Genomic DNA, 461,373 nt, shown 5'->3' on the forward strand with positions numbered 1-461,373 from the left:
GACATCTTAATTCTTCTACCACTTGATAAAGTATCGTCTAGCCATGTTATATCATGCGTCGTCGAGTAGTATCCATTTTCTCTAATAAAATGTTCAGCAAATACTAAATGTTGCTCACGATAGGCAAACAAATCTTCATATCCGAAAAACGTTAAAAAATTTGTATTACAATCAACAATCTCATCATCTTCTACTATAAATAATAAATCATTTTGAAAATCAAACATCGTTTGAAGCAGTTCCTGCTGCAAACTAACTTGCCTTACTAAAGAAAGTTGATACAAACTCTTATTCACTTCTTCTAACACTGCTTGCGGAGTTACAGGAGCTATTACAATATTACGTATTCCTAATGCAAGTACATCTGTAAATTCTTTTGTTATTTGTTGATCCCAAATGACAATGAATGTACTTTGCTGGGTATACATATTCTTAATATATTTTATTTGAGAATATTCTGTTACATACATAATTATAATGTGTGGTTTCGTTCTTTGAAATAATAGTTCGCCCTCTTCAAAACTATTTGCTATAAACATACATTTTGGATGGATATTTTCTATCGTTTGTTGGTGTTTACATCCATTTTCTATATAAAGGACATTTAACTGCAGATCTTGTAACACATTTTGGAAAACCGTATTCTCTAATAAAAAATGTAGTATGTTCATCACTAGTCTTCACTCACTTCATATATCTTGTTCTACTGAATTCCTCACAAACATTTTTAAAAGGCTGTTCTCCAATAAACTTTAATTTGTGAGAGATACATATTAACAAGCTAATTGAGAATGTTATCTTCCCTTTTCACTCTATAAATTCCTTTTTTAGTGTATGATTATAGGAATTATATCGTTTGTATGAATGCCCTAGCTTATTTCTTAAAACTTGACAATTAAAATAAAGATATTATATTCTTAAATTCGATAACTTACAAAATGTAAGTAATATACATTGCGTTTTCCTGATAATTTTATATACAATTTGGAGGATATATAATGACAAACGACAACTTTTTTAACGTTCTATATGAACGCACATCTACACGTGCATTCAACCCAAATAAAGAAATCTCATCTACAGAATTACATGAGATTTTAAAAGCCGCAGCACAAGCACCTTCCGCTTGGAACTTGCAACACTGGAAATTCCTTGTTTTTCAAGGTGAAGATGTACAAAAACGATTACACCCAATAGCCTATAACCAACAACAAATTCTTGATGCTTCTGCAGTAGTCGCTATTTTAGGTGATTTAGAAGCTTATAAAAATGTTGAGCCAGTATATGGTCCAATTGTAGAACAAGGATTTATGAAAGAAGAAGCAAAAGAACGCTTAGCTAAAAATATTGAATCTGCATATGCTCGTGAACAATTCCCAAGAGATGCTGCCTTTTCAAATGCATCTTTAGCAGCAATGCAACTTATGCTTGCAGCTAAAGCAACTGGTTGGGATACTTGTGCTATTGGTGGCTTCAATCCACAAGCACTGACAGACGAATTTAACGTTTCATCTCGTTACGTTCCAATTATGCTTATTACAATTGGTGAATCAACTTTAAAAGGCCATCCTGCACCTCGTATGAGCGTAGAGCAAGTGAGTGAGTGGGCAAAATAATAAAAAACGAAGGTAACTACATTGCCTTCGTTTTTTTATTTCTTGTCATACTTTTGTAATATTACTACAAATCATTCGACATTTATACTTATGGAAAAGTATATTCTATTCCCTTATCATAAATAAACGTGACGTTTTGTGTCGAATTTTGTTTAGGTATTGAAATATACCCGTGTGTTTTTGTTACAATTATGATACAATGATAACAAATAGATAACAAGAGAGGGATTTTCATTGAGTTCATACGGAAGCTTTATCGCACTTTTATGTTACATAGTAACTGTACTGCTTCTATATTTTATTGGTGATGCCGCAAACATCTCCATTTTACAATTCCCAAAAGAAGAAGCGTTCCAATTAGAATCAGAAAAACATACTGCACGATCCATTGTACCACTACTCCTAGCTCTTCCTGTATATATCATCGTTTTATATAAAAGTAAAAAAGTGTAAAGGCTACCCATTTCATTTATTTCGGTGGTTTTTACATTTTTTGTTATATTTCCCCTATTTTAAACATCATTCCATACTAAACACCCAGCTAGTCATTTAAAATGAGAAAATCCCCTAGAAAAAATTCCACTCTCTGTCCAGTCACTCACTACCGAACTTACATAGATTATAAGTGTGAAGGGGGTGATGAGGATTATGTTTGGATCATTTGGATGCTGTGATAACTTTAGAGACTGTCATCATCATGAAAGAGAGTGCAGACATCATGAGAAAGAGAAAGAGAAAGAAGTGGTTAGACCACAACAACCAGCTGTATGTAACGTACTTGCTAGCATTTCAGTTGGAACAGAGCTTTCTCTTTTAAGCATTAGAGGTAACGGCACTTTCAACAATGTAATTTTTGAAGGTTTCGCTAACGGTGTTGCTCTTTTCTCTGCTTTAGCTCGTAATAACAATGATAAAGATAACAATAAAGACGATAAGAACAATCAAAATCGAAATACTTTTACTGGTATTTTACGTGTATGCCCAACTGATATCGTTGCAATCGCTATCTAATTCTGTCTCTTATCCTCGATAGTAAGCAAATATGATTTACTTTTCTCATAGAAAAAACCTGAGACCGATTTCAAATCGACTCAGGTTTTTTTATTGATTATATGCTTTTAACTAGTTCAACAACTTCTTCAGCAGTTGACATCATTAATGCTTTTTCTGCTAATGTTTCCATTTCTGCTTTTGACAACTTGCTTAGTTGTGTTCTTGCAGGAAGAATAGATGTTGCACTCATACTGAACTCATCTAAACCTAATCCTAATAATAATGGGATAGCAAGTGAATCGCCTGCCATCTCACCACACATACCAGCCCATTTGCCTTCTTTATGAGCAGCATCGATAACCATTTTTACAAGACGTAAAATAGATGGGTTATATGGTTGGTATAAGTATGATACTTGTTCGTTCATACGGTCTGCAGCCATTGTGTATTGGATTAAATCATTTGTTCCGATAGAGAAGAAGTCAACTTCTTTCGCGAATTGATCTGCTATTACTGCTGAAGCTGGGATTTCAACCATCATACCAACTTCAATAGAATCAGAAACAGTTGTACCCGCTTCTACAAGTTTCGCTTTCTCTTCTAATAAAATTGCTTTTGCTTGACGGAACTCATCAAGAGTTGCAATCATTGGGAACATAATTTTTAAGTTACCGTATACGCTAGCACGAAGTAATGCACGAAGTTGTGTACGGAACACATCTTGCTCATCAAGACATAAGCGAATTGCACGGTATCCTAAGAATGGGTTCATTTCTTTTGGTAAATGTAAGTATGGAAGCTCTTTATCTCCACCGATGTCAAGTGTACGAACAACGACTGGTTGACCTTCTTTTACACCTTCAAGAACTGCTTTATACGCTTCGAACTGCTCTTCTTCTGTTGGAAGATTGTCACGACCCATGTATAAGAATTCTGTACGGTATAAGCCAACGCCTTCTCCGCCATTATCGATAATACCTTGTACATCATTTGGTGTTCCGATATTTGCAACAAGCTCAACATGATGTCCATCACTTGTTACAGTAGCTTGGTCTTTTAATTTTGCCCATTCAGTTTTTTGCTCTTCAAATTTCGCTTTCTTTTCTTCAAACGAACGAAGAGTTTCTTCTGATGGGTTTACAATTACTTCTCCATCTAAACCGTCAATGATAACGATATCGCCGTTTTGGATTTTCTCCATAACAACTTTCGTACCAACAACAGCTGGAATTTCCATAGAGCGAGCCATAATTGCAGAGTGAGATGTACGTCCACCGATATCAGTAGTGAAACCTTTTGCATACTTACGGTTTAACTGAGCTGTATCAGATGGTGTTAAATCTTCAGCAATAATGATTACCTCTTCAGAAATTGTACCAGGATTTGAGAAGTTAATCCCTAGTAAATGTGCAAGAACGCGTTTTGTTACGTCACGAATGTCCGCAGCACGTTCTTTCATATATTCGTTATCCATGTTTTCAAACATAGAAATAAACATTGATGCAACTTCATCCATTGCAAATTCAGCATTTACTTTTTCGCTATTTACTTTATCTTTTACTGGGTTTACTAGTTCTGGATCATTTAACACTAATAAATGTGCTTCAAAGATCGCAGCTTTGTCAGCACCTAGCTCAGCAAATGCGTGGTCCTTAATAGCTTCTAATTCAGTTTTTGCTTTCTCAAGCGCAGCGTCTAAGCGTGCAATTTCTGCAGCTTCGTTTGTAATTGATTTCTTTTCGATGTTAAATTCAGGATTTTCAAGTCTGAAAGCCTTTGCAATAGCAATCCCACTTGATGCAGCGATCCCTTGAATGTTAAGAGTCATTATTCTCCTAATCCTTCGTTTTTCATAGTTTCTTCGATAGCTGCTAGTGCTTGAGCTGCATCATCACCATTTGCAGTGATTTTAATTTCTGCGTTTTGTTGAATGCCTAAAGACATAACGCCCATGATTGATTTTAAGTTAACGTTCTTTCCGTTATACTCTAAGTTAATGTCAGAACCGAATTTGCTTGCAGTGTTTACAAGTAGAGTTGCTGGACGAGCATGAATTCCTGAGTCGCTAGTTACTTTAAAGATTTTTTCCATGATAATTTATCTCCTTTAAATTACAGTTTTTTTTAGTTGTATAGACGTGAGTACTACATCATCTATTGTATATAATAGGCGATGTTCGGTCAACCACATCGCCTATTATAATTATAAACATTTTGCGTCAAATTCCTACTGAATGTCAATAATAGCGGTTTCGCCCTTCTTAACATTTCCATCTTTTTTCAATTCGACTTGTTGCCCTTGTTGTAAGTTTGTAAATACAATTGGTGTAATGATAGATGGTGCATTTCCTTTTACAAATGCAAGATCTACTTTTAATAACGGTTGGCCTTGCTTCACTTTATCACCTTGTGCTACAAGTGCCTCGAATCCTTCACCATTTAATTTTACAGTATCAATACCAAAGTGGATTAAAATTTCTTTTCCACCTTCAGATTGAATACCAATCGCATGTTTTGTAGGGAATACATTGACAATTTCACCGTTAACTGGAGAAACTACTGTTCCTTCAGTTGGCTCAATTGCAAATCCGTCTCCCATCATTTTTCCTGAGAATACTTGGTCAGGTACTTCTGTAATTGGTAAGATTTTCCCTTCAATTGGTGATACAATTGTTTCATTTTCATCAACTTTTTGAGGAGTTTCTTCCACTTTTACAGGTTCTTCTTTTTCAACATGAGGTGTACGACCTGACATTATATCATGAATTTGTGATTTTAATGTGTCAGATTTCGGTCCGAAAATAGCTTGAATGTTATTTCCAACTTCAAGTACACCAGCTGCTCCAAGTTCTTTTAAGCGGTCTTTGTTTACATTCTTTTGTTCGTTAACTTGAACACGTAAACGAGTAATACAAGCATCTAAAGAAGCAATGTTTTCTTTACCACCAAGTGCCACTAATACTTCACGAGGAAGTTCGCCTGCTTCTGTTTTTCCTGCACCCTCATTTGCATTTGCCTCTTCACGACCAGGTGTTTTTAGATTCCATTTACGGATTGCAAAGCGGAATCCGAAGTAGTAAATAACTGCTAGTACAAGACCAACAATAATTACCCACCACCATGCTGTACGGCCTGGTAGTACACCGAATAATAAGAAGTCAATTAAACCACCAGAGAATGTCATACCAATTTTAACACCTAAAATTTGCATTGTCATAAATGATAGACCAGCAAATACAGCGTGAATTCCGAATAATACTGGCGCTACGAATAAGAATGAAAATTCAAGTGGCTCTGTAATACCTGTTAAGAAAGATGTTAATGCTGCAGAACCTAAAATACCTGCTGCTAATTTTTTATTTTCTGGACGTGCTTCATGGTACATTGCTAAAGCTGCTGCCGGAAGACCGAACATCATGAACGGATACTTACCAGTTGTAAATGTACCTGCTGTTAATTCTACACCGTCTTTCAACTGTGCCATAAAGATTTTTTGGTCACCACGGATTAATTCGCCAGCTGCATTTGTATACTGACCGAATTCGAACCAGAACGGTGAATAGAAAATGTGATGTAGTCCAAATGGAATTAATGAACGTTCAATTAAACCGAATATAAATGCTGCGATTGTTCTATTTGCATCAATCATTTGATGTGAGAACGTGTTTAAGCCACCTTGAATGTATGGCCAAACGAAGCACATGATAATACCTACTATTAAAGAGAATGTTGCAGTTGCGATCGGTACGAAACGCTTACCTGCAAAGAAACCTAAGTATGATGGTAATTCAATGTTGAAGTATTTATTATAGCAATATGCCGCTACTATACCGACGATAATACCACCAAATACCCCTGTTTGTAGCGTTGGAATACCTAATACGTTTGCATACGCTGGATCTGCAAATCCAATTTTTACTGGGTCTGCTCCAGAACTTGTTACTTTCACTAGCTTATCTACTTCTAAGAACACACTCATCGTTTTGTTCATAATTAAGTAGCCGACGAATGCTGCTAAACCAGCTACTCCATCTCCACCAGCTAAACCAATTGCTACCCCAACTGCGAATAATAATGCAAGGTTAGCGAAAATAATATCACCAGATTGTTCCATAATTTTTGCAACCATTACGAACCAATCTGCTTTTAAAGCAGGAATAACATTTGTTAACTGTGGATTTTGAAATGCATTACCAAATCCAAGTAAAATACCTGCCGCCGGTAAAATCGCTACTGGAAGCATTAACGCTTTTCCGACTTTTTGAAGAACACCAAAGATCTTCTTAAACATGGAAACCCTTCCTCTCTTATCTATATTGATACCTTCCGACAAACGCCAAAAAGACATGAGGAAAAAAAGATAGAACGATAGCTATACAAAGGGTAGTATATCCCTTTCTCTAGCTTACATTCCTTACTTTTCTCCACTCATGCCTGATCGAATCAGTAACACGTGTCAAAAATAGGTTTACGTATAAGTTCACTATAATTAAGGCAAACGTTTTCGTTACTCACCTTAATGTGTTTGTCGAAATTTGTATAACTTTGCAATAGTTATTATACATAACTATTGTAAGCGATTCAATCATTTTTTTTAACGTTTTCATTTTAGACAAAAATATATGACTTATTACACATGCTCTGCCTTTACTAAGCGTTGCAAGTGCATCGTTAAATAAATACTTTCAGCTTCATATACAGGTAGTTGCAACTCTTTTTGCATGACCTTGACTAGCTTCCAAGCTACGTTATAGCAAACTGGATACTCCGCCTTTAGTAACTCAGCAAAACTTTGCGATTCTTCTACTTTTTCTCCTTTTTTCACCCTCTCAATAGCATATTGAAGATGACGAATAAGGCGTAAATAATGAATGCTCTCTTGATCTAATGTAATTTGTAAGTTTGTCTCAATTAAAGATACAAGTTGTGCAATGAGACGGGAGTTTTGATTAACTGAAGATAAATCAGAATTTGTAAGCGAACTGTAAATGTGAAGTGCAATAAAACCAATTTCTCCTTCTGGCAATGTAATTTGCAAACGAGAATTTAAAAGTTCTACAACACCTTCCGCAATTTCATATTCCTCTGGATAGAGCATTTTTGTTTCAACTAAAAAAGGATTATCAATTGTAAGTCCTTGTTTTAACCTTTTAATTGCAAATGAAATATGATCTGTTAACGCAATATGAATATGTTCATTTAGTGGAGATTTCGCTTTTTCTTGAATGTATAGCATAATATCGTTCATCAATTCAATTAATTTTTCACTAACATGCGGCACTAATAATTTATATTGTTCACGATCACGTTCATTTTTTAAGACAAACATTTTTTCGATTTGTTCTTGCTCCAATACATCTTTCGCTTTTTTCCCAAATCCAATTCCTTTACCAATCACTACTACTTCCTCGTGTTCAGGATGGCTAGCAATGATGACATTATTATTTAAAACTTTTTTAATTTCTAGATAATTATTCATATAACACCACCCTCGTACTTAAATAGCCTACTTTTATGTTACAGAATATTCTTCTTTGTCGTCAATGTAAAACATCTGCCATTTAATAAAAATTCATTTTTTAGACATGTTTATATATGATGCGTATAATGTAAGAGCAACTGTACATAGAAAGGAGATAACAGCATGATTAAAATGTTTGTAAGTGATATCGATGGTACAATGATGCAACACGGAGGTCTTATTGATGAACAAGATGTTGCGGCACTACGCAGCCTCGCCGAGCAAAATGTTATTCTTTGCTTCGCTTCCGGAAGACTTGATAATGAAATTGCAGACTTAATGAAAGCTGTAAATACAAATTTTCATCGCATTAGTGTTAATGGTGTTTTTGTATATACACATGAAAATAAACAACTATTATCTGCAACTTTTGATTCCAGCATACTTCCCGATTTGTTAGCTATGACGAATAAAAATCCTTATTTCCGTTATGTAAGTGATGAGCATAATTATTACATTGAAGAGAAAACACCTTTTATTCAAGAACTTGAACAACAAGTAACTATGACTTCTGTTGAAGAACCAAACTTACTACAGAAGATTGATGATACAATTTTCCCAAATAAAATTTCTGTCGGTGGAACAAAGGAGAGCTTGCAACTCCTTCAGAAAAAAATTGATGAAAAATTCCACGGGAAAGTTAGTACTTTCATCTCAGCAGAACAATGTTTAGATGTAATGCCACCGAATGTTAGTAAAGGCTCTGCCATTTCTGTTTTATTAAATGAGTTTCAAATAAAACCTGAGGAAATTGCTTGTATAGGGGATTCTTACAATGATATTCCTATGTTTTCTTTAACTCCTCACAGTTTTGCTATGTCGCAAGCAGATGATGCAGTAAAAAAACACGCTCACTATGTAGTAAATCACGTCAAAGATGCTGTTAACCACGTAATTGCTCATAATAAAAATACGACTCATTCCTTATAAGGATGAGTCGTATTTTTATTTCTTTACATGTTATCCATTTTCATTTCCACTGTACTTCACAAACTGAAATATACTATTTGTTACGTGCGATATTCGTAATAAATTTATAACGATCTCCACGATAAATACATTTCACGTACTCTAGCGGTATCTCACCTTCTGAATATGACCATTGACGCATTACAAGTACAGGCGCCTTTTTAGGAATATGCAGATGTTCAGCTTCATTTTCCGTCGCAACAGAAGCTTCAATTGACTGAGTAGCGCTAACAAGTTTAAAGCCCAGTTTTTTCTCTAAATGTTCATATAAAGATTGTTGCAATATCTCTTCGTTAATATCTTTTACAAGAGCTGGCGACAAATATGTCGTCTCAAAAGCAATCGGTTCATCATCAGCTAAGCGAATACGCCTCACTTCATAAACCGATTCCCCCTCCTGTATTCTCAACCGGTCTGCTATTTTAGCAGTAGCTGGAACTAGGCGGAAACTAAGTAATTGACTACTTGGGTTCATTCCACGAGAAATCATATCTTCTGTGAATCCCGTCATTCCTTGCAATTTTTGTTCCACTTTCGGAAGTTGGACAAATGTTCCAATTCCACGCTTCCGATATAAATAGCCTTGTTCCACTAAATTATTAATCGCCTGTCTGATTGTCATACGACTCACTTCGAACTTATCACAAAGTTCATTCTCAGATGGGATTTTATCTCCCGGCTTCCATTCGCCGTCCTCAATTAGCTGTTTCACCCACTCTTGAATCTGATAATAGATCGGAAATGGTGAATACTTGTCGATGTTCATCAGCAATCGCCTCACTGCATAAAGATAGAGCTTCTTGATCTGCGATTACGGTTACATTCGGATGACGTTGTAAAACTGTTGCCGGACACTCTTCACTATATTCACCTTGCAATAATTCTTTAACAGCTTCTGCCTTTTTAGCTCCCATAGCTACAAGTAGAACTTGTTTCGCTTTCATAATGCTTCCAATTCCCATTGTAATCGCATGAGTTGGCACATCTTCTTCTTTTTCGAAGAAGCGAAGGTTTGCTTGGCGTGTAGATTCTGTTAATTCAACAATGTTCGTTGGAGAATTAAACGGTGTTCCTGGCTCGTTAAATCCGATGTGACCGTTTTCACCGATTCCAAGAATCTGTAGGTCAACTGGGTTAGCAGTTAGAATGCCCTCGTAACGTTTGCACTCTTCCTCTAAATCACTTGCCATCCCGTTTGGTACATAAGTTTGTTTAAATGGAAGATGATCAAACAACTGTTCTTGCATGAAATAGTGATAGCTGTTTTTATCTTCATGTGGTAAATTTACGTACTCATCTAAGTTTACAGTGGTTACACGGCTTGTATCAAGTTTATTTTTTCGCATTTCTGCATAAATACCTAATGGAGAGCTTCCTGTAGCCATTCCTAATGTTGGATTTTCTTTTGTTTTTACAACTTCTTCGATTAATTTATAACCTGCTTCTGCTAGTTCTTCTGGAGTTTTTACAACAAGAATATTCATTTAATTACTTCCCTTCCTTCATATGAATTCCTAAACGAACCGTATCATATACATGTAAATCTTCATTCATCACAACAAAGTCTGCATCTTTTCCTACCGATAATGCACCTTTATTATTTAATCCAAACTCTTCTGCTTGGTTAACTGATGTCATCAGTACTGCATCTTCGATTGAACAACCTGTAAATTCAATTACATTTCGGAAAGCTTGATCCATTTTTAGAATACTACCAGCTAACGTTCCATCTTCTAATCGAGCACTACCATCTTTTACATGTACTGGCTGTCCGCCAAGCTCATATAATCCATCTTCAAGACCTTTTGCGCGCATTGCGTCAGTAATAACACTTACTTTTTTCGGTCCTTTTAACTTATATGCTAATTTCACCATATCAGGGTGAATATGAATACCATCTGTAATTACTTCAACCATTACATCTGGATTTAATAACACATGACCAACAACTCCTGGCTCACGGTGATGTAATCCACGCATTTGATTGTATAAATGTGTCGCATGTGTAATCTTTCTATTTTTTAGTTGCGCATCAATTGCATCTGTATGCCCCATTGTGCCAACTACACCAGTTTCAGCAAGATATTGTTCAAACTCTAATGCTCCCTCTTCTTCTGGTGCATATGTTACTAATTTAATTAAATTCCCACTTGCTTCTTGCCATTGTTTAAATTGCTCAATATTTGCAGGAACGATATGTTCAAGTGGTTGTGCACCTGCACGTTTCTTTGAAACATAAGGTCCTTCTAAGTGAATATATTCGAAATGTGCTCCTTTTTCTTTTGCTTCTTTCGCAGCGGTTAGCGCTGCTTCAATTGCCTCTGGAGCTTGTGTCATTGTTGTTGGGAAGTAAGTTGTAACCCCTTCTTTTAACATTTCTTTACCTAGAGTTACTAACCCATCGCTATTTGCATCCATCGCATCAATATCGTATCCACCATGAATATGAACATCGATCATACCTGGAATTACAATCTTCCCTGTAGCATCAAAAACAGTTTCATTTTCTTGTGGTACATATTGAGCCATCAAACCAATTTCTTTAATGGTTTCTGCGTAACGGATAAATCCGTTTTCCACTATTTCTTGACCTGTGTAAATTTTGGCATTGATGACAATTTGCGTTTTCATTTTCATCGATCCTTTCCCATGAAATACCTACTTGTTATTATTACCTTATTCGCCTAGTTCCATCTTAATATATGCACGAGTAGTTGTCTATACATTCTAATGAAATTTCCTTTTTATTCAACAAAAAAGGAAATTTCTTACGTCCCTTATAATTATAATATATATTATTCATTTTTCCAAAAAGGGACAGTATCCACCTCTAATATAGAAATCACTTCAACAATGGCATTAACCCGCTAGACTCTAACATAACATGTTCACCATCTGTTTCTATTTCTACTGTACGTTTATTCGTTCTATATACCATTATACCGTGCCTTTTTAAGCGTTTTACTACACTTTGGTGAGGATGTCCATACGGATTACTACTCCCGTAAGACAGAATAGCAAACTGCGGCTCCACTTTTTTTATAAACGTTTCACTTGTTGAAGTATACGAGCCGTGATGCCCCACTTTTAAAACATCTGCATGTACATCAAATTGTTTTAATATTTCATGTTCTGTCCTTACATCCGCGTCACCCATTAATAAAAAATCCGCTTTTCCATATCGTACCTTTAAAACAATTGAGGATTCATTATTTTCATCTTTTGATTTCCCATTGTTTAATACCTGTATAGAAACATGTGGATCCAGCGGTATATATTGCCCTTCCTTTACTGAAACGAAAGGTATCCCTCTTTTTTTAATATTATTCCGATATGTATGATAAGTAAGAGAACTATATGTTTTTCCGCTATCTAATATAAGCGATACCGGCATTTGCTCTACAATTGGAATTAACCCCCCTATATGATCCATATCGGGATGCGTACTGACAATTACATCTAAATGATTAATCCCTTTCTCAATTAATTTCTGAATAATAACCTCTCCTGCTTCATAAGGTCCACCATCAATTAACATTGTTTGTCCGTTTGGCATTATGATAAGTGTTGCATCACCTTGCCCCACTTTTAAAAAGCTCACTTTCATTTTACTAAGATGTTGCCGATGCATATGTAAAGGAGACGTAGTATGAATGGACATCATATACCTTTTAGCTGATGCGCTATTTAAAGAAAAACATAATAAAACAGAAACTAATAGTAGAATAATCCGCATACCTCTCATAACTCGTCTCCTTTTTTCATTTAGTATGGCACTGTAAATAATTGATATACAAAAAAAGCTTAGCAAAATGCTAAGCTTTTATTTCGATATCTCTTGTAAGGAACCGAAGAATAAATCCGCTTCATTCATTTGTTCATTCTCTTCAGAAAGCGGCGGTAAATCATCTAATGTTTTCAATCCAAATGTGTCCAAAAATTCTTTTGTTGTTCCGTATAAAATAGGACGCCCTGGTCCTTCTGCTCTTCCCATTTCTTTTATAAGTAAATGTGAAACCAACGTTTGTAACGCCTTATCGGTTTTAACTCCTCTAATCTCTTCCATTTCAGTCCTTGTGATTGGTTGACGATATGCAACAATCGCTAACGTTTCGAGGGCAGCTTGTGAGAGTGAAGCAGCTGTTGGTGTATCTATTAATTTTTGATAATATGAAGCATGTTCTTTCTTTGTAGCAAAACGATATACTTTTGCATACTGTACAATTTGCAAACCACGGTTTGCACCTTCACATTCTTGTTGCATTTCTTCTAAAATATTAATTACTTCATTCATTTCAATTTCAAGAACTTTCGCTATTTGTTCTGGATAAATCCCTTCATCACCAGAAACAAATAAAAGGCCTTCAATAATTGACTTTTGTTCTTTCCTATCCATTTCACGAGCTCCTTCCTTCTATTTTCCCATAAAAATACACATCAAAAAACCGAATCACAATCAATGCGTTCGGTTCAATATTTTTTCTCTTGTTCCAAACGATACATTAAACCATAGCATGAAATAAAGTGTTTCTATCCCAATTTCACATACTTGCTCTATGCAGATTTATTAGAGCTTGATACGAAAATTTCATCAAAATTATGTTCTTGCTCAATTATGATTTGTTGATTTTTCATAAGTTCCAGAACTGCTAAAAATGTTACAACCATTATTTCACGTTCATCATCAACAAACAAATCATAAAAACTTTGGCGACCACCCTTTATTTTTAACTGCTTTAAAATATCAGTCATTCGCTGTTCAATTGGTATTTCTTGACGAGTAATACGTGTTGTTACAGGTTTCTTTGCCTTTTTACGGCGCATTAATTTTTGAAATGCCGCTAGCATATCATATAACGTAACATCAAGAGGCAAGTTTGTCTCTTCTTCTTGTTGCAACGATGTAAAGTCAATTGGTGGACGTGTATATAGCTGTGCTCTTTCTTGTTCTCTTTCTTTTAACTCAGTAGCAACTTGCTTATATTTCTTATATTCAATTAACCTCTCCATCAATTCTTGACGAGGATCATCTATAAAATCATCACCGTTATCAAGTACATCTTCTTCATGTTTCGGCAACAACATTTTACTTTTAATTTGTAATAACGTTGCGGCCATTACTAAATACTCACTTGCAACATCTAATTGAAGTTCTTTCATCGTATGCACATAAGATAAATATTGCTCTGTAATATCCGCTACAGGAATATTATATATATCAATTTCATAACGATGTATTAAATGTAACAATAGATCTAAAGGCCCTTCAAAAGCCTCTACTTTAAAATTATATTGCACAAAGCATCCCACCACATTTTTTCTATAACAACATAAGTATAGAGCATACTCATGTTCTATCCAACCTTTTTAAGAAATTTAATTAAAAATAGACCGATGCCTATGTCATCATGCCCACCACTTCATATGATAACAGTGTAGTAAGAACAATGTAGGAGGTCAAAAAACTATGGGTCACGTTGATTGTGGTTTTAGCGGTGGGTTCGCATTACTTGTTGTACTGTTTATTTTACTAATTATTGTAGGAGCAGCTTGCTTCTGCTAATATGAACAATAACGGCTAGGGGGAAATCTCCTAGTCGTTTATTGTTCATATTTCTATGATACACTTATATGTATAACCATTAGATAGGGGCGAGAAAACATGTATCCTACCGAATACATACAATTTTTAATTCATTTCCAAGGAGATTACGACTATTTTGAATGCCACGAAATACTAGAAGAGTACTGGAAGACAAAACCAAGAGGAAATCGTGACCATTACTTAGTGGGTCTCATTCAAATTGCAGTTTCTTTGTACCACCAAAGGCGTGCTAACTGGAATGGCTCCACAAAAATGATGAAAAGCGCAATCACAATTTTAGAAAAAAGCAGTGTGCCTTTACAACGTTTAGGAATTAATCAAGTACAACTTCTTTTCTTGCTCAATGAAAGATTGCAATCTATCCATAAAAAAGAACGTTTTGTACCTTTATTTTTACCCTTATCAGATCCATCGTTAGAGAAGCAGTGTATAGAGTTATGTCAAAAACAAAACCTCTCTTGGAAAGACTTGAATGCTATCCCAGGTGAATATATTATACACAAGCATACTTTGCGTGATCGCACAGAGGTCATTACTGAACGAAACGAACAATTACAAAAAAGAAAGCAGAGATAATAAACTACTTATCCCTGCTCTCACGAATGTATATTTTGTTCTAGCCCTTTACATTTTTCGCAAAAACTTGCTGTTTGCTCATTTCCGCAAATTGTAAACTCAAGAAATTTACTCTTTAACTCTTGAACCATCTTCGTTCCAATCCCCACATGACGATGAGACGGATTTACACTTAAATGCTGAATTTCTAATACTTGATTCTCTTTTTTTACAATCCCCATTATTCCAACAAAATCTTCATTTTGTTTCCACAAATACAATTGCCAATCATCTTTTGCTTCATATTCTTTCATTGTCAATTGTAATGTTTTTACATCTTTTTCAGTTGGCATAAACGAAAGAAGCCCCATTGCAATTTTTTCATAACTTTTTTTAAAACGAATTAACATAACCCTTATCCCTTCTTACAAAAGTTACAAACTAGTAATCCCCTCAATCACTCTTTTCATATCACATTCATTTTACAATATTTTCAACAGAGTGAGAAGAGTCTAAAACAACTTGATAATCATACAAAGCGAAAAGAAGAAAGTCAAATCTATGTTTCAGCACTATTCTTTTAATAAATAGAGTTAAAAAAATAAAATTTTATATGGAATGAAAAGAAACATATCATTCAACATCACTTCATTAATAGTTACCCTAAAACAGCACAATTCTAGCACAATTAATATAACAAAAAATATTTGTTGAAACATATAATGTATTGTATTCTATGTAATTTGTTAAAGGTTTGTTCTCACAAGCAATATATTTTAGCAACAATACTACTTGTATGATGCTGTTGAAGAAGTACTCAATCTCATTAAAAATAAAAAAGAGAGCAAAAGCTCTCTTTTTCCTTACCTTATTCTTCCCAAACTTTAACTTCTTTCATTACATCGCCTTGACGCATTTTTAATACTGTTTCAATACCGCTTGTTGCTTTACCAAATACAGTATGAACGCCATCTAAATGTGGCTGTGGCTCATGAACAACAAAGAATTGGCTACCGCCTGTGTTACGGCCAGCGTGAGCCATAGAAAGTGATCCTACAAGGTGTCTATGAGGGTTTCCATCAGTTTCACATGGAATAGAGTAACCTGGACCACCAGCACCTGTACCTGTTGGGTCTCCACCTTGGCTTACGAAGCCAGGAATAACACGGTGGAATGTAACACCGTCATAAAATCCTTGCTCTGCTAATTTTTTAAAGTTTTCTACTGTTTTTGGCGCTTCTTCTGGGAAAAATTCCAATTCGATTTTTTCACCGTTTTCCATTAATATGTATCCTAAAGTTTTCATATGTATATGTCTCCTTTCAACTATCTCAGCACTATATTACCACATTCATGACTAGAAACAAAAAGAATCCGACAATCTAGATACTTCTTTTTTGAAATGTGGAAAAAGCTAGGTGACAAATAAGAAATATATACTATAATAACTTTGTTGCCCGAAAATTTTAGAAAGAGAAAGGGAGCGGTTTTTCGTGAAAACGAAATTATTAGCTCTGCTATTAGCTGTAACGGTATTTATGATGCCAACAGCTTCATTTGCAGACATCATCGAGGGAGAATCAATTGTTACACTAGGAGAGAACTTATCCGAACAACAAAAACAAGATCTGTTAAAAGAAATGAAAGCACCGAAAGATGCTACAATTATTACTGTATCTAATGCGGAAGAACATAAATTTCTAGAAGGCATTGTTCCAAAAGCACAAATTGGTACGAGAGCAATTTCTTCTTCTATGATTACATACACAAAACCAGGATCTGGTCTTATTGTACGATCAAAGAACATTAACTGGGTAACAGATGCAATGTACACTAACGCTTTGATTACAGCAGGTGTAAAAGATGCAGAAATTCAAATTACTGCACCTTTTAAAGTTTCAGGAACTGCAGCTTTAACTGGATTAATGAAAGCATATGAAACAGCTTCCAATAAACCAATTCCGGAAGAAGTTAAAAAAGTAGCGAATGAAGAAATGGTACAAACAGCCCAGCTTGGTGATAAAATTGGTGAAGAAAAAGCAGTTCAACTTGTTGCAAAAATTAAAGAAGAAATTGCAAAAGAACAGCCAAAAACAACAGAAGATTTACGTTCATTAATAAAGAAAATTGCGGATCAACTCGGCATTACATTAACAGATGAACAGTTAGATAACTTAGTAGCGTTATTTGATAAAATGAAAAATCTTAATATCGATTGGAATCAAGTTGGTAGTCAATTAAACAAAGCAAAAGAACACGTTTCTGCCTTTTTAGGATCTGAAGAAGGACAAAGTTTTCTAGATAAAGTGAAAGATTTCTTCTCAAGTATCATTGATTTTGTTAAATCTTTATTCAAGTAAAAAAGAAGCCCGCCAGTGACGGGCTTCTTTTTTATACAAGTAACGGTAATTTCATAACAGCCTCTTCAACCGAACGCACTATATGATTTGCTTTCTCCTTTACATATGGATGGGCATGATGAAGAGTAAATGAATGCGGGGTTACTTCAAACATAGAAATATCATTGAAAGAATCTCCAATACAAGCAACTTCATTTGCTTCAATTTGCAAATGGTCCATTAGTCGCTTTAGAGCACTCCCCTTACTCACGCCTCTTGGCATAATATCAACATAGCGTTTACCTGATATAAAAACTTCCGCTTCGCCTTGAAACGTATCTCGTAGCTCTTGATCTAGCGTCACAATTTTCTCTTCTTCTCCAAAAACAAACAATTTTGCAGGGTGTACAGTCTTACCAAACTCTTCTTCTAACGCTTCAATTTCAGCGATATGCACGCCCATATACGCTTCAAAATTATGGTGATGCTCATTTTTCCTTTTTGTATATCGCTGCTCATTTGCACAAACAATATCCGCTAGTCCTTTTTTATGTATATATCGATATATTTCCTGGGCAACCGTATTTTCAAAACTCGATTCATGAAATAAATTCCCATCCGGAAGTAACATTGTTGCTCCATTTAAGCCAGTTGTGTAATACGGGAATGAAAACCTTTTTACAACTTCATCAATTCTGTGTGTAAAGCGGCCAGAGGCAAAACAAATATTTGTCCCTTTCTCAGCTAACCAACACAGCGCACGCTCATCTTCTTTTTGCATATGATTCACATCGTAAACGAGCGTGTCATCTAAATCACTTACAAATAATTTAATCATGTCCTCTTCCCCTTCCATACACAATATCTACTCTAAGTGTACACAAAAAATGTTTGATTTTTGTTAAAAAACAATAAATTTTTACTAAAAAAAAATAAACGGGTGTATAATCCCGTTTATTTTTGTCTTTTTACATTTTGAGGTCTTACAATACTTGGTCGTACTTTTAAACTAGACATTGTTGGACGGAGTAAAATTTTTGTTAATGCGCCCCAATCAAATGGTAAAAACGGCCATAAATAAGGTGTTTGTAAACTTTTTATAGACGTTAAAAATAAAATTAATATCGTCATACCAATTACAAATCCCATCTCATGGAAGAGACCTGTTAAAATAATAACAAACAATTTCCCAACCTTATTCCCTAATCCTAATTCATAACTCGGTGTTGCATATGCACCGATCATCGAAACCGCTACATACAAAATTACTTCTGGCACAAACAAACCTACATCAATTGCAATTTGACCAATTAATATAGCGGAAATCAATCCTGCTGCAGATGATAGCGGCGTTGGAGTATGAATGGCTGCCATCCTTAAAAACTCAAGTCCGACCTCTGCCATTAACACCTGTAATAAAATTGGTAAATGCGTCATCTTAGTCGGTCCAATAAAAGCAAGATTTGCTGGCAAAAGAGTTGGATCAAATACAAACACTAACCAAAATGGTAATAAAAATAACGAGAATATAACACCTAAAAAGCGCACCCAGCGTAAAAATGTACCGACAGCTGGATTTTGCCTAAACTCTTCTGCATGCTGTAAATGATGAAAATATGTTGTCGGTGTAATCATAGCACTTGGTGATGTGTCAACGAGTACTAACACATGTCCTTCTAGTAGATGATTTGCTGCTACATCTGGTCTTTCTGTGTATCGAATAAGCGGGAAGGGATTGTAACCTTGTTTCACTACAAATTCCTCTACCGTTTTATCCGCCATCGTAATCCCATCTACTTCAATGTTATTTAATTCTTGTTTTATAATCTTTACTAAATCTGGATTTGCAACATCTTGAACGTATGTAATACAAATATCCGTTTGCGATCTATCTCCTACTCGAACCATTTCATTTCGAAGTCGTGGATCTCGAATTCTCCTACGAATTAACGCTGTATTTACAACGATATTTTCAACAAATCCATCCCTCGCACCGCGTACTACCTTTTCGGTATCTGGTTCTGTCGGTGTTCGCCCTGGATAACTACGAACATCGATCGCGAACGCTTCCGTTTCACCTTCCACAAATATCACGATGAGTCCTGATAATACTTGGAGCATTACCTCATCCATCGTTTTCACTTTACTTACTTGTTGATGGATTAAACGATTCTCTAAAAGCTTCACTGTATCTTCTTCTACATCCCTTATCTCATTTGTATCCACAGCTTCTTCTAAAATAGGGATAATATAATTTGTATCACAAAGTCCGTTTACAAATAACACACCGATTTCTTTATTCAAAATTTGAAATTTACGAATGCCAACATCGTATGTAACACCTAGTCCAACTGTCTGCTTTAAATAATTTTCATTGTCACTTATGAAAGTTGATATAGGGATATCCACTTTTTTAGGCTTCGTCATAAAAACCACTCCTTTCCAAAATTAATTGAATCGCTTTTCTAGTAATAGGTGATCCCCTCTCCCATTCATCATTCCCACACATCTTACCAATGTCACCGACTCCAACGATGACAGGAACATTCAAGTCATCTAAACAATAAATTGTATCTCCGCTAATTCTGCCAATTTCACCATCTGGAAGTCCAAATTTATCAACACCGTATTCGGTTAAATTCCCGTTCCGATCTACACTTACATCTACACGTGCCCATTCCCAATGATGCGTATTAGACGCTACCGCTAAAATACCGAGCACATCAATTTGTTTATGGGTAGCTACATATTTTAAAGCCTTTTCACCAGATCCTTCTCCAATAAATCCACTGTCATCAAACATGACAAATACAGGGTCATATGGCGTTTGCATAATAAGCTCAACAACTTTTTTCCCTGTCAATTTGGTTGGATTACTTTGTGATGCTGAAATACACCTTCCCCCAAATTCCTTCGTTAAAAGCTCAATTGTCCGCTTTGCATATTCATCTCCATCTGTGACCAAAACAACCCTTCGTCTCATTTAATTTATCCTTTCGGTTTACATATAAGTGCTATAAAAAATGAAAACAATATCGCTGCGGAAATGCCCGCAGACGTTAAACTAAACATGCCAATACCAATTCCTAAATATCCATGTTTTTCTGCCGCATGCATTGCTCCGTGCAATAGTGAATGTCCAAAACTTGTAATAGGGACTGTTGCTCCAGCACCTGCAAACTTTATTAGTTTATCGTACAATCCAAATCCATCTAAAATTGCTCCGATGACTACAAAAGTTGCCATTAAATGTGCTGGTGTTAACTTTGCGAAATCTAACAATAGTTGCCCAATTACACAAATAGCTCCACCTACAAGAAATGCATATATAAAATCCACAATTCACTCTCCTTTAACTCTCTCAAATACGACACCATGTGCAATTGTTGGAATCGTTTCTTTCTGTTGCATCATTATCGGGCTTAATAATGCGCCAGTGGCAACGACAAAAATCCGTTGTAAATTCCCTTTTTGCATCTCGTGTAATAAATGGCCATATGTGACAACTGCTGAACAAGCGCAACCACTACCACCTGCAAACACTTCTTCTTGACTTGATTCATAAATCATTAATCCGCAATCATTGTATATATGTCCAAGATCGTAACCTTCCTCAAGTAAAAGTTGTTTTGCAATCGGCGTCCCAACAGCTGATAAATCACCCGTAACAATCAAATCATAGTCATCGGCACTTCTTCTTAAATCTTCAAAATGCTGTTGAATTGTATGAGCTGCTGCCGGAGCCATCGCTGCCCCCATATCCAAAGGATTTGTGATTCCTAAATCTTGCACTTTCCCGATTGTAGCCGCCGTAATTTTAATTGTGCTTTTTTCATTGCTAATTAATATAGATCCTGCACCAGTCACAGTTGAATTTGCTGTCCCTGGTTTTTGCCCACCGTACTCTGTTGGATAACGAAATTGTCTTTCAGCCGTTGCATTATGACTACTTACTGTAGCTAAGACACGATTTGCAAATCCACCGTCTATAAAAGCTGATCCAACTGCTAAAGTCTCCATAGACGTCGCACAGGCGCTAAACATTCCTAAAAAAGGAATGCCCCACTTACGCGCAACATAATTTGCGGTCGCTGTCTGATTTAATAAATCTCCGGCTAAAAAGAAATCAATTTGCGATGTTTTTATATTCCCTTTTTGCACTGCTTGTTGAATTGAGTCTGACATTAATCTTCGTTCGGCGAGCTCCCAATTTTCCTCTCCACAATGCAAGTCGTCATATGAAATATCAAAATCTTTTCCAAGAGGGCCCTCAGCTTCTTTAGGACCGACAGCAGTACCCGTTGCATTCACATATATATCATTTTGAAATACCCACGTTTGTTTTCCGGTCAACCTCATACTAGTCCTCCTTTAAGACATAAAAATTTTAAAGGTATACCTTATTAACCCAATGATATATGCACCAACAACCCCAAATACAATCACACTTCCTGCCAGTTTAAACATATTTGTAGCAATCCCTAGAACAATCCCTTCACTCTTATGTTCTAAGGCAGCGCTCGCCATAGAATTTGCAAATCCTGTCACCGGCACCGCTGATCCTGCTCCAGCAAATTGACCGATTTTATCATATACACCACATCCTGTTAAAATCGCGGATAATAAAACAAGCGTTGCAACAGTTGGGTTTCCTGCCTCTTGTTCACTGAAGTGAAAATAATGTATATAAAATTTCATCATTACTTCTCCAACTGTACAAATGAGTCCACCTACAAGAAATGCTTTGATACAATTTAGTAAATAGTTTTGCTTTGGATGATACTCCTTCACTTTATTTATGTAATCATCCTTCAATTTCTGACTTGTCATTTATATACTGCCTCCTACTTTACGAAATAAATCCAGTGAAACAACGAGCCTATTACTTTCCCAAGTACAAGAGCAACGAGTAAAACAATAATCTTCCCCTCTACACCTACTCGTTTCGCTAAAATAGGTAGAACATTTAACACCTCTGTTAATGCCGCAGCAAGCATTCCAATGAACGTGCCACAAAATATCCCTAATATAACGAGCCAATATTGCGACGTTTGAAATGTAATGTTTTTCAAACTGCACCAAGCCCCTGTTAAAGTACCTGCAATGACTGCCCACTCAAAATATTGAATATGCTTTCCACTTCTCGTTAATTGAGCTAAACGGGGGATTATACCAAGTACAGCTAAAAATGCGACATATCCGCTACCTACCGCTATCCCTCCAGCTAAACCAATTAAAATAACAAATCCAGACTCAATCATCGGCAAGTTGTTTCATATTATCCTTGTTTTCATTAACGATTACATACTGATCAAGTGACTGTTGGTATTGAAACATCTCAACTTCTAACGGACTCGGCTCTTCATTAATTCGTTTTTGAAATACATGATTAAAGAATAAAACCATCCCTAAGCCAAGACCTACAGAATAAGGAATTTGAAATAAAAGTGGCTGTGCATTAAATTCTCCAGTAATCATGTAATATAACCGTTGATGTACTTGTTGCATACTTACATCTTCATGGAAATAAATGATCGCAAGGGCCGCTCCAATGAAAAGTAACAGCCATACAAGCCCGAAAAAAACTGGATGCGCCTTCTTTTTTTCGTATATAATTTCAACAAGAGTTTGTCCAGAACCAAGTAAATTAATTTGTACATGAGATGCTTTCTGTTGAATAATCTCGATTACTTTCATAACATCAATTACAACATGCGTCTTATCATGCGCTGTTATTTTGTAAACTATCTCATTTTGTAACAACTCAACTACGGAAGAATCTCCGGCAAGTTGAGCAACATCGCCCAGCTTTACTTCATAAGTAGGAGAAACTTTTAAACGATTGCGCATTTTAATATAAATCGTTTGTTCCAAATTTCATTCACCCCTTCACTCTTCCTCGTAGTTGTAGTATGGTTATTGAATTTTTTTCTAATACAATTTTTTCATAAAAAAACATCTGCACCATTTTGGTACAGATGTTTTTTACTTATGCCTTTTTCTTAAATAAGTTTGCAATACTTAATGCAAGCCCTCCCCAAATGACTACTATTCCAATAACCATCATCATAATCGCTGATCCACTCATTATGAAACACCTCGATCTTTCCATTCTTTTTCAAGCTTAGCAGAATCCGAATGAATTTGTGCATCCCATTTTTTTAGGCCAATGATTATTGCAACTATGAGGAATGCTGCTGCTATCGACCAACCATACGTTACAACAAACTCAGTCGGATAATCTCCGTAGTTCTTTTTAATATTTTGGATTGTACCATCAATTAGCATATACCCTAACATAAGCGGAGTAATAACGAGTAAACTCACTCTCCAAAACGTTCCTAATTTAATATCAGATACAAAGTTTGCATGATTTTGATAAACTGGTAAGCGACGTAAAATGAGCCCTATCGTAACTACTTCCGCAAGTGCAATTGTAATTAATCCGAAATTATTAGCGAAATAGTCGACAACATCTAAGAACATAAGTCCACCACGTGTTGCAAAAACAAGAGAAACTAACACGAGAAGGGTTCCCATAATTCCAATAGTTTTTTCCCGACTTAAACTGAATTTTTCAGATACAGCGGCAAAGCATACTTCCGCGAGTGAAATAAGTGATGTAATTCCAGCAACCGTTAACGATAAGAAAAATAAAACACCAAACAACGGTGACATCGGCAATTCATTAATAATTTGTGGAAATACTACGAACGCAAGCCCAACGCCAGCACTTGCTACTTTATCAACCGGTACTCCCATATTATTTGCCATAAATCCAAGAGCTGCAAAGACCCCAATACCTGCTAATAATTCAAATCCTGAGTTTGCAAATCCAGTAATAAAGGCATTATTTGTTGTATCTGAGTTTTTCGGTAAATAACTAGAATACGTAATCATAATTCCAAATGCTAAAGATAAACTAAAGAATATTTGACCATAAGCAGCAAGCCATACTTTCCCATCAAAAATACGACTCCAATCTGGTTTAAAGAATGCATCTAGTCCTTGCATAGCACCTTCCATCGTCACTGCACGAACAACGATAATAAGGAACATAACAACTAATAAAGGAATAAATATACGGTTAACAACTTCGATTCCTTTTTTAACTCCTTTAAATGCAACGCCCAGCACAATAATCCAAACGAGAGCTAACGGAATTAATACTTCTGGTACAAGTCCTCCAAATTGTCCTGGCTTATCTGCAACATGTAAGTACTCTTTAAATAAAAATGATTGCGTGTCTTTTCCCCATGCTCCAGTAATTGCAAAGTATGTATACGATATAGACCAAGCAATAATCACTGCATAATATGTTGAAACGATAAATGTTACGCACATTTGCCACCATCCAATAAATTCGGCACGCGGGCTAATACGGAAAAATGTAAGTGGTGCCGAACCACGATGACGATGACCAAGGGCAAACTCAAACGCTAACAATGAAATACCAGTCGTTAATAATGCAAATAAGTACGGTAAAAAGAATGCTCCTCCTCCATTTTCATACGCTGTATAAGGAAAACGCCATATGTTTCCTAATCCAACGGCAGATCCGACCGCTGCGAAAATAAATCCAGCTCTCGTTCCCCATTGTTGCCTCGTTTCCATGTTTCCTTCCCCCTTTATGACAAGTTCATACTTGGATTATATTTTAAATTAACTAAATTATCAATAAATTCTGTTAATTTTTGCGAAAATTAACATCTCTCTCCTATTAACGGCATAAAAAAAATCGAATAGACAATTATTCGTCTATTCGATCTTTCATCTGTTTTAATATTTTCTTTTCAAGTCTTGAAACTTGTACTTGCGAAATGCCTATGCGCTCTGCTACTTCTGACTGTGTTTGATCTTTATAGTAACGCAAGTATACAATTAAGCGCTCTCGTTCATCTAGTTCTCTAATCGCTTCTTTTAAAGCAATTTTATCGAACCATTTCGTTTCAGATTGATCTGCAATTTGATCTAAAATAGTGATTGGATCTCCATCGTTTTCATATACAGTTTCATGTATAGATGAAGGGGCCCGGCTCGCTTCTTGTGCTAGAACAACTTCCTCTGGCGTTAGTTCTAGTGCCTCTGCCACTTCATTAATCGTTGGAGCCCTTCCGAACTCTTTCGAAAGCTCATCTCTCATCTTTCGAATTTTGTTTCCTGTTTCTTTTAAAGACCTACTAACTTTCACTGATCCATCATCACGTAAGAAACGTTGTATTTCACCAATAATCATTGGAACTGCATATGTTGAAAATTTCACGTCGAAAGATAAATCAAATTTATCTACCGATTTCAAGAGCCCAATACATCCAATTTGAAATAGGTCGTCTGGTTCGTATCCTCGATTAAGAAACCGCTGTACAACCGACCAAACGAGGCGCATATTACTTTGAACGATTGTATCTCTCGCTTGTTGATCTCCATCTTGACTTTTTTGAATTAACGCTTTTAGCTCGTGGTCCTTTAACTGAGGTTTCTTCTTCTCATTTTTGACCTCTATGTCCATAGGCTATTCTCCTTAATTGCATAGAGCGTTACTATTTGATAAGTATTTTGTCAAATGGATTGTTGTCCCGAAAGATTCGTTTGAAATAACTTCTACTTCATCCATAAAATTTTCCATGATAGTAAATCCCATTCCGGAACGCTCTAATTCAGGTTTAGTTGTAAAAAGGGGTTGTCTCGCTTCATCTAAGTTAAAGATTCCAATCCCTTCATCTCGAATCGTGAGTTTCACCATTGCTTCTTCCAAAATTACAGAAATATAAACAATACCTTCTGCATTTCCTTCGTATCCATGAATAATTGCATTTGTAACCGCTTCTGACACAACTGTTTTAATCTCCGTTAATTCTTCCATCGTTGGATCTAGTTGTGCAATGAAAGCCGCCACTGTAACGCGAGCGAATGATTCATTTTGACTTAATGCTGAAAATTGAAGGTTCATTTCATTTCTCATCTATGCCACCCCCAACGTCGCGAGCGCGTGCGCTTCACTTTCTTCTAAGCGAACGATTTTGAATAAGCCCGACATTTCAAATAAACGCTTAACAGGCGGTGAAATTGCACAAACAACCATTTCTCCACCTAATCCCTTTACGTGTTTATATCGGCCTAATATAACACCTAGACCAGAACTATCCATAAACGATAAGTTCTCTAGGCTCAAAACAATATGATGAACACCATGTGTCTCAATCATATCTGTTACTTTCGTTCGCAACTCTTCAGCCGTATGATGATCTAATTCACCCTCTAGTCTCACACATAGGACGTCACGTTTTACTTCTAATTGCATGGAAAGACTCACACGATTTCCTCCTTATGCTCAAACTTTACTTATTCACATACATAAAGATTTTCGTGATATAAAATAAGAATCCTTCCTGCTGACAAAAGAAGAACTATTTCGTCATAAAGTGAAACCTTTCAGCATTATTCACTTACATACGAATAGAAAAGCGGCAAAATATTTGCCGCTATTTTGATGTTGAAAACATCCCAAAACTTCTTTTAAATAACTCCCACCAGCTCGCTGCAGCAACATCTTCTTTTGCTATAATTGTTTGTTTTAATAAAACATCTTTATCTTTTTTAATAACAAGGGTGCCAAGCGCGTCACCTTTTTTAATCGGTGCTTTTACTTTCTTTTCAGCAATTACTTCTTGTTTTACCTTGTCCATATTCTCGCCCTTCTTCATAAGAAGAGAAACATTATCTGACGCAACTAAATCTACTTTTTCTTTTTTCCCTTTTCCTACTTGAACTGTCTTAATTTTTTCGCCACGCGTATACAATTTCTTTGTCATATATTGTCCAAATGCATAGTCAAGAAGCTTCGTCACTTGGTTGTTCCGTTCTTTTGATGTTGGTGCTCCCATGACAACTGAAATGACACGCATACCATTTTTTTCAGCCGATGCCGTTAAACAATATTTCGCTTCTGTCGTAAAACCTGTTTTTACTCCATCTACGCCAGGATAAAAACGTACTAGCTTATTCGTATTAACGAGCCAAAACTTTTTATCCGTATCTTCACGTAAATAATCTTCGTACTTACCTGTGTATTTACGAATAAGTGGATACTTCATCAATTCTCTCGCCATTATAGCCATATCATTTGCTGTCGAATAATGGTCTTTGGCTGGAAGACCTGTTGGGTTTTGAAAATGTGTATTTTTCAGCCCTAAATCTTTCGCCTTTTTGTTCATCATATTTACAAATCCTTCTTCTGAACCTGCGATATGCTCGGCTACTGCAACAGATGCGTCATTTCCAGATGCAATTGCAATACCCTTTAACATCTCATTTACAGTCATCTCTTCCCCAGGTTCTAAAAAGATTTGCGATCCACCCATTGAAGCTGCATGTTCGCTCGCTCTAACTTTATCGGTCAGTTTTAGTTTTCCTTTTTCAACTTGTTCCATAATTAAAAGCATTGTCATAATCTTTGTCATACTAGCAGGTGGTAATTTTTCATTTGGGTTTTTATCAAATAAAACTTTACCTGTATCTTGCTCAATTACGATTGCTGACGACGCTTGTTCCGCTAACTTCGGCGTTGTTTCTTCTGTTTTCTCCTGCTTCGTTTTCTCAGATTGCGCAAAACTCACTGAAGTTCCAGAAAGCAATAACATGAAACAAACAAGTATTCCAAAAACTCGCTTCATGACTAACCCTCCATTCTATATCAGACCTATTTTTTCCAATTTACCTTTTTTTAATACCAATTTTTTCTATTATTTTCAGTTGACAAATACATTCGTCCCCTATATTGTATTAAGTGTATTACACACAGTAGTACACTTAATACATATGAGGAAGGAGACATTGCTCTTGCATATTCAACTTGACCCAAGAAGCAACACTCCGATATGGGAACAAATTGTTCAAAATATAAAAGAACTCGTATTGAAAAACATGTTGGCTCCAAGTGATAAACTTCCTTCTGTACGCGAGCTCGCTTCTTTACTCGTTATAAATCCAAATACAGTGAGTAAAGCGTATCAAGAGTTAGAGCGACAAGGAATTATTGAAACGTTACGAGGAAAAGGAACATTTGTATCCCAATCGATTACCCCAACATTAGACGAAAGGAAAATCGCTATGGTTGAAAAGCAATTTCATCAATTACTATTAGAAGCCTCTTATCTTGGTATTACGAAAGATAAAATTCATGATTGGATAGATTCATACTATAAAGAGATTGGAGGGAATACGGATGTTGAAAGTGACAAGCTTGAAGAAAACAATTGATAATCAAACAATTTTAGACGATGTTTCTTTCACATTACAAAGAGCTAGTATCGTCGGATTACTTGGAAGAAATGGTGCGGGGAAAACAACTTTATTACGAACGATAGTCGGCATTTTAGACCCAGATGAGGGAACTGTTACATATGAGGATATCGACATTCATAAAAATCCTGAAACGAAACAAAAAATCGTATATGTTCCGGATTCTACTAACATACTGAACGGTTATACAGTAAAAGAAATCGTGAAGTTTTATAAAGCAGTTTATACCGCATTTGATGAACCATATTTCTACGAACTACTAGAACGTTTCAACTTACCAAACAAACGAATTCGTAGTTATTCAAAAGGAATGAAGGCACTGCTTGCCATCATTTTAGCTGTTGCTGCACAGGCAGAATATATTATTTTAGATGAACCGACAAATGGACTTGATCCTATCGTTAAAAGACAGATTTTACAGTTTCTCGTTGGAGAAGTTGCAGAAAAAGAGATTACCATTTTCATATCTACCCATCATTTAGATGAAGTTGAACAAATTGCAGATACAATCATTATGTTAAAAGGACATACTGTATCTTCTATTACATCGCTAGACGATGCAAAATCACAATTTGCTAAAATCCAAGTTGCTTATGAACGATCATTACCTCAAAAACTAGAAAACTTAAGCAATATTAAAATATTAAATCAAACAGGAAAAGTATATACAATCTTAATTGAGGGAAATGTAGCTACAACACTGGAAAAGTTTTATAAAGAGCAACCTATACTCATTGAAGAATTAACAATGTCACTTGAAGATGTCTTTGTTACGACACTGGAGGAGGATGGGTATGTTTCATAAAGCGTTGTGGATGTGGAATTGGAAGCGCGGGAAATATGCTGTGTTACTCTTCTTCTTTAGTTCGCTTTACTTGTTATCTTTTGGTTACTATAAAAGTGCTCAGAGACAACTTGCTGAGTATTACGAATTACAAGAAAAAGGTAAACAGTATTATTATTTTTATGCCTTTTCGCCAGGCGAAGGTAATAGTTTTTGGTTAACTGTTCTTATCATTGCTTTAGCCTGCTTATTGATAGGATGGGAACGTAGCAATCAATCTAATACACTACTTATGACGATGCCTTTTAAAAGAAAAGATGTCTTCTTATCTAAATGGGCTTTCGGTTCCTTTTGTATTGTGAGCTCGTTACTTATAAATTGGATTCTTATGTATGTTATTTATAGAACAACTATTCATTTTGATTATCAATCATTTATTCCATTTCATCGATACTTTCTTTATGCGATTGTTTCTTATGCAGCAGTATATACAACTGCACTATGCATCGGTACTTTTACTGGAAGCGTTGTTTCGCAGGTTGTTTTTTGTATTCCTTGGTTACTAATGGGGCTTACATTTATTCCACTAGTGTACACTTTTACGATAAATCACTTAGAAGCTACCGATACTAAAAATTATAAGTTAGATGAACAACTTTACGAAATTAATCAAAAAACAAATATAGTTGCACCAATATATAATTTCACGATTTATTACCATTATGATCCTGAATCACGTAAAAAAGAAAAGAACTCAACTACTTTAAGAGATCCAGAATCTTATCACTATTATTCAGCTAAATCGATGTTAGTCCCTATTTTTTATACAATAGTTTACTTACTACTTGGAACATATTTATATACACGATCACCAAATGAAAACACTCAAAAGATATTTATTTTCCAAAAACATTTACGAATATGGATATGGGGGACAACCATTTACTTTGCATTACTAGGTGGCTATAAACTAAATCAATTTAATTTCTTACTTAACTACTATATTTGTTTGTTTCTCGCTGGAATCATTACTTATGTTATATTATCACGCCTAACAAATTATAAAGTTTTTTAAAGGAGAGATCCTATGTTTCAAAAAGCACTATGGCTAAGAACATATCAACAAAGTAAATATGTTGTATGGTTATTTTGGCTCGTCAGCTTCTATACTTTGTCATATTACTACTATATGACTTCTATTCAACAGCAACAATTTCTAAATGACAATAAAAAGTGGAACTATGTATATCATTACAATTTTGATTTAACACTCATAAATCCCGTCACACTGTTAGGTAGTGTGCTTATCTTGCTAGCTTGTACGTTAATTGGATGGGAAAGACAAAATAACGCTAGCGACTTGTTATGGTCTATGCCTTTTAAACGTTCACACCTCTATATAACAAAGTGGTTGTTTGGAATCTGTAATATCGCCGCTGTTGTCATTTTAAACTGGGGACTATTTGCTATTATGAAAAAGTTGACTTTTCATAATAAATATCAAGTATTCTCCCCATTCCATAGTTATTTTATATACATGTTAATTGTATTAATCGCTATTTATACACTTGCCTTATGTATAGGAACAATCGCTGGAAATGTTATATCGCAAGGATTTCTCACTGCAGCTCTATTCATGTTCCCAGTGTTACTTCCAGCACTTATTTCAGGAGTCATTGCTGTTCACTCGAATGCCGACTTTCATGAGAACAATGGCAGTATACATGATATTATGGAAAACATACGTATTTCTAGTCCAACAGAAGATTTTAATATTCGCTTTGATTACAATCCTCAAAATGCTTATACCGATGAGGATGGAGTACGTCATAATGAACCAAACTTTACAAAGATTCCACCGGTAAAAACATTGATTGGACCTATTGCACATATCATTATTTTATTACCACTCGGTATATATTTATATGCCCGTTCAGTCAATGAGCGAAATGGTAACTACTTACTATATCCAAAACTACAAAAAATAGTTTTGACATGCGCAATTTTCTTTGTTGGAATCGCTGGAGGTTTAATACTAAGTCGCGCGCAGTCATTGTCCAGCTTTTACATCGGATTTTTAGTAACTAGTTTCATTACGTATTTCTTCCTACCTAAAATATTAAAATGGAAAGTCTCTTGGAATTTCAAATAAAATAACCTCCTTTAAAAGGAGGTTATTTCACATTTTCTCTCCTATCCCCATACACCATCTCTTCTTTCATCCCAAATCCATCACCATTTTGCACAATTTGCTCTGTCGGTGCAACTACACTTTCGGCAATTTTCCATTCCCCACGCTCTTTTACGAATACTTGTAGAAAATAGTTTATGCCATCTAATTGATATGCATTTTCTTTTTTCACATTATAGTGAATCGCAATGTAGTACACTTGAATGTTTTCTTTCCCTATTTTTGATACGTATTGCGATAGTCTCGGTATATAAAGTGCTGCTTTCTGAAAAGATAGTTGCTTCGCTTTAACAAGCGATGAACTTGTTACATTACGTAATGTGTCCCGATTACGAATATTATCGCTATGGTGGAATAATACTGCGTTTTGCATAGAACGAACCCATAATTTCGAATATAAAACTGTATTATCAGTTTCAATGTACTTCACTTCTTTTCGCACCACTTGGATAGGCGTATCTGCGTACGTGAATGTTTGAAAACAGAAAAAACTACCAAATAAAATGGTAAGTGCAGCAATATATTTCATAATCTTTCCTCCGATCTTTTAATTAAAGTATCGGAGTTTCAAAATATTTTTATTCAAAAGAAAAAGGATAGGAGTGCTTTCGCTTCCTATCCTCATTTATTATAATACGCGGCCAAATAGTTCTAAGACCATTTCTATTTCTTGGTCGCTCCAACCTTTAAATCTCTCTTTATAATATTCTTTACGCACAGCTTCAAGTTTTTCAGTTACTTCTCTTCCGTGCTCTGTAATTTCTAAGTACACGATTCGACGATCTGAATTAGAACGTTTTCTTTCTACTAATCCTTTTCGTACGAGACGATCTGTAACAGCTGTAATATGACTGGAGGTTACGTTTACTTCACTCGCAATTTGCGAAGCCATCTGTGGACTGTTTAAAAATAACGCACGTAATACAGAAAATTCATTATATGGCATATGTTCTGCAAAACGTGTATTAATATCATTTTGTAATAAACGTATCATTTTTCGAAATGATGCAGATAAATCTAAAATCAGCGTTTCTCTTTTTTCGTTCAATAGCCTCGTCCCTTTTTTATCATATTTACACATATTATAATCTATAAATACCTATGTTGTATATGCTTTCTTTCCTCAACATTCTCATTTATGTAACTTTTTTCATATAAATTTCTTTTTTGTTCACACATATACATATAAAAAGGATGGTGATGGAAAATGCAGGGTGGAATGAATCCTTATTTACACAACGTACGCACTGCTAATACTGGTAAAGAAGCTACTATTACTGTACAAGGAGAAGGTGTTGTAAAAGCAAAACCGAATGTTGTTATATTAACACTCGGCATTCGAACAGATGATAAAAATGTAAAGCAGGCTCAAGAAGAAAATGCAGTGCAATCCAAACAATTGCTGGATGCACTTAAACAGCTTGGTATTGCCGATAAAGATATAGAGACGATTTCTTATACAATTACTCCTCAATACGAATATGTAAATGATAAAGCATTGCTGCAAGGATACCGTGTAGAGCATTTGTATGAAATTACCGTTTTAAATGTACAAAAAGCTGGGGAAGTATATGATATAGCCGTTTCAAATGGCGCAAATGTAGCAAAAGGTTTACGTTTCCGAGTATCTCATCCAAATAAATATTATGAGCAAGCTCTCATTCAAGCTCTGCACCAGGCAGTAGAAAAAGCTCGTGCTATTGCGAGTACATATAATTTAAATATTAATCCCGTTCCCCTCTCATTCGTTGAAGAATCTGCCCAATTACCAAGGGAGGTTACGTCTTATGCTACTTTACATGCGCAAGCAGCCCCGCCCATTCAATCGGGAGAGTTAGAAATTATTTCAACAATACGGGCAATTTTTACGTATTTATAAATAATTTCATTTATAAGTAAACGTTATCATTTTCCTTGTTGTAAAAACATGATGTTCTGATATAATAAAGGACGGTGAGCTCTTACGAAAGAGATATCACGGGTGGGAGAGGGATATGAAAAAGAAGGTTTAACATGAAAGGAATACTTGAAAGAACATTTAAATTAGGTTTACACGAAACATCACCAAAACAAGAAGTTTTAGCTGGAGTTACGTCATTTTTCACGATCGTATATATTATGATTGTAAATGCGTCAATTTTATCTGATGCTGGCATTCCTCTTGAAGCTGGAATTTTAGCAACTGTTTTCAGCTCATTTGTCGGATGTCTACTCATGGCATTTTGGGCAAATGCACCTGCTATTCTTGTCCCTGGTATGGGTGTAAATGCATTCTTCACGTACACAGCTGTGCATACGCTTGGACTAACTTGGCAAGAAGCATTGGCTGCTGTCTTTATCTCTGGTATTATTTTTGCAATTGCCGCTTTTACACCAATCGCTCGCGTGCTATCAGTATCAATTCCAAAGTCATTAAAAGAAGCAATTACTGTCGGCATCGGATTATTTTTAGCGTTTATCGGATTGCAAAAAGGTGGTTTAGTCGTTTCGAACCCAAATACTGCTGTTGCAATGGGTAAATTAAGTAACCCTGTCGTTCTTGCGACCGTGCTTACTCTTATCGTTGCACTTGTACTATTTATTCGTAACGTACGTGGAAACTTTTTATGGACGATTGCAATAGGAACTGGTATTGCATGGCTATTTGGCCTTGTTGATACAAGTCAAATCGGAAATAGTTCATTCTCATTCGCTAATTACGGCGATGTGTTTGGAGCTATGTCATTTGGCAAACTTTCTTCCTTACCGTTTTGGATTGCAACATTCTCCTTAAGCATGGTGCTTATTTTTGAGAACATGGGACTTCTGCACGGTTTATTAGAAGATGACCGTAAATTCCCACGTGCTTACCAAGCCAATGCAATTTCAGCAATGACATGTGGTCTATTTGGCACAAGCCCTACCGTATCAACAGTAGAGAGTGCCGCAGGTATTACTGCAGGCGGAAAGACAGGTCTGACGTCTATCGTTACGGGGTTGTTATTCTTTGCATCATTGTTTGCACTTCCGTTTGTCAAACTAATTCCTGATAGTGCCATTGCACCAATCTTAATTATTATTGGCGGCCTGATGATTACAAGCATTCAGCAAATTCCTCTGAACGATTTTTCAGAAGGATTTCCAGCGTTCTTAATTATCGTCATGATCCCGCTCACATATAGTATCGCTGATGGCATTGCGTTCGGATTTATTGCTTATCCTATCTTAAAAGTTGCTCTTGGAAAGCGTAAAGAAGTCGCACCATCTATGTATATCATTACATGCTTATTCTTAGCTATGTTTGTATTACATGCCATTGGTTAAGAAAAAACACCGGGGAAATCCTCGGTGTTTTTTACTTAAACCATCCTTTTTTATAAAACCAGGCCATCATTCCGCCGCCAATTAATGCCATTAGAAGAAGACAAATAAAATAACTATATTGTCCACCAAGCTCTGGCATATGCGTAAAGTTCATTCCATATACTCCCGCAATAAATGTTAATGGCATGAAAATAGTCGAGAATACAGTTAATGTTTTCATAATGTTATTCATATGATGTGAGTTTAATGAAAAATAACTATCCCGAATATCCGCCGTTAACTCTCGACTTGCCTCAATCATTTCCGTAAGTTTAAGTAGATGATCATGTATATCTTTAAAATAAATCTCATGATCACTTATACCGTAAAAACGAGTGGAATTCAAAATACGATACAATAAATCACGCATTGGAATAATTGTACGTCTTAACTTAGATAAATCTGCCCTAATATCAAATACTTCTTCTAGCACGGCTCCTGCTGTCTCACCTGTTAAATTATCATCGATCGCATTTAAATGATCTTCAATGTAATATACAGGTGCGAAATAATCATCTACAATTTGATCAGTGATCGTATGTGCTACATGTAAAGGCCCTTTCTTAATCCGCCTCTTCTCACCAAGTGTTTTCCATACTCTTTCAATTGCATTATTATGAGAAAAATGGAAAGAAACAATATAGCGATCACTAACAAACAAATCAATTTCATGTGGTTCTAGCCCATCTTCTCCAAACGCGTGAAGAACTAAAAAGTTATATCCATCATAAAAATCAACTTTTGGCCTCTGTACATATTCTAGACAGTCTTCAATTGCAAGGGGATGGAACTTAAAATGGTCTTGCAGAATATATGTATACTCTTCTTTCGTTGGCTTATATAAATCTAGCCAATACCATACAATATGGTCTTTCTTTGTTTCTTCTAGAGAAACATCATATAATACTTCATCTGTTTTTGTTACTGCACAAATTCTAATCATAATTTCACCCATTATTATTATAAACAAAAAATAGTAAAAAAAGCCAAGGAGAAATCTCCTCAGCTTTTTTTTATTACTTCGTTACGATACCGTGTACTAAAGTTGGTGCATCTACGTGTTCTTTAGAGATCTTCATGTTCTCATAAATTTTCGCTTTTACATCTTCAACATTTTCGCGGTTTGCGTAAATTGTAACAAGGGATTCACCTTGCTTCACGCCATCGCCTACTTTTTTGCGCAGCATTAGACCAACTGCTAAATCAATTTCAGACTCTTTCGTTGCACGTCCTGCTCCTAAAAGCATTGCTGCTGTTCCGATTTCGTCTGCAACGATTTCTGATACATATCCGTCTTCTTTCGCTTCCACTTCAATTTTAAATTGTGCTTGTGGCAATTTAGAAGGGTCATCAACAACAGATGCGTCGCCGCCTTGCGCTGATAAGAACGTTTTAAATGATTCTAGCGCTTTTCCGTTGTTCATTACTTCAATTAGCTTTTTACGTGCATCTTCTAAAGATGAAGCTTGTCCAGCAAGGTACACCATTTGACTTCCAAGTGTTAAACATAGCTCTTCTAAATCTTTCGGCCCTTTACCTTGTAATGTATCAATTGCTTCTTGTACTTCTAATGCGTTACCGATAGCTTCACCGAGTGGTTGACTCATATCAGAAATAACTGCCATCGTATTACGACCAACGTTATTACCGATGCGTACCATTGCTTCTGCTAAACGTTTTGCATCTTCATCCGTTTTCATAAATGCACCTGCTCCAGTTTTTACATCAAGAACAATTGCATCTGCACCAGCAGCAATTTTTTTACTCATAATCGAACTTGCAATAAGCGGAATTGAGTTTACTGTTGCTGTTACATCACGAAGTGCATATAACTTTTTATCAGCAGGTGTTAAGTTACCACTTTGGCCGATAACAGCGATTTTATTTTCATTTACAAGACGCATGAATTCATCGTTTTCAATTTCCACATGGAATCCTGGAACTGCTTCTAATTTATCAATTGTACCACCAGTATGTCCTAAACCGCGTCCAGACATTTTCGCTACTGGTACACCTAAAGCAGCTACTAATGGACCTAATACAAGTGTCGTTGTATCACCAACACCACCTGTCGAATGCTTATCTACTTTTACACCTTCAATAGCTGATAAGTCGATTGTATCACCGCTATTTACCATTGCCATCGTTAAATCAGCACGCTCTTGATCGTTCATATCTTGGAAGAAAATTGCCATTGCAAGTGAACTTACTTGATAATCAGGAATATCACCATTTGTATATCCTTCAACAATAAAGTTAATTTCTTCTGTCGTTAATGCATGTCCGTCACGTTTTTTTGCAATTAGGTCCACCATTCTCATTGTGAAGTCACCCCTTCATTTGTTTTACGATTGCTTTTACTAATGCTAAGAAGTTAGCTTTAACACGTTCTGTCGTTTCAATTACTTCATCGTGGTGAAGTGGCTGATCTAAAATACCAGCTGCCATATTTGAAATACAAGAAATACCTAATACTTTCATACCAGCGTGACGCGCTACAATTACTTCAGGTACTGTTGACATACCAACTGCATCTCCGCCAAGTGTACGAAGCATACGAATTTCAGCAGGTGTTTCATATACAGGACCTGTCATTCCTACGTATACACCTTCTTGTACTTTAATATTTAAGTCTGCTGCAACTTGTTTCGCCATTTCGCGAAGTTCTACTGTATATGATGTAGACATATCAGGGAAACGTACGCCCATTTCAGAATCATTCGGTCCGATTAATGGATTCGTACCCATGAAGTTAATGTGGTCTGAAATTAACATAAGATCGCCTGGCTCAAATGATGTATTTACACCACCAGCTGCGTTTGTTACAACTACTGTTTCTACACCTAGTTCTTTCATAACACGAACTGGGAATGTTACTTTTTGCATGTCGTATCCTTCATAGAAGTGGAAACGTCCTTGCATTGCTACTACTGTTACACCTTGAAGTGTACCAAATACTAGTTGACCTGCATGGCCTTCTACAGTTGATACTGGGAATTCAGGGATTTCACTGTAAGGTACTGTTACTGCGTTCTCAATTTCATCTGCTAATACACCTAGTCCTGATCCAAGGATTAGTCCTACTTGTGGTGTCTCTTGAAATTTCTCTTTTAAGTATGAAGCTGATTTTGTAATAAGTTCACGATTCATTTGTTTATCCCCCTATTTCTTTAGCTCGTTTAAGAAGCTTGTTCCGTATTCTGGCATTTTCACACCGAAGTTTTCTGCTACTGTTGCACCAATATCAGCAAATGTTTGACGAAGTGGTAACTCTTGTCCGCCTTCTTTCATGCTTGGGCTATATGCTAATAATGGTACATATTCACGTGTATGGTCAGTACCAGGGTGAATTGGATCATTACCGTGGTCTGCTGTAATTAATAATAGATCATCTTCTTTTAGTTTTGCGAATACTTCTGGAAGACGTGCATCATATTCTTGCAGAGCTTCTCCGTATCCTTGTGGATCACGGCGGTGGCCGAATAATGCATCAAAGTCAACTAAGTTTAAGAAACTAAGACCTGTAAAGTCCATATTTAATGTATCTACAAGCTTATCCATTCCATCCATGTTAGACTTCGTACGAAGTGATTCCGTTACCCCTTCGCCATCATAAATATCAGAGATTTTACCGATAGCAATTACATCGTAGTCACTATCTTTTAATTCATTCATTACTGTACGGCCGAATGGTTTTAATGCATAGTCATGACGGTTTGGTGTACGTGTAAAGTTTCCAGGTTTACCAACGAATGGACGAGCAATAACACGACCTACCATGTACTTCTCATCTAATGTTAATTCACGTGCAATTTTACAGATTTTATATAACTCATCAAGTGGCACTACTTCTTCGTGTGCTGCAATTTGCAATACGCTATCAGCAGAAGTATAAACGATTAAAGAACCTGTTTCCATTTGCTCTTGACCAAGTTCATCAAGAATCTCAGTTCCAGAAGCTGGCTTATTACCGATAATTTTACGGCCTGTTTTTTCTTCTAATTCATCAAGTAATTCTTTCGGGAATCCTTCCGGGAACACTTGGAATGGTGTATCAATGTAAAGACCCATGATTTCCCAGTGACCTGTCATTGTATCTTTACCAGTAGATTTCTCTTGCATTTTTGTGTAATATCCAAGTGGTTTCTCTACTTTAGAGATACCTTTCATTTCACGAATGTTACCAAGACCTAATTTCACCATGTTAGGCATTTGTAAACCATTCATATGTTCAGCAATGTGACCAATTGTGTCAGATCCTAAATCACCAAATTGCTCAGCATCTGGTGCTTCACCGATTCCCACAGAGTCCATTACGACTAGGAATATACGTTTATATTTATTCATAACTGCGACCTCCTATAAGTTCAGTTCTACTTCTTGTAGTATGTTCAAAACGCTATAAAGTGAAACTGTTATCCATAAGAATTCTCATTGTCAAACAGTACTTCTTTAAACCATTCTCTAACCTATTTCGTTTTACTTGAAACGACTCAAAAACATTTCTAGTTTTTTCTAAGTCAGATGTCAGACATCTGATACTGATATCATAACATGTTTACGCTTTCTTTTTAATACATTTTCGTAGAATTTCTCATTTTCTTCACACTTCTATTGTAATCCATTCTGCAACGAAGTGCTAATTATTTTATGATTTATTTCTTCATAACAAAAATAAAAAGTAGCTCTAAAGAGCTACTTTTTATTTTACTTCTATCGTTTCTTCTTTATGTTCATGCAATTCGCCTTTTCTTACATGCACTTTCACTTTGTAAGAGCCGTTCTCTTTGAAAGTATGTTTCGTTTCATACTCTCCTTTATTTCCTTCTTTCGCTGGAATAAATTCGTGTTTTTCAACACCATCTTTCCAAATCTCTAGTTGTACTTCAGCACCAGTTAATGCTTCTTCTTTTTGCTTTAAATGAACTTTCATTGTAGATTCAGCATTTGCCTTTATGTCTCCAGCCATAAGATGGATCATTGTGTCACTTTTATGATCTCCATGTCCTGCACTGTGGTCACTATTTTCTTTTTTCGCATCTTCTACTTTCGCATTTCCTACAGCAACTTTATGTTCTGGCATAACGTGCATATCACGTGCATTTGTATGAGGAATAATATGATATACTCCGTCAGTTTCAAATGTTTTCTCTACTGCATAAACACCTTTTCCTTTATGCTTACCATCTAACATCTCGTGCTTCTCGTCGCCATCTTTCCAAATTTCAAACTTTACATCATCGGCATCGGTTACTCTTTCTTTTCCTTGTGTAACAAGTGCTTGTACTTCTGTTTTTTCACCAGGTTTAATTTCTTTCGGATTCGTTTGAATTGCTACGTTTACACTTTCAAGTTTCTTTTCTTTTTTCGGTTCTTCTTTGTTTGTATTACAGCCAGCCAACGCTAGCATCGCGATAAATAAAGTTATAATCAGTTTTTTCATCATCATTTCCTCCTTTATACTTTATTTAGTATAGAGGAAATACATTGTAATATTCCAGTCTTCTGCTGAAAACAATATACGAAATGTTTGTGAAGTTTCTGTGAAACGGTCTTCCTCTCTTAATCTATGAAAAAAAGAGCATAGTAACTATGCTCTTGGATGAAACTGTTTATATACATCTTTTAATCTAGTTTTTGAAACGTGCGTATAGATTTGCGTCGTTGAAATATCTGCATGTCCAAGCATTTCTTGTACAGCACGTAAATCTGCTCCATTTTCTAATAAGTGCGTAGCAAACGAATGACGCAACGTATGAGGTGTAAGCTCTTTTTCAATATTTGCTTCTTTCGCTAATCGTTTTAATATTTTCCAAAATCCTTGTCTTGATAATCGATTACCATGATGGTTTAAAAAGAGTGCATCTACTACTTTTTTCCCCATTAATTCTCTTCTTCCTTTTTCAATATACTTTTGAATCGCTTCCGTTGCTAAACTTCCTAGTGGAATAATTCTTTCTTTATTCCCTTTCCCTATGCAACGAACAAATCCCATCGTTAAATGTACATCTTCTAAATTGAGTGCAATCAATTCTGAAACACGAAGTCCTGTTGCATAAAGTAACTCTAGCATCGCCTTGTCACGAATCCCAAAAGCACTTGTCATTTTTGGTGTTTGAAGTAACGCCTCTACTTCATCAACTGATAATACTTTTGGCAATTTCCGTTCCCCTTGCGGCGTTTCAATATGTACGGATGGGTCGTGTTCTACCGCTCGTTCACGAAGTAAAAATTGGTGGAACGAACGAATTGATGCAATATGACGCGCCAATGTTTTCGAAGATTTTCCGTTTTCTTTTAAATACTGCAAAAAGTTAACAATGTGTAAACGGGTCACTTCATGAAAAGTTTTCGTCTGTTCCACATTTTGCAAATACTTTACGTAGCTTTTTAAATCCCGTTCATAAGATACTACTGTATTCTTTGCTAATCCTTTTTCGACAACCATATAATGAATAAAATCTTTTAATTGATCTTCCACTCTACACTACTCCCCATTTTCATAGAAAAACATCATTCTATTTACGAAAGCATCCTTTGCCGGTTCTTCATTCCCTGATACTTTTTCTACAGTCTCTTCTTTAGGTTTTTCATAACGATGATAGCTTTCATATTCTTCATTTATCCATAGTATAGCGAAATAAAACAAAATCGTACAACTTGTAAATAATAAAAATACTTTTATTCCATCAAAAGTTAATTTTAAAGCTCGGCGCATTGTAAATTCCTCCAAAATATAAGTTATTACAACATATGCCAAGCTTTCATCAATTTATACCTTATTCAAATAAAAAACCTCTTCCTAGATAAATAGGAAAAGGTTATTTTTCATCCGTTTCATTTTCTTGACAGTTTTTACAAATCCCATGGAATGTTAAACGATGATCTTTCACCTTAAAGCTCCAGTCTCGCTCTACTTTCCTTTCCACTTCACCAAGTAAATCTTCTTGTATTTCTTGTACAGCACCACATTGTGTACAAATCAAATGATGGTGGAAACGCTGCGCACCTTCTTGGCGTAAGTCATAGCGTGAAACACCGTCTCCAAAGTTAATCTTATCGACAACTTTTAACTCAGATAATAGTTCTAAAGTTCGGTAGACGGTTGCTAATCCGATCTCTGGCGACTTTTCTTTTACAAGGAGGTAAACATCTTCTGCGCTTAAATGATCTTCTTCATTTTCTAGCAGCACACGAACTGTTGCTTCACGTTGCGGTGTTAATTTGTAGCTCGCTGCATGTAATTGCTTCTTAATTCGTTCAATTCTTTCTTCCATTCGGTACTACTCCCTCCTCGCCACTCTTACACCATTATATCAGAAGAAGGGCTTCTGTCAAAAGAAAAACAATAAAAACAAATTGATAATTATTCTCAAAAAGTATTTATTTTTTATTAATAGCCTCAACAACTTCTTTCATTAAAACTGGTGATGCGTAAGCCTCCACACTAGAAGCAAGTGCTAACACCACTCCAATTACAAGAAAGAAGCATGTATACCGGATTAATAATGGTAACAGTGGCTCGGTTATTTTTCTAATAAATTGATGCCTAATCATCCGTAAAGAAAAACTTGCAGCAATGGTTGTCATAACGAGAAAGACTGGAATGATAATTAAATTTTGTGGCAAAACAGATACAAATGCTAATAATAGTCCATTCCATCCATGCTGACTTACTAAAAAACCAACTGTAAATCCAACAACAACTCCTTTTACAAATAATAAAATAAAAATAAGTGGTAATCCAACAATTGAAATCCCTAAAATCCAAATAAATCCGATGTATTTTAATTGCGAAAAGTAACTTTCTCGAAACATTTCGCCCGCAATGGCAAATTCTCCTTTAGAGACTTGTCCAAAAAAACGTTGTAAATAAAATGATAAATCTTGTTTTTGATTGATTTGTAAACTATTCACAAGAATGGCTCCGAATATTACTCCCATCAATAATAAAACAGCATTAAATATATATAATGAAGAGTTTTCCTGTATGTGAGACATTACACGGTCTTGCCAATTTTTTCGCCACATTTTTCTTCCCTCCGTTCACACTCTTATTAAAAATGTATGAAAGAAAGAAAAAAGTATGACGAATTAACATTGAAATTCCGCTCTACTTTGCTAAACTAAAAAGTAGAGAATAGGAGGGATTTCTCTTGAAACCATTATTATTAGATTTTCCAACATTATTTCAAACTGAACGCTTGCAAGTTCGTAAACCATTTCCAGGTGATGGTGCAGAAGTATATGAAGCAATCCAAGCTTCTCTAGAAGACTTAGTACCGTGGATACCAATTAACGCTGAAACAGAAGAGAGTGCTGAAGAAATTGTTCGCGAAGCTCACGGACAGTTTTTACTTCGTGAAACACTTGATTTTCACTTATACGATAAAGTATCTGGTACATTCATCGGAGCAATTACACTAAAGCCTGAAAACTGGGATATTCCAAAGTTTTCACTTCACTTCTGGCTACATAGTGCCTATACAAAACAAGGCTATATGACCGAAGCTGTTAAAGGTGCGATTCAGTTCGCCTTTGATAAACTAGGTGCTAGAAGAATTGAAATCCGTACTGATGCAACAAATATAAATGCATGTAGCTTAGCAGAACGTTTAGAATTCATTCTAGAAGGTACAATGGAAAATGATTTCCTAGCACCAGATGGTAGCTTACGTGATGCACGTGTATATGCAAAAATCAATTAAAAAACACTCGCCTTTGGCGAGTGTTTATTTTTGTAGTTGTAAATATTGTACTGCAAACATCGTCTTCGCATCATGAATACGAAGATCTTTCATAAGAGTAATCGCTTCTTCTAATGATACTTCCATTAATTCCACAAACTCATCTTCATCTAACTCAGCTTTATTTTCTTTTTTTGTCAAACCTGTCGCTTTATATACATATAAAATTTCATCTGCGAATCCTGGAGATGTATAGAAAGAAGTAATGAGCTCCATATTTTCACATACATATCCTGTTTCCTCTTCTAATTCACGAACTGCTGTTACCTCTGGTTTTTCACCAGGTTCTAACTTGCCGGCTGGAATTTCTATAATCGCCTTTTCAAGCGCTTTACGATACTGCTCAACAAGCACAATTTTCCCCTCATCCGTAATAGCAATAATCGCAACTGCACCAGGGTGATTTACAATTTCACGTTTACTCATTTCTCCATTTGGTAATACTACATCATCAACACGAACTTTTATAACTCTACCATCAAAAATCGGCTCAGTTTTTACTGTTCTCTCTGTAAGATTACTCATACTACTTCATCTCCCTGTTCTATTTCCTATTCTTTCTTCATACATTTTACCACATTGAAAGGAGCGTGATAGAAATGAAAGTTTATATTTTACCAAATCGCATCACGTTAGTCGGAAAAGCATGGCAAATTCGCCATAAGCTAAAACAATATAGCAAAGAGTATACAACTGTACAAGAGTGGATTACAGCAAATAAAGTGAAACATTAATCATGCCTTTACGGGCAGTTAATGCGAAGCGAAAAAGGAAACGTTTGTCAACCTCTTTTCCCTCTCGTACAATAAAGGTAAGGAGGTTGACCTATGAAAAAACGTCAATTAGGAAACTCAGATTTGTTTGTTACAGAAATGGGCCTTGGCTGTATGTCTCTCGGTACATCTGAAACAGAAGCTATGCGTATTATCGATGAAGCGATCGATTTAGGAATTAATTTTTTTGATACAGCAGATTTATATGATTACGGATTAAATGAAGAATTTGTTGGAAAAGCCTTGAAGGGGAAAAGAGACCAAATTGTTCTTTCAACGAAGGTTGGAAATCGTTGGACAGAAGAAAAAAATGGCTGGTCTTGGGATCCTTCTAAAGCTTACATAAAAACTGAAGTAAAGGAAAGTTTACGTAGACTTCAAACTGATTATATTGATCTTTACCAACTTCATGGCGGAACGAATGAAGACCCAATCGATGAAACAATTGAAGCTTTTGAAGAATTGAAAAAAGAAGGTATTATTCGCCATTACGGTATTTCTTCTATACGCCCAAATGTCGTTCGTGAGTATGCAAAACGCTCAAACATCGTTAGTGTACTAATGGAATATAGCCTTTTAAATCGTCGTCCAGAAGAATGGTTCCCCCTTCTGAATGAACACCAAATTAGTGTCATTGCTCGCGGGCCACTTGCAAAAGGAATTTTAACTGACAACAATGCAAGAAAAGTAGAAAGAGTAAAGGAAAAGGATTATCTCTCTTATTCTTACGATGAATTACATACAACTCTAGCGAGTGTAAAAGAAACGATTGGAGAAAGCTCTTTAACAGGAACAGCTATTCAATATTGCTTACATAATAAGACTGTTGCAGCTGTTATACCTGGTGCAAGCTCGCTTCAACAATTGCAGGAAAATATACGAGCTAGCCAACAGTTACCTTTAACTAAAGAAGAATACGTACAACTTCAAAAGATTGTTAAATATGACACATATGCTTTGCATCGTTAAAAATATCGAATTACCGATAAACAGAAGACTGTCTCCAGTATTAGGAGACAGTCTTTTTTATAACGTATCATATTTATCAGGATTCGTTCCTACATGTAAATCACGATTCAACGTGTTAATTTGACGTATCTCTTCTTCAGTTAGTGCAAAATCAAAAATAGTAAAGTTTTCTTTAATACGAGATGGTGTAACAGATTTAGGAATTGTAACAATCCCGCTTTGAATATCCCACCTTAATATAACTTGTGCAGGTGTTTTTTCATATTTGTTAGCAATAGCCTGAATGATTGGATGCTGGAATACTTCTCCGCCCCTCATTAACGGACTCCATGCTTCCATTTGAATTTGCTCATCTTGACAATAATTACGCAATTCAAATTGCGTCAACATCGGATGAAGTTCCACTTGGTTTACCATCGGCTTCACTTTGCAATTTGGTAATAATAGTTCTAAATGATGTTTATGAAAATTAGAAACACCAATCGCACGCACTTTACCTTCTTCATACAATTTCTCTAAAGCTCGGTACGTATCAACATACTTCCCTCTTACCGGCCAATGTATTAAATATAAATCTACATAGTCCATTTGTAATTTTTTTAAACTCTTTTCAAACGCCTCGAGTGTCTCTTCATATCCTTGATCGTCGTTCCATACTTTTGTTGTAATAAATATATCTTCTCTTGGAATTCCTGATTCAAGTATCGCCTCTCCGACACCGCTTTCATTTTCATACACAGTTGCTGTATCAATTGAACGGTATCCAACTTCTAACGCTGTTTTTACTGCTTGTTTTACTTCGTTGCCTTCTTTCGCTTTATATACGCCTAGACCAATCATCGGCATTTTCACGCCATTATGAAGTGTAGTTGTTGGAATATGCACAGTCGTCTCCCTTTCATTGTTACATTTTTTATAAGCCATAACTTTATTTCAACAAGATTCATCCAAAAAGTCAAAACATACGTACAGTTTACATAACACTTTTATATAGCTAAAAAATAACGTGAACTCATTCATTCACGTTATTTTCTCTCCATTCTTTCGCTTTTTCATCCACATTGCGCACAAACTCATTTTTCCCTTCCGTATATAACGTGCCATCATATGTATACTTTTCGGCTAATTCTTTCTTTAAGGTTGCATATGCCTCTGCTTCTTCACAATGAGCCATCATATAATCACGAAACGCTAAATGCCTTACTATCTCTGGATTTCCTTTTTCAAACACGTGTAAATGATACGAACGTTTTTCCTCAGTTCCATGAATAAAATATCGGCGTCTTGAAATACCATTTTCCCCTTTTACGATGTAACCAAGCTCTATAAATCGTTCATTCCACCCATCTACTCTTTCGATATTTTCTACTTCCATGATCATATCAATAATAGGTTTAGCTGCCAGTCCGGGCACTGACGTACTTCCAATATGATGCATTTTCACCGTTTCTGGCATCGCTGATTTTAATCTTTCAGCCTCCATTTGAAATTTTTCAATCCAATGGTTTTCATGCGGAACAACGACAATTTTTCTCATTCTAACTCCCCTTTTCTTACAAGCTCGTCAAAAAATGATCAGTGGTATTTCACTGATCATTTTTTTATTATTTAAAGTCTTTCCAAGTAAGGTTACTTTCACTTAGCAGTTCTTCAAATGATTTATTTTTTTCACGTTCTTTTTGTTCTTGGCGCTTTCTTTCCAGTTCAGCTGCCTCTTTTTCCTCTTCTCTCACTTGCAACTCTTTCTTCTTACTCTTTAATTGTTGCATGAGTGAATCATTTAATTGATCGCCTAATGTAAGTGTTTCTTTCTTTGGTTGATTCACTTGCGATTGTCTTTGCATTTGTCTTTGTTTCTTTTTCTTCATGCTACTCACCTTTTACTTTTTTCTCCATTATAGTAGATACACGATGAAATCGACAATAAAAAAGGGTCTTTACTCTATTATTCACTTTTTGTAAATATGTTAATTTTTCGAAAAGACTAAATTTTTATGTAGCTATAATCCTATGAATCTATTAAAATTATGTCGTATGATGTCAGATTATAAAAAAAAGGAGAATTATATTATGTGGAAAAAAATTATTCCTGCCGTTGCTGTTTTAAGCACTATTACTTTTTCAAGCGTATTTGCCGCTCCCCCATCTCAGAATCCAGCTGAACAAAACCGCTACATAGACGTACAAATGCTTGGTATTAATGATCTCCATGGACAACTAGATACTGTTAAAAAAATCAATAATAAAGAAGCTGGTGGCGCTGATTACTTAGCTACTTATTTAAAAGAACGTAAAAAACAAAACCCTAATACCCTTCTCGTACATGCTGGTGATATCGTCGGAGCTAGTCCACCAGTTTCAGCATTATTACAAGATGAACCGACGATTGAATTTTTAAATGACTTAAAATTTGATGTTGGTACAATCGGGAACCATGAATTTGATGAAGGCATTGATGAAATGAAACGCCTCATTTACGGTGGATATCATGAAAAAACAGGGAATTTCAAAGGGGCTAACTTCCCCTATGTAGCTGCTAACTTCTATAACAAATCAACTGGCCGCTTATTTTTACCACCATTTACTGTAAAAATGGTAGATGGTGTTCCTGTCGGATTCATTGGTGTTGTTACAACTGATACACCAAATGTTGTTATGCCTACGATGCTTAAAAATGTACAGATTACTGATGAAGTAGAAGCAATTAATAAATCAACACAACAATTAAAACGCCTCGGCGTTAAATCAATCGTCGTTCTTGCTCATGTCGGTGGAACAACCGATGAATCTGGGGTAACAAATGGCGACCTTACTCGAATTGCAAATGAAACAGACCCAGAAGTTGATGTTATTTTCGGTGGACATAGTCATACGTATGTAAATGGTACAGTAAATAATAAACTAATTGTCCAAGCAAATTCATACGGAACGGCTTTCTCAGACGTGGATGTAACAATTGATCGTAAAACAAAGGATATTGTAAAGAAAAAAGCTGAAGTTGTTACAACGTATCATGAAGGTGTAGAACCTGATAAACAAGTAAAGAAAAAACTAGATCAATATAAAGAAAAAATCGCACCACTTGTAAATGAAGTGGTCGGAAAATCTACAGCACCTATCGACCGTAAACAAAATGATGCTGGTGAGTCCACTCTTGGAAATTTAGTTGCCGATGCTCAGCGTCAAACGATGCAAACTCAAATCGCCCTCATGAATCCTGGTGGCATTCGTAATGACTTAGATGCTGGTGATATTACGTGGGGTGAGTTATACGGCATTCAACCTTTTGGAAATCAATTGATTAAAGTAGATTTAACAGGTCAAGACATTCGCGATATTTTAAATCAGCAATGGCAAAAAGGAACAACAAGAATGCTTCAAATTTCAGGTATTCAATATACGTGGGATGTAAATAAACCAAACGGTGAAAAAGTTACAAATATACGTTTAACAAACGGAGAAGAATTATCTCCATCTACAACGTATAGCGTAGTTGCAAATGCCTTCTTAGCTTCTGGCGGTGACGGATTCGTATCATTTAAAAATGGTAAAAATGCAGAAACTGGTCCAAACGACTTTGAAGCGTTAGTCGATTACGTAAAACAATTAAAAGAACCAATTCAGCCAGTTATTGATGGAAGAATTCAAAAAGTAAATTAAGTGTTTCTCTAATAATAAATTTCATTTTTCACGCCATAAAGGATTTGTACTGATCCTCTATTTTATACGTAATATACATCATAAAAAGGATACTCGTTCTTCCAATGAACATAGTATCCTTTTCTTTAGTTATCAAAATGTGATGTTTTATCAACTTCATATTGCTGTAAAAATTGTTGCAACGCCTCTTCTACAAGTTTAGACTTTTGAATTCCTTTCGATTCTGATATAAGGTCCAATCTTGCTAATATTTCTGTATTAATAGAAAAGGTTCGTCTCTTTTTCTCTGTACTCTTACTCATAATTGGTGCAATTACTTCGTCTCTTTTTCTTAGTAACTCATAAATGCTTTGTAATTGCTCGTAAATTAATAATTGATAATCTGTTTTCTCATATTGAAGGGCGGTCGCTTCTTGGAGTTGTAAGTGACGTGGTTCTTCTCCATCTCCTACAAAAATACGTTTCTTCTGCTCTCCATCATATTCATATCCAATCAATCTTAATTTCTTCGATAATGTATACGGGCTTATTTCAAGACGTTTTGCTATAATAGCGATGGATTCACGTCTATTTAAACCATCTATAATTTCTCCAATCGTCACAATTTCCCTCCTCCCGTGTTGAAATGACACTAGTATGGTATGTTACAATGATTTTCTAACAGTATATGCAAAATGAATAGCCTGTGCGATTCATACGATTTCACAAAAGGAGGTTTTCAATATGCTTTTTCGTAGCTACACCCCTCAGTTCTATAACGAAAACAAACAACTCATTCCTAATAGTATCGCTACGATAGAAAGCGTTATGATAAATAATCGAAAACAAACTCTCCTTATGCGTGGACAAAACGTAGAGCAACCTATTTTATTATGCTGTCACGGCGGACCTGGGATGGCACAAATCGGATTTATTCGCCATTTTCAAAAAGAATTAGAGAAGCAATTTATTGTTATTAATTGGGATCAGCGCGGGGCTGGTAAATCCTTTTCAATGAAAGATTTCGGAGCAAATTTCACAATCGAACAATTCGTTTCCGATGCAAAAGAAGTGATTCAATATGTACTTAAAAGGTTCAACAAACAAAAACTATTTCTCGCTGGTCATTCTTGGGGAAGTATTATTGGGCTTAACATAGCACATCAATATCCAAAGTATATCGAGGCTTACATCGGTATTGGGCAAATTGTACATATGAAACAAAATGAAGAATTGCTATATCAACATTTAATTCATTCTGCAAAAAAACATAATCATAAAAAAGCATTAGCTTCCCTTTTAAAATTAGGCAAACCACCATTTTTAGATACGAGACGTCTCATTATTCAAAGAAAGTGGCTTGGCACATTTGGAGGCGCAATCCAAAACGGATCTTCCTTTTCTTTCATACGAAAAGGTTTCTTTTCTCCTGAGTATACGCTATTAGATTGGTTCAAGTTTCTCGCAGGAAATTTAAAATCTGGCGTTTTATGGGAAGAAATGCTGACAATCGATTTCTTTTCTTCTATCTCAAGTTTATCTATTCCAGTTTATTTTTGTTCTGGTCGCTATGATTATCAAACTCCTTATGCACTCGTTCAGGAATATTGCGATATTATTGAAGCGCCTATAAAAAAGATGATTTGGTTCCCAAATTCAGCACATTCTCCTGATTTAGAAGAACCAGAATTATTCGCCAATTCTTTGCGATCAATTAAACAAGAGCTAGCTTTTCAGCATTAGTAACAAAAGGCTCTTTTACATTTCATAGAAAACATTTTATAATAATATGTCGCAAGTATGTATAAACATAGCAAAATGTTTCATATTTACTTGTCTTAACAGAATAAAAATTTAGGGAGATTACATTTATTATGAACGCTGTACTCGTCGCAGTAGCAATTATGCTATTGCTTAGTTTGTTACGTGTCCAGGTCATTGTCGCCATCATTGTTGGAGCTTTAACAGGCGGAATTATCGGCGGACTCGGTATTTCAGAAACGATTAACACTTTTACAACTGGTCTTGGAAACAGTGCTCCAATCGCTTTAAGTTATGCGATGCTTGGTGGTTTCGCTATTTCCCTTTCCAAAACAGGACTTCCAGATGCTATGATTCAAACTGCATTAAAATGGATTGGCAATGAACAAGACACGAAAAAACAAGTTTATTCTAAAATACTTATTTTATTCATTATTTTAACGATGGCTTGTTTCTCACAAAATGTGATTCCTGTTCACATTGCTTTCATCCCCATCTTAATTCCAGCACTTTTAAAAGTATTAAATGAGCTGAAAGTGGATCGCAGACTTGTCACATGTATTATTACATTTGGATTGATTACTCCTTATATGTGGATCCCTGCAGGATTCGGAAAAATTTATCATGACGTATTACAAACCAACGCTGCGCAAAGCGGCCTTACATTTGATGTCACACTTATTCCAAAAGCAATGACTATTCCAGCAATTGGTATGATTATTGGATTATGTGTAGCGGTATTCATTACGTACCGAAAACCTCGTACGTATGAAACAGAACAAATTCATACTACCGAAAATGAAATCGTTCCCTATACAAAACGTAGCATTACTTTCGGGTTATTATCTATCATTGCTACATTAACTGTTCAATTAACAACAGAATCAATGATTTTCGGTGCTTTAGCAGGTATTATCGTCTTATCAGTTAGTGGCAGTCTACCACTTAAAGAAGCAGATGCGATATTAACAAGCGGAATGCGTATGATGTCCTTTATTGGCTTTGTTATGATTGCTGCCGCTGGATTCGGCGCTGTCCTTCGAAAAACAGGACATGTTGAATCACTGGTGCAAACGAGTGCACATATAATTGGAAATAACAAACCACTCGCTGCATTTCTTATGCTCGTTATTGGACTTCTCGTTACGATGGGAATTGGTTCATCCTTTTCAACCATCCCTATCTTAACAACCATTTTTGTACCTCTTTGCATTCAGCTTGGATTTAGTCCAATGGCCACAATTGCAATTATCGGTACAGCCGGAGCACTAGGTGACGCAGGATCTCCAGCATCAGATAGTACCCTTGGACCAACATCCGGTTTAAATGCTGATGGTCAGCACCATCATATATGGGATACATGTGTACCCACTTTTCTACATTACAATATACCGTTACTTATATTTGGCTTTATTGCCGCAATTACATTATAAAAAGGTGCGTATAAAACGCACCTTTTACTTTTTTATTTTTCCTTTTAATTGTTGAAAAGCTACTTTTCCATTATCTTTGACATAGCTTTCAATTGCCGGTAGTGATGAGCCTATCCATTCACACTCTATGCTCCCATTCGGTCCAACAATTTTTAATTTATCTGGTATATGTATATTTAGAAATCTCGCTGACCGAATTAACTCAATAGCAATCTGATCACTTGAGGTTACAATTCCATCTATATACGGATTATTTTGCAATAATGTAATAAATTGTTTATTTGTATACCCTTGTACACATTCTTCTCGATAAGAGATTCCTTCATCCCAAACAGCGTCTAAAAACCCTGCTATATGATCTTCCATTTCTTCACTTTCTTCTCCCTCACCGAAATATGCAAGAAAGTGACACCCTTTCTCTTTTAATAAAGAAACAGCTCTCTGCCCACTTTCATAATAATTTGCATGTGATTGTTGCTCATCAATCACAACAAACGGAAATGGAATTTCTCCTATACTTTTAAAAACTGCCCTTGTCAAAATAACACCTGCAATGTTATTTTGCTTCAGCATATGTATGTATCTATCTTTATTCTCTATATTACAAATAATGATTTGATAGCCTTCTTTATATGCTATTTCCTCAATACAATGTAGCAAAGTGATGTTTGATGGGTTACATAAATTATCTACAAGTAATGCAATTATCGTTGAATTCTCTTTAAATAGTGGCTTCGCTGCACTGTTTGGCCTATAACGTAATTCTTCAATTGCTTCCTTTACTTGTTTTACTGTGTCCTCATGAACGTATCCTTTTTCATTAATAACTCGTGAAACGGTTGCGACTGAAACACCTGCCAATTTTGCAACATCACGTATAGTTGCCACATCGTCACCCCTTAATATGGTAATAGATTACAATTTTACGGTAACCTAAATTACACTATCCGTCAAGATTAATAACTCATATTTCTGAAAATTGTTACATCATTTGACTAAATGATACTCCAACTGAATTTCATGTAAAATTGGGATATTATCATATCCAATACGTGGAATTTCTTTCTTTATTTTTCGTGCCTCCTCTACCGCATTCACATATAAATTAGTCATTACAAAATTACGTTTTTGGTAAAATCGTAACGCATTCATATTATCATTTGTTGTAATAAGCCAAACCTGTCTGCACCGCTCTTCTTCTGCAACTTGTAATACACAATCTACAAGTTTCGTCCCTATTCCTTTTCTTTCTTCAAAGCTATCTAGCGATACAATTTCACACATATTTCCGGTCACTTCATACGTTATAATTCCGATTATTCTGTCATCTGAGAGCGCAACAAATCCTGGCAACTCTTCTAACTGATGTCCCTTACCACGTGAAACCATCAATGAACTTCCCCAGTTCTTACACATGAACATTCGGATTGTTTCTTTCATCGCTGGCGTAATTTTTTGTATATGCAGCATTTCCTATTTCTCCCCTTTTATATCATTGTGATACAATATAAGTGTATCACATGTAACGGTATTTGGAGGATGAGGTAAAGTATGAAACGTTTTTTTGCAGCATTGTTTACTATACTAGGTGCAATAACTGCCCTTGGGATTTTCTTTACAAATAAAGTGATGTACTTAAAGAAAAAAACAGAGGAAGAAGTACTCGAAAGAGAAACGAAAAAACATTTTCGTATAGAGGATTTTGATGCTCTTCATAAAGAAGAAATTCATATCCCTTCACAATTCGGATACGACCTTCACGGATATTACATTCCTGCTGGTCATTCCAATAAGTTTATGGTTTTTTGCCACGGTGTAACTGTAAATAAAATAAACTCTGTAAAATATGCAAACTTATTCTTAAAAAGGGGATATAATGTCCTCATTTACGATCATCGTCGTCATGGTAAAACTGGCGGAAAAACAACAAGCTATGGATACTATGAAAAGCATGATTTGAAATCCGTAGTTGACTGGCTAAAAAGCCGTTTTGGAACCAATATTACACTTGGTATTCATGGTGAATCTATGGGAGCTGCAACAATTCTTCAATACGCAGGACTTGTAGAAGATGGTGCTGATTTCTATATTGCAGATTGTCCTTTCTCTGATTTTCACGGACAATTACAGCACCGTTTAAAGGTTGAATTCCATTTACCAAAATGGCCTTTATTACCTTTAGCAAACGCATTTTTAAAAGTTCGTGACGGTTATACAATTCGTGAAGTTTCACCAATCGACTGTATAAAAAACATTAACAATCCCGTTCTCTTTATTCATAGTAAAGATGACGACTATATTTTAGCTGATATGACAAAAGCGTTATATGAAGCGAAAGAAAATAATAAGCAACTTTATATTGCAGAACACGGTGCACACGCTTGCTCTTATAACGAAAATAAAGAAGAGTACGAAGCAGCCATCGATCAATTTTTAAACACATATGTGAAAGAAACAAAAAACAGGCTTGCATAAGCCTGTTTTTTTATTGCGCTAAAACGTCTGTAACTTGTTCCATATTTTCAGAAATCCATTGCATTGCATCATCTAACGTTGGAAATTCTGTCGTTTGAAATGTTACTTCATCTTGAAGTAACCAAACATCCTTTGCCTCTTGCCCTACACCTGCAATGGACCAATGTAACAAACTATATGGATGATTATCATTCAAAAATGATGCCCACGTGCGCTCATTTGCAATGTTTCGTAATGTATGTAATTGTTTATCCATCTCTCGTCACCTTACTCTAGTCAGTTATGAAAACTATTATAACACTCTCTTCTTTCTCAAACAAAGTGCTCTTTTTTCCCCGCTATTTGCGGGCAGTAAAACTCCCACCTCAAAATTCGGCTGAAACAAAGAAGTTAGGTGGGAGATTAACTGCCCCTAAAAGCCCGATTGGTTCAACTAATAATTAGTGGGGGATGCCTCCCCCACTAATTAAAGTTTCACTTTATATTGCCAAGCACTTCCCTTGATTATATGATGAAATTAAGCGTTTGGGAAGGAGGGATAACGTTGGCAAAAGTACAAATTAAAGTAAATGATAATGGCTCTTTTCGCGTTACAGGGGACGTGGAATTAGTCGACTCACAAGGGAATGTATTCCCAGCAAAACCGGCATTTTCTTTATGCCGTTGTGGCTTATCAAAAAATATGCCTTATTGCGACGCTTCGCATAAAGGTAAATTCGAGTCCGTTGTTAGAGCACCAGAGGCAGAATAATTTTACATGTGACATGCACATTTTTTTGTGCATGTTTTTTCTTTTTAGCAACTCCGTTATATCCCTTCTCCTTACAACATTTCTAATACTTTTATTTCCATTCCAGCCTGCATATATTTTCACACAATTCTTCACATTCGAATATTTTTTACTAGCCTTTTATTTTTTTTGTGCTATAATTTGAGCAAACAGCATCCTTCGGGGTCGGGTGAAATTCCCAACCGGCGGTGATGAAGTGAAAACTTCTAAGTCCGTGACCCGTTTTCAACTCGAAAACGGTGGATCTAGTGAAACTCTAGGGCCGACAGTATAGTCTGGATGGGAGAAGGATATGTTTCTAGTTTTTTATATAGTGAATACACTTTTATTTCAGTATGCATATTTTTAAAGATTCATTTTGATTCTTTATATATGTTTAATTTTCTATACTTATTTTTTATACTGAAATAAAAAGAGACAACTAGCGTTTAAAAATTCGATATTTTGCTAGGTTTTTTCCTTATGCAGAAATATCAATTATCGTTAGGTTTCTTTCCTATGCTTTCGTATTCAAACTATATTTCTAGAAATCACGTCTCCCAAACCCCAAGGATATTAAATCCTTGGGGTTTTTTGATTTTTTTAGGAGAGGTGAAGAAAATGACAGATCAAGAATATATGAGGATTGCCCTGCTGTTAGCAGAAGGAACATCAGGACAAACAAGTCCAAATCCTATGGTTGGTGCTGTTGTTGTAAAAGATGGAAACATCGTTGGTATGGGGGCTCATTTACGAGCTGGTGAAGAACACGCAGAAGTTCATGCCCTTCAAATGGCTGGTCAGAACGCCAAAGACGCTACCGTTTATGTAACACTGGAACCGTGTAGCCACTTTGGAAAAACACCACCTTGTTGTGAATTGCTCATCGAAAAAGGAGTTAAGCGTGTTGTAATTGCTACTCTCGATTGTAATCCGCTCGTTTCTGGTAATGGAAAAAGAAGATTAGAGGAAGCTAGAATTGAAGTAACTACCGGTGTTCTTGAAGCAGAAGCAGTTTTATTAAATCGCTACTTTTTTCACTACATGAAAACGAAACGCCCTTTTGTAACAATAAAAACAGCGATGAGCTTAGATGGAAAAACAGCAACTGTAACTGGTGAAAGTAAGTGGATTACAGGTGAAGAAGCACGTGCTGATGTTCACCAATATCGCCATACACATGATGCAATTCTTGTTGGAGTAAATACAGTTATAGCTGATAACCCACATTTAACAACAAGAATTCCAAATGGTGGGAAACACCCTATTCGCGTTGTTTTAGATACCCATTTACGAACACCACCATCTTCTCATGTCATAACAGATGGTTTAGCACCGACATGGATTATTGTCGGTAAGGATGTAAAGAAAGAGAAGATATCTTCTTATGAATCTAAAAATATAGCTATATTCCAAATGGAAACGAAGCATATAGAAATTGAGGACCTTCTTTCCTTTCTTGGAGAAAAACAAATTCTTTCTCTATTCGTTGAAGGTGGCCAATCGATTCATGCAAGTTTCTTAAAAACAAACAATTTTAATGAAATTGTAACCTATATAAGCCCGAAATTAATTGGTGGGAAAGATGCTCCTACTTTATTTGGAGGAAATGGTTTTTCAAAATTACAAGATGCGCTTTCCTTGAAAATTCAAGAGATGAAACAAATTGGTGATGATATAAAAATTGTTGCGAATGCCCGAAACGAGGTGACGGAATGTTTACAGGAATTGTAGACGAATTAGGAACGATAGCAAACATGCAACAAAGCGGAGAAGCGATGAAATTAACGATTCATGCAAAGAAAATTTTATCAGATATTCACTTAGGTGATAGTATCGCGGTGAACGGTATTTGCTTAACTGTAACAAGCTTTACAACTAATTCATTTACAGTTGATGCAATGCCTGAAACGATGCAGTCGACATCACTTCGCATGCTTAAACCCCACTCTAAAGTAAATTTAGAGCGAGCAATGGCTGCAAACGGACGATTCGGTGGACATTTCGTTTCAGGACATATTGATGGCATCGGAACGATTTTAAATAAAAAACAACATTACAATGCCGTCTATTACAAAATAGCAATTTCTGATGAACTGCTGCGCTATTGTTTGCATAAAGGATCCATTGCTGTTGATGGAACGAGTTTAACGATATTTGATATAGACGAATCTTCCATAACGATTTCACTCATCCCGCACACAGTAAGCGAATCTGTCATTGGAGAAAAAAATGCCGGAGATATCGTAAACATTGAGTGTGACATGATTGGTAAATATATCGAACGCTTTATTACTAAACCTACAAAACGAGTAGGTTCAATGACTGAAAGCTTTTTACAAGAAAATGGATTTCTATAAGGGGGAAGCACAATGTTTCATCGTATTGAAGAAGCTCTAGAAGATTTAAAACAAGGTAAAGTCGTTATCGTATGTGATGATGAAAACCGAGAAAATGAAGGCGATTTTATTGCTTTAGCAGAGTACATTACACCAGAAACAATTAATTTTATGATTACACATGGCCGTGGTCTCGTTTGTGTACCGATTACAGCAGGGTACGCAGAACGTCTACAATTAGAACCAATGGTATCTCATAATACAGATTCACATCATACTGCGTTTACAGTGAGCATTGACCATGTTTCTACAACAACAGGGATTAGCGCTCACGAACGTGCAACTACGATACAAGAATTGTTAAACCCCGCATCAAAAGGCGCTGATTTCAATCGACCTGGACATATCTTTCCATTAATTGCGAAAGAAGGCGGTGTCCTGCGTCGTGCAGGTCATACAGAAGCTGCTGTTGATTTAGCGAAGCTATGCGGTGCCGAACCAGCTGGAGTTATTTGCGAGATTATAAATGAGGACGGCACGATGGCACGTGTAACTGATTTAATAGAATGCGCAAAACAATTTGATATAAAAATGATTACAATAGAAGATTTAATTGCTTACCGCCGCCATCATGAAACACTTGTGATGAGAGAGGTGGAAATTACATTACCTACAGATTTCGGTACTTTCCACGCAATTGGCTATTCTAACTCATTAGATACGAAAGAACATATCGCACTTGTAAAAGGTGATATTTCAATAGGTGAACCGGTACTTGTGCGTGTTCATTCTGAATGCTTAACAGGAGATGTATTCGGTTCACATCGCTGCGATTGCGGACCACAACTCCATGCAGCACTTGCTCAAATTGAGCGTGAAGGAAAAGGTGTTCTTCTTTATATGAGACAAGAAGGAAGAGGCATTGGGCTTCTTAATAAGCTTCGTGCTTATAAATTACAAGAAGAAGGATTCGATACTGTAGAAGCAAATGAAGAACTCGGCTTCCCTGCTGATCTTCGTGATTACGGTATCGGTGCACAAATATTAAAAGATTTAGGTTTACAAAGTTTACGATTATTAACGAATAACCCAAGAAAAATTGCTGGCTTACAAGGTTACGATTTAGAAGTAGTCGAGCGTGTACCGTTGCAAATGCCAGCAAAAGAAGAGAATAAATCGTATTTACAAACGAAAGTAAACAAATTAGGACACTTACTAAACTTATAATTAAAGGAGAGATTTATTATGGTATTCGAAGGTCATTTAGTTGGTACAGGATTAAAAGTTGGAGTTGTTGTTGGACGTTTTAACGAATTTATTACAAGTAAGTTACTTGGCGGCGCTTTAGACGGATTAAAGCGTCACGGTGTAGAAGAAAATGATATTGATGTTGCTTGGGTTCCTGGTGCATTTGAAATTCCTTTAATCGCTAAAAAGATGGCTAGTAGCGGAAAGTATGATGCGGTTATTACATTAGGTACTGTAATCCGAGGTGCTACAACTCACTACGATTACGTTTGTAATGAAGTAGCAAAAGGTGTTGCGTCTTTATCACTACAAATGGACATCCCAGTTATTTTCGGCGTATTAACGACAGAAACAATTGAACAAGCGATTGAACGCGCAGGTACGAAAGCTGGTAATAAAGGATATGAATCAGCTGTTGCTGCAATTGAAATGGCTCACTTATCAAAACAATGGGCATAAAAAAAGAGGCTGCGGCCTCTTTTTATTTTTTCACCTTTTTTTGTACATCTTTTATTAATTCATTCATCGTTTTTCCTTCTGTTTTTATATGAAGAGCTTGTGCTGTTCTCCATACATTCTCTCTTTTTTTCGCTTCTTCTATAATAATAATTTCTTTTCTAACTTCCTTTAAATCTTTTCCTTCCGTTTTCAATCCAAAATGTTCAGCTTTCGTTCGAAAGTGTTGTTCGATTCTTTGTTGCATCTCTTTTTGTTCAGGATTTTCAGCAGCCTTAACTGGATCAGAACTTATTGCTTTTATTAAAATTAAACAAGTCATAATCGCTAATATGTATTTGTACATGTAAAATCCTCCAACCCAATATAAATTACATATTTACTATGTACAACTAAGGCTTGGAAAATTCGTCCACAAAAATTCTTTTTTTCGTTCAAAAACCAATAGTAACAGGCGTCCGCAACTATTTATTACATTTTATTTACAAAAAAAGCAAACCCTTTTACAAGTTTGCTTTTTCATCTATCTTATAATGCACACTCTTCAATCTCAAATCCTAAATCTGCAATCATACCCCAGTCTGCAGTCGGCTCTTGTCCAGCTGTCGTTAAGTAGTCCCCGACAAAAATAGAATTTGCTGCAAATAAACCGATTGGCTGTACAGAACGTAAATTGATTTCACGTCCTCCTGAAATACGAATTTCTTTTGTTGGGTTTACAAAACGCATCATTGCCAGTACTTTTAAACATTCTACTGGCGTTAACTCTTTTTGCCCTTCAAGAGGTGTTCCCTTTACAGCAACAAGGAAATTACAAGGGATAGAATCTGCATCTATACGTTGTAATTCAAATGCAATTTCAGCACGCTCTTCAATTGTTTCTCCCATGCCAAAAATCGCTCCAGAGCATGGAGAAATGCCCGCTTGTTTCGCTTTTTGAACTGTATCAACACGATCATCATACGTATGAGTTGAACAAATACTATCGTAATTATTTTCATGTGTATTTAAGTTGTGGTTATAACGATGCACGCCCGCTTCCGCTAAACGTCCTGCTTGATCTTCATTTAAGAAACCTAAACAACAACAAATCTTCAAATCTGTCGTTTCACGAATTTCCTTAACTGCTCCAATTACGTGATTTACCTCTTTATCCGTCGGACGACGACCAGATGCTACAATACAATATGTACCTGCTTTACGGCGTATTGCTTCATGTGCCCCTTCTACAATCTTCTCCTGCGTTAACCATGCATATTTATCAATCGGCGCTTCTGAAATAATAGACTGTGAGCAATATCCACAATCTTCAGGACATAATCCAGATTTCGTATTAATAATCATATTCAATTTTACTTTCTTACCAAAGTGATGATGGCGAATAATGTAAGCTGCATTCATAATTTCTAAAACTTCTGTATCATCAGCTTCTAATATCGCTATCGCATCTTCTTTCGTAATCATCTTCTCTTCCACTACGTCGTATGCAATTTTTTTCCAATCCCTTTTTGTTTGTACTTGTTTCATTTCATCTCTTCCCCTCTTTTGTTATATGCATAAATAAAGCATGATACGTTGCCATTATCCCTTCATTTCCCGTGAAGTCTCTTTCGTATATGCGCAGCATCGCACGAAAGAGTGAGGGACTTTGACAATATGATCCTTCATTGCTATTAGTCGCTCCTACTTTTCGAATAGAATGCAGAAACTCCTTAACTTCTGTAAAACTCTCTATGTAACATGTTTCAGAAACATGCACATCCCCTGTTTCTATCTTGCATATATGAAGCAACTGATCTTTTGAATAAAAACGTTGACCAATCGATGTTTCATTTTTTATATTTCTTTCTTCTTTCGCACGTTGGAACGAAGTATGCAATTCTTGAAATGTTTCATGTCCAAACGTTGAAAAGAGTAATATCCCATCTATAGACAAATGATGAAATAAATTTCTTAACACTTGTTGTAAATTATTTAACCATTGAAATGTAGCATTTGAAATAATGACATCATATGATTCTTCTAATCGTAATCGCTCAATATCTTCACAGTGAAACGTTACATTTTTTACATTTTGTCTAGTTTGCGCAATCGCAATCATACTTTCAGCAAAATCAACTGCTGTAATATGTGCTTTCGGAAATAACTTTGATAATTGCTCTGTTACATACCCCGTCCCGCACCCCAGTTCTAAAATACGTATCGATGCCGTTTCACTATATCGTTCCTTTAAGATTGAAAGTAATGAATGTGCCATCTTTTTTTGTACATTTGCATATCGATCGTAAGATACGGCTGCCCCATTAAACCGTTTTTGTAGTAACGTTTTGTTGATCATGTCGTATCCCCTCTACAAATTGAATTATCTCATTTACACAATATTCAAAATTCGTTACACATAACGCATGCCCTGCTTCACTTACTACTTTCAGCTCGCTACTGCTATTCTCCGTCATACTACGTGCCGCAGACAATGGGCATATTACATCCTGTTCTCCGTGAATAAGTAGTATAGGTACTTTAATTTCTTTTAGTTCTTCTCTCATATCTGTTTCTATTAAATAATCCAAACCTAGTTGTAAAGACTGAATAGAATCACCTTTAAAACGGTCTACAATGTCTTCAAAGTTTTTATTCTCTTTTAGCTCATCTTTCGTAAACATATTTTCATAAAACCGCTTGAGCGTATCTTCTTTCCTTCTCGCCAAATTCCTTTTCAGCCGCTCTACATGCAAAGCATTCCATCCGTTACTGTAATCGCTCGTATTTGTAAATTTAGCAGTACCACCAATTAATACGATGCCTTTTGCCTTAATCTTTTTATAAGCTTCAACTGCTGCTAACGCTCCTAGTGACCATCCAACTAAAATTACGTTGTCATTATGCGCTACATCTATAATTCGTTCCGCAAATTCACTTCGTTCGTTCACATTACGCCAATCTATGCATTGAACAGAATATCCTTTAAAATACGGAAGTACTAAATCCCAAATATTCTCTTCCATTCCCCATCCGGGGATAAAAATAATCTTTAGCTCTTTCATACGAAAATCTCCTCTTCTTTCGCAATGTGAATAATTCGGTCAATAGCCCATTTTAAATCAGCTATTGTATGTTGCGATGTAACTGCAAAGCGAATTCGAGAACTATGAACCGGCACAGTTGGCGGACGAATTGCAATGGCCGCAATCCCTGCCTCTTGCAACCTTTTACTAAACCGTAAAGCATGTTCATTTGAACCGACTACAATCGGTACAATATGAGTTGAGCTATTCCCAATATCAAAACCAGCATCCCTTAATTTAGTTCTGAAGTATTCTCCATTTGCTATAAGGTTCTCTCTTCTTTCGTTATCTTCTTTTACAATTTCAATTGCTTTTTGCACCGCTCCTAACGTACTTGGTGGTAAAGCTGTAGTAAAAATAAAGCTTCTCATCATATTTTGTAAATACTCTATATAAATTTCATCACCTGTCAAATACGCACCATAACACCCTAAAGCCTTGCTAAACGTCCCCATATGTATATCAATTTTTTGAGCAAGATTTTTTTCTATATGCGATAACCCAGCTCCGCCGATTCCATATATTCCACTCGCATGTGCTTCATCGACTATAATGATTGCCCCGTATTTCTCTTTCAGCTGTACTAAATCTCTCAAATACGCAGTATCACCATCCATACTAAAAACGGTATCTGTTACGATTAATTTCCTTTTTTCAGGCGAAGCCATTTTCAACAACTTCTCTAAATGATCCAAATCATTATGACGATACCTTTTATGCTCTGCCCCGCTTAATATGATTCCATCAACAATACTTGCGTGATTTAACTTATCACTAAAAACAATATCGTGCCGAGAGGCTAAAGAAGATATGGCACCTATATTTGCCGTATATCCACTATTTACAATTAAAGCTCTTTCAGTACCTTTCCAGTCACATATGCTTCTCTCAACCTCTTCATATAATGGATGATTTCCTACAACAAGGCGGGAGGCAGTCGCTCCAGTTCCATATCTTTTTGTACAGGCAATAGCAGCTTCTTTTAACCTTTCATCTCCAGCTAACCCTAAATAATTATTTGACGCTAAATTTAACATCCTTTTTTTATCTCGAATAAGCCAAGTCTCTTCTGCCTTCTCTGTTACATGCAAATCACGATACTGCCCTTGCTCATGTAATTGTTGTAATTTAGATTGAAGGTGCGCCCGCCACGTTTGATTCATTTTGGATAAACTCCTCTAATTTTGAAATCATAATATGTTCTTTTGCAGCTTCTAATACTTCTTCTTTCGTAAACTCACCTGCAAAGAATGGCAATAATCCTAAAACTGGTACCCCGCTCAGCTCTTCAATCATCTCTTTATTTTCTTGCACTCTTTCCATTTCACATTCTTTGCAACCTGATAAAATGACACCCGCTATGGTTAAGCCATGCGCCTTTGCGTAAGCAATCGTTAACACTGTATGATTTACTGTTCCTAATGTAGGACGAGCTACTACAATAAGAGGCAACTGTAATTCTGTTGCAAAATCAATTACTAAAGCATCTTCTGTATATGGGACAGCAAGCCCACCTGCTCCTTCTACAAATAAGCTATTAAACTCTTTTAATAGTTCATTATAGTAATCAGTAATTTCTTTTAACTTTACTACTCTTCCAGCTCTTTTCATGGCAAGTCTCGGAGCAAGTGGTTCTTCAATAGAATAAGGGCAAATTTCATTTTCTTGTGTCGGTACACCTGATAGTACTTTTAACCTTGCCGCATCTCCCTCAGGGTTTGATGCAACATGCCCACTTTGCAACGGTTTATATACCCCTACGTTATATCCTAATTCTCTAAATACACCTGCCATAGCACCTGCAACTACTGTTTTTCCAACTTCAGTATCAGTTGCTGTTATGAAAAAACCACTCATTATTCTCCCTCCGTAACATCCGAGATTGCCTTGTATAAAATACGTAACATATCATCAATCTCTTCAAAAGTAGAAGCAAGTGGCGGCATAAATACAATCGTATTACCTAGCGGTCGTAAAATCATACCCAGCTCTCTTGAGCGTTTACATACTTGAACACCGACTCTTTCTGTCCAGTCAAAAGCTTCTTTCGTTTCCTTATTCTTCACAAGCTCAATACCAACCATTAATCCGCACTGACGAATATCACCTACATGTTTATACGCAAAGAGCTTTTCTAATTGCGCTGCCACATAATCCGTTTTACGTGCCACTTCTTCTATTAAATTTGTTTTTTCATATAGTTCTAGATTCGCGATTGCTACGGCACACCCTAACGGATTGCCTGTGTAGCTATGTCCATGGAAAAATGTTTTTTGTTCTTCATATTCTCCTAAGAAAGCATTATATATTTCATCTGTCGTTACCGTAACTGCAATTGGTAAATATCCACCTGTTAAACCTTTCCCAGCAGTTAAAATGTCTGGCGTCACATTTTCATGTTCACACGCAAACATTTTCCCTGTACGCCCAAATCCAGTCGCTACCTCATCTGTAATAAATAATACATTGTACTTTGTACATAAATCGCGCAGTCCTTTTAAATATCCTTTTGGCATTGTAATCATTCCGCCAGCACCTTGCATTAATGGCTCTACAATGATGGCAGCTACTTCTTCATGCTTTTCTTTCAACAATTCTTCCATTTCTTCTAAATGGCTTTTTACAATTTCCTCCTTATTATTTCCGTAAGGAGAACGATATGTATATGGATACGGCATTTTAATCGCATCAAATAAGAGCGAACTATACACTTGGTGAAACAAGTCTATTGCTCCTACTGAAACAGCTCCAATTGTATCACCGTGATATGCTTCTTTTAATGTAACGAATCTTTGTTTCTTTGGTTTCCCTTTATGCTGCCAATATTGGAAAGCCATCTTAATTGCAATTTCAACAGCGGTAGAACCTGAATCAGAGTAGAATACCTTCTTCAATCCATCTGGTACAACCTCAATAATTTTTTCTGCTAATAAAATAGATGGAACGTTAGCAAGTCCTAACATAGTAGAATGAGCAATTTTATTTAATTGCTCACGAATTGCTTCATCTAATTCCGGTACTTGATGTCCGTGAACATTTAACCATATAGATGAAACACCATCCCAATACTCATTACCATTTACATCGTATAGTTTTCTTCCCTCTCCACGTTCAATAATGACAGGATCTTCTTCTAAATAATCTTTCATTTGTGTAAATGGGTGCCATACATAAGCTTTATTTTTCTCTGCTAATTCTTCATATGTATAAGATGATTTTTCAATCGTTTTACTGTTTATTGTCACAATTGCCACCCCTAATGTTAACTTGTTTATAAATATAGTTAACATTAAATCCGAATGACTGTCAATTATTTTAAAATCAAATAGTTCTTAAAAAAGAACAACTTATCATACGATAAGTTGTTCTACTTTCCATGCTGTATCTTTCCAATTTCTAAAATAATTTCTTCATCTTTTTTTCCCTCTGTATCAATTCCAAGTTGCTTAGCGTGCTCAATTAATAAATCATGACGCTTCTCAAACCTAGCGGTATTCACTTCTTTCGTAACCTCTTCTTTTGTTTTCCCCTCAGTAGAAACTCCTAGTTTCTCTGCTGCTTTTTCCATTGATTTCTTCTCTTCTATTTCTTTTACTTTCTTCACTTCTGACTGTTGTATTTGCTTTTGTTTCAACTGCTCTGATTCAGCCGCAAAAGCTGTGTAAATTCCAGCACTTCCTCCAATAACTAATAAAGTGGTAAAAAGAATTATTTTTTTCTTCACTCTTTCCTCCCCCTTTCAAATTCATTATAACGTACATTTTTACAGCGTTAAAAACAATTCTCCTTTATTTCCCTAAAAAAATATTTAATATTTTTATTGACATGTAAGATGAAAATATGATAAAAATTTAACTAACATCATATGAATCGGCGTTGATAGGATTTAGTAGTATTTCGATTTCTGATTTCAGAGAGCTGGTGGTCGGTGCGAACCAGTACAGAGCGAATTATGAATTACCCCCTGGAGCTTCTTTTACGAAACGTAAGGAGTAGTGAAAGACGGTTATAGACCGTTATGTCTAAAGAGTGGTGGAACGAAACTGTTTCACAATTTAGGGTGGTACCGCGAATTTTTCGTCCCTGCATATATTGCAGGGGCGTTTTTATTTTATTAACGCATATCATACGACCCTTTATTTTGTGATACATTCATTTCACAAGCTAGGGTGGTACCGCGATTTCTTCGTCCCTGCATAATTATATGCAGGGGCGTTTTTTTATCCAATCATTTCCGCATCATATTGAGATATGGACAATTACCGGTAATTTGTCACAAAATTCTAAATTCTAGAAGGAAATAAACAATATTGGCGAATTTTATATAAAAAAGAGCTATTTTAGATTACTTAGGAGGGGAAAACAATGGTTTCAAAAATTGAATCTGTTCTTTTAACAATTTTTATCTTTTTCTGCATTGGCTTTAGTGTTATCAAATTAGAAGTTTCACCACACATCCCAATTTTATTTGGTATCGTTCTTTTATTAGCATTTGGATTCTTGAAGAGAATCTCTTGGTCTACTATGGAGAAAGGGATGATCAGTAGTATTTCAGCTGGTATTCCATCTATATTTATTTTCTTACTTGTAGGCGTATTAATTAGCGTTTGGATCGCAGCTGGAACTATTCCAACTTTAATGGTATACGGCTTCCAACTTGTATCTCCAAAAATTTTCGTTCCAACTGTTTTTGTTGTTTGTGCAATTGTTGGAACGAGTATCGGTAGTGCATTTACAACTGCTGCAACTGTAGGACTTGCCTTTATGGGAATGGGTACTGCCCTTGGATACGATCCAGCTCTTATTGCTGGTGCAATTATTTCTGGTGCATTCTTCGGAGATAAAATGTCTCCTTTATCTGATACAACAAACTTAGCGCCTGCTGTAACAGGTGTAGATTTATTTGAACATATTCGTAACATGCTTTGGACAACAGTGCCAGCTTTCATTATTGCATTTATCGCATTTTTCATTTTAGGAAGCGGATCTGGTGGAAACGTTGATTTCTCAGCATTTATTAACACATTAGAAAAAAATACATCAATTTCTATCGTTACACTGATTCCTATTTTATTACTGTTCCTATTCGCATTTAAAAAGGTACCCGCAGTTCCAACATTACTTGCAGGAATTGTGGTAGGAATTATTATTCTCTTTATTTTTAAACCTAGCACTTCTTTAGCTGATTTAATGAAAATTATGCAAGACGGTTACGTTTCTAAAACTGGTATCAAAGATATTGATAGCTTATTATCTCGCGGTGGCCTGCAAAGTATGATGATGTCGATTGCCCTTATTTTCCTAGCTCTTTGTATGGGAGGATTATTACAAGGAATGGGTATTATAGCGCAGCTGATGAATATTATCTCTAGCTTCGTAAAAAATAGCACACGCTTAATTATTTCTACTGCTTCAACTGCAATTGGTGTAAACTTCTTACTTGGTGAACAGTACTTATCAATTGTTTTAACAGGACAAGCATTTGCTAATAAATACGATGAAGTCGGTTTAGAACGTCGTAATTTATCACGAGTATTAGAAGATGCAGGTACAGTTATTAACCCGCTCGTACCATGGGGTGTAAGTGGCGTATTCTTAACAAACGTCCTTAGCGTTCCAACATTCGATTACCTTCCATACGCAATCTTCTGTTTAGCTTGTCCAGTCGTAACGATTATCGTCGGCTTTACTGGATTTGGCCTGTCATGGAAGAAAGAAAAAGCAGTACCAGTTTCATAATATAACAAAAAGGATTACCAAATCGGTAATCCTTTTTATATTTCTCGACTATCTATTCGCTTTCTTTCTTCTAAATAACAGAAGGAATCCCGCTCCAACAAACGCAAGACCAGCTCCAATTGTAGAAGCAATACTTGCACCTGTTTTTGGTAAATCACGTTCATCTTTTTCAGCTTCTTTATTTTCACTTACAGTTGTTGTTGTTTCTTTTGTATTTTGATCATCTGTTGTAGTTTGTCCAGATCCAGTATTGTTTCCATCTTGCTTTGGTTCATTACCATTATTACCTTCTTCTGTTGGTGGTGTTGGGTTTTCTCCATTACCTGTTGGCGGTGTCGTTGGATTTTCTCCACCACCTGTTGGCGGTGTCGTCGGATTTTCTCCATCACCTTTCGGCGGTGTCGTTGGATTTCCTTCACCAGTTTCTTTATCATCATTCTTCTTCGTTATATCAATTGCATATTTAGCAAATTCATTTTCAGATGGTCCAACATATGAAATCTTTCCATCTGCCTTTATATACTTTTGTGCATTTGGTGAAGAATCAAATGTTGTATTTAATTTATCTGCAACAATCGGTTTAAACGTCCAATTTTTATCTGCTTCCGGATTAATAACTGGTGTTTCTTGCATATACTTCACAATAATTTGACGTGTTTCATCTTGTGATTGGTATACAACTTCCCCTTTACTTACACCCGGGAACGTCTGGCTACTTCCACGATAGTTATTTGTAGCGACGATGAACTCTTGCTCGTCAGCTACTGGCTTACCTTCATATGTCATATTTATAATACGATTCGTATTTGCATTTACAACTTTTCCATCTTTATCGTATTTCGCCGGTTGTGTTACATCAATTTCGTATTTTAAGCCATCTAAAATATCAAAGTTATATGTAGGATAGCCTATATTTACTAATGGCTGTTCTTCTGTTTTCTTTGGATCAATTTGATTAAACTGACCTGCAGACATTTCAAGCCATTCTTTCACTTGTGCCCCATTTACTTTTACAGCATATAACGTATTTGGATACACGTATAAATCTGCAACGTTTTTAATCGCTAACGTTCCAGCTGGAATATCAGTATAATATGTTGCACCGTTTCGGCCACCTGCTTTAAATGGTGCACCTGCAGATAAAACTGGAATTCCTTTATATTTGCTATACTGTCCATTTTCAGCAAATAACTTTTCTACATACCACTTTTGTGCATTTGTCACAAGTTGTACAGAAGGATCATCTTGTACTAATGAAAAATAACTATTAATTGGTGCTTTCGTTTCACCTACAGCTGTATTTACATAGTCGATTGTCGCTTGATGATCGTCTTTAATTTCATTAACTAAATTTTGATCAGATTCTACTAATGGTTTTCCTTTACTATCAGCAATCGGACGAAGTTGCGGCTTCGATTGCTCTTTTTGTACTTCCCATGTTCCGTTTACCTTTTTCAATTGCATATCAATAATACCTAAGTTACTACCAAAAACACCAGGCATTACAACTGGAACACCATTAAATACATCCTTCACTTCAGTATGTGAATGTCCCATTAATACTGCATCTACGCCAGGAACTTGCGTTGCTAAATGATATGATGCATTTTCCATTTTATTCGCTTCTTTATATTCGCTCTTATCGACGCCTGAATGAGCCAATGCAACGATAATATCTGCACCCTCATCTTGCATTTTTTTCACCATTATTTTTGCTGTTGCGACGATGTCTTTCGCTTTTACTTTTCCTTCTAAGTTCGCTTTATCCCAGTTCATGATTTGTGGTGGAACAAATCCCATTACACCAATTTTCACTATTTGTTTTTGACCTGCTTCATCCACTACTTCTTTCTTTAAAATATGATATGGTTTAAAATAATTTTCATCGTTCTCTTCCTTATCATCATGGTCAACTTTATATACATTCGAGTTAATAACCGGGAAATCCGTTTTTTCAATCACCTTGTTTAAATAATCTAAACCGTAGTTAAATTCATGATTCCCAAGAGAGATGACGTCATACTTCATTAAATTCATTACACGATATAATGGATGTGTATAACTAGGATCCACAAGATTTTTCGGATCATTTATTTTATTCGCTACGTAATCCCCAAGCGGTGTCCCTTGTAATGCATCCCCATCATCAAATAGGACAGAGTTTTTCACTTCTTCACGTGCTTTATTAACGAGTGTTGCCGTTTGTACAAGACCTACTTTATTATCTGTTTTCGTTTGATAATAATCGTAATTCATTAAGTTAACGTGAATATCTGATGTTTCTAGAATTCGTAAGTTAACTGTACTCTCCCCAGTGTTATCATCTGCATGAGCTGTTGCTGGCATTACTTGCGGTGCCATTACACCAATCGCAAGAGTTGCTCCAGCTAGCATTTTTTTTGACTTTTTCACAAAAAATCCCCCTTATACAATTACCAGAAATAATGAAATGAATCCCTATCTGTCTCTAACCACATACCTTTTTTCTTCTATTAGAGACACAATTTTCATTTCACCCTGCGCTAACGAGTAGTCCCCTTAAACGCTCGATTGATGAAGACTAACAATTAATAGGAAATAAAGCTCCCACTAATTAAAATTTCACCTTATCTGACATTATCATATATAAAGTTCTTTCCTATCGTCAATATTTTTTGACAAACTTCAACAAATTTTCTGTAAAGTTATTATAAACTTTTCATAAACATATAATATGCCCTTACATTGCTAATACTGCTGAATATGATACAATTACCAATTACAAGGAGGATGAATTTATGAAAAAAGTCATCTTAACAATTGTTTGTCTCCTCCTTCTGATCATTTCTTATTCTTATTTTGAAAAGAACGACGAGACAAAACAAAATGAATCTGAAGAAAAAACAGAAAAAACATCTGCCCCAAATTGGATTGATAAGCAAACAAACGAATCTTTTTATCATCTTGTATTAGGTGATTCACTCGCTAAAGGATATGGATCGACACAAGGTGGATTTGCTGAATTAGCTTCTAAGCAAATAGAAGCACAAATTCATAAACCAATTACAGTAGAAAACCTTGGGGTAAACGGTCTTACAACAGATCGTCTCGCTAAAAAAGTTCAATCAGAAGATGTAAAGGAAAAAATTAGAGCAGCAAATATAATTACAATTAATATTGGAGGAAATAATTTATTTCGTTTAAATCGTGATGTTGGTGTTATAGATGGTATAAAAATGTTAAATAAAGAAAAAGCTCATTTTGAAGCGGATGTAAAAAATATTGTAAAGACAGTCCGAGATCAAAATCCGGATGCTTTACTCATTCTTTCTGAACTCTATAACCCGTTACAACTCGATGACTCCATCGCAAGTTATGCAGATATGTTTTTAGACGGCTGGAATGAATCCGTTTATTCCATTGCAAAAGTGAATCAACCATCTATCGTTTTGCCAATTCGTAAATTAATATCGAATGATAAAAAAGAATTGCTCTTTGACCAAGTACACCCAAATGATAAAGGCTATACGATTATTGCCGATTCATTTACAAAAAAAGTGTTGGCCTACAAATATTAAAATTCCCATGAAACAATTCTATTTTTATAACATGTCTTTTTTGTTACAATGATAGTGGAAGGGGGCCTTTATATGGAATCACGCGAGTGGGAACGTATTGTTGATCATCTTCTTTCGCTAGTGCCTCTTTTTTATCGCAAATTTATGCTTCCTGGAGAATTTTCTTCTCAAAGACATATGCCGCCATCACATACACAAGTATTACTGCTTTTGCATGAAAACGGCACATTAGCAGTTTCCGAAATCGGCAAGCGGCTAGCGATTTCACGGCCTAACATGACACCTCTATTAAACAAACTTATTCAAGAAGAACTAATAGAGCGTCATTATAGCGAAAAAGATCGACGGGTCATTTTAATTTCTCTAACAGCTGAAGGGAAATTATTAGTAAATCAGTATCAGCAATTCATTTTAGACAAACTAAAAGAAAATTTCCAAACATTATCTGAGGAAGAGCGCGAAAAGCTCATTCATTCTCTTCAAACCATTCAAAATTTAATTTTGAAAACAAACGTATAAAGCTGCTTCTAAATAGAAGCAGCTTTATGATTCGTAATAATTACCATAGTACACATTGGAATATGGCCATGTTGTTAAATATGGTTTTTTTTCCTGTGTAGGCTGTTGTTGTGGTAATTGTGGTATTTGCTGTAATTGTTGTTGCCGATATAATTCGTATTGTCTACTCGTATCATAAACCGGATAATAATTTACATATGGATATACTTGAGGTACGTAATAATAATACATTATCCTCTCCTCCTTTTTCTTAAACATATTCAAAGGAGAAAATGAATGTGACATTGTTTATAATTGTACAAGTGGTTCTCTCACTCGTTTCTTCCTTTTCTTCAAGCGTAACTTACGGTTCTTTTCGTATAAATAATGCACAACGAAATATGAAATGAGACCAAACACAACTCCTAAAATCGTCATTCCAATTAATACATACACTTCACTTTGTAATAAGCTCTTTAATATCGTAAAAATGTGACTTGAAAACAAGTCCGCTATCGTAAATGGTTCATGATGAATTTTCTGTACATGAAATGGATAAATCATTTTTCCTAGCGCATACGCAAGCGGAAATAAAAATACTGGGAGAAACGATATTTTCCCAATAATATTGCCAATAACTGCCGCAGGAAAAGATCCCTTTGCTAACCTGACGATTGGATAAAATATTACATATACGAGCGATGCCGTATAAATGACTAACATTTCTAAGCCGAATCCTATAGCAAACCCTAACGATACTTTCTTTGCGCCTTCTGGCGATCGAAGCAACTTATAATATTGAAACTTTAATATTCTCCATATCCGCTGAAAAAACGAATATGTTTTCTTAGTTGTTTTCACCCTCATCATCTCTTTAACTATATTTTTATATGTAGTATGTCCTTACACACTCTGAAAAACAAATTTAGTTTTCTCTTTTATTATAAATGATATCGAAATGGTTAACCAAATATACATCCGACATTTTAATATAAAAAAACCTCCCTTTTAGGAAGGCTCTTCTACATTTCTAAATAAACTCACTAATAATGCTTTTTGAGCATGCAATCGATTACCAGCTTGCTCAAAGACGATAGACTGTGGTCCATCTATAATTTCTCCTGTTACTTCTTCTTCACGATGGGCAGGTAAACAGTGTAAGAAACGATATGTTTGCTTCGCATGCTTAACAAGTTCTTTATTAATTTGGTAAGGTTGAAATAAAGAATATTTCGCTTCTTCTCCCTCTTGCCCCATGCTCATCCAAACGTCAGTATAAATGAAATCTGCTTCATTCACCGCTAATTCAGGATCATGCAAAACTTCAATTTCAGCTCCTGTTTCCTTGGCAATCGCTAACGCTTTTTTTACAATCTCTTCATTCGGTTCATATCCTACAGGCGTTGCAACAGTCATATGCATTCCGACTTTTGCACTCGCTAGCAACAATGAATGACATACATTATTTCCGTCACCTACGTAAGCCAATTTTATTCCTTTAAATGTATTTATTTCTTCATATATCGTCATGAGGTCTGCCAATGCTTGACAAGGATGATGATCATCCGTTAAACCGTTAATAACAGGAATACTCGATTCTTTTGCAAGCTCTTCTACATCCGCGTGTGAGAATGTACGTATCATGATCCCGTCAATATACTGCGATAATACTTTCGCAGTATCTGAAACGGTTTCTCCTCTTCCCATTTGCATCTCTTTCCCACTTAAAAACATACCATGTCCCCCGAGTTGTACCATTCCCGCTTCAAAAGATACACGAGTACGAGTTGAATGCTTATCAAAAATAAGCCCTAATATTTTGCCTTGTAATAAAGGCTCTTGCTTATTCTTTTTTAAATATATAGCGAACTCAATTAAAGAAATAATTTCTTCTTTCGTTAATTCTTCTAGTGTTAAAAGATCTTTCGTATTTAATTTCGGTACTTGTACAGTTGACATGAAACTTCCCCCTTATATGATTGATACGTTTTTTGTACAAACTACTTTTTTTATTATATATACTGCCTGTTCTAACTCTTCATTCGTGACAATGAGTGGCGGTAATAGTCTTATAACATTAGGGCCTGCTTGTAATACGAGAAGTCCTTCGTTTTCTAGTTGTTCTATAAAACTTGCAACTTCATGCTTACACTCAATCCCAATCATAAGCCCCTTACCACGTATATTTTGAATACATTCGACATGCTGTAATTCCTCTTGCAACTTCTCTAATACGTACTCGCCTTTTTCTTGTACTTCTTTTAAAAACGATGGTTTTTTACTCACTTGCAATACTTCTTTCGCTGCAGCCATCGCGATGTAATTCCCGCCAAAAGTTGAACCGTGTGATCCTGCAGTAAACGACGTTCCGAGCTCTTTCCCGCCAATCATCGCTCCGACAGGAATCCCATTCCCAAGTGCCTTTGCAACGGTAACGATATCAGGCTCTATTCCCACTTGTTCATAAGCGAATAGTGTTCCAGTTCTTCCTATCCCCGTTTGTACTTCGTCTATAATAAATAAGGAACCGAACTTATTACATAATGTTTCAATCTCTTTCAAAAAAGATAGATCAGCAGGTATTACTCCTCCCTCTCCTTGAACAACTTCTACCATTACCGCCGCAACTTCTTCATTCATTACTTCCTCTAATGCTTTAATATCGTTAAAAGGGATATGTAAAAAAGATGGAAGTAATGGACCAAATCCTTCTTTCACCTTATCTTGGCCCGTTGCACTCATCGTTCCAAATGTTCTACCGTGAAAAGACTGCTGGCATGTTACGACGAGAGATTTTCCAGTATGCTTACGTGCTAACTTTAAAGCTGCTTCATTTGCCTCTGCCCCACTATTACAGAAAAACACATAATCTAATGCTCTATTTTCTGTTAATAATGACGCAACTTCTTCTTGTAAGCTGTTTGTAAACAGGTTAGATATATGCCATATATCATCAAGTTGCTCTTGTACACCTTTGAGAACAGTAGAGTGACAATGTCCTAAATTACATACGCCAATTCCTGCTGTAAAATCTAAATATTGCTTACCTTTATTATCAATAACTTTCGTTCCAGTTCCCTTTACAAACTCAATAGTTCTTCTGCCATACGTTTGAAAAAGATGACTCGTCATGCAATACTCACACCTTTCGTTACCGTCGTTCCAATAAACTCTCCCGTAACCTCAGTAAAATCTTTTGTACCATTCACAATACTTATCTTTTGCACTCCCATTTTTAATGATGCTAGTGCCGCCTGTACTTTCGGAATCATCCCACCTGTAATAACACCTGTTTCTATAAAAGTTGCAATTTCAGATTCATCCGTTTCCTTTACCAAATTCCCTTCATGTAATATTCCATCTACATCCGTAATAAAAATAAGCTCTTTTGCCCCTAACGCGGCCGCAATCCCAGCTGCAGCATTGTCCGCATTTATGTTATAAATTTCATTACCATTTACCCCGATTGGAGCAATAACAGGAATATACCCCATATTTATTAATCCTTTTAATAAGGCTGTTTCTACATAACTTACTTCTCCCACATATCCTATCTCCTCGCTGACAGGTTGAACTTGAAGTAAATTACCGTCACACCCCGAACAACCTACAGCAAGTAAATTATGCTTTTGTAAATTCATTACGAGTTTTTTATTCGTACTTCCGCATAGCACCATTTGAACAACATCCATAACTTCTTTTGGTGTTACGCGTAATCCATCTCTTTTTTCTACGTTGATGTTACAATCTTTTAATTTGGCATCAATTTCTGGCCCACCACCATGAACAATCACTACTTTATACTTCTGTTGCAATTTCTTTATACAATCAAAAAACACAGCATTTAATTGATTCAACATACTACCGCCGCATTTCACTACAATATAATCGCTCATCTTCTCTCTCCTTATGTACGATAACAAGCATTTATTTTCACATATTCATAGCTTAAGTCACAGCCCCAAGCTGATCCTGTCTCTTCACCTAAGTGTAAGTACACATTAATGACTATTTCATCTTCTTGTAATCTCTCTTTCATTTCTTCTTCAGAAAATATTTGAGGCTCACTATTTTTTAATACCGATATAGATTGAAGAGTAATGTCAATTGTGTTCGGATTAATAGCTACTTCACTTTGTCCAATACTGCTAATAATTCGCCCCCAGTTTGGGTCTTCACCATGTATTGCTGTTTTCACAAGACTCGAACCGACTATTTGCTTTGCAATTTTTTTTGCCTCTTCATTCGTTTGAGCTCCTAGCACATTTACTTCTATTAACTTCTTAGCTCCTTCACCATCTTGCGCAATTTTTTTCGCTAAATCTTCACATACCTTCTGTAAAGCACATACGAAAGTTTCCCAATCTGTATGTTCCATATTTATCGGTCTTGTTTCTGATAATCCACTTGCCATAACGATGACCATATCATTCGTAGAAGTATCTCCATCTACCGTAATTTGATTAAATGTATGATTCGTAATTTGGGATAACACTGTTTGCAATACGTCATGCTCTATATGAGCATCTGTCGTAATAAAACTAAGCATCGTTGCCATATTCGGATGAATCATCCCTGAACCTTTTGCAACACCCGCAATCGCCACTTTCTTCCCATCAATAATCATTTCATAGCAAGTTTCTTTCGTTATAAGATCCGTCGTTAAAATTGCTTCAGAAAAACAATATGCTTCACTTTCTTCCTTCGTTGGTATAAGAGTTGCAACTCCCTTTCGGATTATATCCATCGGCAGTGGAACACCAATTACACCTGTTGAAGCTACTGCAACGTAATTTTCTTTCATCCCAAAATGTTCCGCCCCTAATGCGCGCATCTCGTATGCGTCTTGTAATCCTTTCATTCCAGTACAAGCATTTGCATTTCCACTATTGACGATAATAGCTTGTAATTTCCCTTCTGCCGTTATACTATCCTTCGTTACTTGCAAAGGAGCTGCTTGTATTTGATTCGTTGTATACACAGCGGCACATGATGCTGGTACATCACAAACGATGGCACCTAAATCCTTTTTCTCCTTTTTTAAACCATTTGCAGTACCAATTGCCGAAAAGCCTTTCGGCGTTACAATTGAACCATTTTCTAATTTTGTAATAGACGCTACTTTAATCATCATGTCCCCCTTATAGATAAAGCGGCATATGTTGTAAACCTGTTGTCTCTTCTAGTCCCGCTATTATGTTTGCATTTTGAATCGCTTGCCCAGCCGCGCCTTTCATCATATTGTCTATAACAGAAACGACCGTAACTCTTTCAGCTCTTTCATCGTAAGCTATGCCAATATCACAATAATTTGAGCCTCTCACTTCTTTTGGACTTGGAAATTTCCCTTGCGTACAAATTCGGATGAAAGGCGATTGTTCATACGTTTCTTCATACAATTTTTGAAGTTGCTTTATTTCCATCTTTTGTTTTACTTTTGCATAAAGTGTAATCATGATTCCTCGTGATATCGGTATTAAATGTGTGCTAAATGTAATTGGCTGTGATTCACTATTCCATTCTGTAAGCATTTGCTCAATCTCTGGAACGTGCTGATGCTCATTCACTTTATAAATGTGCAAGTTATCATATAGCTCAGGAAAATGAGTCATTGTTGTTGGTGTTTTACCTGCTCCTGATACCCCTGATTTCGCATCAATAATAATCGAATCTTCTTCAATCATGCCGCTACGTACTAACGGCGCTATCGCTAGCAATGTGGCTGTAGCAAAACATCCTGGGTTTGCAATTAAATTTGCCTTTTGAATCCCAGTCCTTTTCCATTCACTTAACCCATACACTGCTTTTCTAAGAATTTCTTCTTTCGCTGCTGGCCTTTTATACCACAGTTCATATGACGAAGGATCTATCATACGAAAGTCTCCAGATAGGTCAATTACTTTTAAACCTTCTGCTAATAACTTGGGAGTTAACTCCGCCGATACTCCTGCTGGGGTTGCTAGAAATACGAATTCTGCTTCTTTTCCTATCGTCTCCACATCAATTTCTTGTAACGTATGAAAAAGGACATTTCGAAGATGCGGATATACATTTGTTATACACTCACCAACTTGTGAAAAAGAATGGAGAGATGCTATCGAAAAATATGGATGTTGTTCTAATAAACGAATTAACTCAATGCCCCCATATCCAGTGGCTCCAATAATTGCGACTTTCATAAGTTCCTCCTCATATCGATTCTTTAAATTAAGTATGATTATAATATTGTATATTTATAGAGTCAATTAAATATTTATAAATTTTTAAATCTAAAAAAACTTAATTTTACTAGAAAAATAATATACTTAACCGAATTTTTATACAAAAACAGTGCATAGTAGTTTTTTTATTTCACTTCAAGTACAATAAAACAATACATACGTACATACAGGCGAGGAAAAATATGAACGAAAAATTAATTGAGAAAATGATTATAAAAAGTTTTCAGCAATATCAATGCAGTCCAATATCAAAAGAAGATCAGGAAATGCTAGTGAAACATATTCAAACGGTGACTCATTCAAATATTGAAATTGATTTATACGAGGAAATTGAGGATATTGTTTATGATTATGTAACTGGAAAACAATAAAAAATAGGAGATTTCCATATGGAAATCTCCTATTTTTTACTTAATGATTTACCTGCTACACGTTCAAATAAACCTGGGAATAAAGCATAAAGTTTCGGGCCAATTCCCATCCACTTCGGTAAGTTTACTTCACGTTTTTTCGTGTGTATCGACTTTACGATTTGTTCTGCTACGTATGTTGGTTTTAACATGTAACGTCCCATATTCTTTACATATGTACCAGATTGATCCGCTATTTCAAAAAAGTTTGTATCTATCGGACCTGGATTAATTGCTGTAACATAAATATCTGTATTCGCTAATTCCATGCGTAAACTATTCGTAAATCCTAATACGGCATGTTTCGTTGCTGCATAAGCACTCGATTTCGGAGTTGCAATTTTTCCAGCAAGTGAAGCAATATTAATAATATGTCCTTCATTCTTGTTTACCATATAAGGTAGTACCTCTTTCGTACATGCTACTAATCCAAATACATTTACTTGGAACATATCTTTTACTTCACCCATTGACGCATCTTCAAACGTTTTAAAAATACCAAATCCCGCATTGTTTACTAATATATCAATACGTCCCACTTCTTGTAATACCTTTGAAAAAACAGACTGTACTTCCATCTCTTCACTTACATCTAATACATAATAATAGCAAGGCGTATTATAAGTTTCTTTAATTTTGTCTACTAACGCTTGTAGTTTCTCTTCTGTTCGAGCCATTAATACTGGAGTCGCTCCCTGTGCTGCAACTTGCATTGCAACTTGCTCACCAATCCCACTAGAAGCACCTGTAATGACGATTACTTTATTTTGTAAACGTCCTGTCATTGCTGTCACCTACTTTGCATAATAAATCAATTGTTGCGATGACTCATCAATCATCACTTGTTGATTATATGCTAAATAGTCCAATTGTCCAACCGTTTCTGAAATAGTAAGTGGTAATTGTTCTTTATATAATACTGGAAATAATTTTACACATACTTCAAATGCTGTCATTGGTTTTTCCTTTAATAACTCAAGCACTTTAAAAGCACGTGTTTCTTGCTTTTGTAATCTCGTTTCAATAAGTTGTTTCACATTTAGAACATCTTCCCCATGCCCTGATAAAATGCGTGAAATATTCATTTCGCTTAAACGCTGTAATGTTTGATTATATTGTAGTAATGGGCGTGCCCGTTCTGTTTGCCCTTCATATGGTGGTTCTAGTATTGGATTCGAAGAAATATGACTAATGAGAGCATCTCCACCAATTAATATTCCATCAGATTCTCTATATAAAGAAATATGAGTAGAAGCATGACCTGGTGTTTCAAGCACTGTAAATCCAGGCAAAGAATTAATACGATCTCCTTCTCTCACAGTATGCGTTAACGATCTATTACAAGAATATTTAAGTGTCCTCGTCGTCAATAACGACTCGTCTTTCAAAAATGCTACTGGCACACCAAACTGTAAGGCCGTCTCTCTAAAAAATTCATGATACCGCTTTAAAAACTCTGGATTTTGTGTGATCCAAGGCTCATTCCAAGGATGTCCAATAATATTCGTCTTCTCAGAAAATATATTTAAAAGTCCACAATGATCTGCATGATGATGCGTAATGACTACTGTTTCAATATCTTCTATCGTATGTCCTAATGCACCTAATTGACTTTCTAACGCATTTCTTGCCTCTTCTGTATTCGTCCCTGTATCAATTAATGTTAATGTCTCCCCCTCAACTAAAAACACATTCACAGTTTCTACTGCAAATGGTACAGGAATCTCCATTCGGTGAATCGCCGTCATGCTTAGCCCCCCTGTCTCTTTCCGGTTCAAAAATGAATACTTCTTCAGTTTACAACTTCTATATATATTTGTCATTATTTTCAGATAAAAAGAGGTGTTTCCTATAAAAAAACGAATGTATGTACATTTATAAGAATTTCTAACCAAAATTAAAGGAGGAACATCATGTCTATTCAAAACATTTCCTTTCTCGGTGCAGGCTCTATTGCTGAAGCTATTATTGGTGGCTTGTTACATGCAAATGTTGTTAAAGGTGAACAAATTACTGTAAGTAATCGTTCTAACGAGACAAGATTACAAGAGCTACATAAAAAATACGGTGTCAAAGGTACTCATAATAAAAAAGAATTACTTACTGATGCAAATATTCTTTTTCTAGCAATGAAACCAAAGGATGTTGCAGAGGCGCTTACCCCTTTTAAAGAATACATAAATAATAACGTGCTTATTATTTCATTACTAGCAGGTGTTTCTACTCACTCAATTAGAAAACTACTTCAAAAAGACGTTCCAATTATTCGTGCAATGCCAAATACATCCGCAGCCATTTTAAAATCAGCTACCGCTATCTCCCCTTCGAAACATGCAACAGCGGAACATATTCGCACTGCAACATCTTTATTTGAAACAATTGGTCTCGTCTCTGTTGTAGAGGAAGAAGATATGCATGCTGTCACTGCATTATCCGGAAGTGGACCTGCTTATATTTATTACGTAGTGGAAGCTATGGAAGAAGCTGCAAAAAAAATTGGTTTAAAAGAAGATATTGCAAAATCACTTATTCTTCAAACGATGATTGGTGCTGCTGAAATGCTAAAAGCAAGTGACAAACACCCTTCTATTTTGCGAAAGGAAATTACTTCTCCTGGCGGAACTACCGAAGCAGGTATTGAAGTATTACAAGAACATAAATTTCAACAAGCACTTATTTCTTGTATTACACAGGCAACGGAACGATCACATAATCTTGGAAAAACATTAGAACAACTAACAAAAGAAAAATAGAAAAAGGAGCTCAAGTTTATTTGAGCTCCTTTTTCTATAATTACACTTAGTTATTGTTCTTCCCAAAAATCTCTTCTTGCAGGCGACGACCAGTCGGCGTTGCTGCAAGTCCACCTTCCGCTGTTTCACGAAGTGCTACTGGCATCGTTTGTCCGATTCTAAACATTGCCTCAATTACTTCATCACATGGAATTGTACTCGTTACACCAGCTAATGCTAAATCTGCTGAAATCATCGCATTTGCAGCTCCTGCTGCATTACGTTTTACACAAGGTACTTCTACAAGTCCTGCAACAGGATCACACACTAAACCAAGCATGTTCTTTAATGAAATTGCCATCGCTGTAGCTGCTTGATCTTGTGTTCCACCAGCCATCTCAACTGCAGCTGCAGCCGCCATTCCACTTGCTGAACCAACTTCAGCTTGGCATCCTCCTGCCGCACCAGAAATACAAGCGTTATTCGCAACAACCATACCGAAAGCTCCTGCTGTAAATAAGAATTCAATCATTTCTTCACGTGTAGGCTGCAATTTTTCTCTTAGCGCAAATAGTACACCTGGCACTGTTCCGGCAGACCCTGCTGTTGGTGTTGCACAAATAATTCCCATCGCTGCGTTTACTTCATTTGTTGCAACAGCTTTGCTTACTGCATCCAAAATCGTATCTCCAGATAAGCCTTTTCCACTCTTCATATACGCTTGAACTTTTACAGCATCTCCACCAGTTAAACCAGTTGGTGATTTCACGCCGCGAATACCACGTTCTACTGCTTGTTCCATCACGACTAAGTTCTTTTCCATACCAGCAATTACTTCTTCACGTGAAATACTTCTTGTTTCCATTTCACATTGAATCATAATTTCTGCGATTTTTACATTTTGTTCTTTAGCTTGCGCCACTAGTTCCGCTGCGTTCCGAAACATGGTGTGTCCCCCCTGCAATTAATCCATAATAGTTACTTGACAAATATTTTGTTGCGCTTTTATTTCTTCAATTACTTCATCTGCTAATAATTCATCTGTTTCAATAACCATAAGCGCTCTTCTTCCTTTTTCTTTACGAGAAACACTCATTGTACTAATGTTAATCTCGTTTGTAGCAAGGATTGAAGCTACTGCTGCAATAGCACCAAAGCGATCGTTATTTACAATAAGTAGTGCTGGACTTGTGCCTGATAATTGAAGATCGAATCCGTTTAATTCTACAACTTCAATTTTACCGCCACCAATTGAGCAAGCAACCACTTCAATTTCTTCTTCACCTTTATACAAACGAATTTTCGCTGTATTTGGGTGAGGTGCATTGGCATCTTCTTCAATGAATTCCACTTCAATTCCGCGCTCTTTTGCTATTTCTAGCGCCTCTGGAATACGTAAGTCATCTGTTTCAAATCCTAATATTCCACCGATTAGTGCTACATCCGTACCATGCCCTCGATACGTCTTTGCAAATGATCCATATAACGAAATGCTTACTCTTTCTGGTTCATGACGAAACAGCTGGCGAGCAACTTGCCCCATTCTTGCCGCGCCTGCTGTATGTGAACTTGATGGTCCAATCATAACTGGACCGATAATATCAAATACTGAGCGATACTTCATCATAACTCCCCCTAAACCTCTATGCAAAAATTTATTCTACTATTCTATTAACCTGCTACATCTGTCGCTTTTCCAGTTGTACCACGAATTTGTTCTGCTGTATGAATTGGATAATTTTCAAATAACAGTAATCCAATATAACCTGAAATAATACCAGTTATAATAATACATAAGAATCTTAGCATTATTTTCATTAAAAAATGATATAAGATAATCCACAATAAAGTCTGGTAGCAATCCAAAGTTTAACACAGAAGCCATTGCAAGGATAGCATAAACAAGCGATATCTTTCCTATTATAATTCTCATGTTACTCTCTCATGGTTTAGTCAACTTCACTTGTTACGATAATAACTAAAAAGCATGTGACTTATCATAAATTATAATCTGCCCTCATTATAGCTTGTTTTTTATAAAACGCTTACTTTTGTTGAATTTTAAAAGTTCTGAATAAAAGTCCATTCCTGCTATTTGTATCACTTGTATGTCATCTGACTTATATAACAGTTTTTCTAAATAATCATTATTTCGTATTTTTATCGTATATATTCAAACCATTCTAATTTTCTGTATCATCCAAGTATAAATATAAAATAATAACAGTTTTATTTTTAAATTTTTTTAGACATAAAAAAATGGTAACCTATCGTTACCATTTTTTACAAAATTATTATTTTTCTACTGGGAATGATTTCAAATCTGTCGCTATTTCTGTATTAGAAAACAACTCTCTTGCCTCTTTCAATAATTCCTTATATGTATCTCCTTGATAGCGAGAACTAATGTGAGTTAAGATTAATCGCTTCGCATTTGCCTGAAGTGCAATGCTCGCAGCTTGCTTAGATGTGGAATGAAAATAATCATGCGCTTGTTGCTCATCTTCTGCTGCGAAAGTCGCTTCATGGACAAGTACATCTGCATCTTGCGCAAGCTCCCTACTCGCTTCGCAATATCGCGTATCACCTAAGATAGTAATAATTCTTCCTTTTTGAGGTGGGCCGATAAACTCATTTCCATTTAATATCGTGCCATCCTCTAATTCAACTACTTCTCCATCCTTTAAACGTTTAAAGATTGGACCTGGTTTCACACCCATCTCAAGCAACTTATCAACTAAAAGAGCACCTTGTATATCTTTCTCTACAATACGATATCCAAAACATTCTATACCGTGTGACAATCTTTTCGTTTCTACATAAAATTCATTATCTTCAAATACGGTACCTTCTTCTGTTATCTCCACAACTTCAAGTGGATATTTCACATGTGTCGTACTTACCGATAATGCCACTTCAATAAATTGTTTAATTCCTTTCGGTCCATACACCGTTAAAGGCGTAGTTCCTCCTTGAAATGAACGGCTACCTAATAAACCAGGCAATCCAAAAATATGATCGCCATGTAAATGCGTAATAAATATTTTTTCAATGCGGCGCGGACGTACAGATGTATGTAATATTTGATGTTGCGTGGCCTCGCCACAATCAAATAACCAAGTTTGTCCTCGTTCTTCTAACAATTGTAAAGCAATTGCTGAAACGTTCCTTCCTTTTGAAGGAACACCTGCACCAGTTCCTAAAAATACAAATTCCACTTTCTTTCCTCCAGCTCTAAATATACTCTATCTCTCATCTTACGGAATGTTATTTCAAATGGCAAATTGAATTTACATAACCAATCATCTAGACAACTATATAACACGAACGTTATACTTAAAAAATTTAGCAATCGTTCGTGTTTTGTGTTAAAATGATTATACTACATTTTAAGGGAGCGTTTTATTATGAAAGAAGTATTTCGTTTACAAACTGATTTTTCATCTTCATTTGATCGCTGGGTAAGTTCTTTCGTGTCTGATCACCCAGCACAATTAGAATGGACAACTTTAAAGGAATTAATCCATGAATATACAACATCACATACAAATGATACGTTACCAGCATATATTTCTTCAGCTTTAACATATTACGCCCAACGCGTTTCAACTACAAACAGTTCAGAGATTGTTATTTTTGAAAACCCTACAATCTCGTAATCTATAATAAAAAAGCACTGGTTACAGTGCTTTTTTTATTTATACTTATTTAGCAAATGATTATATTCCGTCCAAAAGTCTGTATACATACTTTGATCAAACTCATCTAAAATTACCTTTTCACTTGATTTATTGAATAATTCTTTTGCTTGTAGCGCAAAAGAAACAATTTGTTTTCTATATTCATTTTCATTTACTTCTATATGAAGCCCTTCATAGTATATAGCCTCTTGATCAGTAGAAATAACTTTGACAAAATCCTTTAAAACCACATTTTCACCTATATGGTTTATAGTCCAATGAATTGAAATTGGGCATCCTAACATGAGCATAGTGCCACATCCGTGCAAAATAAGCCCCTCTTCATTTTCAATATCACAAATATATTCTTTATCTAAAGTTCGTAACAGAGCTAAAGCTGATTCACTTATTCCCCATTCCTCATCCATACCTGTCTGCGTAATAATCGTTCCAGCCACATTTAAATATATTTCTCCATGAGAACATAAATCTTCCTGCTCATTAAACAACCACTTTTGATTCTCAATATTTATAATAAAATTTTGTGGTACCATTACAAATTCCCCTCTTATAAAAATATTTATTTTCCACATTATTTATAATTAATATCATGCATTTCATCCCATATATCTATTATAAATCCATTTAATATTTTAAAAACACAGATAAAAAAGATATTGACACTACGATTTTACAGTGCTAACATTCAACATGTAATTGAATATGGTCTCTGTTAGGTGAGGCTCCTGTATAGAGAAACGCTGCTGCCCAAAAATGTCGAGAGACGCCAATGGGTCAACAGGAAAGGTCGGAATGAAGGCCTTTCTTAACGTAGCTGGTTTCAGTACCTATGCTATACAGTGCTAAAACTCAACGAGGGAGAGGTGCATATATTTTGTCACACACAAAAACTGTTTTTATTTATGTCTACTAACAGTCTTTGTTGTGGACTCTTTTAACTGCGAATTCAGACCTTTACTCGTTTTGAGTAAAGGTCTTTTTACGTATCTATGCACCTTACTATGAAACAAACATAGCATATTCAGAAACTACTAAATTGTACGGAGGTGAGGAACAGTTGGCAATTGATGATTCGGCCCAGATACCCATACGTTTTACATTCATATTTCATCATGTAGGTAGGAAAGAAACTGTTCCTCACCATTTCAAATAGTTAGGTAACAGATTGTTTCCTCCTTCATGACAGAGGAGGAACTACCAATGTTTAATTTACAAAGACAAGAAACAAAGCATGCTTATGAGCAAGATAGCATGAAAACAAATAACGAATTGTTAGTGGAGGTTGCAACACAAGATGTAAGCTCTGCATTAAAACTTTTAGAAACAACACAAGATGGATTATCTAAACAAGAAGCGTCTCGTAGACTTTCTTTATATGGTCCGAACGAAATAGCTCATAATAAAATGGCGCCGTGGTACATTCAATTTCTGTCGGCATTTAAAAATCCATTTATTTTCGTTTTATTAGCTCTTGGAGCACTCTCCTTTTTCACAGATGACATACAAGGAACAATTGTCGTATCTGCAATGGTACTACTTAGTGCAACGATTCGGTTTTCCCAAGAATTTCGTTCTCAAAAAGCTGCCGATAAGTTAAAAGCTATGGTTCGAACAACTGCGAGTGTATTTAGAATAAATGGATTTGTACATGAAATAAAAAATGTAACGAATTTAAATCGAAATTACACAACAGAAATTCCAATTGAGGAACTTGTACCTGGCGATATTATTTCCCTTTCAGCAGGTGATATCGTTCCAGCTGATGTGCGTATTGTATCCGCTAAAGATTTATTTGTTAATCAATCTTCTTTAACAGGGGAAGCACTTCCTGTAGAAAAATACGAACACTGCTACCATACAGAAAATAAGCATATCTTACCGAAAAACATGAAAAAAAATTACAATCCACTCGATATGGAAAACCTTTGTTTCATGGGAACAAATATTGTAAGTGGTAGCGCAAAAGCTGTTGTCATCTCAACAAGTACCGATACGTATTTCGGCTCTTTAGCAAATAAGGTAATCGGAAAGCGTGTAGAAACAAGCTTTGATAAAGGTGTAAACAAAGTAAGCTGGCTCTTAATTACATTCATGCTTATTATGGCGCCTATTGTCCTTCTCATTAATGGATTCACAAAAGGAGATTGGCAAGAAGCTTTCTTCTTCGCTATTGCAGTTGCTGTTGGTCTTACACCAGAAATGTTACCAATGATTGTAACTGCTAATTTAGCTAAAGGTGCCGTTAACATGTCTAAACAAAAAGTAATTGTAAAACAACTAAATTCTATTCAAAACTTAGGTGCTATGAACATTCTTTGTACAGATAAAACCGGAACTTTAACAGAAGATAAAGTTGTCCTTGTTCGTCACTTAGATCCTAGTGGAAATGAATGTAATCGCGTCTTGCAATTTGCCTATTTAAATAGTTTCTATCAAACTGGATTGAAAAACTTAATAGATAAAGCTGTTATTAAGCATACAGAGGAAAACAATACATTTGATCCATCAGCTTTTCAAAAGCTAGATGAAATTCCATTCGATTTCGCCCGCCGGCGTATGTCAGTCATCGTAAAGGATAGTTCAGGTGAACATACAATGGTTTGTAAAGGTGCCGTAGAAGAAATTTTATCAATTTGTAACTACACTGAAGTGGATAAAAAAATAGTTACACTCACTGAGGAAACACGCTCAAATGTCAAAAAACTAAGCGAGACATTGAATAGTGAAGGTATGCGGGTTATTGCTGTGGCTTATAAAAAAGATAGAAAAATAAATGATAAAGAGTACGCAGTAAAAGACGAAACTGATATGATTCTCGCTGGATATATCGGCTTTTTAGATCCACCGAAACCATCTGCAGCAGCTGCAATTCAAGCATTACAAAAGCATGGTGTACAAGTGAAAATTTTAACTGGCGATAACGAAATTGTTACAAGAAAGGTTTGTAAAGAAGTTGGATTAAATATCGGCGAACCCATCCTCGGTTACGAGATTGATTCTTTACCAGATAAAGCATTAGCAAAACTTGCTGAAGAAACGACTGTATTTGCGAAGCTAAATCCAATGCAAAAATCTCGCATTATACGCGCACTACAAGGAAATGGACACACTGTAGGTTATATGGGAGATGGCATTAACGATGCTGTAGCATTACGTGAAGCTGATGTCGGAATATCCGTTGATACTGCTACTGATATTGCAAAAGAAGCTTCCGATATTATTCTACTCGAAAAAAGTTTAACTATATTAGAAGCCGGGATTTTAGAAGGGCGTACTACATTCGGAAATATTTTAAAATATATTAAGATGACAGCTAGCTCTAACTTCGGTAATGTGTTTAGCGTGTTAGTAGCAAGTGCTTTCATTCCCTTTTTACCGATGCTTGCCATTCATCTTTTAATTCAAAACTTACTTTATGATATTTCACAACTTTCTATTCCATGGGACAAAATGGATAAAGAGTTTCTAGAAAAGCCACGAAAATGGGATACTGCAAACTTACGAAACTTCATTATTTGTATCGGCCCAATTAGTTCTATATTTGATATTATCACATACGTAGTCATGTGGAATGTATTTGGCGCAAATACACCGAGCGAACAATCATTATTCCAGTCCGGTTGGTTTGTCGTTGGATTGTTAACACAAACTTTAATTGTTCACATGATAAGAACACAGAAGATTCCATTTATTCAAAGCACTGCATCAACACCAGTCGTTTTATTAACTGCTCTTATTATGGCAATCGGGATTTATATTCCATTCTCACCACTTGGTGCAGCCGTTGGTTTACAAGCATTGCCACTTAGCTACTTCCCTTGGTTAGTAGGAATACTATTAGGCTACGCTGTCTTAACACAATTCCTGAAAAAGCTTTATATTAAAAAGTTTCATAGCTGGTTGTAAAAATAAGAATGAGTGGGTATCCCCCGCTCATTCTAAAAAACATAACAGATACTTATATATGGAGGTGACCATGATGGTATGGTACGACATTGTATTCAGATTAGTTATCGCAATTATTGTAGGTGCTTGCATCGGAATGGAAAGGCAATGGAGACACCGAATGGCCGGGCTGCGGACAAATGCTCTCGTATCACTTGGTGCCTGTATATTTGTTTTATTATCCGTCATGCTTGATCATGATGCTAGCCCATCCCGCATTGCTGCTCAAGTTGTTAGTGGTATTGGTTTTTTAGGGGGTGGCGTTATTATCCGCGATGGTTTTAGTATTAGAGGGCTAAATACGGCAGCTACTTTATGGTGTGCAGCTGCTGTCGGTACTCTTACAGGCGCCGGTTTCCTCGTTGCAGCTATATTAGGTGCAGCCGGCGTGTTACTAGCAAATATACTTCTTCGCCCAATTGCTCTTTTTATGAATAAAAAATCAAAAGAAGAATCACCTGAACAAACGAACTACTTACTTTCCCTTACTTGTTCAGAAGAAAATGAAGCACATATTCGTTTTTTACTTATGCATATGGTAAGTACAGAAGGGCTCAGTTTAAAAGAGTTGTATAGTGAAGATGTAGATTCTAATCAAAAAGTTTGTATACAGGCTACATTACATTGCAAGACAAATGCAGCTATCTTAATTGAAAAAATAGTAAGTAGAATGCTATTAGAATCTGGCGTTACTGGAGCTGGATGGAAGACTTCTTTAGATTTAGAAGCGAGTTAAATAGGAAAGGTGTCATGATATTTACTACTTCATAACACCTTCTACATAAACTTATTTTCTAACTTTTGTTGAAACGACTTCTCTTGCTTACGTAGTAGTTGACTACCTCGTTGTAAAAGCGGGGTTCCATACTTATCATTAATTTGATCAATGACAGCAAGTAGCGGTTCTTTTTTTGCATCCTCTTCAAATGAAAACAAATCTAATTGTTTCACCGATTCTGTCTTCCACTCTATTTCAGTAGCTGTAACACCTAGTAAACGCACGGAATCACCATCCCAATGTTGCTTCCATAAACGGGATGCTGCTTGAAAAATATCGCGTTCTTCCCAAATCGCATTTTTCAATTGCTTACTCCGTGTTACTGTTCGCCTATCATGGTATTTAATCATAATTTGAATATTATAGCTGACAAGGGTTCGCTTTTGTAACCTTTTACTCACTGACTTTGATAAACGTTCTAACATATCAAGTAATTCTTTCTCTTCATCCATATCCTTTGAAAAAGTCATCGAGTTACCGACGCTTTTATGCTGTCCCATTTGACTCGGATCCACTTCCCTATCATCCATACCTTTTGCACGCCTTTGCAAATCAACACCGTGCTTGCCAATTTTAGAGCGAATGATATGCTCGTCTCCCTTTGCCAACTGTTCAATTGTCTGTATATGAATATCATTTAATTTTTCAGCTGTTTTCTCACCAATTCCATGCATTGCTCTAACTGGACGTGGCCAAATCAGTTCTGGAATATCGCGTTTTCGAAGCACGGTAATACCAAGTGGTTTTTTCATATCTGAAGCGGTCTTTGCTAGAAATAGATTTGGAGCAATTCCGATACTACACGGAAGCTGCAACTCTGTTAATAGTGCCTGTTGAATCATCTTTGCTATTTCAAGAGGCGAACCAAGTGCGTAGCAATCTGTAATATCTAAATATCCTTCATCTATTGAGACTGGTTGTATCTTTTCTGTAAAACGAGAAAGGACTTGAAACATTTGAAATGAAGCTTCGCGATATAATGTGAAATTAGGACGCCTTACAACTAATTGCGGGCATAACCTTTTCGCTTCCCAAAGGGGCATCGTCGTACGTATTCCGTATTCTCTCGCCTCATAACTACATGTTATAATAATTCCTTTTCTCTCTTTTTCATTTCCAGCAACCGCTAATGGCTTTCCTTGTAATGATGGATCATGAGCAATTTCAACAGATGCGAAAAAGCAATTCATATCTACATGCAAAATTACACGACCATTTTTCGGATACATTTCTCGCATAGTACTCACCCCCCTAATCAGAACATTCGTTCTTTCATTATATCAAATTTTGCACAATAGTTATAATAATTACTTGTTCTTTTTTATAATCCATATAAAGAGGATACACATGTGAAAGAGGCTGATTATGATGAAATTAACTATATGTTCCTTGTAGTTATATTAATCATCATAATTAATTATTTACTCCTTCCAATTTTCAACATGAATACGTTTGGATTTTTCTCTCGTCTAATATTATATACTGCCATGATTTTTCTTGTATTGGCTTATACGCCTTGTAAAAATAATCGAATCAAAATAAAAAGCGTGTAAATCACAATTGATTTACACGCTTTTTCTATTCTATTACTTCGCTACTTCTTCAATAATTGCAACAACTAATTCTGCTGTTTTTGCTAACTCTTCAACAGGAATCTTCTCGTTTGTTGTATGAATTTCTTCATAACCAACTGCCAAGTTAACTGTTGGGATACCGTGTCCTGCAATTACGTTTGCATCACTTCCGCCACCACTTTGGTGAAGAGAAGGTGTACGACCAATTTTTTCAGCTGCACGTTTCGCAACTTCTACAACGTGATCGCCATCTGCAAATTTAAATCCTGGGTACATAACGTTTACTTCAACGTCTGCATGACCACCCATTTCTTTTGCAGTTGTTTCAAATGCTTCTTTCATTTTCGCAACTTGTGCTTCCATTTTCTCATTGATTAAAGAACGAGCTTCTGCAAAGATTTGTACATGATCGCAAACGATATTCGTTTGTGTACCACCTTCAAAACGTCCAATGTTTGCAGTCGTTTCAGAGTCAATGCGACCAAGTGGCATCTTCGCAATTGCTTTCGCTGCAATAGTAATTGCAGATACACCTTTCTCCGGTGCTACACCAGCGTGAGCTGTTTTCCCGCGAATAATTGCGTTCACTTTCGCTTGTGTTGGAGCTGCAACAACGATTTCACCAACTTTTCCATCGCTATCTAATGCGTAGCCATACTTCGCTGTAATACGCTCACGATCTAAAGCTTTTGCACCAACAAGACCTGATTCTTCTCCGACTGTAATAATAAATTCAATTTTACCGTGAGGGATATTTTTCTCTTTTAAAACACGGATTGCTTCGAACATTGATGCTAATCCAGCTTTATCATCCGCACCTAAAATTGTTGTACCATCTGATACGATATATCCATCTTTAATAGAAGGCTTAATTCCATTACCAGGAACTACTGTATCCATATGAGAAGTAAAGTAAATTGTATCAACACCATCTTTTGTTGCTGGTAAAGTACAAATTAAGTTACCTGCACCATGACCAGTTACAGCCATTGTGTCATCTTCAAATACTTCTACACCTAAATCTGTAAATTTCTTCGTTAATACTTTGCAGATTTCTGCTTCAAATTTCGTTTCAGAATCTACTTGTACTAATTCCATAAATTCATTTACTAAACGTTCTTGATTAATCATAAGACTGCGCCTCCTGCACTACCATTATGTATGTAACACTATTAATTATAACAGAATTTCGCAAAAGTTTCGAAATACAAGACAAAAAACAGATGGTTTACATGTCTAGATAACCATCTGCTTTCTATTACTCATTTAACAATACCCAGCGCATATGATCCTCCCACACGCCATTTACCATTAACATCTTCCTAGACACGCCTTCATATTGAAAGCCTATCTTCGTCACTACTTGTATAGATGCTAAATTACGAGGCATAATCGGAGCTTCTATACGATGTAACTGAAATCCCTCAAAAGCAACTTGAATTGCTTTTCTAAGCGCTTCTGTCGTATACCCTTTGTTTAACTCTGCTTTATCTAATTTATAACCGAGTACACAAGATTGATAAATGCCACGAACGATTAAATTAAATGAAATGCACCCAATTATTTTCGTATCATCACCTTTTTTAAAAATCCATAGTCTGATGATTTTCCCTTCTTCGAACTCTTTTCTATCCTTTTGCAACTTTTTCTTTTGATAATCTAGCGTAAAAAAATCATCCGGTCTATACTCTTCCCAAGCTTTTAAAAACTCACGATTTCTGTCGTAATATTGAAGAACTGTTTCAGCATACGACTCATCAATTTCCCTTAAATATAAACGATCTGTTTCGTATATTTTCATCATCGTATCTCCATTCTTCAGCTTGCCCAACTAAAAATTAACAATATACCCTTTTACTATATTCTCTACACACACTCAAATTTCCTGTTATATTTTGCAACCCCTTCCCGAATTTTGTCCTTACTCTCCCCTTGTCCATAATTTCATTTCTCGTTACAATGAAATTGTACTGATTTGCAAGGAGGTATAACGATGCATAAAAAAGCTCAAAAAATTATGGTTTATGTGATGCTAATTTCTATGCTTGTAACAACATTACTTGCTGGCGCGAGTATGTTTTGGTAAAAAGGGCGATGTGTTCGTCCTTTTTTTACTTTTTACACATGACAAAATAAACCATCTCGACATCGAGATGGTTTATTTTATATAAAACACAATCGCTACAATACTAAAGGAAAATGACATTACAAGTGCTATTACAAAACTTGTATATTGTTTCTGCTGAAATGCCCCGATAACAAAAGTGAGATTAAGTAATGCCATACATACAATCGCTACAAGATAAGAACATATATTAAAAGTTGCCAATATGAATGTAATAACAAATAGAAATCCCATAAAAAACTGCATATACGAAAGTTTTGGATTCAAGTACATATGAGCAACCCCTTTATCTAATTTTATCTTTCTATACTTTCATTAACGCACGGTTATGTACACATGTCAAGACAACTTATTACAATAGAAAAAGCCAACCTTTTCGTTGACTTCTTCATATGCAACGGCTCCTTTTTCTTTTGCCAATTGCTGAAATGATTTTTTCGATTTCACAATCCATACTTTCGTTCCAATTGGAATACGATCAAACAAATATTCCACATCGTTTTTCTTCATTCTTATACATCCTTGTGAAATATACTTTCCAATTGAACTCGGTTGGTTTGTTCCATGTATTCCATATTTACTTCCATCAGTTCCTCTTGCATTAAATCCAATCCACCTTGATCCAAGTGGATTTTTTGGCGATCCACCTGGAATATCCTTCGCAATATAATACGGATCCTTCGCTTTCATTACAACATCAAAAGTTCCTTCTGGAGTTAATTCATTCGTTTTTCCTGTCGCTACTGGAAAAACCTTTTGAATCTTTCCATCGTCAATGTAAGCTAATTTATTCGTTGCTTTATTTACAATAATAAAAGGATCTCCGGCACGTGGATTATCCCCAAGAGGCCAAATCGGCGATAAAGAAAGACATAATATGATAGAGAGAAGATACGGCATAGATAATTCCTACCTTCTATATAAGTTCTTTTATATTATCCTTTCCCTTAAAGCGACTTTTAATGAGTAAATATTGTTCCATTTCATACACAAGTTGAACAAGTTTCGCACGTATCTCAAATTCTTCGCGTGTAGCTGGCAATGGCATGTCTCTAAATAATTCCCTCATTTCTTGAAGCTGCCTTAAGGAAATAACTCCAGTACTCTCAGGGCTAATAGCATTACCAATGTTTTCAACAACATCTGCAATCATGTCAGCTTGTTCATACGTCCACGATAAAGAAGCTGCTAGTGGTATCATTCTCTCTAAAATTTCGAATTGTTGCATACGCATATTAAAATAACGATAGTAATAATCATCTTCTCGCATAAATGCATTCTCAAGTTTTTTAAACGATAAATCTCTTGCTTCATTTAACATATTCTCGGTTTCAATGAGTTCTGCTCCACTCCAACTACTTTCTCGATTTCGTAAATACACAACCATTTCAAACAAAATCGTTTTAAAATTACTCTCTATTTTATCCTGATACTCTTTTAGCTTATTTTCACTACTCGGCATATACATATTTACTAATAACGCCACGCTAATCCCTATCGTTAATATAGCAATTTCATTTCCAACTATAAGCCATGTAATTTGCTTCAATGAATATAGATGCATAACAATAACTGAACTCGTGACAATACCTTCTTGAATTTTAAGCATTACTGCAGTCGGAATAAATGTAAGTAACAATATGCTAATTGCAAGTGGTGTATAGCCGATCGTTTCAAAAATACAAAACGCGAATACCATTGATAATACACACGCTAGAAAACGATGTAACGACACTTGAAGCGATTTGCGCTTCGTATTTTGTACACATAAAATAACTAAAATACCTGCTGAACTATAAAATTCTAATCCTAATAACTGAGCAATAAAAACTGCCGCGCCTGTCCCAATTGCTGTTTTTACTGTACGGTATCCAATTTTGAACATATCATTGCTCCTATATGTATAAACGTATTTACAGCTAGTATAAAAAAAGGATGACACAATGTCATCCTTTTCTACTTATTATTCACATAACCTTTTCATATTACAATATTTTTTGTAAAAATTGTTGCGCACGTTCACTTTTCGGCGCTGCAAAAAATTCTTCTGGCGCACTATCTTCTACAAGCTTTCCTCCGTCCAAGAAAAGAACACGATCTGCCACTTCTTTTGCAAAGCCCATTTCATGTGTAACGATAGCCATCGTCATTCCAGTCGTAACTAACGATTTCATAACTTCTAACACTTCTTTCACCATCTCTGGATCTAGCGCCGATGTCGGTTCATCAAATAACATAACTTCCGGTTCCATAGCTAACGCTCTTGCAATTGCTACACGTTGCTTTTGTCCTCCCGAAAGACGATTCGGATACGTATCTTTTTTATCTACTAATCCAACCTTTTCTAAAAGTTTCTCAGCTTTCTTTTCAGCTTCTTGCTTCGTTACCCCTTTTACATTGATAGGAGCATACGTAATATTTTCTAATACAGTCATATGAGGAAATAAGTGAAAATGCTGAAAGACCATACCGACATTTTCACGAACATGCATAACATTCGTTTTCGGATTCGTTACTTCTTCCGTTCCAATCCAAATGTGACCATTCGTCGGTGCTTCTAACATATTCATACAACGTAAAAATGTTGATTTCCCTGATCCAGAAGGCCCTATAATTGCAACTACTTCCCCTTTTTCAATCGTTGTTGTGATTCCTTTTAATACTTCGTTTTTACCAAATGATTTATGAAGGTTTTCAATTTTAATCACTTTTCTTCATTCTCCCTTCAATTGCCTTCCCGACTAATGTAAGAATAATGACTAACATATAATAAATCAGTCCAACAAAAAGTAATGGTTCAAGATATTTAAACGTTTCACCGCCTACGATGTAAGCACGGCGCATTAAATCAGTCGCGCCTATTACTGTTACTACAGCTGATTCTTTCGTAAGTGTCGCAAATTCGTTCACAAGCGCTGGTAATATATTTTTTAATGCTTGAGGGAAAATAATATTTCTCATCATTTTTCCGTACGGTATCCCTAAAGCCATTGCTGCTTCTGTTTGTCCTTTATCAACTGCTTGAATACCAGCACGAATCACTTCTGACATGTATGCACCTGAATTTAAGCTAAATGCAAGTACAGCTGCTAAGAATGCTGGTATTTCATAACCAATTATTTGCGGGACGCCGAAATAAATAATCATTAATTGCAATACAAGTGGTGTACCACGAAAAATTGATGTATAAAAATCTGCTGCTATATTTAACGCTCGTATTCTAGCAATTTTACAAAGTGCTAATAATGTTCCTAAAATAAATCCTGCTAAAGCTGATACTGCTACAATTTTCAAAGTAACTTCTAAACCTTTTAGTATATACGGTATCGAAGGCGTAATCGCCGAGAAATCTAAATTCATACTGCTCATTCCCCTCACAGAAAAGTGAAAGGCAGCTTATTTTTCGCTGCCAAACCATTTCTTCACTAATTTATCCATTTCTCCATTTTCTTGCATTTTTTTAATTACTTTATTAAATTCAGCTGTTTTATCACTGTTTTTCGGAAGGGCAATTGCTGCTCCAACTTCTTCTGGTGCTTCTTTAATTTCAATTCCTTGTAAATCTTTCATTTTCTCTAAATAATTTTTAGCAACTGTGTCTTCTATAATTGCAGCGTCAAAACGACCAGCTTTAATTTCTTGTACGATTTCTGGTATACGGTCACGTCCCTCAACTTTGAAATCTACTTGTTTTTTAAATTCTGCTGCTTTCTCTTCTTGAATAGATCCTGTTTGTACTCCTACTTTTTTCCCTTTTAAATCCTCTACAGATTTAATGTTAGAATCCTTTTTAGAAACGACCATATTTTTCGCAACAAAATAAATATCTGTAAAATCAACATTATTTTTACGCTCTGCAGTTGGCGTCATGCCTGCCATTACGAAATCAACTTTTCCTGAACTAAGAGATGCTAATAAACCACCAAAATCCATATCTTTCACTTTCACTTCATACCCAAGTTCTTTTCCGATATATTTAGCAACATCAACATCAAAACCAATAATTTCATCACTTTTTGAAGCTTCCACGTATTCATATGGTTTATAATCTGCTGAAGTCCCCATTACGAGTACTTTCTTATTTCCTTTTGTTTCTTTCGATTCCCCATTACTACAAGCGCTGAATATACTTACAATTAAAATAAGTGCAAACGATATTGATAATAACTTCTTCATCTTTCTTCCCCCTAATAATGTATATTTAAAAGTTTAATAGAATATTTATTCGATGTTTGTATTGTATCAGCACTTTCATTTTTATGCAATATATAAAATAAAAATAAATAAAATTACAATACAAATGCTGTTTGTTATGTATAAAATTATGCATAAAACAACACAACTATGCATATCTCAGAAATTGAAATAATAAATAAAAAAAGGCGGTACATCCACTTGATTGTGGACGTACCGCCTTTTTTCTTATTTTTTATAGTTCTTCACAATTCTCTTCGAAATACGATTGTAGTTTCGCAATAACTTGCATCGGTTCATGTCCTTCAATTTCATGACGCTCTACCATCGTTACAATTTTTCCATCTTTTAATAAAGCAAATGATGGAGAAGAAGGTGGGTACCCTTCGAAATATTCACGCGCTCTTGCTGTCGCTTCTTTATCTTGACCTGCAAACACCGTTACAAGGTGGTTAGGACGTTTATCATAATGTACGGAATGCGCAGCAGCAGGACGAGCAATACCACCTGCACAACCACATACAGAGTTTACCATTACAAGTGTTGTTCCATTTCTTTTAAACGCTTCTTCTACCGCTTCCGGCGTCGTCAATTCTGTATATCCAGCAGAGACAATCTCTTCACGCGCTTGGCGAACAACATCATTCATAAAAAAGTTAAAATTAATCACTCTTTTCCCTCCTCTAAAACTACCTATTTGTATCTTACCAGTTAATGTTTATGAAATACAAGTAAGTTTACTTGTATTTCAGTATAGAAAAGGTGTTAGAGCACTTGCTCTAACACCTTTTCTTTAATGACCACGATGTTTTTGCTTTGCTTTTTGTACTTTAATTAAACGTCTTCTTTCTTTTTCAGCTTCTCGCTTCTCTTTAGACTGCACTTTCTTTTCTTGTTTATGCAATTCATAAGATAAACTAATCGCCTCTTGCGCCTTAGTAAAACGTTTAACATTTGTTTCTTTTGCTACTTGTCGTATGATACGCTTTATGTTTTTAGGACGCTGTTTTTCTTTAACTTCTACACCACATTTTGCAAAATGCTGAAAGTGCTCTAAAAGTGAACCATTCACAAACATAAGCACTTCTTCATCTGACGGTTCCGTTCCAAAAATATACCTCGCTCCATACAATTTCCCTTGTTCTTTGCATGTAATAATTCCAACAAAAAATTGACCATCATGATATACTGTCAACTCCATTGACAGCCCCTCCTTTAAAAAATTAGAAATACGGGACATCCCGGAGGGGAAGGTTACTGACATAAAATCATGCGTCTGGACTACCAACCAGAGCTGTGTTTTTGTATTTCTTTCACTATTATTATATCTTTTTTTCCATAATCTTCATATATTCAACAATCATTTTTTTATGCGATCCTACAATATAGTCAGGTAGTTCTGTTACTGAAAAGAATTTAAGCTGAACTGCTTCTTCTTTATTCATAACAAAATCCCCTTCGTATTCATCCGTATAATAGGCGGTTGTTACAGATTGAAATTCATCACCGTTTGCTAATTTTGTAAAGTAGTTCGCTCCAGAAAATACATTGATTAGTCGCAAGTTCTTCACTCTTATTCCTGTCTCTTCATATACTTCACGATAAGCTGTTTCTTCTGGTGATTCACTAAGCTCCATTAGCCCGCCAGGTAGCCCCCATTTTCCGTACGGCTCTGTCCGCTGCTGCAATAAAACATAACCATTTTCATTTATAACGAGTACAACAGCACCAACTAAAATTAAAGGGCGATGACCAACTATTTTTCGTAATTCTTCTACATATCCCACCGTATCGCCTCCTTTTTCGTTGTCCACACTATTGTATCATATGTACGAAACGACAAAATGCGTATATTTTTCATTTTTTTAACAAAATATTTATTTTATGTGATTCATCTACTGTAGCTAACATAATGGATTCAATTTCCGCACTCTTCTCTAAAAACTCTTTTGCCCACTCTTCTGTTTTTCCTATTAAAGCGAGAACGTCCTGCTGAATCCTTCCATCTTTCACTAAAATAAAAGAAACTGGAGACCTTCTCCCCGCCACTTTTAGATCACGCCGGGAAGCTGCTTCATATTCTGGATACTGAAATATAGAAACAACGCCACTCGCTTCCCATAATGCTAATTTAACCGTTTGAATATCGCTCACATTTCGCATGCGAAGTTCCGAAAATAAATATTCCGCCGTAATTCTCGCCTTTTTCAAATTGCTAAAATCAATGGAACCATTGTGTATAAGAACAATAGGTGCTGGCTCTAAAAAACGTCTCCATCTATCCCATTTCAACATTAAAATAGAGCTTACAATATGAAGTACAACTAGTATAAAAGTTGTAATCATTGAACCAAGTAATCCGACTTTTTCATCAGATAGTGCATTAGAAATATTCCCACCAAGCAATAATACTAATACAACATCTAAAAAGCGCAGCTGCGCGATGGATCTTTGCCCCATTGCTTTCGCAACTAATATTAAAAATATGTACGCTATTATAGCTCGAACAACCCATTCACCAATCGAAAGATGCCTTGCTCCTTCAAAAATATGCATATGCATCACTTTGCACTCCTTACATCCCAAACTGCTAGTCTGTTTTAGTTTGCAACGTTTATGAGCATATATGTAAAAAAGCTGGTTCGTTTAAAAACGAACCAGCTTTTTTTACTTAACTGAAAACATATATTTTTTATACGTTTTCCGTACCGATAGTATGAGCCCCATCATAATCATATTCGAGAATAAGGAACTTCCCCCGTACGATAAGAAAGGTAATGCAATACCTTTTACAGGCATTAATCCAACGATCATACCAATGTTTTGGAATATTTGAACCGTTAATATACCGATTGATCCAGCGCATAATAATGTACCAAATATATTATCAGCGGAATAACCAATAATAATTGTTCGATATAGTAGTAATAGGAACAAGAACACAACTAACGCCGCGACTATAAACCCACCTTCTTCGGCAATTGTAGCGAAAATAAAGTCAGTATGTTTCTCTGGGATATAGACGCTTCCTCCCCCAAACCCTTTACCTTCCATTCCTCCACTACCTACAGCTAAAATCGATTGCTGCGTTTGATAACCTTGATCTGCATTTTCAAATGGATTTAACCAACCTACAATACGCGACTGTTGGTGAGGTTTTAGTAAAGTAACTAAATTATTATAGAAAAAATCTTGATACTTAAAGAAAATAAATATTAAAGCAGATAGTATGGTCAACGGAATAACTGTACATAATGCTATCAATTTCTTTTGAATACCTGACATAAATAAAATACATGCAATAGCAGCAGCATATAAGAACACCATACCTGTATCCGGTTGACTATATACAACCGCCATAGGTGGCAGTGACACTAGCATAATTTTACCTACTAGCTTTAAATCTGTTTGGAATGTCCTTGCCATATACTGTGCATTATGTTTCACTGCTATACTCGCTACTACAAGTAGCAATGCAATTTTGAAAAACTCAGACGGCTGAATTTGTCCAAATACTGGGAAAACAAACCATCTTTTTGCACCTAATTTTTCAGGTGTAAAACCTGATGGTGGTAATACTTTCAAAAGAATAAGTGAAGCAAACCCGGCAATATAAAGCGGCCAAGATAATTTTTGTAACTGATCTAAATCAATGCTTGCAACAAGAAGTAACAATACAACCCCAATTATGTAGTTAACACCTTGTTTCATAGCAAAGTTTGCAGCTCCATACTGTCCCGTTTGCTGACTGCTATATATAGCAGCTATACTCGTCACACATAGTGCACACAAAATTAAAATTAATTTTACATCTAAACTTTTTAGAAACTCGGTACTTCTTTTCATGACATCCTCCTGAAACATTGTTACGGCAAAAATAAAAAACCAGGAGTCAACATTCTTCATGTTTTGACGACTGATTACACATTATCTATAAAACACTTATATAGAATAACTCTCTTTTTCATACAATACAATATATTATACTACAGTTTCATCAGTAAGATTTGCCAAAAAAATTATTCTTTTCTTATTTTATATCCATATACCATATATCAGCAATGTATTTTCGTAAATTCCTAATACATAATCGTTTATTGTAAGATTACTGGGAAAGGTATTTATACATATAGTAGGATGTAGATGAAGAAATAAGATGATAAAAAGCTCGCATAAGCGAGCTTTTTATTAATATACAGATGTATTATTTTCTGACATGTTTTCCAAAATTTCTTTAACACGTCCTAAGAACTTACCACAAATTAAACCATCAAGTACGCGGTGATCAAGTGATAAACATAAGTTAACCATGTCACGAGCACCGAACATACCGTTATCCATAATTACTGGGCGTTTTACAATTGATTCAACTTGTAAAATAGCCGCTTGTGGGTAATTAATAATACCCATAGATTGAACAGAACCGAATGATCCTGTGTTATTAATTGTAAATGTTCCACCTTGCATTTCGTCTGCTTTTAACGATTTCGTGCGTACTTTTCCTGCAAGTTCTGTAATTTCACGAGCGATACCTTTAATTGTTTTCTCGTCCGCTTGCTTAATTACTGGTACAAATAGTTCTTCCTCTGTTGCAACAGCGATAGAAAGGTTAATATCTTTCTTCTGAACAATTTTATCGCCAGCCCACATTGAATTAATTTGAGGATACTCTTTTAACGCTTGTGCCACTGCTTTTACGAAGAAAGCAAAGAACGTTAAGTTAAAGCCTTCACGCTTCTTAAAGTCACCTTTAATTGAGTTACGGTATGACACAAGGTTTGTCACATCTACTTCAATCATCATCCAAGCATGTGGTGCTTCATGTTTACTACGTAACATGTTTGCTGCGATTGCTTTACGCACACCTGTGACTGGAATTTCGATATCTCCAGGCATTGTAGGTACAGAAACTGGTTTCGCAGCTTCTACTTTTTGCGCTACTGGTGCTGCTTTTGGTGCTTGTGGGCGAGCTTCTACTACCGCCGCTACAGCTTCCTCTTTTTTCGCACCTGCTTGCGGAATATTTCCAGATTCCACTAGCTTTAAAATATCTTTACGAGTGATACGGCCATTTGCTCCCGTACCTCCTACTAAATCTAAATCAACGTTATGCTCACCCGCAAGTTTTAACACAGCTGGTGAAAAACGTGGCTTTCCATCAGTTGGTTGTTTTACTTTCGGTGCTTTTTCAGGCGTAATTGCTGCTGCCTTTGGTTCTTCTTTCGTTTTTTCCTCAACAGCTGTTGCTGCTACTTCGTCTGCGCCTTCTACTTGAATCACACAAACTACTTCACCTACAGCTAACGTATCACCTTCACCAGCTATTAACTCTTTCACAATACCAGTGAAAGAAGATGGTACTTCAGCATTTACTTTATCAGTCATTACTTCTGCAAGCGGATCATACTTGTTTACGTGATCGCCAACATTAACGAGCCATTTACTAATTGTGCCCTCTGTAACGCTCTCCCCGAGCTGAGGCATTGTAATATTTTCTACAGCCATGTATAGTCCCCCCGATTAAAATTCCGCAAGTTCACGCATTGCTTTTTCAACTTTATCTGGATTTACCATAAAGAATTTTTCCATTGTTGGTGCATATGGCATTGCTGGAACGTCTGGACCTGCAAGACGTGCGATTGGCGCATCTAGATCAAATAGACAGTTTTCAGCAATAATTGCTGCCACTTCACTCATAATGCTTCCTTCTTTATTGTCTTCTGTTACAAGAAGAACTTTACCTGTTTTAGAAGCCGCTTCAATGATTGCTTCTTTATCTAATGGATATACAGTACGTAAATCAAGAATGTGTGCAGAGATGCCATCTTGTGCTAACTTTTCAGCTGCTTGAAGAGCAAAATGAACACATAATCCGTACGTGATAACTGTAATATCATCACCTTCACGTTTTACATCTGCTTTTCCGATTGGTAATACGTAGTCATCCTCTGGCACTTCACCTTTAATTAAACGATATGCACGTTTATGTTCGAAGAATAATACTGGATCTTCATCACGAATGGCTGCTTTTAATAAGCCTTTTGCATCATATGGTGTAGAAGGGATAACGATTTTTAAACCTGGTTGGTTTGCAAACATCGCTTCTACAGATTGTGAATGATACAATGCACCGTGAACACCCCCACCAAATGGTGCACGGATTGTAACTGGACAAGTCCAATCATTATTAGAACGATAACGAATTTTTGCTGCCTCAGAAACAATTTGGTTTACTGCTGGCATGATGAAATCAGCAAACTGCATTTCAGCGATTGGACGCATACCATACATTGCTGCACCAATTGCTACCCCAGCAATTGCAGATTCTGCAAGCGGTGCATCAAGCGCACGATCTTCACCAAATTGATCATACAAACCGTGTGTCGCTTTAAATACGCCACCTTTTTTACCAACATCTTCTCCTAAAACGAATACTTTTTCATCGCGTTCCATTTCTTCGCGCATTGCTAATGTAATAGCATCAATATAAGACATTACAGCCATGAAACGTTCCCCCCTATTCTGCGTATACGTGCTTCAATGCATCTTCAGGTGCTGCATACGGAGCATTTTCTGCATATTCTGTTGCTTCATTTACGATATGCATAATTTCGTCTAACATTTGTTTTTCCGATTCCTCAGTTAACACACCAGCTTCTTTTAAATAAGCCGCGAATGTTATAATTGAATCTTTTTTCTTTGCTTCTTCTACTTCTTCTTTATCACGATAAACACGATCATCATCGTCACTAGAATGTGCTGTTAAACGATATGATACTGTTTCAATTAAAGTTGGGCCTTCACCACGACGACCGCGATCTGCTGCTTCTTTTACAGCTTTATATACTGCAAGCGGATCGTTTCCGTCTATTGTATATCCAGGCATACCATAACCAATTGCACGATCTGATACGTTTTTACATGCTAATTGTTTTTCAACCGGAATAGAGATTGCATATTTGTTATTTTCACACATAAAAATAACAGGTAGTTTGTGTACACCAGCAAAGTTTGCCCCTTCATGGAAGTCACCTTGGTTTGAAGAACCTTCTCCAAATGTAACGAACGTTACTAAATCTTTCTTCTCCATTTTTCCAGCTAGTGCAATACCAACTGCATGTGGTACTTGCGTTGTTACTGGAGATGAACCTGTAACAATACGATTTTTCTTTTGACCGAAGTGACCAGGCATTTGACGACCACCAGAGTTTGGATCTCCAGCTTTTGCGAAAGCAGACAACATAAGCTCTTTAGCTGTCATACCAAATGCTAGTACAACACCCATATCACGGTAGTATGGTAATGCATAATCTTTCTCTCTATCAAGAGCGAACGCCGCTCCAACTTGTGCAGCCTCTTGTCCTTGACAAGAAATTACGAATGGAATTTTTCCAGCACGGTTTAATAACCACATACGTTCGTCGATTTTACGTGCAAGTAACATCGTACGGAACATTTCTAATACTTGCTCATCACTTAAGCCAAGCTCTTCATGGCGCTTTTCTTTTACTTCTGCCATTTTTCATAACCTCCTAAATCCACATTTTTATGCGTGTAACGCTCTTCCATCTACAGCAAGTGCTGCTTCACCAATCGCCTCAGATAATGATGGATGCGGATGAATTGTATGTGCTACTTCCCAAGGTGTTGCATCAAGTACTCTTGCAAGACCAGCTTCAGAAATCATATCTGTTACATGTGGTCCAATCATATGAACACCAAGAATGTCATTTGTCTCTTCATCAACTACAAGTTTTACGAAACCATCTGATTCTCCGTATACAAGTGCTTTTCCGATTGCGCGGAATGAGAACTTACCTACTTTTAACTTATAGCCTTTTTCTTTCGCTTCTTGTTCTGTTAAACCGACAGAAGCAACTTCTGGACTGCTATATACGCATTTTGATACCATAGAGTAATCAATTGGTGTAACTTCTTTCCCTGCAATATGTTCTACTGCAGCAATCCCTTCATGAGAAGCAACGTGAGCAAGTTGCAAACCACCGATTACATCTCCAATTGCGTAAATATGCGATTCTTTCGTTTGATAAAACTCATTTGTTTGAATGTATCCTTTTTCCACAACGATATCTGTGTTCTCTAAGCCAATATTTTGTGTATTCGCTTGTCTTCCTACAGATACAAGCATTTTTTCAGCTTTAAATTCTTTATTCTCACCGTTATGTTCAGCTTGGATTGTTACTCCATTATCTTTTACCAATGTTTCTGGTAATACTTTTGCACCAGTTACCACTTTAATACCTTTTTTCTTGAATAGACGTTGCATTTCTTTTGAAACGTCCTGATCTTCTAGTGGTAATATCGTTTTCGCATACTCTAATACTGTAACTTCTACACCGAAGTCAGCAAGCATAGATGCCCACTCAATACCGATTACACCGCCACCAACGATAATAATCGAACTAGGAAGCGTTTCCATTTTTAGGGCATGATCTGAAGACATTACGTATTCTCCATCTAATTCTAAACCCGGTAATGAATTTGGACGAGAACCTGTTGCAACAAGTACATTTTTTGGAATTAACATTTCATTCTCTTCTCCACTTGCAAGTTCAACCGAAATTGTCCCTGGCATAGGAGAGAAAATAGACGGGCCAAGAATACGGCCAATACCTTCAAACACATCAATTTTACCTTGTTTCATTAAATGTTGAACGCCTTTATGAAGCTGCGTTACAATCTTCTCTTTACGTTCTTGTACTTTCGCAAAGTTTAGTTCTACATTGCTTGCGATAACTCCGAACTCCTCGCTTTTTTTAGCAGTTGCATATACTTCCGCACTACGTAAAAGAGCTTTACTAGGAATACATCCTTTGTGTAAACAAGTACCACCAAGATTTTCTTTTTCGACTAGTGCTGTTTTTAACCCTAATTGTGATGCACGAATTGCAGCAACATATCCACCAGTACCGCCGCCAACGATGACTAAATCATATTCTTTTGCCATTATCTCAACCCCTAGCTACCGTTTCTTTTTCACGTACAACGTATTCTTTTGGAGCTTCTTCTTCACGTAATACACGAAGTGCTCCTTCTGCTAACGCTTCTAACTCATCTTCGCCTGGATGTACGATAACATCTGCAATCCAGTCCACTCGTTCTTTAATTTCATCGACAAGAATTTTACTGTATGCCAGTCCACCAGTTAATACGATTGCATCGATTTTCCCGTGAAGTACAGCGCTAGCTCCGCCAATCTCTTTTGCAACTTGATATGCCATTGCTTTATAAATAAGAGTTGCTTCAGGATCACCTTTTTCAACCATTTGCTCTACTTTAATCGCATCATTTGTACCGATTAAACTTACAAGTCCACCTTGTCCGACAAGTTTTTTAATCATTTCATCACGGTAATACTCACCAGAGAAACACATTTCTACTAGTTGCCCTACTGGTACTGTACCAGCGCGCTCTGGACTAAATGGTCCTTCTCCGTTTAAACCGTTATTCACATCGATTACTCTTCCTTTTTTATGAGCACCAACTGTAATACCGCCACCCATATGTGTAACTAATAAATTTAAATCCTCGTATTTGTGATTTAACTGTTCAGCTACTTTACGAGCAACTGCTTTTTGATTTAATGCATGGAAGATACTTTTGCGTTCCATACCAGCAATGCCACTTATACGAGCAACCGGCTCCATCTCATCTACAACGACAGGATCTACAATGAATGCAGGAATGTTTAATCCAGAAGCAATTTCATATGCCAAAATGCCTCCAAGGTTTGAAGCGTGATGACCGCTAAAGCCATTTTTTAAATCTTCTAACATCGCATCGTTTACTGTATACGTACCGCCTTCGATTGGACGAAGTAATCCACCACGTCCACAAACAGCGTTTAATTTTGAAATGTTAATACCATGAGAATGTAGAACTTCTAAAATCGTTTCTTTTCGAAACTCATATTGGTCGATAATTCGCTTATATTTTCCAATCTGTTCTACGTCATGACGAATCGTTTCTTCTAGAACGGGTCTTTCATTATCAAAAACACCAATTTTTGTGGATGTACTACCTGGGTTAATAACAAGAATTCGATTTACAGACAATGTTGCTACCTCCACTAATAAATTCAAAAGGAAGTGGAAACCTCATAAGAGGTAACCACACCTTTTGTAAAAGTTATATATGAATGATTAGCGACGGCTAATAATATCGTGACCGTTGCGTAAGTAAGTGCTACGAGAATTTTTCAAGCTTGCAATGCGCTCTTCAGCTAGACGATCTGCCGCTACATAAGTTGCTATGCCATCGCGTTTTGAAATTTCGATTACTTTTGCAATCGTGTCATAAATAGACTCAACACGTTTTAGTGCACGTTCTCTATTGTATCCATATAATTCGTCTGCTACGTTAATTACGCCACCTGCATTAATTACATAATCTGGTGCGTATACAATACCCATTTCATGAATGATGTCACCGTGACGATCTTCTTTTAATTGGTTATTTGCAGAACCTGCGATTACTTTTGCTTTAAGTTGTGGAATAGTTTCATCATTAACTGTTGCGCCTAATGCACATGGTGCGTAAATATCGCATTCAACACCGTAAATTTCATTTGGTTCAACTGCTGATGCACCGAATTCTTCTACAGCACGTTGTACAGCTTCTTTATTAATATCTGTAACGATTAATTTTGCTCCTTCAGCGTGTAAATGTTTGCATAGGTGATATGCTACGTTACCAACGCCTTGAACAGCAATTACTTTTCCTTCTAAATTGTCAGTACCGAAAGCTTCTTTTGCAGCTGCTTTCATACCACGGTAAACACCGTATGCAGTTACTGGAGATGGGTTACCAGAAGAACCGAATGATGGTGAGATACCTGTTACAAAGTCAGTTTCTTCGTGGATAATATCCATATCATCTACTGTTGTACCAACATCTTCAGCTGTAATGTATCGTCCGTTTAGTCCTTGGATATAACGTCCTAGTGCACGGAACATTGCTTCGCTCTTATCTTTACGAGGATCACCGATAATTACTGTTTTCGCACCACCTAAGTTTAAACCAGCTGCTGCGTTTTTGTATGTCATCCCTTTTGCAAGACGCAATGCATCTTCAATCGCCGCTTCTTCAGAATCATATGTCCACATTCTTGTTCCACCAAGAGCCGGTCCAAGTGTTGTATCATGAATTGCAATAATTGCTTTTAAACCAGATTCTTTATCTTGACAAAATACTACTTGCTCATAATCATATTTTTCTAAGTATTCGAAGATTTCTAATGTCATTGTCGTTTCCCCCTAATGTTTTACCCTTTTTGGTTTATTTTGAAGCAGTCGCAACTGCCAATGCTAATGAATATACTTTTGTTTCTGCTGAATCAGCACGAGATGTTAAAACAATCGGTGCTTTTGCGCCAGCAATCATTGCTCCTACTTTTGCATCCGCAAAGTATACGAGTGATTTATATAGCACATTTCCAGCTTCAATCGTTGGGACGAGTAAAATGTCTGCCTTACCTGCTACATCACTTACTATGCCTTTATGCTCTGCTGCAATTTGTGATACTGCATTATCTAAAGCAAGTGGTCCATCAACGATACAATCTTTAATTTGTCCGCGGCGATTCATTTGTGTTAACATCGCTGCATCAATTGTCGCCTGCATCGCTGGATTCACAACTTCTACTGCTGCAATTGGTGCCACTTTTGGCAAGTCGATTCCTATTGCCCGGGCAACTTCTACAGTATTTTGTATAATAGCAGCTTTTTGTGTTACATCAGGTGCGATGTTCATCGCTGCATCTGTAACGAAAATAAGACGATCATAATTTGGAACTTCAAATGCTGCTACATGTGAAAGTACGCTACCTTTACGTAGGCCCCACTCTTTGTTTAACACAGCCTTCAAAATATTCGCTGTTGGGATGTTACCCTTCATAAGCACGTCTGCCTCACCATTTCTCACAGCTTTAACAGAAAGTTCTGCAGCCTCTGCATTAGACATTGCTGCAATCACTTCAACATGTTCTGAAGTTTGTAAACCATGTTCTTGTAGCATCCCCATTATTTTTTCTTGATTTCCATATAGACGAAATTGAGCTAGCTGTAATTTAATTGCTTTCGCTACAGCTTCAATTACTTCATGATCTTCAGCTACTGCTACAGCTACAGTTTTTTTAGGCTGTCCCGCTGCTTGATCAATTAAGTATTCTAACTTCATATTTTGTAATCAACCCTTTCCGTCGTCCCTCGTCTATTTATAAAGCAAATACCGTGCCAACTTTTAAAAGTGGTCTTACCAATAATGAAAACGCATTCAAAATGCAGTAAAATCAATACTTTGGAAAATAACAAAATATTCTGTCTTATTTTGTCGCTTTTTGTATACCATGCAATAAATTGCACGGTACGCAATTTATTGCATGCTATTTTTTGCATGGTCATACTTTTCTAGCTTATAATATAAATTTCGAACGGAAATTCCTAATGCTTTTGCAGTTTGTGTTTTATTCCCATCAAATCTCTCCAAATATTCATGAATAATATTCCCTTCAAACTCTGTTACTAAATGTTCAAGTGGCTTTTCTTCTAATTCAGGTAATAAATGAGATTGCTTTGACTCCACCTGCTCTTCATTATGTAATGGCGGTAAATGTTGTACATCAATATAGATCTCGTTATAATTCATAAAAATAATCGCTCGTCCTAAAATATTTTCAAGTTCTCTCACATTTCCTGGCCATTCGTATGATTGTAAATATAAAATAGCTGAATCAGTGAGCCCTTCTACATTACGACCATAATCTTGATTAATTTTTTGAATCAACCTGTCCGCAATTTTCGGTATATCTCCTTTACGTTGACGAAGAGATGGAATTTGAATTGGAATTTTATTTAATCGATAATATAAATCCTCCCTAAACTTCCCTTCTAGAATAGCCTTTTCTAAATTCACATGTGTCGCTGCAATTACTCGAACATTAATGGGTATCGCTTTCGTTCCACCAACTTTTACAATTTCTTTTTCCTGCAATACACGAAGGAGTTTCGCTTGTGTATTTGCAGATAACTCCCCTATTTCATCTAAAAAAATACTACCGTTATTCGCTTCCTCAAAGAACCCACGTTTCCCGCCTCTTTTCGCTCCAGAAAACGCCCCTTCCTCATAACCAAATAATTCACTTTCTAACAACGTCTCCGAAATGGCCGCACAGTTTACACGGACGAACTTATTATATTTTCGATTACTTCCATTATGGATTGCATGTGCAAACAATTCTTTACCAGTCCCAGATTCACCGCGTAACAGTACTGTTGCTGGTGTATTCGCTCCTAGCTTCGCCTGTTCGATAGCTGCCGTTGTTTCATCTGAATTTCCGACAATATCATCAAATGAATATTTTGCTTCTAATGTGCGAATAATTTGCCTTGCTCTATTCAATTCATTTGTTAACTTTTGAATTTCCGACACGTCACGGATAACACCGACGCTTCCCTTCAATATTCCATCCACAATAACTGGTGCTACGTTTACAATTACATCGCGCTTTTTTTGTCCAATCTTCATATGTATTCCGCGCACTGCACGACGCGTTCGAAGTACTTTCATATGCATACTTTCGCCTTCTACAATATCAGTTGTAGCAGGCTTCCCAATAATATCTTCTTCTGTTAAACCCGTTAATTTCGTATATGCCGGGTTAATGACTAAACCTCTTCCTTTTTCATCCACAACCGAAATCGCTTCTTCAGATGAGTTAATAATTGCCTCTAATAGTGTTTGAATTTCTTTTAAGTCTGTAACTTCTTCCGCTAAATCTACAACTTCTGTTATATCTTTAAAAATTGCAAATGCCCCTTGTACCTCTCCGCCCTCTTTTAATATCGGTATACGCGTTGTAATAATTTTCTTTCCATTCTCTAATGTTAGTTCATAATTTACTTCTATTTGTTTCGTACGTATAATGCGAAGTAATTTACTAGTGGGAATGACTTCTAAAATATATTTTCCTATCGCCTCTTCTTTTTTATATCCGATAATACGCTCTGCACTTTTATTAAAAAGACGAACTTGTCCCTCTCGATCAATTACGATCATGCCGTCATGCGTAGAATTTAAAATTAATTCTCCTTGTTGCGTTTGTTCCTCTAACCGCCCAATTAACCCTTCCTTCTCATGCGCTAATCCTGTAACAATTTTTGCAATATCACCTGGTATAAGAAGAGTGTCTTTTTTCTTTTTTTCCAATAAAACTTTATGTACATCATCTTCACCTGTCATATCAAATATTACATCGACATGCATAGAAAGAAATGGAGTTACACTTTCTCCAATTGCAATCCCATATTCCTTAGCAATTTGTAATCCTTTTGCCACCGGATTTATATCAATAATCCCTATAATTTGAAATATATTCGAACTTTGTAACAGATTCAGCAGTGCGCTCCCGCCTTCACCTGCACCAACAATTAATACTTTTTGTTTCATATATTACACTTCCTCTCGAAGTAGCTCTGCAAATTTTTTCACACCTTTATCTTACTCGTTCAGCAACCTCTTGACAAACCACCTTTCCATATAACATCATTAAAATATACGAAATAATCTGAAAAGGAGCGTTATGTATGCAGCGTTACGTTGCTCTACTATTAGCACTCATCCCTATTTCATTAGCTGTGTTTGGTATAAAGTTAATGAGAGATACTGTATTCGGGATTCTATTTCCACCAATCTCTATACTGTGGTTACAATTTTTAATCGGCGCTCTCTGCTTCGGGCTCGGGTTTTATATCTTTGGTGGCTTCGTCGTACACCGAGATCGCAAACGAAATAAAGTACAAGCTCGCTTCAGAAGATAGGAAGGCCCCACTATTTATAAATAAAAAAATGAGACCGTTACACGCGGTCTCATTTTTTTATCGGCAATAACGTTCTTGCCGTTTCAGGGTAATCAGTAATAATCGCCGATATATTCATATCAAAATATTTACGCATAAGCGTTTCTTCATTAATTGTATAAGGGCGAACCTCTACACCACTTTCCATCGTTAGTTCAGCAATAGCATCTTGAAGATAACGATAATTCGGATGTACTGCTGTAGCTCCCATTTTTTTCGCGTATGCCCACGGACTATGCAAACCTTCGCGATATAAAATAGCTGTTTGAATATCAGGAGCCATCATATGGCACCGTTTCATACTGTAGTGATTAAACGAAGAAAATATAACGCGATCCTCTAAACTAAATTTCCGTACAAGCGTTATTACTTCTTCCTCTAAACCTCTGTATGGAATTTTATTATTTTTAAGTTCAATATTAAGTAGCAAACTCGTTCGTTCAAGCCATTCTAATACCTCTTCTAAAAGTGGTATTTTGCAAAAACCTACTTTATCACTAAATTTATAACTTGCATCTAACTTACATAAATCCTCATATACATAATTCCGAACCGCACCTTTTCCATTTGTTGTCCGGTCCACTGTTTCATCATGAATGACGACAACTTTTCCATCTTTCGTTAATTGAACATCAAGTTCAATTCCATCCGCTCTAGAAGACTCAGCCGCTTCAAACGAAATCATTGTATTTTCTGGGTACGTTCCAGCCGCACCACGATGTGCAAATATAAGAGTCATCCTCACTCCCCCAATCTTATGCTATACTATACGAAAAAGGAGGTACTTCTATGAGACCATTACAAATTTCTCCAGATACTGCAGTCCGCTTATCAAAAGCACTAGGTGTTCCACTTGAACAACTCATGCATATGCCGCAGCACATTTTAATTCAAAAGCTAGTTGAATTAGAAAAACAAAATAAAGACGAAGAATAATACAGTCCTGTTTTGCAGGGCTTTTTATTTCCCTCCATTATACCATGGATACTTTCCCTACTAAAATTCTTCAATAGATGTACTTCGGTGCAATTTAGCCGTTCCTTCATCATTTAATAATGAATCATATCTTTTCTTTTTTGTTACAAGTCATAAAGAAAGTAGACTATTTATTTATAAGTCCCCATTGCATCCTTAAAACACGATAATACAAAACTAGAAAGCCTTTATATTATTTTTTATTGAACGTGCGGAGCATCCCCTGATTCGTATAGTTCTTTCGCCTTTTCCTCCCCGAATGTAGTTAAAATATAATGTTGCTCTTCTAACGCATCCATTGCTCTAGTTGCTTTACAAACGCTATCTTCTTGAGCATCCGAGAAATAATTGTGATCTTCTACAATTTTACTAAAATCTTTTTTCACCCATCTATCAGCAATTGCTAATAGCTCATTTTTCTTCGCAAAGCTACTCTTATTTATGATTTCTTTTAATTTTTTAGCATTATTTTGAACCATTGGGATAGAGCCCGATTTTCGTTCTGCCACCACTTTTTGATGAGTCATGTGATGCATCGCTGTAATGACTTCGCTTTCAGTAGAATTTTCAGTAACATACACATCAACAAAGACTCCATCTACCTCTCTACCTACTATCGTTTGGTCTTCTTTTTTGTCTATTTGAGCACTCACCTCTTTATCAGCTGGATTATCGGCAAGTTCTAACATTCCAAATGTAACTGCTACAGCAAGAACTCCCATAGCTGCTACTATTCCTAACCAAGTTAAAATTTTATTTTTCATTCCCCTTCTCCCTATCTATACCTATTTAATTACCTTATAAAAAACTCACTTATATGTAATATTACTAAAAATAGGTTTTATTTTCCATGGTATGAAATAATCTCTTTTTCTCAACAAAATAAAAAGACCAACGAATCATAAAATTCATTGGTCATTGAGTGAAAAGTTTATTGGTTTTAAAATTGATATTAAGTATAGATTTCAAGAATTTGTCGGCTTAGCTAAAGAGTAAACCCTTACTATCTTTACTCTCAGCTAGCTTTATGTTCAAGTCTCAGTTTATCCGCAACCATTGCGATAAACTCAGAGTTCGTAGGTTTTGCTTTTGACATGGATACTGTATAGCCAAATAAGGATGAAATAGAATCAATATTACCACGGCTCCACGCTACTTCAATCGCGTGACGAATTGCGCGCTCCACACGGCTTGCTGTGGTATTATATTTCTTTGCGATATCTGGATACAATACTTTCGTAATCGATCCTAATAATTCGATATCGTTGTATACCATGGAGATTGCTTCTCGTAAATACATATATCCTTTAATATGAGCGGGTACACCAATTTCATGAATGATACTCGTAATACTCGCATCTAAGTTTTTCGGTTTTCCATCTACTGTTGTTGCTGATCGGAATGATGGTAGTGGACGTTTAATCATAGCGTTTGCTTTACCACTCACTTGACGAATATGACTCGTTAAATTCTCCATATCAAATGGTTTTAATATGAAATATGAGGCACCTAAGTCAACTGCTTTTTTCGTCACATCTTCTTGCCCAAATGCTGTCAACATAATTACGCTAGGCTGTCTTAACCTTTCAATATGTCGCATTTTTTCCAATACAGCTAACCCATCTAAATGTGGCATAATAATGTCTAAAACGAGTACATCAGGTTGCTTATCTGTTAATAAGTTTAAACACTCTTGACCATTATAAGCAATACCGATTACTTCCATATCATCTTGAGCGGCTACATAGCTCTCTAACATTGATACTAGTTCTTTATTATCATCCACAAGACATACTTTAATTTTCTCCACAGCTTTTCCTCCCTTACCGAATCGATTCTCCGACATGTGTATCCTTCTAGGCTACATGAATTGTTCGACAATTGTGTGAAAATTCCCTTTTAAAGTTTCTTACTTTCCGATAAAATCACAAAAAAATATGTTTATCGTTCATTTATTCCCTTTCGCAACACATTCCATCATAGAAATACAACGAAACGTTCAACCCTTTTCTTTTATTTTACAACAAAAAACACCTCTTGCGGAGCTTTTACAAAATTTCAACGAATTTTTCAACAGAAAAAACGAGCTAATATGTATTAGCTCGCTTTTTTCTCTTGATCATAAATATTAATTCCAGCTTGATGTAACATCCATTCAATATGAACACCATATCCTGATGTTGGATCATTTACAAATACATGTGTAACAGCACCAATCACTTTTCCATTTTGTACAATTGGACTTCCACTCATTCCTTGTACGATACCGCCCGTTTTCGCTAATAGGCGCTTATCTGTTACTTTTATGACCATACCCTTTGTGGCTGGAAATTTTTGCTGCACTGTACTAACAACTTCAATATCAAACGCTTCTACTTTATCTTGATCAATAACTGTTAATATTTTTGCCGGCCCTTCTTTTACTTGATGAGATAATGCGATAGGCATTGCTTTATCCATTATACCGTTTTTCATATTTGTATTTAATTTTCCAAAAATACCATATGGACTATTAATTGTAATATTGCCAATCACTTCACGATCAGGTGAGAATCTTGCTAATTTCTCCCCTGGATTCCCATGACTACCTCTTTCAATTGATGTAACTGTCGAGCGCATAATTTGTCCATCTTCGACTTGAATCGGCTTTTTTGTATCATTATCAGAAATAACATGACCAAGCGCCCCGTATTTCATAGAATCCGGATGAACAAATGTCATTGTTCCAATTCCAGCTGCCGAATCACGAATATACAAGCCAATTCGATAAGACGACTCACCGTTGTCTTTTTGTGGCGTTAGTTTCGTGCGAATATATTTTCCATCTCTTAACAATACAAGATTAAGCGGTTCACCTGTTTCTCCACTATTATGAATAAACGGTGCTACATCACTCATTCTTTCAATTGTTTTACCATTAATTTCAGTAATCATATCTCCAATTTGTACACCTGCTGTTTCACCAGGAGATATTTTACCTTTTTCAGTTTGAATTAAATGATGGCCTACAACAAGTACACCTTTTGTATTTAATTTCACACCAATTGATTGTCCACCTGGAATCACCTTAAAATCTTTTAACACTTTCACATTTACTTTTTTCACTGGAAAACCAGCAAGCTGAAATACCATATCAGCTTCACCATTTTGATGAGAATTTACCATAAGTCCTTGTTTTTGTTCATTCGAACTCACTGTAAACACATGACGATTTGTGGATGAAGCTTTGAAAACTGGTAATGATGATATTTCTGATTGTTGTCCCTCAAAAACAACAAGTTGTTTCGGTGATGAAATAAACGTTCGAAGCGGTTTAAAACATCCAATAAAAACTAAAGAAACAAGGAGACAAAGACCTATTATTTTTCGAAATTTTTCTAATTTCAACTTGTTCACTCTCCTCGCTCCTACCCCACATTCAGCCTTTTGGCTTCACTTTTTAATCTCTCCTTGCAGTGCTTTATTTATAACCGGAAGAATTAAGAAATCGTCATTTGAGAAAAAAAGCTATCCATTACTGGATAGCCTCTGCTGTCTGTTTAAAATGATGCGCTTGCGTAAGTAATTCTTTCGCATGCTCTGTCGTTAAATCTGTAATTTCCACACCAGAAATCATTCGAGCTATTTCTGTTACTTTATCCTCCATAGTTAAAACAGTAACTGATGTAATTGTCCGATCATTCGCTACTTGTTTTCGAATAAATAAATGCGAATCCGCCATTGAAGCTACTTGAGGTAAGTGCGTAATACAAAGTACTTGCGAGTTTACTGATACTCGATAAATTTTTTCCGCAATAGCCTGTGCAACCCGGCCACTTACACCCGTATCCACTTCATCAAAAATAACAGATGCAACCCCTTGATGCTTAGAAAAAATGCTTTTTAAAGCTAAAATGATACGAGATAACTCTCCGCCAGAAGCAACCTTTGAAAGTGGTTTTAACGGCTCTCCTGGGTTCGTTGAAATATAAAATTCCACATGATCGTAACCATCCGCCGTAAGTCTTACCGGTGCACCTTCCACAAGGGGCTCTTCTGCATTTCCTTCTCTCTTCATAATTCTCACTTCAAATTTCGTTTTTTCCATATATAATTCTTTTAATTCCTGATGAATTGCATTTGTAAGATGTTCTGCAAGCTCATGACGCATATTACTTAACAACGTTGCTTCTTTCAGAATAACACTTTCTAATTCCTTCAACTGTTTCTTCGTCGTTTCAATATGAACGTCTTTATTTTCAATCGTAAAAATTTCCTGTTCAATTTTATCAGCATACGCTAAAATCTCTTCTACAGTATTTCCATATTTTCTCTTCAGCATACGAATTTCATTCAAACGTGTTTCGATTTCATCTAAACGATTTGGATCATATTCCATCATATCGAGCTTTTCTCTCAGTTGATATGCAACCTCTTCTAACAAGTAATAGCTATTTGCAATTGAATCATGATTCTCTTGATACATTTCATCTAAATGTGTAATACTTTCCATTTGTCCCATTGCGCTTCTTACATTATCTAATCCTTGTCCGTCAGCACTTAACGAACGATATGCATCACCTAATGCTTTATAAATCTTTTCAAAATTAGAAATTTGCAATCGTTCCTCAGTTAATTCATTTTCTTCATCCATCTTTAAATCAGCTTTGCGAATTTCTTCATGCTGAAATTGAATTAAATCTAAGCGATGTGCCATTTGTTGTTCATTTTCACTTAACGATTTTAATTGTTTTTTTAATTTTTCATAGTCAGCGTATACATTTTGATATATGTCTAGTTGTTTAACGATTCGATCCCCATCAAAGTGATCAAGCATAAACAGATGTCGTTCTTCATTCATTAAATCTTGCGTTTCATGCTGTCCATGAATATCAACAAGTGTTTTCCCAATTTCTTTTAATATGCTAAGTGTAACAAGCTTCCCATTTACACGACATACACTCTTCCCGTTCGCAGCAATATCACGCTTCAAAATAATCATGCCATCTTCTATTTCTATATCTAACTCTTCTGCCTTTTCAATACATGGATGCTTCTCATCTTCAACATAAAACAGCCCTTCAATCTCAGCCTTTTCTGTTCCATATCGAACAAACTCTGCTGACCCACGGCCACCTACAAGTAAACTAATTGCATCAATAATAATCGATTTTCCGGCCCCTGTTTCACCGCTTAAAACCGTTAAACCTTTTTGAAAAGAAATATTTAATGCTTCAATAATAGCAAAGTTTCTAATCGATAATTCCGATAACAATGCCCCATTCACCTCGTTATAAAATAATCCCTTACTAAAGGATTTTCTCAGTTCTTCATTCAAATAATCATGCTATATATTTGTATGTATATACTCTTCTAACCCGCTTCATTGTACCAAACATTTGTTTTACGGGTCAATCCATCTATTTTCTAACTTTATGCATACAAAATATTATATTACAATTAGAAAAATCATATTTTTAACCAATAAAAATATCTTGTTCACTTCCCACTTTACGATGGAAAGCAAACAAGATTTTTTGTTACAACATATTTAAGAAACGATCAGAGACAACACCTGTATCGTCAGGTGTACGGCAAATAATTAAGCAAGTATCATCACCACAGATGGTTCCGATGATCTCATCCCACTCTAAATGATCAATAAGTGCTCCAAGTGAATGAGCGTTACCAGGCAATGTTTTTAGCACAAGCATATGTCCTGCCGTGTCTAATTTTACAAATGAATCCACTAGATTTCGTTTTAATTTTTGTAACGGGTTAAATCGTTGATCGGCTGGCAAGCTATATTTATAGCGCCCATCATGTAATGGCACCTTCACTAAGTGCAGTTCTTTAATATCGCGCGATACTGTTGCTTGCGTTACATTAAATCCCTCATTACGTAAAATATCAACTAATTCATCTTGTGTTTCAATTTCTTTGTTTGCAATAATTTCCCTGATTTTAATATGGCGCTGACCTTTATTCATACATTTGCACCTCACACTATCTCTTACCATAGTTTAAACATTGGTATACTTCACTTATTTATGTTAACTTATAATTCGTTTCTTGTACACAATTGTTTTTACAATCATTATACAATTACAACAAAAAGAGGAACAACATATGTTATTCCCCTTTCCCTTTTTGTTTTAGAACGTCATGCGCTTCTGTAACAACTTGCTCTATAGAAATCGGAGAATGATTTTCGCCATTCTCACGTTCACCATGCCATTTCAGATGAATTAAAAATTCAATATTACCATCCCCACCCGTAATTGGTGAGAATGTTAAACCTTCCACATCATAGCCCTCTTTTAAAGCAAAATCGACAATCATTTCCACAACAGCTTCATGTACTTTTCTATCACGAACGATACCTTTTTTCCCAACTTGCTCTCTTCCAGCTTCAAACTGCGGTTTAATTAATGCTGCTACATCTCCGTTAGGCATAAGCATTGTTTTTAAAACCGGCAGTATAAGCTTTAATGATATAAATGAAACATCAATACTTGCAAATTGAGGTAAACCACGTTCTAAGTCTGCTGGTGTCACGTAACGGAAGTTTGTTCGTTCCATTACAACAACACGCTCATCTTGACGTAATTTCCACGCTAGTTGATTGTATCCTACATCTAATGCATAAGATAATTTCGCTCCATTTTGAAGTGCGCAATCTGTAAAGCCACCAGTTGATGAACCAATATCTATCATAACTTTATCTTGTAAATCAAGATGAAATGTCTCTAATGCCTTTTCAAGTTTATAACCACCACGACTTACATACGGCATAACTTGCCCCTTCACCGTAATCTCAGTATCTTGCGAGATTTTCTCTCCTGGCTTATCAAGTCTCATTTCATTTGCATATACGAGTCCGGCCATAACGGCGCGCTTTGCTTTCTCACGCGTTTCTATAAGTCCTCGCTCTACTAATAGTACATCTACTCTTTCTTTTTTTACGCTCATTTGTTACGCCCTTTTTTGTTTTGATGGAATCATTGTATGAATACGGTCTACAACAGCATCTGTCGTTAAACCAATTTCTTCTAATAATTTTGTTACACTTCCGTGCTCTATGAAGCGGTCTGGAATACCCATTCGTTCAACTAATGCACTATGGTAACCATTTTCAGATGCAAATTCAACTACTCCTGTTCCAAAACCACCGATTAAACAAGCTTCTTCAATCGTTAAAATCGGTATATTCTTTCCTAGAAGATCATGTAAATATGCTTCATCCATTGGTTTAATAAAGCGAGCATTCACTACTTTCACTGAAACTCCAGCTTTTTCAAGACGCTCAGCGGCTTCCATTGCCATTGGTATTGTCGTACCAAACGTTAAAATAGCTGCTTGTGTACCCTCTTTTAACGTCTCCCACGTACCGATTGGAATCGCCTTTAATTCTTCATCCATAGGAACGCCAAGTCCATTACCGCGCGCATAACGCAGTGCGATTGGTCCATCTTCATATTGCATTGCCGTATAAACTAAATGTTGCCCTTCATTTTCATCTTTCGGCATCATAAGCACCATATTTGGCAAGTGACGTAAGAATGAGATGTCAAATACACCTTGATGCGTTTCACCATCTGCTCCTACTAATCCCGAGCGATCTATTCCGATGAAAACATTTAAGTTTTGGCGGCATATATCATGAACAACTTGGTCATATGCTCTTTGTAAAAATGTCGAATAAATTGCTAAGAATGGCTTCATTCCTTGCGTTGCCATACCTGCTGCCATTGTTGTAGCATGCTGCTCTGCAATACCTACATCAATCATACGATCTGGGAATTCTTTTTGGAATTTCTCAAGTTTTGATCCAACAGGCATTGCAGGTGTAATTGCTACGATACGCTCATCCGCTCTCGCTAGCTTAAGTACTGTTTCACTAACAACAGCACTCCATGCTGGTGCAACTTCTTTCGGCTTAACGAAGTCACCTGATTCAATTTTATAAGGTCCTGTTCCATGCCAAGTTCCAATAACGTCACTCTCAGCCGGTTTATAACCTTTTCCTTTTTTCGTAATAACGTGAACAAGTACTGGACCTTTTGTTTTCTTTGCATATTGCAACGTTTCGAATAACTTTTCATAATCATGCCCATCGACTGGACCTAAATATGTAAAGCCTAACTCTTCGAAAAAGACACCAGATACTAGTAAATATTTAAGACTATCTTTTATTTTCTCTGCTGTCGCAGCCACTTTCCCACCAACTGCTGGGATTTTCTTTAATATATACTCTAATTCATCTTTTACCCAGTGATATTTTCCTGCTGTACGTAAACGACCGAGTACATTATGAAGCGCACCAACGTTTGGTGCAATCGACATTTCATTATCATTCAAAATAACAATCATGTCTGTTTTTTCATGTCCAATATGGTTCAATGCCTCTAAAGCCATTCCGCCTGTTAAAGCACCATCCCCAATAATTGGTATAACATATTCTTTCGTTTTCTTTAAATCACGTGCCAGAGCCATTCCCATTGCAGCCGATAACGACGTTGAGCTATGACCAGTTTCCCATACATCGTGCTCACTTTCGCAACGTTTCGGAAAACCACATAGACCTTGATATTGCCTTAATGTACCAAACTCTTTCGCGCGTCCAGTTAAAATTTTATGTACATAGGATTGATGTCCTACATCCCATAAAAATTTATCTTGCGGGCTATCAAATAATTTATGCAGAGCAATTGTGAGTTCTACTACACCTAAATTAGGTGCAATATGTCCACCTGTTTGAGAGAGCTCTTCAATTAAAAACTTACGAATATCCTCACTCAATCCCTCTAGTTCACTGATAGACATATCTTTCAAAAAACTAGGGTTTTGAATTTGCGTTAGATCCACATGGATCACTCACTTTCATTTCATAATCTGTCAACATGTCAAATATTATAAAAAACATTTACACAAAACAAGAAATTCTCTTTTCTATTTTTCGTCTTGTCCCGCTATTAACCAGTCTATTGCGCCTTAATCCTATTATAAACCATATTTCTTTAGGCGATGAAAAAAATAGCCGCTAACACGAAGTGATAACGGCAATGTAATCTACATATATTTTTGCCAATAACAAGAAAAGAAAAACCTTTTCCTACATTTATATCATAAAATGATGAATGACTCAACAAATGAAAACGCTGTTATATTAGTTATTACGTTTTGCAATCAAATCGCAAATAGATAGTAAATATTCATCTTGTAATTGCAAGGAGCTAATCGCACCTTTTGCTTCTGCAATTGTTTCTTCTAAAATATCCTTTGCTCTATCTACAGTAAACAACGTCGTATATGTGCTCTTTTCATTAGAAAGATCGCTACCAATCGGTTTTCCAATCTCTTCTTCGGTTCCTTCGACATCTAAAATATCATCTCGAATTTGGAAAGCTAGACCGATATATTTGGCAAACGTAAGCAACCTTTCTTCTTGCTCTTCTGTCGCATCAGAAAGTATCGCACCCGCAAGTACAGCAAATTCAAGCAGTTTTCCGGTCTTATGTTTATGGATGTACTCCAATTCATCAATCGTAAGGCGTTTCCCTTCAGCTTCCATATCTGCCACTTGTCCGCCAACCATTCCTTCTGGTCCTGCTGCTTTTGCAAGTTCAAGTACAAGTCTTACTTTTTTTTCGGCTGAAATTTCTTTTTGTTCATATGCCATAATAACTTGAAAAGCATACGTCAATAAGCCATCTCCTGCTAAAACTGCCATCGCTTCACCAAATACTTTGTGATTTGTGGGCTTTCCTCTTCTTAAATCATCATCATCCATACAAGGTAAATCGTCATGAACTAACGAATATGTATGAATCATTTCAAGAGCACAAGCTGCACCTACTCCAAGATTTCTTTCTTTCCCAAACGCTTGTAATGTTGCAAACAAAAGTAACGGGCGGAGACGTTTTCCACCCGCTTCCAAAGAATATGCCATCGCTTCACGAAGTACATTTGGACATTGTAATTCATTTGCATAGCTTACAAGTTTCTCTTCTACGAAAGTTTTACTTTCCTTCAAAAAAGTATCAAAAGCAATCGTCACTATGCTTCATCTCCTAAAGCAGTAAACGGTTCAAGCTCTCCATCTTCCCCAAGAATAACTGCCATTTGTTCTTGTACATTCTTCAACTTCTCATCACAAAGCTTAGATAATTCCATACCCTCTTTAAAATAAGAAATCGCTTCTTCTAAAGGTACGTCACCTTGTTCTAGCTTAGAAACAAGATGCTCAAGTTGCGAAATTGCCTCTTCAAAGCTTAATTTATTTTCCATTATTCAATTCACGCTCCTCTATGCCTGATACACTACAATCTAGTATTCCATCTTGTAATTGAACTGAAACAGCATCTCCAAGGCTTACATCTTTCACACTTTTTAACACTTGCTTCTCTTCATCATATACAAGCCCGTACCCTCTCATCATTACTTTAAGCGGACTTAACGCTTCAAGTTTTTGAGCAGCTCTTACAAAAGCAAATTCTTTCGTTTGAAGTAACGTTTGCATTTCACGTTGTAATTGCTTTTGCAACGTTTCAACAGCTACCTTCGTTTGCATAATTTTTTGAGATGGGTGGTGCTTCTCTAAATAAAATGAAAGTTGCTTTAACTGATTCACCTTTTTATCAATATAGCGCTCTTTCGCTAAAACAAGCTGTTCTAGCGCTCTATCTAATTGCTCTTCCTTTTGCTCATATACTTGTCTTGGATAACGGAACGCATACGATTTTTGCAACACTTGTAGTTTTTCTTCTTTTTTATGTACTAACTCTTTCATTGCTCTTTGCAATCTCAGAGTTCTTTGTAATACCTTTTCTTGTAACTCTATAATGTTAGGTGCTGCTAGCTCAGCTGCTGCAGTCGGTGTTGGCGCGCGTAAATCTGCAACAAAATCTGCGATTGTAAAATCCGTTTCATGGCCTACTGCCGAAATAATAGGAATTTCACTCTTAAAGATTGCTCTTGCAACCATTTCCTCATTGAAAGCCCATAATTCCTCAATAGAACCTCCACCACGACCAACGATTAGTACATCTATCTCTCCCATTTCATTCGCTGTACGAATCGCTTGTACAATCGAGGGAGCCGCTGACTCCCCTTGTACAAGTACCGGAAATACAATAACATTCCCAATTGGATAACGACGTTTAATCGTTGTTATAATATCACGAATCGCTGCTCCTGTTGGCGACGTAATTACACCTATTGTTTTAGCGTAAGGAGGAATTGTTTTTTTATAAACTTGAGAAAAAAGTCCTTCTTCTTCTAAACGAACTTTTAACTGTTCGTACGCTAAATGTAAATTTCCGACTCCGTCAGGCTGCATGTCTTGAATATAAATTTGATAAGAACCACTCGCCTCGTAAACAGAGATTTTCCCTTTCACGAGTACCTTCATCCCATTTTCAGGTTTGAATTTAATATTACGATTATGACCCGCAAACATAACCGCTGCGATTCTTGCATTTTCATCTTTCAATGTAAAATACATGTGGCCACGGCTATGATTTTTAAAGTTGGAAATTTCACCTTTTAACCAAACAGACTGCAAATGCGGATCATATTCTATTTTTGTTTTTATATAGCGTGTTAACGCTGTAACGGTTAAATATTGCTTCTCCATTTCTCTCTCCTCATAGCCGACTCAAATTATTTACAAACGACACCTTCACGTTTTGCAGATTCAACAGTATTATGAAGAAGCATTGTGATTGTCATTGGACCAACACCCTTTGGCACAGGTGTAATGTAACCCGCAACATCTAACACGTTGTCAAAGTCAACATCACCACAAAGTTTTCCTGTTTCTAAACGGTTAACACCAACGTCAATTACAACCGCTCCTTCTTTAATATAATCCGCTGTTATCATTTTAGGTCGTCCAACAGCTACGATTAAAATATCAGCTAACTTCGATAACTCTTTCATATTTTGCGTCTTAGAATGACAATATGTGACAGTTGCATTTTCATTTAAAAACAATTGCCCCACTGGTTTACCGACAATATTACTTCTTCCAATTACTACTACATGTTTTCCAGAAATATCAAGATTTGTTTCTTTTACTAATTCTACAATACCATGCGGTGTACATGGAAGGAATGTATCTTGTCCCGTCATCATACGTCCCACGCTGATTGGGTGAAATCCGTCTACATCCTTTTCTGGTGAAATTCTTTCAATGATAGCTTTTTCTTCAATATGTTTTGGTAAAGGTAATTGCACTAATATGCCATTAATACGGTCATCGCCATTTAAGCGATCGATTTCAGCAAGCAAACGTTCCTCAGTAATTGTTTCAGGAAGTTCAATTAGCTCTGAGTAAATCCCTACTTGTTCACAGCCTTTTTCTTTTCCTTTCACATAAGAACGAGATGCTGGATCTTCTCCAACTAAAATAACTGCTAATCCTGGTACAATACCTTGCTCTTTCAACTTCACAACTTCTTCTGTTAATTGTGCTCGTTTTTTCTCCGCAACTTCATTTCCTTTGATGATTACTGCTACCATTTTAAGATTCCCCCTTAAAGAATTTACAGTGTATCTTTTATATTAGATAAAACGCCGTTAATAAAACGACGAGATTCCTCATCCCCAAATGTTTTAGCAATTTCAATTGCTTCGTTAATTGTTACGTTGTGTGGAATTTCTTCCATGTATTTCATTTCATACACAGCTACACGTAAAATACTGCGATCAACAATACTAATACGCTCAAGCTTCCACTTTTTTAAGTTTTGACGAATCGCTTCATCAATTGCTTCTTTATTTTCTACAAAACCTACTACAAGTGACTCTAGAAACTCATTTGTTTCTTCGCCTTCATCTAGCGTGTTTTCCACTGCTACTTTCGGTTCTAATTCACCTGTAATATCCATTTGGTATAATGCTTGCATTGCTCTTTCTCTAGCCGTCCTACGTTTCATTGTAACTCTCCTTTATGCTTCAAGTCTTTCCTTATACTTTGTTATATTATTATAATTTATAAGCCGTCAATTCACTTACTCTTACAGTTTTCATTGATTTTCCAACCTTATAATACAATGATAATAACACAATTTATCGTTTCACACACGGGTTACAAGGCTGAAAAATAATAAAAAGATTAACTTCAAGTTCCATATCTTATCACAATGTACGTTTTTTGGAAAAACGACACATCTTCTTGTTTATTTCTTATTTTTTGAAATAGTATAATAATTAGAGGGTTGTAATTTGTGAAGAAATGAAACGATAAAAAAGATGCCTATGTTACTAGGCACCTTTTCATTCTTACACTGGTTCGATTTCTGTTTTTTGTGTTTCGAATGTTACGCCAACGATGTGAACATTCACTTCTTTTGGCTCAAGTCCTGTCATTGTAAAGAGTGCTTGGCGAATATTGTCTTGAATCTTTTGTGCAACAACTGGAATTGCTACACCAAAATACATTACAACATAAAGGTCAACGATAATATCTTCGTTTGCTAATTCAACCTTTACACCTTTACCGTGATTTTTCTTACCTAACTTCTCAACAACATCTGTAGCAAAATTACCGCGCATTGCCGCTACACCTTCTACTTCAGCAGCTGCAATACCTGCAATTACTTCAATTACTTCTGGTGCAATTTCTACTTTACCAAGAGTTGTATCTTGACCCATATCTAACATATGTTCAGCCATGAAAAAAACCTCCTTTAATGTATCACTGCGTCACAAGTTCATGCTCTTCCAAAAATTTCGTATTAAACTCACCTTTTACAAAATCAGGATGATCTAGCAATTGCAAATGGAACGGGATTGTTGTATGTACGCCTTCAATGACAAATTCACTAAGTGCGCGCTTCATTTTTGCAATTGCCTCTTCACGTGTTTTTCCGTGAACAATTAATTTAGCAACCATCGAATCATAGAAAGGTGGGATTGAATATCCCGGATATACAGCTGAATCGACGCGAATACCAAATCCTCCTGGTGGTAAGTACATTTCTACTTTACCTGGAGATGGCATAAATTTTTTGGCAGGGTTTTCCGCATTAATTCGACATTCAATTGCCCAACCATTAAATTGTACTTCTTCTTGCTGTAACGATAACTTTTCTCCTGAAGCAACAAGAATTTGTTCTTTAATTAAGTCCATTCCCGTTACCATTTCAGTAACCGGATGCTCAACCTGAATTCTCGTATTCATCTCCATGAAATAAAAGGTTTTCGTTTTATATTCATAAATAAACTCAACCGTACCAGCACCTGTATAATCAACCGCTACCGCCGCTTTAACTGCCGCTTCGCCCATCTGCTTGCGAATATCTTCATCAAGTGCAGGTGATGGACTTTCTTCTAATAGTTTTTGCAAACGGCGCTGAATTGTACAATCACGCTCTCCTAAATGAATGGCATTTCCGTGTGTATCTGCCATTATTTGAATCTCAACATGGCGGAAATCTTCAACGTACTTTTCTAAGTATACACCAGGGTTCCCAAAAGCGGTACTAGCTTCTTGTTGTGTAATTTGAATTCCTTTTATAAGCTCTTCTTCATGGCGTGCAACACGAATACCTTTTCCGCCGCCACCTGCAGTCGCTTTAATAATAACTGGATATCCAATTTGATTAGCAAGCTCGATCGCTTCTTCGGTATTTTTAATAATTCCTTGTGAACCTGGTACAATCGGAACCCCTGCTTCTTTCATTGTATCACGAGCAACGTCTTTTGTGCCCATCTTTGAAATAGCTTCTGGACTTGGACCGATAAAAATCAAGTTACATTCACGGCATAACTCTGCGAAATCTGCATTCTCTGCTAAAAATCCGTATCCCGGATGAATAGCATCGCAGCCTGTTAACTTCGCAACGCTAATAATGTTCGTCAAATTTAAATAGCTTTCTTTCGAAATCGTTGGTCCTACACAATACGCCTCGTCTGCAATCTGTACGTGAAGTGACTCTTTATCTGCTTCTGAATAAATTGCAACTGTTTCAATATCCATTTCTTTACAAGAACGAATAATTCGTACAGCAATTTCCCCACGATTGGCTATTAATACTTTTTTTATCATCACAAAGACTCCCTTATTACGCTTTTACAAGAAATAGCGGTTGTCCATATTCAACAAGCTGTCCGTTATTAACAAGAATTTCAACAATTTCGCCCTCTACATCAGCATCAATTTCGTTAAATAACTTCATAGCCTCGACAATACATACGATAGAATCTTTCGATACTCTATCCCCAACACTTACATATGGAGGTGTATCAGGCGAAGAAGAAGAATAGAATGTACCTACCATCGGTGATGTGATCTTATGTAGATTTTCATCTTGCACAGTTTTCTTCTCTTCTTGTTTTGGTGCTTCTGCTTGCGCTGCTGCTACTGTCGTTTCAACTTCAACAGGCGCTACTGGTTGCATAGCTTGTTTTGCTGCAGGTGCTTGCACAGCAACAACTTCATTACCACGCTTTTTCATTTTGATTGTTGTACCGTCTTTTTTGTATTCAAATTCATCAATATTAGAGCTATCAATTAATTTAATTAATTCACGAACTTCTTGAATTTTAAACATGTAAAATCCACTCCCATACTCTTGTTTGTCCCGTTTTTACAGATTCTCGTCACGAAAACTAGATTGACTGTAAAAATACGATGTATTCTATTAGAAAATATATTTCATTAACTAATAGAAATATTTACTATTTCCATCTTACGATAAATTTTTTAAACATTCCAATTTATATTTCTTTATAATAAATCGAAACTCCTGTAAAAATATTATTCCAATAAAAATTTAATACCTAGTAATAATACCAAGTTTCACATGAAATTGGCAAGACCACTTCTTAAAAAACATTCACTACTTTAGCAAAACGTTACACAGCAAACATGCCATTCCCTCTCTACTCTTCACCACACCTATAGTCAATAACATATTTTTACCAAATATTATTTTTTTGTTTACACGCCGTTCATCATTCCTTCATATAAGAATAGTATGTTCAAAGTGTAGAAAATATATTGTGTCGAGGTGTGGAAATATGATATGGCTCATTCTCTTTTTACCTGCCGTAATCGTTTGGGCATGTGTTCTTTGCATCCACGTCAAATCCGGAAAAAGTAATCATCAGTACCATGAACCATTAATCTTTTACTCGCAACGTGTTTCTCCATTCCGAGTTGAACATAGTAAAAATAACTACAAAGACGAAATAGAAAAAAGCTATCGAAAATGATAGCTTTTTTCTATTCACACATTTACTTACATACTCTATTTTACTATTTGCATACCCTTTGCTTAGTAAAAGATAATAATCCGCAGGGAAATCCCTGCGGATTAAAGTTTCACTTATTTCGCTGGTGGATCAAATTTCACACCTACATCTTTTGATCCGCCTTCACTTCTTACAAGTTGAATAATTTTATTTGCTTCTTTCTGTGAATGTTTTGCCGCTTTAACCGTTACTCTAATATCAGTACCATCAGCTCTTACAAGAGCATCTGGATATCCTCCTTGAGATTTAATTACTGTCTCAAGTAATTCTTGCTTCGTTTCCATTGTAGTGATTGCATCAAAGTTATCTTTCGCTTTACTCTTTTCTGTTGCTGAAGATTTCGAAGAATTCATCACTTCTTGTAATTTCGCTTTCGCTTCACTACGTTGATCTTCCATTTGCATACGTAAAGCTGTGAAATTCTCATCACTTGATTGAACTGATACATTGCCCTCTTTTTTACTTGTTTCTTTTTTAGTATTTTCTTTTTTGTCTGTTTCTTTATTCGTTGTTTCCTTGCTTGTATTTTCTTTTTTCGGAGTTTCTTTAGGTGCTTCGTTTGTTACTGCTTTATCAGTACCTTGTTTTTCTTGTCCAATCTTTTCACCTGTTGCTGGCGATGCTGTATTCATTTTGTCAGGAGTTGTCACGTAATACACCGATAGTACAACAACTAAACTTAACATCGTTAATAGCCAAACTGTTTGTTTTTTTAACACTTTATTTCCTCCCTATCAATTTTTCGGTGAAACTGAAACGCGATGGGCCGGTACATCTAGCAGCCTTATCACAGCTTCTTTTACCATTGCTTTAACTTGTATATTATCCACTCCCTTTGCTACGACAAGAACACCACGTACTTTCGGCTTCTCTGTCCGTAAAACAACGGGAGTTTCTTTATCACCTTCACGTATAATGACAGTCTTTTCATCAAGAGACTCGTCCTCTACTTCCCTCTTACCGCCTGTTTTATCTGTTTCACCTGTTGTTTGTGAGCGTTTCACTGTATTTTTTTCTAAAATTTTTTCTTCAGATGAATCTAAATTCACCTTAATCGTTACGTCTTTTACTCCTGCTATTTCTTCTAAAGCAGCTTTTAATTCTTGTTCATACGCTTTTTCATATTTTTCTACATTTGACATACTATCATTACTTTTTTGTCCAAAAGTTGGTACGTCTTTTTCTTGGTTTTGAGTTTTTTGTTCTTTAAATACAGGTACTTCTTCTTTTTTACTTGAAAAGAGACTACTAGAAAACATAAGCAAAATTCCAAGTATGAGTAGGACAAGTAAAAACTTAGGTGTTACCTTTTTACCCTTCTCGTTGCTTTCTTTTTGATCCCCATTCAATAAGTTTCGAAAAAATGAGAACTTCGAATTTTTATCTTTATTGTCCATTTACTCTACCTGTCCTCCCTTCCATTTGAACTTGGATTTGTTTACCCTCTAGTTGCCACCTGCTTGAAAAGAAATCTTTCATTTCTACATTCGTTTCTTCCACTTTTTTTGGAGGCTCTTTCGTGTTAATTTCAATTGGCTTTACTGTTTCAATTGCATCATTTTTACTACGTTCTTTTTCTTTCAACGTCACAACAACAGATTGAATATCTTTCGCTGACTTTACTTCTTCTATATTTTCTGCTGCGACTATTTGTATTTCAGAGACAGTCATACCATACTTTTTCTCAAACTCTTTTCCTACTTCTTTTTTCATTTTGGTAGCCATCTCTTCTAAACTATATGCACGTGTTAGAGCTTGTATTTCTTTTTTCTTCGAATCTATTGAATTTTTTACAGATCCTTCTGCTACGTACTTTTCTTCATTAAAATTTGCAATTACTTCATTTACATCTGTCTGCAATAGTTTAAAAAGAGGCGTTAAAATTAATACAACTAACAAAAGACTTACAACGAATTTAACGTACTTTTGCAAATTCGAATTTGGAAGAATAAGATGAAGCATTGTCGCTAAGAGCAAAAAAACGATAATATTTCTGATCCACTCTGTAACAAATTGCATACTCTTCACCTCCTACCGCATCATAAGTGTAATATTCCCCGCAGCAATAATAATTGTAATACTTAAAAAGAACATAAATGATACGATAGCTAAGCAAGCAAATACGTAAATGATACTTCGTCCAATAATGTCTAAGCATTGAATAATTGCTCCGCCGCCAACCGGTTGCAATACTGCTGCTGCGAATTTATAAATAAATGCGATACAGAAAATTTGAATCGCTGGAAAAGCAACAATTAAACATAAAATGACGAGCCCAATAATTCCGACTGTGTTTTTCAATAATCCTGATGCGCTAATAACAGTATCTGCCGCTTCCGTAAACATCCTTCCAACTACTGGAATGAAGTTTCCTGTTACAAATTTAGCAGTTTTCACAGCTATTCCATCAGCAACGGCTGTTGCTGTTCCTTGTACAGATAATACTCCTAAAAAAATTGTTAAAAAGACACCGATAATCCCTACGCTAACGTTTTGCAGAAGCTTGGATAATTTCGTCACTTTATATTGATCACTCATTGTACTTACAATACTTAATATCGTTGCCAGTAATAAAAGTGGTAGAACGATATAATTCATAAGAAGCCCACTCGTATTCATTAAGAAAATGATAACCGGATGAAAAAATGATACAGATACAACCCCGCCCCCAGTTGCTATAAGCGCCAGCAAAATTGGCAATAACGCTAATATGAAATCTACCATTGTTTGTATCGTTTCTCTTGCATATGTCATAACGACATAAAAACTATTTAAAGCAAAAATAATAAGTACCATATATACAACAGCATCAGCAATTTTACTTACGCTACTTTTTGAAAAAGCGGATTGCAGTGATTGCAACAATGCACTAAAGATTGTGAGCATAATAAGTGTGCCAAGCAGTTTTCCATTAGCAGCAAGCTCATGAAATAAATATTTTAATAACCCTATCATCCACTCTTTTAGAGAGAATTCTTTTTCTCCCTTTACAAACTCCATAAAGCTCCCTTTTTGACTCTCTGGCAAATAGCCTCCATATTTTGTAACAAGCCCGTCCCAAAATTGCTTCACATCTTCAATTCCGAGCTTATCCAATTGTTGATCAACGACGTTTGTTTCTACAGGAGAAGCTTGTACAACAACCGGTAAAGAAAAGAAAAGGAAGCAAGCAAATAGCAGCTTAGCTCCAAACCTCCTCAACATTCACTCCCCCTTATCCCGTCGGTAAAAATCCGAGAATAGTTTCAATTACAACCGTCAAAATAGGAATCGCCATAACGAGAATTAAGATTTTCCCAGCAAGTTCAATTTTCGAAGCGATGGCACCTTGACCAGCATCTTTTGTAATTTGGGCTCCAAACTCAGCAATATAAGCAATTCCAATAATCTTTAGTAACGTTTCCACGTAGACGTTACTAACTTTCGCTTCACTTGCTACTCTCTCAATCATTTGTAAAATGGAATGAATTTGATCGATTAAAATAAGAAACATCACGCTACCTACGAACACAATAAATAAAGATGTAATACTAGATTTATGCTGATTCAAAACAGCAGCTAAAAACGTAGCAACGAGGCCTAATCCGACAATTTGTATAATTTCGATTCGAACCGCCTCCTTTACTGGAAGAGAAAGACACTTTTAATCTTGTCAAATAGCGTATTAATTAAAAATGCAACATGAAATAAAATGACGACAAAACCGACAAGGATAACCCAATTTGCAATATCCTCCCGCTTTAATTCTTTTAGTACAGTATGAATGAAAGCTAAAACAATGCCGATTCCGGCGATTTGAAATATTAATCCAACATCAATGGACATCGCCTTTCTCCCCCCTATAGCAGTAAAATTACAATAAGTAGCCCTGCTAGTACCCCTAAGCTCTTGATCATTTTTTCGTATTGCAGTTGTAATGCTTTCGCTTCTCCTTCTTCTCTCTCCAAATGTGTAATACATAAGCGAATATGTTTTTGTTGTGATTCACGATCATGTTGCCCGAGCGTTTCACCAAATTGCTGCAGTATTTCATACTCAGTTTGTTGAAATGCGGTTAACTTCCAGTTCTCTTTCAAACTATCTATCCACGCTTCTCTTACTGTTTGTTCTCCACTTTCTAGTTTTTTAGCGAAACTTTGAAATATCCAATTTAATGGCTTCGGCATTTGTTTCACTAATCGCTCGGCCGCTTCAGATAAAGGTGTGTGTCCATACATAATTTCTGCTTCTAATGATTGTAATGCCGCCTTTAATAACCTAAGTTGCCGCGGTCTCTCACTGTACCTTTTAGCGTATGAAAATCCGAAAAAGGTGCTGACAGCAACTATTAATACCGCACCAAATATTTTCACCATACGCCTTCTGCCTTTTTATGAGGTAGTACTGGTTTTCCAGCTCTATCTTTCACTTGCATTACCGTTCCTGGACCTCTCGCTTTTGACAATTCCACAAACCTGTCAAACACGCCAAGTTCCAGCACCGCTTTTAGTGATGGCCGCTTTACAACATCTTCATAGGAAAATCCGTGTGCACTTATAAAAAGCTGAACACCTGCATGCACCGCTTCCATAATTGCTTCACTATCTTCTTTACGGCCAATTTCATCTACGATCAAAATATCAGGACTCATAGAACGAATCATCATCATCATTCCTTCAGCCTTTGGACATGCGTCTAACACATCGACTCGTGTGCCAAAATCATATTGCGGGATTCCTTTCACACAGCCAGCAATTTCTGACCGTTCATCAACAATCCCCACTTTACAGGAAGGAATTTCCGAAGCACTTACCCCTTGACTCATGCAGCGTGCCACATCTCTTAAAAGTGTCGTTTTTCCCGTTTGTGGAGGGCCAATTACCATCGTGTTTAACCATCTTGTTTCATACAAATATGGCAAAAGCGGTTCAGCAATTCCTATTTTTTGACGAGCGATACGAATATTAAAGGAAGAGACATCACGAATCATTTTCACTGCGCTTTTTTCTGTAATGACTTTTCCCGCTAACCCGATTCTATGCCCCCCGCGAAGCGTCACATACCCACGTTTTAATTCCTCTTCCATCGTATAAATTGAGAATTGACTTAACTTATTCAATAAGTAAATAGCATCCTCTGCAGTAGTGATATAGTCATAAAAAAATACCTTTCCATGTGCAATACACTCTAGCGGTCTTCCAATTCGAACACGAATTTCCTCTAAAGCATCGTATTGCTTACATTCTTCAATTAAGTACTTCATCGTTTTTGGTAAAACTTCTAATACCTCTTTCATCGGCTTCTCCCCACTATACTCGACTTACTATTTCAGTAATGCGATAAAAATACAGCAAATTCCAAGCGCTAGAAAAAAGAGCTTCAAGAAAGAAATTTCACTTGCTACACTCGCTATCCCAATTGTCATTGTTAAAATTAATACGGTAGGTCCAACAAACGCTAACATACCATTTATAAACAACGCTTTCTTCGCATCATTCACATAAAGCATAAGCAAAGCAGCAAATATCTCCGCACTACCTGAAAATAATCGAAGTGCTCCCATAACAAGCACGGATGTTTCCATTGCCGCTAGCCACTGTTTCATTCTTCCACCTTCTCCCGTAACAGTTACTAACTTCATATTCTAAAAAAAAATATATTTGTACAACCATATGCAGAGGTTGTCTATTTCAGAAGCAAAAACATAACTTTTCTCTAAAGCCCGCATTCTAATCTGAATATTCATATTGTTTTGTGGTATATTATGGTATATTTAGTTTAAAAGGGGTATAAGCCATGCAGCACGTCACTTTATTACCACTAGATTTATGCTATACAAATGTGATTTTCGAGCTATCAAGTGATCCACATATAAAAAATGCATTAGGGCTAACGGTAGAAAACATCGAAGACACGAAAACATTTCTTCTTTTCGCAATAGAAGAAGAACGCCAAAAGAAATCATTATCGAGAATGATTGTAAATGAAGAGAATGAAATAATTGGCCTCACCACACTTAAACATATTAATAATGAGAAGAAGCAATCTCACATTGGTAGTTGGCTCGGCTATCCGTACTGGGGAAAAGGCTATAACGAGGCTGCTAAAAAAGAAATCTTTAAAATCGCTTTTTTAGACTTACAACTTTCCTACGTATTTGCTGGTGCTAAAACGAATAATATCCGCTCGTTAAAAGCACAAGAAAAACTACCTTATATTTCATTGCATGTGGAAAACAAGTTTCCAGACGAACACGCTGCACTAGAGAAAGAAGTAAAGTCGACTTGCTCTTTGCATGTCGTGTCACGTGAAAATTTTTTAAACTGGTTGGAATTACAGAGTGAGGAGGAAAAATATGAAGGCATTGAAAATTAGTTTAACCGTTGTAGTAGAATTAGCTCTTATTTATCTTTTTTCATTGTTGGTCGGTTGGTCATTTATAGAGACCTTTTTCCTTGGTAGTTTAGCAATATTTGCAATTATGTGGTTAATTATTATGAGTAACCATAGAAATAACATTACAGATCACGCAATAAGTAAAACATTAACTGGCGTTGAGACTGGCGAAATAAAACCATTTCAAATTGTTTTGACTCCATCTATTATGGCTACTCTTTCACTTGTTTTAGTAAGTTTTATTATAACCACTATTTACTATCTACCCTATTTCCTATAAAAAAAGCACTCGTGATTATCACGAGTGCTTTTCTACTATGCACGAGAAACGTATTTACCTTCACCAGTGTTGATGATAAGCATTTCGCCTTCGTTAATGAAGATTGGTACTTGTACAACAAGACCAGTTTCTAATGTAGCTGGTTTTGTTACGTTAGAAGCAGTATCACCTTTAATACCAGGCTCTGTTTCTGACACTTTTAATTCAACTGTATTCGGAAGTTCAACACCAAGTACTTCGCCTTGGTAAGTCATGATTGCTACTTCCATGTTTTCTTTTAGGAATTTAAGCTCGCGCTCGATTTGGTTTTCACCAAGCTCGATTTGCTCATAAGTTCCGTTATCCATAAATACGTGAGCCTCACCGCTTGCGTATAAGTATTGCATACGACGGTTTTCGATGTGTGCTTTTTCTACTTTCTCACCTGCACGGAATGTTTTCTCTTGAACAGAACCTGTGCGAATGTTACGTAGTTTAGAACGAACGAATGCAGCACCCTTACCTGGCTTTACGTGTTGGAAATCAAGTACTTGCCAAAGCGCATTGTCCACTGAAATTGTTAAACCTGTACGAAAATCGTTTACTGAAATCATGTAAAAAAATCCTCCTGTGTATTACAAAATAATAAGTTCTTTTGGTGATTTCGTAATTACTTCATTACCTTCACTTGTCACAATGATATCATCTTCAATACGTACGCCGCCAATACCTGGAATATAAATACCTGGTTCTACTGTTACAGCCATACCTGGTTCAAGTACTGTATCAGAACGGAACGCTAAACCTGGTGCTTCATGGATTTCAAGACCTATTCCATGACCAGTAGAGTGCCCAAAGTATTCACCATATCCTTTTTCCGTTATGTAGTCACGCGTTAGCGCATCAGCCTCGCGACCTGTTAAACCAGCTTTAATACCGTTCACACCACGTAGTTGTGCTTCTAAAACGATATTATAAATTTCTTTTAATTTATCAGATGGTTCACCGACTGCAATCGTACGAGTAATATCAGAGCAATATCCTTTATAATAAGCGCCGAAGTCTAATGTAACGAAATCTCCTGTTTCTATCACTTTTTCAGATGCCACGCCGTGCGGTAATGCCGAACGAAGACCTGAAGCAACGATAATATCAAACGAAGAAGATGTTGCTCCTTGTTTTCTCATGAAAAATTCAAGTTCATTTGACACTTCAATTTCAGATACTCCCGGGCGAATGAATGATAGAATATGCTCAAAGGCAGCATCTGCAATCTGTGCAGCTTCCTTTAATATCTTAATCTCTGAATCAGTCTTTATCAAGCGTAACTTTTCTACAAGTCCAGAAGTCGGGATAAATTCAGCATCAATCGCTTCCTTATGCGCTGAATAAGAACTATATGTAAGAGTATCTTGCTCAAAACCAAGCTTTTGAATTCCAAGCTCTTTCACTTGCTTTGCCACTTCATCAATGATTAATCCTGCGTGCTGTACAATCTCATATCCAACCGCTTGTTTACTTGCCTGCTCGACGTAACGGAAATCTGTAATAAATTGAGCACGATCTTTTGAAATAAGAACTACACCTGCTGTTCCTGTGAAATTAGCCATATATCTACGACTATGTTCATTTGTTAACAAAATACCGTCAATGCCAGCCTCATCAAACGCACTTCGTAATCTTTCAATTTTCTCCATTACTTTATGCCTCCCTCAATTTCTCCATTAATGCAAATAACGCTAACTTATAGCCATAAAAACCAAATCCAACAATTTGTCCTGCACAAACAGCTGCCGTCACAGATTCGTGACGGAACGATTCACGCTGATGAATGTTAGAAATATGTACTTCAATAACAGGAATCGAAATGCTCGCAATGGCATCACGAATCGCATAGCTATAATGCGTAAATGCTCCTGGATTTAAAATGATCCCTTCATATATATCTTCCGCTTCATGAATAATGTCGATAATGGCACCTTCATGATTCGATTGGAAACATTCTAACTCCACTCCCATTGTTTCTGCTTCTTGCTTCATATCTGCTTCAAGTGTCGCTAGCGTGCCCTTCCCATATACATTTACCTCACGAACACCGAGGCGATTTAGGTTAGGACCGTTTACGAGGAGTAACTTTTTCATATTCTTAAAACTCCTTAATATTAAATATCTATACAATATTTTAACATAGGAGTTACTTATTTGAATAGTTCGTCTTCTCTTGCCCTTCTTGTTCTACTTTATTGCTATTTACTGCGTAAGAAACAGAATATGCTATAAACACACCATACAATATAAAAATACATATTGTCGTCACAATTGTCTCTTTTGGTAAATGGAGCGCACTTTTAATAACAGGGGCCATTAAACCCATCCCAAAAAACAGCAATGCCCACCAAAATAGCCCATAAATAATTCCCGGAATAACCCCTTCAAACTTCGCAAAAAATGCTTTATACAAAAAGGCAATCAAAATTGAAAGAAGTCCCATACACACTATTCCTGACACATTGCCCCATACACCTTCTTTCCAACTTCCAAACGCAAATGGTAAAAGGAAATAATTCGGTCCCGCCTCCGTAAATGAAAATATATGAAGGAAATACCATATCCCGCCCCAAAAGATTCCACCAAACAAACCAATCTGCACAAAATTCCTTGTTCCTAATTGTTCTTGACTCACATCGACACCTCCACTCAATAGTATGCCCGAAACTATTTTGAAGCATGTTTAAATCCTGCGAAATTTGTCTATAAAAAGAATAAGAAATGTCCGACTCTCATAACATTTTCCCTTGTCATCTACTTGTATTTGCCGATAAAATAAAGGAAACTCGGTGATTGTCTTATTTCAAAACGACAGAACCCAGTATGACAATTGCCTCTTTTTCTACATAAGAGAGAAACAAATACAGGTTGGTGTTAACATGGCAGAAGAGTCAAAACAAATATATGGCGGGCAAGCGGTCATAGAAGGAGTTATGTTTGGCGGTAGAGAATATACTGTTACAGCGGTTCGTCGTAAAGATAAATCGATTGAATTTTATCGATTACCACGCGTTCGTAATAAAGTATTATCTACGCTGAAAAAAATTCCATTTTTACGAGGGATTGCCGCTATTGTGGATGCAAGTGCGAATGGAGCAAAGCATTTAAACTTCGCTTCAGAACGATTTGACGTCCACCCAGAAGATGATGAACAAATTGCAAATAAAAAAGAAGAACAATCAAAATTAACGATGGTATTAGGAGTTGCAGCGGTTGGCGTTTTATCTTTCATATTCGGTAAAGTCATCTTCACAGCAGTTCCTGCACTATTAGCTGAATTAACGAGACCGATTTTCCCATCTCATACCGGGCAAATCATTGTCGAAAGTGTCATTAAGCTCATGCTATTATTGAGCTATATATACTTTATTTCTTTAACCCCACTTATTAAGCGGGTATTTCAGTATCACGGTGCGGAGCATAAGGTAATCAATGCTTACGAGAATAACCTTCCTCTGACTGTAGAAAACGTTCAAAAGCAAACTCGTCTCCATTATAGATGCGGCAGTAGCTTTATTATATTTACAGTCATTATTGGAATGTTCGTTTATTTCCTCGTCCCTACAGATCCTCTTTGGGCACGAGTTATAAACAGAATTTTATTAATTCCAGTTGTACTTGGTATTTCTTTCGAAGTATTGCAATTTACAAATCGATTACGAGATATTCCCGTATTACGCGTACTTGGATATCCTGGATTATGGCTACAACTATTAACAACGAAAGAACCAACAGATGATCAAGTGGAAGTAGCAATTGCATCGTTTGAAGAATTATTACGTTTAGAGAACAAACAATAATTATTTAAAAATGGTGTTCAACTCCTTTCCTCATCGTTAATATACTAATTTCAATATATGTTTTTAGGAGGTGTTCCTTATGAATGGTCGTTCGTTTACTTTCGCTATATTTGTGCTTATTATCGGATTGGCAATATTCGGCCTTGTTTCATCTGTTATTACAAATCCCATGGGTGTATTAAGAAATATCGGGTACATGTTACTTGTTGTCGGTATCTTTTATTTGCTATACAAGATGTTTACAAATTCCAGTGGTTCTGCAAATTCGCAAAGCTCATATAAGCGTGCGGCAAAACAATCGAACCGCAAACATGGGAAACAAAATGTAGCACCCCTAGGCAATTCTTTCTTTAAGTCAAATACTTCTAATGACAAAAGTAAAAAAGGGGATTCTTCCACTTTGAAACGAAAAAGAAAACAGTCTCATTTAACTGTCATTGAAGGCAAAAAAAGCAAAAAGAAAGACCGTGCTTCCTTTTAGGAAATACGGTCTTTTTTTATACTTTGAAGCACTTCTTTTAAACTTTTCTCTCTCATACTTTCAATTCGAAGATGATGATTTTCAAATGGTAAATTCCGTGTCACATCATTAGGTACAACAACGCACATTAATCCCGCTGCAACTGCTGCTCTCAATCCATTTAATGAATCTTCAAATACAACAGCTTCAGACGGCTTAATTCCTAACTCTTCTATTGCAACTCGATAAAGAGCTGGATCTGGTTTTACCTTCTCAACATCTTCCCTCGTTTTAATTACTTCAAAATATTCTCGAATCTGTAGCTCTTCTAAAAAATGAATAACCCATTCTCTAGATGAACTAGAAGCTAGTGCGATTTTCAATCCCATTTCTTTCGCTTCTTCTAAATATTCTTTTACCCCGTCACGCGCTTCTGGTATTTTCATTTTCTCTTTATGTAAAGTTGCCACTTTTTCTTTTAATACACTTTTGTTAAACTTCTCTTTTAATTGATCATTTAAATATGCAAAAAGCACCTCATCTGTTGTTCCAATGCATTTCGCAAATTCCTCTAAAGGTAGCTCTCCGCCGTATTCACGAACAGCATCTCTGAAAGAGTGAAACCATATCGTTTCTGTGTCCACAATTAATCCATCAAAATCAAAAATAATTGCTTTCATAATTCTCCCATCCTTTTCGAATTGAAATAAAAAAGGAAACGCCATCCGTTCCCCTTAATTACTTTTCTCTTCATTTGCTTTTTGAACACCACGAAGTGTTTCCACTCGAACCTCATCTTGTTCAAAGTATTGTACTAAATCACCGATACGGTCAATTGATTCCCAACTTAAATGATGTTCAATTCCTTCTACATCATTATAAATTTTGCTTTCATCCACACCGATAATGCGCATAAACTGTTCTAACAATTCATGTCGATATACGAGACGTTCCCCGATTTTTTTACCTTTTGATGTTAATACAAGCCCTCTATATTTTTCATAAATTAGATATTCGTCTTTGTCTAATTTTTGTACCATTTTTGTTACAGAGGATGGATGTACACTAAGCGCTTCAGCAATATCAGATACACGGGCATAACCCTTTTCATCAATCAACAAATAAATTTGTTCAATATAATCTTCCATACTAGGGGTAGGCATCGGTTTCCTCCATCCAATTTCATTTTGCTTATTCCGTACGAAGCAATCAATAAAATGATACACCAGAAAGAATAACGTGACAAGGTGGAAACGAGCCTAAATCTGCAAAAGTGAAAAGAACCTGCATTCAAATACAAGTTCCTTTCATGTAAAATATTGAATTTCTGCTTCAGGAAAAAAGTGATGAATATATCCTCGAATCGTTTCTTCCAATACTTCTGCATCATCTTTTTTATATACATATTTCCCAATTCCATATCGTCCCCATTTATACTTTCGCTTCTCTTCATCCATTTCAAGCTTCGTATTTGGATAACGCTCTTGAATAACCTTTTTTGCTGGTTTCGTAAAACGATGCTGAATTAATTCAAACGTTAAATTTGGTATCGTCATATCTTTCAGCGCATTGTACAGTCGTTCAAATAATTCACGGTATCCTTCTTCCCATCCCTCATGCATATAAAGTGGTGCAACTATAAAACCAAGTGGATAACCTGCACCTGCTACTTTACGAGCCGCCTCAATTCGCTCTTCAAACGGCGATGTCCCTGGTTCAAAATTTTTAATTACATATCGTGAATTTATACTAAACCTGAAACGAGTTTTCCCATTATGCTTTGCATCTAATAAATGATCAACATGCGAATATTTCGTAACGAAACGTAAACGCCCATATTCACTTTCTCCAATGAATTCAATCGCCCGCTTTAATGCATGTGTTAAATGATCAATCCCAACAATGTCTGATGTACACGCCGCTTCAAATCTTGTTATTTCAGGTTCTCTTTCATCCATATATTGCTTTGCCTTCTCAAATATTTCATCGAGATTCACATACACGCGAACGTAAGGCTTACTCCCAAGTGTCGTTTGCAAATAACAATAATGACAATGCCCCATACACCCTGTTGCGAGCGGGATTGCATATTCAGCTGACGGTTTTGACGTATCAAACTTTAATGTCTTCCTCACCCCAACGACAAGCGTTGCCTTTGCATTACGATACTTTTGCAAATCATTTTCTCCTGGTAAATTTCTAATTTGATTATGTGATGTCGTTTCACGAATCTCTAGTCCCATCTTCGTAAACTTCTCATAAAGCTCTTTTCCAAGCGGATATTCAAGTGCCTTTGGTTCAAAGTAAATGAGTTTTGGCATAAATGGTTTCATGTGCTTCCCTCCCTCTCGTTAGTATGGGAAACGTTGAAAAATTAACACTCATTAAAGTTTTCCACTTCAGTAACTTGCGTTGCAAGTTACTGAATGTTATAATTTGGATAACAACTACCTTGCAACGCAAGTTACCTGAGTAAAAGGTGGTGAAATCATGCACAGCCAAATGTTAAAAGGTGTACTAGAAGGTTGCATCCTATACATCATTTCACAAGAAGAAGTGTACGGATATGAACTGAGCACAAAATTAAATACACACGGCTTTACATTCGTAAGCGAAGGAAGCATATATCCGTTATTGTTACGTATGCAAAAAGAAAAATTGATTGAAGGAACATTAAAAGCCTCCTCACTTGGTCCAAAGAGAAAATATTATCACGTAACGGATAAAGGATTAGAACAGCTTGAAGAATTTAAACAAAGCTGGGGAATGGTTTCTACTACGGTAAATAACTTATTACAGGGGGAGTGATGAGGATGAATGCCCAAGACATGGTTGAATTGAATAATAAAAAACGTGAGCTTCTAACTTCCGAAAACGAAGCTGCTTATGGCGATATGTTAGTATATCTTCGAATATCAAACGTACCTCAGCAACAAATGGAGGAACTTTTACTAGAAATATTAGATCATCTTATCGAAGCACAAGCAGAAAATAAAAGTGCTTACGACATTTTCGGTAATGATTTACAATCTTATTGCGATGAACTTATATCAGCTTTACCAACCCAAACAAAGTTAGAAAAAACTTCTTTAATTGGATTTTCTATTAGCTTACTTCTTGTTATACAGTTTGGAATCGATGCAATTGTTTCTTTTTTTATTTTAACTTTTGGAAATACTGCGGAACAATTAACCCCAGTTTTTAGTATCCCTGGAACTACTTTGTCTGTTTCAATAATTATACTAGGTATACTATTTATTTTATATTTGTTAAAGCGTTACTCCTTTGATCAGAAAATGAATTGGAAAAGAAGAATTCTATTTGGATTCGCATTTGCTACTCCATTTTGTTCCGCTGTATTCTTAAATATTTATTTCCAAAAGCAACCTTATCTCATTTATCATCTAACCTTTTGGCAAAACGCTTTAATTGCTATCTTATTTTTTATTTTATATAAATTACTATATAAAAAATCAAATTTTTAACAGCCCTTCAAAAGGCTGTTTTTTCTTCTGTCTAATTTTACAAATTGAAAAATTTCATAAAGAAAATAAGAAAAATGCAAAATAATTAAAGTTAATTGTTGACGTGATGCTTTTATTATCGGTATCATAAATCTTCGTGAGCAATTATTTTTCGTTATACGATTTTTTTATTATTACTGAATTTTTGAGAGGAGAAATTAGATGTCAGTTAAGAAGAAAACGCAAGTACGCACCGGCAAAATGGTACGTGAACTAATGTTAGCAGACGAAGATGTAAATGCTTCGCTAATTATGGTATATAGTGAAAACGGTGTAAACGCAGAAATTAAAATCGAGGGCTTAACGCCGAAATGTAACGAAGAATTATTTTTGAGCGGAAACGTGGATTGGAACAAGAGTGTTATTTATAAAATTGTTGATTTCACTGGAAACGCTGAAGTTGGTAAAGTTACATTAACAGCGATGAACAAAAACAATGTTTCTCTAGAAATTGAACGCGTTATGTGGAGTAAAGAAAATAAAGAAGCTGCCGAGCAAGAAGAAACACAGGTAGAAGCAGCACCGAAAAAAGAAGTAGTTGTAGAAGCTCCAAAAGCAATTACACCTGCTCCTAAGCCTGTTACGCGTGTGGAAACACCTGCTATGGCACCTAAACCTACTCCGGTACCGACACCGAAGCCAGTAAGCGTAGAAGCGGCTGTAGAACTAACTACTCCAGCACCTGTGAAAAAAGTAGTCCCTACTCCAGTTACAAAGCAAGAGACAGCACCGGTTGCTCCTGCAAAACCGAAGCAGCCTGCTTTGACTGAAACAAATTCAAAACTACAAGAAAATTATGTTAAACTCGTGAAAAAGACAATTGAAGTTTGTCAAGATTACGAGCTTGGCATCGACATAGATGATTCTATTGAAAGCTTAAAAGAAGAACTACAAAGCCAAGGTATTAGCGTTACATTTGATAAAGAAATTATGGACGTTGTAAGTCGTCTTCGTTCTTTACAAGATAAAGGAATCAAAGTAGAAAAAGTACTTAATTTACTATAAAAAAATAAGAGGTGGCAATTGCCATCTCTTATTTTTTATAATTCCACTCATTACTTTCATACTTTTCTTTCGCTAACGTTTGAACTTCATGTAACTGTTCTTCTGTTAATTCATATGGAACAAGTTCTACATCCAATCCTTTTTCAAACCCAATTTCAAACGCTTTAATTAACTGTTCTATCGTAAATGTACGGTCTGTTAATTCATTAATTGCTACTGCTTTAGAAGAGAACATACTCTTCATACGTTCCTTCACACGTTCATTTGGGAATAAAAATAGATCATATAGTTCATCTAAATCAATTTCTAATGGAATCGATCCATGCTGTAAAATAACACCTTTTTGACGTGTTTGAGCACTACCAGCAATTTTTCTTCCTTCCACTACAATTTCATACCAAGATGGTGCATCAAAACATACACCTGAACGTGGATTTTTCAAATTTTCACGATCTGCTTCTGTTTTTGGAACTGCATAATATGCTTCTAACCCTAATGCCTTAAAACCATCTAATAAGCCTTGCGAAATAACACGATACGCTTCTGTAACTGTTTTTGGCATATTCGGATGATCTTCAGACACAATAACACTATACGTTAACTCTTTGTCATGTAGTACACCCCTGCCGCCTGTTTGACGACGAACGAATCCATATTTCTTTTCGTTAACTACATCCATATTAATATCTTTCTCAACACGTTGAAAATATCCAACTGTTAATGTTGGTACTTCCCATTCATAAAAACGAATTGTTGGCGGCATTTTCTTTTCACTTTGCCAACTTAACAAACATTCATCTAACGCCATATTAAATGCCGGTGAACATTGACCAGAGTTAATATAACACCATTTTTCTTTTCCCATCCTGCACCTCATATAACCAATTATTTTTCACATTCTCTAGTCTACCAAATTCGACAAAATTTGTGAAAGAATACGAAATTTCTTCTTATATGCAAATGAATCTGTTGCATAAATACATATGGGCATTATAATATTGAAAGTAGGATAAGAAAAAAGGGAGCGATAGAATCGTGTCAACAACTTGGATTATTTTATTAGCCGTAATCGTAGCATTTATCGGCTACACTGTATGGATGTACTTCTATCAGAAAAAATTAATTAAAACTCTTACAGAAGAAGAATTTCGCGCTGGCTACCGTAAAGCACAGCTTATCGATATTCGTGAAACAGACGAATATAACGCAGGGCACATTTTAGGTGCACGTAACATTCCGTTATCACAAATTCGCCTTCGCCATAAAGAACTTCGTCAAGATCAACCTGTTTACTTATATTGCCAAAGCGGATTCCGTACAGGTCGTGCAGCGCAATACTTAAAAAAACAAGGCTACAAAGATTTCTACCAATTACAAGGTGGATTTAAATCTTGGACAGGCAAAATTAAAAAGAAATAATAACATACAAAAAACTAGCTGAATAAATCGGCTAGTTTTTTCATTTCATCTTGTTCGCAATGTATAATAAATTCTGCTTAATCGTTTCTTTATCGTTCTCTTCTACATTCCGATACAATAGCTGATATTCAATTCCTTTCTCTTTCCATATAAGCGTAGCAAATTCGTCACCACGTTCATAATCATCTTTATTTTTAAAATAAGCAGACGTTCCATTATTCAGTTTCATTTGTTCTTGAAATCGCTTCTCTTCCACGAGATCCGGAAAACTATAAGGAAAGTTCGCGACATTTAACTCAATATACTCATTTCGACCTGGCTCCTGCTGTTTATATTTAATCGTTAAGACAGCGTTCTTTTTCCCAAGCGTTCTTACTTCACCCTTCACATCACTTGTAATGTCGTACGGTAAAAACGTTGGAACTTTAAACTTCACCGGAAAATATTTTGGAAGTTCCTTTAGCGGAATAGGATCCGTAACACGATCCATAGCTCCTCCTGTTGTTCCCACAAAGTGTTTTTCTTCTTGCATCGTTTGCTGAAACGAACACGAACTAAGTACAAAACTAGAAAACACGAAACAAATGATTCTTTTTTTCAATTTGTTTCCGCCCTTTCATACCGCTCTCTTAACGAACGAAGCGTTGATATGCTCTTCATATTCGCTTTGTCATTAAACTCCACCTTTGAAAACTTTCCACGTTATTCTCACACATTTTGACAACACTTTTTGCAAACAAAAAAGACCCCTATCATTCTTACGCCCAAGTGAAAAGGTTACGCGAATAAAAAGAAGTCTTATTAATACCATAGTTTGTGAAAAGCTTTTCAGGTCAAGATTTTTTCTTTCTTATTATTTTCCCTTTATAATAAGGGAAAGAGGTGATACATATGGCCAATATAAAACAAATTGCTAAAACTGCTGGTGTATCGATATCAACTGTTTCTCGTGTCCTGAATAATCACCCTTACGTAAAAGAAGAAAAGCGTAAGCGTGTTCTAGATGCTGTTGAAGAATTAAACTACGCAAAAAATATAAATGCTGTCCATTTAATAAGAGGGAAAACATATACAATTGGCGTTATGCTTCCTTTCATTAACCTCCCCTACTTCAGTACCATTATTGAAGGAATCGGTAACGAAGCATTATTAGCTGGGTATCATATTAATTTATGCCAAACAAATTACGATAACCTTGAAGAGATTCGTGTTCTTGAAATGATGAAAATGAAACAATTTGATGGGATGATTATTTGCTCCAGAACGAGCTCTTGGGAACAAATCGAACCTTTCGCAAAATTTGCCCCTATTATTTCATGTGAAAAAATGAACCATCCCCTCATTTCATCCATCTACGTAGATCATTATGAAGGCTTCCGTCTCGGTACTGCCTATTTACTAAGTAAAGGCCATGAAAAAATCGGAATTTGTTTAGCGAGAAAAACAAGTGTAAATTCCATGGAGCGTGAAAAAGCATTCGCCGATACACTTCGTAACGAAGGGAAAACGTTGCATCCTGAATGGATTTTTCACCAATGCTATACAATGCAGGACGGAGCACAAATACTCCATCGTATTTTAAATATGAAAAATCGTCCAACTGCTATTTTCACAGCGAACGATCAAGTTGCAGCTGGTTTATTAACAGAGGCTCGAAAACATGGCATTCGAGTACCTGAAGACCTTGCTATCCTTGGATTTGATAATCATGAAATTTCAAAGGCATTAGAAATTTCCACAATTGAACATCCCGGTCTCGCAATGGGCTCACATGCTTTTTCTTTATTCCATAAGCAGATCCAAAGCGAGCAAATTGTCGGCAGTGCAAAAGAACTTTCATTCCATTTAATTGAGCGAGAGACTGTCTAAAAAGAGCGTTACCTATAACGCTCTTTTTCAGCTCTTCACCTATTGACATTATATTTTCCATCTCATATAATTAACCTAACGAACGGTAGGTAGGGGATGAAAATGACAGCAAACCGCATTAAAGCTGTAGCACTTTCTCATTTCGCACGCTACGGCTATGAAGGAACTTCATTGGCAAATATTGCTCAAGAAGTTGGGATTAAAAAACCATCGATTTACGCACACTTTAAAGGAAAAGAAGAGCTATATTTCATATGCTTAGAATCTGCTCTTCAAAAAGATTTGCAAAGCTTCACAGGCGATATCGAAAGCTTTTCCAATTCGTCCACTGAAGAATTGCTTTTAAAATTATTAAAAGGCTATGCAAAACGATTTGGTGAAAGTGAAGAATCAATGTTTTGGTTACGAACTTCTTATTTTCCGCCTGATGCATTTCGCGAGCAAATTATTAATAAAGCAAATGTACACATTGAAAACGTCGGAAAACTTTTATTCCCTGTATTTAAAAGAGCAAGCGAACAAGATGAGCTGCATAACATTGAAGTAAAAGACGCCTTAGAAGCTTTTCTATGCTTACTCGACGGTCTTATGGTTGAACTACTATACGCAGGTTTAAATCGTTTTGAGACACGTTTAGACGCTTCTTGGAAAGTATTTTGGCGCGGACTTTCAAACTGACGGATTGCTCCTTTGCAATGCGTCGTTTTTAAGCCCTTTACCTAACGACTGGTAGGAAGGAGAAATGACATATGGCATGGATTTATGTAATCATCGCTGGTATTATTGAAATCTTTTGGGTGATTGGACTAAAAAAAGCGGAGGCACCACTTGAATGGGCTGGTGTTGCGCTATTAATTACAATTAGTTTCGTCTTATTATTTAGAGCTTATAAAGATTTACCTGTCGGCACTGTATACGCAGTCTTCACAGGAATTGGGGCTGGCGGAATCGTTCTGACAGAGATTTTCGTCTTCGGAGAACCTTTCTCTATTGTAAAAGTATTATTAATTGGTTTAATCTTCTTCGGAGTAATTGGTTTAAAACGAGTAACAGAAGAAAAAGAAGCGAAGGAGGCCGCATAAAATGGCTTGGGTATTTTTAATTCTAGCTGGTATTTGTGAAATTATTGGTGTACTCTTTATGAAAGTAGCCACTGAAAAGAAAGGCTGGGCACCAAAAGTTATTTTAATCGCTAACTTCGCAGTAAGTTTCTTTTTCTTATCTCTTGCGATGGACACGTTACCGATGGGAACTGCTTACGCGATTTGGACTGGAATCGGAACTGCCGGTAGTGCACTTCTTGGTATTCTTATTTTCCGTGAATCAGCGGATTGGCGTCGTCTTGCTTTCTTAAGCTGCATTTTATGCGGCGCTGTTGGCTTAAAACTATTAAGCTAACGTGAGGTGAATGTCATGTGGAAAGAAAAAGGGAAGCAAATGTTAGCATGGATTACACTCGGGATTGTCATTCTATTGCAAATAAGTTTTCATATAATAGAATGGTTGTTTCATAAAGTAGTATCCATTCTCACATTCCTTCCTAACATGACACTTGAAATTATATCAATCGTTTGGTCCATTATTGCCTCCATTGCAATCGTCATTATATGGAGTATCGCCAAGCTATGGAATAAGTTATTTAAAAAGGACAGTACTTCTGAAAAAGAGTAACTGTCCTTTTTTATATTCATTCAGACTTTCTGTAGAAGTTTGATGTGATAAGACAAAGAAGACCAACTATGACAATACTTATACCAATCCCTTTATGCAAATTAGGAAATGGTGATGGTATATCTGAGTAAAAATTTGCTAATATGAGACCGATTGAAAATAAAAGTACCCCTATTCTATATAACCATTTTCGTTTGTTCATCATTCTCCCCTCCTAAAATTTTTCATACACTCCTTTCTTTTGGACATACTACCTAAAAAAGGAGTGAATAATATGCAAAATTCTATACATAAGCAAATCCTATTTTTATTTTTCCTATTTCTTATTCTCATCATCGTTTTCAGCTTTATATTACATACTCCGAAAGATGTACCAAATAGCGTTTCTTTTTATAAACTACTGCTCTCGTATTGTCGTTATTGAAGAAGGTGCCTTTTTTAAGGCACCTTTTAAAATTCTCTTTTTTCATATATTTTTACTGAAACGAAGATAGATGCTATGAACATACATATTGAACTAACGAATAACATGCTGTTATATAGTTGAATTTGTTCTAGGTTGATTCCAAAGAAAATAGAAGAAACAGCCATAGGTGCTATTAGTATAAAAATCGCAATAAAAATAGTTTTCTTATACCCTAGCCAAAAGGATAGCGGTAAAACCAAACTTAAATACACTAAAATAAAGCTAATACTAGCAACCATTTTCGTTTCAATAAATTCAAATAGATTAACCCCATTCTTCATTCCCATCGTGAAACAACCGACCGTTACGCTTATAAAAAGAATAATAATTGCTACTATATATTTCGCATACACAATTTGTTTTCTCCATATTGGTAAGCTGTTTACTATAACTTCACTCTCATTTTTACTATCTGCTTCAAATGTTTTTACTGTTGCCCCAATTGTAATAATTACTGACATAATTATGAACAGATTTTCCGTATCCGTTAAGGCCATATAAAAGAAAACAGGATACAGTATGTACCAAATTAAAAATTTCCATTGAATGATGAAATCTTTTAAAATTAGTTGCTTAATCATGTATTACACCTCCTAATATGAAAATGTCACTTCTATAACTCTGCCTCCTGAAACATTTTCATTGAGAGGAACATTGATATGAATATACTTACTAATACTCCGATACCAAGAACACTCATTGCTAGTGTAGCCTCTTGAGAGTGGAGTACTTTTAGCATAATTGTTTTATCACCAAAAATATTACACATAAGGCCAATCATACCTGTTAAAGGCAAAATCATAATAACATTCAAAACAGAAGTCGCTTTATATCCTCCAATGTAATTAGCGGGTATCGTTACAACACAATAGATTAAAGTTGCTACTATTGCTGAAAATACTGCATATCCAGGCATGACTATATCCCTGCCCAATAAAATATTTCCTAATATTAAGACTATAAAAGTTACACTCAAACCAGCCATAATAAATAATGAACTTGCAATATATTTAGCTATAACTATCTCTGTTCTCGTTATAGGCAAGCTCACTAATACTTTTTCCGCTTTACTTTTCTCTTCATAATAAAAAGAAATATATATAATCGTACTACATGTTATAAATAATCCTATTGCAATCCCCATTGGTTCGACGGAATCCTTAAAAATAGATAAAATGGGTATTAAAAAATAGAAAGGAAACATCTTCTTCTGTAAGAAAAACTCCTTCAAAATCAATTGTTGCATATAAATTCTCCTCTCTATAAATCACGCGTTTCATAAATTTTAATTGTAAGAAACATAGAAACGATATAGACACTAGCTAATATCATTCCTCCAACTATAAATACACCAATATGTACTGGATTCATAATCCACTCACTGAATGAAGATGTTGTTTCATTCAGCCCATCACTAATAAATATCCAAAGAATTACACCCACTCCTATTGATGCTGCTGATCCTATACTTCTTACTACCTTCGATTTTGTACCATAATAACTAGGGAAAAACGTGACAACAAAAAATGTGGCATAAACAGCTCCATTTATGACTTCATACCATGGAATTTCAATGTATAGATTAGGATGATATACACTGATATCACTAATAACCACAATACCCCTTATAAGAAAAACAACTAACATCGTAGAGAGAATGGCACCAACAATGAATATTGCACAGGAAATATATCTAGCAATTATGATATCCTTTCGACTTACCGGTAAACTATTTATAACAATGTCACTTTTATTTCTTTCATCCATAACGGTTAACGTCATAACCGATGAAAAGGTTATAAATAGACAACTCATTGGAAATAACAATTCACCACTTGCATCTAACATAAAGAACAAAAGGGGCATAACAAGATTCACTAACCAAATTACCCGAAAAAAGAATAAATCTTTATATACGAGCTGACGCATAAGCACCTCTCCCTTTCGCAGTGTAAACGATGATATCGTCTAATGTAGGCTTTTCTATTACAACCTCATTTCCAAACCAATCGATAATTGCTTGTTTATCCTTCGCTAAACCTTCAAAACCAAATTTATTTTTTCGTAATCCAACAAATAGTTCTTTTCCTTCTCGATCTAATAAATCATTGCTTCCCTTTACGATTACGTAGTTCTCCATTAATTCATCTTTTTCACCAGTAAATATAATTTCTCCATCGTTGATAAACGTAATATAATCTGCAATACGTTCTAAATCCGTTGTAATGTGGGTTGAGAATAATACAGATACTTCATCTTCCATTACAATTTCTTGCAACATATCAAGTAATTCACTTCGGACAACTGGATCTAATCCTGCTGTCGGCTCATCCATAATGATAAACTCTGCATGATGTGAAAGTGCGATGGCAATCGCAAACTTCATTTTCATCCCTTTAGATAGCTCTTTAATTTTTTTATACTTTGGAACTTGCAATCTTTGCATATACGATTGGTATTGATTTTCGTCCCACTTTTTATATAACGGTGCAATAATACGTTTCATTTGTTCACACGTTAAATCTTCGTAATAATGATTTTCATCATATACAAAACCAATATTTTGTTTTATGTCCTTTTCGGCTTTCTTATTGTCTTTGCCAAAAATTTTTATATCGCCGCTATCTTTTCTAATTAAATTCATAATCATTTTGATCGTTGTACTTTTCCCAGCACCATTTGGTCCGACAAACCCCATAATATATCCTCGTGGTAATGCAAAACTTATATTTTTCACTGCAAAATCTTCATAACTTTTACAAACATTTTTTAGCTCTAACATCTCTTATTCCCCCTTATATAAACACGCAATCATCTGCTGCAATTCTTCAAGTGAAAGCTGCAACACTTTACTTTCATTCACAATCTCTTCCGCTTTACTTTCCAATAGGCGAAGCCTTTGTTCTTTTAATAGTTCATTATTTTTACGTGAAACATAAGTCCCCTTCCCAGCAACAGTTTCTATATATCCTTCTTTTTCAAGCTCCTCGTATGCACGCTTCGTTGTAATGACACTAATTTGTAATTCCTTCGCTAAGCTACGAATAGACGGTAATTGATCTCCACCCTTTAAACCGCCATTTAAAATAAGCTGGCTTAATTGTTTTCTTATTTGCACATAAATAGGGTCTTGGGAAGAATTCGAAATAATAATATTCATGTTTTCCTCCAGTGTGTGTATATACTGTGTATATCTTATATATACAGTATATACACATCATCCTATTTTTGGCAAGAAAAAAAGACCAACATTTTCCTGTTGGTCTTTCGTATATGTATCACTTTTCAAAGCGATCTAACATCTCATCTCTCATTCCGAAACTTACTACTGCAATTCCTATATACATAAACAGAAGGAATGCCGGATGAACCGTGTTGTACCAGCTGCTGTCAACGATTAAGTAAATCGTTAATGCCACAACAAGAACAAACGCTAAGATAAACATATAAAAGTGTCTTGTACTACCCATGATAAACTCCTCTCTTCTCACTTCACCATTCAACAGTTTATTTTATCGAATAATTCGATATGACTCAAGGTTAACTTTCTGTTATGTAATCAAGTTCCACCTTTACAATGTCCTCACATGCTATTGAAATGATTGTTCCTTGTTTATCAATCGCCGTCACTTCTCTATTATCCATTACACGATTTGCTACTCTTTCTAACACTTTCCCTTGGTCTCGATAGCAAAATTCTTTTACATCTTTAATTGTTTCTCCATTTTCTAAATGGTATACCATTCTATAACATCGATATCCCACACTTTCACCCCCGTCTTGCTCGTTTTTTCACATATACATAAAAATGAGTAATTTTTGCCTCATCACATCTTCTTAATTTCAATAAAATTCTAACAAAAATAAATACTTTTATCAAACCGACTTTTTCAACAAAACTACCTATAAAACTACACCTTTACACCATTAGGAAACAAAAAATATAATTTTTTAACATTTTCTTCACTATTTCTGCATAAAGTGAAACTTTAATCAGTGGGGATTTTTGTTCATCCCCACTGATTATCAGTTGAACCAATCGGGCATTAACGGACAGTTTATCTCCCACCTGGCTTCTTTGCACCAGCTAAGTTTTGAGTTGGGAGTTTACTGTCCGTTAATGCGGGACAAATTATCCATACAAAAAAAGAACCCGCCGTAGCGAGTTCTTCTTTTGTTATTCTAATCAAACTTGTACAGGAGCTAGCTTTGCATAACGTAAAACTGGTTTACGTGCAGCCATCGTTTCGTCTAAACGTTTAATGACTGTCGTATGCGGTGCTTCTTGTACAACTTCTGGATTTTCTTCTACTTCTTTAGCGATTTGAATCATCTTATCAATGAAACCATCTAATGTTTCTTTTGATTCTGTTTCTGTCGGCTCAATCATAATACATTCTTCCACATTTAATGGGAAGTAAATTGTTGGTGGATGGTAACCGAAATCAAGCAGACGTTTTGCAATATCTAATGTACGTACACCAAGTTTCTTTTGACGACGACCTGATAATACAAATTCATGCTTACAATGTCTATCGAATGGAAGATCGTAGAATGGCGCTAATCTTCTCATCATATAGTTCGCATTTAATACAGCATACTCAGTTACTGCACGCAAGCCATCTGGACCCATAGAGCGAATATACGTGTATGCACGAACGTTAATTCCGAAGTTACCATAGAATGGTTTCACACGACCAATTGCTTCTGGACGGTCGTAGTTGAAGTGATAACCATTTTCCGTTTTTTCTAAAATCGGTTTTGGTAAGTACGGAATTAAATCAGCTTTCACACCTACTGGACCAGAACCTGGGCCACCACCGCCGTGAGGACCTGTAAATGTTTTATGAAGGTTTAAATGCACAACGTCAAATCCCATATCTCCTGGGCGCGCTTGGCTTAATACCGCATTTAAGTTTGCACCATCATAGTATAATTTACCGCCTGCATTATGGACGATTTCTGCCATTTCTAAAATATTTTCTTCAAATAGACCTAATGTATTAGGATTTGTTAACATAAGTGCTGCTGTTTCTTCGTTTACAACACGTTTTAAGTCTTCTAAGTCAACAAGGCCATTTTCATTTGATTTTACTGTAATTGTTTCAAAACCAGCTACAGTTGCAGATGCTGGATTCGTTCCGTGAGCAGAGTCAGGCACAATTACTTTCGTACGGTTAAAGTCACCATTCGCTTCATGGTATGCACGAATTAACATTAAACCTGTCCATTCTCCGTGTGCACCAGCTGCTGGTTGTAAAGTAACAGTATCCATACCTGTAATTTCAATTAAATGCTCTTGTAAGTCGTACATTAATTCCATTGCACCTTGTACTGTCTTTTCATCTTGCAGTGGATGAATATTTGCAAAGCCTGCGAAACGAGCCACGTTTTCATTAATTTTCGGATTATATTTCATCGTACAAGATCCAAGTGGGTAGAATCCAGAATCAACGCCGTGGTTACGGTTTGAAAGCGCTGTGTAATGGCGCATAATATCAAGTTCAGATACTTCTGGAAGCTCTGCATCTTCAACGCGAATATAATCGCTCTCAAATACATCTTCTAATTTTACTTCTTCTACATCTAATTTGGGTAAGCTATATCCTACGCGGCCTTCTTTAGTCACTTCAAAAATAAGTGCTTGGTCTTGGTTCTTCATTGGATAGCCCCCATTTCATTTACAAGTGTGTCAATTTCCTCTTTTGTACGAAGCTCTGTTACTGCTACAAGCATATGGTTTTCATGCTCTTTATAATCACGGCCTAGATCGTAACCACCGATAATATTCTTTTGTAATAATGCATCGTTTACTTCTTTCACTGGACGTTTGCAATCTACAACAAACTCATTGAAGAATGGTCCAGCAAATGTTACTGTGAAGCCTTTCGCCTCAAATTGACGTTTTGCATACTGTGCTTTAGAAATGTTTTGACGTGCCATTTCTTTCACACCTTGTTTGCCAAGTGCCGTCATTGCAACAGAAGCTGCTAATGCATTTAACGCTTGGTTTGAACAAATGTTAGATGTCGCTTTATCACGGCGAATATGCTGTTCACGTGCTTGTAACGTTAATACAAATCCACGTTTACCATCTGAATCTACAGTTTGTCCAACAAGACGTCCTGGAATTTTACGCATAAATGCTTTCGTTGTTGCAAAGTAACCACAGTGCGGTCCACCAAACTGCGTTGGAATACCGAATGGTTGTGCATCACCGATTACAATATCAGCACCAAATTTCCCTGGTGGTGTTAATGCGCCTAATGATAATGGATTTGAAGAAACGATAAATAATGATTTTTGTTGATGAACGATTTTTTCAATATCAGCTAATTTTTCAACTTGTCCGAAGAAGTTTGGATATTGAACGATTACACAAGCAACTGTATCATCTACTTCACTTTGTAATACGTCTAAATCTGTTACACCATCTTTATGATTAATTTCAACAACTTCAAGATTTTGACCTTTTGCATACGTTTCAAGTACTGCTCTTGATTCTGGATGAACCGCGCTAGATACAAGAATTTTCTTTTTGCGAGTATGGCCAGCTGCTAACATTGCCGCTTCAGCTAAAGCTGTACCCCCGTCATACATAGAAGAGTTTGCTACATCCATTCCTGTTAATTCACAAATCATTGTTTGGAATTCAAAGATTGCTTGTAATTCCCCTTGTGAAATTTCTGGTTGGTATGGCGTGTAAGCTGTATAAAATTCTGAGCGAGAGATAACGTGATCTACAATTACTGGAGCGTAATGATCGTATACGCCTGCTCCTAAGAAAGAAGCGTACTCTTTTAAGTTAGCATTTTTACTAGCCATTTGAGATAACTCTTTTAAAAGCTCTGGCTCTGATTTTGCTTCTTTAATTTTTAAATCCCCTTTAAAACGAACACTCTCTGGAATATCAGAGAATAACTCATCGATCGTTTGAACGCCGATCGTTTGTAACATTTCTTTTTTGTCTTCTTCTGTCATTGGAAGATAACGATGCAACATGAAATCTACCCCTCTCCCCGTTACTTTGAACGTTTATAAAATGGTGTTGGAACAACTACTGCTTTGACGCGTTTATTACGAATTTCAATTTCTACTTCTGTATCAACTGCTGCGTATTTTACATCAATTAGTGCTAAACCAATGCTTTTCTTTAACGTTGGAGATTGTGTACCACTCGTTACTTCCCCGATTTTTTCTTCTCCAATAAATACAGGGTAATGCGTACGAGGAATTCCACGTTCGATTACTTCGATGCCGACTAACTTACGAGGCGCACCGTTTTCTTTTTGCTCTTTTAACGTTTCTTTTCCAAAGAAGTCTGCTTCTTTATTTGGTTTTACCGCAAAGCCAATTCCAGCTTCAATCGGTGTAATATCTTTTGATAATTCTTGTCCATAAAGTGGTAATGTTGCTTCGAATCGAAGTGTATCACGAGCACCTAAACCACATGCTTTTAAGCCTTCTTCTGCTCCAACTTCAAGAAGTTTCTCCCAAAGTTTTGCAGCATCTTCACTCTTACAGTAAATTTCGAATCCATCTTCACCTGTATAACCTGTACGAGATACAAGTGCTGGAATTCCATCTACAAGAATATCGTTTTTAAATTTAAAGAACTTAATTTCTTTCAAATCTTCTGACACAACTTTTTGTAAAATGCCTTCTGCTTTTGGTCCTTGAATTGCAAGCTGTGCAACTTCACTAGAAACATTGACTACTGTCGCATCGCCAATTACATGACTTGCTAACCATTCGTAATCTTTCTCGATATTTGATGCATTGATTACTAATAAATAGTCTTCTTCACCACGTTTGTAGATTAATAAATCATCTACTGTACCACCATTTTCGTAGCACATAGCTGTATATTGTGCGCCCCCTACCTTTAAGGTAGATACGTCATTTGTAACAACACGTTGTAAAAATGCTAAACTATCTACACCTTTTACTTCAACTTCTCCCATATGAGACACATCGAACAAACCTGCAGCTGTACGTACAGCTTCATGTTCTTCTTTAATGCTTGAAAATTGAACTGGTAATTCCCAACCACCGAAGTCGATTGTTTTCCCACCATACTTCGCGTATACATCAAATAACGGTGTACGTTGTAATGTAATCATGCTCTCTCCCCCTTATGCTTTGACAAATCAATAAAAGTTGCTTCCCTTTTCTAAACATTTTCATTCTGAAAAGATAGGATATACGGAATCTCATTATATTTTTTTATGAAAGCGTAAATAAAAAATCACTTTCTTGGATAAAATACGAAAGATTCCACACATTTCACACCATTATCCTAACATCATTCGCTATATTTCATCAATATTCTAGCATAAAAAATAATTTAGAATTTTTTATATTAAAACTCAATAAATACAGCTTTTAAGATTTAATACTTTATTATTGTCTATTGTATAGCCTTTAATAACGATAATCATGCCTTCTTTTAAGGCAAATCATCATACATTAAAAAATAATTACTTTAGTTTATAAAAGGTGGGAGAGTCGTAATGAATGTCGATATTTCCGTAGATCGGACGTGGCAAAACAATTTTTTAAATAGAATTGACGAAGATGGTCCTTGGACAAACTGGGATTTATATCACTTAGCTTATGAAACAGAAAAATCGTTACTTGTTCCTACTTTTGATGGACTACAAGCACCGAAACATTTATCACATTTCACACCGCTTCCTCATCAATTAGAAGTCGCTCAAAATGTGATTGAACAAATGAATGGCAAAGCGATTCTAGCAGATGAAGTAGGCCTTGGAAAAACAATCGAAGCTGGACTTATTTTGAAAGAATATATGGTCCGCGGGCTTGTGAAAAAAGTACTTATACTTGTCCCAGCTTCTCTCGTATCACAATGGGCATATGAACTAAATACAAAGTTTTTCATTCCCGCTGTAGCACAAAAGAAAAGCTACTCGTGGGAACAAGCTGACGTAATCGTATCATCAATTGATACTGCGAAACGGTCACCACATCGCGATATCGTGTTGAACTTAGAATATGACCTTATTATTATCGATGAAGCACATAAACTAAAAAATAATAAAACAAAAAACTATGAATTTGCACAACGATTAAAAAAGAAGTTTTGTTTATTACTAACCGCTACTCCTGTTCAAAATAAGATTGATGAAATTTTTAACCTTGTTTCTTTATTAAAGCCAGGACATTTAGGCAATCAATCCAACTTTGAAGAATATTACGCTTCCAAAAATCGTTCAGCCGAATCAGATGAAGACTTAAAAGCTCTCATTAACAAAGTAATGGTGCGAAATAGACGACATAATACCGGTATCGATTGGCCGAAGAGACATGTACGTACAATTTTTGTTGAGTTTAATGAACAAGAACAAGCTCTATATAATGATATCGAAAATTGGCGAGGACAAGACGCCTTCACATCTGCTTTCTCATCATTAACTTTAAAACGGGAAGCGTGTAGTAGTCGTGAGGCTGTTTACTATTCATTGAAAAAGCATGTAGAAAAAAGACAGAAAGAAAATGAACATTATATAAAAGATCCACATATCGATGTGCTAATGGACAAAATTAATCATATTCCTTTTAACTCGAAAGCAACTAAAGCTCTAGAGCTTATAAAAGAAATTGACGATAAAGTCGTCATTTTCACGGAATACCGAGCATCACAGATGTACTTACAATGGTTTTTACAACAACACGGTATTTCTTCTGTCCCATTCCGCGGCGGATTTAAACGCGGGAAGAAAGATTGGATGAAGGAACTTTTCCAAAATCGTGCCCAAGTGTTAATTGCAACGGAAGCTGGCGGAGAAGGCATTAACTTACAGTTTTGTAGCCATATGATTAATTATGATTTGCCATGGAATCCAATGCGTCTTGAACAAAGAATTGGACGTATTCACCGTCTTGGACAAAAAAATGATGTTCATATTTATAACTTAGCTACAAAGCACACTGTTGAAGAACATATTTTGAAATTGTTATATGAAAAAATCAATTTATTTGAGCGTGTTATCGGTGAACTGGATGAAATTTTAACGAGAATTAATATGAAAAACATCGACGCGCACATTCAAGAAATATTTGCGCAATCAAAAAGCGAAGGAGAAATCCGAATTAAGATGGAAAACTTAACATCTATTATCGACTTTGCGAAACGAAATGAAGCTGAGGTGCAAGGCTATGCAGCAACATGAAATTCATAATTACTTATACAATTTCTTTGAGGCGAATAACTGTGAAATTTTAGAACGTTCTCCTCATTTATTAGATGTACAGTTAACAATTGAGATGGATAAATTATTAATGAATCGTCCTTTTTATTGGCACTATCTTGAGAAAACAGGAGGCGTACCGAATCCGATGCGCCTTACTCTTATTACAAATCCAGAAAATGAAGAAAACGATGGTGAGCTTATTCACTACGGTTCACCACGTCTACATCAAATTTTCCAAACGACAAAAGAATTAGGCTCATACATACGTTTATATGAGGATGTAAGACATAATGGGGCAACACATACACCGCTCCACCCTTGGCTCGGTATTAATATAAAAGTTTCCTATCAATGTGATCGAAAAAAAGACATCCTTCACTCAATTGGTATTCATCTCATTTCTGGAACAATGATGGCAAACTTTCATGAAACATTAACTAACATTAAACTTACACCAAAAATACCTGATTTTTGTTTTACGCTCTCGCCTATCATTAAACCGCAAAGTGGTTTACAACGTATAGAGGACGCTTTAAAAAATATAATTGCAGAAGATGACCATACGTGGGCAAAAGAAGCAAGAGTGCGTTGGAATCATGATCTAGACCTTTTAAACCGTTTTTATGAAGAAAGTGACGAACTTCCTGAGAGCTATGAAATTGAAAAACAAGCTCTGCAAGAACAGTATGAACCACGTATTACAGTGCAAATTATTAACGGTGGCCTTTTTTATGTTACCGCGAATCATTTTCTATCTTGAAGAAGCTCCTTCTGCTTTAGAAGGAGCCTCTTTTGAGCTATTTTCTATCCTACTCGCTATCGCCACTACGCTCTTGCTGTTTTTTCTGTGCCATACGTTTCTGGTGTGCACGATCCTTTGCACTCACATGATTTGCATCAGTTGGAAGATTTTCTTTCGAACGTCCAATTCCATTGCTCATCTTTCCCACTCCTTTTTGCGTTTTTCAAAATACATGTTTATTTTCAGCTAGAGTTACAATCCTTATACAAAAAAATAAGAGCAGCCATTGGCTACTCTTACTCGCTCACATATTTTTGAAACATATCATGGATGCCTTTATTTACTAGGTTCGAGATCTGCTCGTCAGATTTATTCGGATAACGATCACGCAATCTGATAGATGCCTTCACCATTAAATTTTCTAATACAGAACGGCCACCTTCTCCATAAATAATTTCAGCATATTTAACAAGCCTTCCATCCTCTACTGTTGCTGGATTATGATTGAAGAAAAATTTACTCATTGTCTCCACCTCTCTCTTTTGATAACGTTTACATTTATATAGATTATTTATGTTATTTATTTCACAATATTGTATGCATGTATATTTAATTAGTTTCATTATAAAGCAACATATCGATAGTAAATATGTGATTTTCCGTCCATTTTGTGAACAAACTAAAAATGAAAGCGTTTCCTTTATTATATACTAAAAAAACTTACTACGCTAGGGGCAATTTTTTTCAATCTACTAATCCCTCAAAAATTGATATATTTTTTCTTTTCCCATTAAACCTTATACAATTTTCAGAAATTATATTATAAAATATATATATGACTTAAGGAGGCTTTGTATGAATCAAAATAAAAAAGCTATATTAGATCTTGTCTTTTATCTCGTAATCCCATTCCTTATTTGGAAATTTGCAAAACCTTATATCGATCCTTATTACGCGATGTTACTTTCCTCTGTTCCGGGGATTATTTATACACTGTATACCTTTAAAAAAGAAAAACAGTTTAACGTGACAGGGTTCTTTATTTTAATTACACTCATTTCTAATACAACGGTAGATCTATTATCTGGGTCAGCTGAACGAATGTTATGGAACGATGCATATTATCACATCGTACTCGGTATTATCGTCATATGTACAATTTTTATAAAAAAACCACTTATGTTATATTTCGCAGCAGATATTGCCGCACTTCAAGGCCATGACCGCGATAAAAGTCGTGAGCTTTATCGTGATAGTCGTATATATCCAGCACTGCAATATTTAACGTTATTTTTCGGGCTACAATTTATATTAAAAAGCTTTTTAAAAATTTATTTCATCTCTGTTTTTGGTGTAGATGGCTACGGTGAAATGAGAGCGATTATGACCGCTGTCGGCTGGGGCATTTCTATTTGTATCGGAATAGGGTTCGTATGGGTGAACAATAAAATACATGCCGTTACGGAAGAACAAGAATCCGTGCAGTAAATAAAAATCCCCTAGTGTATTACGACACTAGGGGATTCTTGGTTTGCTAGACATATGACTAAAATTTAACTTGATTTTTTTCTTTTACTTTTTACATTTCGGTAAAACAAAGCAGCACTCAGCGGCATAACACCAAACCACTTATTCATAAATGGCTCTTTTTCAGCACGGCGTTGTTCTTTCTTTTGTTTTCGATCTTCTTTTGGAGCATCCATATACGACACAAACTGCTGCGTCACAAAGCGAACATAATCATTAGTAGACATATTATCACCTCTACTTGATTAGTATGTCCACTTTTTTATACATTAATCTTTTCCTTTAATTCATTCATAATTTGCTTTACAGACTTATTTGTCGTATCGATATGAATATGAGCCTCTTCATAATAAGCTCGGCGTGATTCAAATTTCGTTACAAATGCATCTATATCTTTCTTTTGAAATAGTGGACGTGTCGTATCTTCACGAAGCCTTTCTGCAATTACGTGCGGATCACAATATAAATACACGACAGTTCCGTTCTCTTTCATCCACTTGCGATTTTCCGCTCGTTCAATAATTCCCCCACCAGTTGTAATAATGACATTATGGACTGGTAGCGAACGTAACATTTCGCTTTCATATTCCCGAAAAGCCATTTCGCCTTCTTCGGCAAAAACATTTCGAATTGCCTTCTCTTGCTTCTCTTCGATTTTTTGATCAGTATCTACAACATCCATTTGAAGTTCCTTACTTAACGCTTTTCCAATTGTTGTTTTCCCTGCTCCCATATAGCCGGTTATGTATATAGATTTCATTTTCTGTCCTCTCAATCGTCATTTATTAATTGTTATTATAACGAAAGATGCTACTTTGTTTAATAAAAAAACGTTTTGTTCTTATACTATGAAGAACAAAACGTAACACTCGCTTTTACTTATAAGTACCTCTTCTCACCCACTGCGTTGCAATCCATTTCTCGCCTTTCGTTACAGGTGCCCCTCCGTGTAACGTAAGCTCATTTAGTGATTGATCTTGATAAAAATACTCAAAGTATACTGCCATTCCCTTTCTAGGGTGTACAGAAAGATTTAATTTCGGGAAGTACGTTTCCCCGCCTTCTTCTACATCATTTAAGTACATTACAAGCGTACTAATACGATTGTTAGCAGCTGATCTACTATGTTCCGCAAAATAATCATAGTGTGCTTTATATTGTTGATCCACTTCATAATTTAAAATGTGCAATCCTTCACCATGCGACGCAGGAACATTCATGATAGATGAAATTCGTTTTTCAATCTTTGAAGTAAGTTCATTGTCTTCCAAAAATGCACCGCTACTTGTTCGAATATCATTTACATCACGTGATGAACCAACTTTAGAACGCTTCATTTTATTTTTAGACATTTCAATCAATTCATCACACTCTTCATCACTTAGTACATTTGCTAATACGACAATAAGAGGTTCTTCGAATTTTGAAATAATGTGTATTTCTCTATCTTCTGTCATAATCGTATTTCCTTTATGATCAAAAATAGTTTGTTCCTTATTTTCACCTATTTGATTGTTGTTTGTCATTTCCCTATTCTCCCTAAAAATAATGATTGGATAGCATGAATATATCACATTCTTTCTACCTTTCTCTTTTTTGAGAAAATTTAAACTTTTAATCATTATATTTATCCATTTCTTCTAAAAAATCAATTCAATTTACAATAGAAATCCCTGGTTTTTCTTCGTATTTTTTACATATTATCCTTCTATCCAATCGACTATTTTTCCATCCTTTTTTCTATACCGAAAGCTCACCGTATAGAAAACTTCCTGTTTGAGTGTACACTGCAATGCAACGAGAATTAAGTCATTTTCAAAGATATAATTTCCACTCACTTCTCCCTTTTCATACTGAAAGAAAAATGCACCTTCTTTTTCTTTTTGCTGTAAGTCTTTTTTTATATCTGTAATAGATCGGTTAAGCAGTTCATCCAGTAAAAACTTTTGTTCTATTTCTATATAAAAATTTTTATCTGTAAACAACATATTTGTTTCGTATATAAAAAAAGAAGTTAATAAAATAAGAAAGATGAGCGTTCCAGGCATTGTAAACCCATTTTGCCCTCTCATACATTCATTTCCATTTCACTATATCGCATAACTACACCTTCATATATTTTTCCGCTAGTATCTTTCACATTTATAATGAGTACATGAGGTGTTAGTTTGTAAGAAACCGTTCCAATATTTTGTAAAACAACTTCCCTCCCGCGCCTATTTACCTTTCTTATAAGACGACTATTCTCTTTTTCATACGATACTTCACTCCCATTACGCGATCGGAATCGTAAAATACTATCTCCATTTTCAAATGCTAGCTGTTCTCCAGATGATACTTCTCGAAACTCCAATTGCATTTGACCTAAAAATACATCCCACTCCCAATCATTTAATCCTTTTGACTGTTTATTTTCCATTCCAATGAAATGTAGGCGGGGAAAGAGCAAAAAAAATATTGATAATAGAAACAGACATACAATCATTTCTATTAATGAAAAACCAAATTCTAATTTATTTTTTCTCCTACATAAAAGCATTGTTCCATCATTCTGTCTTTCACATCTCTCCACATGGTACAAACTTCATTGCCTCCCCAATATGTGTAATACACAATTCCATTTATATTCTTTTCTATTATTCGCTTTTCTTCATTTCCATACATATATATAATTGCTTCCTTTTTTAATAATCCAGATGCCTTATAACGAATTTGTATATTTTTTCTTTCTTGCATAACTAATACTGTTTGCGGTAGTAGTAACGATACAGCCATCATTAAAACACTTAACGATACAATCATTTCAGCCATTATGGATCCTTTTTGACATTTCACGATACGTAAATCTCCCTCTTCCAAGCTGAAATACAATTTCATATTTATAATTTCTATACGAAATTATAATCGTACCACCTCTATTAATATTTCCACTTGGATTATATGTCATCGGATTTGGAAACGTATGCAAATCAATTTGTATATCTTCTTCATACTCTCGCTTGACGATATAATACTTTGTACCTGACTCTTTTATAGCATACATATTTCTATCTTTATGCCAACGTAATGTATAGTGCTTTTGACGATTTATCGCTAATTGCTGCATATACAAAATATCATTTGAAAACTGTCTCAAAAATTGTTCAACTTTTTGTCGCTCGTATAAAGAATGAACACTAAAATACGTAACTATACTTAATACAGAAATAGCAAATAAAACGAGTAACATTTCTAAAAAAGTAAACCCCTGTTGTTTCACAATGCCCTAATTGATACTGCGCCATCATCTGAAATATGAATAGATTCGCCATTCGGACACTTATCAGTTGTAATATACTTTTCATCTGTCAGTTCTTTTAACGATGGAATTTTATTATGTTGTAATTGATATACTTGTATTTGCGCTTCTATAGATTTCACGTAAGCTGCACACCCTTTTCCTTGGACCGATGAGCGCTGTGTAACTACATTCGGAATAATTAATAGTAATAATATAGTTATTACAACCATTACTAATAGCATCTCTAACAGAGTAAATCCTTCCTCATTCTGCATACAAATGCCCCCTAAATAGAATTCATCATTTGAAACATCGGCATAATCATCGCTAAATACATAAGGACAACGATTCCTCCAATACATGTAAATAAAATAGGCTGAATGATAACTAACATATGTTTAATTTTCCGTTCCATCTTTTCCATAATAAGATCGCTATAGTCACCTAATTCAATCCCTAAATTGCCGTTTGCTTGTCCATGCGTAATAACACAAGAAAGTTCTTTCTCGTAATACCCACTTTTAGCAATGATAGATTGTAACTGTTCTCCTCCAATTAATTGTCTTTCAATCCGGCTCGCTTCATATTGAAAGAACGGATGATATCTTTGCTCCATCATTATTGTTAAAGCTTCACATACTGATAGTCCACCATTTAATAAACCACTCAACTGAGTAGCAAAATAATGCGAATGCTTTAAAATAAGAAATGTTTTGATCAGGGGAATACGAAGCATGATTTTTACCTGTCTAATATGTGGAAGTTTCCTAAAATACAACATATATAAACTACATCCAATAATAACAGTTAAAATAGCAGTTAAAATAATGTAAGGTAGCAGTTTTATTGCACTTAAAATTCTTTCTGTAAGTAGTGGTGTATTAGAACCGAACGAACTATAAACCATTTCAACCTGAGGTAATAAGATGAGGTTAAAAATAAAAAGCATGATTAGTAGAAAAAACATCAAAAACATAGGATACTGCATTATTTTCATCATGTCTCTCCTATACTTATCTTTCTTATAAAGAAGTGCACTTCCTTGTTGCAAAGCAAAAGAAATATCACCATGTTGCTCAGCATAAAATAAATAACTTAACATGTCCTGATGAAACTTTAACTGATGAAAAGAATCGTGTAGACTTTTCCCATCTTTTAACCCCTCAATCATGTTCTGCAATTGTACTTTCTTTTCTACAGGTAATTGAAACTGTAAAAATTCTAATGCTTGTAAAAGAGAGTAGCCTTTTTCTAATAATTCTCCTAAACGTTTCAACAATACTACTTGATCACTTAAACTCCAAGTTTTCTTAAACATAAACATCATCTTCTAAAAAACCTAAAGCATATCCTTTTCGTATTGACGATTCTAAAGTCTCATGTTTGTAAGTAACACATTCTCCATCTGCTTCTTTAAGCGCTTGTTTTAACTCATATCCATATAGTATCTCATAAATGCTTGCTTGCCTTACTTGCCTCATTGATTTACATAAAGTTGAGCACTTTCCTCTGCAAAACGGACACTTCAATTCGACAAGTCGCTGTGCAGCTACAGCCAATAAAGACTGTTCAATCTCTTGCCTCGTTATACCATAATCCATGAAACGAATGATTGCTCCTTTCGCATCATTCGTATGCAGCGTTGTCATGACTAAATGTCCTGTCAAACTTGCTCTTATAGCTATTTTTGCTGTTTCTTCATCACGAATTTCACCGACTAAAATAATATCTGGATCATGACGTAAAATAGCCTTTAATCCTGTTTCATATGTGAGACCCGCTTTTTCATTTATTTGAATTTGTAATACATCGTCACTTCTTTTTTCAACCGGATCTTCAAGTGTAATGATGCGACGTGTTTTCTTTTTTCTAATTACCTCTAATAATGCATACATTGTCGTTGTCTTCCCAGATCCAGTCGGTCCAGTAAACACGAGTAGCCCCTGTGAATAGCGTAAAAACGAGAGTAGTTTTGCTGCCGTACTTGGAAATAACGAAAGATGTGATAAGGGCTGAACAGATGCTTGTAAATGAAGGCGAATAACGAGACTTTCTTGATATACTGTTGGAAGTGTTGAAAGGCGTAAATACACTTCTTGTCCATCAATTTGCAAATACAACGAACCATTCTGTGGCTTCCGTTTCTCTCCTATGTCCATAGATGCTAAAAATTTAAAATGTGAGACAAGTTTTTCTCCAAACTCCTTTTCAATACAATGTCTCGTCATTAAATCTTTTCCTATACGTAGTTGCACCGCTACATCCTTCTGCCGGGGCACAATATGTAAATCTGACGCTTGTACCCTACACGCCTCTTTTAAAATTGTATTCGCAAAAATTTCAATCCCATTCATCACTTTTCCCTCCTTACTATGTATATAGCATGAAAACATGCACAATAAAAATTTGGAATTTTGTATTTTCACTAGAACAAAAAGGAAAAATATGTTTGTGAAATTATGAACAATTTCTGAATTATTGTCTGAAATTACCTATACTCATGTTTATCTGTATTATAATGTTATTATCTTGGATAAAGTGATAAAGGTGGAGATCCTCATGGAACAAGCTTTAAAAATTACAGGTGTTTTAGCTGACCCAACTCGTTATTACATTTATAAATATATTTCGCAAAAACATAGTTACGTAACTGTACAAGAAATTGCAGATGAATTCGATATTCATCCAAACGTAGCACGTTTACATTTATCTAAATTAGAAGATGTTCATATGCTTAAATCGGAAACAAAAAAAACTGGAAAAGGCGGAAGACCAAGCAGATTATATGTCTTATCTGAAGATGTTATTCAATTGCAATTTCCATTCCGTGATTATCAATTGTTAGCAAGAATAGCATTTAATTCTTTACTTAGCCTTGGCGCTGCTGGTGAAAAAGCGCTATACGAAACAGGAAAACAATTCGGGGCCGAATTAATGCAACAACATATGCAACGTTTAAATGTGAGTGAAGATGCTTTAACAGTAGAGCAAAAAGTTCAAATTGCAAAAGAAGCTTTCTCAACAGCCGGCTTATCACCTGCATTTGAATTAAGTGCAGATGGAACAAAAATTTTCTATGATGTACACAATTGTCCATTTAAAGAAGTTGCTGTTCATCATCCAACTGAAATTTGTAACATGCACGGAGATATGATGAAAGGAATTTTTGAAATCCTATTCCCTAACATGGAATTAACTCGACATGATAGTCTATTAGATGGATGTAAATCTTGTAATTATAAACTAACAATTTAATTTCTCATATAAAAAGAAGCCAATAATAATTGGCTTCTTTTTATATGAACGAATATTTACAATAGTAAGAAAAATAAACTATAATGAAAAGAGGTTTTACTTTTTCTAGAAAAGGAGGGAAATGGCATGGATCGCATGTTTCGCGTTCTCGGCTTTTGGACTGGAATTTTCTCGGTTATGTTTTACGTAGGAGATATGCAACAGGCTGCACTACTATTTTTAGGACAAACAGGTTTCTTCGTACTTTTAAGCTATTTAAAATTAACAGAGCGTATGTATATATACGTATTCGGGGCATATTTAACTGTTTTCTTCATAGGATTTACATACTACACGACATTTTTACTTGTCCCTGGGGCTGGACATTAAAAGATGGCATTTTGCCATCTTTTTTTTAATCCCGGAATTTCCTAGTTGACTTATAGGTTTTATTACCTTATATTCTATATAACAGATTGGAATTAGGGGGAATCAACATGAATACACTGCTTGTCGGAATTAACGTTGCAGTCATGCTCATCTTAGTTGGCGTATTATATTATATGCAACGTAAGCATGTATCTTTTAATAAACGTGTATTTACCGCTTTAGGAGTCGGAATTTTATTCGGTCTTATATTACAATTCATTTATGAGCCAACTTCTAAAGTAATTATTGAATCAAATACTTGGTTTGGCTTAATTGGTAACGGTTATGTGAAATTACTTCAAATGATCGTTATGCCACTTATTTTAGTATCTATTATTTCAGCATTTACAAAATTACAGTTAACGAAAAACCTTGGTAAAATTAGTGGTCTTATTATCGGAATTTTAATTCTTACTACAGGAATCGCTGCAGCTGTCGGTATCGCTGCAAGTGCAGGATTTGATGTATCTGCAACAGGCTTGCAACAAGGTGATGCAGAATCTGCTCGTCTGAAACTAGTTGAAGAAAGATTTACTTCTATTGAAAAGACAACAATTCCAGATAAATTATTAGAGCTATTGCCTACAAATCCGTTTCTTGATTTAACAGGCGCTCGTCCAACATCAACAATTTCTGTCGTAATATTTGCAGCCTTTATCGGCATTGCCTTTATAGGTGTAAAACGAAAATATCCAGAACAAGCAGAGCTATTTAAGAAAATGCTTGATGCTGGATATGCAATCGTAATGCGTATGGTAACATTAATTTTACGCCTTACACCATACGGCGTATTAGCTCTTATGGCAAAAACAGTTGCTGGTAGCGACATAAACGCTATTTTAAAACTTGGTAACTTCGTGTTAGCGTCTTACGTGGCACTTATCGTAATGTTCGTTATCCACTTATTATTAATTGCTCTATCTGGTTTAAATCCAATTCAATATTTAAAAAAGGTATTCCCTGTATTAACATTTGCATTCACATCTCGCTCTAGTGCTGGTGCGATGCCATTAAATATTGAAGCTCAAAAAGAAAAGCTTGGTATCTCCGAAGGAATTGCAAACTTCGCAGCTTCATTTGGGGTATCTATCGGACAAAACGGTTGCGCAGGTATTTATCCAGCAATGCTTGCAATGATGGTCGCTCCAACTGTAGGAATTGATCCATTACAACCACAATTTATTTTAACTTTAATCGCTGTTGTTGCTATTAGCTCATTCGGTGTTGCCGGAGTTGGTGGCGGTGCAACATTCGCAGCTTTAATCGTACTATCTACAATGAACTTACCAATCGGTATTGTTGCTCTAGTTATCTCTGTTGAGCCATTAATCGATATGGGTCGTACAGCTCTTAACGTAAGTGGTTCTATGACAGCAGGTCTTATTTCAAGTAAATGGCTTGGTGAATTAGATCAAGATACGTACAATCAAGATGATACAAAAACTGGTGAAATTGCTTCATAATGAAAAAAAGACGCTAACATACAATTGTTAGCGTCTTTTTTATTCCGTTCCCTCTTTATAGATCTTATCTTGAGAATTATCACTCCAAGTATTCTTCTAATTGCTCTTTTAACTCTTCCTCAATCTCATAACAAGATTCATCAGCGAGTTCTCCTACTTTCTTACTACCCAAAATGTTTGATTGAATTGGCATTCCTAAAAAGATTCTTTCACATTTCCAAATCGGAATATTGTGAAATTTAATCATCTCTTTTTCTTCATCTAATATAGCTATAGCAACTGTTGAATAATAACCCACCTCAAAGGGATTCTCTTTTTCTCTTGCAAATCCCATATCTAATTCCATGTTTTTTTCTATGTATAAATGCGAATACTCTTTATACAATTTAAGTGACATTCGCTCTATTTCCTTCTCCATACATTGAATGTTCTCTTTTAACTCCAACGTAAAATCTCTTTCTGTATACTTCATCTCCGCCTCCTTAAACATAGAAAAAGAGAATACAATAATATATTCTCTTTCCTCAAATATATTTCATTATCTCACAGCCCGTCCTTTTCACAAATAACCATTTTGTTCGCACCATTTATGAAATTGTCCTACATCTACTCCAACTAACACGATATCCTTTAGCTCTACATCAATAATTTGTTCTCCAATTACAATAGCAAACTGCGATGCTAATTTTGTCTCGTTTTTCTTTACAATTCCAATTCGGTTCCGATGCGGTCCATCTTTTATATATGCTTTTTGTCCTACAATATCAAAGTTCAAGATTCTCACCTCTTTTACTGCGCTCAAATTGGAAATACGATCTCCACCTCGGAAAATTTCCTTTCATTGCACTATTTCTCTATATATATGACGAAACAATAAAAGAGTCCTTCCTTCTTTACAATTATTTTTTCTTTGTTTCATTTTTGTGATTGAAACGTAAAGTTTATAATAAAATACATTTGGAAGCGCTTTCTATGTAATTTTTTATGTTATAATATAAAAGTAGAACTTCGTAAAGAGGGTTAAAAAAATGAATACAAAAATGATTAAAAAGGTAATTGAAGCATTAAAAGTATATGGCTTTCAGGATGTATCATTCTGTGACAAAACGAGGCAATTTTTATTTCATAACGAAACCGATATTATGAGCGGCTATGCAGAAATAACATATAGTAGTCAATTTGAAAAATTCAACGTACAAATTCATCCAATTGAAACACATCACCAAGCAGAGTTACAAGAGGTTGAAAGACATATACAAGCTTGTATAAGAAAAGTGGAATATTTAAACGCACTTCTTACCGGGCAGACAAAACTAGATGATAAAATTATTATTATGTAAAAAAAGAACGTGATCCAATCACGTTCTTTTTTCATTATATGTTCATCTTTTCCTTTAGTTGTAATCCTGTAACAGATTCTAATACATCCATCGATTCTCCAAATGTCATATCAAAAATTGTATTGTCCTCTATGTATGGAAACTGTCTGAAACGCTTTTCTAACACCTTCACAGCATCTGATGTAAAGTTTGCACTATCAATGCCAAATTCTGTTTCAAGAAGAACGATCCAATCTAACACATGAAAACCTAATCCATTGACGAATGCAATAAGTTTTTCTTCTGGGTTTGAAGATAAGAATACTTGGCGTTCCATCTCACTAAAAAGTTCTTCTCCTAAGATTTCAGCTAACTCATCATCATGTTCACGTTCAACAAGTTCTTCGTAGCCGTAATCATCCACAAGCTCTTCTACTTCTTCACTATCCTGACACAGCAATTGACTAAGAAGTGCCTCTTTCTTAAATTCACTATTTTGTACGACTTCTAAAAAGCTCGTTTCCCATCCATTTTCTAATTTCATATTATGTACTCCTTTATATACGTTTCTTATCATCACTGTACCCAAAAGATCACTTTTATAACCTTTTAGGTAGTTACTATTATTTCACATGATTCATAACATAAGATGCAAACTCCGCTACATCTCCTTCAAAAATATTTATTTCTGGCAAGTGATAGAACGTTTTTTGGAGCGGGTTTCCTGCATGATATACATATATCGTTTTCTCTAGTGCAATCGCCATTCCAAACTCTGTATGGCTCCCGTTTCCGCCATCTAATATAAGTAAAAACACATCCGCTTCTTTTACAGCATTTTTTTCTGCCTGACCAATTTCTCTTAATTGTTCTTGATTCACTGCTCTTTCGTTTTTGGTCCAATCATATGTATGGTGCCATCCTGCATGTTTCAGTTCATTTGCTACGGAACATACAAGATGTTTATTTTGGAAACCTGAGGCGATATAAAAATTCATTTATATACACTCCTTCATTATGTATCGGGAAACTCCTTTTTAGCGTTATTTGTTATAGCTATAATAAAGAACAACTTCAAAAAAAAATCCCCATCTTTAAAACTTATTTGCGTTTAAATGATGGGATGCTTCATGGTCTTCTTTTATTTTTTGTTTTTTATAACTTTCATCAGCTAACATTTCTAGTTCAGCTGTTATCTCTGATTTTTCAAGCTCTCTTTCTTGCGAAAATTTCCTTGAAATATAAACAATAACACTACCAACGTACAACACAAAGCATATAATAAGTGCAGTATTTTCATAGAGACTTAGCTCCAACACAGTCACTCCTAATCCATTCGTATTTTCACGCTTCATTAATTGGAATTTCCCTATTAACCCATTTGTTATCCCGCTATTTGAGGGCAGTAAAACCCCCTCCTCAAATTCCAGTGAAAGCAAAGAAGTTAGATGGAGGATGCCCCCAACTGATTAAAGTTTCACTTTATTGTAACATAAAAATATCAATTCTTGGAATCTTTCACCCTACTAAAAGAGGCATGATTGTTTCATCATGCCTCTGAAATATTTTGAATGATTGTTTTAATTGCTTCTTTTCCATTATATTTTTTTAGTGCTGTTTTATACTTCTCATTATTTTGATTCAATTCTTCAACATACTTTATAAGAGATTTTACAGTTACATCTTCTTCATATAATACGGAGGCATACCCTTGCCTTTCAAAGGACTCTGCATTTAATATTTGATCTCCACGGCTTGCAAATTTCGATAATGGAATTAAAACCATCGGCTTTTGTAATGTTAAAAATTCAAAAATTGCGTTGGAGCCCGCGCGTGAAATAACAAAATCTGTTACCGCTAATATATCTGGCAGTTCTCCATGTACATATTCAAATTGTCTATATCCTTCTTTATTTTGTAAACTTTCATCAAGGTTACCTTTTCCGCAAAGGTGAACAATTTGATACTTTTTAAGAAGTTCTGGTAATGCTTCTCGAGCCGTATCATTAATTTTTTTCGCGCCCAAGCTGCCTCCCATAATTGTAATAACTGGCTTTTTACGTGAAAAACCTAAAAACGCTAAACCTGTTTCACGATTTCCTTTCAGCACTTCTTCACGTACAGGAGATCCCGTATATATTACTTTTTCTTTCGGTAAATGTTTCGCTGCTTCTTCAAATGTAACAAATATTTTCGAAGCAAAACGAAGCGCAATTTTATTTGCTAGTCCTGGCGTCATATCAGATTCATGTAATAAAACTGGTACTCTATTTAGCCATCCTCCAATTACGACTGGTACAGATACGAAACCGCCTTTTGAAAAAATCACATCTGGTTTTAGTTTTCGAATCCTTACATACGCATCCATAACACCGATACGATAAACTTAACTAAATCTATACAATTCAATCAAATTTACACGAGTTAGTGCTTCATCGTGTTCTCGCAGCCCCAAAGGGACGAGGGGTATAACACTCCACACGAGGCAGTATCGTTACCTCCTATTATCAAGCATTTATTTTACTCATCTTGATAAATTTATCGCAGCATTTACATCCCTATCGTGATAGCTATTGCATGAAGCACAACGCCATTCACGAATCTTTAAACTCCACTGTCCTTCTGGTTGAAATGAATGGTCGTATTTAACGCCGCAACATGAGCAAATCTTGCTTGAAGCGAACCATTTATCAGCTTTTACATACGCAATGCCGTACTTCTCGCACTTGTATGACAAACATTGAAAGAAGAAGTTTAATTTTTGAAATGAAAATGCTTTCGATAGTTTTTTGTTTTTTAACAGGTTTGAAATAGATAAGTCTTCCACAACAATCCTCATTGGTTTGGTTTTCACCAATTTAGCTGTTGCTTGATGGATATGGTTATTTCGGATATTCATAATTTTCCTAGATAACCGCAGGTGCTCAGCTTTCGCTTTTTCATATCCAGCAGATTGAATTTTCACACCTTTTTTAAATCTCCTAGACATATCTCTTTGCGCTGACTTTTTCCTTTTCAAAAGTTTTTTAACCTTGGCATCTTTGTTTATATTTCGTTCTTTCGTACCATTAGAAGCTACAAAAAGCTCTTTTAAACCAACATCCACACCAATCGACTCATCGGTTAATTCTTGTGATTTAAAGTCTTCTTGGAACCCTACACTCATCCACCAGTGACGACCGTCAAAGGTAACTCTTGGATTGGATGGTTTTTTATTTCTTGGTAGTTGTTGGCTTGTTTTCACTTCTCCAATAGACTGAATATGAACTACTTTCTTTCCTATAACCAGTCTTTCATAATTGGCATAAAATCCTTGGATTAAATCTTTTTTGGATTTATAAGAAGTGTGATAACCATTTTTGTACTTTTTGAACGAATGTTTTCTCGCCGTATCAAAATCTTTTGAAGCCTGTTTGGGAACTTGTGCGTTGATGTCATTTAACCACTCATATCTCTTTCGCTTCTTGATCTTTGTAAATCGTTTCTGTAAAGCTAACTGTGAAACAGATTTTCCAAATAGCTTATAATACCTATCACTCATTCTTTTACAATAGTTATAAGCGAATCTTGCAGCACCAGCATGGTTTCTAAGCACTTTTTCTTGTTCAGGCGTTGGAATCAGTCTGACTTTCTTCGCTAATATCATCAGAATGTAACTCCTTTAATGAAAGATTTGTTCTTCTGAATCGTAGCGTGTTCCACCAGCATTCTCGTAAGACTACTCGGATGCAAACCTGTTAATTCTGATACTTGACTAACTCGTGAAAATTTCATTATTATTCTTACCTCATTGAACCCACAATAGCACATGCGTTCGATATATTCAATGAGGTTTGATAGATTTAATTAAATGTATCTCGTTCAACTAAGGGCGCAATTCCTTAGCCAGTTCTCTTATGAACTTCTCATGTTTTCACATGAGCGCAGACTATATGTTTATCTCTTTAGAGATAGAGGATTTTTCCATCACCATAGGCTTGTGATGTACTCTCGTCAGTTATACGAGATAGTCGTTGAACGTTCATCTTATCGCTTTTGACTTAGATGATTCGAGGCGGAAGACCCATTGTTCTAGTGTTTAGGATTTAACCTTGCACGATCTGATTGATTTTTTCTGCTTTCGCAACATTCACGCTCGCCATTTCTAGCCACGTTGTAGTTCAATCAGCTTTAGGGATTGCCCGCAGTTAACCCTCACTACTAGCCAATCACTTGACTAGCAGGGCTTACTGATATATTTAATTAACTTTCGTTATAATTGGTTAAATAAATCGTAACAGTTAGTTACCCTTCATTACAAGAAAAGGATCTTTTATATTTTTCAAATCAAAATAACGACGTAGCTTTCCACTCGAAATACTATAGTAGGGAATGCCTTCCTTTTCTATAATCGTTTTCTCAATACCTTGATGAGAACCAATGTAAGAGATATCCCAGTTGTCTTCTTGTAAATATGGGATAATGGCTAAATTAGGTGTTACATGTCCTGCCGAACCGCCACCTGTAAAGACTATTTTCTTCATACGTCTCCCCCTTCTAGACTATAATACACTAAAATATCTTGCCTCAGGGTGAGAAAATACCATAGCCGTTACGGACGCTTCTGGCTCCATCATGAATCCTTCTGTTAATGAAATACCTATTTCCTCTGGATGAATTAAGCGAAATAGCTTTTCTTGATCTGCAAGTTCTGGACACGCCGGATAACCAAATGACACGCGTATTCCTCTATATTTCGTACGGAAACGTTCTTCCATCGTCAGTTCAGGTGAGTCTGGAATGCCCCAGCGGTCACGAATGAGCATATGTGTTTTTTCAGCAAGTCCTTCTGCTAATTCAAGCGCTAACGATTGAATGGCATGACTACGTAAGTAATCACCTTTCGCCTTCCACTCTTCAGCAATGTCCCGAACTCCTTCCCCAACCGTAACAGATAAGAAAGCAACATAGTCCATCTCATCTCCAATAGGGCGCAAATAATCACCTAAAGTACGGTATGGTGCTTTTCCTTGTCTAGGAAATGTGAAACGCTCTATTACGCGCGTATGATCTTCTGGATCATATATTACAATGTTTTGTCCGTCGCTTTGCGCTGGGAAAAATTGATACACTGCTTTCGGTTTTAACCAAGATTGTCCTTCCTGCAATAATTCATCTATTAAATCATTTAATTCATGTGCTCTCTTATCCCCCTCTTTCAAAAGCTTCTTCACATTTCCTTTTAATCCAAGGTGATGCCCAAGTAACATTTGTCTATTTAAAAATGGAGCGAGATGAAGAGCCGGAATATCGCGTAATACAATTCGTTTTGTTGAATCAGGCACCATAACCTCAGCCTTCGGTAATGGCTCAATTACTGCTGGAATTTCTACTTGCTTCTCCTCTTTTTTTACGATATGAAGATGACGTTCTTTTTTATCCTGTTTCATCTTCTCACGCTCTTCTTCTTTTTGAAGCTTATTAATAATATCGAGCCCCGTCATCGCATCACTCGCATAACAAACGAGCCCTTTATATGATGGTGAAATCCGATTATCTGTAAACTTTCTCGTTAACGCTGCACCACCTACAACAATGGGCACATCAATATTTGCTGCTTTTAAATCTTCAGCAGTCGTTACCATTTGTTGCGCTGATTTTACTAATAAACCTGAAAGGCCTATAATGTCAGGCTTCTTTTCTTGTACTTCTTGAACAATTCGATCCGAACGAACATTGATTCCTAAATTAATAATCTCATATCCGTTATTCGATAAAATAATTTCAACGAGGTTTTTCCCAATATCATGTACGTCACCTTTAACAGTTGCTAATAATACTTTCCCTTTTTTTGCACTATCGCTAGATTCCATATGTGGCTCTAAATAACTTACAGCAGCTTTCATACTTTCGGCACTTTGCAATACTTCTGCAACAATAAGTTCATTATTATTAAATAGTCGTCCTACCTCGTCCATCCCTGTCATAAGCGGACCGTTAATAATATCAAGAGGTTTTCTTCCTTCTTCAAGTGCAAGACTTAAATCCTCGTGTAATCCTTGTTTCGTACCTTCTACAATATAATTTGCTAGTCGTTCATCAAGCGTTAACGTTTCTTGCACAACGACATCTTTCTTTTTAGCGACTCGGTAAAAGTTTGTAAATTCTTCTAACGTCTCTTTCGTCGTTTCAAACAGTAATGCATCTGCAAGTTGTTTTTCTTCCTCTGGAATTGACGCATAGCGTTCTAATTTTTCCGTATTAACAATCGCGTAATCTAATCCAGCCTTCGTAGCATGATATAAAAAGACGGAATTCAATACTTCACGTCCAGCTGGTGGTAAACCAAATGATATGTTACTTACACCTAAAATCGTTAAACACTCTGGTAACGCTTCTTTAATAAGGCGAATCCCCTCTATAGTCGCTGCCGCTGAACCGATATATTCTTCATCACCTGTCCCTACTGGAAACACAAGTGCATCAAAAATAATATCTGACGGGCGTATCCCATATTTCGTCGTTAATAATTCGTAACTTCTTTTTGCAATTTCTAATTTTCTTTCAGCACTTACTGCCATACCATCTTCATCGATTGTACCAACTACAATTGCAGCACCATACTTACGAAGAAGCGGTGTTACCTTTTCAAAACGCTCTTCTCCATCTTCTAAATTAATAGAGTTGATAACAGCTTTTCCTTGAATATAAGTAAGTGCTCTTGCCATAACATTTTCATCCGTTGAATCAATCATAATCGGTACTTTTAACACTTTCGTAACTTCTGTCAAAAATTTCTCCATATCTTCTATTTCATCACGATCAGGATCTGCCATACAAATATCAATAATATGAGCATTTTTCTTCACTTGCGCTCTTGCCACTTCAGCAGCCTCTTCAAATTTCCCTTCTGCTACTAATCGTTTAAATTTACGTGAACCAATAACATTCGTTCTTTCACCTACAAATAACGGTCTCATAGACTCATCGTATTGCAGTGCCTCTAATCCACTAATTCCATGTCCTTCTCTCTCATGATGGTCACGAGGCTTAAGAGATGCTAGCGCTTCCTTCATTGCTCTTATATGTTCTGGTGTTGTGCCACAACAACCACCGATAATATTAACCCATCCTTCTTCAGCAAATCGCTTCACCTTTTCAGCAAGAGAAGATGGAGACTCATGGTAATGTCCATCTTCATCAGGAAGACCTGCATTTGGATAACAAGAAATGTAACACTCCGATAAATCAGATAGTGAACGAATATGATCCCTCATAAACTCCGGACCAGTCGCACAATTTAACCCAACAGATAATGGTTTCATATGTTCTACTGATAAATAAAAAGCTTCAATTGTTTGCCCAGCCAGAGTCGTTCCCATTGGCTCAATCGTTCCTGAAATCATAATAGGAACCGTTTTTTTCAGTTCTTCAAAAGCAGCTTGAATTCCAATATAAGCTGCTTTCACGTTACGCATATCTTGACTCGTCTCAACGAGTAATACATCAACTTCTCCTTTTAATAATCCTCGTGCCTGCCTTGTATAAGCCTCAATCAATTCTTCAAAAGTCACACCACCAGTAACACTAATTGCTTTCGTTGTTGGTCCCATCGCTCCCGCAACATATACTTCCCTACCGCTTTCTGTAACAGCTTGCTTCGCCAAAAGTGCTGCCTTTTCATTTAGTTCTTCATCTAAATGAGACAGCTCATAATCACTTAGTACAATATTCGTTGCTCCAAATGTATTTGTTTCAATAATATCCGCTCCAGCTTCAATATAAGCTTTATGAATCTTTAAAATAACGTCTGGTCTTGTTTCTACTAAATATTCATTACAGCCCTCGTACTCTTCTCCTCCGAAATCTTCAGCAGTTAAATCCTCTTGCTGAATCATTGTTCCCATTGCACCATCTAATATTAAAATGCTATTTTGTAATTTTTCTTCTATACACTTCATCAATTAATACCTTCTTTCACTTCTTGCTTTTCTCTTACATATTTAACAAGATGTTCTGTAATTTCATATTTTAAAAATGGTGTAATAAGATAAATACCATTAAAATATTTCATCGCTGCGTCGATCAATTCTTGCGAAATGCGAATCCCTTCCTCAATTGCTGCCTCTTTCGTTTCGTGTCCATCCATTCTCTCTCTTATTTCTTCAGGAAGAGTAATACCCGGTACCTCAAAATGAAGAAAATCTGCATTCCGCTTACTTACTAACGGCATAATTCCAATAAAAATAGGTTGTTCCAAATGCTTTGTCGCTTCATACACTTCTTCAATTAAGGCGATATCGTAAATTGGCTGAGTTAAAAAATATTCCGCTCCAGCACCTATTTTTCGTTCCATTCGCTTAACCGCTGCTTTTAAGTGCCTCACGTGAGGATTAAATGCGCCGCCTACAGAAAACCTTGTCGCCGGTCCAATTGATTTCCCTAAAATTGAACGTCCATCGTTCATTTCTTTAATCATTTTAATGAGCTCAATAGAGGACAAATCGTATACAGAAGTTGCACCGGGAAAATCACCAACGCGCGCTGGATCACCAGTCAAAGCTAACACTTCTTCCATCCCTAACGCCGATAAACCTAACAAATGAGATTGTAGTCCAATGACGTTATGATCTCTACACGTTAAATGTGTCAATACCGGGATATCATGCTTCGTTAATAACGCACCCATCGCCATATTAGAAATACGAGGCGATGCTAATGAATTATCTGCTAGAGTAATAGCATCTGCTCCCGCTCTTTTTAACGCTCTTGCTCCTTCAAAAAAACGCTGTGTATCTAACGTTTTCGGTGGATCTAATTCCACTACAACTGTCGTTTGTTTTTTCGCTTTCTCTGCTAGAGTGACGTGAGCCTTCGAACGTTTCTCATGCGTATGAACGACTTTCGGCCTTTGAATAGTGTCTTTTTCTATTACAGGTGTAACATTCGCAACAGCGCGCTTCATACTTTGAATATGTTCTGGAGTCGTACCACAACAACCACCTAATAACCGAATACCTTGCTCAATAAATCTCGGTGTCATCGCCTCAAAATAAGCTGGGCTTCCCTCATATACGTAACGTCCCTCCACATAATTCGGGAGACCTGCATTTGGGTATGCTGATAAATAGCCATTTTGCGGAATCGATATCATTTTGAAAGCCTCCGTCATATGAAGCGGCCCTAGTTGACAATTCAATCCAACAACATTTGCACCGTAATCTATAAGTTGCTTTAATATTTCATTGACATCATTTCCATTTTGAGTCGTACCTGCTTCATGTAACGCTAATTGAGCAACAATTGGAATGTTCGTTTGCTTACGCAATACTTTAACGGCATGCAGTAATTCAAATTCATCGTAAAAGGTTTCTAATAGTAATCCATCAACTTGTTCTTCTAGTAAAGCCCCTGCCTGTTCAAGTAGCATAAACTCCCTTTCCATATCAGTCGTTGTAACGGCTCCGATATGTTTCATACCACCAATTGTTCCTAAAATTGCATTTCTGTCCGTAACAGATGCTTTCGCCAGCTTTACTGCCGCTCTATTAATTTCTGTAACTTGATTTTCTAAGCCATACATACGTAATTTCGCCTCATTTGCTCCATACGTATTCGTTTGAATTACATCTGCTCCAGCAGCTACATATTGTTTATGAATCGATATAATTAAGTCTGGATCAGATACATTCAATTCTTCAAAGCTACTTTGCAAACCATGTGAATGCAATAACGTCCCAACCGCACCATCACCTATTACAATTCCTTTTGATAATAAATCTAGTAACTTCACGAATCTCCCTCATTTCTATCAATATAAAAACCCCCTCTTCACTTTGAAGAGGGGGACATAATCGTTCCTCCTCTTATTATGCAAAACATTCGTTTTGCAGGTATTAGCACCGTTTCAAACATTTCGTTTGAAGGTTGCCGGGTTTCACAGGGCCTTTCCCTCCACCGCTCTCAATAAGAGTTGTCTTTATTATTTTATTTATGTAGCTAAAAGGAAATGCGTTCCCCTTTTAACAATGTTTGTTAATTTTTTAATAAATTTAGCATGCACAAAAGTAAAAGTCAATGACACTTGCGGAAAAATAAAAATTATTTAAAATAGAGTTGCAATTCAATTATCTTTTGTTGTAAAGTTAAAAACATAATAAAAATTTCATACGAACATTCTTATCTAGAGAGGTAGAGGGACTGGCCCTGTGACGCCTCAGCAACCATTAACATTTTGTTAATAAGGTGCTAATTCCAGCAAATTGTGAAAGATTTGACAGATGAGAAGAAGACTCTATTCAAACCGAAAGCCTTCTTCTTAGAAGGCTTTTTTTATTTTATATTCAGTTAATGTTTCAATTTAAAAAGGAGGAATTTTCACATGTCAACAATCGAAACAAAGCTAGCACAAATCGGCAATCGCAGTGAAACTACAACAGGAACGGTTAATCCACCAGTTTATTTCTCAACCGCTTATCGTCACGAAGGAATTGGTAAATCTACTGGCTTTGACTATTCACGAACTGGCAATCCAACTCGCGATCTTTTAGAACAGGCGATCGCAGACTTAGAATATGGCGAACAAGGTTATGCCTGTAGTTCAGGGATGGCAGCTGTTCTCCTCGTCCTTTCTCTATTCCGCTCTGGAGACGAACTTATTGTATCTGAAGATCTATACGGGGGAACGTATCGATTATTTTCTGAACATGAAAAAAAGTGGAATGTTCGATGTAGATACGTAAATACACAGTCTATTAAACAAATTGAGCAAGCTATCACAACTGAAACGAAGGCTATTTTCATAGAAACTCCAACTAATCCATTAATGCAAGTTACTGATATTGCTGCTGTCGCAACTGTAGCGAAAAGGCACGGACTACTTCTTATTGTAGACAACACATTCTACACACCTTATATACAGCAACCATTAACAGAAGGTGCCGACATTGTACTTCATAGCGCAACGAAATATTTAGGGGGGCATAACGATGTACTAAGCGGACTTGTCGTTGCAAAAGGAAAGGAACTTTGTGAGGAAATCGCCCATTATCATAATGCATCAGGTGCGGTCTTAAGCCCATTTGACTCATGGTTATTAATTCGCGGTATGAAAACGTTAGCGCTTCGCATGAGACAACATGAAGAAAATGCGAAAGCAGTTGTTGCGTATTTAAATGATGAAGACGGGGTGACAGATGTATTTTATCCAGGAAGAGGCGGCATGATTTCATTCCGCCTTAAAGATGAAGCTTGGATCAATCCATTCTTACAATCTTTATCCTTAATTACATTTGCCGAAAGTCTCGGTGGTGTAGAAAGTTTAATGACTTATCCAGCAACGCAGACACATGCTGATATTCCTGAAGAAATTAGAACAGCAAACGGTGTATGTAATCGTCTTCTTCGATTCTCCGTTGGCATTGAAAATAGTAACGATTTAATTCAAGACTTAAAGCAAGCCATTAAACTCGTAAAAGAAGGTGTAAGAATATGAGTTATTCTATAGATACACTCTTACTACACAACCAATATAAACATGACTCACAAACAGGCGCTGTGAACGTTCCTATTTATAACACATCAACTTTTCACCAGTTTGATGTAGATACGTTCGGAAAATATGACTATAGCAGGTCAGGAAATCCAACTCGTGAAGCTCTTGAAGATATCATCGCTTTATTAGAGGGCGGAACAAAGGGGTTCGCCTTTGCATCAGGCATTGCAGCGATTTCCACTGCATTTCTTCTTCTTTCACAAGGGGATCACGTTCTCATTTCAGAAGATGTATATGGAGGCACTTACCGAGTGATAACTGAAGTACTCTCCCGTTACGGTGTTTCACATACATTTGTTGATATGACCAATTTAGAAGAAATAAAACAAAACATTAAACCAAATACAAAGCTCTTTTATGTAGAAACACCTTCTAACCCACTTTTAAAAGTGACAGATATTCGCGAGGTTTCTAAACTCGCAAAATCTATTGGCGCTCTTACTTTTGTTGATAATACATTTTTGACACCACTATTCCAAAAACCACTTGAACTTGGAGCTGATGTCGTTCTTCATAGTGCTACAAAATTTATTGCTGGTCATAGTGATGTTACTGCCGGATTAGCAGTCGTAAAAGATGCAGAACTCGCTCAAAAGCTTGGATTTTTACAAAATGCATTCGGTGCTATTTTAGGGCCTCACGATTGTTCTCTCGTACTTCGCGGTCTAAAAACATTGCATGTACGCCTCGAGCATTCAGCTAAAAATGCCAATAAAATTGCACATTATTTACAAGAGCACGTTAAAGTACAAAATGTCTATTATCCGGGATTACAAACACATCTCGGATTTGATATTCAACAATCTCAAGCGACATCAGCTGGAGCAGTCTTATCATTTACTTTGCAATCAGAAGATGCACTCCGCCAATTTTTATCAAAAGTAAAATTACCTGTTTTTGCAGTTAGTTTAGGAGCTGTCGAGTCAATTCTTTCCTATCCAGCTAAAATGTCACATGCAGCACTGTCGCAAGAAGCTCGTGATGAAAGAGGAATCTCTAATTCATTACTTCGGTTATCAGTTGGTCTCGAAAATGTTGACGATTTAATATCCGATTTTGAAAATGCCCTTTCTTATGTAGAAGAACCTGTAAATGCATAGAGAAAAAAGAAGATATGAGAATAGGTTTTCATATCTTCTTTTTATGCGATTTAGTTATATTCATTTGAATTTTTTCTTTTCTTATAGTCAAAAAAATAAAAGTATATAATCTATTTCTAAATAATGGATTAATTGATATATTAAGAAATAAAAAGGGGTAAAAATAATGGATACTTGTGCAGATATTTTAATCGTTATCGATTTACAAAATGGCGTATGTTATGGCGGAGAGCATTTATTTGATTTACAGAACTTACTAACAAAAGTAAATAAAAGAATTTCTTCATACAGAAAATTAAATAAACCAATCCTTTTTGTTCAACATTGTGATGATGATTTAGTACCCGAGAAAGAACTTTGGGCTATTCATACCATTCTAGATGTTCAAGAACAAGATTTTTTTGTAAGAAAAACACATGCAAATTCATTTTATAAAACAAACTTAAAAGAAATTTTAGATCAATTATCTGTAAAGCGCATTGAATTTTGTGGTGCCCAAACAGAGTACTGTATGGATGCTACGATTAAGTTTGCCCACGGACTAGGATACGAAAACTTTATGGTACAGAAAACAACCTCTACGTTGAATAATCCTTTTATGTCCGCAAAAGAGACAATTGATTTTTACGAGAACATATGGAATACCAGATTTTTAACGTTGCTAAAAGATGAATTTTAGAATAAATGACTAATGACTTGATTACCCTAAGATTTATCAGCCGTAATCAAATATTTCATTATCACCATAAAGAAGCGAATTACATTCAGCTTCTTTTCTTTTAACCTGTTTTATATTCTATATATATATCATTATAATTCCTTTGTCATATTATTTTAAAAATTTCGTATATTCATTTGAAAGAATAAGAAATTCATGATAAAATTGTGTTACAAATATATCTATATCTTTCAATTTTTAAAACACATCGAAATTTTCACCCAAAAATGTCATTTTACAAAAACATGCTAATTTATCTATTTTATTTACATCAGGGTCTCTTTTCTTACAATTTCTTTACTTTAGGACTTTTTTTCTGCAACAACTATTTTCTTTTCTTTAAATTTTTGGTATGTATAGTATGGTATAATAGCTCACACGGAGGTGGAAAAGAACATGTTAGAAACCTTTCAAAAAGAATTAGAACTATATGAAAGTAATGCAGAATTATTAAAAGTACTAGCTCATCCTGTTCGTTTATGTATCGTAAAAGGATTAATCGAGCGCGGTCCAAGCAACGTTTCTACAATGTATACTGGCTTAAACATGCCACAATCTACAATTTCACAGCATTTAGCAAAATTAAAAAGCGCTAAAATCGTTTCTAGTGAAAGAAAAGGTTTGGAAATTTATTACAAGGTAGAGAACGAAACAATAATTCAACTCGTTCGCGTATTATTAGGTTAGGGACTAATAATCGAAGAAAAAGAACGTATTCTATATTTTTTATCTCATATCTTTAATATAAATATATATCATGAGAGGAAATATATAATACTACATAAGTCGTATTAAAAAACAAGACACAGTATATACTGTGTCTTGTTTTTTTATATTGTTACATACCGCTCCAAATGTAAATGTTGCATATCTTTTGTATGTATAACAACATCAAACGCACTCCCTACTCCTCCATTCAAAATCATAGAACGAACTGCTCGATTTTGTTTTTGCGTTTCAGAAAAAGGATTTGTATCTTGATGATTCGTAAGCTGTTCTAATATTCCTGCCGCTAACAAAAACTCAGATTGTTTCTTATGCCATACTGCACTCATTCCTTGCAGACTAAACATCTCCTTTAGCTCGTCCCAATGAATATGAGTAGTAAGATCCATTTCACCTGGATACGCTAGTGGGTTACGTATTAGATTATGCTGATAATAACCTCGTAAACTTCCTTCACGGTGTGCTGGATGCATCCATTCTTCTTTTGTGTATCCGTAATCAACTGTAATACATATACCTTTTTGAAACCATTTCGCAATTTCTTTTATATACTCCTCCATCACAATTGGTACTTCAAAACGTTGCCCTTCAGCAATATGAATATTATATTTCAATAAATAGCGACCAATTCTTTTATCTAACGGCCTACATACTTCTGAAAGTTTTCCTTCCTCTGTATATGTAATACGTACTTCATACAACATACCATTTCTTTTCTCAATTATTTCAACAGGAAATGCATCAAACAACTCATTTGAAAAAAGAATTCCCTCGAAAGAATCTCCCATTTCACTATAAGACGTATAGTACGATACATTAGAAAATGAGCCAAGGTGCTCCTGCTGTAATTTTCTATGAAAAGGGCTCACTTCAATCATTGAATAGTTTAAATCAATAAAGGTTTTTGGAGATAATTGCTTCCATTCTTGTAAAACATCATAGGCAAACTTTCCTGTTCCCCCGCCAACCTCACAAATATTCGGAGCAACTTCACCATTTTCAACAAGACGAATAAAAAGTTTAGCAAAAGTTTTTGCAAAAACAGAGGAAACGTTGCTACTTGTAAAAAAATCCCCTTGTCTTCCAATCTTTTCACGTTCTTTCATATAATATCCATGATCTTCTGTATATAATACAAGGTTCATATACGTACTATATGAAATTGAATAATCCTTTTCTTTCCCCATCCATTCTCTTAAAATGAGCTCCATTCCCATAATGACTCCTTATTGTAAAAACGGATTATTTTCTTTTTCAAAACCAATGCTTGTTTCTGGACCATGTCCACATAACACCGCTGTTTCATCTGGTAATACAAATAATTTCTCTTCAATACTTCCAATTAATTCAGCAAAACTTCCACCAGGTAAATCTGTTCTTCCAATGCTCATTTGGAACAATACATCTCCTGAGAACACAGCATTCGCCTCTTTACTATAATAAGAAATACTTCCAGGAGAATGTCCTGGCGTCTCAAAAATTTCAAAATTAAATGATCCAATTGTTAATGTACCTTCTGCATCAATAATATGATCCGCTGGTTTTGCTGTAATACTGCGGTTCATCATAAAAATTTGAGAGCCGTTTACAGTTGCATCTCCTAACCAATCTGCTTCTTCTTTATGTACGTATACAGGAATATGAAAAGCGTCTCTTACCGCATCAACAGCACCGATATGATCAAAGTGAGCATGCGTTAATAAAACAGCCAATGGTTTTAATTGTTCTTCTTGTAAATATGTAACGAGCTTTTCACCTTCGTGACCAGGGTCAAAGATAATGCACTCTTTTTGATCGTTCATTAAAATATAAGCATTTGTTTGTAATGGGCCTAACGGCATTTGTATCCATTTCATATGAAAATCTCCTCCAGTTATTAAACTTACTTTTAATGATACAACATTTCTTTCTCTTAGGAAAAGAAAGGATGCTCTCTCGACAATCATTTTTAAAACATGTACAATATAAAAGAGTAAATATTCCAAAAACTCATAATAAGAAATGGGTAGACAGAGGAGGATATTGCATGGGCCTTGTTATTATTTTTACACTTGTCACTCTGTTAGCTGTATTTGCTACGCTTAGAACACTTCGTGAAAAAAACTTTTTCGCGAGCGGCTTTGCAATTGCAACTGTACTCGTTTTCGGATGGTTTACGATCATGACTGTTCTATATAACGGGTATCCACCAACAGCTTAATTCGTTTACACTTTATTCTTCATCAAGATTTCACACAAAAAGAGGAAGGGTTTCCCCTTCCTCTTTTCATATTTCACAACTTATATCATCTTCGCTTCGTATTTGTGCTTTTTTACAAGCCAAGCTCCTCCGATAACACCTGCATCATTACCAAGTGTTGCAATAGCTAACTTCGTGCTCTTTACAGCACGTGAGAAAGCGTATTGCTCGAAATAGCGTTGAATTGGTTCTAATAGCGCATCTCCAGCTTTAGACACGCCTCCACCAATAACAATTTTCTCTGGGTTCAACGTACTAGAAAGGTTCGCTACAGCTAATCCTAAATAAGAAGCTACTTTTTCTACTACTTCGCCTGCTAATTCATCGCCTTGTCCAAGTGCTTCAAAGACATCTTTTGATGTAATACGTCCTTCTTCAGCTAACATAGAACGCAACATGCTCTCTTTATTAGTCTCTTGTATTTTTTGCATAGCAACACGTACAATACCTGTCGCAGATGCTACTGTTTCTAAGCAACCAGACTTCCCGCAATTACATGGGAAAGCATTTTCTGTAACTACTGTAATATGTCCAATCTCACCGGCAGCACCACTCACGCCGTGTACAATCTCACCATTGGCGATTACACCACCACCAACGCCTGTACCAAGTGTCATACAGATTAAATCTTTTGCACCTTCACCAGCACCTTTCCACATTTCACCAAGCGCTGCTAAGTTTGCATCATTATCAATAACAACAGGTAATCCTGTTTCTACTTCTAATAAATCTTTTAGCGGATAGTTTTTCCACCCTAAATTAACCGCTTCATAAATCATTCCAGATGCCACATGTACAGGACCAGGAGCTCCCATACCAATACCAATTAACTTGCTCTTCAATTCGCCTAATTCTTCTAGCTTTTTATCAATTGCTTTCGCAACATCAAGTGTAATATGTTTTCCTTGCTCACCTGTATTCGTAGGGATTTCCCACTTATGTAAAATTTCACCGTATACATTAATAAATGCTAATTTAATCGTTGTACCACCAAGGTCAACACCAACTAACCATTTCTCTTCCATGTTGCTTACCTACCTTTATCTAATTCTTATTTAGCTCTTTTTGAATTTCTTGCTTCAATAAAAATAAAGCTGTTTGATAGTCTTGTGGATCGATTAACTGTGATTGATTTAATTCACGCAATTCATCTTGCATTAATTGTAAATCTGCAATTCGATCTCCCGTATAAATAATCGTACCAAATTTCTTTAGCAATTGCTGAATATCATAAATAGATACCATTTCATCACCCTCTATGCTCACTTACTATAAAAAATTATAATAAGAAAACGTTCACATATTTTATTATAATCAAGAAGAAAAAGTCTCGTCAATTTTTATTTGTCTATACAAGCTCGTTTATAAGCATTGTTCCTTTTTCTGTAATAATTTTTTCTATATTTTTATCAAATGGCTCTACCGGAATGTGTTTTACCATTTGAAAATCATATGCTAATGATAGCGTTTTCCCTTTATAATGCACGAGATAACGATCATAATAGCCCCCGCCGTATCCAATCCGCTCTCCTCGCTCTGTATAAGCTACGCCTGGCACAATTTGAAGATCAATTTCATCCACATTCACTTCTTCCGTAAGTCCCGGAATCGGTTCACGTAAGTTCATATACACCGTTTCTAATTGATCAAAATCACTAATTTTCCGGAAGGACATCGTTCTTGTTCCTTTATTACACTTAGGAACTACAACTTTCTTTCCTTCTTCCCAAGCTTTTTCGATAATAGGATATGTATTCACTTCATTTTCCATTGAGAGAGTAATTCCAATTGTTTTAGCTTCAACCCACTCTTTTTGCGCATACAACGAAAATGCAATCTGTTCTGATAAAGTTGTATATTGTTCTTCTGATAAAGAATTCATGTGTTCTATTATTTGTTTACGCAAACGCACTTTCTCTTCTTTCACACATTCTCCTCCTTACAGTGACACTTTACTCTATGATGATAGTGTATCACTTTTAACATAGGAATCGAATAAAAAAAGAAACAGTAGGAAAATATTCCTACTGCTTACTTTGTTTCACGGTGTAACGTAGACTTCTTGTCACGCTTGCAATACTTTTTAAGCTCGATACGCTCAGCGTTGTTACGTTTATTTTTCTTTGAGATATAGTTACGATCTCCGCATTCTGTACATGCTAGAGTAATATTCACACGCATTCTTATTTCCCTCCAGTACTAATAACTTAAATCAGACTATACTATAATACCACTTTTAAAATAAAAATTCTACACCTTTTGATATTGTCTAATTTTTTCTATAAGATTTTTCATGTTTTCCCTTGCTATTACTGGGTTTCTAGCATGTGAATACACTAAAAATTTTGGTTGTTTTGTGTCAGAAACGATATAAGACCACTCTTTTTCAGTATATTTGAACTGTACTCCTTCAAATATACCTTCTCCCTTCCTTTCTATATCATCCAATAATTTCCTCATAATTTTCCCTTTTTCATTCCATGAACATACCACTTCATCATAAAGTAAATAGAGCGGAGGTGATTGCTCTACTATGCTGAGAAACGTTTTTCCTTGCAATGCTATTAGCTCAAATAATTTTCCAATCCGATATAAAATATCTCGCTTCCACCTTACTTGAAACGACTTTCTTTCATCCTGCGTATAAAACAGAAGATAACATTCTCCTAATTTCAAAGACATTGGGTAAATATTTCCTGTCGATTCGAGTAAGAAATCTGGAATATCTACCTCTTCCAAATCTGTAACCTGGTAAATATTACTATGTTTATCATATAACTCGAAATGATTTCCTTGCTCAGAAAACATAAGAGCCATATTCGCTTTACTTGATTTCATCAAAGCTTTCACATGATCTTTTTGTTCGCTTGCATAAATCCATGTAACTGTACAACCAAGTCTTTGTAAAAAGAGCATAAGTAAATGTTGCAACGTATCATTTCTCTTATTAATAAGAAGATGAAACTTCTGCATCTGTATTTTCTCGATATCAATATGCCCCAATATAACTTCTATATACTCATTCATAGAAACATGAACCAGCTTATTTCGCCCCATCTCTTTCTCATGCACGTAATAAAACAATTCGGACATATATACTTGTTCTATCTCTTTTTGCTGCTTATACGTTAACGGCATGCCAGCTTGACCATACAACTTTATAACAATCTCATTCTCATTTTCCACTTGAATGAAAACCCCACCTGCACATTGCAAATGATGAACACTATATTGAAAAAGTGACTCGTTCATTTCTTTGCATTCCATCGTATGAATCCCTATACCATGAATAGCATGTAAAAATAAATTTTTATAAGAGGTTGTTTCTATATTTTCTTGACTTCCAATTAATATACTTTCTCCTTTTGTAAAAAGAGAGCCATACGCCATCGCAATCTTCACGATAAACTGGGGAGTAATTTCAACATTCCCTCTTCCTACAATGCGGCTTTTTTGTAACCACCCTGCACTCATTTCACTCTCTTGAATACCAGCCGCTCCTACTATCGAATGACTATCAATAGCCTTATAAGGCCATAGTTTTCCTTTTTGCTTAATTATCGTACTTCTCCCGATATGACAGTGATCCGCTACAATGCTTTTTTGAAACAGTGTAACGTCATCTTCAACTATTGTACGCTCTCCTATTGTCGTTTCTAATAGTTCACAATACTTTCCAATATGGGCATTTGCAAAAACAATACTTTTTTGAAGATGAGAATAATTTGAAACGATACTATTTTTTCCGATAATAGAATATGGCTCAATTACAGCTCCTGTACCAATCTTTGCTCCTTCTCCAATGAAAGAGGGGCCATGAATTTTTGTCCCTTTCCCAATCGTCACCCCTTCTCCCATCCATACCATCGGTAATACTTCCGTATAAGGAATAGGTACTTGTAACTTTTTCGTTAACAAATCAAATTGTGCTTGTCGATATTGATTAAATGTGCCAATATCTAACCAATAACCTTCTGACAAATATGCGAATAACACATTTTTGTTTGCCAATAACGGAAACACATCATGACTGAAATCAAAAAATTGTCTAGGCGGTATGTAAGAAAAGATTTCTGGCTCCATAATATATATGCCTGTATTCACAACATTAGATACTACCTCATTCCAGCCCGGCTTTTCTATATATCGTGTAACCTCCTGGTCTTTATTCATTACAACCAATCCAAATGAGAGTGGATTTTCTACTTCTTTCACAAACATTGTTACCATTCTTTTCTTTTGTTCATGAAACCTAATTCCTTCTGATAATTGAAAGTCAGTTAATGCATCCCCGCTTATTACAACAAATGTTTCATCTAAAAATTGTTCTGCTTGTTTAATACTCCCTGCTGTACCAAGCGGAGGAGAGTCTTCAAAATAATACAAGTTAACTCCCCATTTACTACCATCACCAAAATATCGCTTAATCGTCGTACTCATATATTGAACAGTAATTGCAATTTCACGAATACCATGCTGGCGTAATAACTCAATATTGTATTCTAAAACTGGTTTTTCTAATAATGGTAACATCGGCTTTGGAGTATTACATGTTAATGGTCTAAGGCGTCTTCCTTTTCCTCCAGCTAAAATAACCCCCTTCATATACTTCAGCCTCCACTTATATAATGTTCAGTAGCTCCATATACCATATGTATATTCTCTATCCCACATGAACTAGCAGCATAAACTTGATTAGTTAAACGAATCCTCATTTAAAAGACCCTATAATTAAATTTCCCACCTATAAAAACGTACGTTTAAAACGACAAGAAAGCGCTTACTATTAATTGATAAATAATACTTATTAACGAACAATATATATACTAATTTTCCCATTACATTATGATACATCTTATCATCATAAACTCAAGGAAACAACGAGCTTTTTTTGTCATGTTTTGACTAAAAAAAGCAGGTGATTTCTCATCACCTACTTTCATTCCTACTCATTCAATAAATAATGCTTTCCTTTTACTAAATAAAAGACATTTTCAGCAATATTTGTAATATGGTCTGCTACACGCTCAATATATCTCGCCACAAATGATAATTGTGTAATTTGCGTAATTGCTTCTGGTTGTTCCGGAACTGAAGATATAAACTCACGAATTGCTTTTCCATATATTTCATCAACGGAATCATCCATTTCAGCAATTTGTTTCGCGAAAGTTAAATTTTCTTGTTCATATGCTTCTAACGCTAAATGCAACATCTTATTTGCAACCGCAAACATTTCATCCAGGTTGTGCAAACTAACAGCCACTTCTTTTTCCCCAAGACGAATTGTAGCCTTTGCAATATTAACAGCATGATCTGCAATACGCTCTAAATCTGTCGCTGTTTTAATTGAAATAAAGATCCTTCTTAAGTCACTTGCTACAGGTTGCTGCTTCGTAATGAGCATAAGCGCAAGATCGTTTATTTCCTCTTCTAAATTATCCATACGGTAATCACCATCAATGACCTCTAACGCTTTCTCTACATCCCTTGTATGCAGACCTTCCATAGCAATCAATAAAGCCGCATTTGCTAATTCGCCAAGCTCAATCACCTTTTGCTGTAACACTTTTAAATCACCTTGAAACTGTTCTCTTACCATTTTTTCTTCCCCCTCAATATTATGTGCCATTATATACAAAGTGAAACTTTAATCACCCCTCATCAATCGGGCTTTTACAGGCCGCCCGCCCACCTAACTTCTTTGCTTTTGCTGAATTTTGAGGTGGGGTCTTACTGCCCGCAAATAGCGGGATAAATCTCCTACATAACCTCTTACGCTTGTAATAAACCTTAAGATAAAGAGAAGGTATTACTTCCCTATTAAAGTGAGATAAAAATAAGAAATACCCTCTGTTAAGAGGGCATTTTCTCTTAGCTTTGCAACGATATCAACCAAAGCGACCTGTAATATAATCTTCTGTACGCTTATCTGAAGGCGTCGTAAATAATTTGTTTGTATCTGTATACTCCACAACTTCCCCGCTTAAGAAGAAAGCAGTTTTGTCTGAAATACGCGCTGCTTGTTGCATATTATGCGTTACGATAACAATACTAAAGTCTTTCTTTAACTCTTGAATTAATTCTTCTACTTTTAATGTTGAAATTGGATCTAGTGCCGATGTTGGCTCATCCATTAAAATAACGTCTGGCTCAATAGCTAAGCAACGTGCGATGCATAGACGCTGTTGCTGTCCACCAGATAAACCGTATGCATTATCGTGCAAGCGATCTTTTAATTCATCCCAAATTGCTGCTCCGCGTAAACTTTTCTCAACAATTTCATCTAATGTCTTTTTATCACGAATACCATGGATTTTTGGACCGTATGCTACATTCTCATAAATAGATTTTGGAAATGGATTTGGCTTTTGGAACACCATTCCTACGTGCGTTCTTAATTCTTCAACTGGATATGATTTATCAAATATATTGCGTTCTCTATATTCAATTACACCTGTAGTTCGAACGATCGGTACTAACTCTACCATGCGATTTAACGTTTTTAAGTACGTTGATTTACCACAGCCACTTGGACCGATAATTGCTGTAACTTCATTCTCATGAATACTTAAATTAATATCTTTTAAAGCATGGTCTTCCCCATACCATAAATTTAAGTTTTTCGTATCAAATACTACTTTCTTTGGCGCAGTCTCGATTTTCTCTTCGTTTTTCACCTGTACATTTACTACTGTTGCTACCATTTGAATTCCCCTTTCATCCACTTCCAACTTATTTTCGATTTCGTAACCATAAAACAAATATATTGATAAATAGCAACAAACCTAACAAAACAATCATCCCAGCTGCTGCTACATACTGAAATTCTTCTTGTGGCCTACTCATCCAATTAAAAATTTGAATTGGTAAAACTGTAAATCTATCAAACATACTAAATGGAACATAATTTGCAAACGCAAGTGCCCCAATAACTAATAGTGGTGCTGCTTCTCCAATTGCTCTTGATATCGCTAACGTACAGCCCGTTATAATCCCCGGGAAAGCATATGGCAATACAATTTGATACATCGTTTGCCACTTCGTAGCACCTAATCCGTAAGAACCCTCTAATAATGCACTTGGTACTGATCGGATTGCTTCTTGACTCGCCACAACAACTGTTGGTAAGACGAGTAAACTCATCGTCAGTGCTGCTGCAACTATACTCTCTCCTAAATGAAGAGCATATACAAAAATAGTTAAACCAAGCAATCCAAATACAACGGATGGTACTCCTGCTAACGTTTGATTATTAATCTCTACTATTTTTTTAAATAGAGATTCCTTCGCATATTGCTCTAAATAAAGGGCTGTTCCAACTCCAAATATAAAAGAAACAGGTATAACAATACTCATAAATAATATTGTCCCTGACAAAGCTGCAGCAATACCAGCTTCTTTCGGATTACGTGAAGCGAAATTTGTAAAGAAATCTATTGAAAGATAGCTTATACCTTTTTCAACAATTTGAAACAGTAACACAAACAAAATTACGATTGAAAATAAAATCGCTATATAAAATAACAATTTGTAAATTCGATCTTTTAAAAAGCGTGATGCCATGTTTTTTTGTATTTTTTTATGATTCAACATCCGCATATTATGTCATCCTCCTAAAACGGCGCATAATTGACTGCGAAATGATGTTCATAATAAAAGTAAACAAAAATAATGTTGCACCTACAGCATACATGCTGTAATACGTAATCGTTCCATGCGGAGCATCACCTAAACTTACTTGCACAATATAGGCTGTTAACGTTTGAATAGAATGTGTCGGATCAAGCGATACATTTGGTGTGGATCCTGCCGCAATTACAACAATCATCGTTTCACCAATTGCACGCGAAGCCGCTAATATAATTGCTGCCATAATCCCTGTAAAAGCGGACGGAAACACCACTTGTTTTACCATTTCAAACCGCGTCGCTCCCAGTGCTAATGAAGCTTCTTTCGTCCCTTTCGCCACAGCTCTCATCGCGTCTTCAGATAAAGATGCAACTGTAGGCATCATCATAAATCCGATAACGATTCCTGGGCTAATCGCATTAAAAAATTGTAAATCTGGTATAACCCTTTGTAAAAGCGGCGTAACAATTGTTAATGCAAAAAAACCATATACAATTGTCGGGATACCTGCTAATAGCTCTAACATCGGCTTTAATATTTTCCGTGCACTATTTGAAGCATATTCGCTTAAAAATACGGCACACGCTAAACCAATAGGAATTGCTACAAACATAGCGATTGCTGTTACAAGGAACGTTCCACATATAAGTGGTAATATACCGAATTTAGGATTTTCAAAAAACGGTAACCATTCTTTCTCCGTCAAAAAGGAGTACAATGATATTTTTTGAAAAAACATGATTGTTTCATTAGAGAGCGTAAAAACAATTCCAAGTGTCGTAGCAATAGAAACGCTAGCAATTATTTTTAGTAACAAAGGCATTATTCGATTGATTCGCTGCGTTTTTTTTCTTTGTTTTGTATTTCTTTCAATCAAATGTTGTACAGAAAATGTAATTTGACTTTTGTCATTATGAGCCAAAGATGAAAACCCCTTTCCACCCTGACATTACCTTTTTATTTCTGTTAACATACGCAGCTGTTCATTGTATTTTTCTTTTCGTAATTTTACATACCCGACCTCTTCAGCGAGGTTACCAACATGCTGAATCATAAACTCAACATAGTTTGCTACATTCATTTTATTTCGGATAGATGCATTATTCACATAAGTAAGTAGCGGCCTAGATAACGGCTTATACTTACCTGACTGAATGGTCTCTTTCGTCGGAAATACACCATTCACTTTTATTGCTTTCACCTTATCTCGATTAGCCATATAATAAGCATATCCTACAAAAGCAATGGCATGTTTATCATTCATTACCCCTTGCATAATAACTTGATCATCTTCAGACAAAGAGACCTTTTTTACAATGCGATGATTTTGTAAGATGACATTTTGAAAATAATCATAAGTACCAGAGTCTACGCCTGGTGCATAAAACTTCACTTGTTCACGTGGCCATGTTGAATGAATTTGTGACCATCGCTTCTCTCTTCCATTTTCACTCCACAGTAAACGTAACTCGTCTACTGACATATCGTCTACCCATGTATTGTGCCGATTCACAACGATTGTAAGACCATCGTTAGCGACCTCAAAAGGTGTGAACTGAATAGAGTTTTTCTTCATCTCATTTTTCTCGACTTGTTTCATTACTCTCGAAGCATTATTTATATCTACTTCTCCTTTACTGAAACGATTAAATCCTCCTCCAGTTCCAGAAACACTGATGGAAATTTTCACGTCTGGATGCACCTTTGTATATTCCTCCGCTACTGCTTCTATAATAGGAAAAACCGTTGAGGATCCATCAACTCTCACTTCTCCCATATCATTTAAAGCAAATGCAGTAGACATTTCAAAACAGAGGAACCATATCGATAGTACGAAAATTATAATCGGTGTACGCATCCATTTCACGTGTTCTTCCTCCTAGAAGTAACCGGAAATAACAGGATTACAGATATAAGAATACTGCTAAACTATTAATTCGGTTTTAATTGTTTGTAAAAGTTTTGTAAAGTTCCACAAAAATCAACATACGATAAAATGAAACTTTAATCAGCCCTCACCAATCGGGCTTTTACGGACAGCCCGACCCCCACCTAACTTTTTTACTTTCGCTGAATTTTGAGATGGGGGTCTTACTGCCCGTTAATAGCGGGATACAATTTTAATCGGTAGTAGTTATTCATTTTCTCTGATAATTTCCCTATAAAACAGTTATCCCCTATCTCATCATATACAAGTATTATTTATAAGGCCGCGTGTTTCCCAATATTGTATACTTGTCCACATTTATTACACGATATGCATAAACCATAAAAAAAAGCACACTATCTTTTCAGATAGTGTGCTTTTTAAAAATTTTTTTATTCATCATCTTGATCTTTATTTTTATTGTTTTTATCATCTTTTGGAGCTTCACCATTTACTTCTTGGTTTTTTAAATCAAAGTAGGCGTCCATAATTTCACGACCAATATATCCATTAATACCAGTCTTATCATCATGTACCCATGGAACGACAACAGAGAATGCTACTTCTGGATCTTCAAGTGGCGCATAACCTACTAATGTTAAGTTATATGTTTCCACACGTTCACCGTTTGCTTTTCTACCAATCTCTTTATCTCCGCCATACACAGTTTGCGCGGTACCTGTCTTCCCTGCCGCTTTATATTTTGCACCTGTAAAGTATTTGGTAGCTGTACCACCTGAATCATTATACACTTGTCTAAATCCTTCTTGAACACGTTTAATTTGCGATTCTGGCATATCAACACGATTTAATACTTTCGGTTCCATAGATTGAACAACTTTCCCAACCTCATCTGGTTTCACTGCCGGTTGACGAATTTCTTTTACAACTTGTGGTTGCATACGATATCCGCCATTGGCAATCGTCGAAATATATTGCGCTAATTGAAGCGGTGTATACGTATCATACTGTCCAATTGATAAATCTAGTAAGAAACCTGGTTGACTACTTCTACCCATCTGACCAGCAGATTCATTCGGTAAATCAATTCCTGTTTTTACACCAAGTCCAAACTGTCCGAAATAATAACGCATCGTATCAAATGCTTTTTGAGGTATATCTAACGTACCACCTCTCACATATTGAACACCAGCGATATTCATCGCTGTTTTAAACATATAAACGTTAGAAGACATTTTTAAAGCTGTAAGGTCATTAATATATCCCATCGTTTTCCAAGACGACTTCGTAGGTGTACCTTTTAATTTAATTGGTTCATCCAATTGTACTGCCCCTGGTTGAATCGCACCAGTTTGATATCCAGTAAGTACTGTTGCACCTTTTACAGTTGACCCCATCGGATAAGAACTTGTCATGGTACCTAATGCAAAGTCATTTACTTTCGTTTGACCATCTTCATTAACTAATTGTTTCCCAGCCATGGATAAAACTTCACCATTTTTCGGATTCATCATTACAACGAATGCGCGATCTAAAAGAGGTTCGCTTCCTTTAAATCTCATTAAATTCTTCGCAAGAATATCTTCCACACGCTTTTGTAATTCCATATCAATTGTTAAGTTCAGGTCATTACCACTTTGCCCTTTTGATACATTAATCGTTTCTAAAATATTACCGTTTTTATCTGTAACATTTCTAACTTCTGCTTTCGTACCGTGCAGGCTATCTTCATACTGTTGTTCAAGATAACTTTTGCCTACTCGATCATTCCGATTATAATCACGGACAAGATAGTAATCTAGTCTTTCTCTCGGTAAGCCTTCATCAGATGTCGACACCCCACCAAGTACACTTCGGAATAAATCATCGTACGTATATTTTCGATCCCAATCAACATTTGTATCTACACCTGGTAATGCTGCTAGGTTTTCACTAATAATCGAATATTCCTTTTCTGTAGCATCCTTTTTAATAACTTGAGGTGTCATTGCATATCCGCCATCCATCTTACTCTTAATCGCTAGTATTTCTAGATCTTTTGCGGATAATTGATTAATCTCTTCTTCTGTTACACGACTGCGCTGACGCTCGTCTAATTCTTTATCATCAATTTTTTTATCTTTAAACTCTTGACGATCTTTATTCGTAATTTTTTCTTTAGCTTCCTCTTTATGCATAGCAAGCCAATAATCTTTTTTATCGCGATCTGTTAATTTATCTGTCGGTACTTCAATCAAATCTGCTAGCTTTTTCGCTGTTTCTAAGCGATCCTCTGCAGTTGATCCTTTCATTTTTGTAAATGTAATAGTACGAATGGCTGCATTATCTACTACAGGTCGCCCATAACGGTCAAATATTTTCCCACGCGGTACAGGATTACTTATCGTTGAGTTTTCTTTCTTCTCCACTTCATTCTTATATTCTTCACCGCGAACAATTTGTACATATCCGAGCCTTACAATAACCGCGGAGAACATTAAAAACACGCAGAAAAACAGCACGTTTAACCGAAAAGGAACGTGGGTCTTTTTCTTATTTTGCTTCTGCTTCTTGCTCATACAAACCCCCTCTACCAACAGCTATGTAATGTGAAAGGGACACCTTCATACAGGTGTCCTCACTGCTGTCTTACATCTTTTTCTATTCTAGCATAAAACAAACGAGAAGTTAACCTTCTGGTTCAGTTTGGTTTTGCGCGTTTCCTTGCGTTACAACACTTGTTTTACTCGCATTTCCCTCATCATATTTGACATTTTTAACTGCAAAATAAATAAGAAAATGTCCAGCACCTAAAATACATAATAAGTAAGGTAAACTTTTTTCAGGTGGAAAGAATAGTACAGCACATAAAAAACTTAAAATGGAACAGATTCTTCCGGCGTTTAACCACAGCTCCCGAACAACGACATATTCCACACGCCATTCTCTCGCATTTTTCGCTCTACCAATTACGTCATATGTCATTGATCCATACGGAACAAGTAAAATAGGATATGCAATCGCAATACATGCCGCATAAATAAGTAATTTCGTGTATGTAACATTGAAAATAACTAAAAAGACGACAGCATATAAAATAATGCCTCCAAGTAAAATTGCTTTTTTTCGCCACTCCTTCTTTAACATACGAGCAACTAAGTAATAACATACAAAGGATACAGCAGAGTTCACTAAACTATATTTCCCTAATGCGAACTCACTATTAGTTGCTAAATAAACATATACTGAAATGACAAAAATAAACGTTCCTTCTCTCAATCCTTGGAAAAAATGAGCTCGTGTAATCTTTCCCCAGTTTTTATCAATCCGTCGTTCTTTCAATACTTGCACGATTTCATAACGCCCTTCACATTCTCTTTTAGATAAAAAGAAGCTTAAGACGACAGCAATTGCAAATAGAACTAATGAAAGAAAGAATATAACAGTATAACCACTCCATTTCTCCATACGTGAAATTGTGTATCCTGCTGCTATTGGTCCGATCATCCCAGAGAAGGATGTAAGAAGTCCAAGAAACCCATTAAAGAAATCTCTTGTTTCTGGTTCTGTAATTTCAAATGTCAATAAGTTAAAAGCCAACCAGTAAAAACCGTATCCTACTCCTAAAAGAGCCCCCATTAATAAAATATACTGAGAAGCACTTTTCCCCGCTACTAAGACAACAATAAAAAAAATTGCGAGCGTTCCTACTCCTATTCGTAATAAAATCGAGCGATCGATACGTTTCGCTAATTTTCCCCCTACAAGAAATGTGAGAGGCTGTAATATAACGCTGGCCAAATTATACAAGCCAAGATTCACATAATTTTGTGTTTGTTTCCATAAATAAATATTTACAAACGTATTCGATAAAGAAATTGCGAGCGTGTATAAACCTCCTATAAGGAGCAATAACACTAAATCCCGATTCACTTCAACGTCACCAATTATATGTTTCCACTTCATACACAACTCTCCTTTACTTCATGTTCTAGTCTTCCAAAGACAAGCCCAATTATGTAAAAGGAAAGCATAGAAAAAAGCTAGGGGTTCTCCCCTAGCTTTTTTCTATATTTATTACAATTATTTTGCTTCTTGGTAACGTTTTTCAGCAGCGTTCCAATCTACAACGTTCCAGAATGCACCGATGTAGTCTGGACGACGGTTTTGGTAGTTTAAGTAGTAAGCATGCTCCCAAACATCTAAACCGATAACTGGCGTTTTACCTTCAGTTAAAGGAGAATCTTGGTTTGGAGTGCTTGTTACTTCTAGCTCACCATTGTTTACTACTAACCAAGCCCAACCAGAACCGAAGCGAGTTGCGCCAGCTTTTGCGAATTCTTCTTTGAATGCATCGAAGCTACCGAATTTTGCTTCAATTGCAGTTGCAAGTTCACCTACAGGTTGTCCTCCGCCGTTTGGAGATAGGATTGTCCAGAAGAATGTATGGTTAGCATGTCCGCCACCATTGTTACGTACTGCTGTACGGATTGCTTCTGGTACTTCGTTTAAGTTTGCAACTAACTCTTCTACGCTTTTGTCAGCTAATTCTGCATGACCTTCTAAAGCAGCGTTTAAGTTTGTAATGTAAGTGTTGTGATGTTTTGTATGATGGATGTTCATTGTTTCTTTGTCAAAGTGAGGCTCTAAAGCATCATACGCATAAGGTAAATTTGGTAATTCGTGTTTTGCCATTGTTATATTCCTCCCAGTTTATGTATTGCCACTTAAGTGACATACAACTTCATTCTACCCTAATTGCCATAGGGTGCAAACAAATAAATCACATTGTCTTGCTATCATTAAAGTAGCAAAATTCCCACTTCTTTTCAATTAAAATGCTCATATATTCCGTAAAAAAAGCTTCCTTCTACAAGGAAGCTTCCTGCTAACATATAAACATGCGAAATGGATATGGACCCTGTAGGACTCGAACCTACGACCGGACGGTTATGAGCCGTCTGCTCTAACCAGCTGAGCTAAGGGTCCACAATTATGTATGTCACAACATATCAAATAAAGGAATTCCTATCGGATATATCGTTTAAGAAATGTAAGATAAATTTACCATATAGAAAAGAAAAGTGTCAATTGTATTTTTCTCATTTAAAAGAAGAAAGTTAATAAAAAGAAATTTAGTTATCTCCACTATATGTAAATATAATATATCTTGAGATTCTCTAGATTCCTACGTTACAATGATTCTATACATACATAAAGGAAGTGAATCTATGTCCATATTTACCCAATTCGTAAAAAGCATATACTCGCCTAAAGATATGGCGCTATTCCGTTTTCAAAAAATCGGTAAAACCATTTTGTATATTATGCTACTTTGCTTAATTACTACTATTCCAAGAACTTTCTTGTACGGTAGCTTTATCCAAGATAGTGTAAACATGGTAAATCAAGTCATCGATAAAGATTTACCTGATTTTAAAATTGAAAATGGCGAACTAAAAGCCGATATTGATCAACCTATTGAAAAAGAAGAAGGAAATGCACTTTTCGTATTTGATCCAAATTCAACAGACCTAGAAAAATATCAAAATAAAACAGGTTTATTTGTTTTAAAAGATAAAGTAGTCTCTATGGGAAATGGTCAAACACAAACGTATTCTTATAACGATTTGTTAGGTGCATCTCTTGAGAAAAAAGATCTACAAGAATTCATTTCTTTATTCGATAATATTTACCCAATTTTACTATTTGTCATCGGATTTTTAGTGTACCTATTCCAACTATTTATCACTTTTGTAGGAGTAACTTTACTGGCCTTCATCGGTTCTGCCATGAGCGGTCAACGTAAATTATCCTATAAACAAGTTTGGACACTGACTGCGTACAGTTACACAATCCCAACCATTTTCTTCATGATTATGGATTTATTCAAAATCGTCGTACCTGGGGCAACGTTCATTTATATCGCTGTTGTTTTAATCGTTCTGTACTTAACAATTAAAGAAGTTCCAAGACCGAAAGAAAAATAAGAACGAAAAAAATGCCTAAATAGGCATTTTTTTTTTGGACAAGCATATATTCCTAGCAAAGGAGTGAAGAATATGAAGAGGTTAGGTATATTCCTATTCGTGCTTGTTCTCGGTTATATATTTTATTACGATATAAAAATCGGTACTTTACCGATGTTAAGTTCATATAAAAAAACAACTGCTGCCCAAACGATTAAAAAAGAAAATACAGACAACCAACAAAATAAAGAGAACAAAACAGAAAAAGAAACGGATGTATCTTATAAAACAATTGAAGTAAAAACTGGTGAGACAGTTCTTTCTATTACAGAACAAATTAACAAGAAAAAAATTCCTTCCATAGAAAAAGTCATTGACGACTTTAAACAATTAAACAAAAGTACATCTGCTACAAAAATACAAATTGGAAAGTCTTATAAATTCCCGTTATATCAATAAGCTATCACTTAATCCTTGTCAATTACATAAAGGCGCTGATACAATAGTAAAAGTGAAACCGAGTACTTCGGTTTCTATAGCCCTATATCACGTATACTATCATTGATATGAGGGACTAAATAAGAAACTTCTTTTATAAGGAGAGCGATCTATTCGTGAATGAAATGACTCATCGTACAAAAACACGTCCAGTTAAAGTCGGTAATTTAACAATTGGCGGTAATAATGAATTAATTATACAAAGTATGACAACAACAAAAACACATGATGTTGAAGCAACAGTTGCCGAAATCAAGCGTTTAGAAGAAGCTGGCTGTCAAGTCGTCCGTGTTGCCGTTCCAGATGAACGCGCAGCTAATGCTATTGCTGATATAAAAAAACAAATCAACATTCCACTTGTTGCTGATATTCATTTTGATTATCGCCTTGCTTTAAAAGCAATCGAAGGTGGCATTGATAAAGTACGTATCAATCCAGGTAATATTGGTCGTCGCCATAAAGTAGAAGCTGTTGTAAATGCAGCAAAAGAGCGCGGTATTCCAATCCGTATCGGTGTAAACGCTGGTTCATTAGAGCGTCACATTTTAGAAAAGTATGGATACCCAACTGCTGATGGTATGGTTGAGAGTGCGCTACATCATATTAAAATTTTAGAGGACTTAGATTTCCACGATATTATCGTATCTATGAAAGCCTCTGATGTTAACTTAGCAATCGAAGCATACGAGAAAGCTGCTCGCGCTTTTGATTACCCATTACATTTAGGTATTACAGAATCCGGAACATTGTTTGCTGGAACTGTAAAAAGTGCCGCTGGTCTTGGAGCAATCTTAAGTAAAGGCATCGGAAATACACTGCGTATTTCATTAAGTGCTGATCCAGTTGAAGAAGTAAAAGTTGCTCGTGAACTATTAAAATCATTCGGTCTTGCGTCTAACGCAGCAACACTTATCTCTTGTCCAACTTGTGGTCGTATTGAAATCGATTTAATTAGCATCGCTAACGAAGTAGAAGAATACATCTCTACACTTCAAGTACCAATTAAAGTTGCAGTACTTGGTTGCGCTGTAAATGGTCCTGGTGAAGCTCGTGAAGCTGATATCGGTATTGCCGGTGCACGTGGAGAGGGATTATTATTCCGTAAAGGGCAAGTCGTTCGTAAAGTACCAGAAGAAACAATGGTAGAAGAACTGAAAAAAGAAATCGACGTAATTGCTGCTGAAATGGCTGCTGAACGAGAAAAAGAAAAAGAGACACAAGAACAATAAAAAGAAGGTTGCCACAATATTTGTGAGCAACCTTCTTTTCTACGTAAAAAAGCTCGTCAGTTATATAACCGACGAGCTTTTACTTTGCACATTTTGGACAACGACCATATATTTCAAACTTATGACCCGTTACTTCATAACCAGTAAAATCTTTATTCATAAAATCCATTGGGCAGGAAGTAATCTCTTTCGTCCCCCCACAATCCAAACAAATAAAATGATGATGATGTTCCATAATAGAACAAGTAAAACGAAAATGTTTTTCACCATTTAATTCCGTTTGTTCTAAAACACCAATCTCAGCAAAAACTGTTAAGTTACGATAAATCGTATCAAAACTAAGCCCTGGATAATCGTCTTTCATATGCTCTAAAACGTCTTTCGCAGTTAAATAACGATTATGTGCTGCAAATAATCTGAGCATCTCTTCTCTTTTTCCAGTATGTTTGTATCCTTTTTCTTTCATTAGGCGTAAAGCTTCTGTTAGATTCATACCTATCCCTACTTTATGCAGTTTTTTTCTTCTTCCATAAAATCGCACCGATTAAAATAAGAACTGCTATCATAACAATTGTACCACCTGGTGCTAGATCAAGTTGATACGAAGCAAACATTCCACCAATTACCGCAATTTCACCAAATAAAATGGAAAAGAAAATTGTTTGTTTAAATCCTTTAGCAATACGAATACTTGCTGCAACTGGTAACGTCATTAATGATGATACGAGAAGAACCCCTACTACACGCATTGATACTGCAATGACAAGAGCAACTAATATAATGAAAATAAAGTGAATCCATTTCGCTCTTAAACCAGTTGATACTGCGTATTCCTCATCAAATGATAGTAGAAACAGCTCTTTATATAATAAAATAATTGTCGCAACAACAACAATTGCTACAATCCCAATAATAATTAAATCCGTACTTGTTACAGCACTGACACTACCAAATAAATAACTAAATAAGTCTGTGTTAAATCCATTTGCAAGTGAAATGAAAATAACTCCAACTCCCATCCCTGCCGAAAGGATAATCGGAATTGCTAATTCTTGATAGTGCTTATATACAGTTCTTAACTTTTCGATTAATAGCGCTCCACCAATTGAAAAAACCATCCCCATATATAAGGGGTTTAAAAATCCACCTGTAAAAATGGTTTTTTCAAGTAATAAACTTGCTGCAATACCTGATAACGTCACGTGACTTAATGCATCCGCAATAAGAGATAAACGACGAATAACAACAAACACACCTATTAGCGGTGCAACAAGTCCAATTAAAATACCTGCGTATAAAGAATTACGTAAAAAGTCATATTGTAAAAAATCTTGTATCATTATATCCTCCCGTGATGCTCATGCTCGTGTTCTAAACGATGAACATGATGCCCATATAAGACGGACATTTCTGCATCTTCTAACTCTCGGAACTTCTCTACATTTCCATGGAAATGTAGATGTTGGTTTAGACATGCAACATGTGTTACTTTTTCGGTAACAGCTCCCATATCATGAGTAACAAGAATTAATGTGATTCCCAACCTTTTGTTTAAATCCTCTAATATTTCGTAAAAACTTTCCACATTTTTTACATCGATTCCAACAGTAGGCTCGTCTAAAATAAGCAATTCAGGATCACTAACGAGCGCACGAGCAATAAATACACGCTGTTGCTGTCCACCAGAAAGCTCTCCAATATTACGACCTTGAAACTCACTCATCCCTACATCAGCAATTGCTTTTTCTACCTTTTTCTTATCCTCTTTTGTGAAAAAGCGAAAAAGCCCTTTTTTCGAAACAAGTCCCATTGACACAACTTCAGAAACAGTTGCTGGAAAACCAGAATTGAAACTATTTGCTTTTTGGGATACATAACCAACTTTATTCCATTCCTTAAACTTCTTACTATCAACGCCAAACACACGAATGCTTCCTTCTTTTGGCTTTAAAACGCCTAATAAACACTTAAGTAAAGTTGATTTACCTGAACCATTCGGTCCCACTAAACCTAAAAAAGCTCCCTTCGGAACTTGCAAATTAATATTTTCTAACACATTCCGATCTTCGTATCGGAATGTTAAACCTTCAATCTCTAATATATTATTCATAGCATCTCACCTATTTTAATTCAGAATGATTCCGATTTATATCTATTTGAATTATAGTACAGCTTATTATAGTTGTAAACCAATCTGCCTAAAATATATCTATTTTTTCAAGAAACCTTATTATTATAACAAAAAGCAGAGAAAAATTCTCTGCTTTCGAAAAATATTCCTATATACGTTTAGTGAATAGCCGATTTAAACTTACCACCATTTGTCTCTTGCGTGCTCATAATCGTAACAAACGCATTTTCATCAATTTCATGCACAATTGACTTTAACTTCGTCACTTCTAGACGCGTTACAACTGCATAAATAACTTCTTTTTCTTTATCTGTGTAACCACCTTTTGCTACAAGCTTTGTAGTTCCACGGCCGAGTCGATGTAAAATCGCATTTGATACTTCCTCATATTGATCAGATACAATTAAAACTGCTTTCGTTTCATCTAGCCCTTGAATTACTGTATCGATCGTTTTAAATGCAATATAGTACGTCATAACAGAATACATCGCTTGTTCCACACCAAACACAAATGCTGCCCATGCAAAAATAAATAAGTTCACAAACATTACGAATTCACCAACAGAGAACGGTAATTTCTTCGTTAATAAAATCCCCATAATTTCAGTTCCATCTAACGATCCACCATGACGAATTACAAGTCCAACACCAAGACCTAAAATAAGACCACCAAACACAGTCGCTAAAATAGGCTCTGTTGTAAACGGTGGCACCGCATGTAACGTTGACTCAATGAATGCTAACGCTACAATACCAAATGCCGAAGATAACATAAATGTTTTTCCAATTTGCTTATAACCCGAATACATAAATGGGATATTGAGAACAACGACTAAAGTAGAAAAACTTAACCACCAAATATTAGGAGTAAGATAATCTAATATAAGAGAAATACCAATAATTCCACCATCAATAATTTTATTTGGCATTAAAAATAGTTCAATCGCTACCGCCGCGCATGCTGCCCCAAAAATAATCATAACTAAACGATAAATGAGATGAATAACACTTTCTTTTCGATGTTGCTTTTGCTCCATAGGTCCTCCCTTTACTCTTTTTTCTGTAGTTTTGTCCTTATATTATAACATACGCTTCTTTTCCTCATGAAAAAAGAAACTCCATACGAATATGTACAAGCTATATGCTCATATATTTCGATAGAAGAACGCTTGAAGGAGGATAATAAGATGAACCTCATTAAACAAATTGTTAATAAAAAATTAAATCATATTTCTACAAAAGAGTTATTAAAATATAGCAAAGAATATGAAGTTTCTATTACGACTGCACAAGCTGACCAAATCGTTTTACTTATGAAAGGTAAAAATATTAATATTTACGATAACAACGAGCGACTAGAGCTCTTAAAACAGATTGCAAAAGTAACTTCCCCTGCCACTGCCCAACAAGTAAATACATTATTTCAGCAATTACTAAAATAAGGAGGGGAAATCCCCTCCTTATTGCGCTTTAATTTTTTCAAGAAGCCCTTCATCAAAAGTACCGTTTTTCAGCATTTCGATTTCCAATTTGTATGGTGGCTTCTTATCTTTTTTATCTTCCCCTACATACGGTGTTTCAAGAATTTTTGGTACACGCATTAACTGTGGATGATGTACAATGTGATGCAACGCTTTATACCCAATGTGACCAAATCCGATGTTTTCATGACGGTCTTTTCCTGCTCCGCGTACATTTTTACTATCATTAATATGAAGTACTTGCAAACGATCCACACCAACGATCTTATCAAATTCGTTTAATACACCGTCAAAGTCATTTACAATATCATATCCTGCATCGTGCGTATGACACGTATCAAAACATACAGATAGCTTTTCATTATATTTTACGCCATCAATGATCTTTGCAATTTCTTCAAAGCTACGACCACATTCTGTTCCTTTTCCTGCCATCGTCTCTAACGCAATGTTAACCGTCTGTTCTGGCGTTAATACTTCATTAAGCCCTTTAATAATTTGTTGAATACCAGCATCTGCTCCAGCACCAACGTGCGCTCCTGGGTGAAGAACAATTTGTTTCGCTACACCTAATGCCGATGTCCTTTCAATTTCCATACGAAGGAAGTCTACACCTAATTGGAATGTTTCTGGCTTCGTCGTATTCCCAACATTAATAATATACGGCGCATGGACGATAATTTCCTCAATACCATTCAGCTCCATATGTTTTCTTCCTGCTTCTATGTTCAATTCTTCAATTGGTTTTCTTCGTGTATTTTGCGGTGCACCTGTATAAATCATAAACGTTGTTGCACCGTATGAAACAGCCTCTTCACTTGCTGCTAATAACATGTTCTTACCACTCATGGAAACATGAGATCCAATCTTTAACATACAATCACCTCTTCAATATACAATAGATATAATGATAGCATAATTTGTAGAAATATGTAGTGAATTGTTTGTTCACAAAAGACGCACTACACAAATTTATATGAGTATTTAAACAAACTATACTCTTCATTTAAATTAGCGGGATTAAAAAAAGATAAGGGAAACCCCTTATCTTTTTTTATTGCTATATTTTCTCTTCACTTTGTCACGTTCTGTTGCAAGTTTACGTTTATAGTTTGGTTTTACTTTTTTCGGTTTTTTAATAACTTTCGTTGCCATAACATCAAGTTCGTCATTTGGTTTTTTACGGCTCTTACGACGACGACGCTCACCTAAATCCGCCCACTCATCTCCGCGTAAATCTACATGTTTAAACTCGATATGACGTTGTTTTTCTAAGCTATCTAACGCTTCTTCGTTTGCTGGATCATAAATCGTCACTGCAATACCAGAATGCCCCGCACGTGCTGTTCTTCCAACGCGGTGAACGAAGAAATCTAAATCTGATGGTAGCTCATAGTTAATAACATGGCTAATTCCTTCAATATCAATACCACGTGCTGCTAAATCAGTCGCAACAATATATTGGAATTCAAGGTCACGAATTTGTTTCATCATTTTTTTACGATCACGTGGTGATAAATCCCCGTGAATTCGTCCAACTTTTAAGCCGCGTTCCATTAATCCATCAGCAACTTGATCTGCCATCTTTTTCGTATTCGTGAAAACAACTGCTAAATACGGTTTAAATTGAAGTAGCATTTTATTCACTAAATCAATTTTATTACGATGTTTAGAAGGCACTAAATAGTGTTCAATGTTTCCAGCTGCAACTTGTTTTGGATTGATATGAATATGCTCTGGATTCTCCATATATTTCTTCAGAAACGGTTTTAGTTTTTGAGGAATTGTTGCAGAGAAAACTAGCATTTGCAAGTTTTTAGGCATGCGTGCTGCAATTTTATCTACATCGTGAATGAATCCCATATCAAGCATTAAGTCAGCTTCATCGACAATAATCGTATTTGCTTTATGAACAAATAATGCTTGTTCTTCTACTAAGTCTTTAATACGTCCTGGTGTCCCAACTACGATATGAGGTTGTTTTTTCAACTTTTCAATTGAACGTTGTTTATCAGTTCCACCAATTAAACAACGCGCTGTAATCATTTGATCTTCCGCACAGAATTTTGTTAATTTCACAATCTCTTCGTAAATTTGTTGTGCTAACTCACGAGTAGGTGCTGTAATAACAAGTTGTACTTCTTCACGGCTTGCATTAATTCTGTTCAATGTAGGAAGTAAGTATGCATGTGTTTTCCCAGAACCTGTTTGGGATTGTCCAATTACACTTACACCTTTTTTCACGACCGGGAAAATTTTCTGCTGAATTCCTGTCGGCTCTGTAAAGCGTAGTTCACGAACTGCATCTATTAAAAATGGTTTAAAATCATACTGTGTAAAAGTTTGTTGTGTCATAAGTTACACCTTCTTTCTAAATTTCTACTGCGCGCACAAATCAGTCAAGTCTACATTATATCGAAATCTACAAGTAAAATCCATCTTTAGTTTAGGTTTCCCCTTCAAAAACTAACCTTCTTCCCCCTTATTGCATATTGTATGTGTATATACCTAACTGAAGAAAGGAGGATTTCTCACATGTTTCCAAAATCCCCCACAAGACAAATGTATCCAAATCAAGGGCAGCAACCTTATACACCATATCCAATTCCACAACTACCACCGATGGCACAAAAAAAGAAAGGGTTCCTTGCTAAACTCTTTAAAAAACACGATCCAACCGAACCTTACATGCAAATGGTTCCGCCTTATCGACAAATGGAAGGACCGCCACCAATGATGCACCAGCACCAGCAACCACCACCTCAATATCGGCAACAATATCAACCCCAATATCAACAGCAATACCCACAGCAGTACTCACAGCAATATCAACCATACATGCAGCAGCATCCAGAGCAAATGATTCCCCCTCAAATGTACGAATCAAACGAAACGCGCGGCGGTGCAGCAACTACAGCAGCATCCAGTAGCGGCATCGGCAGTTTTTTTGCGAATTTAATTTCGAATCCAACTAATATGATAAACAATATAGAAAAAGTATCCCAAGTCGTTCAATCTGTAAGCCCTGTCGTCGAACAGTACGGCCCTATTATGCGTAACCTACCAAGCATTGTTAAAATCCTCACCTCTGGAAAAAGTACGGAAGAAGATTCAACTAAAAATCAGGCTGAAGACATAACAGAAAAGGTTGAGGTAGCAACTCCACCTCCTCCACAAAAAAAAAGAAAAAGAAAAAAAATAGTGATTGAGCCAGTCATAGAAAAAGAATTACGAGAGGAGCCTGTTCAAAAAACAGCAACAAAACCAAAACTATATGTGTAACAATCCTTTGTTTTCTATCCACTCCTCCTTTATAATGTAAAAGACTATGCACAAAAGTATCCCTTGTTTAGAAGGAGAGGATTACTCATATGAAAATTGTTAAAATTTCCCCTCGTGGTTATTGCTACGGTGTTGTCGATGCAATGGTAATTGCACGTAACGCCGCATTAGATAAATCATTGCCGAGACCCATTTATATTTTAGGTATGATTGTTCACAATAAACATGTTACAGACGCTTTTGAAGAAGATGGAATCATCACATTAGACGGTCCAAGTCGCTTAGAAATTTTAGATAAAATTGATTCTGGTACTGTTATTTTCACTGCACACGGTGTTTCTCCAGAAGTTAAACAACGCGCAAAAGAAAAAGGTTTAACAACAATCGATGCCACTTGTCCAGATGTTACCAAGACACATGACCTTATCGAAGCTAAGAAAGCGGAAGGGTATCATGTCATTTATATCGGTAAAAAAAATCATCCAGAGCCAGAAGGCGCAGTTGGTATTGCACCTGACATCGTTCACCTTATCGAAAAAGCCGATGATTTAAAAACATTAGAAATCCCAACAGATAAAATTTTAGTAACGAATCAAACAACGATGAGTCAATGGGATGTTCAACATTTAATGGAGGACATTCAAAAAAAATTCCCAACAGCAGAATTCCATAAAGAAATTTGTTTAGCAACTCAAGTTCGCCAAGAAGCTGTCGCTAAACAAGCTGATGTTGCAGACTTAACAATTGTTGTCGGTGATCCGAAAAGTAACAACTCAAACCGTTTAGCACAAGTGTCACAAGAAATCGCTGGTACGAAAGCATACCGCGTTGCAGACGTAAGTGAGATTAAATTAGAGTGGCTACAAGGTGTAGAAAACGTAGCTGTTACAGCAGGTGCTTCTACTCCAACTCCAATTACAAAAGAAGTTATCGCTTTCTTAGATCAATATGACCCAATGAATCCCGCTACATGGGAGAGAGTTCGAAAAGTACCGTTACAAAAAATATTACCTCGTGTAAAAGTGAAAAAAGAACAATAATAAAAACCGTTGCCTATATGAGCAACGGTTTTTATTTTTCTTATACGAATGTAAATGGATCTGTATGTAATTGCGAAGCATGAATGTGTACATTGAGTTTCTTTGCATCCACTTTTTCTTGTAATTGCTTTTGTACACCTTGCTTCATTACTTTTTCAACGTTATGTCCTGGGTCAACTATATTTAAACCGAGCATCATCGCATCATGAGCAACATGATAATACATGTCACCTGTTACATATACATCTGCTCCTTTAAATTTAGCTTGATTGATGTATTTGTTACCATCACCACCAAGTACAGCTACTTTGCGCACTTTATCATCTAATTTCCCAACAACTCGTGCACCCTTTACATCTAATGATTGCTTTACATGTTCTGCAAACTGTCCAAGTGTCATTTCTTCTTTTAAGTATCCTATTTTCCCAAGCCCTAATGTTTCGCCTTTGTTATCAAGTGGATACACATCATACGCTACTTCTTCATATGGATGTGCCGTTACCATTGCTTTAATCACTTTTCGTTGTAGTGAAACTGGAATAATCGTTTCGATCCGCACTTCTTCTACGCGCTCTAACTGTCCAGTTTCCCCTACATAAGGATTTGTCCCCTCTTGAGGTACAAACGTACCTGTACCCTCGCTACTAAACGTACAGTGGCTATAATTGCCGATATGACCAGCACCTGCGTCTCCTAATGCTTTTCGTACTTCCTCTGCATGAGTTATTGGCACAAACACAACAACTTTTTTCATTTCTTCTGCATATGTCGGTGCCAAAACTTCTGTATTTTGCAACCCTAACGCCTCAGCAAGTAAATCATTTACCCCGCCCTTGGCAACATCCACATTTGTATGCGCTGCATAAATGGCAATATCATTTTTAATACACGTTTCAATAATTCTTCCGTACGCTTTATCTGTATGAATCGCTTTTAACGGATTAAAAATTAAAGGGTGATGCGCGATAATGACATTCGCTCCTAATTGAATCGCTTCCTCCACAACTTCTTCCGTTACATCTAACGCAATTAATACGTGTTGTACAGGCTTATTAAGCGCTCCAATCTGCAGTCCAATCTTATCTCCTTCCATCGCCAAATGCTTTGGATACATACTTTCAAATAAAGAAATAATTTCATGGCCGTTTGGAATTTTACTCATGATAAAACCTCCTCTATCATTTTCATTTTCGCTTCTACTTCCGCACGCTTCGCTTTTGTTTCTTCAGAATTAGCCGCACGTTCTAACTGTTTTAAAATATTTTGGAAGTTTTTCAATTCCCCTTCCCATTTCTCACCAAAAGCTTCATTTTTCGCTTTTATTAGAAATGGCCCCATAAACAATCCCGCTTGCTTATTTTCCGAGTAAGGTGCTTCGACATTTCCTCGCTCTCCTACTAAAATCTCGTAAATTTTCCCATCTTCTTTTACGATTTTTTCATGGATAAGCTCCCAACCATTTTCAACAAACCATTCACGAATATGATGCGCTGCAATATTCGGCTGTAAAATTAAACGTGTTACACCTTCTAATTTTTCTTTACCACTTTCTAAAATGTCACGAATTAACGCTCCACCCATTCCAGCAACCGTAATAACATCTACTTCTCCTGGCGCGATAACAGCTAATCCATTCCCTTTACGAACGTCTACTTTATCTTGCAAACCACTTTCAGCCACAGTTGCTTGTGCAGAACGAAATGGTCCATCTACAACTTCTCCTGCAACTGCTTTTGTAGCAATATTATTTATAATTGTATAACACGGTAAATACGCATGATCCGATCCAATATCAGCAACTGTAGATCCTACCGGTATTTCACGTACAACTTCTTCTAATCGTTTTGAAAGCTTTACTTCATTCATGTATTTCCATTACTCCTTCTCTTGTCAGTCTGTCTCCATGATAATGAATTTATAGTAGTTGTTGCAAGCCTATAACAACAATTCACTTCTCTATCATTTATCGTATTTTAGAAAATATAGAAAAACAAGCCCTTTGCATAAGCAAAAGACTTGTCATACGGAACTTTATTTTTTCTTCGATAACCAATCAGCTACTTTAGTGGCTTGATCAGCTGGAACTATATTGGCAGGCATATTGCCCTTTCCTTTCGAAAGAATTTCTTTAATTTCATCCTTTGAAAGTTTCCCACCAATTTTTTGTAAGTTAGGTCCTACTGCCCCTTGTAACTGATCACCGTGGCAGCTCGTACAGCTTTGCTTCACAATATCCTCTGGTTTTGATGCTGTTTGTGCTGGCTTCCCGCCATTTTTTGCATCAGCTAACTCTTTAGATTTATTTAGCCCCTGAAATGAAAATACAAACATAACGATAATACCCAATGCTGCAATAAGAGCGAACGGAATCAGCGGATTACGTTTCATATCTCTTCTCCCCCCTCTATACCCCTAAATAGTTAGATGATTCAGTCATTTCCATTGTACTTGAAAACGCTCTATCAGAAAAGAGTAAACTACTACTTGTTAGAAATATTCCATAAATTCAGTTTATTGTTTTTTATTGTCATATAGCTTATTATTTCGATAATTATTAACGTTTCTCATCATATTTTTCGCTTTTCTACATATATTTTTGTATAGAATAAACAAAATTAATCGAAAAATCGAAAAATGAGCATTTGCAAATCAAAAGACAATTCTGTAAAATAAATTACAAGAAATTGTAATCGTTGCCGATAGCTAAATTTTAACAAAAATTAACAAAATAAAAAAGTTTACTTCACAAAGGTGAAGTAAACTTAAAAAATAACCTATTCTAAGAAATCCTTAAGACGCTTACTACGACTTGGATGTCTTAATTTGCGAAGTGCTTTTGCTTCAATTTGACGGATACGCTCTCTCGTTACGCCGAATACTTTCCCAACTTCTTCAAGCGTACGAGTTCGTCCATCATCTAAACCGAAACGAAGACGCAGAACATTTTCTTCACGATCTGTTAGTGTATCTAACACATCTTCTAATTGTTCTTTTAGCAATTCATAGGCTGCATGGTCCGCAGGCGATGTTGCTTCTTGGTCTTCAATAAAGTCACCTAAATGGGAGTCATCTTCTTCACCAATTGGTGTTTCAAGAGAAACTGGCTCCTGTGCAATTTTTAAGATTTCACGTACTTTTTCTGGAGCAAGATCCATTTCTTCACCAATCTCTTCAGGAGACGGTTCGCGACCTAAATCTTGTAATAATTGACGTTGTACACGAATTAACTTATTAATCGTTTCAACCATATGAACTGGAATACGAATTGTTCGCGCTTGGTCTGCAATCGCACGTGTAATAGCTTGGCGAATCCACCAAGTTGCATACGTACTAAATTTGAAACCTTTACGATAATCGAACTTTTCAACAGCTTTAATTAGACCCATATTACCTTCTTGAATTAAGTCTAAGAAAAGCATACCACGGCCTACGTAGCGCTTTGCAATACTTACTACAAGACGTAAGTTTGCTTCTGCAAGACGACGTTTCGCTTCTTCATCGCCTTCTTCAATACGCGTTGCAAGTCGAATTTCTTCTTCTGCAGATAGTAAGTCTACACGACCAATTTCTTTTAAATACATACGAACAGGATCGTTGATTTTAACCCCAGGTGGTACACTTAAATCATTGAGGTCAAACTCTTCTTCTGTTTTTGTAATTTGGCGATTATTAGGGCCTTCTTCGTTGTCATTATCACCAACTAAGTCAATGCCTTGTTCACCTAAATATTCATAGTATTCATCCATTTGATCGGATTCAATTTCAAATCCATTCATGCGTTCTGCAATCTCTTCATATGTAAGAACGCCACGTTTTTTTCCGAGCTCAGTGAGTTGTTCCTTCACTTGCTCAAGGGTCATTTCAGTTTCAATTTGTTTAGAACGAGCTGGTTTGTCAGCCATCTGTTCCCCTCCTTACGCGAGATACAAACATTCATTATACTAAAACTTTATCAAAAAAGCTATTTTCTCGCTTTTTGATTTTGTAAATATGCTACATAATATTTAGCAGCCTCTACAGGATCTGTTTTTTCCATTTGTTTCACTTTAAAGATGATCTCCATCTTTTCAAGTTTTTCCTGATGCCGTCTAAGCGTCTCCAGATGGCCTTGCAACACTTCTTCTGTGTATTCTGGATTAATAAATTCATCCGTCGAAATATCAGTGATAATATTTTTCAACTTTTCATCAGAGAGCCAACTTAGAAATGTTCCGACTGAAGGTTCATTTCCCTTTTCATAATATGCGTATAGTTCATATAAAATCCCTTTATGTTCTTCTGTATGAAAATCTTCTATATGGGATTCCATACGAACAGCTACTTCTGCACTTTGCAACATATGGTAAATAATTTCTCTTTCCGCTCTTTCAAAACCTGTTAACTTCGGTTTTGTTTGAACGACTTGAGACGGTTTAGCAACCTGCTTTATTTGTTTTTGCTGTACCTTTTGTTCTTTGCGATATTGGTGCAATTGATTCAAAAGCGTTTCCATTGAATACGAAAACTCTTGCGACAATGACTTCAAATATGACTCTGCCTGCATCGCATCTTGTAACAACGATAACTCTTTTAAAACACTTTTCACATATTCTTCTTTGCCAGACTCATCTTGCAAATTTTTCCCTAAACGCAAATAATTTATTTTAAAACCAACAAAACTCATACTTGATTTCACAAGATTTTCAAAAGCGGTAGTCCCATATTGTTGCACATATTCATCAGGATCAAGCTTATCTGGCAAGGATGTGACTTTCACTTGGCAACCAACTTTTAGCAATAATTGCCCTGCTTTCATCGTCGCTTCTCGCCCTGCTTTATCACCATCATAGCAAAGAACAACAGTTTCAACGTTACGTCGCAGAAGTTTTGCTTGTTCTTCAGTTAAAGCTGTTCCCATTGTCGCAACAGCTTCTTCCACACCACTTTTTACCGCAGCTAGTACATCGGCATATCCTTCAAAAAGAACCACTTGCCCACGTTTTCTAATAAACGGTCTTGCTTGGTGGAAGTTATACAACAATTTACTTTTGTGAAAAATCGGCGTTTCGGGGCTATTTAAATATTTCGGAGTGTCATCTCCTAACGCCCTTCCACTAAACGCTATCACCTTACCTTGTAACGTATAGATCGGGAACATAACTCTTCCACGGAAGCGATCGTAATGACTACCATCCTTCTCACTTCTTATTAGAAGGCCAGCTTGTTCCATACTAGACAGCGATAAACCTCTTTTTTGTAAAATTTTCGTCGCTGCATCCCAAGCAGGTGATGCATAACCAATTTCAAACTTCTCAATCATCTCTTTCGTAATACCACGGTTTAATAAATATGAAAGTGCTTCATTTCCTTCTTCCGTATTTACTAATAAATGATGATAATACTTTTTCAATAATTCATGAGCTTGTTGCATGATGACAGTGTCATCAGATATCTCTTCTTGTTGTCCTTGCCCTGATGTATACTCTGCAACCGCAATTCCATTTCTTTCGCCTAGCTTTTGAACAGCCTCGGTAAAAGCCAGTCCTTCCATTTTCATTAGAAAGGAAAATACATTTCCACCTTCTCCACATCCGAAGCAATGAAAAATTTGCTTATCAGATGAAACAGAGAATGAAGGAGAATTCTCACCATGAAATGGACAAAGGCCGAAATAGTTACGCCCCTGTTTTCTAAGTTGAACGTATTCACCAATGACTTCTACAATATCGGATGATGTCCGAATCTGTTCAACAACTTCTTCGGGAATTCTGTTCCCCATAACTCCATCTCCGTGTCGTATTTTGTATTCGATATAAATTTAAAAATTCCTTTATAATTCGACAATATTTTTCTAAACTTGTTAGAAAGTGTTGCCGATTACATTGTATAAACGATTTTGAACCTTTCCTATAGGTCCTTTATCTGCATAAATCGCATATACATACTTGCTATATAAAATTGTATACATTTGCTCATCTGTTACAAATGTATCTCTTAGAAACAATACATATACACCTTTTTACAAGAAGAGTAGCAAGCCACATATACTGTTTGATCTTGAGATCTGTAACTTTTTCATGTTGATCCATATAACAATCAACTCCATTTTGTTCAGTATCTACAATGATCCAATTGCCTTGCTATTTCCTTAAAGGATGAGCATATGATGCGACAAACAAAATTCCGACATGAAATTCCGCTCCAACTTGCACAATTTCAGCCTTCACGGGATATACATCTACACCAACTAATATGTTGTTGATGTTTTGCATATTTCTGTATTCTACATCCCTTCTGTGAATCCTTCCATAATGTGCGTTTTCTTGTATAGATTTTGTCGATTTAACGTAATTACATGTCTTTTTCGTAAATCCTATCCCTAGTTTATTCTGAAAAATTAAAGTCTAAACGTAAAATATAGGTTTTTATCACAATTTTTTATTATAATATATTTTCTTCAACTACGCTACATATCCCTTTATTTTTTCATCTTACATTTCAGGATGACAAACTCACATCTTGAATATACTAAAAGACAAAGGAGTATAAGTATAACCATTACACTACAATCTATTACAAAATCCATAGGTATCATATTTCACACGAGCGAAAAAAGCACATTCACCTTTGGTAAATGTGCTAAAACATTTTTTGGTTTTGCACTGCATTCACAATAATATTTGCTGTTTCTTCAATCGCTTTATTCGATACATCGATTACTTGGCAATTTATTTTACTAATTACTTCCTCAAAGTGATCAATTTCTTCTTGAATACGATTAATATTTGCATATGTTGCTCCATCACTTAATCCAAGTGATTTTAATCGTTCTTTTCGAATATGATTTAACTTATCTGGCGTAATTTTCAAACCGAAACATTTTTCTTTTGCCACTTGATATAGTTCTTCAGGTGGGTCAACTTCTGGTACGAGTGGTACATTCGCAACTTTCAAGCGTTTGTTATGAGCTAAATATTGGGAAAGTGGTGTTTTTGATGTACGCGAAACACCAATCAACACGATATCTGCTTTTAAAATACCTCGTGCATCTCTGCCGTCATCATACTTCACAGCAAACTCAATCGCTTCAATCTTTTTAAAGTATTCTTCATCTAACCTACGGACAACACCTGGCTCATATCTCGGCACTTGCCCCGTAATTTCTTCAATTTGATCAATAAGAGGGCCGATAATATCGTATGCCTCTACTCCTTCTTTTGCAGCCTCTGTTACTAAATACTGGCGCATATCAGGCTTAACTAACGTAAAACATATAAGTGCTTGATTACTCTTAGCAATCGAAATCACTTCTTTTAATGTCCCTGTATCTTCTACATACGGTACACGTCTAATATCAGGAGCAAACGGGAATTGCCCCATTGCTGCTCGAACAACCAAATCAGCCGTTTCCCCTACAGAGTCAGATACGACATATACGATTTTATTATCCATTACATTACCTCACTTTAAACAAATTACACTTATTCGTTATTTACTAAATTTACAAACGCGCGTGTAATATTTGTTTTTGTAATTCGCCCAATCACTTCTAAACCTTGTTTCGTATCTTTTACAACTGGCATTGCATCAATCTGTCTTTCTATTAATTCCATCGCAATATCATATAAAGAATCCTCTCTACGACACATCGCAATGTTTGGCATCCTTGTCATGATAATATTAACCGGAAGAGAGGTTAAATCCTGCTTTCCTAAGCTCGCTCTTAATAAATCTTTACGAGACACAACACCAACTAATAGAGTCATCTGATCTACAACGAACAATGTACCAACGTCCTCTAAAAACATCGTACAAATTGCATCGTATACGGAAACATTTTTATCAATTACAACCGGTCTAGATTGATAATCTTGTACTTTAATTTTCTTAACAGCTTCAGATAATAGCTGCCCCCCAGTTTTACCCGTATAAAAATAACCTACGCGTGGACGTGCTTCTAAATAACCAGCCATCGTTAAAATTGCTAAGTCTGGTCTTAGCGTCGCACGTGTTAGACCCAATTGCGCTGCAATTGATTCCCCTGTAATAGGACCGTGATCTTTTACAATCTGAATGATATGTTCTTGCCGTTTATTCAGCTCTATGATAATCACCACCTTTAATGCACAACGAAAAAAGTTATACTATCTCTTAAATATTATATACTAAATATGCTATTCGAAAAAGAAAGTATGTAAAAAGGACCGTATACGGCCCAAAATTATATTTGAAACTTATCAAGTTGTTCTAAAAAACGTCTTGATTTCAAATAAATTCCGCAATATTCATCATAATATGTATTCAATACTAAACGCATTTGTTTTTTTGTGCTATCCTTTACCGATACATTTCCGAGCCTATGTAAATCGAAATGGAAGAAAAGACGTAATAATTTATGAACAGCTTCTCCTACCGGTATACGATATGGGTCTTGCTCTGCATGACGTGAGCACAGAAAACCGCCTTCCCTGACGGAGAAGGCGACAAAGTCTGTTTCTTGATGACAAATCGCACATGTATCAAAGTACGGGCGCATCCCTAATACCGGAAGCATTTTCGTTTGATAAATTAATGATAATACTTCTGAATCAACACCCTCACACATATAATGCAACGTTTGATATAACATTTCAAATAAATACGGATTATGTTTTTTATCTTCTGTTGCTTTATCAGTTAACTCGACAATAAATGATGCATAAGCAGTTAAAAATATATCCTCGCGAATTTCTTTCATAGTTGAAATAATCTCGCCTTGTTGCAATGTTCCAAGCCCAGATCCCATTTGAATAAGAAAATGGCCATGTGTCATTAGTTGCGACACAGATGCTAACCGGCTTTTCGGCTTTTTTGCCCCTCTTGCCATTGCACTTATCTTACCAAGTTCTCTTGAGAATATTGTAACAATCTTGTTCGTTTCTCCGTAATCTGTCGTACGGATAACGATGCCCTCAACTTTTTGAAACATGTTCGTCACCATCCAAGGTTTGAACAAAACGGGTCAAGAAATTGGAGAGTCTAGATGCGCTAGCTCCTCTTCATGTTGATCCATCTCATCGTTTACGTCTTTTTCCATTTCTTTCAAAAGCAAGTACGTTTCAATGCTTCCTGTTTTGGAGAAAAACTTCCAGGTAAAATCTAGCATAAGAATCCACCTTTCTCAATAAGCGTAGCCTATAAACCAATTTCCTTTGTTGTTATTAAATTGACCCATTTTGTCCATTTTCATGTGAGAAAAATTTTTCCTAATTTATCAAAGTTCATAAAAACCAATAATCAGTGGATGAACCAACCATCCACTGATTACAACTTTACTCTATTTTAGTACTCATCCTCGCGGAAACCTAGGTCACGAAGCTGAGACATTTTATTACGCCAATCTTTTTGCACTTTTACCCATACTTCTAAAAATACTTTAGAACCAAGTAGCGCTTCAATATCAAAACGAGCTCGCTTACCAACTTCTTTTAACATTTTTCCTTGTTTTCCGATGATGATTCCTTTTTGTGATGCACGTTCAACAACAATCGTTGCATTTATATAAACTGCCCCGCCCTCACGCTTTTGAATCGCATCGATAACAACAGCCACAGAATGCGGTACTTCTTCACGTGTTAAATGTAGTACTTTCTCACGAATAAGCTCTGCAATAATAAATCTCTCCGGATGATCCGTTACTTGATTCTCTGGATAGTATTGTGGTCCTTCTGGTAAATACTTTTTAATTGTTCCAATTAAAGCGTCCACATTATTACCGTCTAACGCAGAAATTGGTACGATCTCTGCAAACTCATGTAGTTTACGATATTGATCAATTAACTCTAGTAATTGCTCTGGATGAAGTTGGTCAATTTTATTAATGACTAAAAATACTGGTTGTTTCGTTTCTTTTAATTTCTCAATGATGAATTCCTCACCACGACCAAATCCTTCAACTGCATTAACCATAAACAGAACAATATCCACTTCTTTTAATGTCGTTTGCGCCATCTTTACCATGAAGTCGCCTAATTTATGTTTAGGTTTATGTATTCCTGGTGTATCAATGAAAATAACTTGTGCATCATTTTCTGTATATACACCTTGAATTTTATTACGAGTCGTTTGTGGCTTATCACTCATAATAGCAATTTTCTGGCCGATAATACGGTTTAAAAATGTAGATTTTCCAACATTCGGTCTGCCAATAATAGAGACAAAACCTGATTTATAACCTTTTCTATTCATGTAAATCCTCCGCTAAAAATGCTCCTGGTAACAATTCTCCGACTGTCGTCTCTTGAACGTCACCATGTAAGTTTGATAAGTATACTTTCGTATCCTGTTTACATAATTCTACCATAACTTGTCGACATGCTCCACAAGGAGGTACTGGGCGCTTTGTATCTGCTACAACCGCAATGGCTACAAATTCTTTATCTCCTTCAGAAACCGCCTTAAATAAAGCCGTTCTTTCAGCACAATTACATAAGCCATATGATGCATTCTCAACATTACATCCACGATATACTTTTCCACCGCGCGTTAATAATGCTGCACCCACTTGAAATTTAGAATATGGTACGTACGCTTGTTTACGCGCTTCGATTGCTTCTAGAATTAATTGTTTACTATTCATATTCCCGCATCCTTCCTGTTCACAGCTATGAAGAGATACACTCTCTCATTAAAGGCCCTTACAGCACTTCCAAAGCTTAATAAAAGCTTCGGAATGCAACTATACCATATACGGTAAAAAGATAATAGCACCAATTATAACAGCTATAATTGCAAACAATAAAACCGCTCCTGCCGCAACATCCTTTGCAATTTTTGCAAACGGATGAATATCGGCAGTCGCTAAATCTACCGTTTTTTCCACAGCCGTATTTACCATCTCTAAACTCATTACACTCCCTATTACAATAAGTAATATCATCCACTCTATTTTCGTAATATGGAAATAAAAGCCGCAGCATATAACAATGACTGCGGCTAAATAATGGATTTTCATATTTCGTTCATGACGAAAACAAAAGAATATACCAGCTATAGCATATCCAAAACTATCTATAAGTTTTCCTTTTTTCATCGTCCTAATCCAAAAGCTTCTAAAATTTCTTTTTGTCTTCCGAACATTTCTTTTTCATCATCTTCAGTCATGTGATCATAACCAAGTAAATGTAAAAAGCCATGCAACGCCAAAAATCCAAGTTCACGATCGAAAGAATGTCCGTACTCTTCAGCTTGCTCTTTCGCCCTCGGAATAGAGATAATAAGATCACCTAACATGCGCGGCATCTCTGCACCAACAATCTCCATTTCTCCTTCTCCCATCTCTTCCATGGCAAAGGATATTACATCTGTAGGTTGATCTTTATCTCGGTAATCACGATTAATTTCTCTAATGCGCTCATTATCTACAAATGTCACCGATACCTCCGCACCATCCTCGATATTTTCCATTTGAGCTGCTTTTTCTAACACTTCACGAATTAAACTCATATACTCTTCTTTTACTTCTTCTGTTTCATCAATAAAATCAATTAACAAACTCATTCTTTCTCCTTTTCTTCCGGAGGTTCCGGATATGTAATACGCGAATGGAAAATACCATTTAACGTTTCACACAACGTTTTTCCAACGATTTGTAGTTCCTTAAACGTCAAATCACATTCACTAAATTGACCGTCTTGCAGTCGATCTTTAATAATACTTTGCACCAAATTATTAATTTGTTCTGGCGTTGGGTGATTCATAGAACGTACCGCAGCTTCTACACTATCAGCAATACCAACAATTGCCGATTCTTTCGAAGTTGCTTTTGAACCTGGATAACGGAACATCTCTTCTGTATATTTTTCTTTATCTTCTTTAATAGCTTTATAATAAAAATATTTCAGTAACGTTGTACCGTGATGTTGCCCAGCGATATCAATAATTTCTTGTGGAATATGATATTCTTCGAGCATTCTTACTCCATCCGTTACGTGAGCAATTATAATATCTTTACTCGTTACAGGATCTAATTTATCATGCGGGTTTTCAATTCCCATTTGGTTTTCAATAAAGAATTGCGGTTGTACTGTTTTTCCTACATCATGATAATATGCCCCTACACGCGCTAATACACCATTTGCCCCGACTGCTTCACAAGCAGCCTCAGAAAGATTCGCTACCATTACACTATGATGATATGTCCCTGGCGCTTCTAACAAAATTCTGCGTAAAAGCGGATGATTTGGACTTGATAGTTCCATAAGCTTCATACTTGATACGATTCCAAGTCCACTTTCTAAATATGGTAAAATCCCCATAGCCAAAACGGATGATATAATCCCTGAAAGTGAAGCCATTAATAATTGCGTACCAATTTCAAGAGGCGAAAAATTCCCATTACGTAATAATAAGAGCGCCGCTAATACGACTACATTTAATACAGAAACGAGTATACCAGCTTGTAAAATCATTGTACGACGATTTTTTTCTCGCAAGAAAATACTAACCGATAATGAACTTAACAATACGTAAATCCCTACACTATAATTTAATGTACTCGTTACTCCTTCATTAAACATAATACTTCCGCATACAGAAAAAATCATACTCGTTAAAAAGACAAATCGATCACCAATCATTAGTTTTACAAGTATTGTTCCCATCGCAACTGGGACAACATATGCAATCCCTGCATATTCAAGTTTTTGAAATAAACTAATGATTTTCATTAAGACGATTGTAATAGACAAAATTGTAATATACGCTAAAACATACGGTCTATCTTCTCTTTTTCTCTTCAAAAATAATTCAAATTGTTTATGCATAAAGTATAGTAACACACCAATGAGTACCGCTAATCCAACATAAGGTTGAAAGCCGTTCCCTTTTTCTAACAAACCAACTAATTTCAACTGATTATACACATCACTTGAAATTGTTTCACCTTCTCTAACAAGAACTTGCCCTTGAAGAATATAAACAGGTGGAACTAAATCTTCCTCTGCTTTTCTCTTCTCTTTCGTTAAGGTCGGGTCATAAAAATAGTTCGCTGAAATCGCATATCTTCCTAGCGCCTTAATTGACTCTTTTAAACCATTATCAACATTAACACTATTCATCTCACTTACATATCGTTCTTTCGCATCTTTCAATTCGTCCATTTTAATATGCTCAGTCATGATACTATTAATCGCTGTGACCGCAGCATCTTTCGCTAATACTAATTGGCTCGAATCTGCATTAATCAAATTTAGTAAGTTTGAATCAGATAATTCTTTCGTTAAGTCAGTGGGTAGTTTCTTTTTTAACTTGTCCACTTTCTCAGCATCAGTCATCTTTTTTTGATCATCCGGTCCAACAGCTTTAATCTCTTGCACCACTTCATCTACTTTAGCAAAGACGTCATTCACAATATCAACTTTATTTTGTTTATACTCACTTTTATATGTATATTGATCTTCAACTTTTGTAGCGGCTTCTTTTTTCTTTTTATCCGTTGTAACTTTATCTTCAATTTTTATAGGAGAATGGATTGTCTTTTTCGCAATAGAATACATGTTAACATCTAATTGCTCTGGTTTTACATTATTCATAAGCGCAAAAAACAGCACTGCTCCTAATACAACGTAAGAAATCCAACTTAGTTTTTTCGAATGTTGTAAATTACGAAACCACTTAGAAATTTCTTGAGATCTTGACATGATTTCAATACCTTCTCCTCTCCAGAAATAAAGTGAAACTATTTATAGCTTTCATTTCTTCTACCCAACGATACTTTGAGGCAACATTTTATACCAGTACCTATAGTTTATTTTCCTTATCTTTCATGATAGTAAAAAATACGACGTTCGCCAACCTTATCATACAAAAAGAAATGATCCTGACAAATAGGATCATTCCATTTTATCATATGCCTCAATAATACGTTGCACCAATGGATGTCTCACAACGTCCGTTTGTTCTAATGTAATAAATGACAGACCTGATACACCAGATAAAATATTAGCAGCTATAGATAGCCCTGATTTTATCCCTTTCGGCAAGTCTACTTGTGAAGGATCTCCTGTAATAACCATTTTAGAACTAAAACCTAACCTTGTTAAAAACATTTTTATTTGAGCACCCGTTGTATTTTGAGCCTCATCTAAAATAACAAATGAATCATCAAGCGTACGTCCCCTCATATAAGCAAGCGGCGCGATTTCAATTACTCCTCGCTCCATCATACGCTGCGTATATTCTTGTCCAAGAATATCATGTAAGGCATCATATAATGGACGTAAGTATGGATCCACCTTCTCTTTCAAATCCCCTGGTAAAAAACCTAAATTTTCTCCAGCTTCTACAGCAGGTCTTGTTAAAATAATTTTCTTTACATATCCTTGTTTTAAAGCCCTCACAGCCATTACTACAGCTAAGTATGTTTTTCCAGTTCCTGCAGGCCCTATCCCAAAGACAATATCATTCTTCTTCATCGCATGAATATATCGTCTTTGCCCCATTGTTTTTACACGAATGGATTTACCTTTTGCAGTCTTGAAAATTTCTTCTTCATATAACTCTTCAAATTGAGCAATTTTCCCTTGTTGTGCGAGCTGAATTGCATACGCAACATCTCTCTCTGAAATTGATATACTTTTACGAATTACAACAAGTAATTGCTGTAAGATTTTTTCTACGAGTGTCACCGTTTCAACTGCCCCAGATACATGAACAGTTTCTCCTCTAGTTACGATCGATACATTCAGTTCTCGTTCAATTACTTTTAAATGCGCATCATTGACTCCAAAAAGAGCGATTGCTTCGTTAGTATTTTCCAATTGTTGGTTCATTTCTACTAATTGTTCTGCCATTACTCAGTCTCCTTGAATATCGGATTCGGATATTGGTTGTGGCTCTGCAATATTTTCAACCACAGTATAATGCAATGTGACTTTTAGTTGATCCGCCTCAACCTTTTTACTCAAAATCTTATCACTTACAATCATAGCATGTTCATCCAATTTTTTCTTTAGTTCTTTTTCAGCCATCTCTTTCGCTACTTTCAGCGCTTGCTTTTCTGTATATTCTCGATTCGCTTCTTCCTCTTCTCTTACAACATCTTTTTCATATGCAATCGGCAGTGTAAAACCAAATAATTTCACATCATGCTTTACACTTTCAGTACGAGAGCGTTTATACTTATCATGTTGAAATCCCCATATTTTTATTTTCATATCCCAAAATTTAAGAAAATGTTCATTATATACATTACCAGTATACACTTGGAATTGCGTCTTTAGTGGGACATCTACCTTAGACGTATACCACGTTTCGCCATACACAATACCTTTCGCTGAAACAATCGTCGGACTTTCCTCATTACCATATATTCCCGATACGAGAATCTGCCCTTTTTCTACATGATCATTTTTCAGTACAACCGGCTTTCCAACTTCTACAAACGTTTTTGTAATAATCGCTTCTTTTTTTGCTACTAAATTTTGCGGCCTTTGTTCCTTTTCTTTTTTCGGTTCGTTTTTTTCAACGATTTTAAAATGATACGTTGTTCCTCTTACTTCTAGTCCCGCCCAAGTAATGGCATTAATATTATCTGTCAAATGGCGTTGTACATCTTCTACATTCGGCATTTGAAACTGTAGTTTCCCTTTTTGAATACCCATTTTATCCAATTCTTTCATCAATATATATTCTGTTTCAGGTTTTGCTCCTGAAATTTCAATTTTCCAAACCATATTTGACATTGTAATCACGCCAAAAAAGAAAATTAAAAACCCAATTAAAAATCCACTGTTTTTAATTAAACGCTTATTCCAAAAAGGAAAACCATAACGTCCAATAAAATATAATTTACATTCATTTTTTCTATAAATTGGTTTTATTTTTTTCACATCGCGTAACAACATACAAAAAACTAACGTTTCATCAGCTATCTTCCTAACATCCCAAACTAATAAATTCCTCCGTACACATTCATTAACAAACCGTTCCGCTCCTCTACCTTCAATTCGCACTTTTACATATCCAAGCCACTTTATAAACCATTTATTTTTCATTTACCACCTTCACTACCTTTCTAAAAGTAGATATACCACTTTTCATTTGAAGCATTAAAATAGCTCGTACTAAAATGAAACAGAGTAAAACTGTAATCGATCTCTATCAACGGAACTTTTACAGGATAAAGAAGAAAAACTTCACAAATGGAAGTTTCACTTCAATCACCTTTTTTCTCATTTTCTAAAAATGTTACTTGCTCAATTATCCCTTCGAGCAAAAGCTCCTCTGGAAGAATCGTTTTAATAACAAAGGATTGTCCTTTAATTAGTAATTGACCGTGTTTTAAAAGCAATCGCACTTCTTTATCTGAAAACACTAATAGCCCCCGATGATTTTCTATATAAATATGTATTTGCCCAACAAGAGTAATCCGAGGCAGATCCATTAATACATCCACTGGTAGGTCTACTTGTTTTGTTAACCAATTTTTCATTTGTTCTAATTTCTTCATCTCGAAAGACCCCCTCCTCATCCCATATATATGTATTTCTTCACAAGTGCCTATCGTGTTATAACGACTTCACTAACATAACTATATTCTGTAAGTGTTCATCTCATGTTAATTAAAACAGTCGCTATATGAAATCATATTTATCGGGACAATGATGGATCAGAGGATGTTACCCATAATAATAGAAGTATTAATACAAGAATATGCGCCCCTAGGGGATATCAGTACAAGTTACATTAAGAAATTGAGCCTAGCGAGCAGTTAGAAACTTGAAAAACCCTGTTACAATTTGTTCTGGGTGTGACATACTGACCATAGAATAAGTAGTTGTCATTCATTAGACAAATAAGATAAAATTCGAAAAAGGAAATTGCTCCACTCTGAATTTTGCGGTGTAAGTAAGAATATCTTATAGGTGGTTGTTATATGAATTTCAAAAAAATATTAGGAGTCATTAAAAAACAAAAAATGAATTAATAAGCGAGGAAATACGAAAGGAAATTGGATTTAGTCAAGAAATTTTAAATGTTATAAAACAAGTTACTAATAGCAGCATCCAGCCCTTTTATGCAACTGATTCAAAATCTAAAATAGCCGGAGTCTCTTTCGTTACCTTTGAGAATTATGCTGAACAGCAAGTTATAAAAGTTCAATCTGAGGTTCAGAAGCTTGGATACTTAGCTTTTATTTGCGAAAGAAGTTTTAGTCAAGGAAGTAAGAGTAAGTGTAGAATTGCAATTACACAAGGAAATGGCCAATTTGATATCCTTACAATCCAACAAACAAATGGCGTTAATTACGAAGTTAGCAATATAGATGTTATTTTTAAACTAAGAAAATGGAATGATCGCTATCCTTTTATCATAATCGGTGCAGATCATGACTGGGTTGATGCCATTTTTAGCGTGTTACCTACAGACGAAGAAATGCAATCTTTCGCGCAAGAAATGTATGAATTTTGTCCAGATATAGTGGAACAAGGAATAGAAAGCATTGAGGAGTTAGTCGAAGAAATTAAGAAAACGAAAAAGCTTTTTTTATGGTGGGATTAATCACAACTAAGGCCGTTACCTTTTTTACATACCAGAGGCGTTTCTATCACTTACAGAAACGCTTTTTAAGCAATATAGTGTTTTTCCTTAATAAGAACAATAAAAAAACGTCTCATACGAAATGAGACGTTTTTTTATGCTAATAGCTGGATAACCAACTTATTCACAAGTGATCCGTCTGTTTTACCTTTTACTTTCGGCATAACAGCAGTCATCACCTTACCCATATCTGCTTTAGAAGTCGCACCAACTTCAGAAATAACTTGCTTGATTACATCAACTAGTTCTTCTTCAGTTAATTGCTCTGGCAAATATGCGCTTAAAATCTGAATTTCACTTTGCAGTTTATTAACAAGGTCTTCACGACCAGCTTTTTTAAATTCAAGGAGGGAGTCCTTATACTGTTTTACTTCACGAGCTAAAACTGTTACTTCCTCTTCTTCAGTAAGAGTATGTTGCAGTTTAATACCTTCATTTTGTAAAGCAGCCTTAACCATACGAATAACGGTTAATTTTTCTTTTTGTTTATTCTTCATCGCTTGTTTCATATCATCGTTTAAACGACCGAGAAGACTCATAACTTACACCCTCTCTTAGAATTTACGCTTTCTTGCCGCTTCAGATTTCTTCTTACGTTTTACACTTGGTTTTTCATAAAACTCGCGCTTTCTTGCTTCAGCAAGTGTACCAGTTTTAGAAACCGATCTTTTAAAACGGCGAAGTGCATCCTCCAAAGACTCGTTTTTACGAACGACTGTTTTTGACATTCTCTTTCCCTCCCTCCGAAACATCACACTTACATACTAACTTCAGCATGCAAAAAGAAACACTTCTTCAGCATGTCTTTTACGATTATAATACATTTTATCACTTCAGGTCAACTATTTGGCAGAATAAAAGAAGAATAGAAGCATTTCCTTTTCAAAAGTTATGCAAATAGCTAGTATCCTTCTTTCATGAAGATAACTATATTTTTATCATTTCATCTTTTTTCATACAGGGATGCACGAAACGCCTCCCCACCTTCTAGTACTTAACCTCTTCAAAAATAAAGAAAGCATGCAAACCGTTTCCGGTTGCACGCTCTTTTTATGCGCTTGCTGATTCTTTTTTCACATCATCTTCAAGAACACGAACAAATTGCGCTTCGTTATATGGATAACCAGCTTTCGTAATTTTCACTTTCACTAGCTTACCAATTAATTCTTCTGATCCTTCAAATACAATTTTCAAGTAGTTATCTGTATAACCTACATATAACCCTTCACGGTCGCCCTCTTTAAATTGCTCTTCCGGAATAATTTCAAGCACTTCACCTTCAAACGCTGATGCATATTCTTTCGCTAATTGATTAGATAACTCAATTAAACGATGAACACGATCGTTCTTCACATCTTCAGGAACTTGATCTTCCATGCGCGCTGCAGGTGTTCCTGTACGTTTTGAATAAGGGAACACGTGTAACTCAGAGAAGCGGTTCTCTTTAATAAAATTGTATGTTTCCATGAATTCTTCTTCTGTTTCACCTGGGAAACCAACGATTACGTCAGATGTAATTGCAAGGCCTGGTAACGCTTCTTTCAAACGATCTAAACGCTCTTGGAAGAATTCCATCGTATATTTACGACGCATACGTTTTAATACAGTATTAGAGCCAGATTGCAACGGGATATGCAAGTGACGTACAACTACTTCAGATTTATCTAACACTTCAATTACTTCATCTGAAATTTGACTCGCTTCAATAGAAGAAATACGAAGGCGTTTTAATCCGCCTACTTCCGCTTCCATATCACGAAGTAATCCAGCTAAGTTATAATCTTTTATATCTTCGCCGTATCCACCTGTATGAATACCCGTTAATACGATTTCTTTATAGCCTGCATCCACTAATTGTTGTGCTTGTTTAATAACTTCCTTTCCATCACGAGAACGCATTAAACCACGCGCCCAAGGAATGATACAGAATGTACAGAAGTTATTGCAACCCTCTTGTATTTTTAAAGACGCACGTGTACGATCCGTGAAATAAGGTACATCAAGTTCTTCGTACACACGTGTTTTCATAATATTGCGGACAGCATTAATTGGTTGACGCTCTTTACGGAATTCTTCGATGTAACCTAACATCTTTTCACGATCCTGTGTACCAACTACGATATCTACACCTGGAATCGCCATAATTTCAGCTGGAGATGTTTGTGCATAACATCCCGTTACACAAATAACTGCATCTGGATTTTGACGCACAGCACGCCTGATTACTTGACGGCTTTTTTTGTCCCCAGTATTCGTTACTGTACATGTGTTAATAACATATACATCAGCTTTCTTTTCATATTCTGTTCTTTCATAACCACCTTGTTTAAACAATTGCCAAATGGCTTCTGTTTCATAGTGGTTTACTTTACAACCTAACGTATGGAACGCAACAGTTGACATTGATCATCACCCCATCAATTCAAAATGATACGAAGCAGCACTTAACGCGTATAACGGCGCCGTTTCTGTTCTTAAAATTCTTGGTCCTAAACTACATGGTACAAATTTATGTTCACGAAGCGCTGTAATCTCTTCCTCAGCTAAACCGCCTTCTGGGCCAAATACAATCAATAGTTTTTGACCTGGTTTCATTGTCGTTAAAGCTTTCGCAAAATTAGATTTCTCGCCTTGTTTTGCTTCCTCTTCGTAAGCAACAAGACAAACATCATACTCACCACTCATTGAAAGCAATTGCTTAAATGATGCCGGAGCATGTACTTCTGGAATTTCACTTCTATGTGATTGTTCCGCAGCTTCTTTCACAATTTTTCTTAAACGCTCAACTTTTTTATCAGCTTTTTTCGCATCCCATTTTACGATAGAGCGAGATGCTTGAAATGGTAAGAATGCAGCTGCCCCAAGCTCAGTTCCTTTTTGAAAAATTAACTCTAGCTTGTCTCCTTTTGGCAGTCCACTTGCAATCGTCACGAAAACAGGAAGTTCACTTGACGCCTCTACCCATTCTACAATAGCCGTATTAATAAATTCACTGGTAATTTCATCAATTGAACATACTGCTGTTTTTCCGTTTACACAGCAATAAATTTGATCGCCAGCTGTCATACGCATTACTCTCGCAATGTGATGTACATCATCACCTACAATGCGAATTTTTGCTTCACTTACATGTTTTTCTTCTACAAAATAACGTTGCATATAATCACCTTAGTAGAGTTTCGTTCCTTTCGTAAGTCAACACTTACGAAAAGAACGAAACATTATCATTTTTCATATAACAAACGGCAAGTCCCTCACCTTATAGTGAGAGACTCCCCTTTTCATTATAGACTAAAATCTATATTACGCATTTCGTGCAATAATTGCTACCCAATCTTCCATTCGTAACACTTCTTCAATTGTAAATCCAGCTTGTTCTAACGCCTCAGAAATTACTTTTTCCTTCGCAGCAATAATGCCCGATGTAATAAATAATCCACCTGACTTCACAACTCTCGCTGCATCTTCAGGGAATAAAAGAATAATTTCTGCTAATAAGTTAGCTACGATTAAATCAACAGGACCTTCAATACCTTCTAAAAGACTATTTTGCCCAACAGACACGATATCATCTGTTTTATTTAAACGCACATTCATTTCTGCACTTTCAACTGCAACCGGATCTAAATCATATGCTTGAACAGAAGACGCGCCTAATTTTGCCGCTGCAATACTAAGCACACCAGAACCTGTTCCTACATCAATGATAGCGTCACCTGGCTGTACTGTTTTTTCTAAAGCACGAATACACATCGTTGTTGTTGGATGAGTTCCTGTACCAAACGCCATACCTGGGTCTAATTCAATGATTTTTTCATCAGGAGAAGATGGTGTATATTCTTCCCACGTCGGTACGATTGTGAATGTATCAGAAATTTGTACTGGATGGTAATATTTTTTCCAAGCAGTAGCCCAATCTTCTTCATTGACTTCGTTAACGGTAATATTTCCAGTACCAATTTCAATGTCGTAAGATGGAAGCACATCAATAGATGATTTTACACCTGCAATCGTTTCATGTAAAGAATCCGTTTGCGGGAAATATGCTTTTATTAATACACCTTCCGCCGGATATTCATCTGGATTCAATGCATAAATTTCACCATATTGTTGCTCGCGCTCTTTCGTTAACTCCGCTGGGTCCTCAATAGCAACTCCACTAGCACCAGCTTCGTGTAAAATATGAGAGACAGCTTCTACTGCTTCTTCTGTTGTATGAATACTAACTTCTGACCATTTCACAATTTACCAACTCCATTTTTTATTTCCATTATTCCCCTTTGAAAGCACGTTTAAGCTTTCCAAACAAACTATCATCCTGCTCTTCTTGCCCTGCAAATTCACGTAATAAATCTTTTTGATGTGAAGTCAATTTCGTCGGTACAACAACGCGAACGACTACATATTGATCTCCTTGACCGTATCCACGTACGTTCGGAGCACCTTTTCCTTTTAAGCGGAATTCTGTTCCAGTTTGTGTTCCTGCTGGGATTTTCAGCTTCACTTTACCATGAACAGTAGGAACTTCCACTTCAGCACCAAGTGCCATTTGTGCAAATGTTAATGGCATTTCGCAAATAATGTGATCTCCTTCACGCTCAAAGAATTCATGACTTCTTACATGAACGACTACATATAAATCTCCTGCTGGTCCACCATTTACGCCAGCTTCACCTTTTCCAGATACACGAATTTGTTGACCATTATCGATACCTGCTGGAATTTTAACATTGATTTTTTTGCGTTTACGAACTTTACCAGAACCGTGACATGTCGTACATTTTTCTTTAATCATTTGCCCAGTACCTGAACAATGACCACAAGCTTGACGGTTCACAATACGACCAAACGGTGTATTTTGTTCTACACTCACTTGACCTGATCCTGAACAATGTTTACATGTTTCTTTTGAAGTTCCTGGTTTTGCACCGCTACCTTTACAAGTATCACATGGATCTTCTACTGGAATTTCCACGTTTAATTCTTTACCAAAAATAGCTTCTTCAAAATCTAAAGTGACTTGATATTGTAAGTCAGCACCTTGGCGCGGAGCATTCGGATCACGACGTCTGCCGCCACCACCACCAAAGAAAGAACTAAATATATCTTCAAAACCGAAGCCACCGCCGAAGTCTCCTCCGCCGCCAAATCCACCGAATCCTTGATTTGCACCAGCATGACCAAATTGATCGTACTGCGCACGCTTTTGATCATCACTTAACACTTCGTATGCTTCTTGTACTTCTTTAAACTTTTCAAGCGCATTTTCTTCTTTGCTTACGTCTGGATGGTATTTTTTAGCCAAACGACGATACGCTTTTTTAATTTCATCTGTTGAAGCGCCCTTGCTAAGTCCAAGGACCTCATAATAGTCTCGTTTACTCATAAATTTGCAACCCCCGAATCTTTCACATAAACGTAATTTTAACACCGAAAGAAAGTGCTTTGCAACAAAGTTTCCTCACTTACAGTATGCAAAGCAAAAAACTTAAGAACCTCACACATTTCTCCTCATTCGTGAAAAAAGCCAAAGTCAAGGCACGCTTGACTTTGACTTTTTGTCATCTTACTTATTATCTTTGCAGTTGAATTACTTGTCTTCTTTTACTTCTTCAAACTCAGCGTCAACTACATTATCTTTCTTCACGCCAGCGTCTTGTGCACCTTGCGCACCTTCTGCTTGACCAGCAGCTGCTTGAGCTTGCTCGTATAATTTAACACTTAATTGTTGTACGATTTCTTGTAAAGCGTCTTTTTTCGCACGAATTTCCTCAAGCTCGTTTTTCTCAATTGCAGCTTGTAATGCTTCTTTCGCTTCTGTTGCTTTTGCAACTTCAGCTGCATCTACTTTACCTTCTAAATCTTTTACAACTTTGTCTGTTTGGAATACAAGTTGGTCAGCTTCGTTACGAAGTTCAACTTCTTCCTTACGTTTTTGGTCAGCGTCAGCATTTGCTTCTGCTTCTTGTACCATACGATCTACTTCTTCATCAGAAAGACCTGAAGAAGATTGGATTGTAATAGCTTGCTCTTTGCTTGTTCCTAAGTCTTTCGCACGTACGTTAACAATACCGTTCGCATCAATATCGAATGTTACTTCGATTTGTGGAATACCACGTGGTGCTGGTGGAAGGTCTGTTAATTGGAAACGACCTAACGTTTTGTTGTCAGCTGACATTGGACGCTCACCTTGTAATACGTGAATGTCTACTGCTGGTTGGTTATCAGCAGCTGTTGAGAATACTTGTGACTTACTTGTTGGAATTGTAGTGTTACGCTCGATTAATTTCGTGAACACACCACCCATAGTTTCAATACCTAAAGAAAGTGGAGTTACATCTAATAATAGTACGCCTTCTACATCACCAGTAAGTACGCCACCTTGAACTGCAGCACCTAATGCTACAACTTCATCAGGGTTTACACCTTTATATGGCTCTTTACCAGTTTCACGTTTAATAGCTTCTTGTACAGCTGGGATACGAGTAGATCCACCAACAAGAATAACTTTATCTAATTCGCTTGGAGCAAAACCAGCGTCTTTTAATGCACGACGAGTTGGCTCTAATGTTCTTTCAACAAGACCTGCTGAAAGTTCTTCGAATTTCGCTCTTGTTAACGTTAATTCTAAGTGTAATGGACCAGCAGCTCCAGCACTAATGAATGGTAATGAAATTTGTGTTTGTGTTACACCAGAAAGATCTTTTTTCGCTTTTTCAGCTGCATCTTTCAAGCGTTGAAGCGCCATTTTATCTTGGCTTAAATCAATGTTATTTTCTTTTTTGAACTCAGCTACTAAGTGATCGATGATAACTTGGTCAAAGTCATCTCCACCAAGACGGTTGTCACCAGCAGTTGAAATAACTTCGAATGTGCCGTCTGCTAACTCAAGGATAGATACGTCAAATGTACCGCCACCTAAGTCATATACTAAGATTTTTTGTTCTTCATCTTGTTTTTCTAAACCGTAAGCAAGTGCTGCTGCTGTTGGCTCATTAATGATACGCTCAACTTCTAAACCAGCGATACGACCAGCATCTTTCGTTGCTTGACGCTCTGCATCGTTGAAGTATGCAGGTACTGTAATAACAGCTTTCGTTACTGTTTCACCTAAGTATGCTTCAGCAGAAGCTTTTAAGTTTTGTAAAATGATTGCAGAAATTTCTTGAGGTGTGTAATCTTTACCTTCAACTTCTACTTTGTAGTCTGTACCCATATGACGTTTAACAGACATGATTGTATTTGGGTTTGTAATTGCTTGACGCTTTGCAACTTCCCCAACTTGACGTTCTTCATTTTTGAAAGCTACAACAGAAGGTGTTGTACGGTTGCCTTCTGGATTTGGGATAACCTTTGGTTCTCCACCTTCCATAACAGCTACACAAGAGTTTGTTGTACCTAAGTCAATACCGATAATTTTACTCATGGCTAATCCTCCTACTTTTATGTAAATTATTGATTTACTTTTACCATTGATGGGCGAATTACACGATCTTTTAGTTTATAACCTTTTTGGAATTCTTCCACAACCGCGTTTGATTCAAATTCACTGTCTTCCACTTGCATAATAGCTTGGTGTTCATTAGGATCAAACTGTTTACCAACAGCTCCAATCACTTCCACACCTTCTTTAGTCAACGCTTCTAGCAATTGACGATGCACCATTTCCATACCTTGTAATAAGGATTTCGTTTGCTCATCAGTTGCTTCCACTTGCATCGCTCTTTCAAAATTATCAAGAGCTGGCAAAATGTCTGAAACTAGACTTTGTGCTCTATATTTTTCAGCAGCCTGTTTATCCATTTGGACACGGCGCTTATAATTTTCAAAATCAGCTTGTAGACGTAATGTGCGACCTTCCGTTTCCGTTAGTTTCGCTTGTAACTCATCTACTTTTTCTTGTAAAAGAGCAGCCTCACTTTTTTCTTCTACAGTTTCTTCACTGTTTTCTGGCGTGACAGCTTCTTCAACTTGCGCTTCTTTTACTTCTTCTACCACTTGTTCGTTACGCTCTTCCACAATATTCACCTCCTTAAAAGGTATTAGGTATCATGTATAGCATGATTACCTAAACATTATATATTACACACAGCAATGAAAATTTCATCACTTGAGCGAATGTATTACTCTCATTTACTTTTTAAGTCCATCAGTAAATTGTCTCGTAAATAACTGTAACAAACTAATTACACGAGAATATTGCATTCTCGTAGGACCTAAAATAGCAATTGTTCCAAGTTGCTCTTCGCCGATCGAATATGTTGCAGAAATTAAACTGCAATCCTCCATAGCCGTCGAAGTGTTTTCCCTACCAATTTTCACTTGAATCCCGACTTGTTTATGACGCAAAATGTCATAAAATTCGGCTTCATTATCAATCATGGTAAGCAAAGATCTAACCTTTTGAATGTCATGGAACTCTGGCTGCGAAAGCATATTTGCTTTTCCTCCAAAGTATATCTTTTCCGATAACGGAACTTGAAATGTACCATCTAACATTTTTATTGCACTATCGTAATTATGAACATACCCACGTAAAACTGTAACAATTTCCTTAAAGATTTTATTATGAAGTTCTTCCATCGGTACGCCAGATAGCTTTTCATTTAAAATATTAACCATTTTTTCTAAATCTGATAAATCAACAGATTCCGGAACGGTAATCGTTTTACTTTGTACATGCCCTGTATCAGTTACAATAATAGCGACTGCAGTTTGACGATCAAGCGGCACAATTTGTACATTTTTAAGTTTATTTGTACTTAACTTCGGTCCAAGGACAATGGCCGTATAATTCGTAAGTTCTGATAAAATTTGAGCAGATTGCTGTGCAATTTTTTCCGCTTCAAAAATTCTTTCAGCAAATAAATCTTTAATTTGTACAATTTCAGCGTTCGGTAAGTTTTGCGGCGCTAAAAGATGGTCTACATAAAATCGGTAGCCTTTCTCAGAAGGAACACGTCCAGAAGAACTGTGTGTTTTTTCAATAAAACCTAATTCTTCTAAGTCCGCCATTTCATTTCGAATAGTAGCTGAACTAAATGTAATTTGATCTTTTTTAGCCAACGTTCTAGACCCAACAGGCTGCGCTGATCCAATAAAGTCATCAATAATTGTTTGTAAAATTAAGAGCTGACGTTCCGTAAGCATCTCATCATCACCTCTGTTAGCACTCTTTGTCTTCGAGTGCTAAATCTATTAATAACTTACCAAAATTGACATTCAATTGTCAACGGAAACGTCACGAAATAATGAAACTTTTTCACGCCCATGGAACATTTAATTAGTCAATCAAAAATGATTGGAATACTTCATTCCCTAATAATTTTCCTTTTCGCGTTAAACGCACATGTCCATTTTCCTCTTCAAGTAATCCCTGTTCTTGATTGCTTTGTAACTGCTTCGCGAAAACTTGATCCATCTCCACATTAAATTTATTGCGGAATGCCGTTTTAGAAACACCTTTCGTTTTTCGAAGTCCTAAGAACAGTTCTTCTTCCATTCTTTCTTTCTCCGTCACCTTATGAACATCTAAATACGGAAATCCTGTTTCATCAATTTTATTAAAATATTGCTTCAGCGGACCTACATTTTGAATACGTTCCCCATTCACATAACTATGAGCTCCAGCTCCAAAGCCATAATACTCTTCATTATTCCAGTATGTGAGATTATGTTTACTTTTATTGTCACCTTTTGAGAAATTACTAATTTCATACTGGTTATAACCTTTTTTCTCCATTTCATCCATTACCATTTCATACATTTTCGCTTCATGGTCTTCACCCGGAAGACGCAATTTCCCTTTATTCATTAAGTTATAAAACACTGTTTTGGGTTCCACAATTAATGAATATGCCGAGAAATGTTGTACACCAAGCGTAAAAGCAATGTCTAATGTTTCCTTCACATCTTCTATCGTTTGTCCTGGCAAAGCATAAATAATATCTACATTAATATTTTTAAAGCCTACTTCCTGAGCTTCTCGAATCGCTAGGAATGCATCTTCCCTCGTATGCTTGCGCCCGATTTTCTCAAGCAGTTCATCACGGAACGTTTGCACACCAAAACTAATTCGATTCACTCCACCTTCTAGTAGTACATTCAACTTTTCTTTCGGTAGATCTCCTGGATTCGCTTCAAATGTCAATTCACAATTCGGAGCAAACGGACGCAAATGACGATTAATAATCTCGAGTAATTTTTTTGTCTGTTCCATATTTAACGCTGTCGGAGTTCCACCGCCCACAAAAATCGTTTTCATACTATCAAACGGAACTTTTTGAACCGTATTTATTATTTCCTTCTCTAAATAATCTAAATATTGATCAACCGGTTGGCGTTCAATAAACACTTTATTAAAATCACAATAGTGACAAATGTGCTGACAAAACGGAATATGAATATATGCAGCTTGTACCAAATATAACTCCTACCTTTCTAAAAAGAAAACCTCCGCACTCCGGAGGATTCTCTACTTCTCTAACGTATTACGAATTTGTTCCATTCGCATTTTTCCCCAATCATACATCATTTCAACGATCGGTAAAAGCGACATGCCTAGTTCCGTCATATAATACTCAACACGAGGAGGAATTTCGGGATATACTGTTCGATCAACAATCCCATCTTCCATTAACTCTTTTAATTGGTTCGACAAAACTTTATGAGAAATGCTTGGGAATAACCGTTGTAATTCACTAAAACGATGAGGCCCTTCCACACCAAGATGCCACAGTATCACAACTTTCCACTTTCCACTAATAATAGAAAGCGTCAATTCCTTTTCACAATTAAAATTGCCATTTTGTATTTTATCTTGAATATCTTTTCGAATATTTTCGGACATTAACAATCTCCTAACTCTATATGAACTAAAAAGCTCTCTCATTATTGTAAATGAGAGCTGCTCAGATGTCTAAAAAGTAATTATACAGAAAAAAGAAGCCGCACAAACGACTTCTTTTTTATTTCAAATATTAGTTGTCATCCATTTTCAGTACAGCCATGAATGCCTCTTGCGGCACTTCTACAGAACCAACAGACTTCATACGTTTTTTACCTTCTTTTTGCTTATCAAGAAGTTTACGCTTACGAGAAATGTCACCGCCGTAACATTTTGCAAGTACGTTTTTACGCATCGCCTTAATTGTAGAACGGGCTACAACTTTATTTCCGATAGTCGCCTGAATTGGCACTTCGAACTGTTGTCTCGGAATTAATTCTTTTAATTTCTCTACAATTACTTTACCACGGTCATACGCTGAATCACGGTGTACGATAAATGATAAAGCATCTACTTGTTCATTATTTAAAAGAATATCCATTTTCACAAGTTTAGATGGTTTATAACCAATTAACTCGTAGTCAAATGATGCATACCCTTTCGTATTTGATTTCAATTGATCGAAGAAGTCATATACGATTTCTGATAACGGGATTTCATATGTTAATGTAACACGCGTTTCATCTAAATATTGCATATCAATAAACGTTCCACGTTTACCTTGGCAAATTTCCATTACAGCTCCAACATAGTCATTCGGAACCATAATTGAAGCCTTCACAAACGGCTCTTCTACACGATCGATAGACTGTGGATCTGGCATATTAGATGGATTATCAACAATAACATCTTCACCGTTTGTTAAATAAACTTTATAAATAACGCTTGGCGCTGTTGTAATTAAGTCAATCTTAAATTCACGTTCAATACGTTCTTGAATGATTTCCATGTGAAGAAGTCCTAAGAATCCACAACGGAAACCAAATCCTAACGCTTGAGATGTTTCTGGTTCAAACTCAAGAGCAGAATCGTTTAACTCTAATTTTTCTAACGCATCACGTAAATCGTTATAACGAGCAGAATCAATTGGATACAGCCCACAGAATACCATCGGGTTTAATTTACGGTAACCTGGTAACGCCTCTGCAGCTGGACGTTTCGCATGTGTAATCGTATCACCAACACGTGTATCACCTACGTTTTTAATAGATGCTGCTAAGAAACCTACATCACCTACTGTTAACTCATCACGTTGCGTAGTTTTCGGTGTAAATACACCTACTTCTGTTACTTCAAATTCTTTACCCGTTGCCATCATACGTACTTTATCGCCAACTTTTACCGTTCCATTTACAACACGGATATAAGCAATTACACCACGGTACGGATCATATAAAGAGTCGAAAATCATACATTGTAACGGCTCTTCTGAATCACCTGCTGGAGCTGGTACTTTTTCAACAATTTGTTCTAAAATTTCTTCAATACCAATTCCAGCTTTCGCAGAAGCAAGTACCGCTTCTGATGCATCTAAACCAATTACATCTTCTACCTCTTGACGTACACGTTCTGGATCCGCACTTGGTAAGTCGATTTTATTGATAACTGGTAAAATTTCTAAGTTGTTATCAAGCGCTAAGTATACGTTCGCTAACGTTTGCGCTTCAATACCTTGCGCTGCATCTACTACAAGAATCGCGCCTTCACAAGCCGCTAAACTACGAGATACTTCGTACGTAAAGTCGACGTGTCCTGGTGTATCAATTAAATGAAGAATATACTCTTCACCATCTTTTGCTTTATAGTTTAATTGTACTGCGTTTAATTTAATTGTAATACCACGCTCACGCTCTAAATCCATAGAGTCAAGCAACTGAGCTTTCATTTCGCGTTGTGTTAACGCATTTGTTTTCTCTAAAATACGGTCTGCTAACGTTGATTTTCCGTGGTCAATATGAGCAATAATAGAGAAATTACGAATTTTGGACTGTCTTTTTGCTCTTTCTTCTTTGTTCATCTATGTTCTCAACTCCTAATAGTCTCGCCAATATACACTAGCACTGATTATATCAATAGAGCAACAAAGATTCAATGAAAACTCGTGCTGCTTACGATACAAATCATTCTATCTATATCTTATGCGAATAAACCATAAGAGACAAACCCTTTTCAAATTTTAAAACGGTTGTCTTACAAATCAGTAAAACAACCGCCTCCCATGTTACTCTTAGCTAAAAATCCCCTTTATTTTCCCAACAACTATATCCGTTCCGAACTTCGTCATTTCATAAGCTACACTTGCTACCGCCATCCCAATTCCTTCTACAACATTAAAACTTCTTAAACGTTCTAATTGTTGTTGTTTTTCTGAAGCTGAAAACGAACTACCCAAAATTTCTGATTCAACACCTGTACTCTCTGTCCCTGTCATATGAGCTATTTGTTCATACGACAATTGCCGATAACCTTTCATACTTTTCAAACCATGATTAGCAAGTGACACTCCTGCTATCATCATAAGTAAACATAAAGCTACACTACATATACACAAAAGCGCAAAACGACTCAAACTATTATCATCTTTCTCCCTCAATGTGTATACGCTCCTGTATTATCTTGATCAATTTGATGATGCAGCGCTGCATTTAAACCACTCGCTATTACATTCGCCATATCCTCAATAAAAGTATCTACTTCTTTTGGGGTCACCATTAAATTATGACCAAGAGGCGATAGCACTTCATAAATCAGCCTTCTTTTTTCTTCTTCTTCCAACGTACCAACAGCACCTAAAAACATATTTCGGCTCTTTTCATCTGGCATATCTTCTTCTGTTAATTTTTTCTTTTCTCCAAATGAAAATCCCGCTGGTAACAAAGATCGTGAAGGTTTGTTTCCTTCTTTCATCTCTCGACCAAAATGTTTCAAAATAAAATCAATCGTATCACTCGTAATCGAAACGGCATCGACCACAGTCGGAACACCAATTGCAATAACAGGGATACCTAATGTCTCTTTACTTAGTTCCTTACGTTTATTCCCAACCCCCGATCCTGGATGGATTCCAGTATCAGAAATTTGTATCGTGCTATTTACTCGTTCAATAGAACGGGCAGCTAATGCGTCAATCGCAATTACAAAGTCTGGATTTGTCTTCTCAATAATCCCATAAATAACATCGCTCGTTTCGATCCCGGTAATTCCCATTACCCCCGGTCGAATTGCACTAACAGGCCTAAATCCTTCTTCTACACTTTCAGGCTGCAATTGAAACAAATGTCTCGTTACTAATACATTTTCTACAACTATTGGCCCAAGAGCATCCGGTGTTACATTCCAATTCCCAAGGCCTACAATTAAACAGCTCGCTTCTTTTGTAACACCAACCTCTTCTAAGAAATAAGAAAATTCTTTTGCAAAAATACGCTCCACCTTTTGTTGAAGTTCTGTATCTTGCTGACGTATACCTTGTACTTCAAGCGTTAAATAATTTCCAGGTTTTTTACCCATCGCTTCAGAGGCAGCTTCATCAATTGTTACTTTTGTAATTATAGTACCTTCTTCTTCCCTCTCTTTTACAATTACTCCCTGTATCCCTTTTTGTTCTCCTTGGCTTTCTTGCAACATTTGATGAGCTTCTACAGCAAGGTCAGTTCTAACGCTATATTTACTTAAATCCAATGGTTCTTTCATCGTATCTCCTCCGTAATTCATAGTAAATATCGTTAGATTTCCCAAAGTTATATAAGGTCATTCTTTCCTTTACGTGAAATTTCATGGATATACTATTGCAATTCTCTTCACCGTTTGATAGAATATCACTTGTTCTATGTAAGAATCGAGTCATTCGATTGCACCAGGGAGGTGAAAAGTATGGCAAACATCAAATCTGCTATCAAACGCGCTAAACTTAGCGAAGAGCGTCGTGCACATAACGCTTCTATCAAGTCTGACATGCGTTCTGCTGTTAAAACTGTAGAAGCTTTAGTTACTAATAACGATCTTGAAAATGCTAAAGAAGCTTTCAAAACTGCTTCTAAAAAACTTGACAAAGCAGCTCGTAAAGGTCTTATCCACCAAAACGCTGCATCTCGTCAAAAATCTCGCTTAGCGAAACAAGTAAACGCGTAAGGCGTTTAAAAAACGATCCATTTGGATCGTTTTTTTATATACAAAAAAAGTTCATGCACTAAGTACATGAACTTTTTTGTGTCATCACATATGATTTAATCGCATTAAGAAAAACTCGAGCACAAGTTTCTTATCCATCTTTCCCGTCTTCATACTATAATCAGCTTCCGCTAATTCTATAATCACTTTTTTTAATTCTTCAAAAGAGAAAAATTTCGTTTGATTCATCGCCAACTTTACACGATACGGATGTACACCAATATGAGATGCAATTTGATTTTGCCCATAACCACGTTGCTGTAACTCTTTCACTTGATACAACAAACGGAATTGACTCACTAATAACGCAAGCAATTTAATCGGTTCTTCCTGCTGCGTAAATAATCCATCCAAAATTTGCATTGCACCTGCAATATCTTTTTTCACCACTTTTTCTGTCAAAGCAAATACATTTTGCTCAACTGATTTTGGCACAAGCTCTGCAACAAGTTTCGTCGTAATCTCTCCGCCCATACCAACGTATAACGTTAACTTGTCCATTTCCTTCGCCAACATCGTTACATTACTTCCCACAAGCTCTAGCAACAAACTAACAGCCGCGTTATCAATGTGCACATGCACTTCATCTGCCCGAGCAATAATCCACTTCTGAACATCCTGCACTTGCATCGCATTCGCTTCTACTACATCTGCTGTTTTCTTTAATAGTTTTGTAATTTTTTTTCGCTCATCAAGTTTTTCGTAAGGCGCAACAAAAACAAGAATAGAAAATGGAGAAGGTTCACCAATATATTCTTCTAAAATTTTTATATTTTGCTCTAACTTTTCTTTTTGCGAAGTCAGAAATAGCGGTGATTTTATTAACAGTACTTTTCGTTCTCCAAAGAAAGGAAGCGTACGCGCATCCTCAACCACATCTTCTAAATACACTTCTTCCAAATCGTATGTCACAACATTAAACTCTCTATCTTCCTCTTCAAGTGCTTCTGTCGTAATAAGCTTTATCGTTTCATTTATAAAAAAAGCTTCCGTTCCATATAGTAAATATAACGGAGCGAACTGTTTCTTTTTAATTTTTTTATGTATATCACTCATACTTTTTCCTACTCCCTAACTTGACAATATATATTTATACTAATGCCCTCGCTTTTGTTTTACAAGTACAAAGGAACAGGCTTTATAACCCGTCCCTTTATTTATATTAAACGCCACGCAATAAGCCCCGGGTTTCTTATTGGTGTGCGGTAATCACCTTCCCTTTATTATTCACAATAAAAATTCGAGTATAAGTGCCAACTGTTAACATGCTTGGAAACAAAAAACTTACGTTACTTCATGATCTAAAAGTAGCAAAAAAGCTCGTTTTCTCTTCACATGGAAATTGTAGATTTTTTTCTGACAATATTTTATACTAAAGTGGAATGTTGGGGAGGGATTCTAAATGAATGATTTTGAACAAAACGTTCAAAGTAAACGCAATGACGCTATTGATTCAGGGGTAGGATTTATCGTCTCATTTGGTTTTTTCGCAACACTTTTCATCATTGCAACTGTTATTAAATTTATCGGTTCTTAAAGGCTGCCACTTCATGGCAGTCTTCTCTTTTTCAACTATTATATGTCTTATCATATGTGATTTTACTTTGAAAGGTTCCATTTTCCCCTTTAAAAACATAGGAAATAGCACCTTGCTGGTCCGTACGCCATATCGCACTCCCCATCTTCTCAAAACGCTCTATCACTTCTTTATGCGGGTGTCCATATCTATTCTGCTTACCAACAGATATAATCGCTACACGGGGCTGTATAACGTTCAAAAAAGACTCTATAGATGACGTGTTACTCCCATGATGAGCAACTTTTAAAACATCCACTCGCAAATCTGGATGCGCATATACTAAAAACTTCTCTCCTTCTTCTTCTAAATCGCCTGTAAATAGCCACGTCAGTCCTCCAAATTTTGCCCATATTACAATTGAAGCGTTATTTTCGCTTTTTTCTTTTCCTTTTGGAGCTAAAACGAAAAATTCCGCTTCATTTACACTCCAACTCTCCCCTTCCCCCACTTCAGTTATTTTCATTTCCTTTTCTAATGCCTTTTTCTTTACTACTTTTTCTAATACTGCATCTTTTCCCTTTCGGCCAAATACAACTTCTTTTACAGGTATATATGATAATAATTCTTGCGCAGCACCTATATGATCTGCATCTCCATGCGTTACGATTAATTTATCGATTGTTTTAATACCTTCCTTTTGTAAATAGGGTATTAAAACATCAGTTCCAACAGAAAATTCATGCTTTTTTTGTTGCCATTCTTCCTTATTCACACGAAGCGTTCCACCTGTATCAATAAGATAAATCCCTTTATCATACGGAAGGCGAATCAATATTGCATCACCTTGTCCAACATCAATAAATGTTACACTTCCGCTTTCTCTAAAATATGGATATACATAATGACACGTGCTAATAAAAAGAAATACACTTACAACTATACACACCATTTTTTTCGGCGCTCTCCTTTCCCAAACCATCAATATACTGACAATACTCGCGCAATATACAGCTACAAGATTAAAGGGCGTTTTCCCAAAAACAAGCTGGGTAAATGGTAAACTTTCACAATAACTTAGAAAATCATTAGACATACTCAAGCCTATTGATAATACATTCGCAAATCCTTTTGCGAGAAACGGGACAATTGGCATACACAGTAAAATAATAATGCTACATGGTAATACAATGATAGATAAAAACGGGACGTATAAGAGATTGAGGAAAATGCTATATGGAGAAAAATAACCAAAGTGATATAACAAAATCGGAGTACTAACGAGCTGTGAAATGATAGAAATATAAATAGCATTTCGGATTACTCCGTTGCTACTCCCTAATAATAGCGGAGCAGACAAAAGTAAAGCGAAGCTACCTACAAAAGAAAACTGAAATCCAATATTAAAAACAAGATAAGGGTCATATATAAGCATACATATAGCTGTTACACTTAAAGCATCTAAACTAGATAAACGAATCGAGCACATAAAAGCAATCAACATCAAAACTCCTGTTATAGAAGCTCTTATAACAGATGGTGACGCCCCTGCTAAAACCATATACAAAGGAATACAGACGATAAGGCAAATTGTTGCTACCTCCCTCGTCGCACCACTTCTCAGCAAAACAAAATATACTATCCCCATTAACAATACAATGTGCGAACCTGAAATTGCTAACAAGTGTACAAGACCAAACTGTTGATATTGCTCTTCTACTTCAAACGTCATTTGTTGTCTATCACCAAATAGTAACGCATTCATAAAAGCACCTGATTGCTCCGGAAACATTTCTGTAACTTTGGAAATTGCTTGTTGCCTCAAAAGAAGAATCCATTGCATGAGCGACAGTGATGTTTTATAGCATTCAGAAATATATGTAGCCTCAAATGTGAAATGAATATGTTGCTTATATAAATAATCACGGTAATTAAAACCATAAAAATTCCGAGCTGTTTGCGGTTCTTTCCTCTCACCCTCGAATATACATGATATCCCTGCGTATAATTGTTGCATCTTTTCCTTTTCCAAGGCTGATTTTATTCTATAACTTAACTGTACTATATTTTTATTCTGGTCTTCAAATTGAAAAGATAGGCGATCCCCATTAACAAGCGGCGTATTTTGTATAACCCCTCTTGTAACCCCATAGGACTCTCCTAGAGGCTTATTCCACCCTTGAACACAGGAAGTGTATATAGCGCTACTAAAGCACGCTACAATGCAAAAAATGAAGGTTTTACGCGAAGTGCGATATAAACAGAAGCAAACATTTAAAAAGAGGCAAAAAACTATCAATAAAAGTGACGAGGAAAAGGCAATTGCAATCCCTATTATAAACGAGATTGCAACATACCCCCATTGTTCCTGCAACTTATACTCACTCCTTATAGCATCATTTTTGCTTTCGTGAATACATGCTGTAATTCTTCCATTGATAAATTATCTTTTTCTAAAGACGCAAATAATTCTTTTAACTCCGTATAACTTTTTTGCTCCTCTAATGCAGCAATATCATATTCTAACGGAACGTGCTTCACTGTTACATTCGCTTGTTCAAATAATTCTATGGCGTATGGATGATTTTTATAATCCTGCGCATAATAAACCGCTGTAATACCACTTTGAATAATTGCCTTACAACATTGTAAACAAGGGAAATGCGTAACGTAAATTTCTGCTTCCTCTGTTTTCGCACCAAACTTGGCACATTGTAATAAAGCATTCATTTCGGCATGAATTGTCCGAACACAATGATTATCGATTACGTAACAACCATCATCTATACAATGTACGCCACCTTTAATCGAACCATTATATCCACCAGCAATAATTCTTTTATCGCGAACGATTGTCGCTCCTACCGCAAGCCTTGTACATGTACTACGTAACGATAGTAGATGGCTTTGCGTCATAAAATATTGATCCCATGAAATTCGTTCCATATTTTTCACCTACTTTTTTTGTCTACTTGTAGTGTAGCGAAAGAAGAAAAACTTCGTCAATCTTTTACGGAATAATAATTTGACCTTTTATCTTTTCAAGAGACTTCGCACCAATCCCATCAATCTCTAATAAATCTTCTATTTTCTGAAACGGACCATGTTCTTCTCGATATTTCAAAATACTTTCTGCCTTTCGAGAACCAATCCCCGTAATTTTTTCCAATTGCTCTTTCGCCGCTGTATTTATTCGAATCTTGCCATCTTCCTTAGAAGAAGTAAACATCCCTTGTTCTGACTCATTTTTACTCGGTATATAAAGAAGCATTTGATCTTGTACAATTTGTGCTAAATTCACTTTTTTCATATCTACTTCTGATAAAAAACCACCAGCCTTTTGAACCGCATCCTTTACGCGATCTCCTTCCTTCATTTCATATACACCTTCTTTACTAACCGCTCCTTTCACATCAATTATAATTGTTCTTTTCTGTTCCTTTGTATCCGATATTTTCGGTTTATCCTTTTTTTCTATCTCCTTCTCTTGCACATTCATTGTAATAGGCGTTCGTTCTATACTCTGGTTCGTTTTCCAAAAAACAAGAAAAAGTAAAGTTCCAATAATAGCTACTAAACCTAACCACTTTTTCGGAAAATCCCACATCATTTTACACCTCTAATCATAAATTTATAACATCATTCATATTGTTTAGGAGAAAGCTGTTACGAAGGAGGGATGAAACTTTGAACATAGGAATTATAGGGACAGGAAACATGGGGAATATACTAATCGATGCATTTTTAGAAACCCGTGCTGTCAAACCTTCGTGCCTTACAATCATTAATCGGACGCCTGCCAAAGCATATCATATAAAAGAAAAATACCCTTCTGTTCATATAGCAAAAACAATCCCGGAAGTAATCGAACAATCACAACTTATTTTTATTTGCGTTAAGCCGATAGATATATACCCTATCCTAAAAAAATATGCTGAACATTTTTCTGATGAAACGTGCTTAGTTTCTATTACAAGTCCAATATCTCCATCACAATTAGAGACTCTCGTACCGTGCCACGTCGCACGTATTATTCCAAGTATCACAAATCGCGCCCTCTCTGGCGCCTCACTATTTACATTTGGAGATAATTGCTCTGAAGAATGGCAACAAAAACTACTTCGTCTATTCAAAAATATTTCTACACCTCTTGTAATAGAAGAAGATATAACGCGCGTTTCATCTGATATAGCAAGTTGCGGTCCTGCTTTCTTTAGTTATTTACTACAATGCTTCATTAACGCTGCTGTAGATAAAACAAATATTACACACGAAGAGGCTACTACTTTAGTAAGTGAAATGGTCGTGGGGATGGGGAAATTACTTGAAAAAGAAATCTTCACATTACCTACCTTACAAGAAAAGGTTTGTGTGAAAGGCGGCGTTACCGGGGAAGGCATTCGGGTTTTAGAAGAACACGTTGGAGATATGTTCCATAAGTTAATCGAGCGAACACATGAAAAATTTGATGAAGATTTAGAATGCGTTGATCAGCAATTCAATAAACACACATAATAAATACGTCATTTTCATTCCAAATCCTTTTTATAAATACTTACTTTTTTACAATACATTTTCACTTCAACTACTATTCCCACACTTTACGCATACGATCTTCAGATTATGCTAGAACTAAAAATACATCTTCTTTATAAAACAAAAGCAACCTTCTCGGTTGCTTTTGTTTTATTTGTTTTATCCGTTTTTCTTCGCCATGAAGAAAATACGCTCTGTTTGTTCTGTAACTTCAAGTCGCTCAAAATCACCTGTTACACGAAGAACTGTAAAACCCGCTTCTTCAAGCCATTTCGTTAACTCTTCCACTTGATATGCACGTTGCACGTGACATTCGTCAAACCGATGGTACACATCTTCTTCCGGATCTTGAACAAAGAATGTTAAATCATGCTCTACACTATTTGATTCTTCACCAGGGAAGCAATTCCAAATAAGAGATATTTCCTCTCCATTCACTGTATACGTTTCATTTTGAAATACATGATGTATTTTATATAAAGAATGTACATCAAATAAAAACAAACCATCTTGGCGTAAATGGTGAAACACTCTTCTAAATGTTTCTTGCACTCCATCTTCTTGCAATACATAATTTAATGAATCACAAAAGATAGTGACACAGTCAAACTCACCTGGAACATCGAGCTCTCGCATGTCTTGTTGGTAAAAAGGAATAAAGTATCCCTCTCCTCCTAGTTTTTGCTGAGCGACTGTTAACATTTCTTCTGAAAGATCGACACCTATTAAATCGTAACCCTTTTGCACAAGCGGAAGGGTTACATTACCCGTACCGCATGCTACATCAAGAATTTTTGCCTCTTTCATATCTGCCTGCTGCAAGCTTTCCTCTGTGAATTCCACCCATTTATCATAAGGGACATCATTCATCAGTTCGTCGTACAACAATGCAAATTGTTCGTATTTCATTGGCCTAGCTCTTCTGTTATATCTTCACGTGGCACATCGCCCCATAGACGCTCTAAATTATAGTGATTACGCTCATCTTTATGGAATACATGGGCAACTACATCTCCAAGATCAACTAATACCCAACGCGCTTCGTCAAAACCTTCCATACGTTGTACGTCGATTTGGAACTCATGTGCTTTTGATTTAATTTCACGTGCAATTGCTTGCACTTGTTTATCTGAATTACCGTGACAAATAATGAAATAATCTGCAATTGGTGAAATACCTTGCATATTTAGGACAACCATATCTTCTGCTCTTTTATCATCAGCTGCTTTTGCTGCTAATACTAATAAATCTTTATCGTTCATTTACTCATTTCCTCCTTGATAACTGCATTGTATGTTTGGAATGTTAATGGATAAATCGTCTGATTTTTTTCCATTAAAAATTGAATTGTTCTTTTTAAGGCAAATAATAAAGCTTGATTTATATCCGTATATGCGAGTTTACGAGCCTCTTCCACACCCGGAAACTTTCGCCCTGGCTCAATGTAATCAGCTACATAAATCACCTTATCTAACATCGTCATGTTCTCATGACCACTTGTATGATATGTAATAGCTTGCAATATTTCAGAATCCGTAATGCCTACCTCTTTTTCTACTAAGTATGCCCCAACAGGCGCATGCCACAACTCTTTATTATAGCAAAGTAAATCTTTCGGCAAATCTTCACGTTTAATAATCTCTTCCATCTCTGAAATTGCTCTACATTTCGCATAATCATGGAATATAGCTGCCATCTCTGCTTTTTTCTCGTCCACACCGTATAACTTAGCAAGCTCAAGCGCTGTCTCCATTACACCAATTGTGTGTATATAACGTTTTTCATGCATTTGTTGTTTGACAATATGCAGTGCATTCTCACGATTCATACAACCCATTCCTCTCGATATATACCTGTACTTTTTCAGGAAGTAAATATTTACACGTTTTCTTCTCCTTATATCTCTCACGTAATAAGGATGAAGAAACTGCAAATTCCGGAATTTCCACTGTAGTAATCTTATATGGTGTATGCAATGTATACCCAGGTCTTGCAACTCCAACAAACGTTACAAGATTAAGTAAAGCTTCAATGTTATACCACTTCGCTAAATACTCAACCATATCCCCACCAATAATAAAGTGAAACTGCACATCCGGATACTTCTTCGTCAATTGTAACATAGTGTCATACGTATAAGATGGGCCCTTCCTACTTAGCTCTTCTAAACAAATAGAAAAGTGTTCTTCTGCCTCAGTCGCGAGCTCTAACATATGTAAACGACTTTCTACACTTGTAATATTCCGCCCTTGTTTATGTGGAGGAATCTGATTTGGCAAGAACCATACTTCTTCCAAGTTCAAAGCGTGATATACTTCATTTGCAATTAGCAAATGTCCATAGTGAGGCGGATCAAATGTACCGCCAATGATGCCAATTTTCCTCAAAAGAAACGCCCCTTCCTTTTACATACAGCAACTCTCCTCGGTTAAGAATGAAGAGAATTGCTATTAATAAAAGTTCAATTGGTTTCGCTCTCTACATCATTACGCATCAGCGATAAAAATAGCGCATGCTAATCTTTTTATCGAGGAAGCTTAATCTGCTTATTTTCTCTTGATTCTTTGTATAAAACGATTGTACTTCCAATTACTTGAACGATTTCAGCACGTGCACCTTGTGCAAGTTCTTCTGCAACTTCACGACGATCAAATTCACAGTTTTGTAATACGCTCACTTTAAATAGTTCACGAACTTCTAACGCTTCTCCAATTTGTTTCACCATATTTTCATTTACTCCGCCTTTTCCTACTTGAAAAATTGGTGTTAAATGATGTGCTTGTGCACGTAAAAATCTTTTTTGTTTTCCTGTTAACATATATGTTAGCCTCCAAGCTTTTCTATAACTAATTGTTTCATTCGATCAATATTTGGTACACGTCCTGTCCACATTTCAAATGCAAGTGCTCCTTGATAAACAAACATATCAATACCATTTTGAATGATTGCACCTTGCTCTTTTGCCTCACATAAAATTTTCGTTTCAAATGGATTATAAATTATATCTGATACAATCGTTCCTTTTTTTAACGAACAAATTTGTAATGGCGTATGTTCGACGTGTGGATGCATACCTATTGTTGTCGTCTGAATGATAATATCATAATTTCCTTGTTCTTCTGTCGCTTTTTCTAACGACAAAGCATCAGAATTAACATCGGCCGTACGTGCAGCAATAAGTTCTTTTGCCTTATCTACTGTACGATTGGCTACATCAATCTCTTTTACACCTACATCAGCAAGAGATAAATAAATAGCTCGGCTAGCACCACCTGCACCAAGTAACAAAATACGTTTCCCTTGAAGTGGTTCATTACTAATTGACTGCAGCGCTCGAACAAAACCAATTCCATCTGTGTTGTAGCCAATCAACCTTCCATTCTTATGAACCACTGTATTTACTGCACCGATTTTCCTTGCCAATGGATCAATCTCATCCAAATACTCCATAATAGCAACCTTGTGCGGAGTTGTTACATTAAATCCTGAAATACCTAATGCTTTTAAACCTCTTACTGCTTCCCCTAGCGCTTCCTCTTCAATAAGGAATGCATGATAATGGGCATCCATATTCAAGTGTTCAAATGCATCGTTATGCATAACGGGTGATAATGAATGTCCAATTGGATTTCCGATTACACCATATAATTGTTTCATAAATCCCTCTCCATATTAAATTAAAGATTTACGTAGTGAAACACTTACTCCTTTTGGTACGTGTGCAACAATTTTTGCTCCTGGTTCGTTCACAGTAACCCATCCTAATCCAGAGAATACAACATCCGTCTTTGGTTCACGAATATTAAATTCGTATTTCACTAACTCAGGCATATTTGCTAATTCTTCTGGCGTTGGTGGGCTTAGTAAATCCCCAGCATGATTTTTATATAATTCATCTGCTTTCTCAAGCTTTGTACGATGGATTGTTAAGCGATTCGAGAAGTGACAAGTAAACGCACGACGACCACCACTTACATAATCAAAGCGTGCCAATCCACTAAAGAATAACGTTTGTTCTTCATTTAATTGGAATACCATCGGCTTAATTTCTTTTGTTGGTGTAATAAGCTTTAAGCTCTGCTTTCCAACATAATGAGCCATTTGGTGGTGGTTAATAATACCTGGCGTATCATATAAAGAAGATTCTTCGTCTAATGGAATATCAATTAAATCCAGTGTTGTTCCTGGGAAATGAGATGTTGTAATTACATTTTCAGTCTCATCACTAAATTCTTTAATCATACGATTAATAAATGTCGATTTCCCTACATTCGTACATCCAACAACGTAAACATCTTTGCCGCCGCGATAATACTCAATAGCATCTGCTAGTTCAGCAATTCCTTGTCCCTTCGCTGCACTAATTAAAAAGACATCTTCTGGTTTTAATCCTAGCTGCTTTGCACTATAGCGCATCCAATGCTTTACTTTATCATGTTTTACTGACTTTGGAATTAAATCAGCTTTATTTCCAACAAGTAATACTTTATTATTTCCTACGAAACGATGTAAGCCAGGTAACCAGCTACCATTAAAATCAAAAATATCTACAATTTTGACTACTAATGCATCTGATTTTCCAATTCCATTTAAAATGCGTAGGAAGTCATCATCTGTTAACGATACATCTTGAATTTCATTGTAATGCTTCAAGCGAAAACAACGTTGACAAATGATTTGTTCTTTCTCTAAAGATGAGGTAGGAGCATACCCCACTTCGTTTTTATTTTCTGTTTGAATTTCTACACCGCAACCAATACATTTAATTGTTTCAGTCAAACTTTATTCCTCCCAGTTAATTAAACCTTTTTTCTTCATATTTTTCATGATTCTTCGTTCAATTTTCCGATTAAAGCGCGTCACTAATCCGTCCGTTTGTGCTACCGGTACAACTAAAATTGTATGAAGTCCTACTCGATTTCCACCAAGCACGTCAGTCAGTAACTGATCTCCAATTACTACAACTTCCTCTGCCTGCAGATGCATCTCTTGTATCGCACGCTTAAACGCTCGGACAAATGGTTTACGTGCACTATGAATAAATGGAATACCTAATGGATCAGCAAAATCTTTTACACGTTGCTCATTATTATTTGAAACGACCGTTACTTGGATGCCTTGCTCTTTCATTTTTAAGAACCATTCTTCAAGTTGCGGCGTTGCATTTGGACGATCCCATTCAATTAAAGTGTTATCTAAATCAGTAATAACGCCTTTAATTCCACGTTTTTTCAAATCTTCTGGTTGAACATGATATACATTTTTCACATATTCATTCGGTAAAAATAGCTTCAATTTCTTTCACCTCTTTGAGGATTTTTCATAAAATTTTTCGACAACATTTTTCGATATATAACCTGTGGATAAAATTGTACACATTTTCCACATTAATTTTTCAGTTAATTTGGAATTTACTAACATTCTATACACACCTTATCCACCTAGGTATGTGGATAACCACTCGTTTGTGACTGTCATATTTTTTTGGTACATTAAATGCATCAACGAATCAATCCTTATATTATTAGGAGGTGACTCACCTTGAAAACAAAACATATGGAACAGTTATCTACTGAGTTACTCACTGAGTCTTATTATAAAGCAAAAGAACTAAAATTAAATCCCGACTTCATTTTACTTATAAAACAAGAAATTATTAGACGCTCATTAGAGGACAAGCTTGTCAAATCTTCTTGATTACATATAAAGCGAAACTTTAATCATCCCGTACCAATCAAACAGTTACGGGATAAATGATTGGATGACCTGTAAAAAGAGCCATCCTACGATGGCTCTCGAATAAACAAGTACTCCCATCTAGGGGATTTCATCATTAAGTATCTTTGCCCATAACTCTTACTTACGGTTATAAAAACTTTTCTTTATTTGTGAGTTAATCGAGTAGCAATTTTTTCACCCAGACGAAGCTCTTGTCCACTCTTCAATTCCTGCACTACTTCTATCATATCTTTTTCAAACAATAACACAACTGTTGAACCAAATGTAAAGTATGCCATTTCTTCACCTTTTTGAACAGTATCTCTTTCATGCAAAAGCTCAATACTATTAACAAACATAGCACCTACTTTTACAAGAGCCATATGCTCGCTATCACTGCTTACTTCTGTAACAGAACGATAATTTTTTGACAACGGTTCTTTCCCGTATTCCATACCAGCTGCATTTACCGGATATGATTTTCTACCGAGTACAAATCTTTCAGTCACAGAACCAGAAAGCGGACTATGAATGCGATGATAATGACTTGGACTCAAATAAATTACCATATATGTACCGCCTGCATATCGCGTTGCACGTTCTTCATTACCTAGCATATCCACAATTGAATAACGCTTACCTTTAATATCAAATGTCTTTGTGTCCTCAATAGGACCATGATCTGCAAAAACACCATCAACAGGACTAACGATACTCGATGCATCTGTATCAATACTACGCATTCCTTCTTTTAGCTTACGCGTAAATAAATCATGCAATGTTCTATATTCCTTCAAGCCCTTTTCCATCTCATCTTGATTAATTTGAAAAACTTTCGCATACGATGGAATAATGATAGAGCTCAAACGAGATTGTGCAAATTTACGTAATATATAAGAAGTAAAGCGACCATTTGTAAGTTCTATCATAAGTCGATATAATGTACGTCGCAAATTGCGAAACCTCCTAATCAGTCTATAACTTTAGTTTTCCCTTCTTTTCTTTCTATATCATATGTAAAATTGGTTCTTATTCCCACATATCATATAAAGCAGCCTTATTATACATGCAGAAAACTAAGTATGGTATTATTCTTAAATTATTTAGCACCTTCTAATATTACAGATAGAATCCGCCATTTTCAACAGTGAACATGTATTTCTTCTTAGCATAACGCGTTTTCTTTTCTTATTTACAAAAAAAAGCAGCCTATTTTAAAATACGGCTGCTTTTAATACACTTTATTCTTTCGCTTTTTTCTCTTTCTCTGCCCTTACAAACTCGTGGAACATTTTCATTAAGGCACGCTTTTCAATTCGTGATACGTAGCTTCTAGAAATGCCAAGCGCCTTAGCGATTTCCCGCTGTGTTTTCTCTTTATCAAGCCCAAGTCCAAAACGTTTCACAATCACTTCTTTTTCTCTTTCGTCTAAAATATCGATATACTCTTTAATTTTTTCTAACTCCATACTAAGCTGAATCATATCAATTACATCTTCAGACTCTGATTTTAATATATCAATAAGCGATATTTCATTCCCCTCTTTATCTTGCCCAATCGGATCATGAAGTGAAACATCTTTTTTCGTTTTCTTTAGTACACGTAAATGCATCAAAATTTCATTTTCAATACAGCGTGCTGCATACGTCGCAAGCTTTGTTCCCTTTCCTGCGGAATAGCTCTCGATCGCTTTAATAAGCCCAATCGTACCAATTGAAATTAAATCTTCTGCATCTTCTCCTGTGTTCTCAAATTTTTTAACGATATGAGCTACAAGCCGTAAATTATGTTCAATTAAAAGATTTCTCGCTTGAGCATCACCTTGCTCCATTAACTCTAAGTACTTTCTCTCATCATCTGATGATAACGGCTGCGGGAACGCATTGTTCTTCACATAAGAAACAAAGACAAACACTTCTCGAACCATATATCCAATTGCGGCGAATAGACTCAAACCTTTCACCTCCGCCAAAATAGTGGTCTTTATTATGTGTATGTGGGCGTGAGGTTGTTTGTGTCTGTACAGTTTATTTATAAAAACCAACACTTCCAATATTTAAAATATTTTATTGTTATATTATAATTATATAAAATTGTTATTTATATATGAATATGCTATTAAAGGGGACACTATTCATGCTTACATTAGATCGATTATTAAATGTAACAATTTATTTAGGGGTATTTTTACTTTTCATTTCGTTCATTACTTTTGTTATTAAGAGAGGGCCTGATTTATTATTTTTTCAATTTGGAATTTCTTTGTTTTTTGGAGCTCAAATTATAATTGGAATGAAATTTTTTCATAATTATGGTTTCTCCTTTCATTCAAAACTAGAACTACTTATCTTTATTTTCTATGTAATTGGATTTATTACATGTATACTACTGTTCTTTCACTTTCAAAATCCCTATCGAATTTTTTTATTAATTTGTAGTTTTTTATTTTTAACTGGATCCAATTATTACTTTAAAGAAACATTAAATTTTAGTAAAAAAACTCCAAAGCAACTTAAAACTTTTTTAAGTACACAAGAAGACTCTTTTCCAAAAGAAGTCCACAAATTTTCAAAGGATTACAATAACATAATAAGGAATGATTTTTATGAAATACCGATGATTCCTACTGAATTACAGATTACAAGCAAAAAAGATTCTTCCCATAGTACATCTTTCTTAGTCGAACTTTATAATAGCGAGAATGAAATTACTGATGACTCTGTACAATTAACTCCATCAGACCGTTTTTATATACTGTTAAATACACAAAAAACAAAAATATCAAAAATAGTATATGAAGGGCAAAATTTTTTCACATTAACAGTCACACTAAAGGCTCTTAATTTACAGCAAGAACCAGAAATTCATAATATGTTTTTAGAAATAGATAAACGTAGAGCGATGAATCTTCTTAATTTTGAAATTAAATCCCATACTAAAGAATGGAAAGTAATATTTAAAAGTGATAGTTCTTCTTCCCATCTTCCTATCACATTTACTTTTGAAAAACGAACAGACAAATTATAATAATAAAAAGAGTTATTTTTATATTCTTTGAAAAATAACTCTTTTTATTTTACTTACTCCAAATCTTTCTCTCAGTTTGGGCATCAATATAACGAATTTCCCGACTACAATCAAAAGGTTCTTTATGTTTTTCATCTGTCGTTTGTTTGTACAGTAGTTTGTATTTCGTTTCCTCTGCATCATGATCTAAAAACCATTCTAATTTAACTCGGATAGCCTCTCTGTATATTTCTAACGCTTTTTCTTTATTACTTTTGGTGTTGTTTCATATGTAAGTACTTCTTTTATAAAGTCGCTAGATTCCCCCGAGTAGTGCATAACAGCACCATTTTCTGCATTGATGTTGATCATAATATTTTTCCGCTCTACATGAATGTCATTTACATACATTGAAAAGGAAAACCGCTCTATCCCCTCTTCCTCCTCATAATTATCCCAAAGTTGAACATACTTTGTTGCATCTGGGATAGTATGCTCTAAAAATTGAAGTGCTTTGCTTAAACATTGCTCTCTTGATAAGATTGTTTTCCTTTTTTTCTCATCCTTCCACATAAAAAAAGAAAGCAATTGATTTGTTTCTTTATCTAGAGTAATTACAACGAATTCATCATGCTTCAACATTGGAAAATGTTTTTTATAAAACTCATCCATTGAATATGAATCCTTCTCTTCTATTTCTTTTTGTAATTCTTCTTTTAATACAAATTTTATCCGGACTTCATCCTCATCTACTTTTTCATCTATTTTGACAAACTTCCCCTTGTCCCAATCAAATAAATCAAACACATCTTTTTTTTGACTACTCTTTAGCGGTTTATCAACAAGTACTGTAGAAGGTAATTTATAGTGTTCTGGCCCATATAAATCTTTACCTGTACTGGCATCAATAAACGCATGACTAGGCTCTGGTTCATATACAAGATGGTACCCTGTTACTTCTCCACCGTTTTCATACTCACATGAAGAGTATGTTAAATCTACAAATACAAGTCTCATATTTTGTCTAGCTTTCAAATTTTCTAAAACGATATTCTCCCCAACAATTTCACTTGGCCATAACGGTTTTTTCTCTATGGCTTTTTGTCCATTGTAATGAAAATGCACAACATTACCTGAAGGGTGCACTCGCACAACACACCCTGTATTCGGCAAAGGATAGCTATTCACCGCTTGCATATAATTTACTTCTTTCCAACCGCGCCTGTCGTCCTTAACCGTTACATATGTATAGAATTCATATCCTTCTTTTGTATATTTTTTTAAGAATGTATTTGCAACCTCTCTTGCTTTATTCTCCTCTATCGCTCCCTTATCACTCGAAAAAGAATTTCCATCATCTATCCTAAATTCAATTAAATTACCAGTATGTCTATTTAATGTAATTTGTATCTGTTTCTCCTCATCATCTTTATGTCCCCACCATAATAGATGATACGGGTCATCAACCCCTTCTTGATCATCTACAACAAGCCTATATTCATCTGGAATTTCAATAATATGAGCTACGTGCTCTTTTCTTTCTTTATCTTTTTGATTCACCATGCTCTCTCCTTTGTTACAATTTAAGGTAATTATAACAAAGAAAACCAAAACTTATTAACAAAAAAAGACTAGAGATATCTCTAGTCTTCTACTTCGTCTCACGATGTAACGTTACTCGCTTTAATCGTGGACAATATTTTTTTAGTTCGATGCGTTCTGGATTGTTTCGTTTATTTTTTTTAGAAATATAATTACGATCACCGCACTCCGTACAAGCTAATGTAATATTTACACGCATAGGTAATTCTCCTTTCTTTCAAAGATCGCAAACTAAAACGTAATGATTACGATTTATATATTATAAAACTTCATTCTATTTGTCAATTGCAAAACAAGAAGATTCCATTTAGAATCCCCTTGTTTTTATAGTTAAATAAATTTTATTAAAACGATTCGTATGTAACAAACTCACTAATCGGCTTTCGATACCCTCGTGGGCGAGTTTGAGTCTTATCACTTTTTCCTATCGTAATCATTAAAACAGGTACTATATGCTCGGGCATATTTAATTCACTTTGTACTGCTTTTTCATCGAAACCAATCATTGGACATGTATCATAGCCATAATATTTAGCTGCGTACATAAAAGTCATCGCGCTTAACGAAGCATTTCTAATCGCTTCATCCTCCATGAAACGCTCTCCTTTTCCTTCATATAACCCTTTCGTTTGCCTAATTGTATCTTCATATTCGCATTCATCAATCATCTTTAAAACTTTCATACCGAAGTAAATATTTTCAACATTTTGGTATGCTTTTTTATCACCACAAACGAGCACTACCGCTGATGCACTCGATACTTTATATTGACCAAAAGCTAATTCTTTTAATCTTTCTTTTCGCTCTTGATCACGAATTACAACATAATGTGTGTGCTGCAAATTATAGCAAGATGGAGAAAGCTTAGTTAACTCAAATATTTTTTTAAAATCCTCATTAGGGATTTCTATACCTTGTATAAATTTCATTGCAGAACGTCTAGCAATTGCTAATTCTTCAAAGTTCACCATATATCCTCCTTAATAACTATAAATTTAAATATACATTAATTTATACAAATAGATAAATCAAATGAAAACACTTTAAATCCGAATAATAATTATGATTAACAGCAAAAAAGACAAAAAGCTGAAACAATTAGTTCATACGAAATTCACACGAATCTATTACTATAGAAACTGTACATAGTGAACTTATTAACAATCAAGTTTATTTATATAGAATCTTACTCGAAAGGAGTTGAAAGTATGAAAACTAAATATCGCTTTATGATCTCATCATTTGCTGCTTGTGCTTATATGATTTGGTATTTAGTATAATAACAACCTCACTTGTAAATAGGAAAAGGTGTGTATATAAATGGAATATAATCAATCAACAGTTAACTACTGGAAAGCTTTTGTATTACCATATACATTTGCTTTAGAAGAGTTAAAAACTAAATTTGAAATTATGAACCGGGAAGCTCAATTTCTAGAGGATTACAACCCGTTTGAACATATAAAAACAAGACTAAAACAACCTGAAAGTATTATTAAAAAACTAGAGCGCAAAAGCTTGTTACCAACAGTTGAAAACGCTCAAACACATTTACAAGATATTATTGGTATCCGTATTACATGTTGCTTCGTAGAAGATATCTATCATTTGAAAGAAGTCATTCAAAAACGCGAAGATATGGAAGTCATAGAAGTAAAAGATTATATCGCTAACCCAAAGGGAAACGGCTATAAAAGTTTACACATGATTATTAAATACCCTTTATCACTAAATTCTGGTACAAAAGATGTATTTGCAGAAATTCAGTTACGTACACTGGCGATGGACTTTTGGGCAAGTTTAGAGCACAAACTTTATTATAAATATGAAGGGAAAATACCGGAGTATTTAAAAGATGAACTACATGATGCAGCAATGAAAGCTGAAGATCTTGATAACAAAATGGCCACAATTCGTCAAGATATTGATGATATTGAGGCATGCTCAAATCAAATTATGCTACCACTATAAAAAAAGGTTCTCGCCAATGAGAACCTTTTTTTATACCATTTTTGGGAAGTACGACTCCCACACTTATTAAAGTTTCACGTTATTTTTTCTCTATCGTGCGAACCTCTTCAATCTTCCATTTCTCATCTTCTTTTCCAAGAGCATACTGTACTTTCTTTTGAAGAGTGACACTATCGTCTACTTCCTTTTCTTTCGTTTCAACAATAACATACCCTACTTTACTAGCTTTCATATCTATATGTTCCAATTCAATCTTCTTATTTCCCTTTTGAAATGCGGCTTCTTTTTGTGTTTTTAAGTCTTCAGCACTAGGCATCTTCTTTGAAAATAACTCCATATGTTCTGCAAGATTTTTTTCATTCGTCGTTCGCACAAATGTATTAATAACATCTTGAATAGATTGCTCTTCTGCTTTTGTTATTTGTGCCTTTTCCTCAGTTTTTTTAGTAGTAGATTTTTGTTCTACATTATTCTCTTCTTGTTGACATCCAACTAGTAATACTACAAATACTAGAAGGAATCTTAATTTCCTAAATAATTTTTTCATATTTCCAACTCCTAAAAAGAAAAGTGAGGCATTTGCCTCACTTTCACTCTTAATTAACGTCTTCCTTTATTCGGATCGCCGCCGCCAACAATATCAAAGACACGTTTCGCTATATTTGTATTCTCTTGAACGCCTGAGAATAAGTATTTACCTGGACCAAATGCATACACATTCACATCTTCCCCCGTATGTCCACCAGTTGTCCAGCCTGTAACCGAGCGCTTATTGAAAATATCTTCAATTGCATTATCAATCTTTGTTACATCTTTTGACGGAGCTATATCATTTACAGCTTGAATTTCTTCTGGAGTTAATTGTAAATCAATATACTTTTTCAATGTTTCTTCTACATTTGCACCTTTTGCAATCTCATTTGCCATAAAGTCTGGTGTGCGTTTTGCAGCTTTAATTGGATCTACTTTAAAGTTATACTCACCATTTGCACCTAAAGATAATCCACCTGTAGCGTGGTCTGCCGTTGCAACAACTAACGTATTTTTATCTTTTTTCGCAAACTCAATCGCTGCTTTGAAAGCTTTTTCGAAGTCTTCCATTTCACTCATTGCACCAACAATATCATTATCATGTCCAGCCCAGTCGATTTGACTTCCTTCCACCATTAAGAAGAAACCATTTTTATTTTTGTTCAAACGCTCAATTGCTGCATTAGTCATTTCTTCTAATGAAGGTGTTTTCTCATTACGGTCAATCATTTTATCTAATCCACCTGGTGCAAATAAACCAAGAATTTGATCATTTTTATCATTTAACAATTGATCTCGATCCGTTACATAGCTATAACCAGATTTCTTAAACTCTTCTGTAAGATTACGATCTTTTCTAACAAAGTTCTTTACGCCGCCGCCAAGCATAACATCTACTTTATGCTTCCCTTTAATTTTCTCATCAAAATAATCATTGGCAATTGCGTCCATATTTTTACGGCTAATGTCATGCGCACCGAAAGCAGCTGGTGTTGCATGTGTAATTTCAGAAGTTGCAACGAGTCCCGTTGATTTCCCTTTTTCTTTCGCTTGCTCAAGAACTGTTTTCACTTCCGCTTTATCATTATCAACTGCAATTGCAGCATTATATGTTTTAATCCCTGCTGACATAGCTGTTGCTGCCGATGCAGAGTCTGTAATATTTTCATGTTCATCTTCTGGATATGTTTTTTGTGTTCCTACAAGATGCTTATCAAATTCTGTAGATTCCATTTCAAAGGTTTTTGGATTATCTTTCATATAACGGTGAGCCGTCATATATGAAGGGCCCATACCATCCCCAATTAATACGATAACATTTTTAATCTTTGCATTGCTTCCGTTCTCATCTGCATTAACCTCACTAGAACGAGTAAAATTCCATGTTGCTACCGAAGTAACTGCTAATGATGCCACAACTGCAAATGGCCATGCTTTTTTCACAAACTTTTTCACTGTCTTGTCCCCCTAATTAGGTTATTCATTTCCCACTATCAAATTTAATGGAAGACTATTAAGAGAAAATTAGCTGTATGTAAATTTTTTGTTAACTTATGTAAATATCAGTTATAATTTGTATAACTTTGTCTTTTCGTATCAACCATCCCGCCCTTTACAATTTAAATATAAACAAGTTGGATTTCATTTAACGTAAATCTCTTTTTTTACATTTTGACTCTATTTTTATGAAATTAAATAGAAATGCGGTGAGCCTTTATGAAAATAGTAAAGCTAAATGAGTCTTTTATTTTTGAATTACTTAATCTTTGCAAATCTGTTGGATGGTTACACGATGAAATTTTTATGAAAAAACAATTCGAAATGTATCTTTCTATCGGCACACTTGTAGGTTATATTCATGAAAACAAACTCATTGCGACTGGAGGAGTATTTCCCTTTACGAGTAACTTCGCTTCCATTGGTATGTTAATCGTTCACCCTAATTTTCAAGGACGAGGAATAGGGCGCATGTTGCTAAATCATTGCTTGGAACAAATTCATCCAAAACAACCAATTGCACTTATTGCGACAAAAGCTGGCGAACCTCTATACATATCATGTGGATTTCAAACAGCAACAACGATTCATCGTTTTGAAAAGCAAACTATTAAGACGTACCCTTCTCACTTGCAACAAGTACGAGAAGAAGACCTTATATCTCTTACTTCTCTCGATCAAATTGCAACTGGTGTGAATCGTTCTCTACTTTACTCTTTGCTATTACCAAGGGCCATACACTCTTTTAAAATTGAAAGAAATAACCGTATAGAAGCTTTTTCATTATGCATACAAAAGGGCAATATATTATGTATCAATCCACTTATCGCCAAGCAAGAAGAAGATGCTATTCAATTATTAAAAAAGATATGTGAATGTTGGAATGGTATAGTACGAATTGATGTCCCACACTCACGATTTACATTTCGTAAATTTCTTCAAACAGAAAATTTCCAAGAAACGCTCCTTTCACCTCTTATGATAAAAAATGGTAGCCAACTTCCTGGAAATCGTAATATGCTATTTGCTATGATAGATACAGCGTTATGTTAGAAAGGAGACACCTAATTGAAGCGATTTAGCTATGTTATGGTAGGTTGTCTTACTCTTACACTATTAGTAGGATGTAGTGCAGCAGAAAAGCCAGTAGAACAAGTAAAGCAAGTTAAAAATACAATTACAGCGAAACTAGCTACCGAAGAAAAAATGGTAGAAATAGATGGTCAAACCATTTACTTTAAAAAGATTGGTAATGAAAAACCACCTTTACTTATGATTCATGGCTTTGGAGGGTCATCAGATGGTTTTCAAAAGATTTACTCCGATTTAGCAAAAGATCATACAATTATTTCTGTAGATGCTTTAGGATTCGGGCGCTCATCTAAGCCAATGGATTTTTATTATTCTTTTCCAACTCATGCAAATTTGTATTATAAATTAATGAAAAAACTAGGGTATGATTCATTCGCAATACTGGGGCATTCCATGGGGGGAGAAATTTCTCTAAATTTAACATATTTATATCCTGAAGCAGTTACTCACCTTATTTTAACTGATGCTACAGGTGGCCCTCATACATTTGTTAATAAACAAGGCTCACCAAAACCACAATTGCCGACTGATTTAAATGCCGTTTCTTCTATTACTGATTATGATGAGAGCAAAGTGAAATTCAAACGTAACGATGAAGAGCATTATAACAAAATGAAACTATGGCCTAGACGTCTTAAAATTAATGCGAATGAAATGAAACAGCCAACTTTAATTATATGGGGCAGAAATGATAGTAGCGTTTCTTGGAAAGAAGGAGAAACGTATCATCAATTCTTAAAAAATAGCACTTTGCATATTATTGAAAAAGGATATCATGCACCATTTCGCCAAGAACCACGAGAATTTGTCGGGTATGTACAAGACTTCTTTAAGAACAATCCGATCAAAGTTGAAAAATAACATAAACGGGTATCTCATTTTGAGATACCCGTTTTCATATATTAAGCAGCTTGCTTTTGGCGTTTTGGCGTTTTTGATCCTAATACTTTCGGGATAACGAAGCCATCCATTCCAAATTTCCCAGCGTTCATACCGGCAACAAGAACAAACATAGATAAGATAACCATCTCAGGGTTCACACCAATTGACCCACTAAACATATAGGAAAAGTTCATTACAAGACCAAAAAAGACCGCTGTTTTTGTTAAACAGCCTACAATTAAACCAATTCCGACTAAAATTTCTCCCCATGTTACAAGTGTATTAAACAAATCTACATTTGGAATTGCAAATTCTTGTAAGAATGATGCCCACCAAGATTGAACAGCCGGTTGTGCGCCTTTAGATTTTTCAATTGCGCCTTGCAAATAACCTGTTGCATCGAATCCTTTTCCTTGTAGTTTACCGATTCCAGCCATTAACCATGTGTAACCAAGATATACTCGAATTACTGCTAATACAAAAGAAACTGCTTTGTTTTCTCTTAAAAATTGAATAACCATATCTTCCTCCTAAAGTTGTAATTAAGTTAGTTACAGTTAATATAATAACATTAGTTACTTATTTTTCAAACGTTATTTATGAATAATTCATGACATGTGTATGAAACATTAAAAACTAACGTTTATATAGTAACTTTTATTACCTGTAAAAACTTGAACATATCATACCACAGGTGATAATCATTTTCATTGAAAAAAATGTAAAAAAATTGTGAGTTAAATGTGAAACACATTTATTCGAATATAGAATAAACGTGTTTCACACTAATTATAGAATCGAAATGTATGTGTCTCCTCATCAATTAAACTCGCTTCTTGAAACGCTTCTTCTAACGTTTTCCCATGGTTAATAACCCCATAAAATAAGCGTATAGTAAACATAAGTGCTGCATTTCCATCTACATAATCAATCGATCCAATATATGATTTCGCACCACTATGTAAAAAAGATTTTGCAAGATTTTGCTCCCCTAATGTGCACCCGCTATTTACAATATGTGTATTATGCAATTTTGCATATTTATAAATTTCTGCTGTACCAAAATACCCTCTCGGTTCATCTTGTTCATATACTTCTTCGCTTAACTCTTCCATGACAAACTTCCCTTCTTCACCATGAAAGCAAAAAATAATATAACTAATATCGTTAAATAAGTTCTTTCCAGAAAGAACTTCCACAAAATCTTTCGGTCTACCAATCCAATATGTCACAACTCTTGCACCAAAATACTCAAGAGATGCTCGTATTGATTGCGCCTCTAAATCCGAATTAAAACCAACTACTAATGCAATATTCAACAAACAACCTCCATCCTATAATCAGCCCTTATCAATCAGACTTTTATGGGATAAATCCATTTCATATATACCTGTTTCTTTCAAAAAATCTGATCTAGTTAAAACGACTTTCTGTAAATATTGCCTATATGCTGTAATTGTTCCATCGTGAGATACAATGCAAATTCTTTCCGCACCCAGTTCATAACACCAAAGAAGAAATTCATCTACTATTTGCTGAAAACTATTCTCTGAAATAGTGTTTATACCTTCCTTCCATAACTGATTATTTGAGCTTTTCTCTATCGAAAAATGCGGAAATAACTTTGTTATCATTCCCTGCTCTACTATATAATCGCACGGTAATGTTCTCGCTTCTTCTCGATAAGGAAAAATACGCGGAGATACATATGGATGGACGATTTTTTGACAAGCTACTTTCGCACTCCATATTGTCGCCGTTTGTAAAGTTCTAAGTGTAGGACTAACAATTAATATGTCCGTTTCCTGCAATGGTACATCGCATTGAATTAAATTAGCCTGATTCCTTCCTTCATCCGTCAATGGCGGATGCAGCACTTGTAAACTTGATGGCAAATCCCTTGTATGTTCCCCTTCCCCGTGCCGAACAAAGACAATTTTCATCCCCTTCCTCCTCTCATTATGAAATCCTCTTACATATTTCTTCCCTATCTCATACTTTATTCCTGCTATATGAAAAACCGATATGTAAAAAAAATTTGACATACACAATTGGAAAACATTACAATCATTTATGTAAAATACTTTTTACAAGGGAGAGGGGAATCACAAATATGAAATGGATAATCATCTTAATTGGAATGATTATATGGGGATATATAAACGGCTTCTTTAGTAGTGATAAAACTACTAATCCCTGGATTACAGATGATGAACGTGAAACAAAAATTAAACAGAAGGCCATTATTGCAAGCTGGTCTGGTGTTTTCATGTTTTGTATCATTAACCTCTTAAACAAATGGTTAGGTGTAGGAACGAGCAATACATCACCTTACTTACCAGACCCTGTTAAAAGAAAATGTAGAGGTACAAGTTTTACTTATGTTATTCATTACGTATGGACTATTTTACGTATACTACCGACGAAAGCTAAGCGCTTAATTTTCATCTCATGATTATCCTCCTAAATGGTTATAGTAACTAGGACACAATGAAAAAAGGAGAGATATAAAAATGAGTAACTCAAATGACTTTTTAGATACTTTACATGAAAAACAAGCAAAAGATGAACAAAATAGAAAGCGCCAAGGGAACGGAAACCCAGCGAAAAAAAAGCCAAATAAAACACATAAATAACAGTAAAAAACTGCCTAAAACGATATTTTAGGCAGTTTTTTATTCTTCTTTCACCGAGATAACATTTTCCCAATTCCATTTCTCATAATACCACTCTGGTACATCTACATTTTCAATCCACTTCTTTTCATGTTTTCCATCACTATGAGCTATCCATATATCAGCTTTCTTACGATCTGAACGTATCCATATTAATTGATTGCTCTTCTTCATGAAAATTGGATGATAATCGCCTTGCTTATTAGATGACTTTGTAATTTGATATTGTTTATCGCTTGTGCTATTTATCTCATATAAAGATGGGAATGGCCTTTTTTCTGGCAGAGTTTCAAACCCTCCCTCTTTTGCTCGTGAAACGATAATTACATTATCGTTCTTCCATGTAAAATCCCAATCCACATATCCTTTCGGCGTAAATGTTTGCTGCTGGAGTGCTGGCAGTTCTTTTATTTTTAAATGTTTATTCTCTAATGCAACTCTCCCGCTTCCTTCAATATAAGCCAATATATTTTTGGATGGCGCCCATTTGAACCATTCTGTATTTAATAGCATTTGATCTACTATTTCAAACCGACTGCCGTCTGCTCGAACTAAGCAAAGCGTATTACTATCAGCTGACCATGAAGCTGTCGGTACCGCTAAAAATGAAATCCACTTTTGATCTGGTGACCACTTAAAGCCACTTGCTACTAGCGCTAGAAAATCATCATGTTCATTTGGCAATGCATACAAATGCTTCATTTTGTGAGGATTCATATGTGCATCTTTTTGCACTTCATATAGCTGAGCCCCTGTCCATCCTGTTGGAAGTAAGTGCGCTTCTGAGGATACAAGAAAGTTCTTTCCATCGGGGTACCATGCATAATCCCCTACACCAGCCGATACATTTTCAAAATCTGCATTCTTTTTTTCTACATCAAATGTATTTAATGTACCTGTAAATATAAATGCAATTATATTTTCTGTTGGTGACCATTGATAATTCGATGCTTCTGAGTGAAACGGCGTAACTTTCTTTCCGTCTTTCAGCCGATATAACTCAAGCATACTTTGTTTCTTTCCTTTTACATATGCCAGCCACTCTCCATCATATGACCACTTCGGCCCTGTTATGTACTCTCCTTTTGTAATTTGTATTTCTTTTCCATCAACTTTTATCCAAAGATTATGATGACGAATAAAAGCAACTTTCACATTATTATTTTCTGCGCTCGTGATAGTGATAGAACATAAAAACATAAACAACACTACACTACCACTTACTATTAGCCTCTTCATACCATCACTCCATTTCCCTCATAGCATTCCTCACTTTCTCCCTACAATATGTGAAAAATATCGATTCGACATAATCAGAAAAAATTTCCCAAGAAATTTTCAATCCATAGAGGATTGGTATGAATTATGTCGAAAGTATAGTTTAGCCAACATTTATATTTATAATTTCCAACTAAAATGCAAGATTTTATTTCTGAATATTGGCACTTTTTATTAGGGGGAGTATCAATGAAAAAAACTACATCTACACTATTAAGCATGGCGCTTGTCTTTTCTAGTTTTGGAGCTTTAAGCGCTCATGCTGAATCACTACAAAAGGAGAAGCAATTTAGTCCACAATTAAAAACAACGATTGAACAGTGGGGAGAACATAAAATTGCTCAAAATATTGAAACGAAAACAACAAAAGAAATATCAGTAATTGTAGAATTGCAACATGCACCTCTCGCTGCTCAAAGTAATATTCAGCATGCTCCAGATTTACAAAATAGTAATGCGCAGTCTTATCATGCTGAGCTAAAAAAAGCACAAGAAGATACGACTAAGAAAATAAAAGAAAAAGCACCTGGTGCAAAAATTAAAGAAGTGTATAATACGTTATTTTCCGGATTCTCTATTTCAGTTCCTGGAGATCAAATTACCTCTCTTGCCTCTTTACCTGAAGTAAAAGCAGTCTATCCGAACTTAACATATAAATTGCATGAAACATCAAAAAGTACTACTAACGAAGAAGCACCAAATATCGGTGGACCGACAATTGGTGCACCTGAAGCGTGGAATTTAAAAGATCCATCTGGCAAACCGCTTGATGGAAAAGGCATGAAAGTAGCCATTATCGACTCTGGCGTAGACTATACACACCCTGACTTAAAGGCAAATTATATCGGTGGGTATGACACGGTTGATGAAGATAACGATCCAATGGATGGTAACGTACATGGTACTCATGTAGCTGGAATTATTGCGGGTAACGGAAAAATTAAAGGCGTTGCTCCAAACGCTTCTATTCTAGCCTATCGTGTAATGAATGACGGTGGAACTGGTACAACAGATGATATTATCCAAGGGATTGAGCGAGCGATTCAAGATGGTGCGGATGTGTTAAACCTCTCCCTTGGGCAGGATTTAAATGTACCTGATCAGCCTGTAACATTAACGTTAGAACGAGCAGCGAAACTTGGTGTTACTGCTGTCGTTTCAAATGGAAATGACGGACCAAAACCTTGGTCTGTTGATGCTCCCGGTAACGCAAGTAGTGTCATTTCTGTTGGAGCATCTACGGTTTCTATCCCGTTTCCAACATTCCAAGTAGCTGGTTCCAGCAAAACATATCAAGGATTACCGTTATCAAAATCCGATTTCCCAATAGGGAATGATTCCCCTCTTGTATACGTTGGTTATGGCAATCCAAGTGATTATGCAAAACAAGATGTGAAAGGGAAATTCGCACTTATTTTACAAGGTACTTCTAGTACATTAGTAAAAGCAGAACAAGCGAAGCAAGCTGGGGCACTTGGTGTATTATTAATCTCTAGCGAAAAAGAAATTAATATGATGCCGGAATATTTTTCACGTGAAAATCTTGCTGTCCCAGTAATGCAATTATCAAATACAAATGGGGAAGAATTAAAAACTTTAATTGCAAAACGAAAGAAAAATATAAAAATTGGACAACCAAAGCAAACAGAACTTATCGGTAACTTTAGTTCAAGAGGACCATCACAAGGAAGTTGGCTAATAAAGCCTGATGTTGTTGCACCTGGAGTACAAATTACTAGTACAGTACCGCGAGGCGGCTATGAATCGCATAACGGAACAAGTATGGCTGCTCCGCAAGTAGCTGGAGCGGTTGCCCTCTTGCGTCAAATGCATCCTGATTGGACGACAGAACAATTGAAAGCGGCTCTTGCTAACAATGCAAAAACATTACATGATGTCAATGAAAATACATACCTTGTTATGGCACAAGGATCTGGTTTAATTAACATTCCGAAAGCAGCTCAAACAAATGTATTAGTAAAACCTAACAATGTCAGCTTTGGTCTTATTAAGCCAAATAGCGGAAAAGTAAAACTGACGCAAAATGTTACATTACAAAACCTTTCTAGTAAAAAGAAAAGTTTTTCAACTCGTGTGGAATTACTAGATGCAAACACAAAAACAAAAGTAAGAGCTTCTGTCCCTTCATCGATTAGCATACAACCGAATAGTAGTACCGAAAAACCATTTACTATCACTGTGGATAGCTCACTACCACAAGGTGTGTATACTGGAAATGTATATGTAAAAGAACAAGGGGCAAAAGAAGAAATTCGAATTCCATTCACATTTAGTATCGATCCTAAAGATTATAAACGTATCGATGGACTTGAAATTATTAATTCTACTTTTAGCCCAAATGGCGACCACGTACTAGATGATAATCTCATCAACTACTATTTAGTTGCGCCTGTGGATGATGTAACATTGCATGCAAATTTAGTTTCGAAAGAACGTGTAACGTATCAAGGGATTATCCATCAAGCTAAAAATGCAACTCCTGGATACAAACCTTTCAAATGGAATGGTACAAAAGCAGATGGCACTCCTTTAGCTGACGGGCTATATCAAATCGAAGCAGTTGCTTCTAATTCTGGCGGAGAAACAAAACAAACAGCTGCTGTATTTCTTGATCGAACTGCACCTAAGTTAACATACGAAGTTGACCAAGAAAATCTCGTAATTAGAGGAAAAGTTGATGATATTCTACTGGATTGGATGTCAGAATCTGGTTGGATAGCACCTGGGATTCCAGTGAGAATGCAATATGAAATTAACGGAAATGGTGTATGGGACCAGGCATTCCTGAACCCTTGGGAGAAAAGCTATGACATTTATTTCGATCGTACTCAATTACAAGAAGGAAAAAATACTATTCACATTGTAGCAACTGATGCAGCTGGCAATACCTCTAATTTAAATGTTAATTTAGAAGTGAAATAAAGTGAAACTTTAATCAGTGGAGATTTTGTTCATCCCCACTGATTATTAGCCTTCACCAATCGGGGGTTACGGGCAGTTTGTCTCCATCTCACTTCTTTACTCCCACCGAATTTTTAGGTAAGAATTTTACTGCTCATTAACACGGGATAAAAAATTTTTGTTGACAATTTTTTTAATATAGTTTTATAATACAAAACATAGTTTAGTTGAACGAATTATATATCGGCTTTGAAGGAATACTAGTAGCGACTTATATCACTGTCTCAGAGAACTGATGGTTGGTGCGAATCAGTACATATACAAGCGTGAATTACAATTCTGGAGCTTCTTTCCCGTAATGCTTTTTATGCATGAAGAGAAAGACGGATCTTTCCGTTATCGTAAAGTGAGTGGTAAACAATTACTTGTTTACAAATAGGGTGGTACCGCGATTTTTATCGTCCCTATCGGATTTTCCGATAGGGACTTTTTTGCGTCCATCCCCTTATACAATTTCATATATACGCGTTGAAAGAATCGCAGTAGTATCTTATATCCCTGTTACAGAGAGCTAATGGTCGGTGGAAATTAGCACATATATAAGTATGAATTACAATTCTGGAGCTTCTTTTTCGTAGTGCTTTTATGCATGAAGGAAAAGACGGAATTTTTCCGTTATCATTAATTGAGATGTAAGTATATTTTCACTTACAAATAGGGTGGTACCGCGATTCTTTCGCCCCTATCGGATTTTCCGATAGGGGCTTTTTCTATTTCTCACAGAAACAGATGTTAAATAATTCCGAATCTTATGATAAAATTTTATAAGCGCTTACAAAAATGAAAGGAGGTGATACAAGCTATACGAAATCGATATTCAATTTTATTGAAAAAAAGGAGGATGTCTTAATGACAAAGAAAACAGAAATTCCATCGCATTTAAAACCATTCGTATCCACACAACATTATGATCAATACACACCGGTGAATCACGCTGTGTGGCGTTATATTATGAGACAAAATCATAGTTTCTTAAAAGACGTTGCTCATCCAGCCTATGTGAACGGACTACAATCATCTGGTATTAATATAGATGCAATTCCAAAAGTAGAAGAAATGAATGAGTGTTTGGCTCCAAGTGGCTGGGGCGCTGTAACGATTGACGGACTTATTCCCGGCGTAGCATTCTTCGATTTTCAAGGACATGGATTACTACCGATTGCAACAGATATTCGGAAAGTAGAAAATATCGAGTACACACCAGCTCCAGATATCGTACACGAAGCCGCAGGACACGCACCGATTTTACTTGATTCTACATATGCAAAATATGTGAAACGTTTTGGGCAAATTGGTGCAAGAGCTTTCTCTACAAAAGAAGAACATGATGCATTTGAAGCTGTTCGTACATTAACGATAGTAAAAGAAAGCCCTACTTCTACTCCTGATGAAGTTAAGGCTGCTGAAAATGCTGTAATTGAAAAACAAAACTTAGTTTCTGGTTTATCAGAAGCTGAACAAATTTCACGTCTTTTCTGGTGGACAGTAGAATATGGATTGATCGGAAATATAGATGATCCAAAGATATATGGTGCTGGTCTCCTTTCTTCTGTTGGCGAAAGCAAACATTGCTTAACAGACGCTGTAGAAAAGGTTCCATTTTCTATCGAAGCATGTACAGGGACAACTTATGACGTAACAAAAATGCAACCACAACTATTTGTTTGTGAATCCTTTGAAGAATTAACAGATGCGCTTGAAATATTTTCTAAAACAATGGCCTTTAAAACAGGTGGAAAAGAAGGTTTAGAAAAAGCAATTCGCTCTGAGAACTATGCAACTGCTGAGCTAAATAGTGGATTACAAATTACAGGTACATTTAGCGAGACAATTGAAAACGATACAGGTGAATTAATTTACATGCGCACAAATTCGCCAACGGCATTAGCGCTTCATAATAAACAGCTAGCGAATCATTCTACTTCTGTACACAGTGACGGATTTGGAACACCGATTGGATTACTCACTGAAAATATTGCATTAGAAAATTGTACAGACGAACAACTACAATCATTAGGAATTACAATTGGAAATATCGCTGCGCTTACTTTTGCAAGTGGTATTCATGTAAAAGGAACAGTAACAGATATTGTAAAAAACGATAAGAAAATTGCTCTTATTTCCTTTATCGATTGCACAGTTACTTATAACGCCCGCGTTTTATTTGATGCTTCATGGGGCGCATTTGATATGGCTGTTGGCTCACAAATCACTTCAGTATTCCCAGGTGCCGCAGATGCCGCAGCATTTTTCCCAATGGATGAAGAAGTTCAAGAAATTCCTGCTCCACTTGTACTGAATGAACTTGAACGTATGTATCAAACAGTTCGAGATATTCGAAATGAGGGGATTTTACACGACGCGCATATCGATCAATTAGTAGCAATTCAAGAAGTATTAAATAAATTTTATGCGAAAGAATGGTTGCTGCGCCTTGAAGTATTAGAGTTACTTTTAGAGCATAACAAAGGGCATGAAACATCGGCAGCATTACTACATCAACTTTCTACTTTCACAACTGACGAAGCTGTAACACGCCTTATTAACAATGGTCTTGCGTTACTTCCAGTAAAGGATGTGAAAAATGATGCTACGATTAACTGAAGAAGAAGTTCACGAGGAATTATTGAAGGTAGATAAATGGATGGTAAAAGATGAGAAATGGATTGAACGAAAATATATGTTTTCCGACTACTTAAAAGGAGTCGAATTTGTCTCTGTAGCCGCCAAACTATCAGAAGAACATAATCACCATCCATTTATCCTTATCCAGTATAAAGCAGTTATTATTACTTTGTCATCTTGGAATGCAAAAGGTTTAACGAAACTAGATTTTGAGCTTGCAAAGCAATTTGATGAACTATTTTTACAAAACGAAAAAGCAATTATAAGAAAATAAAAAAGAGAAGCCTTTTTAGGCTTCTCCTTTTATTTTGAAATGGATACAATGTCCAAATGGATCCTCGACTTGTAATATTCCATCTTTGTACGTAGCAATCTTGCCAATATTTTTTAAGCTTTCACATACTTGCTCTTTTTGTTTTTCATTCGCTAGTACAACTGTGAAATATTTTAAACCAACAGAACCTGGCATTTGCGGTGGTACCCCTTCACCTTGCCATGTATTTAAACCGATATGGTGATGATAACCACCTGCAGATACGAACAACGCTCCATTACGAGCTGGGATCGTTACTTCAAAACCAAGACCATCAACATAGAAACGTTTAGCTTCCTCTAAATCAGCTACATGGAAATGAATATGCCCCATCACAGTACCAGCTGGAAAGCCATTCCATGTACTTCCTTGCTGTAATAATTCTTCACCAGCTAACGGGTTACTAACAAATGGTAGTTCTCCATTCTCATCACGCCAAACTTCTTTTTGTCGATCATGATAAATTTCAATCCCGTTTCCATCTGGATCAGCTAAATAAAGAGCTTCACTAAAGTAATGATCGGCTCCACCATGTAGTGGATATACCATCTCTACAAGATGACGAAGAACATTCGCTAAATCCTGTCTACTTGGTAATAAAATTGCGTAATGATATAACCCTGTTCTTCCTCTTTGCTTCGGAAAAGCTTCTTTCTTTTCTTCAATGATAAGAAGTGGTTCATCATTTTCATTCCCAAATGTAACGACTGCTGCTTCTTCTTTTAGCACCTTCATACTTAGTACTTCCGTATAAAACTCTAGTGATTTCTTTACATTAGATACGTATAAATGAACAACATCAAGTGTTGTATCGGGATGAAGTTGAAAACTCATCTTGTTAGCCCCCCATTTAAATTAGTTCTTCTTTGACATTTTTTCTTTTAAAAAATTATCTACAAAACCATCAGCCTTTGCAACAAATAAGTATGCACCCATTGCTAATAATGCAAGTTCTAATTCGAAACCAGGATTTTTTCCATCTCCCAATAAGCCAGCTGACCATTTCACTTTTACAATTGCTCCAACCATAACAAGTGCAAATAATAATCCAATATATCTTACCCCTAAACCTAGAATTAATAATAGGCCTCCAACTAATTCAAACGTTGCTACACCGTATGCAAGTCCTCCTGGTAAACCAATGCTTGTAAACCACCCTGCAATATTGTCAATTCCTGATTGGAATTTTGTTAAACCGTGCATGAAGAATGTTACCCCTAACACGATACGAATAATTAAGTTACCAATATGTTGATTCATTTCATTCTCTCCTTTATAGTTTTCTTATACAAAACTTTTATTTATATTACAAAACATACACTAATTTTTTTTATTCGTCAATTCATTTTCACTGGGAAAAAATATATTTTTTTTGCTATGATACAAATAGTTGTTTACAAAAAGGAGCTTGATTTTATGAATATTGGTTCTGCAATACGTGAAATTCGTCAACGTAGAGGCATAACAATCGCACAAATTTGCGAGGGAACAGGTCTTTCTAAAGGATTTATGAGTCAGGTTGAAAATAATAAAACATCACCATCTATCTCAACTTTAGAAACGATCTCCAATTTTTTAAACGTTCCCCTTCCCTATTTATTGTTAGAGCAAAAAGATCGATTAAAAATTGTCAAAAAAGAAGAACGGAAATACAGTGTATACGGCAAAGATGAGCAAAGAATTGAACATGTTGCGGAGCAAGGGGGGCTTCGCCTATCTTTAGTAGAAATCCCTACTGGATTCCCGAAAGAAAACTCACCAAATGCCCATGAAGGGGAAGAATGTCACCTTGTATTACGCGGAAAACTAGAAGTTCAGCACGGTGAAGATATTGCAATTGTAGAAGAAGGTGATTCTTTCTCATGGAATGCATGCGTTCCTCATATTGTTCGTAATATAGGAGAAGAAACTGCATTATTACTCATCTCTAGTTATGCGGAAAACCGAAAACGTGTTTACTAAATAATAAAAAAGAAGCCTGTTAAACAGGCTTCTTTTTTATCCCCTTATAATTCCATAACTTGTCCCAACTAGTACTGTCTTTTCATCCTGATTGCGATAAACTGACTCGATTGAAACTTTTTTATAACCTTCCATTTGCTCAACATTTGTTAACGTTAGTTCACAAGTGATCGTATCTCCTGTGAAAACTGGTCTAATAAACTCACTTACTAATTCTCTTGCTATGTAATGTAACTCTTCTCCCACTTTCGTCCCAATGCTAGCAGTCAATAAACCATGAACCATTAATCTTCCGTTTTCATCGTATTCCACATGGTGTCTACCTTTATCACCGGTAATATTTGCAAATTCAAAAACTTCTTCCTCAGTAAATCTTCTTTCATATTTAAATACATCCCCAACTTTTATACTCATTTTTATCCCCCTAATAATAAACAGAATTTTCTTTTATTTTATCATAAAAAGAGCCTCAATCCATTCTCTATTATCAAAAGTTTCAAAATTACCTCGCTATATTTTTTCTTTTCCTTCATTTATCGGTGACCATCTCTTTTCGCGACTTGATATCCATAATACGCACATGTTCCATTTCTCGATAGCTCTCTAACTTCAAATCCACAGCTTCTATAAAAATCAAAATTGTTCGCTGATGTATGTGCAAACCAATCACCGTGGGGAAGTTTTTGCAAGCAAAGAGCTACAAGCTTCTTACCTAATCCCTTCCCTCTATATTCACACTTCACAACTAAATTTACTATGTTCGCGATCATAATTCCATCAGAAATGACTCTAACCATCGCAATCATCTCTTCCTCATCCCAAATTGTGAAAGCCCATGTTGAATTTTCGAATGCTATCGTAAATTTTTCAATTTGCCACGAAGGGATATTATCATTACTCCAACCGGCATCTTCAAACAAAGCTTTAATTGCATATGCTGGTACACTACTCGTTCCCTCACGAATAATAAGTCCATTATGATAAATGTACATGTAACCCCTCCCTTTATTTTCATATACCATTCTTCAAAAAATGTAATTTACCTTTAAAAAAGTAATTTTTTCATCCAACACGCTTAATAGAATAAACTAGAACATCGATTCCATGAAATGACGTTGTTTTCTCATAGCTGAGCCCTGTTTTTCTAGCAACAAATATTGAGGCCGGATGATTCGGATTAATAAGAGAAATTAATTTATTCATTCGTAATGCTTGGAAACCATAGTCACGAAATGCTGCCGCCGCTTCTTTTGCATACCCTTTTCCCCAATACTGAGGAAGTAACCAATAACCAATTTCAATTTCCTCTTTTCCATCTATCTTCTGCTGTATCAGCCCTGCATGACCAATTCTTGTTCCCGTTTCCTTTTCAATCAATACAAATAAACCGAGACCGTTTTTATAGCTAGGAATCACCCATTCCTCCAGACTTTTTTTACACTGTATATATGTTTTTAACGTCCCATTTCCAATATAGCGCATTACCTTCTCGTTCCCCCATAGTGAAGCGTAGAACTGTAAATCATCCATTGTATATTTGCGAATTTGTAAACGTTCTGTATGAAACATGCTGGCACTCCTTTCCACTAATTTGTTCTTAATTTCACGATCATGTTTTGTATGTATACGAAATGTTACTATCTATTATAAAGTGAAACTTTAATTAGTGGGGAATTTTGTTCATCCCCACTGATTATTAGCCTTCACCAATCGGGCATTTACGGGCAGTGGATCTCCCGTCTAACTTCTTTACTTTAGCTGAATTTTTAGGCGGGTGTCTTACTGCCTGGAAAATAGCGGGATAAATGAACCAACATAAAAACACGGAATTTTCATTCTTATAAACCTAAAAAAAGCAGTAGACAAATATTGTCTACCGCATCCATATCATAACTAGCATAAAGAAAACTACAATTGAGGGGGGTGTAGGATTTTCAAATATACTAGATACTTATCCCGTTCTAACGGGCGGTAAACTTTCCAATTGTTTCAAGTGAAAAGTTTACCGCACATAAGAACTTCATTCATTAAGATAGTATTGCTAAATAATCATATACACGCTTAGATTTCTCTCCACCCATTCGTGCATGCTGAAGAAGAGAAATACCATGAGGACCAGATGCATGCAATGCTTCTGGTTGAGCTACTAAAATAGCTTGTACAATTTCTAATTCACCAAGCATAGCTGCTGCAAAAATATCCATCCGAGCACCCTTTTCTAGTAAATAAAGAGCAATATCTTTACGACCTACATGTGCCGATGCCCCTAACGCACTTTCCCAATCTGATCCACCCCAATTATAAGAGGCGTGAAGTAAGCTTGGCGATTCAGCCAATAGCTCTTGTACTTTCTCTAAATCCCCGTGAGCTGCCATAACAAATTCTCTTACTAATTCAGTGGTAATACGCTCTTCTGTTTGCATCGCTCTTCTCCCCTTTTAGAAATTCGTTTCGGTGTAAAAAACGGCTTGTCATTTCCTTGAAAAATATCTACATCTATGCCAAATACATGTTGAAACATTTCATGGCATAGTACTTCTTCTGGTATACCATCATACTGAATCTTTCCTCGCTTTAATACAAGTAAACGATCGCTATATTGAGCAGCTTGGTTAATGTCATGTAAAACCATTATAATCGTCATTCCAAACTCCTCATTTAATCGTTTCACAAGTTCCATTACTTCCAACTGGTGAACGATATCTAAAAAGGTTGTTGGTTCATCCAATAATAAGACATTTGTACGTTGCGCTAGCGTCATCGCAATCCAAGCACGTTGCCGTTCCCCTCCTGATAAAGAATGTAAAAGACGATATTCATACCCTTCAAGATTTGTAACAGACAATGCCCAATCAACAATTTCTTCATCTTCTTTATTTAAGCGGCTACTCCATGATTTATGTGGACCTCTTCCGAACTCAATTAGTTCTTTCACTGTCAAATCTAATTGATGATCATGCATTTGTGGTAACATCGCTAATTGCTTCGCTACATCAGCACTCTTCATCATATGAATATTTTTCCCATCTAAAATGATGTCCCCTTCGCTTTGTTTCAGTAGCCTTGCTATTAAACGAAGCAAAGTAGATTTTCCCGATCCATTCGGACCAATTAAACTAACGATTTCTCCAGCCTTAATATGTACATTCATATTTTGCATTTGAAATCTTTCAGAGTGTGCATAAAACACTTTGTTAACGGAAATCACGTTGTTTTCCTCCTCTATGAATTAAATATAAGAAGAAAGGACCACCTAAGAAGGACAGTAAAATACCAACAGGCAATTCGATTGGGTCAAACCAACTTCGAGCTATTGCATCCGCAAAAACAAGTAATACCCCGCCGCCAAGGCATGATAAAGGTAGCAAATATCTATAATCATTTCCAACTAATAAACGTAGCATATGTGGTACGACAAGACCGACAAATCCAATAAGACCAGACACACTTACTGCAATTCCAGCTAATAATGTACTTACTACGATTAAATAAAACCGACTTTTTTCCACATTATGTCCTAATAGTTTTGCCATTTCATCTCCAAGCATTAACACTCGAATATGCTTAATACCAAAGAAAGCTAATATAATGGCGAATATTGCATAATAAATAATCATGTTTAAATGTGCCCAACTTACACCACCAATGCCGCCCGCTAGCCACGGTAACACGGATTGTACTTTGTCACTATGTAATAACATTAAAGCTGACGTTGCTGCACCAATTAATGCATTGATTGACACTCCTACTAAGACGATTCTTGAAGGTGGTGCCCCTTTTTGCCATGATAAAGCATAAATAACCATTGCTGTTATGAAAGCTCCTAAAAACGCCCCTAGTGGTAAAAAAGCTAGATGCTGTGGGAATAAAATCATGATGACAATTGCTACAAGACCTGCCCCAGATGAAACCCCAATAATACCAGGATCTGCAAGAGGGTTTCTCATAACCCCTTGCAACAGTGTACCAGATGCAGCTAAACATGTTCCTACTATAAACCCAACGAGAACTCTCGGTATGCGAAGATCCCATACAATTCGATGAACTGTCGAACCTTCATCTTGTATACCTGTTAGAATGTCTCGTACAGAAAAAGATAAACTTCCTGCGAAAAGTCCGTAAAAGAGGCCTAGAATTGTTAATACAACTAAAGTAACTGCTATTATCCATCTTTTTTTCGCAAAAGGATGTTCCTTTTCTCTTACTACTTCACTACTTTCCATACGTATCATTTCCTTACATCTTGTATACTTTTATACATAAAGTCCATTGCTTCTGTAACTTTTGTCCCAGGATTAGATCCAAATAAATCAGGTGGCAAAATAACTACGCGGTTTTGTTTTACTGCATCTAAATTTTTCCACGCTTCATTTTTCATCATTTCGCCTTCGAATGCTTTTTTCACACTTTTTGGATCTCCGTGTGTAATTAAATAAATGACATCTGGATTCGCCTCAATAATACGTTCTACACTTAGCTGTGCATATTGCGGATATTCTTTCGTTTCTGGAAAATCAGAAGCAATATTTTTCCCGCCTGTTTTTTCTAAAACATCACCTGATAAAGATGTTGGTAATGCCGCTAAATAAGTACCTGGTGCGCCATACACTAGCAATGCTTTCACATCGCTCTTTTTGTCATATTTCTTCATTTGATCATTGATTTTTTGATTAAGTTCTTTTGCTTTATCTTCTTTCTTCATTACCGTTCCATATAATTCAATATTCTTTTGAATATCTTGTACAGAATTCGCAGAAGAAATGATTACTTTCGTTCCCTGTCCTTCAACCGTTGGCACATTCTTTTGGAATCCATTGTTAGCAACAAGTACATCGGGCTTTAAACTAGCAATTTGCTCAAAGTTCGGTTGATGTGCATTCCCGATTACTTTTGCTTTCTTTAACTCCTCTGGAAGAGTTAATTTCGTATCCGGACGACCTACTACTTTTCCACCTAAAGCATGAATAATATCCATGTCTCCCATACTTAATGTTGCAAAACTTTCTGGTACTTTATCGAATGTTACCTTTCTCCCTGACAGGTCGGTAATTTCGATTTTTTCTTTTTCTATTTTGGTTGCAGACGCTTTTTCGTCCCCTTTGGCACTGCAACCTATTAACAAGAAAAAAATAGATAAAATCGCTGTAAATAGCGTAATAGACTTTTTCATTCCTTCACCTCTAATTGATAATGATAATCATTAACCACTATTCTACTTTAATTGATAAGGATTATCATTGTCAACATGAAACGCATACATTTTTCTACAAAAAACAAAAAGCGCGACAAAAAGATTCTTTCTTTTCGCCGCGCTCTAGTTAACAATATTATTCACATTCATTTTCCTCTAACTGGTCACGCATTACTTTCACACGCTGAAAGAAAAAGAACGATAAACTTAAAAATATAACGATGCTCCCCATCATAACAAAAAATTGGATTGTCTCTTTTGCTCCATCCGGAATCAACAAGCCAACCATTAACAATGTACTTACAGCGAGAAGAATTTGTCCGAACCTAGTATAATCTTCTATTTTCCCTTGTAATTCTTTCATTATATTCTCACTCCTCCATTTCACTTTATCATATTCTATGAAACTGAAAGACCAGTAAATACAGGCATTCTGGGAGATGTTTTCCAACAAAAAAAGAGCCGCTTTTGAAGTGACCCCTAAAAGTTAGACACGGTTATTTCATTAGGCAGCTTGATAAAAGTGAGTCCGGTATTGTACCGGGCTCATTTTTAATTTTGCCTTAATCCGTTTCGTATTATAATAATCTATATATTTTTCTAATTCTATTTTAAAGTGCTCTACATTTTCAAATTCTTTTATGTAGAGGAACTCCGACTTCATAATCCCAAAGAAATTTTCTATTACTGCGTTGTCGTAACAGTTTCCTTTTCGAGACATACTCTGGACGATAGCTCTTGATTCAAGTGTCCGGACGTACTGTCTCATTTGATAATGCCATCCTTGATCCGAATGCATCAGTAGCTGGTGGGTTTCGGGTAAACGTTCCAATGCTTTCTCTAACATGTCTGAAACAAGCGAATACGTCGGTCTAGAACCAATTGTATAGGTAATAATTTCATCATTATACAAATCTAATACAGGTGATACATACAGTTCTTCTCCAAACAATTTAAACTCGGTGATGTCTGTTACCCACTTTTGATTCGGTGCATCTGTATGAAAATTACGCTCTAAAATATTAGGTGCAATTCTACCGACTTTTCCTTTATAGGATTTATATTTCTTCATACGCACAACACACTTTAACCCAAGCTCTTTCATAATGCGCTGAACCTTCTTGTGGTTCACTTTCTGGCCACGATTCGTTAATTCATCACGAATGCGACGGTAACCATAACGACCTTCATTTTCCTCATAAATCGCTTTAATCTCAGCTTTCAAATCGGCATCTACATCTGGACGATTCATTTTCTTTACTAAATCATAATACGTGCTTCGAGGAATAGTAGCTAGCTCCACGAGTGCCTTGACCGAATATTTATGCCTTAATTCATAGACTACTTGCGCTTTGTCTTGTTTTGTGATTTTTCCTTGTTTTGAACTAAGGCATTTAACTTTTTTAAGTACTCATTTTCCATCTCAAGCTGTTTAATGCGTGCTTCAAGTGCTTCGACTGACCCTTCAGCTAAAGGTTGTTTTAATTGTTTATTTGAATCTTTTTTCATGGATGGACGCCCCTTTTTCTTAGATTGAAGGGCATCAATTCCTTGTGTTTCGAGCTGTTTTTTCCAAACAGAAATCGTTGAAGGGGCAGGAATATTAAAGATAGCTGCCGTCTCAAATAAGGACATACCGTTTTCAATCATAAAGTTTAGTACGTCTAGTTTAAATTGTTGTGTGTAATTTGTACATCGTTTTAGAAAAGCTTCCAGACCATTCTGTTTATATTGGTTTACCCAATTCAAAATGATTGTGTCACTTATACCGAGCGATCTACCCAGTTCTCGATAACTTTCATTTCCGTTCAAATAACGTAGAACGATTTGTATTTTTTCATCAGCTGTAAATTTAGCCATAGAAAAACTGCACCTCCAATTGTTAGACTGTGTCTAACAATTGGGGTGCAGTTCACTTTACTGCGGCTCTTTTTTAATCATTATTCACCTTTATATGCTTCCATATAAATTTCTTTCAGCTCTGAAATAAGCGGTAACTTTGGATTAGCAGTTGTACATTGATCTTCAAAAGCTCTTTCTGCTAATACTCCAACAACCTCTTCAAATTGCTCTTTATCTACCCCTTGTCCGGCAATACTCATATTAATATTTAAGCTTTTTCCAAGCTCAATAATTGCTTTGACGAGTGATTCCACACCTTCTGCTACTGAGCTTGCTGGAAGCCCGAGCATTCTCGCAATATGTGCATAGCGTTCATCTGCTACAAAGTGCTCATATTTTGGGAACAATGCGTGTTTTCTTGGCTTAATAGCATTATAGCGGACTACATGCGGCATAAGAATTGCATTTGCACGTCCGTGCGGAATATGGAATTCTGGACCAATTTTATGTGCTAAGCTGTGATTAATACCTAGAAAAGCATTTGCAAATGCCATCCCTGCAATTGCAGAAGCGTTATGCATTTTTTCCCGTGCTTCTTCATCATTTCCATCTTTATATGCTCTCGGTAAATATTTGAATACGAGATCAATAGCTTTTAATGCTAATCCATCTGTATAGTCATTTGCCATAACAGACACATACGCCTCAATTGCATGTGTTAAAACATCCATACCAGTATCTGCTGTTACATGTGGTGGTACTGTCATTACAAATTGCGGATCAACAATTGCTACATCTGGTGTTAATTCATAATCTGCGAGCGGATACTTTATATTATTTTTCTTATCTGTAATAACCGCAAATGGTGTCACTTCTGATCCTGTTCCTGATGTTGTTGGAATCGCAACAAACTGCGCCTTATTTCCTAATTCCGGATATTTACATGTACGTTTTCTTATATCTAAAAACTTCTGTTTAATGCCATAGAATGTCGTTTCTGGATGCTCATAGAATAACCACATTCCTTTTGCTGCATCCATAGCTGAACCGCCACCAAGTGCGATAATTACATCTGGCTTAAAGCTTCTCATCATTTCCGCACCTTTAAAGACAGTTTCATCTGATGGATCTGGTTCGACCTCAAAGAAAACTTCAATTTTCACATCATTTGCATGCTTGTTTAAATAGTGCGTGACTGTATCGACATAGCCATGTTCAACCATTCCAGGATCCGTTACAATAAATGCACGTGAAATGTTAGGCATATTTGCTAAATACGCTGTAGCATGTTTTTCAAAATAAATTTTTGGTGGCAATTTGAACCACTGCATATTCTTTTTTCTATTTGCCAGCCTTTTTATATTTAATAAATGAGTCGCTGTTACATTTTGGGAAACTGAATTTTTTCCGTAAGAACCACAACCAAGTGTAAGTGATGGAATAAATCCGTTATATATATCCCCTATTCCACCTTGTGATGAAGGTGCATTTACAATGAGACGGCAAGCTTTCATACGTAATCCAAATTGCTTTTGCACTTCTTTATTTGTAGAATGAATAACTGCTGAATGTCCTAAACCACCGAGGTTCAACATTTCTTCGCAATATGTAAATCCTTTTTCTAATGAATTCGCCTTCACACAGGCTAATACTGGGCTCAGTTTCTCACGAGATAACGGGTATGCTGCTCCGATACCTTGAATTTCAGCTACAAGCATTTTTGTATGTTCAGGAACAGTAATCCCAACTAATTCGGCAATATACTGTGCTGATTTTCCTACAATATCACTATTTACTGCACATGTATTTTCATTTATAACGAGCTTTTCTAATTTTTTTCTTTCTTCTTCTGTTACAAAGTAACAATTGTTTTCGATCATTTCTGTTTTAACATCATCATAGATTTCTTTATCGACAATGATTGCTTGTTCCGATGCACAAATCATACCGTTATCAAATGTTTTCGATAAAATTAAATCATTAACAGCTCGTTTTACATGTGCTGATTTTTCTATATAACACGGTACATTACCAGGACCTACACCTAGCGCTGGTTTTCCAGTAGAGTAAGCTGATTTCACCATACCAGCGCCTCCAGTTGCTAGAACGAGTGCCACACCCTCATGGTTCATTAATTGTTTCGTCGCTTCGACAGACGGTCTTTCAATCCATTGAATACAATGTTTTGGTGCACCAGCTTTCATTGCTGCATCATATACGGTTTTCGCTGCTGCCACCGAACAATTTTGTGCAGAAGGATGAAATGCGAAAATAATTGGATTTCTCGTTTTTATCGCAATCAACGCTTTAAACATTGTTGTCGACGTTGGATTCGTTACTGGTGTTACCCCAGCTACTACACCGACAGGTTCTGCAATTTCTATTATTTCTTCATGAGGATCTTCGTGAATAATTCCTACCGTTTTATCTTGCTTTATACTATGCCAAATATATTCAGTGGCAAAAATATTTTTAATGCATTTGTCTTCATAGACACCACGGCCTGTTTCTTCAACAGCCAATTTTGCAAGTGGCATATGTTGATCAACACCTGCTAATGCCATTTCATGAACAATGTTGTCAATCTGCTCTTGTGTAAAACTTTCTAATGCTTGTAAAGCTTGTTGACCGTTATTTACTAACGTATCAATCATCTCTTTTACCTCTTGCATTTCATTTACAACTTTCTCTTTGACTACCATGTAAATTTCCTCCTATTCTGTTATCACGGTCTTTATAAGTCCCTATAGGTCATAATAAGTCCCGATTAGCGAAAAAAAATAGAGTTACCGTCCTACATGAATCCCATTGTTTGTGAAACATTTCACAAGTTTACTCGTGAATAACATTTCATGAATTCAATATACATGAAATCATTTCATTTGTGTATGTCTAATTTGTGAAACATTTCACAAATTAACATAATAAAAATGCACTGCTCCACATTAGCAGTGCATTTTTTATTACGCTAGCGCTTGTGCTAAATCTTCAATTAAATCTTCACCATCTTCAATACCGACAGAAATACGAATTAATGTATCTGTAATTCCTAATTCTTTACGGCGATCTGCTGGGATTGATGCATGTGTCATTTGAGATGGGATAGAAATTAAACTTTCTACTGCTCCTAAGCTTTCAGCAAGTGTAAAGTATTGCAGTTTCTCAAGTACTTTATTTAATGTTTCCTCACTATCTACATCAAACGAGATAATAGCACCAAATCCATTTGCTTGTTCTGTTGCTAATTCGTGGTTTTGATGTGATTCAAGACCTGGGTAATATACTTTATTTACTTTTGGATGATTATTTAAGAATTCAGCAATAGCGCGTGAATTCGTTTCATGTTCTTCCATACGAATTCCTAATGTTTTTAAACCGCGAAGTAGTAAGAAGCTATCTTGTGGTCCAAGAATACCTCCTGTTGAGTTTTGTACAAAGTGAAGGTCTTCTGCTAGTTGTGGGCTATTTACCACTACTAGACCTGCAACTACGTCACTATGACCTCCTAAATATTTCGTTGCACTGTGAAGTACAATGTCTGCTCCTAAAGAAATCGGCGACTGCCAATATGGCGTCATGAATGTATTATCAATAATTGTTAATAAATCTTTCTCTTTAGCAAGAGTAGATATTTTCTTAATATCAGTAATTTTTAGTAATGGATTCGTTGGTGTTTCCACATAGATTGCTTTCGTATTTGGACGAATTGCTTCTACAACTTCCTCTAAGTTTGTTGTGTCTACAAATGTATGTTCAATACCGAAGCGGTTTAATACTTTTGTAATAACACGATACGTTCCACCATAAACATCATCTGTTAAAATAACGTGGTCACCTTTTGAGAACAACATAATTGTCGCTGTAATAGCAGCCATTCCAGAGCCAAATGCAAATCCAGCATGCCCATTTTCTAATACAGCAATCATTTCTTCTAAAGCTGCACGTGTTGGGTTACCTGTACGTGAATATTCATATCCTTGATGCTTACCAACTGCTTCTTGTTTGTACGTACTTGTTTGATAGATCGGTACGTTTACAGATCCAGTTGAAGGTTCTCCTATGCGAATACCATGAATTAACTTTGTCTTTGCTCTCATTTTTTATTCCCATCCTTTGTATATGTCTTTACTTAAATAGCGCTCACTGCTATCAGGAAAAATTGTTACAATATTTGTACCTGGCGCTGCCTTCTCTGCCTCAAGTAAGCTCGCATGAAATGCTGCTCCTGAAGAGCTTCCAACGAGAAGTCCTTCTTTTTGCGCTAATTCTTTCACTCTTAAAAATGCATTTCGATCAGAAATCGTATGAATTTCATCAAAATAAGATGTCTTCAAAAATGGCGGGATAAATTCCAATCCAATTCCTTCGGTCTCATGTGAACCAGCCTTACCACCATTTAAAATAGATCCTTCTGGCTCTACGATAACTGTTTTAATATCTATATTTTTTTCTTTCAAATAAGATGCAGTCCCCATAAAAGTACCGCCAGTTCCTGCTCCAGCAACAAATATGTTAATCTCTCCATTCAATGCATCCCACAGTTCAGGGCCTAACGTTTTAAAGTATGCACGAGGATTTGCCTCATTTGCAAATTGACTTGGAGAGTATGAATTCGGTATTTCATTTACTAACTCTTTTGCTTTTGCAATTGCACCGGTCATTCCTTGCTCAGTCGGTGTATGCACGACCGTTGCACCTAGCGCTTTCATTAACTCTTGTTTTTCAATACTAAATTTCTCTGGTACACAAACAATAACGCGCAAATCATGTTCTAACGCTGCAAGTGCCAGTCCAATACCAGTATTCCCAGCAGTCGGTTCAATAATTGTTCCACCCTGGGTAACAAGCCCTTTTTCTAGCGCATCTTCGATTAATTCTCTTCCTAAACGATCCTTAACGCTTCCGCCTGGGTTATAAAATTCAAGTTTTGCAAATAAACGGACCCCTTTCGGAAGTGAAAAACGAGTAATTTCTACAATTGGTGTATGACCGATTAACTCATGAACTCCACGATATACATTCATCGTGTTCTCCCCCTTGTTTGCCAATAAAGAAAAGGCAACTGTATGTATTTTCTTTATATGAGACAGTTGCCTTTTTGTTACATTACTTTAACTCTTCTAACACTTTTACGATAAAGTTTGTAGAATGAAGAGCTGCTTGATCTAAAAACTGATCAAATGAAACATTTGATTCTTTACCAGCAATATCAGAAAGTGCGCGAATGATAACAAACGGAACTTCATATTGGTGGCATACTTGTGCAACAGCTGCTGCTTCCATTTCTACCGCATAAAGATTTTCAAATTTATCACGGATGGCTGCAACGCGGTTCGGATCACTCATAAATGAATCACCTGTTGCAATCATACCTTTTACAACTTGAATATTTTCTTCAGCTTGCATACATTTCTCAGCTAATGCAACTAACGCCTCATCAGCTTTAAATCCAGGCGGCATTCCTGGTACTTGACCATATTCATAGTTAAATACTGTTACATCTACGTCATGGTGACGAACTTCAGTGGAAATAACTACATCACCAACGTTTAGAGAATGATGGAATCCACCAGCTGAACCAGTATTAATTACTTTTTCAGGCTTATACTTTTCTAATAAAATTGTCGTTGACATCGCTGCATTTACTTTACCAATACCAGACTTTAACAAGATTACTTCATGTCCTGCTAATAGTCCTTTCGTAAATTCACAACCTGCAACCGTTTCTGTTTCTGCTTGTTCTAATTTGTCACGTAAAATACGTACTTCTTCTTCCATTGCTCCAATTACAGCAATTCTCAATCTAATCCCTCTTTCTATTGCTTAGTTGCCTCCATTACCCAAACGAAATGATTTAATCTCGTAAACGTTACATGGAAGCCATTGTTTTCAAAAATAGTCTGCATAACTGGAATACGTGTATAGTATTCCGTTTGCAAATCGTTTGCTAACTGGTGAAAACCTCTTTGTTTTGCTGTTTCAACAGTTTTATCATATGCATCTTGATCTGCAAATATCGTATCAGCAAACACTATTTTACCACCTTTGTTTAGCAATTGACTATACTTCGCAACCGCTACATTTTTTTCATCATCTGTTAAATGATGAAATGCATAGGTGCTAACAATGGTATCAATTGAATTTTGGACTTCAAACGACAGAAAATCACCTTCTGTAATCGAAAATTCTTTTGGCAATTTCTCTTTTGCAATCATACGCATTTCACGCGACGGTTCTATACCGTAAACTGTGCGGCCAGCAAGTAATAATTTATTTGTTAAATTACCTGTACCGACACCAAATTCTAATACATTACCAAATGACTTGTTAACTACATCCTCTAGAATATCCTCATAATGGGCGAAAACTTCTTTATATTGTATATCTTCGCCTTGTACGAATGAGTCGTACGTATGAGCCCACTCATCAAATAAACCATTAAATTCTGTGCCCATAAAAATTCCCCTTTTTCTTATCGGTTTTATCAGTATGATATTCCCTCTTTCTAAAAATGTCAATTGAAATGTACATGGTATTTCCTTCTTTTCTTTGTTACACTATAGTTGATTACATAGGAGAGGGGCCGTCTTCATGTCATTTACCTTTGAAATGTTAGAAGATAAAATAGAATTTTTTGAAGCGGGAGACTTAGCTTCTTTAGAACGAAAAATTAGTGAACAAATCGATAATAATAAAGCACTTATGCTTGAAGTTCATCACATCTCACATCAAATGGTTATGGATCCTGAAAGCAAAAGACCGTATTATAGCGCGGTTGTTCATTTTAAATTAAAGAAATTGCGTTAACTAAAAAAAGAGAAGCTCCTAAGGAGCTTCTCTTTTTTAGTTTAGAGTTTGAACAAGTACTGGTTTCCAGCCCTCATTATCTACCCAATCAATATTTACGTAATATCTTTTTCCACTTTGCTTATCTTGAACGTCACCATAAGCTTTGCTCTTTCCAGTTTTGTCTCTTCCAACAAAATGGAATACTAATTGCTCCTTCGGTACTTCAATACCTGCAGCAATTGCACTTTGCATCTCATTCCAATCTGATGACCCCTGTTTAAACGTCATCGCTGGTGATGAACCTTGTTCTGTTCCTACAGCTTTCCAAGAAGGTTTTGTATAAGCCTCTTTTGCCTTGGATACAGTTTTTTCAGCTGATACTTTCTCGTTAGCTTTCGCTTCTTCTTCAGCTTTTTTCTTTTCTTCCTCAGCCTTTAACTTCTCTTCTTCAGCTTTTTGCTTAGCTTCTGCTTGCTCTTGCTCTTTTTCTTTTTTCTTAGCAGATGCTTTATCTTCTGATTTTCCAGCTTTCTCATTCTTTGTTGTTTGTTGAGAGACTTTCTTATCACTAGAAGATGCTTGCTCTTTCGTATTAGGAACGAACAATTGATATGCTACAATAGCTACTAATAGTAACACAATAGCGATTGCAATATTTAAAACACCGTTTTGACGACGTTTTTGTTGTTTCTGTTGGAATCTTGATCCTCCTGCCATTCTCCAAACCTCCATGCAGTTTTTCCTAATTGCTATTGTAACATTAAATCTAGAAAGGTTGAACATTTACAATGATATTTTCATGAAATGAAAACAATTCACTATAAATTGCAAGATTACTTTTCATTCTCCAATTGATAGATTGCTCCTACCATATCTTTAAAAATAGGTGTAACTTTATTCACTTTGCTATCTGTCTCTAGATCAACAACAACTAAAGCATATCTTGGATTCTCATACGGAAAGTAACCTGCAAACCAGCGATTCACCCTCGTCTCTTTCCCTGTTTGCGCTGTTCCGGATTTTCCAGCGACACTGAGCGGCAACGAGCGGAATGCCGTTCCTGTACCTTTCTCCCTTGTTACAACACCTCTTAATAACTCTTGTAATGTTTTCACTGTTTCATACGAAAGCTGTTTTCCATGTAACGTATGGTTCTCAAATGTAAAGAAATCCACTCCATTTTTATATACTATTTTTTCAACAGCTTTCACTTCCATCTTTTCTCCATTCCTCGCAATCGTCGCCATCATATTTGCAATTGCTAGAGGTGATATACGTACATCTTTCTGTCCAATCGCTGTTTGCTCTACCGCTTTTTTACTATTTTTATTTTCTTCATTCCCCCAAATAGTAGTGCCTTTCTCTTCTGGCATTTGCTCAAAATGAGGTGTATGAAATACCGAACCTTTCCATCCAACCTTTTCATTTGCTCCTAAAGCTGCTACGTATGTTTCTAGCACCGTCCTATCCTTTTGTAATAGCTCGTTACCTAACTCAGAAAATGTCCTGTTACAGCTCCTAGCAAAGCTCTCTTTGAAGTTAAGCGTACCCATCATAACTTGTGGGTCGTTTTCACCATATAAATCTTTATTACAGTTAAATGTCCGATTAAACAAATTCACTTTTTGATCAATGACTGCCGCTGCAACTACTGTTTTAAAAACAGAGCCTGGAAAATGTGGCGTTAACATTTGATTTTCAAGTGTAGTCTTATATAAATTCTTATCTCTTACTTGTAAAGACGGTTTACTGACCATCGCTAATATTTCATTTGTCTTTACATCAAGTAATACTAATCCCCCCTTCTTTATTTCGTTTGCTTCAATCACTTCTTCTGCTTTTTGCTGCAATCCTTTATGTAAAGTAGTTTGAATCCTAACTGGGTAAAATGGATTTCCTGGTGAAGTATATTTCGCTTGATTTCCAAAAATCGGTTCTCCTTGCCGATCTACTTGATACAATACTTTTGCCTCTCCATCAGTCAATAAAAATTCATCAAATGATTGCTGCAATCCTGAAATACCTATCGGCGTTTGTTTTGAAATTTTTTTCACTTCTCCATATCGATTTTGAAATTCTCTTTCGTTCTCCCCTACATCACCAATTAAATGATTTATCTCTCCAGTTTGTTTTAATCGTACTTCAGCTGCTACAATACCTAATACATGTAATTGATTTACCTTCTCCATCTGCTCTCGTGTCACTCGAAATGGAACAGTTTCCCCTTGCAGTATAAATGCATTTTTTTTATTTTTCATTTGTCTTCTGATCTCTTGTCTCGACACACCAATGATATGCGCGATTTTCTCTAACATGTCATTTTTTATTTGTAAAAATGGAAAAACAATTAAAACAGGATACTTTTCCTCACCTATTTCTTTACCATGACGATCTATAAACTGCCCACGCCCATCGTCTACTGCAATGGATTGCGTACGTTGCGTAACACTTTTTTCAATTAAATTTATTTTGCGATCAGTAAATGATTCTGTATCTATAATTTGGATTTGAATTAAACGACAAAGCAATAAAAACATAATGCCCATAAAACAAATTAAAACAATTGTAATTCTCCGTTTTATTTTCATAAAAAAACACCTCGTCTATTATAGTTTGGACGGAGTGTTTCATCTTTTATACAAATAAAAAAATCACTCGTTTTTACACGAGTGATTTTTTTATTATTTTACAGAGACAATCTCTACTTGCATTTCTCCGCCTGGTGTTTGGATTGTTACTTTCTCACCAATTTGCTTACCTAATAAGCTTTTTGCGATTGGAGAATCGTTAGAAATTCTTCCTTCAAATGGATCAGCTTCCGCGCTACCTACGATTGTGTACGCTTCTTCATCTCCGTTTGGTAATTCTTTAAATGTTACTGTTTTACCTAATGTAACAACAGTAGATACTTCGCCATTATCTTTAATGATAACTGCGTTACGAATCATATTTTCTAATTGTGTAATACGTCCTTCTACGAACGCTTGCTCATCTTTTGCTGCATCGTACTCAGAGTTCTCAGAAAGGTCCCCGAAGCTACGTGCGATTTTAATACGTTCTACTACTTCTTTACGTTTTACTGTTTTTAATTGCTCAAGTTCGTTCTCTAGTTTTTGCTTACCCTCTTGCGTCATAGGGTATGTTTTTTCTGTTGACATATTTTCCACTCCTTTTATATACCAATCCCCCGAAAAAAAGAGGAGTTCCATATGAAAACTCCTCCGCTTCCATTGTTAGCGGAGGTTTCTAGTACCCTTGCACTAGCGGAGTTGTCACATACAACCCCGTATTTCCAATTCTTCTTTATATAAAGAAGATATGTATGGAAAGTTGATATAAATATGCCCTCACCTATATATAGATGAGGTTGCATGTTTCATTGTATTCGATGGGAAGGGAAAAAATCCCTTCCTACCGTACATCTTTTACTATGCTATTACAAATTTACTTTTTGTTCAAGAATTGTTGCAATTTTTGTCACCATAATATCAATTGCAACATGGTTTTGTCCACCTTCAGGGATAATAATATCCGCAAATTTCTTAGAAGGCTCAATAAATTGATTGTGCATTGGACGTACAACAGTTACGTACTGATCAATAACTGAATCCATCGTACGACCGCGCTCTTTAATATCACGCTGCATGCGGCGCAGAATACGAAGGTCAGCATCTGTATCAACGAATAACTTAATGTCCATCAACTCACAGAGACGTGGGTCTTCTAAAATAAGAATCCCTTCTAAAATAATTACATCTTTCGGCTCAACTGGAATAATTTCTTCTGAACGCGTATGCAATGTATAGTCATATACAGGCTTATCAATTTGCTCATATGCAAGCAACTGCTGCAAATGTTCAATTAACAGATCATTATCAAACGCAAGCGGATGATCATAATTTGTTTTTAAACGCTCTTCCATTGGTAAATGGCTTTGATCTTTGTAATAATAATCTTGCTCCAAGATTAAAATGGAATGACCTTTAAAATGGTCAAAAATCGCTTTCGTTACACTTGTTTTTCCTGATCCTGAACCACCAGCGATTCCAATTACAACAGGCTTATTCGTCCCCATTCGACTACCACTCTTTCTTATTGAAGTATGCTTTTGCGCATCATATTATTCACATACACTGGTTGATCCACTTTGAATTTCACGATTTGCAACGGATGTCTCGCTGCATCTAATTCGTTTCCATCCTCATCCCAAATTTTCTCCACCGTCTGCGTAAAGTTTTCTATTTCTGGTCCAAAGAACTCCACTTCATGTCCTGGTTTGAAATGATTACGTTGCTCAAGCGTTACGATGCCCGTTTCTTCATTATAATCTAACACTAAACCAGCAAAATCATACGTTGTTTTCTTACTATGATTTCCAAACATTTGCTCTTGATGTCCTGGAACCCCTTCAAAGAATGCAGGAGCTGTATCACGATTTGCACATTTATCAAGCTCATCTAACCATTCTTGTTTAAACTCAAAGTTATCCGGATCCGCACAATAAGCATCAATTACTTTACGATATACAGTTGCTACAGTCGCTACGTAATGGATTGATTTCATACGTCCTTCTACCTTTAAACTATCGATTCCAATTTCAATCATTTTCGGAATTGATAAAATTAAATTTAAATCTTTTGGACTCATCGCAAAGTGAGCATCTTCTTCTTGGAATAGAGGAAGCTCTTTTGCATCTTTATGTTGTGATACTGTTTGAACTAAATCATAATCCCAGCGGCAAGATTGGCAACAACCGCCACGATTAGAGTCACGCGCTGTCATATGGTTACTTAATGTACATCTTCCTGAATATGCGATACACATTGCACCATGGACGAATGCTTCAATTTCAATATCCACTTTGTCTTTAATTTCTTTCATTTCTTCATAGCTTGCTTCACGAGCTAATACAAGACGGTGTAAACCTTCTTCTTTCCAATACTGTGCTGCTTTCCAGTTGGATAGTGATTGCTGTGTGCTCAAATGCACCTCAACAGAAGGCGCTACACGTTTACACGTCTCAATAATAAGCGGATCGGCAACGATAATTCCCGTTACGCCAGCTTTTTCAATCCCTTTTAAATATTCCTCTAGCCCGTCCATATTTTCATTATGTGCGAAAATATTTGTTGTTACATATATTTTCGCTCCATATTTCTTTGCAAATTCAACGCCTTCTGCCATATCTTCCAGCGTAAAGTTACCTGCATTCGAACGAAGACCAAATTCTTGTCCACCTAAATATACAGCATCTGCCCCATAATGGATAGCTACTTTTAATTTTTCTAAGTTACCCGCAGGGATTAACAGTTCAGGTTTCTTCACAATAACGCGCTTGCCATCGATTACTCGTGAAATTTCTTGTACAGTCATTTCCTACACCCTCCTCGTTTAGTAAACCGTTTCTTTAAAGAAGAATCCTGTGTCTAACGGACGATTTACTGGTTGCATTTCTTCTATTTCTTTATATAGAGCATCTTTCACGTCATAATATGCATCACGATCTTCCACACATAAATCAATCGCTTGACGATATTTCTTCGTTACTTCAATAATGTATTCAGAGCTTTTTAGTACACCATCGATTTTTAAGCTGTCAACTTCAGCTTCGATTAGTTCCTCTAATTCATCGATGAAACAAATATCGTTCGGACTCATAATGTGAGTACCATTTTCATCTTCATAAATTGGATATTTATTGTTACGCTCTGGGTCATATAAGAACATATTCTCTTCATATTTTTTCTTTTCAATGTCAAGATTACGTCCTTGATACTCAAAGTAGTTTCCTACTAATGAACGCTTCGATTGGAACATACAAGTCATACCGTGAATTTGTACTTCTAGTTCCACTTCAGCATTTTCTTTTAAATCAACAATTTCATCTAAGCTCAGCTCACGAGCTAATACAGCACGCTTCGCTCCTCTTTGTCCCCAGTAATTACAAGTGAACCAGTTTGTTGCTGTCGTTTCTGTATTCCAGTGCAACTGCATATTTGACGCTACTTCGCGAACAGCCATTAATACTGCTGGATCTCCGAAAACAATTGCATCTACATTTACTTCATTTAAAAATGAAACGTAATCTGTTAATTCTTCTACTTTATCGTTGTGGAACATAGCGTTCATTGCTACGTATACTTTCACACCATTTTCATGCGCAATCTTCACAGTTTGTTTTACATCTTCACGTGAAAACTCCCCTGCTAAACGTAAACCAAACTTTTGCTCACCGATCATTACCGCATCTGCTCCTGCTTTCGCAAGAAGTTCGATATCCGCCACCGCTCTTGGCGTTACTAACAATTCAGGTTTTTTCATACCTTGGTCACCCTCTCTTTTTACTAACAGCTACTCCATCACCAATTGGGAAAATCGTTGTATCATATCCTTCATGGTTCATAAGCCACTCATTGTACGTCTTAATACGACGGATTAAACCACGTGTACGTCTGTTTTCAATTTTCTCTTTTGTCGTTACAAGACCATGGTACATAACATTATCTGAAATAATTACGCCACCAGGATTTAATAACGGTTCATATAAGTCAAAAAAGCGACGATACTGTCCTTTTGCTGCATCAATAAAAATAACGTCAAATGTCCCGTGTTCTTTTACTTGTTCACCTGTCTCTAACGCATCACCGTAAATAACTGAAATACGATCTGTTACTGGGGAACGTTCTATATATTCAAGTGCTTTTTCATATCGCTCACGATTGCGCTCAACTGTCACAATACGTGAATTTGGAATAGCTTGCATCATACGAATACTAGAATAACCGATTGCTGTTCCAAGTTCTAAAATGCTTTTCGGTCCAATTAAACGTAAAAATTGCAGCATAAATTCCATTCCAAGTCGATCCATAATCGGCACATGATTTTCTGTTGCATATTCTTCCATTTCAAGAATTAATTTATCTTTCGGATCAATAAATGATAATAGGTACTCGTTAACTGCATCCTCCATAAATGGTCCTCCTTATTTACATGGAGAAGTGCCTCTATGACGTCTTTTCCCACATAGAATGCAATAAAAATACAAGCCAGTTTTACCCTTAGCTTGTACGTCCCGTTTTGATATTAAAAACGATTCTTCTGCCAGTTTTTAACCCGATATATTTTACCACAAAAAAGAGGGATGTGCGACCTTTTTCGCTATCCCTCCCCATTTCACTGTTTTTTCGTAATGTATTTTTGCTTTAATGCATTATGCTCTTCTAATGTTTTTGCATAGTACACTTCACCACTTGGTGCAGCTAAGAAATAATAATAATCTGTTTGCGCAGGTTCTAACGCAGCTTCCACTGAATGTTTACCAGAGTTTGCGATCGGCCCTACCGGCAATCCTTTTACAACATACGTATTGTACGGTGAGTTGACCTTTAAATCTTCGTATAATACACGTTGTTTATGCTTTCCAAGTGCATATAATACCGTTGGATCCGTTTGAAGCGGCATACCTTTCGCTAAACGATTATAAAAGACACTAGAGATCTTTTGACGATCTGTAAAACCAGTTGCCTCTTCTTCAATAAGTGAAGATAATGTTAAAAGCTGATGAACATCCCAGTTCTTCGCTTTCATTTTCGCCTCATTTTGAACAATGATTGCATTTGTTTTCTCAAGCATCGGAATTACGATTTCTTCTAACGTCGTATCTTTCTTATAAAACGAATACGTCGCAGGATATAAATAACCTTCTAATAGGTATTTAATATTACTATCAAAGATTTTATCCGTTAATAACTTCGGATACTTTTGCTGCATTTTTTGAATAAATGCTTTATCGTTTAATTGACGCGTAACATCGTCTTTATTCCACTTTAGTTCTGTCGCAATCGTTTCTGCAATTTCAGTTACTTGCGCTCCTTCTTTGATCGTCACTTTATAAAGAGCTGGACGATGCACGTTGCCAGATGACATTTGTTCAATAACATCTTTAGCATTCATCGAAGGATTTAATAAATATGTACCTGCTTGTAAACTTTTCGATTTAGCCTTTGTATAAAAACTAAAAACTGTACCGTTTTTCACAGCGCCTTTTTCTTCTAAAATTTCTCCAATCTTACTTGTAGATGATCCTTTCGGAATTTCTACTTCAATCTCTTTTTTATTCCCGCTATCAACTGGTCCTAATGCGGATGAAATATACGCATAGACTGAACCACAAACTAAAAGCAGTGCAATAATCGAAAATAAAAAGATGCGTCTACGCTTCTTTTTCACTTGATTCTCTATCAAAACATTTCCTCCTTACTTAATTGTAGACCGTATGTACACCTTTCTATACAGCACGATGTAAAAATGCAACAAATTCACTTATCTTTTTTAATAGACACTTTATTTTTCTACAATCCGTCTCATTATACTACAAAGACTTACACAGTTTCGACAAAAAATCTTTCATTTTACATATAAATACAAAAAAAGATGGACTGTATATCGTCCATCTTTTCAGTACTTATTATTCAGCTTCTTGCTCATCAGCAATAGTGTTGAACGTTTCTTGTACCATTTCCCACTCTTCTTCAGATTCGATTGGAAGTAAAACTCCGCCCTCTTCTTCATTTTGCTCATAAGCCATTGCATCATAAATTGGGTCTCCATCTTCATCTACTTCACCGATTGGAGAGAAGATTACGTATGATTTTTTACCAAATTTTTCAGCATCAAAAGTGAAAATAATTTCACATAAATGTTCGTTACCTTTTTCGTCTACAATTGTAATTTGACGTTCTTCCATTTTGGTCACCTCTTATTTTCTATCTAAAAATCCTTGTAAGATTACGACTGCAGCCATCTTATCGATTACTTGCTTTCGCTTCTTACGGCTTACATCAGCTGAAATGAGTAGACGTTCCGCTGCCATCGTTGACAAACGCTCGTCCCACATTACAACGTCTAATTGTAACAGCTCTCGTAGGTTTTCTGCAAATTGCTGGCACGCTTCACCACGTGGGCCAATTGTACCATTCATATTTTTAGGTAAACCTACTACTATTTTATCCACATCGTACTGCTTTACTAACTCAGAAATACGATCAAAACCAAAGTGACCTCGTTCTTCGTTAATCTTAATTGTTTCTAATCCTTGTGCTGTCCAGCCCATTTCGTCGCTAATTGCAACTCCGACTGTTTTTGTACCTACATCTAAACCTAATATCCGCATAAACTACTCCTCACGATGATGTTTCAAGTAAGACTTCACAAGCTCTTCAATGATTTCATCACGTTCAAGCTTGCGAACGATGCTACGTGCATCTTTATGGCGAGGTATGTATGCTGGGTCTCCACTTAATAAATAACCGACGATTTGGTTAATCGGATTATAGCCTTTTTCTTGAAGTGCATCATACACAGTTAAAAGTACATCATTTACATGGACACTCTGTTTTTCATCTTGAATGCTAAACTTCATTGTTTTATCAAAACCGTCCATTTCAAGCACCTCACTTATATAGTAAGTATAGGGAGAAGAACTTCTCCTCTCCCTACCATTGTACACTACTATCTCTTTATTTTGAAACAGATTTAACGTACTCTTGTACAAATGCTAAAGCTTCTTCGACTTGAGCTGGGTTTTTACCGCCTGCTTGTGCCATATCAGGACGGCCGCCACCGCCACCGCCGCAACGAGAGGCTACTTCTTTCACAAGCTTACCAGCATGGTAACCTTGGCTAATTAAGTCTTTCGTTACACCTGCTAGGATGTTTACTTTATCGTCATTAACAGACGCTAATACAACAACTGCTGACTCTAATTTATTTTTTAGATCATCCATCATCGTACGTAAGTTGTTCATATCTGCAACATTTACTTTCGCTGCTAATACATTCACACCATCAACTGTCATTACAGAATCAGTTAAGTTTCCAGCTTCGATATTGCTTAATTTCGCAGCAAGAGATTCATTTTCTTTTTGCAGTTGTTTCACTTCAGCAAATAGACCATCAACCCTTGTTAAAATATCTTTCGGATTTGTTTTCATTTTTCCTGCTGCTTCTTTTAATAAACCTACTTGATCGTTCATTAATTCGTATGCAGACTTACCAGTTACTGCTTCAATACGACGAGTTCCTGCACCGATACCAGACTCAGCAACGATTTTGAAAATACCGATAGAAGCTGTATTATCAACGTGACAACCACCACAAAGCTCTAAGCTGTAATCGCCAACTTGTACAACACGTACAACATCTCCGTATTTTTCACCGAATAATGCCATTGCGCCCATTTCTTTCGCTTCTTCGATTGCTTTTTGAGAAATCTCAACATCAATACTTTCCCAAATTTTCTCGTTTACCATACGCTCAATTTTTTCTAATTCGTCAGCTTGTACTTGACCGAAGTGAGAGAAGTCAAAGCGTAGACGTTCAGAAGTTACAAGAGAACCTGCTTGGTTAACGTGTGTTCCAAGTACGTCTTTTAATGCTTGGTGTAGTAAGTGAGTTGCTGTATGATTTTTTACAACGCTACTACGGTTTTTCGTATCGATAATAGCTTTTACAGCCGCATCTTTCGTTAATGTACCTTCTTCAACAACAACTTTATGCAAGTTTTGACCGTTTGGTGCTTTTTGTACGTCTTTTACAAGAACTTTCACACCATCCGCAAGAAGGTAACCACGGTCTGCAATTTGTCCACCGCTCTCAGCATAGAATGGTGTTACATCAAGCATTAATTGTCCTTCTTCACCAGCTTGTAAACTGTCTGTGTATTCGCCGTTTTTCACAAGTGCAACAACGTTACTTTCTGTTGCAACTGTACCGTAACCAACGAACTCACTCGCTACTTTAACTTCTCCAAGTACACCGCCTTGAACTTGCATTGAGTCAACGTCTTGACGAGCAGCACGTGCACGCTCACGTTGTTTTTCCATTTCATTTTCAAAGCCTTCATGATCAACTGTCATACCAGCTTCTTCTGCATATTCTTCTGTTAATTCGATTGGGAAACCGTATGTGTCATATAGACGGAACGCATCTACTCCAGAAATAACAGTTGTTTTTTCTTCTTTTGCTTTTGTAATAACTTCAGCTAAAATCGCTTCACCATCATGAAGTGTTTCATGGAAACGCTCTTCTTCGTTTTTCACAACTTTCGCAATGAAATCTTTCTTTTCAAGTACTTCTGGATAGAAGTCTTTCATTACTTCTCCAACAACCGGTACTAATTCAAACATGAATGGACGGTTAATGTTTAATTTCTTCGAATAACGAACAGCGCGGCGTAATAAACGACGTAATACATAACCACGGCCTTCGTTAGAAGGAAGAGCACCGTCACCAACAGCAAATGTTACTGTACGGATATGGTCAGCAATTACTTTAAATGCCATATCTTTTTCTAAATCGCCATTACGGTATTTCTCACCAGAAATTGATTCTGTTGCACCAATCATCGGCATGAATAGATCTGTATCAAAGTTCGTAGGCACATCTTGAACGATAGATGTCATACGTTCTAGACCCATCCCTGTATCAATGTTTTTCTTAGGAAGTGGTGTATATGAACCATCTGGATTATGATTAAATTGAGAGAATACAAGGTTCCATACTTCTAAGTAACGCTCGTTTTCTCCGCCTGGATATAATTCTGGGTCACTAAAGTCATTACCGTAAGCTTCTCCGCGGTCATAGAAAATCTCTGTATTCGGTCCACTTGGCCCTTCACCGATATCCCAGAAGTTTTCTTCTAAACGGATAATACGCTCTTTTGGAACACCCATTTTCTCATTCCAAATTGTAAATGCTTCTTCATCTTCTGGATGGATTGTAACTGATAGTAATTCTTTATCGAATCCGATCCATTTGTCGCTCGTTAAGAATTCCCAAGCCCATGTAATTGCTTCTTCTTTGAAGTAATCACCAATTGAGAAGTTTCCTAACATTTCAAAGAATGTATGGTGACGAGCTGTTTTCCCTACGTTTTCAATATCGTTTGTACGAATTGATTTTTGAGCATTTGTAATACGTGGATTTTGTGGGATTACACGCCCATCAAAATATTTTTTTAATGTTGCTACACCACTATTAATCCATAGAAGAGATGGATCTTCATGTGGAACTAGTGATGCACTAGGTTCTACTGCATGTCCTTTTTCTTGGAAAAAGTCTAAAAACATTTGACGAATTTGTGCGCCTGTTAGTTGTTTCATTGTATTTTCCTCCTTAAATATAAAAAACTCCCGCCCCTATAAAAGGGACGAGAGTTAACTCGCGATACCACCCTAATTATGAATTGATTACAATAACAATCAATTCATCACCTCATGGTGCCGTAACGTGGCAAGACGGCAGTGATTAGCTGCTCTCAGGATTAGCTTTCTGTTACCCTTCATTTAAAGCTTCTTTCAGCCATATGGAAGCTTCTCTCTATAAATGGACTGTAACGTACTTGTTCCGTCATTGATTTAATGTATTATATGACTAAATATAATAGAATTCTCTTAAGTTTGTCAATGTAGATAATCATTTATATTGTATTAATCGCTTATTAATCATAGGTATTCTACTATTCATTCTTAACAGCCTTTTCATATATTATGCGTTTATTAATAAATTGGAATCTCCTTACAATAATAATTTATAAAATTTTCTAAATATTACTTTTTTTGCTATAATTAAATTGTTATTAACAAAATAAAGGAGCGATTACAATGACAACCTTACTTAACAAAGCTAAAAACATATTAGCGACTGACGAAACGATATTATTTTACGCAGCATGTTCATTAGACATATTTATTTATCGTTCCGTCGCAAGGCCAGGCCTATTGATTTTAACGAACAAAAGGCTATTCTTTTATGGACCAGATGTAAGTAAGAATCCAATATTTGAAGAGTACTCTTTTGCAAAAATTTCTAATCTAAAAGAACAAAAGCGTCTTTTCAACAATCAAATTGTATTTATGTATGATAATGAATGGAAAAAAATAAAACATATTCAAACAAATGATGTGAGCTCCCTCGTCCAAAAGATACACGAGCAGCTTTCTAAATAAATATATGATTAGCCCTCCATTTCTTACATAGAGGGCTTCTATACTTACACATCTTCTTTTTTCAAGAGAGGTCTCACATGAACAATGACAGTACGAATAACTGCTAAAATCGGAACCGATATTAGTAATCCTACAATACCAGCTACTTCCCCCCCAACTAGTAATGCAAGCATAATAATAACAGGATGCATACGAAGTGACTTACCAACAATGTAAGGCGATAAAATGTTACTTTCCACAAATTGCAAAATAGCAATCGTAATCCCCGCCTTAATAAGTAAACTCGTTGATACCGTTGCTGCAATCATTAACGTAGGGATTGCTCCTAAAATAGGACCAAAGTATGGGATTATATCCGTTACCCCAATAATAATACCAAGCAATAATGGATACTTCATACCGATAAACCAAAAAGAAAGAGCTGATACGCTCCCTAATACTAAGCAAACAAATAACTGCCCTCGAATATAACTTCCAAGTGACTTATCAATTTCTTTTGCAAGCATTTGCCCCGTACCTCGCCATTTACTTGGGGCTAATTTCCAAAAGATATGATAAAACTCACCATAATCTTTTAATATGTAAAATACAATGAACGGTATTAAGAAAATAATGAGCAATGAATCGAGTACACCACGCGCTGTACTCATCACTTTATTTAAAAGTGCTTGAATCTTCGTTTCTACACCACCAAAAATTTGTTTCACCTTTTCATGAATAAACGACGGGAAATTCGCTGTTTGTTCTGTAACACCATCCATCCACGAATCGTACATCTTTGTAAACTGCGGAAATTGTTCATTAATCTCTTGTAACTGTTTAATAACGATTGGCGTTCCTTTATAAATTCCATAACCAATTCCACCAAAGAAAAGAATGTAAATGAGCAAAATAGCAAGTGTGCGTGGCATTCCTTCCTTATGGATTTTTTCAATTAAAGGGTGCAATAAATACGCAATAAAACAGGCGATAAGAAACGGCGTAATTGCTACTTTAAATACAAAAATAATCGGTGCCCATAGTGGCTTAATTTTTAAAAAGACGAGCAAACAAAGAAAAACAAGTAACAATAATCCTAAACGATATATCCAAATGATTTTAAGATTCTTCACATGAAAAACCTCCTCCACCTTTATTTTGAAAATAAATGGGTTAGGTTATGTGTGAAACTTTTAAAATCTTTTCATACGGACCATACTGTTTTTTAAAGACGTACATATAAATAACATAACAAGGACAACCACCCCTGAGAATACAGCATGAAATAATGTAATCAGGAGGGCTAATTATGGTTTTGTTTATGCTTGGATTATCAGCACTTTTTATGATTCTTGAATGGATTTGTATCGGCTTTGGTATTTGGAAGGGGTTCTTTATTCGTTCCTCACGTAAAGAAAAAGCGAAGCAATTATGGCAGTATGGAATACTTGGCGTTGGCTGTTACGGTCTATCTTATCTTTTCTCAGAAATTGGACTTTTTTATTTGCATATGAGTGCATAAAAAAACTCCCTCGTCTATAAGGGAGTTTTTCACTTTATCGAAATGATTATAAGTAAGACTTAATCATCTTACGTGCTTTTTTCATATTGCGTTTTGAAAATACATCTTGCTTACGAGCATATTGATATGCTGCGGCTCCAACACCTAATGCGATTAATGAATTGCGTAGATTCAAAGTAAATCCCCCTTTTCGTTATCCGATCGTTCTTTCATTCTCATCAAATAAATCATCAAGAGAGCTTAATGAACCATCTTCCTCAACTTGATGCGTATGGATTTTCCCCTTTGAAACCGATAATTCGATATAACAATTCCAGCAATAAAATTGGTTGACACCTATTTTTCCAATGTCTTTCCCTTTGCAATTTGGACAAATGAACATATGGCTTTCATCTCCTTACAGTCTCCCAGATTCTATTCGCCATTATGTCCAAACCGCATTCATTTATACATTGCTGGAGCCTTTCAACGCTATGCGTTTGAAAGTTTCACTATATAATTTCACCTTGTTACATGAAATCATACGGTGAAATGTTTTCCACGTCCATTTCCTCGCCATTAACTGTGACCATCTGTACTTCTCCTTGTGATTCCTGCAAGCGACTAGCTAAAGTTGTTTGGCGCATTGCATCATCAAGGCGATTTACACCAGATTGGAAAGCTACTTCCTCCCCGCAAATAATAAGGAACTTCTTACTTCTTGTAATGCCCGTATAAATTAAATTACGGCGTAACATACGGTTGTAACTTTTCACAATCGGCATAATAACAATCGGAAATTCACTACCTTGTGATTTATGAATGGAACAACAATATGCATGCGTAATTTGATTTAAATCCGGCTTTGTATACGTTACCTCAATTCCATCAAATGAAACGATAATCATATCTTGTTGCTCAACGTTTTCTTTCGCATAAAACACCGAAACAATTTCTCCGATATCACCATTAAACACTTGGCTCTCCGGCTGATTAACGAGTTGCAATACTTTATCGCCTCTTCGGTATACAACATCACCGTACTGGATTTCTTTACTCTTTTCCCTTTTCGGGTTAAATACTTGTTGCAGCGCTTCGTTTAATACATTAATACCAGCAGGCCCGCGGTACATCGGTGCTAATACTTGGACATCCCTTGCACTAAAGCCTTTTGTTTTAGCATTTTCGCAAACTTTTTTCACAACCTCAACAATTTGAGCCCCTGTACAGCTAATAAACGAACGATCTTTTTTATTTTGCGCTAAATCTGGCGGGAGTGTGCCGTCTTTGATCGCATGGGCAAGTTGAATAACAGATGAGCCTTCTGCTTGACGATAAATTTCAGTAAGCTTCACTGTCGGAACTGCGCCTGCATTTAATAAATCTTTTAATACTTGTCCAGGTCCTACAGATGGCAACTGATCTTCATCACCTACAACGATAACTTGAATATTCGTCGGCAGCGACTTAAATAGCTGATTTGCAAGCCAAATATCAACCATTGAAAATTCATCGATAATAAGGAGCTTACCTTGGACAGGATCCGTTTCATTACGCTGGAAAGATCCTTCTGGCGTCCAGCCAAGTAAACGGTGAATTGTGCAAGCTGGAAGTCCTGTCGATTCACTCATCCGCTTCGCTGCTCTTCCTGTTGGAGCTGTTAATAGTATTGGAAATGGATTATCATCACTGTATTCATTAGGATTTAACGATAATCCGTGAAGAGACGCGTACATTTCAACAATTCCTTTAATAACTGTTGTTTTCCCTGTTCCTGGTCCACCTGTTAATAACATCATCGGTTTATGAAGTGCCGTTTGAATCGCTTCTTGCTGAAACGGTGCATATTGTACATTCAACTGTTCTTCAATTTCACCTAATGTTTTTAACACTTCTGCTTCAGGAAATGAAGGTGTTTCCTCTTGATTCATCAATCGACGAATAGACTTTACAACACCTTTTTCAGAGTAGAATAAAGTTGCTAAATACACTCGTTCTTCTTCTATGATGACTTTCCCTTCACTTTGCATCGTTTCAATACAACCTATAATATCTTCCTCAGTCACTCTTCCTTCTTGATTGTTTAAAAGTGACATCGTTTCTCTTACAAGTTGATCTTTCCTCATATAAACGTGACCAAGTTGCAATGAGACATTCTCTAATGTGTAAAAACATCCCGCTCGTACACGGTCGTCGTGATTACCCGATATTCCTAACGCACGCCCTATATCATCCGCTCGTCCAAAACCAATCCCGTCCACTTCTTCAATAAGTTGATACGGATTATTACGAATCACTTCTAATGTCATCTCTTTATATTGCTGGTAAATCTTAATAGAAAGTTTCGTTCCAAAACCGTAACCATTTAAAAAGCTCATTACTTTCTCTAATCCTTGATGTTCAACAATTGTCTCATATATTTCCTGAGCCTTTTGTTTGTTAACAACACCATTTAACGCCTCAGGGTCATCCATAATTTTAGAAATAGCATGTTCCCCGAGATGATCCACAATTTTTTCCGCTGTACGCTTTCCTATCCCTTTAAATAAATCACTCGCTAAATATTGCACCATACCTGCTTTTGTTTGCGGCAATTCTTTTTTAAATGTTTCAACCATATATTGTTTTCCATACTTTGGATGGTCCTTAAAGTGACCTGTCAATGTAAACACTTCATCTTCATGCATGCGGGGAAAATGACCGTTTATCATTACTTTCTTTTCGTCATACGTTTCATTCGTTTCAATGACTTTCATACTGACAACGGAATAGAGGTTTTCTTCGTTGTGGAAAATGGTATGAAGAACTTGCGCTTTTATAAATTTTTTCTCTTCCTCAAACAAATCCATTGCATGTTGATTTCCCATCTTTCCTCTCCTTTCCGATATTTTCACTTTAATGAGCAGTACATCCCCCACCTTTTTAGATGAGGGATAACTACCCATTAAACTATATTTTTATCTTATTCAGCTTCTTGCTCTAATAAACGAACGCCATTACCAGCTAAAAAGTGATCTGGCTGAATTTCAGTTGCTTTCTTAAATAAAGCGAGAGCTTTCTCGTTATTTTCTTCAAATACGTAAGCAACACCTAAATTGTAATACGCATCTGCATGCTCTTCATCCATTTCTAATACCTTTTCAAAATAAGGTTTCGCCTCTTGAATATGTTCTAGTCGTGCAAAGCAAAGTCCGCACTGGAATACAGCTTCTACATCGTTTTCATCTAATTCTGTTGCTCTTTGTAAGAATGGTAGTGCAAGACGATCATTTCCAAGCTGTACATGTGTAATACCTAACATAAATGTTACATCAGCTGATTGTAATCCAGCTTGCATGGCTTGTTCGAATACAGCTTTCGCCTCAGTAAATTGCTCTTGGCCATAATATACGTTTCCTAAGCCATAATAAGCAGCTGCAGATTTATCATCTAACTCTAATGCACGTTTATAAAATAAAATCGCTCGCTCGCTATCACCTAATACGTCTAATAAATTTGCAAAATTAATGTATCCAAGCGCATCTTTCGGATTCTCTTCAATTGCTTCTGTAAAATTTTTAGCTGCTTCTTCCCAGTTTCCTTCTTGCATATATTGAATACCTGTTTCAAGTTTGTTTGACATGTCCTTCACCTCTACAACAAATTATAACAAAGAATGTATTTTCCAAGCGAACGAAAATTCGCTTTATGTAAAAGAAACCTCTAACCGCTAATCGGCAGAGGCTTCTCATTTATCCTAAATAATCCAATTTCTTACCACTACGGTATACTTCATCAATTGTAGCACCGCCTAAGCACTCATCTCCATCATAGAACACAACTGCTTGTCCTGGTGTAATTGCACGAATTGGCTCATCACAAAGAATACGAACTGTATTTTCATCAACGATTTGAACCGTTACTTTATTGTCTTCTTGACGATAACGGAATTTCGCCGTGCACTTAAATTCTGTTTCTTTTGCTTTGTTACTTACCCATCCTACATTCGTAGCAATAACTTCATCACCATATAGAAGTTCGTTATGGAATCCTTGATCAACATATAAAATGTTTTCTTTCAAGTTTTTCCCAACAGCAAACCACGGATCACCGTTACCACCAATTCCAAGGCCATGACGTTGTCCAATTGTATAGTACATTAAACCGTCATGCTTTCCTTTCACTTCACCAGATAATGTTTGCATTACACCTGGTTGTGCTGGTAAGTAGTTACTTAAGAAATCTTTAAAGTTACGCTCACCAATGAAGCAAATACCTGTACTATCTTTCTTCGCCGCTGTCGCTAAGCCAGCTTCTTTCGCCATTTCACGAATTTGCGGTTTCTTTAATTCACCTAACGGGAACATTGTTTTTGATAATTGCTCTTGGCTTAATTGATTTAAGAAGTATGTTTGATCTTTATTGTCATCAACGCCGCGAAGCATTTTATATTCGCCGTCCATATAAGCAACGCGTGCATAATGGCCTGTTGCTACATAATCGGCACCAAGCGCAATTGCATGCTCTAAAAATGCTTTAAATTTAATTTCTTTATTACACATTACATCTGGGTTTGGTGTACGACCAGCTCGGTACTCATCTAAGAAGTAAGTAAATACTTTATCCCAGTATTGTTTTTCAAAGTTTACTGCATAATACGGAATACCAATTTGGTTACACACTTCAATTACATCATTGTAATCTTCTGTTGCTGTGCAGACACCATTCTCATCTGTATCATCCCAGTTTTTCATAAAAATTCCGATTACATCATAACCTTGCTCTTTTAATAAAAGTGCTGCTACAGATGAATCGACGCCACCGGACATTCCGATGACAACGCGTGTTTCTTGAGGTAGTTTGTTCATCATGTCACCTCCCATGCTAATTTTGTGTTAATCGCTTCACGATTTTCACTGTTTCGTACGCCGCTTTTTCAATTTGCTCTTTCGTATTTCCAAGTCCAAAACTAAAGCGTACGGATGAACGTATTTGATCGGAGTCTTTTCCAAACATCGCTACTAATACATGTGATGGATCAATCGAACCAGCTGTACAAGCAGAACCACTTGATACTGCAATGCCAGCTAGGTCTAAGTTCACAAGAAACGGTTCAATGTTCATTCCTGTAAAACTTACATTAAGCACATGCGGTAAGCGATGTTCTAAGTTTCCGTTTACCTCGAAAGTAATGCCTTCATTTTTGAAGACAGATACCATTATATCTTTAAACTCTTCATATTGGGCATTTTTTTGCTCACGAGTTTTTTCAGCTATAAGAATTGCATGCTGAAGCCCAGCAATACTAGGCACATTTTCCGTACCAGCACGGCGTTTTCTTTCTTGCTCTCCGCCTATTAATAACGGCTCAAATTTCACATTTGCACCAGCGTATAAGAACCCTACACCTTTTGGCCCATTAATTTTATGAGCTGAAATTGATAATAAATCAATACCAAACTCTTTCACGTCAATTTCTACTAAACCGTAAGCTTGTACCGCATCTGTATGGAAATAAGCTTGATGCTCTTTTAGCAGCTTTCCTATTTCCACAATTGGTTGCATTGTCCCTACTTCATTATTCCCAAACATAATAGATACAAGAATCGTCTCTTCAGTTAATGCCTTTTGTATGTCAGTAACTTGAATGCGTCCTGTTTCATCGACAGGTAAATATGTCACTTCAAACCCTTCACGCTCTAACAATTCGCACGTATGCAAAATCGCATGATGTTCAATTTGCGTCGTTATAATGTGGTTACCTTTATGACGGTTCGCACGTGCTACACCTATAAGCGCTAAATTATCAGCTTCTGTACCACCGCTCGTAAATATAATTTCATTCGGATTCGCATGAATGCTGCGTGCACACACTCGTCTCGCCTCATCTACTGTGTGACGAGTTTGACGTCCATAAAAGTGAATACTAGACGGGTTCCCGAATATTTCTGTCATATATGGAATCATCTTTTCGACCACTTCTGGGTGAGTCGGAGATGTCGCAGCATGATCTAAGTATATGCGTTCCATTAAATCTCCTTCTTTCCAAATCGTTTCACAAGGAATTAAATGTAAAACATATAGCCCCCGTGATTTTCTTCCTCATAACGTACTAAATCTTCTAACGTTGTACTATCTAACACTTCTTGCACCGCATCACGAACACGCATCCATAACTGGCGCTGTGCTGGCTCTTCTTCTTCTATCATTTCTACAACACTAATTGGTCCCTCTAATACACGGATTACATCCCCAGCTGTAATGTTAGCCGGTTGATCAGATAATACATATCCGCCATATGCCCCGCGCGTACTCTTTACAAGACGAGCGTTACGAAGTGGTGAAATTAATTGCTCTAAGTAATGCTCGGATAAGTCATGCGCCTGCGCAATTGATTTTAATGAAATTGGACCTTCACCAAACTTTTTTGCAAGATCAATCATAATTGTTAAGCCATAGCGGCCTTTTGTTGAAATCTTCATCTATTTTGCACCTCTTTTCAAATTTTCACTTCTATTGGTTATATCTTATTTATAAAAAGAACACAATTTAAAATCCTATGAAATTATAGCATAATATAGTATTATAAGAAATTTCAACTTGTGTATCAAAATGATAACATAAAATCACATTGAAAAACTCGGAAATTATTACAATTGAAAGAAAAATGAAAATATTCATCTTCATTTTTCCCATAAAACAGCATCCTATTTCAAATTCCGTAGAAAAAAATGATACGATAGAACGAGATTATATATTAAGGGAGACGGTCTAAATGAAACAACCACTCGCACATCGAATGCGCCCTACAAATATTCAAGAAATTATTGGGCAACAGCATTTAGTTGGTGAAGGAAAGATTTTATGGCGAATGGTCCAAGCAAATCATTTTCAATCTATGATTTTATACGGTCCTCCAGGTACAGGAAAAACATCCATTGCCAGTGCAATTGCAGGAAGTACCGGTACCCCGTTTCGTCTATTAAACGCTGTTACTCACAATAAAAAAGATATGGAAGTTGTCGTACAAGAAGCAAAGATGCATCGACACCTCGTTTTAATTTTAGATGAAGTTCACCGTCTAGATAAAGCAAAGCAAGACTTTCTATTACCTCACTTAGAAAGCGGACTTCTTACTTTAATTGGTGCAACGACAAGTAATCCATTCCATGCAATAAACTCCGCTATTCGAAGCAGGTGTCAAATTTTCGAATTACACGCACTAACAGAAGATGATATTTTAATTGGGTTAAAAAGAGCTTTAGAAGATAAAGAAAAAGGCCTTGGAGAATATGCTGTAACGGTAACAGATGAAGCACTACATCACTTTGCAAACGCCTCTGGTGGTGATATGCGTTCCGCTTATAACGCGCTTGAACTTGCTGTATTATCTAGCTTTACTACAGACGATCAAGCGGCTGAAATCACACTCGAGATTGCAGAAGAATGCTTACAAAAGAAGAGCTTCGTTCACGACAAAGGCGGCGATGCTCATTATGACGTATTATCAGCATTTCAAAAATCAGTGCGCGGAAGTGATGTAAATGCAGCGCTCCATTATTTAGCACGCCTTATTGAAGCAGGGGATTTACAAAGTATTGGCAGACGCCTTCTTATTATGGCTTATGAAGATATTGGACTTGCTAGCCCGCAAGCTGGACCGCGTACACTAGCTGCAATTGAATCAGCTGAACGAGTTGGATTCCCAGAAGCACGCATCCCACTTGCAAATGCCGTTATAGAGCTATGCTTATCACCAAAATCAAATTCAGCTTATAAAGCACTTGATGCTGCATTACACGATTTACGCAACGGTCAAACAGGTGACATTCCAAGCCATTTAAAAGATAGTCATTACAAAGGCGCAGAATCACTCGGAAGAGGCATTGGATATTTATATCCACACGACCATCCAAACGGCTGGGTAAGGCAACAATACTTACCTGATAAAATAAAAAACAAGCAATATTATAAACCAAAAACGACAGGAAAATTTGAGCAAACACTTTCTACCGTTTATGAAAGATTACAAACTTCGAATAAAACGAAAAATAAAGGGTAACATAAACGAAAACGTCACCATTATGGAGGCTTCGCTTATGAAAACACGTCAAGATGCATGGACAAAAGAAGATGATCTCCTTTTAGCAGAAACTGTTTTGCGACATATTCGCAGCGGAAGCACACAAATAAAAGCGTTTGATGAAGTCGGCGACGCTTTAAATCGCACTTCCGCAGCTTGTGGTTTTAGATGGAATGCTGAAGTAAGACCGAATTACGAAGATGCGGTGCAGCTTGCAAAAAAACAACGTAAAGAATTAAAACGTTCTGAAGCTAATATAGAAAAAGATCGGTTCACAAAAACGAAGCAACTGGTAATTGACGCCGATTTTTCAGAAGATATTACGCCAAGTAAACAAGATCTTACAATGCAAAATGTCATCTCATTTTTACAAAATTTAGAACATAAAAATCCTTCACTTGCAAAGTTGCAAACTGAAAATGATGTATTACAAGCTCAGCTCATTTCTCTGCAAAAAACAAATCATGAACTTGAAACGAAATTAGCAGTACTCACAAAAAAACAACAAGCAATCGAAGAAGATTACGCGATGCTTGTTCGAATTATGGATCGCGCTCGAAAACTTGTTTCGGTTGAAGAACAAGAAGAACAGATTGCTCCCATTTTCAAGACAGATCAAAATGGAAATTTAGATATTATATATTCTGCAGAGAATTAACAAACAAGGATGTCACTTTTTTAACTAAGTGACATCCTTGTTTGTTTTCGGTGAACCATATATATACATGTTGGTAAATGAATTTATATCAACGATTTTTCGAATATATCTATCGTAACTTGCAATATATCAACGGTTTTTCGAATATATCTATCACAACTTGCAATATATCAACGATTTTTCAAATATATCTATCACAACTTGCAATATATCAACGATTCAATAAAGGAGATCGATTTAACGACAAAGATTGACAATAACATTCCTCCCTGTCATACAAGGAAACTCCTAAAATAGATTGGATAATTTTTACTAAAATGTTATTATAAACATATACCTTTAAAGGGAGATGGTTGCTATTTCATTAATAATCTTCAAAATAACTCTTGGCTTTCTCGTCCTGACTTTAGCTCTTTTCACCATTAACAGTCTAAAAAAGACATCCGCCTATAAATCAGATAAATATGATTATTACTTACTAACCTTACTTACATTTGAACTAGTAGTGATGCAAATATCCATATTTCTTTAATACATATAAAAAAGCATATATCCAAAATGGATATATGCTTTTCTTTTATTCTTGCCCTACACGTTTCACTTCTACATTTTTAATACGTTCACGTACAACGTGACTTGCCATAATTAAGCCTGCCACAGATGGTACGAATGCATTTGAAGAAGGGGGTAATTTCGCTTTACGAATTTTTGCATTCTCGTCTGGTACGATTTCTTTACGTACTTCTTCACGAATTACGATTGGGTTTTCGTCAGAGAAGACAACTTTTACACCTTTTTTAATACCCTCTTTACGAAGCTTCGTACGAATTACTTTCGCAATCGGATCTGTATGTGTTTTAGAAATGTCCGCAATACGGAAACGAGTTGGGTCCATTTTATTTGCTGCACCCATACATGAGATAATTTTAATTTTACGACGTAAACATTGTTTAATTAAATGGATTTTGAACGTAATCGTATCAGATGCATCCACTACGAAATCTAAACCGTGTTTAAAGAACTCTTCATATGTTTCATCTGTATAAAACATTTCTAGTCCAATTACTTCACATTCCGGATTAATGTCTGCAATACGCTCTTTCATTAATTCTACTTTTGAACGTCCTACAGTAGATACTAAAGCGTGAATTTGACGGTTTACGTTTGTAATATCTACAACGTCTTTATCAACTAATACGAGACGTCCTACTCCAGAACGCGCTAACGCTTCAGCTGAAAATGACCCTACGCCGCCAATTCCTAAAATACCGACTGTACTATTTTTTAATATTTCAAGTCCTTCTTTACCGAAGGCTAATTCATTACGTGAAAATTGATGTAACATTCAGCTCTACACTCCTATTACAAAAATGGTCTACCATGTATTCTAGCGTTTTTCCGACTATTTGTATAGAAAAAGTTATAGAATTCCTAAAAATACATATTTCGAGAATGAAAACATAGACCAGAATTTTACTTCTTCCTAAATACACGTTTAAAAAAGAGGATTTAAAGAACCGAGCAGATCGAGGCGCTTATGCCAGGAGGAGCGCAGTGTAGCTTTAACTACTCGAGAACCGGACTTTTTAAACTTCCCCTCAAAAAAAGTCTAGATGGTTATAGTATAACCATCTAGACCCTATTCTTACTTCTCTTCTTTCAAGCTTAATTTCAAGTTTAACTCTTCAAGCTGTGCTTCTGCAACTGGGCTTGGAGCTTCTGTTAATAAGCAGCTTGCGCTTGCTGTTTTCGGGAATGCAATTGTATCACGAAGGTTCGTACGGCCTGCAAGTAACATAACAAGACGATCTAAACCTAATGCGATTCCGCCGTGTGGTGGTGTACCGTATTCGAATGCTTCTAATAAGAACCCGAATTGCTCTTGCGCTTCTTCTTGTGAGAATCCAAGTGCTTTGAACATTTTTTCTTGTACGTCACGCTCGTAAATACGAAGTGATCCACCACCAAGCTCATAACCGTTTAATACAAGGTCATATGCTTGTGCACGCGCTTTTTCTGGCGCTGTTTCTAATAGCTCAACGTCTTCACGGAATGGCATTGTGAATGGATGATGAGCTGCGAAGTAACGATCTGCATCTTCATCGTACTCAAGAAGTGGCCAATCAGTTACCCATAGGAAGTTAAATTTACTTTCATCAATTAACTCAAGCTCTTTACCTAGACGTAAACGAAGTGCGCCTAAGCTATCTGCAACAATGCTCTTCTTATCTGCTACGAATAGTAATAAGTCGCCAGCAGTAGCTTCTAATGTACTCATTAACACGTTTGCATCTTCTTCACCAAAGAATTTCGCAATCGGTCCTTTTAAGCCGTCTTCTTCAACTTTAAGCCAAGCTAGACCTTTTGCACCGTATACTTTCACGAATTCAGTTAATGCATCGATGTCTTTACGAGAGTATTTACTTGCAGCACCTTTTGCATTAATTGCTTTTACTTGTCCGCCGCTTTCTACAGCACTTGTAAACACTTTAAAGCCACAACCTGCTGCAAACTCAGATAAGTCTGTTAGTTCCATTTCAAAGCGTGTATCTGGCTTATCAGAACCGTAACGAGCCATTGCATCAGCATATTTCATACGAGGGAATGGTGCACTAACTTCTACACCTTTTGCATCCTTCATAACTTTCGTCATCATACGCTCCATCATTTCTAAAATCTCATCTTGTGTTAAGAATGAAGCTTCAATATCGATTTGCGTGAATTCTGGTTGACGATCTGCACGTAAATCTTCGTCACGGAAACAACGTGCTACTTGATAGTAACGCTCAAATCCGCCGACCATAAGAAGCTGTTTAAATAACTGTGGTGACTGTGGTAATGCATAGAATTCACCATCATGTACACGACTTGGTACTAAATAGTCACGAGCTCCTTCTGGTGTGCTCTTCGTTAAAATTGGTGTTTCAACTTCTAAAAACTCTTCTGTATCTAAGAAGTTACGAATTGTTTTTGTTACGTCATGACGCATTTTGAATGTGTTGAACATTACAGGTCGACGTAAGTCTAAATAACGATATTTTAAACGCACATCTTCTGATGCATCTGTATCATCAGCAATAATAATTGGCGTTGTTTTCGCTGCGTTTAATACATTTACTTTCGTTGCTTGTACTTCAATACGACCAGTTGCCATATTGTCATTAATTGCGCCTTCACCACGTTCAACAACTGTACCTTCTATGTGTAATACGTATTCGCTACGAATTGTTTCTGCTACTTCTAACGCTTCTTTTGATGTTTCTGGGTTAAATACAACTTGTACGATACCTGTACGGTCACGTAAATCGATAAAGATTAATCCACCTAAGTCACGGCGTTTTTGTACCCAACCTTTTAATTGAACTGTTTGTCCAACAGCTTCTACTGTTACTTTTCCACATGCATGTGTTCTTTCAGCCACTGTAAGTTCCCCCTATATTAATTTCTCTGCTACGTATGAAGCAAATACATCTAACGCTACTTCTTCTTGTTCACCTGTTGCCATATCTTTTAAGTTAATGATGCCTTTATCTAGCTCATCTTCTCCTAATACAGCTACAAATTTCGCCTTTAGACGATCTGCTGATTTAAATTGTGCTTTCATTTTGCGATCTAAATAATCTTTTTCAACTGATAACCCAGCTTTACGAAGATCGAACGCAACTTTTGCAGCATGGTCTTTCGCTTTTTCACCAAGCGCTACAACGTAACAATCAATGCTATGTTCAAGTGGTAATTCAATGTTTTCAGCTTTTAGCGCCATAATTAAACGTTCAATACTCATTGCAAAACCGATACCTGGCATTTCTGGTCCACCGATTTCTTGTACAAGTCCGTTATAACGGCCACCACCGCTTAATGTAGTGATCGCACCGAAACCTTCTGCCTCACTCATAATTTCAAAAACAGTGTGTTGGTAGTAGTCTAAACCACGCACTAAGTTCGGATCTTTTTCAAATGGAACATCCATCATCGTTAATAGTTCTTGAACTTTGTCGTAGTATACTGCTGAATCTTCGTTTAAGTATTCTGTAATAGATGGTGCTGTTGCCATTAATTCATGGTTACGGTCCTTCTTACAGTCTAAAATTCGAAGTGGGTTCTTTTCTAAGCGAGATTGACAGTCAGAACAGAATTCGCCGATACGTGGCTCAAAGTGTGCGATTAATGCATCACGGTGTGCTTGACGGCTCGCTGCGTCACCTAAACTGTTTAATACAACTTTAATATTTTTCAAGCCCATGCCGCGGTAAAATTCAACAGCAAGTGCAATTACTTCTGCATCAATTGCAGGGTCATTACTGCCGATTGCTTCGATACCGAATTGTACGAATTGACGATAGCGACCTGCTTGTGGTCTTTCATAACGGAACATTTGACCGATATAGTATAATTTCGTTGGTTGTGTTGCATCACCAAACATTTTATTTTCAACGTAAGAACGTACAACAGGTGCAGTACCTTCTGGACGTAATGTTAAACTGCGCTCTCCACGATCTTGGAATGAGTACATTTCTTTTTGTACGATATCTGTCGTATCACCAACACCGCGTAAAAATAGCTCAGTGTGCTCAAAAATTGGTGTACGAATTTCTTTATAATTGTAACGACGGCAAATTTCGCGTGCTTGCCCTTCGATATACTGCCATAACTCAACAGTGCCTGGAAGAATATCTTGCGTTCCGCGTGGGATTTGAATAGACATATTCAGTTCCTCCTCAAATTGTTTTAATCTTAATAAAAATAAAAAAACTCCCGCCTCTACTGTTTAAACAGTAGGGACGAGAGTATTATACCCGTGGTGCCACCCTAATTGAAGCACGTATGCTTCCACTTTTTTAATAACGCTTAAATATGCGTTCATCCCTACTAAGCATATATGCCGTTCAAGTTGAAACCTCTAGAGTGTCATTCAATCAGTCATCATGCAGAAATGTTTTCAGCCTAAGACATTCCTTCTCTTTCCATGTGTGTCTCATTTACTCTTCTCTATCAACGGTTATATTCATATGTAAATATAAAATTACTATACGTTTGTTAAGTAGGATTGTCAAGTGCTCTAAGAACGTTCAATCTGCTTCTTTAAACGCTTTACATCTTGAAGAGAAATCCCAAACTCGGAAGCAAGCTCCATTGAAGTATTGTTTTGCTCTTTTGAAATAAAATCATGAAAATTCACGTTAAATAGTTGATTTGCACCATTTGTAACAGAATGCCCTTTTTCATTCATACGCATACGTATATCCCTCACATTCAATATGGATGTTTTACTTTTTATTGTTCCATATTGATGAGAGAGTTATACATAAATGCAGAAGCTATTGATTCCAAAGAAAGTGAACCTTTAATCCGTGGGAGGCCACTGTCTACAAATAGCGGGATAAATGAACAAAACATACAACAATGTGTCAACTCCCCCACTGGGTTAAAACGTTTCAGTGAGGGCTTGAGTTAGAAATCTAGGTCTTTTCAGACAGTTTGACGCTCTAGAATTCATGCCACCTTACGGTAACACCCCAAGTATGTTTTTGGTTGGTACTGGCAATGAACTATCGTTTTCCCACTTGCACCACCCTTTTGAAAAAGAGCAGTTCTTCCTTATGGAAGAAGCCACCACTCAGATGAATCCGGCGTGTGCTACAAGCCCCGACAAGTCGAGTACACATGGATGGTTGACGCACCCACTAAGCTATGCGCGAAGCAACAGCCTTACGTTTTTGCACTTCTAATAGAATCGGCGTTTTCACTTTGAGATTGTCATCCAATTCTACAACCTTTGATTTTTGCAATGTATTCAATGCACCATTAATATCAGCATGGATACACGTTCCTGCTTTACTTTGGTACAGACCACGAGTGATTCGTTTGCCACTAAAGAGATAATGCGTCCTATCTTCCTTAGACCAAACAGGAACCGGATCCTTATTAAGAAAACTAGCTTTTGAAGTATAGCTTTCTTCTTGTTTTAAAAATCGTATACCTTCTTTTATACATTTATTCTCAATCGCTGCAATCAATTTATGAAATGGGATTTGCACAAATGTTTGATTATTCTTTTTTCCCATATCAGATTTTTGTTTCCAACCAGCGTTATACCCTACGACAACCGTATCTATGTTACATGCTTTCACTTTTTTAAACAACAGGCCTACAGTTTGTGAAATGTAACCATTTATTTGTCGTTCTCGTTTATGCCAAAGTGCAGCCATTCTATTCGTTACAACACGTTTTGAAAGTCCATTTTCTATATTTTTCAGTTGCAGATTACGCATCATTTTGTTGAAGTATTGGTTAATGGATTTTAGTTTTTTTCCATCAATTAAAAATGCATCACCTGTATTGGTTGCGCAACTTACTAATCTGTCTACACCTAAATCGCAACTCAAAGCGCTACTAGTAGTCGTGGATGGTTTCTTCATTTGAGAAACGTGCATTTCATATGTGTAATGCACCTCAAAGAACCGACCTTTTTGCTTCGGTACAATTTCAATGTAGGAGATTTTTTTATTTCTTAAGTTTTTAGGCATACGTATTTTAATGGAACCGAATTTTTTTCTGAATGCAACATTCATCGGAATCATCCAATACCCGTTATTATCCACTTTTGGAACTTGATAGATCTCAATAATTCGTTTGTCAGTTGAACGAGAATAATTCGGAAACTTAGGACGACCTGCGAAGGTTTCTTGTTTTCTCTTCCACTGTTCCAATGCTTTAAAAAAGCTTTTTACTTCTGCATATAAGGCTCTACGAATGGCCTGAACAGAGTTTGATTGAATGCCCGAGTAATTCATATCAGCTTGCATGGCAGTATCCACTTCTTTTACAGTAGCCATTTTATTATGGTTCAAATAACTTTGTTTCATTGTGTACAATCCAACATTTCGCAATGCTTTTGAACTATGTGACATGCGTTGCAGTAAGCGGAATTCTTTAGCTGTGAGGCAAGCCCGTCCGATATTCTGTTTTTGCGTGAATCGTTGCATGGTTTCTCTTTTCTTTTGTTTTCGTAATACTTTCACTGCTTTCTTTCTAGCCATTGTTTTCACCACCTTTCTTAGAGAGTTCATTAAAATTATTCATTACTTTTGACAAATCAATATTTGGAATGAAACGGAACAAAATATGAACATGTTCTTCATCGAAATTTCTTTTAGCTCAAGTAATCGAATAATGATTATTATCCAATTTCGTTGTCTTACGATATATTCCCTCCTTATCTACAACAGATTATATCGTAAGACAAAAAGAAACAAACATTCGCCATCAAAAAATTGTTATGAACGAAACAAAAAGGGTTCAACCTACCTTCTCACGGCAATTCATCTTCACCTGAATTGTTAGGCTTCACCCGTAACACAAATCAGATGAAGATGAATTGCCGAAATGTATAAAAAAGAGAGGATTATATAATCCTCTCTTTTTTTATCAACACTATTTACTTTCTACAATTAAGGTCACCGGACCATCATTGATTAAAGAAACGTCCATCATTGCTCCGAACTTCCCTGTTTCCACATGCAATCCTTGTTTGCGAACTTCTTCATTAAAGAAATCGTATAAATGCTCTGCATAGTCAGGTTTCGCAGCATCCATAAAGTTTGGACGTCTTCCCTTGCGACAATCTCCGTATAATGTAAATTGCGAAATAGATAGAACTTGTCCTTCTACATCAAGTACAGAATGATTCATCTTTCCGCTCTCATCTTCAAAAATACGTAAGTTCGCAATTTTTTCTGCAATGTAAGTTGCATCTTTTTCTGTATCTTCGTGCGTAATGCCAACTAGCAATGTTAGACCGAACGGAATTTGCCCTACAATCTCACCATTTACTGTGACAGACGCTTCCTTTGATCGTTGTAAAACAACTCTCATCTTTCTACACTCCCTATTAATGCATCATGCGTCGTACTGCATAAATTTCTGGAACGCGTTTAATGCGTTCTACTACTTTTTTCAAGTGTTGTAAGTTACGAATCGAGATTGACATATTAATTGTTGCCATCTTATTACGGTCACTTCTACCAGAAACAGCTGAAATGTACGTTTTCGTCTCTGTAACAGCTTGCAGTACTTCATTTAATAAACCACGGCGATCGTAACCTGAAATTTCAATATCAACGTTATACTCAATTTCTTTTTCAGGGCTACCTTCCCACTCTACTTCTAATAATCGTTCTACAGCTTCTTCTGTATGAACATTTACACAATCACGGCGGTGAATCGATACACCTCGGCCTTTCGTAATATACCCAACGATATCATCGCCCGGAACTGGGTTACAGCATTTCGATAAACGAATTAATAAATTATCAGCACCGCTTACCTTTACACCAGAATCCCATTTTCGAATTTTCATCGGTTTACGAACTTCTTTAACTTCAACAATTTCTTCTTCTTCGCGTTGTTTGCGGAACTTGTCCGTTAGTCGCGTAACAATTTGCGAAGCTGTAATTCCGCTATACCCAACTGCTGCAAACATATCTTCTTCATTTGCAAAGTTAAATTTCTCAGCGACGCGTTTTAAGTTATCAGGCGCTAATACTTCTTTCATCTCATACTCTAGACCACGTACTTCCTTTTCAACAAGTTCACGGCCTTTTTCAATATTTTCGTCTCTACGTTGTTTCTTAAAGAATTGACGAATTTTATTTTTCGCATGAGATGTTTGAGCAAGTTTTACCCAATCTTGACTTGGGCCATATGAATGTTTCGACGTTAAAATTTCAATAATGTCGCCTGTTTTTAATTTATAATCCAGCGTCACCATTTTACCGTTTACTTTTGCACCAATTGTTTTATTCCCAATTTCCGAATGGACACGATACGAGAAATCAATCGGAACCGATCCAAGTGGTAATTCCATTACATCGCCTTTCGGTGTAAAGACGAATACCATGTCAGAGAATAAATCAATTTTTAATGACTCCATAAATTCCTCTGCATTAGAAGCTTCATTTTGCCATTCTAATATTTGACGGAACCATGTGAGTTTCTTCTCTAATGTACCTGTTGTTTCTGCTGTTTTTCCTTCTTTGTACGCCCAGTGTGCCGCGATCCCGAATTCTGCAATTTCGTGCATTTCTTTCGTACGAATTTGCACTTCAAGTGGATCACCTTTCGGTCCAATTACAGTCGTATGAAGAGATTGATATAGATTTGCTTTTGGCATTGCAATATAATCTTTAAAACGACCTGGCATCGGCTTCCAGCACGTATGAATAATTCCAAGCACCGCATAACAATCTTTAATACTATTTACAACGACACGTACAGCTAATAAATCGTAAATTTCATTGAACTGCTTATTTTGCAGTGCCATTTTACGATAAATACTATAAATATGTTTCGGTCTTCCAGAAATCTCAGGTTGAATTGCAACTTCTTTTAATTTCTCACGAATACCAGTCATTACTTCGTCTAAGTATTCTTCACGTTCTGCACGTTTACGCTTCATTAAATTTACAATACGGTAATATTGCTGTGGATTTAAATAGCGAAGTGACGTATCCTCTAGCTCCCATTTAATAGTACTAATTCCGAGTCTATGTGCTAAAGGTGCAAAGATTTCTAACGTTTCATTCGCAATGCGACGCTGCTTCTCTTGAGGCAAATGTTTCAATGTACGCATGTTATGAAGACGATCAGCTAGTTTAATTAAAATAACTCGAATATCTTGAGCCATTGCAATAAACATTTTGCGATGGTTTTCGGCTTGTTGTTGTTCATGAGATTTATATTTAATCTTCCCAAGCTTTGTAACACCATCAACAAGCATAGCAATTTCTTTGTTAAATTCCCGTTCAATATCTTCTAACGTAATCTCTGTATCTTCCACTACATCATGTAAGAAACCTGCTGATACCGTAGCTGGATCCATGTGTAAATCAACTAAAATACCTGCAACTTGAATCGGATGAATAATATACGGTTCACCCGATTTTCTATATTGTTCGCTATGTGCATCACGTGCATATTCATAGGCACGTGCCACTAGCTCAATATCTTCATCCGCTAAATATTGACTTGCTTTCTCGAGTACCTGTTCAGCTGTTAGTACCTGCTCATTTGCCATCGAATCACCTTTTATTGAAAATTGACTTTATCTTTATTTAATAGAATAAATTATATTCTATCATTATAACCCAATGATTGTGAATTGTGAAAAGGAAAAGATTTTACTGACATTTCACCATGATTTTTTGTTCAATTATACAAAAGTACCCGCTCCTCTCCAAGAGATTCACGGGTACTTTTTATCACCGTAGTTTTACCTATATAGTGATTAGTATTTTTCTAATACTAATACATCGTAACCATCTAACATTTTACGACCATCTAAGTAAGTAAGCTCTACTAAGAATGCAATCCCTGCTACAACTCCGCCTAGCTCTTCAACTAACTTAATTGTCGCTTCGATTGTTCCACCTGTAGCTAATAGATCATCTGTAATTAATACGCGTTGACCTGGCTTAATTGCATCTTTATGGATTGTTAAAACATCCGTTCCATATTCTTTACCGTAATCAACTGTAATTACTTCACGTGGTAATTTTCCTAATTTACGAACTGGCGCAAATCCTACCTCCAACGCATAAGAAACTGGGCAACCGATAATGAAACCACGAGCTTCTGGTCCTACTACAACATCGATATCTCTTTCTTTTGCGTACTCAACGATTGCATCTGTTGCTGCTTTGTATGCTTTACCGTCATTCATTAAAGGTGTAATGTCTTTAAACACAATACCTTCTTTCGGATAATCCGGTACAATTGCGATATGTTGCTTGAAATCCATATTTCTGAATCCTCCTCAGATCTAAAAGGTTTGTAAATACAAATCCTTTACCCTAACTGTTCTACTTCTTTATGATTACGAATCGTTTCAAACCATGTATATAGTTGCTGATATGTGCTATAAACCAATTCTTTTTCTAATTGTAAGTGGTTCATTTTCTCACGATATGTGTTCGATTCAATTAAATCACGCTTTTGTTTTTTGTCTGCCATAAAAATGACGCCATCTTTTATTGTAACAAATTCTAACTCAAAAAACACCTGTGTCATGAAATTTACTGTATCTTTTGACCAGCCTTTATGGCGACATAGTTGTTCTCCATATTGTCTTAAAGAAAATGGTGTTTTTTGGCTTAAGAAAGAATAGTACCATTTAAAGTGTTCTCTCGTAGGAACTGTACTAAATAGATGGTTATTTTCTTGATAAAACAGTGTATAAATTCGCGCTGGGAATCCTACTTTAAATAACTCACGTAATTCATCTGTTCCGCTTGGCAAATCGAGTAACACGATGTATTGATCATCCAAATGCGTTACTTCTGACGCATGCATAAGCTTTTCTTTATAGTCCTCTAAAGAAAATTTATTCAATACCTCTTCAGAAAAATACACCATTGTTATTTTTTCTTTCGGAAGTTCTGCTAAATTTGCTTCTGCATTACGCATACTACGCCAATCAAATAATTGCCACGCCTCTACAGCAATATCTTGTACCATTAATTGTGGCTTCTTAAAATTGTTCCATTCATTGATGGATGCTTCTCCTATTACAGATACTTTTGCAACTGGAGAGATTTCTTTCGCATATGCACCAAAACCAAATCCAATTGTATCCAGTGTTGCTTGTCCATCACGAAGAGCCATTTTTAAATGAGAGCCATCTGATCCGATTGCGCGAATACTTTCTAACTCTGCATCTTTCACTGCAATACGTGGTTTCGGATTTCCAACACCAAATGGTGCTAACTTCTGCATATCTTCAATTGCCGCTAGCGTTACATCCTCCACTTTACAAAAAACATCAACTGCTGTAATTGGAATAAAATCTTCTTCTGTTAAAATTGCATCTGCTTGTTCATTTAAGCGACGGCGTAATTCATCTACATCATTCATATGTAGCGTCATCCCAGCTGCCATCGGATGCCCTCCGAAGTGTGGCAATAACTCTCTACAATCTGATAAATTTGCAAACAAATCAAATCCTGCAATACTACGCGCTGAGCCTTTTGCTGTTTCTTTTATAGGATCAATGCATAATACAATAGTCGGACGATAAAAACGTTCAACTAATTTAGAAGCGACAATCCCAATTACACCTGGATTCCAACCTTCTTTTGCAAGTACTAATACTTTGTTTTCTTCTGGCGGAAAGTTATTTTCAACTTCAGCGATAGCCTCTTCGGTAATTTGCTTTACAATATCTTTTCGCAGTTTGTTCAGCTCATCAATTTCTTCGGCCAACTCTTTCGCTTCCTCAGGATCATCTGATAATAAAAGGTGTACAGCCGGCGTTGCATCTTCTAAACGCCCGACCGCATTAATACGCGGTGCAATTGAGAAGCCAATACTCTCTTCTGTAATTTCACTTTGCGAAACGTTAGCAACTTTAAACAATGCCTTCAAACCAATATTTTTCGTCATACGCATATGTTTTAAACCGCGTTTCACTAGCAACCTATTTTCACCATGAAGTGACACTAAATCGGCTACTGTACCGATTACTGCAATTTCTAATAAATGTTCTGGTACACGGCCTAATAGTGCATGCGCAACTTTAAACGCAACACCTACACCAGCTAAATAGTGAAACGGATATACACCGCCATCTAATTTCGGATGTATAATCGCAAGTGCTTCTGGCAATTCTGGCGGTGGCTCATGGTGATCTGTAATAATTAGATCTATTCCAAGCTCTTTCGCTACATTCGCTTCATGTACTGCTGCGATGCCAGTGTCGACAGTAATAATCAGTGAGAACCCTGCGCTATGCGCCCAACGAAACGCTTCTTCGTTCGGTCCATACCCTTCTGTAAAACGATTTGGAATGTAAAATTCTACTTCTGCACCTAATTCTTGAAGAGCAAGATATAAAACCGTCGTACTACTTACTCCGTCCGCATCGTAATCACCAAATATTAATATTTGCTCTCCATTTTGAATCGCCTTATTTACACGTTCTACCGTTCTATCCATTCCTTCTAATAAAAATGGATCATGAAATTCTTGATTTTCTGTATTTAAAAAATCTAAAATCTTATCTTCTGTATCTAGTCCTCTACCGAGGAATAATGAAACGACAAGTGGCGATAACTGTAATTTACTTGCTAATTCACTCACTCGCTCTTCATTATATTCTTTTTCTTTCCAACGCGTCTTCGGTTGTAACACGAAATCACCCCTTAACCTGTTCATTATACAAGACAGATTAAGGGGTGACAATATAATGCAAACTATGATGCAATATCTACATACTAAAATGTTAATGATGTTTAATTTGGAGAATACGGATTTATATGTACGAATACATTTTGTACATTATCTTGTTTCATAAGTATTTCTTTCACATGTTTTCCAATGCGGTGTCCTTCTTCTACAGTAATGTATGGATCTACAGACACTTTAATATCGACAATAACATAATGACCATGCTCCCGTGCATATAAAGAACCAATTTTTTTCACACCATCTACTTGAAGAACCGCTTCTCTAAGCGGAATAACATCCTCCTCATGAAGAACATGGTCAAGCGTTGCATGAATTGCTTCCGCTCCAATGCTCCATGCCATTTTTACAACAAGTAGTGAAACAACTAATCCTGCAATCGGATCAGCATATACAAGCCAGTCTATACCAAGCTTACCACCTAGTATAGCTGCACAAATACCGATTAAAGCTGCAATTGAAGAAAATACATCCGAACGGTGCTCATATGCATTTGCAATAATTGCATCACTATTTACCCTTTTCCCTAATCGGAATTTATATTGAAACATTCCTTCTTTCACGACGATTGAAAGAACAACAGCAAAAATCGTAATTCCTTTCGGCGGTTCTAGTTCTTGCGAAAAAGCTTTTATAGATGAAATCGCGATTTCAAGTCCCACAATAAATAATAATACCGCAACAATAATCGCTGAAATCGATTCCGCTTTACCATGACCATACGGATGATCTTCATCAGGTGGCTGCTTTGCCGCTCGCAATCCAAAAAGTACAGCTAGCGAACCAATTACATCTGATGCAGAATGCACCGCATCTGCTAACAGTGCTTTACTGTTCCCAATATAACCAATTACCGCCTTTACAATTGCTAATATAATATTACCAACGATCCCGACAATAGCACCAAACTCGGCCTGTTTAAAACGTTCATCTTTTTCCATAATTAAAATCCCTTCTTTTCTTAACCTATCTTTTTATTTTAACAAAAACAGCGATAACACCACCACTTTCTTCCATCTTCTTCCCATCAAAAAGTTGCTATCTTATTGTATCCACAAACGAAAAAAGAGATGCCTCATAAAGAGACATCATCTTTTCTATACTTGCGGTTCAGATTCTACTTTCTCAACCTTCTTCTTGTTTTTACCTCTTTTCAAACGACGGTTTTCAAGCATTAACCAAATTTGAGAGGCAACGAAAACAGAAGAGTACGTACCTACAATTAATCCAACAAGCAACGCAAACGAGAAGTTACGTAGTGACTCACTACCGAAGATAAGCAGTGCAATTACTGGGAGTAACACTGTTAATACGGTGTTAATCGAACGACCAAGCGTTTGGCGAATACTTGCATTTACGATTTCTTCTAGGTCTTTTATATCGCGCACTCGTTTTTTCTGTTTGTATAATTCACGGTTTCTATCAAATGTAACAATCGAGTCATTAATAGAATAACCGATGATTGTTAGTACTGCAGCGATAAACGTTAAGTCTACCTCCAATTGGAAAATACTAAACATAACAACCATAACGAATGCGTCATGTAGTAACGCAAGCACTGCAGATAACGCATACGTAAATCGGAATCGAATACTTACGTATAAAATGATAACTGCAGAAGCAATTAGTACAGCGATAAATGCATTTCGTGCAATCTCTTTACCGATTGTCGGTGAAACTGTACTTATGTTTGGATCCGTACCATATTTATCATGGAAGAATGTTTTTGTTTTCGCAATTTCATCTTTTGATAAAACACCTAATGTACGAACTGCGAAACCTTTATTGTCATCCCCAGTCGGTACAATATTTTCTTCCTTCACATCAATGTTCAACTCTTTAAAATCTTTATGAACATCAGCTACAGTAACTGCTTGTTTTGATTGCAAGTCCATACGTGTACCACTTGCAAAGTCAATACCAAGATTCAACTTGAAAATTGGCAGGATAATTGCACCTGCAATTACAACTACAATTGAGAAGATAAGGAATTTATGACCGATATTTACGAAGTTAATACGATCAAATTTCGTTGGTGGATGTACTACACCTTTTGTTAAAGGAATAATATCCTTTTGTTTCACACCAAAATATCCTGGTTTTTTATCGAAGTAACGGCTCTTTACAAGTAAACCTAGTAAGAAACGAGTACCGAATACGTTCGTAATGAAACCGACTAAAATACTTACAATTAAACTTGTTGCAAACCCTTGAACTGAGCTTGTACCATATACAAATAACACACCTGCAGCTGCAAGAGTCGTAACGTTCGCATCTAGAATTGTTGCTAAGGAACGATGGTTACCAGCTCGGAATGCTGACATCATGGACTTACCAATTTTCAGCTCTTCTTTCAGTCTCTCGTACGTAATAATATTCGCATCAACTGCGATACCTACCCCAAGCACTAATGCGGCAATACCTGGTAATGTCAGAACCGCATGCATCCAGTTAAAGACAAGTAATGTAACGAAAATGTATAGACCTAACATAATTACAGCTACAAGCCCTGGTAAACGGTAATACACAAGCATAAATAAGAAAATAAGAGCGATACCAATCGCACTAGCGAAAATTGTTTGATCTAATGCTTGTTGACCAAATTTCGCTCCAACAGATGTTGAATACATTTCTTTTAAATCAACAGGAAGTGCACCTGCATTTAATAAAGATGAAAGTTGTTTCGCACTTTCAACTGTGAAGTTTCCACCTACGATAGATACTTCAGCTTGGTTAAATACTTGGCTTACTGTTGCTGCTGATAAGAACTTCGGATTCGGTTTTGCAGATTCTGCTTTATATGAATCTTTTCCTTCTTCAAAGTCAAGCCAAATTACCATTAAATTCGTTGGTGGTGGCATTTTTGAAATCTTTTCAGTTACTGCACGGAATTTTTCAGCGCTTTTCAGTGTAAGACCTACGCTCGCACGGCCTTGCTCATCAAACGTTTGTTTCGCTCCGCCGCCTTTTAAATCCGTTCCATCCATAAGAAGGTTATCATCCACATCACGGAATGTTAATTTCGCTTGTGTTGATAACATTTCACGTGCTTTTTGCTGATCTTGTACACCAGCAAGCTGTACACGAATTCGATCTTGCCCTTCGATTTGAATGTTCGGCTCACTTACACCGAGAACATTGACACGATTTTCAAGAGCACCTACTGTACTTACAAGTACGTCTCGATCGATTTTATCACCTTTTTTGGCTGGTTTTACTTCATACAGAATTTCAAAACCACCGCGAAGGTCTAGTCCTAGACTAATTCCTTTTGCTATGTCTTTTCCTGCCGCACCAATTACTCCACCGATTAATAAGACGATGAGGAAAAAGGCGGCAATTCTCGTACCACGCTTTGCCATATGTACCCTCTTTCTGCTACTAACACTTTCAATAAATCTTTTACGATTCACTGCTATACGTGTGCATACGCCTAGTTAGTAGACTTCCTTTCTATAATTTTTGCTAGTTCATCACTAGCTGTATAGGTAAGCTTTTACACTACCTACACTTTCATCATTTATTTTCCTCTTCACGACCTCCTTTATATATAATCTTAGACACAATTATTTCCTCTTTATCAATACATATCATTATACTGCAAAAGGAAGAACAAACCAATTGCAGTCGGTTATTTATTTTCGTACTCATCAAATGACCAAAGCGGTGCTTGATAAGCTTCAACAGTTAAATATGTCATATATTCATTAGTACTTACTGTTAATACGTCATTAACTAATTCATACAATCTAACATCGCTGTCTAACTTCTTCCACTTTTTCACTTTAAGAAACTTCCAAATGTCATCATCTGTCACTCGGTCGTAACCGAACATTTGAAACTCTTCTACTTTACTTTCTAAAACGACTTGTAACTGTCCGCGGTATGATTCTACCAAAGCCTCTCTATCTAACATCTATAACATCTCCTTCTTATTTCAGCACGAAAAAGTCGCTTTAATCCCGCTCTAATGGACAGCAATAACTACTTTCAAGAGCACTATCATACTTCACTCTCTTAAATGCTTGTCATTCTTGTCTCGTACGTGCATATAAATTATTGTAAATCATTCCATTGATTTTGAGAAGGTAGGAGAAGAACATGACGAGACAAAGCTTTTTAAAAGGCGCATTTATTTTAATGATAGCCGGCTTTATTACAAAAATACTCGGCTTTATCAACCGCATAGTAATGGCACGTATTTTAGGAGAAGAAGGCGTTGGTCTTTATATGATGGCCGTTCCTACATTCATTTTAGCAATTACATTGACACAAATTGGTCTTCCTGTCGCAATCGCAAAATTTGTAGCAGAAGCGGAAGCTGTGAACGATAAACAAAGAGTTAAAAAAATATTAACCGTATCACTAGCTGTTACATCCGTTATTAGTATCATTTTAACAATCGGAATTATGTTCCTCACACCTATTTTAGCAAAAACATTATTAACCGACGAAAGAACGTACTATCCATTAATGGCCATTTTGCCCGTCGTTCCCGTTATTGCTGTTTCTTCTGTTTTGCGTGGTTACTTTCAAGGGAAACAAAACATGAAACCTAGCGCTTATGCGCAAGTTCTAGAACAAGTCGTCCGCATTACCATTATCGCTATATGCATTCAATTATTTTTACCTTACGGCATAGAATACGCTGCCGCCGGCGCTATGTTATCAGCTGTTCTCGGTGAAGTTGCATCCTTATTATTTTTACTCACGTTATTTCAGCGAGAAAAACATTTATCAATACGCTCTGGATTTTTCACTACTGTAAAGGAAAGCAAAGGGACATTTTATTCTCTGATGGATATTGCCCTTCCAACTACAGGAAGTCGTTTAATCGGCTCCGTTTCATATTTTTTTGAACCTATTGTCGTTATGCAAAGCTTAGCAATCGCTGGTGTCGCTGCTTCTGTTGCAACCCAGCAATACGGTATATTAAACGGTTATGCATTCCCGCTTCTATCACTACCCGCCTTTATTACATACGCTCTTTCTACAGCGCTCGTCCCTTCTATTAGTGAAGCAATGGCAAAAAGACAACATAAATTAGTGGAGCACCGTTTACAACAAGCACTTCGAATTTCATTAATTACCGGCGGATGGTCTGTCGTTATATTATACGTATTCGCTTCTCCTGTTTTAACTCTTATGTACGGATCAGACAGCGCAACAGCATTCATTCAACTTCTTGCGCCTTGCTTTTTATTTCATTATTTCCAAAGTCCACTTACCTCTGTTTTGCAAGCTTTAAACTTAGCAAGAGCTGCAATGATGAATACATTTATTGGCGCCATCGTGAAATTAATCGTTATTTTTGTACTAGCCTCAAGGCCAGAATTTCAAATGATGGGAGTTGCACTTGCTATCGCTGCAAATATTGTAACAGTAACATTTCTTCACTACGCTACTGTTTTAAAAAAGATTACATTTACCATTTACGCAAAAGACTATATTTTCGGCGGACTTGCCATCGGTATCGCAGGCGCCTTCGGTTTTTATCTTCATAAATATATTATTTTCTCTCATTCCCTTGGCATACAAACATTATGGGAAATCACTTTAACAACAATTGTTTATATCGTACTTCTCTTCACTTTCAAACTCATTCGAAAAGAAGAGTTAAGTCGTCTCCCTATCATTCGTAAACTTTCATTTTTGAAATAAGTTGAAACTTTAATCAGTGGGGTAATCTCCACTGATTATTAGTTAAACCAATCGTTCTTACTCTTTCAAAGGATAAATCTCTAATTTTCTTTTACATCAACAAAAAATTGTCCGTTTTGAAAACTACAGTATAAAATTTGTTTTACATCGTTATAACCTAAGTTTTTTAATTTCTCAATAAGCCATTCATCTGTATGTTCAATCATTTGTAAATGACTAGATTGAATTTCTCCATCAATAATAAGAGGAAGAGTAAACTGCAATGCATCTTGTTTATTTTTTTGTTTTTGAAAGACAGATAACTTCCCAGACGGTTCCAAAATAGCATATTCTACATCCCGAATATCCCCAACTCCTTGTTCCCTTAATTGCATCATTAAATCATCTATATTATAACGTTGCTTTCTCATCTTCTTTTCATCAATCTTTCCCGCGTTTACAAGAATAGCCGGCTCACCTTCTATTAAATGCCGAAAGCGTTGATACTTTAGGGAAATGACTGACAAAATAATTTGGATGCACATAAGAAAAGTCATCGGAACTAATTGATGCCAAAGTGATTTATCTGTATTTTCAATTGCTACTACGGCCATTTCTCCAAGCATAATAAATACGACTAAATCTAATACACTTAGCTCTCCTATCTCACGTTTACCCATAAGACGAAAAATAATTAAGATGATGATATACAAAAGCATTGTTCGTCCAATTATTGATATCCATTCCATTTCTACATCTCCTTTTTTACGTATAGACTCCCCTATAAAAAAGAAACTAGTCTAACTTAGACAAAAGGAAAATATGCTTGTATTAAAAAGGGGGAATGTATAAATGGATGGAACGAAAAAATTATCCACTGCAATCGGCTTCGGTATTATTACACTATTAATTCTCGCATCTCTTACTAGCATGATTATGGCTCTTTTATTAAAGTTTACGAATATAAACGAAGGGACATTAGCCGTTACTATTTTTATACTCGCTCTTTTATCTATGCTTATGTCTGGTTTTATCGCTGGCAAAAAAGCGCAGGGGAAAGGGTGGCTAGTAGGTCTCACAACAGGTCTCACATTCACTATACTCGTTTTTCTAGTTAACTATTTAGGCTTTTCTCAAACTTTATCGAACTCACAATTACTTTATCAATTAGCATTAATGGGAGCGAGTACACTCGGTGGTATTTTCGGTGTAAATATGTCAAAGCAAAGTAACTAAAAAAGGCCCTGCACATTTCATGCAGGGCCTTCCACATTAGTTTTTCACAACTTCACGAATCGCATTGCGATCGAAAGTTAAGTGTGAACCACCAGATTTAATAACAATTTTCGTCTCATCTACTGATTCGATTGTACCGTGTAAACCACCAATTGTTATGATAGCATCACCTTTTGCTAATTCGTTTTGCATTTGAGCAACTGCTTTTTGACGCTTTTGTTGCGGGCGAATTAATAAGAAATAGAAAATCGCAAACATCGCAACAATCATAACGATATTCATCATACCTGCATTCATCTTTTGTTCCTCCTTTTAAATTATGTATTAGAAGTTTTTAGCATTCGGTTTATTAAAGCCATACTGTTCAAAGAACTCTTCGCGGAAATCGCCAAGACGGTCTTCACGAATAGCTTGTCTCACCTGCTCCATTAAGTTTAACAGAAAATGAAGGTTGTGATAAGACGTTAAACGAATTCCGAACGTTTCATCACATTTCATTAAGTGACGGATGTACGCACGAGAGTAATTTTTACATGTGTAGCAATCACAGTTTGGATCAAGCGGACCGAAGTCTCTTGCGAATTTCGCATTTTTCACAACGAGGCGACCTTCACTTGTCATACATGTACCATTTCGAGCGATACGAGTTGGAAGTACGCAGTCAAACATATCAATACCACGAATTGCGCCATCGATTAACGAGTCAGGAGAACCTACACCCATTAAGTAACGAGGCTTATTATCTGGAAGAAGTGGTGTTGTAAACTCAAGCACACGGTTCATAATATCTTTCGGTTCACCAACAGATAAACCACCTACAGCGTAACCAGGGAAGTCCATTGAAACAAGGTCTTTAGCACTTTGACGACGAAGCTCTTCGTACTCCCCGCCCTGTACAATACCGAATAAACCTTGATCTTGCGGACGTTCATGCGCTTTTAAGCAACGTTCTGCCCAGCGGCTTGTACGCTCTACAGATTTCTTCATATATTCAAAAGTAGCCGGGAATGGTGGACACTCATCAAATGCCATCATAATATCTGAACCTAATGCATTTTGGATTTCCATCGCTTTTTCTGGTGATAAGAATAATTTATCTCCATTTAAGTGATTACGGAAGTGAACGCCTTCTTCTTCAATACGACGGAAGTCACTTAAACTGAATACTTGGAAACCACCAGAGTCTGTTAAGATTGCACGATCCCAGTTCATAAATTTATGCAAGCCGCCTGCTTCACGAATAATTTCATGGCCTGGACGTAGCCATAAATGATACGTATTACTTAAAATAATGCCAGAATCCATTGCTTTTAATTCCTCTGGTGACATTGTCTTAACTGTCGCAAGTGTACCAACTGGCATAAATGTTGGTGTATCAAATGAACCGTGCGGTGTATGCACACGACCTAAACGGGCACCCGTTTGTTTACATGTCTTAATAAATTCATAACGAATTGCTGTCATAACTTACTCCTTTTATTTGTTTCTCATTTTAGCGTGAGATGCAACGAACATTGCATCACCGAAGCTAAAGAAACGATATTTTTCTTTTACTGCTTCATTATAAGCATGAAGTACATTATCTCTATTTGCAAATGCACTTACAAGCATAATTAATGTTGATTTCGGCAAGTGGAAGTTTGTAATTAAACCATCAATTGCTTTAAATTCATATCCCGGATACATGAAAATATCTGTCCATCCAGAAGCGGCGCAAAGCTTACCGTCATGATCTGTTGCAATTGTTTCTAACGTACGAGTTGATGTCGTACCTACAGTAATAATACGTCCACCATTCTCTTTCACACGATTTAATAATGCAGCTGTCTCTTCAGACATATGGTAATATTCTGCGTGCATATGGTGTTCTTCAATCGTGTCTGCAGAAACTGGTCTAAATGTTCCAAGTCCTACGTGAAGGGTAATGAATGCTAACTGAACGCCTTTTTGCTTTAACTTCTCAAGTAACTCTTCTGTAAAGTGAAGTCCCGCAGTCGGCGCTGCCGCTGAACCGATTTCTTTCGCATATACTGTTTGATAGCGATCGCGATCTTCTAGCGTCTCTTTAATATATGGAGGAAGTGGCATTTCCCCAAGTTCATCTAAAATTTCATAGAAGATGCCGTCATATGAAAATTCAAGCTGACGTCCACCTTGATCTGCAGTTCCTGTGCAAGTTGCTTTTAATTTCCCTTCGCCAAAAGAGATAACAGTTCCTTCTTTCACACGTTTCGCTGGCTTTACAAGCGTTTCCCACTTATCGCCTTCTTCTTGTTTTAAAAGAAGTACTTCAATGTGCGCGCCTGTATCTTCTTTCACACCATGCAAACGAGCAGGCATAACTTTCGTTTCATTTAAAACTAAGCAATCCCCCTCATGTAAGTAAGAAAGAATGTCCGTAAAATGTTTATGCTCAATATCACCTGTTTCACGGTCTAACACCATTAATCTTGATGTTTCACGATCTTCTAACGGGACTTGCGCAATAAGTTCTTCTGGTAAATGAAAATCAAACAGATTTATATCCATAGCTATATCCACCTATTTCTTATTTAAATCGATTTATTATATACATAATAAAAGATAATACAATACTTAACACAATACATGTAATGATAGGAAAATAAAAGGTAACGTTTCCTTTTTTCACAAAAATATCGCCTGGAAGCCTTCCAATGAACTTCCAAGCTAATCCAACAACGATGAGCAAGATTCCCGCTGTAATAAGTAATTTGGGCATCTCCGTCATGCTTTTGGTATCTCCATTCCGAAATGTTCATACGCAAGCGGCGTTACAATTCGGCCCCGTGGCGTTCGTTGTAAAAAGCCAATTTGTAATAAATACGGCTCATACACATCTTCAATTGTATGAGATTCTTCTCCAATTGTTGCTGAAACCGTTTCTAACCCAACTGGACCACCACGGAATTTCTCAATAATACCAAGCAGTAATTTATGATCAATATGATCTAGACCTAATTTATCTACTTGCAGTAGCTCTAATGCCATTTGCGTAATTTCCATCGTAACCGTTCCGTTACCACGAACTTGTGCGAAATCACGTACACGTCTTAAAAGACGATTCGCAATACGAGGTGTACCACGAGCACGTCTTGCAATTTCTAATGCAGCTAACGAATCGATTTCAACTTCAAATACTTCTGCTGTACGTTCAACAATCGCAGAAAGCTGATCTACTGTGTAGTACTCTAACCTTGAAAGTACACCGAAGCGGTCACGAAGCGGTGCCGATAATGCTCCAGCACGTGTCGTTGCTCCAACTAATGTAAATGGCGGTAAATCTAAGCGTACAGAACGTGCTGAAGGCCCTTTTCCAATTACGATATCAAGACAAAAGTCTTCCATCGCAGGATACAATACTTCTTCAATTGATCTATGCAAACGATGAATTTCATCAATAAATAATACATCCCCTGGCTGAAGCGCTGTTAATACAGCAGCTAAATCTCCTGGTCTTTCAATTGCCGGACCTGAAGTTGTTCTAACATTAACGCCCATCTCATTTGCAATAATATTCGCAAGCGTCGTTTTACCAAGACCTGGTGGTCCATATAAAAGCACGTGATCTAACGTTTCTTCACGCATTTTCGCCGCTTCAATAAATACTTCTAAATTATGTTTCGCTTTATCTTGGCCAATATACTGACGGAGCGTCTGTGGCCGTAATGAATATTCTAAATCCGAATCTTCATATGCAGATTCCCCTGAAAGGAGACGTTCGTCCATTATACTCACCTCTTACCATTTAGTAAAAGACTAAGTGCCTTTTTAATATACTGATCCGTCGTTAATGATTCTTTTAATAACTCTGGTACAACGCGAGAAACCTCGCGTTCTGCGTATCCAAGTGCGCGCAGAGCTTCCAGTGCCTCATCAAGCTCCGCTGATGAACCTTTCTTCTCATCAAAACGTTCTGTATCTGAGAATAAATCAACAAATGCATCTGGTACGACATCTGCTAATTTTCCTTTTAAATCTAAAATCATTTGGCGTGCTGTTTTCTTTCCGACGCCTGGGAATTTCACTAAAAACTTCTCATCTTCATGCTCAATCGCTTGAACGACCTGTCCTGTTTGACCAGAAGCTAAAATTGCAAGAGCGCCTTTTGGCCCAATGCCGGACACGCCTAACAACTTTGTAAATAATAAACGCTCTTCACGTGTTTTAAACCCGTAAAGTGCCATAATATCTTCTCTCACATAATGATATGTATAGACACGGATTTCTTGCTTACTTCTTTGAAATACATACGGATTCGGTGTGAAAATTTGATAACCAATTCCATTATGATCAATTACGACATATTCCGGCCCTACATGCTCCACGTAACCTGTAACATATTCAAACAAAATACGATCTCTCCCTCTTAAATCATGTATTCCATTTTAACATATTTAATGATAGAAAAGCGAGACTGCCCCAACAAATGTTCTCCACTTGAAACTTCTGTTATTTTCCATTGACAGAAAGTTTAAAGCACCTTAATATACAGAAGTCGATAATGATTATCAATACTAATTAAAGGGGTTACATCAGGATGAAACGTAAACTATTTATTTTATTTACTATTATGCTTGTTGTTCTTTCTATCGTTGGATGTTCTTCTCAAAAAGAAGAATCGAAAGTAAAAGAACAACCGAAAACAAAAGTTGTAAAACATGCTAAAGGTGAAGCTACAATTCCAGTAAATCCAAAGAGAATTGTTGACTTATCTGGATCAACAGAAGAACTATTACTTCTTGGACACAAACCTGTTGGTACAGCAAATACATATAAAGATAAAATCCAAAATCATTTAACAGACAAGTTAGATGGAGTAAAAGCAGTTGGTTGGTACTGGGCACCTAAAGTTGATTTAGAAGCTGTTACTGCTTTAAAACCAGACTTAATTATTTTAAACAACCGTCAATTAAAAATTTATGATCAACTAGAAAAAGTTGCACCTACAGTTGTTCTAGAAACAAACTTAGAAGACTGGCGTGGTAAGTTTAAAGAAGTAGGTAAGCTATTTGACGAAGAGAAGAAAGCAGACAAATGGATTGCAGACTACGATAAGAAAGCAGACTCTTTATCTAAAAAAATTAAAGAGAAAACAAAAGATGAGAACTTTATGTTCGTTGCAGTTACACCGCAAAACTTCCGTGTATACGGCAGCTTCGGATACGGTGACATCATCTTTAACGACTTAAAACTTCCTGCAACAAAAGGTACGGATTTAAAACAAACAATGGCGCAAGTATCACTAGAAGGCCTAGTTGCATTCCAGCCTGACCAAATGTTTATTGTAAACTTTGGCGGCGAAGCTGATAAAGTTTACGAAGACTACAAAAATAGTGCTGTTTGGAAAGACAATAAAGCGGTTAAGAACAATCACGTATATGAAGTATCAAATGAAGTCTTCAATACGAAAGCATTCAATCCAATTGGAAAAGATATGCTAATTGATGAAATCGCAAAAGAAATTTTAGCTAAGAATAAATAAGAAAAAAGCAGCTCACCATGAGCTGCTTTTTTTCTTATTTTGCACTGCGTATTGTTTCATTTTTTCAATCGTCTTCACAAAACCTTCTTTTGATTTGATACGAATACCACGTTTCAATTTCGCACGCTCATAACTCTCAAGCTTTTTCATATCAATTTGAAAGAAAGAATGGATCGCATTATCACTTTTCGGCACACCTTTGAAAATTTGTAATATCCCTTCCTCTGAAACACCAAAATATCCACTTGTTTTCAATAACGGAGAAATATCATCAACTTTCTTTTGCAATACAATTTGTACATCATCACGATCAACAAGTTGCCATTCTTTATATTGCTGTAAAAACTTTTCTAAATACGCCACTTTTTCTGTAAGTATTTCTTCGCTTACTTCGCCATCAACATACATACGCTCTAATAAAATTGTAACCTCAGGTTCTTTTTCCGTTACTTCTGGTACTGGCCCTTCCGCCTTCGCATTCGTTCCATAAACGAAACAAAACATCATAACGAAAGCTTGCATCGCAATCAGTATCCATTTCATTTCCGTTCACCTCTTTTAGGCAAGATCATACTTTCATTAGTAGTTTTTCCGGAAATGGGGGTTTTATCCATATTACATTTCTTTCGAAAAATAAAAAATGCAGATAAGGGTTTACCTCATCTGCATGTATCATTCACTTTTATACAAAATGAAAGACGCCTGCAAAGCAGGCGTCTTGATGCGTTTACGGCGAGAGACCAGGCGACCACATTCGCGTGTTTAGCACTTAAGCATATCTCTCGTCTTACGTAAATTAGCTCATCGCTTTGTTAATATAACATTAATAAAGTGTAAGTGCAACATGTTTATAAAAATATTTTATTTCCTTTGTTATCCAAACGAACGATATGTAAATTATAAATTGATAAAAGTAACATATATGTTACTTTTAATGTAACAGCGAAATCATCATAAAACAGGAGATGGATATTATGAAAAAAATAAAGGATGAACGTCTCATTCTGAAAACATTAAAAAACATACGTATTGCCTTTCTTTTTCAATCGCTTGGTATAATTGGCATTTTAGGTTATATCGGATTCACTGAAGGAATGGACCAAATTACGAAATCTCCATTATGGCTATTATTTATTCTTACAAGTATCGTCCTTAGTTATTTACAGTTAAGTGTTTCAATTGATGTAGAAGAAAGTGAAAAGGAAATAAAGTTAACTCCTTATTATAAACTTGTCTTCCGCTCCCTTATTGTAGGAATTGTTATGGCTATTATTTATATTATTTTCAGTCCAGAAAGACCTCTGTTTGAAGCTATTTTAACAGGTAGTATTCTTTTCATATGCTTTTTAGTTTCTTACTCCGTTAGTTATTTTATTAAAAAACGTCGTTTACAAGACAACGATGAATAAAGAGGAAGGGCTATCCCTTCCTCTTTTATTTCGCTATCGTACTGTACCAGTTAAACCGTAACGAATGTCTCGGAACATATTCACTATGTCACGATTAAAATCGTTTGTAACTGTACCGTTACGTAGACGAGTACTCATTGCATCGACACGAGTAAACATATCATTTCTTACAGAAACATATACGTTTCTGTTTCCAACTTCATTTGCAACAGCTTGACGAACTTCATTTGCAAGCGCTGTTTCATTCGATACTGGATTACGTGGTTTTACCGCAATCGCTACATCGTTTCCATATACAACTGTAGACACACGGTCTACGTTATTCATACGTTTCACACGATTTGTAATTCTTTCTGCTGTTTTACCATCATTGTTAATGTATGAATTGTTCATTGTAATATTACGTGTTGGATGTGGATTAGCAATTTGTCCATTGTAATTTACATCGCGGTAATAATTATTATATCCTGTATCGTTACGACCATTTCTATATGTTACATAATCTGTATAACGATCATTACGCGTTACATTATCACGATACTGGTGTGTATCATTATAAGATGTACGCTCGTAATTGTAGTTACGTCCATCCATTGCATTGTTATCTTTTGGTGTACCACATGCAGCTAATGCACTGGTAACTAACAAAGAAGCAGCAATTACTTTTACTTTCGTATTCAATACAAAAACCCCCTCTGTTAGAATGAGCTTCTCTACTGAAAAGCTCCCTCTTATGATGAGTAACAGAGAAGGTTTTTACACTGTTAATATTTCACTGGGAATTTTCTAGCACTTCATAAAAAAACTTCATTTTCTTAATTAACACGCATGCAAAAAAGGCGGGAATACTCCCGCCTTTTTAAACTTCTTCTTCGTCCTCTTCTTCTGAAACGGGCTCTCCAAATACATTTGGTGGATCTGGTTGATAATACATCGTTCCTGGCTGCGGTGCATATGCAGACTGAGTTGGTTGATAATATAAAGGATTCGCATATTGCGGACCACCTGGTTGTGGACTATATAGTCTACTTTCTCCTCCACATCCACAATCTTCCTCACCCTGCACAAGCGGCGGCATATTATTATCCATTGGCATCATATTCGGATTTGGCATAGACGTATATTGTGGTCCAAACGGCGCTCCTTGCTGATATGGCATTTGATATGGATTTGGTTGTTGATAATACGGATTCGGCGGCATCATGGGCTGTTGATACGGCATTTGATATGGCATCATATTCGGTGGTTGATTGTTATCCATGATTGGCATCATATTCGGCATTTGATTGTTATCCATCATCGGCATTATATTCGGCATTTGATTGTTATCCATTATCGGCATTATATTCGGTGGTTGGTTGTTATCCATGATTGGCATCATATTCGGCATTTGATTGTTATCCATCATCGGCATTATATTCGGCATTTGATTATTATCCATGATTGGCATTATATTCGGCATTTGATTGTTATCCATCATCGGCATCATATTCGGCATTTGATTGTTATCCATCATCGGCATCATATTCGGCATTTGATTGTTATCCATCATCGGCATTATATTCGGCATTTGATTGTTATCCATCATCGGCATTATATTCGGCATTTGATTGTTATCCATCATCGGCATTATATTCGGCATTTGATTGTTATCCATCATCGGCATCATATTCGGTGGTTGGTTGTTATCCATGATTGGCATTATATTCGGTGGTTGGTTGTTATCCATAATTGGCATTATATTTGGCATTTGAATATTTGGCGGTATGACTTGTGGAATAACTACATTTTCTTTCGATACATTTGGTGACACTATATTTCCTACATTCTCTTTCTTCACTTGTGGCGATATTATATTCCCTACGTTCTCTTTCTTCACTTGCGGTGACACTATATTTCCTACATTTTCTTTCTTCACTTGCGGTGACACTATATTTCCTACATTTTCTTTCTTCACTTGCGGCGATACCATATTTCCTACATTTTCTTTCTTCACTTGCGGCGATACTATATTTCCTACATTTTCTTTCTTCACTTGCGGCGATACTATATTTCCTACATTTTCTTTCTTCACTTGCGGCGATACTATATTTCCTACATTTTCTTTCTTCACTTGCGGCGATACTATATTTCCTACATTTTCTTTCTTCACTTGCGGCGATACTATATTGTTTTTTTTCGTTTGCGGAGAAATGATATTGTTAGGTTTCATTTTACTAATTTGAGGAGCAATTAACTCGCTTCCTTTTTTTATTACATCTGAAATTTTATATTCTTTTTTCGGTTTTATTGGTGGTTGTGGTGGCTGTGGCAATACATTTACCGAAAACTTCGTGTTTTCTTTTTCCGCCGGTTTTTGTTTTTCTATCACAGGTGGTTTTTGAATAACAGACGGTTTTTCAACTGGTTTCTCTTTTTGAATTGGCTGTTCTTTTTGCACCTCTTTTTGCGGTTTCACCTGTACTTCTTTTTGCGGCTTTACCTGCATTTCCTTCTGCGGTTTTACCTGCACCTCTTTTTGTGTTTGTTGCATAGCTGGCTGCTGTGTAATTGGTGCTGATTGATACGTAACTTCTTCTTCATCTTCTATTCCAAGCGGAGTTGGTGTTGCTGCAAATTCTTTTTGCTGCACTTCTTTTACGTATTGCTTTGGATGCGCTGAGCCTGCCCCAGCCTGTTGTTTCATGTGAACACTCTTGGATGGCACTTTAATTTTCATACCTGGCATAATTAAATCTGGATTACTAAGTTGTGTATTTGTTTTTTTCAACGTATCAAAATCCACTCCGTACTTTTTCGCAATTTTCCAAAGGGTATCCCCTTTTTGCACGATATGAATTTTCAAATTTTCCCCCTCCTGTATAACTTATCTATAAGTAACAAATCTCATGAAGTAACTCTTTCTAAATAACATTAACTTCTTTTCACTTTTAGCACTTCTTCGATTTTCAATATCATTCGAAGTGGAATAAGCATAAAGAACCACAATGATTTCTTCAAAACAATGTATGCCCATTTTGTTCTCGTTATGATTATATGTATGAAAAAAAGCAACGGGAATACCGTTGCTTTACACACGCTCTAACATACGATTTAAGGCAAGAACCGCTTCTGCCGTTACTTGTTTATCTACGCTAATAACGTTAATTTCTGCTCCTCTTTCTATCGTTTCAAGTACCCATAATAAGTGAGGCAGATCAATTCGGTTCATCGTTAAGCATGGACACATAAATGGATTAAGTGAAACAATTTCTTTATCTGGATGTTGCTGAATAATTCGGTTCACTAAATTCATTTCTGTACCAATCGCCCATTTGCTACCAGATGGCGCTGATTCAATCATATCAATAATATACTTCGTTGAGCCTGCATAATCTGAAGCAGCTACAACTTCATAGCAACATTCTGGATGTACAATAATATTCATATCAGGATGATTTTTTCGTACGCTCTCAATGTTCTTCACTGTAAAATTTTGATGAACAGAACAATGCCCTTTCCATAAAATCACTTGAATTTCTTCTATATCCCCATCGTACTCTAATGAATCTGTGTGTGGGTCCCATACTGCCATTTTATCTAACGGGATACCTAAATCGTACGCTGTATTTCTTCCTAAATGTTGGTCTGGTAAAAAGACGAGACGTTCTTTTTGAGTAAACGCCCAAGATACCATTTGCTTTGCATTAGAAGAAGTTACTGTTGCTCCTCCGTTACGACCACAAAACGCTTTAATTGCAGCTGTAGAGTTCACATATGTTAACGGAATCATCGTATCTCCAAATAATTTCTTTAGCTCTTTCCATGCTCTTTCTGTTTGTTCAATATCTGCCATATCCGCCATCGAACAACCTGCACGCATATCTGGTAAGATGACAACTTGATCATCTGTCGTTAACATATCTGCTGTTTCCGCCATAAAGTGCACCCCGCAAAACACAATATATTTTGCGTCTTTATTGCTAGCTGCAACTTGCGCAAGCTGAAGTGAATCCCCTGCTGCATCTGAAAATTGTACCACTTCATCTTTTTGATAATGATGCCCTGGAATGAATAACATTTTCCCCATCTTCTCTTTAATTTCACGAACACGCTTTTCCATATCTTCCGTTGACATCGTGTAATAACGCTCTGGTAACATCGTTTCAATTGGCTGTACTTGTTCTAAAATACTCATATACGTTTCTCCCCCTCTAAGCCACTTTCCTTACCCTTCAATATTGAAACTAATATCAAGTGCTTTCACTGAATGTGTTAACGCTCCCAGTGAAATATAATCTACCCCTGTTTTTCCGTATTTCGATAAATCTTCAATTGTGATGCCCCCTGAAGCTTCTGTAACGATAGCGCTCGGTACAATTTTCGAAAACTCCCGGATTTCATCTGGCGTACGATTATCGAACATAATAATATCCGCACCAGCAGCAACAGCCTCTCTCACCTGTTCCTCAGTTTCTGTTTCTACTTCTACTTTCACCATATGTCCTAACTTTTCTTTCACTGATGTAACAGCTTTTGTAATAGAACCAGCAAACGCAATATGATTGTCTTTAATCATGACACCATCATATAAACCGAAGCGATGATTAAATCCACCACCACACACGACCGCATACTTATCAAACATACGTAGTCCTGGCATCGTTTTTCGCGTATCACAAATACGAGTATGGCTACTATCTAAAGCAAGAACCGCTTTACGCGTCATCGTCGCTATTCCGCTCATACGCTGAATAACGTTTAATATAACGCGCTCTGCTGTTAATAACGATGCAATTGGCCCTTGCACAGTTGCAATGATTTCGCCTTTTTCTACAAGATCGCCATCTTTTTTATGAAGCTCTACTTCAATTCTCTCATCAATTAATTTAAATCCTGATTCAATTACTAAACGTCCTGCAAAGACCCCTGTATCCTTCGCAAGAAACGTTCCTTTCGAAAGTAAGTTATCTGGAAAAATAAGCTGAGATGTTACATCTCTTTCTCCTATATCTTCTAAAAAAAATCTATTTAATGCTTCTTTAACTTTTATCGTGTTCATAAAGCCCCTCTTCCCCTCATCACACAAGTTGTAGTTTTCTCTTTACTCGAACAATCTCTTTCTTTCCTATATTTCTATCTGGATAATCACTTCGGTAATGCCCGCCAATACTTTCTTCTCTTTGTAGGGCTGACACAACTATAAGCTCACACACTGTTAACATATTAATAAGCGTTATCTCTTCATTCGTAAGAACATCATGTTGTAATATCATATTTCGAACACCGTACTTACTAAGCCATCTCTTCGCATAAGATAAACTTTGCTCTGTTCGCACAATCCCAACATATTTCATCATGCATTTTTGTATTTCTTCTTTCGTCGGTAAATGATTCAGAACGATAAACTTTGCTTCTTTTTCGGCTAGCATGTTCATCTTTTCTTTTGTCTCTCTAGATAAAATGTGTCTTCCGATTCTTCCTCCAAACACAAGACCTTCTAATAATGAATTACTCGCTAATCTATTTGCACCATGAACCCCATTACAAGCTACTTCCCCGACTGCGTATAGGTTCGGAATAGACGTCTCTCCATCACAGTTCGTTTTCACGCCACCCATGTGAAAATGAGTACCGGGCACGACTGGAATAAGGTTTTTATTTATATCGACTCCATTCGTTTTACATATCGATGACACGGTCGGAAAGCGTTGTTCAAAGTTTTGAATCATTTCAATGTTTAAGTACACTTTTTCACCCGCAAGTAGCTGTTCATGAATAGCCCTTGCGACTACATCACGAGGCGCTAAATCCTGTTCGGAATGTATATCCATCATAAAACGCTGCCCTTTGCCATTTATAAGGACAGCTCCTTCTCCGCGAACAGCTTCGGACACGAGGCCGGAACAACGCCCACCCGCGTATAACATCGTCGGATGAAATTGTATAAACTCTAAATCTACAAGCTCCCCGCCTGCACGGTACACCATTGCAAGTCCATCGCCTGTAATTGTCTCATCATTAGAAGTAAAGGCGTATAAACCGCCAATACCGCCTGAAGCTAACACCGTATAATCTGCATTGTAACGTTTCAGTTCTCCTTTATTGTTGCGAGTTAAAGCCCCAACACATTTATCTTTTTCTATAATAAAATCGAGCACCATTTCCTGTTCCACTACCGTAACGTATGGAGCTACTTCTTGAATAAGATGCTCTAATAAATTCTTTCCTGTTGCATCGCCACCTGCATGTAAAATACGACGTTTTCGATGCGCTCCTTCTTTTCCAAGATGAGGACCTGTTTCATCTCCATCAAATTTCATTCCATTTTCAATAAGGTTATTAATTTCTTTCGGTCCTTCCTCTACTAAATAACGGACCACTTCTTCATTGTTATAATGACACCCTGCTACTAACGTATCTTCAAAATGATCATTAGGATTGTCATATGTAGCTACCGCTGCGGCAATTCCACCTTGAGCTAAATGTGTATTATTATTACGTTCCGTCTCCTTTGTGATAATAATCACATTCTTTTCGTGACAAATCTCTTTTGCAACACGAAGTGCCGCAACGCCACTTCCAATAATTAAGACATCTGCACTTGGCATAATTGTTGCCTCCTACTTTACACTTTTCAACTGTCTTGACACCTATATTTACATAGTTTTAAAATAATGACAAGAGTTTTTTTATAATTCTTATTTTCACTACCATTTAAAAAGTAAAAGAAATGTAACTCTTACGAGAGAGAGGAACTTACATGATGATATATCTTGACTATGCAGCTACTACACCTATGAGCGAGGAAGCGTTACAAACATATATGAAAGCAGCGTCGCAATACTTCGGAAATGAACAAAGTTTACATGATATTGGAGGAACGGCTTCTTCTTTATTACAAGTTTGCCGAAAAACATTTGCGGAAATGATTGGAGGCAAAGAACAAGGAGTATTTTTCACAAGCGGTGGATCGGAATCGAACTATCTTGCGATTCAATCACTTCTAAATGCCCGAAATAAGAAGCATATTATTACGACACCTATGGAACATGCATCCATTCGAAGTTATTTTCAATCTCTAAAATCAAAAGGCTATACGATCACTGAAATTCCTATTGATAAAAGTGGACTCATTTGTTTAGTAGATTTAGAGGCAGCTATTACAGAAGATACTGTGCTAGCAAGCATACAGCACGGAAACTCTGAAATTGGAACCGTTCAAAACATTGCAGAAATCGGGGCACTGTTAAAAAAATATAACGTTTTATTTCATTCGGATTGTGTGCAAACATTTGGTAAACTTCCTATCAATGTTTTTGAGATGGGAATTGATAGTCTTTCTGTTTCAGCACATAAAATATACGGACCAAAAGGTGTCGGCGCTTGCTACATAAATCCGCAATCTCGCTGGGAACAAGTATTTCCAGGAACTTCTCACGAAAAAGGATTTCGCCCAGGTACAGTGAACGTTCCCGGCATCGCATCTTTTTTAACAGCTGCTGAAAATATATTAAAAACTCAATGGGAAGAAAGTTTACGTTTTAAAGAGTTACGATCCTACTTTTTAGAGCAAATACAAACACTTCCGCTAGAAATTAAAGTAGAAGGTCATTCTACTTCTTGTTTACCACATATTGTTGGGGTTACAATAAAAGGAATAGAAGGTCAATATACTATGCTAGAATGTAATCGTCATGGTATTGCCATTTCCACCGGAAGTGCTTGCCAAGTCGGTAAACAAGAACCTTCGAAAACTATGCTTGCAATTGGAAAAACGTATGAAGAGGCCAAACAATATGTCCGCTTCTCTTTCGGACAACAAACAACGAAAGATCAAATTGATACTACTATTCATGCACTACACACAATTGGAAATCAATTTTATAGAGGTGTTAAATCATAATGAAACAAAATGAACAAAAAAAGATTTTAGGTGAAGAAAGACGACAGCTTATCCTCCAGTGGCTTCTTGCTGCAAATGAGCCGTTATCGGGGAATGAATTATCGAAAAAGACGAACGTAAGTAGACAAGTTATCGTGCAAGATATTTCCTTGCTTAAAGCACGAAACGAACCAATTATTGCGACTGCTCAAGGCTATTTATATTTAAAGCCACAAGAGAAACAACAAGCTTTTGAACGCGTAATCGTATGCCAGCACAAACCAGCAGAAGTACGTCAAGAACTTACAATGCTTGTTGACCACGGCGTTACGATTAAAGATGTAAAAGTTGAGCATCCTGTATACGGTGACTTAACAGCATCCATTATGGTAAGCAATCGCTTTGATGTAGAGCAATATTTACAAAAAATCGAAAACACAAATGCTTCCTATCTTTCACAACTAACAGATGGTATTCACTTACATACAATCGAGGCAGATTCTAAAGAAAAATTAGATGCTGCTTGTGAGGCACTGGATAAAGCAGGATTTCTCGTTTATTAATGTAAAGCACAGAGTTTTTATAATTCTCTGTGCTTTTTTAATGCTATAATATTGTAATCAATCGTAAAGGAGATCACATATGGGAATTGAACTCGTTCACTTTAGTACTGGTAAACCGAAACAAATGAAATATGGCGAAGATAAAGAAATGATAACAGGTATATGTAAAGATCCTACAGAAGAGGCCTTTCTCTCCAAAGACGGATTCCTTGGTGATGACGTAGCGGATTTAAAACATCACGGGGGACCTGATCGCGCTGTTTGTGTGTACCCACACGAGCATTACGCACTATGGGAAGAGGAATTTCAAACTACGCTTCCAGCTTCCACATTTGGCGAAAACATTACCGTAACAAATATGTTAGAGCGTGATGTTTGCATCGGAGATACATATCAACTAGGTGAAGCAATCATTCAAGTGACACAAGCTCGCGTTCCTTGTAGCACAATTTCAAAACGTCTTGGCATCCCTGGCATACTGCCGCGCATTGTAGCAACTGGATTTACTGGCTACCTATGCCGTGTTCTTCAAGAAGGTACTGTACGTAAAGATTCTAAAATTACATTACTAGAACGTCAACCGAGCAATGTTTCTGTTTTGTTCTCTAACGAAATTTATTTTCATAATAGAAAAGATAAAGATGGCATTGAAAAAATTCTTGCTGTCCCAGAACTAGCTGATATTTGGCGTGGTCAGTTAGAAGATCGTCTTGCGAAGTTAAAATAAAGTGAAACTTTAATCAGCCCTCACCAATCGGGCTGCCCGGCAAATAACGGGATAAAGAATCCCACCTTTTGCAGGTGGGATTTTATTAATCTATCAAAAAATATACTAGGCAATGAAATGATATGGACGATTAGGCAAATACAAATATTCCATCTACATCTTACAACCAATAAGAAGAATAACTCCCCAGCACAGTAACAGAAAAACCGAGTGCTTCAAGTTCCATCGTTACGCCTGGCAATAATACGTCATCGTATGCTTTATCGACATCGATTAAGAAAAAGTAATTTCCAAGACCTGTTTTCATCGGACGCGATTCGATTTTTGATAAGTTTAATTTTCTCCATGCGAAAGCTGATAACACTTGATATAGGGCACCTGCATAATCAGCAGGTAACGTTATCATAAGCGTCGTTTTCTCTCCGCGGTTTTCTCCGTTATTCGGGAGTATTGCTTTCTTTTTCTTATGGAGAACGAGGAAGCGTGTATGGTTATTTTTATGCGTATGAATGCTACGTCTTACAATTGTTAATCCGTATTTTTCTGCAGCTGCTTCATTTGCAATAGCGGCAATTTTTTCTTCAGGATGTTCTTTCACATATTGCGCAGCGGCACTTGTGGATGTCATATCTCGAACAGTTACTCCTTTTAATTCTTCATTTAAAAACTTATGGCACTGTGCAATGGCATGCGGATGAGAATGCACCGCATATACTTCATCCCACACTTCTGCATACTGCGGATGTACAAGTAAATGCTGCTGAATTGGTACTGTAATTTCTCCTACAATGGAAAGTGGCTGCTCATGTACAAGATAATCAACCGTTATATTCACTGAACCTTCTATTGCATTTTCTAACGGTACGACTGCGAAGTCTACATTTTCATTTGCAGCTGCATCTATACAATCTGGAATCGTTCGATACGGTACATGATCTGCTTCCGGAAAAAAACGACTCACCGCCATATTTGTAAATGTTGCTTCTGGTCCTAAATATCCTACTCGAATCATCGTCTTTTCCCCTCTTTTTCGTTTTCTTACTGTTATACCATACTTTTTTATATTCTTCTATGTAAATTTCGAATATTAAAAAAAGACTAGCATTTGCTAGTCTAAATGTTTCTTATATTCTCTTTGAGCGAAGAAGAAATAAATGATACATGCTACGATATAAAACAGAATGAACAAGCCTACTTTTTTTAATGATCCATCCATAAAGAAAGTATTATGAAACGTATATAACGCAACTGCACTATGCATACTCCCTACTATAATTGGCGCAAAAAATAGCATACATAATTGCCAACGAGAAATTTTCCATACTTCTTCCTTCGTCATTCCAAGTTTAGAGAGTGCACCATACTGCTTTCGGTCCGATGCAATATTATGGAACCATTTAAAATACACGATACTACATGAAGTAAGAAAGAATAATATACTAATAAACGAGCCTACAAATAGAGTAATATCGCCGCCTTCTTTCATACTTACATATAACTCCATATTACTTCGAAATGCATTATTATTATCTTGTTTCATATGTTTCCGTAAATCTTCATTCAATTTCTTCGTCTTTTCGATATTTGATAATGTGTAGCCTCTATATATCATCTTTTCAGAATCAGGAACCTTATCTGCTATATTGTCAAAGTCTTCATCATTCATAACGAAGAACAGACCATTAATGTACGAAGGGTGATAGTTAAATTGAACCCCTTCTTTCTGACCGTTAAATACGAATTGATATGGTTGATTCATTACTTGCAATTGAATCTCTTTTTGATTATATACATTCGAATTATTGTATTTATTATAATAAACGAGTGTCACTGTACCTTTTTTAGGATGATATGTTTTCTGTTTTTGTTTCCTCGCTTCTTGGTTATAATCACTTTCTTTTATAAGCGGTGCTATTGTTGTTTCTCCTTTATTAGACTGAAAGGATGCATACACTCCAACAAAACTCATATATTGAAAATCATCATACCCATATTGATTCAGTAATTTTTCAACCGCACCTTCTTCAAAGACTTCATAAGTAGAAATACCTTTTTCTATGTACGAAAACGAGTGTACCCCTCCAGTTCGCCACATATCCTGCATGCTAGAAAAATACAAGAACACCGTACCTGTTGCCGTAACTACAAATGTCGTTGCCATAGACATCAGAAAGAAAAAGCGACCATTTTCCTTCATTCGATGTGACAATTGATTCACTATAAATAAATATGGATATGTATACATAATCTTTTTATTTCGCTTTATCATTTCTAACACTTGGGTAGCTCCATGCGCGAAAGAAAAATACGTTCCCAAAAAGACAAGTATAGACACAGGGAAAAAGCATATTGCTATCGTAGCCATCGTCACTTGTAGCGCCAACGCATACCCGCCCACTAAACAAGCAAAACCGAATAAACAAAGCCACTTTGATGTTTTCTTCTCTTTTTTATCTGTTCGAAATTCTTTCAATAACCGAATGATTTTTATATTCCATATACGTAAAGCACTTATAAAAGATAACAGAATAAAAACGACCATATATGTAATAAATGTTACACCAATCGCACTTACGTCAAATATAACAGGGAGTTCTTTCGGAAGCCCCAGTAACATACTAAACACCATGAAGAAGAGCTTTAAAAAGATCATGCCCAGCCCTATACCGAAAATATTAGCAAAAATTCCAATTAATATTTGCTCGGTCATAATTACTCCTATTACGTTAGACTTCGTTGCTCCCATTAACATATATAGTCCTAATTCTTTCTTACGTGCTTCTATGAAAATAGAAGTAGAGTACAAAATAAATATGACGAAAAAAGAAATAATTATAATGTTACATATGATAAGTCCCCAGCGTACGTTTTGATACCACATCGTCTCTTGCATATACGGATGTACAATAACAGACATATATGCAAAAGATGCAAATATTGCAAAACAACTACTTAAGAAAAACACTTTATAATTACGCCAATTTCCTTTTATATTTTGCAGCGCTAGTTGCCGAATGTTCATCTATCGTCCTCCTGTAACTTACTACATAGGCAAAAAGCTAGAGGTTCCCCTAGCTTTTTACGTGTTTTAAATATCCTCTTTGCGCGATCATAAAGTAAATGGCAGAAGCTAAAATGTATGCTCCAATTACAAGCGCACCTGATTTCCACAAATCAATATAAAGCATTTTCCCTAACGTATGAAGAGCAAATCCACTATGAATGGAACCGATTAAAATTGGTATAAAGAAGATAACTCCCATTTGTCGAATCGCAATTTTGCGAATTTCTTTATCTGTCATACCGATTCTCTTTAACGATTTAAATTGAATACGATCTTGTTCTTTATCGTTAAACCATTTAAAGTATGTCATACTACAAGCGAAGAAGAAGAACAGTACCGCTACGAAGAAACCGATGAACATTGTAATTGCTCCACCTTCTCTTATATCCTTATACGCAAACACTGAATTTCTCAATTCTCCTTGCTTTTCTGGTGCAATTTCATTTTTCAAATCTAATACAAGATCTTCTGTACTTTTCCAATCCTCAATATAATAACCGTAATATTTCGTCTTTTCTTCATCTGGTACGAGTTTTGCATATTTCTCAAAATCTTGATCATTTACAACGAGATATTCATTATCATTAAAAACAGAATACTGCGTTGGATTATTTAATTGAACAGACTGCTTTTGTCCGTTAATTGTAAATTCATACGGTTTCGTGCGGTCTATCTTCATCAGTTCATTTGACATATCAACCATAACCATTGTTGCACTACCTGGTGCATTATGAACTTCTGTAGGTTGCTCTCTCTTTTGTTTGCGCACTTCCGTATTATATTCTTTTTCTGAAATAATCGTCATCGGTACTTCATGTTCACTATTAAACAACGTTATTTTCTGTGTTGCCGGTAGTTTAACGTAGGTTACTTTTCGCGCATCTTCAAACCCACGTCTCTTCACAAGCTCCTGTACCTTTTCTTCATTAATAAGGCTATGCGTATTTAACCCCTTTTCCTCATATGAAATAGCGTGTGGTGTAAGTTCTACCGTTTTCGCACTCAAATTTTCAAAATATACGTAAAGCGTGCCAACTGCCGAGGATACAACCGCCGTAATAATAGAAATTACAAATAGAAAACGAGCATTATCTTTCATTTTATAAATAAGGTTACTAAGGACGAACATATTTGGGTATGTATAAAAAGATTTTTTTCTTTTTTGCAATGCTTTTAATACGACTGTACTACCTTGTGTAAATAGCAAATAAGTTCCGCCTATCGTCAGCCCTACAATCGGTAAAAACAGAATGATAAAATTCATAAATGTTACTTGGAAGCTAAGTACATACGCAGCAATAATACATCCTATACCAACTACACATAACCATGTAAATGCAAACGGCTCTACTTTTTGCTTTCTTGCTTCTCTTAATAAATCAATAATTTGCAAGCGTCCGACTGTCCAAACACTAAACAACGATAGGATTAAAAATAGAATAAAGTATACACCAGCTGTAATAAGAATTGCTTTACTATTCCAAACGAGTGGAAGTGTCTTATCTATTTTCAATAATACGCTTAACGCTTGGAAAAATAATTTTGAACAAAGCATTCCAGCCCCAATACCAACTACAATTGCAATACTACCTAACATCAGTTGCTCTAATATAATCATTCGGCCGAGCTGCGATTTCGTTCCGCCTATTAATGTTAGTAGACCAAACTCTTTTTTTCTTGCTCGTAAAAACGTTGAATTTGCATATAAAATAAAGAGTGCCGAGAAGATGACCACAATATAATTCATCGATTCTAATCCTTTTGTGATCATCGTCCTCATACTAATATTACCGCTTACGACATCTGGATGATAAATAAAAGAAGCATACATGAAAAATACGACAATCGATAAACAACTACTTATAAGAAACGCTTTATAGTTACGCCAATTTCCTTTTACGTTATTAAGCGCGAGCTGGCGAAAGTTCATGATACTCTCCTCCTAGCATCGCAAGTACGTCCAAAATTTCTTGGAAAAAGGCTTGTTTCGTTCTTCCTTTATGTATTTCCGAGAAAATTTCTCCATCGCGTATGAAAAGGATACGTTCACAATAACTAGCCGCTACTGGATCGTGCGTAACCATTGCAATCGTTACTTTCTTTTGCTCGTGTAAATCTTGCAGAGCGCCCATTAGCGATTTCGCTGACTTTGAGTCTAAGTTTCCAGTTGGCTCATCTGCTAAAATTAACGTCGGTTCATGAATGATCGCTCTCGCTGCTGCTGCACGTTGTTGTTGTCCCCCAGATACTTCGTATACTTTTTTATTTAAAATTTCTTCGATGTTTAAAAACTTCGCAATCTCAAGCACTTTCGCATCGATTTCATTTACAGATTTCTTCGCCATTACAAGCGGTAAAATGATGTTTTCTTTAATGGATAACGTATCAAGTAAGTTAAAATCTTGGAAGATGAATCCTAAATGTGTACGGCGAAACTCTGCTAATTTTGCAGCACGCATTTGATTAATTTCTTCTCCATTTACAAGCACATGACCTGAAGTTTGCTTATCGATTGTTGCTAATAAATTTAAAAGCGTTGTTTTCCCGCTTCCTGAAGGACCCATAATCCCTACAAATTCGCCTTCTTCTATTTTAAAATTTATATCATTTAAAGCAGTCGTCGCTACTGAACCTTTCGATTGATACACCTTTGTTAATCCTTTTACTTCAAGAACACTCATTTCTAATCCCCCTATGCGTTTTCTTCTTACATTTACTATAAGAAAAATAAGAAAAAGAAACGAGTGATTTCCCTTACAAAACGTTTTGTTATCTTACAGTTTTGTCATTTTTCTCATTAATGTATGATATTCTTCATCTTTTGCAAATTGGAACGTGAATGTTGTCCCTTCTCCTTCAGCCGATTGAACATACATTCCATGATGTAAATTATCGCAAATTTCCTTCGTAATATATAAGCCCATCCCAGTCGCTTCTCTCGTCTTACGTCCATTTATTCCCGTAAAGAATGGATCAAATATGCGCTTTACGTCTTGCTCTGGAATACCAATTCCATTGTCCTTAATATGTAATAACACCTTTTGATTTTTCTCTTCAATTTGAAATTGAATTTCTTTTTTCTCTGCCGCTGAAATTTTTGTATACTTGATTGCGTTTACAACAATTTGACCTATAGCAATACTCAGCCATTTTCTATCAGATGCAACCATACAAGTATCTTCTTCAAACATCACTTTCGGAAATACAGACGATTGAATGAAGGATTTTCGATTTTCATTAATAATACCTCGCACGACATCTATAACATTTACTACTTCTACTTTATAATCCTTCGCGAACTGCTCTAGCCTTGCCATATGTAACGCTAAATCTAAACCATTTAGTATACGGTTATTTTCTTCACGAATACTTTCAACTGTTGCTCTTGCCTCACGATGCTCCTTGCCAAACTTCTGCAACAATAATTCAATAACAGATACTGGTGTTTTCATTTGGTGAACCCATTGGTTCATAAATATCATTTGCTGTTGCTCTTTCGCATGCTGTTTATGAACTTCATTCATATATTGCTGTCTTAATAACGTAAAAGATTCAACGACCATTTCTTGCTCTAATGTATAAGATTCATCAATAAGTAAAGAGTCATGTAATGTATTTCCGCCATTAACATACTTTTGGATCCTCTTTAAAAACACACTCCGTTTTCGGTAATCGTAAATGAGGTATACAATAAACACAACTGTTCCTAACAAAAGTCCATATAACCACGTACTCCAATCAATGGATTTCTTTTCTAAAAGACTTTGCAACTGCAAAACGAGCCCAAATAAACAAAGGCTAACAATATAAGAAAGAATTAAAGAAAAGCGGTCCATAAGGTAATTTTTAACCTTCATGCCCTTCGCCCCACTCTGTAAGAAGCGCATAACCATATCCACGTTTCGTTACAATTGCATTTTTAATGCCTAGCTCCTCTAGCTTCTTCCTTACACGTTTTACATTTACGGTTAATGTATTATCATCCACAAATGCTACTTCATCCCATAGGGCTTCTAACAGTTCTTCGCGCGTTACATATTGATTCACCTGTTTCATTAAACACTCTAATAAGTAAAACTCATTTTTTGTCAGTTCAGTTTGTTGTCCCTGCCACTCAACAATATGCTGGGACGGGAATAACAACAGTCCATTTACACCTAAACAATCACTCTCAGCAGCAGAAGCATACTCTCCATAACCACGGCGAAGTGCACTCTTCACCTTTGCCATTACGATATCTAAATGGAATGGCTTCGTAATATAATCATCCCCGCCATTTTCAATCGCCATTACTTGATCCATTTCCCCTGTTCTTGCAGAAACAAAAATAATCGGCGCATTCGATACAGTACGAATTTGACGACACCAATAAAAACCGTCAAAGTACGGTAAATTAATATCAAGTAACACGAGATGAGGATTTACTTTTACAAACTCATCTTTTATATGACGTAAATCACTTGCTCTAAATGATTGATAGCCATACCTTTCTAAATGCTCTTCTAATATTCCCGCGATTTTCTCATCATCTTCTACAATTAATATTTTATACATGTTCGTTTTCTCCCCATAAAAGAATTCTTCTAAAACCACTCCCCTTTTTATTATAAATTGAAAATTTAATTAGTGGGGATTTTTTCCTATATAAATCTGATTTTTACGATATAAAAAAAGACTGCCCTATTTCGGCAGTCTTAGTCGATAAATTCAAATTCATATTCAAGAATTTTTACAATATCTCCGTCTTTTGCACCACGTGCACGAAGCGCTTCATCAATACCCATTCCACGCATTTGGCGAGCGAAACGACGTATAGACTCATCACGTGAGAAGTCTGTCATTTTGAATGTCTTCTCGATATCGTAACCAGAAATAACAAACGTGCCGTCACTTTCACGTGTAATTTCAAATTTAAGACTTTCAGCATCAAATTTATACATTACACTTGCTTCAGACTCTTCGACAACATCGTACATTGGGAATTCTGGTGTTGTTTCTAATAAGTTCGCTACTTCAAATAGTAAATCACGAACACCTTGTTTCGTTACAGCTGAGATTGGGAAGATTTTTACTTCGTCTCCCACTTTCTCTTTAAATGCTTGTAAGTTCTCTTCTGCATCTGGCATATCCATTTTGTTTGCTACAACAACTTGTGGACGCTCTGTTAAACGCATATTGTATTCTTTTAATTCATTATTGATTGTAACATAATCTTCATATGGCTCACGGCCTTCTAAACCAGACATATCAATAACATGTACAATTACACGTGTACGCTCGATATGACGTAAGAATTGGTGTCCAAGTCCAACGCCAGCATGTGCGCCTTCAATTAGTCCAGGAAGGTCAGCCATCACGAAGCTGCGGTTATCACCAGTTTCAACAACACCAAGATTCGGAACGATTGTTGTAAAGTGATACTCTGCAATTTTCGGACGTGCTGATGATACAACAGATAATAATGTAGATTTACCTACACTTGGGAATCCAACAAGTCCAACATCTGCTAGTACTTTAAGTTCTAGAATGACATCACGTTCTTGACCTGGTTCTCCGTTCTCAGCGATTTCTGGTGCTGGGTTCGTAGCTGTTGCGAAACGTGAGTTACCACGGCCACCTCGGCCACCTCTTGCGATTACAGCAGTTTGTTCATGCGTTACTAAATCGGCAAGAATTTGACCAGTTTTTTCATCTTTTACTATTGTTCCTGGTGGAACCTTTACGATTAAATCTTCAGATTTACGTCCGTGCTGACCTTTACTCATTCCGTGCTGACCGCGATCAGCTTTGAAATGACGTTGGTAGCGGAAGTCCATTAATGTACGTAAGCCTTCCTCAACTACGAAAACAACATCTGCACCTTTACCGCCGTCGCCACCTGCTGGGCCACCTTTAGGAACATACTTCTCACGACGATACGCAACCATACCGTTACCACCGTCGCCGCCTTTTACATATATCTTGACCTGATCTACAAACATTATTTCACCACACTTTTTTCAATTGGTTGTAATATAACTGAGACTTCTTCGTCTCGCACTGTATAAGAAATGGAATACCATTTATTGTTTTGGGTCGCAAGCCAATTCTGTAGTTCTTCTACACTCGTTAGCTTACCACGAAAATCAAAAAAGAAACGAGCATTCTCCGCGTCACATTCAATTGTGATACAAACATAATTTTCAACATATACGTCTAAACTATGCTGAAGCATTGAGAAAAATTGATTCGTCCATGTACATACAGTCTCATCTAAGTGAGATAAGTTATGTAATTTCCCTAATACTTCGTACTCCAATAAGCACGGCTGCTGTTTCCAATTATATGTTAAAATCCACTCTGAAAATAAAGGCATTGATAACCCCATCAGATTGGATTCTTGTCTCGCTTCTTGGACAAAACGATCGATGAGACTATGAATTTCTTCCACTTTTCCAAGTGAAAGGTTTCCTTTCACCATCTGCATACGATTGAGCCAATCATGTCTTGAATGGCGCAATGCATCTATAATTGTCCATTTTTCATTCATTTAGATACCCCTTAATATAGAAAAACTCTAACCTGCACTCAGGTTAGAGTTTTCCGTGAGTTCTTATGCTTCTTGAGCAACAGGATATACGCTCACTTGTTTGCGGTCACGGCCAAGACGCTCAAAGCGTACTACGCCGTCAACTTTCGCGTATAAAGTGTCATCGCCACCACGACCAACGTTAACACCTGGATAAATTTTTGTACCGCGTTGACGGTAAAGAATTGAACCACCTGAAACCGTTTGACCATCTGCGCGTTTAGCACCAAGACGTTTTGACTGAGAGTCACGACCGTTCTTTGTACTACCTACACCTTTCTTAGATGCGAAAAACTGAAGATCTAATCTTAACATACGTTACACCTCCTGCACTTTTTCTATTAAACGGATATACTTTCCGTAATCAAGTTCGATCGTCTTAAGCGAAACAACCAATCCTTCTAAAAGTATCTGTGCTTTTTCTGCTGCATGAACGTCTAAATCATTAGGCAATTCATACGTTAAGAATCCGCCATCACTTCCGAGTTCAATAGTTGCCTGCACATTACAAAGTTCTTCCACTGCATTTATAGAACCAAACACAACCGCTGTAGTTCCAGCACAGACAAGGTCTTGTCCATGTGGCGCATAATCGGCATGTCCAGTCATTTTAAATGATTGGATACTTCCTAATTTCGTGCGACTTATCGTAATTTTAATCATGTTAACCAGAATTAAGCGTTGATAGCTTCAACAACTAGCTTAGTGTAAGGTTGACGATGACCTTGTTTCTTACGATTGTTCTTTTTCGCTTTGTATTTGAAAACGATGATTTTCTTAGCGCGACCTTGTTTTTCAACTTTCGCAGTAACTGTTGCACCTTCTACAACTGGGCTACCAACTTTAACGTTTTCGCCACCAACGAAAAGAACTTTGTCAAAAGTAACAGTTTCACCAGCTTCAACATCTAATTTTTCAATGTAGATTGCTTGACCAGCTTCAACTTTAATTTGTTTTCCACCTGTTTCGATAATTGCGTACATACTTGCACCTCCTCTTAATTACTAAGACTCGCCAAAAACGAGGTAGACATAAATGCCTTTAGGGAACCTGTCTTGTGCGGTTGTAGCATATAGCCGTTTAGGTGCTATAAACTATAACATAAAGATGTTACCATAATTCATTGAGTATTGTCAATGAATCTTCTACTAACTATTTTTTCCGTTCTACAATTTCTTTTTTACTTCCAAAACGGATAATAGCGTACTTTTCGATAATATCATCTTTGAAATAAATTTCAAATGGAATATTTTTTTGTAATTCTTTTTGCAAAAATTGTTTTTGCAGTTCTTTAGGCGCAGCGATTAATACTGCCTCATCCTCTATGTTGCCATATGTGATTAATTCTCTCTCTAGCTCATACGCAATTGTTTCATACGACATTACATAACCCGTCGCTTTGCAAGATACACACTCTTCTAGTAATACGTCACGTAAAGAATGTTTTTTACGTTTTCGTGTCATCTCCAAAATTCCTAACTCAGTAAATCCAAGCACTCTTGTATAAGTACGATCATCTTTCATAGCAGCTATGAGACATTCTCTTACCTTTTCTTTATCTTCTCTTTTTTTCATATTAATAAAATCAATTAATATCATACCACCAATATCACGAAGTCTTAATTGGCGTGCAATTTCTTCAGCTGCCATCTCATTTGTGCGAAGTACTGTATCTTGTAAATTTTGTTTTCCAGTAAACTTGCCCGTATTCACATCAATTACAGTCATCGTCTCCATTTGCTCTACAATTAAATAAGCACCATTTGGAAGCCACACAATTTTTTGGAGTGCTTTCTCAATTTCACGCTCTATTCCAAAATGGTTAAACATCGAAGACTTTTCATTATAAAAAGATACTTTTTCTTTTCCAACTTTGTCTTCTAATTCTTTTACTATACTTCTTGTATCTACAACTACTTTTTCAATTGTTTCAATTGGGTTCTCTTGAAATACACGATCTAAAAAGGTCGCCGGTCGATGAAGTAATAACGGCGCCTTCCCTTGATTCTCTTTTCTTTTTAACTCTTCATACAACTGTTGTAACCCTTGCATTTCAGCTTGTATTTCTTCAATTTCCCCTTTTTCAGAGGCAGAGCGGAAAATGTAACCTCCCGTTCCTTCTACTTCAATTTCAAGTAACTGTTGTCTTCTTTTATTATTTTTTATTTTCCGAGAAACAGCTCGCATCTCATCAAACGGCATATAAACGACATATTTCCCGGTAAATTCTATATTCGCTGTCAACTTAGGCCCTTTCGTATCAATTGCCTCTTTCACAACTTGTACGAGTATCGCTTGCCCTTCATGTATACGATAAGAAGCTGGTACATCATCGTATGAAAGATACGCATGTTTTTCTAAACCGATGTTTACAAAAGCTGCGTTCATTCCAGCAATTGTTCTTACGATACGTCCAACATAAATATGCCCAACAATTTCTTGCTCTTCATTACGTTTCCATAAAAACTCAACAATCTTGTTCTTCTCTTCAATTGCAACGCGCTTTTCCGAACCAGCGTAATTCACATATAACGTTTTCAAAATTATTTCCTCACTTTATAATCTTCTTTGCTTTTACAATAATAAAAGGTTAGTGCTATCGTCAACACTAACCGATTAATTCTTCAACTGATGAAGTTGTTCGTTTTTCAGTAAAATATGCATAGAGCAATTCATTTTCATCCAATGTGTAATGCTCTTTATATTTTCCACGGACGATAATAGAATGCTTATATCCTCTACGAAATTTTGTGAATATCTTATATAAATGATCTTCTGATTGCACTTCAATAGGTGCAATCTTTTCAATCCCTCTTTTATTTCCATAATAACGTTCTAATAAAAAACGCATAAATGCATACCGTCTTTGTTTCCACTCTTGATATAACGACACTGCCAAAAATATGAGTAGTACCCACATCATAATATTGTTACTATTCCAGAGCAACTGCCATCCTAATATTACACCCAAAAAAACACATGACAATTTCATCATCTTTTCATGTGCTTGTAAATAAGGAAAACGATATGATAGTATATTAAACAATACTTTCCCGCCATCTAACGGCCAAATAGGGAGTAAATTAAACGCTAAAATAATTATATTATTCCACATAAAGAAATAATATAACTCTGCATTCAGCCAACCGGCTTCAAACAACATATAACCTACCAGCATCATCCAAACATGTTGAATCGGTCCTGCAATTACGACAACAAGTTCCTCTTTCAATGACTTATTACCATGTTCCTCAAGCTCGGCGACACCACCAAACGGCAAAAGCTGAATTCTTTTTATACGCCAATTATAGTGTGCTGCTGCAAAAGCATGCCCAAGTTCATGAATAAGAACGATACAAAATAACAGTAGTAACTCTTTAAAACGTGCAGTAAAAATACCAATGACAATAATAACCCAAAATAATGGATGCACGGAAATTTTCGTTAAAACGTCCCTATATTTAATCAAATGATATCACCTGGATCGGATCAATAAATTTTTCATTCTTTTTTATCGCAAAATAAAACTTTCCATTTTTATCATTTGTATCATTACTCACCGTTCCAATTTTTTGTTTTTTTGAAACGTAATCATATAATTTCACTGACATATCGTTTAAGTTTGCATACCATGACTCCGTACCATCTGCATGTTGAATTTGAACTGTATTTCCAAGTTCCTCTTTCTTACCCGCAAAAACAACTAATCCTTCATTCACTGACTCAACTGTTGCATTTGTAGCTGTTTGGACAAATACACCTTGGCCATTTTTTTGAAACCCTTGCATTACCTTTCCAGAAGCAGGAATTGCATAATCTTTTTGCTGAATACTTCCTTCTTTTTTCTCGTTTGGCGAATAGAATACGAGCGGTTTTCCAAATTGCTTTTCGTACCATTTCGCTACAGTAGCAAACTGAAATTCCTCTTTCATCACTTTTTCTGTAACAGCTTTAGCTCCATTGAATGAAGAAGGAGCATTCTTATATAAAATAGCAACCGAAAGAACTAATATTGCTGATAATAAAACTTTGAAGAAAAAGACTTCCTTTCGAAATAAAGGATGCATTTCCTTTTCTCCATCTTCAATAAATACTGTTTCGCTATCAAAATTCCCTCCGGTAAAATACTGCTCTTCCTCCATCCTTTCTTGCTCGGCCTTCCTTTTTGCAATCCGCTTTTTAATTTCTTCTACGCGTCTATTCTTCATACTGTCTCCTTTCTTTCGTTAAGCTAATTTCAATAGAAACAGTTGTATACAGTTTGTACATATGTATGAGCTAAGAAAGAAAGATATTCGTGTGAAGAAAAAAGAAAGCACTTCGCATATATGCGAAGTGCTCTTAACGGATTCCAAAGAAGTTTTTCACCTTTGCAAATACCGATACCTTTTCTTGTTCAAATGCTTGTAATGGTACATTCTCACCTAACAAGCGTCTTGCAATATTACGATAAGCCAACGCTGCTTTTCCGCTTGGTTGCAACGCCACAGGTTCACCTGTATTTGTAGCTCGAATAACTTCATCGTCATCTTCGACAACACCAAGAAGCTCGATTGACAATGTACGTACAATTTCATCAACATCTAACATATCCTGTTCATGAAGCATATGACTACGTACACGGTTAATAACAAGTTTCGGTGGTTCAATATCCTCTTTTTCTAAAAGCCCAATAATACGATCCGCATCGCGCATTGAGGATACTTCTGGCGTCGTAACAACGATTGCTTTATCCGCACCAGCTACCGCATTTTTAAACCCCTGCTCAATCCCCGCAGGACAATCAATTAATATGTAATCATAATCTTGACGTAATACTTGTATTAATTCATCCATTTGTTCAGGTGTTACCGCTGATTTATCACTCGTTTGTGCTGCAGGTAATAAATAAAGATCATCAAAACGTTTATCTTTAATAAGAGCCTGAGGTAAACGGCAACGCCCTTCAACGACATCAACAAGATCAAATACAATACGATTTTCCAGCCCCATTACTACGTCTAAATTTCGAAGACCGATATCTGTGTCAATTAAGCACACTTTCTTTCCAGATAACGCTAGGGCCGTACCAATGTTCGCAGACGTTGTAGTTTTACCTACTCCGCCTTTTCCAGATGTAATTACTATTGCCTCTCCCACAGCTATACAATTCCCCTTTCTAACTTTGTTAAATTAGGTCTAAGATGAGTGAGAAGTTGCAGGCGATCGACAACAATGTGATTGTTCTCATTAATATACGCACATTCTGCCGCCTCCGCTCCGTCTTCTTTCTCTTCCGGAGCCCGCATTGCCACATCACTAATTCGAAGTTGCATCGGGTTCATAACAGATGCAGCGATTACAGCATCCGAATCCCCATAATACCCAGCATGCGCAATTCCTCTTAATGATCCTACAACAAAAATATTCCCCCCAGCGATAACCGTTCCGCCTGGATTAACATCTCCAATTAACAACAAATTTCCTTTTACATGTAAAACTTGTCCAGAGCGAACAATTTTGGAAATAGGGACAATTTCTGTTTCTTCTTTCCAAGCTATTGCTTCTGCTTTAGTGATAACATCACTTTCAATTGAATCCACAACAAGATTCTTTTTATTACGAATTAACGTACGAATCTCTTCTTGTTGGACTTCTGTTAAATAACGATTTCCTACTTTCACATGCACTTCAATTAAAGAGCGCCCATCACCATCGTAGTAATGTGTAGAAAGTTTTTCGTCTAATTCCATCAATAATTCTGAGAATGAACAACAATCATCTAAATGAAGCGTTATCCCATCTTTTGTCCCTTTTATCGTTACATTTTGTTGCTTTTTTTCTTCCACTAAAGTTCACCCCACCGATTCAATTCGACATAAAATTAGAAAATCCTTTTTTCTTTTTCTTCCATCGCTTTTGAAAGACGCACTATATATCGTCTCAGTGGGAAACAAACTATCAATAAGAAAATAGCATTTAACAATAAAGTAGAAAGGAGACGATCTGTGAAAAAGACATGCGCCGGCATATGAGTACGTCCTAACAAAGTTAAGAATCCATACACATAATACTCTAGTGCTACAATGCTAGCTAATATGATAGAAACAACAATAAATAAATTCAATTGTAATACTTTCATCACACTATAAACTAAATAAGCTAAAATCGGATAAGCAAAAATATATATCCCGACAAGTTCTGTGTATACGGTATCAAATAAGAAGCCAAATAATAGTCCGTAATAAATCCCTTGGACCGGACTATAATACACTGTAATAAAACATAAGACGATTATAAAGAAATGCGGTGCTGCTATACTGTCTTTCCAAAACACATCCGTTGGAACAACTGTAGCAAACATATTTTCAAATAGAAACACAAAAAGGAGCAAAAGAGGAAGAGCTGCTCTTTTTAATATCTTCATCATCTCTTCTTCTCCTCCTATTCTAATGGCGCTGAAGGTGTTGCACGTTTAGCAACCGTAATATGCTCTACGTCATTTAAATCAGCGGCAGGTTTTACATAAGCTGTTTTTGTTAAGCCATATGCATCCGGCTGAACATCAACGATTTTTCCAATTACAAGACCTTTCGGGAAAATATCACCAAGTCCAGATGTTACAACTAGTTGATCTTTTGCTACCGGTGCATCAGAGCCAATCTTTGTGAAAAGAAGTAATTGTTTTTCTTTGTCATAACCTTCAATCAAACCAAAGATTTTCTCTTGCCCTTGTACAATAGCAGAAACGCGATTTGTTCGGCTCATAGAACTTAGTAATTCTACTGATGATGTAAACTGAGATACACTTTTCACTCTTCCAACTAACCCTTGTGAAGTTACTACAGCCATATCTTTTTTAATTCCTTGCTGTGCCCCTTTATCAATTCCAATTAAATCGTACCATTTATCTGGATTACGAGAAACAACAGTAGCTGGAATTTCAGTATACCCGCTATTTAACTCTTTCTTACCAGTTAGCTCTTGTAGCTTCTTGTTATCATCTTCTAATTGTTTTACTTTCCCTGATAGACCTGCATAATTATCTAATTTTGCTTTTAATTCTTTATTCTCTTCATACGTGCGCTTTACATCCTCTACATTTTCGAAGAATCCAGCTACGTATTTCGCTGGCTTTTGGAATACACGTTCTACAACACCGACAGTGTCTTTAACAAACTGCTCTGGCCATGTTAAACTGTTCCGTTCTTTCAATGAGATTCCAATCAATGCCACGAGAAGAATAATACTAACCAACAAAACAATTAATCTTTTGTTTAAGAAAAACTGTGGCACGTTCACACCCTCTTAATTTCACTGATTTTTATTTTGCAATATTATCGAGCAGCAGTTTTGAAAAGATCGATATTGTCTAATGCTTTACCCGTTCCAATTGCTACGCAATCTAATGGATCTTCTGCAACAAGAACTGGCATTTTTGTTTCTTCACTAATTACTTTATCTAAGTTACGTAGTAATGCCCCGCCACCTGTTAATACGATACCGCGGTCCATAATATCAGCCGCTAATTCCGGTGGAGTTTTTTCTAACGTATTTTTAACTGATTCTACAATCGCATCTACTGTATCTTTTAATGCATCCGCAATTTCTTCTGGCTGAATTAGTACTGTTTTTGGTAAACCACTTACTAAATCACGACCGCGAATTTCCATAGGCTCGATACCTTCTGGCTCGCCTGCAGAACCAATTTCTAATTTTAATGCTTCAGCTGTTCTTTCACCAATCATTAAGTTATAGCTTTTCTTAATGTACTGAATGATTGAATCGTCCATATCATCACCAGCAACACGAACTGATTGGCTTGTTACAATACCACCTAAAGAAATAATTGCAACTTCTGTTGTACCACCACCGATATCAACAACCATACTACCAGTTGGTTCCCAAACAGGTAAGTTTGCACCAATTGCTGCTGCAAATGGTTCTTCGATAGGATAAGCATCACGAGCACCCGCTTGACGAGTCGCATCGATTACTGCACGTCTTTCTACAGCTGTAATACCAGATGGTACACATACCATTACATACGGCTTACGTGAAAAGAAACCGTTTGATTTTTGAGCTTGTTGAATGTAATATTTCATCATTGTTGCAGTTGTTTCATAATCAGCAATTACACCGTCTTTCATCGGGCGAAGTGCCACAACGTTCCCTGGTGTACGACCAATCATTTGTTTTGCGTCGCTACCTACAGCAACGATTTGTTTCGTATCAGTTTGTAACGCAACTACTGAAGGTTCACGTAAAACTACACCTTTTCCTTTTACATATACAAGCGTGTTCGCAGTTCCTAAGTCTATTCCAAGATCGCGAGTAAATCCACCAAATCCAAACATATTATTTATCTTCCTTTCTTGTTTTCACGGACTCATTTTTTCTTACTTTATATTATAAAAACAGTACGTTTTTTATATCTTTATCCTTTTTGTAGATAAATTTCTACAAAAAACTCATAAATCACATTATAAAACAAAATAAGTAAAAAGCATAGTCTTAAATATGACCTTTTTCCTTTAAACTCACGAATTTATGGTCACCTATTATAATATGATCAAGCACTTCAATTCCGATAATCTGGCCACATTCTACTAAGCGTTTTGTTACTTCAATATCTTCACGGCTCGGCGTGGGGTCTCCTGAGGGATGGTTATGGAGACATATGATAGAGGCTGCTGCACGACGGAAGGCTTCTTTAAAAACTTCCCTTGGGTGTACAATTGACGTGTTTAAACTTCCAATAAAGATCGTTTGCCTATGTATAACTTGATTTTTTGTATTTAAATATAAACAAACAAAATGCTCTTGTTGTAAAAAACGCATTTCTTCCATCATGTATTTCGCACAATCTTCTGGACTTCGAATACTATATCTATTTTGATATTCTAAACGTACCATTCTTCTACCTAGTTCAAAGGCCGCCATAAGTTGCGATGCCTTTGAAATCCCAACACCATGTATACTAATTAGCTCTTCTAATGTTGCATCTTTCAACATACGCAAGCCATCAAATTGGTGTAAAATTTTATCCGACAACTTTAAAACTGTTTCTTCTTTAGAACCTGTTCTGAGCAACACTGCGAGAAGCTCTCGATTTGATAAACTTCCAGCACCTTCTAACAATAAACGCTCCCGTGGTTGTTCTTCTCTTACAACATCACGAATACCGTTCATCTCTCCACCCCTTTATTTGTTCTCTCAAAGAAAACCCCATGCAATTTTACGCATGGGTTACATCAATATCAAATTGTTTTAATTCCCGAACGAGACGTGCAATTGGTAAGCCAACTACACTATAGTAGTCCCCTTGAATATGTTGAACGAAAATAGACCCTTTACCTTGAATCCCATAACTACCTGCTTTATCAAGAGGTTCTTTCGACGCGACGTATGTATCAATTTCCTCTTCTGTTAATTCCCAAAACGTAACTTCTGTACGCTCATAAAAAGTAACCGTTTTTTCTTTTGATATAATCGCAACACCTGTATACACTTCATGTGTTTTCCCTGATAGTAATTGTAACATCTCTTTCGCCTCATCCTCATTAGAAGGCTTACCAAGAATACGCGACTCATATGTAACAATTGTATCTGCACCTAACACAATGTGATCACTATTATTTTCTGCAACCGCTGATGCTTTTTGCAAGGCAAGCGACATTACAATATCAGAAGGCGATGAATATGCACCAATTGTTTCCTCTACTTCACTTACAACGATTTCAAATGGTACGCTAGCTAACTCAAGCAATTCCTTCCTCCGAGGTGACCCTGAAGCTAAAATTATTTTTTTCATATTTTCTCCTTCCTTTCTCACATGAAGCAGAACAATTTATATCAATCGTATCAAAGGAATAGTTTGCCCACAAATGAAAGAAATATTAATTTCTCTAACTAAAAATAACACTTCTTTATTGCATACGATTATATTCCTGTCATAGAGAAAGCACTTTGCTCTAAATTCAAAAGAAAAGAAAGAAGTACATGTACTTCTTTCTTACTCATTTTATTATCCTATCATTTCACTTTCTACGAAACAATTTTTTCATACGAGAGTAAGCCATCAATAATAACTTGATTTAATTTCGCCAAAGATTCCTTATCCATTTTCCCATCTTTTACTGTTTGTACAGCTACCGACGTATACATATACAGTTTCTTTGCTTCTTCTCGCTTCATACTTTTCCCTTCTTTTTCAATCACTTTCCATTCTTTTTCAATCGCTTCTATATCTTTTGCGCTGCTTTTTCCACCAACTTGTACGCTAGAAGCATATTTTGCTAAATGAGTGTATAATGGCTGCACTTTTGTTAAAAATGTTCCTACTTCTTTATCATCTTTCAGCAATGCTTTATCTGTTATATCCCAGTTCTTCTTTAAAACGGAGACACCATCATTTTTATACTTAGTCATTAATTGATTTATAGCCTGTTCATCGCTAGCAATACCAACAACTATTGCATACTTATCCCCGCTCGGTCTCAAAGCACCAATGCCCCCATTGCCTTTCCATTCTTCAAGAGCTGCCTGTCCTTTTTCTTCAGAAGAATAAAGCCCCCCTTGAACAAAAAATAATTTCATCGGATCCAATGACGTTCCTGCCTGCGCCTTTTGTTTTTCTTCTTTCGGTGCTGGTGTTTGTTCTGCCGTTCCACCCACCTTTGATTCTCCATTTCCAGTCGGCCTTGAAGCAGTTACTTCACTTCCTCCTGTTGTTCCTTGTCCAGTAAGTAAATGAAGCATCCCCATTCCAAACGCCGTACCGATAATAATTGCGGTTGCAACGATTGCAATTAATGTATTACTCCACTTCTTTCGGTATTTTTCCACAGACATTGATTTCGCTTTTTGAAACGGAACAACATTTTTCGGTCGTTCACTTTCTACTACCATCCATTCAAATTCATCTTTCTTCTTTTCCTCATACTTCGCTTCTGTTCCATTCACTTTCACTGAGATCGTTCGTGATTGCTTGTCCATACACTCACACCTCACCTCTTATCGTTGTCCGCATCATATCATATTCATTTCACAAAAAAACGAGATATTTGTCAGAGGAATTCGCCAAATAACCCTATATATTTATCTTATATGTATGCATTTGACTTCATTTGTAGAACAAAAAAACTAGATAGCAAAGACTATCTAGTTTTTCTCTCGAATATATTTTCGAACTTCAGAAATGAAATAAAGAGAACCTGTTATGATAAAAACATCATTTTTCCCTATCATTTCAACTTTTGTATCAATTGCCTCTTTCCAATTTTCAAAAACTAGTTTTGATTCTTTTTGCGAATATGATGCAAGCTTGTCGGCAGAAATAGCACGATCAAAGGCGAATGTTGTAAAAATAATTTCATCTGCAATGGTTTCTAATTGGCCTACCATGTTATGCAATTGTTTATCACCAAGGGCAGTAAATAAAACTATTACATTTTTATCTTTATAATGCGCTTCTACTGTTTTCACAAGGCTTTCAATACCTTCTGGATTATGAGCACCATCTATAATAATATCCGGGTTACTTTGTAGCTTTTCAAAGCGCCCAATCCAATACGCTTCCCGTAATCCCGTTCTTATTACCTCTTCCTCAATTAAAAATGATAAATATGTTTTTACATACATTACCGCCATAAGTGCTAGCGCTGCATTTCCTACTTGATGAATACCTTTCATTGAGATTTGCAAATCTTCAAATGCGGAAAAAGGACAAGTAAAATCAAACTGTTCCCCATCTTCGTTAGACTGTTTATGTAACACTGTAAAATGATTGCCAAGTTCGTATAAGTTTGCATGATTTTCCTTTGCAACATTTTGAATGACTTGCAAAGCTTCTTCATCTTGTACACCAGTAATTACCGGCACGCCAGACTTAATAATCCCCGCCTTTTCATATGCAATTTCTCCTAGTGTATTCCCTAAAATATGCATATGATCGTGACCGATATTCGTAATAATCGTGAGAACAGGGTGTATAACATTGGTAGAATCAAAACGTCCACCAAGCCCTGTTTCAAATAAAACAACATCACAGAAATTGACTTTACCGAAATAGCAAATTGCCATAACAGTAATAATTTCAAACTCAGTCGCTTCCCCTAAATCTGTCTCATCTAGCTTTTCAACGACTGGCTTTACCATCTTTACGAGTTCAGTAATCTCTTCATCTGCAATTGGTGTTCCATTCACACTAATGCGCTCATTAAATGTTTCGATGTAAGGAGAGGTAAACGTTCCTACCTTATATTTCGCGCCTTCTAACATGTAGCGCATATATGTTAACGTTGAACCTTTTCCATTTGTACCAGCAAGATGAACACATTTTATATGACGCTCTGGATTTCCGAGCTCTTCTAGCATCCAACTCATTCTTTCTAATCCTGGTTTAATACCAAATTTCAACCGGGTATGAATCCACCCTATCGCTTCTTCGTATGTATGTATCACGTATGCTTTTCCCCTTTCAAAAGACAACTTTCATAGTTCTATTATACGCAAAGAAAAGAGACTCACCAATATAGTGAGTCTCTAAAAACATTTTTACTTTTCAAGATCTGCTAGACGTTGACGAACTGCTTCGCGTTTTTCTAGGTAATCTTGCTCTTTCGCACGCTCTCCTTCAATAACCGCTGCAGGAGCTTTCGCTACGAAACCTTGGTTAGAAAGTTTCTTCTGTACACGTTCTACTTCTTTATCAAACTTCTCAAGTTCTTTCTCAAGACGAGCTCTCTCTTCATCAAGATTGATAAGATCAGCTAACGGTAAGAATAACTCCGCACCTGATACGATTGCAGTCATCGCTTTTTCTGGCGCTTGTAAATCCGTTTGAATTGTTAATTCACTTGGGTTACAGAAACGCTCAATGTAAGAGCTATTTTTCGTAAGTTGAGCAAGTACAGCCTCATCTTTTGCTTTAATTTGCATTTGAACTTTTTTGCTCATTGGCGTATTAACTTCTGCACGGATGTTACGAACAGAACGAATGATATCAACTAGAAGGTGCATTTCTGCTGCCGCTTCCGTATCTTGTAAATCTTCGCGAACTGTTGGCCACGCAGCTACTGTAATAGATTCGCCTTCATGCGGTAAATGTTGCCAAATTTTCTCTGTTACGAATGGCATGAATGGGTGTAATAGACGCATTGTTTGATCTAATACGTAAGCTAAAATAGAACGAGTTGTTTTCTTAGCTGCTTCATCTTCACCGTATAGTGGAAGTTTCGCCATTTCAATGTACCAGTCACAGAAATCGTCCCAAATGAAGTTGTATAATGAACGACCAGCTTCACCGAACTCATATTTATCCATGTTACGTGTTACACTCTCGATCGTTTCGTTTAAGCGAGTTAAGATCCACTTATCTGCAACTGATTTTTCACCAGTTAAATCGATTTCTTCATACTTCATGTCATCCATGTTCATTAATACGAAACGTGATGCGTTCCAAATTTTATTAATGAAGTTCCAAGTAGATTCTACTTTTTCCATGCTGAAACGTAAATCTTGACCTGGTGCACTTCCTGTTGATAAGAAATAGCGCATTGCATCTGCACCGTACTTCTCGATAACATCCATTGGGTCAATACCGTTACCAAGAGATTTACTCATCTTACGACCTTGCTCATCACGAACTAAACCGTGAATTAATACATCTTTAAATGGACGCTCGCCTGTAAACTCTAAACCTTGGAAAATCATACGAGATACCCAGAAGAAGATGATGTCATAACCAGTTACTAGTGCATCTGTTGAATAGTAACGTTTGAAGTCTGCTGAATCTTCATTTGGCCAACCAAGTGTTGAGAATGGCCATAACGCTGAACTGAACCATGTATCAAGTACGTCGTTATCTTGATTCCAGTTTTCAATATCTGCTGGTGCTTCTGTACCTACGTATACTTCACCAGTTTCTTTATGATACCAAGCTGGGATGCGGTGTCCCCACCATAATTGACGAGAAATACACCAGTCATGAATGTTTTCCATCCAGCGTAAATATGTGTTTTCAAAACGCTCTGGTACGAACGTTACTTTTTCTTCTTCTTTTTGTTGAAGTGCTACTGCTTTTTCTGCAAGTGGAGCCATTTTTACGAACCATTGTGTTGATAAGTAAGGCTCAACTACTGCACCGCTACGCTCACTATGACCTACTGAATGCATATGAGGCTCGATTTCTACTAATACGCCAGCTTCTTGTAAGTCTTTCACTAATTCTTTACGGCATTCGAAACGATCCATACCGTTATACTTACCAGCTTTCTCGTTCATCGATCCATCTTCGTTCATTACTAAGATGCGTGGTAAGTCATGACGGTTACCCACTTCAAAGTCGTTCGGATCATGAGCTGGTGTAATTTTTACAACGCCTGTTCCGAAGTCTTTTTCTACGTACTCATCAGCAATAATCGGAATCTCACGGCCTACGATTGGAAGTGTAACTGTTTTTCCGATTAAATGTTTGTAACGATCATCTTCTGGATGAACTGCTACCGCTGTATCACCAATCATCGTTTCTGGACGAGTAGTAGCAAGGCGAATGTGACCTGAACCGTCTGTTAACGGATAGTTCATATGGTAGAATGCACCTTGAACTTCTTTATGAATTACTTCAATATCAGAAAGAGCTGTGCGTGTTGCTGGATCCCAGTTGATAATATATTCACCGCGGTAAATTAAGCCTTTTTCGTATAATTGAACGAATACTTTATTAACCGCATCAGATAAACCTTCGTCTAATGTGAAACGTTCGCGAGAATAGTCTAGCCCTAAACCAACTTTCCCCCATTGTTGACGAATGTGAGAAGCGTACTCTTCTTTCCACTCCCAAGCTTTTTCAAGGAATTTCTCACGGCCAAGATCGTAACGTGAAATACCTTCTTCACGAAGTTTTCCTTCTACTTTCGCTTGTGTTGCGATACCAGCATGGTCCATTCCTGGAAGCCATAACACATCGTATCCTTGCATACGCTTCGTACGAGTTAAAATATCTTGAAGAGTTGTATCCCAAGCATGACCTAAGTGTAACTTACCAGTTACGTTCGGAGGTGGAATTACAATTGTATACGGTTGTTTCTTCTCGTCTCCTGTTGCTTCAAAATACTTGCCTTCAAGCCACCATTGATAAAGGCCTTCTTCAACGGACATATGATCATATTTAGTTGGTAAATTCTTTTCCGTGTTTGACATTATTTTCCCTCCTTAAAATAAAAAATGTCCCTCATCCAAAAAGGACGAGGGACATCGCGGTACCACCTTTATTTACAAACAAATTCATAATTTGCTTATACTCTTAATTTGATAACGGACAAATCCGTCTTTTCCTAATGAGAACTATTCCGTTCAGAAAAGATGCTCCAGGGCTACCTTCTAACATAACTATCTAGAGAATCTCCCAGCTAATGATTCTCCTCTCTGAAGACGTTTCATGTTATACTCTTCCCCTTCAAGGCATTTATATGATTGTTAATTATTATATACAATAGTGTAAAAAACGAAACCTTATTCGTCAAGATAAATTTAAAACTATGGCTTTTCGGGTGAATACAAAAAAGATAAGTAGCATTCTCTACTTATCTTCTTTATCCCGCTATTTGCGGGCAGTAAGACCCCCACCTCAAAATTCAACTGAAGCAAAGAAGTTAGATGGGAGCCACCCACTGATTAAAGTTTCACTTTACCCGTTCCCTTGCTGGGCAGCTTGTAATTGTGACAGGAAATATTCTATATTGCTAACGAGCCAATGCGATTGTTGCAAACTCTTTACTTCGCGCAGTTCATTTTCCTCGCTGCGATTATCTTTTCTTTTCCTATAAGACCCGATTTGTCGAATAAATTGTGATGGATACGTCATATAAGCAAACATGAGAAGTTGCTCTTCTTTCGTAAATGGAAAATTTTTTTGATACATTTGATACCATTCAAACCGATCACTTCTTGCGATTGGATATGTGTTTAAAGACCGCGAATAAAAACCTACTATATCTTGCACAGGCGTTGCAAACTTCGATTTTTCCAAACTAATAAAATAGCCATTCCGCTCATAGTCAAATAAAAAATGATTAAGCGACACGTTACCATGCACAAAAGTAATACGTGTTTTCTCTTTTTCTTTCATCGCATCGTTCCACTCATTTAATTGCTTCGTTGCAAATTCACGCGCTCTCATTACATGATGATAGTACGTGCAATATTGTAATTCAAACGGAGACATATACCATTTCGATTCAGATTCTACGAGAAACTCTTCTAACATCTCACCATCATTTTCCCAGCGATCGGATATAGTTGTATAATGTTTTTCTAAATCTTCTTCCGTATATGTTTCTTCCTTCACAGTTTTTTGATGCAACGTTCCGAGTGTCTGAAACATTTTATGGTATTGATCATTGTCTTCGCCGTTTCCTTCTGCACGTTCTAACCAAGGCATTAAATAATAATTATACGTCCCGTCACTTAAAATATAATTTCCATCCGTCGCATGGTATATAGGTACATAATTTGAAAAACCTTTCTCCTTCAAATATTGAATATGATGCAGAAAATTATTCCGCTCTAACTTTCTGCCTTCTATTTTCTTGAGTGCATATGGACCTTGATTCGTATAAATTTTCATTACACTTCCGTGCTCTTCCATATGCTGCGTATCCAATCTATATTGCCTCACGATAGGTTCATAGTGATTTCGTAATTCAATATCCATACGAATAACCCTTTCTATTCAAAACATAGCCTCTAAGAAAAGAAGCGAGTGAAAACACTCACTTCCTTATTTCGCCTTTACCCTTGAAACGGGAATATAAATAATTTGCCCCGTATTTAAAAATATATCTTCTGTTTGATTGACACGGTACACATTTTGTACAGACGTTTCATAACGTTCTGCAATAGATTCAATTGTATCCCCTTCTTGCACGAAATACATTCTTAACTTTGTAAATTCTTCTTCCGGTTCTTTCGTAAATAGTTTTGTTAAATAAAGCGCATTTTCATCTCGCTGTGAGTACTCTTCTTCTTGTTCTTCCTGCTTTTTCGCTTTTTCTTTCTTGAAATCTTTTCGCCCAAACAATTCAAATTGCGGCGTTGTTTCTTGCTCCGCTTCACGCTCCACAAATTCATGTTCTTCTATTTTCTCTTCTTCTAATTCCTGTTCTTTTCTTTCCTCTAACTGGAACGGTTCAAATGCGTAATCTTCCCACTCATCTGATTCCTTATATGTTGGTTCTTCTACATGCGGCGCCGGTCTATTTTCATCCTCTTGCGCTGAATCTTCTTCTAACTCCGCATACACCGTCTCTTCCTCTTCAGCTTCATCCTCGCTTCTCTCTTCATCACATAAACCGGTAATAGATATATCCGCTAATAATTGTAAGCAACCATTTTCCTTTAATTCATAATCAAATTCCTCAATTGATACATATAGTTCTTCAATTACTTTCACTCGATTTCTCGGAATTGATATTTCAAGCGGAAAGGAATGAACAAGTTCATTAACCCCATCTTCCCTTGTTTCTACATAATCAATTGACTTTGCTGGCGATAGTTCTCTTAATGAATACGCCGAATCATCTTTTCGTGCAACATACTCTCCCGTTAAATCTAATTGCCCTCTCACAATTACTTCATGATCAAGCTCTTCTATCTCAACGTCTGGATCTAACGAAATTGACAAAAGTTCATCGACTTCCTGTCCCTTTTGGAACCAAACAGATTCTTTTAATGAAAATCGTAACGAATGATCTGCAGCCACTTCTTTTCCCCCTCCCAAACTATATGTCATTACAGATTTATGTAGGGAAAGCTTACTTTATGAATAAAAAAAATCGCTCCCCTTATGGAGAGCGATTTTTCTCTAATACATTATTTTAATTTTGACATTGCAATTTCAGCTGCTGCAATCGTCGCCTCAATATCTGCGTCACTATGTGCTGTCGATAAGAATAAACCTTCGAATTGAGATGGCGGTAAGAATACACCTTGTTCTACCATTTCACGATAGTAAGCCGCAAAGAATTCTAAGTTTGAAGATTTTGCTGCATCGTAATTAATAACGGGCTCATCTGTAAAGAAAATACCAATCATAGAACCTGCACGGTTAATATGATGCGGAATGCCATGTTTTTCAGCTACTTTACGTAATCCAGCTTCTAACATTTCAGCTTTACGCTCAAATTCTACATATGATTCTGGCGTTAACTGTACTAACGTTTCATAACCTGCTGCCATTGCAAGTGGGTTACCTGATAAAGTACCAGCTTGGTAAATCGGTCCGCTTGGCGCAACTTGGCGCATAATTTCTGCTTTACCACCGTACGCTCCTACTGGTAAGCCACCACCGATTACTTTACCTAAACAAGTTAAATCAGGTGTTACACCGTAGTAACCTTGTCCACAGTTATAAGCAACACGGAACCCTGTCATTACTTCATCAAAAATAAGCAGTGCACCGTTTTGTTCTGTTACTTCACGAAGCCCCTCTAAAAATCCTGGTTGCGGAGGAACTACACCCATATTCCCTGCCACTGGTTCTACAATTACACAAGCAATATCATCACCGAATTGTTCAAAAGCGTATTTCACACTTTCTAAATCATTATAAGCTACTGTAATCGTATTTTTCGCTACACCTTCTGGTACACCAGGGCTATCTGGTAAACCTAAAGTCGCCACACCAGAACCAGCTTTAATTAATAACGAATCACCATGACCGTGGTAACAACCGATAAATTTCAAGATTTTATTACGACCTGTATAACCACGAGCTAGACGTAGTGCACTCATTGTCGCTTCCGTTCCAGAGTTAACCATACGCACAATCTCAATTGATGGTACGCGCTCAATAACAAGTTTCGCTAATTTATTTTCAATTTCTGTTGGTGCACCGAAGCTTGTACCTCTTTCAGCAACTGATTTTAACGCTTCTACCACACGATCATTTGCATGACCATGAATTAAAGGCCCCCATGATAATACGTAGTCGATGTATTCATTCCCATCAATATCATATACTTTAGAGCCTTTTCCACGCTCCATAAACAACGGATTCATCCCAACAGATTTAAAAGCACGAACCGGGCTATTTACGCCACCAGGCATTAAGTCTTGTGCCTCTTCAAACGCCGCAATCGACTTATCAAACTTTTTCATTATTTAGCGCCTCCTTCTTGTAACCATTTTGCTGCATCTTTCGCATGATACGTAATAATTAAGTCTGCTCCTGCACGTTTCATACTAATTAATTTTTCAAGAACAACTTCTTTTTCATTAATCCAGCCATTTTGCGCTGCCGCTTTAATCATCGAATATTCACCACTTACGTTGTAAGCAACGATTGGTAAATTGAAGTTATTTTTCACATCACGAATGATATCTAAGTAAGAAAGAGCTGGCTTTACAATTAAGAAATCAGCACCTTCCATTACATCTGATTCTGCTTCACGGAATGCTTCCATACGGTTCGCTGGGTCCATTTGATATGTTTTACGGTCACCAAATTGCGGTGCACCGTGCGCAGCATCACGGAATGGCCCATAAAATGCTGATGAATATTTCACAGCGTACGACATAACTGGCACGTGTCCAAAACCATTTTCATCTAATGCATGGCGAATTGCTGTTACGAAGCCGTCCATCATGTTTGATGGCGCAATAATGTCCGCTCCTGCTTTCGCTTGACTTACAGCTGTTTTCGCAAGAACTGCAAGAGACTCGTCATTTAAAATAATACCATCTTCAATTACACCGCAATGACCATGGCTTGTAAATTGACATAAACATGTATCCGCAACTACTACTAGCTCAGGGAAATCACCTTTAATTTGTTGAATAGCACGTTGTACAATTCCATGATCACAATATGCTGATGATCCAACTTCATCCTTTTCAGCAGGTAAACCAAATACAATAACAGAACGAATACCTAAATCAACAACTTCTTGCATTTCAGCTTGCAATAAATCTAAAGACATTTGATATACGCCTGGCATAGAAGGAACTTCATTACGAACATTTTCACCTTCTAATACAAAAATAGGGTAAATAAAATCTTCCGTATGTAAAAACGTTTCACGTACAAGCGCACGCATGCCCCCGCTTTGTCTTAAACGACGATGACGATTAAATTGTAAAGAGTTCATAGATTTCTGTCCCCATTCTTTCATTTTATAGATTCACAAACACATTGTAGCAATGCTTCTACAGTGTACTCTTTCGGCACAATAACAGACGGAAAATAACGAATTGCCTCTTTTTCCGTAATAGGTCCTATACAAGCAATTGTACATTTTTTTGTCCATTCTCTCCAGTTTGTACCCTCAAGTAAACGAACAAAACTAGTAACAGTTGAAGGGCTCGTAAATGTAATAATGTCTACTTCTCCTAACTTCAACGCTGCTATAAGCTCTTGCTTTTTTTCTATATTCACTTTCGTACCGTATACGATTAACTCATCTAGAGAAACACCAATTTCCCGAAGTTTAACTGGTATTACATCTCTTGCTAAATTTCCTTTTGGAAATAAAATACGTTCATTTCCACTTAATTCTTTTAGAAACTCTTCTGCAAATGCTTCTGCAACAAATGAAGTTGGAACAAAATGAACTTGATAGCCCCTTTTTTCTAACTCTAATTTTGTTTTCACACCTACCGCAGCGATTTTAATGGTTAGTGGTAGTTTCTTTTTCAAACTATCTAGAAAAAAAGCTACACCATTTCTGCTCGTAAAAATAACCCAGTCATACGAATGTAGCTGCCCTTCAATATGTTGAATTTGCCTATGAGACATACCTTCCATACGCAAAAGCGGAATTTCCAATGGAATTCCGCTCTTTTCTTTCACTGCTACACTCATTTGTTTCGCTTGATGCTGGGCACGTGTAATCAATACCGTTTTTCCAGCGAGAGCGTTCATATTTATTGTTGCTCCTTATTTGCAGCAAGAATGAGTTCTTTGGCGCCTTGTTTAATTAAACGGTCCGCGGCCTCTAACCCTACTTCTTCAGGATTAGTACCCACTACTGTTTCTTTTAATAAAACAGAACCATCCATAGAGCCGACAAGAGCTGTTAATTCGATTGCATCGTTTTCTGTAAGGGTTGCATATCCAGCGATTGGAACTTGGCATCCACCTTCAAGTTTATGAAGAAATACTCGCTCCGCTGCCACTGTTCTTTCTGTTATCGCATCATTAATATGCGCTAACAACTGCAATAAATCCTTATCATCCTCACGACATTCAATCGCTAATGCACCTTGTCCTACAGCAGGTACACATAACGTTTCATCTAAATGTTCTGTAATAACTTCATCATCCCAGCCCATTCTTTGTAATCCAGCTGTCGCTAAAATAATCGCATCGTAATCCTCTTCTTTTAATTTACGTAAACGTGTATCAATATTTCCGCGAATCCACTTCACTTGTAAATCTGGTCTCGCAGCGAGTAGCTGTGCACTACGTCTTAAACTACTCGTACCTAAAATAGCACCTTCCGCTAACTCTTTAAACAATGCTCCATTTTTTGAGATAAAAGCATCACGAGGGTCAACACGCTTTGGTGTACAGCCAATCATTAACCCTTCTGGAAGTACGGCTGGCATATCTTTCATACTATGTACAGCCATATCGATTTCTTTCGTAAGTAACGCATGCTCAATTTCTTTAACGAACAAACCTTTTCCGCCTACTTTTGAAAGAGTAACATCTAAAATCACATCACCTTTAGTGACAATTTCTTTCACTTCAAATTCATATGGTAAGCCAAGTGCTTTTAACTGATCAATAAACCAGTTTGTTTGCGTTAATGCTAGCTTACTCTTTCGTGAACCTACAATAATTTTGCGCATAATTCTCTCTCCTCATTATAAATACCAAAAGTGGAAATTAGATAAACTACTTAATAGAAAAATGTTAACTAACATTACGAGAAAGGCCCCTACATTCCACAGTACTATTTTCTTCCCTTGCAACACATCAGCCGCTCTTAAATACAAGCCCGCACAATATACAAATAGAACGACAAACGAACCAATTACTTTCGTATCATACCAATGAAAATTATCCAATTTTGTATATCCCCATATGCACCCTAATAAAATTGCTAGTAAGAAAAATGGAACAGAAAATAAATTTAATCCGTAAGACGTAGATTCAAGCTTCGGTAAATTCCCTAACCTTCTTAATCTCGCATTCCACTTTTTCTTTTTTAATAGGCGATATTGCAGTAAATACATAATAGAAAAAATAAACGATACCGTAAACGTTGCATAAGAAATAATCGCCATTCCAACATGCACGTATACAAGTTCTGAAACTAATTGCTCTGCAAGTACTGGCGACATCTTTCCGAGCGGTGTAAAAATAGAAAAAGCGCTTACGCCAAATGCAACAACATTTGTAAAGAAGACTAAAAAGTCAACGCGCATAAATCGATTTATGACTAACGACATCGTAATCAATAACCAAACATAAAAATAAATCCCTGATAATAAAGTTAAAATGGGATTCGTTTCTGAATCTGTCGCCCTAAGCAACATAAAAATAGACTGCAATACCCACACAATCGAAAGTAACCAAAAAGCAAATCGGTTCGCCTTTCGGTTACTTTGGAAATAATCTATAAAATATAAACTAATGCTACAAGCATATAAAATAATTGCAATATGATAAATAATACTGTTATTTAAAAAACTCATCCGATCATCCTTCCAAATTATAAAGATGGAACGGATGGTGTCCACACTCTTTTATGTTCTACTTCTTCCGCACGACTCTCTACTTCTTCCGTTTCTAAATCGAAAATCTTCGCAAATAACGCTAATTTTTCGCTCGCTCCCTCTTCAGCAGCTATTTCTTTCGCTACTAAAATTGGGTCTTTTAATAATTGATTAATAATACTTTTCGTATGCTTACTAATGACTTTTTTCTCACGATCACTAAGGTTTGGTATTTTTCGTTCAAGACTTTCCATCGTTTCGCTTTGGATTACAAGTGCCTTATCACGAAGAGCTGCTATTAACGGAACAACACCAAGTGTACTTAACCACGTTTTAAATAGAACAATTTCCTCTTCAATCATAAATTGAATTTTCTCCGCTTCTTTCAAACGCTCAGCACGATTTGCTTCCACTACTCCTTGCAGATCATCAATGTCATATAAGAAAGAACCTTCTAACTCATCAATCGCTGGATCAATATCACGTGGTACTGCAATATCAACCATAAATAAAGGACGACCAGAGCGCATTTTCTCTACCTTTGTCATCATCTCTTTCGTAATGACATACTCTGATGCACCAGTTGAACTAATTAAAATATCTGCTTCTAATAATGCACATTGTAGTTCGCTTAACGATTTTGCATGTCCCATATATTTCTCAGCCATTACTTCTGCTTTCGAAAGCGTCCTATTCATAACTGTTACTTTACGAGCACCACTTCCATATAAGTTTTGCAATGCAAGTTCGCCCATTTTACCAGCACCAAGAATAAGCACGTGACAATCCGTTAACTCGCCAAATATTTTCTTTCCAAGCTCAACAGCAGCATAACTAACAGACATCGCACTTTCACCAATTGTTGTTTCTGAGTGGGCACGTTTTGCTAATGTAATGACTTGCTTAAACAATTCATTAAAAATTGTGCCTGTTGCTTTAACTTGTTGTGCTTCTAAAAAGCTATCTTTTATTTGGCCTAAAATCTGTGTTTCTCCAACTACCATAGAATCTAAACCGCACGTTACGCGGAATAAATGGTCTATTGCACCATCTTGTTCAAAAATAGTTAAATATGGTGCGACTTCTTCTATTTCAAGCTGAAACCAATCAGCTAAAAATTTCTTAATATAATACCGTCCCGTGTGTAATTGATCGACAACAGCATAAATCTCAGTGCGATTACAAGTTGATACAATGACATTCTCTAACACGCTCTTTTGATTTTGTAATGTAGTCATCGCTCGCTCTAGCTCTGCTGCCTGAAATGTGAGTTTCTCACGAAATTCTACAGGGGCTGTTCGATAATTTACACTAACAACAAGAATATGCACGCAGCATGTCCCCCTTCACCCGTTTTATCACTTTATCTACTATCATAATACAACTTTCCTCTTATGAATCTGACAATCGTGTGAACAACCGATTATTTTTTAATTATTCTCCGTATGTAATAAAGGAGATTCAGCAAACTAATAAAAAAAATCCTACTTTATAATGATTATAAATTAACAACTCTATTTGTACGTTACCAAAAAAAGTCCTCATAATCAAGTGATGGAAACTATTCCATATAAATTATAACATCATCTTTCCTATCTTCTTTCATCATGAAGGAAAATATGTATGATTGTTCCAAAATGTAGCAAACACTTTCTCAATACAATGTATTTGACATTTTATTTCTTTTTCGTTATATTGATTTTACAAAATTAAATTGTGCACAACTTAATCAGAAGGGAGTTATGTATGACAGAGGACTCTTTGCATCTAGATAACCAACTTTGTTTTTCTATTTACGCCTGTTCTAGAGAGGTTACTCGTTTTTATCGACCTTATTTAGAAGAAATGGGTATTACGTATCCCCAGTACATTACTTTACTCGTACTATGGGAGCAAGATAGACTAACAGTAAAAGAAATTGGAGAACGTCTATTTTTAGATTCCGGTACGTTAACACCTATGTTAAAACGAATGGAATCATTAACACTTGTAAAACGTGTTCGTTCCAAAGAAGACGAGCGAAAAGTTTGTATTGAATTAACAGAACAAGGCAAAAATTTAAAGGAAAAGGCTTGTTCATTACCGACAACAATGGCTACAAACTTAGGAATTACAGAACAAGAATATCGCTCTTTATTAATTCAACTAAATAAACTAATTGAAACAATGAAAACAATTAATGATGGAAAAGGGGAATAAATATGGATAAATTATATACTGCTTCAGTAACAGCAACAGGTGGAAGAAATGGGAAAGTAGTTTCAGATGATGGCATATTAAATCTTGATGTGAAAATGCCGAAAGCACTAGGTGGTGCAGGCGGAGAAGCAACAAATCCAGAACAACTATTTGCAGCTGGTTATGCAGCTTGTTTCGATAGTGCATTACAACTTGTCATTCGTACAAAACGTGTGAAAGTAGAAAGTACAGAAGTAACTGCTCACGTTTCTATCGGAAAAGATACAGATGGTGGTTTTGGCCTATCTGCCGTGCTTGATGTACATGTCGCTGGCGTTTCACATAGCGAAGCACAAGAACTTGTAGAAGCGGCTCACGGTGTATGTCCTTACTCTAAAGCAACACGAGGTAATATTGAAGTTACATTAAACGTACGTTAACAGCTTATATAAAGAAAAAAACGCGCGACATTCGTCACGCGTTTTTTGTTTTTGTCATTTTATGAATTGCCTTCCACGCTTCTTCTTTTCCAAGTCCTGTTTCAGAAGAGAATAGAACGATTTCATCGCCAATTTCAACAGCAAGCGTTTCTTTTACAACTTTTAAATGCTTTTGCCATTTCCCTTTCGGGATTTTATCAGCTTTCGTCGCAATAATAATTGTTGGGATTTCATAATGCTTTAAGAAATCATACATCATCACGTCATCACTTGTTGGTTGGTGACGTAAATCAACTACTAATACAGCTGCGTCTAATTGCTTACGCGTTGTAAAGTACGTTTCAATCATTTTCCCCCATGCCGCGCGCTCCGACTTAGACACTTTCGCATATCCATAACCTGGAACGTCAACAAAATGCATCATCTCATTGATTAAGAAAAAGTTCAGCGTTTGCGTTTTTCCTGGTTTAGAAGAAATACGCACTAACTTTTTACGATTTAAAATTTTATTAATAAAGGAAGACTTCCCGACATTTGAACGACCTGCTAATGCAATTTCTGGTAAATCACTGTCTGGATATTGTTCTGGTTTAACAGCACTAATTACAATATCTGCTTTTGTTACTTTCATTGTTTCACTCCTACTAATGCGTGCTCCAATACTTCATCTAAATGAGATGCAAGCACAAACGTAAGGTTTTCTTTTACGCTCTCTGGAATATCATCTAAATCTTTCTCGTTTTCTGCTGGCAAAATAATTTTTGTTAAGCCTGCGCGGTGAGCACTTAATGTTTTTTCTTTTAAGCCACCAATTGGTAATACACGACCACGAAGTGTAATTTCACCTGTCATACCTACTTCTTTACTTACAGGAATACCTGTTAGTGCAGAAATAAGTGCCGTTGCCATCGTAATACCTGCTGACGGTCCATCTTTCGGAACTGCTCCTTCTGGAACATGAATATGAATATCATTTTTCTCATGGAAATTCGGATCAATCTGAAGCTCTTCTGCACGAGAACGTATATAACTAAACGCAGCTTGTGCTGATTCTTTCATAACATCCCCAAGTTTCCCTGTTAAAATTAGTTTCCCTTTTCCTGGCGCTACAGAAACTTCAATTGCAAGTGTATCGCCGCCTGCTGCTGTGTAAGCTAGACCTGTTGCCATACCAACTTGGTCTGTTTTTTCAGCTTGCCCATAACGGAATATGTGTTTACCAAGTAAATCAACAATCTTTTTCTCTGTCACAACGATACGTTTACGTTCTGCTGTAACGATAATTTTCGCTACTTTACGGCAAACTTTTGCAATTTGGCGTTCTAGCGTACGAACACCAGCCTCACGTGTATAATAACGAATAATTTCAAGAAGTGCTTCATCGCGCACTTGTAAATTACCTTTTCGTAAGCCATGCTCTTTTAATTGTTTCGGCAGTAAATGCTCGCGAGCAATGTGTACTTTTTCAAGTTCTGTATAGCCAGCAATCGAAATGATTTCCATACGGTCAAGTAATGGACCTGGAATACTTGAAAGTGTATTAGCAGTTGCTACAAACATAACTTTCGATAGATCATATGGTTCTTCAATGTAATGATCACTGAAGTTATGGTTTTGTTCTGGATCTAATACTTCAAGTAATGCTGCTGATGGATCTCCACGGAAATCGTTAGACATTTTATCAATCTCATCTAATAAGAAGACTGGATTAACTGTTTTCGCCTTTTTCATACCTTGAATAATGCGTCCTGGCATTGCTCCAACATATGTACGGCGGTGACCACGAACTTCAGATTCATCACGCACACCACCAAGAGATACACGGACAAAGTTACGATTCAATGAGGTTGCAATTGAACGTGCTAACGAAGTTTTTCCGACCCCAGGAGGGCCTACTAAACAAAGGATAGGTCCTTTTAATGAATTCGTTAACTTCTGTACAGCTAAATATTCAAGTACACGCTCTTTCACTTTTTCAAGACCGTAATGATCGTTATTTAAAATCTCTTCCGAATGAGCAAGATCAATTATATCTTCTGTTGCCTCTGTCCACGGAAGCGCTAATAACCAATCAATATAATTGCGAATAACACCACTCTCCGCAGAACTTGCTGGTAACTTTTCATAACGATCTAATTCTTTCAGCGCAGCCTTCATTGTTTCTTCAGGCATTCCTGACTGTTCAATTTTTTCACGAAGTTCTTCTACTTCTCCGCCCTTACCTTCTTTGTCGCCAAGTTCAGTTTGAATCGCCTTCATTTGCTCACGTAAGAAATATTCTTTTTGCGTGCGCTCCATTGAACGTTTCACTTGTTGCCCAATTTTCTTTTCTAGGCTAAGTAACTCTTGTTCATCTTGAATAATTGAAATAAGTGTATGTAATCGTTCTTTTACAGATACAATCTCTAGAATCTCTTGTTTCTGCTTCGTTTTAATCGGCAAGTGAGAAGCAATTAAATCAGCTAATCTCCCTGGTTCCTCTACATCAGCTACCGTTGCAAATGTTTCATTTGAAACTTTTTTCGAAACTTTAATATATTGTTCGAAATGCTCCAGTAACGTACGCATAAGAGCTTTCTCTTCTAAATCATCTTCTACTTCTTCAGTTACCGTTTTAATAGACACTTGTACTACATTTTCTTCTTCGATAAACTCTATTACTTCTGCTCTATGTAAACCTTCCACAAGGACACGAAGCGTACCGTTCGGCAATTTTAGCATTTGCTTTACTTTCGCCACTGTACCTACACTATATATGTCATCTTCTTTCGGATCATCGATATTCATTTCTTTTTGCATTGCTAAAAAGATGATATTTTCATCCATTGCCGCCTGCTCTAGTGCTTGTATCGATTTATCACGTCCTACATCAAGATGCAAAACCATCGTTGGATATACGAGAACGCCTCTTAATGGTAGGAGGGGCACGATTCTTTCGTTCGTATTCATACTAGACATAGCACCTCCATAATAAATTAAACTCCTGTTCAACTATTTTATATTACAATACACCTAGATGCAATTGCTGAGATTCCTCGCAATTGTAAATAGCTTGTTTTTCTATCTCACGAAAAGAAAAAAGACTCCGATTAAGCATACAAACTTAAACGAAGTCTGGCAAATTTTATTATTGTTTATTTTTACATAGATTGTGCATCTGTTTCGTCTACGTTAGTATGTACATCTAGCTCTCTATGCATATTTTCTTGCATAAACGTTAACTCAAATACTTCTTTTAACTTACGGACAGGAATAATTTCAATTCCCTTTATCGTATACAAAAATGGTTGCATATTTTCAGCAGGAATAATGACTTTCTTAGCTCCCGCTTTTTTCGCAGCTTTTATTTTTGCGTACACGCCACCAATAGGCTTTACTTCTCCGTGTATACTTATTTCACCTGTCATCGCTACTTCATTATTTACATATGTGCGATGCACCGCAGAATATACACCTGTTGCCATAGCGATTCCTGCAGAAGGTCCATCAATTGGGATACCACCTGGAAAATTAATATGTATATCGTATCCTTCTGGCAACACATCTAAAGAACGAAGTACTGTTAATACATTATCAACAGAGCCTTTTGCCATACTTTTACGGCGAATCGATTTCGTTTGACTACCAATACTTTCTTCTTCTACAATTCCGGTAACATTTACCGATCCTTTATCTTTCGCCGGAATTGCTGTTACTTCAATTTCTAATAACGCACCTGTATTTGGTCCGTATACAGCAAGACCATTTACAAGACCAATCCTTGGAATCGGATAAATGTGCTTTTCGTATTTCGGTGTAAGCTGACTTGAGTGAACAACCCACTCTATATCTTCATCTTTAATGAAAGAACGTTCTTCATTTATCGCCATACCAGCAGAGATTTGCACAAGATTAATCGCTTCTCGTCCATTTCTTGCATACATCCCAATCATTTCAATACCATTTTCACCTATTTGCATTTCTACTTTTTCCGCGGCATTTTTCGCTACTTTTTGAATTTCTTCCGTATCTAATTCACGGAAAAATACTTCTAAGCAACGTGACCGAATAGCAGGAGGAATTTCCTCTGGCGAACGTGTCGTTGCTCCAACTAAGCGAAAATCTGCCGGTAAGCCTTTTTGAAAAATATCATGTATATATGTTGGGATCATCGTATTTTCTTCACTATAGTACGCACTTTCTAAAAATACTTTTCGATCTTCTAACACCTTTAACATTTTGTTCATTTGAATCGGATGGAGTTCGCCAATCTCATCAATAAACAAAATACCACCATGCGCATCTGTTACAGCACCTTTTTTCGGTTGCGGAATACCTGCTTGCCCCATCGCCCCAGCACCTTGATAAATCGGATCATGCACCGAACCAATTAAAGGGTCTGCGATACCACGTTCATCAAACCGAGCTGTCGTCGCATCAAGTTCAATAAATGTTGCATTCGTACGAAATGGAGATTTAGGATTTCGTTTCGCTTCTTCTAATACAAGACGTGCTGCCGCTGTTTTCCCAACACCTGGCGGGCCATATATGATTACATGTTGCGGATTCGGACCACAAAGAGCCGCTTTTAACGACTTAATCCCGTCCTCTTGCCCTACAATATCTAAAAAGGATGTAGGACGCACCTTTTCTGCTAGCGGCTCTGTTAAAGAAATCTCACGCATTTTACGAAGCTGTTCTAATTCTTTTTTCGATTCTCGATCAATTGAAACTTTTTGTGTTCGTTGATTTCGAAGTAAATGCCAGAAATACAATCCGACAATTACACCAAAAACAAGTTGAACAACTAAAAATATATTTGTCCAGCTCATTATTTATTTCCTCCCGCAATATTTTATCTCTTAGTATTTCCGCGGAGGAACATAGCTAAACATAAAGAAAAACAGCAATTATAAAAATTGCTGTTTCCCTTTCGCATTATGCAGATGTTTTTGTATCAAGTACAGTACCGTCTTGTAACACCAATTTTGGCGGCTCATTATCAGCTACTGTTTCTTTTGTAAGAATACACTTCTCGATATCTTTACGAGATGGAAGTTCGAACATTACATCAAGCATTAAGCCTTCAATAATAGAACGAAGTCCACGAGCACCCGTTTTACGTTCAATTGCTTTTTTCGCAATTTCGATTAGTGCACCTTCTTCAAACTCTAACTCAACATCGTCAAGCTCCAATAGTTTTTGGAATTGCTTAACAAGTGCATTTTTCGGTTTCGTTAAAATATCAACAAGAGCATCTTCATCAAGTGGCTCTAGGTTCGCAATAACTGGAAGACGACCGATAAACTCTGGAATTAAACCAAATCTTAAAAGATCCTCTGGTAATACGTGAGATAAAACATGCTTCTCATTTACATCAGCATTTTTCTTCTCAGAACCAAATCCAATTACTTTTTCACCAAGACGACGTTTAATAATCGGCTCAATGCCATCAAACGCTCCACCACAAATGAATAAGATGTTCGTTGTATCAATTTGAATAAACTCTTGGTGCGGATGCTTACGACCACCTTGAGGTGGAACGCTTGCTACAGTACCTTCTAAAATTTTCAGAAGTGCCTGCTGCACACCTTCACCAGATACATCACGTGTAATTGATGGATTTTCGGACTTACGTGCCACTTTATCAATCTCATCAATATAAATGATTCCTTTTTCCGCTTTCTCTACATCATAATCAGCTGCTTGAATTAATTTTAGTAAGATATTTTCTACATCTTCCCCAACATATCCAGCTTCTGTTAAAGATGTTGCGTCCGCGATTGCAAATGGAACATTTAAAATACGCGCTAACGTTTGTGCCAGTAATGTTTTACCACTACCTGTTGGCCCGATAAGTGCGATATTACTCTTCGCTAATTCTACATCATCAATTTTGCTGTTAGAATTAATGCGTTTGTAATGGTTATATACCGCTACCGCTAGTGCTTTTTTCGCGCTATCTTGCCCGATGACATACTCATCTAAGATTTCACGAATTTCTACCGGTTTCGGTACATCTTTGAATTCTACTTCTTCGTCCTTCGCAAGCTCCTCTTGTACAATTTCAGTACAAAGTTCGATACACTCGTCACAAATGTAAACACCTGGACCTGCCACTAACTTTCGAACTTGCGTTTGTGTTTTACCACAGAAAGAACATTTTAATTGCCCTTTTTCATCATTAAATTTAAACATATTTTCACACCCCTTACAAAGTGCTAACCTCTTGCCTTCGTATGTACACGATAAATGTATCGTATGTAAATACATATTATGTCACTACGTGGCGAGAAATACAAATAATATGACTAGTTATGTACAAATAAAAAAATTTAAAACTTTTGAAATATGTATATTCGACTTGTAAAGGAACTTTTCCTTCTCCATCGAAAAGTTTTATAAATATATTTCTATATTTATAAAACAAGGCACGATTAAAATCGTGCCTTGTTATTTTATTATGCAGCGTTTTCTACTAAGAAGTCTACAGCTTTACGTACTTTAAGATCTTCAGCTAAAGCGTCTACGCTTCCAAGAGCTTGCTTGATAGCGTCTACTGGCATACCGTACATTTCAGCCATTTTTTCAACTTCTGCAGTTACTTCTTCTTCAGTAACTTCGATGTTTTCAGCTTCAATGATAGCTTCAAGAACAAGATTGATTCTTACACGTTTTTGTGCATCTTCTTTCATTTGCTCTTTTAATTTGTCAGCGTCAGTACCTGTGAATTGGTAGTAAAGCTCAAGGTTCATACCTTGTTGGCTTAAACGTTGCTCGAATTCACGAACCATACGATCTAACTCAGTGTTGATCATAGCTTCTGGAATTTCGATTTCAGCGTTAGCAGCAGCTAATTCTACTACTTCGTCACGTACTTTGTGCTCAGCTTCGTGCTTTTTGCCTTCTTCTAAGTTTGTGCGAAGTTTTGCTTTTAATTCATCAAGAGTTGCAACTTCTTCGTCAGCTTCTTTAGCGAACTCGTCGTTTAACTCAGGAAGTTCTTTTGTTTTGATTTCGTGAATTGTTACTTTGAATGTTGCTGGTTTGCCAGCTAATTCAGCAGCATGGTACTCTTCTGGGAATGATACTTCAACGTCTTTAGACTCACCAGATTTAAGACCGATTACTTGCTCTTCGAAACCTGGGATGAATGTACCAGAACCGATTGCTAGAGAGTAGTTTTCGCCTTTTCCGCCTTCAAATGCTTCGCCATCAACGAAACCTTCGAAGTCGATTACAGCTGTATCACCGTTTCCAACAGTTCCTTCTTCTTTAACAACTAGTTCAGCTTGACGCTCTTGTAAAGATTTTAATTCATTCTCTACATCTTCGTCAGTTACAGTTGTTTCAACTTTTTCTACTGCTAAACCTTTGTACTCACCTAATTTAACTTCAGGTTTCACTGTAACTTTTGCAGTGAAGATAAGGTTAGTATTTTTTTCGAACTTCTCGATGTCGATTTCAGGATGATCAACTGGGAAGATACCAGCTTCTTCAATCGCTTCACCGTATGCTTTTGGTAAAATGATATCTAAAGCATCTTGGTATAAAGATTCAATACCAAAGCGTTGTTCGAATAATGGACGAGGCATTTTTCCTTTACGGAAACCTGGTACGTTAATTGTTTTTACTACTTTTTTGAACGCAGCGTCGATAGAGTTGTTTACTTCTTTAGCATCAACTTCGATTGTTAAAACGCCAACGTTACCTTCTAATTTTTCCCATTTTGTAGACATTTATTCTTTCCCTCCAACTATAATAATGTATGCACATACCTCTATAGATTAAGATCTTCATTATCTCTTTTTTGAAATAACAAATACACAAATAATCCTCTAGCAAAAGCTTTCAGATATAATGTTCCAATCTACTAATTGCCCAGAAGACAACTACGGTATATTTTGTTCGAGAATAATATGAAACATATTAAGTAAGAGAATTACACTTCTCTTCTCTTACAAACAGGCAGATTTCTGCCTTTTGCAACCCTTACATTATAACATAGAATATGCTCGTTTCAAGAACTGAACGATTCTTTTTCATAATTATACGGGCAAATATCCTTCTCTTTCAACACGTAATAACCATTGATAGGCAATATGAAACTCTTCCAATTCGATATTATATGCTGCCATAAGCTCTTCTTCATCTATAGCCAATCCGAAACGCTTTCTTCCAATTCTCTCTAAAACAGCTGACCAAATCTCTTCTTTATCCATTAATAGAGCGAATGGGAAAATGCTAATTTGCAACTCTTTCCAATATGTAACCATTGCTTCAAATATATCGGGATAATTTTGCTCTAATCGGCTTGATAATTTATGTATAATGTTATTGGATTGCTCCTCATTATGACCTGTAAATGCTGGAATCACCTTAATCGTATTTCCAAACTTTTCTACCTCTATTTCTTCTTCTACCTGACTTTCTATCATTTTATACAAAATAGAAGTTTTCAAATAGGGGTGCTGCTCTTCGTCTATTAAAAATTTCTTTAAAACAGGTAATGCAAGATCTAAGTCTTTTAACGAAAGTCGCTGAATCGCTCTTAGCTTCTGTCCAAAGTTTTCTCCAAAAATTTCATTAGTAAACTCTTCCAATTCAAAATTTGAATCCACTAGCGATGCGTCTCCCTCATTTAGCATACCTTCTGCAAATAAAGCAAGCTGCGCTAATTTTTCCTTTTGATCAGGCATTATATCTTTCGTTTGTAAAACCTTTTCAACAGTTTCAATAACACCTTCATAATCATTTGTTTGAACTAAAATAGTTACGTACGTTTCAAGAATATCACCAAATAAGACAACTCCTGTTTTAAGCAACTGTTCACATTTGTCTTTCGCTTCTTCCATACGTTTTAATTCGAGTAAACAAATAACTGAAGCTAATTCCGTTTGTTCCGTTTCCGCATTATACTGACGTAATATTTCAAAGCAACGCAATGCATCTTCGAATTCCCGCTCTTTCAGCGCTAAAAAACCTTCATCAATATAGCGCTCTGATAGTTGCGGAAACAATACGACCGTATTTTCTTTTTTATCCATACGTCCGCCTCTTTTTCTTGATTTTAATTATGTTCAAAGTAAATATATCAAATGCGTAATGAGAACACAACATCCCTAAACTATTTGTTTGAAATATGAAAATATTTAATTTTTACATTCCAATACGAATAAATTTCTACTAAAAATTAAAATTGTACAAATAAAAATCCCCAGCAACAAGCGCAGAGGATTCATCATTAATGGAAAGTTTTTATAATTGTGGGGTATATTACAAGGGTAATAATTTGGAGAACAATAATTGCCATAACAATCATGCTAAAATAGAAGATTGGTTTACTTCGCTTCATTAAAAACATAATAATAAGCATCGTACAAGCAAACAAACTTAAGAAGAACAAACTTGTTGTCGAACTAAGTATACCACTTGGGACAAAGAACAATAACACTACACTACAAGTACCTATAATTCCAAATAACCATTCCATTCATTCACTCATTCCCTTTCCCTCTCATAGCTGTTTTCTCTAAGCGATCAAATGTTTCACAACATCAACTACATACGTTAATTTCTCATACGCTACAAATCCAAAAGCAACCGTTAAGCCCGTTACAACTAATCCTTTCATCATTTCTTCCTCCTCGTTTTATCGTTGTTATCTTCATTATAAAAGATTAGCAGTTTCTTACCATCGAACTACCTTACAGTTACCTTACAGAATTGTAAGATTTCAAAAAGAGATTTAAAAACACCTCATATCGCTTGAGGTGCTTTCACGGAATTCCTCTATAATCACTTGTAAAATTAACTTTTTTCTCTTAGTTATTTTTCGGCGAATCGATTCTTAAACTAATAGATTTACTAAATAATTTAGGATCAAAATAATTATTCATTACTTTTCTTAACTTACCTTCAGATATTTTCGTATTACAAGAAAACAAAGGATGAAAATCATGTTAATATATTTTTGTACAATTAAGAATTTAATTTACAAGGGGGATTATATATGTTTAAAAAAATGGCGGCAGATGTATTAGGACTAAGCGATGTAGGTTCTGTCATTACACCTAAAGACTATGATAAGGTCGATGCTGATGATTATGTGATGCATGAAGATGGGGAGAAAATTTATTTTCTAATTAAATCGAAATCAGATGAATATTGCTTTACAAACAAAGGGTTAATTCACTTAGACGGTACAAGCGCAACAAGCAAAAAACGTACACTGCGCCGCTATAGCTATAGTAAATATCAAATTAAAAACGTAGCACTTGAAACTGCAGGAACGATTGATTTAGATGTAGAAATTAAGTTTCAAATGGGCGATGAGCATTACTCAATTGATGTTCATAAAAAACATATTGAAGAATTAAAAGATTTATATAAAGCTTTACTTAAAATCGAAGAAATTTCATACGACAACGACATTACATTACAATATGCACATAAAAGTTTAGATATGGCATCTAATGCTTTTAGCCGTATTTCAAATGCACAAGTAAACTTAGCAGAACAATTTAAAGAGATGAATGAGATCGCCTTTAACTGGCTTGTTGATACGAAGAAACAATATAATGTGAAAGATTATGGTTTTGTATTTGAGAAGTTTATTAATAACTAAACAAAAAACCTTGTTATCAACAAGATAACAAGGTTTTCTTACCGTCCCAGGAGAGATTCGAACTCCCGCTCCGCCCATTTCCGTACTATTTTATATATTTTGATCGCAGTCTTAATATATCTTCTCCTTCGCGAATGCCTGCTGATCCCTTCCTCACATTTTTTACAACAGTCCAATTCGGGTTAGTTTCATCACCGATGTTCTGTACTGTAAAGTTGCCGTCACCATATTTCCGTTGACCTTCTGCCAATTTCTCCGTTAAATTATTCTCGTTTGATCTCGCCATCTTTGCGCCATCTCCCTTTTTATACAACCTTCTTAAACTGTCCAATCAATCACACGTCCAGTCAATTGGAGATCCTCGCTTTCCACTTCGGTTAATTGTAACACACCGTCGGAGATAAGTTCCGATAACTGCTGTTCAATCGTACTAGAATGGTAAAAACTTTTATAACATTGTAAGTGAACAATTAGGAGAATCTGGATGTTGATTTGAGTTCCACCATAAGCCTATTGATTCTTTAAATTAAATATGAGGAACAGGGCGCATAAAGTGAAACTTTAATCAGCCCTCACCAATCGGGCTGCCCGCTAATGCGGGATAAACAGCGCTCTTTTTATTTAAGAAAAAGAAGTACATATGCAACTGCTTAATATCGAAAGAAAGGTCGCAGATATTAAGAATGAACTACACTTATAACCCAAACATCAATTTTTAGACAAACAAAAAACCTTGTTATCAAAAGATAACAAGGTTTTGTTAGCGTCCCAGGAGAGATTCGAACTCCCGACCGTACGCTTAGAAGGCGTATGCTCTATCCGGCTGAGCTACTGGGACATGGAGCGGGTGAAGAGAATCGAACTCTCGACCAGAGCTTGGAAGGCTCTTGTTTTACCACTAAACTACACCCGCATATGTTATTTTATTTTCTCTTCGTTAGCGCCGTTGCCCTATCGACAATATTTATTATATGTATAACCACACATAAAGTCAACACCTTTTTTAAAAGAGGATAATTTTTCTTATCCTCTTTTAAAAACTGCTTGTTCAACTAGCTGTCCGTCTAGTGTTTCAAAACGAACTTCCATTTGATTTTCATCCATTTCTAATAAAGCAAATGTCTTCTCTACACGCTGACGTGGTAATAAAATACTGCCTGGATTAATAAATAAAACGCCGTCGATTAATTCCGCACCTAATACGTGAGAATGTCCGAAGCATGCAACTTGCGCTCCCACTTCTTCAGCATGGTACGCTAGCGTTTGTAATGTCATTTTCACATTATGACGATGTCCATGCGCAACTAAGAAGCGAATTCCATCTACATCAGTTACAATTTCATCTTGAAAGTTAGTATAATCACAGTTTCCTTTTACAACATGGAAACCTTGCAGTTCTTCATGAGCAGGCGTTAGCTCTGAATCACCGCAATGAATCATGATGTCTACTTCCCCTTCATATTTCTCTTTCAACTGCTGTAATTCCTTCACAGAGCTATGACTATCGCTTACGATTAAAGCTTTCATCATTCTCTCTCCCTTATTCTCCTAAAAACCATTCCGGGATTTTTTCTTCTAACTTACGAAGAGCGCGGCCACGGTGGCTAATAGCATTTTTCTCATCTGAACTTAATTCCGCCATTGCTTTTTTGTATTCTTCCACATAAAAGATCGGATCGTATCCAAAACCATTTTCTCCTCGGCGTTGTTCTAAAATAAATCCTTCACATGTCCCATTTACAATGACAGGCTTTTTATCACCTTCAGGGAAAGCAACTGCTAATGCACAATAGAAACGCGCTTTACGCTTTTCAAAGTCCACACCATTTAATTCTTGTAACACTTTATCGATATTTGCTTGATCATTTTTCGGTTCACCAGCAAAACGCGCTGAATACACTCCTGGTTTTCCATTTAAAGCATCTACAATAAGACCCGAATCATCCGCAATTACGATAGAATTCAACTGTCTACTCAAACTATCCGCTTTTAAGATCGCATTTTCTTCAAATGTTTCACCAGTTTCTTCGACTTCTTCAATATGAGGAAAATCGTGTAATGATTTCACTTCTAAATCAAATCGCTCAAATAACTCAGCAAACTCACGTACTTTTCCCATATTTTTTGTCGCTACAACAACTTGTTTCATACTTTCCACCTCTACTCTATATGAGATACGATGTTACCTAAAGCTTCTTTTTGCATATCAATCAGTTGGAAAATACCTTTTTCCGCAGCATCAAGTAGTTCATTTAACTGCGCTCTACTAAACGTCGCTTCTTCTCCAGTTCCTTGCACTTCAACAAATTGGCCTTTTCCAGTCATAATTACGTTCATATCAACGTCTGCTTTAGAATCTTCTGCATAGTTTAAATCTAAAACAACACCTTGCTCTTCAACAATTCCTACTGACGTTGCTGCTAAATAATCTTTTACTGGAATTTTAGATACTTTTTCTGCTTGTAATAATTTCTCGAAAGCTAATACCATCGCTACATATGCACCTGTAATAGACGCTGTTCTCGTTCCACCATCTGCTTGGATAACATCACAGTCAATCCAAACTGTTCTCTCGCCAAGCGCTTCTAAATCAACTACCGCACGTAATGCTCGTCCAATTAGACGTTGAATTTCCATTGTACGTCCTGTTACTTTCCCTTTGCTTGACTCCCTAATTGTACGTTGTTCTGTTGCACGCGGAATCATCGCGTATTCAGCTGTTACCCATCCTTTTCCTTCTCCACGCATAAACGGTGGTACACGCTCTTCAATTGTTGCTGAGCAAATCACCTTTGTATCCCCAACTTCAATTAATACAGATCCCTCTGGATGTTTTAAATAATTCGTATGAATATGTATATGGCGTAATTCTGTTTTCTCTCTACCATCTACTCGCATAAAAATAACCTCCTCTTAATTACTACTCGTTAGTATAGCCAAATTTAAATGTATGATATGTATACAATAAAAGAAGGAGAACCCAAAAAGCAATTCTCCTTTCTTACTTAAGTATATCAAATTATTCAAGATTAAAAACTACCTGTATTCACGTTTTCTGGACGATCTACAGGTTTTATTAACTTTCCGCCCTTTTCATCTATAAGATTTGCTTTTCCATTCACTTCAATAGAAACATTTTTCACACCTTTCTTTTCTGTTAAAGATAAAACTAACGACTTCAATACGTAATTTGAAATCATATTTTTATCTGGGTTTACAAATATATTTTCATTAAAGTTTAATGTAAGATTTCCGTCTTGTAATTTCGGATTCGTAATAAGCTTAACGCCTGGATTAAAATCATTCAGGAGCGATTGATGAATCGGACCTTTTACAAGTTCATCTATAATTGCTGCATAATCATTTTCTTTTCCTTCCGCAACTCGGCGTGTGACTGGTACGTAGTATTGCTGTTTATTATTATTTTGCGCCATGAAATATAGTGTGACTGGTTTTGTATTCGTTACATCTGCTACTTGTTCATCATCGAAGTTAATACCATTTGCACGGCTCACTCCTTCACCAAGCGGTGTACCAGCAACCGGCATCTTCGCCAATTTCTCACCATTTATTTGGAACTGCACTTGTTTTATCTCTGTAAATTGCGTCAACGTCCACGCTATAGATTCAATGATTTGACGCTCTTCTTCTTTCGCATAGTTTTTCATTTCTTTAGAGAAATCAATAACTGCCGTCCCGTCCTTTTTCAAATCTAAAGTCATCGTTGTATTCGCCGGAATGACTGCACGAAACCCATTCGGTAATAAATTCGTTACCGGTCCATCTTTCACAAGGTATTCTAACGTTTGCTTCACAGTCTCATTTGCTTTCGGAGTAGGTATAGCTAACGTTTGTGGTACAACATAACCATTTTTATCAACAAGGTATAGTTCTCTATTTACCATTTGTCCTTGCTTATCTTTTTTAGCTACTTCTTTCTTCCCACCCTCTGTATACGTAACTTGTTTTGGCGGATCAATTTGTTCAGTTGCTTTCTCCTGATTTATAAAGCCACACCCTGTTAGTAAAACAGCGCTCACAGTAGCACCAACAACCCATTTAAAAGTGGATTTAGGCATGCCATTCCCCCCTAAAATCTAAGTTTGTACTATTATGTATACGAGCCGTTTCACATTTTAGAACAAGCTGTGCCTCTTATAAAGTGAAACTTTAATCAGTGGAGGTTCTAACTGCCCAGCAAATAGCAAGATAAAACAAAAAACTCCTGATTTCTCAGGAGCTCACTTATATGAATTCTACTATTATTCTTTTTCTAAATGAATATGCTTCACATTTTCAATCGGTTGACCGAACCATTTTGATGCAATTTCTTTAAACAAGCCTATTTTTCCTGTTGTTAAGAAGAGATGATCGCTTTGTTCTTCTCCTTCATTCAACATTTTACTATGATATAAGATTGTACTTACTTCACGTGCTGTTTCATCACCAGAACTAATTAGTTGTACTTTATCTCCCATTACTTTTTTAATGACAGGTCCTAAAATTGGATAGTGTGTACACCCTAATATAAGTGTATCAATATCGGTACTTTTCAGTGGTTGCAGCGTTTCTCTTACAACTTCATACGCCATTTCACTTTCGAAATTCCCACTCTCTACAAGTTCAACGAAAGGTGGACAAGCTAAACTTTCTACCATAACACGGTTATTAATAGACTTTAACGCCTCTTCGTATGCACCACTTTTCACAGTTCCAATCGTTCCAATAATCCCAACATGATACGTGTTTGTCACTTTTAAAGCTGTACGTGATCCTGGGTGAATAACTCCCACTACTGGAATTGGTAATTGTTTTTGCATCTCTTCTAATACAACCGCAGTTGCTGTATTACACGCAATAACTAACATTTTGATATTTAAATCTAGTAAATGCTCCGTCATTTCCCACGTAAATTGACGCACTTCTTCTCGAGAACGCGGACCATAAGGACAACGTGCTGTATCTCCTAAATATATGATACGTTCTTTCGGCAACTGACGAATTAATTCCTTCGCTACTGTTAAACCGCCAACTCCTGAATCGATAACACCGATTGCTCTATTCAACTTCATCACCCGTTTTCTCATTCATCATCTTTTATGTTTATCATTATATTTTACACACTTTAAGTTCGCTCACTTCAAATGCTTCTGTATGAAAATTTTCATTTGCCCATGTATAGACTAGGACCTTTTTTATTTTGCTCCTTTTTTTCATAATTTGCAAGATAGAAAAATAACCGACCTTCTATAAGAAAGTCGGTTTCTTCTATATAAAGTGCATATTCATTGCTCCATCTTTTTTTGAAAAGAAGACATTCCCATTAATAAGACGAAATGAACAGAAATTAAAATGACGATCAAAATAAAATTCAATCGATAACTATTTGTAGATTCCATAATTTTGCTCGCTACAGCTGGTCCGAATGCCATACCGAAAAAGTTAATTAAATTATATAAACCAAGGCCAACTCCAACTTTAGCTGGATTTAATGTTTTCGGAATAAATGTGTTTAATGATACTTGAATTGCCGAATAACTCATAAATGTTAAAATAACCGCAAATAAAATAAAGAGTGAGTTCCCGTCTGGAATAATCCCTAAAATTAAAAAGCCAATGATCATAACTACAGACGCTACATACATCATCCTCACATTCCCAAACGCAGGAATAATCTTTCCGGTAATAAAACTAGATACAATACCAAAGAGAGATGCAACAAACAATACAATTCCAATAACGAACGGAGACAATCCGTGCCCTCTTCCTAACAGTAATGGTAATAATAATAAACTAGCACATAACGCCACATTAATGATAAATCCGACCGCTATTAAACGCAGTAATGGTTTATTTGTAAACAACTCAATATCAATAAACGGCGACTCTGCTCTCTTCATATGAGCCTTGAATAAAAATAGGAAAGCAACAGATAACACAAAAAGCCAACTATTAATATTCACTCCTAATAAAACGGTCGTAATCAATACAAATAATAAAAATGCTCCAATGAAATCAAAGTGGAACACTTCATCGGTATGTTGCACCTCTTCTGGCATAAATTTTACGAGCAAGAAAATACCAACCATTGAAATAACCATAAATAAAAATAAATACGGCCACCCTAACGTATTTGTAATTGCCCCACCAACTAAAGGTCCAATACCAACCGCTAATGCAATAGAAGAACTAATCATTGCTAACGCACCCGGTTTTTTAGCTGGAGCAACTAATTTAGCCACCGCAATCATACTAAGCGCAATAAACGCTGCTCCTCCGCTCGCCTGCACTAGCCTTGCGAAAATGATAATCTCATAAGATTGATTCACAAACCCAACAATAGAACCAGCTACAAATATGATAATAGAAATAATTAATAGCCTTTTTACACTGTAACGATCAGCCAGTTTTCCATATATCATCGAACCAATACCGACGACTAAAGAATACCCTACTACAACCCAACTTACTTTCGATTGACTAATTGATAAATCATTAGCAATATCCTCTAGCGCTACATTAAATAACACAGCGTTCATCGGTCCTAACAAAACAATAAAACATAATGTAAAAACAAACCATTTCGAATGGTTACTTATATCTTTCCCCATGTGTAACACTCTCCTGATTACAATTTTAAAACTGTCAAACTATTGATAAAAAAATGAAGTTATTTAAATGTTGTATCACCACTAAACAACTTCATTAAATGTATAAATGGTGCTAATTTATCGTGCGATAAATTGAATTCGAAACGAAACACGTATATTGTTCGATATTCATGGAACTATCATAGTTTCAGCATTACAGTTTGTCAACGAAAAACATACAAAGTAAACTAGTTTAGTCTTTTTAGTTTACTTTGTTCAAAAGTTATTATACACTAATTTCGAAGCTGATATAAGGAGGACTGGCATGATTATTCAAATTTGCATTTTTTAACTTAATAAAATGAAACGAATACAGAACTTTTATATAGAAGAGACATTATAGGAGGATTATGATGAAGAAAAAAATGTTAGTTGTATTAACAAGCGTAGAAAAATACCCAAATTTAAATAGGGCTACCGGACTTTGGCTCGGTGAAGCTGTACATTTCGTAAAAAAAGTAGAAGAAGCGGGTTACGAAGTTGATTACGTCAGTCCACAAGGCGGTTATACACCAATTGATCCACATAGTTTAGCAATGGCGGAGAGCATCGATTGGGAATGGTACCAAAAGAAAGAGTTTATGAATCGCCTCGGTTCTACAACGAAACCAAGTGAAGTGAATCCAGAAGACTACGCTGTTATTTATTACGCAGGTGGTCACGGGGTTATTTGGGACTTCCCAGAAAATAAAGAACTTCAAAATATTAGCCGCAACATTTATGAAAACGGCGGTATTGTTTCTTCCATTTGTCATGGAGCTGCTGGTTTATTTCATATTATATTAAGTAATGGGGATCGTTTAATTAGCGGTAAGAAGGTAACAGGCTTTTCAAATGAAGAAGAAAAATTAGCTGAATTAGATCAATTCGTTCCATTTTTAACAGAAGATGAACTCATTAAAAATGGAGGACTTTACGAAAAAGCTGCACAGCCTTGGGAAGCTTTTGCTCTAGAAGATAATCGTGTTATCACTGGTCAAAACCCAGCTTCAGGTGGTCCAGTAGCCGAATTAGTATTAAAACAGTTGCAAAAATAATTATGTACTAAAAAAAGCAGATTCCCCTCTATTAAGGGAGATCTGCTTTTTTACGAAATCATTTGCAAAATAGCAATAACTTCTTTTTCAATTTCAGAATCATCAATTGCTTCTATATACTCTGGTTTAAAAAGTTGATACTTCTTTAATTGATAAAAATCAAGTATCGCTTTCTTTAAAGTAATATCGTACTGAATACAAAAAGAATGATCTATAATACGTCGTAACATCACATCATCTTGTACCATAAATAATTGCGCATTCATTTTATTAAAATAACCTTGTTCCATACCCGCTTCAAAAAACATTTGCAAATTATGATTACGATTTTGTTGTGCAGCGACTAATTGATCTGACAAATGCGGATATGCTTCTTTCAAATCTTGCAAAAAAACATCCGAAATATATGTCACACATTTTAAAGAGTGGATAAACGTTTTTTGGAAACGTTCTGCAAAAGACATGCTTTCATCTTGATTGTCCGCATCACCTTCGAGTAGATAATTCATAAAATCCTCTACTATCGCCTCAATAATTTCATCTTTCGAAGAAAAACGTTTATATAAAGTAGCTTTACTAATATCCATATATTTCGCAATTTCATCTATTTTCAATTGGCTAAAACTCGTCTTTCTAATAACGGGCTTTATTTTATTAATATAAGTATTTGCACATGCGACTTTTCTCATTTAAAAGAGCCTCCCCTTTTGTCCATACAAAATAGTATAGCAAATTCACGAATGATTATAAATGAAGTTATTATACTTATTACGCCTTTTTAGTTTATTACATTTTCATATACTATACATAAAAAACTATAATCCATTATCACCAACTGGACGGTTACAAACCAATTTTGAGGGGGGAATTTTAGGATAAAGTGAAACTTTAATCAACCCTCACCAATTGGGCTTTTACGGGCTGCTCGGCAAATAGCGGGATAAAAATACCCACTACCTTTGTTAGTAGCGGGTACTTTTTCTATAATTTATTTACAGCCCTTTTTATAGCCTTACCTATTTCCACGCTAGACTGTGGATTTTGTCCTGTAATTAAATGCCCATCTACTACCACATGCGGCGTAAAATTGGGGGCTACATAAAACAAAGCTCCTTCTTCTTTCAACTTACTTTCTAACAAAAACGGAACGCGCTTTTCTAAATGTACAGCTTTTTCTTCATCGTTTGTATAACCTGTTATACGCTTACCGGCAACAAAAAACGAGCCATCCTTATTTTTCACACCGACTAAGGAGCTTACTCCGTGACAAACAGCCGCTACAATCCGGTTATTGTTATACATATTCTCAATTAAATTTGCTACATATGGATTACCTGGAAAATCTACAATCGCCCCGTGCCCACCACCAAATAAAACCGCATCATAATCCGAAAAATGAACATTCGAAATCGGCCTCGTATTTTGCAATAAAGAAGCTACGTGCTTGAATTCGCGAGGTATACCATTCGGAATAGACACTCTATCTATAGGTACTCTCCCACCTTTTATTGACACAATATCAACATCAAACTTAGACTTTTTAAATAAATGATAAGGAGCTGCGAGCTCTTCAAGCCACAAACCAGTCGGGTGTCCATTCATATCATGAGCACTTGTTGAAACTAACAGTATCCTTTTCAACATATCCCCTCCTTATTACCTATTTATGTATGGAGTGTTCTTATCATTCATATAGCAAGTGAAGCAAACAGAAAAATAGCCGACTCTTTGTATAAAAGTCGGCTGCTTTCTTATAGTTCGAGCTCTCCCATACGAAGAAGCTCCACAACTGCTTGTGAACGTCCTTTAACCCCTAGCTTTTGCATTGCGTTTGAGATGTGGTTGCGAACTGTCTTTTCACTTATAAAAAGTTCACCTGCAATTTCCTTCGTTGTTTTATCTTGAACCAGTAATTCAAATACTTCTCTTTCTCTCTTTGTGAGTAAAGGTTTAGATTGATACGCTTTTTCCTTCAACTGGTATAACCCTCCTTGCTTAAGCCAGAGCTGTGTATGTGTAAGTTGGGTGTTTATTTAGTCAAGATATTGTATGAACGAAATGTGCAGGTGGTGAATGAAAATGGGCTTTATTTCCTATGTTATTTTAGACTTTTATACAGTGCGTACACTCTTTTTATCCACTTACTTTCCAACGCGCCATATTTGTTCTAGCAATATACTTACAACTGTACCTACAAATAAACCATTACCGAATATATATTGCATAACAGACGGCAAGGATTGGAGTGCTCCAGACGGTAAAAACATAACGCCGCTGCCAAATAATACTGCAACGCCTAAAATCGTTACATTCCTTTCACTCATCGGCACTTGTTTTATATTATTAAATCCAATTCCAATTAACTGTACGAACGAAGCCATTAAAACAGCCGATGCGACAGCAGATGGTAAAGATGCTAAATAACGAATAATACTTGGAAAAAGAGACATTACGACTAGTAACGCACATGCCATTAAGAACGATCGTATATACTTTTGTTTTGTTAAACGTATAAATCCTGCCGTTGCTGGTAACGGAACGACACCTACAGTTGAAAATACGGAAGAGATGATATGTGAAATCCCCCCAACCCACGTCCCATCCTTCAACTGTTTTTGTTCAATAGTCGCTTTATGAATAGTTGCTTGATTAATTGCTATAATAGCTGCCACCGTATTCGAAACTAAAATACATACCATAACGAAACTGGATACTGCCATACCTGTATTCCATTTTGGAAGTCCCCAAGCAAATATATGTGGAAGTTGCACAAAATGAGTTACTTGAGATGGGATTGTCACTTTCCCTGCAATGAGAAAAATAATCCATCCACTAATTAATCCTATTAAAACTGCATAACTTTTGACAAAGCCTTTTCCAAAATTAGATAGTATAATAACGAACAGAAATATACTAAACGCGATTATTGCTGTAAATCCGTCGATTTGAGAAATAGTAGCTGTAATTCCTAGCATTCCTTTTAAAAACACACCACTTAATTGTAAACATAATAAAAGTAAAAACGCCCCTGTCACAAGCGGCGTAAATAAAAATAAAATACGCCCTATAAAACCAGTTACTCCTAATCCTATTAAAATAACACCGGAGATTATCATTCCTAATTCTAAAATTTGCAGTGTACTATGTAATTGATCCTGTCCGGCCGTTGCATAAGCAAGTACGGTAAATACACCAACCCAAGATCCAGCCGGCCCATCCGCAATTGGCAGTCTATGCCCAAGCCATCCTTGTAAAAAAGAAGATATACCAACTACAAAAAACGTACGCTGCATTAAATAAAATATTTCTTCCGTCGTAAGATGAAATAATCCGCCAACGACAATTGGTAATGCGATTGAATTTGCTAATAAAAATATAAACCATTGCAAAGTTCCCATAATATGATTTTGGTTATGTTGATTGTCCAAAATTTTCATCCCTTCTAGCTTTCCTATAAAAAATATATTGTAAGAATAAAAAAGAAGAGTTCTAGACTTACCATTAGAACCCTCCTCAAAATATTTAAACGATTCTTCTACACAAGATTATTTAATTCCACCTCATTTAAACTTCCAATAACAATATTTCCTTTATACACGACTAAACGTTTTTCTGTTTGACGCGCTACTGCTTCAGCAGCGCATGTCGCATTTGTCAAAACAAAACTCGCTTCATCCCCTACATTCGGCCATACTCGCTTCCCTTCATTATTTAACGTTTCTTTTCCTCCTGTAATAAAGCGAAGTGCTTTTCCTAAAGACCTTTCGTCACTCCACCCAAAACGCTCTGCTAATCGATTCGCCTTTTGAAGCATATCACCTGTTCCAAACGGTGACCAATGATCTGTAATACTATCATTTCCTAATGAAACCTTAACACCTTTTTTATCTAATAACGGAATTGGGATTACTTGTTTACCAATTGGCACCGTAGAAGTAATATCAATATTTACATTTGCGAGTGTTTCTGCCACTTCTTCAGCCTCTTTCTCAGTAACACCACCAAGTCCAAGTGCATGACTAATAGTTACACGGCCTTGCCATCCTGCTTCTTCTGTTAAACTTGCCAATCTCTTCATCGTAAACGTTCCAAGATTATTCGCATCGTGCAAATGAATATCAACATCCGCATTAAATTCGACTGCGATATCCATAATTGTATGTAATGATTTTTCAATGTCATTATCCACTGTAGCTGGATCCACTCCTCCGACTAGATGCGCACCCATACGCATCGCATCTTTCACGAGTTGCACAGAATTACTGCGTAATAATCCATGTTGCGGAAACGCAACAATTCTACTAGACACTCGATTTTTATATGTTTCTAATGCCGCTAACGTCGCCTCCAAATTACCAAGCCCAATAATTGGATCAACATTACAATGCGTTCTAATATTCGTTGCACCATTTTGCAGTAGTAACTCTAGCATATTTTCCGCTCTATTTTGGGCAGTTGCTAATTGCTTTGGTAAAATTTTTTCTTCTTCATTAAAACGTGTAAAAATACTTTCTGCTGGCATACAAGCTTTCCATGGGCCACTATAATATGTTTTATCAATGTGAATGTGCATCTCTTTGAAAGATGGCAACATTAATAAGTGCTTAGCATCAAAAGTTACTATATCTTCCTCTTGAACAATCCCTTTTATAATTTTTTTAATTCGACCATCTTCAATAAGTAAACTGCATAATTCTGTTTCTGTTTGTGAAATTCTCCCCTCTTCATATGTATACCCCGATTCAAGCGTTACATTAGTCAACCAATATACCGTCATCTCTATTTCCCCACCCTTTATTAAAAGTTACCTCTTACTATAATTTTAATATCAACTGAAAATTAAGACAATTAATATGACTGTTCCCTAAAAAAATGTCATACAACCTCATAGTCTCCTCATAGATTTCCATATAGAATAGAAGTATAGAGTTTGCTATAAAAAGGAGTGTATTGGAAGATGTCAAAAAGATTATGTAAATCCGAAACTGATAAAATGCTATTTGGTATATGCGGTGGTTTAGGAGAATATTTTGATATTAGCTCTACTCTCATTCGCATACTTTGGGTCATTGCAGTTTTATGTTTTGGGACGGGGTTTTTAGTTTATTTTATTTGTTTATTACTTATGCCACGCTCTTACTAATAACATTCTTTCATATATTTGAGCATAGTGTATACAAAATCCCCTATAGATTTTTCTATAGGGGATTTTTTCATGAAGAATATTTCATCGTTAAATGTAATACCGCCACTTCTTCTTCTTCATTTTTATAAATATGCTTCTTATTCGCTTCAAATTGAATGGAATCAAACTCATTTAATTCATATACATCATTCTCCACTTGAATAGACACTTTCCCTTTCATTACCGTTACAAGCTCAATCGCACCTTCATGATGAGCTTCTGGTTCATATATACTATTTGATCGTAAACAAGCACGATGCATTTCCATCCCTGTTTCTTTCGTATAACGGAGCATCGTTTCTAAATGCCATGCTTGTCCTACATCTACTGCAAATCCTTCTCCACAGCGCGCAACGGCTACAGGTTCTCCGACAACCATTAATCTGGATAAAGGAATTGATAACCCTTTCGTTATTTTCCAAATGACAGCTAGCGTCGGATTTGTTTCTCCTCTTTCGATCTTTCCTAATGTTAATTTACTAACTCCTGTTTTATGAGCTAATTCTTCTAAACTTAATTTCTGCTCATTTCGAATTTGTCTCAATAACTGTCCAACTTGTTGAATGACTTCTTTCGTTTGCATATCTTCATTTTCTTTCATATATAAAACCACCTCAAAGTATAAAATAGTTTACTTTTATTCAATTAAAGTATATCATACTATACATAATTATTTATTTTCGAAAGGAGTGCTATACTTCATGCGCGCAATTTTATTAGGTCTTTTATCATCGGCCTTTTTTTCTGCAACCTTTATTATTAATAGAGCAATGAATGTATCTGGAACAAGCTGGGCTTGGACAGCTTCCTTCCGTTTTTTATTTGCTCTCCCTATTTTATTCCTTATCGTTTTATTTCGCAAAAACTTTAGGGGATTATGGAAAGAGTTAAAAAAACATCCATTGGCGTGGATCGGATGGGGTTCTGTTGCCGGTATTGGTTTTTATTCTTTATTAAGTTTCGCAGCTGTCTTTTCTCCAGCTTGGCTCGTTGCTGGAACTTGGCAAGTTACGATTTTAGCTGGTTTACTACTATCACCACTATTTTTTGTGAAAATAGAAACAAAATCAGGTACGAAACTTGTACGTGGAAAAATTCCACTTCGTAGCTTATATGTTGCTTTATTTATTTTACTTGGTGTAATTTGTATGCAAGCAACTGCCGCAGGCCATATTACAATGACTCAGTTCATTTCAGGTTTTTTACCTGTCGTATTAGCCGCTTTCTTATATCCGTTCGGTAACCGAAAAATGATGGAGCTTGTTGGCGGACGCCTTGATACGTTCCAACGTGTATTAGGAATGGCAATTGGAAGTCTTCCTATAACAATTTTGCTTGGTGTATACGGATTTTCTACTACGGGTATTCCAACATCTAGCCAAATGCTTCAAGGATTTTTGTTAGCATTATGTTCCGGCGTTATTGCAACGATGACATTTTTCTTTGCTACTGACTTAGCAAAAGATAACCTGGCTTTACTTGGAGCTGTTGAAGCAACACAAGCTGGAACGATGGTCTTTACCGTACTTGGAGAAATTGTTTTCTTGAATGGTTCGTTTCCTGGCGGGCTTTCCCTACTTGGAATGATTATTATTATGTTAGGAATGGTTGCAAATAGTATTTTAAACCGATCTATTCCAGCCGTTAAACAGAAAAAATCAGCATAAAAAAAGAGTATGGTTCTATAGAGATGAACCATACTCTTTTTTATTGTCCCCCTATTTCGCCTTATCAGAATAGTATTTCATTGGCTGTTTATACTAAAACGTATGTTATAATACGTTTCATGCGCATTAATAGGAGGTAAATTATGTTAAAAAAAGCAATCGCTGAATTTATTGGTACCTTTGTACTTGTATTATTCGGAACTGGAGTAGCTGTCACTGGCGGCGGAATCGAAGGAATTGGAACATTAGGAATCGCTATGGCTTTCGGCTTATCTATTGTAGCTATGGCATATAGCATCGGAACAATTTCTGGATGTCACATTAACCCAGCAGTATCAGTAGCTATGTTCATCAACAAACGCATGAACGCTATGGAACTTTGTTATTATGTATTAGCTCAAATTTTAGGTGGTTTATTAGGAACTGCAACGTTAGTAACAATTTTAAAATCTGCTAAAACACCTTTAGATAATTTAGGACAAAATGGTTTCGGAACTCTTGGTTTATCTGGAGCATTTTTAGTTGAGTTCATTTTAACTTTCGTATTTATTTTAGTTATCGTCGCTGTAACAGGTAAAAAAGGAAGTTCTTCTTTAGCTGGACTAGTAATTGGTTTCACATTAGTTTTAATCCACTTATTAGGAATTCCGTTAACTGGAACATCTGTTAACCCAGCTCGTAGTATCGCACCAGCTTTATTTGTTGGTGGAGAAGCACTTTCTCAACTATGGGTATTCATCGTAGCACCAATTCTTGGTGGTATCTTCGCAGCTATCGTAGGTAAATTCATTTTAAATACTGAAAAATAGAATTTTCAATATTTCTGAATAAAAAAAAGCGAGCCCTCATTATGAGGAAGCTCGCTTTTTTATTCTTTCATTTTAGACTTTAAATTTGTAACTAATTGATCTACCGTTACATTTGCAAGCACGTTTTCCATCGCTTCTTGCGCTTGCATTAAAATAATTTCTAATACTGATTGAATATTAGCTCCTACTGGACATTCAATGTTGGGATTTTCATGGAAGGAAAATAGCTGTCCTTCTTCTACAACTTCCACTGCTTTATATACATCAAGTAATGTAATTTCTTCTAAATCTCGAGCAAGTGTCGTACCACCTTTACCAGCTTGTACATCAACAAGTCCTGCTCTCTTCAACATTCCTGTAATGCGACGAATCACAACTGGATTTGTATTCACACTACCGGCAATCCATTCAGAGGTACAGCGAGAGTTTCGATCTATCGCAAGTAATGTCAGCATATGAACACCTACTGTAAAACGACTACTAATCCCCATCTGCACACCCTCCTTTTTATTCATTCTATTAAAAGACGACTCTTATTATTATATACTATTTTTAATTTATACATAAAGAAAAAGCATGATTTCAATAGGAAATCATGCTTTTCTCTCATTATTGACGCTTTATAAATTTCGCTAAATCTTTAAATTTCACTTTATCTGAGTAATTCATTACGCCATTTACGTAAATGCGGCTTGTAACAGCATTTAATATCGCAATTGTCGCCAATAAGACTGCTAATGTTATCGTAATTTCTAGCATACCTGCTTCACCAGCTACAATACGTGAGAAGGTAACCATCGGTGTAAAAAATGGAACGTAAGAACTTACAACAACGATAGTACTATTCGGATCACTTAATGATTTAATACTAATGAAGAATGCAGCCATAATTAAAATCATTATCGGGAAAGATACAGCTTGTAAATCCTCCGTCTTAGACACGACAGCTCCAGCAGCAGCATACATCATTGCATAAAGTAAATATCCCGTAATGAAATAAACAAGAAACATGCTTACAACCTTTGCATCTAATTTCGTAAAGTCAATTGGAATACCCAATAGTGAGGCACTTTCTAAATCGACCCAACCTAACAAATATGGAATAAGATAACCACACGCCAATATGACAAGTTGCAATAAAGCCGTTGAAACAACCGCTAAAATTTTCGCATACATCATCGTAAGAGGTTTCACTTTCGGAAGCATTACTTCCATTACACGTGACGCCTTCTCAGATGCAATATTCATTGCGATTGTATTTCCGAACGCTACAATAAACATATATAAAGCAAATGTAAAGAAATAGGCAATTCCGAAAGAAGATGTACGATCTTTTATCGCTTCTTGCTTTACTTGAATTTCTGTTTGTAATTGCTGTGCAATTTCTGGTGAAACATTATTTTTGGCAATTGTCACCATCGTATATTGTTGCTTTAAATATCCTGCCATAATTGCAGAAGTTGCTTGGCTTGGAAATCCATTATACATATATGTAATCGATGGAGCCCCACCCTTTTCCGTCACATGGAATAGACCATCTAAATCGCCTTCTTCTACTTGCTTATGCAGTTTATCAAAATCATCCTTTGAACCAAGTGTTATTTTTGCTGATGGCAATAGCTTATTTAGCTCATCTTTTTGTACTTTATATGTGGAACTCTCTACTACAACTGCAATTTTATCTTTATCCTTATTTTTATCATCGCCTGAAGTAAAATGATTAAATGCAAAAATCCCAAACACAACTAAAAATAAAATCGCACTCGTAATTAATGATTTTTTAGATAAAAACGCTTCCCTAAAATAAAATGAAAATACGTGAGAAAATTTACGCATCGTTATTTCGCCCTCTCTACAAAGATTTCATTTAACGTCGGCTCTAACATTTTGAATTGTCGTAAGCTAACACCTTGCTCTTGCAACTGTTGCAAAATCTTGAGAGCTTCCGCATCGTCTTGTACTTTCACATAAAGAAGGCCTTGTTGTTTTTCATACGATACATGTATAGCTTCTAATCCTTTTTCATTCTCTACTGTATCTTCAATCGTTAAATTACGGAAACCGTATTCTTTCTTAATATCACTTAGCTGTCCTTTTACGACTGCTTCACCTTTTTTCAAAATACATACATGTTGGCAAAAAGCCTCTACTTGTTCCATACGATGACTTGATAAAATAATCGTCTTTCCGCTCTGCACTTGTTCTTCAATAATGCTAGCTAACATCCCAGCATTAACTGGATCAAGTCCGCTAAACGGTTCATCTAAAATGAGAAGTTCAGGATTATGAAGAAGAGCAGCAATTAATTGAATTTTTTGCTGATTCCCTTTTGAAAGCTCTCCTGCCGTTTTAAATTTATATTCTGGTATTGCCAATCGATCTAACCAGTGATCAATAGCAAAATCTACTTCTTTTTTCGTCATTCCTTCTAATCTACCAAAATATCGCAACTGATCTATTACTCTACTTTTTGTATATAAACCTCTCTCTTCTGGTAAATATCCAATCGTTACCCCACTAGTCCCAAATGATTTTCCATCCCATGTAATAGATCCTTCATTAGGCGTTAATAATCCGAGAAGCATTTTGATTGTCGTTGTTTTCCCTGCACCATTTCGCCCAAGTAATCCTAGCACTTCACCTTTAGGTAACGAAATTTGCAAGCCGTTAACTGCTTTTGATTCCCCAAATTGTTTCGTTAAGTTTTGAATTTGTAAACTCAAAGTATAAAGCCTCCCCTTTAGTATCATTCGTATTCTCTTTCAAAGACTATGTTTATTCAAGACAAAATATAGCACTACACTTCATCCCCTTATATGTAAACACCGTCATTAATCCATCATTTGTTCTATTTAGTTAAAATTGTAAATAACAAAACTCTTTTTGTCAATTATAATTGTCATTACGACAATAAAACTTGTCAAAATAACTATTATTATTTTGCTCATCTTTCTAATATAGGACATACTACTATATATACAAAAGACAATATGCAAATGTTCATATAAAAATATTATATTTTAATATATAATATAAAATGATTTTCTAACATCAAGGAGGATACATATGAAGATGAAGAGGGGCATTACCACTTTATTATCTGTAGCGGTTCTATCTACATCACTTGTAGCATGTTCAGGAACACCAGAGAAAACAGTGGCGAAAGAAGAGAAAGTAAAATTAACAGAACAGCAATTAATGGCTGATTTATGGTATCAAACAGCTGGCGAAACGAAAGCACTTTACTACCAAGGGTACAATATCGGTCAATTAAAGCTTGATGCAGTCCTTGCAAAAGGGACAGAGAAAAAACCTGCTATCGTACTTGATTTAGACGAAACTGTTTTAGATAACAGTCCTCATCAAGCAATGAGCGTAAAAACAGGCAAAGGCTATCCTTACAAATGGGATGATTGGATTAATAAAGCTGAGGCTGAAGCCCTTCCAGGCGCAATTGATTTCTTAAAATATACAGAGTCTAAAGGTGTAGATATTTACTACATCTCAAATCGTAAAACGAATCAACTAGATGCAACAATTAAAAATCTTGAGCGTGTAGGTGCTCCTCAAGCAACGAAAGAACATATATTACTACAAGATCCGAAAGAAAAAGGAAAAGAAAAACGTCGTGAACTCGTTTCTCAAACTCATGATATTGTCTTATTCTTCGGTGATAACTTATCTGATTTCACAGGTTTTGATGGAAAATCTGTAAAAGATCGTAACCAAACAGTAGAAGATTCAAAAGCACAATTTGGTGAGAAATTCATTATTTTCCCGAATCCAATGTATGGCGATTGGGAAGGCGCTTTATATGATTATGATTTCAAAAAATCAGATACGGAAAAAGATAAAATCCGTCGCGACAATTTAAAATCATTTGATGCAAAATAAAGAGGATGGCATTCGCCATCCTCTTTATTTTGCTTTCTCTGTTAAAGGTAAGATAAACACTTCCACACGTCTATTCTTTGCCTTTCCTTCTTGTGTATCGTTCGGAGCAATTGAACGGTATTCTCCGTAACCAATCGCACTAAATTTTTCTGGTTGTAATTCTTTATTTTGTAGTAATACTTGCATAAAATTAACTGCCCGCTGCGTACTTAATTCCCAATTCGACGCAAACTGTGCATTGGCAATTGGGACATTATCCGTATGACCGGATACTGTAATTTCACGAGGTGACGCTGAAACAAGTAAGCTAGACATCTCTTTTGCAATCCCTAAAGATTCTAATTTCACATCTGCTTTCCCCGAATCAAACAGTATATTTTCTAATATTGTCACCATTAATCCCTTTTCAGTTAATTTAGTTTGAAAAGAAGAGGATAATTGTTTTTCATTAATATATTGATCAATCTTTTTTTGTAATGCTTTCAATTCATCCATCTCTTTTTTTTCTTTAGCTCTAGCTTCTTCTTGTTTCTTTGCTTGTTCTGCCTCAAGGCTACTTGCTGATAATTCTTTTTCCTCATTTGGCTTTTGATCACTTAAAAATTCTTTGTTACCTGTTCCCCCAGCTAATTCACTTCGAAAAGCAACTGCCATCTGTTTAAACTTCGCAGCATCTATACTACTCATTGCGAATAAAACGATAAACAATGCAAATAACAACGTTAACATATCAGAATATGGAATTAACCACGTTTCATCGATATGCTCATCATGTTTTTTCTTTTTGCCTCTTCTATTTTTCTTACTCCGCATTTTTTTCTGCTCCTTTTTCTAGCTTTTTACGCTCAGTTGCAGAAAGTGCACCTAAAATGCGGTTCTTCATAATAAACGGATATGTACCTTCTTGTAACATTAATAAACAATCAATGATTAAACGTTTTTTCTCAATTTCAGCTGAAGATTTTTGCTTTAACTTATTTGCAAATGGATGCCATAATACATAACCTGAAAAAATACCAAAAATCGTTGCAATAAACGCACCCGAAATAGCATGACCTAACTTTTCAATATCAGTTAAGTTACCAAGCGCAGCTACAAGACCGATAACAGCACCTAAAACTCCTAATGTCGGTGCATACGTACCAGCTTGTGAAAAAATAGCAGCTCCTTTTGCATGTCTTTCTTCAATTGCCTCTAATTCAGATTCCAAAATCTGCTCTAAATCTTCTGCGGATACGCCATCAATCACAAATTTCATACCGCGCAAAAGAAATTCATCTTGAATTTTGTCTAATTGTTGCTCTAAAGACAAAATACCGTATTTTCTACTTTCAGATGTCCAATGAACAAATAATTCTAGCAACTGTTCATAACTTAAATCCTTTTTATTTGAACCAAAAAGAACTTTAAATAGTTTTGGAACCCTTTTTAGTTGATTCATCGGAAATGCAATACATACTGCAGCAAATGTACCGATAAAAATAATTAATGCTGCGGCAGGATTTAATAAGGCTGTTACGTCAGCGCCCTTGACGACCATCCCTACTACCACTGCTAAAAACCCTAAAACAAGTCCAATAATTGTTGCAAAATCCATTCCCATTCACTCCTAGTCTATACAAGAAGTTCTTTATTCTCGATAATCGCTACATCTTCTTATGTATATATATTACATAAAAAATGCAATTCATGAAAGATAAGAAATGAATTATATAAAAAAATACTACAAATTTACACATTTTCTGACATTTTCTTTGCATTTCTATTACTTTATGACTCTTATATTCCTTTTCCAACAAACTAGATTTATAATAAAAAACGATACACATTTTATTAAGAAGGGACTGTGATTACAAGGCATTATGAAAAAGATAATAATTATTTCTGCCACTACTATTGTAATCGGTATCACATCTTTCACTTACTTTGGTTCTAAATCACCACTACATAATGAAGCGAAAGCTGTCGAAAGTCAAAAACATACTAACCACCTAAAAGAAGAAATCCCTGATTTTCCAAAAGCTGATCATAATGCAAAGAAAATAGACAATGACTTTTCAGTTGTAACAAATCCAAAATCGAATCTTGTCTTAATTAATAAACATCGAAAACTGCCAGATGGATACACTCCTGAAGACTTAACAAGACCAAACGTACCATTTACTAGTCCAAAAGATAAAGAAAAAACATTACTACGCAAAGATGCTGCAGAGGCACTTGAAAACATGTTCAAAGCTGCGAAAAAAGAAGGGCTTGATCTTACAGCTGTATCTGGTTATCGTTCATACAAACGCCAAAAATCGTTGCATGATACATACGTTAGACGTCAAGGAAAAGCTGAGGCTAATTCAGTAAGCGCAATTCCTGGTACAAGTGAACACCAAACGGGTTTAGCAATGGATATTAGTTCAAAAACAGCTAAATTTCAATTAGAGCCTATCTTTGGAGAGACAGCAGAAGGAAAATGGGTCGCGGAACACGCTCATGAATTCGGCTTTGTCATCCGTTACTTAGAAGATAAAACAGATACAACAGAATATGCATATGAACCATGGCACTTACGCTACGTTGGTAATCCATACGCTACATACCTATATAAACATCACTTAACATTAGAAGAAGCGATGGAAGACAAAAAATAAGAGAGCAAATTGCTCTCTTATTTTTCTTTCACTCTATCATTGTAGTAATTTCTTCTTCCATTCTTCAGGCCATGGTTCGCCTCTTCCTGTTTTTTTCGACGCTTGAACCATCATTCCACGACCTACTAAACAAACCTCTCCTTCTGCATTCTTCACCATATAATGTAAATCTAAAGAAGAGTTCCCAACCGATCCTGCCTTTACATACACCTTCAACTGTTCATCAAAATATATTTGCTTAATAAAATTACATTGTAAATCCGCAACAACGATCATCGTTTCTGATGATGCATGTGTCCACTCTTGCATAAATCCAAGTTCTTTAAACAACGCGATACGAGCTTCTTCAAAATAAGTAAAAGCAACGACATTATTTACATGTCCAAACATATCTACTTCACCAAAACGAACCTTTACAGGATTGTAAAATGAAAATCCACTTTCCCATTTCTCGAAGTCTTCAATATAAGAAATTCTCTTCAACGCTATCTCCCCTTCCTATCAAAAAACAGAATAAACTGAAAAATATAATTATAAATATTGCCTCTTCAAGATGAAGAGGCAATATTTATTAATAGTTATTATCGCTACCAAAGAAATCTTTGAACGATTGAATTGTTGTATCACGGTTTAATGCCGCAATTGAAGTTGTTAAAGGAATACCCTTCGGACATGATTGCACACAGTTTTGAGAGTTACCACAGTTTGCTAGTCCTCCATCTCCCATAATTGCACGTAAGCGATCTGCTTTATGCATTTCACCCGTTGGATGTGAGTTGAATAAGCGAGCTTGTGATAACGGCGCTGGTCCAATAAAGTCAGACTTACTGTTTACGTTTGGACACGATTCTAAGCAAACACCACATGTCATACATTTTGAAAGCTCATAAGCCCATTGACGCTTTTTCTCAGGCATTCTTGGTCCTGGACCTAAGTCATACGTACCATCAATTGGAATCCAAGCTTTAACGCGTTTTAGAGCATTAAACATGCGACTGCGGTCAACTTGTAAATCACGTACAACTGGGAATGTCTTCATCGGCTTTAAGCGAATTGGCTGTTCTAATTGATCAATAAGAGCCGTACATGATTGACGTGGCTTTCCGTTAATAACCATCGAACATGCACCGCATACTTCCTCTAAGCAGTTCATATCCCATGCAATCGGAGTTGTTTGGTTTCCTTTTGAATCAACAGGATTACGACGAATTTCCATAAGCGCCGAAATAATATTCATATTAGGACGATATGGAATTTCAAACTCTTGGTCAAACTCTTGTGCATCTGGTCCATCTTGTCTCGTAATGATGAGGCGGATTGTTTTCTCAGACATGTTGTTTATCCCCCTTCTCTTCACCCTTAGCAGCTACATCATGTTTTGAAGAATAATCACGTTTACGTGGTTTAATTAATGAAACATCAACGTCTTCGTAATGGAATGCTGGTGCATTTCCTTCTCCTTCAAATTTTGCCATAGTAGTTTTTAAGAAGTTTGCATCATCACGATTTGGGAATTCAGGTTTGTAATGCGCACCGCGACTCTCATTACGGTTATATGCGCCAATTGTAATAACACGTGCTAACTCAAACATATTTGCAAGTTGACGTGTAAATGAAGCACCTTGGTTACTCCATCTCGCTGTATCGTTAATGTTAATACGTTTGTAACGATCCATTAACTCTTCAATTTTCGCATCTGTTTCTAATAACTTTTTATTTTCACGAACTACTGTAACGTTATCTGTCATCCATTCTCCAAGCTCTTTATGAAGAACATATGCATTTTCATTACCATCCATCGTTAAAATATTGTTAAATTTCTCTGTTTCGATTAATTCATTTTGCTCATATACAGTAGATGAAACAGCATCTGATGATTTAGAAAGACCTTTCATATATTCAATTGCGTTTGGTCCTGCTACCATACCACCGTAAATTGCTGATAATAGTGAGTTTGCACCAAGGCGGTTACCACCGTGCATAGAATAATCACACTCACCTGCTGCAAATAAACCTGGAATACTCGTCATTTGCTTATAGTCAACCCATAGTCCACCCATTGAATAGTGAACAGCTGGGAAGATTTTCATTGGTAGTTTACGAGGATCATCCCCTGTAAATTTCTCATAGATTTCAATGATTCCACCAAGTTTAATATCTAATTCTTTCGGATCTTTATGAGAAAGATCTAAGTACACCATGTTTTCACCGTTAATACCTAGTTTTTGCTCTACGCAAACATCAAAGATTTCACGCGTTGCGATATCACGAGGTACAAGGTTTCCGTAAGCCGGATATTTTTCTTCTAAGAAGTACCATGGTTTACCATCTTTATATGTCCAAACACGTCCACCTTCACCACGTGCAGATTCACTCATAAGACGTAATTTATCGTCTCCAGGAATTGCCGTTGGGTGAATTTGAATGAACTCACCATTTGCATAATATGCACCTTGTTGATATACAGCAGAAGCTGCTGTACCTGTATTAATAATGGAGTTTGTTGATTTTCCGAAAATGATACCAGGGCCCCCTGTTGCCATAATCACGGCATCAGCTCCGAAACTTTTAATCTCCATAGTTTGTAAATCTTGTGCAACGATTCCTCGGCACACACCTTCATCATCAACAACAGCTCGTAAGAAATCCCAACCTTCATATTTCGTTACAAGTCCTGCTACTTCGTGACGACGTACTTGCTCATCTAATGCGTAAAGTAATTGCTGTCCAGTTGTTGCACCAGCAAATGCTGTACGGTGATGTTGTGTTCCACCAAATCGACGGAAATCAAGAAGTCCTTCTTCCGTACGGTTGAACATAACACCCATACGGTCCATTAAATGAATGATACCAGGTGCTGCTTCACACATTGCTTTAACTGGTGGTTGGTTCGCTAAGAAGTCTCCACCATAAATTGTATCGTCAAAGTGGATCCATGGAGAATCCCCTTCACCTTTCGTATTTACGGCACCGTTAATTCCGCCCTGAGCACATACAGAATGTGAACGTTTTACTGGTACTAAAGAAAACAGTTCAACATTTACTCCTGCTTCTGCCGCTTTAATCGTTGCCATTAAGCCAGCCAAGCCACCGCCGACTACTATAAGTTTCCCTTTCATGCTCTCCCACTCCTTACTGATTTGCTAGCTGTGGATCGATGAACGCTAATAATGCACTCACACCTACATAAGATAGACCTAAGAAAATAGCTAATGTTACATAAGTAGAGATTCTTTGTGAACGTGGAGATACTGTAATTCCCCAGCTGATGCAGAATGTCCATAGTCCATTTGCAAAGTGGAAAATTGTTGAAACAACACCAACTAAGTAGAATGCAAACATAGCTGGATTGTTTAAAATATCTGCCATCATATCATAGTTTACCTCTTTACCTAACATTGCTTGAATACGAGTTTCCCAGACGTGCCAAGAAATGAAAATCAGCGTAACGATACCTGAAATTCTTTGGAAAACGAACATCCAGTTACGGAAATAACCGTAAGAAACCGCATTGTTCTTAGCTGTAAATGCAATATATAAGCCATATATAGCATGGTACAGTATCGGTAAAAAGATGATGAAAATTTCTAGCGCATACCGGAATGGAAGGAGCTCCATAAAGCCTGCAGCTTTGTTAAAAGCCTCTGCTCCTCTTGTTGCAAAGTTGTTTACAATTAGATGTTGCGTCAAAAAGACACCAACCGGGATGACCCCCATTAATGAGTGCCACTTACGAAACGTATACTCGCGGCCTTTCATGTCCCCATTACCCCCTTGAATGTTTGACTGCTGTTTTCAGATTAATTTATAACAATAATGTTTTTTCACTATTGGCATAAGAAAAACTGAAAAAATTATTCGAAATATTTCAGCATAATTTGATAACAAGTTCATTTTACCCCTATTTTTGTCGAAGCGTCAAGAAAACGTATACATAATTTGCATATAATTTGGCAATTCTTTTTTTCTTCTTAGATATTCAGATTTCCCTAAAGAAAAATCTGTTTTTATAAATGAAAAATGTTATATAATAATCCCTATAGAAAGAGGGGAATATTGTGAGCAAAAATACAATCGATATAACATCTTTAGAAGATGTTTCATTGAACGCCTTCGCTTATGAATTGCTACGTGAAGAATTACTACCTGATTTAATCGGCAACGATTTAGATGGTATTTTATACTGGTCTGGTAGAAACCTTGCAAGAAAATATCCGCTAGAAACAATTGAAGAAGTCATTCAGTTCTTTGAAAAAGCTGGCTGGGGCACTTTAAGCATTATTGAACATAAGCGTCGTGAAATGCAGTTCCAACTTAAAGGCACACTCATTGCAGAACGTCAAAAACAAAAACGACATTCTTCTTATCAACTAGAAGCTGGATTCATCGCTGAACAAATTCAAAAGCAACGGAACGTCGTTGCAGAGTCATACGAAGAAAAGAAAAAACGTTCTGACTCTATTACATTTCTTGTAAAATGGGATATAAAAGATCTCATTGAAGTGTAAGCATTACCTACAGTCAACTAGACATATCAGTTTAGTTGACTTTTTTGTATTTTCATTCAGATTCGTTTATTTTAAATCTTCAGAAATTATACCAAAAAACAGAAGACGTTGTAAACTACAACGTCTTCTTATCTGTTAAATACGTATAAATCGTCTCCGCGACATTTTTCGGCATACCCGCTTCGACAAATTCCTCTATAGAAGCTTCTTTCATCTTCTTTAATGAACCAAAATGTTTTAACAATACCTTTTTCCGTTTATCACCTATTCCTGGAATGTCATCCAATGCTGATTGAATGACAGATTTCCCATGTAATTGACGATGGAATGTAATCGCAAATCGATGCACCTCATCTTGAATACGCTGCAATAAATAAAATTCTTGGCTATTTCTCTCAAGCATCACAGGTTCCGGTGGATCCCCAATAATTAAATGGGAGGTTTTATGTTTATCATCTTTCACAAGACCTGCCATCGGAATATATAATCCGAGCTCATTCTCCAGAATATCACTTGCAGCCGCTAGATGGCCTTTTCCTCCATCAATAATAATCAAATCAGGTAAGGGTGAATTTTCTTTAAGCGCCCTTGTATAACGGCGTCTCACAACTTCTCTCATAGACTCATAATCGTCTGGTCCTTGAACCGTTTTAATTTTATATTTTCGATACTCTTTCTTCGCCGGTTTCCCATCGATAAAAGCAATCATTGCAGAAACAGGATTTGTTCCTTGAATATTTGAGTTATCAAACGCTTCAATACGATACGGCGTTTCAATCCCAAGCTGCTTCCCTAAATGATCTACTGCTTTAATCGTTCGTTCTTCATCACGTTCAATTAAGTAAAACTTCTCTTCAAGAGCAATTTTTGCGTTTTTATTTGCTAATTCTACAAGATCTTTTTTCTTACCACGTTTCGGCTGTGTTGCTTCTACTTCTAAAAAGCGCTCTACTAATTCCGAGTCTATACTTCCTGGAACGACAATTTCCTTCGGCTTAAAATGACTACTGTTTTCATAAAATTGGCCGATAAACGTTAAAAAGCCCTCTTCTGGTTCATCGTAAATTGGAAACATAGAAACATCACGTTCAATTAGCTTTCCTTTTCGAACGAAGAAAACTTGAACACACATCCATCCTTTATCCACTGCATATCCAAACACATCACGATCCACTAAGTCACTCATAATCATCTTTTGTTTTTCCATAATCGCATCAATATGAGCAATTTGATCACGCAACTCTTTTGCACGTTCAAACTCTAGTTTCTCTGAGGCCTCATACATTTTTATTTCTAATTCTGAACGAACTTCTTTATGTCCACCATTTAAAAACTTAATAATTTCATCTACAATTTCTTTATTTTGTTCTTCCGTCACTTCTTTCACACACGGCGCTAAACATTGACCCATATGATAATACAAACAAACTTTATCTGGCATATTCGTACATTTCCGAAGCGGATACATACGATCTAGCAGTTTTTTCGTTTCATGAGCAGATTGTGCATTTGGATAAGGACCAAAATACTTTCCTTTATCCTTTTTTACATTTCGAGTAATGAGTAAGCGTGGTTGCTTCTCCGCCGTAATTTTAATAAAAGGATATGTTTTATCATCTTTTAATTGAATATTATATTTCGGATCATATTTTTTAATTAAATTTAACTCTAAAATAAGTGCTTCTAAATTCGAAGAGGTTACAATATATTCAAAATCAACAATTTCTCCTACAAGCCGCAGTGTTTTCCCATCATGTGAACCAGTAAAGTACGAGCGCACACGATTTTTAAGCACTTTTGCCTTTCCAACATATATAACCGTTCCTTGCTTATCTTTCATCAAATAACAACCAGGTTGATCTGGTAAAATAGCCAACTTCTCTTTCAAATGTTCGTGCACTCGTCTCCCTCCATTTCTACATACTTAGCATTTTTATTTTCCCTTGAAAACATACTATGCCCAAACACCCAACATACGTTCTTTTATTGTAACGGAAAGACTGTAAAAAAGAAAATAAAAAAAGCTACCAACTGGTAGCTTTTTTATTTTAGAAATGTTTAGAAACTAATTCTACTAACGCTTCTTTCGGTTTGTAACCTAACGTTTGATCAACTACTTTACCGTCTTTTAATACGAAAAGAGCTGGAATGCTCATTACTTCGAATTGACGAGCAGTTTCTTGGTTCTCATCAACATCTACTTTTACTACTTTTACTTTTTCGCCTAGTTCTGCATCGATTTCCTCTAATACAGGAGCGATCATTTTACAAGGTCCACACCAAGGTGCCCAGAAATCTAATAATACAACACCTTCGCTAGTTTCAGCTGCGAAGCTTTGGTCATTTGCGTTTACAATTGCCATTTTATTTCCTCCTTCAAGTATATTCTACCAAGAGTATATCATTAACTTATATACGTGGCGAATAATATGTATCGTTATGTATTGTAACAAAAAAATGTTCCTTTATACTATATAAAAATACGGATTAAATACTAAAAAGATGAGAGACAGGGGATCTCTCACCTTTTTCTATATATAGGGGTACTTCACTTGGAACTCAAGGGTACTTAAATCATGAATGTACTTTTAACTTTTTAAACTCTTCTGTTAAAAGAGGTACAACTTCGAACAAGTCACCAACAATACCGTAGTCAGCTACTTTGAAGATACTTGCTTCTGGATCTTTATTAATCGCAACGATTATTTTTGAATTAGACATACCTGCTAAATGCTGAATCGCACCAGAAATACCACATGCAATGTATAAGTCTGGCGTAACAACTTTACCAGTTTGACCAATTTGTAATGAGTACTCACAGTATTCAGCGTCACAAGCACCACGAGATGCCCCAACAGCGCCGCCTAGTACGTCAGCTAACTCTTTTAATGGTTTAAATCCTTCTTCACTCTTCACACCGCGTCCGCCAGCGATAATAACTTTCGCTTCAGAAAGATCCACACCTTCTGCTGTTTTACGGACAACATCTTGAATGATTGTACGTAAATCTTTCACATCAACTGTAATAGAAGATACGTCACCGCTGCGAGACTCATCTTTTTCCAGAGTTGCAATGTTATTTGGACGCACTGTCGCAAATAACATGCCGTCTGTTACAATCTTCTTCTCGAATGCTTTACCAGAGTAAATTGGACGAGTGAAGATAACATTTCCACCTTCAACCTCTAAAGCAGTTACGTCAGAAACTAAACCAGCTTCAAGCTTCGCTGCTAATTTTGGTGATAAATCTTTACCAAGTGCCGTATGTCCAAAGACAATACCTTCTGGATTTTCTTCAGCATGTACAGCTAAAAACGCTTGTGCATAACCATCAGATGTATATGATTTTAATTTATCATTTTCAACTGTCACAACGCGATCTGCACCGTAATGAATCAATTCATTTGCAAAAGAGGCAACGCTGTCTCCAATTAGAAGACCTACTACTTCACCGCCTTCTGCAATTGTTTTTGCTGCTGCTACCGCTTCAAACGAAACGTTACGTAGCGATCCATCACGAACTTCACCCATTACTAATACTTTACGAGCCATAGATTTTCCCTCCTGCATATATAATTTCGTATTTTATTAGATTACTTTCGCTTCTGTATGGAGCAACGATACAAGTTCTTTTACTTGATCTTGCAGCTCGCCTTGTAACACTTTTCCTGCATCTTTCTTAGGAGGCAAATAGATTTCAATTGTTTTTGTCTTTGCTTCCACATCATCTTCTTCTAAATCTAAATCATCTAATTCTACTTCTTCTAGTGGCTTTTTCTTCGCTTTCATAATACCTGGTAGCGATGGATAACGTGGTTCATTTAAACCTTGCTGTGCTGTTACTAAAACTGGTAATGAAGTTGCAATCACTTCTGTATCACCTTCAACATCACGCTCAATCTTCACATTTGTACCGTCAATTTCAAGTTTTGTAATTGTCGTTACATATGGAATATTTAACGCTTCAGCTACGCGTGGCCCTACTTGTCCAGATGCACCATCAATTGCAACGTTTCCGCCTAAAATTAAATCTGCATCTTTATCTTTTAAATATTCAGCAAGCACTTTTGCTGTCGTGAACTGGTCACCATTTTCTACATCATCTTCAATATTAATTAATACCGCTTTATCACAGCCCATTGCTAATGCAGTACGAAGTTCTTTCTCACTATCTTCGCCACCGACTGTTACAACTGTAACTTCTCCACCTTGTGCGTCTCTTACTTGAATTGCTTCTTCAATTGCATATTCATCGTAAGGGTTGATGATGAATTCCGCTTCGCCATCGTAAATTGCACCGTTTTTAATTACGATTTTTTCTTCTGTATCAAATGTTCGTTTCATGAGTACGTAGATGTTCATTCCATTTACCCCCTTGTTTTTCAGAAAGATTCTATCAATTTTAATTTTCTGTTAATTTATATTAAAAAAATAATTGAACTACCTGCCACTAAACGAAGGTTTACGCTTTTCTAAAAATGCAGCTACACCTTCTCTTCCATCTTCACTCGTAAATACTTCACCAAAAATTTGTGATTCACGTTGTACACCTTCATAGTAATGAGAAGATTTTGTCGTTTGCAATAACTCTAGTACAGCACGAGTTGTTGCTGGACTTTTTCCAGCAATTTGTTTTGCGACTTTAAGCGTATCATCTAAAAATGATTCTTCAGAGAACAATCCGTTAACAAGTCCCCACTTTAATGCTTCTGCACCAGTAATTGGTGTACTTGTTAACATCATTTCACAAGCTTTCGCTTTCCCAACATAACGTGGTAAGCGCTGTGTACCTGCAAAGCCAGGAATTAATCCAAGTGTTAATTCAGGTAAACCAAGTTTTGCACTTTCAGTTGCAAAGCGCATGTGGCAAGACATAGCAAACTCAAGGCCGCCGCCCAGTGCCGCTCCATGAATTGCCGCAATAACTGGTTTTGAACATTTTTCAACACGCTCAAACGTAACTTGTCCAAGCTGTGCTAATTCTGTTGCTTGCTTCGCTTCAGTAACAGATGTAAATTCTTTAATATCTGCTCCTGCTGAGAAGAAACGTCCTTCACCGTGAATAACAACAACACGAATGTTATCATCCTTTTCCACTTGATCAATTAATTCAGTAACGTCATGCATAACTTGTGAAGACATCGCATTCGCTGGTGCGTGATTTAACGTCGCCACCGCGATATGATCTTCAACTCTTACAGATAGGAATTTCAACATGATCCCTCCCATTATTGACGATAACCACAAGCTGCAATAAGTAGCCCGTGTACCGTTTTTGAAAGTGCGACCAGATCATACTTATGATCGCTCATTACCCAATTGGTCACAACTTCATCTACTGTTCCAAAGATCATTTGTCTTGCCACGCGAACATTTAAATCTGCTTGAAATTCACCTTGTTTTATACCAGTCTCTAAAATCTCATCCATAACTTGTAAGTAGCCTTTTAATACTTCATTTATTTTAAGGCGCAAGTCTTGATTGGACTGCCTCAGCTCTAATTGCGTAACGATAGCAAGCGGATCATTTTGCGACAACAGCAAGAAGTGCGTTTCTACCAACATGAATAACTTCGATACAGCGCTTTCAATTCCTGCTGTTTTTTGACGAATTGTTTCGACAAATTCTCCCATCTTCTCTTGGAATAAGGATATTAATATATCTTCTTTATTTTTAAAATATAAATAAATCGTGCCATCAGCTACTCCAGCTTGCTTTGCGATTTTAGAAACTTGCGCTTGGTGGTACCCATTCTCCGCAATCACAATGACTGCCGCATCAATAATTTGATTGTATTTCGGTCTATTTTTCTTCACTTTACTGTCCCCTTCAAGAAGATGACTGAATGAATAGTCATTCATATTCTTATAATACTGACTATTTAGAAAAGTGTCAATCCTATTTTTTCAAAAAGAAAGGGCCTTAGCCCGTTTGCTCATCCTCATTCTTTCTCTTCTCTTCATCTATTAGAACACGGCGTAAAATTTTCCCTACTGTCGTTTTCGGCAATTCATCTCTAAACTCATATACTTTCGGCACTTTATAAGCCGCTAAATATTTACGTGCAAACTGATTTAATTCTTCCTCAGAGCATTCCGTCCCTTCTTTTAACACAACAAATGCTTTAACTGTCTCTCCTCGGTACGGATCTGGAACTCCAATTGTCACTACTTCTTGCACTTTTTCATGCTCATATAATACTTCTTCAACTTCACGAGGATACACATTAAATCCACTCGCGACAATCATATCTTTCTTGCGATCTTTTACATAGAAGAATCCATCTTCATCCATGTAGCCAACATCACCTGTATGGAGCCAGCCATCTTGCAATACAGCCGCTGTTTCCTCTGGCTTATTCCAATATCCTTTCATAATTTGAGGGCCTTTCACTACAATTTCACCTATTTCTCCTGGCGGTAATGCCTCACCAGTTTCAAGCGACATAATGATTGCTTCTGTATCTGGCCACGGAACTCCGATGCTACCTGGCACTCGCTTTTCCCATAAAAAATTACTATGTGTAACCGGAGAGGATTCTGTTAAACCATATCCCTCTACTAGTTTACCACCTGTAACTGTTTCGAACTTTTCCTGTACTTCTACTGGCAGTGGTGCTGATCCACTAATACAAGCACGGATAGAAGAAATATCGTATTCTTTTAAAAGCGGACTATTTAAAAGAGCGATATAAATAGTTGGTGCCCCTGGAAACAATGTCACTTTATGCTTCTTAATCGCTTCAAAAACCATTTTCATATCAAACTTTGGAATAAGGACCATTTTGTATCCTTGCATAATACTTAAATTCATAACAGCTGTCATACCATAAACATGGAAAAATGGAAGAACCCCAAGGACGACTTCTTCACCTTCGTTACAGTTATATAACCAATGCACTCCCATCAAAGTGTTAGAAACAAGGTTTTTATGCGTTAACATAACTCCTTTCGGAAATCCGGTTGTTCCTCCTGTGTACTGTAAAAGAGCTAGATCATTTTCAGGATCACAAGGCACCTCAACATTCGTATTCACTTCTTTTTCTACTGAATTCCAAAGATGAATCGTTTCACTCTCTGATACTTTCACAACTAAATTCGACTGTTTTTTCTGCACAAATGGATACAATAGATTTTTAGGGAATGGTAAAAAGTCTGCAATACGAGTTACGATAATATGCTCAATTTTTGTAGCAGATTGAACATTCGTTACTCTTGGAAACACTAAATCGAGACAAAGAATTACTTTTGCTCCCGAGTCATGAAGCTGATATTCTAATTCCCTTTCTGTATACAGTGGATTGGTTTGTACTACGATACCTCCCGCAAGTAATGTACCGTAATAACCAATTACAGCTTGCGGACAATTCGGCAACATAATAGCAACTCGATCACCCTTTTCCACACCGAGCTTTTGAAGATAATTTGCAAACCTCTTCACCTTATCATGGAAGTCCGAAAACGTAATATCCTTCCCTAAAAAGTGAAGCGCTTTCTTTCTTGGGTAGCGAGAAGCCATCTGTTCTACATATCTATGAAGCGGCTGAATATCATAAGAAATCGTACTCGGAATTTCCTCTGGATAACTTTTCAACCATGGTTTTTCCACCTTCATTCCCCCTTCAAATACATAAAAAATAAATGAATGTTCATTCATGATGGTTATTTTCATTATATTATAGTCACCATAACGTTACAATCATAATATTCTGACTTTTATATAACTATGCTTTACTTCATTAACTTCTTATTATATGTAGAAACTCTCTTAATCTTAAAAGAGTAAGAGAGTTATAGTTTAACTCAATCTTATTATCGTTAACACTGCTCCTGGAGTAGTTGTTGATAATGTTGCGACAGCTAACAAACCAAATAATTGCAAGCTAATAGCATCTCCTGCTGCAAGAGTTGTAATGATTGTTGCGCTAAATGATGTAGTTGCTAACGCAGGAGCATTAATCGTCCCAGCAAGTGGTGCTCCATTAATTGTAATCCGTGAACTAACTAATAGTGAAGCCGTTATATTAATCGTATATGAAATATAATAATTCCCAGCATTTGCAACCGTAAATACTGTATTCCCACCAGAAACAGTAATTCCTGGACCAATGTTTTGATTATTTGGAAGCGGGACATTCGTTCCACCAAGAAGGACCGATATCGCTGTTCCCGACGTATTATTTGCAAATGCATATGTCGCCGTGATACTTGTACCGGTTGCACCCGTCGCTCCCGTTGGGCCTGTTATTCCTGTTGGGCCTGTTGCTCCTGTTATTCCCGTCGCTCCCGTTGGGCCTGTTGCTCCTGTTATTCCTGTCGCTCCCGTTGGACCTGTTACTCCTGTCGCTCCCGTTGGGCCCGTTGCTCCTGTTATTCCTGTCGCTCCCGTTGGGCCTGTTGCTCCTGTTATTCCCGTCGCTCCCGTTGGGCCTGTTGCTCCTGTTATTCCTGTCGCTCCCGTTGGACCTGTTGCTCCTGTTACTCCTGTCGCTCCCGTTGGACCCGTTGCTCCTGTTACTCCTGTCGCTCCCGTTGGACCCGTTGCTCCTGTTATTCCTGTCGCTCCCGTTGGGCCTGTTGCTCCTGTTATTCCCGTCGCTCCCGTTGGGCCTGTTGCTCCTGTTACTCCTGTCGCTCCCGTTGGACCCGTTGCTCCTGTTACTCCTGTCGCTCCCGTTGGACCCGTTGCTCCTGTTATTCCTGTCGCTCCCGTTGGGCCTGTTGCTCCTGTTATTCCCGTCGCTCCCGTTGGGCCTGTTGCTCCTGTTATTCCTGTCGCTCCCGTTGGACCCGTTGCTCCTGTTATTCCTGTCGCTCCCGTTGGACCCGTTGCTCCTGTTATTCCTGTCGCTCCCGTTGGACCCGTTGCTCCTGTTATTCCTGTCGCTCCCGTTGGACCCGTTGCTCCTGTTATTCCTGTCGCTCCCGTTGGACCTGTTGCTCCTGTTGCCCCCGTCGGACCGGTTGGACCAACCTTAGGAACTGTCCCATCGCAACTAAAACAGCACGAATCAACATGTACACCATTTTGATTATTACACCCACAATATCCATTTACGTTATTGCTCCATGAAGACATGTTGATCACTTCCTTTACATGCAATCTTTTAAGTACAATCACCGAGTTAGAAAACATCTATCTAAATAACAAAGAAATACTTTACCTATTAGGGATAAACACAGATTTATTCCATACATTCTAGTAATTATTACATGCGATTCTCACTCTTTTTGCTTGTACTTTCGCCCCATCTCCACAGATTATTAACCATACACATTACACTTTCGTACACAGCCAAGTTCCCATTTAAACTTTCCACATTCGCCACTCTTTTTAGTAAAGAAGCTTATTCTTCATAAATAGCGACTATAACATATAAAAATCCGTATAATTTATTGTTTTCAGTCAAAATTTTTAAAAAATATTGACACTTAAATTATCCTCATAGTATGATTTGGTTGTTGTAATTGATAACCATTTTCACTTACGGTGCCAGTTACAAAAAACACTTAATTTGGGGGCAGAAGATGAAGAGAATTATCAGTATTTTCATAGTAATTCTTCTATTCGCTGTTGGATGTGGACAGCAAAAAGAGGAGAAAAAAGAAACAAAAGCGGACAATAAAAGTCAAGCTATAACGATTAAACACGCTGAAGGGGAAACGAAGTTAGATAAACCAGCGAAAAAAGTAGTTGTACTTGAGTGGGTATATTCAGAAGACTTATTAGCACTTGGTGTTCAGCCAGTAGGGATGGCAGACATTAAGAATTATAATAAATGGGTAAATACAAAAACAAAACCGAGTAAAGATGTTGTAGATGTAGGGACACGTCAACAACCAAACTTAGAAGAAATTAGCCGTTTAAAACCAGACTTAATTATCACAGCTTCATTCCGTGGTAAAGCAATTAAAAATGAATTAGAGCAAATTGCACCAACAGTTATGTTTGATCCATCAACAAGCAATAACGATCACTTCGCTGAAATGACAGAAACATTTAAACAAATTGCAAAAGCAGTTGGAAAAGAAGAAGAAGGTAAAAAAGTATTAGCTGATATGGATAAAGCATTCGCTAATGCAAAAGCAAAAATTGAAAAAGCAGACTTAAAAGATAAAAACATCGCAATGGCACAAGCATTTACTGCTAAAAACGTACCAACATTCCGTATCTTAACTGACAATTCTTTAGCTTTACAAGTTACAAAAAAATTAGGTTTAACAAATACTTTCGAAGCAGGAAAATCTGAGCCAGATGGTTTCAAACAAACAACTGTAGAATCATTACAAAGTGTACAAGATTCAAACTTCATTTACATTGTAGCGGATGAAGATAACATTTTTGACACGCAACTAAAGGGCAACCCTGCTTGGGAAGAATTAAAGTTCAAAAAAGAAAACAAAATGTATAAATTAAAAGGCGACACTTGGATTTTCGGTGGTCCTGAGTCTGCAACATCTTTAGCAACACAAGTAGCAGATGTAATGACAGTGAAGAAGTGATTACGCGATGAATAGCCTACAACATACACTTCGAGCAAGTCTTATATTCGGAGGAGGAGCAGCTCTCTTGCTCCTCCTTTTCTTTATTCATATCGGACAAGGTCAAGCAAACATTTCCTATAGTATGATTATTGATGCTCTTATCTCACCGAACCAATCGCTAGAACATCAAACTTTAATCATGCTTCGATTACCTAGAGCCGTAATTGCCATTTTAGCTGGAGGTGCCCTTGCTGCATCTGGGGTTATTTTACAAACATTAACGAAAAATCCACTTGCTGAATCCAGTACAATGGGTATTCACTCTGGCGCATATTTCTTTCTAGTAACGGCTACAATTTTCTTACCGAAAGGTTTACAAATTAATTCTCTTCTGTTCACATTTATCGGCGGTGCTATTACTGCTTTATTTGTATACCGTATTTCTGGTGGAAAAAAGGGAACCCCACTCAGAATGGCATTAGCTGGTATGGTCGTTACATTAATGCTCTCTGCCTTTACCGGAACGATGCAGCTTTTCTATGAAAATGAAACAGCTGGTTTATTTTTATGGGGAGCTGGATCTCTTATTCAAAATAACTGGGATGGCGTTCAATTTGCTTTTCCATTTATCATTATTTCTTTCCTAGTTTTACTATTTATATCTCGTAAACTCAACATTCTCTTACTTGGTGATGATGTTGCTGTTTCTCTTGGTGAAAAAACAGCAGTAACACGTCTTATCGCCTTCATTGCTGCAATCTTTTTAACAGCAGTAATTGTTACTGTTGTTGGACCAATTGGATTTGTCGGCTTAGTTGCACCTCATTTAATGCGCCTTATCGGATACCGTCAACACTTTACTCTTCTTCTCTCTTCTTTCTTATGGGGGGCAGTATTATTGCTTGGAGCAGATGTTGTCGGTAGATTAATAGATCCAACCGGTGCAGAACTTCCTGTTGGGGCAGTCACAGCAATGATTGGATCTCCTTGGCTTATTTACTTAGTCTATCGAATGATGAAATCGAAACAATATATGAATGATAACGGTGCGAATGCAGCTGGAGCTAGTTCCAGCTATTACTCTTATAAAAAGGTAATCATTATATCTATCACACTTTGTATTGTGACGATTGCTCTTGGTGTTACCATCGGTAGTAACGCTTATATCGAAAGCATTACTAATGTTATATCAGGTCAATTAACACAATTTGACAAAAATATGATGATGAATCTTCGTTTACCAAGAATGCTCGTTGCCGCTATTGCTGGTGCATGCCTTGCAATAAGTGGGCTTGTTTTCCAAGGTATATTACGAAACCCACTTGCCGATCCTTCTATTATTGGTATTTCATCGGGAGCTGGTGTCGGTGCTTTAACTATTATGTATGTCTTTCCTGCACTTCCTGGTTTCTTCCTACCAATTGGTGCATTTATTGGCGGACTACTTGCAGTTGGAATTGTCCTCTTCTTCTCTTGGAAATCAGGATTTAGTCCAACAGCTCTCGCTTTAATAGGGATTGGTATTTCTGCGCTTGGCTCAGCAATTATTCAAATCTTTATCGTTAGAGCCAATTTGAATGTTGCCGCTGCTTTAACATGGTTATCTGGTAGTACGTATGCAAGAGGGTGGAATCACTTAGAAAATATCATTCTATATCCATCTCTAATTCTTGTATTAATTATCTTTTTCTTAATAAAACAACTTGATGTTCTCGTACTTGGAGACGATTTAGCAACTGGACTTGGGCAACCAGTAAATAAAACACGTCTTGCTCTAATTGTGCTAGCGACACTACTTGCATCAGTAAATATCGCTGCTGTCGGTACTATTGCCTTTTTAGGCCTTGTCGCTCCTCACTTAGCAAGAATTGTTGTTGGTATGAATCATCAAAGACTATTCGTTTGTTCAGCACTATTTGGAGCAATCCTTCTTTCTGTTGCTGACTTACTTGGACGTACAATCGCATATCCGAAAGAAATTCCTTCTGGTCTTGTCGTTGCTGTACTTGGAGCACCTTATTTCTTATGGTTGATGAGGAAGAGTGGGAAGAAGGTTAATTAAAAAGGAGGCTTCGTTTTAGAAGCCTCCTTTTTATATACTAAATAAAGTGAAACTTTAATCAGTTGGGTTTTCTTCATCCCCACTGATTATTAACCCACACCAATCGGGCTTTTATGAGCAGTGGATCTCCCACCTAACTTCTTTGCTCCAGCCGAATCTTGAGGTGGGAATTTTACTGCAGGTGAATAGCGGGATAAATTACTCTGATCTCACTAATTTCACAGATTTAGTCCCTCCCATAAACTCATGATGTACAGTTAATGTGTTCTCCTCAAGTTTCAAATCAACCTTCTGTTTTCTTTCTCCCATTAAAAATACAAGCTCTATGGAAATAATCCCTTGGTCCACACTTAATATTCGAAAGTCTCCTATAGTAGTCCCTTTCCCAAAAATATTATGTTCCATAAATTCTCCGCCTGTTTTCTCACTATTAATAGATTCTATTTCCAACCCAACTGGCCTGTCTGTACTTTCTGATGACATCCAAGACCCCTTTAACTTTCCAATATCAGCCTCTTTTTTCTTTTCATTTTTTAACTCTTCCTCTTTTTTCTTGACTTCTGCTTGTTGAGTTAGTAAGCCATCGATTTGCTTATTCAGCTCTTGGGCCCGTTGATTTTCCGAAATAAATTGTTGATTTTGACCAGTATCGTTAAAAATTTTATTTACTATCCCTTTAGCCTCTTCATACTTTTTATCATTCTTTAACTTCTCTGCCTTTTCCAATTGACCTATATATTGACCTTTTAACTCTTTATGCTCTATAAGCAAATCTTTTTGTTCTTTCGCTTGATTTTGAAGGATTGCGGAACCATCTTTCATCTTTTCTACTTCTTGGAACAAACCTATTGCTTGTTCTATATTTCCACTCGATCTCTCTTTTATCGAACTTATCATCTTAGTAGTTTGGCCTTTTAATACCTTTGCTTCTTTATCATCCTTTTTCTCTTCTAATGCTAGCTCAAATGATGCTACTGCCGTGTCATATTCTTTACTCGCTAACGCCAATTTCCCTTGATCCATTGCTTTTTTATAGGTTTCATTGCTACATCCTACCATTAAAAATAAAATTATGATTCCTAAAATCAATCTTTTCATCATATCCCCCTAAATTAATATAATTCTATATACACTCAATAGTATCATAAAATTTATATATAAAATTTTAAATACCATCATTAAAACATAAAGGGAACTTGTCATTTCTTCTCGAACTTAATCTATGAACATAAGTAGAGGGGGATAACAATAATGTACCAAACAATTGAAGGCTTTTTACAATCATGGACATACGAAGCAGAGTCTACTCAGAAAATGCTTGATTCATTAACCGATGCATCTTTATCACAAGAAATTGCACCTGAACATTGGACTTTAGGAAGAGTTGCTTGGCACATCGTGACGGCAATTCCTGTTATACTATCTGGCACAGGGCTAAAGTTTGAAGGAGAATCGAAAGATTATCCTGTTCCAACTTCTGCAAAAACAATTGCAGATGAATACCGTAAAGTAAACGCGGCTTTTGTTGAAACACTTCAAAGTAAATGGACTGATAAAGACTTAGCTACTATTAATGACTTCTTTGGTCGCCCTATGCCGAATTCTATATTTTTAATGACACTCATTAATCATCAAAATCACCACCGCGGACAAATGACAGTTTTAATGCGACAAGCTGGCTTAACAGTTCCTGGCGTATATGGCCCCGCAAAAGAAGAATGGGCTGCGGCTGGAATGGAAGCTCCTAAAATGTAACGACAAAAAAGACAAGATGTTTACATATCTTGTCTTTTTCTGTAACTTGTTTCATGTGAAACTATTTTTTGTTAAATGGTTGTTTTATGGAAAAAACAAGTTAAAATAAATACATATTATGAGGAGGGGCAACCAAATTGAATAAAAAAACAAAAAAATAACTATGGGAACTATTTTACTAACTTCTCTTATTGGAGTTATTAGTGTATCTCTTTATTTCACCTATTATGGTACCCCTTGGGGAAAACAAGCAGCAATTACGGAATCAAAAGAGTATATTACAAAATATTTTAATCTAGATACAGAAGTCAAAAATACTTCTTACGATGCTAAAATGAATAGCTATGCAATCTCCTTTGAAACAAGTACCGACGGCGAGTTTACTATCGAATATAAAAGTCCTAATAACTTTAACATTTCTCCAGAAGTGCAAAAGTATTTAAGCACGCACTCTAAATTTACAGAGTAGTAACGAAGCGTATATATACAAAAAAGAGTTGGTGTAACGCCAACTCTTTTCACATATTCTTATCATACAGTTATATCTTCCTTCTCTATATTTTTAATGCCGTAATATGCAATCACAACTCCAATTGCTGCAAGTGCTATTTGAAGGGGAAGAAAAGTTGCTGTAGAAAACGCTGGGTTGGTATTCATTGCAATTGATACAACGATAAGAGACGAAACAATTGTAGCTGGCACTGAACGTTTACGCATTCCGAAATATATTGGGATTAAACTTATTCCCGCAGTGGCAATGGCTAAAGGAACCAGTTTTATTCCTTCTTGCGTCAATTGATCTACTGTAAATGGATTAGGAAGAATTGAAAAATAGCTATCTATCCCAAAGAAAATTCCTACTACTAAAATGTTAGATACAATAACTGTTATACATGTTAATGTTGCTGTAATAACCAACTTACTAATCATCATTTTCTTCCGATTAATAGGATAAGAAAACATAAGTAGTATTGTTTTGTTTTTATATTCACTAATTATTAACCTTGCGATTAACACGCTACCAAAAATAATAAATGTTGCTCTTACTAATGTACTAGCCGTTAACAACATCATCTGTGGATCCCTTATTTCCGGATCCCCTTCTACTTGAGCAACGATGCTCGTAAAGATCATTAATGCCAGTATAGCGATATTTGCAATAATCGCTCTCCTTACATACCATCCAAGCTTAAACTTCTTCATTTCTAGCTTCATTAAACGTAACATTATAGTCCTCCCTCCTCCTAAGACTTAATCAATATAAATGACCCCTGTTTTACTTAAAATCTTCACTTCATTTTTTGCATCACCAATAGTTCCTACTTTTATTTTTTCTGTACTTTTATCTTTCTTAAATCCTTTTAAATCCACTATTACGTCAGCCGAATTACTTTTAGCCATAAGCTTCAATGATGCCGGGACACCTTTATACCGTACGCCAATATCCCCTGATTTTGTTTCTACAAATAATGATTTTCCTTCTGTCATATCTTTCAGTAATACTTCCCCAGATGTTGAAGTGATGTTCATATTTTCGTTTTTTACATTTTTTACATAATTATCACCAGTAGTGGAAGTTATATTTACTTCTTGTAATGAACTATCTTTTAACATTAAATCTCCACTTTCGGATGTAAATTCACCCTTCTCTGCCGATAGTCCTGTAATCATTCCATCTCCAGATTTTCCTCTTGTCACGATGCTTTTTACTACTATATCGTTTATTTTCACATCACCCGATTTATTATTTAATACAATTTTATCTATTTCTTTCTTCGGAATAGCTATAGATATACTATTTTTCTTCCTAAACGTAAAACCATAAGAAAATCTGTTCACCTTTTGTTTTTGCTTAATCACAAGTTTATTTTCATCATTTTCTATTTTGACGGGATCTATCTCTTTATCTGCTTGTTCACCTTGAGCGGAAATTACTATTTTATTAGCGTCTGTACTTTTAAATTCAAGATTCCAGTTTTCAATGTCTACTTCTATTGCTTTTATATTATTTATCTCAAAAGACTTTTCTTTCTTAAAATCTTTCCCCTGAAATACCTTAATACCAAAAACTACACTAGCAATTGTAATGAATAATATTGCAATTACTATTATTTTTTTCACCATTCATACCCCAGTTCGTTTTTTGTTTTAAGCTTGCTTCACGCCACATCGATCTTGTCGATTTTACGAAACGATAGATAACTAATGAAAATTCCTAATAAACAGAGCACGATTGGGATAGCTATAAAATCAAACATACTTACTTGACCGTTTCCAGGACCAAAGTTACCACTAATCAGCATACCAATTATTACTGCCGAAGTAATCGTTGTCGGTGTCGATTTCTTTCTCATTCCAAAAAACAAAGGAATTAAACTTATACCAGATATCATAAATGCACTTATAATAGTACCTGGAACGATAGCTATTATTTCACCTATCGTAGCAGGTGTTTCAATCAGTCCCATCATTGGACTCACAAAATATACAAGCAAACTAATAATGAAAGTCGCGATAATGGTACTCACAAAACAAAAACAAAAAACAATTGTTAATTTCGCACTCATTAGCATTTTCCTTTGAAGCGGATACATAAATGATAGTTGTATCGTTTTATTCTTATACTCATCAATTACTAAACGTGATAAAATGACCGAACTAAAAATAATGAATGTTATCCTAATAAAAATATTTACTAAAGCCATATTCTGTGTGAAGTCAGAGAAGAGCATGTCTTCCTCGGCTTTCATTCCCAATGCCATAAGGCTTACTGCAGCGAAAATTGCTATAATACAAATTGCTACACTTTTAAAGTAACTAGATAATTTATGTTTCTTCCATTCGAGCTTCATTAATTTAAACATATAAATTACGCCTCCATTCTTTATATACCTGTCTCTACGCTGCTAACATTCTAATTCCAGCAGTAACGAAGCTTAACATTCCTATCACTAGTACAATGAACAACCATTTCCGCTCTGGTTTTCTATAATATAAAATTCCACTTATTAGCATTACGATAAATCCACTTACCAGGTTCAGCCACAGTCCATTAAGCATGAATACCCTCTCCATCCATTACATTTAAGAAATATTCTTCTAAGGAACTATGTTTCTTATTAATACTTTCAATTTCCACATCGTTCATAATAAGTGCTTTTGAAATGGCCTGCTGAGACGCTGACGTATCATACACACGAATCATGGTTCCACTCATTATTTTGTAGTTTTTTATACCAAGTTTATCTTCTAAAATATAAGCTGCACGTTTCACATCAGGAACAGTGATTTCAATGTACTCTGTTTGTTTTCCGTTAATACTCTTCATTGAAACTTCTTTTATTAGTTTTCCATTTTGAATCACACCAATTGTATCCGCCATTAGTTCCATCTCACCTAAAATATGACTAGAAACTAATAATGTAATACCGTATTCTTTGCAGAGCATTTTAAATAAGTCTCGTAACTCTTTAATACCAATTGGATCTAAACCGTTAATTGGTTCATCTAAAATGAGCAATTCTGGCTTTGTCACGATTGCCCTTGCAATACCGAGTCGTTGTTTCATTCCTAATGAAAAATCTTTTACTTTTTTATTATCTATCCCTTGTAGTTTCACTAAATGTAAAGCATGGTCAATTGCATTTTTATCGTAGTAGCCCATATATTCACAATGCAGGTCTAAGTTTTCTTTCGCCGTTAATTTATCATAAAAGATTGGGTATTCAATAATTGTCCCCATTCTTTTTAATACTTCATAAGATGTATCTGTTAATTTCTCACCGAAGATTTCAATATCACCACTCGTCGGTTTTATTAAATTTGTAATCATTTTCATAATCGTTGTTTTACCAGCACCGTTTGGTCCTAAAAAACCGTAAATTTCTCCTTTTTTCACATGCATGTTAACACCGGAAATAACTTCTTTCCCTTTAAACACTTTCGTTAACTGGTTTGTTTTTAATATATATGTCATGTTACTTTCCCCTTTCGCAATACTCTATATTTCTATAATAGACAACGGAAATCTCTTTTTTCTTACCCGTTTCTTACAAATTCCTTACGCTGAAAAAAAGCTTGTAGAATCTACTGCTCTACAAGCTAAAACTGCATCTTTGTTAATACAATTGTAAAAATTGTTTTTTCATACGGTTTACTAGAAAGGTGAATTTTTCCGTCCATCGCTTCCACAAGCCGTTTCGTAATCGTTAATCCTAGACCGCTTCCTTGGTACAATCTATTTCTTGAATCTTCAAGTGTGTACATACGCTCAAATACTTTATCAATATGAGATTCATCAATCCCTTTTCCTTTATCCCATACGTCTATATACACACTCGTTTCATCATCTCTTAACGTCATACCAAGTGCCTTTCCATCGTCTCCATATGTAATCGCATTTGATATTAAATTATTCAATACCCTACCTAATACTTCTATATTTCCAAGTGCGTATATATTTCTTTCTGGTATATCAATATGAACCTGAAAACCTTTCGTCGTCACTAAATCATAAAAAGATAAAATCTTCTCGCGGCAAACTTCATTCATATTTACTTTTGTCATTTCAATTGCTTTGTCACCAGATTCTAATTTTGCCAAGTCAAAAAACTTATGAATTAACTCCATCACTTCTAGTGTTTTCGTATGCACTTTTTCAAGTAATATTTGTTGTTCTTCTTTATTTATCGTTTTATCCTTATTTAACATTTCTGTATATCCAAGAATAACTGTTAGTGGTGTTTTCAAGTCATGCGAAATATTTGAAAGCATTTTTCTCATCGAAATTTCTACTTTTGCATGATCTGCATTCGTTTTCTGTTTTGCATCTAATAATTGATTAATTGCCACTAATAATTTTTGCAATTCTAGATCATCTGTCATAACGAGTAACGTCTCGCCTGTTTTGTCATTTACAATACTTTCTAACTTTTCATATGTGTATCGTAAATTTTTACTACTATTTTTTTTCATTCTATATTGCATATAAATAACACATAACAATATAAAAATAATACCTATTAACAAATTGACCATATTACATCACTTCCAACTTATAGCCGATGCCCCATAACGTTTTAATATATTCTGGATTAGATGGATCACTTTCGATTTTCTCACGCAATCTTCTCATATGAACATTAATAACGTTATCATCACCGTAATACTCTTCATTCCAAACTAACGTATATATTTGCGCTTTTGTAAATACACGATTTTGGTTCTTTACGAATAGCTTTAAAATCTCAAATTCTTTTAAAGTAAGTTTGAGAGGCTTCCCGTTTTTTTCAACTGTAAAATTAATTGGATCAATTGTTAAATCACCAATTTGAATCATTTTTTCTATTGTTTCTGTAGCCGAGTATTTCGTAGACCTCCGAATACCTGCTTTTACACGTGCAGCCAATTCAATCATAGAAAACGGCTTACAAATGTAATCATCTGCTCCAAGTCCTAATCCGACAGCTTTATCAACATCTGTATCTTTTGCTGACATCATTAAAATCGGAACTGCACTTTTTTCACGAATAATACGTACAACCTCTAATCCATCTAGCTTCGGCATCATAATGTCGAGGATAATCAAATCAAATGAACCTTTTAAATATGTGTTCACGCCTTCCTCTCCATCAGACGCGATTGTAACTTGAAAGCCCTCTTTTATTAAATACTTTTCCACCATCTCTTGAATTGAAATATCATCTTCCACTAATAAAATATGATGTGACATATGTCTATCCCCTTTTTTACAAACATTAACATATCAATTGTATCGCAACCAATGAATGCTGGAAACAATTATATGAATTTTCAAACCAACTTCCCTTCCTTCCTTAACAATGATATGATGAAATTCACTACGATTGTTCCTAATTAACTTTATATAAAGGAGACTTATCATGTCAGAGAATAAAAAAGTAAGCTTAGCTGATTTAATGCGCGAACAACTTGCTAAGAAAAAGCAAGGAAATGGAAATGGTCAAAATGCAAAAAATCAAAGCCAAGAAACGAAAAAATTACAAAACCAACAAACAAAGAAAACAAACAACCAACGTAGACGAACAGGTGTGTAAATGAACGGACAAAAACGTTCTAATATCGCACCCGGCCTTGAAGTTGATATTGTATTAAAACAAGATCAACGCACCGGCAAATTAACACGTGGAATTGTAAAAGATATTTTAACAAAATCCCCTTCCCATCCGCATGGCATTAAAGTGCGATTGCAGGACGGGCAAGTCGGTAGAGTACAAAATATCGTTCAATAAGAAAAGGAGCTCAAGTAAACTCGAGCTCCTTTTCTTTATTAACCTTTAATTTTCTCGATGAAAACTACTTTTAAGTAGTCTCCTTCTTTAAATTGATCAATGGTACGGAAATCTTCTGGTAAAGAATGTTCTTCTAATATTTTATATTTGCCATTCATTTCTTTAAAGGCTGTATCGATAAAGCCTTTAAACTTTTTCATATCGAATGCGCTACAATTTGTAGAAGCAACGATAATACCGTTATTTTCTGTAATAGCAATTGTTTCTTTTAATAAATTTTTATAATCTTTTGCTGCACTAAATGTATATTTTTTTGATCGGGCGAAGCTTGGAGGATCAAGTACGACCATATCAAATTTCATCTTTTTCTTAGCTGCATATTTGAAGTAAAGAAATACATCTTCTACAATAATATCTTGTGCTTCATAATCAACTTCATTGACGCTAAACTGCTCAATTGTTTTACTTAAACTACGATTTGCAAGGTCAACACTCGTCGTTTTACTCGCTCCGCCAAGCGCTGCAAATACAGAGAAAGCACCTGTATAAGAGAACATATTTAACACTGTTCTTCCCTTTGCATATTTATCACGAATTTGTTTTCGAACGTTACGTTGATCTAAAAATACACCAACCATTGCCCCGTCGTTTAAATAAACAGCGAAGTTCACACCGTTCTCTTTTACGATAAGTGGAAACTCACCGCGCTCTCCTGCTACGAAATCATCACCTTCAATGTATTTCCCTTTCGTATCAAAACGCTTTTTCTCATAAATGCCTTTAAAGTTTGCTACTTTTTGAAGAGCTGCTATAATCTCATCTCTGAAAGTGTAAATCCCTTCACTATACCAACTTACTACGTAGTATCCGTCATAGTAATCAATAATTAATCCGCCAAGACCATCACCTTCACCATTCACCACACGGAATGCTGTCGTATCACTTAATTTATAAAATTGTTTTCGTTTATGTAAGGCTGATTTGATTTTACTTTCAAAGAAAGATTGATTAATTTGTTCACTCTCTTTTCTCGTTAAAATCCAGCCGTATCCTTTATTTTGTTTTCCATAATAACCTTTTCCGACAAAGTTGTTCTTCTCATCTACTACTTTGATGATTGTCCCTTCTTCACGAACATCGTTTAAATTTTGAATTGCATCTTTTAAAATAAGTGGATATCCACTTTTAATTTCTTTTATAAATTTCGGTTTTATTTTTATAGTTACTTCTGATCGCATATAATAACTTCCTTTCCATTTGCATGCTTTCTCTATAGGAAGCATTTAAAAAACGAGCCTGAAAAAACAGCCTCGTTTCACTATACCATATTATTGCTTTGCTAGTACAACTCGCTCATTCTCGCACTTAACCGCCACATATTTACTACGTTTTGAAATGGAAATCTCACTGTCCAAAATAATAGAAAAAAATTATATATTTCACATTTACCATTGACAATGATAATGATTTTCATTATCATTTAATGTATATGAGTTCTTGAAAATATAGCTACATTTATAGGAGGAATAAACATGATTATTGTTACAAATACAGCTAAAATTACAAAGGGAAATGGACATAAATTAATTGAGCGTTTTAATAAAGTAGGTAAAGTTGAAACGATGCCAGGCTTTTTAGGTCTAGAAGTTCTTTTAACGCAAAATACAGTTGATTATGATGAAGTAACAATTAGCACTCGCTGGAATGCAAAAGAAGATTTCCAGGGTTGGACAAAGAGCGCCGCATTTAAAGATGCTCACTCACATCAAGGCGGGATGCCAGAATATATTCTTGATAATAAAATTGCTTACTATGATGTAAAAGTTGTACGTATGCCAATGGCTGCAGCACAGTAAAAACAGTTCTTTTTTAAAGTATAGAATATGAGAAGCGTTATCTATCACTTCTCATATTCTATACTTTTTTCTTTAATTTCTTTTTACTAATTTTGCGTGTACAACTAGCCTTCCAGCCTCTGGATCAAGCGCATAGTCACAAGTAGAAAGTGTTACAATTTCATCATTAGCCGTCAATTCCGTATCCGTTTTGTACAGTGATTTTTCTTGGATTTCCTTTAAGAACGATGTATATGCTGCATCATTTTCAAAATCCGTTTCAATGTAATAAAAGTCCGTTGTTGTCGTGTATACTGAAAAAACTTCAACGTCGTATCCTTCAAATAATGTATCGTAATATAATTTACGATGGGACATGAAAAAGTCTTCGTCCAACATCTTTTTTAAACTACCAAACATAGAACCGTCTTTCATACGATGACCATATAAAATCGTATTTCGATTTTGAGATTTCACATCATTACGATGGTCCATAAAAATGCTTCCCGCTCTCATATCTTCACCTTTATAATTACGAAATAAATAGTAATCATTATCTTTTGCTTGAACGATTGGATAATTAATTTGTGTATCATCCATCGTAATCCATCCGACTATCTCTGGATTAATTTTCTGGAGATCCTGAAACTGTTTACGTACCTCTCCGTCTTCCGATTTTTCTTCCATTGGACTTCTTTTATAAATATGTTGTGCCTCAGCCATTACTTTACGATTTTCATAATAATCCATGAAAATCCCGCCCAACTCATACATTGAATAGAAAAAGATTCCTAAAAACGCAATTGTAAGTATGCGTTGAAAAAAAGAATTCTTTTTCCGTCCTTTCTTGCTATTCAAATTATCACCTCAAAACGGATTATGCTCAGCCTTTAGATTCCCATAGGTACCATGTACAATCCGGTATCTTCATCCTGCTTTACAATGACATCTACACCATATATTGCTTTAACCATTTCTTCTGTTATTACATCATTAGGATTACCTTTCGTAATGATCTCTCCATCTTTCATAACGATAATATAGTCGCTATAACGAATGGCTTGATTAATATCATGTAATACCATTACAATCGTTAGTCCATACACTTCATTTAACTCTTTCACTAACTCTAATATTTCTAGCTGATAGTAAATATCTAAATATGTTGTCGGTTCATCTAAGAAAAGCATTGGTGTATTTTGAGCTAATGTCATTGCGATCCAAACTCGCTGCCTCTCTCCACCAGATAAAGCATAGATTGGCTTATCACGCTTACTTTGTAAATTCGTACATACTAGTGCGCGCTCTATCACTTCTCTATCTTCATCTGTTTGCGGAGAGAAAATATTTTTATATGGCATACGCCCAAAGCTTATTAGCTTTTCCACTGTAATATCTGCTGGAGCCTCATTTTGTTGATGGACAACTGCTAGCTTTCTAGCAAACTCTTTCGGTTTATATTCACTAATCGCTTTCCCATCAAGTATTACTTCTCCACTGCTAGGAACGTGATTTCTAGACATGACACTAAGTAATGTTGATTTCCCGCATCCATTCGGGCCAATGATTGTTGTAATTTTCCCAATCTCTATTTCACTACTAACAGACTTTAAACGATTTGTTACGTTATCGTATGAAAAGGTTACATTTTTAATTTCCATGAACTTTATCACTCTTTCTAAGCAAGAATATTAAGAATGGACCACCAATAACCGCCATAATTGTTGCTGCTGGAATTTCGTTAGGTGGCACAATTAACCTTCCAATCGTATCTGCCGTCAAAATTAATAACGCCCCTGCAAGAGCAGAAAATGGAATTAATACTTTATGATCTGAACCGACTAATTGTCTTGAAATATGCGGAACTAGTAATCCTACAAAAGCAATAACACCTGCAATCGCTGTTGATACTGCCGCTAAGAGTACTGCAATGGCAGAAATAATAAGGCGAACTCTCGTCACGTGCAAACCTAAGTTTTTCGCAGTCTTATCTTGTAGCGATAATAAGTTACACCAAGCTCCTACGAACAGAGCAAGAATAAGACCAACCGTTCCATAAGTCACCATTATTTCTACATCGCCCCACGTCTTCATTGTTATGTTAGAAGTCGTCGTTTGCTTAATACTCTTAATAAAATACCCACAAATTGTAACGAATGATTCATTTAATCCAGTAAACATCGCATTAATGGCAATACCAATTAAAATAATGCGAAGCGGGCTTAACCCTGACTTCCATGAAAACGAATAAACGAGATAACACGCAAACGCACCACCTAAAAAGGCGAATACGGGTGTCCAGAAAAAGAATTGCGGGAACAACGTAATAATAACGAGTGTCATAAAACTAGCTCCTGAAGATATACCGATTACCCCAGCATCAGCGAGTGGATTCTTCATAACAGCTTGAAAAAGCACCCCTGAAACAGCAAGAGCCGCTCCAGTGAACAACGCAATAATAATACGCGGGAAACGTAAATCTTTAATGACTTCAACCTCTTCATTTCCACCTGTAAATATCCCTTGTATAAGTTCAACAATACCTACTTCTAAACTCCCTTTCATCGCTGACAATGATGTCATAACAATGAGCAATGCAGTAACAATGAGGAAACTCCAAGTTTTTTTATTCATTCTACTCTTCCTTTATATTAAAATGCATCACGGATACATCATTTTTTTCAATTCATCTAACGCTTCAATTGCTGCTAAATTTCCTGTCGTTCCAAATAAACGCTCTTCTAAATCGTAAACACGGTTATTTTTAACCGCAGCAAAGTGTTTCCAAATGTCATTTGTTTTAAATTCTTTATCAAACATTTTTACAACTTCATCAGGCATACCATGAGCTGCTCGTAAAATAATATCTGGATCAGCTTTCTTTAAATACTCTGTATTAGAAGCTAAATATTCTACTTGTTCACCTTGCACAATATTTTTACCACCTAGTTGTTTCACTAAATCTCCAATATAAGAATGCTCTGTTGCTACTAAATAACTGCCCGGCACACCTAATAAAATAAGCACTGTCGGTTCTTTCTTTCCTTTTACTTCCTTTTGAATGCTAGCAACCTTTTTATCTAACTTAGTTACCACTGCTTCAGCTTGTTTTTCACGTCCATATTTCTTACCTAAATCGCTAATAGAACTTTGCATGTTTTTTAAACTCGTTAAATCTAAAAAGTTTGCTTTCATACCCACACCATCAAAAACTGGCTTTAATTCATATTCAAGTGTTGTCACAGATAACACTTCTGAAGGCTTTAATGACTTTACCTTTTCCATATCTGGACTCATTGGATTCCCAACTTCAGGTAAACCTTTATATCGCTTCGGTAAAGTTTTAGAACTTGTTGGAACGCCGACTAAATCTACTTCTAACGCATCCATAATTTCAGTAACAGCCACTGTTGTTGCAACAACGCGCTCTTTACTCTCACTCTTTACCTGCTTTGCTGTTTCTTTTTTGGGTGATGAGCACCCGGCTATACTCATTAACAAAATGATAGCCATTAGTACACTTACGATTTTCTTCACTCTCAATCACCACTCCCTTCCATACAATATGAAACAAGTCTTGATGCACGCGAACATGCATCAAGACTCCAAAAATTACAATCTACCTGCTCTATATTTACGGACTAGTAAAGCAAGTGAACCTAGCAGTAACACCATGTATAAACCAAGTTGTGCTGTATCTGCAGTTTTTGAGTTTTTCTCTTTTTTTGAATCATTTTTTGTATCTTCTTTTTTCTTCTGACCATCTGCATTTCGGTTAAAATCAGGAGTACCTACTGTTTTTACATTATCTACTTTCGGTGTAGTCACTGGATTTTTCGGTTCATTTTTCGGTTCCTCTTTAATAGTTTCTAACGCGCCGATATTATTTGTATCAAATTGAATTTGTACATCGTAGAAATGATGGTAGTTCATCTCATCGATGTCTACCTTTACTTTTGCGTTTAATTTTTCAAATAGATCTTCTACTTCAAACTGTACTACTCGCGTATTTGTATTTTTATCTTCTCTTACTACTTTCGCATCAGCGAATAGTTCCTTGTTTTCCGTTTGAAATTTCGTAATCCACGCACTATTTTTCAGCGTCATCTCAATGTATTTTTTACCATCTTTTACGATTAATTTCGCTGGATTTACAACATAGTCATGCATCTTTGAAATCTCATCTGTTTTATCTTTTAATACTTTAAATGTAATATCATATTGGCCATCTACTAAATTTTTCGGATCAACTATTACTTTCGGGTTATTATTTCCACCTTGGTTGTCATTTCCACCCTGGTTGTCGTTTCTTCCTTGGTTGTCGTTTCCGCCTTGGTTGTCGTTTCCTCCTTGGTTGTCGTTTCCTCCTTGGTTCCCTAAAGCTTTAATACTGTCTTGATCAAATACAAATTGAACATCGTAGAAATGGTGATAATTCATTGAATCAATATCTACTTTTACTTTTGCATTTAATTTTTTAGACAAATCGTTTACTTCTACTTCTACTACTCTTGTATTTTGTTCTTTATTTTCACTTAACACTTTTGCATTAACGAAAGAACCATTCTTCTCAAATTCAAATTTCGTAATCCATGTACTATTTGTTAATGTAAACGATACGTATTTCTTACCATCTTTTACTTTTAATACACCTGGGCTTTTTGTGTATGTGTTCATCATTGAGATTTCATCTGTTTGATCTTTTAACACTTTAAAGCCAATGCTGTATTCACCATCTTTAAGAGCTTTTGGATCAATTGTTGTGTTATTATCTTGGTTGTTGTTTCCACCTTGGTTGTTGTTTCCACCTTGGTTGTTATTTCCGCCTTGGTTGTCGTTTCCACCTTGGTTGTTATTTCCGCCTTGGTTGTCGTTTCCACCTTGGTTGTTGTTTCCACCTTGGTTGTTGTTTCCACCTTGGTTGTTGTTTCCACCTTGGTTGTTGTTTCCACCTTGGTTGTTGTTTCCACCTTGGTTGTTGTTTCCACCTTGGTTGTTGTTTCCACCTTGGTTGTTGTTTCCACCTTGGTTGTTGTTTCCACCTTGATTGTTGTTTCCACCTTGGTTGTTGTTTCCACCTTGGTTATCTAACGGCTTAGTGCTACCTTTATCAAATGCAAATTGAATATCGTAAAAATGGTGATAATTCATTGAATCGATATCTACTTTTACTTTTGCATTTAACTTTTTCGATAAATCTGGTACTTCTACTTCCACTACGCGTGTATCAGCTTTTTTATCTTCACTTATTACATTTGCATCAACAAATGAACCATTTTTCTCAAATTCAAATTTTGTAATCCAAGAACTGTTCGTTAACGTAAAGGATACATACTTCTTACCATCTTTTACTTTTAGCACACCTGGACTTTTTGTATATGTGTTCATCATTGAAATTTCGTCTGTTTGATCTTTTAATGCTTTAAAATTGATGCTGTATTCACCATCTTTAATTGTTTCAGCATCTGGTTTTTTATTTTCATCTGGTTTTTCTGCTTCCGGTTTTTCTACTTCTGGTTTTTCTACTTCCGGTTTTTCTACTTCCGGTTTTTCTACTTCTGGTTTTTCTACTTCCGGTTTTTCTACTTCTGGTTTTTTCTCTTCATTTTTAATTTGTTCAAGTTTATCTTGTTCAAATAAAAGTTGTACATCATGCGTTTGCTTATAATTTCTTGATGCCATTTCGATAAATACTTTTGTATTTAGTTTTTTAGATAAATCGTTTACTTCAAACTCTACTACTCTTGTATCTTTTTCCTTATCCTCACTCACTACTTTTGCATCAACAAATGCGCCATCTTTTTCCGTTTGGAAATTTTTAATTAATGAGCTACTTTTTAGTGTTACAATTGCTTTTTTCTTACCGTTTTCTACTTTTAATACTCCTGGATTTACCATGTAAGTATTCATCTTAGATTCTTCATCTGTTTGATCTTTTAACACTTTAAATGGAATGCTGTACGCACCATCTGTAATTGTGTTAGAATTTGGTTGTTGATCTGGGTCAGGCTTTTGGTCGGGCTTCTGACCTGGATCGGTAGTTTCATTTGGATCTGGCTTATTAGCTGGGTCCTCTTTTTCATTTGGTTTTTCTACATGAATTGGTGTAACGCTATTTTGATCAAATGCAATACGAACGTCGTACTCATGATGATAATTTAAAAAATCAATATCTACTTTTACTTTTGCATTTAATACCTTCTCTACATCTTCTACATCAAATTCTACTACTCTTGTATCTTTTTCTTTATCTTCACTAATTACATTTGTCGCAACTAGCTTACCTGCTTTTTCTGTTTCAAACTTCGTAATCCATGAACTATTCGTTAATGTAAAGGATACTTTCTTTTTCCCATCCTTCACTTTTAAAGTTCCCGGGCTTACTGAATATTGATTCATCATCGATTCTTCATCTGATGTATCTTTTAAAACTTTGAAACCAATTGAATATTCACCGTCAGCCAACTTGGTAGCTGCTTGAACTGCAAGTGGTTGTAATGTTGATACGAATGTAAATATCATTAAAAACATAGCAACAATAATTTTTGTATACCTGTTCAATGGAACGACTCTCCCTTTTGAAAATTATTTAATACTGTTCCCATCAAATACAAAGCGAATATCATACGAAGCATTATAATTAATAATTGGAATATTAATTTTCACCTTGCCATTTAGTTTTTTTGACAAGTCAGCAACTTCAAATTCTACAACTCTAGTATTATCTTTTTTGTTTTCACTTAACACGGTTGTTTCTAAAAATTGACCATCTTTTTCTACTTGGAAACTTTTAATAGAAGCACTATCTTTCACTTTAAATGAAACATATTGTTTTCCATTTTTAACTGTTAATGTTGCTGGGCTTTCAAAATAACTATTCATTCTAGACGATTCATCTTTATCGCCTTTCCATACAGTAAAAGCAATATTATATTTTCCATCAGCTAGTTTTGTAGCAGCCTTTGCATCTTGTAAACCTAGTGTTGCGATAAACGTAAATAAAACAGCAAATACGGCAATAATCATTTTAAATTGTTTAAACATATATTCATCACCCTTCAAAAGATTTATTTACTCAATTTCACTTTACGAATTAAGAAAGCACCTGAAATAAGAATTAACGCTGCAAACAATCCAATACGTGCTTCATCGCCTGTTTTTGGGTTATCTGTTTTTTCAGCTTTTCCATTTTCATTTTTTGTTTCTTTGTTCACTTCTTTAGCTGTTTCCTTACTCTCTACTTTTGTTTTCTCTTCTTTTACTTGTGTATCTGTTTTCGCTTGATCATTATTTTTTGTTGTAGCAGCTACGCCGTTATCGCCACCTACAGCTTTTACATTTGCATCAAAAGCAAAACGAATTGTGTAGTGGTGGTCATAGTTTGCATTTGGTACAACAACATGAATTTTTACAGCTGCTGGTTTGGATAAATCATCTACTTTAAACTCTACTGTTCTTTTATCTGCCGATTCATCTTTACTAACAACTTTCGCATCAACAAAATTCCCGTTCTCTGGTGCTTTAAATTCTGTAATCCAAGCACTATGATTCATCGGAACTTGTACTCTCATCTCACCGTTTTTCACTATTAATTTTGCTGGCTTTTCAAAATAGTCATTTGCCATTGAAGCTGAATCATTTTCCGCTTTTTGAATTACATAATTAATATCGTAAGTACCATCAGCTAGTTTTGCTGAAGCATTCCCGTATGGCATTACAAGAAAAGCTAGCATACATACGAACGTTATAATAAAAGCGGGTAATACAGAAACCTTTTTCATTTTTCTTGTTTCCTCCTTGGTTATCTTTCACTTCACTTTTTGAAAATGATAATTATTCTCAATTTATAAGAAAAAAATAATCTCTTCTACCTATTATTTAATTAGCATTCTTTTATGTAACATAAGCATTATTGATTATCATTCTCATTGAATGTTAAAAATAATATCTCACCCTATTCCTTATATGAAGGCATAGACACTGAGAAAAAATTACAAAACTTATTTATTGATTATCATTCTCAATATAAATCAAAAAAAATAAACTATCTCTTCTCCTCTTCTTTCACCTCTTCCCCCTAACAACACTTTAGTTATAGAAACCCCTTTTCCCTCACTTCCCTTCCAATATTTCCACAACTAAGTCAATCTTAGCCTACTCATAAATTTTTTGTCAACTATATTACGTATAAAATTTTTAATATCTGAATTTCTCTATATATGGCTTTTTCTACAAAAAAAGAGACTTTCTATTATAGAAAGCCTCTTTTCTCTATTTTTCTACAGCAATTTCCTGCTTTTGAAACTTAGAAACTATATAACCAAATCCTATACCGATTATGCCTGGAACTAACCAACCAATTCCTACACTATATAATGGAATCTTATCTAAAATAGGTGCTAGCGCTGCAATTTGAAGGTTTGCATTGTGTAACCCATCAAAGAAACTTATTGCAAATGCTCCTACAATCCCGCCCACATACATCGCTAATGGAAGACGAACGTAGTTTTCAACAAGTGATAGTACGATAAGTACGATTCCAATTGGATAAATGGCGATTAAGATTGGTAATGCTAATGCATTTAACTGAGTTAACCCAAGGTTTGCTACCATAAATGCTAATACACAGAAAATGAAAACGACTTTTTGATAAGAAAGCTTTGGTAATAAGGAAGAGAAGTAATCACCACAAGCTGCAACAATACCTACAGAAGTTGTTAAACATGCTGCTGTAATTGCGATCCCTAGTAATAAAGTTCCGTAGCTACCAAATAAATGATTCACGACATTTGTTAAAATAATTCCTCCGTTTGCGCCCATTCCAAGTGACACACTAGAAGCTCCAAGATAAGCAAGTGCTAAATACACAAGTAGTAAACCAAGCGCTGCAATAAATCCTGCAAAGATTGTTACTTTTGCAATACTGTTTTTATTTGTAATGCCTTTTTCTTTTAACGCATGAATTACAACATTTCCGAATACCAGTGCTGCAAGTCCATCTAAAGTTAAATATCCGTCAATAAATCCTTTAAAGAGAGGAGCACTATACGCTTCTGTCGGTGCACCAAATTCTCCAATTGGTGTAATAAGTGCTTTACCTACGATAATTGCAATAACAGCTAATAGTATTGGAGTTAGCACTTTACCAATACGACCCACTAATTTCGAAGGATTTAAAGCTAAATAGAAAGTGACTGCAAAGAAAATAAGTGTAAAGATAACAAGTGGATATGACTGACCAGCTATCTCACTTGGTAAAAACGGTGCAACACTCATCTCATAAGCTACTGTTCCTGTACGCGGCACACTTACGAATACGCCTAAACATAAATAAATTGCAGTGATAAAAACAAGTGCGAATATAGGATGTACACGTCCTGCTAGCTCATTAATATCTCCCTTTAAAGCTATAACAATTACTCCTAATAAAGGTAGTCCAACCCCTGTTACGATAAAACCAAACAGTGCGATCCATACGTCCGTTCCAGCACCTTGCCCTAACGCTGGTGGAAAAATCATATTACCTGCACCAAAAAACAGTGCAAATAACATTAAACTTATTGCAAACATCTCTGAAAACTTTAAAGATGATTTCATTTCTGCTAACCTCCTAAAATAATTAATTGACAAAATATTCTGAATCTAAATCCGTCACATATCCTCTTTCAAGCATACTTCCCCGTAAAAGAACGCAAAAAACACCCGTCCCTAACAAAGGGACGAGTGTTGAAATCGTGGTTCCACCCTTATTCTAATAAAATGAATTTATAGCAAAATAAGCTCATTTTATAGCTCGTGTAAATTGATAACGGTTTTATCCGTCAAGAATTACAATGCATCATGCATGCAGTTCACTCTTGAAGTTTAGAGGTGGTAAGCTTGTCTTTTCGTATTAGGAAGCTCACAGCCTAAGGCTCCCCTCTCTGAGAATCGTAAAATACAACTCATGTCCTCATCATTACTTTTATAAAATATCTTGTCGAAACTTGTTGTTTTTTATTATATGGGCTATTTTTTAAAAAATCAATAGTTTTATTTTTTCTGACAAAAAAATATAGGGAGAAAATTTTTCCTCCCTATAACTGCCCTTTTAATATCTCTAATTCCTCAGTTGCAATGTTCCGCCATTTTCCTACTCCAAGCTCATTTAGCTCTATATTCATAATGCGCACTCGCTTTAGCTTTATTACAGTAAATCCGAAAGCACGACTCATTCTACGAATTTGCCTGTTCATCCCTTGCGTTAAAATGATACGAAATGTTGATTGATCGACTCTCGTCACTTTACACGGCTTCGTCATACCATCTTTAATCTTTACGCCGCTGGCCATCTCATCAATAAACCAGTCCGTAAAAGGTTTATCGACTCTGACAACATATTCCTTCTCGTGCTCATGATCACCATGTAAAATTCGATTCGCAATGCCGCCGTCATTCGTTAATAAGATAAGTCCTTCCGATGCTTTATCTAATCGTCCAACTGGAAAGATTCGCTCTGGGTAATTGATATAATCAATAATATTATCTTCAATATGATCAGCTGCTGTACAAGTAATCCCGACTGGTTTATGAAAGGCTATGTACACCTTTTCTTTCTCTTCTTTTACAATAACTTGCCCATCAATCGTTACAACATCACCATCGCTCACAAGTGCACCGTGCGTACATATTTCGCCATTAATAGCCACGCGTCCAGCTTTAATAAGGCGATCTGTCTCGCGTCTTGAGCAAGATTTTGCTTCGCTTATGTATTGGTTGATTTTCATGTTTTGTTCCTTTTCATATATAATAAAAACGTCAATCTATGGCAATATCATTATGCCACGATTGACGCTTTTTCACTTCGCAAAAACAACTAAATAAATAACCCCAATCACCAAAAATATTCCACAACAAGCTAACAATACTTTTGCAAGTTTGTCCATAAACATATAATGGTTTCCCCTTTGTTTCGTTGTTTGCTATTTTAATTCGACAACTGTTACGCCTAGGCCTCCCTCGCCCATGTCACCGTAACGGTAATTCTTCACGCCGCGATGCTTCTTCAAGTAATCTTGTACACCTTGGCGAAGCGCTCCTGTTCCTTTACCGTGAATGATTGATACACGAGGATAACTTGCAAGCTGGGCATCGTCTAAATATTTTTCAACGCGCATCATTGCATCTTCATAACGTTCACCGCGAAGATCCAGTTCCAATGAAACGTGGTAATCTCTACCCTTCACACTTGCGACTGCTTTTTTCTCTGTTTGCTTCGGTGTGTTAATGTATTCCATGTTAGATTCTTTTACTTTCATCTTCAGAATACCGATTTGTACGCTCCACTCTGTATCACTTACTTTTTCAAGTAATTGACCCTTTTGACCGAACGTTAATACTTTTACTTCATCACCTGCGCGTAACTGTTGTTTCGGCGCAGTGTTTTTCACGTTTACTTTTTGTTTCTTCACAAGCTCTGGCGCTGTTCCTTCTAGACGGCTCTTCGCTTCAATAAGCTCATGGTCTTTCACATTTACAAGCTGTGCTTTACGCAATTGACGAAGTTCTTGAATAATACCTTCTGCTTCTTTCTTCGCAGCTTCGACTTTTTCTTCCCCTTCTTTTTGCGCTTTTAATAGTTTTTCATCACGCTCATCGTTAAACTCAATAATTTGACGTTGCAACTCACGATGAAGTTTCTCAGATTGTTTGCGAAGTGCCTCTGCTTCGTTCCAGTCACGCTCTGCATTCTTTTGACTTTCTTCTAACTTCGCAATCATATTCTCAATTTTGTTTGTATCTGTACTAATGTGGTTACGTGCTTGGTCAATAACGCGATCAGATAATCCAAGGCGCTTCGAAATTTCAAAGGCGTTACTACGACCTGGTACACCGATTAATAATTTATACGTTGGGCTTAATGTGTTCACATCGAACTCAACACTCGCATTAATAACTTGCTCACGGTTATATCCGTACGCTTTTAATTCTGGGTAATGCGTCGTAGCAACAACGCGAGCACCGCGGTTACATACTTCATCTAAAATCGAAATGGCTAGTGCAGCACCTTCTTGCGGGTCTGTTCCAGCACCTAATTCATCAAATAAAACTAAGCTT

General features: G+C 36.2%; 494 protein-coding genes, 3 tRNA genes, 5 pseudogenes, 4 riboswitches and 8 other annotated features (2 of these 514 only partly in view). Of the genes and pseudogenes, 113 read left to right on the forward strand and 389 right to left on the reverse strand.

The window, feature by feature from the left end; all coding sequences use genetic code 11:
• Nucleotides 1-671, reverse strand: the 5' portion of a protein-coding gene (locus tag AC241_RS20005; RefSeq protein ID WP_029443181.1) for a GGDEF domain-containing protein. Its footprint begins 622 nt before the window's first position; the window shows 671 of its 1,293 coding nt (coding positions 1-671); its start codon is at nucleotides 669-671; the stop codon falls past the left edge of the window.
• Between the two features lie 327 nt (nucleotides 672-998).
• On the opposite strand from AC241_RS20005, the gene AC241_RS20010 reads away from it, so the two are divergent.
• From AC241_RS20010 to AC241_RS20020, 3 genes are all read left to right on the forward strand, one after another.
• Complete coding sequence (locus AC241_RS20010) at nucleotides 999-1,616, forward strand: nitroreductase family protein (protein ID WP_000180387.1); 618 nt, start codon at nucleotides 999-1,001, stop codon at nucleotides 1,614-1,616.
• Nucleotides 1,617-1,850: 234 nt separating this feature from the next.
• A complete protein-coding gene (locus AC241_RS20015) occupies nucleotides 1,851-2,069 on the forward strand; it encodes a hypothetical protein (protein WP_000100485.1) in 219 nt (72 codons plus the stop codon).
• Nucleotides 2,070-2,264: 195 nt separating this feature from the next.
• Nucleotides 2,265-2,627 carry a DUF3915 domain-containing protein gene (locus AC241_RS20020; RefSeq protein ID WP_016080403.1) on the forward strand — a complete coding sequence of 121 codons (363 nt, stop codon included), beginning with the start codon at nucleotides 2,265-2,267 and terminating at the stop codon, nucleotides 2,625-2,627.
• A 97-nt stretch (nucleotides 2,628-2,724) separates the two neighbouring features.
• On the opposite strand, the gene ptsP is transcribed toward AC241_RS20020, so the two are convergent.
• The 4 genes from ptsP to glcT form a co-directional block, all read right to left on the reverse strand.
• On the reverse strand, nucleotides 2,725-4,437 hold the full coding sequence (ptsP, locus tag AC241_RS20025) for a phosphoenolpyruvate--protein phosphotransferase (RefSeq protein ID WP_050844473.1): 1,713 nt from the start codon (nucleotides 4,435-4,437) through the stop codon (nucleotides 2,725-2,727).
• Nucleotides 4,437-4,700, reverse strand: coding sequence for a phosphocarrier protein HPr (gene ptsH / locus AC241_RS20030; protein ID WP_000411080.1), 264 nt, complete (start codon nucleotides 4,698-4,700; stop codon nucleotides 4,437-4,439). Before ptsH ends, ptsP begins: the two co-directional genes overlap by 1 nt.
• A 135-nt stretch (nucleotides 4,701-4,835) precedes the next feature.
• Nucleotides 4,836-6,899, reverse strand: coding sequence for a PTS glucose transporter subunit IIABC (gene ptsG / locus AC241_RS20035; RefSeq protein WP_050844474.1), 2,064 nt, complete (start codon nucleotides 6,897-6,899; stop codon nucleotides 4,836-4,838).
• 339 nt (nucleotides 6,900-7,238) lie between these two features.
• Nucleotides 7,239-8,087 carry a glucose PTS transporter transcription antiterminator GlcT gene (gene glcT / locus AC241_RS20040; protein ID WP_050844475.1) on the reverse strand — a complete coding sequence of 283 codons (849 nt, stop codon included), beginning with the start codon at nucleotides 8,085-8,087 and terminating at the stop codon, nucleotides 7,239-7,241.
• Nucleotides 8,088-8,252: 165 nt separating this feature from the next.
• Here glcT and AC241_RS20045 point away from each other — a divergent pair, with 165 nt between their 5' ends.
• Nucleotides 8,253-9,059: a Cof-type HAD-IIB family hydrolase gene (locus tag AC241_RS20045; RefSeq protein ID WP_050844476.1), complete on the forward strand. Its 807-nt coding sequence runs from the start codon at nucleotides 8,253-8,255 to the stop codon at nucleotides 9,057-9,059.
• Between the two features lie 73 nt (nucleotides 9,060-9,132).
• Here AC241_RS20045 and AC241_RS20050 read toward each other — a convergent pair whose 3' ends face one another.
• From AC241_RS20050 to scpA, 6 genes are all read right to left on the reverse strand, one after another.
• Complete coding sequence (locus tag AC241_RS20050; RefSeq protein ID WP_014894892.1) at nucleotides 9,133-9,864, reverse strand: GntR family transcriptional regulator; 732 nt, start codon at nucleotides 9,862-9,864, stop codon at nucleotides 9,133-9,135.
• The gene (gene nagB, locus AC241_RS20055) at nucleotides 9,794-10,582 is read right to left on the reverse strand and encodes a glucosamine-6-phosphate deaminase (protein WP_016080401.1); all 789 of its coding nucleotides are present in this window, start codon (nucleotides 10,580-10,582) and stop codon (nucleotides 9,794-9,796) included. Before nagB ends, AC241_RS20050 begins: the two co-directional genes overlap by 71 nt.
• Before the next feature lie 4 nt (nucleotides 10,583-10,586).
• Nucleotides 10,587-11,729, reverse strand: a complete 1,143-nt coding sequence (gene nagA, locus AC241_RS20060) for an N-acetylglucosamine-6-phosphate deacetylase (protein ID WP_016080400.1) — start codon at nucleotides 11,727-11,729, stop codon at nucleotides 10,587-10,589.
• A gap of 211 nt (nucleotides 11,730-11,940) precedes the next feature.
• Entirely contained in the window at nucleotides 11,941-12,843 is a 903-nt protein-coding gene (locus tag AC241_RS20065) for a ComEC/Rec2 family competence protein (RefSeq protein ID WP_001214828.1), read from the reverse strand.
• A 78-nt stretch (nucleotides 12,844-12,921) separates the two neighbouring features.
• On the reverse strand, nucleotides 12,922-13,494 hold the full coding sequence (scpB, locus tag AC241_RS20070) for a segregation/condensation protein ScpB (RefSeq protein WP_000375171.1): 573 nt from the start codon (nucleotides 13,492-13,494) through the stop codon (nucleotides 12,922-12,924).
• Between the two features lie 158 nt (nucleotides 13,495-13,652).
• The gene (gene scpA / locus AC241_RS20080) at nucleotides 13,653-14,396 is read right to left on the reverse strand and encodes a segregation/condensation protein A (RefSeq protein ID WP_016080398.1); all 744 of its coding nucleotides are present in this window, start codon (nucleotides 14,394-14,396) and stop codon (nucleotides 13,653-13,655) included.
• 169 nt (nucleotides 14,397-14,565) lie between these two features.
• On the opposite strand from scpA, the gene AC241_RS20085 reads away from it, so the two are divergent.
• Together AC241_RS20085 and AC241_RS20090 are read left to right on the forward strand one after the other, a co-directional pair.
• Entirely contained in the window at nucleotides 14,566-14,661 is a 96-nt protein-coding gene (locus tag AC241_RS20085; RefSeq protein WP_000510194.1) for a YjcZ family sporulation protein, read from the forward strand.
• A 99-nt stretch (nucleotides 14,662-14,760) separates the two neighbouring features.
• The gene (locus AC241_RS20090; protein ID WP_016080397.1) at nucleotides 14,761-15,279 is read left to right on the forward strand and encodes a DUF309 domain-containing protein; all 519 of its coding nucleotides are present in this window, start codon (nucleotides 14,761-14,763) and stop codon (nucleotides 15,277-15,279) included.
• Between the two features lie 20 nt (nucleotides 15,280-15,299).
• On the opposite strand, the gene ribT is transcribed toward AC241_RS20090, so the two are convergent.
• Entirely contained in the window at nucleotides 15,300-15,668 is a 369-nt protein-coding gene (gene ribT, locus AC241_RS20095; RefSeq protein ID WP_016080396.1) for a GNAT family N-acetyltransferase RibT, read from the reverse strand.
• Nucleotides 15,669-16,126: 458 nt separating this feature from the next.
• Nucleotides 16,127-16,564 carry a peptidylprolyl isomerase gene (locus tag AC241_RS20100; RefSeq protein WP_016080395.1) on the reverse strand — a complete coding sequence of 146 codons (438 nt, stop codon included), beginning with the start codon at nucleotides 16,562-16,564 and terminating at the stop codon, nucleotides 16,127-16,129.
• A 187-nt stretch (nucleotides 16,565-16,751) separates the two neighbouring features.
• Here AC241_RS20100 and AC241_RS20105 point away from each other — a divergent pair, with 187 nt between their 5' ends.
• Entirely contained in the window at nucleotides 16,752-17,618 is an 867-nt protein-coding gene (locus AC241_RS20105) for a DUF1002 domain-containing protein (RefSeq protein WP_000850513.1), read from the forward strand.
• 31 nt (nucleotides 17,619-17,649) lie between these two features.
• On the opposite strand, the gene AC241_RS20110 is transcribed toward AC241_RS20105, so the two are convergent.
• The 14 genes from AC241_RS20110 to dacF form a co-directional block, all read right to left on the reverse strand.
• On the reverse strand, nucleotides 17,650-18,453 hold the full coding sequence (locus AC241_RS20110) for a Cof-type HAD-IIB family hydrolase (protein WP_002101284.1): 804 nt from the start codon (nucleotides 18,451-18,453) through the stop codon (nucleotides 17,650-17,652).
• A gap of 98 nt (nucleotides 18,454-18,551) precedes the next feature.
• A complete protein-coding gene (gene spoVAF, locus AC241_RS20115) occupies nucleotides 18,552-20,024 on the reverse strand; it encodes a spore germination protein SpoVAF (protein ID WP_016080393.1) in 1,473 nt (490 codons plus the stop codon).
• A complete protein-coding gene (gene spoVAEA / locus AC241_RS20120; protein WP_001254416.1) occupies nucleotides 20,011-20,580 on the reverse strand; it encodes a stage V sporulation protein SpoVABEA in 570 nt (189 codons plus the stop codon). Before spoVAEA ends, spoVAF begins: the two co-directional genes overlap by 14 nt.
• 5 nt (nucleotides 20,581-20,585) lie before the next feature.
• A complete protein-coding gene (gene spoVAE / locus AC241_RS20125; RefSeq protein ID WP_000345907.1) occupies nucleotides 20,586-20,936 on the reverse strand; it encodes a stage V sporulation protein AE in 351 nt (116 codons plus the stop codon).
• Nucleotides 20,937-20,939: 3 nt separating this feature from the next.
• Nucleotides 20,940-21,956 (reverse strand): stage V sporulation protein AD, encoded by a 1,017-nt coding sequence (spoVAD, locus tag AC241_RS20130; RefSeq protein WP_050844477.1) that lies wholly within the window; start codon nucleotides 21,954-21,956, stop codon nucleotides 20,940-20,942.
• Nucleotides 21,957-21,968: 12 nt separating this feature from the next.
• Nucleotides 21,969-22,427, reverse strand: coding sequence for a stage V sporulation protein AC (gene spoVAC, locus AC241_RS20135; RefSeq protein ID WP_050844478.1), 459 nt, complete (start codon nucleotides 22,425-22,427; stop codon nucleotides 21,969-21,971).
• A 14-nt stretch (nucleotides 22,428-22,441) separates the two neighbouring features.
• Complete coding sequence (gene spoVAB, locus AC241_RS20140) at nucleotides 22,442-22,858, reverse strand: stage V sporulation protein SpoVAB (RefSeq protein WP_000572936.1); 417 nt, start codon at nucleotides 22,856-22,858, stop codon at nucleotides 22,442-22,444.
• Nucleotides 22,851-23,471, reverse strand: coding sequence for a stage V sporulation protein AA (locus AC241_RS20145; protein WP_016080389.1), 621 nt, complete (start codon nucleotides 23,469-23,471; stop codon nucleotides 22,851-22,853). The genes spoVAB and AC241_RS20145 overlap by 8 nt, the downstream gene beginning before the upstream one ends.
• A gap of 115 nt (nucleotides 23,472-23,586) precedes the next feature.
• A complete protein-coding gene (locus AC241_RS20150) occupies nucleotides 23,587-23,685 on the reverse strand; it encodes a methionine/alanine import family NSS transporter small subunit (RefSeq protein WP_000016826.1) in 99 nt (32 codons plus the stop codon).
• Entirely contained in the window at nucleotides 23,685-25,211 is a 1,527-nt protein-coding gene (locus AC241_RS20155) for a sodium-dependent transporter (protein ID WP_000450088.1), read from the reverse strand. The genes AC241_RS20150 and AC241_RS20155 overlap by 1 nt, the downstream gene beginning before the upstream one ends.
• Nucleotides 25,212-25,347: 136 nt before the next feature.
• A complete protein-coding gene (gene sigF, locus AC241_RS20160; protein WP_000350729.1) occupies nucleotides 25,348-26,106 on the reverse strand; it encodes an RNA polymerase sporulation sigma factor SigF in 759 nt (252 codons plus the stop codon).
• Between the two features lie 12 nt (nucleotides 26,107-26,118).
• Nucleotides 26,119-26,559, reverse strand: coding sequence for an anti-sigma F factor (gene spoIIAB, locus AC241_RS20165; RefSeq protein ID WP_001243398.1), 441 nt, complete (start codon nucleotides 26,557-26,559; stop codon nucleotides 26,119-26,121).
• The gene (gene spoIIAA / locus AC241_RS20170) at nucleotides 26,560-26,910 is read right to left on the reverse strand and encodes an anti-sigma F factor antagonist (protein ID WP_000059135.1); all 351 of its coding nucleotides are present in this window, start codon (nucleotides 26,908-26,910) and stop codon (nucleotides 26,560-26,562) included.
• 169 nt (nucleotides 26,911-27,079) lie between these two features.
• The gene (gene dacF / locus AC241_RS20175; protein WP_000831997.1) at nucleotides 27,080-28,270 is read right to left on the reverse strand and encodes a serine-type D-Ala-D-Ala carboxypeptidase DacF; all 1,191 of its coding nucleotides are present in this window, start codon (nucleotides 28,268-28,270) and stop codon (nucleotides 27,080-27,082) included.
• A gap of 166 nt (nucleotides 28,271-28,436) precedes the next feature.
• Here dacF and AC241_RS20180 point away from each other — a divergent pair, with 166 nt between their 5' ends.
• From AC241_RS20180 to AC241_RS20195, 4 genes are read left to right on the forward strand one after another with little or no spacing between them, the layout of a single operon-like run.
• Nucleotides 28,437-28,856, forward strand: a complete 420-nt coding sequence (locus AC241_RS20180; protein ID WP_000548027.1) for a GntR family transcriptional regulator — start codon at nucleotides 28,437-28,439, stop codon at nucleotides 28,854-28,856.
• On the forward strand, nucleotides 28,822-29,703 hold the full coding sequence (locus tag AC241_RS20185; protein WP_050844479.1) for an ABC transporter ATP-binding protein: 882 nt from the start codon (nucleotides 28,822-28,824) through the stop codon (nucleotides 29,701-29,703). The genes AC241_RS20180 and AC241_RS20185 overlap by 35 nt, the downstream gene beginning before the upstream one ends.
• A complete protein-coding gene (locus AC241_RS20190) occupies nucleotides 29,693-30,757 on the forward strand; it encodes an ABC transporter permease (protein ID WP_050844480.1) in 1,065 nt (354 codons plus the stop codon). The genes AC241_RS20185 and AC241_RS20190 overlap by 11 nt, the downstream gene beginning before the upstream one ends.
• A 12-nt stretch (nucleotides 30,758-30,769) precedes the next feature.
• Nucleotides 30,770-31,834: an ABC-2 transporter permease gene (locus tag AC241_RS20195; RefSeq protein ID WP_050844481.1), complete on the forward strand. Its 1,065-nt coding sequence runs from the start codon at nucleotides 30,770-30,772 to the stop codon at nucleotides 31,832-31,834.
• A 22-nt stretch (nucleotides 31,835-31,856) separates the two neighbouring features.
• Here AC241_RS20195 and AC241_RS20200 read toward each other — a convergent pair whose 3' ends face one another.
• Both AC241_RS20200 and AC241_RS20205 read right to left on the reverse strand, forming a co-directional pair.
• Complete coding sequence (locus AC241_RS20200) at nucleotides 31,857-32,402, reverse strand: hypothetical protein (protein WP_050844482.1); 546 nt, start codon at nucleotides 32,400-32,402, stop codon at nucleotides 31,857-31,859.
• Nucleotides 32,403-32,501: 99 nt separating this feature from the next.
• Nucleotides 32,502-32,921, reverse strand: coding sequence for a MarR family winged helix-turn-helix transcriptional regulator (locus tag AC241_RS20205; protein WP_001003307.1), 420 nt, complete (start codon nucleotides 32,919-32,921; stop codon nucleotides 32,502-32,504).
• A gap of 159 nt (nucleotides 32,922-33,080) precedes the next feature.
• On the opposite strand from AC241_RS20205, the gene AC241_RS20210 reads away from it, so the two are divergent.
• Both AC241_RS20210 and AC241_RS20215 read left to right on the forward strand, forming a co-directional pair.
• Nucleotides 33,081-33,752: an SIMPL domain-containing protein gene (locus tag AC241_RS20210; RefSeq protein ID WP_001161449.1), complete on the forward strand. Its 672-nt coding sequence runs from the start codon at nucleotides 33,081-33,083 to the stop codon at nucleotides 33,750-33,752.
• A gap of 134 nt (nucleotides 33,753-33,886) precedes the next feature.
• Nucleotides 33,887-35,176: an NCS2 family permease gene (locus AC241_RS20215; protein WP_000676248.1), complete on the forward strand. Its 1,290-nt coding sequence runs from the start codon at nucleotides 33,887-33,889 to the stop codon at nucleotides 35,174-35,176.
• Between the two features lie 31 nt (nucleotides 35,177-35,207).
• Here AC241_RS20215 and corA read toward each other — a convergent pair whose 3' ends face one another.
• The 9 genes from corA to spoIIM form a co-directional block, all read right to left on the reverse strand.
• Complete coding sequence (gene corA / locus AC241_RS20220; RefSeq protein ID WP_002026281.1) at nucleotides 35,208-36,170, reverse strand: magnesium/cobalt transporter CorA; 963 nt, start codon at nucleotides 36,168-36,170, stop codon at nucleotides 35,208-35,210.
• A 61-nt stretch (nucleotides 36,171-36,231) separates the two neighbouring features.
• Nucleotides 36,232-37,536: a pyrimidine-nucleoside phosphorylase gene (locus AC241_RS20225; RefSeq protein WP_029443250.1), complete on the reverse strand. Its 1,305-nt coding sequence runs from the start codon at nucleotides 37,534-37,536 to the stop codon at nucleotides 36,232-36,234.
• A 7-nt stretch (nucleotides 37,537-37,543) separates the two neighbouring features.
• Nucleotides 37,544-38,365 carry a purine-nucleoside phosphorylase gene (locus tag AC241_RS20230; RefSeq protein WP_001078446.1) on the reverse strand — a complete coding sequence of 274 codons (822 nt, stop codon included), beginning with the start codon at nucleotides 38,363-38,365 and terminating at the stop codon, nucleotides 37,544-37,546.
• Between the two features lie 12 nt (nucleotides 38,366-38,377).
• Nucleotides 38,378-39,562: a phosphopentomutase gene (gene deoB / locus AC241_RS20235; protein WP_016080381.1), complete on the reverse strand. Its 1,185-nt coding sequence runs from the start codon at nucleotides 39,560-39,562 to the stop codon at nucleotides 38,378-38,380.
• A 355-nt stretch (nucleotides 39,563-39,917) separates the two neighbouring features.
• Entirely contained in the window at nucleotides 39,918-40,661 is a 744-nt protein-coding gene (locus tag AC241_RS20240) for a FixH family protein (protein ID WP_029443251.1), read from the reverse strand.
• A gap of 144 nt (nucleotides 40,662-40,805) precedes the next feature.
• Complete coding sequence (gene xerD, locus AC241_RS20245) at nucleotides 40,806-41,696, reverse strand: site-specific tyrosine recombinase XerD (RefSeq protein ID WP_000390088.1); 891 nt, start codon at nucleotides 41,694-41,696, stop codon at nucleotides 40,806-40,808.
• A gap of 6 nt (nucleotides 41,697-41,702) precedes the next feature.
• Entirely contained in the window at nucleotides 41,703-41,933 is a 231-nt protein-coding gene (locus AC241_RS20250; protein ID WP_001250432.1) for a YqzK family protein, read from the reverse strand.
• 103 nt (nucleotides 41,934-42,036) lie between these two features.
• Entirely contained in the window at nucleotides 42,037-42,492 is a 456-nt protein-coding gene (gene fur, locus AC241_RS20255) for a ferric iron uptake transcriptional regulator (RefSeq protein ID WP_000392657.1), read from the reverse strand.
• 106 nt (nucleotides 42,493-42,598) lie between these two features.
• On the reverse strand, nucleotides 42,599-43,216 hold the full coding sequence (spoIIM, locus tag AC241_RS20260) for a stage II sporulation protein M (RefSeq protein WP_224413400.1): 618 nt from the start codon (nucleotides 43,214-43,216) through the stop codon (nucleotides 42,599-42,601).
• Between the two features lie 155 nt (nucleotides 43,217-43,371).
• Here spoIIM and AC241_RS20265 point away from each other — a divergent pair, with 155 nt between their 5' ends.
• The gene (locus tag AC241_RS20265; protein ID WP_000803479.1) at nucleotides 43,372-43,923 is read left to right on the forward strand and encodes a GNAT family N-acetyltransferase; all 552 of its coding nucleotides are present in this window, start codon (nucleotides 43,372-43,374) and stop codon (nucleotides 43,921-43,923) included.
• A 24-nt stretch (nucleotides 43,924-43,947) separates the two neighbouring features.
• Here the strand turns inward: AC241_RS20265 and AC241_RS20270 are convergent, their stop codons facing one another.
• Nucleotides 43,948-44,487 (reverse strand): NUDIX domain-containing protein, encoded by a 540-nt coding sequence (locus AC241_RS20270; protein WP_016080378.1) that lies wholly within the window; start codon nucleotides 44,485-44,487, stop codon nucleotides 43,948-43,950.
• Nucleotides 44,488-44,561: 74 nt separating this feature from the next.
• On the opposite strand from AC241_RS20270, the gene mciZ reads away from it, so the two are divergent.
• Both mciZ and AC241_RS20280 read left to right on the forward strand, forming a co-directional pair.
• Entirely contained in the window at nucleotides 44,562-44,696 is a 135-nt protein-coding gene (gene mciZ / locus AC241_RS20275; RefSeq protein WP_000870292.1) for a Z-ring formation inhibitor MciZ, read from the forward strand.
• 93 nt (nucleotides 44,697-44,789) lie between these two features.
• Nucleotides 44,790-45,704, forward strand: coding sequence for an aldo/keto reductase (locus AC241_RS20280; protein WP_016080377.1), 915 nt, complete (start codon nucleotides 44,790-44,792; stop codon nucleotides 45,702-45,704).
• A 57-nt stretch (nucleotides 45,705-45,761) separates the two neighbouring features.
• Here AC241_RS20280 and AC241_RS20285 read toward each other — a convergent pair whose 3' ends face one another.
• The 3 genes from AC241_RS20285 to AC241_RS20295 all read right to left on the reverse strand — a co-directional run bounded on the left by AC241_RS20285 (nucleotide 45,762) and on the right by AC241_RS20295 (nucleotide 47,572).
• The gene (locus tag AC241_RS20285; RefSeq protein WP_050844484.1) at nucleotides 45,762-46,589 is read right to left on the reverse strand and encodes an aldo/keto reductase; all 828 of its coding nucleotides are present in this window, start codon (nucleotides 46,587-46,589) and stop codon (nucleotides 45,762-45,764) included.
• Between the two features lie 127 nt (nucleotides 46,590-46,716).
• Nucleotides 46,717-47,241, reverse strand: coding sequence for a GrpB family protein (locus tag AC241_RS20290; protein ID WP_016080375.1), 525 nt, complete (start codon nucleotides 47,239-47,241; stop codon nucleotides 46,717-46,719).
• A gap of 67 nt (nucleotides 47,242-47,308) precedes the next feature.
• On the reverse strand, nucleotides 47,309-47,572 hold the full coding sequence (locus AC241_RS20295) for a YqkE family protein (protein WP_000727561.1): 264 nt from the start codon (nucleotides 47,570-47,572) through the stop codon (nucleotides 47,309-47,311).
• A 202-nt stretch (nucleotides 47,573-47,774) separates the two neighbouring features.
• Here AC241_RS20295 and AC241_RS20300 point away from each other — a divergent pair, with 202 nt between their 5' ends.
• Complete coding sequence (locus AC241_RS20300) at nucleotides 47,775-49,364, forward strand: bifunctional metallophosphatase/5'-nucleotidase (protein ID WP_029443254.1); 1,590 nt, start codon at nucleotides 47,775-47,777, stop codon at nucleotides 49,362-49,364.
• A 125-nt stretch (nucleotides 49,365-49,489) separates the two neighbouring features.
• Here the strand turns inward: AC241_RS20300 and AC241_RS20305 are convergent, their stop codons facing one another.
• Nucleotides 49,490-49,966 carry a ribbon-helix-helix domain-containing protein gene (locus AC241_RS20305; RefSeq protein WP_029443255.1) on the reverse strand — a complete coding sequence of 159 codons (477 nt, stop codon included), beginning with the start codon at nucleotides 49,964-49,966 and terminating at the stop codon, nucleotides 49,490-49,492.
• 121 nt (nucleotides 49,967-50,087) lie between these two features.
• Here AC241_RS20305 and AC241_RS20310 point away from each other — a divergent pair, with 121 nt between their 5' ends.
• Both AC241_RS20310 and AC241_RS20315 read left to right on the forward strand, forming a co-directional pair.
• A complete protein-coding gene (locus AC241_RS20310) occupies nucleotides 50,088-51,086 on the forward strand; it encodes an alpha/beta fold hydrolase (RefSeq protein ID WP_029443256.1) in 999 nt (332 codons plus the stop codon).
• A gap of 131 nt (nucleotides 51,087-51,217) precedes the next feature.
• Entirely contained in the window at nucleotides 51,218-52,537 is a 1,320-nt protein-coding gene (locus AC241_RS20315) for a Na+/H+ antiporter family protein (protein WP_000994810.1), read from the forward strand.
• A 24-nt stretch (nucleotides 52,538-52,561) separates the two neighbouring features.
• Here the strand turns inward: AC241_RS20315 and AC241_RS20320 are convergent, their stop codons facing one another.
• Both AC241_RS20320 and AC241_RS20325 read right to left on the reverse strand, forming a co-directional pair.
• Nucleotides 52,562-53,425: a LacI family DNA-binding transcriptional regulator gene (locus AC241_RS20320; RefSeq protein WP_016080371.1), complete on the reverse strand. Its 864-nt coding sequence runs from the start codon at nucleotides 53,423-53,425 to the stop codon at nucleotides 52,562-52,564.
• A 99-nt stretch (nucleotides 53,426-53,524) separates the two neighbouring features.
• Entirely contained in the window at nucleotides 53,525-54,007 is a 483-nt protein-coding gene (locus AC241_RS20325; RefSeq protein ID WP_000902440.1) for a GNAT family N-acetyltransferase, read from the reverse strand.
• 81 nt (nucleotides 54,008-54,088) lie between these two features.
• Between AC241_RS20325 and AC241_RS20330 the strand changes: the two genes are divergently transcribed.
• Nucleotides 54,089-55,012 carry an alpha/beta hydrolase gene (locus tag AC241_RS20330; RefSeq protein WP_029443257.1) on the forward strand — a complete coding sequence of 308 codons (924 nt, stop codon included), beginning with the start codon at nucleotides 54,089-54,091 and terminating at the stop codon, nucleotides 55,010-55,012.
• 10 nt (nucleotides 55,013-55,022) lie between these two features.
• Here AC241_RS20330 and AC241_RS20335 read toward each other — a convergent pair whose 3' ends face one another.
• On the reverse strand, nucleotides 55,023-55,268 hold the full coding sequence (locus AC241_RS20335; RefSeq protein WP_000360793.1) for a DUF2552 family protein: 246 nt from the start codon (nucleotides 55,266-55,268) through the stop codon (nucleotides 55,023-55,025).
• Nucleotides 55,269-55,556: 288 nt separating this feature from the next.
• On the opposite strand from AC241_RS20335, the gene AC241_RS20340 reads away from it, so the two are divergent.
• The 5 genes from AC241_RS20340 (at nucleotide 55,557) to ribH (ending at nucleotide 59,827) form a co-directional block, all read left to right on the forward strand.
• Entirely contained in the window at nucleotides 55,557-55,763 is a 207-nt protein-coding gene (locus AC241_RS20340) for a CDGSH iron-sulfur domain-containing protein (protein WP_001151582.1), read from the forward strand.
• Between the two features lie 190 nt (nucleotides 55,764-55,953).
• Nucleotides 55,954-56,097, forward strand: a riboswitch (FMN riboswitch).
• 305 nt (nucleotides 56,098-56,402) lie between these two features.
• Nucleotides 56,403-57,515, forward strand: a complete 1,113-nt coding sequence (gene ribD, locus AC241_RS20345) for a bifunctional diaminohydroxyphosphoribosylaminopyrimidine deaminase/5-amino-6-(5-phosphoribosylamino)uracil reductase RibD (protein ID WP_043935901.1) — start codon at nucleotides 56,403-56,405, stop codon at nucleotides 57,513-57,515.
• Entirely contained in the window at nucleotides 57,497-58,141 is a 645-nt protein-coding gene (gene ribE / locus AC241_RS20350) for a riboflavin synthase subunit alpha (protein ID WP_029443259.1), read from the forward strand. Before ribD ends, ribE begins: the two co-directional genes overlap by 19 nt.
• A 12-nt stretch (nucleotides 58,142-58,153) precedes the next feature.
• The gene (gene ribBA / locus AC241_RS20355) at nucleotides 58,154-59,347 is read left to right on the forward strand and encodes a bifunctional 3,4-dihydroxy-2-butanone 4-phosphate synthase/GTP cyclohydrolase II (RefSeq protein WP_050844485.1); all 1,194 of its coding nucleotides are present in this window, start codon (nucleotides 58,154-58,156) and stop codon (nucleotides 59,345-59,347) included.
• Between the two features lie 18 nt (nucleotides 59,348-59,365).
• On the forward strand, nucleotides 59,366-59,827 hold the full coding sequence (gene ribH, locus AC241_RS20360; RefSeq protein WP_000230895.1) for a 6,7-dimethyl-8-ribityllumazine synthase: 462 nt from the start codon (nucleotides 59,366-59,368) through the stop codon (nucleotides 59,825-59,827).
• A gap of 22 nt (nucleotides 59,828-59,849) precedes the next feature.
• Here ribH and AC241_RS20365 read toward each other — a convergent pair whose 3' ends face one another.
• The 8 genes from AC241_RS20365 to AC241_RS20400 form a co-directional block, all read right to left on the reverse strand.
• Complete coding sequence (locus AC241_RS20365; RefSeq protein WP_029443261.1) at nucleotides 59,850-60,170, reverse strand: hypothetical protein; 321 nt, start codon at nucleotides 60,168-60,170, stop codon at nucleotides 59,850-59,852.
• A gap of 182 nt (nucleotides 60,171-60,352) precedes the next feature.
• Complete coding sequence (gene bioB / locus AC241_RS20370) at nucleotides 60,353-61,351, reverse strand: biotin synthase (RefSeq protein ID WP_050844486.1); 999 nt, start codon at nucleotides 61,349-61,351, stop codon at nucleotides 60,353-60,355.
• Nucleotide 61,352: 1 nt separating this feature from the next.
• Nucleotides 61,353-62,162 carry a malonyl-ACP O-methyltransferase BioC gene (bioC, locus tag AC241_RS20375; protein ID WP_029443262.1) on the reverse strand — a complete coding sequence of 270 codons (810 nt, stop codon included), beginning with the start codon at nucleotides 62,160-62,162 and terminating at the stop codon, nucleotides 61,353-61,355.
• The gene (locus tag AC241_RS20380) at nucleotides 62,128-62,868 is read right to left on the reverse strand and encodes an alpha/beta fold hydrolase (RefSeq protein WP_050844487.1); all 741 of its coding nucleotides are present in this window, start codon (nucleotides 62,866-62,868) and stop codon (nucleotides 62,128-62,130) included. Before AC241_RS20380 ends, bioC begins: the two co-directional genes overlap by 35 nt.
• Nucleotides 62,865-64,052, reverse strand: a complete 1,188-nt coding sequence (gene bioF / locus AC241_RS20385) for an 8-amino-7-oxononanoate synthase (protein ID WP_050844488.1) — start codon at nucleotides 64,050-64,052, stop codon at nucleotides 62,865-62,867. The genes AC241_RS20380 and bioF overlap by 4 nt, the downstream gene beginning before the upstream one ends.
• A complete protein-coding gene (gene bioD / locus AC241_RS20390; RefSeq protein WP_050844489.1) occupies nucleotides 64,018-64,746 on the reverse strand; it encodes a dethiobiotin synthase in 729 nt (242 codons plus the stop codon). Before bioD ends, bioF begins: the two co-directional genes overlap by 35 nt.
• Nucleotides 64,746-66,179, reverse strand: a complete 1,434-nt coding sequence (bioA, locus tag AC241_RS20395) for an adenosylmethionine--8-amino-7-oxononanoate transaminase (RefSeq protein ID WP_048563857.1) — start codon at nucleotides 66,177-66,179, stop codon at nucleotides 64,746-64,748. Before bioA ends, bioD begins: the two co-directional genes overlap by 1 nt.
• Nucleotides 66,180-66,256: 77 nt before the next feature.
• Nucleotides 66,257-66,613, reverse strand: coding sequence for a hypothetical protein (locus AC241_RS20400; protein WP_000726902.1), 357 nt, complete (start codon nucleotides 66,611-66,613; stop codon nucleotides 66,257-66,259).
• Between the two features lie 143 nt (nucleotides 66,614-66,756).
• Nucleotides 66,757-66,977: a binding site (T-box leader), on the forward strand.
• Between the two features lie 277 nt (nucleotides 66,978-67,254).
• Here AC241_RS20400 and nhaC point away from each other — a divergent pair.
• A complete protein-coding gene (nhaC, locus tag AC241_RS20405; protein ID WP_050844490.1) occupies nucleotides 67,255-68,628 on the forward strand; it encodes a Na+/H+ antiporter NhaC in 1,374 nt (457 codons plus the stop codon).
• 48 nt (nucleotides 68,629-68,676) lie between these two features.
• Here nhaC and cpdB read toward each other — a convergent pair whose 3' ends face one another.
• Nucleotides 68,677-71,040: a bifunctional 2',3'-cyclic-nucleotide 2'-phosphodiesterase/3'-nucleotidase gene (cpdB, locus tag AC241_RS20410; RefSeq protein WP_048563855.1), complete on the reverse strand. Its 2,364-nt coding sequence runs from the start codon at nucleotides 71,038-71,040 to the stop codon at nucleotides 68,677-68,679.
• Between the two features lie 365 nt (nucleotides 71,041-71,405).
• Between cpdB and AC241_RS20415 the strand changes: the two genes are divergently transcribed.
• Both AC241_RS20415 and AC241_RS20420 read left to right on the forward strand, forming a co-directional pair.
• The gene (locus AC241_RS20415; protein WP_016080356.1) at nucleotides 71,406-72,185 is read left to right on the forward strand and encodes a GDSL-type esterase/lipase family protein; all 780 of its coding nucleotides are present in this window, start codon (nucleotides 71,406-71,408) and stop codon (nucleotides 72,183-72,185) included.
• A gap of 72 nt (nucleotides 72,186-72,257) precedes the next feature.
• Nucleotides 72,258-72,704 carry a MarR family winged helix-turn-helix transcriptional regulator gene (locus AC241_RS20420; RefSeq protein WP_000445819.1) on the forward strand — a complete coding sequence of 149 codons (447 nt, stop codon included), beginning with the start codon at nucleotides 72,258-72,260 and terminating at the stop codon, nucleotides 72,702-72,704.
• 24 nt (nucleotides 72,705-72,728) lie between these two features.
• Here AC241_RS20420 and AC241_RS20425 read toward each other — a convergent pair whose 3' ends face one another.
• The 7 genes from AC241_RS20425 to argC form a co-directional block, all read right to left on the reverse strand.
• Nucleotides 72,729-72,935, reverse strand: a complete 207-nt coding sequence (locus AC241_RS20425) for a hypothetical protein (protein WP_016080355.1) — start codon at nucleotides 72,933-72,935, stop codon at nucleotides 72,729-72,731.
• Nucleotides 72,936-72,992: 57 nt separating this feature from the next.
• Complete coding sequence (locus AC241_RS20430) at nucleotides 72,993-73,553, reverse strand: DUF2062 domain-containing protein (protein ID WP_050844491.1); 561 nt, start codon at nucleotides 73,551-73,553, stop codon at nucleotides 72,993-72,995.
• A gap of 138 nt (nucleotides 73,554-73,691) precedes the next feature.
• Nucleotides 73,692-74,642, reverse strand: coding sequence for an ornithine carbamoyltransferase (gene argF / locus AC241_RS20435; RefSeq protein ID WP_050844492.1), 951 nt, complete (start codon nucleotides 74,640-74,642; stop codon nucleotides 73,692-73,694).
• A gap of 12 nt (nucleotides 74,643-74,654) precedes the next feature.
• The gene (locus AC241_RS20440; RefSeq protein ID WP_050844493.1) at nucleotides 74,655-75,815 is read right to left on the reverse strand and encodes an acetylornithine transaminase; all 1,161 of its coding nucleotides are present in this window, start codon (nucleotides 75,813-75,815) and stop codon (nucleotides 74,655-74,657) included.
• Nucleotides 75,812-76,579, reverse strand: coding sequence for an acetylglutamate kinase (argB, locus tag AC241_RS20445; RefSeq protein ID WP_050844494.1), 768 nt, complete (start codon nucleotides 76,577-76,579; stop codon nucleotides 75,812-75,814). The genes AC241_RS20440 and argB overlap by 4 nt, the downstream gene beginning before the upstream one ends.
• Before the next feature lie 11 nt (nucleotides 76,580-76,590).
• Entirely contained in the window at nucleotides 76,591-77,814 is a 1,224-nt protein-coding gene (gene argJ / locus AC241_RS20450) for a bifunctional glutamate N-acetyltransferase/amino-acid acetyltransferase ArgJ (protein WP_050844495.1), read from the reverse strand.
• A gap of 10 nt (nucleotides 77,815-77,824) precedes the next feature.
• A complete protein-coding gene (gene argC / locus AC241_RS20455; protein WP_050844496.1) occupies nucleotides 77,825-78,862 on the reverse strand; it encodes an N-acetyl-gamma-glutamyl-phosphate reductase in 1,038 nt (345 codons plus the stop codon).
• A 224-nt stretch (nucleotides 78,863-79,086) separates the two neighbouring features.
• On the opposite strand from argC, the gene AC241_RS20460 reads away from it, so the two are divergent.
• A complete protein-coding gene (locus AC241_RS20460; RefSeq protein WP_001003222.1) occupies nucleotides 79,087-79,275 on the forward strand; it encodes a YqzH family protein in 189 nt (62 codons plus the stop codon).
• Nucleotides 79,276-79,304: 29 nt separating this feature from the next.
• On the opposite strand, the gene AC241_RS20465 is transcribed toward AC241_RS20460, so the two are convergent.
• Nucleotides 79,305-80,099, reverse strand: a complete 795-nt coding sequence (locus AC241_RS20465) for an SDR family NAD(P)-dependent oxidoreductase (RefSeq protein WP_043935912.1) — start codon at nucleotides 80,097-80,099, stop codon at nucleotides 79,305-79,307.
• A 9-nt stretch (nucleotides 80,100-80,108) separates the two neighbouring features.
• Nucleotides 80,109-81,062, reverse strand: a complete 954-nt coding sequence (locus tag AC241_RS20470; RefSeq protein ID WP_016080348.1) for an MBL fold metallo-hydrolase — start codon at nucleotides 81,060-81,062, stop codon at nucleotides 80,109-80,111.
• A 165-nt stretch (nucleotides 81,063-81,227) separates the two neighbouring features.
• On the opposite strand from AC241_RS20470, the gene proI reads away from it, so the two are divergent.
• Nucleotides 81,228-82,067 carry a pyrroline-5-carboxylate reductase ProI gene (gene proI, locus AC241_RS20475; protein WP_050844497.1) on the forward strand — a complete coding sequence of 280 codons (840 nt, stop codon included), beginning with the start codon at nucleotides 81,228-81,230 and terminating at the stop codon, nucleotides 82,065-82,067.
• 46 nt (nucleotides 82,068-82,113) lie between these two features.
• Here proI and sdaAA read toward each other — a convergent pair whose 3' ends face one another.
• The 4 genes from sdaAA to rnz all read right to left on the reverse strand — a co-directional run bounded on the left by sdaAA (nucleotide 82,114) and on the right by rnz (nucleotide 85,264).
• Complete coding sequence (gene sdaAA / locus AC241_RS20480) at nucleotides 82,114-82,992, reverse strand: L-serine ammonia-lyase, iron-sulfur-dependent, subunit alpha (protein ID WP_000489461.1); 879 nt, start codon at nucleotides 82,990-82,992, stop codon at nucleotides 82,114-82,116.
• 18 nt (nucleotides 82,993-83,010) lie between these two features.
• Nucleotides 83,011-83,670, reverse strand: coding sequence for an L-serine ammonia-lyase, iron-sulfur-dependent subunit beta (gene sdaAB, locus AC241_RS20485; protein ID WP_000877449.1), 660 nt, complete (start codon nucleotides 83,668-83,670; stop codon nucleotides 83,011-83,013).
• 47 nt (nucleotides 83,671-83,717) lie between these two features.
• Nucleotides 83,718-83,855, reverse strand: a complete 138-nt coding sequence (locus AC241_RS34860) for a hypothetical protein (protein ID WP_173927902.1) — start codon at nucleotides 83,853-83,855, stop codon at nucleotides 83,718-83,720.
• A gap of 485 nt (nucleotides 83,856-84,340) precedes the next feature.
• Nucleotides 84,341-85,264 (reverse strand): ribonuclease Z, encoded by a 924-nt coding sequence (gene rnz / locus AC241_RS20490; RefSeq protein ID WP_000397454.1) that lies wholly within the window; start codon nucleotides 85,262-85,264, stop codon nucleotides 84,341-84,343.
• A 189-nt stretch (nucleotides 85,265-85,453) separates the two neighbouring features.
• On the opposite strand from rnz, the gene AC241_RS20495 reads away from it, so the two are divergent.
• Nucleotides 85,454-85,705 carry a DUF3932 family protein gene (locus AC241_RS20495; protein WP_000665709.1) on the forward strand — a complete coding sequence of 84 codons (252 nt, stop codon included), beginning with the start codon at nucleotides 85,454-85,456 and terminating at the stop codon, nucleotides 85,703-85,705.
• Nucleotides 85,706-85,740: 35 nt separating this feature from the next.
• On the opposite strand, the gene AC241_RS20500 is transcribed toward AC241_RS20495, so the two are convergent.
• Nucleotides 85,741-86,280 carry a hypothetical protein gene (locus AC241_RS20500; protein ID WP_050844498.1) on the reverse strand — a complete coding sequence of 180 codons (540 nt, stop codon included), beginning with the start codon at nucleotides 86,278-86,280 and terminating at the stop codon, nucleotides 85,741-85,743.
• Between the two features lie 168 nt (nucleotides 86,281-86,448).
• Nucleotides 86,449-86,616: riboswitch (M-box (ykoK) riboswitch) on the forward strand.
• A gap of 331 nt (nucleotides 86,617-86,947) precedes the next feature.
• Here AC241_RS20500 and mgtA point away from each other — a divergent pair.
• Nucleotides 86,948-89,653: a magnesium-translocating P-type ATPase gene (mgtA, locus tag AC241_RS20505; protein ID WP_050844499.1), complete on the forward strand. Its 2,706-nt coding sequence runs from the start codon at nucleotides 86,948-86,950 to the stop codon at nucleotides 89,651-89,653.
• A 73-nt stretch (nucleotides 89,654-89,726) separates the two neighbouring features.
• A complete protein-coding gene (locus tag AC241_RS20510; protein WP_050844500.1) occupies nucleotides 89,727-90,428 on the forward strand; it encodes an MgtC/SapB family protein in 702 nt (233 codons plus the stop codon).
• A 41-nt stretch (nucleotides 90,429-90,469) separates the two neighbouring features.
• Here the strand turns inward: AC241_RS20510 and AC241_RS20515 are convergent, their stop codons facing one another.
• The 3 genes from AC241_RS20515 to AC241_RS20530 form a co-directional block, all read right to left on the reverse strand.
• The gene (locus AC241_RS20515; RefSeq protein WP_029443275.1) at nucleotides 90,470-91,708 is read right to left on the reverse strand and encodes a DNA polymerase IV; all 1,239 of its coding nucleotides are present in this window, start codon (nucleotides 91,706-91,708) and stop codon (nucleotides 90,470-90,472) included.
• 348 nt (nucleotides 91,709-92,056) lie between these two features.
• The gene (locus AC241_RS20525; RefSeq protein WP_000609803.1) at nucleotides 92,057-93,175 is read right to left on the reverse strand and encodes a tripeptidase T; all 1,119 of its coding nucleotides are present in this window, start codon (nucleotides 93,173-93,175) and stop codon (nucleotides 92,057-92,059) included.
• Between the two features lie 127 nt (nucleotides 93,176-93,302).
• The gene (locus AC241_RS20530) at nucleotides 93,303-93,848 is read right to left on the reverse strand and encodes a GNAT family N-acetyltransferase (protein ID WP_042969071.1); all 546 of its coding nucleotides are present in this window, start codon (nucleotides 93,846-93,848) and stop codon (nucleotides 93,303-93,305) included.
• A gap of 189 nt (nucleotides 93,849-94,037) precedes the next feature.
• On the opposite strand from AC241_RS20530, the gene prli42 reads away from it, so the two are divergent.
• Complete coding sequence (prli42, locus tag AC241_RS20535) at nucleotides 94,038-94,130, forward strand: stressosome-associated protein Prli42 (RefSeq protein WP_000549037.1); 93 nt, start codon at nucleotides 94,038-94,040, stop codon at nucleotides 94,128-94,130.
• 72 nt (nucleotides 94,131-94,202) lie between these two features.
• On the opposite strand, the gene AC241_RS20540 is transcribed toward prli42, so the two are convergent.
• The 19 genes from AC241_RS20540 to AC241_RS20645 form a co-directional block, all read right to left on the reverse strand.
• Nucleotides 94,203-94,442 (reverse strand): DUF3894 domain-containing protein, encoded by a 240-nt coding sequence (locus tag AC241_RS20540; RefSeq protein WP_000281167.1) that lies wholly within the window; start codon nucleotides 94,440-94,442, stop codon nucleotides 94,203-94,205.
• A 66-nt stretch (nucleotides 94,443-94,508) separates the two neighbouring features.
• Nucleotides 94,509-95,069 (reverse strand): L,D-transpeptidase, encoded by a 561-nt coding sequence (locus tag AC241_RS20545; protein ID WP_050844501.1) that lies wholly within the window; start codon nucleotides 95,067-95,069, stop codon nucleotides 94,509-94,511.
• Between the two features lie 16 nt (nucleotides 95,070-95,085).
• A complete protein-coding gene (locus tag AC241_RS20550; protein ID WP_000472671.1) occupies nucleotides 95,086-96,054 on the reverse strand; it encodes an aromatic acid exporter family protein in 969 nt (322 codons plus the stop codon).
• A gap of 100 nt (nucleotides 96,055-96,154) precedes the next feature.
• A complete protein-coding gene (locus tag AC241_RS20555; RefSeq protein WP_000590208.1) occupies nucleotides 96,155-96,877 on the reverse strand; it encodes an amino acid ABC transporter ATP-binding protein in 723 nt (240 codons plus the stop codon).
• Nucleotides 96,870-97,529, reverse strand: a complete 660-nt coding sequence (locus AC241_RS20560; protein WP_001046915.1) for an amino acid ABC transporter permease — start codon at nucleotides 97,527-97,529, stop codon at nucleotides 96,870-96,872. Before AC241_RS20560 ends, AC241_RS20555 begins: the two co-directional genes overlap by 8 nt.
• A gap of 36 nt (nucleotides 97,530-97,565) precedes the next feature.
• Nucleotides 97,566-98,345, reverse strand: coding sequence for a transporter substrate-binding domain-containing protein (locus AC241_RS20565; RefSeq protein WP_016080336.1), 780 nt, complete (start codon nucleotides 98,343-98,345; stop codon nucleotides 97,566-97,568).
• 253 nt (nucleotides 98,346-98,598) lie between these two features.
• On the reverse strand, nucleotides 98,599-99,012 hold the full coding sequence (locus AC241_RS20575) for a BrxA/BrxB family bacilliredoxin (protein WP_001979317.1): 414 nt from the start codon (nucleotides 99,010-99,012) through the stop codon (nucleotides 98,599-98,601).
• A gap of 144 nt (nucleotides 99,013-99,156) precedes the next feature.
• The gene (locus AC241_RS20580) at nucleotides 99,157-99,564 is read right to left on the reverse strand and encodes a YjdF family protein (RefSeq protein WP_016080335.1); all 408 of its coding nucleotides are present in this window, start codon (nucleotides 99,562-99,564) and stop codon (nucleotides 99,157-99,159) included.
• A gap of 121 nt (nucleotides 99,565-99,685) precedes the next feature.
• Nucleotides 99,686-100,150, reverse strand: coding sequence for an NUDIX hydrolase (locus tag AC241_RS20585; RefSeq protein WP_050844502.1), 465 nt, complete (start codon nucleotides 100,148-100,150; stop codon nucleotides 99,686-99,688).
• Nucleotides 100,151-100,220: 70 nt separating this feature from the next.
• Nucleotides 100,221-100,925, reverse strand: a complete 705-nt coding sequence (locus AC241_RS20590; protein ID WP_016080333.1) for a DUF421 domain-containing protein — start codon at nucleotides 100,923-100,925, stop codon at nucleotides 100,221-100,223.
• Between the two features lie 105 nt (nucleotides 100,926-101,030).
• Nucleotides 101,031-102,209 carry an FtsW/RodA/SpoVE family cell cycle protein gene (locus tag AC241_RS20595; protein WP_016080332.1) on the reverse strand — a complete coding sequence of 393 codons (1,179 nt, stop codon included), beginning with the start codon at nucleotides 102,207-102,209 and terminating at the stop codon, nucleotides 101,031-101,033.
• Nucleotides 102,210-102,551: 342 nt separating this feature from the next.
• Entirely contained in the window at nucleotides 102,552-103,868 is a 1,317-nt protein-coding gene (locus tag AC241_RS20605) for a dihydrolipoamide acetyltransferase family protein (protein ID WP_050844503.1), read from the reverse strand.
• Between the two features lie 15 nt (nucleotides 103,869-103,883).
• A complete protein-coding gene (gene bfmBAB, locus AC241_RS20610; RefSeq protein WP_000290071.1) occupies nucleotides 103,884-104,867 on the reverse strand; it encodes a 3-methyl-2-oxobutanoate dehydrogenase subunit beta in 984 nt (327 codons plus the stop codon).
• Nucleotides 104,868-104,880: 13 nt separating this feature from the next.
• Nucleotides 104,881-105,882, reverse strand: coding sequence for a 3-methyl-2-oxobutanoate dehydrogenase subunit alpha (bfmBAA, locus tag AC241_RS20615; protein ID WP_000852551.1), 1,002 nt, complete (start codon nucleotides 105,880-105,882; stop codon nucleotides 104,881-104,883).
• 27 nt (nucleotides 105,883-105,909) lie between these two features.
• Nucleotides 105,910-107,331 (reverse strand): dihydrolipoyl dehydrogenase, encoded by a 1,422-nt coding sequence (lpdA, locus tag AC241_RS20620; protein ID WP_001051295.1) that lies wholly within the window; start codon nucleotides 107,329-107,331, stop codon nucleotides 105,910-105,912.
• Between the two features lie 4 nt (nucleotides 107,332-107,335).
• Entirely contained in the window at nucleotides 107,336-108,439 is a 1,104-nt protein-coding gene (gene buk, locus AC241_RS20625; protein WP_000115781.1) for a butyrate kinase, read from the reverse strand.
• A gap of 87 nt (nucleotides 108,440-108,526) precedes the next feature.
• Complete coding sequence (locus tag AC241_RS20630) at nucleotides 108,527-109,627, reverse strand: leucine dehydrogenase (RefSeq protein WP_000171355.1); 1,101 nt, start codon at nucleotides 109,625-109,627, stop codon at nucleotides 108,527-108,529.
• A gap of 34 nt (nucleotides 109,628-109,661) precedes the next feature.
• On the reverse strand, nucleotides 109,662-110,561 hold the full coding sequence (gene yqiS / locus AC241_RS20635) for a phosphate butyryltransferase (RefSeq protein WP_000764675.1): 900 nt from the start codon (nucleotides 110,559-110,561) through the stop codon (nucleotides 109,662-109,664).
• A 195-nt stretch (nucleotides 110,562-110,756) separates the two neighbouring features.
• A complete protein-coding gene (locus AC241_RS20645; RefSeq protein ID WP_050844504.1) occupies nucleotides 110,757-112,829 on the reverse strand; it encodes a sigma-54 interaction domain-containing protein in 2,073 nt (690 codons plus the stop codon).
• A gap of 137 nt (nucleotides 112,830-112,966) precedes the next feature.
• On the opposite strand from AC241_RS20645, the gene AC241_RS20650 reads away from it, so the two are divergent.
• Entirely contained in the window at nucleotides 112,967-113,200 is a 234-nt protein-coding gene (locus tag AC241_RS20650; RefSeq protein WP_001190212.1) for a DUF2627 domain-containing protein, read from the forward strand.
• A gap of 49 nt (nucleotides 113,201-113,249) precedes the next feature.
• Here AC241_RS20650 and AC241_RS20655 read toward each other — a convergent pair whose 3' ends face one another.
• Nucleotides 113,250-113,978 (reverse strand): glycerophosphodiester phosphodiesterase, encoded by a 729-nt coding sequence (locus AC241_RS20655; RefSeq protein WP_050844505.1) that lies wholly within the window; start codon nucleotides 113,976-113,978, stop codon nucleotides 113,250-113,252.
• 50 nt (nucleotides 113,979-114,028) lie between these two features.
• On the opposite strand from AC241_RS20655, the gene AC241_RS20660 reads away from it, so the two are divergent.
• Nucleotides 114,029-114,175 carry a YycC family protein gene (locus AC241_RS20660; RefSeq protein WP_001247671.1) on the forward strand — a complete coding sequence of 49 codons (147 nt, stop codon included), beginning with the start codon at nucleotides 114,029-114,031 and terminating at the stop codon, nucleotides 114,173-114,175.
• 239 nt (nucleotides 114,176-114,414) lie between these two features.
• Here AC241_RS20660 and AC241_RS20665 read toward each other — a convergent pair whose 3' ends face one another.
• The 15 genes from AC241_RS20665 to accB form a co-directional block, all read right to left on the reverse strand.
• Nucleotides 114,415-114,978 carry a PRK06770 family protein gene (locus tag AC241_RS20665; RefSeq protein WP_016080328.1) on the reverse strand — a complete coding sequence of 188 codons (564 nt, stop codon included), beginning with the start codon at nucleotides 114,976-114,978 and terminating at the stop codon, nucleotides 114,415-114,417.
• A 251-nt stretch (nucleotides 114,979-115,229) separates the two neighbouring features.
• On the reverse strand, nucleotides 115,230-116,024 hold the full coding sequence (spo0A, locus tag AC241_RS20670; protein WP_042969082.1) for a sporulation transcription factor Spo0A: 795 nt from the start codon (nucleotides 116,022-116,024) through the stop codon (nucleotides 115,230-115,232).
• Nucleotides 116,025-116,311: 287 nt separating this feature from the next.
• Entirely contained in the window at nucleotides 116,312-117,610 is a 1,299-nt protein-coding gene (gene spoIVB / locus AC241_RS20680; protein ID WP_002000940.1) for a SpoIVB peptidase, read from the reverse strand.
• A 118-nt stretch (nucleotides 117,611-117,728) separates the two neighbouring features.
• Complete coding sequence (gene recN, locus AC241_RS20685) at nucleotides 117,729-119,468, reverse strand: DNA repair protein RecN (RefSeq protein WP_029443279.1); 1,740 nt, start codon at nucleotides 119,466-119,468, stop codon at nucleotides 117,729-117,731.
• Nucleotides 119,469-119,733: 265 nt separating this feature from the next.
• Nucleotides 119,734-120,183 carry an arginine repressor ArgR gene (argR, locus tag AC241_RS20690; RefSeq protein WP_001032580.1) on the reverse strand — a complete coding sequence of 150 codons (450 nt, stop codon included), beginning with the start codon at nucleotides 120,181-120,183 and terminating at the stop codon, nucleotides 119,734-119,736.
• 142 nt (nucleotides 120,184-120,325) lie between these two features.
• Nucleotides 120,326-121,165: a TlyA family RNA methyltransferase gene (locus AC241_RS20695; protein WP_016080325.1), complete on the reverse strand. Its 840-nt coding sequence runs from the start codon at nucleotides 121,163-121,165 to the stop codon at nucleotides 120,326-120,328.
• A 3-nt stretch (nucleotides 121,166-121,168) separates the two neighbouring features.
• Nucleotides 121,169-123,061 (reverse strand): 1-deoxy-D-xylulose-5-phosphate synthase, encoded by a 1,893-nt coding sequence (dxs, locus tag AC241_RS20700; protein ID WP_016080324.1) that lies wholly within the window; start codon nucleotides 123,059-123,061, stop codon nucleotides 121,169-121,171.
• Nucleotides 123,062-123,362: 301 nt separating this feature from the next.
• Complete coding sequence (gene ispA, locus AC241_RS20705; RefSeq protein WP_029443280.1) at nucleotides 123,363-124,253, reverse strand: (2E,6E)-farnesyl diphosphate synthase; 891 nt, start codon at nucleotides 124,251-124,253, stop codon at nucleotides 123,363-123,365.
• Nucleotides 124,253-124,483 carry an exodeoxyribonuclease VII small subunit gene (gene xseB, locus AC241_RS20710; RefSeq protein WP_000428423.1) on the reverse strand — a complete coding sequence of 77 codons (231 nt, stop codon included), beginning with the start codon at nucleotides 124,481-124,483 and terminating at the stop codon, nucleotides 124,253-124,255. Before xseB ends, ispA begins: the two co-directional genes overlap by 1 nt.
• Entirely contained in the window at nucleotides 124,473-125,831 is a 1,359-nt protein-coding gene (gene xseA / locus AC241_RS20715) for an exodeoxyribonuclease VII large subunit (RefSeq protein ID WP_016080322.1), read from the reverse strand. The genes xseB and xseA overlap by 11 nt, the downstream gene beginning before the upstream one ends.
• A gap of 26 nt (nucleotides 125,832-125,857) precedes the next feature.
• Nucleotides 125,858-126,718 carry a bifunctional methylenetetrahydrofolate dehydrogenase/methenyltetrahydrofolate cyclohydrolase FolD gene (gene folD / locus AC241_RS20720; RefSeq protein WP_029443281.1) on the reverse strand — a complete coding sequence of 287 codons (861 nt, stop codon included), beginning with the start codon at nucleotides 126,716-126,718 and terminating at the stop codon, nucleotides 125,858-125,860.
• Between the two features lie 23 nt (nucleotides 126,719-126,741).
• Nucleotides 126,742-127,134, reverse strand: coding sequence for a N utilization substance protein NusB (gene nusB, locus AC241_RS20725; RefSeq protein WP_000830247.1), 393 nt, complete (start codon nucleotides 127,132-127,134; stop codon nucleotides 126,742-126,744).
• A 346-nt stretch (nucleotides 127,135-127,480) separates the two neighbouring features.
• Nucleotides 127,481-127,873: an Asp23/Gls24 family envelope stress response protein gene (locus AC241_RS20730; protein WP_000807630.1), complete on the reverse strand. Its 393-nt coding sequence runs from the start codon at nucleotides 127,871-127,873 to the stop codon at nucleotides 127,481-127,483.
• A gap of 22 nt (nucleotides 127,874-127,895) precedes the next feature.
• Nucleotides 127,896-129,248, reverse strand: a complete 1,353-nt coding sequence (gene accC / locus AC241_RS20735) for an acetyl-CoA carboxylase biotin carboxylase subunit (protein ID WP_050844507.1) — start codon at nucleotides 129,246-129,248, stop codon at nucleotides 127,896-127,898.
• A gap of 16 nt (nucleotides 129,249-129,264) precedes the next feature.
• On the reverse strand, nucleotides 129,265-129,753 hold the full coding sequence (gene accB / locus AC241_RS20740) for an acetyl-CoA carboxylase biotin carboxyl carrier protein (RefSeq protein WP_000472863.1): 489 nt from the start codon (nucleotides 129,751-129,753) through the stop codon (nucleotides 129,265-129,267).
• Between the two features lie 469 nt (nucleotides 129,754-130,222).
• Here accB and AC241_RS20745 point away from each other — a divergent pair, with 469 nt between their 5' ends.
• Nucleotides 130,223-130,417 carry a hypothetical protein gene (locus tag AC241_RS20745; protein ID WP_002000935.1) on the forward strand — a complete coding sequence of 65 codons (195 nt, stop codon included), beginning with the start codon at nucleotides 130,223-130,225 and terminating at the stop codon, nucleotides 130,415-130,417.
• A 113-nt stretch (nucleotides 130,418-130,530) separates the two neighbouring features.
• Here the strand turns inward: AC241_RS20745 and AC241_RS20750 are convergent, their stop codons facing one another.
• Genes AC241_RS20750 through AC241_RS20790 form a run of 9 tightly spaced genes read right to left on the reverse strand, consistent with a single transcriptional unit; the run spans nucleotide 130,531 to nucleotide 136,040 of the window.
• Nucleotides 130,531-131,175, reverse strand: coding sequence for a SpoIIIAH-like family protein (locus tag AC241_RS20750; RefSeq protein ID WP_000914711.1), 645 nt, complete (start codon nucleotides 131,173-131,175; stop codon nucleotides 130,531-130,533).
• Nucleotides 131,176-131,190: 15 nt separating this feature from the next.
• The gene (spoIIIAG, locus tag AC241_RS20755) at nucleotides 131,191-131,853 is read right to left on the reverse strand and encodes a stage III sporulation protein AG (protein WP_000368888.1); all 663 of its coding nucleotides are present in this window, start codon (nucleotides 131,851-131,853) and stop codon (nucleotides 131,191-131,193) included.
• On the reverse strand, nucleotides 131,843-132,475 hold the full coding sequence (spoIIIAF, locus tag AC241_RS20760; protein ID WP_029443282.1) for a stage III sporulation protein AF: 633 nt from the start codon (nucleotides 132,473-132,475) through the stop codon (nucleotides 131,843-131,845). The genes spoIIIAG and spoIIIAF overlap by 11 nt, the downstream gene beginning before the upstream one ends.
• A gap of 12 nt (nucleotides 132,476-132,487) precedes the next feature.
• Entirely contained in the window at nucleotides 132,488-133,660 is a 1,173-nt protein-coding gene (gene spoIIIAE, locus AC241_RS20765; protein ID WP_000946113.1) for a stage III sporulation protein AE, read from the reverse strand.
• 10 nt (nucleotides 133,661-133,670) lie between these two features.
• Nucleotides 133,671-134,054 (reverse strand): stage III sporulation protein AD, encoded by a 384-nt coding sequence (spoIIIAD, locus tag AC241_RS20770; RefSeq protein WP_077393170.1) that lies wholly within the window; start codon nucleotides 134,052-134,054, stop codon nucleotides 133,671-133,673.
• A 23-nt stretch (nucleotides 134,055-134,077) separates the two neighbouring features.
• Entirely contained in the window at nucleotides 134,078-134,281 is a 204-nt protein-coding gene (gene spoIIIAC / locus AC241_RS20775) for a stage III sporulation protein AC (RefSeq protein ID WP_000020914.1), read from the reverse strand.
• 14 nt (nucleotides 134,282-134,295) lie between these two features.
• Nucleotides 134,296-134,811, reverse strand: a complete 516-nt coding sequence (gene spoIIIAB, locus AC241_RS20780) for a stage III sporulation protein SpoIIIAB (RefSeq protein WP_016080319.1) — start codon at nucleotides 134,809-134,811, stop codon at nucleotides 134,296-134,298.
• Nucleotides 134,805-135,731, reverse strand: coding sequence for a stage III sporulation protein AA (gene spoIIIAA, locus AC241_RS20785; RefSeq protein WP_050844508.1), 927 nt, complete (start codon nucleotides 135,729-135,731; stop codon nucleotides 134,805-134,807). Before spoIIIAA ends, spoIIIAB begins: the two co-directional genes overlap by 7 nt.
• 27 nt (nucleotides 135,732-135,758) lie before the next feature.
• Nucleotides 135,759-136,040 carry a YqhV family protein gene (locus tag AC241_RS20790; protein ID WP_000816050.1) on the reverse strand — a complete coding sequence of 94 codons (282 nt, stop codon included), beginning with the start codon at nucleotides 136,038-136,040 and terminating at the stop codon, nucleotides 135,759-135,761.
• Between the two features lie 191 nt (nucleotides 136,041-136,231).
• Here AC241_RS20790 and AC241_RS20795 point away from each other — a divergent pair, with 191 nt between their 5' ends.
• A complete protein-coding gene (locus AC241_RS20795) occupies nucleotides 136,232-136,810 on the forward strand; it encodes a GNAT family N-acetyltransferase (RefSeq protein ID WP_050844509.1) in 579 nt (192 codons plus the stop codon).
• Nucleotides 136,791-137,111, forward strand: coding sequence for a hypothetical protein (locus tag AC241_RS20800; protein WP_029443285.1), 321 nt, complete (start codon nucleotides 136,791-136,793; stop codon nucleotides 137,109-137,111). The genes AC241_RS20795 and AC241_RS20800 overlap by 20 nt, the downstream gene beginning before the upstream one ends.
• A 35-nt stretch (nucleotides 137,112-137,146) precedes the next feature.
• Here the strand turns inward: AC241_RS20800 and efp are convergent, their stop codons facing one another.
• Genes efp through AC241_RS20820 form a run of 4 tightly spaced genes read right to left on the reverse strand, consistent with a single transcriptional unit; the run spans nucleotide 137,147 to nucleotide 139,773 of the window.
• Entirely contained in the window at nucleotides 137,147-137,704 is a 558-nt protein-coding gene (gene efp, locus AC241_RS20805; RefSeq protein WP_016080316.1) for an elongation factor P, read from the reverse strand.
• Nucleotides 137,705-137,725: 21 nt separating this feature from the next.
• Complete coding sequence (gene pepQ, locus AC241_RS20810; protein WP_000411037.1) at nucleotides 137,726-138,787, reverse strand: Xaa-Pro dipeptidase; 1,062 nt, start codon at nucleotides 138,785-138,787, stop codon at nucleotides 137,726-137,728.
• Nucleotides 138,788-138,791: 4 nt separating this feature from the next.
• Nucleotides 138,792-139,232 carry a type II 3-dehydroquinate dehydratase gene (aroQ, locus tag AC241_RS20815; protein ID WP_000735140.1) on the reverse strand — a complete coding sequence of 147 codons (441 nt, stop codon included), beginning with the start codon at nucleotides 139,230-139,232 and terminating at the stop codon, nucleotides 138,792-138,794.
• A 52-nt stretch (nucleotides 139,233-139,284) separates the two neighbouring features.
• A complete protein-coding gene (locus tag AC241_RS20820) occupies nucleotides 139,285-139,773 on the reverse strand; it encodes a YqhR family membrane protein (protein ID WP_016080314.1) in 489 nt (162 codons plus the stop codon).
• Nucleotides 139,774-140,017: 244 nt separating this feature from the next.
• On the opposite strand from AC241_RS20820, the gene AC241_RS20825 reads away from it, so the two are divergent.
• Complete coding sequence (locus AC241_RS20825; protein WP_000807121.1) at nucleotides 140,018-140,938, forward strand: DUF1385 domain-containing protein; 921 nt, start codon at nucleotides 140,018-140,020, stop codon at nucleotides 140,936-140,938.
• Nucleotides 140,939-141,017: 79 nt separating this feature from the next.
• Nucleotides 141,018-141,419, forward strand: coding sequence for an SA1362 family protein (locus tag AC241_RS20830; protein ID WP_016080312.1), 402 nt, complete (start codon nucleotides 141,018-141,020; stop codon nucleotides 141,417-141,419).
• Here AC241_RS20830 and AC241_RS20835 read toward each other — a convergent pair.
• From AC241_RS20835 to splB, 3 genes are all read right to left on the reverse strand, one after another.
• On the reverse strand, nucleotides 141,416-142,078 hold the full coding sequence (locus tag AC241_RS20835) for an HAD family hydrolase (protein WP_029443288.1): 663 nt from the start codon (nucleotides 142,076-142,078) through the stop codon (nucleotides 141,416-141,418). The genes AC241_RS20830 and AC241_RS20835 overlap by 4 nt on opposite strands.
• A gap of 54 nt (nucleotides 142,079-142,132) precedes the next feature.
• Nucleotides 142,133-142,561: a transcriptional regulator MntR gene (mntR, locus tag AC241_RS20840; RefSeq protein ID WP_001143080.1), complete on the reverse strand. Its 429-nt coding sequence runs from the start codon at nucleotides 142,559-142,561 to the stop codon at nucleotides 142,133-142,135.
• A gap of 144 nt (nucleotides 142,562-142,705) precedes the next feature.
• A complete protein-coding gene (splB, locus tag AC241_RS20845) occupies nucleotides 142,706-143,731 on the reverse strand; it encodes a spore photoproduct lyase (protein ID WP_050844510.1) in 1,026 nt (341 codons plus the stop codon).
• Between the two features lie 157 nt (nucleotides 143,732-143,888).
• Between splB and AC241_RS20850 the strand changes: the two genes are divergently transcribed.
• From AC241_RS20850 to AC241_RS20860, 3 genes are all read left to right on the forward strand, one after another.
• Nucleotides 143,889-144,206 (forward strand): PadR family transcriptional regulator, encoded by a 318-nt coding sequence (locus AC241_RS20850; RefSeq protein WP_043935933.1) that lies wholly within the window; start codon nucleotides 143,889-143,891, stop codon nucleotides 144,204-144,206.
• 5 nt (nucleotides 144,207-144,211) lie between these two features.
• Nucleotides 144,212-144,883 carry a DUF1048 domain-containing protein gene (locus AC241_RS20855; protein ID WP_048563837.1) on the forward strand — a complete coding sequence of 224 codons (672 nt, stop codon included), beginning with the start codon at nucleotides 144,212-144,214 and terminating at the stop codon, nucleotides 144,881-144,883.
• A gap of 201 nt (nucleotides 144,884-145,084) precedes the next feature.
• Complete coding sequence (locus tag AC241_RS20860; RefSeq protein WP_043935934.1) at nucleotides 145,085-145,927, forward strand: hypothetical protein; 843 nt, start codon at nucleotides 145,085-145,087, stop codon at nucleotides 145,925-145,927.
• A gap of 28 nt (nucleotides 145,928-145,955) precedes the next feature.
• Here the strand turns inward: AC241_RS20860 and AC241_RS20865 are convergent, their stop codons facing one another.
• Nucleotides 145,956-146,792, reverse strand: coding sequence for a lipoate--protein ligase family protein (locus AC241_RS20865; RefSeq protein ID WP_000514092.1), 837 nt, complete (start codon nucleotides 146,790-146,792; stop codon nucleotides 145,956-145,958).
• A gap of 170 nt (nucleotides 146,793-146,962) precedes the next feature.
• Between AC241_RS20865 and AC241_RS20870 the strand changes: the two genes are divergently transcribed.
• The gene (locus AC241_RS20870; protein WP_000108654.1) at nucleotides 146,963-147,346 is read left to right on the forward strand and encodes a rhodanese-like domain-containing protein; all 384 of its coding nucleotides are present in this window, start codon (nucleotides 146,963-146,965) and stop codon (nucleotides 147,344-147,346) included.
• A gap of 40 nt (nucleotides 147,347-147,386) precedes the next feature.
• Here the strand turns inward: AC241_RS20870 and AC241_RS20875 are convergent, their stop codons facing one another.
• Entirely contained in the window at nucleotides 147,387-147,923 is a 537-nt protein-coding gene (locus AC241_RS20875; protein ID WP_033657529.1) for a hypothetical protein, read from the reverse strand.
• Between the two features lie 314 nt (nucleotides 147,924-148,237).
• On the opposite strand from AC241_RS20875, the gene AC241_RS20880 reads away from it, so the two are divergent.
• From AC241_RS20880 to AC241_RS20900, 5 genes are all read left to right on the forward strand, one after another.
• A complete protein-coding gene (locus tag AC241_RS20880) occupies nucleotides 148,238-149,215 on the forward strand; it encodes a LacI family DNA-binding transcriptional regulator (protein ID WP_050844511.1) in 978 nt (325 codons plus the stop codon).
• Between the two features lie 96 nt (nucleotides 149,216-149,311).
• Nucleotides 149,312-149,893: a TetR/AcrR family transcriptional regulator gene (locus AC241_RS20885; RefSeq protein ID WP_002005730.1), complete on the forward strand. Its 582-nt coding sequence runs from the start codon at nucleotides 149,312-149,314 to the stop codon at nucleotides 149,891-149,893.
• 71 nt (nucleotides 149,894-149,964) lie between these two features.
• Nucleotides 149,965-150,297, forward strand: a complete 333-nt coding sequence (locus AC241_RS20890; protein ID WP_000312344.1) for a DMT family transporter — start codon at nucleotides 149,965-149,967, stop codon at nucleotides 150,295-150,297.
• A 1-nt stretch (nucleotide 150,298) separates the two neighbouring features.
• On the forward strand, nucleotides 150,299-150,613 hold the full coding sequence (locus AC241_RS20895; RefSeq protein ID WP_016080306.1) for a DMT family transporter: 315 nt from the start codon (nucleotides 150,299-150,301) through the stop codon (nucleotides 150,611-150,613).
• A gap of 15 nt (nucleotides 150,614-150,628) precedes the next feature.
• Entirely contained in the window at nucleotides 150,629-150,886 is a 258-nt protein-coding gene (locus AC241_RS20900) for a DUF3975 family protein (RefSeq protein WP_016080305.1), read from the forward strand.
• A 16-nt stretch (nucleotides 150,887-150,902) separates the two neighbouring features.
• Here AC241_RS20900 and AC241_RS20905 read toward each other — a convergent pair whose 3' ends face one another.
• From AC241_RS20905 to gcvT, 11 genes are all read right to left on the reverse strand, one after another.
• The gene (locus AC241_RS20905) at nucleotides 150,903-151,088 is read right to left on the reverse strand and encodes a hypothetical protein (RefSeq protein WP_043935936.1); all 186 of its coding nucleotides are present in this window, start codon (nucleotides 151,086-151,088) and stop codon (nucleotides 150,903-150,905) included.
• Between the two features lie 248 nt (nucleotides 151,089-151,336).
• Nucleotides 151,337-151,933, reverse strand: coding sequence for an ABC-2 transporter permease (locus tag AC241_RS20915; protein WP_050844512.1), 597 nt, complete (start codon nucleotides 151,931-151,933; stop codon nucleotides 151,337-151,339).
• Nucleotides 151,934-151,965: 32 nt separating this feature from the next.
• The gene (locus AC241_RS20920; RefSeq protein WP_050844513.1) at nucleotides 151,966-152,598 is read right to left on the reverse strand and encodes an ABC-2 transporter permease; all 633 of its coding nucleotides are present in this window, start codon (nucleotides 152,596-152,598) and stop codon (nucleotides 151,966-151,968) included.
• Nucleotides 152,599-152,612: 14 nt separating this feature from the next.
• The gene (locus tag AC241_RS20925; protein WP_050844514.1) at nucleotides 152,613-153,281 is read right to left on the reverse strand and encodes an ABC-2 transporter permease; all 669 of its coding nucleotides are present in this window, start codon (nucleotides 153,279-153,281) and stop codon (nucleotides 152,613-152,615) included.
• A complete protein-coding gene (locus tag AC241_RS20930; RefSeq protein WP_050844515.1) occupies nucleotides 153,262-154,134 on the reverse strand; it encodes an ABC transporter ATP-binding protein in 873 nt (290 codons plus the stop codon). The genes AC241_RS20925 and AC241_RS20930 overlap by 20 nt, the downstream gene beginning before the upstream one ends.
• Before the next feature lie 3 nt (nucleotides 154,135-154,137).
• Nucleotides 154,138-154,512 carry a GntR family transcriptional regulator gene (locus AC241_RS20935; RefSeq protein WP_002111795.1) on the reverse strand — a complete coding sequence of 125 codons (375 nt, stop codon included), beginning with the start codon at nucleotides 154,510-154,512 and terminating at the stop codon, nucleotides 154,138-154,140.
• Nucleotides 154,513-154,630: 118 nt separating this feature from the next.
• A complete protein-coding gene (locus AC241_RS20940) occupies nucleotides 154,631-154,822 on the reverse strand; it encodes a hypothetical protein (protein WP_000535933.1) in 192 nt (63 codons plus the stop codon).
• 70 nt (nucleotides 154,823-154,892) lie between these two features.
• Nucleotides 154,893-155,096: a DUF3929 family protein gene (locus AC241_RS20945; protein WP_000262496.1), complete on the reverse strand. Its 204-nt coding sequence runs from the start codon at nucleotides 155,094-155,096 to the stop codon at nucleotides 154,893-154,895.
• A gap of 442 nt (nucleotides 155,097-155,538) precedes the next feature.
• Nucleotides 155,539-157,014, reverse strand: a complete 1,476-nt coding sequence (gcvPB, locus tag AC241_RS20950) for an aminomethyl-transferring glycine dehydrogenase subunit 2 (protein ID WP_048563832.1) — start codon at nucleotides 157,012-157,014, stop codon at nucleotides 155,539-155,541.
• Nucleotides 157,011-158,354, reverse strand: coding sequence for an aminomethyl-transferring glycine dehydrogenase subunit 1 (gene gcvPA / locus AC241_RS20955; RefSeq protein ID WP_000903240.1), 1,344 nt, complete (start codon nucleotides 158,352-158,354; stop codon nucleotides 157,011-157,013). Before gcvPA ends, gcvPB begins: the two co-directional genes overlap by 4 nt.
• Nucleotides 158,355-158,374: 20 nt before the next feature.
• Entirely contained in the window at nucleotides 158,375-159,475 is a 1,101-nt protein-coding gene (gene gcvT, locus AC241_RS20960; protein ID WP_000631766.1) for a glycine cleavage system aminomethyltransferase GcvT, read from the reverse strand.
• Between the two features lie 390 nt (nucleotides 159,476-159,865).
• Here gcvT and AC241_RS20965 point away from each other — a divergent pair, with 390 nt between their 5' ends.
• Together AC241_RS20965 and AC241_RS20970 are read left to right on the forward strand one after the other, a co-directional pair.
• Nucleotides 159,866-161,548, forward strand: a complete 1,683-nt coding sequence (locus tag AC241_RS20965) for a DEAD/DEAH box helicase (RefSeq protein WP_001100040.1) — start codon at nucleotides 159,866-159,868, stop codon at nucleotides 161,546-161,548.
• The gene (locus AC241_RS20970) at nucleotides 161,535-162,329 is read left to right on the forward strand and encodes a YqhG family protein (RefSeq protein WP_001183963.1); all 795 of its coding nucleotides are present in this window, start codon (nucleotides 161,535-161,537) and stop codon (nucleotides 162,327-162,329) included. The genes AC241_RS20965 and AC241_RS20970 overlap by 14 nt, the downstream gene beginning before the upstream one ends.
• A gap of 49 nt (nucleotides 162,330-162,378) precedes the next feature.
• Here the strand turns inward: AC241_RS20970 and AC241_RS35710 are convergent, their stop codons facing one another.
• A complete protein-coding gene (locus AC241_RS35710) occupies nucleotides 162,379-162,510 on the reverse strand; it encodes a hypothetical protein (protein WP_050844516.1) in 132 nt (43 codons plus the stop codon).
• A 97-nt stretch (nucleotides 162,511-162,607) separates the two neighbouring features.
• Nucleotides 162,608-162,835 carry a hypothetical protein gene (locus AC241_RS20980; RefSeq protein WP_000032702.1) on the reverse strand — a complete coding sequence of 76 codons (228 nt, stop codon included), beginning with the start codon at nucleotides 162,833-162,835 and terminating at the stop codon, nucleotides 162,608-162,610.
• Between the two features lie 73 nt (nucleotides 162,836-162,908).
• Between AC241_RS20980 and AC241_RS33210 the strand changes: the two genes are divergently transcribed.
• Both AC241_RS33210 and AC241_RS20985 read left to right on the forward strand, forming a co-directional pair.
• Nucleotides 162,909-163,025, forward strand: a complete 117-nt coding sequence (locus tag AC241_RS33210; protein WP_003279814.1) for a hypothetical protein — start codon at nucleotides 162,909-162,911, stop codon at nucleotides 163,023-163,025.
• Between the two features lie 141 nt (nucleotides 163,026-163,166).
• Complete coding sequence (locus AC241_RS20985; RefSeq protein WP_001073111.1) at nucleotides 163,167-163,799, forward strand: VC0807 family protein; 633 nt, start codon at nucleotides 163,167-163,169, stop codon at nucleotides 163,797-163,799.
• A gap of 65 nt (nucleotides 163,800-163,864) precedes the next feature.
• On the opposite strand, the gene AC241_RS20990 is transcribed toward AC241_RS20985, so the two are convergent.
• The 10 genes from AC241_RS20990 to comGA all read right to left on the reverse strand — a co-directional run bounded on the left by AC241_RS20990 (nucleotide 163,865) and on the right by comGA (nucleotide 169,472).
• Nucleotides 163,865-164,065 (reverse strand): YqzE family protein, encoded by a 201-nt coding sequence (locus AC241_RS20990; protein ID WP_000106083.1) that lies wholly within the window; start codon nucleotides 164,063-164,065, stop codon nucleotides 163,865-163,867.
• Between the two features lie 35 nt (nucleotides 164,066-164,100).
• Nucleotides 164,101-164,598 (reverse strand): shikimate kinase AroK, encoded by a 498-nt coding sequence (gene aroK / locus AC241_RS20995; protein WP_050844517.1) that lies wholly within the window; start codon nucleotides 164,596-164,598, stop codon nucleotides 164,101-164,103.
• Between the two features lie 115 nt (nucleotides 164,599-164,713).
• The gene (locus AC241_RS21000; protein ID WP_000183863.1) at nucleotides 164,714-165,364 is read right to left on the reverse strand and encodes a 2OG-Fe(II) oxygenase; all 651 of its coding nucleotides are present in this window, start codon (nucleotides 165,362-165,364) and stop codon (nucleotides 164,714-164,716) included.
• Nucleotides 165,365-165,538: 174 nt separating this feature from the next.
• Nucleotides 165,539-165,910 carry a competence type IV pilus minor pilin ComGG gene (gene comGG / locus AC241_RS21005; protein ID WP_016080292.1) on the reverse strand — a complete coding sequence of 124 codons (372 nt, stop codon included), beginning with the start codon at nucleotides 165,908-165,910 and terminating at the stop codon, nucleotides 165,539-165,541.
• The gene (gene comGF / locus AC241_RS21010; RefSeq protein WP_029443294.1) at nucleotides 165,907-166,377 is read right to left on the reverse strand and encodes a competence type IV pilus minor pilin ComGF; all 471 of its coding nucleotides are present in this window, start codon (nucleotides 166,375-166,377) and stop codon (nucleotides 165,907-165,909) included. The genes comGG and comGF overlap by 4 nt, the downstream gene beginning before the upstream one ends.
• Nucleotides 166,347-166,649 (reverse strand): hypothetical protein, encoded by a 303-nt coding sequence (locus tag AC241_RS21015; RefSeq protein ID WP_016080290.1) that lies wholly within the window; start codon nucleotides 166,647-166,649, stop codon nucleotides 166,347-166,349. Before AC241_RS21015 ends, comGF begins: the two co-directional genes overlap by 31 nt.
• The gene (gene comGD, locus AC241_RS21020) at nucleotides 166,642-167,097 is read right to left on the reverse strand and encodes a competence type IV pilus minor pilin ComGD (protein WP_000813141.1); all 456 of its coding nucleotides are present in this window, start codon (nucleotides 167,095-167,097) and stop codon (nucleotides 166,642-166,644) included. Before comGD ends, AC241_RS21015 begins: the two co-directional genes overlap by 8 nt.
• Entirely contained in the window at nucleotides 167,094-167,393 is a 300-nt protein-coding gene (gene comGC / locus AC241_RS21025; protein ID WP_001178687.1) for a competence type IV pilus major pilin ComGC, read from the reverse strand. Before comGC ends, comGD begins: the two co-directional genes overlap by 4 nt.
• An 11-nt stretch (nucleotides 167,394-167,404) precedes the next feature.
• Nucleotides 167,405-168,442 (reverse strand): competence type IV pilus assembly protein ComGB, encoded by a 1,038-nt coding sequence (gene comGB, locus AC241_RS21030; RefSeq protein WP_050844873.1) that lies wholly within the window; start codon nucleotides 168,440-168,442, stop codon nucleotides 167,405-167,407.
• A complete protein-coding gene (comGA, locus tag AC241_RS21035) occupies nucleotides 168,429-169,472 on the reverse strand; it encodes a competence type IV pilus ATPase ComGA (RefSeq protein ID WP_029443296.1) in 1,044 nt (347 codons plus the stop codon). The genes comGB and comGA overlap by 14 nt, the downstream gene beginning before the upstream one ends.
• Before the next feature lie 205 nt (nucleotides 169,473-169,677).
• On the opposite strand from comGA, the gene AC241_RS21040 reads away from it, so the two are divergent.
• The 3 genes from AC241_RS21040 to AC241_RS21050 all read left to right on the forward strand — a co-directional run bounded on the left by AC241_RS21040 (nucleotide 169,678) and on the right by AC241_RS21050 (nucleotide 172,244).
• A complete protein-coding gene (locus AC241_RS21040) occupies nucleotides 169,678-170,373 on the forward strand; it encodes a helix-turn-helix transcriptional regulator (protein WP_000434107.1) in 696 nt (231 codons plus the stop codon).
• A 126-nt stretch (nucleotides 170,374-170,499) separates the two neighbouring features.
• Nucleotides 170,500-170,742 carry a DUF2626 domain-containing protein gene (locus AC241_RS21045; protein WP_000375619.1) on the forward strand — a complete coding sequence of 81 codons (243 nt, stop codon included), beginning with the start codon at nucleotides 170,500-170,502 and terminating at the stop codon, nucleotides 170,740-170,742.
• A 107-nt stretch (nucleotides 170,743-170,849) separates the two neighbouring features.
• Nucleotides 170,850-172,244 (forward strand): L-cystine transporter, encoded by a 1,395-nt coding sequence (locus tag AC241_RS21050; protein ID WP_029443297.1) that lies wholly within the window; start codon nucleotides 170,850-170,852, stop codon nucleotides 172,242-172,244.
• Between the two features lie 79 nt (nucleotides 172,245-172,323).
• On the opposite strand, the gene AC241_RS21055 is transcribed toward AC241_RS21050, so the two are convergent.
• Both AC241_RS21055 and AC241_RS21060 read right to left on the reverse strand, forming a co-directional pair.
• Nucleotides 172,324-172,716 (reverse strand): hypothetical protein, encoded by a 393-nt coding sequence (locus tag AC241_RS21055; protein ID WP_048563827.1) that lies wholly within the window; start codon nucleotides 172,714-172,716, stop codon nucleotides 172,324-172,326.
• A gap of 87 nt (nucleotides 172,717-172,803) precedes the next feature.
• On the reverse strand, nucleotides 172,804-173,019 hold the full coding sequence (locus AC241_RS21060) for a DUF3912 family protein (RefSeq protein ID WP_001008326.1): 216 nt from the start codon (nucleotides 173,017-173,019) through the stop codon (nucleotides 172,804-172,806).
• Between the two features lie 253 nt (nucleotides 173,020-173,272).
• Between AC241_RS21060 and AC241_RS21065 the strand changes: the two genes are divergently transcribed.
• Entirely contained in the window at nucleotides 173,273-173,584 is a 312-nt protein-coding gene (locus AC241_RS21065) for a hypothetical protein (protein WP_001093240.1), read from the forward strand.
• Nucleotides 173,585-173,618: 34 nt separating this feature from the next.
• Here AC241_RS21065 and AC241_RS21070 read toward each other — a convergent pair whose 3' ends face one another.
• The 9 genes and pseudogenes from AC241_RS21070 to AC241_RS21105 form a co-directional block, all read right to left on the reverse strand.
• Nucleotides 173,619-174,107 (reverse strand): hypothetical protein, encoded by a 489-nt coding sequence (locus AC241_RS21070; RefSeq protein ID WP_000764263.1) that lies wholly within the window; start codon nucleotides 174,105-174,107, stop codon nucleotides 173,619-173,621.
• A gap of 79 nt (nucleotides 174,108-174,186) precedes the next feature.
• Nucleotides 174,187-174,561 carry a nucleoside 2-deoxyribosyltransferase gene (locus AC241_RS21075; protein ID WP_043936283.1) on the reverse strand — a complete coding sequence of 125 codons (375 nt, stop codon included), beginning with the start codon at nucleotides 174,559-174,561 and terminating at the stop codon, nucleotides 174,187-174,189.
• A 96-nt stretch (nucleotides 174,562-174,657) separates the two neighbouring features.
• Nucleotides 174,658-174,918, reverse strand: coding sequence for a DUF3966 domain-containing protein (locus AC241_RS21080; RefSeq protein WP_000817964.1), 261 nt, complete (start codon nucleotides 174,916-174,918; stop codon nucleotides 174,658-174,660).
• Nucleotides 174,919-175,112: 194 nt separating this feature from the next.
• Nucleotides 175,113-175,937, reverse strand: a pseudogene (locus tag AC241_RS21085) (undecaprenyldiphospho-muramoylpentapeptide beta-N-acetylglucosaminyltransferase); the annotation flags it as partial.
• A 150-nt stretch (nucleotides 175,938-176,087) separates the two neighbouring features.
• Nucleotides 176,088-177,209, reverse strand: coding sequence for an RNA-guided endonuclease InsQ/TnpB family protein (locus AC241_RS21090; protein WP_050844518.1), 1,122 nt, complete (start codon nucleotides 177,207-177,209; stop codon nucleotides 176,088-176,090).
• Complete coding sequence (locus AC241_RS35715; RefSeq protein WP_000672787.1) at nucleotides 177,209-177,337, reverse strand: hypothetical protein; 129 nt, start codon at nucleotides 177,335-177,337, stop codon at nucleotides 177,209-177,211. The genes AC241_RS21090 and AC241_RS35715 overlap by 1 nt, the downstream gene beginning before the upstream one ends.
• Nucleotides 177,338-177,849: 512 nt before the next feature.
• Nucleotides 177,850-178,086 (reverse strand): annotated as a pseudogene (locus AC241_RS21095) (glycosyltransferase); the annotation flags it as partial.
• Nucleotides 178,087-178,104: 18 nt separating this feature from the next.
• On the reverse strand, nucleotides 178,105-181,503 hold the full coding sequence (metH, locus tag AC241_RS21100; protein WP_050844519.1) for a methionine synthase: 3,399 nt from the start codon (nucleotides 181,501-181,503) through the stop codon (nucleotides 178,105-178,107).
• Entirely contained in the window at nucleotides 181,503-183,335 is a 1,833-nt protein-coding gene (locus AC241_RS21105; RefSeq protein WP_050844520.1) for a bifunctional homocysteine S-methyltransferase/methylenetetrahydrofolate reductase, read from the reverse strand. Before AC241_RS21105 ends, metH begins: the two co-directional genes overlap by 1 nt.
• A 70-nt stretch (nucleotides 183,336-183,405) precedes the next feature.
• A riboswitch (SAM riboswitch) is annotated at nucleotides 183,406-183,515 on the reverse strand.
• Between the two features lie 203 nt (nucleotides 183,516-183,718).
• Nucleotides 183,719-183,829: riboswitch (SAM riboswitch) on the forward strand.
• Nucleotides 183,830-183,923: 94 nt separating this feature from the next.
• Here AC241_RS21105 and metI point away from each other — a divergent pair.
• From metI to AC241_RS21125, 4 genes are all read left to right on the forward strand, one after another.
• Nucleotides 183,924-185,036: a cystathionine gamma-synthase/O-acetylhomoserine thiolyase gene (gene metI, locus AC241_RS21110; RefSeq protein ID WP_050844521.1), complete on the forward strand. Its 1,113-nt coding sequence runs from the start codon at nucleotides 183,924-183,926 to the stop codon at nucleotides 185,034-185,036.
• Nucleotides 185,033-186,196 (forward strand): cystathionine beta-lyase, encoded by a 1,164-nt coding sequence (gene metC, locus AC241_RS21115; RefSeq protein WP_016080280.1) that lies wholly within the window; start codon nucleotides 185,033-185,035, stop codon nucleotides 186,194-186,196. The genes metI and metC overlap by 4 nt, the downstream gene beginning before the upstream one ends.
• 166 nt (nucleotides 186,197-186,362) lie before the next feature.
• The gene (locus tag AC241_RS21120) at nucleotides 186,363-186,875 is read left to right on the forward strand and encodes a cysteine hydrolase family protein (RefSeq protein ID WP_043936271.1); all 513 of its coding nucleotides are present in this window, start codon (nucleotides 186,363-186,365) and stop codon (nucleotides 186,873-186,875) included.
• Nucleotides 186,876-187,310: 435 nt separating this feature from the next.
• Nucleotides 187,311-187,601, forward strand: coding sequence for an ArsR/SmtB family transcription factor (locus tag AC241_RS21125; protein WP_000894377.1), 291 nt, complete (start codon nucleotides 187,311-187,313; stop codon nucleotides 187,599-187,601).
• 143 nt (nucleotides 187,602-187,744) lie between these two features.
• On the opposite strand, the gene AC241_RS21130 is transcribed toward AC241_RS21125, so the two are convergent.
• A complete protein-coding gene (locus AC241_RS21130) occupies nucleotides 187,745-188,857 on the reverse strand; it encodes a class I SAM-dependent methyltransferase (protein ID WP_043936269.1) in 1,113 nt (370 codons plus the stop codon).
• Nucleotides 188,858-188,866: 9 nt separating this feature from the next.
• Nucleotides 188,867-189,496: an MBL fold metallo-hydrolase gene (locus AC241_RS21135; RefSeq protein WP_000871225.1), complete on the reverse strand. Its 630-nt coding sequence runs from the start codon at nucleotides 189,494-189,496 to the stop codon at nucleotides 188,867-188,869.
• Nucleotides 189,497-189,666: 170 nt separating this feature from the next.
• Between AC241_RS21135 and AC241_RS21140 the strand changes: the two genes are divergently transcribed.
• A complete protein-coding gene (locus AC241_RS21140; RefSeq protein ID WP_029443307.1) occupies nucleotides 189,667-189,840 on the forward strand; it encodes a DUF2759 domain-containing protein in 174 nt (57 codons plus the stop codon).
• An 80-nt stretch (nucleotides 189,841-189,920) separates the two neighbouring features.
• On the opposite strand, the gene glcK is transcribed toward AC241_RS21140, so the two are convergent.
• From glcK to AC241_RS21210, 14 genes are all read right to left on the reverse strand, one after another.
• Nucleotides 189,921-190,904: a glucokinase gene (gene glcK, locus AC241_RS21145; RefSeq protein ID WP_000391701.1), complete on the reverse strand. Its 984-nt coding sequence runs from the start codon at nucleotides 190,902-190,904 to the stop codon at nucleotides 189,921-189,923.
• Between the two features lie 19 nt (nucleotides 190,905-190,923).
• Nucleotides 190,924-191,124, reverse strand: a complete 201-nt coding sequence (locus AC241_RS21150; RefSeq protein WP_000253699.1) for a YqgQ family protein — start codon at nucleotides 191,122-191,124, stop codon at nucleotides 190,924-190,926.
• Between the two features lie 103 nt (nucleotides 191,125-191,227).
• Nucleotides 191,228-191,806: a 5-formyltetrahydrofolate cyclo-ligase gene (locus tag AC241_RS21155; protein ID WP_050844522.1), complete on the reverse strand. Its 579-nt coding sequence runs from the start codon at nucleotides 191,804-191,806 to the stop codon at nucleotides 191,228-191,230.
• Between the two features lie 104 nt (nucleotides 191,807-191,910).
• Nucleotides 191,911-192,060, reverse strand: coding sequence for a 50S ribosomal protein L33 (gene rpmG / locus AC241_RS21160; RefSeq protein WP_001265616.1), 150 nt, complete (start codon nucleotides 192,058-192,060; stop codon nucleotides 191,911-191,913).
• A 69-nt stretch (nucleotides 192,061-192,129) separates the two neighbouring features.
• Nucleotides 192,130-194,484 (reverse strand): sugar phosphate nucleotidyltransferase, encoded by a 2,355-nt coding sequence (locus AC241_RS21165; RefSeq protein ID WP_050844523.1) that lies wholly within the window; start codon nucleotides 194,482-194,484, stop codon nucleotides 192,130-192,132.
• A 340-nt stretch (nucleotides 194,485-194,824) separates the two neighbouring features.
• Nucleotides 194,825-195,481, reverse strand: a complete 657-nt coding sequence (gene phoU, locus AC241_RS21170; RefSeq protein ID WP_000251246.1) for a phosphate signaling complex protein PhoU — start codon at nucleotides 195,479-195,481, stop codon at nucleotides 194,825-194,827.
• Between the two features lie 289 nt (nucleotides 195,482-195,770).
• A complete protein-coding gene (pstB, locus tag AC241_RS21175; RefSeq protein WP_000226681.1) occupies nucleotides 195,771-196,586 on the reverse strand; it encodes a phosphate ABC transporter ATP-binding protein in 816 nt (271 codons plus the stop codon).
• Between the two features lie 28 nt (nucleotides 196,587-196,614).
• Nucleotides 196,615-197,481 carry a phosphate ABC transporter permease PstA gene (pstA, locus tag AC241_RS21180; RefSeq protein WP_029443309.1) on the reverse strand — a complete coding sequence of 289 codons (867 nt, stop codon included), beginning with the start codon at nucleotides 197,479-197,481 and terminating at the stop codon, nucleotides 196,615-196,617.
• Between the two features lies 1 nt (nucleotide 197,482).
• Complete coding sequence (gene pstC, locus AC241_RS21185) at nucleotides 197,483-198,433, reverse strand: phosphate ABC transporter permease subunit PstC (protein ID WP_029443310.1); 951 nt, start codon at nucleotides 198,431-198,433, stop codon at nucleotides 197,483-197,485.
• 27 nt (nucleotides 198,434-198,460) lie between these two features.
• On the reverse strand, nucleotides 198,461-199,369 hold the full coding sequence (locus AC241_RS21190; protein ID WP_263480289.1) for a PstS family phosphate ABC transporter substrate-binding protein: 909 nt from the start codon (nucleotides 199,367-199,369) through the stop codon (nucleotides 198,461-198,463).
• A 461-nt stretch (nucleotides 199,370-199,830) separates the two neighbouring features.
• Complete coding sequence (locus tag AC241_RS21195; RefSeq protein WP_016080272.1) at nucleotides 199,831-201,957, reverse strand: peptidoglycan D,D-transpeptidase FtsI family protein; 2,127 nt, start codon at nucleotides 201,955-201,957, stop codon at nucleotides 199,831-199,833.
• 109 nt (nucleotides 201,958-202,066) lie between these two features.
• A complete protein-coding gene (locus AC241_RS21200; protein WP_023523062.1) occupies nucleotides 202,067-203,344 on the reverse strand; it encodes an MFS transporter in 1,278 nt (425 codons plus the stop codon).
• Nucleotides 203,345-203,461: 117 nt separating this feature from the next.
• Nucleotides 203,462-204,073: a superoxide dismutase [Mn] gene (sodA, locus tag AC241_RS21205; protein WP_001052031.1), complete on the reverse strand. Its 612-nt coding sequence runs from the start codon at nucleotides 204,071-204,073 to the stop codon at nucleotides 203,462-203,464.
• 220 nt (nucleotides 204,074-204,293) lie between these two features.
• Nucleotides 204,294-204,367: transfer RNA gene (locus AC241_RS21210), tRNA-Ile, on the reverse strand.
• A gap of 242 nt (nucleotides 204,368-204,609) precedes the next feature.
• Here AC241_RS21210 and yqgB point away from each other — a divergent pair.
• The 3 genes from yqgB (at nucleotide 204,610) to ispG (ending at nucleotide 207,074) form a co-directional block, all read left to right on the forward strand.
• Nucleotides 204,610-205,368 (forward strand): protein YqgB, encoded by a 759-nt coding sequence (gene yqgB, locus AC241_RS21215; protein ID WP_050844524.1) that lies wholly within the window; start codon nucleotides 204,610-204,612, stop codon nucleotides 205,366-205,368.
• Between the two features lie 72 nt (nucleotides 205,369-205,440).
• Nucleotides 205,441-205,806 carry a protein YqfZ gene (yqfZ, locus tag AC241_RS21220; protein ID WP_016080270.1) on the forward strand — a complete coding sequence of 122 codons (366 nt, stop codon included), beginning with the start codon at nucleotides 205,441-205,443 and terminating at the stop codon, nucleotides 205,804-205,806.
• Nucleotides 205,807-205,970: 164 nt separating this feature from the next.
• A complete protein-coding gene (gene ispG / locus AC241_RS21225) occupies nucleotides 205,971-207,074 on the forward strand; it encodes a flavodoxin-dependent (E)-4-hydroxy-3-methylbut-2-enyl-diphosphate synthase (RefSeq protein WP_161114734.1) in 1,104 nt (367 codons plus the stop codon).
• Between the two features lie 79 nt (nucleotides 207,075-207,153).
• On the opposite strand, the gene AC241_RS21230 is transcribed toward ispG, so the two are convergent.
• From AC241_RS21230 to AC241_RS21245, 4 genes are all read right to left on the reverse strand, one after another.
• Nucleotides 207,154-207,567: a Fur family transcriptional regulator gene (locus AC241_RS21230; protein ID WP_001054516.1), complete on the reverse strand. Its 414-nt coding sequence runs from the start codon at nucleotides 207,565-207,567 to the stop codon at nucleotides 207,154-207,156.
• 13 nt (nucleotides 207,568-207,580) lie between these two features.
• Nucleotides 207,581-208,414 (reverse strand): metal ABC transporter permease, encoded by an 834-nt coding sequence (locus tag AC241_RS21235; protein ID WP_000613817.1) that lies wholly within the window; start codon nucleotides 208,412-208,414, stop codon nucleotides 207,581-207,583.
• Complete coding sequence (locus tag AC241_RS21240) at nucleotides 208,414-209,184, reverse strand: metal ABC transporter ATP-binding protein (RefSeq protein WP_001059662.1); 771 nt, start codon at nucleotides 209,182-209,184, stop codon at nucleotides 208,414-208,416. Before AC241_RS21240 ends, AC241_RS21235 begins: the two co-directional genes overlap by 1 nt.
• 179 nt (nucleotides 209,185-209,363) lie before the next feature.
• A complete protein-coding gene (locus tag AC241_RS21245) occupies nucleotides 209,364-210,242 on the reverse strand; it encodes a YitT family protein (protein WP_000435960.1) in 879 nt (292 codons plus the stop codon).
• A 150-nt stretch (nucleotides 210,243-210,392) separates the two neighbouring features.
• On the opposite strand from AC241_RS21245, the gene AC241_RS21250 reads away from it, so the two are divergent.
• The gene (locus tag AC241_RS21250; protein ID WP_001048958.1) at nucleotides 210,393-210,647 is read left to right on the forward strand and encodes a DUF2624 domain-containing protein; all 255 of its coding nucleotides are present in this window, start codon (nucleotides 210,393-210,395) and stop codon (nucleotides 210,645-210,647) included.
• 18 nt (nucleotides 210,648-210,665) lie between these two features.
• Here the strand turns inward: AC241_RS21250 and AC241_RS21255 are convergent, their stop codons facing one another.
• Nucleotides 210,666-211,562 carry a deoxyribonuclease IV gene (locus AC241_RS21255; RefSeq protein ID WP_050844525.1) on the reverse strand — a complete coding sequence of 299 codons (897 nt, stop codon included), beginning with the start codon at nucleotides 211,560-211,562 and terminating at the stop codon, nucleotides 210,666-210,668.
• 168 nt (nucleotides 211,563-211,730) lie between these two features.
• Nucleotides 211,731-213,041: a DEAD/DEAH box helicase gene (locus AC241_RS21260; RefSeq protein WP_000194023.1), complete on the reverse strand. Its 1,311-nt coding sequence runs from the start codon at nucleotides 213,039-213,041 to the stop codon at nucleotides 211,731-211,733.
• 180 nt (nucleotides 213,042-213,221) lie between these two features.
• Between AC241_RS21260 and vrrA the strand changes: the two genes are divergently transcribed.
• Both vrrA and AC241_RS21270 read left to right on the forward strand, forming a co-directional pair.
• On the forward strand, nucleotides 213,222-213,968 hold the full coding sequence (vrrA, locus tag AC241_RS21265) for a VrrA/YqfQ family protein (RefSeq protein WP_050844526.1): 747 nt from the start codon (nucleotides 213,222-213,224) through the stop codon (nucleotides 213,966-213,968).
• A gap of 89 nt (nucleotides 213,969-214,057) precedes the next feature.
• Nucleotides 214,058-215,008 (forward strand): 4-hydroxy-3-methylbut-2-enyl diphosphate reductase, encoded by a 951-nt coding sequence (locus AC241_RS21270; RefSeq protein ID WP_000706657.1) that lies wholly within the window; start codon nucleotides 214,058-214,060, stop codon nucleotides 215,006-215,008.
• Nucleotides 215,009-215,048: 40 nt separating this feature from the next.
• Here the strand turns inward: AC241_RS21270 and AC241_RS21275 are convergent, their stop codons facing one another.
• The 19 genes from AC241_RS21275 to yqfC form a co-directional block, all read right to left on the reverse strand.
• Nucleotides 215,049-216,170, reverse strand: a complete 1,122-nt coding sequence (locus AC241_RS21275) for a Nif3-like dinuclear metal center hexameric protein (RefSeq protein ID WP_050844527.1) — start codon at nucleotides 216,168-216,170, stop codon at nucleotides 215,049-215,051.
• Nucleotides 216,167-216,874 (reverse strand): tRNA (adenine(22)-N(1))-methyltransferase, encoded by a 708-nt coding sequence (locus AC241_RS21280; RefSeq protein ID WP_043936252.1) that lies wholly within the window; start codon nucleotides 216,872-216,874, stop codon nucleotides 216,167-216,169. The genes AC241_RS21275 and AC241_RS21280 overlap by 4 nt, the downstream gene beginning before the upstream one ends.
• A 165-nt stretch (nucleotides 216,875-217,039) precedes the next feature.
• Nucleotides 217,040-217,396, reverse strand: coding sequence for a cytochrome c550 (gene cccA, locus AC241_RS21285; RefSeq protein ID WP_000828142.1), 357 nt, complete (start codon nucleotides 217,394-217,396; stop codon nucleotides 217,040-217,042).
• 386 nt (nucleotides 217,397-217,782) lie between these two features.
• Nucleotides 217,783-218,910: an RNA polymerase sigma factor RpoD gene (gene rpoD, locus AC241_RS21290; protein ID WP_000764066.1), complete on the reverse strand. Its 1,128-nt coding sequence runs from the start codon at nucleotides 218,908-218,910 to the stop codon at nucleotides 217,783-217,785.
• Nucleotides 218,911-218,969: 59 nt separating this feature from the next.
• Nucleotides 218,970-220,766: a DNA primase gene (dnaG, locus tag AC241_RS21295; RefSeq protein ID WP_043936251.1), complete on the reverse strand. Its 1,797-nt coding sequence runs from the start codon at nucleotides 220,764-220,766 to the stop codon at nucleotides 218,970-218,972.
• An 81-nt stretch (nucleotides 220,767-220,847) separates the two neighbouring features.
• Nucleotides 220,848-220,991, reverse strand: a complete 144-nt coding sequence (locus tag AC241_RS34865; RefSeq protein WP_000479733.1) for a hypothetical protein — start codon at nucleotides 220,989-220,991, stop codon at nucleotides 220,848-220,850.
• 136 nt (nucleotides 220,992-221,127) lie between these two features.
• Nucleotides 221,128-221,259, reverse strand: coding sequence for a hypothetical protein (locus AC241_RS35720; protein WP_002024806.1), 132 nt, complete (start codon nucleotides 221,257-221,259; stop codon nucleotides 221,128-221,130).
• A gap of 367 nt (nucleotides 221,260-221,626) precedes the next feature.
• Nucleotides 221,627-222,439 carry a pyruvate, water dikinase regulatory protein gene (locus AC241_RS21305; RefSeq protein WP_000368944.1) on the reverse strand — a complete coding sequence of 271 codons (813 nt, stop codon included), beginning with the start codon at nucleotides 222,437-222,439 and terminating at the stop codon, nucleotides 221,627-221,629.
• Nucleotides 222,440-222,468: 29 nt separating this feature from the next.
• On the reverse strand, nucleotides 222,469-223,101 hold the full coding sequence (locus AC241_RS21310) for a transcriptional regulator CcpN (RefSeq protein WP_000583756.1): 633 nt from the start codon (nucleotides 223,099-223,101) through the stop codon (nucleotides 222,469-222,471).
• A gap of 107 nt (nucleotides 223,102-223,208) precedes the next feature.
• Entirely contained in the window at nucleotides 223,209-223,955 is a 747-nt protein-coding gene (gene recO / locus AC241_RS21315) for a DNA repair protein RecO (RefSeq protein WP_000487007.1), read from the reverse strand.
• 33 nt (nucleotides 223,956-223,988) lie between these two features.
• Nucleotides 223,989-224,132 carry a YqzL family protein gene (locus tag AC241_RS21320; protein ID WP_000883924.1) on the reverse strand — a complete coding sequence of 48 codons (144 nt, stop codon included), beginning with the start codon at nucleotides 224,130-224,132 and terminating at the stop codon, nucleotides 223,989-223,991.
• 176 nt (nucleotides 224,133-224,308) lie between these two features.
• Entirely contained in the window at nucleotides 224,309-225,214 is a 906-nt protein-coding gene (gene era / locus AC241_RS21325; protein WP_001080230.1) for a GTPase Era, read from the reverse strand.
• Nucleotides 225,207-225,605, reverse strand: coding sequence for a cytidine deaminase (locus AC241_RS21330; protein ID WP_001086285.1), 399 nt, complete (start codon nucleotides 225,603-225,605; stop codon nucleotides 225,207-225,209). The genes era and AC241_RS21330 overlap by 8 nt, the downstream gene beginning before the upstream one ends.
• Before the next feature lie 99 nt (nucleotides 225,606-225,704).
• Nucleotides 225,705-226,058, reverse strand: coding sequence for a diacylglycerol kinase family protein (locus tag AC241_RS21335; protein ID WP_000715464.1), 354 nt, complete (start codon nucleotides 226,056-226,058; stop codon nucleotides 225,705-225,707).
• Nucleotides 226,055-226,525, reverse strand: a complete 471-nt coding sequence (ybeY, locus tag AC241_RS21340; protein WP_016080260.1) for an rRNA maturation RNase YbeY — start codon at nucleotides 226,523-226,525, stop codon at nucleotides 226,055-226,057. Before ybeY ends, AC241_RS21335 begins: the two co-directional genes overlap by 4 nt.
• Complete coding sequence (locus tag AC241_RS21345; protein WP_029443317.1) at nucleotides 226,522-228,666, reverse strand: HD family phosphohydrolase; 2,145 nt, start codon at nucleotides 228,664-228,666, stop codon at nucleotides 226,522-226,524. The genes ybeY and AC241_RS21345 overlap by 4 nt, the downstream gene beginning before the upstream one ends.
• A 192-nt stretch (nucleotides 228,667-228,858) precedes the next feature.
• Complete coding sequence (locus tag AC241_RS21350; protein WP_050844528.1) at nucleotides 228,859-229,818, reverse strand: PhoH family protein; 960 nt, start codon at nucleotides 229,816-229,818, stop codon at nucleotides 228,859-228,861.
• 3 nt (nucleotides 229,819-229,821) lie between these two features.
• A complete protein-coding gene (yqfD, locus tag AC241_RS21355) occupies nucleotides 229,822-231,021 on the reverse strand; it encodes a sporulation protein YqfD (RefSeq protein ID WP_050844529.1) in 1,200 nt (399 codons plus the stop codon).
• Between the two features lie 161 nt (nucleotides 231,022-231,182).
• A complete protein-coding gene (yqfC, locus tag AC241_RS21360; RefSeq protein ID WP_000732269.1) occupies nucleotides 231,183-231,476 on the reverse strand; it encodes a sporulation protein YqfC in 294 nt (97 codons plus the stop codon).
• A 773-nt stretch (nucleotides 231,477-232,249) separates the two neighbouring features.
• On the opposite strand from yqfC, the gene AC241_RS35250 reads away from it, so the two are divergent.
• Complete coding sequence (locus AC241_RS35250) at nucleotides 232,250-232,528, forward strand: DUF4253 domain-containing protein (protein ID WP_230690615.1); 279 nt, start codon at nucleotides 232,250-232,252, stop codon at nucleotides 232,526-232,528.
• Between the two features lie 134 nt (nucleotides 232,529-232,662).
• Here the strand turns inward: AC241_RS35250 and AC241_RS21370 are convergent, their stop codons facing one another.
• The 14 genes from AC241_RS21370 to gpr form a co-directional block, all read right to left on the reverse strand.
• Nucleotides 232,663-233,106, reverse strand: coding sequence for a GatB/YqeY domain-containing protein (locus AC241_RS21370; protein ID WP_000054582.1), 444 nt, complete (start codon nucleotides 233,104-233,106; stop codon nucleotides 232,663-232,665).
• 15 nt (nucleotides 233,107-233,121) lie between these two features.
• Nucleotides 233,122-233,295, reverse strand: coding sequence for a 30S ribosomal protein S21 (gene rpsU, locus AC241_RS21375; RefSeq protein ID WP_000048061.1), 174 nt, complete (start codon nucleotides 233,293-233,295; stop codon nucleotides 233,122-233,124).
• A gap of 322 nt (nucleotides 233,296-233,617) precedes the next feature.
• A complete protein-coding gene (mtaB, locus tag AC241_RS21380; protein WP_000108680.1) occupies nucleotides 233,618-234,970 on the reverse strand; it encodes a tRNA (N(6)-L-threonylcarbamoyladenosine(37)-C(2))-methylthiotransferase MtaB in 1,353 nt (450 codons plus the stop codon).
• A gap of 6 nt (nucleotides 234,971-234,976) precedes the next feature.
• Nucleotides 234,977-235,726 carry a 16S rRNA (uracil(1498)-N(3))-methyltransferase gene (locus AC241_RS21385; RefSeq protein ID WP_016080257.1) on the reverse strand — a complete coding sequence of 250 codons (750 nt, stop codon included), beginning with the start codon at nucleotides 235,724-235,726 and terminating at the stop codon, nucleotides 234,977-234,979.
• A 144-nt stretch (nucleotides 235,727-235,870) separates the two neighbouring features.
• Entirely contained in the window at nucleotides 235,871-236,809 is a 939-nt protein-coding gene (gene prmA, locus AC241_RS21390; protein WP_016080256.1) for a 50S ribosomal protein L11 methyltransferase, read from the reverse strand.
• Between the two features lie 28 nt (nucleotides 236,810-236,837).
• Nucleotides 236,838-237,953, reverse strand: coding sequence for a molecular chaperone DnaJ (gene dnaJ / locus AC241_RS21395; RefSeq protein ID WP_016080255.1), 1,116 nt, complete (start codon nucleotides 237,951-237,953; stop codon nucleotides 236,838-236,840).
• Between the two features lie 204 nt (nucleotides 237,954-238,157).
• Nucleotides 238,158-239,993: a chaperone protein DnaK gene (dnaK, locus tag AC241_RS21400; protein ID WP_016080254.1), complete on the reverse strand. Its 1,836-nt coding sequence runs from the start codon at nucleotides 239,991-239,993 to the stop codon at nucleotides 238,158-238,160.
• A gap of 26 nt (nucleotides 239,994-240,019) precedes the next feature.
• Nucleotides 240,020-240,586 (reverse strand): nucleotide exchange factor GrpE, encoded by a 567-nt coding sequence (gene grpE, locus AC241_RS21405; protein WP_000392712.1) that lies wholly within the window; start codon nucleotides 240,584-240,586, stop codon nucleotides 240,020-240,022.
• Nucleotides 240,587-240,700: 114 nt separating this feature from the next.
• Nucleotides 240,701-241,717, reverse strand: coding sequence for a heat-inducible transcriptional repressor HrcA (gene hrcA / locus AC241_RS21410; protein ID WP_016080253.1), 1,017 nt, complete (start codon nucleotides 241,715-241,717; stop codon nucleotides 240,701-240,703).
• 133 nt (nucleotides 241,718-241,850) lie between these two features.
• Complete coding sequence (gene hemW / locus AC241_RS21415) at nucleotides 241,851-242,990, reverse strand: radical SAM family heme chaperone HemW (protein ID WP_050844531.1); 1,140 nt, start codon at nucleotides 242,988-242,990, stop codon at nucleotides 241,851-241,853.
• A gap of 51 nt (nucleotides 242,991-243,041) precedes the next feature.
• A complete protein-coding gene (locus AC241_RS21420) occupies nucleotides 243,042-243,416 on the reverse strand; it encodes a winged helix-turn-helix transcriptional regulator (protein WP_001293539.1) in 375 nt (124 codons plus the stop codon).
• Between the two features lie 130 nt (nucleotides 243,417-243,546).
• Entirely contained in the window at nucleotides 243,547-245,370 is a 1,824-nt protein-coding gene (gene lepA / locus AC241_RS21425) for an elongation factor 4 (protein ID WP_001030948.1), read from the reverse strand.
• A 210-nt stretch (nucleotides 245,371-245,580) separates the two neighbouring features.
• Nucleotides 245,581-245,946: a YqxA family protein gene (locus AC241_RS21430; protein WP_001207095.1), complete on the reverse strand. Its 366-nt coding sequence runs from the start codon at nucleotides 245,944-245,946 to the stop codon at nucleotides 245,581-245,583.
• Nucleotides 245,943-247,046: a GPR endopeptidase gene (gene gpr / locus AC241_RS21435; protein WP_029443322.1), complete on the reverse strand. Its 1,104-nt coding sequence runs from the start codon at nucleotides 247,044-247,046 to the stop codon at nucleotides 245,943-245,945. Before gpr ends, AC241_RS21430 begins: the two co-directional genes overlap by 4 nt.
• A gap of 180 nt (nucleotides 247,047-247,226) precedes the next feature.
• Here gpr and rpsT point away from each other — a divergent pair, with 180 nt between their 5' ends.
• Nucleotides 247,227-247,484 (forward strand): 30S ribosomal protein S20, encoded by a 258-nt coding sequence (gene rpsT / locus AC241_RS21440; RefSeq protein WP_001274012.1) that lies wholly within the window; start codon nucleotides 247,227-247,229, stop codon nucleotides 247,482-247,484.
• An 84-nt stretch (nucleotides 247,485-247,568) separates the two neighbouring features.
• Here the strand turns inward: rpsT and holA are convergent, their stop codons facing one another.
• On the reverse strand, nucleotides 247,569-248,579 hold the full coding sequence (gene holA, locus AC241_RS21445) for a DNA polymerase III subunit delta (RefSeq protein WP_050844532.1): 1,011 nt from the start codon (nucleotides 248,577-248,579) through the stop codon (nucleotides 247,569-247,571).
• Nucleotides 248,580-248,925: 346 nt separating this feature from the next.
• Between holA and AC241_RS21450 the strand changes: the two genes are divergently transcribed.
• Nucleotides 248,926-249,060: a YqzM family protein gene (locus AC241_RS21450; RefSeq protein WP_000997609.1), complete on the forward strand. Its 135-nt coding sequence runs from the start codon at nucleotides 248,926-248,928 to the stop codon at nucleotides 249,058-249,060.
• Between the two features lie 31 nt (nucleotides 249,061-249,091).
• Here AC241_RS21450 and AC241_RS21455 read toward each other — a convergent pair whose 3' ends face one another.
• The 3 genes from AC241_RS21455 to AC241_RS21465 form a co-directional block, all read right to left on the reverse strand.
• Nucleotides 249,092-251,413 carry a DNA internalization-related competence protein ComEC/Rec2 gene (locus AC241_RS21455; RefSeq protein WP_050844533.1) on the reverse strand — a complete coding sequence of 774 codons (2,322 nt, stop codon included), beginning with the start codon at nucleotides 251,411-251,413 and terminating at the stop codon, nucleotides 249,092-249,094.
• A 14-nt stretch (nucleotides 251,414-251,427) separates the two neighbouring features.
• Nucleotides 251,428-251,985, reverse strand: coding sequence for a ComE operon protein 2 (locus AC241_RS21460; protein WP_029443324.1), 558 nt, complete (start codon nucleotides 251,983-251,985; stop codon nucleotides 251,428-251,430).
• 64 nt (nucleotides 251,986-252,049) lie between these two features.
• Entirely contained in the window at nucleotides 252,050-252,649 is a 600-nt protein-coding gene (locus tag AC241_RS21465) for a helix-hairpin-helix domain-containing protein (RefSeq protein ID WP_050844534.1), read from the reverse strand.
• A gap of 77 nt (nucleotides 252,650-252,726) precedes the next feature.
• On the opposite strand from AC241_RS21465, the gene comER reads away from it, so the two are divergent.
• The gene (gene comER, locus AC241_RS21470; protein WP_001020554.1) at nucleotides 252,727-253,554 is read left to right on the forward strand and encodes a late competence protein ComER; all 828 of its coding nucleotides are present in this window, start codon (nucleotides 252,727-252,729) and stop codon (nucleotides 253,552-253,554) included.
• 180 nt (nucleotides 253,555-253,734) lie between these two features.
• Here the strand turns inward: comER and AC241_RS21475 are convergent, their stop codons facing one another.
• The 8 genes from AC241_RS21475 to AC241_RS21510 form a co-directional block, all read right to left on the reverse strand.
• Entirely contained in the window at nucleotides 253,735-254,484 is a 750-nt protein-coding gene (locus AC241_RS21475) for a class I SAM-dependent methyltransferase (protein WP_000873069.1), read from the reverse strand.
• Nucleotides 254,481-254,837: a ribosome silencing factor gene (rsfS, locus tag AC241_RS21480; RefSeq protein WP_000998173.1), complete on the reverse strand. Its 357-nt coding sequence runs from the start codon at nucleotides 254,835-254,837 to the stop codon at nucleotides 254,481-254,483. The genes AC241_RS21475 and rsfS overlap by 4 nt, the downstream gene beginning before the upstream one ends.
• Nucleotides 254,834-255,403 (reverse strand): bis(5'-nucleosyl)-tetraphosphatase (symmetrical) YqeK, encoded by a 570-nt coding sequence (gene yqeK / locus AC241_RS21485; RefSeq protein WP_029443326.1) that lies wholly within the window; start codon nucleotides 255,401-255,403, stop codon nucleotides 254,834-254,836. The genes rsfS and yqeK overlap by 4 nt, the downstream gene beginning before the upstream one ends.
• On the reverse strand, nucleotides 255,393-255,962 hold the full coding sequence (nadD, locus tag AC241_RS21490) for a nicotinate-nucleotide adenylyltransferase (RefSeq protein WP_043936237.1): 570 nt from the start codon (nucleotides 255,960-255,962) through the stop codon (nucleotides 255,393-255,395). The genes yqeK and nadD overlap by 11 nt, the downstream gene beginning before the upstream one ends.
• Nucleotides 255,963-256,099: 137 nt before the next feature.
• Complete coding sequence (gene yhbY, locus AC241_RS21495) at nucleotides 256,100-256,393, reverse strand: ribosome assembly RNA-binding protein YhbY (RefSeq protein WP_000955228.1); 294 nt, start codon at nucleotides 256,391-256,393, stop codon at nucleotides 256,100-256,102.
• Between the two features lie 5 nt (nucleotides 256,394-256,398).
• Nucleotides 256,399-257,232, reverse strand: coding sequence for a shikimate dehydrogenase (gene aroE, locus AC241_RS21500; protein ID WP_050844535.1), 834 nt, complete (start codon nucleotides 257,230-257,232; stop codon nucleotides 256,399-256,401).
• A gap of 15 nt (nucleotides 257,233-257,247) precedes the next feature.
• Complete coding sequence (gene yqeH / locus AC241_RS21505) at nucleotides 257,248-258,354, reverse strand: ribosome biogenesis GTPase YqeH (protein WP_029443328.1); 1,107 nt, start codon at nucleotides 258,352-258,354, stop codon at nucleotides 257,248-257,250.
• A 3-nt stretch (nucleotides 258,355-258,357) separates the two neighbouring features.
• Nucleotides 258,358-258,870 (reverse strand): YqeG family HAD IIIA-type phosphatase, encoded by a 513-nt coding sequence (locus AC241_RS21510; protein ID WP_000765307.1) that lies wholly within the window; start codon nucleotides 258,868-258,870, stop codon nucleotides 258,358-258,360.
• A gap of 246 nt (nucleotides 258,871-259,116) precedes the next feature.
• Between AC241_RS21510 and sda the strand changes: the two genes are divergently transcribed.
• Entirely contained in the window at nucleotides 259,117-259,272 is a 156-nt protein-coding gene (gene sda / locus AC241_RS21515) for a sporulation histidine kinase inhibitor Sda (RefSeq protein WP_000850094.1), read from the forward strand.
• A gap of 185 nt (nucleotides 259,273-259,457) precedes the next feature.
• Here sda and AC241_RS21520 read toward each other — a convergent pair whose 3' ends face one another.
• Both AC241_RS21520 and sigK read right to left on the reverse strand, forming a co-directional pair.
• Complete coding sequence (locus AC241_RS21520; protein ID WP_029443329.1) at nucleotides 259,458-260,246, reverse strand: phosphatidylserine decarboxylase; 789 nt, start codon at nucleotides 260,244-260,246, stop codon at nucleotides 259,458-259,460.
• Nucleotides 260,247-260,534: 288 nt separating this feature from the next.
• The gene (sigK, locus tag AC241_RS21525) at nucleotides 260,535-261,248 is read right to left on the reverse strand and encodes an RNA polymerase sporulation sigma factor SigK (RefSeq protein ID WP_000051382.1); all 714 of its coding nucleotides are present in this window, start codon (nucleotides 261,246-261,248) and stop codon (nucleotides 260,535-260,537) included.
• Between the two features lie 152 nt (nucleotides 261,249-261,400).
• Here sigK and AC241_RS21530 point away from each other — a divergent pair, with 152 nt between their 5' ends.
• On the forward strand, nucleotides 261,401-262,321 hold the full coding sequence (locus AC241_RS21530) for a hypothetical protein (RefSeq protein ID WP_080990838.1): 921 nt from the start codon (nucleotides 261,401-261,403) through the stop codon (nucleotides 262,319-262,321).
• Between the two features lie 49 nt (nucleotides 262,322-262,370).
• Here AC241_RS21530 and AC241_RS21535 read toward each other — a convergent pair.
• The 3 genes and pseudogenes from AC241_RS21535 to AC241_RS21545 all read right to left on the reverse strand — a co-directional run bounded on the left by AC241_RS21535 (nucleotide 262,371) and on the right by AC241_RS21545 (nucleotide 264,873).
• Nucleotides 262,371-263,863 (reverse strand): annotated as a pseudogene (locus AC241_RS21535) (YcdB/YcdC domain-containing protein).
• Between the two features lie 88 nt (nucleotides 263,864-263,951).
• Nucleotides 263,952-264,101, reverse strand: coding sequence for a 50S ribosomal protein L33 (gene rpmG / locus AC241_RS21540; RefSeq protein WP_001265617.1), 150 nt, complete (start codon nucleotides 264,099-264,101; stop codon nucleotides 263,952-263,954).
• A gap of 145 nt (nucleotides 264,102-264,246) precedes the next feature.
• Entirely contained in the window at nucleotides 264,247-264,873 is a 627-nt protein-coding gene (locus AC241_RS21545) for a nitroreductase family protein (protein WP_043936231.1), read from the reverse strand.
• 349 nt (nucleotides 264,874-265,222) lie between these two features.
• Between AC241_RS21545 and AC241_RS21550 the strand changes: the two genes are divergently transcribed.
• Nucleotides 265,223-265,873, forward strand: coding sequence for a GTP pyrophosphokinase (locus AC241_RS21550; RefSeq protein ID WP_016080240.1), 651 nt, complete (start codon nucleotides 265,223-265,225; stop codon nucleotides 265,871-265,873).
• A gap of 79 nt (nucleotides 265,874-265,952) precedes the next feature.
• Here AC241_RS21550 and AC241_RS21555 read toward each other — a convergent pair whose 3' ends face one another.
• The gene (locus tag AC241_RS21555; RefSeq protein WP_043936226.1) at nucleotides 265,953-266,420 is read right to left on the reverse strand and encodes a hypothetical protein; all 468 of its coding nucleotides are present in this window, start codon (nucleotides 266,418-266,420) and stop codon (nucleotides 265,953-265,955) included.
• Nucleotides 266,421-266,473: 53 nt separating this feature from the next.
• Entirely contained in the window at nucleotides 266,474-267,859 is a 1,386-nt protein-coding gene (locus AC241_RS21560) for an alkaline phosphatase (protein WP_000714912.1), read from the reverse strand.
• 261 nt (nucleotides 267,860-268,120) lie between these two features.
• Between AC241_RS21560 and AC241_RS21565 the strand changes: the two genes are divergently transcribed.
• Nucleotides 268,121-268,954: a GNAT family N-acetyltransferase gene (locus AC241_RS21565; protein ID WP_043936223.1), complete on the forward strand. Its 834-nt coding sequence runs from the start codon at nucleotides 268,121-268,123 to the stop codon at nucleotides 268,952-268,954.
• Nucleotides 268,955-268,969: 15 nt separating this feature from the next.
• Complete coding sequence (locus AC241_RS21570) at nucleotides 268,970-269,854, forward strand: alpha/beta fold hydrolase (protein WP_016080237.1); 885 nt, start codon at nucleotides 268,970-268,972, stop codon at nucleotides 269,852-269,854.
• A gap of 41 nt (nucleotides 269,855-269,895) precedes the next feature.
• Here AC241_RS21570 and AC241_RS21575 read toward each other — a convergent pair whose 3' ends face one another.
• From AC241_RS21575 to AC241_RS21585, 3 genes are all read right to left on the reverse strand, one after another.
• Complete coding sequence (locus AC241_RS21575; protein ID WP_016080236.1) at nucleotides 269,896-270,396, reverse strand: DoxX family protein; 501 nt, start codon at nucleotides 270,394-270,396, stop codon at nucleotides 269,896-269,898.
• A gap of 264 nt (nucleotides 270,397-270,660) precedes the next feature.
• A complete protein-coding gene (locus tag AC241_RS21580) occupies nucleotides 270,661-271,197 on the reverse strand; it encodes a delta-aminolevulinic acid dehydratase (RefSeq protein ID WP_043936220.1) in 537 nt (178 codons plus the stop codon).
• 18 nt (nucleotides 271,198-271,215) lie between these two features.
• The gene (locus AC241_RS21585; protein WP_016080234.1) at nucleotides 271,216-271,818 is read right to left on the reverse strand and encodes a histidine phosphatase family protein; all 603 of its coding nucleotides are present in this window, start codon (nucleotides 271,816-271,818) and stop codon (nucleotides 271,216-271,218) included.
• Between the two features lie 170 nt (nucleotides 271,819-271,988).
• Between AC241_RS21585 and AC241_RS21590 the strand changes: the two are divergent.
• Both AC241_RS21590 and AC241_RS21595 read left to right on the forward strand, forming a co-directional pair.
• Nucleotides 271,989-272,316, forward strand: a pseudogene (locus AC241_RS21590) (phosphoglycerate mutase).
• A 72-nt stretch (nucleotides 272,317-272,388) separates the two neighbouring features.
• The gene (locus AC241_RS21595; RefSeq protein WP_000071861.1) at nucleotides 272,389-272,511 is read left to right on the forward strand and encodes a DUF4023 domain-containing protein; all 123 of its coding nucleotides are present in this window, start codon (nucleotides 272,389-272,391) and stop codon (nucleotides 272,509-272,511) included.
• Nucleotides 272,512-272,550: 39 nt separating this feature from the next.
• On the opposite strand, the gene AC241_RS21600 is transcribed toward AC241_RS21595, so the two are convergent.
• Nucleotides 272,551-273,789: a TolB family protein gene (locus AC241_RS21600; protein WP_050844537.1), complete on the reverse strand. Its 1,239-nt coding sequence runs from the start codon at nucleotides 273,787-273,789 to the stop codon at nucleotides 272,551-272,553.
• A 228-nt stretch (nucleotides 273,790-274,017) separates the two neighbouring features.
• Here AC241_RS21600 and AC241_RS21605 point away from each other — a divergent pair, with 228 nt between their 5' ends.
• From AC241_RS21605 to AC241_RS21615, 3 genes are all read left to right on the forward strand, one after another.
• Nucleotides 274,018-276,771, forward strand: a complete 2,754-nt coding sequence (locus AC241_RS21605) for a S8 family peptidase (RefSeq protein ID WP_050844538.1) — start codon at nucleotides 274,018-274,020, stop codon at nucleotides 276,769-276,771.
• Between the two features lie 219 nt (nucleotides 276,772-276,990).
• Nucleotides 276,991-277,219 (forward strand) — a binding site (T-box leader).
• A 50-nt stretch (nucleotides 277,220-277,269) separates the two neighbouring features.
• Nucleotides 277,270-277,497, forward strand: a binding site (T-box leader).
• Between the two features lie 162 nt (nucleotides 277,498-277,659).
• Nucleotides 277,660-279,414 (forward strand): aromatic amino acid hydroxylase, encoded by a 1,755-nt coding sequence (locus AC241_RS21610; protein ID WP_043936215.1) that lies wholly within the window; start codon nucleotides 277,660-277,662, stop codon nucleotides 279,412-279,414.
• Nucleotides 279,395-279,709, forward strand: coding sequence for a 4a-hydroxytetrahydrobiopterin dehydratase (locus tag AC241_RS21615; RefSeq protein WP_016080229.1), 315 nt, complete (start codon nucleotides 279,395-279,397; stop codon nucleotides 279,707-279,709). The genes AC241_RS21610 and AC241_RS21615 overlap by 20 nt, the downstream gene beginning before the upstream one ends.
• 15 nt (nucleotides 279,710-279,724) lie before the next feature.
• On the opposite strand, the gene AC241_RS21620 is transcribed toward AC241_RS21615, so the two are convergent.
• Nucleotides 279,725-280,582, reverse strand: a complete 858-nt coding sequence (locus AC241_RS21620) for a VOC family protein (protein WP_016080228.1) — start codon at nucleotides 280,580-280,582, stop codon at nucleotides 279,725-279,727.
• A 21-nt stretch (nucleotides 280,583-280,603) separates the two neighbouring features.
• Complete coding sequence (locus AC241_RS21625; protein ID WP_001071553.1) at nucleotides 280,604-281,008, reverse strand: DoxX family protein; 405 nt, start codon at nucleotides 281,006-281,008, stop codon at nucleotides 280,604-280,606.
• A gap of 156 nt (nucleotides 281,009-281,164) precedes the next feature.
• Between AC241_RS21625 and AC241_RS21630 the strand changes: the two genes are divergently transcribed.
• Nucleotides 281,165-281,710 (forward strand): helix-turn-helix domain-containing protein, encoded by a 546-nt coding sequence (locus tag AC241_RS21630; protein ID WP_001020693.1) that lies wholly within the window; start codon nucleotides 281,165-281,167, stop codon nucleotides 281,708-281,710.
• Between the two features lie 36 nt (nucleotides 281,711-281,746).
• Here the strand turns inward: AC241_RS21630 and AC241_RS21635 are convergent, their stop codons facing one another.
• The 14 genes from AC241_RS21635 to AC241_RS21705 all read right to left on the reverse strand — a co-directional run bounded on the left by AC241_RS21635 (nucleotide 281,747) and on the right by AC241_RS21705 (nucleotide 295,198).
• Nucleotides 281,747-282,124, reverse strand: a complete 378-nt coding sequence (locus AC241_RS21635) for a hotdog family protein (protein WP_016080227.1) — start codon at nucleotides 282,122-282,124, stop codon at nucleotides 281,747-281,749.
• Nucleotides 282,125-282,243: 119 nt separating this feature from the next.
• Nucleotides 282,244-282,702 (reverse strand): GNAT family N-acetyltransferase, encoded by a 459-nt coding sequence (locus AC241_RS21640; protein WP_000276126.1) that lies wholly within the window; start codon nucleotides 282,700-282,702, stop codon nucleotides 282,244-282,246.
• Nucleotides 282,703-282,772: 70 nt separating this feature from the next.
• Nucleotides 282,773-283,351: a GNAT family N-acetyltransferase gene (locus AC241_RS21645; RefSeq protein ID WP_141542485.1), complete on the reverse strand. Its 579-nt coding sequence runs from the start codon at nucleotides 283,349-283,351 to the stop codon at nucleotides 282,773-282,775.
• A gap of 386 nt (nucleotides 283,352-283,737) precedes the next feature.
• On the reverse strand, nucleotides 283,738-284,133 hold the full coding sequence (locus AC241_RS21650; RefSeq protein ID WP_029443341.1) for an ankyrin repeat domain-containing protein: 396 nt from the start codon (nucleotides 284,131-284,133) through the stop codon (nucleotides 283,738-283,740).
• The gene (locus tag AC241_RS21655) at nucleotides 284,100-284,918 is read right to left on the reverse strand and encodes an ABC transporter ATP-binding protein (RefSeq protein ID WP_016080224.1); all 819 of its coding nucleotides are present in this window, start codon (nucleotides 284,916-284,918) and stop codon (nucleotides 284,100-284,102) included. The genes AC241_RS21650 and AC241_RS21655 overlap by 34 nt, the downstream gene beginning before the upstream one ends.
• Entirely contained in the window at nucleotides 284,905-285,933 is a 1,029-nt protein-coding gene (locus tag AC241_RS21660; protein WP_002082127.1) for a FecCD family ABC transporter permease, read from the reverse strand. Before AC241_RS21660 ends, AC241_RS21655 begins: the two co-directional genes overlap by 14 nt.
• 5 nt (nucleotides 285,934-285,938) lie before the next feature.
• Nucleotides 285,939-286,880, reverse strand: coding sequence for an ABC transporter substrate-binding protein (locus tag AC241_RS21665; protein WP_029443342.1), 942 nt, complete (start codon nucleotides 286,878-286,880; stop codon nucleotides 285,939-285,941).
• Nucleotides 286,881-287,037: 157 nt separating this feature from the next.
• Nucleotides 287,038-287,265: a YrhC family protein gene (locus AC241_RS21670; protein ID WP_000661454.1), complete on the reverse strand. Its 228-nt coding sequence runs from the start codon at nucleotides 287,263-287,265 to the stop codon at nucleotides 287,038-287,040.
• 141 nt (nucleotides 287,266-287,406) lie between these two features.
• Nucleotides 287,407-288,761 (reverse strand): IS3 family transposase gene (locus AC241_RS33230; protein ID WP_155417072.1). Its coding sequence is split into 2 segments (ribosomal slippage): nucleotides 287,407-288,308 and nucleotides 288,308-288,761, totalling 1,356 coding nucleotides; the frame shifts between segments, so codons are not numbered across the junction.
• A gap of 80 nt (nucleotides 288,762-288,841) precedes the next feature.
• Complete coding sequence (gene adhE / locus AC241_RS21685; protein ID WP_000260463.1) at nucleotides 288,842-291,445, reverse strand: bifunctional acetaldehyde-CoA/alcohol dehydrogenase; 2,604 nt, start codon at nucleotides 291,443-291,445, stop codon at nucleotides 288,842-288,844.
• A 261-nt stretch (nucleotides 291,446-291,706) separates the two neighbouring features.
• A complete protein-coding gene (locus AC241_RS21690; protein ID WP_001201921.1) occupies nucleotides 291,707-292,840 on the reverse strand; it encodes a bifunctional cystathionine gamma-lyase/homocysteine desulfhydrase in 1,134 nt (377 codons plus the stop codon).
• A 3-nt stretch (nucleotides 292,841-292,843) separates the two neighbouring features.
• Complete coding sequence (locus AC241_RS21695; RefSeq protein WP_001103877.1) at nucleotides 292,844-293,767, reverse strand: O-acetylserine dependent cystathionine beta-synthase; 924 nt, start codon at nucleotides 293,765-293,767, stop codon at nucleotides 292,844-292,846.
• Between the two features lie 82 nt (nucleotides 293,768-293,849).
• Complete coding sequence (gene mtnN / locus AC241_RS21700; RefSeq protein ID WP_029443343.1) at nucleotides 293,850-294,545, reverse strand: 5'-methylthioadenosine/S-adenosylhomocysteine nucleosidase; 696 nt, start codon at nucleotides 294,543-294,545, stop codon at nucleotides 293,850-293,852.
• Between the two features lie 14 nt (nucleotides 294,546-294,559).
• Complete coding sequence (locus AC241_RS21705) at nucleotides 294,560-295,198, reverse strand: class I SAM-dependent methyltransferase (RefSeq protein ID WP_043938439.1); 639 nt, start codon at nucleotides 295,196-295,198, stop codon at nucleotides 294,560-294,562.
• A 136-nt stretch (nucleotides 295,199-295,334) separates the two neighbouring features.
• Here AC241_RS21705 and AC241_RS21710 point away from each other — a divergent pair, with 136 nt between their 5' ends.
• Nucleotides 295,335-295,550, forward strand: a complete 216-nt coding sequence (locus AC241_RS21710) for a YrzA family protein (RefSeq protein WP_000010979.1) — start codon at nucleotides 295,335-295,337, stop codon at nucleotides 295,548-295,550.
• Nucleotides 295,551-295,586: 36 nt separating this feature from the next.
• Here the strand turns inward: AC241_RS21710 and AC241_RS21715 are convergent, their stop codons facing one another.
• The 12 genes from AC241_RS21715 to alaS form a co-directional block, all read right to left on the reverse strand.
• On the reverse strand, nucleotides 295,587-296,249 hold the full coding sequence (locus AC241_RS21715; RefSeq protein WP_016080220.1) for a YrrS family protein: 663 nt from the start codon (nucleotides 296,247-296,249) through the stop codon (nucleotides 295,587-295,589).
• A gap of 116 nt (nucleotides 296,250-296,365) precedes the next feature.
• Nucleotides 296,366-298,120, reverse strand: coding sequence for a peptidoglycan D,D-transpeptidase FtsI family protein (locus tag AC241_RS21720; protein WP_043938437.1), 1,755 nt, complete (start codon nucleotides 298,118-298,120; stop codon nucleotides 296,366-296,368).
• A gap of 93 nt (nucleotides 298,121-298,213) precedes the next feature.
• Entirely contained in the window at nucleotides 298,214-298,690 is a 477-nt protein-coding gene (gene greA, locus AC241_RS21725) for a transcription elongation factor GreA (RefSeq protein WP_080117279.1), read from the reverse strand.
• Between the two features lie 278 nt (nucleotides 298,691-298,968).
• Nucleotides 298,969-299,607: a uridine kinase gene (gene udk, locus AC241_RS21730; RefSeq protein WP_000537080.1), complete on the reverse strand. Its 639-nt coding sequence runs from the start codon at nucleotides 299,605-299,607 to the stop codon at nucleotides 298,969-298,971.
• Between the two features lie 17 nt (nucleotides 299,608-299,624).
• Entirely contained in the window at nucleotides 299,625-300,905 is a 1,281-nt protein-coding gene (locus tag AC241_RS21735) for a peptidase U32 family protein (protein WP_000217961.1), read from the reverse strand.
• A gap of 18 nt (nucleotides 300,906-300,923) precedes the next feature.
• Entirely contained in the window at nucleotides 300,924-301,853 is a 930-nt protein-coding gene (locus AC241_RS21740) for a peptidase U32 family protein (protein WP_016080217.1), read from the reverse strand.
• Between the two features lie 7 nt (nucleotides 301,854-301,860).
• On the reverse strand, nucleotides 301,861-302,502 hold the full coding sequence (locus AC241_RS21745; protein WP_000389102.1) for an O-methyltransferase: 642 nt from the start codon (nucleotides 302,500-302,502) through the stop codon (nucleotides 301,861-301,863).
• Between the two features lie 203 nt (nucleotides 302,503-302,705).
• Nucleotides 302,706-303,776, reverse strand: a complete 1,071-nt coding sequence (gene mltG / locus AC241_RS21750) for an endolytic transglycosylase MltG (RefSeq protein WP_043938434.1) — start codon at nucleotides 303,774-303,776, stop codon at nucleotides 302,706-302,708.
• Nucleotides 303,777-303,999: 223 nt separating this feature from the next.
• Nucleotides 304,000-304,278, reverse strand: a complete 279-nt coding sequence (locus AC241_RS21755; RefSeq protein WP_000392731.1) for a DUF1292 domain-containing protein — start codon at nucleotides 304,276-304,278, stop codon at nucleotides 304,000-304,002.
• Nucleotides 304,279-304,290: 12 nt separating this feature from the next.
• Nucleotides 304,291-304,704, reverse strand: a complete 414-nt coding sequence (gene ruvX, locus AC241_RS21760) for a Holliday junction resolvase RuvX (RefSeq protein WP_001221190.1) — start codon at nucleotides 304,702-304,704, stop codon at nucleotides 304,291-304,293.
• A gap of 3 nt (nucleotides 304,705-304,707) precedes the next feature.
• A complete protein-coding gene (locus AC241_RS21765) occupies nucleotides 304,708-304,974 on the reverse strand; it encodes an IreB family regulatory phosphoprotein (protein WP_000348591.1) in 267 nt (88 codons plus the stop codon).
• Between the two features lie 76 nt (nucleotides 304,975-305,050).
• The gene (alaS, locus tag AC241_RS21770; protein ID WP_016080215.1) at nucleotides 305,051-307,693 is read right to left on the reverse strand and encodes an alanine--tRNA ligase; all 2,643 of its coding nucleotides are present in this window, start codon (nucleotides 307,691-307,693) and stop codon (nucleotides 305,051-305,053) included.
• Nucleotides 307,694-307,733: 40 nt separating this feature from the next.
• Nucleotides 307,734-307,953, reverse strand: a binding site (T-box leader).
• 241 nt (nucleotides 307,954-308,194) lie between these two features.
• Between alaS and AC241_RS21775 the strand changes: the two genes are divergently transcribed.
• Nucleotides 308,195-308,539: a PH domain-containing protein gene (locus AC241_RS21775; protein WP_000209466.1), complete on the forward strand. Its 345-nt coding sequence runs from the start codon at nucleotides 308,195-308,197 to the stop codon at nucleotides 308,537-308,539.
• Between the two features lie 44 nt (nucleotides 308,540-308,583).
• Here the strand turns inward: AC241_RS21775 and AC241_RS21780 are convergent, their stop codons facing one another.
• The gene (locus AC241_RS21780; protein WP_050844540.1) at nucleotides 308,584-309,651 is read right to left on the reverse strand and encodes an AI-2E family transporter; all 1,068 of its coding nucleotides are present in this window, start codon (nucleotides 309,649-309,651) and stop codon (nucleotides 308,584-308,586) included.
• A 176-nt stretch (nucleotides 309,652-309,827) separates the two neighbouring features.
• Here AC241_RS21780 and AC241_RS21785 point away from each other — a divergent pair, with 176 nt between their 5' ends.
• The gene (locus AC241_RS21785) at nucleotides 309,828-310,040 is read left to right on the forward strand and encodes a hypothetical protein (protein WP_000242539.1); all 213 of its coding nucleotides are present in this window, start codon (nucleotides 309,828-309,830) and stop codon (nucleotides 310,038-310,040) included.
• A 46-nt stretch (nucleotides 310,041-310,086) separates the two neighbouring features.
• Here the strand turns inward: AC241_RS21785 and AC241_RS21790 are convergent, their stop codons facing one another.
• The 7 genes from AC241_RS21790 to cymR all read right to left on the reverse strand — a co-directional run bounded on the left by AC241_RS21790 (nucleotide 310,087) and on the right by cymR (nucleotide 316,480).
• A complete protein-coding gene (locus AC241_RS21790; protein WP_001053553.1) occupies nucleotides 310,087-310,215 on the reverse strand; it encodes a YrzQ family protein in 129 nt (42 codons plus the stop codon).
• 18 nt (nucleotides 310,216-310,233) lie between these two features.
• Nucleotides 310,234-310,422, reverse strand: a complete 189-nt coding sequence (locus AC241_RS21795) for a hypothetical protein (protein WP_000469281.1) — start codon at nucleotides 310,420-310,422, stop codon at nucleotides 310,234-310,236.
• A 127-nt stretch (nucleotides 310,423-310,549) separates the two neighbouring features.
• Nucleotides 310,550-312,886, reverse strand: a complete 2,337-nt coding sequence (recD2, locus tag AC241_RS21800; protein ID WP_000528080.1) for an SF1B family DNA helicase RecD2 — start codon at nucleotides 312,884-312,886, stop codon at nucleotides 310,550-310,552.
• 95 nt (nucleotides 312,887-312,981) lie between these two features.
• Nucleotides 312,982-313,641 (reverse strand): tetratricopeptide repeat protein, encoded by a 660-nt coding sequence (locus AC241_RS21805; RefSeq protein ID WP_000066406.1) that lies wholly within the window; start codon nucleotides 313,639-313,641, stop codon nucleotides 312,982-312,984.
• Between the two features lie 109 nt (nucleotides 313,642-313,750).
• The gene (gene mnmA / locus AC241_RS21810) at nucleotides 313,751-314,866 is read right to left on the reverse strand and encodes a tRNA 2-thiouridine(34) synthase MnmA (protein ID WP_016080213.1); all 1,116 of its coding nucleotides are present in this window, start codon (nucleotides 314,864-314,866) and stop codon (nucleotides 313,751-313,753) included.
• Nucleotides 314,867-314,882: 16 nt separating this feature from the next.
• Nucleotides 314,883-316,028: a cysteine desulfurase family protein gene (locus AC241_RS21815; protein ID WP_016080212.1), complete on the reverse strand. Its 1,146-nt coding sequence runs from the start codon at nucleotides 316,026-316,028 to the stop codon at nucleotides 314,883-314,885.
• Between the two features lie 35 nt (nucleotides 316,029-316,063).
• Nucleotides 316,064-316,480 carry a cysteine metabolism transcriptional regulator CymR gene (gene cymR, locus AC241_RS21820; RefSeq protein WP_000704116.1) on the reverse strand — a complete coding sequence of 139 codons (417 nt, stop codon included), beginning with the start codon at nucleotides 316,478-316,480 and terminating at the stop codon, nucleotides 316,064-316,066.
• A gap of 293 nt (nucleotides 316,481-316,773) precedes the next feature.
• Here cymR and AC241_RS21825 point away from each other — a divergent pair, with 293 nt between their 5' ends.
• Entirely contained in the window at nucleotides 316,774-318,060 is a 1,287-nt protein-coding gene (locus AC241_RS21825) for a replication-associated recombination protein A (RefSeq protein WP_050844541.1), read from the forward strand.
• Nucleotides 318,061-318,097: 37 nt separating this feature from the next.
• Nucleotides 318,098-318,739, forward strand: a complete 642-nt coding sequence (locus AC241_RS21830; protein ID WP_029443348.1) for an RsfA family transcriptional regulator — start codon at nucleotides 318,098-318,100, stop codon at nucleotides 318,737-318,739.
• Between the two features lie 577 nt (nucleotides 318,740-319,316).
• Here the strand turns inward: AC241_RS21830 and AC241_RS21840 are convergent.
• From AC241_RS21840 to AC241_RS21895, 13 genes are all read right to left on the reverse strand, one after another.
• The gene (locus AC241_RS21840; RefSeq protein ID WP_000903182.1) at nucleotides 319,317-320,084 is read right to left on the reverse strand and encodes a tRNA threonylcarbamoyladenosine dehydratase; all 768 of its coding nucleotides are present in this window, start codon (nucleotides 320,082-320,084) and stop codon (nucleotides 319,317-319,319) included.
• A gap of 300 nt (nucleotides 320,085-320,384) precedes the next feature.
• The gene (gene aspS / locus AC241_RS21845) at nucleotides 320,385-322,160 is read right to left on the reverse strand and encodes an aspartate--tRNA ligase (protein WP_029443349.1); all 1,776 of its coding nucleotides are present in this window, start codon (nucleotides 322,158-322,160) and stop codon (nucleotides 320,385-320,387) included.
• Between the two features lie 12 nt (nucleotides 322,161-322,172).
• Complete coding sequence (gene hisS, locus AC241_RS21850; protein ID WP_000027079.1) at nucleotides 322,173-323,444, reverse strand: histidine--tRNA ligase; 1,272 nt, start codon at nucleotides 323,442-323,444, stop codon at nucleotides 322,173-322,175.
• A 69-nt stretch (nucleotides 323,445-323,513) separates the two neighbouring features.
• Nucleotides 323,514-323,744: a binding site (T-box leader), on the reverse strand.
• 54 nt (nucleotides 323,745-323,798) lie between these two features.
• Nucleotides 323,799-323,975, reverse strand: a complete 177-nt coding sequence (locus AC241_RS34870; RefSeq protein ID WP_001242605.1) for a hypothetical protein — start codon at nucleotides 323,973-323,975, stop codon at nucleotides 323,799-323,801.
• 448 nt (nucleotides 323,976-324,423) lie between these two features.
• Nucleotides 324,424-325,779: an RNA-guided endonuclease TnpB family protein gene (locus AC241_RS21860; protein WP_050844542.1), complete on the reverse strand. Its 1,356-nt coding sequence runs from the start codon at nucleotides 325,777-325,779 to the stop codon at nucleotides 324,424-324,426.
• Complete coding sequence (locus AC241_RS34370; protein WP_157671263.1) at nucleotides 325,772-325,861, reverse strand: hypothetical protein; 90 nt, start codon at nucleotides 325,859-325,861, stop codon at nucleotides 325,772-325,774. Before AC241_RS34370 ends, AC241_RS21860 begins: the two co-directional genes overlap by 8 nt.
• A 312-nt stretch (nucleotides 325,862-326,173) precedes the next feature.
• Nucleotides 326,174-326,614: a D-tyrosyl-tRNA(Tyr) deacylase gene (locus tag AC241_RS21865; RefSeq protein WP_016080209.1), complete on the reverse strand. Its 441-nt coding sequence runs from the start codon at nucleotides 326,612-326,614 to the stop codon at nucleotides 326,174-326,176.
• Between the two features lie 16 nt (nucleotides 326,615-326,630).
• Nucleotides 326,631-328,814 (reverse strand): GTP diphosphokinase, encoded by a 2,184-nt coding sequence (relA, locus tag AC241_RS21870; protein WP_016080208.1) that lies wholly within the window; start codon nucleotides 328,812-328,814, stop codon nucleotides 326,631-326,633.
• 210 nt (nucleotides 328,815-329,024) lie between these two features.
• Nucleotides 329,025-329,537, reverse strand: a complete 513-nt coding sequence (locus AC241_RS21875; protein WP_000346217.1) for an adenine phosphoribosyltransferase — start codon at nucleotides 329,535-329,537, stop codon at nucleotides 329,025-329,027.
• A gap of 47 nt (nucleotides 329,538-329,584) precedes the next feature.
• Nucleotides 329,585-331,924: a single-stranded-DNA-specific exonuclease RecJ gene (gene recJ / locus AC241_RS21880; RefSeq protein WP_029443352.1), complete on the reverse strand. Its 2,340-nt coding sequence runs from the start codon at nucleotides 331,922-331,924 to the stop codon at nucleotides 329,585-329,587.
• Between the two features lie 101 nt (nucleotides 331,925-332,025).
• Entirely contained in the window at nucleotides 332,026-332,919 is an 894-nt protein-coding gene (locus AC241_RS21885; RefSeq protein WP_000409746.1) for a cation diffusion facilitator family transporter, read from the reverse strand.
• A gap of 156 nt (nucleotides 332,920-333,075) precedes the next feature.
• Nucleotides 333,076-335,340, reverse strand: coding sequence for a protein translocase subunit SecDF (secDF, locus tag AC241_RS21890; RefSeq protein WP_016077245.1), 2,265 nt, complete (start codon nucleotides 335,338-335,340; stop codon nucleotides 333,076-333,078).
• Between the two features lie 269 nt (nucleotides 335,341-335,609).
• A complete protein-coding gene (locus AC241_RS21895) occupies nucleotides 335,610-335,894 on the reverse strand; it encodes a post-transcriptional regulator (RefSeq protein ID WP_050844543.1) in 285 nt (94 codons plus the stop codon).
• 185 nt (nucleotides 335,895-336,079) lie between these two features.
• On the opposite strand from AC241_RS21895, the gene spoVB reads away from it, so the two are divergent.
• Nucleotides 336,080-337,639, forward strand: a complete 1,560-nt coding sequence (gene spoVB, locus AC241_RS21900) for a stage V sporulation protein B (RefSeq protein WP_000198301.1) — start codon at nucleotides 336,080-336,082, stop codon at nucleotides 337,637-337,639.
• An 80-nt stretch (nucleotides 337,640-337,719) separates the two neighbouring features.
• Here spoVB and AC241_RS21905 read toward each other — a convergent pair whose 3' ends face one another.
• Nucleotides 337,720-338,367 carry a DUF421 domain-containing protein gene (locus AC241_RS21905; protein ID WP_029443354.1) on the reverse strand — a complete coding sequence of 216 codons (648 nt, stop codon included), beginning with the start codon at nucleotides 338,365-338,367 and terminating at the stop codon, nucleotides 337,720-337,722.
• A 103-nt stretch (nucleotides 338,368-338,470) separates the two neighbouring features.
• On the opposite strand from AC241_RS21905, the gene AC241_RS21910 reads away from it, so the two are divergent.
• On the forward strand, nucleotides 338,471-338,854 hold the full coding sequence (locus tag AC241_RS21910) for a TIGR04086 family membrane protein (protein WP_000349141.1): 384 nt from the start codon (nucleotides 338,471-338,473) through the stop codon (nucleotides 338,852-338,854).
• Between the two features lie 36 nt (nucleotides 338,855-338,890).
• Here AC241_RS21910 and yajC read toward each other — a convergent pair whose 3' ends face one another.
• Genes yajC through ruvA form a run of 6 tightly spaced genes read right to left on the reverse strand, consistent with a single transcriptional unit; the run spans nucleotide 338,891 to nucleotide 343,224 of the window.
• Complete coding sequence (gene yajC, locus AC241_RS21915) at nucleotides 338,891-339,151, reverse strand: preprotein translocase subunit YajC (protein WP_016080201.1); 261 nt, start codon at nucleotides 339,149-339,151, stop codon at nucleotides 338,891-338,893.
• Nucleotides 339,152-339,178: 27 nt separating this feature from the next.
• Nucleotides 339,179-340,318, reverse strand: coding sequence for a tRNA guanosine(34) transglycosylase Tgt (gene tgt, locus AC241_RS21920; RefSeq protein WP_000125365.1), 1,140 nt, complete (start codon nucleotides 340,316-340,318; stop codon nucleotides 339,179-339,181).
• A 12-nt stretch (nucleotides 340,319-340,330) separates the two neighbouring features.
• Nucleotides 340,331-341,383: a tRNA preQ1(34) S-adenosylmethionine ribosyltransferase-isomerase QueA gene (gene queA, locus AC241_RS21925; RefSeq protein WP_000354014.1), complete on the reverse strand. Its 1,053-nt coding sequence runs from the start codon at nucleotides 341,381-341,383 to the stop codon at nucleotides 340,331-340,333.
• Between the two features lie 19 nt (nucleotides 341,384-341,402).
• Nucleotides 341,403-341,603: a DUF2905 domain-containing protein gene (locus AC241_RS21930; protein WP_000138162.1), complete on the reverse strand. Its 201-nt coding sequence runs from the start codon at nucleotides 341,601-341,603 to the stop codon at nucleotides 341,403-341,405.
• On the reverse strand, nucleotides 341,600-342,601 hold the full coding sequence (gene ruvB / locus AC241_RS21935) for a Holliday junction branch migration DNA helicase RuvB (RefSeq protein ID WP_029443355.1): 1,002 nt from the start codon (nucleotides 342,599-342,601) through the stop codon (nucleotides 341,600-341,602). Before ruvB ends, AC241_RS21930 begins: the two co-directional genes overlap by 4 nt.
• A 5-nt stretch (nucleotides 342,602-342,606) precedes the next feature.
• The gene (gene ruvA, locus AC241_RS21940) at nucleotides 342,607-343,224 is read right to left on the reverse strand and encodes a Holliday junction DNA helicase RuvA (protein WP_016080199.1); all 618 of its coding nucleotides are present in this window, start codon (nucleotides 343,222-343,224) and stop codon (nucleotides 342,607-342,609) included.
• A gap of 188 nt (nucleotides 343,225-343,412) precedes the next feature.
• On the opposite strand from ruvA, the gene AC241_RS21945 reads away from it, so the two are divergent.
• Entirely contained in the window at nucleotides 343,413-344,357 is a 945-nt protein-coding gene (locus AC241_RS21945) for an iron-hydroxamate ABC transporter substrate-binding protein (protein ID WP_029443356.1), read from the forward strand.
• Nucleotides 344,358-344,369: 12 nt separating this feature from the next.
• On the opposite strand, the gene AC241_RS21950 is transcribed toward AC241_RS21945, so the two are convergent.
• Complete coding sequence (locus AC241_RS21950; RefSeq protein WP_029443357.1) at nucleotides 344,370-344,900, reverse strand: BofC C-terminal domain-containing protein; 531 nt, start codon at nucleotides 344,898-344,900, stop codon at nucleotides 344,370-344,372.
• 431 nt (nucleotides 344,901-345,331) lie between these two features.
• Between AC241_RS21950 and AC241_RS21955 the strand changes: the two genes are divergently transcribed.
• Nucleotides 345,332-345,766, forward strand: a complete 435-nt coding sequence (locus AC241_RS21955; RefSeq protein WP_023523099.1) for a hypothetical protein — start codon at nucleotides 345,332-345,334, stop codon at nucleotides 345,764-345,766.
• Between the two features lie 33 nt (nucleotides 345,767-345,799).
• Here the strand turns inward: AC241_RS21955 and AC241_RS21960 are convergent, their stop codons facing one another.
• The 5 genes and pseudogenes from AC241_RS21960 to nadB all read right to left on the reverse strand — a co-directional run bounded on the left by AC241_RS21960 (nucleotide 345,800) and on the right by nadB (nucleotide 352,356).
• Nucleotides 345,800-346,447, reverse strand: coding sequence for a YhcN/YlaJ family sporulation lipoprotein (locus AC241_RS21960; RefSeq protein ID WP_016080194.1), 648 nt, complete (start codon nucleotides 346,445-346,447; stop codon nucleotides 345,800-345,802).
• Between the two features lie 2,007 nt (nucleotides 346,448-348,454).
• Nucleotides 348,455-348,611 (reverse strand): annotated as a pseudogene (gene safA / locus AC241_RS36035) (SafA/ExsA family spore coat assembly protein); the annotation flags it as partial.
• Between the two features lie 225 nt (nucleotides 348,612-348,836).
• Nucleotides 348,837-349,943, reverse strand: coding sequence for a quinolinate synthase NadA (gene nadA / locus AC241_RS21970; protein ID WP_016080191.1), 1,107 nt, complete (start codon nucleotides 349,941-349,943; stop codon nucleotides 348,837-348,839).
• A gap of 30 nt (nucleotides 349,944-349,973) precedes the next feature.
• Nucleotides 349,974-350,807, reverse strand: a complete 834-nt coding sequence (gene nadC / locus AC241_RS21975; protein WP_029443359.1) for a carboxylating nicotinate-nucleotide diphosphorylase — start codon at nucleotides 350,805-350,807, stop codon at nucleotides 349,974-349,976.
• A 19-nt stretch (nucleotides 350,808-350,826) separates the two neighbouring features.
• On the reverse strand, nucleotides 350,827-352,356 hold the full coding sequence (gene nadB / locus AC241_RS21980; RefSeq protein ID WP_029443360.1) for an L-aspartate oxidase: 1,530 nt from the start codon (nucleotides 352,354-352,356) through the stop codon (nucleotides 350,827-350,829).
• A 152-nt stretch (nucleotides 352,357-352,508) separates the two neighbouring features.
• Here nadB and AC241_RS21985 point away from each other — a divergent pair, with 152 nt between their 5' ends.
• The 3 genes from AC241_RS21985 to AC241_RS21995 all read left to right on the forward strand — a co-directional run bounded on the left by AC241_RS21985 (nucleotide 352,509) and on the right by AC241_RS21995 (nucleotide 354,920).
• Nucleotides 352,509-353,651 (forward strand): IscS subfamily cysteine desulfurase, encoded by a 1,143-nt coding sequence (locus AC241_RS21985; RefSeq protein ID WP_016080188.1) that lies wholly within the window; start codon nucleotides 352,509-352,511, stop codon nucleotides 353,649-353,651.
• Nucleotides 353,651-354,193: a transcription repressor NadR gene (locus tag AC241_RS21990; RefSeq protein WP_000812272.1), complete on the forward strand. Its 543-nt coding sequence runs from the start codon at nucleotides 353,651-353,653 to the stop codon at nucleotides 354,191-354,193. The genes AC241_RS21985 and AC241_RS21990 overlap by 1 nt, the downstream gene beginning before the upstream one ends.
• A gap of 79 nt (nucleotides 354,194-354,272) precedes the next feature.
• Nucleotides 354,273-354,920: an MOSC domain-containing protein gene (locus AC241_RS21995; protein WP_029443361.1), complete on the forward strand. Its 648-nt coding sequence runs from the start codon at nucleotides 354,273-354,275 to the stop codon at nucleotides 354,918-354,920.
• A 160-nt stretch (nucleotides 354,921-355,080) separates the two neighbouring features.
• Here the strand turns inward: AC241_RS21995 and pheA are convergent, their stop codons facing one another.
• The 32 genes from pheA to hemA form a co-directional block, all read right to left on the reverse strand.
• On the reverse strand, nucleotides 355,081-355,932 hold the full coding sequence (gene pheA, locus AC241_RS22000; RefSeq protein ID WP_000621693.1) for a prephenate dehydratase: 852 nt from the start codon (nucleotides 355,930-355,932) through the stop codon (nucleotides 355,081-355,083).
• 96 nt (nucleotides 355,933-356,028) lie between these two features.
• On the reverse strand, nucleotides 356,029-357,942 hold the full coding sequence (locus AC241_RS22005; RefSeq protein ID WP_050844545.1) for an ABC transporter permease: 1,914 nt from the start codon (nucleotides 357,940-357,942) through the stop codon (nucleotides 356,029-356,031).
• 49 nt (nucleotides 357,943-357,991) lie between these two features.
• On the reverse strand, nucleotides 357,992-359,914 hold the full coding sequence (locus tag AC241_RS22010; RefSeq protein WP_050844546.1) for an ABC transporter permease: 1,923 nt from the start codon (nucleotides 359,912-359,914) through the stop codon (nucleotides 357,992-357,994).
• Nucleotides 359,889-360,665, reverse strand: a complete 777-nt coding sequence (locus AC241_RS22015; RefSeq protein ID WP_000114529.1) for an ABC transporter ATP-binding protein — start codon at nucleotides 360,663-360,665, stop codon at nucleotides 359,889-359,891. Before AC241_RS22015 ends, AC241_RS22010 begins: the two co-directional genes overlap by 26 nt.
• 93 nt (nucleotides 360,666-360,758) lie before the next feature.
• The gene (locus tag AC241_RS22020) at nucleotides 360,759-361,841 is read right to left on the reverse strand and encodes a HAMP domain-containing histidine kinase (protein ID WP_050844547.1); all 1,083 of its coding nucleotides are present in this window, start codon (nucleotides 361,839-361,841) and stop codon (nucleotides 360,759-360,761) included.
• Nucleotides 361,831-362,538 (reverse strand): response regulator transcription factor, encoded by a 708-nt coding sequence (locus tag AC241_RS22025; protein WP_043935320.1) that lies wholly within the window; start codon nucleotides 362,536-362,538, stop codon nucleotides 361,831-361,833. Before AC241_RS22025 ends, AC241_RS22020 begins: the two co-directional genes overlap by 11 nt.
• Before the next feature lie 140 nt (nucleotides 362,539-362,678).
• On the reverse strand, nucleotides 362,679-363,965 hold the full coding sequence (obgE, locus tag AC241_RS22030) for a GTPase ObgE (protein ID WP_000497121.1): 1,287 nt from the start codon (nucleotides 363,963-363,965) through the stop codon (nucleotides 362,679-362,681).
• Nucleotides 363,965-364,513, reverse strand: coding sequence for a sporulation initiation phosphotransferase B (locus AC241_RS22035; protein WP_001003587.1), 549 nt, complete (start codon nucleotides 364,511-364,513; stop codon nucleotides 363,965-363,967). Before AC241_RS22035 ends, obgE begins: the two co-directional genes overlap by 1 nt.
• Before the next feature lie 63 nt (nucleotides 364,514-364,576).
• Nucleotides 364,577-364,867, reverse strand: a complete 291-nt coding sequence (gene rpmA, locus AC241_RS22040) for a 50S ribosomal protein L27 (protein WP_000944957.1) — start codon at nucleotides 364,865-364,867, stop codon at nucleotides 364,577-364,579.
• Between the two features lie 3 nt (nucleotides 364,868-364,870).
• A complete protein-coding gene (locus AC241_RS22045) occupies nucleotides 364,871-365,215 on the reverse strand; it encodes a ribosomal-processing cysteine protease Prp (protein ID WP_002094147.1) in 345 nt (114 codons plus the stop codon).
• An 11-nt stretch (nucleotides 365,216-365,226) separates the two neighbouring features.
• Nucleotides 365,227-365,535 carry a 50S ribosomal protein L21 gene (gene rplU, locus AC241_RS22050; RefSeq protein ID WP_000270907.1) on the reverse strand — a complete coding sequence of 103 codons (309 nt, stop codon included), beginning with the start codon at nucleotides 365,533-365,535 and terminating at the stop codon, nucleotides 365,227-365,229.
• A gap of 14 nt (nucleotides 365,536-365,549) precedes the next feature.
• Nucleotides 365,550-365,627 (reverse strand) — a sequence feature (ribosomal protein L21 leader region).
• 77 nt (nucleotides 365,628-365,704) lie between these two features.
• Nucleotides 365,705-367,093: an Rne/Rng family ribonuclease gene (locus tag AC241_RS22055; RefSeq protein WP_050844548.1), complete on the reverse strand. Its 1,389-nt coding sequence runs from the start codon at nucleotides 367,091-367,093 to the stop codon at nucleotides 365,705-365,707.
• 67 nt (nucleotides 367,094-367,160) lie between these two features.
• On the reverse strand, nucleotides 367,161-368,021 hold the full coding sequence (spoIVFB, locus tag AC241_RS22060) for a stage IV sporulation intramembrane metalloprotease SpoIVFB (RefSeq protein WP_050844549.1): 861 nt from the start codon (nucleotides 368,019-368,021) through the stop codon (nucleotides 367,161-367,163).
• Nucleotides 368,014-368,760: a stage IV sporulation protein SpoIVFA gene (gene spoIVFA / locus AC241_RS22065; protein ID WP_029443366.1), complete on the reverse strand. Its 747-nt coding sequence runs from the start codon at nucleotides 368,758-368,760 to the stop codon at nucleotides 368,014-368,016. Before spoIVFA ends, spoIVFB begins: the two co-directional genes overlap by 8 nt.
• Before the next feature lie 133 nt (nucleotides 368,761-368,893).
• The gene (minD, locus tag AC241_RS22070) at nucleotides 368,894-369,691 is read right to left on the reverse strand and encodes a septum site-determining protein MinD (protein ID WP_000503309.1); all 798 of its coding nucleotides are present in this window, start codon (nucleotides 369,689-369,691) and stop codon (nucleotides 368,894-368,896) included.
• Nucleotides 369,692-369,693: 2 nt separating this feature from the next.
• Entirely contained in the window at nucleotides 369,694-370,380 is a 687-nt protein-coding gene (gene minC / locus AC241_RS22075; protein WP_000391521.1) for a septum site-determining protein MinC, read from the reverse strand.
• A 35-nt stretch (nucleotides 370,381-370,415) separates the two neighbouring features.
• The gene (gene mreD / locus AC241_RS22080) at nucleotides 370,416-370,961 is read right to left on the reverse strand and encodes a rod shape-determining protein MreD (RefSeq protein ID WP_000975765.1); all 546 of its coding nucleotides are present in this window, start codon (nucleotides 370,959-370,961) and stop codon (nucleotides 370,416-370,418) included.
• Nucleotides 370,962-370,975: 14 nt separating this feature from the next.
• Nucleotides 370,976-371,827, reverse strand: coding sequence for a rod shape-determining protein MreC (gene mreC / locus AC241_RS22085; RefSeq protein ID WP_016080178.1), 852 nt, complete (start codon nucleotides 371,825-371,827; stop codon nucleotides 370,976-370,978).
• A 41-nt stretch (nucleotides 371,828-371,868) separates the two neighbouring features.
• A complete protein-coding gene (gene mreB, locus AC241_RS22090; protein WP_000466736.1) occupies nucleotides 371,869-372,888 on the reverse strand; it encodes a cell shape-determining protein MreB in 1,020 nt (339 codons plus the stop codon).
• 157 nt (nucleotides 372,889-373,045) lie between these two features.
• Complete coding sequence (gene radC / locus AC241_RS22095; protein WP_016080177.1) at nucleotides 373,046-373,723, reverse strand: DNA repair protein RadC; 678 nt, start codon at nucleotides 373,721-373,723, stop codon at nucleotides 373,046-373,048.
• Between the two features lie 46 nt (nucleotides 373,724-373,769).
• Nucleotides 373,770-374,345 (reverse strand): Maf family protein, encoded by a 576-nt coding sequence (locus tag AC241_RS22100; RefSeq protein WP_029443367.1) that lies wholly within the window; start codon nucleotides 374,343-374,345, stop codon nucleotides 373,770-373,772.
• Between the two features lie 233 nt (nucleotides 374,346-374,578).
• Nucleotides 374,579-375,529, reverse strand: a complete 951-nt coding sequence (locus tag AC241_RS22105) for a hypothetical protein (protein WP_016080175.1) — start codon at nucleotides 375,527-375,529, stop codon at nucleotides 374,579-374,581.
• Between the two features lie 165 nt (nucleotides 375,530-375,694).
• The gene (locus AC241_RS22110) at nucleotides 375,695-376,996 is read right to left on the reverse strand and encodes a bifunctional folylpolyglutamate synthase/dihydrofolate synthase (protein WP_029443369.1); all 1,302 of its coding nucleotides are present in this window, start codon (nucleotides 376,994-376,996) and stop codon (nucleotides 375,695-375,697) included.
• Between the two features lie 93 nt (nucleotides 376,997-377,089).
• Nucleotides 377,090-379,735 (reverse strand): valine--tRNA ligase, encoded by a 2,646-nt coding sequence (locus tag AC241_RS22115; RefSeq protein WP_050844550.1) that lies wholly within the window; start codon nucleotides 379,733-379,735, stop codon nucleotides 377,090-377,092.
• Nucleotides 379,736-379,772: 37 nt separating this feature from the next.
• Nucleotides 379,773-380,004, reverse strand: a binding site (T-box leader).
• 218 nt (nucleotides 380,005-380,222) lie between these two features.
• On the reverse strand, nucleotides 380,223-381,248 hold the full coding sequence (gene ysxE / locus AC241_RS22120) for a spore coat protein YsxE (protein WP_016080172.1): 1,026 nt from the start codon (nucleotides 381,246-381,248) through the stop codon (nucleotides 380,223-380,225).
• Between the two features lie 66 nt (nucleotides 381,249-381,314).
• Complete coding sequence (gene spoVID / locus AC241_RS22125; protein WP_140163894.1) at nucleotides 381,315-382,325, reverse strand: stage VI sporulation protein D; 1,011 nt, start codon at nucleotides 382,323-382,325, stop codon at nucleotides 381,315-381,317.
• An 80-nt stretch (nucleotides 382,326-382,405) separates the two neighbouring features.
• Nucleotides 382,406-383,692 carry a glutamate-1-semialdehyde 2,1-aminomutase gene (hemL, locus tag AC241_RS22130; protein WP_050844551.1) on the reverse strand — a complete coding sequence of 429 codons (1,287 nt, stop codon included), beginning with the start codon at nucleotides 383,690-383,692 and terminating at the stop codon, nucleotides 382,406-382,408.
• A complete protein-coding gene (hemB, locus tag AC241_RS22135; RefSeq protein ID WP_029443370.1) occupies nucleotides 383,692-384,681 on the reverse strand; it encodes a porphobilinogen synthase in 990 nt (329 codons plus the stop codon). Before hemB ends, hemL begins: the two co-directional genes overlap by 1 nt.
• 20 nt (nucleotides 384,682-384,701) lie before the next feature.
• On the reverse strand, nucleotides 384,702-385,454 hold the full coding sequence (hemD, locus tag AC241_RS22140) for a uroporphyrinogen-III synthase (protein WP_016080169.1): 753 nt from the start codon (nucleotides 385,452-385,454) through the stop codon (nucleotides 384,702-384,704).
• A 2-nt stretch (nucleotides 385,455-385,456) separates the two neighbouring features.
• On the reverse strand, nucleotides 385,457-386,386 hold the full coding sequence (gene hemC / locus AC241_RS22145; protein ID WP_050844552.1) for a hydroxymethylbilane synthase: 930 nt from the start codon (nucleotides 386,384-386,386) through the stop codon (nucleotides 385,457-385,459).
• Nucleotides 386,387-386,401: 15 nt separating this feature from the next.
• Nucleotides 386,402-387,235, reverse strand: coding sequence for a cytochrome c biogenesis protein (locus AC241_RS22150; protein ID WP_000009002.1), 834 nt, complete (start codon nucleotides 387,233-387,235; stop codon nucleotides 386,402-386,404).
• Between the two features lie 17 nt (nucleotides 387,236-387,252).
• Nucleotides 387,253-388,587, reverse strand: a complete 1,335-nt coding sequence (gene hemA / locus AC241_RS22155; protein WP_016080167.1) for a glutamyl-tRNA reductase — start codon at nucleotides 388,585-388,587, stop codon at nucleotides 387,253-387,255.
• Between the two features lie 415 nt (nucleotides 388,588-389,002).
• Here hemA and AC241_RS22160 point away from each other — a divergent pair, with 415 nt between their 5' ends.
• Nucleotides 389,003-389,455, forward strand: a complete 453-nt coding sequence (locus AC241_RS22160; protein ID WP_050844553.1) for a MarR family winged helix-turn-helix transcriptional regulator — start codon at nucleotides 389,003-389,005, stop codon at nucleotides 389,453-389,455.
• 2 nt (nucleotides 389,456-389,457) lie between these two features.
• Nucleotides 389,458-389,874 (forward strand): organic hydroperoxide resistance protein, encoded by a 417-nt coding sequence (locus AC241_RS22165; protein ID WP_000359781.1) that lies wholly within the window; start codon nucleotides 389,458-389,460, stop codon nucleotides 389,872-389,874.
• A 34-nt stretch (nucleotides 389,875-389,908) separates the two neighbouring features.
• Here the strand turns inward: AC241_RS22165 and ysxC are convergent, their stop codons facing one another.
• The 7 genes from ysxC to AC241_RS22200 all read right to left on the reverse strand — a co-directional run bounded on the left by ysxC (nucleotide 389,909) and on the right by AC241_RS22200 (nucleotide 399,346).
• Nucleotides 389,909-390,505, reverse strand: coding sequence for a ribosome biogenesis GTP-binding protein YsxC (ysxC, locus tag AC241_RS22170; RefSeq protein ID WP_000869118.1), 597 nt, complete (start codon nucleotides 390,503-390,505; stop codon nucleotides 389,909-389,911).
• Nucleotides 390,502-392,832, reverse strand: coding sequence for an endopeptidase La (gene lon / locus AC241_RS22175; protein WP_016080165.1), 2,331 nt, complete (start codon nucleotides 392,830-392,832; stop codon nucleotides 390,502-390,504). The genes ysxC and lon overlap by 4 nt, the downstream gene beginning before the upstream one ends.
• Before the next feature lie 182 nt (nucleotides 392,833-393,014).
• The gene (lonB, locus tag AC241_RS22180; protein WP_016080164.1) at nucleotides 393,015-394,685 is read right to left on the reverse strand and encodes an ATP-dependent protease LonB; all 1,671 of its coding nucleotides are present in this window, start codon (nucleotides 394,683-394,685) and stop codon (nucleotides 393,015-393,017) included.
• A gap of 106 nt (nucleotides 394,686-394,791) precedes the next feature.
• Nucleotides 394,792-396,051, reverse strand: coding sequence for an ATP-dependent protease ATP-binding subunit ClpX (clpX, locus tag AC241_RS22185; RefSeq protein WP_000472289.1), 1,260 nt, complete (start codon nucleotides 396,049-396,051; stop codon nucleotides 394,792-394,794).
• Nucleotides 396,052-396,314: 263 nt separating this feature from the next.
• Nucleotides 396,315-397,592: a trigger factor gene (gene tig / locus AC241_RS22190; RefSeq protein WP_016080163.1), complete on the reverse strand. Its 1,278-nt coding sequence runs from the start codon at nucleotides 397,590-397,592 to the stop codon at nucleotides 396,315-396,317.
• A gap of 309 nt (nucleotides 397,593-397,901) precedes the next feature.
• Complete coding sequence (locus tag AC241_RS22195) at nucleotides 397,902-398,900, reverse strand: hypothetical protein (RefSeq protein WP_016080162.1); 999 nt, start codon at nucleotides 398,898-398,900, stop codon at nucleotides 397,902-397,904.
• Nucleotides 398,901-399,097: 197 nt separating this feature from the next.
• Nucleotides 399,098-399,346, reverse strand: a complete 249-nt coding sequence (locus AC241_RS22200; protein WP_050844554.1) for a hypothetical protein — start codon at nucleotides 399,344-399,346, stop codon at nucleotides 399,098-399,100.
• Between the two features lie 519 nt (nucleotides 399,347-399,865).
• Here AC241_RS22200 and AC241_RS22210 point away from each other — a divergent pair.
• Nucleotides 399,866-400,480, forward strand: coding sequence for a PH domain-containing protein (locus AC241_RS22210; protein ID WP_029443374.1), 615 nt, complete (start codon nucleotides 399,866-399,868; stop codon nucleotides 400,478-400,480).
• Nucleotides 400,481-400,565: 85 nt separating this feature from the next.
• Here AC241_RS22210 and AC241_RS22215 read toward each other — a convergent pair whose 3' ends face one another.
• The 9 genes from AC241_RS22215 to AC241_RS22255 form a co-directional block, all read right to left on the reverse strand.
• Nucleotides 400,566-400,766 carry a hypothetical protein gene (locus tag AC241_RS22215; protein ID WP_016080160.1) on the reverse strand — a complete coding sequence of 67 codons (201 nt, stop codon included), beginning with the start codon at nucleotides 400,764-400,766 and terminating at the stop codon, nucleotides 400,566-400,568.
• 478 nt (nucleotides 400,767-401,244) lie between these two features.
• A tRNA-Arg gene (locus tag AC241_RS22220) sits at nucleotides 401,245-401,318 on the reverse strand.
• Nucleotide 401,319: 1 nt separating this feature from the next.
• A tRNA-Gly gene (locus AC241_RS22225) sits at nucleotides 401,320-401,393 on the reverse strand.
• Nucleotides 401,394-401,503: 110 nt separating this feature from the next.
• Nucleotides 401,504-402,007 (reverse strand): metallophosphoesterase, encoded by a 504-nt coding sequence (locus tag AC241_RS22230; protein ID WP_029443375.1) that lies wholly within the window; start codon nucleotides 402,005-402,007, stop codon nucleotides 401,504-401,506.
• A gap of 13 nt (nucleotides 402,008-402,020) precedes the next feature.
• Nucleotides 402,021-402,629 (reverse strand): XTP/dITP diphosphatase, encoded by a 609-nt coding sequence (locus AC241_RS22235; RefSeq protein ID WP_000815949.1) that lies wholly within the window; start codon nucleotides 402,627-402,629, stop codon nucleotides 402,021-402,023.
• Between the two features lie 11 nt (nucleotides 402,630-402,640).
• The gene (gene rph, locus AC241_RS22240; protein WP_016080158.1) at nucleotides 402,641-403,378 is read right to left on the reverse strand and encodes a ribonuclease PH; all 738 of its coding nucleotides are present in this window, start codon (nucleotides 403,376-403,378) and stop codon (nucleotides 402,641-402,643) included.
• A gap of 131 nt (nucleotides 403,379-403,509) precedes the next feature.
• Nucleotides 403,510-404,559: a spore germination protein GerM gene (gene gerM, locus AC241_RS22245; RefSeq protein WP_001126744.1), complete on the reverse strand. Its 1,050-nt coding sequence runs from the start codon at nucleotides 404,557-404,559 to the stop codon at nucleotides 403,510-403,512.
• A gap of 183 nt (nucleotides 404,560-404,742) precedes the next feature.
• Nucleotides 404,743-405,552: a glutamate racemase gene (gene racE, locus AC241_RS22250; RefSeq protein ID WP_000774005.1), complete on the reverse strand. Its 810-nt coding sequence runs from the start codon at nucleotides 405,550-405,552 to the stop codon at nucleotides 404,743-404,745.
• A gap of 213 nt (nucleotides 405,553-405,765) precedes the next feature.
• Entirely contained in the window at nucleotides 405,766-407,091 is a 1,326-nt protein-coding gene (locus AC241_RS22255) for an MFS transporter (protein WP_029443376.1), read from the reverse strand.
• 392 nt (nucleotides 407,092-407,483) lie between these two features.
• Between AC241_RS22255 and AC241_RS22260 the strand changes: the two genes are divergently transcribed.
• The gene (locus AC241_RS22260; protein ID WP_050844556.1) at nucleotides 407,484-408,167 is read left to right on the forward strand and encodes a type 1 glutamine amidotransferase domain-containing protein; all 684 of its coding nucleotides are present in this window, start codon (nucleotides 407,484-407,486) and stop codon (nucleotides 408,165-408,167) included.
• A gap of 50 nt (nucleotides 408,168-408,217) precedes the next feature.
• Here the strand turns inward: AC241_RS22260 and AC241_RS22265 are convergent, their stop codons facing one another.
• The 5 genes from AC241_RS22265 to AC241_RS22285 form a co-directional block, all read right to left on the reverse strand.
• The gene (locus AC241_RS22265; RefSeq protein WP_001233012.1) at nucleotides 408,218-408,856 is read right to left on the reverse strand and encodes a TetR/AcrR family transcriptional regulator; all 639 of its coding nucleotides are present in this window, start codon (nucleotides 408,854-408,856) and stop codon (nucleotides 408,218-408,220) included.
• 292 nt (nucleotides 408,857-409,148) lie between these two features.
• Nucleotides 409,149-409,811, reverse strand: coding sequence for a type 1 glutamine amidotransferase domain-containing protein (locus tag AC241_RS22270; protein WP_043935309.1), 663 nt, complete (start codon nucleotides 409,809-409,811; stop codon nucleotides 409,149-409,151).
• A 107-nt stretch (nucleotides 409,812-409,918) separates the two neighbouring features.
• Complete coding sequence (gene gerE / locus AC241_RS22275) at nucleotides 409,919-410,143, reverse strand: spore germination transcription factor GerE (protein ID WP_000659484.1); 225 nt, start codon at nucleotides 410,141-410,143, stop codon at nucleotides 409,919-409,921.
• Nucleotides 410,144-410,308: 165 nt separating this feature from the next.
• A complete protein-coding gene (locus AC241_RS22280; protein ID WP_050844557.1) occupies nucleotides 410,309-411,604 on the reverse strand; it encodes a purine/pyrimidine permease in 1,296 nt (431 codons plus the stop codon).
• A gap of 98 nt (nucleotides 411,605-411,702) precedes the next feature.
• On the reverse strand, nucleotides 411,703-412,944 hold the full coding sequence (locus AC241_RS22285) for an amidohydrolase family protein (RefSeq protein ID WP_050844558.1): 1,242 nt from the start codon (nucleotides 412,942-412,944) through the stop codon (nucleotides 411,703-411,705).
• 180 nt (nucleotides 412,945-413,124) lie between these two features.
• On the opposite strand from AC241_RS22285, the gene AC241_RS22290 reads away from it, so the two are divergent.
• A complete protein-coding gene (locus tag AC241_RS22290) occupies nucleotides 413,125-413,310 on the forward strand; it encodes a PspC domain-containing protein (RefSeq protein WP_000044337.1) in 186 nt (61 codons plus the stop codon).
• A gap of 70 nt (nucleotides 413,311-413,380) precedes the next feature.
• Here the strand turns inward: AC241_RS22290 and AC241_RS22295 are convergent, their stop codons facing one another.
• A complete protein-coding gene (locus tag AC241_RS22295; RefSeq protein WP_050844559.1) occupies nucleotides 413,381-413,953 on the reverse strand; it encodes a helix-turn-helix domain-containing protein in 573 nt (190 codons plus the stop codon).
• A gap of 100 nt (nucleotides 413,954-414,053) precedes the next feature.
• On the opposite strand from AC241_RS22295, the gene AC241_RS22300 reads away from it, so the two are divergent.
• Both AC241_RS22300 and AC241_RS22305 read left to right on the forward strand, forming a co-directional pair.
• Nucleotides 414,054-415,019 (forward strand): DMT family transporter, encoded by a 966-nt coding sequence (locus tag AC241_RS22300; RefSeq protein WP_001201639.1) that lies wholly within the window; start codon nucleotides 414,054-414,056, stop codon nucleotides 415,017-415,019.
• Between the two features lie 143 nt (nucleotides 415,020-415,162).
• Complete coding sequence (locus AC241_RS22305) at nucleotides 415,163-415,828, forward strand: aquaporin (protein ID WP_000913213.1); 666 nt, start codon at nucleotides 415,163-415,165, stop codon at nucleotides 415,826-415,828.
• A 59-nt stretch (nucleotides 415,829-415,887) separates the two neighbouring features.
• Here the strand turns inward: AC241_RS22305 and AC241_RS22310 are convergent, their stop codons facing one another.
• The 3 genes from AC241_RS22310 to AC241_RS22320 form a co-directional block, all read right to left on the reverse strand.
• Nucleotides 415,888-416,319: an Rrf2 family transcriptional regulator gene (locus AC241_RS22310; protein WP_000512998.1), complete on the reverse strand. Its 432-nt coding sequence runs from the start codon at nucleotides 416,317-416,319 to the stop codon at nucleotides 415,888-415,890.
• Nucleotides 416,320-416,437: 118 nt separating this feature from the next.
• A complete protein-coding gene (locus tag AC241_RS22315) occupies nucleotides 416,438-417,664 on the reverse strand; it encodes an ABC transporter permease (protein WP_023523128.1) in 1,227 nt (408 codons plus the stop codon).
• A gap of 2 nt (nucleotides 417,665-417,666) precedes the next feature.
• Nucleotides 417,667-418,551 carry an ABC transporter ATP-binding protein gene (locus AC241_RS22320; protein WP_050844560.1) on the reverse strand — a complete coding sequence of 295 codons (885 nt, stop codon included), beginning with the start codon at nucleotides 418,549-418,551 and terminating at the stop codon, nucleotides 417,667-417,669.
• A 343-nt stretch (nucleotides 418,552-418,894) separates the two neighbouring features.
• On the opposite strand from AC241_RS22320, the gene AC241_RS22325 reads away from it, so the two are divergent.
• A complete protein-coding gene (locus AC241_RS22325; protein ID WP_016080149.1) occupies nucleotides 418,895-419,722 on the forward strand; it encodes a 5'-nucleotidase, lipoprotein e(P4) family in 828 nt (275 codons plus the stop codon).
• A 24-nt stretch (nucleotides 419,723-419,746) separates the two neighbouring features.
• Here AC241_RS22325 and motB read toward each other — a convergent pair whose 3' ends face one another.
• Together motB and motA are read right to left on the reverse strand one after the other, a co-directional pair.
• Nucleotides 419,747-420,535: a flagellar motor protein MotB gene (gene motB / locus AC241_RS22330; RefSeq protein ID WP_016080148.1), complete on the reverse strand. Its 789-nt coding sequence runs from the start codon at nucleotides 420,533-420,535 to the stop codon at nucleotides 419,747-419,749.
• Nucleotides 420,525-421,319, reverse strand: coding sequence for a flagellar motor stator protein MotA (gene motA / locus AC241_RS22335; protein WP_000344862.1), 795 nt, complete (start codon nucleotides 421,317-421,319; stop codon nucleotides 420,525-420,527). Before motA ends, motB begins: the two co-directional genes overlap by 11 nt.
• Before the next feature lie 265 nt (nucleotides 421,320-421,584).
• On the opposite strand from motA, the gene AC241_RS22340 reads away from it, so the two are divergent.
• Nucleotides 421,585-422,364, forward strand: coding sequence for a M15 family metallopeptidase (locus AC241_RS22340; RefSeq protein ID WP_050844561.1), 780 nt, complete (start codon nucleotides 421,585-421,587; stop codon nucleotides 422,362-422,364).
• A 36-nt stretch (nucleotides 422,365-422,400) separates the two neighbouring features.
• On the opposite strand, the gene AC241_RS22345 is transcribed toward AC241_RS22340, so the two are convergent.
• From AC241_RS22345 to sdhC, 4 genes are all read right to left on the reverse strand, one after another.
• Complete coding sequence (locus AC241_RS22345; RefSeq protein ID WP_000822727.1) at nucleotides 422,401-422,847, reverse strand: acyl-CoA thioesterase; 447 nt, start codon at nucleotides 422,845-422,847, stop codon at nucleotides 422,401-422,403.
• Nucleotides 422,848-422,935: 88 nt separating this feature from the next.
• A complete protein-coding gene (sdhB, locus tag AC241_RS22350) occupies nucleotides 422,936-423,697 on the reverse strand; it encodes a succinate dehydrogenase iron-sulfur subunit (protein WP_001291830.1) in 762 nt (253 codons plus the stop codon).
• Nucleotides 423,690-425,483: a succinate dehydrogenase flavoprotein subunit gene (gene sdhA, locus AC241_RS22355; RefSeq protein ID WP_000676743.1), complete on the reverse strand. Its 1,794-nt coding sequence runs from the start codon at nucleotides 425,481-425,483 to the stop codon at nucleotides 423,690-423,692. The genes sdhB and sdhA overlap by 8 nt, the downstream gene beginning before the upstream one ends.
• A gap of 13 nt (nucleotides 425,484-425,496) precedes the next feature.
• Nucleotides 425,497-426,123, reverse strand: coding sequence for a succinate dehydrogenase cytochrome B558 (gene sdhC, locus AC241_RS22360; RefSeq protein ID WP_000678354.1), 627 nt, complete (start codon nucleotides 426,121-426,123; stop codon nucleotides 425,497-425,499).
• A 299-nt stretch (nucleotides 426,124-426,422) separates the two neighbouring features.
• On the opposite strand from sdhC, the gene AC241_RS22365 reads away from it, so the two are divergent.
• Nucleotides 426,423-426,872: a YslB family protein gene (locus AC241_RS22365; RefSeq protein WP_000042214.1), complete on the forward strand. Its 450-nt coding sequence runs from the start codon at nucleotides 426,423-426,425 to the stop codon at nucleotides 426,870-426,872.
• A gap of 115 nt (nucleotides 426,873-426,987) precedes the next feature.
• On the opposite strand, the gene uvrC is transcribed toward AC241_RS22365, so the two are convergent.
• The 8 genes from uvrC to AC241_RS22405 all read right to left on the reverse strand — a co-directional run bounded on the left by uvrC (nucleotide 426,988) and on the right by AC241_RS22405 (nucleotide 435,950).
• Nucleotides 426,988-428,772, reverse strand: a complete 1,785-nt coding sequence (uvrC, locus tag AC241_RS22370) for an excinuclease ABC subunit C (protein ID WP_000544296.1) — start codon at nucleotides 428,770-428,772, stop codon at nucleotides 426,988-426,990.
• Nucleotides 428,773-428,920: 148 nt separating this feature from the next.
• Complete coding sequence (gene trxA / locus AC241_RS22375) at nucleotides 428,921-429,235, reverse strand: thioredoxin (protein WP_001018944.1); 315 nt, start codon at nucleotides 429,233-429,235, stop codon at nucleotides 428,921-428,923.
• Between the two features lie 211 nt (nucleotides 429,236-429,446).
• Complete coding sequence (gene etfA / locus AC241_RS22380) at nucleotides 429,447-430,424, reverse strand: electron transfer flavoprotein subunit alpha (protein ID WP_043935301.1); 978 nt, start codon at nucleotides 430,422-430,424, stop codon at nucleotides 429,447-429,449.
• A 36-nt stretch (nucleotides 430,425-430,460) separates the two neighbouring features.
• Entirely contained in the window at nucleotides 430,461-431,234 is a 774-nt protein-coding gene (gene etfB, locus AC241_RS22385) for an electron transfer flavoprotein subunit beta (protein ID WP_016080146.1), read from the reverse strand.
• Between the two features lie 78 nt (nucleotides 431,235-431,312).
• The gene (locus AC241_RS22390; protein WP_000911291.1) at nucleotides 431,313-432,089 is read right to left on the reverse strand and encodes an enoyl-CoA hydratase; all 777 of its coding nucleotides are present in this window, start codon (nucleotides 432,087-432,089) and stop codon (nucleotides 431,313-431,315) included.
• Between the two features lie 11 nt (nucleotides 432,090-432,100).
• A complete protein-coding gene (locus AC241_RS22395) occupies nucleotides 432,101-432,688 on the reverse strand; it encodes a fatty acid metabolism transcriptional regulator FadR (RefSeq protein WP_000742223.1) in 588 nt (195 codons plus the stop codon).
• A gap of 106 nt (nucleotides 432,689-432,794) precedes the next feature.
• Entirely contained in the window at nucleotides 432,795-434,480 is a 1,686-nt protein-coding gene (locus AC241_RS22400) for a long-chain-fatty-acid--CoA ligase (RefSeq protein ID WP_050844562.1), read from the reverse strand.
• Nucleotides 434,481-434,669: 189 nt separating this feature from the next.
• Nucleotides 434,670-435,950, reverse strand: a complete 1,281-nt coding sequence (locus AC241_RS22405) for a BclA C-terminal domain-containing protein (protein WP_050844563.1) — start codon at nucleotides 435,948-435,950, stop codon at nucleotides 434,670-434,672.
• Nucleotides 435,951-436,399: 449 nt separating this feature from the next.
• Here AC241_RS22405 and AC241_RS22410 point away from each other — a divergent pair, with 449 nt between their 5' ends.
• Nucleotides 436,400-437,374 carry an ABC transporter substrate-binding protein gene (locus tag AC241_RS22410; protein WP_016080140.1) on the forward strand — a complete coding sequence of 325 codons (975 nt, stop codon included), beginning with the start codon at nucleotides 436,400-436,402 and terminating at the stop codon, nucleotides 437,372-437,374.
• 7 nt (nucleotides 437,375-437,381) lie between these two features.
• Nucleotides 437,382-439,418 carry a Fe(3+)-hydroxamate ABC transporter permease FhuB gene (fhuB, locus tag AC241_RS22415; RefSeq protein ID WP_043938366.1) on the forward strand — a complete coding sequence of 679 codons (2,037 nt, stop codon included), beginning with the start codon at nucleotides 437,382-437,384 and terminating at the stop codon, nucleotides 439,416-439,418.
• Nucleotides 439,419-439,616: 198 nt separating this feature from the next.
• On the opposite strand, the gene AC241_RS22420 is transcribed toward fhuB, so the two are convergent.
• On the reverse strand, nucleotides 439,617-440,516 hold the full coding sequence (locus tag AC241_RS22420; RefSeq protein WP_043938367.1) for a tetratricopeptide repeat protein: 900 nt from the start codon (nucleotides 440,514-440,516) through the stop codon (nucleotides 439,617-439,619).
• A 153-nt stretch (nucleotides 440,517-440,669) separates the two neighbouring features.
• Between AC241_RS22420 and AC241_RS22425 the strand changes: the two genes are divergently transcribed.
• Nucleotides 440,670-441,173, forward strand: a complete 504-nt coding sequence (locus AC241_RS22425; protein WP_000284973.1) for a DinB family protein — start codon at nucleotides 440,670-440,672, stop codon at nucleotides 441,171-441,173.
• A 163-nt stretch (nucleotides 441,174-441,336) separates the two neighbouring features.
• Nucleotides 441,337-441,642, forward strand: coding sequence for a YfjL-like protein (locus tag AC241_RS22430; protein ID WP_043938368.1), 306 nt, complete (start codon nucleotides 441,337-441,339; stop codon nucleotides 441,640-441,642).
• Between the two features lie 62 nt (nucleotides 441,643-441,704).
• Here the strand turns inward: AC241_RS22430 and AC241_RS22435 are convergent, their stop codons facing one another.
• The 7 genes from AC241_RS22435 to AC241_RS22465 form a co-directional block, all read right to left on the reverse strand.
• The gene (locus tag AC241_RS22435; RefSeq protein WP_043938369.1) at nucleotides 441,705-442,400 is read right to left on the reverse strand and encodes an ABC transporter permease; all 696 of its coding nucleotides are present in this window, start codon (nucleotides 442,398-442,400) and stop codon (nucleotides 441,705-441,707) included.
• A gap of 24 nt (nucleotides 442,401-442,424) precedes the next feature.
• Nucleotides 442,425-443,297: a DUF4097 family beta strand repeat-containing protein gene (locus AC241_RS22440; protein WP_043938370.1), complete on the reverse strand. Its 873-nt coding sequence runs from the start codon at nucleotides 443,295-443,297 to the stop codon at nucleotides 442,425-442,427.
• Nucleotides 443,298-443,332: 35 nt separating this feature from the next.
• Nucleotides 443,333-444,037 (reverse strand): ABC transporter permease, encoded by a 705-nt coding sequence (locus AC241_RS22445; protein WP_000475542.1) that lies wholly within the window; start codon nucleotides 444,035-444,037, stop codon nucleotides 443,333-443,335.
• Nucleotides 444,038-444,071: 34 nt separating this feature from the next.
• Complete coding sequence (locus AC241_RS34875; protein WP_000931813.1) at nucleotides 444,072-444,233, reverse strand: hypothetical protein; 162 nt, start codon at nucleotides 444,231-444,233, stop codon at nucleotides 444,072-444,074.
• Complete coding sequence (locus tag AC241_RS22455) at nucleotides 444,226-445,149, reverse strand: ABC transporter ATP-binding protein (protein ID WP_043938371.1); 924 nt, start codon at nucleotides 445,147-445,149, stop codon at nucleotides 444,226-444,228. The genes AC241_RS34875 and AC241_RS22455 overlap by 8 nt, the downstream gene beginning before the upstream one ends.
• Nucleotides 445,150-445,274: 125 nt before the next feature.
• A complete protein-coding gene (locus AC241_RS22460; RefSeq protein WP_043938372.1) occupies nucleotides 445,275-446,210 on the reverse strand; it encodes a HAMP domain-containing histidine kinase in 936 nt (311 codons plus the stop codon).
• A 1-nt stretch (nucleotide 446,211) separates the two neighbouring features.
• Nucleotides 446,212-446,904: a response regulator transcription factor gene (locus AC241_RS22465; RefSeq protein WP_000018029.1), complete on the reverse strand. Its 693-nt coding sequence runs from the start codon at nucleotides 446,902-446,904 to the stop codon at nucleotides 446,212-446,214.
• A gap of 169 nt (nucleotides 446,905-447,073) precedes the next feature.
• Between AC241_RS22465 and AC241_RS34880 the strand changes: the two genes are divergently transcribed.
• Nucleotides 447,074-447,247, forward strand: coding sequence for a hypothetical protein (locus AC241_RS34880; RefSeq protein WP_001293578.1), 174 nt, complete (start codon nucleotides 447,074-447,076; stop codon nucleotides 447,245-447,247).
• Nucleotides 447,248-447,442 (forward strand): YwbE family protein, encoded by a 195-nt coding sequence (locus AC241_RS22475; protein WP_001014307.1) that lies wholly within the window; start codon nucleotides 447,248-447,250, stop codon nucleotides 447,440-447,442. It begins immediately after the preceding gene.
• Between the two features lie 38 nt (nucleotides 447,443-447,480).
• Here AC241_RS22475 and AC241_RS22480 read toward each other — a convergent pair whose 3' ends face one another.
• The gene (locus AC241_RS22480; protein WP_043938373.1) at nucleotides 447,481-448,680 is read right to left on the reverse strand and encodes a class I SAM-dependent rRNA methyltransferase; all 1,200 of its coding nucleotides are present in this window, start codon (nucleotides 448,678-448,680) and stop codon (nucleotides 447,481-447,483) included.
• Between the two features lie 294 nt (nucleotides 448,681-448,974).
• Between AC241_RS22480 and isdG the strand changes: the two genes are divergently transcribed.
• Entirely contained in the window at nucleotides 448,975-449,298 is a 324-nt protein-coding gene (isdG, locus tag AC241_RS22485) for a heme oxygenase (protein WP_000587818.1), read from the forward strand.
• A 72-nt stretch (nucleotides 449,299-449,370) separates the two neighbouring features.
• On the opposite strand, the gene srtB is transcribed toward isdG, so the two are convergent.
• The 10 genes from srtB to AC241_RS22540 form a co-directional block, all read right to left on the reverse strand.
• Complete coding sequence (srtB, locus tag AC241_RS22490; protein WP_016080128.1) at nucleotides 449,371-450,135, reverse strand: class B sortase; 765 nt, start codon at nucleotides 450,133-450,135, stop codon at nucleotides 449,371-449,373.
• A gap of 32 nt (nucleotides 450,136-450,167) precedes the next feature.
• Nucleotides 450,168-450,938 carry an ABC transporter ATP-binding protein gene (locus AC241_RS22495; protein ID WP_048563973.1) on the reverse strand — a complete coding sequence of 257 codons (771 nt, stop codon included), beginning with the start codon at nucleotides 450,936-450,938 and terminating at the stop codon, nucleotides 450,168-450,170.
• Nucleotides 450,928-451,911, reverse strand: coding sequence for a FecCD family ABC transporter permease (locus AC241_RS22500; RefSeq protein ID WP_016080126.1), 984 nt, complete (start codon nucleotides 451,909-451,911; stop codon nucleotides 450,928-450,930). The genes AC241_RS22495 and AC241_RS22500 overlap by 11 nt, the downstream gene beginning before the upstream one ends.
• Nucleotides 451,912-451,938: 27 nt before the next feature.
• Complete coding sequence (gene isdE / locus AC241_RS22505) at nucleotides 451,939-452,820, reverse strand: heme ABC transporter substrate-binding protein IsdE (protein ID WP_001264109.1); 882 nt, start codon at nucleotides 452,818-452,820, stop codon at nucleotides 451,939-451,941.
• 69 nt (nucleotides 452,821-452,889) lie between these two features.
• The gene (locus AC241_RS22510; RefSeq protein ID WP_050844564.1) at nucleotides 452,890-455,838 is read right to left on the reverse strand and encodes an NEAT domain-containing protein; all 2,949 of its coding nucleotides are present in this window, start codon (nucleotides 455,836-455,838) and stop codon (nucleotides 452,890-452,892) included.
• Between the two features lie 24 nt (nucleotides 455,839-455,862).
• The gene (locus tag AC241_RS22515; protein WP_050844565.1) at nucleotides 455,863-456,321 is read right to left on the reverse strand and encodes an NEAT domain-containing protein; all 459 of its coding nucleotides are present in this window, start codon (nucleotides 456,319-456,321) and stop codon (nucleotides 455,863-455,865) included.
• 23 nt (nucleotides 456,322-456,344) lie between these two features.
• Nucleotides 456,345-457,058, reverse strand: a complete 714-nt coding sequence (gene isdC, locus AC241_RS22520) for a heme uptake protein IsdC (protein WP_000757950.1) — start codon at nucleotides 457,056-457,058, stop codon at nucleotides 456,345-456,347.
• 490 nt (nucleotides 457,059-457,548) lie between these two features.
• Nucleotides 457,549-458,874, reverse strand: coding sequence for a branched-chain amino acid transport system II carrier protein BrnQ6 (brnQ6, locus tag AC241_RS22525; RefSeq protein ID WP_000842650.1), 1,326 nt, complete (start codon nucleotides 458,872-458,874; stop codon nucleotides 457,549-457,551).
• Nucleotides 458,875-458,989: 115 nt separating this feature from the next.
• Nucleotides 458,990-459,245, reverse strand: a binding site (T-box leader).
• A 108-nt stretch (nucleotides 459,246-459,353) separates the two neighbouring features.
• Nucleotides 459,354-460,043: a 23S rRNA pseudouridine(2604) synthase RluF gene (locus AC241_RS22530; protein WP_050844566.1), complete on the reverse strand. Its 690-nt coding sequence runs from the start codon at nucleotides 460,041-460,043 to the stop codon at nucleotides 459,354-459,356.
• Between the two features lie 195 nt (nucleotides 460,044-460,238).
• A protein-coding gene (locus tag AC241_RS22540; RefSeq protein ID WP_016080118.1) for an endonuclease MutS2 crosses the window boundary here: on the reverse strand, nucleotides 460,239-461,373 show its 3' portion. Its footprint extends 1,226 nt past the window's final position; the window shows 1,135 of its 2,361 coding nt (coding positions 1,227-2,361); its start codon lies off the right edge, out of view; it ends in the stop codon at nucleotides 460,239-460,241.

This window comes from Bacillus thuringiensis, from assembly GCF_001182785.1.
In the GTDB taxonomy this organism is placed as follows: domain Bacteria; phylum Bacillota; class Bacilli; order Bacillales; family Bacillaceae_G; genus Bacillus_A; species Bacillus_A thuringiensis_S.

What these genes read in the sequence shown, in the direction of transcription:
- AC241_RS21715 (WP_016080220.1), bottom strand. Translation starts at nt 296,249, where the DNA reads ATGGCAGGAGGATCAAGATTCCAACAGAAACAACAAAAACGTCGTCAA.
- AC241_RS21275 (WP_050844527.1), bottom strand. Translation starts at nt 216,170, where the DNA reads ATGAGTAAAATTCCAAACGGCCATGAAATTATTTCTTTATTTGAAAGT.
- AC241_RS20365 (WP_029443261.1), bottom strand. Translation starts at nt 60,170, where the DNA reads ATGTACAAATACATATTAGCGATTATGACTTGTTTAATTTTAATAAAA.
- AC241_RS21885 (WP_000409746.1), bottom strand. Translation starts at nt 332,919, where the DNA reads ATGGAAAAAGATGAACGTTTTAAACAGGCCGAGTTTGGTGCTATTGTC.
- AC241_RS20510 (WP_050844500.1), top strand. Translation starts at nt 89,727, where the DNA reads ATGGTATGGTACGACATTGTATTCAGATTAGTTATCGCAATTATTGTA.
- AC241_RS21350 (WP_050844528.1), bottom strand. Translation starts at nt 229,818, where the DNA reads ATGGCAGAACAATTAGTAGAAATGAACCAACAATTGGAAAATACTAAC.
- AC241_RS21050 (WP_029443297.1), top strand. Translation starts at nt 170,850, where the DNA reads ATGAATACACTGCTTGTCGGAATTAACGTTGCAGTCATGCTCATCTTA.
- AC241_RS20895 (WP_016080306.1), top strand. Translation starts at nt 150,299, where the DNA reads ATGGCTTGGGTATTTTTAATTCTAGCTGGTATTTGTGAAATTATTGGT.
- AC241_RS20315 (WP_000994810.1), top strand. Translation starts at nt 51,218, where the DNA reads ATGAACGCTGTACTCGTCGCAGTAGCAATTATGCTATTGCTTAGTTTG.
- AC241_RS21895 (WP_050844543.1), bottom strand. Translation starts at nt 335,894, where the DNA reads ATGTTAGATAGAGAGGCTTTGGTAGAATCATACCGCGGACAGTTACAA.
- gcvT (WP_000631766.1), bottom strand. Translation starts at nt 159,475, where the DNA reads ATGATTACATTACAACGTACACCGTTATTTGATGTATACGCGAAGTAT.
- AC241_RS21125 (WP_000894377.1), top strand. Translation starts at nt 187,311, where the DNA reads ATGTTAGAAACCTTTCAAAAAGAATTAGAACTATATGAAAGTAATGCA.
- AC241_RS20270 (WP_016080378.1), bottom strand. Translation starts at nt 44,487, where the DNA reads ATGAGTAATCTTACAGAGAGAACAGTAAAAACTGAGCCGATTTTTGAT.
- AC241_RS20100 (WP_016080395.1), bottom strand. Translation starts at nt 16,564, where the DNA reads ATGAAAACTTTAGGATACATATTAATGGAAAACGGTGAAAAAATCGAA.
- AC241_RS22015 (WP_000114529.1), bottom strand. Translation starts at nt 360,665, where the DNA reads ATGAGTGTTCTTGAAGTAAAAGGATTAACAAAGGTGTATCAATCGAAA.
- AC241_RS21625 (WP_001071553.1), bottom strand. Translation starts at nt 281,008, where the DNA reads ATGAATCAACATATTGGTAACTTAATTATTCGTATCGTGTTAGGGGTA.
- bioD (WP_050844489.1), bottom strand. Translation starts at nt 64,746, where the DNA reads ATGAGTGGTTTTTTCATAACAGCAACTGATACTGAAGTTGGAAAAACA.
- AC241_RS22255 (WP_029443376.1), bottom strand. Translation starts at nt 407,091, where the DNA reads ATGGGGAAAGATATAAGTAACCATTCGAAATGGTTTGTTTTTACATTA.
- AC241_RS21640 (WP_000276126.1), bottom strand. Translation starts at nt 282,702, where the DNA reads ATGTACATTTATCATAATGGACTTATTATTCGTGAGGGAACGAGTAGT.
- ribT (WP_016080396.1), bottom strand. Translation starts at nt 15,668, where the DNA reads ATGTTAATTCGTTTTAAAAAAAGTTATGAAAAAATTGCAATGGGGCTT.
- AC241_RS20745 (WP_002000935.1), top strand. Translation starts at nt 130,223, where the DNA reads ATGATATGGCTCATTCTCTTTTTACCTGCCGTAATCGTTTGGGCATGT.
- AC241_RS21875 (WP_000346217.1), bottom strand. Translation starts at nt 329,537, where the DNA reads ATGGATTTCAAGCAACATATCGCAATTGTACCGGATTATCCGAAAGAA.
- AC241_RS21015 (WP_016080290.1), bottom strand. Translation starts at nt 166,649, where the DNA reads ATGGCTGAAATGATTGTATCGTTAAGTGTTTTAATGATGGCTGTATCG.
- ribD (WP_043935901.1), top strand. Translation starts at nt 56,403, where the DNA reads ATGACAGATCAAGAATATATGAGGATTGCCCTGCTGTTAGCAGAAGGA.
- AC241_RS22100 (WP_029443367.1), bottom strand. Translation starts at nt 374,345, where the DNA reads ATGAAAAAAATAATTTTAGCTTCAGGGTCACCTCGGAGGAAGGAATTG.
- rplU (WP_000270907.1), bottom strand. Translation starts at nt 365,535, where the DNA reads ATGTACGCAATTATCGAAACAGGTGGAAAACAAATTAAAGTTGAAGCT.
- sdaAA (WP_000489461.1), bottom strand. Translation starts at nt 82,992, where the DNA reads ATGTTTCGGAACGCAGCGGAACTAGTGGCGCAAGCTAAAGAACAAAAT.
- sigF (WP_000350729.1), bottom strand. Translation starts at nt 26,106, where the DNA reads ATGGACATAGAGGTCAAAAATGAGAAGAAGAAACCTCAGTTAAAGGAC.
- AC241_RS21070 (WP_000764263.1), bottom strand. Translation starts at nt 174,107, where the DNA reads ATGAAATTAGAAAATGGATGGGAAACGAGCTTTTTAGAAGTCGTACAA.
- spoIIIAG (WP_000368888.1), bottom strand. Translation starts at nt 131,853, where the DNA reads ATGGACAATAAAGATAAAAATTCGAAGTTCTCATTTTTTCGAAACTTA.
- AC241_RS20010 (WP_000180387.1), top strand. Translation starts at nt 999, where the DNA reads ATGACAAACGACAACTTTTTTAACGTTCTATATGAACGCACATCTACA.
- comGA (WP_029443296.1), bottom strand. Translation starts at nt 169,472, where the DNA reads ATGAATGGGATTGAAATTTTTGCGAATACAATTTTAAAAGAGGCGTGT.
- AC241_RS22465 (WP_000018029.1), bottom strand. Translation starts at nt 446,904, where the DNA reads ATGTCACATCATATTTTATTAGTGGAAGATGATATTTCAATTCAAGAG.
- AC241_RS21620 (WP_016080228.1), bottom strand. Translation starts at nt 280,582, where the DNA reads ATGAGTTTTCAACTTCATCCCGATACAACACTTGATGTTGTTCATTTA.
- holA (WP_050844532.1), bottom strand. Translation starts at nt 248,579, where the DNA reads ATGAGTGATATACATAAAAAAATTAAAAAGAAACAGTTCGCTCCGTTA.
- mnmA (WP_016080213.1), bottom strand. Translation starts at nt 314,866, where the DNA reads ATGAACAAACTACCTCAAGAAACACGCGTTGTCATCGGAATGTCCGGT.
- lon (WP_016080165.1), bottom strand. Translation starts at nt 392,832, where the DNA reads ATGTCTAGTATGAATACGAACGAAAGAATCGTGCCCCTCCTACCATTA.
- AC241_RS20660 (WP_001247671.1), top strand. Translation starts at nt 114,029, where the DNA reads ATGAGACCATTACAAATTTCTCCAGATACTGCAGTCCGCTTATCAAAA.
- AC241_RS22425 (WP_000284973.1), top strand. Translation starts at nt 440,670, where the DNA reads ATGTACCAAACAATTGAAGGCTTTTTACAATCATGGACATACGAAGCA.
- bioB (WP_050844486.1), bottom strand. Translation starts at nt 61,351, where the DNA reads ATGAAACAAGTACAAACAAAAAGGGATTGGAAAAAAATTGCATACGAC.
- AC241_RS22285 (WP_050844558.1), bottom strand. Translation starts at nt 412,944, where the DNA reads ATGACGGTATATTGGTTGACTAATGTAACGCTTGAATCGGGGTATACA.
- argR (WP_001032580.1), bottom strand. Translation starts at nt 120,183, where the DNA reads ATGAATAAAGGTCAGCGCCATATTAAAATCAGGGAAATTATTGCAAAC.
- AC241_RS20925 (WP_050844514.1), bottom strand. Translation starts at nt 153,281, where the DNA reads ATGCGTCAGCTCGTATATAAAGATTTATTCTTTTTTCGGGTAATTTGG.
- argB (WP_050844494.1), bottom strand. Translation starts at nt 76,579, where the DNA reads ATGAGCGATTATATTGTAGTGAAATGCGGCGGTAGTATGTTGAATCAA.
- AC241_RS20325 (WP_000902440.1), bottom strand. Translation starts at nt 54,007, where the DNA reads ATGCTGCATATACAAAAAATTACGCCAGCGATGAAAGAAACAATCCGA.
- rpmG (WP_001265617.1), bottom strand. Translation starts at nt 264,101, where the DNA reads ATGCGTGTAAATATTACATTAGCTTGTACGGAGTGCGGTGATCGTAAT.
- gerM (WP_001126744.1), bottom strand. Translation starts at nt 404,559, where the DNA reads ATGCCTAAATCCACTTTTAAATGGGTTGTTGGTGCTACTGTGAGCGCT.
- AC241_RS20790 (WP_000816050.1), bottom strand. Translation starts at nt 136,040, where the DNA reads ATGAAACAGTGGCTAGCGGCAATGGAAACATCCGTGCTTGTTATGGGA.
- AC241_RS21055 (WP_048563827.1), bottom strand. Translation starts at nt 172,716, where the DNA reads ATGAAGTATACAGAAAGAGATTTTACGTTGGAGTTAAAAGAGAACATT.
- comGG (WP_016080292.1), bottom strand. Translation starts at nt 165,910, where the DNA reads ATGAGAGGGCAAAATGGGTTTACAATGCCTGGAACGCTCATCTTTCTT.
- AC241_RS33210 (WP_003279814.1), top strand. Translation starts at nt 162,909, where the DNA reads ATGCATGTATATTTAATTAGTTTCATTATAAAGCAACATATCGATAGT.
- AC241_RS22495 (WP_048563973.1), bottom strand. Translation starts at nt 450,938, where the DNA reads ATGGAAATTAAAAATGTAACCTTTTCATACGATAACGTAACAAATCGT.
- AC241_RS21740 (WP_016080217.1), bottom strand. Translation starts at nt 301,853, where the DNA reads ATGAAAAAACCTGAATTGTTAGTAACGCCAAGAGCGGTGGCGGATATC.
- AC241_RS22165 (WP_000359781.1), top strand. Translation starts at nt 389,458, where the DNA reads ATGGATAAATTATATACTGCTTCAGTAACAGCAACAGGTGGAAGAAAT.
- xseA (WP_016080322.1), bottom strand. Translation starts at nt 125,831, where the DNA reads ATGGAGAAGCAATATTTAACCGTTACAGCGTTAACACGCTATATAAAA.
- AC241_RS20985 (WP_001073111.1), top strand. Translation starts at nt 163,167, where the DNA reads ATGAATCAAAATAAAAAAGCTATATTAGATCTTGTCTTTTATCTCGTA.
- AC241_RS22235 (WP_000815949.1), bottom strand. Translation starts at nt 402,629, where the DNA reads ATGAAACAAGTTGTTGTAGCGACAAAAAATATGGGAAAAGTACGTGAG.
- spoIIIAA (WP_050844508.1), bottom strand. Translation starts at nt 135,731, where the DNA reads ATGAAAGAGGTATTAGAAGTTTTACCAAAAACGATGAAGTACTTAATT.
- AC241_RS21690 (WP_001201921.1), bottom strand. Translation starts at nt 292,840, where the DNA reads ATGAGAGCAAAGACAAAGTTAATTCATGGTATTCGCATAGGAGAACCT.
- AC241_RS22325 (WP_016080149.1), top strand. Translation starts at nt 418,895, where the DNA reads ATGAAGATGAAGAGGGGCATTACCACTTTATTATCTGTAGCGGTTCTA.
- AC241_RS20930 (WP_050844515.1), bottom strand. Translation starts at nt 154,134, where the DNA reads ATGTTAGAGCTAAAAAATGTTTGTAAAAGTTATGAAGATTTTGCAGTG.
- AC241_RS20865 (WP_000514092.1), bottom strand. Translation starts at nt 146,792, where the DNA reads ATGGGAAAAGAAAAATGGTGTTATATTAACTCTGGTCAATGTTCACCG.
- AC241_RS21550 (WP_016080240.1), top strand. Translation starts at nt 265,223, where the DNA reads ATGGAATATAATCAATCAACAGTTAACTACTGGAAAGCTTTTGTATTA.
- AC241_RS21735 (WP_000217961.1), bottom strand. Translation starts at nt 300,905, where the DNA reads ATGACTGTACAAGAAATTTCACGAGTAATCGATGGCAAGCGCGTTATT.
- sdhA (WP_000676743.1), bottom strand. Translation starts at nt 425,483, where the DNA reads ATGAAAGGGAAACTTATAGTAGTCGGCGGTGGCTTGGCTGGCTTAATG.
- AC241_RS22340 (WP_050844561.1), top strand. Translation starts at nt 421,585, where the DNA reads ATGAAAAAGATAATAATTATTTCTGCCACTACTATTGTAATCGGTATC.
- fur (WP_000392657.1), bottom strand. Translation starts at nt 42,492, where the DNA reads ATGGAAGAAAGAATTGAACGAATTAAGAAGCAATTACATGCAGCGAGC.
- dnaJ (WP_016080255.1), bottom strand. Translation starts at nt 237,953, where the DNA reads ATGAGTAAACGAGACTATTATGAGGTCCTTGGACTTAGCAAGGGCGCT.
- AC241_RS20495 (WP_000665709.1), top strand. Translation starts at nt 85,454, where the DNA reads ATGAAAGAAGTATTTCGTTTACAAACTGATTTTTCATCTTCATTTGAT.
- AC241_RS20970 (WP_001183963.1), top strand. Translation starts at nt 161,535, where the DNA reads ATGCAGCAACATGAAATTCATAATTACTTATACAATTTCTTTGAGGCG.
- AC241_RS20565 (WP_016080336.1), bottom strand. Translation starts at nt 98,345, where the DNA reads ATGAAGAAGTTATTATCAATATCGTTTGCACTTATTTTAATTGTAAGT.
- AC241_RS20465 (WP_043935912.1), bottom strand. Translation starts at nt 80,099, where the DNA reads ATGACAGGACGTTTACAAAATAAAGTAATCGTCATTACAGGTGCTTCT.
- spoIIM (WP_224413400.1), bottom strand. Translation starts at nt 43,216, where the DNA reads ATGTCTCACATACAGGAAAACTCTTCATTATATATATTTAATGCTGTT.
- AC241_RS22105 (WP_016080175.1), bottom strand. Translation starts at nt 375,529, where the DNA reads ATGGACAAGCAATCACGAACGATCTCAGTGAAAGTGAATGGAACAGAA.
- folD (WP_029443281.1), bottom strand. Translation starts at nt 126,718, where the DNA reads ATGGTAGCAGTAATCATCAAAGGAAATGAAGTTGCGGAGAAAAAACGA.
- corA (WP_002026281.1), bottom strand. Translation starts at nt 36,170, where the DNA reads ATGGGTGAAATTATGATTAGAATTTGTGCAGTAACAAAAACAGATGAA.
- AC241_RS20990 (WP_000106083.1), bottom strand. Translation starts at nt 164,065, where the DNA reads ATGTCTACTAATGATTATGTTCGCTTTGTGACGCAGCAGTTTGTGTCG.
- AC241_RS21765 (WP_000348591.1), bottom strand. Translation starts at nt 304,974, where the DNA reads ATGGACGGTTTTGATAAAACAATGAAGTTTAGCATTCAAGATGAAAAA.
- rsfS (WP_000998173.1), bottom strand. Translation starts at nt 254,837, where the DNA reads ATGAACGATAAAGATTTATTAGTATTAGCAGCAAAAGCAGCTGATGAT.
- AC241_RS21305 (WP_000368944.1), bottom strand. Translation starts at nt 222,439, where the DNA reads ATGGATAATAAAATCGTATATGTCGTATCTGACTCTGTAGGGGAAACG.
- dnaK (WP_016080254.1), bottom strand. Translation starts at nt 239,993, where the DNA reads ATGAGTAAAATTATCGGTATTGACTTAGGTACAACAAACTCTTGTGTA.
- AC241_RS21905 (WP_029443354.1), bottom strand. Translation starts at nt 338,367, where the DNA reads ATGGAATGGATATCAATAATTGGACGAACAATGCTTTTGTATATCATC.
- mreD (WP_000975765.1), bottom strand. Translation starts at nt 370,961, where the DNA reads ATGATGAAGATATTAAAAAGAGCAGCTCTTCCTCTTTTGCTCCTTTTT.
- spoVAB (WP_000572936.1), bottom strand. Translation starts at nt 22,858, where the DNA reads ATGATTGAGTCTGGATTTGTTATTTTAATTGGTTTAGCTGGAGGGATA.
- AC241_RS20855 (WP_048563837.1), top strand. Translation starts at nt 144,212, where the DNA reads ATGAATGCCCAAGACATGGTTGAATTGAATAATAAAAAACGTGAGCTT.
- AC241_RS21565 (WP_043936223.1), top strand. Translation starts at nt 268,121, where the DNA reads ATGAAAATAGTAAAGCTAAATGAGTCTTTTATTTTTGAATTACTTAAT.
- AC241_RS20885 (WP_002005730.1), top strand. Translation starts at nt 149,312, where the DNA reads ATGAAAATGACAGCAAACCGCATTAAAGCTGTAGCACTTTCTCATTTC.
- AC241_RS21075 (WP_043936283.1), bottom strand. Translation starts at nt 174,561, where the DNA reads ATGAATTTTTATATCGCCTCAGGTTTCCAAAATAAACATCTTGTATGT.
- hemD (WP_016080169.1), bottom strand. Translation starts at nt 385,454, where the DNA reads ATGAACGCTCTCGCTGGAAAAACGGTATTGATTACACGTGCCCAGCAT.
- AC241_RS20835 (WP_029443288.1), bottom strand. Translation starts at nt 142,078, where the DNA reads ATGAAAGCAATTATTTTTGATTTTGATGGATTAATTGTGGACACAGAA.
- AC241_RS20575 (WP_001979317.1), bottom strand. Translation starts at nt 99,012, where the DNA reads ATGAATGATGTTGTTCGCCAAGCGCGTGAAGAGATTGTCTCTGCTGGA.
- AC241_RS21670 (WP_000661454.1), bottom strand. Translation starts at nt 287,265, where the DNA reads ATGAAAGAATTACAAGGGAAAATAGAAGATTATACTAGGTTCGGACAA.
- AC241_RS20695 (WP_016080325.1), bottom strand. Translation starts at nt 121,165, where the DNA reads ATGAGCGTAAAAAAAGAAAGAGTAGATGTACTATTAGTAGAGCGAGGA.
- udk (WP_000537080.1), bottom strand. Translation starts at nt 299,607, where the DNA reads ATGGGGACGAATAAGCCTGTTGTAATTGGAATCGCTGGTGGTTCAGGA.
- AC241_RS21080 (WP_000817964.1), bottom strand. Translation starts at nt 174,918, where the DNA reads ATGAAGCGTGAAAATACGAATGGATTAGGAGTGACTGTGTTGGAGCTA.
- ptsP (WP_050844473.1), bottom strand. Translation starts at nt 4,437, where the DNA reads ATGACTCTTAACATTCAAGGGATCGCTGCATCAAGTGGGATTGCTATT.
- AC241_RS20150 (WP_000016826.1), bottom strand. Translation starts at nt 23,685, where the DNA reads ATGAGTGGATCAGCGATTATGATGATGGTTATTGGAATAGTAGTCATT.
- AC241_RS21195 (WP_016080272.1), bottom strand. Translation starts at nt 201,957, where the DNA reads ATGAGCAAGAAGCAGAAGCAAAATAAGAAAAAGACCCACGTTCCTTTT.
- hemB (WP_029443370.1), bottom strand. Translation starts at nt 384,681, where the DNA reads ATGAACTCTTTACAATTTAATCGTCATCGTCGTTTAAGACAAAGCGGG.
- nagB (WP_016080401.1), bottom strand. Translation starts at nt 10,582, where the DNA reads ATGAATATTCTTGTTGTAAAAACTCCAGAAGAACTAGCAGAAGCAGGT.
- yqiS (WP_000764675.1), bottom strand. Translation starts at nt 110,561, where the DNA reads ATGAAGTTAGAATACTTAATTGATCAAGCAGCGGGACAGCCTAAAAAA.
- AC241_RS20825 (WP_000807121.1), top strand. Translation starts at nt 140,018, where the DNA reads ATGGCAGAAGAGTCAAAACAAATATATGGCGGGCAAGCGGTCATAGAA.
- scpB (WP_000375171.1), bottom strand. Translation starts at nt 13,494, where the DNA reads ATGGATAGGAAAGAACAAAAGTCAATTATTGAAGGCCTTTTATTTGTT.
- AC241_RS20230 (WP_001078446.1), bottom strand. Translation starts at nt 38,365, where the DNA reads ATGAATCGTGAACTTATTACAAAATCAGCTTCATACTTAAAAGAGAAA.
- AC241_RS21270 (WP_000706657.1), top strand. Translation starts at nt 214,058, where the DNA reads ATGAAAATTGTTAAAATTTCCCCTCGTGGTTATTGCTACGGTGTTGTC.
- AC241_RS22115 (WP_050844550.1), bottom strand. Translation starts at nt 379,735, where the DNA reads ATGTCAAACACGGAAAAGAATTTACCAACTAAATATGATCATATGTCC.
- AC241_RS20425 (WP_016080355.1), bottom strand. Translation starts at nt 72,935, where the DNA reads ATGTATTATTATTACGTACCTCAAGTATATCCATATGTAAATTATTAT.
- AC241_RS20540 (WP_000281167.1), bottom strand. Translation starts at nt 94,442, where the DNA reads ATGTACTTGAATCCAAAACTTTCGTATATGCAGTTTTTTATGGGATTT.
- AC241_RS20415 (WP_016080356.1), top strand. Translation starts at nt 71,406, where the DNA reads ATGAAAAAAGTCATCTTAACAATTGTTTGTCTCCTCCTTCTGATCATT.
- mreB (WP_000466736.1), bottom strand. Translation starts at nt 372,888, where the DNA reads ATGTTTGGATTTGGTGGATTTACTCGCGATCTTGGAATAGACTTAGGA.
- mciZ (WP_000870292.1), top strand. Translation starts at nt 44,562, where the DNA reads ATGAAAGTTTATATTTTACCAAATCGCATCACGTTAGTCGGAAAAGCA.
- trxA (WP_001018944.1), bottom strand. Translation starts at nt 429,235, where the DNA reads ATGGCAATTGTAAACGCAAATGACCAAAGCTTCGCAGCTGAAACTAGC.
- AC241_RS22435 (WP_043938369.1), bottom strand. Translation starts at nt 442,400, where the DNA reads ATGTTACGTTTAATGAAGCTAGAAATGAAGAAGTTTAAGCTTGGATGG.
- AC241_RS20645 (WP_050844504.1), bottom strand. Translation starts at nt 112,829, where the DNA reads ATGAAACAAAAAGTATTAATTGTTGGTGCAGGTGAAGGCGGGAGCGCA.
- hemL (WP_050844551.1), bottom strand. Translation starts at nt 383,692, where the DNA reads ATGAAAAAGTTTGATAAGTCGATTGCGGCGTTTGAAGAGGCACAAGAC.
- glcK (WP_000391701.1), bottom strand. Translation starts at nt 190,904, where the DNA reads ATGGAAGAGAAATGGTTAGTTGGTGTTGACCTTGGTGGTACAACGATT.
- AC241_RS21745 (WP_000389102.1), bottom strand. Translation starts at nt 302,502, where the DNA reads ATGGAGGATGCAGTTAACGAGTACCTATTATCATTTATTGATCCGAAA.
- cymR (WP_000704116.1), bottom strand. Translation starts at nt 316,480, where the DNA reads ATGAAGATTTCAACAAAAGGCCGCTATGGCTTAACAATTATGATTGAT.
- AC241_RS20525 (WP_000609803.1), bottom strand. Translation starts at nt 93,175, where the DNA reads ATGATTAATCAAGAACGTTTAGTAAATGAATTTATGGAATTAGTACAA.
- AC241_RS20665 (WP_016080328.1), bottom strand. Translation starts at nt 114,978, where the DNA reads ATGAAAAATAAAATTTTAACTTGGTTAGGAATAGTAGCAGCTATGGGA.
- AC241_RS21465 (WP_050844534.1), bottom strand. Translation starts at nt 252,649, where the DNA reads ATGATGTGGGATTTTCCGAAAAAGTGGTTAGGTTTAGTAGCTATTATT.
- AC241_RS21230 (WP_001054516.1), bottom strand. Translation starts at nt 207,567, where the DNA reads ATGAATCTAACAGAAGCTTTACGCCTAATGAAAGAAAAAGGATACAAA.
- aroK (WP_050844517.1), bottom strand. Translation starts at nt 164,598, where the DNA reads ATGAAATCTATATACATAACCGGCTATATGGGAGCAGGGAAAACAACA.
- AC241_RS21660 (WP_002082127.1), bottom strand. Translation starts at nt 285,933, where the DNA reads ATGGAAAGTAGTGAAGTAGTAAGAGAAAAGGAACATCCTTTTGCGAAA.
- spoVAC (WP_050844478.1), bottom strand. Translation starts at nt 22,427, where the DNA reads ATGACAAGTCAGAAATTGAAGGATGATTACATAAATAAAGTGAAGGAG.
- AC241_RS20380 (WP_050844487.1), bottom strand. Translation starts at nt 62,868, where the DNA reads ATGAAAGAGCTAAAGATTATTTTTATCCCCGGATGGGGAATGGAAGAG.
- AC241_RS22230 (WP_029443375.1), bottom strand. Translation starts at nt 402,007, where the DNA reads ATGAAAGCTTTAATCGTAAGCGATAGTCATAGCTCTGTGAAGGAATTA.
- AC241_RS20185 (WP_050844479.1), top strand. Translation starts at nt 28,822, where the DNA reads ATGTTGAAAGTGACAAGCTTGAAGAAAACAATTGATAATCAAACAATT.
- AC241_RS22010 (WP_050844546.1), bottom strand. Translation starts at nt 359,914, where the DNA reads ATGAACTTTCGCCAGCTCGCGCTTAATAACGTAAAAGGAAATTGGCGT.
- AC241_RS22025 (WP_043935320.1), bottom strand. Translation starts at nt 362,538, where the DNA reads ATGTATAAAATATTAATTGTAGAAGATGATGAGAAAATCGCGGGAATA.
- rpsT (WP_001274012.1), top strand. Translation starts at nt 247,227, where the DNA reads ATGGCAAACATCAAATCTGCTATCAAACGCGCTAAACTTAGCGAAGAG.
- AC241_RS20500 (WP_050844498.1), bottom strand. Translation starts at nt 86,280, where the DNA reads ATGGTACCACAAAATTTTATTATAAATATTGAGAATCAAAAGTGGTTG.
- ysxC (WP_000869118.1), bottom strand. Translation starts at nt 390,505, where the DNA reads ATGAAAGTAACAAAAGCAGATATTGTAATTAGTGCTGTTAAACCAGAA.
- AC241_RS21950 (WP_029443357.1), bottom strand. Translation starts at nt 344,900, where the DNA reads ATGAAATGGATACTGATTGCGATGCAAGCTTTCGTTATGATGTTTTGT.
- sdaAB (WP_000877449.1), bottom strand. Translation starts at nt 83,670, where the DNA reads ATGAAGTATCGCTCAGTATTTGATATTATCGGTCCAGTTATGATTGGA.
- AC241_RS21955 (WP_023523099.1), top strand. Translation starts at nt 345,332, where the DNA reads ATGAAAAAAATAAAGGATGAACGTCTCATTCTGAAAACATTAAAAAAC.
- lepA (WP_001030948.1), bottom strand. Translation starts at nt 245,370, where the DNA reads ATGAACAAAGAAGAAAGAGCAAAAAGACAGTCCAAAATTCGTAATTTC.
- AC241_RS22280 (WP_050844557.1), bottom strand. Translation starts at nt 411,604, where the DNA reads ATGAAAATTTTGGACAATCAACATAACCAAAATCATATTATGGGAACT.
- AC241_RS21150 (WP_000253699.1), bottom strand. Translation starts at nt 191,124, where the DNA reads ATGGTATCTATTTATGATATTCAGCAATTGCTAAAGAAATTTGGTACG.
- AC241_RS21250 (WP_001048958.1), top strand. Translation starts at nt 210,393, where the DNA reads ATGAACCTCATTAAACAAATTGTTAATAAAAAATTAAATCATATTTCT.
- AC241_RS20280 (WP_016080377.1), top strand. Translation starts at nt 44,790, where the DNA reads ATGAAAAAACGTCAATTAGGAAACTCAGATTTGTTTGTTACAGAAATG.
- bfmBAB (WP_000290071.1), bottom strand. Translation starts at nt 104,867, where the DNA reads ATGGCTGTAATGTCTTATATTGATGCTATTACATTAGCAATGCGCGAA.
- AC241_RS34880 (WP_001293578.1), top strand. Translation starts at nt 447,074, where the DNA reads ATGTCAGAGAATAAAAAAGTAAGCTTAGCTGATTTAATGCGCGAACAA.
- AC241_RS22020 (WP_050844547.1), bottom strand. Translation starts at nt 361,841, where the DNA reads ATGAAGGTTAAAAATTACCTTATGGACCGCTTTTCTTTAATTCTTTCT.
- AC241_RS20470 (WP_016080348.1), bottom strand. Translation starts at nt 81,062, where the DNA reads ATGACGGCGATTCACCGAATGGAGATTCCTGTACCATTTGCAGTAGAA.
- queA (WP_000354014.1), bottom strand. Translation starts at nt 341,383, where the DNA reads ATGGATATAAATCTGTTTGATTTTCATTTACCAGAAGAACTTATTGCG.
- AC241_RS22405 (WP_050844563.1), bottom strand. Translation starts at nt 435,950, where the DNA reads ATGTCTTCATGGAGCAATAACGTAAATGGATATTGTGGGTGTAATAAT.
- AC241_RS21585 (WP_016080234.1), bottom strand. Translation starts at nt 271,818, where the DNA reads ATGAAAATTGTCTTTGTTCGGCACGGGGAAGGGGAACATACAAGGGAT.
- AC241_RS20225 (WP_029443250.1), bottom strand. Translation starts at nt 37,536, where the DNA reads ATGAGAATGGTGGACCTAATTGCAAAAAAACGTGACGGACATGCATTA.
- rph (WP_016080158.1), bottom strand. Translation starts at nt 403,378, where the DNA reads ATGCGAGTAGATGGTAGAGAGAAAACAGAATTACGCCATATACATATT.
- AC241_RS22420 (WP_043938367.1), bottom strand. Translation starts at nt 440,516, where the DNA reads ATGAAAAGATTGATTTTAGGAATCATAATTTTATTTTTAATGGTAGGA.
- splB (WP_050844510.1), bottom strand. Translation starts at nt 143,731, where the DNA reads ATGAAACCATTTATGCCAAAACTCATTTACTTTGAACCAAAGGCACTT.
- AC241_RS22150 (WP_000009002.1), bottom strand. Translation starts at nt 387,235, where the DNA reads ATGAGTTTTTTAAATAACAGTATTATTTATCATATTGCAATTATTTTA.
- mntR (WP_001143080.1), bottom strand. Translation starts at nt 142,561, where the DNA reads ATGCCTACCCCTAGTATGGAAGATTATATTGAACAAATTTATTTGTTG.
- AC241_RS22305 (WP_000913213.1), top strand. Translation starts at nt 415,163, where the DNA reads ATGTTAAAAAAAGCAATCGCTGAATTTATTGGTACCTTTGTACTTGTA.
- spoIIAB (WP_001243398.1), bottom strand. Translation starts at nt 26,559, where the DNA reads ATGAGAAATGAAATGAACCTTCAATTTTCAGCATTAAGTCAAAATGAA.
- AC241_RS22035 (WP_001003587.1), bottom strand. Translation starts at nt 364,513, where the DNA reads ATGAATGAAAAATGGACAATTATAGATGCATTGCGCCATTCAAGACAT.
- AC241_RS20605 (WP_050844503.1), bottom strand. Translation starts at nt 103,868, where the DNA reads ATGGCTGTAGAAAATATTACAATGCCTCAGCTCGGGGAGAGCGTTACA.
- tgt (WP_000125365.1), bottom strand. Translation starts at nt 340,318, where the DNA reads ATGACAGCAATTCGTTATGAATTTATTAAGACATGTAAACAAACGGGT.
- AC241_RS21605 (WP_050844538.1), top strand. Translation starts at nt 274,018, where the DNA reads ATGAAAAAAACTACATCTACACTATTAAGCATGGCGCTTGTCTTTTCT.
- AC241_RS20905 (WP_043935936.1), bottom strand. Translation starts at nt 151,088, where the DNA reads ATGAACAAACGAAAATGGTTATATAGAATAGGGGTACTTTTATTTTCA.
- proI (WP_050844497.1), top strand. Translation starts at nt 81,228, where the DNA reads ATGTCTATTCAAAACATTTCCTTTCTCGGTGCAGGCTCTATTGCTGAA.
- AC241_RS20550 (WP_000472671.1), bottom strand. Translation starts at nt 96,054, where the DNA reads ATGTTCAAAATTGGATACCGTACAGTAAAAACAGCAATTGGGACAGGC.
- AC241_RS22215 (WP_016080160.1), bottom strand. Translation starts at nt 400,766, where the DNA reads ATGGCGAGATCAAACGAGAATAATTTAACGGAGAAATTGGCAGAAGGT.
- AC241_RS21420 (WP_001293539.1), bottom strand. Translation starts at nt 243,416, where the DNA reads ATGTCCGAAAATATTCGAAAAGATATTCAAGATAAAATACAAAATGGC.
- dnaG (WP_043936251.1), bottom strand. Translation starts at nt 220,766, where the DNA reads ATGGGGAACAGAATTCCCGAAGAAGTTGTTGAACAGATTCGGACATCA.
- motA (WP_000344862.1), bottom strand. Translation starts at nt 421,319, where the DNA reads ATGGATTTTGCAACAATTATTGGACTTGTTTTAGGGTTTTTAGCAGTG.
- AC241_RS21165 (WP_050844523.1), bottom strand. Translation starts at nt 194,484, where the DNA reads ATGAAGGGGGTTATTTTAGCTGGAGGAAAAGGAAGACGCCTTAGACCA.
- AC241_RS22270 (WP_043935309.1), bottom strand. Translation starts at nt 409,811, where the DNA reads ATGTTGAAAAGGATACTGTTAGTTTCAACAAGTGCTCATGATATGAAT.
- AC241_RS20965 (WP_001100040.1), top strand. Translation starts at nt 159,866, where the DNA reads ATGAATGTCGATATTTCCGTAGATCGGACGTGGCAAAACAATTTTTTA.
- AC241_RS21665 (WP_029443342.1), bottom strand. Translation starts at nt 286,880, where the DNA reads ATGAAAAAGTCTATTACGCTATTTACAGCGATTTTATCTATTTTTTTC.
- AC241_RS21335 (WP_000715464.1), bottom strand. Translation starts at nt 226,058, where the DNA reads ATGAAAAAAGGAAAACTTATAGATAGTTTTGGATATGCTATAGCTGGT.
- clpX (WP_000472289.1), bottom strand. Translation starts at nt 396,051, where the DNA reads ATGTTTAAATTTAATGATGAAAAAGGGCAATTAAAATGTTCTTTCTGT.
- argC (WP_050844496.1), bottom strand. Translation starts at nt 78,862, where the DNA reads ATGAAAGTCGCAATTATTGGAGCCACTGGATATGGGGGCATTGAGTTA.
- AC241_RS21635 (WP_016080227.1), bottom strand. Translation starts at nt 282,124, where the DNA reads ATGAGTATAAAAGTTGGGGATGTATTTAAATATGAAAGAAGATTTACT.
- ysxE (WP_016080172.1), bottom strand. Translation starts at nt 381,248, where the DNA reads ATGGATATTGAATTACGAAATCACTATGAACCTATCGTGAGGCAATAT.
- AC241_RS20560 (WP_001046915.1), bottom strand. Translation starts at nt 97,529, where the DNA reads ATGAATTTAGATTTCTCGGCGATTACGCCTTCGATACCGTATATACTA.
- AC241_RS35720 (WP_002024806.1), bottom strand. Translation starts at nt 221,259, where the DNA reads ATGCAAAACATCAACAACATATTAGTTGGTGTAGATGTATATCCCGTG.
- AC241_RS21320 (WP_000883924.1), bottom strand. Translation starts at nt 224,132, where the DNA reads ATGCTAGATTTTACCTGGAAGTTTTTCTCCAAAACAGGAAGCATTGAA.
- yajC (WP_016080201.1), bottom strand. Translation starts at nt 339,151, where the DNA reads ATGAATGCAGGTATGATGAATATCGTTATGATTGTTGCGATGTTTGCG.
- bfmBAA (WP_000852551.1), bottom strand. Translation starts at nt 105,882, where the DNA reads ATGGCAGAAGTAAAAGAAAAGCGCCATGAAGAGCTTGGCTTAAGTGAT.
- AC241_RS20290 (WP_016080375.1), bottom strand. Translation starts at nt 47,241, where the DNA reads ATGAGAAAAATTGTCGTTGTTCCGCATGAAAACCATTGGATTGAAAAA.
- nadC (WP_029443359.1), bottom strand. Translation starts at nt 350,807, where the DNA reads ATGAACACGATAAAAGTTAAAGAAGCATTAAATAGATTTTTTTTAGAA.
- AC241_RS20310 (WP_029443256.1), top strand. Translation starts at nt 50,088, where the DNA reads ATGCTTTTTCGTAGCTACACCCCTCAGTTCTATAACGAAAACAAACAA.
- lpdA (WP_001051295.1), bottom strand. Translation starts at nt 107,331, where the DNA reads ATGGCAAAAGAATATGATTTAGTCATCGTTGGCGGCGGTACTGGTGGA.
- AC241_RS21995 (WP_029443361.1), top strand. Translation starts at nt 354,273, where the DNA reads ATGGGAATTGAACTCGTTCACTTTAGTACTGGTAAACCGAAACAAATG.
- mtaB (WP_000108680.1), bottom strand. Translation starts at nt 234,970, where the DNA reads ATGTCAACTGTTGCGTTCCATACGTTAGGTTGTAAAGTAAACCACTAT.
- cccA (WP_000828142.1), bottom strand. Translation starts at nt 217,396, where the DNA reads ATGAAACGTAATCCGCTGATTCCGTTCGCTCTTATTGCAGCATTGGGT.
- AC241_RS20795 (WP_050844509.1), top strand. Translation starts at nt 136,232, where the DNA reads ATGCAGCACGTCACTTTATTACCACTAGATTTATGCTATACAAATGTG.
- AC241_RS20515 (WP_029443275.1), bottom strand. Translation starts at nt 91,708, where the DNA reads ATGCGAGAAATGTATCCGAAAAATGGTCGTGTAATTTTGCATGTAGAT.
- AC241_RS21045 (WP_000375619.1), top strand. Translation starts at nt 170,500, where the DNA reads ATGGATCGCATGTTTCGCGTTCTCGGCTTTTGGACTGGAATTTTCTCG.
- gcvPA (WP_000903240.1), bottom strand. Translation starts at nt 158,354, where the DNA reads ATGTTGCATCGTTATCTTCCAATGACAGAAGAAGACAAAAAAGAAATG.
- AC241_RS20800 (WP_029443285.1), top strand. Translation starts at nt 136,791, where the DNA reads ATGAAGGCATTGAAAATTAGTTTAACCGTTGTAGTAGAATTAGCTCTT.
- aroQ (WP_000735140.1), bottom strand. Translation starts at nt 139,232, where the DNA reads ATGAAAAAGTTACTCCTCGTAAACGGTCCTAACCTAAATCGCCTCGGT.
- dacF (WP_000831997.1), bottom strand. Translation starts at nt 28,270, where the DNA reads ATGAAGCGAGTTTTTGGAATACTTGTTTGTTTCATGTTATTGCTTTCT.
- spoIIIAB (WP_016080319.1), bottom strand. Translation starts at nt 134,811, where the DNA reads ATGGTGAAAATATTTGGTGCGGTATTAATAGTTGCTGTCAGCACCTTT.
- AC241_RS21705 (WP_043938439.1), bottom strand. Translation starts at nt 295,198, where the DNA reads ATGGGCACAGAATTTAATGGTTTATTTGATGAGTGGGCTCATACGTAC.
- AC241_RS20110 (WP_002101284.1), bottom strand. Translation starts at nt 18,453, where the DNA reads ATGGAAGGGGAAGAGGACATGATTAAATTATTTGTAAGTGATTTAGAT.
- etfA (WP_043935301.1), bottom strand. Translation starts at nt 430,424, where the DNA reads ATGGCTCGTAAAGTATTAGTAATGGGTGAAGTTCGTGATGGATCGCTA.
- metH (WP_050844519.1), bottom strand. Translation starts at nt 181,503, where the DNA reads ATGAAGTGTATAGAAGAAAAATTACAAAATAGCATTTTAATATTAGAT.
- AC241_RS21370 (WP_000054582.1), bottom strand. Translation starts at nt 233,106, where the DNA reads ATGAGTCTTCTCGGTCGTTTAAACGATGATATGAAACAAGCGATGAAG.
- alaS (WP_016080215.1), bottom strand. Translation starts at nt 307,693, where the DNA reads ATGAAACAACTAACAGGCGCACAAATTCGTCAAATGTTTTTAGACTTT.
- comGB (WP_050844873.1), bottom strand. Translation starts at nt 168,442, where the DNA reads ATGTTTATGTTTAAGAAAACTTGGAGTTTAAGTGATCAAGTAGTATTG.
- AC241_RS22200 (WP_050844554.1), bottom strand. Translation starts at nt 399,346, where the DNA reads ATGGAATGGTTATTTGGAATTATAGGTACTTGTAGTGTAGTGTTATTG.
- AC241_RS20020 (WP_016080403.1), top strand. Translation starts at nt 2,265, where the DNA reads ATGTTTGGATCATTTGGATGCTGTGATAACTTTAGAGACTGTCATCAT.
- AC241_RS21450 (WP_000997609.1), top strand. Translation starts at nt 248,926, where the DNA reads ATGAATGATTTTGAACAAAACGTTCAAAGTAAACGCAATGACGCTATT.
- ribBA (WP_050844485.1), top strand. Translation starts at nt 58,154, where the DNA reads ATGTTTCATCGTATTGAAGAAGCTCTAGAAGATTTAAAACAAGGTAAA.
- AC241_RS21200 (WP_023523062.1), bottom strand. Translation starts at nt 203,344, where the DNA reads ATGAAGTGGAAACATATAATTGGTGACGTTGAAGTGAATCGGGATTTA.
- AC241_RS21600 (WP_050844537.1), bottom strand. Translation starts at nt 273,789, where the DNA reads ATGAAGAGGCTAATAGTAAGTGGTAGTGTAGTGTTGTTTATGTTTTTA.
- AC241_RS21610 (WP_043936215.1), top strand. Translation starts at nt 277,660, where the DNA reads ATGACAAAGAAAACAGAAATTCCATCGCATTTAAAACCATTCGTATCC.
- AC241_RS21945 (WP_029443356.1), top strand. Translation starts at nt 343,413, where the DNA reads ATGAAACGTAAACTATTTATTTTATTTACTATTATGCTTGTTGTTCTT.
- AC241_RS20580 (WP_016080335.1), bottom strand. Translation starts at nt 99,564, where the DNA reads ATGGAGTTGACAGTATATCATGATGGTCAATTTTTTGTTGGAATTATT.
- sdhC (WP_000678354.1), bottom strand. Translation starts at nt 426,123, where the DNA reads ATGAAAGGCCGCGAGTATACGTTTCGTAAGTGGCACTCATTAATGGGG.
- bioA (WP_048563857.1), bottom strand. Translation starts at nt 66,179, where the DNA reads ATGTTAACTATATTTATAAACAAGTTAACATTAGGGGTGGCAATTGTG.
- AC241_RS21930 (WP_000138162.1), bottom strand. Translation starts at nt 341,603, where the DNA reads ATGACGGAGATGCCCAAATTACTTATTACAGCGGGAATCTTGCTCATC.
- AC241_RS20880 (WP_050844511.1), top strand. Translation starts at nt 148,238, where the DNA reads ATGGCCAATATAAAACAAATTGCTAAAACTGCTGGTGTATCGATATCA.
- AC241_RS20155 (WP_000450088.1), bottom strand. Translation starts at nt 25,211, where the DNA reads ATGGAAACGAGGCAACAATGGGGAACGAGAGCTGGATTTATTTTCGCA.
- AC241_RS20200 (WP_050844482.1), bottom strand. Translation starts at nt 32,402, where the DNA reads ATGAAATATATTGCTGCACTTACCATTTTATTTGGTAGTTTTTTCTGT.
- AC241_RS21595 (WP_000071861.1), top strand. Translation starts at nt 272,389, where the DNA reads ATGAGTAACTCAAATGACTTTTTAGATACTTTACATGAAAAACAAGCA.
- AC241_RS22515 (WP_050844565.1), bottom strand. Translation starts at nt 456,321, where the DNA reads ATGTTTAAACAATTTAAAATGATTATTGCCGTATTTGCTGTTTTATTT.
- AC241_RS21235 (WP_000613817.1), bottom strand. Translation starts at nt 208,414, where the DNA reads ATGATACAAGATTTTTTACAATATGACTTTTTACGTAATTCTTTATAC.
- AC241_RS20330 (WP_029443257.1), top strand. Translation starts at nt 54,089, where the DNA reads ATGAAACGTTTTTTTGCAGCATTGTTTACTATACTAGGTGCAATAACT.
- prli42 (WP_000549037.1), top strand. Translation starts at nt 94,038, where the DNA reads ATGCATAAAAAAGCTCAAAAAATTATGGTTTATGTGATGCTAATTTCT.
- motB (WP_016080148.1), bottom strand. Translation starts at nt 420,535, where the DNA reads ATGCGGAGTAAGAAAAATAGAAGAGGCAAAAAGAAAAAACATGATGAG.
- AC241_RS20460 (WP_001003222.1), top strand. Translation starts at nt 79,087, where the DNA reads ATGAACGAAAAATTAATTGAGAAAATGATTATAAAAAGTTTTCAGCAA.
- argF (WP_050844492.1), bottom strand. Translation starts at nt 74,642, where the DNA reads ATGTCAACTGTACAAGTACCGAAATTAAATACGAAAGATCTTTTAACA.
- AC241_RS20420 (WP_000445819.1), top strand. Translation starts at nt 72,258, where the DNA reads ATGGAATCACGCGAGTGGGAACGTATTGTTGATCATCTTCTTTCGCTA.
- obgE (WP_000497121.1), bottom strand. Translation starts at nt 363,965, where the DNA reads ATGTTTGTAGATCAGGTCAAGATATATGTAAAAGGCGGCGACGGTGGT.
- ptsH (WP_000411080.1), bottom strand. Translation starts at nt 4,700, where the DNA reads ATGGAAAAAATCTTTAAAGTAACTAGCGACTCAGGAATTCATGCTCGT.
- AC241_RS21475 (WP_000873069.1), bottom strand. Translation starts at nt 254,484, where the DNA reads ATGAAATACGAACAATTTGCATTGTTGTACGACGAACTGATGAATGAT.
- AC241_RS21615 (WP_016080229.1), top strand. Translation starts at nt 279,395, where the DNA reads ATGATGCTACGATTAACTGAAGAAGAAGTTCACGAGGAATTATTGAAG.
- ybeY (WP_016080260.1), bottom strand. Translation starts at nt 226,525, where the DNA reads ATGAGTTTGTTAATTGATTTTATTGATGAAACAGAAGAAGTAAAAGAA.
- AC241_RS21805 (WP_000066406.1), bottom strand. Translation starts at nt 313,641, where the DNA reads ATGTCAAACAAACTTGAAACAGGTATTCAATATATGCAAGAAGGAAAC.
- AC241_RS20065 (WP_001214828.1), bottom strand. Translation starts at nt 12,843, where the DNA reads ATGAGAGGTATGCGGATTATTCTACTATTAGTTTCTGTTTTATTATGT.
- bioC (WP_029443262.1), bottom strand. Translation starts at nt 62,162, where the DNA reads ATGATCAACAAAACGTTACTACAAAAACGGTTTAATGGGGCAGCCGTA.
- radC (WP_016080177.1), bottom strand. Translation starts at nt 373,723, where the DNA reads ATGAACGGTATTCGTGATGTTGTAAGAGAAGAACAACCACGGGAGCGT.
- AC241_RS21280 (WP_043936252.1), bottom strand. Translation starts at nt 216,874, where the DNA reads ATGAATGAAGTAAAGCTTTCAAAACGATTAGAAGAAGTTGTACGTGAA.
- AC241_RS22475 (WP_001014307.1), top strand. Translation starts at nt 447,248, where the DNA reads ATGAACGGACAAAAACGTTCTAATATCGCACCCGGCCTTGAAGTTGAT.
- AC241_RS20210 (WP_001161449.1), top strand. Translation starts at nt 33,081, where the DNA reads ATGCAGGGTGGAATGAATCCTTATTTACACAACGTACGCACTGCTAAT.
- yqfD (WP_050844529.1), bottom strand. Translation starts at nt 231,021, where the DNA reads ATGAAAAATAAATGGTTTATAAAGTGGCTTGGATATGTAAAAGTGCGA.
- AC241_RS20195 (WP_050844481.1), top strand. Translation starts at nt 30,770, where the DNA reads ATGTTTCAAAAAGCACTATGGCTAAGAACATATCAACAAAGTAAATAT.
- AC241_RS20045 (WP_050844476.1), top strand. Translation starts at nt 8,253, where the DNA reads ATGATTAAAATGTTTGTAAGTGATATCGATGGTACAATGATGCAACAC.
- AC241_RS20595 (WP_016080332.1), bottom strand. Translation starts at nt 102,209, where the DNA reads ATGAAAAGAAGTACCGAGTTTCTAAAAAGTTTAGATGTAAAATTAATT.
- spoVAF (WP_016080393.1), bottom strand. Translation starts at nt 20,024, where the DNA reads ATGACGAAGCCTAAAAAAGTGGATATCCCTATATCAACTTTCATAAGT.
- AC241_RS22045 (WP_002094147.1), bottom strand. Translation starts at nt 365,215, where the DNA reads ATGATTAAAATTACGATAAGTCGCACGAAATTAGGAAGTATCCAATCA.
- era (WP_001080230.1), bottom strand. Translation starts at nt 225,214, where the DNA reads ATGAATAGAAAAGGTTATAAATCAGGTTTTGTCTCTATTATTGGCAGA.
- argJ (WP_050844495.1), bottom strand. Translation starts at nt 77,814, where the DNA reads ATGATTAAAGTAGCGTCTATTACAAAATTAGAAAATGGTTCAATTGTA.
- metC (WP_016080280.1), top strand. Translation starts at nt 185,033, where the DNA reads ATGAGTTATTCTATAGATACACTCTTACTACACAACCAATATAAACAT.
- AC241_RS20050 (WP_014894892.1), bottom strand. Translation starts at nt 9,864, where the DNA reads ATGAACATCGACAAGTATTCACCATTTCCGATCTATTATCAGATTCAA.
- AC241_RS21630 (WP_001020693.1), top strand. Translation starts at nt 281,165, where the DNA reads ATGAATATTGGTTCTGCAATACGTGAAATTCGTCAACGTAGAGGCATA.
- metI (WP_050844521.1), top strand. Translation starts at nt 183,924, where the DNA reads ATGTCAACAATCGAAACAAAGCTAGCACAAATCGGCAATCGCAGTGAA.
- tig (WP_016080163.1), bottom strand. Translation starts at nt 397,592, where the DNA reads ATGTCTACAAAATGGGAAAAATTAGAAGGTAACGTTGGCGTTTTAACA.
- AC241_RS21065 (WP_001093240.1), top strand. Translation starts at nt 173,273, where the DNA reads ATGAATACAAAAATGATTAAAAAGGTAATTGAAGCATTAAAAGTATAT.
- yqgB (WP_050844524.1), top strand. Translation starts at nt 204,610, where the DNA reads ATGTCCATATTTACCCAATTCGTAAAAAGCATATACTCGCCTAAAGAT.
- AC241_RS21720 (WP_043938437.1), bottom strand. Translation starts at nt 298,120, where the DNA reads ATGAAAATAAAACGGAGAATTACAATTGTTTTAATTTGTTTTATGGGC.
- AC241_RS21755 (WP_000392731.1), bottom strand. Translation starts at nt 304,278, where the DNA reads ATGGAAGAACGTCAAATTACAATTGTAGACGAAAAAGGTAACGAACAT.
- yqeK (WP_029443326.1), bottom strand. Translation starts at nt 255,403, where the DNA reads ATGAATCGTGAGAATGCACTGCATATTGTCAAACAACAAATGCATGAA.
- AC241_RS21090 (WP_050844518.1), bottom strand. Translation starts at nt 177,209, where the DNA reads ATGATATTAGCGAAGAAAGTCAGACTGATTCCAACGCCTGAACAAGAA.
- AC241_RS20730 (WP_000807630.1), bottom strand. Translation starts at nt 127,873, where the DNA reads ATGGCTGAACATATGTTAGATATGGGTCAAGATACAACTCTTGGTAAA.
- adhE (WP_000260463.1), bottom strand. Translation starts at nt 291,445, where the DNA reads ATGGTAGTCAAAGAGAAAGTTGTAAATGAAATGCAAGAGGTAAAAGAG.
- spoVB (WP_000198301.1), top strand. Translation starts at nt 336,080, where the DNA reads ATGACGAGACAAAGCTTTTTAAAAGGCGCATTTATTTTAATGATAGCC.
- AC241_RS22460 (WP_043938372.1), bottom strand. Translation starts at nt 446,210, where the DNA reads ATGGTCAATTTGTTAATAGGTATTATTTTTATATTGTTATGTGTTATT.
- ptsG (WP_050844474.1), bottom strand. Translation starts at nt 6,899, where the DNA reads ATGTTTAAGAAGATCTTTGGTGTTCTTCAAAAAGTCGGAAAAGCGTTA.
- AC241_RS20630 (WP_000171355.1), bottom strand. Translation starts at nt 109,627, where the DNA reads ATGACATTAGAAATCTTCGAATACTTAGAAAAATATGATTATGAGCAA.
- nagA (WP_016080400.1), bottom strand. Translation starts at nt 11,729, where the DNA reads ATGAAAACGCAAATTGTCATCAATGCCAAAATTTACACAGGTCAAGAA.
- isdG (WP_000587818.1), top strand. Translation starts at nt 448,975, where the DNA reads ATGATTATTGTTACAAATACAGCTAAAATTACAAAGGGAAATGGACAT.
- AC241_RS22210 (WP_029443374.1), top strand. Translation starts at nt 399,866, where the DNA reads ATGTTTAAAAAAATGGCGGCAGATGTATTAGGACTAAGCGATGTAGGT.
- AC241_RS35710 (WP_050844516.1), bottom strand. Translation starts at nt 162,510, where the DNA reads ATGAGCAATGGAATTGGACGTTCGAAAGAAAATCTTCCAACTGATGCA.
- AC241_RS20850 (WP_043935933.1), top strand. Translation starts at nt 143,889, where the DNA reads ATGCACAGCCAAATGTTAAAAGGTGTACTAGAAGGTTGCATCCTATAC.
- AC241_RS21555 (WP_043936226.1), bottom strand. Translation starts at nt 266,420, where the DNA reads ATGAAAAAATTATTTAGGAAATTAAGATTCCTTCTAGTATTTGTAGTA.
- yqfZ (WP_016080270.1), top strand. Translation starts at nt 205,441, where the DNA reads ATGAAGAGGTTAGGTATATTCCTATTCGTGCTTGTTCTCGGTTATATA.
- AC241_RS35715 (WP_000672787.1), bottom strand. Translation starts at nt 177,337, where the DNA reads ATGAAATTTTCACGAGTTAGTCAAGTATCAGAATTAACAGGTTTGCAT.
- AC241_RS21385 (WP_016080257.1), bottom strand. Translation starts at nt 235,726, where the DNA reads ATGCAACGTTATTTTGTAGAAGAAAAACATGTAAGTGAAGCAAAAATT.
- AC241_RS21785 (WP_000242539.1), top strand. Translation starts at nt 309,828, where the DNA reads ATGGTTTTGTTTATGCTTGGATTATCAGCACTTTTTATGATTCTTGAA.
- AC241_RS34870 (WP_001242605.1), bottom strand. Translation starts at nt 323,975, where the DNA reads ATGCGTATGAATGAAAAAGGGCATTCTGTTACAAATGGTGCAAATCAA.
- AC241_RS20240 (WP_029443251.1), bottom strand. Translation starts at nt 40,661, where the DNA reads ATGATGAAAAAACTGATTATAACTTTATTTATCGCGATGCTAGCGTTG.
- AC241_RS34860 (WP_173927902.1), bottom strand. Translation starts at nt 83,855, where the DNA reads ATGCTAAGATTCTTATGTATTATTATAACTGGTATTATTTCAGGTTAT.
- ruvX (WP_001221190.1), bottom strand. Translation starts at nt 304,704, where the DNA reads ATGCGGATATTAGGTTTAGATGTAGGTACAAAAACAGTCGGAGTTGCA.
- AC241_RS21345 (WP_029443317.1), bottom strand. Translation starts at nt 228,666, where the DNA reads ATGTCAAGATCTCAAGAAATTTCTAAGTGGTTTCGTAATTTACAACAT.
- AC241_RS22005 (WP_050844545.1), bottom strand. Translation starts at nt 357,942, where the DNA reads ATGAACATTCGGCAACTAGCGCTGCAAAATATAAAAGGAAATTGGCGT.
- rpmG (WP_001265616.1), bottom strand. Translation starts at nt 192,060, where the DNA reads ATGCGTGTGAATATTACTCTAGCATGTACAGAATGCGGAGATCGTAAC.
- pepQ (WP_000411037.1), bottom strand. Translation starts at nt 138,787, where the DNA reads ATGGAGAAAATTGAAAGATTACGAAGTGCGTTTGATGAGGCTGGCATT.
- AC241_RS20590 (WP_016080333.1), bottom strand. Translation starts at nt 100,925, where the DNA reads ATGCATATGCATATTTTTGAAGGAGCAAGGCATCTTTCGATTGGTGAA.
- AC241_RS20940 (WP_000535933.1), bottom strand. Translation starts at nt 154,822, where the DNA reads ATGGGTAGTACAAGACACTTTTATATGTTTATCTTAGCGTTTGTTCTT.
- AC241_RS21990 (WP_000812272.1), top strand. Translation starts at nt 353,651, where the DNA reads ATGAAACAAAATGAACAAAAAAAGATTTTAGGTGAAGAAAGACGACAG.
- AC241_RS21860 (WP_050844542.1), bottom strand. Translation starts at nt 325,779, where the DNA reads ATGGCTAGAAAGAAAGCAGTGAAAGTATTACGAAAACAAAAGAAAAGA.
- AC241_RS21460 (WP_029443324.1), bottom strand. Translation starts at nt 251,985, where the DNA reads ATGGAACGAATTTCATGGGATCAATATTTTATGACGCAAAGCCATCTA.
- AC241_RS21530 (WP_080990838.1), top strand. Translation starts at nt 261,401, where the DNA reads ATGAATATGCTATTAAAGGGGACACTATTCATGCTTACATTAGATCGA.
- isdC (WP_000757950.1), bottom strand. Translation starts at nt 457,058, where the DNA reads ATGAAAAAGGTTTCTGTATTACCCGCTTTTATTATAACGTTCGTATGT.
- racE (WP_000774005.1), bottom strand. Translation starts at nt 405,552, where the DNA reads ATGAAGTTGAATAGAGCAATCGGTGTTATCGATTCAGGAGTTGGCGGT.
- brnQ6 (WP_000842650.1), bottom strand. Translation starts at nt 458,874, where the DNA reads ATGAAATCATCTTTAAAGTTTTCAGAGATGTTTGCAATAAGTTTAATG.
- AC241_RS21330 (WP_001086285.1), bottom strand. Translation starts at nt 225,605, where the DNA reads ATGAATAGTAAACAATTAATTCTAGAAGCAATCGAAGCGCGTAAACAA.
- AC241_RS21040 (WP_000434107.1), top strand. Translation starts at nt 169,678, where the DNA reads ATGGAACAAGCTTTAAAAATTACAGGTGTTTTAGCTGACCCAACTCGT.
- AC241_RS21135 (WP_000871225.1), bottom strand. Translation starts at nt 189,496, where the DNA reads ATGAAATGGATACAAATGCCGTTAGGCCCATTACAAACAAATGCTTAT.
- AC241_RS22160 (WP_050844553.1), top strand. Translation starts at nt 389,003, where the DNA reads ATGACAGAGGACTCTTTGCATCTAGATAACCAACTTTGTTTTTCTATT.
- AC241_RS21795 (WP_000469281.1), bottom strand. Translation starts at nt 310,422, where the DNA reads ATGTTCATTTGTCCAAATTGCAAAGGGAAAGACATTGGAAAAATAGGT.
- AC241_RS20090 (WP_016080397.1), top strand. Translation starts at nt 14,761, where the DNA reads ATGTATCCTACCGAATACATACAATTTTTAATTCATTTCCAAGGAGAT.
- rpmA (WP_000944957.1), bottom strand. Translation starts at nt 364,867, where the DNA reads ATGTTAAGATTAGATCTTCAGTTTTTCGCATCTAAGAAAGGTGTAGGT.
- pheA (WP_000621693.1), bottom strand. Translation starts at nt 355,932, where the DNA reads ATGATTCGAGTAGGATATTTAGGACCAGAAGCAACATTTACAAATATG.
- AC241_RS20945 (WP_000262496.1), bottom strand. Translation starts at nt 155,096, where the DNA reads ATGGTATACCATTTAGAAAATGGAGAAACAATTAAAGATGTAAAAGAA.
- AC241_RS22295 (WP_050844559.1), bottom strand. Translation starts at nt 413,953, where the DNA reads ATGAAAGAAAATGAAGATATGCAAACGAAAGAAGTCATTCAACAAGTT.
- AC241_RS22315 (WP_023523128.1), bottom strand. Translation starts at nt 417,664, where the DNA reads ATGCGTAAATTTTCTCACGTATTTTCATTTTATTTTAGGGAAGCGTTT.
- deoB (WP_016080381.1), bottom strand. Translation starts at nt 39,562, where the DNA reads ATGAATAAATATAAACGTATATTCCTAGTCGTAATGGACTCTGTGGGA.
- AC241_RS20440 (WP_050844493.1), bottom strand. Translation starts at nt 75,815, where the DNA reads ATGACGAGTCATCTTTTTCAAACGTATGGCAGAAGAACTATTGAGTTT.
- AC241_RS22455 (WP_043938371.1), bottom strand. Translation starts at nt 445,149, where the DNA reads ATGACATATATATTAAAAACAAACCAGTTAACGAAAGTGTTTAAAGGG.
- ribE (WP_029443259.1), top strand. Translation starts at nt 57,497, where the DNA reads ATGTTTACAGGAATTGTAGACGAATTAGGAACGATAGCAAACATGCAA.
- pstB (WP_000226681.1), bottom strand. Translation starts at nt 196,586, where the DNA reads ATGGTAGCAACAGTAGTAAATGTACAGGTGAAAAACGAAGAGAAAATC.
- gpr (WP_029443322.1), bottom strand. Translation starts at nt 247,046, where the DNA reads ATGAAAGAACCATTGGATTTAAGTAAATATAGCGTTAGAACTGACCTT.
- rpoD (WP_000764066.1), bottom strand. Translation starts at nt 218,910, where the DNA reads ATGGCTGACAAACCAGCTCGTTCTAAACAAATTGAAACTGAAATGACC.
- ruvB (WP_029443355.1), bottom strand. Translation starts at nt 342,601, where the DNA reads ATGGACGAACGTCTCCTTTCAGGGGAATCTGCATATGAAGATTCGGAT.
- glcT (WP_050844475.1), bottom strand. Translation starts at nt 8,087, where the DNA reads ATGAATAATTATCTAGAAATTAAAAAAGTTTTAAATAATAATGTCATC.
- yhbY (WP_000955228.1), bottom strand. Translation starts at nt 256,393, where the DNA reads ATGTTAACAGGAAAACAAAAAAGATTTTTACGTGCACAAGCACATCAT.
- AC241_RS22195 (WP_016080162.1), bottom strand. Translation starts at nt 398,900, where the DNA reads ATGGATAAAAAAGAAAATACGGTCGTATTGTTTCCGCAACTATCAGAG.
- AC241_RS22260 (WP_050844556.1), top strand. Translation starts at nt 407,484, where the DNA reads ATGAAGAAAAAAATGTTAGTTGTATTAACAAGCGTAGAAAAATACCCA.
- AC241_RS21245 (WP_000435960.1), bottom strand. Translation starts at nt 210,242, where the DNA reads ATGGAGCAAAAGCAACATCGAAAAGAAAGTGTTATTCATCTCATTTAT.
- AC241_RS20430 (WP_050844491.1), bottom strand. Translation starts at nt 73,553, where the DNA reads ATGATGAGGGTGAAAACAACTAAGAAAACATATTCGTTTTTTCAGCGG.
- nusB (WP_000830247.1), bottom strand. Translation starts at nt 127,134, where the DNA reads ATGAAACGTAGGACGGCTAGAGAAAGAGCAATGCAAGCATTATACCAA.
- AC241_RS20900 (WP_016080305.1), top strand. Translation starts at nt 150,629, where the DNA reads ATGTGGAAAGAAAAAGGGAAGCAAATGTTAGCATGGATTACACTCGGG.
- AC241_RS21910 (WP_000349141.1), top strand. Translation starts at nt 338,471, where the DNA reads ATGGATGGAACGAAAAAATTATCCACTGCAATCGGCTTCGGTATTATT.
- bioF (WP_050844488.1), bottom strand. Translation starts at nt 64,052, where the DNA reads ATGAATCAAACGTGGCGGGCGCACCTTCAATCTAAATTACAACAATTA.
- accC (WP_050844507.1), bottom strand. Translation starts at nt 129,248, where the DNA reads ATGATAAAAAAAGTATTAATAGCCAATCGTGGGGAAATTGCTGTACGA.
- fhuB (WP_043938366.1), top strand. Translation starts at nt 437,382, where the DNA reads ATGAATAGCCTACAACATACACTTCGAGCAAGTCTTATATTCGGAGGA.
- AC241_RS20860 (WP_043935934.1), top strand. Translation starts at nt 145,085, where the DNA reads ATGTCAGTTAAGAAGAAAACGCAAGTACGCACCGGCAAAATGGTACGT.
- AC241_RS20085 (WP_000510194.1), top strand. Translation starts at nt 14,566, where the DNA reads ATGGGTCACGTTGATTGTGGTTTTAGCGGTGGGTTCGCATTACTTGTT.
- nhaC (WP_050844490.1), top strand. Translation starts at nt 67,255, where the DNA reads ATGGTTTCAAAAATTGAATCTGTTCTTTTAACAATTTTTATCTTTTTC.
- AC241_RS20935 (WP_002111795.1), bottom strand. Translation starts at nt 154,512, where the DNA reads ATGAATATTATTATTTCGAATTCTTCCCAAGACCCTATTTATGTGCAA.
- ispG (WP_161114734.1), top strand. Translation starts at nt 205,971, where the DNA reads ATGACTCATCGTACAAAAACACGTCCAGTTAAAGTCGGTAATTTAACA.
- hemC (WP_050844552.1), bottom strand. Translation starts at nt 386,386, where the DNA reads ATGCGCAAAATTATTGTAGGTTCACGAAAGAGTAAGCTAGCATTAACG.
- AC241_RS20920 (WP_050844513.1), bottom strand. Translation starts at nt 152,598, where the DNA reads ATGCAACAATTGATTTTGAAGGAGTTTTTCTTACAGAAGAAGATGTTT.
- AC241_RS21190 (WP_263480289.1), bottom strand. Translation starts at nt 199,369, where the DNA reads ATGCGTACACCGATTATAATTTTCGTACTATCGATATGGTTCCTCTGT.
- AC241_RS22480 (WP_043938373.1), bottom strand. Translation starts at nt 448,680, where the DNA reads ATGCGATCAGAAGTAACTATAAAAATAAAACCGAAATTTATAAAAGAA.
- AC241_RS22265 (WP_001233012.1), bottom strand. Translation starts at nt 408,856, where the DNA reads ATGAGAAAAGTCGCATGTGCAAATACTTATATTAATAAAATAAAGCCC.
- AC241_RS21775 (WP_000209466.1), top strand. Translation starts at nt 308,195, where the DNA reads ATGACAACCTTACTTAACAAAGCTAAAAACATATTAGCGACTGACGAA.
- aroE (WP_050844535.1), bottom strand. Translation starts at nt 257,232, where the DNA reads ATGAAACAATTATATGGTGTAATCGGAAATCCAATTGGACATTCATTA.
- AC241_RS20190 (WP_050844480.1), top strand. Translation starts at nt 29,693, where the DNA reads ATGTTTCATAAAGCGTTGTGGATGTGGAATTGGAAGCGCGGGAAATAT.
- AC241_RS21000 (WP_000183863.1), bottom strand. Translation starts at nt 165,364, where the DNA reads ATGACAAACAACAATCAAATAGGTGAAAATAAGGAACAAACTATTTTT.
- phoU (WP_000251246.1), bottom strand. Translation starts at nt 195,481, where the DNA reads ATGGTAAGAGAACAGTTTCAAGGTGATTTAAAAGTGTTACAGCAAAAG.
- nadB (WP_029443360.1), bottom strand. Translation starts at nt 352,356, where the DNA reads ATGCCAAGTGCAGATGTCTTAATTATTGGAAGTGGCGTTGCGGCACTT.
- AC241_RS34875 (WP_000931813.1), bottom strand. Translation starts at nt 444,233, where the DNA reads ATGCTTAATGGACTGTGGCTGAACCTGGTAAGTGGATTTATCGTAATG.
- greA (WP_080117279.1), bottom strand. Translation starts at nt 298,690, where the DNA reads ATGTCAACAGAAAAAACATACCCTATGACGCAAGAGGGTAAGCAAAAA.
- nadA (WP_016080191.1), bottom strand. Translation starts at nt 349,943, where the DNA reads ATGAGTATTTTAGAACAAGTACAGCCAATTGAAACGATGTTACCAGAG.
- ribH (WP_000230895.1), top strand. Translation starts at nt 59,366, where the DNA reads ATGGTATTCGAAGGTCATTTAGTTGGTACAGGATTAAAAGTTGGAGTT.
- rpsU (WP_000048061.1), bottom strand. Translation starts at nt 233,295, where the DNA reads ATGTCAAAAACAGTCGTTCGTAAAAACGAGTCTTTGGAGGATGCACTT.
- AC241_RS22310 (WP_000512998.1), bottom strand. Translation starts at nt 416,319, where the DNA reads ATGGGGATTAGTAGTCGTTTTACAGTAGGTGTTCATATGCTGACATTA.
- AC241_RS22290 (WP_000044337.1), top strand. Translation starts at nt 413,125, where the DNA reads ATGTCAAAAAGATTATGTAAATCCGAAACTGATAAAATGCTATTTGGT.
- AC241_RS22430 (WP_043938368.1), top strand. Translation starts at nt 441,337, where the DNA reads ATGGGAACTATTTTACTAACTTCTCTTATTGGAGTTATTAGTGTATCT.
- relA (WP_016080208.1), bottom strand. Translation starts at nt 328,814, where the DNA reads ATGGCAAATGAGCAGGTACTAACAGCTGAACAGGTACTCGAGAAAGCA.
- sodA (WP_001052031.1), bottom strand. Translation starts at nt 204,073, where the DNA reads ATGGCAAAACACGAATTACCAAATTTACCTTATGCGTATGATGCTTTA.
- AC241_RS21240 (WP_001059662.1), bottom strand. Translation starts at nt 209,184, where the DNA reads ATGAATAATATATTAGAGATTGAAGGTTTAACATTCCGATACGAAGAT.
- spoVAEA (WP_001254416.1), bottom strand. Translation starts at nt 20,580, where the DNA reads ATGAGACGAAGGGTTGTTTTGGTCACAGATGGAGATGAATATGCAAAG.
- etfB (WP_016080146.1), bottom strand. Translation starts at nt 431,234, where the DNA reads ATGAACATCTACGTACTCATGAAACGAACATTTGATACAGAAGAAAAA.
- AC241_RS21575 (WP_016080236.1), bottom strand. Translation starts at nt 270,396, where the DNA reads ATGGTTATTCAATTTTTAAGAGAAAACAAAGCAGTTTCTTTTGTATTA.
- AC241_RS21140 (WP_029443307.1), top strand. Translation starts at nt 189,667, where the DNA reads ATGGGCCTTGTTATTATTTTTACACTTGTCACTCTGTTAGCTGTATTT.
- AC241_RS21255 (WP_050844525.1), bottom strand. Translation starts at nt 211,562, where the DNA reads ATGTTAAAGATTGGATCTCATGTTTCCATGAGTGGTAAGAACATGTTA.
- AC241_RS22410 (WP_016080140.1), top strand. Translation starts at nt 436,400, where the DNA reads ATGAAGAGAATTATCAGTATTTTCATAGTAATTCTTCTATTCGCTGTT.
- xseB (WP_000428423.1), bottom strand. Translation starts at nt 124,483, where the DNA reads ATGGAAAATAAATTAAGCTTTGAAGAGGCAATTTCGCAACTTGAGCAT.
- comGF (WP_029443294.1), bottom strand. Translation starts at nt 166,377, where the DNA reads ATGCTTTTATGTAGGAGAAAAAATAAATTAGAATTTGGTTTTTCATTA.
- accB (WP_000472863.1), bottom strand. Translation starts at nt 129,753, where the DNA reads ATGTTTAAAATTCAAGAAGTTCGTGAATTAATTAAATTAATTGATAGC.
- AC241_RS20295 (WP_000727561.1), bottom strand. Translation starts at nt 47,572, where the DNA reads ATGAAGAAAAAGAAACAAAGACAAATGCAAAGACAATCGCAAGTGAAT.
- AC241_RS21650 (WP_029443341.1), bottom strand. Translation starts at nt 284,133, where the DNA reads ATGCAAACAGAAGAGCGTATTACCACTGAATTAGTAAGAGAATTTGTT.
- spoVID (WP_140163894.1), bottom strand. Translation starts at nt 382,325, where the DNA reads ATGACATATAGTTTGGGAGGGGGAAAAGAAGTGGCTGCAGATCATTCG.
- AC241_RS21260 (WP_000194023.1), bottom strand. Translation starts at nt 213,041, where the DNA reads ATGACACAACAAACTTTTACACAGTATGATTTTAAACCATTTTTAATA.
- AC241_RS20915 (WP_050844512.1), bottom strand. Translation starts at nt 151,933, where the DNA reads ATGATTAAGCAACTAATTTTAAAAGATTTCATCATTCAATGGAAATTT.
- spoIVFA (WP_029443366.1), bottom strand. Translation starts at nt 368,760, where the DNA reads ATGAAGAATAGACGCGTAGAAGAAATTAAAAAGCGGATTGCAAAAAGG.
- sdhB (WP_001291830.1), bottom strand. Translation starts at nt 423,697, where the DNA reads ATGTCTGAGAAAACAATCCGCCTCATCATTACGAGACAAGATGGACCA.
- vrrA (WP_050844526.1), top strand. Translation starts at nt 213,222, where the DNA reads ATGTTTCCAAAATCCCCCACAAGACAAATGTATCCAAATCAAGGGCAG.
- gcvPB (WP_048563832.1), bottom strand. Translation starts at nt 157,014, where the DNA reads ATGAAGAACCAAGACCAAGCACTTATTTTTGAAGTGACTAAAGAAGGC.
- AC241_RS20980 (WP_000032702.1), bottom strand. Translation starts at nt 162,835, where the DNA reads ATGAGTAAATTTTTCTTCAATCATAATCCAGCAACAGTAGAGGATGGA.
- AC241_RS20650 (WP_001190212.1), top strand. Translation starts at nt 112,967, where the DNA reads ATGCAGCGTTACGTTGCTCTACTATTAGCACTCATCCCTATTTCATTA.
- AC241_RS22445 (WP_000475542.1), bottom strand. Translation starts at nt 444,037, where the DNA reads ATGTTTAAATTAATGAAGCTCGAATGGAAGAAACATAAATTATCTAGT.
- AC241_RS20545 (WP_050844501.1), bottom strand. Translation starts at nt 95,069, where the DNA reads ATGCCGTATCTTCTCTCTATCATATTATGTCTTTCTTTATCGCCGATT.
- AC241_RS21710 (WP_000010979.1), top strand. Translation starts at nt 295,335, where the DNA reads ATGTCATTTACCTTTGAAATGTTAGAAGATAAAATAGAATTTTTTGAA.
- spoIIIAF (WP_029443282.1), bottom strand. Translation starts at nt 132,475, where the DNA reads ATGCAATTTGTTACAGAGTGGATCAGAAATATTATCGTTTTTTTGCTC.
- AC241_RS21825 (WP_050844541.1), top strand. Translation starts at nt 316,774, where the DNA reads ATGAAACAACCACTCGCACATCGAATGCGCCCTACAAATATTCAAGAA.
- AC241_RS20215 (WP_000676248.1), top strand. Translation starts at nt 33,887, where the DNA reads ATGAAAGGAATACTTGAAAGAACATTTAAATTAGGTTTACACGAAACA.
- efp (WP_016080316.1), bottom strand. Translation starts at nt 137,704, where the DNA reads ATGATTTCAGTAAACGATTTTCGTACAGGTTTAACAATTTCAGTGGAC.
- comGC (WP_001178687.1), bottom strand. Translation starts at nt 167,393, where the DNA reads ATGCAGAATGAGGAAGGATTTACTCTGTTAGAGATGCTATTAGTAATG.
- AC241_RS20830 (WP_016080312.1), top strand. Translation starts at nt 141,018, where the DNA reads ATGAATGGTCGTTCGTTTACTTTCGCTATATTTGTGCTTATTATCGGA.
- pstA (WP_029443309.1), bottom strand. Translation starts at nt 197,481, where the DNA reads ATGCGGATGTTGAATCATAAAAAAATACAAAAAAACATGGCATCACGC.
- AC241_RS21865 (WP_016080209.1), bottom strand. Translation starts at nt 326,614, where the DNA reads ATGAGAGTTGTTTTACAACGATCAAAGGAAGCGTCTGTCACAGTAAAT.
- AC241_RS21840 (WP_000903182.1), bottom strand. Translation starts at nt 320,084, where the DNA reads ATGTTACATCAATTTTCACGTAATGAATTAGCCTTCGGTAAAGAAGGA.
- yqfC (WP_000732269.1), bottom strand. Translation starts at nt 231,476, where the DNA reads ATGAAGAAATTAGAACAAATGAAAAATTGGTTAACAAAACAAGTAGAC.
- AC241_RS21985 (WP_016080188.1), top strand. Translation starts at nt 352,509, where the DNA reads ATGATGATATATCTTGACTATGCAGCTACTACACCTATGAGCGAGGAA.
- lonB (WP_016080164.1), bottom strand. Translation starts at nt 394,685, where the DNA reads ATGAGCTGGACAAATATATTTTTAGTTGTTCAACTTGTTTTTGGTGTA.
- AC241_RS21830 (WP_029443348.1), top strand. Translation starts at nt 318,098, where the DNA reads ATGAAAACACGTCAAGATGCATGGACAAAAGAAGATGATCTCCTTTTA.
- AC241_RS21815 (WP_016080212.1), bottom strand. Translation starts at nt 316,028, where the DNA reads ATGGAACGCATATACTTAGATCATGCTGCGACATCTCCGACTCACCCA.
- spoIIIAC (WP_000020914.1), bottom strand. Translation starts at nt 134,281, where the DNA reads ATGTCCATTGATGTTGGATTAATATTTCAAATCGCCGGAATCGGCATT.
- AC241_RS20335 (WP_000360793.1), bottom strand. Translation starts at nt 55,268, where the DNA reads ATGGATAAACAATTACATACATTACGAAACATTGCAAATGAGCGCACG.
- AC241_RS20655 (WP_050844505.1), bottom strand. Translation starts at nt 113,978, where the DNA reads ATGACTCTTATATTTGCACATCGTGGTGCGGCTGGAACGTACCCAGAA.
- AC241_RS21695 (WP_001103877.1), bottom strand. Translation starts at nt 293,767, where the DNA reads ATGAATGTATATCGTGGAGTTCATGAGTTAATCGGTCATACACCAATT.
- AC241_RS22530 (WP_050844566.1), bottom strand. Translation starts at nt 460,043, where the DNA reads ATGAAAATCAACCAATACATAAGCGAAGCAAAATCTTGCTCAAGACGC.
- AC241_RS21120 (WP_043936271.1), top strand. Translation starts at nt 186,363, where the DNA reads ATGGATACTTGTGCAGATATTTTAATCGTTATCGATTTACAAAATGGC.
- AC241_RS21130 (WP_043936269.1), bottom strand. Translation starts at nt 188,857, where the DNA reads ATGGGAATGGAGCTCATTTTAAGAGAATGGATGGGGAAAGAAAAGGAT.
- hrcA (WP_016080253.1), bottom strand. Translation starts at nt 241,717, where the DNA reads ATGCTTACGGAACGTCAGCTCTTAATTTTACAAACAATTATTGATGAC.
- AC241_RS22440 (WP_043938370.1), bottom strand. Translation starts at nt 443,297, where the DNA reads ATGGTGAAAAAAATAATAGTAATTGCAATATTATTCATTACAATTGCT.
- AC241_RS22500 (WP_016080126.1), bottom strand. Translation starts at nt 451,911, where the DNA reads ATGAATAAAAAAACTTGGAGTTTCCTCATTGTTACTGCATTGCTCATT.
- mgtA (WP_050844499.1), top strand. Translation starts at nt 86,948, where the DNA reads ATGTTTAATTTACAAAGACAAGAAACAAAGCATGCTTATGAGCAAGAT.
- secDF (WP_016077245.1), bottom strand. Translation starts at nt 335,340, where the DNA reads ATGGCAAAGCGTGGTACGAGAATTGCCGCCTTTTTCCTCATCGTCTTA.
- hisS (WP_000027079.1), bottom strand. Translation starts at nt 323,444, where the DNA reads ATGTCTATTCAAATCCCACGCGGAACGCAAGATATTCTTCCAGGCACT.
- spoIIIAE (WP_000946113.1), bottom strand. Translation starts at nt 133,660, where the DNA reads ATGTTGAGGAGGTTTGGAGCTAAGCTGCTATTTGCTTGCTTCCTTTTC.
- recD2 (WP_000528080.1), bottom strand. Translation starts at nt 312,886, where the DNA reads ATGGGAAATCAACATGCAATGGATTTGTTTGAGGAAGAGAAAAAATTT.
- AC241_RS21545 (WP_043936231.1), bottom strand. Translation starts at nt 264,873, where the DNA reads ATGGTGAACTTTGAAGAATTAGCAATTGCTAGACGTTCTGCAATGAAA.
- spoVAD (WP_050844477.1), bottom strand. Translation starts at nt 21,956, where the DNA reads ATGAGGTTGACCGGAAAACAAACGTGGGTATTTCAAAATGATATATAT.
- AC241_RS20250 (WP_001250432.1), bottom strand. Translation starts at nt 41,933, where the DNA reads ATGCGCCGAGCTTTAAAATTAACTTTTGATGGAATAAAAGTATTTTTA.
- AC241_RS22300 (WP_001201639.1), top strand. Translation starts at nt 414,054, where the DNA reads ATGCGCGCAATTTTATTAGGTCTTTTATCATCGGCCTTTTTTTCTGCA.
- AC241_RS20890 (WP_000312344.1), top strand. Translation starts at nt 149,965, where the DNA reads ATGGCATGGATTTATGTAATCATCGCTGGTATTATTGAAATCTTTTGG.
- AC241_RS20300 (WP_029443254.1), top strand. Translation starts at nt 47,775, where the DNA reads ATGTGGAAAAAAATTATTCCTGCCGTTGCTGTTTTAAGCACTATTACT.
- AC241_RS20530 (WP_042969071.1), bottom strand. Translation starts at nt 93,848, where the DNA reads ATGATGAAAATATACGAAACAGATCGTTTATATTTAAGGGAAATTGAT.
- AC241_RS22390 (WP_000911291.1), bottom strand. Translation starts at nt 432,089, where the DNA reads ATGTTGAAATTCCTATCTGTAAGAGTTGAAGATCATATCGCGGTGGCG.
- recO (WP_000487007.1), bottom strand. Translation starts at nt 223,955, where the DNA reads ATGTTTCAAAAAGTTGAGGGCATCGTTATCCGTACGACAGATTACGGA.